446 protein-coding genes, 4 tRNA genes, 3 pseudogenes, 2 riboswitches and 2 other annotated features (2 of these 457 cut by a window edge) are annotated in these 461,373 nt (G+C 38.3%); of the genes and pseudogenes, 225 read left to right on the top strand and 228 right to left on the bottom strand.

Annotated elements, in window-relative coordinates; translation table 11 throughout:
- The 6 genes from ACXYSM_RS04730 to ACXYSM_RS04705 all read left to right on the top strand — a co-directional run.
- Nucleotides 1–1,082, top strand: the 3' portion of a protein-coding gene (locus ACXYSM_RS04730; protein WP_458634533.1) for an ABC transporter permease. It extends 178 nt beyond the left edge of the window; the window shows 1,082 of its 1,260 coding nt (coding positions 179–1,260); its start codon lies beyond the left edge, outside the window; it ends in the stop codon at nucleotides 1,080–1,082.
- A gap of 124 nt (nucleotides 1,083–1,206) precedes the next feature.
- Nucleotides 1,207–3,204, top strand: coding sequence for a methionine--tRNA ligase (metG, locus tag ACXYSM_RS04725; protein ID WP_458634532.1), 1,998 nt, complete (start codon nucleotides 1,207–1,209; stop codon nucleotides 3,202–3,204).
- 103 nt (nucleotides 3,205–3,307) lie between these two features.
- A complete protein-coding gene (locus ACXYSM_RS04720; RefSeq protein ID WP_458634531.1) occupies nucleotides 3,308–4,234 on the top strand; it encodes an aldo/keto reductase in 927 nt (308 codons plus the stop codon).
- 98 nt (nucleotides 4,235–4,332) lie between these two features.
- On the top strand, nucleotides 4,333–4,569 hold the full coding sequence (locus ACXYSM_RS04715; RefSeq protein WP_000141913.1) for a DUF2829 domain-containing protein: 237 nt from the start codon (nucleotides 4,333–4,335) through the stop codon (nucleotides 4,567–4,569).
- The gene (locus ACXYSM_RS04710; RefSeq protein WP_458634530.1) at nucleotides 4,562–5,260 is read left to right on the top strand and encodes a 3-oxoacyl-ACP reductase; all 699 of its coding nucleotides are present in this window, start codon (nucleotides 4,562–4,564) and stop codon (nucleotides 5,258–5,260) included. Before ACXYSM_RS04715 ends, ACXYSM_RS04710 begins: the two co-directional genes overlap by 8 nt.
- A gap of 56 nt (nucleotides 5,261–5,316) precedes the next feature.
- Nucleotides 5,317–5,757 (top strand): ASCH domain-containing protein, encoded by a 441-nt coding sequence (locus ACXYSM_RS04705; protein WP_458634529.1) that lies wholly within the window; start codon nucleotides 5,317–5,319, stop codon nucleotides 5,755–5,757.
- Nucleotides 5,758–5,947: 190 nt separating this feature from the next.
- Here the strand turns inward: ACXYSM_RS04705 and ACXYSM_RS04700 are convergent, their stop codons facing one another.
- Nucleotides 5,948–7,972 (bottom strand): Cna B-type domain-containing protein, encoded by a 2,025-nt coding sequence (locus ACXYSM_RS04700; protein ID WP_458634528.1) that lies wholly within the window; start codon nucleotides 7,970–7,972, stop codon nucleotides 5,948–5,950.
- Nucleotides 7,973–8,634: 662 nt separating this feature from the next.
- On the opposite strand from ACXYSM_RS04700, the gene ACXYSM_RS04695 reads away from it, so the two are divergent.
- The 3 genes from ACXYSM_RS04695 (at nucleotide 8,635) to ACXYSM_RS04685 (ending at nucleotide 13,295) form a co-directional block, all read left to right on the top strand.
- Nucleotides 8,635–11,181: a M1 family metallopeptidase gene (locus ACXYSM_RS04695; RefSeq protein ID WP_458634705.1), complete on the top strand. Its 2,547-nt coding sequence runs from the start codon at nucleotides 8,635–8,637 to the stop codon at nucleotides 11,179–11,181.
- Nucleotides 11,182–11,296: 115 nt separating this feature from the next.
- Nucleotides 11,297–11,968 (top strand): response regulator transcription factor, encoded by a 672-nt coding sequence (locus ACXYSM_RS04690; protein WP_458634527.1) that lies wholly within the window; start codon nucleotides 11,297–11,299, stop codon nucleotides 11,966–11,968.
- Nucleotides 11,961–13,295 (top strand): sensor histidine kinase, encoded by a 1,335-nt coding sequence (locus ACXYSM_RS04685; RefSeq protein ID WP_458634526.1) that lies wholly within the window; start codon nucleotides 11,961–11,963, stop codon nucleotides 13,293–13,295. Before ACXYSM_RS04690 ends, ACXYSM_RS04685 begins: the two co-directional genes overlap by 8 nt.
- A 26-nt stretch (nucleotides 13,296–13,321) precedes the next feature.
- Here ACXYSM_RS04685 and ACXYSM_RS04680 read toward each other — a convergent pair whose 3' ends face one another.
- Nucleotides 13,322–13,597: a DUF3270 family protein gene (locus tag ACXYSM_RS04680; protein WP_458634525.1), complete on the bottom strand. Its 276-nt coding sequence runs from the start codon at nucleotides 13,595–13,597 to the stop codon at nucleotides 13,322–13,324.
- Nucleotides 13,598–13,966: 369 nt separating this feature from the next.
- On the opposite strand from ACXYSM_RS04680, the gene ACXYSM_RS04675 reads away from it, so the two are divergent.
- The 9 genes from ACXYSM_RS04675 (at nucleotide 13,967) to deoD (ending at nucleotide 22,462) form a co-directional block, all read left to right on the top strand.
- Nucleotides 13,967–15,022, top strand: coding sequence for an ABC transporter permease (locus ACXYSM_RS04675; protein WP_458634524.1), 1,056 nt, complete (start codon nucleotides 13,967–13,969; stop codon nucleotides 15,020–15,022).
- A gap of 13 nt (nucleotides 15,023–15,035) precedes the next feature.
- Nucleotides 15,036–15,716: an ABC transporter ATP-binding protein gene (locus tag ACXYSM_RS04670; protein WP_458634523.1), complete on the top strand. Its 681-nt coding sequence runs from the start codon at nucleotides 15,036–15,038 to the stop codon at nucleotides 15,714–15,716.
- 110 nt (nucleotides 15,717–15,826) lie between these two features.
- Entirely contained in the window at nucleotides 15,827–16,756 is a 930-nt protein-coding gene (locus ACXYSM_RS04665; RefSeq protein ID WP_004253128.1) for a peptidase U32 family protein, read from the top strand.
- A 104-nt stretch (nucleotides 16,757–16,860) separates the two neighbouring features.
- Nucleotides 16,861–17,544 (top strand): ribose-5-phosphate isomerase RpiA, encoded by a 684-nt coding sequence (gene rpiA / locus ACXYSM_RS04660; protein WP_074324207.1) that lies wholly within the window; start codon nucleotides 16,861–16,863, stop codon nucleotides 17,542–17,544.
- 23 nt (nucleotides 17,545–17,567) lie between these two features.
- On the top strand, nucleotides 17,568–18,779 hold the full coding sequence (locus ACXYSM_RS04655; RefSeq protein WP_414312006.1) for a phosphopentomutase: 1,212 nt from the start codon (nucleotides 17,568–17,570) through the stop codon (nucleotides 18,777–18,779).
- A 1-nt stretch (nucleotide 18,780) separates the two neighbouring features.
- Complete coding sequence (locus ACXYSM_RS04650; protein WP_458634522.1) at nucleotides 18,781–19,338, top strand: DUF1697 domain-containing protein; 558 nt, start codon at nucleotides 18,781–18,783, stop codon at nucleotides 19,336–19,338.
- Nucleotides 19,338–20,147, top strand: coding sequence for a purine-nucleoside phosphorylase (locus ACXYSM_RS04645; protein WP_458634521.1), 810 nt, complete (start codon nucleotides 19,338–19,340; stop codon nucleotides 20,145–20,147). Before ACXYSM_RS04650 ends, ACXYSM_RS04645 begins: the two co-directional genes overlap by 1 nt.
- Before the next feature lie 2 nt (nucleotides 20,148–20,149).
- The gene (locus ACXYSM_RS04640; RefSeq protein ID WP_458634520.1) at nucleotides 20,150–21,430 is read left to right on the top strand and encodes a chloride channel protein; all 1,281 of its coding nucleotides are present in this window, start codon (nucleotides 20,150–20,152) and stop codon (nucleotides 21,428–21,430) included.
- Between the two features lie 321 nt (nucleotides 21,431–21,751).
- Nucleotides 21,752–22,462 (top strand): purine-nucleoside phosphorylase, encoded by a 711-nt coding sequence (gene deoD / locus ACXYSM_RS04635; protein WP_247912553.1) that lies wholly within the window; start codon nucleotides 21,752–21,754, stop codon nucleotides 22,460–22,462.
- Between the two features lie 14 nt (nucleotides 22,463–22,476).
- Here the strand turns inward: deoD and ACXYSM_RS04630 are convergent, their stop codons facing one another.
- The 3 genes from ACXYSM_RS04630 to coaA form a co-directional block, all read right to left on the bottom strand.
- Nucleotides 22,477–22,995, bottom strand: coding sequence for a DNA topology modulation protein (locus ACXYSM_RS04630; RefSeq protein WP_458634519.1), 519 nt, complete (start codon nucleotides 22,993–22,995; stop codon nucleotides 22,477–22,479).
- 65 nt (nucleotides 22,996–23,060) lie between these two features.
- On the bottom strand, nucleotides 23,061–23,309 hold the full coding sequence (gene rpsT / locus ACXYSM_RS04625; protein WP_029689886.1) for a 30S ribosomal protein S20: 249 nt from the start codon (nucleotides 23,307–23,309) through the stop codon (nucleotides 23,061–23,063).
- A gap of 52 nt (nucleotides 23,310–23,361) precedes the next feature.
- Nucleotides 23,362–24,282: a type I pantothenate kinase gene (gene coaA, locus ACXYSM_RS04620; RefSeq protein WP_006148720.1), complete on the bottom strand. Its 921-nt coding sequence runs from the start codon at nucleotides 24,280–24,282 to the stop codon at nucleotides 23,362–23,364.
- A 123-nt stretch (nucleotides 24,283–24,405) separates the two neighbouring features.
- Here coaA and ACXYSM_RS04615 point away from each other — a divergent pair, with 123 nt between their 5' ends.
- From ACXYSM_RS04615 to ACXYSM_RS04575, 9 genes are all read left to right on the top strand, one after another.
- Nucleotides 24,406–24,684 carry a 1,4-dihydroxy-2-naphthoate prenyltransferase gene (locus ACXYSM_RS04615; RefSeq protein ID WP_458634518.1) on the top strand — a complete coding sequence of 93 codons (279 nt, stop codon included), beginning with the start codon at nucleotides 24,406–24,408 and terminating at the stop codon, nucleotides 24,682–24,684.
- Between the two features lie 57 nt (nucleotides 24,685–24,741).
- Entirely contained in the window at nucleotides 24,742–25,332 is a 591-nt protein-coding gene (locus ACXYSM_RS04610) for a class I SAM-dependent methyltransferase (protein ID WP_458634517.1), read from the top strand.
- Nucleotides 25,329–26,612 carry a pyrimidine-nucleoside phosphorylase gene (locus tag ACXYSM_RS04605; protein ID WP_458634516.1) on the top strand — a complete coding sequence of 428 codons (1,284 nt, stop codon included), beginning with the start codon at nucleotides 25,329–25,331 and terminating at the stop codon, nucleotides 26,610–26,612. Before ACXYSM_RS04610 ends, ACXYSM_RS04605 begins: the two co-directional genes overlap by 4 nt.
- Nucleotides 26,613–26,629: 17 nt before the next feature.
- The gene (gene deoC / locus ACXYSM_RS04600; RefSeq protein WP_458634515.1) at nucleotides 26,630–27,292 is read left to right on the top strand and encodes a deoxyribose-phosphate aldolase; all 663 of its coding nucleotides are present in this window, start codon (nucleotides 26,630–26,632) and stop codon (nucleotides 27,290–27,292) included.
- Nucleotides 27,279–27,668 carry a cytidine deaminase gene (locus tag ACXYSM_RS04595; protein ID WP_004253174.1) on the top strand — a complete coding sequence of 130 codons (390 nt, stop codon included), beginning with the start codon at nucleotides 27,279–27,281 and terminating at the stop codon, nucleotides 27,666–27,668. The genes deoC and ACXYSM_RS04595 overlap by 14 nt, the downstream gene beginning before the upstream one ends.
- Before the next feature lie 89 nt (nucleotides 27,669–27,757).
- Nucleotides 27,758–28,813 carry a BMP family lipoprotein gene (locus tag ACXYSM_RS04590; RefSeq protein ID WP_281137327.1) on the top strand — a complete coding sequence of 352 codons (1,056 nt, stop codon included), beginning with the start codon at nucleotides 27,758–27,760 and terminating at the stop codon, nucleotides 28,811–28,813.
- Nucleotides 28,814–28,953: 140 nt separating this feature from the next.
- The gene (locus ACXYSM_RS04585; protein WP_458634514.1) at nucleotides 28,954–30,489 is read left to right on the top strand and encodes an ABC transporter ATP-binding protein; all 1,536 of its coding nucleotides are present in this window, start codon (nucleotides 28,954–28,956) and stop codon (nucleotides 30,487–30,489) included.
- Nucleotides 30,482–31,540: an ABC transporter permease gene (locus ACXYSM_RS04580; RefSeq protein ID WP_458634513.1), complete on the top strand. Its 1,059-nt coding sequence runs from the start codon at nucleotides 30,482–30,484 to the stop codon at nucleotides 31,538–31,540. Before ACXYSM_RS04585 ends, ACXYSM_RS04580 begins: the two co-directional genes overlap by 8 nt.
- Nucleotides 31,541–31,542: 2 nt before the next feature.
- Nucleotides 31,543–32,499, top strand: coding sequence for an ABC transporter permease (locus ACXYSM_RS04575; protein ID WP_045615115.1), 957 nt, complete (start codon nucleotides 31,543–31,545; stop codon nucleotides 32,497–32,499).
- Between the two features lie 30 nt (nucleotides 32,500–32,529).
- On the opposite strand, the gene plsY is transcribed toward ACXYSM_RS04575, so the two are convergent.
- Entirely contained in the window at nucleotides 32,530–33,171 is a 642-nt protein-coding gene (gene plsY, locus ACXYSM_RS04570) for a glycerol-3-phosphate 1-O-acyltransferase PlsY (protein ID WP_254804135.1), read from the bottom strand.
- Nucleotides 33,172–33,386: 215 nt separating this feature from the next.
- Here plsY and ACXYSM_RS04565 point away from each other — a divergent pair, with 215 nt between their 5' ends.
- The 7 genes from ACXYSM_RS04565 to ACXYSM_RS04535 all read left to right on the top strand — a co-directional run bounded on the left by ACXYSM_RS04565 (nucleotide 33,387) and on the right by ACXYSM_RS04535 (nucleotide 40,089).
- On the top strand, nucleotides 33,387–34,028 hold the full coding sequence (locus tag ACXYSM_RS04565; RefSeq protein WP_458634512.1) for an amino acid ABC transporter permease: 642 nt from the start codon (nucleotides 33,387–33,389) through the stop codon (nucleotides 34,026–34,028).
- A 10-nt stretch (nucleotides 34,029–34,038) separates the two neighbouring features.
- Complete coding sequence (locus ACXYSM_RS04560) at nucleotides 34,039–34,668, top strand: amino acid ABC transporter ATP-binding protein (RefSeq protein WP_458634511.1); 630 nt, start codon at nucleotides 34,039–34,041, stop codon at nucleotides 34,666–34,668.
- A 9-nt stretch (nucleotides 34,669–34,677) separates the two neighbouring features.
- Nucleotides 34,678–35,520, top strand: coding sequence for an amino acid ABC transporter substrate-binding protein (locus ACXYSM_RS04555; RefSeq protein WP_458634510.1), 843 nt, complete (start codon nucleotides 34,678–34,680; stop codon nucleotides 35,518–35,520).
- Nucleotides 35,521–35,647: 127 nt separating this feature from the next.
- Nucleotides 35,648–37,591, top strand: a complete 1,944-nt coding sequence (parE, locus tag ACXYSM_RS04550; protein WP_458634509.1) for a DNA topoisomerase IV subunit B — start codon at nucleotides 35,648–35,650, stop codon at nucleotides 37,589–37,591.
- An 11-nt stretch (nucleotides 37,592–37,602) separates the two neighbouring features.
- Nucleotides 37,603–38,907, top strand: a complete 1,305-nt coding sequence (locus ACXYSM_RS04545) for a hypothetical protein (RefSeq protein ID WP_458634508.1) — start codon at nucleotides 37,603–37,605, stop codon at nucleotides 38,905–38,907.
- A 296-nt stretch (nucleotides 38,908–39,203) separates the two neighbouring features.
- Entirely contained in the window at nucleotides 39,204–39,749 is a 546-nt protein-coding gene (locus ACXYSM_RS04540; protein WP_458634507.1) for a hypothetical protein, read from the top strand.
- Nucleotide 39,750: 1 nt separating this feature from the next.
- Complete coding sequence (locus tag ACXYSM_RS04535) at nucleotides 39,751–40,089, top strand: hypothetical protein (protein ID WP_458634506.1); 339 nt, start codon at nucleotides 39,751–39,753, stop codon at nucleotides 40,087–40,089.
- On the opposite strand, the gene ACXYSM_RS04530 is transcribed toward ACXYSM_RS04535, so the two are convergent.
- Nucleotides 40,073–40,141, bottom strand: coding sequence for a hypothetical protein (locus ACXYSM_RS04530; protein ID WP_458634704.1), 69 nt, complete (start codon nucleotides 40,139–40,141; stop codon nucleotides 40,073–40,075). The genes ACXYSM_RS04535 and ACXYSM_RS04530 overlap by 17 nt on opposite strands.
- A 255-nt stretch (nucleotides 40,142–40,396) precedes the next feature.
- Here ACXYSM_RS04530 and ACXYSM_RS04525 point away from each other — a divergent pair, with 255 nt between their 5' ends.
- The 22 genes and pseudogenes from ACXYSM_RS04525 to ACXYSM_RS04420 all read left to right on the top strand — a co-directional run.
- Nucleotides 40,397–40,945 carry a hypothetical protein gene (locus tag ACXYSM_RS04525; protein WP_458634703.1) on the top strand — a complete coding sequence of 183 codons (549 nt, stop codon included), beginning with the start codon at nucleotides 40,397–40,399 and terminating at the stop codon, nucleotides 40,943–40,945.
- Nucleotides 40,935–41,747, top strand: coding sequence for an aminoglycoside 6-adenylyltransferase (locus ACXYSM_RS04520; protein ID WP_458634505.1), 813 nt, complete (start codon nucleotides 40,935–40,937; stop codon nucleotides 41,745–41,747). The genes ACXYSM_RS04525 and ACXYSM_RS04520 overlap by 11 nt, the downstream gene beginning before the upstream one ends.
- A gap of 1 nt (nucleotide 41,748) precedes the next feature.
- Entirely contained in the window at nucleotides 41,749–42,234 is a 486-nt protein-coding gene (locus ACXYSM_RS04515; protein ID WP_458634504.1) for a hypothetical protein, read from the top strand.
- A 362-nt stretch (nucleotides 42,235–42,596) separates the two neighbouring features.
- The gene (gene parC, locus ACXYSM_RS04510) at nucleotides 42,597–45,077 is read left to right on the top strand and encodes a DNA topoisomerase IV subunit A (RefSeq protein ID WP_458634503.1); all 2,481 of its coding nucleotides are present in this window, start codon (nucleotides 42,597–42,599) and stop codon (nucleotides 45,075–45,077) included.
- A 126-nt stretch (nucleotides 45,078–45,203) separates the two neighbouring features.
- Nucleotides 45,204–46,226 (top strand): branched-chain amino acid aminotransferase, encoded by a 1,023-nt coding sequence (locus tag ACXYSM_RS04505; protein ID WP_458634502.1) that lies wholly within the window; start codon nucleotides 45,204–45,206, stop codon nucleotides 46,224–46,226.
- A 21-nt stretch (nucleotides 46,227–46,247) separates the two neighbouring features.
- On the top strand, nucleotides 46,248–48,215 hold the full coding sequence (locus ACXYSM_RS04500; protein ID WP_458634501.1) for a peptide ABC transporter substrate-binding protein: 1,968 nt from the start codon (nucleotides 46,248–46,250) through the stop codon (nucleotides 48,213–48,215).
- Between the two features lie 34 nt (nucleotides 48,216–48,249).
- Nucleotides 48,250–48,939, top strand: a complete 690-nt coding sequence (locus tag ACXYSM_RS04495; protein WP_458634500.1) for a DUF969 domain-containing protein — start codon at nucleotides 48,250–48,252, stop codon at nucleotides 48,937–48,939.
- Nucleotides 48,936–49,859, top strand: coding sequence for a DUF979 domain-containing protein (locus tag ACXYSM_RS04490; RefSeq protein ID WP_458634499.1), 924 nt, complete (start codon nucleotides 48,936–48,938; stop codon nucleotides 49,857–49,859). Before ACXYSM_RS04495 ends, ACXYSM_RS04490 begins: the two co-directional genes overlap by 4 nt.
- Nucleotides 49,860–49,872: 13 nt before the next feature.
- Nucleotides 49,873–50,517, top strand: a complete 645-nt coding sequence (gene pcp / locus ACXYSM_RS04485; protein WP_458634498.1) for a pyroglutamyl-peptidase I — start codon at nucleotides 49,873–49,875, stop codon at nucleotides 50,515–50,517.
- Between the two features lie 134 nt (nucleotides 50,518–50,651).
- On the top strand, nucleotides 50,652–50,882 hold the full coding sequence (locus tag ACXYSM_RS04480; RefSeq protein ID WP_006148690.1) for a DUF2969 domain-containing protein: 231 nt from the start codon (nucleotides 50,652–50,654) through the stop codon (nucleotides 50,880–50,882).
- Nucleotides 50,883–50,931: 49 nt separating this feature from the next.
- Nucleotides 50,932–51,012 (top strand) — tRNA-Tyr (locus tag ACXYSM_RS04475).
- A 9-nt stretch (nucleotides 51,013–51,021) separates the two neighbouring features.
- Nucleotides 51,022–51,093 (top strand) — tRNA-Gln (locus tag ACXYSM_RS04470).
- Nucleotides 51,094–51,252: 159 nt separating this feature from the next.
- Nucleotides 51,253–52,455 (top strand): 30S ribosomal protein S1, encoded by a 1,203-nt coding sequence (gene rpsA / locus ACXYSM_RS04465; RefSeq protein WP_004253232.1) that lies wholly within the window; start codon nucleotides 51,253–51,255, stop codon nucleotides 52,453–52,455.
- Nucleotides 52,456–52,539: 84 nt separating this feature from the next.
- A complete protein-coding gene (locus tag ACXYSM_RS04460; protein WP_458634497.1) occupies nucleotides 52,540–53,037 on the top strand; it encodes a GAF domain-containing protein in 498 nt (165 codons plus the stop codon).
- Entirely contained in the window at nucleotides 53,037–54,701 is a 1,665-nt protein-coding gene (dnaX, locus tag ACXYSM_RS04455) for a DNA polymerase III subunit gamma/tau (protein WP_458634496.1), read from the top strand. The genes ACXYSM_RS04460 and dnaX overlap by 1 nt, the downstream gene beginning before the upstream one ends.
- A gap of 22 nt (nucleotides 54,702–54,723) precedes the next feature.
- Entirely contained in the window at nucleotides 54,724–54,918 is a 195-nt protein-coding gene (locus ACXYSM_RS04450; protein ID WP_004253242.1) for a DUF3272 family protein, read from the top strand.
- A gap of 154 nt (nucleotides 54,919–55,072) precedes the next feature.
- Entirely contained in the window at nucleotides 55,073–55,843 is a 771-nt protein-coding gene (gene sufC / locus ACXYSM_RS04445) for a Fe-S cluster assembly ATPase SufC (protein WP_458634495.1), read from the top strand.
- A gap of 27 nt (nucleotides 55,844–55,870) precedes the next feature.
- Entirely contained in the window at nucleotides 55,871–57,133 is a 1,263-nt protein-coding gene (gene sufD, locus ACXYSM_RS04440) for a Fe-S cluster assembly protein SufD (RefSeq protein WP_254724083.1), read from the top strand.
- A 10-nt stretch (nucleotides 57,134–57,143) separates the two neighbouring features.
- Entirely contained in the window at nucleotides 57,144–58,370 is a 1,227-nt protein-coding gene (locus tag ACXYSM_RS04435; protein ID WP_458634494.1) for a cysteine desulfurase, read from the top strand.
- The gene (sufU, locus tag ACXYSM_RS04430) at nucleotides 58,357–58,797 is read left to right on the top strand and encodes a Fe-S cluster assembly sulfur transfer protein SufU (RefSeq protein WP_125328406.1); all 441 of its coding nucleotides are present in this window, start codon (nucleotides 58,357–58,359) and stop codon (nucleotides 58,795–58,797) included. The genes ACXYSM_RS04435 and sufU overlap by 14 nt, the downstream gene beginning before the upstream one ends.
- A 57-nt stretch (nucleotides 58,798–58,854) precedes the next feature.
- Nucleotides 58,855–60,267 (top strand): Fe-S cluster assembly protein SufB, encoded by a 1,413-nt coding sequence (sufB, locus tag ACXYSM_RS04425; protein WP_458634493.1) that lies wholly within the window; start codon nucleotides 58,855–58,857, stop codon nucleotides 60,265–60,267.
- A gap of 124 nt (nucleotides 60,268–60,391) precedes the next feature.
- Nucleotides 60,392–60,613: pseudogene (locus ACXYSM_RS04420) on the top strand (amino acid permease); the annotation flags it as partial.
- A 122-nt stretch (nucleotides 60,614–60,735) separates the two neighbouring features.
- Here ACXYSM_RS04420 and pbp3 read toward each other — a convergent pair.
- Nucleotides 60,736–61,977 carry a D-alanyl-D-alanine carboxypeptidase PBP3 gene (gene pbp3 / locus ACXYSM_RS04415; RefSeq protein ID WP_036752908.1) on the bottom strand — a complete coding sequence of 414 codons (1,242 nt, stop codon included), beginning with the start codon at nucleotides 61,975–61,977 and terminating at the stop codon, nucleotides 60,736–60,738.
- A gap of 105 nt (nucleotides 61,978–62,082) precedes the next feature.
- Between pbp3 and ACXYSM_RS04410 the strand changes: the two genes are divergently transcribed.
- From ACXYSM_RS04410 to ACXYSM_RS04350, 13 genes are all read left to right on the top strand, one after another.
- Nucleotides 62,083–63,183 carry an AI-2E family transporter gene (locus ACXYSM_RS04410; RefSeq protein WP_036752911.1) on the top strand — a complete coding sequence of 367 codons (1,101 nt, stop codon included), beginning with the start codon at nucleotides 62,083–62,085 and terminating at the stop codon, nucleotides 63,181–63,183.
- Between the two features lie 199 nt (nucleotides 63,184–63,382).
- Nucleotides 63,383–64,579 carry an elongation factor Tu gene (tuf, locus tag ACXYSM_RS04405; protein ID WP_004253262.1) on the top strand — a complete coding sequence of 399 codons (1,197 nt, stop codon included), beginning with the start codon at nucleotides 63,383–63,385 and terminating at the stop codon, nucleotides 64,577–64,579.
- A gap of 270 nt (nucleotides 64,580–64,849) precedes the next feature.
- The gene (gene tmk, locus ACXYSM_RS04400) at nucleotides 64,850–65,488 is read left to right on the top strand and encodes a dTMP kinase (RefSeq protein ID WP_458634492.1); all 639 of its coding nucleotides are present in this window, start codon (nucleotides 64,850–64,852) and stop codon (nucleotides 65,486–65,488) included.
- Entirely contained in the window at nucleotides 65,485–66,369 is an 885-nt protein-coding gene (locus ACXYSM_RS04395; protein WP_458634491.1) for a DNA polymerase III subunit delta', read from the top strand. Before tmk ends, ACXYSM_RS04395 begins: the two co-directional genes overlap by 4 nt.
- 35 nt (nucleotides 66,370–66,404) lie before the next feature.
- A complete protein-coding gene (gene yabA, locus ACXYSM_RS04390; RefSeq protein ID WP_074324179.1) occupies nucleotides 66,405–66,722 on the top strand; it encodes a DNA replication initiation control protein YabA in 318 nt (105 codons plus the stop codon).
- A gap of 2 nt (nucleotides 66,723–66,724) precedes the next feature.
- Nucleotides 66,725–67,603 (top strand): 16S rRNA (cytidine(1402)-2'-O)-methyltransferase, encoded by an 879-nt coding sequence (gene rsmI / locus ACXYSM_RS04385; RefSeq protein ID WP_458634490.1) that lies wholly within the window; start codon nucleotides 66,725–66,727, stop codon nucleotides 67,601–67,603.
- Between the two features lie 78 nt (nucleotides 67,604–67,681).
- Nucleotides 67,682–68,635, top strand: coding sequence for a hypothetical protein (locus ACXYSM_RS04380; RefSeq protein ID WP_458634489.1), 954 nt, complete (start codon nucleotides 67,682–67,684; stop codon nucleotides 68,633–68,635).
- Between the two features lie 157 nt (nucleotides 68,636–68,792).
- Complete coding sequence (gene trmFO / locus ACXYSM_RS04375; RefSeq protein ID WP_458634488.1) at nucleotides 68,793–70,127, top strand: methylenetetrahydrofolate--tRNA-(uracil(54)-C(5))-methyltransferase (FADH(2)-oxidizing) TrmFO; 1,335 nt, start codon at nucleotides 68,793–68,795, stop codon at nucleotides 70,125–70,127.
- Nucleotides 70,128–70,210: 83 nt separating this feature from the next.
- The gene (gene pyrH / locus ACXYSM_RS04370; protein ID WP_004253279.1) at nucleotides 70,211–70,948 is read left to right on the top strand and encodes a UMP kinase; all 738 of its coding nucleotides are present in this window, start codon (nucleotides 70,211–70,213) and stop codon (nucleotides 70,946–70,948) included.
- A gap of 7 nt (nucleotides 70,949–70,955) precedes the next feature.
- A complete protein-coding gene (frr, locus tag ACXYSM_RS04365) occupies nucleotides 70,956–71,513 on the top strand; it encodes a ribosome recycling factor (RefSeq protein ID WP_006152642.1) in 558 nt (185 codons plus the stop codon).
- A 60-nt stretch (nucleotides 71,514–71,573) separates the two neighbouring features.
- Nucleotides 71,574–72,428, top strand: coding sequence for an RNA-binding virulence regulatory protein CvfB (gene cvfB, locus ACXYSM_RS04360; protein WP_458634487.1), 855 nt, complete (start codon nucleotides 71,574–71,576; stop codon nucleotides 72,426–72,428).
- 8 nt (nucleotides 72,429–72,436) lie between these two features.
- A complete protein-coding gene (locus ACXYSM_RS04355; protein WP_001232087.1) occupies nucleotides 72,437–72,652 on the top strand; it encodes a YozE family protein in 216 nt (71 codons plus the stop codon).
- Between the two features lie 83 nt (nucleotides 72,653–72,735).
- Nucleotides 72,736–73,722, top strand: coding sequence for a PhoH family protein (locus ACXYSM_RS04350; RefSeq protein WP_036752940.1), 987 nt, complete (start codon nucleotides 72,736–72,738; stop codon nucleotides 73,720–73,722).
- A 47-nt stretch (nucleotides 73,723–73,769) separates the two neighbouring features.
- Here ACXYSM_RS04350 and ald read toward each other — a convergent pair whose 3' ends face one another.
- Nucleotides 73,770–74,882 (bottom strand): alanine dehydrogenase, encoded by a 1,113-nt coding sequence (gene ald, locus ACXYSM_RS04345; protein ID WP_458634486.1) that lies wholly within the window; start codon nucleotides 74,880–74,882, stop codon nucleotides 73,770–73,772.
- A 176-nt stretch (nucleotides 74,883–75,058) separates the two neighbouring features.
- Between ald and ACXYSM_RS04340 the strand changes: the two genes are divergently transcribed.
- The 13 genes from ACXYSM_RS04340 (at nucleotide 75,059) to ACXYSM_RS04280 (ending at nucleotide 86,932) form a co-directional block, all read left to right on the top strand.
- Complete coding sequence (locus ACXYSM_RS04340) at nucleotides 75,059–75,628, top strand: GNAT family N-acetyltransferase (protein ID WP_458634485.1); 570 nt, start codon at nucleotides 75,059–75,061, stop codon at nucleotides 75,626–75,628.
- A gap of 65 nt (nucleotides 75,629–75,693) precedes the next feature.
- Entirely contained in the window at nucleotides 75,694–76,335 is a 642-nt protein-coding gene (locus ACXYSM_RS04335) for a helix-hairpin-helix domain-containing protein (RefSeq protein WP_458634484.1), read from the top strand.
- Nucleotides 76,319–78,529 (top strand): ComEC/Rec2 family competence protein, encoded by a 2,211-nt coding sequence (locus ACXYSM_RS04330; RefSeq protein WP_458634483.1) that lies wholly within the window; start codon nucleotides 76,319–76,321, stop codon nucleotides 78,527–78,529. Before ACXYSM_RS04335 ends, ACXYSM_RS04330 begins: the two co-directional genes overlap by 17 nt.
- 122 nt (nucleotides 78,530–78,651) lie before the next feature.
- On the top strand, nucleotides 78,652–79,938 hold the full coding sequence (locus tag ACXYSM_RS04325) for a peptidase U32 family protein (protein ID WP_371499602.1): 1,287 nt from the start codon (nucleotides 78,652–78,654) through the stop codon (nucleotides 79,936–79,938).
- A 13-nt stretch (nucleotides 79,939–79,951) separates the two neighbouring features.
- Nucleotides 79,952–80,263, top strand: coding sequence for a CHY zinc finger protein (locus tag ACXYSM_RS04320; RefSeq protein WP_458634482.1), 312 nt, complete (start codon nucleotides 79,952–79,954; stop codon nucleotides 80,261–80,263).
- A 229-nt stretch (nucleotides 80,264–80,492) separates the two neighbouring features.
- Nucleotides 80,493–80,693, top strand: a complete 201-nt coding sequence (locus tag ACXYSM_RS04315; RefSeq protein ID WP_004253309.1) for a F0F1 ATP synthase subunit C — start codon at nucleotides 80,493–80,495, stop codon at nucleotides 80,691–80,693.
- A gap of 32 nt (nucleotides 80,694–80,725) precedes the next feature.
- Nucleotides 80,726–81,442 carry a F0F1 ATP synthase subunit A gene (atpB, locus tag ACXYSM_RS04310; protein WP_004253312.1) on the top strand — a complete coding sequence of 239 codons (717 nt, stop codon included), beginning with the start codon at nucleotides 80,726–80,728 and terminating at the stop codon, nucleotides 81,440–81,442.
- Nucleotides 81,443–81,460: 18 nt separating this feature from the next.
- Nucleotides 81,461–81,955 carry a F0F1 ATP synthase subunit B gene (gene atpF, locus ACXYSM_RS04305; RefSeq protein ID WP_006148662.1) on the top strand — a complete coding sequence of 165 codons (495 nt, stop codon included), beginning with the start codon at nucleotides 81,461–81,463 and terminating at the stop codon, nucleotides 81,953–81,955.
- Complete coding sequence (locus ACXYSM_RS04300) at nucleotides 81,955–82,491, top strand: F0F1 ATP synthase subunit delta (RefSeq protein WP_458634481.1); 537 nt, start codon at nucleotides 81,955–81,957, stop codon at nucleotides 82,489–82,491. Before atpF ends, ACXYSM_RS04300 begins: the two co-directional genes overlap by 1 nt.
- Before the next feature lie 14 nt (nucleotides 82,492–82,505).
- A complete protein-coding gene (gene atpA / locus ACXYSM_RS04295; protein WP_004253321.1) occupies nucleotides 82,506–84,011 on the top strand; it encodes a F0F1 ATP synthase subunit alpha in 1,506 nt (501 codons plus the stop codon).
- 15 nt (nucleotides 84,012–84,026) lie between these two features.
- On the top strand, nucleotides 84,027–84,905 hold the full coding sequence (locus ACXYSM_RS04290; protein WP_004253324.1) for a F0F1 ATP synthase subunit gamma: 879 nt from the start codon (nucleotides 84,027–84,029) through the stop codon (nucleotides 84,903–84,905).
- Between the two features lie 190 nt (nucleotides 84,906–85,095).
- Nucleotides 85,096–86,502 carry a F0F1 ATP synthase subunit beta gene (gene atpD, locus ACXYSM_RS04285; RefSeq protein WP_036757320.1) on the top strand — a complete coding sequence of 469 codons (1,407 nt, stop codon included), beginning with the start codon at nucleotides 85,096–85,098 and terminating at the stop codon, nucleotides 86,500–86,502.
- A 10-nt stretch (nucleotides 86,503–86,512) separates the two neighbouring features.
- The gene (locus tag ACXYSM_RS04280; RefSeq protein WP_006148659.1) at nucleotides 86,513–86,932 is read left to right on the top strand and encodes a F0F1 ATP synthase subunit epsilon; all 420 of its coding nucleotides are present in this window, start codon (nucleotides 86,513–86,515) and stop codon (nucleotides 86,930–86,932) included.
- Nucleotides 86,933–86,977: 45 nt separating this feature from the next.
- Here ACXYSM_RS04280 and ACXYSM_RS04275 read toward each other — a convergent pair whose 3' ends face one another.
- Nucleotides 86,978–87,991, bottom strand: coding sequence for a lactonase family protein (locus tag ACXYSM_RS04275; RefSeq protein WP_458634480.1), 1,014 nt, complete (start codon nucleotides 87,989–87,991; stop codon nucleotides 86,978–86,980).
- A 188-nt stretch (nucleotides 87,992–88,179) separates the two neighbouring features.
- Here ACXYSM_RS04275 and ACXYSM_RS04270 point away from each other — a divergent pair, with 188 nt between their 5' ends.
- From ACXYSM_RS04270 to ACXYSM_RS04255, 4 genes are all read left to right on the top strand, one after another.
- Nucleotides 88,180–89,343 (top strand): AI-2E family transporter, encoded by a 1,164-nt coding sequence (locus tag ACXYSM_RS04270; RefSeq protein WP_458634479.1) that lies wholly within the window; start codon nucleotides 88,180–88,182, stop codon nucleotides 89,341–89,343.
- Nucleotides 89,333–90,565: a tetratricopeptide repeat protein gene (locus ACXYSM_RS04265; RefSeq protein WP_458634478.1), complete on the top strand. Its 1,233-nt coding sequence runs from the start codon at nucleotides 89,333–89,335 to the stop codon at nucleotides 90,563–90,565. The genes ACXYSM_RS04270 and ACXYSM_RS04265 overlap by 11 nt, the downstream gene beginning before the upstream one ends.
- A gap of 169 nt (nucleotides 90,566–90,734) precedes the next feature.
- Nucleotides 90,735–91,571 (top strand): DegV family protein, encoded by an 837-nt coding sequence (locus tag ACXYSM_RS04260; protein ID WP_458634477.1) that lies wholly within the window; start codon nucleotides 90,735–90,737, stop codon nucleotides 91,569–91,571.
- Nucleotides 91,572–91,678: 107 nt separating this feature from the next.
- Complete coding sequence (locus tag ACXYSM_RS04255) at nucleotides 91,679–91,954, top strand: HU family DNA-binding protein (RefSeq protein WP_004253345.1); 276 nt, start codon at nucleotides 91,679–91,681, stop codon at nucleotides 91,952–91,954.
- A gap of 875 nt (nucleotides 91,955–92,829) precedes the next feature.
- Here ACXYSM_RS04255 and ACXYSM_RS04250 read toward each other — a convergent pair.
- The 7 genes from ACXYSM_RS04250 to ACXYSM_RS04220 form a co-directional block, all read right to left on the bottom strand.
- Nucleotides 92,830–93,288, bottom strand: coding sequence for a hypothetical protein (locus tag ACXYSM_RS04250; protein WP_458634476.1), 459 nt, complete (start codon nucleotides 93,286–93,288; stop codon nucleotides 92,830–92,832).
- Nucleotides 93,289–93,452: 164 nt separating this feature from the next.
- On the bottom strand, nucleotides 93,453–94,694 hold the full coding sequence (gene mobV, locus ACXYSM_RS04245) for a MobV family relaxase (RefSeq protein ID WP_458634475.1): 1,242 nt from the start codon (nucleotides 94,692–94,694) through the stop codon (nucleotides 93,453–93,455).
- A gap of 317 nt (nucleotides 94,695–95,011) precedes the next feature.
- Nucleotides 95,012–95,413 (bottom strand): hypothetical protein, encoded by a 402-nt coding sequence (locus ACXYSM_RS04240; RefSeq protein WP_001220478.1) that lies wholly within the window; start codon nucleotides 95,411–95,413, stop codon nucleotides 95,012–95,014.
- Nucleotides 95,414–95,448: 35 nt separating this feature from the next.
- Nucleotides 95,449–96,324, bottom strand: a complete 876-nt coding sequence (locus tag ACXYSM_RS04235; RefSeq protein WP_061409370.1) for a replication initiation protein — start codon at nucleotides 96,322–96,324, stop codon at nucleotides 95,449–95,451.
- Nucleotides 96,325–96,617: 293 nt separating this feature from the next.
- Complete coding sequence (locus ACXYSM_RS04230; RefSeq protein WP_458634474.1) at nucleotides 96,618–97,259, bottom strand: hypothetical protein; 642 nt, start codon at nucleotides 97,257–97,259, stop codon at nucleotides 96,618–96,620.
- Between the two features lie 2 nt (nucleotides 97,260–97,261).
- On the bottom strand, nucleotides 97,262–97,594 hold the full coding sequence (locus ACXYSM_RS04225) for a replication initiator protein A (protein WP_061416568.1): 333 nt from the start codon (nucleotides 97,592–97,594) through the stop codon (nucleotides 97,262–97,264).
- A 5-nt stretch (nucleotides 97,595–97,599) separates the two neighbouring features.
- Complete coding sequence (locus ACXYSM_RS04220; RefSeq protein ID WP_125456960.1) at nucleotides 97,600–97,878, bottom strand: DNA-binding protein; 279 nt, start codon at nucleotides 97,876–97,878, stop codon at nucleotides 97,600–97,602.
- Nucleotides 97,879–98,029: 151 nt separating this feature from the next.
- Here ACXYSM_RS04220 and ACXYSM_RS04215 point away from each other — a divergent pair, with 151 nt between their 5' ends.
- The gene (locus tag ACXYSM_RS04215; protein ID WP_458634473.1) at nucleotides 98,030–98,596 is read left to right on the top strand and encodes a helix-turn-helix domain-containing protein; all 567 of its coding nucleotides are present in this window, start codon (nucleotides 98,030–98,032) and stop codon (nucleotides 98,594–98,596) included.
- 64 nt (nucleotides 98,597–98,660) lie between these two features.
- Nucleotides 98,661–99,818: a tyrosine-type recombinase/integrase gene (locus ACXYSM_RS04210; protein WP_458634472.1), complete on the top strand. Its 1,158-nt coding sequence runs from the start codon at nucleotides 98,661–98,663 to the stop codon at nucleotides 99,816–99,818.
- A 104-nt stretch (nucleotides 99,819–99,922) separates the two neighbouring features.
- Here ACXYSM_RS04210 and ACXYSM_RS04205 read toward each other — a convergent pair whose 3' ends face one another.
- Nucleotides 99,923–100,165, bottom strand: a complete 243-nt coding sequence (locus ACXYSM_RS04205) for a type B 50S ribosomal protein L31 (RefSeq protein ID WP_004253349.1) — start codon at nucleotides 100,163–100,165, stop codon at nucleotides 99,923–99,925.
- 93 nt (nucleotides 100,166–100,258) lie between these two features.
- Nucleotides 100,259–101,197, bottom strand: coding sequence for a DHH family phosphoesterase (locus ACXYSM_RS04200; RefSeq protein WP_458634471.1), 939 nt, complete (start codon nucleotides 101,195–101,197; stop codon nucleotides 100,259–100,261).
- Between the two features lie 103 nt (nucleotides 101,198–101,300).
- Between ACXYSM_RS04200 and ACXYSM_RS04195 the strand changes: the two genes are divergently transcribed.
- The 8 genes from ACXYSM_RS04195 to ACXYSM_RS04160 all read left to right on the top strand — a co-directional run bounded on the left by ACXYSM_RS04195 (nucleotide 101,301) and on the right by ACXYSM_RS04160 (nucleotide 104,923).
- Nucleotides 101,301–101,744, top strand: coding sequence for a flavodoxin (locus ACXYSM_RS04195; RefSeq protein ID WP_263393487.1), 444 nt, complete (start codon nucleotides 101,301–101,303; stop codon nucleotides 101,742–101,744).
- 115 nt (nucleotides 101,745–101,859) lie between these two features.
- Entirely contained in the window at nucleotides 101,860–102,126 is a 267-nt protein-coding gene (locus ACXYSM_RS04190; protein ID WP_458634470.1) for a chorismate mutase, read from the top strand.
- Complete coding sequence (gene crcB, locus ACXYSM_RS04185) at nucleotides 102,123–102,497, top strand: fluoride efflux transporter CrcB (RefSeq protein ID WP_458634469.1); 375 nt, start codon at nucleotides 102,123–102,125, stop codon at nucleotides 102,495–102,497. The genes ACXYSM_RS04190 and crcB (ACXYSM_RS04185) overlap by 4 nt, the downstream gene beginning before the upstream one ends.
- Nucleotides 102,491–102,820, top strand: a complete 330-nt coding sequence (gene crcB / locus ACXYSM_RS04180) for a fluoride efflux transporter CrcB (protein ID WP_458634468.1) — start codon at nucleotides 102,491–102,493, stop codon at nucleotides 102,818–102,820. Before crcB (ACXYSM_RS04185) ends, crcB (ACXYSM_RS04180) begins: the two co-directional genes overlap by 7 nt.
- A 118-nt stretch (nucleotides 102,821–102,938) precedes the next feature.
- Complete coding sequence (gene rplS, locus ACXYSM_RS04175; RefSeq protein ID WP_001068669.1) at nucleotides 102,939–103,286, top strand: 50S ribosomal protein L19; 348 nt, start codon at nucleotides 102,939–102,941, stop codon at nucleotides 103,284–103,286.
- A 43-nt stretch (nucleotides 103,287–103,329) separates the two neighbouring features.
- Nucleotides 103,330–103,401, top strand: a tRNA-Arg gene (locus tag ACXYSM_RS04170).
- Between the two features lie 114 nt (nucleotides 103,402–103,515).
- Nucleotides 103,516–104,403 (top strand): hypothetical protein, encoded by an 888-nt coding sequence (locus ACXYSM_RS04165; RefSeq protein ID WP_458634467.1) that lies wholly within the window; start codon nucleotides 103,516–103,518, stop codon nucleotides 104,401–104,403.
- A gap of 46 nt (nucleotides 104,404–104,449) precedes the next feature.
- Nucleotides 104,450–104,923, top strand: coding sequence for a hypothetical protein (locus ACXYSM_RS04160; protein ID WP_458634466.1), 474 nt, complete (start codon nucleotides 104,450–104,452; stop codon nucleotides 104,921–104,923).
- Nucleotides 104,924–104,996: 73 nt separating this feature from the next.
- Here ACXYSM_RS04160 and yidA read toward each other — a convergent pair whose 3' ends face one another.
- Both yidA and ACXYSM_RS04150 read right to left on the bottom strand, forming a co-directional pair.
- Nucleotides 104,997–105,803 carry a sugar-phosphatase gene (gene yidA / locus ACXYSM_RS04155; protein ID WP_458634465.1) on the bottom strand — a complete coding sequence of 269 codons (807 nt, stop codon included), beginning with the start codon at nucleotides 105,801–105,803 and terminating at the stop codon, nucleotides 104,997–104,999.
- Nucleotides 105,804–105,815: 12 nt separating this feature from the next.
- On the bottom strand, nucleotides 105,816–107,120 hold the full coding sequence (locus ACXYSM_RS04150; protein ID WP_458634464.1) for an HD domain-containing protein: 1,305 nt from the start codon (nucleotides 107,118–107,120) through the stop codon (nucleotides 105,816–105,818).
- Between the two features lie 72 nt (nucleotides 107,121–107,192).
- Here ACXYSM_RS04150 and ACXYSM_RS04145 point away from each other — a divergent pair, with 72 nt between their 5' ends.
- A complete protein-coding gene (locus ACXYSM_RS04145; RefSeq protein ID WP_458634463.1) occupies nucleotides 107,193–107,570 on the top strand; it encodes a YwiB family protein in 378 nt (125 codons plus the stop codon).
- A 318-nt stretch (nucleotides 107,571–107,888) separates the two neighbouring features.
- Here ACXYSM_RS04145 and ACXYSM_RS04140 read toward each other — a convergent pair whose 3' ends face one another.
- Nucleotides 107,889–108,971, bottom strand: coding sequence for a DEAD/DEAH box helicase (locus ACXYSM_RS04140; protein ID WP_458634462.1), 1,083 nt, complete (start codon nucleotides 108,969–108,971; stop codon nucleotides 107,889–107,891).
- On the bottom strand, nucleotides 108,968–109,945 hold the full coding sequence (locus ACXYSM_RS04135) for a Gfo/Idh/MocA family protein (protein WP_458634461.1): 978 nt from the start codon (nucleotides 109,943–109,945) through the stop codon (nucleotides 108,968–108,970). The genes ACXYSM_RS04140 and ACXYSM_RS04135 overlap by 4 nt, the downstream gene beginning before the upstream one ends.
- A 146-nt stretch (nucleotides 109,946–110,091) precedes the next feature.
- Here ACXYSM_RS04135 and ACXYSM_RS04130 point away from each other — a divergent pair, with 146 nt between their 5' ends.
- The 10 genes from ACXYSM_RS04130 to sdbB all read left to right on the top strand — a co-directional run bounded on the left by ACXYSM_RS04130 (nucleotide 110,092) and on the right by sdbB (nucleotide 117,639).
- Nucleotides 110,092–110,787, top strand: coding sequence for a YoaK family protein (locus ACXYSM_RS04130; protein ID WP_458634460.1), 696 nt, complete (start codon nucleotides 110,092–110,094; stop codon nucleotides 110,785–110,787).
- Nucleotides 110,788–111,056: 269 nt separating this feature from the next.
- A complete protein-coding gene (gene rplU / locus ACXYSM_RS04125; protein ID WP_000109141.1) occupies nucleotides 111,057–111,371 on the top strand; it encodes a 50S ribosomal protein L21 in 315 nt (104 codons plus the stop codon).
- A gap of 15 nt (nucleotides 111,372–111,386) precedes the next feature.
- Nucleotides 111,387–111,731 (top strand): ribosomal-processing cysteine protease Prp, encoded by a 345-nt coding sequence (locus ACXYSM_RS04120; protein WP_000613699.1) that lies wholly within the window; start codon nucleotides 111,387–111,389, stop codon nucleotides 111,729–111,731.
- Nucleotides 111,732–111,747: 16 nt separating this feature from the next.
- The gene (gene rpmA / locus ACXYSM_RS04115) at nucleotides 111,748–112,041 is read left to right on the top strand and encodes a 50S ribosomal protein L27 (RefSeq protein WP_006154204.1); all 294 of its coding nucleotides are present in this window, start codon (nucleotides 111,748–111,750) and stop codon (nucleotides 112,039–112,041) included.
- 212 nt (nucleotides 112,042–112,253) lie between these two features.
- On the top strand, nucleotides 112,254–113,513 hold the full coding sequence (locus ACXYSM_RS04110) for a UDP-N-acetylglucosamine 1-carboxyvinyltransferase (RefSeq protein WP_016465745.1): 1,260 nt from the start codon (nucleotides 112,254–112,256) through the stop codon (nucleotides 113,511–113,513).
- Between the two features lie 17 nt (nucleotides 113,514–113,530).
- Nucleotides 113,531–114,082 (top strand): GNAT family N-acetyltransferase, encoded by a 552-nt coding sequence (locus tag ACXYSM_RS04105; RefSeq protein ID WP_458634459.1) that lies wholly within the window; start codon nucleotides 113,531–113,533, stop codon nucleotides 114,080–114,082.
- Nucleotides 114,075–115,352 carry a CBS-HotDog domain-containing transcription factor SpxR gene (gene spxR / locus ACXYSM_RS04100; protein WP_458634458.1) on the top strand — a complete coding sequence of 426 codons (1,278 nt, stop codon included), beginning with the start codon at nucleotides 114,075–114,077 and terminating at the stop codon, nucleotides 115,350–115,352. The genes ACXYSM_RS04105 and spxR overlap by 8 nt, the downstream gene beginning before the upstream one ends.
- Before the next feature lie 15 nt (nucleotides 115,353–115,367).
- Nucleotides 115,368–116,228 carry a methionyl aminopeptidase gene (locus ACXYSM_RS04095; RefSeq protein WP_247912417.1) on the top strand — a complete coding sequence of 287 codons (861 nt, stop codon included), beginning with the start codon at nucleotides 115,368–115,370 and terminating at the stop codon, nucleotides 116,226–116,228.
- Between the two features lie 127 nt (nucleotides 116,229–116,355).
- A complete protein-coding gene (gene ccdA2 / locus ACXYSM_RS04090; RefSeq protein ID WP_458634457.1) occupies nucleotides 116,356–117,063 on the top strand; it encodes a thiol-disulfide oxidoreductase-associated membrane protein CcdA2 in 708 nt (235 codons plus the stop codon).
- 12 nt (nucleotides 117,064–117,075) lie between these two features.
- A complete protein-coding gene (gene sdbB, locus ACXYSM_RS04085; protein WP_458634456.1) occupies nucleotides 117,076–117,639 on the top strand; it encodes a thiol-disulfide oxidoreductase-associated lipoprotein SdbB in 564 nt (187 codons plus the stop codon).
- Nucleotides 117,640–117,698: 59 nt separating this feature from the next.
- Here the strand turns inward: sdbB and ACXYSM_RS04080 are convergent, their stop codons facing one another.
- Complete coding sequence (locus ACXYSM_RS04080) at nucleotides 117,699–118,685, bottom strand: L-lactate dehydrogenase (RefSeq protein ID WP_458634455.1); 987 nt, start codon at nucleotides 118,683–118,685, stop codon at nucleotides 117,699–117,701.
- Nucleotides 118,686–118,879: 194 nt separating this feature from the next.
- Here ACXYSM_RS04080 and gyrA point away from each other — a divergent pair, with 194 nt between their 5' ends.
- From gyrA to ACXYSM_RS03940, 28 genes are all read left to right on the top strand, one after another.
- Nucleotides 118,880–121,348, top strand: a complete 2,469-nt coding sequence (gene gyrA / locus ACXYSM_RS04075; protein WP_458634454.1) for a DNA gyrase subunit A — start codon at nucleotides 118,880–118,882, stop codon at nucleotides 121,346–121,348.
- Complete coding sequence (locus ACXYSM_RS04070; RefSeq protein WP_458634453.1) at nucleotides 121,348–122,094, top strand: class A sortase; 747 nt, start codon at nucleotides 121,348–121,350, stop codon at nucleotides 122,092–122,094. The genes gyrA and ACXYSM_RS04070 overlap by 1 nt, the downstream gene beginning before the upstream one ends.
- A 155-nt stretch (nucleotides 122,095–122,249) precedes the next feature.
- Nucleotides 122,250–123,326: an aspartate-semialdehyde dehydrogenase gene (locus tag ACXYSM_RS04065; RefSeq protein ID WP_223332945.1), complete on the top strand. Its 1,077-nt coding sequence runs from the start codon at nucleotides 122,250–122,252 to the stop codon at nucleotides 123,324–123,326.
- Between the two features lie 301 nt (nucleotides 123,327–123,627).
- The gene (gene dapA, locus ACXYSM_RS04060; RefSeq protein ID WP_458634452.1) at nucleotides 123,628–124,563 is read left to right on the top strand and encodes a 4-hydroxy-tetrahydrodipicolinate synthase; all 936 of its coding nucleotides are present in this window, start codon (nucleotides 123,628–123,630) and stop codon (nucleotides 124,561–124,563) included.
- Between the two features lie 107 nt (nucleotides 124,564–124,670).
- Entirely contained in the window at nucleotides 124,671–125,528 is an 858-nt protein-coding gene (gene dprA, locus ACXYSM_RS04055; RefSeq protein WP_458634702.1) for a DNA-processing protein DprA, read from the top strand.
- Nucleotides 125,529–125,648: 120 nt separating this feature from the next.
- On the top strand, nucleotides 125,649–127,736 hold the full coding sequence (gene topA, locus ACXYSM_RS04050) for a type I DNA topoisomerase (protein ID WP_458634451.1): 2,088 nt from the start codon (nucleotides 125,649–125,651) through the stop codon (nucleotides 127,734–127,736).
- Between the two features lie 108 nt (nucleotides 127,737–127,844).
- Entirely contained in the window at nucleotides 127,845–128,204 is a 360-nt protein-coding gene (locus ACXYSM_RS04045) for a YbaN family protein (protein ID WP_225750258.1), read from the top strand.
- Between the two features lie 92 nt (nucleotides 128,205–128,296).
- Nucleotides 128,297–128,929 carry a copper homeostasis protein CutC gene (locus ACXYSM_RS04040; RefSeq protein WP_458634450.1) on the top strand — a complete coding sequence of 211 codons (633 nt, stop codon included), beginning with the start codon at nucleotides 128,297–128,299 and terminating at the stop codon, nucleotides 128,927–128,929.
- 43 nt (nucleotides 128,930–128,972) lie between these two features.
- Nucleotides 128,973–129,629, top strand: coding sequence for an MmcQ/YjbR family DNA-binding protein (locus tag ACXYSM_RS04035; protein WP_458634449.1), 657 nt, complete (start codon nucleotides 128,973–128,975; stop codon nucleotides 129,627–129,629).
- 314 nt (nucleotides 129,630–129,943) lie between these two features.
- Nucleotides 129,944–131,506, top strand: coding sequence for a 2-isopropylmalate synthase (locus ACXYSM_RS04030; protein WP_458634448.1), 1,563 nt, complete (start codon nucleotides 129,944–129,946; stop codon nucleotides 131,504–131,506).
- 11 nt (nucleotides 131,507–131,517) lie between these two features.
- Nucleotides 131,518–132,555 (top strand): 3-isopropylmalate dehydrogenase, encoded by a 1,038-nt coding sequence (gene leuB, locus ACXYSM_RS04025; RefSeq protein ID WP_458634447.1) that lies wholly within the window; start codon nucleotides 131,518–131,520, stop codon nucleotides 132,553–132,555.
- Nucleotides 132,552–132,821, top strand: a complete 270-nt coding sequence (locus tag ACXYSM_RS04020) for a DUF1294 domain-containing protein (RefSeq protein WP_458634446.1) — start codon at nucleotides 132,552–132,554, stop codon at nucleotides 132,819–132,821. The genes leuB and ACXYSM_RS04020 overlap by 4 nt, the downstream gene beginning before the upstream one ends.
- Before the next feature lie 3 nt (nucleotides 132,822–132,824).
- Nucleotides 132,825–134,207 (top strand): 3-isopropylmalate dehydratase large subunit, encoded by a 1,383-nt coding sequence (leuC, locus tag ACXYSM_RS04015; RefSeq protein WP_458634445.1) that lies wholly within the window; start codon nucleotides 132,825–132,827, stop codon nucleotides 134,205–134,207.
- A gap of 9 nt (nucleotides 134,208–134,216) precedes the next feature.
- The gene (gene leuD, locus ACXYSM_RS04010) at nucleotides 134,217–134,810 is read left to right on the top strand and encodes a 3-isopropylmalate dehydratase small subunit (RefSeq protein WP_458634444.1); all 594 of its coding nucleotides are present in this window, start codon (nucleotides 134,217–134,219) and stop codon (nucleotides 134,808–134,810) included.
- 27 nt (nucleotides 134,811–134,837) lie between these two features.
- Nucleotides 134,838–135,617: an L-threonylcarbamoyladenylate synthase gene (locus ACXYSM_RS04005; protein ID WP_458634443.1), complete on the top strand. Its 780-nt coding sequence runs from the start codon at nucleotides 134,838–134,840 to the stop codon at nucleotides 135,615–135,617.
- Nucleotides 135,618–135,769: 152 nt separating this feature from the next.
- The gene (locus ACXYSM_RS04000) at nucleotides 135,770–137,677 is read left to right on the top strand and encodes an McrB family protein (protein WP_458634701.1); all 1,908 of its coding nucleotides are present in this window, start codon (nucleotides 135,770–135,772) and stop codon (nucleotides 137,675–137,677) included.
- The gene (locus ACXYSM_RS03995) at nucleotides 137,664–138,971 is read left to right on the top strand and encodes an McrC family protein (protein WP_458634442.1); all 1,308 of its coding nucleotides are present in this window, start codon (nucleotides 137,664–137,666) and stop codon (nucleotides 138,969–138,971) included. Before ACXYSM_RS04000 ends, ACXYSM_RS03995 begins: the two co-directional genes overlap by 14 nt.
- Nucleotides 138,972–139,142: 171 nt before the next feature.
- Nucleotides 139,143–140,126, top strand: a complete 984-nt coding sequence (gene guaC / locus ACXYSM_RS03990) for a GMP reductase (RefSeq protein ID WP_006148610.1) — start codon at nucleotides 139,143–139,145, stop codon at nucleotides 140,124–140,126.
- Nucleotides 140,119–140,215, top strand: a riboswitch (purine riboswitch). Its footprint overlaps the gene before it by 8 nt.
- A gap of 76 nt (nucleotides 140,216–140,291) precedes the next feature.
- Nucleotides 140,292–140,873 (top strand): xanthine phosphoribosyltransferase, encoded by a 582-nt coding sequence (locus ACXYSM_RS03985; RefSeq protein WP_414309610.1) that lies wholly within the window; start codon nucleotides 140,292–140,294, stop codon nucleotides 140,871–140,873.
- Entirely contained in the window at nucleotides 140,873–142,132 is a 1,260-nt protein-coding gene (locus ACXYSM_RS03980) for a nucleobase:cation symporter-2 family protein (RefSeq protein ID WP_314943653.1), read from the top strand. Before ACXYSM_RS03985 ends, ACXYSM_RS03980 begins: the two co-directional genes overlap by 1 nt.
- 92 nt (nucleotides 142,133–142,224) lie before the next feature.
- Nucleotides 142,225–144,183, top strand: a complete 1,959-nt coding sequence (gene ligA, locus ACXYSM_RS03975) for an NAD-dependent DNA ligase LigA (protein ID WP_458634441.1) — start codon at nucleotides 142,225–142,227, stop codon at nucleotides 144,181–144,183.
- A 108-nt stretch (nucleotides 144,184–144,291) separates the two neighbouring features.
- The gene (gene pulA / locus ACXYSM_RS03970; protein ID WP_458634440.1) at nucleotides 144,292–146,574 is read left to right on the top strand and encodes a type I pullulanase; all 2,283 of its coding nucleotides are present in this window, start codon (nucleotides 144,292–144,294) and stop codon (nucleotides 146,572–146,574) included.
- Between the two features lie 406 nt (nucleotides 146,575–146,980).
- The gene (gene glgB, locus ACXYSM_RS03965; RefSeq protein WP_004253500.1) at nucleotides 146,981–148,909 is read left to right on the top strand and encodes a 1,4-alpha-glucan branching protein GlgB; all 1,929 of its coding nucleotides are present in this window, start codon (nucleotides 146,981–146,983) and stop codon (nucleotides 148,907–148,909) included.
- Nucleotides 148,899–150,041, top strand: a complete 1,143-nt coding sequence (locus tag ACXYSM_RS03960; RefSeq protein WP_004253502.1) for a glucose-1-phosphate adenylyltransferase — start codon at nucleotides 148,899–148,901, stop codon at nucleotides 150,039–150,041. Before glgB ends, ACXYSM_RS03960 begins: the two co-directional genes overlap by 11 nt.
- Nucleotides 150,031–151,170: a glucose-1-phosphate adenylyltransferase subunit GlgD gene (gene glgD, locus ACXYSM_RS03955; RefSeq protein WP_458634439.1), complete on the top strand. Its 1,140-nt coding sequence runs from the start codon at nucleotides 150,031–150,033 to the stop codon at nucleotides 151,168–151,170. Before ACXYSM_RS03960 ends, glgD begins: the two co-directional genes overlap by 11 nt.
- On the top strand, nucleotides 151,167–152,600 hold the full coding sequence (gene glgA, locus ACXYSM_RS03950) for a glycogen synthase GlgA (protein ID WP_458634438.1): 1,434 nt from the start codon (nucleotides 151,167–151,169) through the stop codon (nucleotides 152,598–152,600). The genes glgD and glgA overlap by 4 nt, the downstream gene beginning before the upstream one ends.
- A gap of 62 nt (nucleotides 152,601–152,662) precedes the next feature.
- Nucleotides 152,663–153,304: a phosphoserine phosphatase SerB gene (gene serB / locus ACXYSM_RS03945; protein WP_458634437.1), complete on the top strand. Its 642-nt coding sequence runs from the start codon at nucleotides 152,663–152,665 to the stop codon at nucleotides 153,302–153,304.
- Between the two features lie 18 nt (nucleotides 153,305–153,322).
- Nucleotides 153,323–154,432 carry a glycerate kinase gene (locus tag ACXYSM_RS03940; RefSeq protein WP_458634436.1) on the top strand — a complete coding sequence of 370 codons (1,110 nt, stop codon included), beginning with the start codon at nucleotides 153,323–153,325 and terminating at the stop codon, nucleotides 154,430–154,432.
- Between the two features lie 2 nt (nucleotides 154,433–154,434).
- Here the strand turns inward: ACXYSM_RS03940 and ACXYSM_RS03935 are convergent, their stop codons facing one another.
- Nucleotides 154,435–154,878, bottom strand: coding sequence for a DUF1694 domain-containing protein (locus ACXYSM_RS03935; RefSeq protein WP_458634435.1), 444 nt, complete (start codon nucleotides 154,876–154,878; stop codon nucleotides 154,435–154,437).
- A 163-nt stretch (nucleotides 154,879–155,041) separates the two neighbouring features.
- On the opposite strand from ACXYSM_RS03935, the gene eno reads away from it, so the two are divergent.
- From eno to lacD, 18 genes are all read left to right on the top strand, one after another.
- Nucleotides 155,042–156,346 (top strand): surface-displayed alpha-enolase, encoded by a 1,305-nt coding sequence (gene eno / locus ACXYSM_RS03930; RefSeq protein WP_254724142.1) that lies wholly within the window; start codon nucleotides 155,042–155,044, stop codon nucleotides 156,344–156,346.
- Nucleotides 156,347–156,521: 175 nt separating this feature from the next.
- The gene (gene xseA / locus ACXYSM_RS03925; protein WP_458634434.1) at nucleotides 156,522–157,862 is read left to right on the top strand and encodes an exodeoxyribonuclease VII large subunit; all 1,341 of its coding nucleotides are present in this window, start codon (nucleotides 156,522–156,524) and stop codon (nucleotides 157,860–157,862) included.
- Complete coding sequence (locus tag ACXYSM_RS03920; RefSeq protein ID WP_458634433.1) at nucleotides 157,840–158,052, top strand: exodeoxyribonuclease VII small subunit; 213 nt, start codon at nucleotides 157,840–157,842, stop codon at nucleotides 158,050–158,052. The genes xseA and ACXYSM_RS03920 overlap by 23 nt, the downstream gene beginning before the upstream one ends.
- Nucleotides 158,049–158,924: a polyprenyl synthetase family protein gene (locus ACXYSM_RS03915; protein ID WP_004253519.1), complete on the top strand. Its 876-nt coding sequence runs from the start codon at nucleotides 158,049–158,051 to the stop codon at nucleotides 158,922–158,924. Before ACXYSM_RS03920 ends, ACXYSM_RS03915 begins: the two co-directional genes overlap by 4 nt.
- On the top strand, nucleotides 158,917–159,732 hold the full coding sequence (locus ACXYSM_RS03910) for a TlyA family RNA methyltransferase (protein ID WP_458634432.1): 816 nt from the start codon (nucleotides 158,917–158,919) through the stop codon (nucleotides 159,730–159,732). Before ACXYSM_RS03915 ends, ACXYSM_RS03910 begins: the two co-directional genes overlap by 8 nt.
- Entirely contained in the window at nucleotides 159,725–160,156 is a 432-nt protein-coding gene (locus ACXYSM_RS03905) for an arginine repressor (RefSeq protein ID WP_004253525.1), read from the top strand. Before ACXYSM_RS03910 ends, ACXYSM_RS03905 begins: the two co-directional genes overlap by 8 nt.
- A gap of 6 nt (nucleotides 160,157–160,162) precedes the next feature.
- Nucleotides 160,163–161,830, top strand: a complete 1,668-nt coding sequence (gene recN, locus ACXYSM_RS03900; RefSeq protein ID WP_458634431.1) for a DNA repair protein RecN — start codon at nucleotides 160,163–160,165, stop codon at nucleotides 161,828–161,830.
- Nucleotides 161,831–162,559 carry a metallophosphoesterase family protein gene (locus ACXYSM_RS03895; RefSeq protein ID WP_458634430.1) on the top strand — a complete coding sequence of 243 codons (729 nt, stop codon included), beginning with the start codon at nucleotides 161,831–161,833 and terminating at the stop codon, nucleotides 162,557–162,559.
- Nucleotides 162,560–162,640: 81 nt separating this feature from the next.
- Nucleotides 162,641–164,464: a translation elongation factor 4 gene (lepA, locus tag ACXYSM_RS03890; RefSeq protein WP_458634429.1), complete on the top strand. Its 1,824-nt coding sequence runs from the start codon at nucleotides 162,641–162,643 to the stop codon at nucleotides 164,462–164,464.
- Between the two features lie 73 nt (nucleotides 164,465–164,537).
- Nucleotides 164,538–165,149 carry a hypothetical protein gene (locus ACXYSM_RS03885; protein WP_458634428.1) on the top strand — a complete coding sequence of 204 codons (612 nt, stop codon included), beginning with the start codon at nucleotides 164,538–164,540 and terminating at the stop codon, nucleotides 165,147–165,149.
- 186 nt (nucleotides 165,150–165,335) lie between these two features.
- Nucleotides 165,336–165,812 (top strand): PTS sugar transporter subunit IIA, encoded by a 477-nt coding sequence (locus tag ACXYSM_RS03880; RefSeq protein WP_458634427.1) that lies wholly within the window; start codon nucleotides 165,336–165,338, stop codon nucleotides 165,810–165,812.
- A gap of 40 nt (nucleotides 165,813–165,852) precedes the next feature.
- A complete protein-coding gene (locus tag ACXYSM_RS03875) occupies nucleotides 165,853–166,158 on the top strand; it encodes a PTS sugar transporter subunit IIB (protein ID WP_006148587.1) in 306 nt (101 codons plus the stop codon).
- Between the two features lie 44 nt (nucleotides 166,159–166,202).
- On the top strand, nucleotides 166,203–167,678 hold the full coding sequence (locus ACXYSM_RS03870) for a PTS galactitol transporter subunit IIC (RefSeq protein ID WP_223332987.1): 1,476 nt from the start codon (nucleotides 166,203–166,205) through the stop codon (nucleotides 167,676–167,678).
- 95 nt (nucleotides 167,679–167,773) lie between these two features.
- Complete coding sequence (locus tag ACXYSM_RS03865) at nucleotides 167,774–168,667, top strand: aldose 1-epimerase family protein (protein ID WP_458634426.1); 894 nt, start codon at nucleotides 167,774–167,776, stop codon at nucleotides 168,665–168,667.
- A gap of 263 nt (nucleotides 168,668–168,930) precedes the next feature.
- Complete coding sequence (lacA, locus tag ACXYSM_RS03860) at nucleotides 168,931–169,356, top strand: galactose-6-phosphate isomerase subunit LacA (protein WP_006151484.1); 426 nt, start codon at nucleotides 168,931–168,933, stop codon at nucleotides 169,354–169,356.
- A gap of 29 nt (nucleotides 169,357–169,385) precedes the next feature.
- A complete protein-coding gene (gene lacB / locus ACXYSM_RS03855; protein WP_036757536.1) occupies nucleotides 169,386–169,901 on the top strand; it encodes a galactose-6-phosphate isomerase subunit LacB in 516 nt (171 codons plus the stop codon).
- Nucleotides 169,902–169,911: 10 nt separating this feature from the next.
- Nucleotides 169,912–170,841, top strand: coding sequence for a tagatose-6-phosphate kinase (locus tag ACXYSM_RS03850; protein WP_006152191.1), 930 nt, complete (start codon nucleotides 169,912–169,914; stop codon nucleotides 170,839–170,841).
- A 1-nt stretch (nucleotide 170,842) separates the two neighbouring features.
- Nucleotides 170,843–171,823, top strand: coding sequence for a tagatose-bisphosphate aldolase (lacD, locus tag ACXYSM_RS03845; RefSeq protein ID WP_458634425.1), 981 nt, complete (start codon nucleotides 170,843–170,845; stop codon nucleotides 171,821–171,823).
- A gap of 56 nt (nucleotides 171,824–171,879) precedes the next feature.
- Here the strand turns inward: lacD and ACXYSM_RS03840 are convergent, their stop codons facing one another.
- The 4 genes from ACXYSM_RS03840 to nrdH form a co-directional block, all read right to left on the bottom strand.
- Nucleotides 171,880–172,647 carry a DeoR/GlpR family DNA-binding transcription regulator gene (locus ACXYSM_RS03840; RefSeq protein WP_458634424.1) on the bottom strand — a complete coding sequence of 256 codons (768 nt, stop codon included), beginning with the start codon at nucleotides 172,645–172,647 and terminating at the stop codon, nucleotides 171,880–171,882.
- Between the two features lie 126 nt (nucleotides 172,648–172,773).
- Nucleotides 172,774–173,736, bottom strand: a complete 963-nt coding sequence (nrdF, locus tag ACXYSM_RS03835; RefSeq protein WP_458634423.1) for a class 1b ribonucleoside-diphosphate reductase subunit beta — start codon at nucleotides 173,734–173,736, stop codon at nucleotides 172,774–172,776.
- Nucleotides 173,737–173,873: 137 nt separating this feature from the next.
- A complete protein-coding gene (nrdE, locus tag ACXYSM_RS03830; protein ID WP_458634422.1) occupies nucleotides 173,874–176,033 on the bottom strand; it encodes a class 1b ribonucleoside-diphosphate reductase subunit alpha in 2,160 nt (719 codons plus the stop codon).
- Nucleotides 176,034–176,102: 69 nt separating this feature from the next.
- Nucleotides 176,103–176,321, bottom strand: coding sequence for a glutaredoxin-like protein NrdH (nrdH, locus tag ACXYSM_RS03825; protein WP_006145603.1), 219 nt, complete (start codon nucleotides 176,319–176,321; stop codon nucleotides 176,103–176,105).
- A 361-nt stretch (nucleotides 176,322–176,682) separates the two neighbouring features.
- Between nrdH and ACXYSM_RS03820 the strand changes: the two genes are divergently transcribed.
- The 3 genes from ACXYSM_RS03820 (at nucleotide 176,683) to udk (ending at nucleotide 179,443) form a co-directional block, all read left to right on the top strand.
- Complete coding sequence (locus tag ACXYSM_RS03820) at nucleotides 176,683–176,946, top strand: phosphocarrier protein HPr (protein WP_000146952.1); 264 nt, start codon at nucleotides 176,683–176,685, stop codon at nucleotides 176,944–176,946.
- 4 nt (nucleotides 176,947–176,950) lie between these two features.
- Nucleotides 176,951–178,684 (top strand): phosphoenolpyruvate--protein phosphotransferase, encoded by a 1,734-nt coding sequence (gene ptsP, locus ACXYSM_RS03815; RefSeq protein ID WP_458634421.1) that lies wholly within the window; start codon nucleotides 176,951–176,953, stop codon nucleotides 178,682–178,684.
- Nucleotides 178,685–178,804: 120 nt separating this feature from the next.
- Nucleotides 178,805–179,443, top strand: coding sequence for a uridine kinase (udk, locus tag ACXYSM_RS03810; RefSeq protein ID WP_004253618.1), 639 nt, complete (start codon nucleotides 178,805–178,807; stop codon nucleotides 179,441–179,443).
- Between the two features lie 33 nt (nucleotides 179,444–179,476).
- On the opposite strand, the gene ACXYSM_RS03805 is transcribed toward udk, so the two are convergent.
- Genes ACXYSM_RS03805 through coaB form a run of 3 tightly spaced genes read right to left on the bottom strand, consistent with a single transcriptional unit; the run spans nucleotide 179,477 to nucleotide 181,276 of the window.
- Nucleotides 179,477–180,040, bottom strand: a complete 564-nt coding sequence (locus ACXYSM_RS03805) for an ECF transporter S component (protein ID WP_049496359.1) — start codon at nucleotides 180,038–180,040, stop codon at nucleotides 179,477–179,479.
- On the bottom strand, nucleotides 180,024–180,575 hold the full coding sequence (gene coaC, locus ACXYSM_RS03800; protein ID WP_458634420.1) for a phosphopantothenoylcysteine decarboxylase: 552 nt from the start codon (nucleotides 180,573–180,575) through the stop codon (nucleotides 180,024–180,026). Before coaC ends, ACXYSM_RS03805 begins: the two co-directional genes overlap by 17 nt.
- Nucleotides 180,576–180,589: 14 nt before the next feature.
- Nucleotides 180,590–181,276: a phosphopantothenate--cysteine ligase gene (coaB, locus tag ACXYSM_RS03795; RefSeq protein WP_458634419.1), complete on the bottom strand. Its 687-nt coding sequence runs from the start codon at nucleotides 181,274–181,276 to the stop codon at nucleotides 180,590–180,592.
- A gap of 233 nt (nucleotides 181,277–181,509) precedes the next feature.
- On the opposite strand from coaB, the gene ACXYSM_RS03790 reads away from it, so the two are divergent.
- The gene (locus ACXYSM_RS03790; protein ID WP_458634418.1) at nucleotides 181,510–183,180 is read left to right on the top strand and encodes a formate--tetrahydrofolate ligase; all 1,671 of its coding nucleotides are present in this window, start codon (nucleotides 181,510–181,512) and stop codon (nucleotides 183,178–183,180) included.
- Nucleotides 183,181–183,263: 83 nt separating this feature from the next.
- Here the strand turns inward: ACXYSM_RS03790 and lysS are convergent, their stop codons facing one another.
- From lysS to ACXYSM_RS03765, 5 genes are all read right to left on the bottom strand, one after another.
- A complete protein-coding gene (gene lysS, locus ACXYSM_RS03785) occupies nucleotides 183,264–184,754 on the bottom strand; it encodes a lysine--tRNA ligase (RefSeq protein ID WP_458634417.1) in 1,491 nt (496 codons plus the stop codon).
- 128 nt (nucleotides 184,755–184,882) lie between these two features.
- Nucleotides 184,883–185,512, bottom strand: a complete 630-nt coding sequence (locus tag ACXYSM_RS03780; RefSeq protein ID WP_458634416.1) for a histidine phosphatase family protein — start codon at nucleotides 185,510–185,512, stop codon at nucleotides 184,883–184,885.
- Nucleotides 185,512–185,994, bottom strand: coding sequence for an aminoacyl-tRNA deacylase (locus ACXYSM_RS03775; RefSeq protein WP_458634415.1), 483 nt, complete (start codon nucleotides 185,992–185,994; stop codon nucleotides 185,512–185,514). Before ACXYSM_RS03775 ends, ACXYSM_RS03780 begins: the two co-directional genes overlap by 1 nt.
- Nucleotides 185,994–186,836 (bottom strand): DUF368 domain-containing protein, encoded by an 843-nt coding sequence (locus ACXYSM_RS03770; RefSeq protein WP_458634414.1) that lies wholly within the window; start codon nucleotides 186,834–186,836, stop codon nucleotides 185,994–185,996. Before ACXYSM_RS03770 ends, ACXYSM_RS03775 begins: the two co-directional genes overlap by 1 nt.
- Before the next feature lie 105 nt (nucleotides 186,837–186,941).
- The gene (locus tag ACXYSM_RS03765; protein WP_458634413.1) at nucleotides 186,942–187,742 is read right to left on the bottom strand and encodes a glycoside hydrolase family 25 protein; all 801 of its coding nucleotides are present in this window, start codon (nucleotides 187,740–187,742) and stop codon (nucleotides 186,942–186,944) included.
- A gap of 157 nt (nucleotides 187,743–187,899) precedes the next feature.
- On the opposite strand from ACXYSM_RS03765, the gene glmU reads away from it, so the two are divergent.
- From glmU to ACXYSM_RS03725, 8 genes are all read left to right on the top strand, one after another.
- Nucleotides 187,900–189,279 (top strand): bifunctional UDP-N-acetylglucosamine diphosphorylase/glucosamine-1-phosphate N-acetyltransferase GlmU, encoded by a 1,380-nt coding sequence (glmU, locus tag ACXYSM_RS03760; RefSeq protein ID WP_458634412.1) that lies wholly within the window; start codon nucleotides 187,900–187,902, stop codon nucleotides 189,277–189,279.
- 9 nt (nucleotides 189,280–189,288) lie between these two features.
- Nucleotides 189,289–189,834 (top strand): NUDIX hydrolase, encoded by a 546-nt coding sequence (locus tag ACXYSM_RS03755; RefSeq protein WP_458634411.1) that lies wholly within the window; start codon nucleotides 189,289–189,291, stop codon nucleotides 189,832–189,834.
- Nucleotides 189,835–189,845: 11 nt separating this feature from the next.
- Nucleotides 189,846–190,157 carry a cell wall synthase accessory phosphoprotein MacP gene (gene macP / locus ACXYSM_RS03750; RefSeq protein WP_016465808.1) on the top strand — a complete coding sequence of 104 codons (312 nt, stop codon included), beginning with the start codon at nucleotides 189,846–189,848 and terminating at the stop codon, nucleotides 190,155–190,157.
- A gap of 10 nt (nucleotides 190,158–190,167) precedes the next feature.
- On the top strand, nucleotides 190,168–190,863 hold the full coding sequence (locus ACXYSM_RS03745) for a 5'-methylthioadenosine/adenosylhomocysteine nucleosidase (protein ID WP_458634410.1): 696 nt from the start codon (nucleotides 190,168–190,170) through the stop codon (nucleotides 190,861–190,863).
- A 121-nt stretch (nucleotides 190,864–190,984) separates the two neighbouring features.
- The gene (gene pcrA / locus ACXYSM_RS03740; protein ID WP_458634409.1) at nucleotides 190,985–193,273 is read left to right on the top strand and encodes a DNA helicase PcrA; all 2,289 of its coding nucleotides are present in this window, start codon (nucleotides 190,985–190,987) and stop codon (nucleotides 193,271–193,273) included.
- Between the two features lie 129 nt (nucleotides 193,274–193,402).
- Nucleotides 193,403–193,663, top strand: a complete 261-nt coding sequence (locus tag ACXYSM_RS03735; RefSeq protein ID WP_045763891.1) for a SemiSWEET family transporter — start codon at nucleotides 193,403–193,405, stop codon at nucleotides 193,661–193,663.
- Nucleotides 193,664–193,768: 105 nt separating this feature from the next.
- Nucleotides 193,769–194,470, top strand: a complete 702-nt coding sequence (locus ACXYSM_RS03730; RefSeq protein ID WP_458634408.1) for a response regulator transcription factor — start codon at nucleotides 193,769–193,771, stop codon at nucleotides 194,468–194,470.
- Nucleotides 194,467–195,345, top strand: coding sequence for a sensor histidine kinase (locus ACXYSM_RS03725; RefSeq protein WP_458634407.1), 879 nt, complete (start codon nucleotides 194,467–194,469; stop codon nucleotides 195,343–195,345). The genes ACXYSM_RS03730 and ACXYSM_RS03725 overlap by 4 nt, the downstream gene beginning before the upstream one ends.
- A gap of 39 nt (nucleotides 195,346–195,384) precedes the next feature.
- Here the strand turns inward: ACXYSM_RS03725 and ACXYSM_RS03720 are convergent, their stop codons facing one another.
- The 3 genes from ACXYSM_RS03720 to ACXYSM_RS03710 form a co-directional block, all read right to left on the bottom strand.
- Nucleotides 195,385–196,146 (bottom strand): ABC transporter permease, encoded by a 762-nt coding sequence (locus ACXYSM_RS03720; RefSeq protein WP_458634406.1) that lies wholly within the window; start codon nucleotides 196,144–196,146, stop codon nucleotides 195,385–195,387.
- 10 nt (nucleotides 196,147–196,156) lie between these two features.
- Complete coding sequence (locus ACXYSM_RS03715; protein ID WP_458634405.1) at nucleotides 196,157–197,065, bottom strand: ATP-binding cassette domain-containing protein; 909 nt, start codon at nucleotides 197,063–197,065, stop codon at nucleotides 196,157–196,159.
- A 165-nt stretch (nucleotides 197,066–197,230) separates the two neighbouring features.
- On the bottom strand, nucleotides 197,231–198,040 hold the full coding sequence (locus ACXYSM_RS03710) for a Cof-type HAD-IIB family hydrolase (protein WP_458634404.1): 810 nt from the start codon (nucleotides 198,038–198,040) through the stop codon (nucleotides 197,231–197,233).
- Between the two features lie 117 nt (nucleotides 198,041–198,157).
- Between ACXYSM_RS03710 and rexB the strand changes: the two genes are divergently transcribed.
- The 4 genes from rexB to ACXYSM_RS03690 all read left to right on the top strand — a co-directional run bounded on the left by rexB (nucleotide 198,158) and on the right by ACXYSM_RS03690 (nucleotide 208,098).
- Nucleotides 198,158–201,409, top strand: coding sequence for an ATP-dependent nuclease subunit B (gene rexB, locus ACXYSM_RS03705; RefSeq protein WP_458634700.1), 3,252 nt, complete (start codon nucleotides 198,158–198,160; stop codon nucleotides 201,407–201,409).
- Complete coding sequence (gene addA, locus ACXYSM_RS03700) at nucleotides 201,406–205,056, top strand: helicase-exonuclease AddAB subunit AddA (protein WP_458634403.1); 3,651 nt, start codon at nucleotides 201,406–201,408, stop codon at nucleotides 205,054–205,056. The genes rexB and addA overlap by 4 nt, the downstream gene beginning before the upstream one ends.
- 89 nt (nucleotides 205,057–205,145) lie before the next feature.
- Nucleotides 205,146–205,643: a YkgJ family cysteine cluster protein gene (locus ACXYSM_RS03695; protein WP_458634402.1), complete on the top strand. Its 498-nt coding sequence runs from the start codon at nucleotides 205,146–205,148 to the stop codon at nucleotides 205,641–205,643.
- Between the two features lie 364 nt (nucleotides 205,644–206,007).
- Nucleotides 206,008–208,098 (top strand): N-acetylglucosaminidase, encoded by a 2,091-nt coding sequence (locus ACXYSM_RS03690; RefSeq protein ID WP_458634401.1) that lies wholly within the window; start codon nucleotides 206,008–206,010, stop codon nucleotides 208,096–208,098.
- A 125-nt stretch (nucleotides 208,099–208,223) separates the two neighbouring features.
- Here ACXYSM_RS03690 and ACXYSM_RS03685 read toward each other — a convergent pair whose 3' ends face one another.
- Complete coding sequence (locus ACXYSM_RS03685) at nucleotides 208,224–210,068, bottom strand: Ig-like domain-containing protein (protein WP_458634400.1); 1,845 nt, start codon at nucleotides 210,066–210,068, stop codon at nucleotides 208,224–208,226.
- A 519-nt stretch (nucleotides 210,069–210,587) separates the two neighbouring features.
- Here ACXYSM_RS03685 and pynA point away from each other — a divergent pair.
- From pynA to ACXYSM_RS03625, 12 genes are all read left to right on the top strand, one after another.
- Nucleotides 210,588–211,280 carry a pyrimidine 5'-nucleotidase PynA gene (gene pynA / locus ACXYSM_RS03680; protein ID WP_458634399.1) on the top strand — a complete coding sequence of 231 codons (693 nt, stop codon included), beginning with the start codon at nucleotides 210,588–210,590 and terminating at the stop codon, nucleotides 211,278–211,280.
- A gap of 64 nt (nucleotides 211,281–211,344) precedes the next feature.
- Complete coding sequence (locus ACXYSM_RS03675) at nucleotides 211,345–212,100, top strand: DUF4336 domain-containing protein (protein WP_458634398.1); 756 nt, start codon at nucleotides 211,345–211,347, stop codon at nucleotides 212,098–212,100.
- A gap of 13 nt (nucleotides 212,101–212,113) precedes the next feature.
- Nucleotides 212,114–212,767 (top strand): uracil-DNA glycosylase, encoded by a 654-nt coding sequence (locus ACXYSM_RS03670; protein WP_458634397.1) that lies wholly within the window; start codon nucleotides 212,114–212,116, stop codon nucleotides 212,765–212,767.
- Nucleotides 212,768–212,776: 9 nt separating this feature from the next.
- Nucleotides 212,777–213,241 (top strand): NUDIX hydrolase, encoded by a 465-nt coding sequence (locus tag ACXYSM_RS03665; protein ID WP_001135768.1) that lies wholly within the window; start codon nucleotides 212,777–212,779, stop codon nucleotides 213,239–213,241.
- 12 nt (nucleotides 213,242–213,253) lie between these two features.
- Nucleotides 213,254–214,522 (top strand): dihydroorotase, encoded by a 1,269-nt coding sequence (locus tag ACXYSM_RS03660; RefSeq protein ID WP_458634396.1) that lies wholly within the window; start codon nucleotides 213,254–213,256, stop codon nucleotides 214,520–214,522.
- Nucleotides 214,523–214,565: 43 nt separating this feature from the next.
- Nucleotides 214,566–215,906, top strand: coding sequence for an MATE family efflux transporter (locus tag ACXYSM_RS03655; protein ID WP_458634395.1), 1,341 nt, complete (start codon nucleotides 214,566–214,568; stop codon nucleotides 215,904–215,906).
- 181 nt (nucleotides 215,907–216,087) lie between these two features.
- Nucleotides 216,088–217,056, top strand: coding sequence for a thiamine pyrophosphate-dependent dehydrogenase E1 component subunit alpha (locus ACXYSM_RS03650; RefSeq protein WP_036757432.1), 969 nt, complete (start codon nucleotides 216,088–216,090; stop codon nucleotides 217,054–217,056).
- A gap of 16 nt (nucleotides 217,057–217,072) precedes the next feature.
- Nucleotides 217,073–218,065: an alpha-ketoacid dehydrogenase subunit beta gene (locus ACXYSM_RS03645; RefSeq protein WP_049548449.1), complete on the top strand. Its 993-nt coding sequence runs from the start codon at nucleotides 217,073–217,075 to the stop codon at nucleotides 218,063–218,065.
- A 256-nt stretch (nucleotides 218,066–218,321) separates the two neighbouring features.
- Complete coding sequence (locus ACXYSM_RS03640; protein ID WP_458634394.1) at nucleotides 218,322–219,365, top strand: dihydrolipoamide acetyltransferase; 1,044 nt, start codon at nucleotides 218,322–218,324, stop codon at nucleotides 219,363–219,365.
- A gap of 39 nt (nucleotides 219,366–219,404) precedes the next feature.
- Nucleotides 219,405–221,108 (top strand): dihydrolipoyl dehydrogenase, encoded by a 1,704-nt coding sequence (lpdA, locus tag ACXYSM_RS03635; protein ID WP_458634393.1) that lies wholly within the window; start codon nucleotides 219,405–219,407, stop codon nucleotides 221,106–221,108.
- A gap of 58 nt (nucleotides 221,109–221,166) precedes the next feature.
- A complete protein-coding gene (locus ACXYSM_RS03630) occupies nucleotides 221,167–222,156 on the top strand; it encodes a lipoate--protein ligase (RefSeq protein ID WP_458634392.1) in 990 nt (329 codons plus the stop codon).
- Nucleotides 222,157–222,264: 108 nt separating this feature from the next.
- Nucleotides 222,265–222,906: a hypothetical protein gene (locus tag ACXYSM_RS03625; RefSeq protein WP_458634391.1), complete on the top strand. Its 642-nt coding sequence runs from the start codon at nucleotides 222,265–222,267 to the stop codon at nucleotides 222,904–222,906.
- A 76-nt stretch (nucleotides 222,907–222,982) separates the two neighbouring features.
- Here ACXYSM_RS03625 and xerS read toward each other — a convergent pair whose 3' ends face one another.
- The 8 genes from xerS to ACXYSM_RS03585 form a co-directional block, all read right to left on the bottom strand.
- Nucleotides 222,983–224,053: a tyrosine recombinase XerS gene (gene xerS, locus ACXYSM_RS03620; RefSeq protein ID WP_458634390.1), complete on the bottom strand. Its 1,071-nt coding sequence runs from the start codon at nucleotides 224,051–224,053 to the stop codon at nucleotides 222,983–222,985.
- A gap of 355 nt (nucleotides 224,054–224,408) precedes the next feature.
- Nucleotides 224,409–225,959 (bottom strand): ClC family H(+)/Cl(-) exchange transporter, encoded by a 1,551-nt coding sequence (locus ACXYSM_RS03615; RefSeq protein WP_458634389.1) that lies wholly within the window; start codon nucleotides 225,957–225,959, stop codon nucleotides 224,409–224,411.
- Nucleotides 225,960–225,970: 11 nt separating this feature from the next.
- Entirely contained in the window at nucleotides 225,971–226,753 is a 783-nt protein-coding gene (locus ACXYSM_RS03610; RefSeq protein WP_458634388.1) for a ribonuclease HII, read from the bottom strand.
- Nucleotides 226,740–227,591 carry a ribosome biogenesis GTPase YlqF gene (ylqF, locus tag ACXYSM_RS03605; protein ID WP_458634387.1) on the bottom strand — a complete coding sequence of 284 codons (852 nt, stop codon included), beginning with the start codon at nucleotides 227,589–227,591 and terminating at the stop codon, nucleotides 226,740–226,742. Before ylqF ends, ACXYSM_RS03610 begins: the two co-directional genes overlap by 14 nt.
- Nucleotides 227,592–227,739: 148 nt before the next feature.
- Nucleotides 227,740–228,714, bottom strand: a complete 975-nt coding sequence (gene pta, locus ACXYSM_RS03600) for a phosphate acetyltransferase (protein WP_458634386.1) — start codon at nucleotides 228,712–228,714, stop codon at nucleotides 227,740–227,742.
- Nucleotides 228,715–228,729: 15 nt separating this feature from the next.
- Entirely contained in the window at nucleotides 228,730–229,629 is a 900-nt protein-coding gene (locus ACXYSM_RS03595; RefSeq protein WP_458634385.1) for an RluA family pseudouridine synthase, read from the bottom strand.
- On the bottom strand, nucleotides 229,626–230,444 hold the full coding sequence (locus ACXYSM_RS03590) for an NAD kinase (RefSeq protein ID WP_458634384.1): 819 nt from the start codon (nucleotides 230,442–230,444) through the stop codon (nucleotides 229,626–229,628). Before ACXYSM_RS03590 ends, ACXYSM_RS03595 begins: the two co-directional genes overlap by 4 nt.
- Nucleotides 230,428–231,099, bottom strand: coding sequence for a GTP pyrophosphokinase (locus ACXYSM_RS03585; protein WP_006152168.1), 672 nt, complete (start codon nucleotides 231,097–231,099; stop codon nucleotides 230,428–230,430). Before ACXYSM_RS03585 ends, ACXYSM_RS03590 begins: the two co-directional genes overlap by 17 nt.
- 133 nt (nucleotides 231,100–231,232) lie before the next feature.
- On the opposite strand from ACXYSM_RS03585, the gene ACXYSM_RS03580 reads away from it, so the two are divergent.
- The 8 genes from ACXYSM_RS03580 (at nucleotide 231,233) to ACXYSM_RS03545 (ending at nucleotide 236,386) form a co-directional block, all read left to right on the top strand.
- Nucleotides 231,233–231,802, top strand: coding sequence for a CYTH domain-containing protein (locus tag ACXYSM_RS03580; RefSeq protein ID WP_458634383.1), 570 nt, complete (start codon nucleotides 231,233–231,235; stop codon nucleotides 231,800–231,802).
- Nucleotides 231,803–231,925: 123 nt separating this feature from the next.
- Entirely contained in the window at nucleotides 231,926–232,876 is a 951-nt protein-coding gene (locus tag ACXYSM_RS03575) for a ribose-phosphate diphosphokinase (RefSeq protein WP_458634382.1), read from the top strand.
- A 15-nt stretch (nucleotides 232,877–232,891) separates the two neighbouring features.
- Nucleotides 232,892–234,007, top strand: a complete 1,116-nt coding sequence (locus ACXYSM_RS03570; RefSeq protein ID WP_458634381.1) for a cysteine desulfurase family protein — start codon at nucleotides 232,892–232,894, stop codon at nucleotides 234,005–234,007.
- Nucleotides 234,008–234,011: 4 nt separating this feature from the next.
- Complete coding sequence (locus ACXYSM_RS03565) at nucleotides 234,012–234,359, top strand: DUF1831 domain-containing protein (protein ID WP_074324088.1); 348 nt, start codon at nucleotides 234,012–234,014, stop codon at nucleotides 234,357–234,359.
- Between the two features lie 9 nt (nucleotides 234,360–234,368).
- Nucleotides 234,369–234,584: a DUF4649 family protein gene (locus ACXYSM_RS03560; RefSeq protein ID WP_414265278.1), complete on the top strand. Its 216-nt coding sequence runs from the start codon at nucleotides 234,369–234,371 to the stop codon at nucleotides 234,582–234,584.
- Nucleotides 234,585–234,666: 82 nt separating this feature from the next.
- Nucleotides 234,667–235,308 carry a redox-sensing transcriptional repressor Rex gene (locus ACXYSM_RS03555; RefSeq protein WP_004252929.1) on the top strand — a complete coding sequence of 214 codons (642 nt, stop codon included), beginning with the start codon at nucleotides 234,667–234,669 and terminating at the stop codon, nucleotides 235,306–235,308.
- Nucleotides 235,309–235,323: 15 nt separating this feature from the next.
- Complete coding sequence (locus ACXYSM_RS03550; RefSeq protein WP_458634380.1) at nucleotides 235,324–236,013, top strand: gamma-glutamyl-gamma-aminobutyrate hydrolase family protein; 690 nt, start codon at nucleotides 235,324–235,326, stop codon at nucleotides 236,011–236,013.
- 73 nt (nucleotides 236,014–236,086) lie between these two features.
- Nucleotides 236,087–236,386 (top strand): hypothetical protein, encoded by a 300-nt coding sequence (locus ACXYSM_RS03545; RefSeq protein ID WP_458634379.1) that lies wholly within the window; start codon nucleotides 236,087–236,089, stop codon nucleotides 236,384–236,386.
- A gap of 2 nt (nucleotides 236,387–236,388) precedes the next feature.
- Here ACXYSM_RS03545 and radC read toward each other — a convergent pair whose 3' ends face one another.
- Both radC and ACXYSM_RS03535 read right to left on the bottom strand, forming a co-directional pair.
- Complete coding sequence (gene radC / locus ACXYSM_RS03540) at nucleotides 236,389–237,069, bottom strand: RadC family protein (RefSeq protein ID WP_458634378.1); 681 nt, start codon at nucleotides 237,067–237,069, stop codon at nucleotides 236,389–236,391.
- A 63-nt stretch (nucleotides 237,070–237,132) separates the two neighbouring features.
- On the bottom strand, nucleotides 237,133–238,413 hold the full coding sequence (locus ACXYSM_RS03535; RefSeq protein WP_458634699.1) for an O-acetylhomoserine aminocarboxypropyltransferase/cysteine synthase family protein: 1,281 nt from the start codon (nucleotides 238,411–238,413) through the stop codon (nucleotides 237,133–237,135).
- A 191-nt stretch (nucleotides 238,414–238,604) separates the two neighbouring features.
- Between ACXYSM_RS03535 and ACXYSM_RS03530 the strand changes: the two genes are divergently transcribed.
- The 4 genes from ACXYSM_RS03530 to ACXYSM_RS03515 all read left to right on the top strand — a co-directional run bounded on the left by ACXYSM_RS03530 (nucleotide 238,605) and on the right by ACXYSM_RS03515 (nucleotide 242,438).
- Complete coding sequence (locus tag ACXYSM_RS03530) at nucleotides 238,605–239,300, top strand: VIT1/CCC1 transporter family protein (RefSeq protein WP_016465853.1); 696 nt, start codon at nucleotides 238,605–238,607, stop codon at nucleotides 239,298–239,300.
- A gap of 492 nt (nucleotides 239,301–239,792) precedes the next feature.
- A complete protein-coding gene (locus ACXYSM_RS03525; RefSeq protein ID WP_458634377.1) occupies nucleotides 239,793–241,325 on the top strand; it encodes a DUF1430 domain-containing protein in 1,533 nt (510 codons plus the stop codon).
- A 41-nt stretch (nucleotides 241,326–241,366) separates the two neighbouring features.
- Nucleotides 241,367–241,786 carry a DUF1430 domain-containing protein gene (locus tag ACXYSM_RS03520; RefSeq protein ID WP_458634376.1) on the top strand — a complete coding sequence of 140 codons (420 nt, stop codon included), beginning with the start codon at nucleotides 241,367–241,369 and terminating at the stop codon, nucleotides 241,784–241,786.
- Nucleotide 241,787: 1 nt separating this feature from the next.
- On the top strand, nucleotides 241,788–242,438 hold the full coding sequence (locus ACXYSM_RS03515; RefSeq protein ID WP_060955723.1) for an ABC transporter ATP-binding protein: 651 nt from the start codon (nucleotides 241,788–241,790) through the stop codon (nucleotides 242,436–242,438).
- A gap of 104 nt (nucleotides 242,439–242,542) precedes the next feature.
- Here ACXYSM_RS03515 and ACXYSM_RS03510 read toward each other — a convergent pair whose 3' ends face one another.
- Genes ACXYSM_RS03510 through ACXYSM_RS03500 form a run of 3 tightly spaced genes read right to left on the bottom strand, consistent with a single transcriptional unit; the run spans nucleotide 242,543 to nucleotide 245,440 of the window.
- Nucleotides 242,543–242,815, bottom strand: coding sequence for a PspC domain-containing protein (locus tag ACXYSM_RS03510; RefSeq protein WP_458634375.1), 273 nt, complete (start codon nucleotides 242,813–242,815; stop codon nucleotides 242,543–242,545).
- 59 nt (nucleotides 242,816–242,874) lie between these two features.
- On the bottom strand, nucleotides 242,875–243,324 hold the full coding sequence (locus ACXYSM_RS03505) for a SprT family protein (RefSeq protein WP_458634374.1): 450 nt from the start codon (nucleotides 243,322–243,324) through the stop codon (nucleotides 242,875–242,877).
- Nucleotides 243,311–245,440 carry a Tex family protein gene (locus tag ACXYSM_RS03500; protein ID WP_458634373.1) on the bottom strand — a complete coding sequence of 710 codons (2,130 nt, stop codon included), beginning with the start codon at nucleotides 245,438–245,440 and terminating at the stop codon, nucleotides 243,311–243,313. Before ACXYSM_RS03500 ends, ACXYSM_RS03505 begins: the two co-directional genes overlap by 14 nt.
- A gap of 155 nt (nucleotides 245,441–245,595) precedes the next feature.
- Between ACXYSM_RS03500 and ACXYSM_RS03495 the strand changes: the two genes are divergently transcribed.
- Genes ACXYSM_RS03495 through ACXYSM_RS03485 form a run of 3 tightly spaced genes read left to right on the top strand, consistent with a single transcriptional unit; the run spans nucleotide 245,596 to nucleotide 247,445 of the window.
- The gene (locus ACXYSM_RS03495) at nucleotides 245,596–245,727 is read left to right on the top strand and encodes an SPJ_0845 family protein (protein ID WP_000268695.1); all 132 of its coding nucleotides are present in this window, start codon (nucleotides 245,596–245,598) and stop codon (nucleotides 245,725–245,727) included.
- Nucleotides 245,728–246,633, top strand: coding sequence for a permease (locus tag ACXYSM_RS03490; RefSeq protein ID WP_458634372.1), 906 nt, complete (start codon nucleotides 245,728–245,730; stop codon nucleotides 246,631–246,633).
- Entirely contained in the window at nucleotides 246,630–247,445 is an 816-nt protein-coding gene (locus ACXYSM_RS03485; RefSeq protein ID WP_458634371.1) for a TIGR03943 family putative permease subunit, read from the top strand. The genes ACXYSM_RS03490 and ACXYSM_RS03485 overlap by 4 nt, the downstream gene beginning before the upstream one ends.
- Before the next feature lie 30 nt (nucleotides 247,446–247,475).
- Here ACXYSM_RS03485 and aguB read toward each other — a convergent pair whose 3' ends face one another.
- From aguB to ACXYSM_RS03450, 7 genes are all read right to left on the bottom strand, one after another.
- On the bottom strand, nucleotides 247,476–248,351 hold the full coding sequence (gene aguB, locus ACXYSM_RS03480; RefSeq protein WP_458634370.1) for an N-carbamoylputrescine amidase: 876 nt from the start codon (nucleotides 248,349–248,351) through the stop codon (nucleotides 247,476–247,478).
- 9 nt (nucleotides 248,352–248,360) lie between these two features.
- A complete protein-coding gene (gene aguA / locus ACXYSM_RS03475; RefSeq protein WP_458634369.1) occupies nucleotides 248,361–249,446 on the bottom strand; it encodes an agmatine deiminase in 1,086 nt (361 codons plus the stop codon).
- Nucleotides 249,443–250,570: a carboxynorspermidine decarboxylase gene (nspC, locus tag ACXYSM_RS03470; protein ID WP_458634368.1), complete on the bottom strand. Its 1,128-nt coding sequence runs from the start codon at nucleotides 250,568–250,570 to the stop codon at nucleotides 249,443–249,445. Before nspC ends, aguA begins: the two co-directional genes overlap by 4 nt.
- The gene (locus ACXYSM_RS03465; RefSeq protein ID WP_074325005.1) at nucleotides 250,570–251,829 is read right to left on the bottom strand and encodes a saccharopine dehydrogenase family protein; all 1,260 of its coding nucleotides are present in this window, start codon (nucleotides 251,827–251,829) and stop codon (nucleotides 250,570–250,572) included. The genes nspC and ACXYSM_RS03465 overlap by 1 nt, the downstream gene beginning before the upstream one ends.
- On the bottom strand, nucleotides 251,826–252,686 hold the full coding sequence (gene speE / locus ACXYSM_RS03460) for a polyamine aminopropyltransferase (RefSeq protein WP_458634367.1): 861 nt from the start codon (nucleotides 252,684–252,686) through the stop codon (nucleotides 251,826–251,828). Before speE ends, ACXYSM_RS03465 begins: the two co-directional genes overlap by 4 nt.
- Nucleotides 252,687–254,141 (bottom strand): aminotransferase class I/II-fold pyridoxal phosphate-dependent enzyme, encoded by a 1,455-nt coding sequence (locus ACXYSM_RS03455; RefSeq protein ID WP_458634366.1) that lies wholly within the window; start codon nucleotides 254,139–254,141, stop codon nucleotides 252,687–252,689.
- A 593-nt stretch (nucleotides 254,142–254,734) separates the two neighbouring features.
- Nucleotides 254,735–255,751 carry a hypothetical protein gene (locus ACXYSM_RS03450; RefSeq protein WP_458634365.1) on the bottom strand — a complete coding sequence of 339 codons (1,017 nt, stop codon included), beginning with the start codon at nucleotides 255,749–255,751 and terminating at the stop codon, nucleotides 254,735–254,737.
- A gap of 249 nt (nucleotides 255,752–256,000) precedes the next feature.
- Here ACXYSM_RS03450 and ACXYSM_RS03445 point away from each other — a divergent pair, with 249 nt between their 5' ends.
- Nucleotides 256,001–257,020: a hypothetical protein gene (locus ACXYSM_RS03445; RefSeq protein ID WP_458634364.1), complete on the top strand. Its 1,020-nt coding sequence runs from the start codon at nucleotides 256,001–256,003 to the stop codon at nucleotides 257,018–257,020.
- 61 nt (nucleotides 257,021–257,081) lie between these two features.
- On the opposite strand, the gene ACXYSM_RS03440 is transcribed toward ACXYSM_RS03445, so the two are convergent.
- The 10 genes from ACXYSM_RS03440 to ACXYSM_RS03395 all read right to left on the bottom strand — a co-directional run bounded on the left by ACXYSM_RS03440 (nucleotide 257,082) and on the right by ACXYSM_RS03395 (nucleotide 265,056).
- Complete coding sequence (locus ACXYSM_RS03440) at nucleotides 257,082–257,393, bottom strand: hypothetical protein (protein ID WP_458634363.1); 312 nt, start codon at nucleotides 257,391–257,393, stop codon at nucleotides 257,082–257,084.
- Nucleotides 257,394–257,397: 4 nt separating this feature from the next.
- On the bottom strand, nucleotides 257,398–257,580 hold the full coding sequence (locus tag ACXYSM_RS03435) for a hypothetical protein (RefSeq protein ID WP_458634362.1): 183 nt from the start codon (nucleotides 257,578–257,580) through the stop codon (nucleotides 257,398–257,400).
- Between the two features lie 13 nt (nucleotides 257,581–257,593).
- Nucleotides 257,594–258,472 carry a DUF4300 family protein gene (locus tag ACXYSM_RS03430; protein WP_458634361.1) on the bottom strand — a complete coding sequence of 293 codons (879 nt, stop codon included), beginning with the start codon at nucleotides 258,470–258,472 and terminating at the stop codon, nucleotides 257,594–257,596.
- A gap of 52 nt (nucleotides 258,473–258,524) precedes the next feature.
- Nucleotides 258,525–259,406 carry a diacylglycerol/lipid kinase family protein gene (locus ACXYSM_RS03425; RefSeq protein ID WP_458634360.1) on the bottom strand — a complete coding sequence of 294 codons (882 nt, stop codon included), beginning with the start codon at nucleotides 259,404–259,406 and terminating at the stop codon, nucleotides 258,525–258,527.
- Nucleotides 259,407–259,648: 242 nt separating this feature from the next.
- Nucleotides 259,649–260,221: a hypothetical protein gene (locus ACXYSM_RS03420; protein ID WP_368909773.1), complete on the bottom strand. Its 573-nt coding sequence runs from the start codon at nucleotides 260,219–260,221 to the stop codon at nucleotides 259,649–259,651.
- Nucleotides 260,222–260,325: 104 nt separating this feature from the next.
- Nucleotides 260,326–261,549, bottom strand: a complete 1,224-nt coding sequence (locus tag ACXYSM_RS03415; RefSeq protein WP_414271659.1) for a zinc-ribbon domain-containing protein — start codon at nucleotides 261,547–261,549, stop codon at nucleotides 260,326–260,328.
- A 258-nt stretch (nucleotides 261,550–261,807) separates the two neighbouring features.
- Entirely contained in the window at nucleotides 261,808–262,626 is an 819-nt protein-coding gene (locus ACXYSM_RS03410; protein WP_458634359.1) for an ADP-ribosylglycohydrolase family protein, read from the bottom strand.
- Between the two features lie 11 nt (nucleotides 262,627–262,637).
- Nucleotides 262,638–263,444, bottom strand: a complete 807-nt coding sequence (locus tag ACXYSM_RS03405; RefSeq protein WP_458634358.1) for an alpha/beta fold hydrolase — start codon at nucleotides 263,442–263,444, stop codon at nucleotides 262,638–262,640.
- A gap of 279 nt (nucleotides 263,445–263,723) precedes the next feature.
- Nucleotides 263,724–264,215 (bottom strand): hypothetical protein, encoded by a 492-nt coding sequence (locus ACXYSM_RS03400; RefSeq protein WP_006153811.1) that lies wholly within the window; start codon nucleotides 264,213–264,215, stop codon nucleotides 263,724–263,726.
- Between the two features lie 88 nt (nucleotides 264,216–264,303).
- A complete protein-coding gene (locus tag ACXYSM_RS03395) occupies nucleotides 264,304–265,056 on the bottom strand; it encodes a CPBP family intramembrane glutamic endopeptidase (RefSeq protein WP_458634357.1) in 753 nt (250 codons plus the stop codon).
- Nucleotides 265,057–265,479: 423 nt separating this feature from the next.
- Here ACXYSM_RS03395 and ACXYSM_RS03390 point away from each other — a divergent pair, with 423 nt between their 5' ends.
- Genes ACXYSM_RS03390 through ACXYSM_RS03375 form a run of 4 tightly spaced genes read left to right on the top strand, consistent with a single transcriptional unit; the run spans nucleotide 265,480 to nucleotide 266,724 of the window.
- Nucleotides 265,480–265,725 (top strand): hypothetical protein, encoded by a 246-nt coding sequence (locus ACXYSM_RS03390; RefSeq protein ID WP_001813542.1) that lies wholly within the window; start codon nucleotides 265,480–265,482, stop codon nucleotides 265,723–265,725.
- Complete coding sequence (locus ACXYSM_RS03385; RefSeq protein ID WP_000806926.1) at nucleotides 265,722–266,057, top strand: DinB/UmuC family translesion DNA polymerase; 336 nt, start codon at nucleotides 265,722–265,724, stop codon at nucleotides 266,055–266,057. The genes ACXYSM_RS03390 and ACXYSM_RS03385 overlap by 4 nt, the downstream gene beginning before the upstream one ends.
- Nucleotides 266,058–266,069: 12 nt before the next feature.
- Nucleotides 266,070–266,438 carry a hypothetical protein gene (locus ACXYSM_RS03380; protein ID WP_000567222.1) on the top strand — a complete coding sequence of 123 codons (369 nt, stop codon included), beginning with the start codon at nucleotides 266,070–266,072 and terminating at the stop codon, nucleotides 266,436–266,438.
- On the top strand, nucleotides 266,425–266,724 hold the full coding sequence (locus ACXYSM_RS03375) for a DUF5960 family protein (protein ID WP_001072467.1): 300 nt from the start codon (nucleotides 266,425–266,427) through the stop codon (nucleotides 266,722–266,724). Before ACXYSM_RS03380 ends, ACXYSM_RS03375 begins: the two co-directional genes overlap by 14 nt.
- A gap of 117 nt (nucleotides 266,725–266,841) precedes the next feature.
- On the opposite strand, the pseudogene msr(D) reads toward ACXYSM_RS03375, so the two are convergent.
- The 13 genes and pseudogenes from msr(D) to ACXYSM_RS03310 form a co-directional block, all read right to left on the bottom strand.
- Nucleotides 266,842–268,305 (bottom strand): annotated as a pseudogene (gene msr(D) / locus ACXYSM_RS03370) (ABC-F type ribosomal protection protein Msr(D)).
- Between the two features lie 119 nt (nucleotides 268,306–268,424).
- Complete coding sequence (mef(A), locus tag ACXYSM_RS03365; protein ID WP_000417519.1) at nucleotides 268,425–269,642, bottom strand: macrolide efflux MFS transporter Mef(A); 1,218 nt, start codon at nucleotides 269,640–269,642, stop codon at nucleotides 268,425–268,427.
- Between the two features lie 385 nt (nucleotides 269,643–270,027).
- Nucleotides 270,028–270,198 carry a hypothetical protein gene (locus tag ACXYSM_RS03360; protein WP_000873143.1) on the bottom strand — a complete coding sequence of 57 codons (171 nt, stop codon included), beginning with the start codon at nucleotides 270,196–270,198 and terminating at the stop codon, nucleotides 270,028–270,030.
- Between the two features lie 514 nt (nucleotides 270,199–270,712).
- Nucleotides 270,713–272,068, bottom strand: a complete 1,356-nt coding sequence (gene rlmD / locus ACXYSM_RS03355; protein WP_458634356.1) for a 23S rRNA (uracil(1939)-C(5))-methyltransferase RlmD — start codon at nucleotides 272,066–272,068, stop codon at nucleotides 270,713–270,715.
- A gap of 74 nt (nucleotides 272,069–272,142) precedes the next feature.
- The gene (locus ACXYSM_RS03350) at nucleotides 272,143–273,117 is read right to left on the bottom strand and encodes a DUF1002 domain-containing protein (protein WP_235084109.1); all 975 of its coding nucleotides are present in this window, start codon (nucleotides 273,115–273,117) and stop codon (nucleotides 272,143–272,145) included.
- A 235-nt stretch (nucleotides 273,118–273,352) separates the two neighbouring features.
- Entirely contained in the window at nucleotides 273,353–273,955 is a 603-nt protein-coding gene (locus ACXYSM_RS03345) for a lysozyme family protein (RefSeq protein ID WP_250307165.1), read from the bottom strand.
- Nucleotides 273,955–274,929 (bottom strand): nucleoid-associated protein, encoded by a 975-nt coding sequence (locus ACXYSM_RS03340; protein ID WP_414271665.1) that lies wholly within the window; start codon nucleotides 274,927–274,929, stop codon nucleotides 273,955–273,957. The genes ACXYSM_RS03345 and ACXYSM_RS03340 overlap by 1 nt, the downstream gene beginning before the upstream one ends.
- Nucleotides 274,930–274,935: 6 nt before the next feature.
- Complete coding sequence (gene glyA / locus ACXYSM_RS03335; protein WP_458634355.1) at nucleotides 274,936–276,192, bottom strand: serine hydroxymethyltransferase; 1,257 nt, start codon at nucleotides 276,190–276,192, stop codon at nucleotides 274,936–274,938.
- Nucleotides 276,189–276,635, bottom strand: coding sequence for a GNAT family N-acetyltransferase (locus ACXYSM_RS03330; protein ID WP_458634354.1), 447 nt, complete (start codon nucleotides 276,633–276,635; stop codon nucleotides 276,189–276,191). Before ACXYSM_RS03330 ends, glyA begins: the two co-directional genes overlap by 4 nt.
- A 1-nt stretch (nucleotide 276,636) precedes the next feature.
- The gene (locus tag ACXYSM_RS03325; protein WP_458634353.1) at nucleotides 276,637–277,239 is read right to left on the bottom strand and encodes an L-threonylcarbamoyladenylate synthase; all 603 of its coding nucleotides are present in this window, start codon (nucleotides 277,237–277,239) and stop codon (nucleotides 276,637–276,639) included.
- Nucleotides 277,223–278,059: a peptide chain release factor N(5)-glutamine methyltransferase gene (gene prmC / locus ACXYSM_RS03320; RefSeq protein ID WP_458634352.1), complete on the bottom strand. Its 837-nt coding sequence runs from the start codon at nucleotides 278,057–278,059 to the stop codon at nucleotides 277,223–277,225. Before prmC ends, ACXYSM_RS03325 begins: the two co-directional genes overlap by 17 nt.
- The gene (gene prfA, locus ACXYSM_RS03315; RefSeq protein ID WP_006148466.1) at nucleotides 278,059–279,138 is read right to left on the bottom strand and encodes a peptide chain release factor 1; all 1,080 of its coding nucleotides are present in this window, start codon (nucleotides 279,136–279,138) and stop codon (nucleotides 278,059–278,061) included. The genes prmC and prfA overlap by 1 nt, the downstream gene beginning before the upstream one ends.
- A gap of 2 nt (nucleotides 279,139–279,140) precedes the next feature.
- Nucleotides 279,141–279,725: a thymidine kinase gene (locus ACXYSM_RS03310; protein ID WP_458634351.1), complete on the bottom strand. Its 585-nt coding sequence runs from the start codon at nucleotides 279,723–279,725 to the stop codon at nucleotides 279,141–279,143.
- A gap of 122 nt (nucleotides 279,726–279,847) precedes the next feature.
- Here ACXYSM_RS03310 and ACXYSM_RS03305 point away from each other — a divergent pair, with 122 nt between their 5' ends.
- From ACXYSM_RS03305 to pepT, 3 genes are all read left to right on the top strand, one after another.
- Nucleotides 279,848–280,030 carry a 4-oxalocrotonate tautomerase gene (locus ACXYSM_RS03305; RefSeq protein WP_001117401.1) on the top strand — a complete coding sequence of 61 codons (183 nt, stop codon included), beginning with the start codon at nucleotides 279,848–279,850 and terminating at the stop codon, nucleotides 280,028–280,030.
- Nucleotides 280,031–280,154: 124 nt separating this feature from the next.
- Nucleotides 280,155–281,528: a tRNA uridine-5-carboxymethylaminomethyl(34) synthesis GTPase MnmE gene (gene mnmE / locus ACXYSM_RS03300; protein WP_458634350.1), complete on the top strand. Its 1,374-nt coding sequence runs from the start codon at nucleotides 280,155–280,157 to the stop codon at nucleotides 281,526–281,528.
- Between the two features lie 22 nt (nucleotides 281,529–281,550).
- Nucleotides 281,551–282,774: a peptidase T gene (pepT, locus tag ACXYSM_RS03295; RefSeq protein ID WP_458634349.1), complete on the top strand. Its 1,224-nt coding sequence runs from the start codon at nucleotides 281,551–281,553 to the stop codon at nucleotides 282,772–282,774.
- Nucleotides 282,775–282,800: 26 nt separating this feature from the next.
- Here pepT and ACXYSM_RS03290 read toward each other — a convergent pair whose 3' ends face one another.
- The 12 genes from ACXYSM_RS03290 to ACXYSM_RS03235 form a co-directional block, all read right to left on the bottom strand.
- The gene (locus tag ACXYSM_RS03290) at nucleotides 282,801–286,289 is read right to left on the bottom strand and encodes a pneumococcal-type histidine triad protein (RefSeq protein WP_458634348.1); all 3,489 of its coding nucleotides are present in this window, start codon (nucleotides 286,287–286,289) and stop codon (nucleotides 282,801–282,803) included.
- A gap of 7 nt (nucleotides 286,290–286,296) precedes the next feature.
- Nucleotides 286,297–287,226 carry a metal ABC transporter solute-binding protein, Zn/Mn family gene (locus ACXYSM_RS03285; protein ID WP_458634347.1) on the bottom strand — a complete coding sequence of 310 codons (930 nt, stop codon included), beginning with the start codon at nucleotides 287,224–287,226 and terminating at the stop codon, nucleotides 286,297–286,299.
- Between the two features lie 228 nt (nucleotides 287,227–287,454).
- Nucleotides 287,455–289,974, bottom strand: coding sequence for a pneumococcal-type histidine triad protein (locus ACXYSM_RS03280; RefSeq protein ID WP_458634698.1), 2,520 nt, complete (start codon nucleotides 289,972–289,974; stop codon nucleotides 287,455–287,457).
- 296 nt (nucleotides 289,975–290,270) lie between these two features.
- Complete coding sequence (locus ACXYSM_RS03275; RefSeq protein ID WP_458634346.1) at nucleotides 290,271–291,230, bottom strand: hypothetical protein; 960 nt, start codon at nucleotides 291,228–291,230, stop codon at nucleotides 290,271–290,273.
- 123 nt (nucleotides 291,231–291,353) lie between these two features.
- Nucleotides 291,354–292,265: a bifunctional riboflavin kinase/FAD synthetase gene (locus ACXYSM_RS03270; protein ID WP_458634345.1), complete on the bottom strand. Its 912-nt coding sequence runs from the start codon at nucleotides 292,263–292,265 to the stop codon at nucleotides 291,354–291,356.
- A 55-nt stretch (nucleotides 292,266–292,320) separates the two neighbouring features.
- On the bottom strand, nucleotides 292,321–293,304 hold the full coding sequence (locus tag ACXYSM_RS03265; RefSeq protein ID WP_458634344.1) for a dihydroorotate dehydrogenase: 984 nt from the start codon (nucleotides 293,302–293,304) through the stop codon (nucleotides 292,321–292,323).
- Nucleotides 293,267–294,067 (bottom strand): dihydroorotate dehydrogenase electron transfer subunit, encoded by an 801-nt coding sequence (locus ACXYSM_RS03260; protein ID WP_458634343.1) that lies wholly within the window; start codon nucleotides 294,065–294,067, stop codon nucleotides 293,267–293,269. Before ACXYSM_RS03260 ends, ACXYSM_RS03265 begins: the two co-directional genes overlap by 38 nt.
- Nucleotides 294,068–294,315: 248 nt before the next feature.
- On the bottom strand, nucleotides 294,316–295,005 hold the full coding sequence (locus tag ACXYSM_RS03255; protein ID WP_458634342.1) for a sugar phosphate nucleotidyltransferase: 690 nt from the start codon (nucleotides 295,003–295,005) through the stop codon (nucleotides 294,316–294,318).
- Between the two features lie 12 nt (nucleotides 295,006–295,017).
- Entirely contained in the window at nucleotides 295,018–295,896 is an 879-nt protein-coding gene (locus ACXYSM_RS03250) for a DMT family transporter (RefSeq protein WP_414268259.1), read from the bottom strand.
- Nucleotides 295,886–296,755: a phosphotransferase gene (locus ACXYSM_RS03245; protein WP_458634341.1), complete on the bottom strand. Its 870-nt coding sequence runs from the start codon at nucleotides 296,753–296,755 to the stop codon at nucleotides 295,886–295,888. The genes ACXYSM_RS03250 and ACXYSM_RS03245 overlap by 11 nt, the downstream gene beginning before the upstream one ends.
- A 12-nt stretch (nucleotides 296,756–296,767) precedes the next feature.
- The gene (locus tag ACXYSM_RS03240) at nucleotides 296,768–297,790 is read right to left on the bottom strand and encodes a ribitol-5-phosphate dehydrogenase (protein WP_006151905.1); all 1,023 of its coding nucleotides are present in this window, start codon (nucleotides 297,788–297,790) and stop codon (nucleotides 296,768–296,770) included.
- Between the two features lie 4 nt (nucleotides 297,791–297,794).
- Nucleotides 297,795–298,502 (bottom strand): IspD/TarI family cytidylyltransferase, encoded by a 708-nt coding sequence (locus ACXYSM_RS03235; protein WP_006151754.1) that lies wholly within the window; start codon nucleotides 298,500–298,502, stop codon nucleotides 297,795–297,797.
- Between the two features lie 319 nt (nucleotides 298,503–298,821).
- Here ACXYSM_RS03235 and ACXYSM_RS03230 point away from each other — a divergent pair, with 319 nt between their 5' ends.
- Entirely contained in the window at nucleotides 298,822–299,121 is a 300-nt protein-coding gene (locus ACXYSM_RS03230; RefSeq protein WP_414259167.1) for a YbaB/EbfC family nucleoid-associated protein, read from the top strand.
- 46 nt (nucleotides 299,122–299,167) lie between these two features.
- Here the strand turns inward: ACXYSM_RS03230 and ACXYSM_RS03225 are convergent, their stop codons facing one another.
- The 11 genes from ACXYSM_RS03225 to ACXYSM_RS03175 all read right to left on the bottom strand — a co-directional run bounded on the left by ACXYSM_RS03225 (nucleotide 299,168) and on the right by ACXYSM_RS03175 (nucleotide 310,047).
- Entirely contained in the window at nucleotides 299,168–300,931 is a 1,764-nt protein-coding gene (locus ACXYSM_RS03225; RefSeq protein WP_458634340.1) for a glycerophosphoryl diester phosphodiesterase membrane domain-containing protein, read from the bottom strand.
- Between the two features lie 8 nt (nucleotides 300,932–300,939).
- Nucleotides 300,940–301,530 (bottom strand): 3'-5' exonuclease, encoded by a 591-nt coding sequence (locus tag ACXYSM_RS03220; RefSeq protein WP_458634339.1) that lies wholly within the window; start codon nucleotides 301,528–301,530, stop codon nucleotides 300,940–300,942.
- A gap of 69 nt (nucleotides 301,531–301,599) precedes the next feature.
- The gene (locus ACXYSM_RS03215; RefSeq protein WP_004252719.1) at nucleotides 301,600–302,091 is read right to left on the bottom strand and encodes a DUF536 domain-containing protein; all 492 of its coding nucleotides are present in this window, start codon (nucleotides 302,089–302,091) and stop codon (nucleotides 301,600–301,602) included.
- Nucleotides 302,092–302,284: 193 nt separating this feature from the next.
- Nucleotides 302,285–303,163, bottom strand: coding sequence for a tRNA pseudouridine(55) synthase TruB (truB, locus tag ACXYSM_RS03210; protein ID WP_458634338.1), 879 nt, complete (start codon nucleotides 303,161–303,163; stop codon nucleotides 302,285–302,287).
- A gap of 19 nt (nucleotides 303,164–303,182) precedes the next feature.
- Nucleotides 303,183–304,268: an AAA family ATPase gene (locus tag ACXYSM_RS03205; protein ID WP_458634337.1), complete on the bottom strand. Its 1,086-nt coding sequence runs from the start codon at nucleotides 304,266–304,268 to the stop codon at nucleotides 303,183–303,185.
- Nucleotides 304,269–305,069, bottom strand: a complete 801-nt coding sequence (locus ACXYSM_RS03200) for a hypothetical protein (RefSeq protein WP_458634336.1) — start codon at nucleotides 305,067–305,069, stop codon at nucleotides 304,269–304,271.
- 9 nt (nucleotides 305,070–305,078) lie between these two features.
- A complete protein-coding gene (locus tag ACXYSM_RS03195) occupies nucleotides 305,079–306,755 on the bottom strand; it encodes a hypothetical protein (RefSeq protein ID WP_458634335.1) in 1,677 nt (558 codons plus the stop codon).
- A gap of 6 nt (nucleotides 306,756–306,761) precedes the next feature.
- Complete coding sequence (locus ACXYSM_RS03190) at nucleotides 306,762–308,036, bottom strand: DUF2130 domain-containing protein (RefSeq protein ID WP_458634334.1); 1,275 nt, start codon at nucleotides 308,034–308,036, stop codon at nucleotides 306,762–306,764.
- 80 nt (nucleotides 308,037–308,116) lie between these two features.
- Entirely contained in the window at nucleotides 308,117–308,914 is a 798-nt protein-coding gene (locus ACXYSM_RS03185; RefSeq protein WP_075231745.1) for a formate/nitrite transporter family protein, read from the bottom strand.
- A 90-nt stretch (nucleotides 308,915–309,004) separates the two neighbouring features.
- Nucleotides 309,005–309,421 (bottom strand): hypothetical protein, encoded by a 417-nt coding sequence (locus tag ACXYSM_RS03180; protein WP_458634333.1) that lies wholly within the window; start codon nucleotides 309,419–309,421, stop codon nucleotides 309,005–309,007.
- A 116-nt stretch (nucleotides 309,422–309,537) separates the two neighbouring features.
- Nucleotides 309,538–310,047, bottom strand: a complete 510-nt coding sequence (locus ACXYSM_RS03175; RefSeq protein WP_320693521.1) for a QueT transporter family protein — start codon at nucleotides 310,045–310,047, stop codon at nucleotides 309,538–309,540.
- Nucleotides 310,045–310,142, bottom strand: a riboswitch (PreQ1 riboswitch). It overlaps the preceding gene by 3 nt.
- A gap of 28 nt (nucleotides 310,143–310,170) precedes the next feature.
- Here ACXYSM_RS03175 and ACXYSM_RS03170 point away from each other — a divergent pair.
- From ACXYSM_RS03170 to ACXYSM_RS03160, 3 genes are all read left to right on the top strand, one after another.
- Nucleotides 310,171–310,605, top strand: coding sequence for a GtrA family protein (locus tag ACXYSM_RS03170; RefSeq protein WP_320693522.1), 435 nt, complete (start codon nucleotides 310,171–310,173; stop codon nucleotides 310,603–310,605).
- 79 nt (nucleotides 310,606–310,684) lie between these two features.
- On the top strand, nucleotides 310,685–311,065 hold the full coding sequence (mscL, locus tag ACXYSM_RS03165) for a large conductance mechanosensitive channel protein MscL (RefSeq protein WP_070678179.1): 381 nt from the start codon (nucleotides 310,685–310,687) through the stop codon (nucleotides 311,063–311,065).
- A gap of 106 nt (nucleotides 311,066–311,171) precedes the next feature.
- Nucleotides 311,172–311,243: transfer RNA gene (locus ACXYSM_RS03160), tRNA-Arg, on the top strand.
- A 44-nt stretch (nucleotides 311,244–311,287) separates the two neighbouring features.
- Here ACXYSM_RS03160 and ACXYSM_RS03155 read toward each other — a convergent pair.
- Both ACXYSM_RS03155 and ACXYSM_RS03150 read right to left on the bottom strand, forming a co-directional pair.
- Nucleotides 311,288–313,189 carry an ABC-F family ATP-binding cassette domain-containing protein gene (locus tag ACXYSM_RS03155; protein WP_458634332.1) on the bottom strand — a complete coding sequence of 634 codons (1,902 nt, stop codon included), beginning with the start codon at nucleotides 313,187–313,189 and terminating at the stop codon, nucleotides 311,288–311,290.
- A 79-nt stretch (nucleotides 313,190–313,268) separates the two neighbouring features.
- Nucleotides 313,269–314,507, bottom strand: a complete 1,239-nt coding sequence (locus tag ACXYSM_RS03150; protein ID WP_458634331.1) for a DUF4352 domain-containing protein — start codon at nucleotides 314,505–314,507, stop codon at nucleotides 313,269–313,271.
- Nucleotides 314,508–314,743: 236 nt separating this feature from the next.
- Here ACXYSM_RS03150 and ACXYSM_RS03145 point away from each other — a divergent pair, with 236 nt between their 5' ends.
- Complete coding sequence (locus ACXYSM_RS03145; RefSeq protein ID WP_414286713.1) at nucleotides 314,744–316,462, top strand: phospho-sugar mutase; 1,719 nt, start codon at nucleotides 314,744–314,746, stop codon at nucleotides 316,460–316,462.
- Nucleotides 316,463–316,568: 106 nt separating this feature from the next.
- The gene (locus ACXYSM_RS03140) at nucleotides 316,569–316,916 is read left to right on the top strand and encodes a thioredoxin (RefSeq protein WP_458634330.1); all 348 of its coding nucleotides are present in this window, start codon (nucleotides 316,569–316,571) and stop codon (nucleotides 316,914–316,916) included.
- Nucleotides 316,917–316,951: 35 nt separating this feature from the next.
- On the opposite strand, the gene ACXYSM_RS03135 is transcribed toward ACXYSM_RS03140, so the two are convergent.
- The 4 genes from ACXYSM_RS03135 to mutY form a co-directional block, all read right to left on the bottom strand.
- A complete protein-coding gene (locus ACXYSM_RS03135; RefSeq protein ID WP_074324708.1) occupies nucleotides 316,952–317,761 on the bottom strand; it encodes an MBL fold metallo-hydrolase in 810 nt (269 codons plus the stop codon).
- Between the two features lies 1 nt (nucleotide 317,762).
- Entirely contained in the window at nucleotides 317,763–319,112 is a 1,350-nt protein-coding gene (gene vicK / locus ACXYSM_RS03130) for a cell wall metabolism sensor histidine kinase VicK (RefSeq protein ID WP_458634329.1), read from the bottom strand.
- Nucleotides 319,105–319,809: a response regulator YycF gene (gene yycF, locus ACXYSM_RS03125; protein ID WP_004252689.1), complete on the bottom strand. Its 705-nt coding sequence runs from the start codon at nucleotides 319,807–319,809 to the stop codon at nucleotides 319,105–319,107. Before yycF ends, vicK begins: the two co-directional genes overlap by 8 nt.
- A 70-nt stretch (nucleotides 319,810–319,879) precedes the next feature.
- Complete coding sequence (gene mutY, locus ACXYSM_RS03120; RefSeq protein WP_458634328.1) at nucleotides 319,880–321,034, bottom strand: A/G-specific adenine glycosylase; 1,155 nt, start codon at nucleotides 321,032–321,034, stop codon at nucleotides 319,880–319,882.
- 170 nt (nucleotides 321,035–321,204) lie between these two features.
- On the opposite strand from mutY, the gene ACXYSM_RS03115 reads away from it, so the two are divergent.
- Nucleotides 321,205–323,484: a Xaa-Pro dipeptidyl-peptidase gene (locus ACXYSM_RS03115; RefSeq protein ID WP_458634327.1), complete on the top strand. Its 2,280-nt coding sequence runs from the start codon at nucleotides 321,205–321,207 to the stop codon at nucleotides 323,482–323,484.
- Between the two features lie 49 nt (nucleotides 323,485–323,533).
- Here ACXYSM_RS03115 and ACXYSM_RS03110 read toward each other — a convergent pair whose 3' ends face one another.
- From ACXYSM_RS03110 to ybeY, 29 genes are all read right to left on the bottom strand, one after another.
- Nucleotides 323,534–323,695: a hypothetical protein gene (locus ACXYSM_RS03110; RefSeq protein WP_458634326.1), complete on the bottom strand. Its 162-nt coding sequence runs from the start codon at nucleotides 323,693–323,695 to the stop codon at nucleotides 323,534–323,536.
- A gap of 9 nt (nucleotides 323,696–323,704) precedes the next feature.
- Complete coding sequence (gene obgE, locus ACXYSM_RS03105; RefSeq protein ID WP_458634325.1) at nucleotides 323,705–325,015, bottom strand: GTPase ObgE; 1,311 nt, start codon at nucleotides 325,013–325,015, stop codon at nucleotides 323,705–323,707.
- Nucleotides 325,016–325,092: 77 nt separating this feature from the next.
- On the bottom strand, nucleotides 325,093–325,227 hold the full coding sequence (locus ACXYSM_RS03100; RefSeq protein WP_045615867.1) for a DUF4044 domain-containing protein: 135 nt from the start codon (nucleotides 325,225–325,227) through the stop codon (nucleotides 325,093–325,095).
- Between the two features lie 29 nt (nucleotides 325,228–325,256).
- The gene (locus tag ACXYSM_RS03095; RefSeq protein WP_458634324.1) at nucleotides 325,257–325,448 is read right to left on the bottom strand and encodes a PspC domain-containing protein; all 192 of its coding nucleotides are present in this window, start codon (nucleotides 325,446–325,448) and stop codon (nucleotides 325,257–325,259) included.
- Nucleotides 325,449–325,473: 25 nt separating this feature from the next.
- Complete coding sequence (locus tag ACXYSM_RS03090; protein ID WP_458634323.1) at nucleotides 325,474–326,790, bottom strand: glycosyltransferase family 4 protein; 1,317 nt, start codon at nucleotides 326,788–326,790, stop codon at nucleotides 325,474–325,476.
- 8 nt (nucleotides 326,791–326,798) lie between these two features.
- The gene (locus tag ACXYSM_RS03085) at nucleotides 326,799–327,842 is read right to left on the bottom strand and encodes a glycosyltransferase family 4 protein (protein ID WP_458634322.1); all 1,044 of its coding nucleotides are present in this window, start codon (nucleotides 327,840–327,842) and stop codon (nucleotides 326,799–326,801) included.
- A gap of 109 nt (nucleotides 327,843–327,951) precedes the next feature.
- On the bottom strand, nucleotides 327,952–328,281 hold the full coding sequence (locus ACXYSM_RS03080) for a metal-sulfur cluster assembly factor (protein ID WP_458634321.1): 330 nt from the start codon (nucleotides 328,279–328,281) through the stop codon (nucleotides 327,952–327,954).
- A gap of 16 nt (nucleotides 328,282–328,297) precedes the next feature.
- Complete coding sequence (gene rpoD, locus ACXYSM_RS03075; RefSeq protein ID WP_458634320.1) at nucleotides 328,298–329,407, bottom strand: RNA polymerase sigma factor RpoD; 1,110 nt, start codon at nucleotides 329,405–329,407, stop codon at nucleotides 328,298–328,300.
- 2 nt (nucleotides 329,408–329,409) lie between these two features.
- A complete protein-coding gene (dnaG, locus tag ACXYSM_RS03070) occupies nucleotides 329,410–331,170 on the bottom strand; it encodes a DNA primase (protein WP_414286717.1) in 1,761 nt (586 codons plus the stop codon).
- A 249-nt stretch (nucleotides 331,171–331,419) separates the two neighbouring features.
- Nucleotides 331,420–332,178, bottom strand: coding sequence for an ABC transporter ATP-binding protein (locus tag ACXYSM_RS03065; RefSeq protein ID WP_458634319.1), 759 nt, complete (start codon nucleotides 332,176–332,178; stop codon nucleotides 331,420–331,422).
- Nucleotides 332,175–333,041, bottom strand: a complete 867-nt coding sequence (locus tag ACXYSM_RS03060) for an ABC transporter permease (RefSeq protein WP_458634318.1) — start codon at nucleotides 333,039–333,041, stop codon at nucleotides 332,175–332,177. The genes ACXYSM_RS03065 and ACXYSM_RS03060 overlap by 4 nt, the downstream gene beginning before the upstream one ends.
- 61 nt (nucleotides 333,042–333,102) lie before the next feature.
- Entirely contained in the window at nucleotides 333,103–334,101 is a 999-nt protein-coding gene (trpX, locus tag ACXYSM_RS03055; protein WP_195184166.1) for a tryptophan ABC transporter substrate-binding protein, read from the bottom strand.
- A 133-nt stretch (nucleotides 334,102–334,234) separates the two neighbouring features.
- Nucleotides 334,235–334,450: a binding site (T-box leader), on the bottom strand.
- Between the two features lie 96 nt (nucleotides 334,451–334,546).
- Nucleotides 334,547–337,372 (bottom strand): phosphoenolpyruvate carboxylase, encoded by a 2,826-nt coding sequence (gene ppc, locus ACXYSM_RS03050; protein WP_458634317.1) that lies wholly within the window; start codon nucleotides 337,370–337,372, stop codon nucleotides 334,547–334,549.
- A 23-nt stretch (nucleotides 337,373–337,395) separates the two neighbouring features.
- Nucleotides 337,396–338,607 carry a cell division peptidoglycan polymerase FtsW gene (gene ftsW, locus ACXYSM_RS03045; protein ID WP_016465935.1) on the bottom strand — a complete coding sequence of 404 codons (1,212 nt, stop codon included), beginning with the start codon at nucleotides 338,605–338,607 and terminating at the stop codon, nucleotides 337,396–337,398.
- 201 nt (nucleotides 338,608–338,808) lie between these two features.
- Entirely contained in the window at nucleotides 338,809–339,798 is a 990-nt protein-coding gene (gene prsA / locus ACXYSM_RS03040; RefSeq protein ID WP_458634316.1) for a peptidylprolyl isomerase PrsA, read from the bottom strand.
- 74 nt (nucleotides 339,799–339,872) lie between these two features.
- Nucleotides 339,873–340,586, bottom strand: a complete 714-nt coding sequence (locus ACXYSM_RS03035; RefSeq protein ID WP_458634315.1) for an O-methyltransferase — start codon at nucleotides 340,584–340,586, stop codon at nucleotides 339,873–339,875.
- Nucleotide 340,587: 1 nt separating this feature from the next.
- The gene (gene pepF, locus ACXYSM_RS03030; RefSeq protein ID WP_458634314.1) at nucleotides 340,588–342,390 is read right to left on the bottom strand and encodes an oligoendopeptidase F; all 1,803 of its coding nucleotides are present in this window, start codon (nucleotides 342,388–342,390) and stop codon (nucleotides 340,588–340,590) included.
- Between the two features lie 18 nt (nucleotides 342,391–342,408).
- Nucleotides 342,409–343,365, bottom strand: a complete 957-nt coding sequence (locus ACXYSM_RS03025) for a competence protein CoiA (protein WP_458634313.1) — start codon at nucleotides 343,363–343,365, stop codon at nucleotides 342,409–342,411.
- 237 nt (nucleotides 343,366–343,602) lie between these two features.
- Complete coding sequence (locus ACXYSM_RS03020) at nucleotides 343,603–344,751, bottom strand: PDDEXK family nuclease (protein WP_458634312.1); 1,149 nt, start codon at nucleotides 344,749–344,751, stop codon at nucleotides 343,603–343,605.
- Between the two features lie 189 nt (nucleotides 344,752–344,940).
- Nucleotides 344,941–345,801: an SAM-dependent methyltransferase TehB gene (gene tehB / locus ACXYSM_RS03015; protein WP_458634311.1), complete on the bottom strand. Its 861-nt coding sequence runs from the start codon at nucleotides 345,799–345,801 to the stop codon at nucleotides 344,941–344,943.
- Between the two features lie 14 nt (nucleotides 345,802–345,815).
- Entirely contained in the window at nucleotides 345,816–346,283 is a 468-nt protein-coding gene (gene smpB / locus ACXYSM_RS03010) for an SsrA-binding protein SmpB (RefSeq protein WP_458634310.1), read from the bottom strand.
- Nucleotides 346,246–348,588 carry a ribonuclease R gene (gene rnr / locus ACXYSM_RS03005; protein WP_458634309.1) on the bottom strand — a complete coding sequence of 781 codons (2,343 nt, stop codon included), beginning with the start codon at nucleotides 348,586–348,588 and terminating at the stop codon, nucleotides 346,246–346,248. The genes smpB and rnr overlap by 38 nt, the downstream gene beginning before the upstream one ends.
- A 215-nt stretch (nucleotides 348,589–348,803) precedes the next feature.
- On the bottom strand, nucleotides 348,804–349,037 hold the full coding sequence (gene secG, locus ACXYSM_RS03000) for a preprotein translocase subunit SecG (protein ID WP_373074236.1): 234 nt from the start codon (nucleotides 349,035–349,037) through the stop codon (nucleotides 348,804–348,806).
- A gap of 39 nt (nucleotides 349,038–349,076) precedes the next feature.
- On the bottom strand, nucleotides 349,077–349,226 hold the full coding sequence (rpmG, locus tag ACXYSM_RS02995) for a 50S ribosomal protein L33 (RefSeq protein WP_007519517.1): 150 nt from the start codon (nucleotides 349,224–349,226) through the stop codon (nucleotides 349,077–349,079).
- A gap of 83 nt (nucleotides 349,227–349,309) precedes the next feature.
- Nucleotides 349,310–349,903 (bottom strand): dephospho-CoA kinase, encoded by a 594-nt coding sequence (gene coaE / locus ACXYSM_RS02990; protein ID WP_458634308.1) that lies wholly within the window; start codon nucleotides 349,901–349,903, stop codon nucleotides 349,310–349,312.
- Complete coding sequence (gene mutM, locus ACXYSM_RS02985; RefSeq protein WP_458634307.1) at nucleotides 349,903–350,727, bottom strand: DNA-formamidopyrimidine glycosylase; 825 nt, start codon at nucleotides 350,725–350,727, stop codon at nucleotides 349,903–349,905. Before mutM ends, coaE begins: the two co-directional genes overlap by 1 nt.
- A gap of 48 nt (nucleotides 350,728–350,775) precedes the next feature.
- Nucleotides 350,776–351,675 (bottom strand): GTPase Era, encoded by a 900-nt coding sequence (gene era, locus ACXYSM_RS02980; RefSeq protein WP_458634306.1) that lies wholly within the window; start codon nucleotides 351,673–351,675, stop codon nucleotides 350,776–350,778.
- 17 nt (nucleotides 351,676–351,692) lie between these two features.
- Nucleotides 351,693–352,088, bottom strand: coding sequence for a diacylglycerol kinase family protein (locus ACXYSM_RS02975; protein ID WP_004252647.1), 396 nt, complete (start codon nucleotides 352,086–352,088; stop codon nucleotides 351,693–351,695).
- The gene (gene ybeY / locus ACXYSM_RS02970) at nucleotides 352,069–352,566 is read right to left on the bottom strand and encodes an rRNA maturation RNase YbeY (protein ID WP_458634305.1); all 498 of its coding nucleotides are present in this window, start codon (nucleotides 352,564–352,566) and stop codon (nucleotides 352,069–352,071) included. The genes ACXYSM_RS02975 and ybeY overlap by 20 nt, the downstream gene beginning before the upstream one ends.
- A gap of 104 nt (nucleotides 352,567–352,670) precedes the next feature.
- Between ybeY and ACXYSM_RS02965 the strand changes: the two genes are divergently transcribed.
- Nucleotides 352,671–354,323: an Rqc2 family fibronectin-binding protein gene (locus ACXYSM_RS02965; protein WP_458634304.1), complete on the top strand. Its 1,653-nt coding sequence runs from the start codon at nucleotides 352,671–352,673 to the stop codon at nucleotides 354,321–354,323.
- A gap of 62 nt (nucleotides 354,324–354,385) precedes the next feature.
- Nucleotides 354,386–355,246 (top strand): YitT family protein, encoded by an 861-nt coding sequence (locus ACXYSM_RS02960; RefSeq protein WP_458634303.1) that lies wholly within the window; start codon nucleotides 354,386–354,388, stop codon nucleotides 355,244–355,246.
- A gap of 60 nt (nucleotides 355,247–355,306) precedes the next feature.
- On the opposite strand, the gene nox is transcribed toward ACXYSM_RS02960, so the two are convergent.
- Entirely contained in the window at nucleotides 355,307–356,686 is a 1,380-nt protein-coding gene (nox, locus tag ACXYSM_RS02955; protein WP_458634302.1) for a H2O-forming NADH oxidase, read from the bottom strand.
- 318 nt (nucleotides 356,687–357,004) lie between these two features.
- Here nox and ACXYSM_RS02950 point away from each other — a divergent pair, with 318 nt between their 5' ends.
- The 3 genes from ACXYSM_RS02950 to ACXYSM_RS02940 are packed head-to-tail and all read left to right on the top strand — an operon-like array spanning nucleotide 357,005 to nucleotide 359,824.
- On the top strand, nucleotides 357,005–357,925 hold the full coding sequence (locus ACXYSM_RS02950) for an FAD:protein FMN transferase (protein WP_458634697.1): 921 nt from the start codon (nucleotides 357,005–357,007) through the stop codon (nucleotides 357,923–357,925).
- Between the two features lie 34 nt (nucleotides 357,926–357,959).
- On the top strand, nucleotides 357,960–358,565 hold the full coding sequence (locus ACXYSM_RS02945; RefSeq protein ID WP_004252640.1) for an NADPH-dependent FMN reductase: 606 nt from the start codon (nucleotides 357,960–357,962) through the stop codon (nucleotides 358,563–358,565).
- Between the two features lie 17 nt (nucleotides 358,566–358,582).
- Nucleotides 358,583–359,824 (top strand): NAD(P)H-dependent oxidoreductase, encoded by a 1,242-nt coding sequence (locus tag ACXYSM_RS02940; protein ID WP_458634301.1) that lies wholly within the window; start codon nucleotides 358,583–358,585, stop codon nucleotides 359,822–359,824.
- Nucleotides 359,825–359,905: 81 nt separating this feature from the next.
- On the opposite strand, the gene ACXYSM_RS02935 is transcribed toward ACXYSM_RS02940, so the two are convergent.
- From ACXYSM_RS02935 to rplJ, 18 genes and pseudogenes are all read right to left on the bottom strand, one after another.
- On the bottom strand, nucleotides 359,906–360,163 hold the full coding sequence (locus tag ACXYSM_RS02935) for a DUF896 family protein (RefSeq protein WP_225750418.1): 258 nt from the start codon (nucleotides 360,161–360,163) through the stop codon (nucleotides 359,906–359,908).
- A gap of 29 nt (nucleotides 360,164–360,192) precedes the next feature.
- Nucleotides 360,193–362,229, bottom strand: a complete 2,037-nt coding sequence (glyS, locus tag ACXYSM_RS02930; protein ID WP_458634300.1) for a glycine--tRNA ligase subunit beta — start codon at nucleotides 362,227–362,229, stop codon at nucleotides 360,193–360,195.
- A 3-nt stretch (nucleotides 362,230–362,232) separates the two neighbouring features.
- Complete coding sequence (locus ACXYSM_RS02925) at nucleotides 362,233–362,706, bottom strand: hypothetical protein (RefSeq protein WP_458634299.1); 474 nt, start codon at nucleotides 362,704–362,706, stop codon at nucleotides 362,233–362,235.
- Nucleotides 362,707–362,709: 3 nt separating this feature from the next.
- On the bottom strand, nucleotides 362,710–363,627 hold the full coding sequence (gene glyQ, locus ACXYSM_RS02920; protein ID WP_000038760.1) for a glycine--tRNA ligase subunit alpha: 918 nt from the start codon (nucleotides 363,625–363,627) through the stop codon (nucleotides 362,710–362,712).
- Between the two features lie 392 nt (nucleotides 363,628–364,019).
- Nucleotides 364,020–364,142 carry a LysR family transcriptional regulator gene (locus ACXYSM_RS02915; protein WP_458634298.1) on the bottom strand — a complete coding sequence of 41 codons (123 nt, stop codon included), beginning with the start codon at nucleotides 364,140–364,142 and terminating at the stop codon, nucleotides 364,020–364,022.
- Nucleotides 364,143–364,151: 9 nt separating this feature from the next.
- The gene (locus ACXYSM_RS02910) at nucleotides 364,152–365,705 is read right to left on the bottom strand and encodes a BCCT family transporter (protein WP_458634297.1); all 1,554 of its coding nucleotides are present in this window, start codon (nucleotides 365,703–365,705) and stop codon (nucleotides 364,152–364,154) included.
- Between the two features lie 165 nt (nucleotides 365,706–365,870).
- A pseudogene (locus ACXYSM_RS02905) lies at nucleotides 365,871–365,936 on the bottom strand (nucleotidyl transferase AbiEii/AbiGii toxin family protein); the annotation flags it as partial.
- Between the two features lie 160 nt (nucleotides 365,937–366,096).
- Nucleotides 366,097–367,275 carry a tyrosine-type recombinase/integrase gene (locus tag ACXYSM_RS02900; RefSeq protein WP_458634296.1) on the bottom strand — a complete coding sequence of 393 codons (1,179 nt, stop codon included), beginning with the start codon at nucleotides 367,273–367,275 and terminating at the stop codon, nucleotides 366,097–366,099.
- A gap of 18 nt (nucleotides 367,276–367,293) precedes the next feature.
- Nucleotides 367,294–367,518, bottom strand: coding sequence for a DUF3173 family protein (locus tag ACXYSM_RS02895; RefSeq protein WP_125356626.1), 225 nt, complete (start codon nucleotides 367,516–367,518; stop codon nucleotides 367,294–367,296).
- Entirely contained in the window at nucleotides 367,505–368,188 is a 684-nt protein-coding gene (locus tag ACXYSM_RS02890) for a rolling circle replication-associated protein (RefSeq protein WP_458634696.1), read from the bottom strand. The genes ACXYSM_RS02895 and ACXYSM_RS02890 overlap by 14 nt, the downstream gene beginning before the upstream one ends.
- A gap of 326 nt (nucleotides 368,189–368,514) precedes the next feature.
- Nucleotides 368,515–369,786, bottom strand: a complete 1,272-nt coding sequence (locus ACXYSM_RS02885; protein WP_458634295.1) for an FtsK/SpoIIIE domain-containing protein — start codon at nucleotides 369,784–369,786, stop codon at nucleotides 368,515–368,517.
- The gene (locus ACXYSM_RS02880; RefSeq protein WP_458634294.1) at nucleotides 369,773–370,129 is read right to left on the bottom strand and encodes a hypothetical protein; all 357 of its coding nucleotides are present in this window, start codon (nucleotides 370,127–370,129) and stop codon (nucleotides 369,773–369,775) included. Before ACXYSM_RS02880 ends, ACXYSM_RS02885 begins: the two co-directional genes overlap by 14 nt.
- Nucleotides 370,130–370,417: 288 nt before the next feature.
- On the bottom strand, nucleotides 370,418–371,464 hold the full coding sequence (locus ACXYSM_RS02875) for a hypothetical protein (protein WP_458634293.1): 1,047 nt from the start codon (nucleotides 371,462–371,464) through the stop codon (nucleotides 370,418–370,420).
- 14 nt (nucleotides 371,465–371,478) lie between these two features.
- Nucleotides 371,479–375,102: a type IIG restriction enzyme/methyltransferase gene (locus tag ACXYSM_RS02870; protein ID WP_458634292.1), complete on the bottom strand. Its 3,624-nt coding sequence runs from the start codon at nucleotides 375,100–375,102 to the stop codon at nucleotides 371,479–371,481.
- Between the two features lie 215 nt (nucleotides 375,103–375,317).
- On the bottom strand, nucleotides 375,318–375,647 hold the full coding sequence (locus ACXYSM_RS02865; RefSeq protein ID WP_458634291.1) for a hypothetical protein: 330 nt from the start codon (nucleotides 375,645–375,647) through the stop codon (nucleotides 375,318–375,320).
- 167 nt (nucleotides 375,648–375,814) lie between these two features.
- Nucleotides 375,815–376,327: a hypothetical protein gene (locus tag ACXYSM_RS02860; RefSeq protein ID WP_458634290.1), complete on the bottom strand. Its 513-nt coding sequence runs from the start codon at nucleotides 376,325–376,327 to the stop codon at nucleotides 375,815–375,817.
- 157 nt (nucleotides 376,328–376,484) lie between these two features.
- Nucleotides 376,485–376,853: a 50S ribosomal protein L7/L12 gene (gene rplL / locus ACXYSM_RS02855; protein ID WP_001196963.1), complete on the bottom strand. Its 369-nt coding sequence runs from the start codon at nucleotides 376,851–376,853 to the stop codon at nucleotides 376,485–376,487.
- 75 nt (nucleotides 376,854–376,928) lie between these two features.
- Nucleotides 376,929–377,429, bottom strand: coding sequence for a 50S ribosomal protein L10 (gene rplJ / locus ACXYSM_RS02850; RefSeq protein WP_004252632.1), 501 nt, complete (start codon nucleotides 377,427–377,429; stop codon nucleotides 376,929–376,931).
- Between the two features lie 38 nt (nucleotides 377,430–377,467).
- Nucleotides 377,468–377,603 (bottom strand) — a sequence feature (ribosomal protein L10 leader region).
- A gap of 640 nt (nucleotides 377,604–378,243) precedes the next feature.
- Here rplJ and ACXYSM_RS02845 point away from each other — a divergent pair.
- Both ACXYSM_RS02845 and ACXYSM_RS02840 read left to right on the top strand, forming a co-directional pair.
- Nucleotides 378,244–378,771: an ECF transporter S component gene (locus ACXYSM_RS02845; RefSeq protein ID WP_458634289.1), complete on the top strand. Its 528-nt coding sequence runs from the start codon at nucleotides 378,244–378,246 to the stop codon at nucleotides 378,769–378,771.
- An 18-nt stretch (nucleotides 378,772–378,789) separates the two neighbouring features.
- On the top strand, nucleotides 378,790–379,305 hold the full coding sequence (locus tag ACXYSM_RS02840) for a transcription repressor NadR (protein ID WP_254724281.1): 516 nt from the start codon (nucleotides 378,790–378,792) through the stop codon (nucleotides 379,303–379,305).
- Here ACXYSM_RS02840 and ACXYSM_RS02835 read toward each other — a convergent pair.
- From ACXYSM_RS02835 to ACXYSM_RS02795, 9 genes are all read right to left on the bottom strand, one after another.
- Complete coding sequence (locus ACXYSM_RS02835) at nucleotides 379,302–379,769, bottom strand: 8-oxo-dGTP diphosphatase (protein ID WP_424846689.1); 468 nt, start codon at nucleotides 379,767–379,769, stop codon at nucleotides 379,302–379,304. The two genes, ACXYSM_RS02840 and ACXYSM_RS02835, sit on opposite strands and share 4 nt — an antisense overlap.
- A 19-nt stretch (nucleotides 379,770–379,788) precedes the next feature.
- Nucleotides 379,789–380,223 carry a hypothetical protein gene (locus ACXYSM_RS02830; RefSeq protein ID WP_414266838.1) on the bottom strand — a complete coding sequence of 145 codons (435 nt, stop codon included), beginning with the start codon at nucleotides 380,221–380,223 and terminating at the stop codon, nucleotides 379,789–379,791.
- 2 nt (nucleotides 380,224–380,225) lie between these two features.
- Nucleotides 380,226–380,726, bottom strand: a complete 501-nt coding sequence (locus ACXYSM_RS02825; RefSeq protein WP_458634288.1) for a hypothetical protein — start codon at nucleotides 380,724–380,726, stop codon at nucleotides 380,226–380,228.
- A gap of 11 nt (nucleotides 380,727–380,737) precedes the next feature.
- Complete coding sequence (locus tag ACXYSM_RS02820) at nucleotides 380,738–381,298, bottom strand: hypothetical protein (RefSeq protein WP_458634287.1); 561 nt, start codon at nucleotides 381,296–381,298, stop codon at nucleotides 380,738–380,740.
- Nucleotides 381,271–381,813 (bottom strand): cytochrome C oxidase subunit I, encoded by a 543-nt coding sequence (locus tag ACXYSM_RS02815; RefSeq protein WP_458634286.1) that lies wholly within the window; start codon nucleotides 381,811–381,813, stop codon nucleotides 381,271–381,273. Before ACXYSM_RS02815 ends, ACXYSM_RS02820 begins: the two co-directional genes overlap by 28 nt.
- Before the next feature lie 547 nt (nucleotides 381,814–382,360).
- Nucleotides 382,361–383,230, bottom strand: a complete 870-nt coding sequence (locus ACXYSM_RS02810; RefSeq protein ID WP_458634285.1) for a hypothetical protein — start codon at nucleotides 383,228–383,230, stop codon at nucleotides 382,361–382,363.
- Nucleotides 383,231–383,270: 40 nt separating this feature from the next.
- A complete protein-coding gene (locus ACXYSM_RS02805; protein ID WP_458634284.1) occupies nucleotides 383,271–383,897 on the bottom strand; it encodes an NAD(P)H-dependent oxidoreductase in 627 nt (208 codons plus the stop codon).
- A gap of 14 nt (nucleotides 383,898–383,911) precedes the next feature.
- Nucleotides 383,912–385,900, bottom strand: coding sequence for an excinuclease ABC subunit UvrB (uvrB, locus tag ACXYSM_RS02800; protein WP_458634283.1), 1,989 nt, complete (start codon nucleotides 385,898–385,900; stop codon nucleotides 383,912–383,914).
- Nucleotides 385,890–386,516, bottom strand: coding sequence for a hypothetical protein (locus ACXYSM_RS02795; RefSeq protein WP_458634282.1), 627 nt, complete (start codon nucleotides 386,514–386,516; stop codon nucleotides 385,890–385,892). Before ACXYSM_RS02795 ends, uvrB begins: the two co-directional genes overlap by 11 nt.
- 177 nt (nucleotides 386,517–386,693) lie before the next feature.
- Between ACXYSM_RS02795 and ACXYSM_RS02790 the strand changes: the two genes are divergently transcribed.
- The 3 genes from ACXYSM_RS02790 to zwf all read left to right on the top strand — a co-directional run bounded on the left by ACXYSM_RS02790 (nucleotide 386,694) and on the right by zwf (nucleotide 390,515).
- Entirely contained in the window at nucleotides 386,694–388,139 is a 1,446-nt protein-coding gene (locus ACXYSM_RS02790) for an amino acid ABC transporter substrate-binding protein/permease (protein WP_458634281.1), read from the top strand.
- Nucleotides 388,139–388,879, top strand: coding sequence for an amino acid ABC transporter ATP-binding protein (locus ACXYSM_RS02785; protein WP_458634280.1), 741 nt, complete (start codon nucleotides 388,139–388,141; stop codon nucleotides 388,877–388,879). The genes ACXYSM_RS02790 and ACXYSM_RS02785 overlap by 1 nt, the downstream gene beginning before the upstream one ends.
- Before the next feature lie 148 nt (nucleotides 388,880–389,027).
- Nucleotides 389,028–390,515 carry a glucose-6-phosphate dehydrogenase gene (gene zwf / locus ACXYSM_RS02780; RefSeq protein WP_458634279.1) on the top strand — a complete coding sequence of 496 codons (1,488 nt, stop codon included), beginning with the start codon at nucleotides 389,028–389,030 and terminating at the stop codon, nucleotides 390,513–390,515.
- Between the two features lie 37 nt (nucleotides 390,516–390,552).
- Here the strand turns inward: zwf and ftsY are convergent, their stop codons facing one another.
- The 10 genes from ftsY to rnc all read right to left on the bottom strand — a co-directional run bounded on the left by ftsY (nucleotide 390,553) and on the right by rnc (nucleotide 405,438).
- Nucleotides 390,553–391,923, bottom strand: coding sequence for a signal recognition particle-docking protein FtsY (gene ftsY / locus ACXYSM_RS02775; RefSeq protein WP_458634278.1), 1,371 nt, complete (start codon nucleotides 391,921–391,923; stop codon nucleotides 390,553–390,555).
- Nucleotides 391,924–391,926: 3 nt separating this feature from the next.
- Nucleotides 391,927–392,745: a Cof-type HAD-IIB family hydrolase gene (locus ACXYSM_RS02770; RefSeq protein WP_458634277.1), complete on the bottom strand. Its 819-nt coding sequence runs from the start codon at nucleotides 392,743–392,745 to the stop codon at nucleotides 391,927–391,929.
- Nucleotides 392,745–393,536, bottom strand: coding sequence for a Cof-type HAD-IIB family hydrolase (locus ACXYSM_RS02765; RefSeq protein WP_458634276.1), 792 nt, complete (start codon nucleotides 393,534–393,536; stop codon nucleotides 392,745–392,747). The genes ACXYSM_RS02770 and ACXYSM_RS02765 overlap by 1 nt, the downstream gene beginning before the upstream one ends.
- Nucleotides 393,537–393,908: 372 nt before the next feature.
- Nucleotides 393,909–394,310 carry an aldo/keto reductase gene (locus tag ACXYSM_RS02760; protein WP_315639279.1) on the bottom strand — a complete coding sequence of 134 codons (402 nt, stop codon included), beginning with the start codon at nucleotides 394,308–394,310 and terminating at the stop codon, nucleotides 393,909–393,911.
- 187 nt (nucleotides 394,311–394,497) lie between these two features.
- A complete protein-coding gene (locus ACXYSM_RS02755) occupies nucleotides 394,498–398,610 on the bottom strand; it encodes a DEAD/DEAH box helicase family protein (protein WP_458634275.1) in 4,113 nt (1,370 codons plus the stop codon).
- Complete coding sequence (locus ACXYSM_RS02750; RefSeq protein WP_303405098.1) at nucleotides 398,588–399,526, bottom strand: restriction endonuclease subunit M; 939 nt, start codon at nucleotides 399,524–399,526, stop codon at nucleotides 398,588–398,590. The genes ACXYSM_RS02755 and ACXYSM_RS02750 overlap by 23 nt, the downstream gene beginning before the upstream one ends.
- A gap of 30 nt (nucleotides 399,527–399,556) precedes the next feature.
- Complete coding sequence (locus tag ACXYSM_RS02745) at nucleotides 399,557–399,766, bottom strand: type II toxin-antitoxin system Phd/YefM family antitoxin (RefSeq protein ID WP_303405095.1); 210 nt, start codon at nucleotides 399,764–399,766, stop codon at nucleotides 399,557–399,559.
- Nucleotides 399,767–400,460: 694 nt separating this feature from the next.
- Nucleotides 400,461–401,120 (bottom strand): trimeric intracellular cation channel family protein, encoded by a 660-nt coding sequence (locus ACXYSM_RS02740; protein ID WP_458634274.1) that lies wholly within the window; start codon nucleotides 401,118–401,120, stop codon nucleotides 400,461–400,463.
- Between the two features lie 89 nt (nucleotides 401,121–401,209).
- A complete protein-coding gene (gene smc / locus ACXYSM_RS02735; protein ID WP_458634273.1) occupies nucleotides 401,210–404,749 on the bottom strand; it encodes a chromosome segregation protein SMC in 3,540 nt (1,179 codons plus the stop codon).
- Complete coding sequence (gene rnc, locus ACXYSM_RS02730) at nucleotides 404,740–405,438, bottom strand: ribonuclease III (RefSeq protein WP_458634272.1); 699 nt, start codon at nucleotides 405,436–405,438, stop codon at nucleotides 404,740–404,742. The genes smc and rnc overlap by 10 nt, the downstream gene beginning before the upstream one ends.
- Before the next feature lie 153 nt (nucleotides 405,439–405,591).
- Between rnc and ACXYSM_RS02725 the strand changes: the two genes are divergently transcribed.
- A complete protein-coding gene (locus ACXYSM_RS02725; protein ID WP_004252600.1) occupies nucleotides 405,592–405,924 on the top strand; it encodes a putative DNA-binding protein in 333 nt (110 codons plus the stop codon).
- Nucleotides 405,925–405,935: 11 nt separating this feature from the next.
- Entirely contained in the window at nucleotides 405,936–407,501 is a 1,566-nt protein-coding gene (gene ffh / locus ACXYSM_RS02720) for a signal recognition particle protein (protein WP_458634271.1), read from the top strand.
- Nucleotides 407,502–407,524: 23 nt separating this feature from the next.
- Here ffh and ACXYSM_RS02715 read toward each other — a convergent pair whose 3' ends face one another.
- From ACXYSM_RS02715 to ACXYSM_RS02690, 6 genes are all read right to left on the bottom strand, one after another.
- Nucleotides 407,525–408,418, bottom strand: a complete 894-nt coding sequence (locus tag ACXYSM_RS02715; protein WP_458634270.1) for an RluA family pseudouridine synthase — start codon at nucleotides 408,416–408,418, stop codon at nucleotides 407,525–407,527.
- Nucleotides 408,408–408,869, bottom strand: a complete 462-nt coding sequence (gene lspA, locus ACXYSM_RS02710; protein ID WP_458634269.1) for a signal peptidase II — start codon at nucleotides 408,867–408,869, stop codon at nucleotides 408,408–408,410. The genes ACXYSM_RS02715 and lspA overlap by 11 nt, the downstream gene beginning before the upstream one ends.
- Complete coding sequence (locus ACXYSM_RS02705) at nucleotides 408,866–409,774, bottom strand: LysR family transcriptional regulator (protein WP_458634268.1); 909 nt, start codon at nucleotides 409,772–409,774, stop codon at nucleotides 408,866–408,868. Before ACXYSM_RS02705 ends, lspA begins: the two co-directional genes overlap by 4 nt.
- Nucleotides 409,775–409,930: 156 nt before the next feature.
- Nucleotides 409,931–410,536, bottom strand: coding sequence for a superoxide dismutase SodA (gene sodA, locus ACXYSM_RS02700; RefSeq protein WP_075230693.1), 606 nt, complete (start codon nucleotides 410,534–410,536; stop codon nucleotides 409,931–409,933).
- A 69-nt stretch (nucleotides 410,537–410,605) separates the two neighbouring features.
- Nucleotides 410,606–411,643, bottom strand: coding sequence for a DNA polymerase III subunit delta (holA, locus tag ACXYSM_RS02695; protein ID WP_458634267.1), 1,038 nt, complete (start codon nucleotides 411,641–411,643; stop codon nucleotides 410,606–410,608).
- A gap of 32 nt (nucleotides 411,644–411,675) precedes the next feature.
- Entirely contained in the window at nucleotides 411,676–412,611 is a 936-nt protein-coding gene (locus ACXYSM_RS02690) for a dihydroorotate oxidase (RefSeq protein ID WP_458634266.1), read from the bottom strand.
- A gap of 228 nt (nucleotides 412,612–412,839) precedes the next feature.
- On the opposite strand from ACXYSM_RS02690, the gene gdhA reads away from it, so the two are divergent.
- Nucleotides 412,840–414,186: an NADP-specific glutamate dehydrogenase gene (gene gdhA, locus ACXYSM_RS02685; RefSeq protein WP_458634265.1), complete on the top strand. Its 1,347-nt coding sequence runs from the start codon at nucleotides 412,840–412,842 to the stop codon at nucleotides 414,184–414,186.
- A 139-nt stretch (nucleotides 414,187–414,325) separates the two neighbouring features.
- On the opposite strand, the gene ACXYSM_RS02680 is transcribed toward gdhA, so the two are convergent.
- From ACXYSM_RS02680 to budA, 11 genes are all read right to left on the bottom strand, one after another.
- Nucleotides 414,326–419,656, bottom strand: a complete 5,331-nt coding sequence (locus ACXYSM_RS02680) for a Cna B-type domain-containing protein (RefSeq protein WP_458634264.1) — start codon at nucleotides 419,654–419,656, stop codon at nucleotides 414,326–414,328.
- Nucleotides 419,657–419,922: 266 nt separating this feature from the next.
- Complete coding sequence (gene alaS, locus ACXYSM_RS02675; RefSeq protein ID WP_458634263.1) at nucleotides 419,923–422,541, bottom strand: alanine--tRNA ligase; 2,619 nt, start codon at nucleotides 422,539–422,541, stop codon at nucleotides 419,923–419,925.
- Nucleotides 422,542–422,556: 15 nt separating this feature from the next.
- Entirely contained in the window at nucleotides 422,557–423,042 is a 486-nt protein-coding gene (locus ACXYSM_RS02670) for an LURP-one-related/scramblase family protein (protein WP_458634262.1), read from the bottom strand.
- Nucleotides 423,043–423,316: 274 nt separating this feature from the next.
- Entirely contained in the window at nucleotides 423,317–424,066 is a 750-nt protein-coding gene (locus ACXYSM_RS02665) for an MBL fold metallo-hydrolase (RefSeq protein WP_458634261.1), read from the bottom strand.
- Between the two features lie 209 nt (nucleotides 424,067–424,275).
- Nucleotides 424,276–425,346, bottom strand: a complete 1,071-nt coding sequence (locus ACXYSM_RS02660) for an ABC transporter substrate-binding protein (protein ID WP_441348346.1) — start codon at nucleotides 425,344–425,346, stop codon at nucleotides 424,276–424,278.
- The gene (locus ACXYSM_RS02655) at nucleotides 425,343–426,116 is read right to left on the bottom strand and encodes an ABC transporter permease (RefSeq protein ID WP_447263351.1); all 774 of its coding nucleotides are present in this window, start codon (nucleotides 426,114–426,116) and stop codon (nucleotides 425,343–425,345) included. The genes ACXYSM_RS02660 and ACXYSM_RS02655 overlap by 4 nt, the downstream gene beginning before the upstream one ends.
- On the bottom strand, nucleotides 426,113–426,919 hold the full coding sequence (locus ACXYSM_RS02650) for an ABC transporter permease (protein WP_458634260.1): 807 nt from the start codon (nucleotides 426,917–426,919) through the stop codon (nucleotides 426,113–426,115). The genes ACXYSM_RS02655 and ACXYSM_RS02650 overlap by 4 nt, the downstream gene beginning before the upstream one ends.
- On the bottom strand, nucleotides 426,900–428,057 hold the full coding sequence (locus tag ACXYSM_RS02645) for an ABC transporter ATP-binding protein (protein ID WP_368909656.1): 1,158 nt from the start codon (nucleotides 428,055–428,057) through the stop codon (nucleotides 426,900–426,902). Before ACXYSM_RS02645 ends, ACXYSM_RS02650 begins: the two co-directional genes overlap by 20 nt.
- 134 nt (nucleotides 428,058–428,191) lie before the next feature.
- Nucleotides 428,192–429,097, bottom strand: coding sequence for a UDP-N-acetylmuramate dehydrogenase (murB, locus tag ACXYSM_RS02640; RefSeq protein ID WP_458634259.1), 906 nt, complete (start codon nucleotides 429,095–429,097; stop codon nucleotides 428,192–428,194).
- 118 nt (nucleotides 429,098–429,215) lie between these two features.
- Nucleotides 429,216–429,965, bottom strand: coding sequence for a YhfC family intramembrane metalloprotease (locus ACXYSM_RS02635; protein ID WP_458634258.1), 750 nt, complete (start codon nucleotides 429,963–429,965; stop codon nucleotides 429,216–429,218).
- 12 nt (nucleotides 429,966–429,977) lie between these two features.
- A complete protein-coding gene (gene budA / locus ACXYSM_RS02630) occupies nucleotides 429,978–430,706 on the bottom strand; it encodes an acetolactate decarboxylase (RefSeq protein ID WP_458634257.1) in 729 nt (242 codons plus the stop codon).
- Between the two features lie 374 nt (nucleotides 430,707–431,080).
- Between budA and ACXYSM_RS02625 the strand changes: the two genes are divergently transcribed.
- A complete protein-coding gene (locus ACXYSM_RS02625) occupies nucleotides 431,081–432,409 on the top strand; it encodes an aminotransferase-like domain-containing protein (RefSeq protein WP_458634256.1) in 1,329 nt (442 codons plus the stop codon).
- Nucleotides 432,410–432,527: 118 nt separating this feature from the next.
- On the opposite strand, the gene ACXYSM_RS02620 is transcribed toward ACXYSM_RS02625, so the two are convergent.
- The 31 genes from ACXYSM_RS02620 to ACXYSM_RS02470 form a co-directional block, all read right to left on the bottom strand.
- Nucleotides 432,528–433,343, bottom strand: coding sequence for an ABC transporter substrate-binding protein (locus ACXYSM_RS02620; protein WP_458634255.1), 816 nt, complete (start codon nucleotides 433,341–433,343; stop codon nucleotides 432,528–432,530).
- Nucleotides 433,344–433,500: 157 nt separating this feature from the next.
- Entirely contained in the window at nucleotides 433,501–434,154 is a 654-nt protein-coding gene (phoU, locus tag ACXYSM_RS02615; protein WP_414312492.1) for a phosphate signaling complex protein PhoU, read from the bottom strand.
- Nucleotides 434,155–434,165: 11 nt separating this feature from the next.
- Entirely contained in the window at nucleotides 434,166–434,924 is a 759-nt protein-coding gene (gene pstB / locus ACXYSM_RS02610; RefSeq protein WP_458634254.1) for a phosphate ABC transporter ATP-binding protein PstB, read from the bottom strand.
- Between the two features lie 12 nt (nucleotides 434,925–434,936).
- On the bottom strand, nucleotides 434,937–435,740 hold the full coding sequence (gene pstB, locus ACXYSM_RS02605; RefSeq protein ID WP_223334188.1) for a phosphate ABC transporter ATP-binding protein PstB: 804 nt from the start codon (nucleotides 435,738–435,740) through the stop codon (nucleotides 434,937–434,939).
- A gap of 10 nt (nucleotides 435,741–435,750) precedes the next feature.
- Nucleotides 435,751–436,635 carry a phosphate ABC transporter permease PstA gene (gene pstA / locus ACXYSM_RS02600; protein WP_006153485.1) on the bottom strand — a complete coding sequence of 295 codons (885 nt, stop codon included), beginning with the start codon at nucleotides 436,633–436,635 and terminating at the stop codon, nucleotides 435,751–435,753.
- On the bottom strand, nucleotides 436,625–437,542 hold the full coding sequence (gene pstC / locus ACXYSM_RS02595; protein WP_006150773.1) for a phosphate ABC transporter permease subunit PstC: 918 nt from the start codon (nucleotides 437,540–437,542) through the stop codon (nucleotides 436,625–436,627). The genes pstA and pstC overlap by 11 nt, the downstream gene beginning before the upstream one ends.
- Nucleotides 437,542–438,420 carry a phosphate ABC transporter substrate-binding protein PstS gene (locus ACXYSM_RS02590; protein WP_458634253.1) on the bottom strand — a complete coding sequence of 293 codons (879 nt, stop codon included), beginning with the start codon at nucleotides 438,418–438,420 and terminating at the stop codon, nucleotides 437,542–437,544. The genes pstC and ACXYSM_RS02590 overlap by 1 nt, the downstream gene beginning before the upstream one ends.
- A gap of 118 nt (nucleotides 438,421–438,538) precedes the next feature.
- On the bottom strand, nucleotides 438,539–439,843 hold the full coding sequence (locus ACXYSM_RS02585) for an RsmF rRNA methyltransferase first C-terminal domain-containing protein (RefSeq protein ID WP_458634252.1): 1,305 nt from the start codon (nucleotides 439,841–439,843) through the stop codon (nucleotides 438,539–438,541).
- A gap of 5 nt (nucleotides 439,844–439,848) precedes the next feature.
- Nucleotides 439,849–440,616, bottom strand: a complete 768-nt coding sequence (locus tag ACXYSM_RS02580) for an inositol monophosphatase family protein (RefSeq protein ID WP_458634251.1) — start codon at nucleotides 440,614–440,616, stop codon at nucleotides 439,849–439,851.
- A complete protein-coding gene (locus tag ACXYSM_RS02575) occupies nucleotides 440,606–440,884 on the bottom strand; it encodes a UPF0223 family protein (RefSeq protein ID WP_004252549.1) in 279 nt (92 codons plus the stop codon). Before ACXYSM_RS02575 ends, ACXYSM_RS02580 begins: the two co-directional genes overlap by 11 nt.
- Entirely contained in the window at nucleotides 440,885–441,286 is a 402-nt protein-coding gene (locus ACXYSM_RS02570; RefSeq protein ID WP_006148218.1) for a Spx/MgsR family RNA polymerase-binding regulatory protein, read from the bottom strand.
- Between the two features lie 136 nt (nucleotides 441,287–441,422).
- Nucleotides 441,423–442,055 carry a TIGR01906 family membrane protein gene (locus ACXYSM_RS02565; protein WP_458634250.1) on the bottom strand — a complete coding sequence of 211 codons (633 nt, stop codon included), beginning with the start codon at nucleotides 442,053–442,055 and terminating at the stop codon, nucleotides 441,423–441,425.
- Nucleotides 442,045–442,818: a TIGR01457 family HAD-type hydrolase gene (locus ACXYSM_RS02560; RefSeq protein ID WP_458634249.1), complete on the bottom strand. Its 774-nt coding sequence runs from the start codon at nucleotides 442,816–442,818 to the stop codon at nucleotides 442,045–442,047. The genes ACXYSM_RS02565 and ACXYSM_RS02560 overlap by 11 nt, the downstream gene beginning before the upstream one ends.
- Nucleotides 442,819–442,828: 10 nt before the next feature.
- On the bottom strand, nucleotides 442,829–443,566 hold the full coding sequence (locus tag ACXYSM_RS02555; RefSeq protein ID WP_458634248.1) for an acyl-ACP thioesterase domain-containing protein: 738 nt from the start codon (nucleotides 443,564–443,566) through the stop codon (nucleotides 442,829–442,831).
- A gap of 4 nt (nucleotides 443,567–443,570) precedes the next feature.
- Nucleotides 443,571–444,701 carry a radical SAM family heme chaperone HemW gene (hemW, locus tag ACXYSM_RS02550; protein ID WP_458634247.1) on the bottom strand — a complete coding sequence of 377 codons (1,131 nt, stop codon included), beginning with the start codon at nucleotides 444,699–444,701 and terminating at the stop codon, nucleotides 443,571–443,573.
- 85 nt (nucleotides 444,702–444,786) lie between these two features.
- Complete coding sequence (locus tag ACXYSM_RS02545) at nucleotides 444,787–445,182, bottom strand: YtxH domain-containing protein (RefSeq protein WP_414266877.1); 396 nt, start codon at nucleotides 445,180–445,182, stop codon at nucleotides 444,787–444,789.
- Nucleotides 445,183–445,196: 14 nt separating this feature from the next.
- Nucleotides 445,197–445,580: a DUF948 domain-containing protein gene (locus tag ACXYSM_RS02540; RefSeq protein WP_024053556.1), complete on the bottom strand. Its 384-nt coding sequence runs from the start codon at nucleotides 445,578–445,580 to the stop codon at nucleotides 445,197–445,199.
- 1 nt (nucleotide 445,581) lies between these two features.
- The gene (lgt, locus tag ACXYSM_RS02535; protein ID WP_458634246.1) at nucleotides 445,582–446,370 is read right to left on the bottom strand and encodes a prolipoprotein diacylglyceryl transferase; all 789 of its coding nucleotides are present in this window, start codon (nucleotides 446,368–446,370) and stop codon (nucleotides 445,582–445,584) included.
- Nucleotides 446,363–447,298 (bottom strand): HPr(Ser) kinase/phosphatase, encoded by a 936-nt coding sequence (gene hprK / locus ACXYSM_RS02530; RefSeq protein WP_458634245.1) that lies wholly within the window; start codon nucleotides 447,296–447,298, stop codon nucleotides 446,363–446,365. The genes lgt and hprK overlap by 8 nt, the downstream gene beginning before the upstream one ends.
- A gap of 179 nt (nucleotides 447,299–447,477) precedes the next feature.
- Nucleotides 447,478–449,412: an LPXTG cell wall anchor domain-containing protein gene (locus ACXYSM_RS02525; RefSeq protein ID WP_458634244.1), complete on the bottom strand. Its 1,935-nt coding sequence runs from the start codon at nucleotides 449,410–449,412 to the stop codon at nucleotides 447,478–447,480.
- 245 nt (nucleotides 449,413–449,657) lie between these two features.
- Nucleotides 449,658–450,341 carry a hypothetical protein gene (locus ACXYSM_RS02520; protein ID WP_458634243.1) on the bottom strand — a complete coding sequence of 228 codons (684 nt, stop codon included), beginning with the start codon at nucleotides 450,339–450,341 and terminating at the stop codon, nucleotides 449,658–449,660.
- An 18-nt stretch (nucleotides 450,342–450,359) separates the two neighbouring features.
- Entirely contained in the window at nucleotides 450,360–450,626 is a 267-nt protein-coding gene (locus ACXYSM_RS02515; RefSeq protein WP_458634242.1) for a hypothetical protein, read from the bottom strand.
- A gap of 66 nt (nucleotides 450,627–450,692) precedes the next feature.
- Nucleotides 450,693–450,869, bottom strand: a complete 177-nt coding sequence (gene rpsU / locus ACXYSM_RS02510) for a 30S ribosomal protein S21 (protein WP_000048054.1) — start codon at nucleotides 450,867–450,869, stop codon at nucleotides 450,693–450,695.
- Between the two features lie 149 nt (nucleotides 450,870–451,018).
- A complete protein-coding gene (locus tag ACXYSM_RS02505; protein WP_458634241.1) occupies nucleotides 451,019–452,725 on the bottom strand; it encodes an Ig-like domain-containing protein in 1,707 nt (568 codons plus the stop codon).
- A gap of 278 nt (nucleotides 452,726–453,003) precedes the next feature.
- Nucleotides 453,004–453,711: a glucosamine-6-phosphate deaminase gene (locus tag ACXYSM_RS02500; protein WP_458634240.1), complete on the bottom strand. Its 708-nt coding sequence runs from the start codon at nucleotides 453,709–453,711 to the stop codon at nucleotides 453,004–453,006.
- A gap of 201 nt (nucleotides 453,712–453,912) precedes the next feature.
- Nucleotides 453,913–457,089, bottom strand: coding sequence for a carbamoyl-phosphate synthase large subunit (gene carB / locus ACXYSM_RS02495; RefSeq protein ID WP_458634239.1), 3,177 nt, complete (start codon nucleotides 457,087–457,089; stop codon nucleotides 453,913–453,915).
- A gap of 447 nt (nucleotides 457,090–457,536) precedes the next feature.
- Nucleotides 457,537–458,616, bottom strand: a complete 1,080-nt coding sequence (locus ACXYSM_RS02490; protein ID WP_458634238.1) for a carbamoyl phosphate synthase small subunit — start codon at nucleotides 458,614–458,616, stop codon at nucleotides 457,537–457,539.
- A 49-nt stretch (nucleotides 458,617–458,665) separates the two neighbouring features.
- Nucleotides 458,666–459,589, bottom strand: a complete 924-nt coding sequence (locus tag ACXYSM_RS02485) for an aspartate carbamoyltransferase catalytic subunit (protein ID WP_458634237.1) — start codon at nucleotides 459,587–459,589, stop codon at nucleotides 458,666–458,668.
- A gap of 17 nt (nucleotides 459,590–459,606) precedes the next feature.
- Nucleotides 459,607–460,128: a bifunctional pyr operon transcriptional regulator/uracil phosphoribosyltransferase PyrR gene (gene pyrR, locus ACXYSM_RS02480; protein ID WP_004252509.1), complete on the bottom strand. Its 522-nt coding sequence runs from the start codon at nucleotides 460,126–460,128 to the stop codon at nucleotides 459,607–459,609.
- Between the two features lie 209 nt (nucleotides 460,129–460,337).
- Nucleotides 460,338–460,967, bottom strand: coding sequence for an endonuclease III (nth, locus tag ACXYSM_RS02475; RefSeq protein WP_458634236.1), 630 nt, complete (start codon nucleotides 460,965–460,967; stop codon nucleotides 460,338–460,340).
- Nucleotides 460,968–461,373, bottom strand: the 3' portion of a protein-coding gene (locus ACXYSM_RS02470) for a YceD family protein (RefSeq protein ID WP_458634235.1). Its footprint extends 137 nt past the window's final position; 406 of the gene's 543 nt are visible here — the last part of the coding sequence; its start codon lies off the right edge, out of view — the gene reads right to left on this strand; its stop codon occupies nucleotides 460,968–460,970.

The following is a 461,373-nucleotide window of genomic DNA, read 5'->3' as shown; positions in this document are numbered from 1 at the left end:
TTTTCTCACCTACCAAGAGTAAGGACGGTTCCTTTACACAAAGACAATCTGCCCTGACCTTGTCTGGCGGTCAAGAAGAAGTTTTTGTTGAACCACCAAAACCTCAAGAAGCTTGGGTCAAAGAAGCTGCTAAGCTTAAGGGAGTGGATAGCTACTATGTAACCAACTCAGCCAATGTGACCTTGACTTATAAGGATAAAAAGGTCGAACACGCGAACATGACGGGTGGAAATGTCACTTATATGGATGCGGTCGAAAATGAAATTATTGCAGGTCGTGGACTTAAAGCACAAGATTATAAGGATTTCGCAAGTGTTATCATCCTAGATGAAGAACTAGCCAATAGCCTTTTTGGTTCAGCAAAAGAAGCCCTCAATCAAATTATTGAAGTAAATGAGATTAGTTACCGTGTTATTGGTGTTTACGCAAGTAAGGAAGCCAAGGCAGCCAAAGCATTTGGTGTTGGAGGACTTCCAATTACGACCAATATTTCCTTGGCAGCTAATTTTAACACAGACGAGATTTCAAATATTGTCTTCCGTGTCAATGATACTAGCTTAACCCAGACTTTGGGGCCAGAGTTGGCAAGAAGAATGACAGAGATTGGAGGTCTTCAACAAGGGGAATATCAAGTTGCAGATGCGTCTGCCGCCTTCCAAGAAGTTCAACAACTCTTTGGCTTCATAACAACGATTATTAGTGCTATTGCGGGTATTTCCCTCTTTGTCGGTGGTACTGGTGTTATGAACATTATGCTTGTTTCAGTGACAGAGCGTACCCGTGAGATTGGTTTACGGAAAGCACTAGGAGCAACTCGGGGTAATATTCTGGTTCAATTTTTGATTGAATCCATGATTTTAACCTTATTAGGTGGTTTTATTGGTCTACTGCTTGCTGCAGGGGTGACTATGCTTGCAGGTGTTCTTCTTCAAAACATGATTGCAGGAATCGAAGTTGGAGTATCCATCCCAATCGCTCTCTTTAGTTTAGCGGTCTCAGCAGGTATCGGTATGATATTCGGTGTTCTACCAGCCAACAAAGCCTCTAAGCTGGATCCTATCGAAGCTCTTCGTTATGAATAAGATAAACAAGATAGACGCTTGTCTATCTTGTTTTTTGTATAGATTTCTCTATCGAAAATCACTAAAAATGTGGTATAATGAAGTGTTAGAAAAACAGGTTTCATTAGCCTGGAAAGGAAATATTATGTCTGAAAAGAATTTTTATATTACAACACCGATTTACTATCCATCTGGTAAACTTCATATCGGTTCTGCCTACACAACTATCGCATGTGATGTCTTAGCACGTTACAAACGCCTCATGGGCTACGATGTCTTTTATCTGACTGGTCTTGATGAGCATGGCCAAAAGATTCAACAAAAAGCAGAAGAAGCTGGCATCACGCCTCAAGCCTACGTTGACGGAATGGCAGTTGGTGTTAAAGAACTCTGGAAATTACTGGATATCTCATATGATAAATTTATCCGTACCACAGATGACTACCATGAAAAAGTAGTGGCGCAAGTCTTTGAACGCTTGCTAGCTCAAGATGACATCTACCTAGGTGAATACTCTGGCTGGTACTCAGTATCCGATGAGGAATTCTTTACAGAAAGTCAGCTTGCAGAAGTTTTCCGTGATGAAGCTGGAAATGTGACGGGTGGTATCGCTCCATCAGGTCACGAGGTTGAATGGGTTTCAGAAGAATCTTACTTCCTTCGCCTCAGCAAATACCAAGACCGCTTGGTTGAATTTTTCAAATCACATCCTGACTTCATCACTCCAGATGGACGTCTCAATGAAATGTTGCGTAACTTCATTGAGCCAGGCTTGGAAGACTTAGCGGTATCTCGTACAACCTTTACCTGGGGTGTACCAGTCCCGTCAAATCCAAAACACGTTGTCTACGTTTGGATCGATGCCCTTCTTAACTATACGACAGCTCTTGGTTACGGTCAAGATGAACATGGCAACTTTGACAAGTTCTGGAACGGAACAGTCTTCCACATGGTTGGGAAAGACATCCTTCGTTTCCACTCCATCTACTGGCCAATCCTTCTTATGATGTTGGATATCAAATTACCAGATCGTTTAATTGCCCACGGTTGGTTTGTCATGAAAGATGGCAAGATGTCCAAGTCTAAAGGGAATGTCGTTTATCCTGAAATGTTGGTAGAGCGCTATGGTCTCGATCCACTTCGTTACTACCTCATGCGTAGCCTTCCAGTTGGTTCAGATGGCACCTTCACTCCAGAGGACTATGTAGGGCGTATCAACTATGAATTAGCAAATGACCTTGGAAACCTCCTCAACCGTACGGTTTCTATGATTAACAAGTACTTTGATGGACAAATCCCTGCCTATGTAGAAGGTGTAACAGACTTTGACAATGAACTTGCTCAAGTGGCAGAACAATCAATCGCTGACTACCATACCTACATGGAAGCAGTTGACTATCCACGTGCACTTGAAGCAGTCTGGACTCTTATCTCACGTACTAACAAATACATTGATGAGACTGCTCCATGGGTCTTGGCTAAGGATGAGGCTCTCCGTGACCAATTGGCAAGTGTGATGAGCCACTTGGCAGCTAGCCTTCGTGTTGTTGCTCACTTGATTGAGCCGTTTATGATGGAAACAAGTCGTGCAGTCTTGACACAACTTGGTCTAGCAGAAGTTTCTAGCCTTGAAAATTTGAGCCTGGCTGATTTCCCTGCAGGAGTAACAGTAGTTGCCAAAGGAACACCAATCTTCCCACGTCTGGATATGGAAGAAGAAATCGCCTATATCAAGGAACAAATGGAAGGTAACAAGCCCGCTGTCGAGAAAGAATGGAATCCAGATGAAGTCGAACTCAAACTGAACAAGGAAGAAATCAAGTTTGAAGACTTCGATAAGGTTGAAATCCGTGTCGCAGAAGTCAAGGAAGTTTCTAAAGTGGAAGGTTCTGATAAGTTGCTTCAATTCCGCCTCGATGCTGGTGATGGTGAAGATCGTCAAATTCTCTCAGGAATTGCAAAATACTATCCAAATGAACAAGAATTGGTCGGCAAGAAAGTCCAAATCGTTGCCAACCTCAAACCACGTAAAATGATGAAAAAATATGTCAGCCAAGGGATGATCCTCTCAGCTGAACATGACGGCAAATTAACTCTTCTCACAGTTGATCCAGCTGTACCAAACGGAAGTGTGATTGGGTAAAATCTAAAAAGAACCAGTTTGAACTGGTTCTTTTCTTATGTAAGGTATCAGTTGATAAAAGTGTCATTCTGCTTTATAATGAAGAAAAACGGAGGAAGTTGCCATGAAATACATTCCATTTGGTCAAGAGAAAAAAGAATTATCCGAAATCGTCCTAGGCATGATGCGAATCAGTGATAAGTCTGTTAAGGAGGTTGAGGAGCTAGTTGAAACAGCCCTATCTGTAGGAATCAATGCCTTTGACTTGGCAGATATCTATGGTCGTGGTCGTTGCGAAGAATTACTGGGTCAAGTCTTAAAACATCGCCCTGACTTGCGTGAGAAGATGTGGATTCAGTCCAAGTGTGGCATTCGCATAGAAGAATTTACCTATTTTGATTTTTCAAAAGATTATATTTTAGAGTCAGTTGATGGGATTCTACAACGATTGCAGGTTGATTATCTAGATAGCTTGCTTCTCCATCGCCCAGATGCCTTGATGGAAGCTGATCAAGTGGCAGAGGCCTTTGAAATCCTGGACAAGTCGGGTAAGGTTCGAGACTTTGGTGTGTCTAACCAAAATCCCATGATGATGGAATTACTGAAGAAAGAGGCCAAACAACCTTTATCTATCAATCAATTACAGCTAAGCGCAGCTTTCACACCAGGATTTGAATCAGGTTTCCATGTCAATATGGAAGGTGACAAGGCAGCTTTGCGTGATGGTAGCGTCTTTGAATACTGCAAATTAAACGATATGGTCATTCAGGCTTGGTCAGTCTTGCAGTTCGGGTATTTCAAAGGGAATTTTGTTGGCAATGAGAAGTTCAAACAACTAAACCAAGTTCTAAATCGACTAGCCTTAAAATACAGTGTGAGCCCATCGGCTATTGCTATCGCTTGGGTGTTACGCTATCCAGCTAAGATGCAGGCAGTAGTGGGAACAACTAACCCTAAATATTTGATAGAAGCAAGCCAAGCAAGTAATGTCAACCTAACTCGAAAAGAGTGGTATGAGATTTACCTTGCAGCAGGGAATGATTTGCCTTAGGAAAAAATGCATTTTAAGAAATCACAGTCAAAAAGCCGTTGGAAAACGGTTTTTTGTTATAATTAAATTAAGATTCATAGATAACAAAGGAGAAAAACATGACATTTGAAGAAATTTTGCCTGGACTAAAGGCTAAGAAAAAATATGTACGTACTGGTTGGGGAGGGGCTGAAAACTATGTCCAGCTCTTTGATACTATCGAACAGAACGGCGTTGCCCTTGAAGTGACGCCTTATTTTCTAATCAACGTGTCTGGAGAAGGGGAAGGTTTTTCCATGTGGAGCCCGACACCTTGTGATGTCCTAGCAACAGACTGGGTGGAAGTCCATGACTAAACGTGTACTCATTACGGGTGTTAGCTCAGGGATTGGCCTAGCACAGGCTCGACTCTTTTTAGAAAAAGGTTATCAAGTTTTTGGTGTGGATCAGGGTGAAAAGCCTGCCTTACAAGGTGACTTTCACTTTCTACAACGCGATTTAACGCTTGATTTGGAACCAATTTTTGACTGGTGCCCTCAGGTGAATATTTTGTGTAACACAGCTGGAGTTTTGGATGACTACAAACCCTTACTGGAACAGTCTGCCCAAGAAATCCAAGAGATTTTTGAAATCAACTATGTGACTCCAGCAGAGTTGACGCGACATTATCTGACTCAAATGCTGGAAAATAAAAAAGGAATCATCATCAATATGTGCTCCATCGCTTCAAACCTAGCTGGCGGTGGTGGTCACGCCTATACCTCGTCAAAACACGCCTTAGCTGGTTTTACCAAGCAATTAGCTCTGGACTATGCAGAAGCAGGTATCCAGGTCTTTGGCATTGCTCCTGGTGCGGTTAAGACTGGTATGACAGGAGCTGACTTTGAGCCAGGTGGTCTGGCAAACTGGGTAGCCAGTGAAACACCCATCAAACGCTGGATTGAGCCAGAGGAAGTGGCAGAAGTCAGCCTCTTTTTAGCAAGTGGAAAAGCAAGCGCCATGCAGGGGCAAATTCTCACTATTGATGGTGGTTGGTCTTTGAAGTAAGGAAGAATTGAGAGAAGGCCTCTAAGATGAATTGACAGGTAAAAGAAGGAGAACCCATGACACCGCAAGAAATATGGAATGCTTACAAGCAAATCAACCCCTCTATCGTTGATGAGATAGACGCCTGGGCTTTTGGAGTGGAACCAGACATTTTAGCGAATCTGGTCTTTAAAGGCGAAAAAACAGCAACAGCCTCAGCTTACGACCTCTACGCACTAGAGGACGAACCCCTTCCACAAGAAGGGGCCTTCGATGTCATTTTAGATAGTCAAAATCAGGCTGTCTGCATTGTCGAAGTTACAAAGGTTTCTGTTCAGCCTTTCCATCAAGTGTCAGCCGACCATGCCTATAAGGAAGGTGAAGGAGACAAATCTCTAGCCTATTGGCGTCAGGTTCATGAAGACTTTTTCAAAGATTGCTTAGGAGAAGCTGGCCTGACTTTTACGACTGATAGCATGGTTGTTTTAGAAGAATTTCGCAAGGTATACCCTCTATAGATTGCTATAAGGAAGGAAGTTTTGGAAATCATTATCCAAAGCTTTTTTCTGACTTTAAATGATAAAACGAGTAAACAAAAAGCGGACAGTCATGTCCGCTTTTTGAATCTAACAAGTAAAGTTATTGGATAAAGTTTTCAAAGATAGTTATCTTTAAAATCCCTATTCATATCCCTTCTACATTGGTTGATTATTTTTTACGATAATGTAAAACTGTTCCTACAGCTACGATAAGCATTGCAACACCAGCAACAGAAACAATTAGGCTATTACGTTCACCAGTATTTGGAAGTCCTGGTTTGTCTTCAGTTGTTGTTGTAGCTCCAGTTGTTGTTGTAACTCCTGAAGGAGCTTCAGTAGTAGTTGGAGCCTCAGTTGTTGTTGTAACTTCTGAAGGAGCTTCAGTTGTTTTTGGGGCTTCAGTTGTTGTTGGGGCTTCAGTTGTTGTTGTAACTTCTGAAGGAGCTTCAGTAGTAGTTGGAGCCTCAGTAGTTGTTGGGGCTTCAGTCGTTTTTGGAGCTTCAGTAGTAGTTGGAGCTTCAGTAGTAGTTGGAGCTTCAGTAGTAGTTGGAGCTTCAGTAGTTGTTGGAGCTTCAGTAGTTGTTGGAGCCTCAGTAGTAGTTGGAGCCTCAGTAGTAGTTGGAGCTTCAGTAGTAGTTGGAGCTTCAGTAGTAGTTGGAGCCTCAGTAGTAGTTGGAGCTTCAGTAGTAGTTGGAGCTTCAGTAGTAGTTGGAGCTTCAGTTGTTGTTGTAGCTTCAGTTGTTGTTGGAGCCTCTGTTGTTGTTGGAGCCTCTGTTGTTGTTGGAGCTTCAGTAGTTGTTGGGGCTTCAGTAGTTGTTGGAGCCTCAGTTGTAGTTGGAGCTTCAGTAGTTGTTGTAGTTGGTTTGTTTGATGTGTTGACGACCTTAATTACGTTTGCATCATCAATTTTTTCAACTTTAGAAGTGTAACCTTCAGGTGTATTTGTTTCCACTACTGAGTACTCAATCTTCTTACCGTCTTTGATACCTGGCAAATTAGTGAATGCTGCTTTCCAATCAGAAGCTTTTGTAAGAGTTTGTGTCATCCCTTCCAAAGCTTGGCCATCAGCATATAATTGAACAGTGATATCTTTACGGTCAGATTCTTCGTCACCAACCCACTCTTTCTGAACTGTCACAGTTGTATCACCAGATACCCAGAATTTCAACTCATTATTGTTCCAGAAAGCTGGATCAGTTTGAGGTGTTGTGATTTCATCAGCTGTCAAGGTTGCATTGTTGTCAACACGGATGGTTGTCTTAGGAATGATTGTTTGGTATTCAACGATTAATTCTTCGTCCGTAGCTGTTTTGAAAACATCACTTACGTCTGATAAATTAACGGTAAATCCATTTCCGTCTGCATCGAATTTCACATGTTTCCAGAAATCCCAACCTGAAGCAACCACTTGTCCACCTTTTCTCAATGTGAATGATGGTTTCAAGTAAGTTCCAACGAAGAATTCACTTGCAGCGTGGTTTGCAGCAGGAGCAAAAGTGATTTTTGAGTAATCGACGGCTGGAGCTTGGATTTTATCTGATACAACAGGGTTTGTGATGGCTTGTTTTTTACCATCTCCATTGATACGGATAAACCATTTTGTTAGATAGTAGTCATCTCCAACATTCATCCAAGCATAGTTTTCAGAAACATCCAATTTGAATGTCTTAGATACATAGTCACCTGTAAGGTTGTATTTATTCAATACTGATTCAAATACGCCAGGTCCATCAGGGCGTGTAATGATGACAGATTCTGAACCGACTTTAGAAGTGGCGGTCTTGTTTCCAGGATTTCCTGGAGTGCTATCCCACACTGCTCGGTATTGGAACCCACCCTTAACGTTTTGGTTCATGGATTCGATTGCTTTTTTAAAAGTAAAAGTAATCTTCTTGTTTGTCATTGACAAGGTAGCTACTTCAGCACCGTTGGCTTGAAGTGATTGCGTAGCGAGTTCTGTGATATTTAAACCTTCGGGAGCATCGATGGTAAAAGTATCTCCTTCTTTAACAGATTTACCTGTTAAGTCCCATTCAAAAGAAAATGTGACCTTTTGACCAGATGTATCTGCTTTAAGGTTTGTAATAGTGGGAGTGACAGTTGCTGCAGAAACTGGCTTGATGATTGACAAACCAAGAGCAACTACACTGAACATTGCTACAAACGCGAATAATTTTTTATAGAAAGTTTTCACTTGTTCCTCCATTCCTTTCTTCCAGAAAATCTTCTTGTTTGGTAATAACAACCAAAATGTTGATTTATATCTTTTAATAAAATTGACAGTCCTACTCTGACGAATAATCCTTTCTTTATTGCAGTTTACTCCAGCTCCAGTGAAGATAAATTAATGCAATAGTTTTGAGACTCCGTATGTTATCAACTACTTTACATTTAGAGTAACTATTAGACGTAACAGGGATTTTCTGCTAGTTTATTTCATGGATGTGAATCCAATATTTAAAAAATAACCAATGAATTTTTTTAATATTGGATTCGCTTCTGAAGAAAACTAAAAATAGAAGTGCAATATATTAAAAAAGACATAATGATTGTCATAGATTAAGTATTAATATACCAAACACACTAATTTTAGCACTAACGTATACATTAGTCAACGAAATAGATGCAAATTTCCTATAAATTTTGGTGTTTTTTGACTTGTTTTGACAAAATCCCAAAACAGGCTTAAAATATGGAATTTCTAGGCGTCCACAAAACCATTTTCTTATTATTTGAGTTCAAAAAGACAAAAATTGTATAAATGAACTTTCAAAGCTTTTTTCTGACTAAAAATATGATAAAATAGGTATGTTTGAACTAGAGCATTCGCTCAGAAATTTAGAATAGGAGAATATGATGCAAGCAGTAGAACATTATATCGAAACATTTGTTCCTGAACATTATGATTTATTTTTAGACTTGAGTCGTGAGACCAAGACGTTTTCAGGAAAAGTAACCATTACTGGTCAAGCTAAAAGTGACCGTATTTCCCTTCACCAAAAAGATTTGGAGATTTCTTCAGTTGAAGTAGCAGGTCAAGCTCGTCCATTTACAGTTGATAACGAAAACGAAGCCCTTCATATCGAACTTGCAGAAGCAGGTTCAGTTGAATTGGTTATTGCTTTTTCAGGTAAAATCACAGACAACATGACGGGGATCTATCCATCATACTACACAGTTGATGGAGTTAAGAAGGAAGTCTTGTCGACTCAGTTTGAGAGCCACTTTGCCCGTGAAGCCTTCCCATGTGTGGATGAGCCAGAAGCTAAAGCAACCTTTGACCTAGCTCTTCGTTTTGACCAAGCAGATGGCGAACTTGCCTTGTCAAACATGCCTGAGATTGACGTTGAAAATCGCAAAGAAACTGGCATCTGGAAGTTTGAAACTACACCTCGTATGTCTTCTTACTTGCTAGCTTTCGTAGCTGGTGATTTGCAAGGGGTAACTGCTACAACTAAAAATGGTACCTTGGTAGGTGTATACTCAACCAAGGCCCATCCACTTTCAAACCTTGATTTCTCACTAGACATCGCTGTTCGTTCTATCGAATTTTACGAAGACTACTACGGAGTTAAGTACCCAATTCCTCAATCTCTTCATATCGCCCTTCCTGACTTCTCAGCAGGTGCTATGGAAAACTGGGGTCTTGTGACTTACCGTGAAGTTTACTTGGTTGTAGATGAGAACTCTACCTTTGCCAGCCGTCAACAAGTAGCTCTTGTCATTGCCCATGAGCTTGCTCACCAATGGTTCGGTAACCTTGTGACCATGAAGTGGTGGGATGACCTGTGGCTCAACGAAAGCTTCGCTAACATGATGGAATACGTCTGTGTGGATGCCATCGAGCCAAGCTGGAATATCTTTGAAGACTTCCAAACAAGTGGAGTACCAGCCGCTCTTAAACGTGATGCGACAGACGGCGTTCAGTCTGTCCACGTCGAAGTTAAACATCCAGATGAAATCAATACGCTCTTTGACTCTGCAATCGTTTATGCCAAAGGAAGCCGTCTCATGCACATGCTTCGTCGTTGGCTAGGAGATGCTGATTTTGCTAAAGGTTTGCATGCTTACTTTGAAAAACATCAGTACGGAAACACTATTGGTCGTGATCTTTGGAATGCACTTGGACAAACATCTGGTCGAGATGTTGCAGCCTTCATGGATTCTTGGTTGGAGCAACCTGGATATCCAGTTTTGACTGTCACTGTTGAAAATGATGTTTTGAAGATTTCGCAAAAACAATTCTTCATCGGTGAGCATGAAGACAAGAACCGTCTTTGGGTAGTACCCCTTAACAGCAACTGGAAAGGCCTACCAGATACTCTCGAAACTGAAAGTATCGAAATTCCAGGTTATGCTGCGCTTCTTGCTGAAAATGAAGGAGCTCTTCGTCTCAACACTGAAAATACTGCCCACTACATCACTGACTATCAAGGTGAATTACTGGAAGCTATCCTTTCAGAATTGGTTGAACTTGATAACACAAGTAAGCTTCAAATCGTCCAAGAACGTCGTTTACTTGCTGAAGCAGGACATGTATCATATGCTGACTTGTTGCCAGTACTTGATAAACTAGCTAAGGAAGAGTCTTACCTGGTTGTTGCTGCAGTTTCTCAAGTGATTTCTGCCCTTGAGCGCTTTATCGACGAAGGAACAGAAACTGAGAAATCCTTTAATACTCTGGTTGCTAAATTGGCCCGTCATAATTATGAACGCCTTGGCTTTGAAGCAAAAGACGGAGAATCAGATGAGGATGAATTGGTTCGTCAATTAACCATTTCTATGATGATTCGTTCAAATGATGAAGAAGCTAGTCAGGTAGCAAGTCAAATCTTTGCAGCCCATAAAGAAAATCTTGCAGGACTTCCAGCAGCTATTCGTTCTCAAGTCCTCATCAATGAGATTAAACACAATGAGACTAAGGACTTGGTTGCAACTTACCTAGATCTATACACTCATGCAACAGATGCAGTTTTCAAACGTCAATTAGCAGCTGCGCTTGCATACAGTACAGACGCAGAAAATATCCAAACTCTTCTCGCAACTTGGAAGGACAAATTTGTCGTCAAGCCACAAGACCTTTCTTCATGGTATCTCCAATTCCTCGGACACCAAGCTACCCAAGAAACTGTTTGGGTTTGGGCTCGTGAAAACTGGGATTGGATCAAGGCAGCCCTTGGTGGAGATATGAGCTTTGACAGCTTTGTCATCTTCCCATCACACATCTTTAAAACAGAACAACGTTTGGCAGAGTATAAGGCCTTCTTTGAACCACAACTTTCTGACCTCGCTCTTAGCCGTAACATCCGCATGGGTATCAAGGATATCGCGGCTCGCGTTGAATTGATTAAACGTGAGAAAGCAGCAGTTGAAGCAGTTGTTGCACAATATGGTAAGGCTTAACACATTCAAGTCTAAATAGATAATAAAAACTCAACTTTTTCCTAGAAAAACAAGGAAAGTTGAGTTTTTTTTAAGATATTTTTGTTATAATAAGCTTAATAAGGAGGAATTTTTGATGATCAAAATTCTATTAGTGGAAGATGACCTAGGCCTGTCAAATTCAGTCTTTGATTTTTTGGATGATTTTGCAGATGTCATGCAGGTGTTTGATGGCGAAGAAGGTCTCTACGAGGCTGAAAGTGGCGTCTATGACTTGATTCTATTGGACTTGATGTTACCAGAGAAAAATGGTTTCCAAGTTTTAAAAGAACTACGTGAAAAAGGTATTTCAACTCCAGTTCTGATCATGACGGCTAAGGAAAGTCTTGATGACAAAGGACATGGGTTTGAGCTGGGAGCAGATGATTATCTAACTAAACCATTTTATCTAGAAGAACTCAAGATGCGTATTCAGGCCCTTCTCAAACGCTCAGGGAAATTTAACGAAAATACCTTATCATACGGTGACTTGACAGTCAATCTATCTACCAATGAAGTAAAGGTAAAGGATGTCTCTGTTGAGCTACTCGGTAAAGAATTTGAACTCTTGGTCTATTTCCTCCAAAACCAAAATGTCATCTTACCAAAAACTCAAATCTTTGACCGTTTATGGGGATTTGACAGTGACACAACTATTTCCGTTGTGGAAGTTTATGTATCAAAAGTTCGTAAGAAATTGAAAGGTTCAGCCTTTGCTGAAAATCTCCAAACTTTGCGTAGTGTTGGGTATATTTTAAAACATGTTTAAGAAATTAAGAAAGAATTGGTACGCAGAGGATTTCAGTTACTTTATCCGTAATTTTGGTGTTTTCACGCTGATTTTCTCTGCCATGACCTTGATTATCCTGCAGGTTATGCACTCCAGTCTCTACACATCAGTGGATGAGAAACTGCTATCTCTCAGTAAAAATCCTCAGGATATTATTCAATTGGCGGTCAATCGCGCAACTGAAGACGTAAAGGATTTGGGTAGTGGCAGTGTCACTTCAGCTTCTGATAAAAAACCAAATGTGAGTTCCAATACTGAAGTGATCTTGCTCGATTCAAATTTGAATCAATTAGTGACTGGAAATCGCTTTTTAGGATTAGACAGAATCACTTTTAATAAAAAGGATCTAAACCATATTCGTCAACTTCATGTTGTGAATAGTTACGGTCAGGATGAGATTTATCGAGTTGTCCTGACAGAAATGAATATTGATTCGGTCTCGACCAATATCAAGTATGCTGCTATCCTGATTAACACAAGCCAACTAGAGCAGATTAGTCAAAACCACGAACAGTTAATCGTGGTGGTGATGGCAAGTTTTTGGATTCTATCTATCTTGGCTAGTCTCTATCTTGCTCGTGTCAGTGTGAAGCCCTTGCTTGAAAGTATGCAAAAGCAGCAGAGCTTTGTAGAAAATGCCAGTCATGAATTACGGACGCCGTTAGCAGTTCTTCAAAACCGTTTGGAAACTCTTTTTAGAAAACCAGAAGCGACTATTCTGGAGTCCAGTGAGAGCATTGCTTCGAGTTTGGAAGAAGTTCGAAATATGCGTTTTTTAACAACCAATCTTCTCAATCTGGCACGTAGGGATGATGGAATCAAGCCAGAGTTCGGAGAAGTAGATCCCGACTTCTTTAATACGACCTTTACCAACTATGAAATGATTGCATCTGAGAATAATCGTGCCTTTCGTTTCGAGAATCATGTTCATCGAACCATCATCACTGATAAACTCCTTCTCAAGCAATTGATGACCATTCTGTTTGACAATGCGGTCAAGTATACAGAAGAAGAAGGAGAAATCTATTTTGAGATTTCAACGACAGAGCGCAGCCTCTATCTAAAGGTAGCGGATAATGGTATCGGTATTTCTGCAGCCGATAAAAAGAAAATCTTTGATCGTTTTTATCGTGTTGATAAGGCTCGGACACGTCAAAAGGGTGGTTTCGGATTAGGCTTGTCTTTGGCGAAGCAAATCGTCGATGCCCTCAAAGGCTCTATTAGTGTTAAAGATAACAAACCTAACGGAACAATTTTTGAAGTCAAGATAGCTATCTCAACACCATCAAGACGAAAGAATAAATAAAAAAACCTTCGATTCATCGAAGGTTTTTATTTGAATTTTTTCTTGATAAAGGTGCGCTGCAATTGTAAAGCGACAAGACTGAGGCCGATAGCCAAAGCAAATGATAAAACAGTGTTCAATTTTAGCGATAAGAACATAAAACTAAAGATAGCTAAAAAGATGCAGAAGCAAGCAATATTTACAAAAAATAGGACTTCCTTTACACTAGCAACAGAAGTATTTTCTGGAACATAATCTTGAAACTGAGCAGTTTTTATACTTTCTTGTTCGAACTCATACGGGTGTAGTTTTCTTGCGGGCATATTTCTCTCCTTAACAGTACATTACTATTTTATCATTTTTTAAAGAGAGAATTATTACAGGATTGTTACAAATTGCATAAAATCTGTTATCAAGGGAAATTTCAGTTTTCTTGACATGCTGATGGGAAAATGATAGGATGAGTAAACCGTTTAAACTTTATTATTTTTCTCTTATTTCAATGAGGGGAAATTTGATGATTAAAACGAATAAAAATCATACACAGATGCAAATAAATTCAATTTTGAAGTAAGGACAGGATTCTTTTAAATTGATTCTAGTTGTTCATGACGAGATAGTTTTCTATCTTTAGTGCTATGGTAAAGAGGAGATTTGTTCCCTCGACAACAGAATACTTAAAGGAGATTGGCATGTATCTTGCTATCAAAGATATTTTACAGAATAAACTGCGTTACAGTTTAATTCTAATAACCATTTTTCTCATTGCTTTTATGGTCTTTTTTATGACCAGTTTGGCTCTCGGGCTTGTTCGAAATAACAGGGCTGCTATTGATAATTGGCAAGCAACAGGAGTTGTGCTATCCGATTATGCAAATGATAATTTAACTGCATCCTTTATACCAGAAAAAGACTACAAAGATAAAGTGTCTAAGGATGCTGTTCCTCTAAGCTACATGTTTGCGGTGACAAACCTTGTTAATAGTAGTGACAAGATGAATGTCTCTATTTTTGGTCAAGAGTGGGACAGCTTTATCTCGCCAACCTTGATTGAAGGTCGTTACCCAGAAAATGACCAAGAAGTGGTAGTGGATCAGTCTTTTGAAAATAACGCCATCAAACTCGGGGACGCTATTCAACTCAACGGAAGTGAGACAAGTTTTAAGATTGTAGGTTTGACCAGAGAAAATAAATTTTTCACGGAACCTGTTGTCTTTACAAGTTTAACAACGTATTGGGATTTACAAGGAACAACAAAAGGCAATCGTTCGATCTCTGCATTGGTATTGCAAAATGATGTAGAAGTGACTGGCGATGGTTTGAAGCAGATTTCTATTCAAAAAATGATTTCGAAAATTCCTGGCTATACCCCTCAAGTCAATGTATTCTCAGGAATGATTCTAGCTATGATTGTCATTACAGGTCTGATTGTTGGCATTTTTATCTACATCATTACTATTCAAAAATTAGGCCTCTATGGAATTATGCGAGCGCAAGGGATTCAGATAAAATCCATCGTATGGTCCCTTTTCTGTCAAATCTTTCTTTTATCTGGTTTGGGTATAGGATTGGCTTTGTTAGCCATTTGGGCTGTCATTTTAGTCTTACCTGCAACCTTCTTTTTCTACCCTAGCTGGTTGGCATACTTTGTCTTAAGCCTGGTCATTTGCTTGATGGCACTACTAGGTGGTGTCATTTCGCTTCCGCGTCTACTTAAAGTGGATCCAATTACAGCGATTGCAGAATGATAAGGAGAATGATATGACGACATTAATTGAGATGATTCAAGTGACAAAAACTTATGGCGAAGGCAATACGAAAGTTACAGCTCTCCATGAGACCAATTTTCAGCTAAACGCTGGGGAATTTGTAGCGATTGTGGGGCCTTCTGGATCAGGTAAAACTACTTTTTTAACAACTCTAGGACAACTTCAGGAAGCTTCAAGTGGAAAGATTCTGGTGAAGGGAAAAGAGACTGGTCATTTATCTGAAAAAGAAAAAACGGATTTGCGCTTTAGTGAATTTGGTTTTATCCTCCAGGCTTCAAATCTGATTCCCTTTTTAACGGTTAAGGAGCAATTAGATTTAATTGACCGTTTGGATAAAAAGAAATCAGAAAAAAGTGATAGACAAGAGTTATTTAGTTTGTTGGATTTGGGAAAGGTTCAAAATCACTATCCCAAAGCTCTCTCTGGTGGTGAACGCCAACGAGCTGCAATTGCTAGAGCCCTTTATAATAATCCTAGTATCGTGCTTGCAGATGAGCCGACTGCTAGCTTGGATACACAACGTGCTTATCAAGTGACGGATATGCTGGCCTCAATTGCCCATGAGCAAGGCAGGGGAGTTGTCATGATTACACATGATACTCGCTTACTAGATAAGGTTGACCGTGTTTATGTGATGAATGACGGACGACTTGTTGAAAAGGCACAAGCATAAATCTAAAAAGTGAACTGTTATTGATACGGTTCACTTTTTTTAAAATTTGGACTAATAAGACCCACTTTTCTATATAGCTGATTTTTTGGAAATGTGGTATAATTTTCTCTATGGAAAAGATTATCATTACAGCAACTGCTGAAAGTATTGAACAAGTAAAACAGCTACTTGAAGCTGGTGTCGACCGCATTTATGTCGGTGAGAAAGATTTTGGTCTTCGTTTGCCAACTACCTTTAGTCATGAAGAATTGCGTGAAATCGCAAAAATTGTTCATGATGCCGGTAAGGAATTAATCGTTGCGGTTAATGCTCTTATGCACCAAGACATGATGGACCGTATCAAGCCATTCTTGGACTTTTTAGAAGAAATCAAAACGGACTATATCACAGTTGGGGACGCAGGTGTCTTTTATGTGGTTAACCGTGATAACTATTCTTTCAAAACGATTTACGATGCCTCAACCATGGTCACAAGCAGTCGTCAGATTAACTTCTGGGGACAAAAAGCAGGAGCGTCAGAAGCAGTTTTGGCGCGTGAAATCCCATCTGCAGAACTTTTCAAAATGCCTGAAATTTTAGAAATTCCTGCTGAGGTCTTGGTATACGGTGCTAGTGTCATCCACCATTCGAAGCGTCCACTCTTGCAAAACTACTATAATTTCACACAGATTGATGATGAAAAATCTCGTCAACGTGACTTGTTTTTAGCTGAGCCAAGTGATCCAGAGAGCCATTACTCTATTTTTGAAGACAATCATGGGACTCATATCTTTGCTAACAATGACCTTGATTTGATGACCAAGTTGACTGAACTAGTAGAACATGGATTTACCCACTGGAAACTGGAAGGTCTCTACACTCCAGGCCAAAACTTTGTAGAAATTGCAAAACTCTTTATCCAAGCGCGTAATTTGATTCAAGAGGGTAACTTTACACACGACCAAGCCTTCTTGCTTGATGAAGAAGTTCGCAAACTCCATCCTAAAAATCGTTTCTTGGATACTGGATTTTACGACTATGACCCTGATATGGTTAAATAAACATCACAAAACCCGAAATAAAATGTTCGGGTTTTTCTAGTGTAAGGATGAATTTGAAGCGTATTCATGATATAATAGAAGTAGCTCTATTTGGAGGTGTATAAGTGGAAAATCTGAAAAAAATGGCAGGGATTAAAGCTGCCGAGTTCGTCAAAGATGGTATGGTTGTCGGGCTTGGAACAGGCTCAACTGCCTACTATTTCGTAGAAGAAATAGGTCGTCGTATCAAGGAAGAGGGCTTACAGATTACAGCTGTAACGACTTCTAGTGTGACCAGCAAGCAGGCAGAAGGACTCAATATTCCTCTTAAGTCTATTGATCAAGTAGACTTTGTAGACCTGACAGTTGATGGTGCAGATGAAGTAGACAGTCAGTTTAACGGCATCAAAGGCGGTGGTGGGGCCCTTCTCATGGAAAAGGTTGTCGCAACTCCATCTAAAGAATATATCTGGGTAGTTGATGAAAGTAAGCTAGTAGAGAAACTCGGTGCCTTTAAATTACCAGTAGAGGTTGTTCAATATGGTGCCGAACAGGTATTTCGTCGATTTGAACGAGCTGGCTATAAACCGAGCTTCCGCGAAAAGGATGGCCAACGTTTTGTGACGGATATGCAAAACTTTATCATCGATTTGGCCTTGGAAGTGATAGAAGACCCAATTGCTCTTGGACAAGAATTGGATCATGTCGTTGGTGTCGTTGAGCACGGCTTGTTTAACCAAATGGTGGATAAGGTCATCGTTGCTGGACAAGAGGGCGTTCAGATTTTAACTTCAACAAAAGCAAAATAATCAAAATAAAAAGGAGACACACTATGCCAAAATTTAATCGTATTCACTTGGTGGTACTAGATTCTGTAGGAATTGGTGCAGCACCAGATGCACATAACTTTGTCAACGCTGGTGTTCCTGATGGTGCATCAGACACGCTTGGACACATTTCAAAATCAGTAGGTTTGAATGTTCCAAATATGGCAAAACTTGGTCTTGGGAACATTCCTCGGGAAACACCATTGAAGACAGTTCCAGCTGAGAGCAATCCAACAGGTTATGCAACTAAGCTAGAAGAGGTATCTCTAGGTAAAGATACCATGACTGGTCACTGGGAAATCATGGGACTTAATATCACTGAACCTTTCGATACTTTCTGGAATGGATTCCCAGAGGAAATCCTTACTAAAATCGAAGAATTTTCAGGTCGCAAGGTCATCCGCGAAGCCAACAAACCATACTCAGGAACAGCTGTCATCGATGACTTTGGACCACGCCAAATGGAAACTGGCGAGTTGATTATCTATACATCAGCTGACCCAGTTCTTCAAATCGCAGCTCACGAAGATATCATTCCTTTGGATGAACTCTACCGTATCTGTGAATACGCTCGTTCAATTACCCTTGAGCGCCCAGCTCTTCTAGGACGTATCATTGCTCGTCCTTATGTTGGTGAGCCTGGAAACTTCACTCGTACGGCTAACCGTCGTGACTTGGCTGTATCTCCATTTGCTCCAACTGTTTTGGACAAATTGAATGAAGCAGGTATTGATACATATGCGGTTGGTAAGATTAACGATATCTTCAACGGTGCTGGTATCAACCACGATATGGGCCATAACAAATCAAATAGCCACGGTATAGATACCTTGATTAAGACCATGGGACTTCCTGAGTTCCAAGAAGGCTTCTCATTTACCAACTTGGTAGACTTTGATGCTCTTTACGGACACCGTCGCAATGCGCACGGATACCGTGATTGTTTGCATGAGTTTGATGAGCGCTTGCCAGAAATCATGGCAGCAATGAGAGAAGACGATCTTCTTTTGATTACTGCTGACCACGGAAATGACCCAACCTATGCTGGTACTGACCATACTCGTGAATATATTCCACTTTTGGCATACAGTCCATCCTTTAAAGGCAATGGATTAATTCCAGTTGGACACTTCGCCGATATATCAGCAACGATTGCAGAGAACTTTGGTGTTGAAAAAGCCATGATCGGTGAAAGTTTCTTAGATAAATTAGTTTAAGATGATTCGCTACGCTCTACTTGTTAGAGGTATTAATGTCGGTGGAAAGAATAAGGTTGTCATGGCTCAGCTGCGTCAAGAATTGACGGAGTTGGGATTAGAAAATGTAGAAACCTACATCAATAGTGGCAATATTTTCTTTAATAGCATTGTGCCTAGAACTAAACTAATAGAGAAATTACAGGCTTTCTTTGAAAGACGTTATCCATTTATCCAGAGTTTTTCCTTGTTGTCTCACGAAGACTATGAAAAGGAGCTTAGAAATCTTCCTGATTGGTGGACCAAAGACCTAGCTCGAAAAGATGTGCTCTTTTACACTGAGGGCTTGAATGTGGATCAAGTCATCGAGAAAGTGAACAGTTTGGAATTGGTCGATGAAGTGCTTCATTTTGGGAAATTAGGGATCTTCTGGGGTAAATTGTCAGAAGCTAGCTACTCTAAAACAGCCTATCACAAGCACTTGCTTAAGATGCCTTTCTATCGTAATATTACCATTCGTAACGCTAATACCTTTGACAAAATTGGTCAATTTTTAAAACATAAAGAAGGAGATACCTAATGACATTATTAAATAAAATCAATGAAACAGCAGCATTTTTGAAGGGCAAAGGAATCGAAGCTCCTGAGTTCGGTTTGATCCTTGGTTCAGGTCTTGGAGAATTGGCTGAAGAAATCGAAAATGCAGTCGTAGTAGACTACTCTGACATTCCAAACTGGGGTCAATCCACAGTAGTCGGACATGCTGGTAAATTGGTTTATGGTGATCTTGCTGGACGTAAAGTCTTGGTTCTTCAAGGTCGTTTCCATTTCTATGAAGGAAATCCTCTTGAAGTCGTGACTTTCCCAGTACGTGTGATGAAAGTTCTTGGATGCGAAGGTGTCATTGTAACCAATGCAGCTGGAGGTATTGGATTTGGGCCTGGTACCTTGATGGCTATCTCAGACCATATCAATATGACGGGGCAAAACCCATTGATGGGTGAAAACTTGGATGATTTTGGTCCACGTTTCCCAGATATGTCTAAAGCCTACACTCCAGAATATCGTGCTACTGCCCATGAAGTGGCTAAGAAACTTGGTATCAAGCTTGATGAAGGTGTCTATATTGGTGTAACAGGTCCGACTTATGAAACCCCAGCAGAAATTCGTGCCTATAAGACATTGGGAGCAGATGCAGTTGGTATGTCTACTGTTCCTGAAGTTATTGTGGCAGCCCACTCAGGCATAAAAGTTCTAGGAATTTCATGTATCACTAACCATGCTGCTGGTTTCCAAGAAGAACTCAACCACGAAGAAGTAGTGGAAGTGACAGAACGCGTCAAAGGCGACTTCAAAGGATTGCTGAAAGCGATTCTTGCTGAATTATAATCATGGTACATGAGTTGAGGAGGAGTCTTCAGAAGATCCCATATAACCTCAAATTAGTTCTAGCGGTCATCATGCTAGGGCTAGTTACAGGTATATTCGGAATTTTGCTCCATTATCTTTTAGAGCTGGTTGAAGGGATTGCTTTTGGTCAGACAGAACATAACACTGGATTCTTGACAGATGGGGTTGCCTCATCACGAATAGGCTTCAGTTTAATCATCGTGGGTGTCAGTTCTGCTTTGGTCTGGTATTTCTTGCAAAGAAAAGCAAAGATTTTTTCCATCAAAGCGCAGATGAAAGATGAAACATCACAATACAAACTTCATTTTTTAAAACAGCTAGTTCATTCAATTTGGCAGATTGTTGCAGTTGGAGGAGGAGCGCCTATCGGTAAGGAAGCTGCGCCGCGGGAGATTGGAGCTTTATTTGCAAGACCTATTGCCAATATTTTTTCTCTCTCCGTGAAGGACCAAATCTTTCTCATTGCCTGTGGAGCGGGTGCGGGTTTAGCAGCTGTCTATCAGGTTCCGTTAACGAGTGTGTTTTTCACTTTTGAAACCTTGGGAATTGCTTTATCTGTCAAACGTTTTTTCCTGGTCGGTCTGACTACATATGTATCAGCCTTTACAGCAGGCTTTGTTGTTTCAGATCATGCTCTCTACCAGATTCCAGCCATGACTTGGCCACTAGGTGATATGTGGCTTGTTCCCCTATTAGTTCTTTTCCTGACTCCACTCGCTTGGCTTTTTAGTCGCTTCAACAAACAAGTTTCTTCAAAGAGAATAAAGGACAAGCGGATACTCTATACTCTGCCGGTAACATTCCTTTTCCTTGTTGGATTGGCTAGCTATTTTCCTCATCTACTTGGTAATGGGCGTATGATGGCTCAGGAGATTTTAAACGGCAGTAATGCCAAGACGGTAATCCTCGTGTTTGTCTTGAAAGCCTTGGTCGTTTTAGTTACCCTTTGGGCAGGTACCTATGGTGGGACCTTGACCCCATCTTTTGCCTTGGGAATGGCAGGAGCTGCACTCTTGACCATGATTTTAGGTAGCGGCAACCAGCCGGCAGTCTTACTATTAGGTTCGGTTTGCTTTTTAGCTGTGACCTTGAAGGCACCTCTGTCTGCAACTGGATTGGTGATGGGGTTCACTGGTCAATCATTAGAGGCTATACCTTTTCTTATGGTGACTGCTTACTTGGCATTTAGTTTTGCTAAAATGCTGGACCGAATCCCTTGGGAGAAATACTTACGACCAAAGATAAGGATAATAGAAAATTAATAAGAATACTCTAGTTTTTCTAATCCAAAATATATTTTAAATTTATAATCAATATCATTTAATAAAGAAAGGTAGAGCGTGTGTTCAGATTTGAACACGAGCGGAAAGCTTTTCTAATTACTCAATAAAAAAGAAAGGATGGGTTAATCGTATTCGCAGAACTGAATACGGGCGGCTCTCCTCTAAATCAAAATTAATAAAGAAAGGAATAGAACCCACCCTAAAAGCAGTGGGAAAAAGATAGTTGGTCTAGCGAGCATCGCTCACTGCGCCCAACTCCTATTTTCCCTTCGCTTTTTGACGGGTTTGGTATCTTATATTATGTCTATCCATATTGCTGCTAAGCAAGGTGAAATTGCTGATAAAATTCTTCTTCCTGGGGATCCTCTTCGTGCGAAATTTATCGCTGAGAATTTTCTTGAAGATGCTGTTTGCTTTAACGAAGTCCGTAACATGTTTGGTTACACAGGTACTTACAAGGGTCACCGTGTTTCTGTCATGGGAACTGGGATGGGGATGCCATCCATCTCTATTTATGCGCGCGAGTTGATTGTTGACTACGGAGTGAAGAAATTGATCCGTGTAGGAACGGCTGGATCTTTGAATGAGGATGTTCATGTCCGTGAATTGGTCTTGGCTCAAGCAGCTGCAACCAACTCAAACATTATCCGTAACGATTGGCCTCAATACGATTTTCCACAAATCGCTAGCTTTGATCTTTTAGATAAGGCTTACCATATTGCCAAAGACCTTGGTATGACTACTCACGTCGGAAATGTCTTGTCATCAGACGTTTTCTATTCAAACTATGGTGAAAAGAACATCGAGCTTGGTAAATGGGGTGTGAAAGCTGTAGAAATGGAAGCAGCAGCCCTCTACTATCTTGCTGCCCAACACCACGTCGATGCTCTAGCTATTATGACCATTTCTGATAGCTTGGTTAATCCAGATGAAGATACAACTGCAGAGGAACGTCAAAATACCTTCACCGATATGATGAAGGTTGGTCTAGAGACTTTAATTGCAGAATAAGAAAAAAGGTTTCCTTAACAGGAAACCTCTTTTTTATGAAGAAAGCCATCTAGTTCTTTTTGATTAGTGATTATGGTTACCTTGTCTGCATAGTCTGAACAGATCTGTTGATAATGGTCTTTGTGAGAAGAGTTACGTCCATCCCAAAGAATCCAGCGGATAAACTCCCAGTCAAAACGTTCAGGACAACCGTCTGCCATACTTTCTCTAACTTTTCCTCTGTATCTTAGATAGCGTTTAAAGGCTCTTGCTAAACAATTCCATGCTGAGAAGTTTAAAAAGATAATCTGATCAGCTTGCTCCATTCTTTCCTCGTAGCAACACCACCTATAGTTGCCGTCGATAACCCAATCCTCATGTTTAGAAAGGAAAGTCTTCATCTCCTTTAACATCCAATCGTGGTCGCTATCTTGCCACCCAGGCTGAAATTGCAATCGGTCTATATGGAGTTTAGGAATGGAGTAGTAGCTGGAAAGTTTTTCTGCCAGAGTAGATTTACCTGAGCCTGAATATCCTATAATAGCAATTTTCATGATAACCTCCAGAAAAATGTGTACAAAAAAAGCTCCGAAGAGCTCATTTTGTATCCAGTTAAAGATTAACCAAGTTTAGCTGCAAGACGTGCTTTATCACGGTTAGCTTTATTCTTGTGGATCAAACCTTTAGTTTCTGCTTTATCGATGGCTGAGCTAGCAGCACGGTAAAGTTCTTCAGATGGGTTTGCTTCAAAAGCTTTGATAGCAGTACGCATAGCTGATTTTTGAGCTGAGTTCTTTTCGTTTTGTTTAACGTTCAATTCAGCGCGTTTGATAGCTGATTTAATGTTTGCCAATGTTCTTACCTCCATATTTACTAACTATACCATTATATCTGAAAACTGTTATTTTGACAAGGGGAAATCACTTTTTTAAATAAATTTCATCAATTTCATGATTTTTAGATTTATGAAGAATGACTTCAGCCCGATTTCTTGTCGGTTCGATGTAGTTTTGTAGATTGGTCAAATTAATACTTGTCCAAACCTGATGGGCAAAATCTTTGACTTCACTAATTGGTTGCTGAGTGAAACGATAGTAATAGTTGTTTGGATCATCTTGTGCAAAGCTAAGAAGTTTCAAAAAACGGTCCAAATACCAGCTCTCGATATCCTCGACTGCAGCATCTACATAGATTGAAAAATCGAAGAAGTCTGTAATATAAAGACGGCTGTTATGTGGTGTTTGAAAGACGTTGATACCTTCTACAATGACAAAATCCGCTGCTTGAACTCTTTGTGTTTTATCAGGTACGATATCGTAGATTTCGTGAGAATAAACGGGGATATCTACATCCTGACCGTTTTTTAGTTGGTCAAGGAAATCGAGCAAGCTTTCCATATCATAACTCTCAGGGAAACCTTTTCGGTTTAGGATATTTCGCTCATTTAAGATGCTGTTAGGATACAGAAAGCCATCAGTTGTCACTAATTCAACACTTGCTTCTGGAAAAATACGGGAAAGCAAAATTTGTAAGAGTCGGCTAGTAGTTGATTTGCCAACAGCGACACTACCTGAAATTCCGATAATAAAAGGCTGATTTTTACTCTCTCTCTGGAGAAAAATCCCTTTTGAAAAAGCTAGGTCTTCTTTGGAGCGTTTGTAGATTTGAATCAGATGAGCTAGCGGCAGGTAAATATCTGTTACATCTTGGAGGCTAATCTGGTCATTAAAACTCTTAATCGAATCCAATTCCTCCTCGGTTAAAGGAGGTGTAGTTTTACGATGTAAAGATTGCCAAGTTCCGCGACTGATTTTTTCATAATGTATAAATTCGTTGGTCATAAAATTTCCTCGTTTGATACCTCAGTATACCATAATTTACAAAGAAAGACATCTGAATCATTTGAGAAAAAGCGCTTTCTTTGTTAGAATAGAGGTAGAATAAACATCAAAAGAGGTGATGTTATGAGAGTAGAAATAAGTGATAAAATACTAAAACTAAGTTGTTTACTTGTTGCTATTTTGTGGTTGTCTCCAACATTGATTGAGTTTACTGTGAGTTTAGGAAGTCAAACCTATAGTTGGTCTGCCTTTGTCTTGTTATTCTTGCTACCAATTATTGGTTTTATTTATTTGATTCTCGCCATTTTAACAAAAAAATGGTGGCTGATATTGATTGGTCTAGCTTGTCTATTTTCATTTTTTATTAGTATGTTCCTAGGTTATCTCTTCTTAGGGCCTTAGATGGTATAGACCGTGTAAACGATTTAAAATATCTAAATTTTATGGTAAAATGAAACTATGAGTAAAATGTATTATGCAGAAAATCCAGATGCAGCCCATGATGTTCATGAACTTAGAGTTGAGCTACTTGGGCAAAAGATGACCTTTTTGACAGATGCTGGTGTCTTTAGCAAAAAAATGATTGATTTCGGAAGTCAGCTGTTGTTAGGATGCCTGGATATCGAAAAAAATGAAAAAATCCTTGATGTTGGTTGTGGCTATGGTCCCATCGGCTTGTCTTTGGTTAAAGCTTATGGTGCCCAAGCGACCATGGTGGATATCAATAATCGTGCCCTGGATTTAGCCCAGCAAAATGCAGTAAAAAACAATGTTCAAGCGACTATCTTCCAGTCCAATATTTATGAGCAGGTAGAAGGTCAATTCGATCATGTCATTTCGAATCCGCCCATTCGTGCAGGCAAGCAGGTCGTTCATGAAATCATCGAGAACAGTATTGATTATCTTAAGGATGGTGGAGATTTGACCATTGTCATCCAGAAAAAACAAGGAGCCCCTAGTGCCAAAAACAAGATGGAAGAAGTCTTTGGTAATTGTGAGGTCGTGAAGAAAGACAAGGGATATTATATCCTTAGAAGTGTGAAAGAATGAGAGCAGTAGATCTAATCCAGAAAAAAAGAGACGGTCAAGAACTAACCTCAAGTGAAATCAAATGGCTGGTAGAAGGCTATGTAGCTGGAACTGTTCCAGATTATCAAATGTCTGCTTTTGCTATGGCTGTTTATTTTAAAGGCATGACCACACGTGAGATTTCTGATTTGACTATGAACATGGTCAAGACAGGTCAGGAGTTTGATTTGTCTGCTATAGATGGTGTCAAGGTTGATAAACACTCCACCGGGGGAGTAGGAGATAAGGTTACCTTGATTTTAGCTCCATTAGTCGCTAGTTTTGACGTACCAGTTGCCAAGATGAGTGGCAGAGGTCTAGGGCACACTGGAGGTACTATCGATAAATTAGAATCTATCAAAGGTTTTCAAGTCGAACGCAGTCAGGATGACTTTATCAAACAGGTTCAGGATATCGGGGTTTCAGTGATTGGTCAATCTGACCAACTAGTCAAAGCGGATAAACTGCTCTATGCACTGCGAGATGTGACAGCAACGGTTGATACTATTCCACTGATTGCTAGTTCTGTCATGAGTAAAAAGATTGCAGCTGGAGCGGATGCTATTTTGCTGGATGTTACTGTCGGTGAAGGTGCCTTTATGAAGACAGTTGACGAGGCGCGTGAACTGGCTCAAACCATGGTGAATCTCGGGAAAGCTGTTGGTCGCAAGACAGTAGCAGTCATTACGGATATGAGTCAACCTCTAGGGCGCGCAATCGGTAACCGATTAGAAATCCTAGAAGCATTGGATATTCTTCAAGGAAAAGGACGACAAGATATTAGCCACTTTATCTGTGAGTTAGCCCAGATTATGCTATCTTTGGCAAATGTTGAAAAAACAGTCGAGGAAGTAAGGCAACATCTTGAAAATGGTCAGGCACTCAAGAAATTTGAAGAGATGGTTCTAGCTCAGGGTGGAAACCTAGAGGACCTCTATCGTCCAGTAAAAGTTGACCATGTAATTGATATTCCTGCTCAAGAGGATGGTATTATCGCAGAACTTCCAGCCATGGAGTTCGGTCTTTTCGCTATGAGATTAGGTGCTGGTCGTGCAGTCAAAACAGATGCTCTTGATTATGAAACAGGAATTGTTTTTGAGAAGAAAGTTGGAGAATCAGTCAAAAAAGGTGAAATTGTCGCAAAAGTATATGCAAATGGCAAAATTTCTCCGGAACTAGTTACAGATTTCCAAAAATATGTTAAAATTAAAATGAGTGATGAAACGCTAAAAATGCGTGAAATCATCGAAATCATCTCCTAATTTAAGGAAAATCCGAAATGAAATTAAATAAATACATTGATCATACGCTTTTAAAGCAAGATGCGACCGAACAACAAATCGATCGTTTGCTATCTGAAGCAAGAGAGTACGATTTTGCCAGTGTTTGTGTGAATCCTTGCTGGGTTTCTCATGCAAAAACTGGTCTAACAGATACTGATGTCAAGGTTTGTACAGTTGTAGGTTTCCCTCTTGGAGCTACAACTTCAGCAGTCAAAGCCTATGAAACCAAAGAAGCCATCCAAAATGGTGCTGACGAAATTGATATGGTTATCAATGTTGGAGCGCTTAAGTCTGGGAATGCTGACTTGGTCGAATCAGATATTCGAGCTGTTGTTGAGGCTAGCGGTGACAAACTTGTTAAGGTTATTATTGAAGCTTGTTTGTTAACGGATGAAGAAAAAGTTCTGGCTTGCCAACTTGCTCAAAAAGCTGGTGCAGACTTTGTCAAGACTTCTACAGGTTTCTCAACAGGTGGAGCAACTTTACCAGATGTTCAATTAATGCGTCAGACAGTTGGACCTGATATGGGGGTCAAAGCAGCTGGTGGAGCTCGTTCTTATGCAGATGCAGTTGCCTTTGTTGAAGCAGGAGCTACTCGTATTGGAACATCTTCTGGTGTTGCAATCTTAAAAGGAGAATTAGCTGATGGCGACTACTGAGTTGATTGAATTAGCGATTGAAACTAGTAAGAAAGCTTACGTTCCCTACTCACATTTTCCGATTGGCGCTGTTTTGGTAGCCAAGGACGGAAGTATCTATACAGGGGTTAACATTGAAAATGCTAGCTACCCCTTGACCAACTGTGGCGAAAGAACTGCAATCTTTAAGGCGGTCTCTGAAGGACAACGAGACTTTTCAGAATTGATTGTCTATGGTCAAACTGAAAAACCAATTTCGCCTTGCGGTGCTTGTCGCCAAGTTATGGTCGAATTTTTTAAACCAGATCTAAAGGTGACTCTAGTCGCCAAAGATAAAACGACGGTCGAGATGACGGTCGGGGAATTACTTCCATATTCTTTTACAGACTTGCAATAGTCTGTGTCACTCTCTGAGTGGCAAGGTCCTTGTGACCAATCAATCCATACTTGCAACTTAGTTGCGCATCTTATTTAGGAGGTTCAGTAATGAACAAGAAACAATGGCTAGGCCTTGGTCTAGTTGCAGTAGCAGCATTTGGACTTGCTGCATGTGGTAATCGCTCTTCTCGTAACGCAGCTTCATCTTCTTCTGATGTGAAGACTAAAGCAGCTATCGTTACAGATACTGGTGGTGTTGATGATAAATCATTTAACCAATCAGCTTGGGAAGGTCTTCAAGCTTGGGGTAAAGAACACAACCTTTCAAAAGACAATGGTTACACTTACTTCCAATCAACAAGTGAAGCTGATTACGCTAACAACTTGAACCAAGCAGCTGGAAGCTACAACTTGATTTTCGGTGTTGGTTTTGCCCTTCACAACGCTGTTGAAGAAGCAGCAAAAGAACATTCAGATAAAAACTATGTTTTGATTGACGATGTGATTAAAGATCAAAAGAACGTTGCTAGCGTTACTTTCGCAGATAACGAAGCAGCTTACCTTGCAGGTGTTGCAGCTGCTAAAACTACAAAAACTAAACAAGTTGGTTTTGTAGGTGGTATGGAATCTGAAGTTATTTCTCGTTTCGCAGCTGGTTTTAAAGCTGGTGTTGAGTCAGTTGACCCATCTATCAAGGTTCAAGTAGACTATGCTGGATCATTTGGTGATGCGGCTAAAGGTAAAACAATCGCTGCAGCTCAATACGCTGCAGGTGCAGACGTTATCTACCAAGCAGCTGGTGGTACTGGAGCAGGTGTCTTCTCTGAAGCTAAATCATTGAACGAAAGTAAAAATGAAGACGAAAAAGTTTGGGTTATCGGTGTAGACCGTGACCAAGTTGATGAAGGTAAATACACTTCTAAAGACGGTAAAGAAGCTAACTTCGTTCTTGCTTCTACATTGAAACAAGTTGGAACAACAGTTAAAGACATCTCAAACAAGGCTGAAAAAGGTGAATTCCCTGGTGGTCAAGTTATCGTTTACTCATTGAAGGATAAAGGTGTTGACTTGGCAGTGACAAACCTTTCTGAAGAAGGTAAAAAAGCTGTTGAAGATGCAAAAGCTAAAATCCTTGATGGTAGCATCAAAGTTCCTGAAAAATAATTGAAGGAAGTCATTTCTTAGGAAGCGGCCAGTGGCCGCTTCTTTAAGGATTGAGACAAATGGTTTTGTCTCAATAGAGCTTGCTAAATTTCTTTAGCAGGTTTTATTGAAACAAAATATAATTCTGAAAGGAAGAGCACATGGCACACGAAAATGTCATTGAGATGCGTGAAATTACCAAAGTTTTTGGTGAATTTGTCGCTAACGACAAGATTAACCTTGAACTTCGTAAAGGTGAAATTCATGCACTTTTAGGAGAAAATGGAGCTGGTAAGTCCACTCTTATGAACATGCTAGCGGGGCTTCTAGAACCAACTAGTGGTGAAATTGTGGTCAACGGTCAAGTTGTAAAACTAGATTCGCCATCAAAAGCAGCTAGCTTAGGGATTGGGATGGTCCACCAACACTTTATGTTGGTAGAAGCTTTCACTGTTGCTGAAAATATCATTTTGGGGAGTGAATTGACCAAAAATGGTGTGCTAGATATTGCTCGTGCAACTCGAGAAATCAATGAGTTGTCTGAACGTTATGGTCTTGCTGTGGATCCTTCTGCAAAAGTGGCAGATATCTCTGTCGGCGCTCAACAACGTGTTGAAATCCTAAAGACACTTTATCGTGGAGCAGATATTCTTATCTTTGACGAACCTACTGCTGTTTTGACGCCATCAGAAATTGATGAATTGATGGCTATCATGAAGAACCTGGTTAAAGAAGGTAAATCAATTATCTTGATTACTCATAAGTTGGATGAGATTCGTGCTGTATCAGATCGTGTTACAGTTATCCGTCGTGGTAAATCTATTGAAACAGTTGAGATTGCTGGTGCGACTAATGCTGACTTAGCTGAGATGATGGTAGGACGTTCTGTTTCCTTTAAAACTGAGAAACATGAAGCTCAACCTAAAGAAGTTATTCTGTCTATTAAAGACCTAGTAGTAAACGAAAACCGTGGTGTTCCTGCTGTTAAAAATCTCTCACTCGATGTTCGAGCTGGTGAGATTGTCGGAATTGCCGGTATTGATGGAAATGGGCAATCTGAATTAATCCAAGCTATCACTGGTCTTCGTAAGATTGAGTCTGGTAGCGTGGAGTTGAAAGGCCAGTCTATCGTAGGTTTACACCCTCGTCAAATTACAGAAATGAGTGTAGGCCACGTTCCAGAAGATCGCCACCGTGATGGTTTAGTTTTAGAAATGATGATTTCTGAAAATATCGCTCTTCAAACCTACTATAAGGAACCTCTTAGCAAGAAGGGAATCTTAAACTACACCAATATCATCGGGTACGCTAAACAGTTAATGCAAGAATTCGATGTGCGTGCTGCTAGTGAGATTGTTCCAGCATCAGCTCTTTCTGGAGGAAATCAACAAAAAGCAATTATCGCTCGAGAAGTCGATCGAAATCCTGATCTCCTAATCGTCAGTCAACCTACTCGTGGTTTGGACGTCGGTGCCATTGAGTACATTCACAAACGCTTGATTCAAGAGCGTGATAATGGGAAAGCTGTCCTTGTAGTCAGCTTTGAACTGGATGAGATTCTAAATGTCTCTGATAGAATTGCCGTTATCCACGATGGTAAGATTCAAGGGATTGTAACGCCAGAAACAACCAACAAGCAAGAGCTTGGTGTCTTGATGGCTGGTGGTGAATTGGAAAAGGAGAAGAGTGATGTCTAAAAAATTACAACAAATTTCGGTTCCTTTGATTTCTGTTATTTTAGGAATTCTACTCGGAGCCATCGTCATGTGGATTTTCGGCTACGATGCTATCTGGGGCTATGAAGAATTATTCTACACAGCATTTGGTAGTGTTCGTGGAATCGGTGAAATCTTCCGTGCTATGGGACCTTTAATTCTGATTGCCCTTGGATTTGCAGTTGCAAGTCGTGCTGGTTTCTTTAACGTTGGTCTTCCAGGACAAGCTCTCGCAGGTTGGGTTATGAGCGGCTGGTTTGCTCTCTCTTTCCCAGATTTACCACGACCATTGATGATTCTTGCGACGATTGTAATCGCCTTAGTTGCAGGAGGGATCGTTGGTGCTATTCCTGGTATCTTAAGAGCCTACCTTGGGACATCTGAGGTTATCGTAACTATTATGATGAACTACATTGTTCTTTATGTGGGAAATGCCTTTATTCATCACTTCCCTAAAGAAATCATGCAAAGTACTGACTCATCCATTCGTGTAAGTGCAAATGCAACTTATCAGACACCATGGCTTGCTGAGCTAACAGGAAATTCTCGTATGAACATTGGAATTTTCTTTGCTATCATAGCCGTTGCGGTTATCTGGTTCATGCTTAAGAAGACAACGCTCGGTTTTGAAATCCGTGCAGTTGGTCTCAATCCAAATGCTTCTGAATACGCAGGTATTTCAGCGAAACGTACCATTATTCTATCAATGATTATTTCTGGTGCCCTTGCAGGACTTGGTGGCGCAGTAGAAGGACTTGGTACCTTCCAAAACGTCTACGTACAAGGTTCATCATTGGCAGTTGGATTTAATGGTATGGCGGTAAGTCTGCTTGCTTCAAACTCACCAGTTGGAATTCTATTTGCAGCCTTCCTTTTCAGTGTTCTTCAAGTAGGTGCTCCTGGTATGAATGCTGCACAAGTACCATCTGAGCTTGTAAGTATCGTTACAGCCTCAATTATCTTCTTTGTCAGCGTTCACTACATCATCGAACGCTTTGTCAAACCAAGAAAGCAACTTAAAGGAGGTAAATAAGGATGTCGATTACAACAATGTTAACCCTTATGGTTTCTTCGATGTTGATTTATGCAGCACCACTTATTTTCACAAGTATCGGAGGAGTTTTCTCTGAACGTGGTGGAGTTGTTAACGTTGGTCTTGAAGGAATCATGGTCATGGGTGCCTTTTCTGGAGTTGTTTTTAACCTTGAATTTGCTCAAGATTTGGGAGCATTAACTCCTTGGTTGGCGCTTCTAGTTGGTGGATTAGTCGGAGCTATCTTCTCGCTCATTCACGCAGTAGCTACAGTTCATTTCCGTGCAGACCATGTTGTCAGTGGTACTGTGCTTAACTTAATGGCGCCAGCCTTGGCAGTTTTCTTGGTAAAGGTGCTTTATAATAAGGGACAAACGGATAATTTAACGCAAACTTTTGGTCGTTTTGACTTCCCGGTATTAGCTAATATCCCTGTTATCGGAGATATCTTCTTCAAGTCAACTAGTCTACTAGGTTACCTAGCAATTGCTTTCTCATTTCTAGCTTGGTTTATCCTGTTTAAGACTCGCTTTGGACTTCGCCTTCGTTCAGTTGGTGAACACCCACAAGCAGCAGATACTTTGGGTATCAATGTCTACAAGATGAGATATCTTGGAGTAGTGATTTCAGGCTTCCTTGGAGGAATCGGTGGAGCTATTTACGCTCAATCAATCTCTGTTAACTTCTCAGTTACAACTATCGTAGGACCTGGATTTATCGCTCTTGCAGCCATGATCTTTGGTAAATGGAATCCTGTTGGTGCTATGCTTTCAAGTCTTTTCTTTGGGCTATCACAAAGTTTGGCAGTTATCGGTTCTCAGCTTCCATTCTTGCAAGGAGTACCAGCTGTTTACTTGCAAATCGCACCATATCTCTTGACCATTGTCGTCCTAGCAGCCTTCTTTGGTAAAGCTGTTGCGCCGAAGGCAGATGGTATCAACTATATCAAGTCTAAATAACATAAAAAAACGTCAGTTGAAACTGACGTTTTATTTTTTTGGTTCTTGGTGCGTTAGGTTAAGTCCCCAAGGAATGAGATTTTCTGTTTTACTTTGGATACGTTTGATATTGTCCTTGTGGCGTACAATTACTAGACTTGCAAGACCAATAATAATCACAGTAAAAAGTAGGTCATAACTAGTTAAAATAAATCCAAAGAGAGGAAACAGAAGGACGCCAATAATTGCAGCAATAGCAGCAGAGATACTAGAGAGAGAGATCATACTACCCAGATAAAGGATTCCAAAGAAAATGACTGCAAGGTAAAGGCAAAAGAGAGGAGCAAAACCAAAAATAACTCCTGCGCTGGTTGCAACAGCCTTACCACCCTTAAATTTTGCAAAGACAGGGAAGGTGTGACCAATGACTGCTAAAAGTCCAAAGACGATTGGTGAAATACCCTGCACATGGAAGATTAGTGGAAGTAGAGTGGCCAAAGTACCTTTAAAGAAATCAATTACAAAGGTTGCCATTCCAGCTTTTTTGCCTAAGATTCGGAAGGTATTGGTCGTTCCAGTATTACCAGATCCATGTTCTCTTAGATTGATGTTAAAGAATATTTGTCCAATCCACAAGCCTGAAGGAATTGAACCCAATAAATAAGCTAAAATTAATAATACTATTGTCATCATGTTTCTATTATACCATGAATTAGGAGAGAAACGAAACTGAATCTGTTTACTAGCTGTGACATCTGATACTTTATCAAAGTTGATAAGTTTATCTTGAGTACCATTTTTATTCAAAAATAAAGGCTAAAGTTTTAAAAATTCATGAAAATTTCTGAAAACTTGAATTTGTGTTTATTTATGCTATAATAGGAACAATTATTTTTAGGAGGTGGAGTATGTCTTACTTATTTGAGATATTACCTAGTTTATTGAGCGGTGCGACAATGACTTTACAAGTATTTACACTGGTCTTACTCTTTTCAATTCCTTTAGGTATTTTGGTTGCCTTTTGCTTACAGGTCCATTGGAAACCCCTCCATTACATGATTGATGTTTATATCTGGGTGATGCGTGGTACACCCTTGCTCTTGCAGTTAATCTTTATCTATTATGTCCTTCCAAGTATCGGGATTCGACTTGATCGGGTACCAGCAGCGATTATTGCCTTTACGCTTAATTATGCAGCCTACTTTGCAGAAATATTCCGTGGAGGGATTGCAACCATTCCTCAAGGACAATATGAAGCAGCGAAAGTTTTGAAATTCAAACCTATCGATACCGTCCGCTATATTATCTTGCCTCAGGTCACCAAGATTGTTTTACCAAGCGTATTTAACGAGGTTATGAGTTTGGTTAAAGATACTTCTTTGGTCTATGCACTCGGTATTTCAGATTTAATCCTAGCTAGTCGTACTGCAGCCAATCGTGATGCGAGCTTGATTCCAATGTTTCTAGCAGGAGCTATCTATCTTTTGATGATTGGTATTGTTACGATTTTAGCTAAGAAGCTTGAGAAGAAATTTAGCTACTATAGATAGGAGGTTATTCATGTTAGAGTTAAGAAATATTAGTAAGAAATTTGGTAGGAAACAAATCCTATCCAATTTTAATTTAACCATTCCAGAAAAGCAGATTTTGGCTATTGTTGGACCTTCTGGTGGTGGGAAGACAACCTTGCTTAGAATGTTAGCTGGACTTGAAACCATTGATTCAGGTGAGATTTTTTATAATGGAGAATCCCTACCTTTGGATGAACTTGAAAAGCTTCACTTGTTAGGTTTTGTGTTTCAAGATTTTCAGCTTTTTCCTCACTTATCCGTGATGGAGAACTTGATTTTGTCACCCATCAAAACTATGGGGATGTCTGAAGCAGATGCCAAGAAGAAGGCAACCGACTTACTCGCTCGTCTGGGTCTCGAAGCTCATGCAGATGCCTATCCATACTCCTTATCTGGTGGGCAAAAGCAACGGGTTGCCTTAGCACGCGCTATGATGATAGATCCTGAAGTGATTGGGTATGATGAACCAACTTCAGCCCTTGACCCTGAGTTGCGTCTTGAAGTTGAAAAACTGATTCTACAAAATCGGGAACTAGGCATGACTCAGATTGTCGTGACCCACGATCTCCAGTTTGCAGAAAATATTGCAGACCAGATTCTCAAAGTAGATCCCAAGTAGGAGGTGCCTATGAATCGAAAGAAAATCAGCCTTATTTTGGCCTTCTTTCTGGCTTTTTTCCTAGTAGGATGCACACAAAAAGCTAGTAATCCCAAAGTCGATAATTGGGAAAAATACCAACAACAAGGTACGATAACCATTGGTTTTGACAATACCTTTGTTCCTATGGGATTTGAAGAAAAAAATGGGCAATATGTTGGATTTGATATTGATTTAGCGCAAGCCGTTTCTGAGAAACTTGGTTTCAAGGTTCAGTTTCAACCCATTGATTGGGATATGAAGGAAACCGAACTTCAAAACGGCACCATTGATGCTATCTGGAATGGATATTCAGCGACTGATGAACGCCGTGAGAAGGTTGCTTTTACCATTCCTTATATGGAGAATCAGCAGGTTCTAGTCTTTAAGAAATCTCAGAATATACAATCAGTGTCTGATATGACAGGCAAGGTTTTGGGTGCACAGGCCGGTTCTTCTGGTTATCTAGATTTTGAAGCTCAACCAGAACTCTTAAAAAATATCGTAAAAGATCAAAAAGCCAACCAATATCAGAGTTTCAATGAAGCCTTGATTGACTTGCAAAATGATCGGATTGATGCCCTTTTAATTGACCGTGTTTACGCCAATTATTATCTTGAAACCGAAGGAATTTTAGACCAGTATGAGATTTTTCCTGCTGGTTTTGAGAGTGAATCCTTTGCAGTTGGTGTGAGACCAGCTGATAAGACCTTGTTAGCAAATTTGAATCAAGCTTTTGTAGAACTCTATCAAGAAGGCAAATTCCAAGAAATTAGCAAGAAATGGTTTGGTGAAGATATAGCAACAAGCCAAGTTAAAGGAAAAGAAAACTAAGACTCGCGTCTTGGTTTCTTTTTTTGAGGTATAAACAATTGAGTGCAGACCTGCTCAATTAGAAAAACTTTGCAAAATCCCTAGAAAACCTGTAAAATAGTAAAGATGAACGAATAGGAGGTTCCTTGTGTCAAAAAAGGAAATCAATATTAACAATTATAATGATGATGCCATTCAGGTGCTAGAAGGGTTGGATGCGGTCCGTAAACGTCCAGGGATGTATATTGGATCGACCGATGGTGCTGGTCTCCATCACCTAGTCTGGGAAATCGTCGATAATGCTGTCGATGAGGCCTTGTCTGGATTTGGTGACCGGATCGATGTGACCATTAATAAAGACGGAAGTTTAACGGTTCAAGACCATGGACGTGGAATGCCGACTGGAATGCACGCTATGGGAATTCCAACGGTTGAGGTTATCTTTACCATCCTTCACGCCGGAGGAAAATTCGGTCAGGGTGGATATAAGACATCAGGAGGACTCCACGGGGTTGGATCTTCTGTTGTCAACGCCCTCTCTAGTTGGTTAGAGGTAGAAATTACTCGTGATGGAGCAGTTTATAGACAGCGTTTTGAAAATGGAGGCAAGCCAGTTACCACTCTAGAAAAGGTTGGGACTGCACCTAAGTCTAAGACAGGTACTAAAGTTGCCTTCATGCCAGATGCTAGTATCTTTTCTACGACTGACTTCAAGTACAATACCATTTCAGAACGTCTCAATGAGTCAGCCTTTCTTTTGAAAAATGTAACCTTGTCATTAACGGATAAGCGAACAGACGAAGCAATTGAATTCCATTATGAGAATGGTGTGCAGGATTTTGTTTCTTACCTCAATGAAGACAAGGAAACCTTGACGCCTGTCCTATACTTTGAAGGCGAAGACAATGGTTTTCAAGTAGAAGTAGCCCTCCAGTATAATGATGGCTTTTCAGATAACATCTTGTCCTTTGTCAATAACGTCCGTACCAAAGACGGTGGAACGCATGAGACAGGACTCAAGTCAGCCATTACCAAGGTTATGAATGACTATGCACGTAAGACGGGTCTTCTCAAAGAAAAAGATAAAAATCTTGAAGGTTCAGATTACCGTGAAGGATTATCGGCTGTTCTTTCTATCTTGGTTCCGGAAGAACATCTTCAGTTTGAAGGACAGACTAAGGACAAACTTGGAAGTCCACTAGCTCGTCCAGTTGTAGATGGGATTGTGGCTGATAAGTTAACCTTCTTCCTCATGGAAAATGGGGAATTAGCTTCAAATCTGATTCGTAAAGCTATCAAGGCGCGTGATGCCCGTGAAGCAGCACGAAAAGCGCGTGATGAGAGCCGAAATGGCAAGAAAAACAAAAAAGATAAGGGCTTACTTTCTGGTAAATTAACGCCAGCCCAGTCTAAAAATCCAGCTAAGAATGAACTCTACCTAGTCGAGGGTGATTCTGCCGGTGGATCTGCCAAACAAGGACGTGATCGTAAGTTTCAGGCTATTTTGCCTCTTCGTGGTAAGGTGATCAATACAGCCAAGGCCAAGATGGCAGATATCCTCAAAAATGAAGAAATCAATACCATGATTTATACCATCGGTGCTGGTGTTGGGGCAGATTTCTCTCTTGAAGATGCTAACTATGACAAAATCATTATCATGACCGATGCGGACACCGATGGTGCCCACATTCAAACCCTTCTCTTAACCTTCTTTTATCGCTACATGCGTCCACTAGTCGAGGCAGGCCATGTCTATATCGCCCTTCCTCCTCTTTACAAGATGTCAAAAGGTAAAGGAAAGAAAGAAGAAGTGGCCTACGCTTGGACGGATGGCGAACTAGAAGAACTTCGCAAGCAGTTTGGCAAAGGAGCTACCCTCCAACGCTACAAGGGGCTTGGTGAGATGAATGCGGACCAACTCTGGGAGACAACCATGAATCCAGAAACTCGAACTCTCATTCGTGTTACGATTGAAGACTTAGCACGCGCAGAACGTCGTGTCAATGTCTTAATGGGTGATAAGGTCGAACCACGTCGTAAGTGGATTGAGGATAATGTTAAGTTCACGCTGGAAGAAGCGACAGTGTTTTAAGGAGAAAATATATGGATAAACAAAAATTGATATCTTTTTTCTTTGATTTTACTGGAATGGATTTGGACAAGCTTTTAGAGGGGGTGGGAATAGATGAAAAACTTGAATGCCGAAAAATTCAAAATGCAGTAAATGATTTTGAAAAATATATATTGGAGAGACATGGCGAAAATCCGAGTTATGATGGTATAGCCAAAGTCTGGAGGGAAAATCAAGTTTTTGAAGAGCTTATAAAAATTAGGTATACATTGAATAGTGAATATAAAGGTTATGAAGAATTTAAAAATCATCTCAAAACAATGTTTAGTAGTCAAGACTTTAATTCTGTTCTGTTTTTTGAAGTGATGGATGAATTTGAAAAATGTCTGTCTGATACGATACGTAATCTTTCAACACTCTCAAAATCTGATGTTGCGCTACATAAAAAATTGCATGAAGATACTAAGGATGAAATCGCTAGTTTGTCAGAACAAAGTAGCAAGCAACATCAAGAACTTTTAGAAGTGATTAAACATGTGCAGAGTCCGAATATTTCAGATTTTGATTGGTATTTTGAAGCTGTCGAGTTAGAAGGTCGTTCTGTTGACTGTTATGAATTGAAATCTCAGTATGAAGATTTAGTATTGAAGGATGTCAAATTTTGGTATGTCAATAAGTTATGGAAAGAGACACTTAAAGGCGAAATTGTCCGAGCTTTAACATGGATTGGATTTATTGAAGATAACATAAAGATTATAGATGAATTTTCTGAAATGGATATGCTGAAAACCTTAGGAGATGAATATGTTACCTTGTATCAAAAATATAATTATCAGACTATGAAAGCATGCTTTGAACGTTTAAATTTCAGAGAGCACTATCTACAAAGTAAAGCTATTTTAGAAGATCTGTTTTCCGATGGAACCTCATATAAATGGATTGTGACGAACAAAGCCATAATAGGGGATATTAAAGTTGGGAGTAAACTTTCTAATAAAGATGTAGAGGGTTTCAAAAAATTCTATACTCTTGATGGTGTTGGCGGACCAGCACAATTAGTGAATGATTTTTTTTATGAAGGGGAAAGTCTTCTGGTTATTGAGGGAACTTATAAAAGTAATAAAATTTATACTGTGTTTAAATTTACGACGTTAGGTCAGGCTAATACAAGAAATTTAATTCCGAGCAGAGGCGAACCGTTATCTGATGAAGATGATGAAATTATTGAGTTGATAGAAAATTCAATTAAAAAAGGGTTGTCTTATGATTTAGATGACATTATTACTTATAGTCATCTATCAAGCATGAAGAATTACTTCATTGAACCTTTAGATTAAAAATTTTATACATATCCTAGTATTTCACCCCTAAAATAAAAAATTATACATCAAGATTTTCTTGTTTCAGAGCAAAAGCCGAGCGTTTACATGTGTTCCGAGCGGTTTTGGAGCAAAAGATTAAAAAATACATGGAGAAAGAGGAGTTTTATGAAAAAAGAATATGGAATCACGAGTTTAACTGTACGTAATTTAGAAAACAACGAATTCTTCTAACTTTTATCTGAGAGCAAGGACGAGTTAGGGGGCTTTTACAAAAGCCAATAAATCTTAGAAAGTGAATATAGGATATAAAGATGAATGAATTAGTGATTGGATTATTTGCTGCTCTGTTAGGTGCAATTGTGTCAATCTTTACCTTATATACCAATTATAGAAGTTCTTTAGATGGCATTTCAGGCTGGCGCTCAAAGCTTTTTGATGCAGCTTCTGCTAAAGAAATTACGCTTAAAGAAGTTCAGGTGTTAAGGACAGCTCTACGCTATGAACCAACTAAGAAAGTTCGAGAAAACACTTTTGATTGGATATCTAATATCATGATTTACTATTGTGATTATATTTCGTTAAAGTATTTTGAACATCATGAAACAAGTCTCTTGTATCAAGAACAGGAAATCATCAGGATTTTTATCAGATGTCTGTTGAAGAACCATTGGGAATACAATGCTTCTATGCTATCATCGTTGAAATTTTTGAAGGTTTATTACAATGCTTCAAAACAACCAGAATTTATTCGTGAAACTTATGAAAAAGCAGTGGCAATATGCAAATCCTTAGGGAAGGGCGATGAAGAATACGATCTGATTGAAAAAATCAATAATAAGATGATGGGAAGTGAATGAAATGAAACTTGAACTTGATGTTAAAAATAATAAAAATAGTGAAGATAAGAAAAATAAATTTTCTGCTGAAGATTATTTGGATAAATATGTAAAACTTGATACGCCTAATCCCGATTCATCTGGCTCGGCAGATGAATCATGCTGCAAGAAAATTGGAGGATGGCTATTGACTAATATATTCAGCATGTATTTGATTATCTTATATGTAATTGTAGGGGTTAATTTTGCAAGTGATCAAGGCTGGCTAGGGTTGAAGGAAATTAAACATCAAACAAATGTATTAGCTGTTTTGTTAGTAGTTTCTCTTATTATTAATAATCTGTTTAAAAAGAAGAAATAAAAACAAAGATTGCTGTCAAAATTATGAAAAAACTAGTCATGGGATTTTTCAAAGAATTTGATAACGAAAAAGTTCCAGCAGCCAGTCCCGTTTATAGACATATCCTATACAGAATCTCGAGTTTCCACTAAAAAGGTAGGTGTTTCCATGAGAAGTGAAACAGAAATGCTCGATATGATTTTACAGACTGCCAAAACTTTACCAGACAGGGGAGTTGTGAAGTTCAAGTAAAGGTGACGATCCTCTTTTGTATATTATATAAACAATTGCTAAAACTATTGGAGGTGCGGTATTGATTACGTTATTAATGTTTCCTTTTTTCCTTGTTCTCCTAGCCATTTTTGGGATTACATATGATTTAATGACCAATAAAGGTAGAAAAGAGTGTGTTCGCACAGTATCCTTGTTTATATTGAACATCCTTACTATTGGTATCTGTCTATTAGATCTACCAATGGAAAGTAAACCATACTCAGGAATGGGGTTTATCTTATTTTATGCACTTGCTTTCACCCCTTTGATGATTGTTTTCTCACTATATACCCTCTATAGGATTGGAAAACATTATAGGTATTTTAAGAGTAAGTTTGCTATAACACTCCTATTCAATGCTATTTTACTTTTCCTTCTTTCATTGGTAAATACTTTTGTATTATGGAGAAGCTTTAAAATATATCATAGAAACGATATTAAATTGTTTTATTTTGTTTTAATTGTTTTGGGGATTTGTTCAACTATCCAATTCATTGTAGGGGAGCTTGAAAGAAAAAGAGTGAAGAATCTTCTACAACAAAAGCGAGAAGATACTCCTATCCCTGACTCAATTTCAAACGACGGTGACATAGATGAGAACTGAAGCAGAAATGATGAATCTGATTTTAAAAACAGCTGCAACTTTAAAAGTCGATGCTGTCGCTATGTCTGGTTCACGAACGGATACAAAAGCACCAAAAGATGAGTTTCAAGACTATGATGTTGTTTTTGTAGTGGACGACTTAGATAATCTGACGAGTGACCTTTCTTGGCTGGACTCCTTTGGCAAACGTATCATTGAGCAGCATAATATCCTTGGCAACCGTCGTCTTTATCTTATGCTCTTTGAGGATGGCAATCGGATCGATTTGACCCTTTGCCCAAAGGAGCACATCAAAGAGTGGGTGGATAGTGAAGCTGATTATACAGTTTTTAAGGATGAGAAAGGCTTGTTCGAGTCCTATACTACAAGTACAGAGCGTTACTGGATAAGTCCAGCTAGTCAGATAGATTTTGAAAAAGCCTGCAATGAATTTTGGTGGGTATCAGCCTACGTGGTTAAAGGGATTTGTCGCAATCAGCTCATCTACGCGACTGACCATCTCTACGGTATTTGTCAACAAGAACTCCTGAAAATCTTGGCTTGGCAGGTTGCAAGTGATAGGGGAACAGTCGATATCGGCAAGAACTACAAGTATCTTTTCCAGTATTTACCTACAGAGAAAGAGAGGGAATTCTCAAATCTGCTTGATTTTTCAAGTGTAGAAAAACTTACTCAGTCTTTATTTGCTACCATGCAACTTTTCCATCAAGAAGCCCAAAGTCTTGCTCAAAAGATGGGCTTTAAGTATGAAAAAGAAGTGGCTGAGAAGATGATGAGATATGCTGAGGAAAGGTTTAACTAATATGTTAGAATATGTATTTGTTATATTTTTTATGGGATTTCCAGGACTACAAATTCTGATAATTGTATTGTCTATCTTTCTAGCTCTTAAAAGAAATAAGTTAAATAAAAGGGTGTATGGATTGTTTTTCCCGATTGTTATAACCTTGTGTAATATTTGGCTTGTTTCAATAGATCGAACAGAGCTTTTTGATGATGCTTTAAGATTCCAATTCTTTCTAATTTCTTTTTGTTTTCCAATGCTCATTACAGCAGTAGTATATCATGCTCTTCGATTAACTAATATCTATTCTTTATTAAAGTGGAAAATTATAGTTATTAGTCTCTGCTATTTAATTGGTTTATCCTTCCATATTGTTAATACTATGTATTGGAATGAAGTTTTTCATGGACATCATAATGTATTTAATGCTTTACTTATTGGGACCGCTGTTATTTCATTTTTCCCTTCCATATATTTATTTTTTGTCCAAAGAAAAATCAAATAAGTAACTACTAGCTATATTTAAGTAAACTAAAATGTTTTAACCTGATAAAAATTTTTAAAACTTTAAACTACAGAGAGGATAGTTTGGTTATATAAAGTAACTGAAATTCTTTTCTATAAAATCTACTCTACATTCTTTGAAAGGAGTTGAACACGCCCTAAATACTGTGTGAAAACTCCTGACGCTTCTTTTAAAACGTATTTTAAACTACAGAAAGGATAGTTTGGTTACTAGAGGTAACTGAACACGGGACTAATTTCTTGGAAAAAAGATAAATCGCCTTGGGTTCATCGAACCCTGCAGCGATTTCCTATTTTTCTACAGAAATTTTCGGCACGCCGAATCGTCCCTTTGTATCTTATATGAGTAATATCCAAAATATGTCCTTAGAGGACATCATGGGAGAGCGCTTTGGTCGCTACTCCAAGTACATCATTCAAGACCGGGCTTTGCCAGATATTCGTGATGGATTGAAGCCGGTTCAGCGCCGTATTCTTTATTCTATGAATAAAGATGGCAATACTTTTGACAAAAGCTACCGTAAGTCAGCCAAGTCTGTCGGAAATATCATGGGGAATTTCCACCCACACGGGGACCTTTCTATCTATGATGCCATGGTCCGTATGTCTCAGGACTGGAAAAACCGTGAGATTCTAGTTGAAATGCACGGAAACAACGGTTCAATGGACGGAGATCCACCTGCGGCTATGCGTTATACCGAGGCTCGTTTGTCAGAGATTGCAGGCTACCTTCTTCAAGATATCGAGAAAAAGACAGTTCCTTTTGCTTGGAACTTTGACGATACCGAGAAAGAGCCAACTGTCTTACCAGCAGCCTTTCCAAACCTCCTAGTCAATGGTTCTACAGGTATTTCGGCTGGATATGCCACAGATATTCCACCACATAATTTGGCCGAAGTTATTGATGCGACAGTCTACATGATTGATCATCCGACTGCCAAGGTAGATAAGTTGATGGAATTCTTGCCTGGGCCAGACTTCCCTACAGGAGCTATCATCCAAGGCCGTGACGAGATCAAAAAGGCCTATGAAACTGGTAAGGGGCGCGTGGTTGTTCGTTCCAAGACTGAAATTGAGAAGTTAAAAGGTGGTAAGGAACAAATCGTTATCACTGAGATTCCTTATGAGATTAATAAGGCTAACTTAGTCAAGAAAATTGATGAAGTTCGTGTCAATAACAAGGTAGCAGGAATTGCTGAGGTTCGTGATGAATCCGACCGTGACGGTCTTCGTATTGCTATCGAACTCAAGAAAGATGCGAACACCGAGCTTGTTCTCAACTACCTTTTCAAGTATACTGACTTGCAAATCAACTACAACTTTAATATGGTTGCGATTGACAATTTCACCCCTCGTCAGGTTGGAATTGTGCCTATCTTATCTAGCTATATTGCCCACCGTCGTGAGGTCATCTTGGCACGTTCTCGCTTTGACAAGGAAAAGGCTGAAAAACGTCTCCATATCGTGGAAGGTTTGATTCGTGTCATCTCTATTTTAGATGAAGTGATTGCTCTTATCCGTGCTTCTGAGAACAAGGCTGATGCCAAGGAAAACCTCAAGATCAGTTATGATTTTACTGAAGAGCAGGCTGAAGCTATTGTTACCTTGCAACTATACCGTTTGACCAATACAGACGTAGTTGTCTTGCAGGAAGAAGAAGCAGAACTTCGAGAAAAAATTGCTATGCTGGCGGCTATCATTGGTGACGAACGGACTATGTACAATCTCATGAAAAAAGAACTTCGTGAGGTCAAGAGACAGTTTGCGACACCTCGTTTGAGTTCTTTAGAAGATACAGCAGAAGTGATCGAAATTGATACTGCTAGTTTGATCGCTGAAGAAGATACATACGTCAGCGTGACCAAGGCTGGCTATATCAAGCGTACTAGCCCTCGTTCTTTCTCAGCTTCAACGTTAGAGGAAATTGGTAAACGGGATGATGACCGATTGCTATTTATCCAATCTGTTAAGACTACTCAACATCTCTTAATCTTTACAACCCTAGGAAATGTTATCTACCGTCGTGTCCATGAATTAGCAGATATTCGTTGGAAGGATATCGGGGAGCACTTGAGCCAAACGATTACAAACTTTGAAACCAATGAAGAAGTGCTATACGTAGAAGTTGTGGATCAGTTTGATGATGCGACGACCTACTTTGCAGTGACTCGCCTTGGACAAATCAAGCGTGTCGAACGAAAAGAATTCTCTCCATGGAGAACCTATCGTTCTAAATCTGTCAAATATGCTAAGTTGAAAGACGATAGTGACCAGATTGTAGCAGTAGCTCCGATTAAATTGGATGATGTTTTGTTGATTAGTAAAAATGGATATGCCCTTCGTTTTAATATCGAAGAGGTTCCAGTTGTTGGAGCCAAGGCTGCAGGTGTCAAAGCTATGAATCTGAAAGCAGATGATGAGCTTCAAGCTGCCTTTATCTGCAATACTTCATCTTTCTATCTGTTAACGCAACGTGGAAGCTTGAAACGTGTATCAACAGAGGAAATTCCAGCAACCAGTCGTGCTAAGCGTGGTCTTCAAGTTCTGAGAGAATTGAAGAGTAAACCACATCGCGTCTTCTTGGCTGGTGCTGTCTCAGAACAAGGATTTATCGGAGATCTCTTCAGTACAGAAGTAGAAGATGGCGAACAAACTCTTGTTATCCAATCAAATAATGGAACGATTTACGAAGCAATTCTGCAAGATTTGAAACTATCAGAGCGCACAAGCAATGGAAGCTTTGTCTCAGATACTATTTCAGACGAGGAAGTTTTCGATGCCTACCTCAAAGAAGTCTTTAAAGAAGAAAAAGATAATTCATAAGAAAATCAGTCCTAGTGACTGATTTTTTATAAGTAAAATTTTCAGAAAATTACAAATAATACTTGAATTTTTAGGAGAATAGTGTAGAATAGAACACAAAGCTTGATTAGAATAAAGGAGATTGTCATGACCGTTACGATTGATTGGGAAAATCTCGGTTTTTCCTATATGAAACTACCTTATCGTTATATCGCTTATTTTAAAAATGGACAATGGACTCAAGGAGAATTAACAGAAGATGCAACCTTGCATATTTCAGAATCATCTCCAAGCCTTCACTATGGACAGCAAGCGTTTGAAGGATTGAAAGCCTATCGTACAAAGGATGGCAGTATTCAACTCTTCCGTCCAGATGAAAATGCTAAACGACTCCAACGTACCTGTGATCGTCTCTTGATGCCACAAGTTCCAACAGAAATGTTTGTAGAGGCTTGTAAGTCAGTAGTTCGTGCTAATGAAGAATACGTACCACCTTACGGAACTGGTGGAACCCTTTATCTTCGTCCGCTCTTGATTGGTGTCGGAGACATCATCGGGGTAAAACCAGCCGAAGAGTATATCTTTACCATCTTTGCTATGCCAGTTGGAAATTACTTTAAGGGTGGATTGGTTCCAACAAACTTCTTGATTCAAGATGAGTATGACCGTGCTGCACCGAATGGAACAGGAGCTGCCAAGGTCGGTGGTAACTATGCAGCTAGTCTTTTGCCAGGAAAAATGGCTAAATCCCGTCATTTCTCAGATGTTATTTATCTAGACCCATCAACCCACACTAAGATTGAAGAAGTTGGTTCGGCAAACTTCTTTGGAATTACAGCTGATAATGAGTTTGTAACCCCATTGAGTCCATCAATCTTACCATCGATTACCAAGTACTCATTGCTTTACTTGGCAGAGCATCGTTTAGGATTGAAGCCTGTCGAGGGAGATGTACCAATTGATAGTCTGGATCGATTTGTAGAAGCAGGTGCCTGTGGAACAGCAGCAGTAATCTCACCTATTGGGGGAATCCAACACGGTGATGATTTCCATGTTTTCTACAGTGAAACAGAGGTTGGTCCAGTGACTCGTAAACTATACGATGAATTGACAGGTATCCAATTTGGTGACATTGAAGCACCAGAAGGCTGGATTGTAAAAGTAGATTAAACATTATTAAAGGAGATCTTTATGAAAACGAAAAAATGGATGTTAACAGCAGGAGTTGTCCTGAGTACAGCAGTTCTTCTTGTGGCTTGTGGTAAAGCTGATAAAGAAGCAGATGCACCTACAACCTTCTCTTATGTCTATGGAGTAGACCCATCATCTTTGGACTACAGTATTGCAACTCGTACTTCAACAACGGATATTATTGGTAACGTTGTTGATGGATTGTTGGAAAACGATGAATATGGAAATTTGGTTCCTTCACTAGCAGAAGACTGGAGTGTCTCACAAGACGGTTTGACTTATACTTATAAACTTCGTAAAGGGGTTAAATGGTACACGTCAGAAGGTGAAGAATACGCTGAAGTAACTGCGCATGACTTTGTTACTGGACTAAAACACGTAGCAGATGGTAAATCAGACGGTGTCACTCTTATTCAAAACTCCATTAAGGGCTTGAATGAATATATGACTGGTGAGACTAATGACTTCTCTACAGTTGGGGTTAAGGCATTGGATGACTACACAGTCCAGTATACTCTTAATGCACCTGAAAGTTTCTGGAATTCGAAAGTAACTTCAGCAGCTATGTTGCCGGTAAACGAGGAATTCCTCAAAGCTTCAGGCAAGAACTACGGAGCAGTAAGTCCATCTGGTATTCTTTATAACGGTCCGTATATCCTGAAGACATTGACTTCAAAATCTTTAATCGAATACGAAAAGAACCCAAATTATTGGGATAAAGAGAAGGTTAAAATTGAGAAAGTAAAATTGACCTACTATGATGGTTCAGACCAAGAATCATTAATCCGTAGCTTCTCTTCAGGTGTTTATACAACAGCTCGTATCTTCCCAAGTAGCTCAAACTTTGCTTCTACATTGGAACAATACGGAGATAAAATTACATACAGTCCACAGGATTCAACTAGTTATTACTTTACCTTTAACGTAAACCGTCAATCTTACAATAAGACTGCGAAAACAAGTGAAGAACAGAAAACTTCTACAAAAGAAGCGATGTTGAACAAGGACTTCCGTCAAGCAATCAACTTTGCTTTCAACCGTCATTCATATGCTGCACAGCTCAATGGTGAAGATGGTGCGGACAAGATTATTCGTAACAGTCTAGTTCCAGATAACTTTGTACAATCTGGTGGTAAAAACTTTGGTGACATCGCTCAAGCAGAATTGGTCAACTATGGAGACCAATGGAAAGGCGTTGAGCTTGTAGACGGAAAAGATACCATCTACAATCCAGACAAAGCCAAAGCTTCATTCGAAAAAGCTAAGAAAGAATTGGAAACAAAAGGTGTAACCTTCCCAATTCATTTGGATGTTCCAGTTGAACAGACAGATACAATCGCCGTTCAACAAAGCAATTCCTTCAAACAATCAATCGAGTCAACTCTTGGTTCTGAAAATGTCGTGATCGATGTTCTTCAAATGACCGATAACGAAAAGGAAAGTATTACATCGCAGGCGCGTGTTCCAGCTCAAAAAGACTATGACTTGAACAGTACTGGATGGGCTCCAAGCTACCAAGACCCAGCAAGTTATCTTAATATCATGGATCCTAAGACTGGTTCTGCTATGAAACACCTTGGTATTACGAAAGGTAAAGACAAGGAAGTAGTAGCTCAACTTGGTCTGGATGAATATAAGAAACTCTTGGATGATGCAGTTTCTGAGACAAACGATTTGGACAAGAGATATGAAAAATATGCCAAAGCTCAAGCATGGCTCACTGATAGCTCTCTCTTAATGCCAACTGCTTCATCAGGTGGTTCACCAGTTGTCAGCAACGTCGTTCCATTCTCTAAACCATACTCACAAGTAGGTATTAAGGGTGATCCATATATCTTCAAGGGAATGAAATTGCAAAAAGAAATTGTATCTGCTAAAGAATATCAAGCAGCTCTTGAAAAATGGCAAAAAGAAAAATTGGAATCAAACAGTAAATACCAAAAAGAACTAGAAAGTCATGTCAAATAAAACAGACTAGTATTTTTGGAATAAAGGGGCCTATATGGAATGGATTAAACTAATAGGGATAGTTATCATTGTGGTTGGTTTTATCTATAAATTAGATACCATCGCAACGGTGGTCTTAGCTAGTTTAGTTACAGCTCTAGTTTCTGGAGTTTCTCTTGTTGAGTTCTTGGAAATTTTAGGAAAAGAATTTAGCAATCAACGAGTTCTTACGATTTTTATGGTAACTTTGCCCTTGGTTGGTTTATCTGAAACTTTTGGCCTCAAGCAACGTTCGATTGACTTAATTCAAAAGATTAAAGGACTGACCGTAGGAAGTTTTTATACAATTTATTTCTTTTTTCGGGAACTCGACGGGTTCTTTGCCATTCGTCTAGGAGGGCAGCCACAGTTTGTAAGGCCTCTGGTTCAACCTATGGGACAAGCAGCGGCAGAGTCACAATTAGGTAGAAAATTAACGGAGCAGGAGAGCGAAGCGCTAAAAGCGCGTGCAGCAGCAAATGATAATTTTGCAAATTTCTTTGCTCAGAACACTTTCGTTGGTGCAGGTGGTGTCCTCTTAGTTGGGGGCACTCTGGACCAATTAGGTTACGAAAGTAATTATGCAGGGATCGCTTCGGCTTCTCTTATTGTTGCAGGAATTGCCTTACTTGTGGTAGGGATTTACAATTACTTATTTGATAGAAAACTGCTAGCGAATAAGCTTAGTAAAGGAAAAGATGAATGACCAATCTAGCAAGACAGTTATTAGAGTTAACCTATATTGTGATTGGTTGTCAATTTCTTCACACGGCCTATTGTAGCTATAAAGACAAAACAAACCCAGTTCGCTTTGGAACAGCTGGGTTTTGGGTTTTATTGGGTATCAGTTTTATCGGTGGCTCTTATCTACCTTCTATCTGTATTGGAATTATCGTAGTGCTCTTAGCCCTACTAACACTCTTTAAACAGGTTCGTATCGGAACCTTGCCGTCTCTGGATGAAGTCAAGGCAAATATTGAAGCTAAACGACTAAAGAATAAAATTTTTATTCCGGTCATGCTGATGGCTTTGATTGCTTTAGTATTAGCAAAAATGATTCCTGAGTTTAGTAAGATTGCTATCAGTCTTGCAGCATTTTTTGCAACCATCTCTCTTTTATTGATTACTAAGAGTTCTCCTAAAAGCTTATTATCAGAAAACAATCGCATGGTTCAGCAAGTTTCAACTAGTGGGATTGTTCCCCAACTTTTAGGGGCTTTGGGAGCGATTTTTACCGTAGCAGGAGTTGGAGATTTAATGTCACATCTGATAAGTGGTTTTGTGCCTTCGGGGAGTCGGTTGATGGGTGTAGTGGCTTATGTGTTGGGAATGGTTCTATTTTCAATGATTATGGGAAATGCCTTTGCGGCTTTTACTGCTATTACTGCTGGAATTGGTGTTCCCTTTGTATTTTCCTTGGGAGCAGATCCAATCGTGGCGGGTGCTCTTGCTATGACAGCAGGTTGTTGTGGGACTCTATTAACCCCAATGGCTGCTAATTTCAATACTCTACCTGTAGCCCTTTTGGATATGAAAGATCCAAATGGCGTTATCAAAGCGCAAGTAGGAGTAGCTATTGTCATGATTGTCATACATGTATTTCTGATGTACTTTTTGGCATTTTAGTAAAGGAAATAAAATGAAAATATTAGTTACAGGATTTGATCCTTTTGGTGGTGAAAAGGTCAATCCAGCTCTAGAAGCTGTTAAATCATTACCGTCTGAAATCAATGGTGCAGAGCTCCATTGGGTAGAAATCCCAACAGTCTTTTATAAATCAGCAGAGGTTTTAGAAGCAGAAATAAATCGATACCATCCAGATGTTGTGCTTTGCATTGGACAAGCAGGAGGAAGAGCGAGTTTAACTCCTGAGAGAGTTGCTATCAATCAAGATGATGCTAGAATTCCAGATAACCAAGGAAATCAACCGATTGACACTCCAATTCGCCTTGATGGAGAAGCCGCCTATTTTAGCACACTCCCTATCAAAGCAATGGTACAAGCCATAAAAGAAGAAGGGCTACCTGCTTCAGTATCCAATACAGCTGGAACCTTTGTTTGCAATCATCTGATGTATCAGGTTCTCTACTTAGCGGATAAGAAATTTCCCAATATGAGAGCAGGATTTATGCATATTCCCTATATGACAGAACAAGTGGTAAATAAGCCTAATACTGCATCCATGTGCTTAAGAGATATTGTCCGAGGTATCGAAGCTGCTATTGGTGCTATCGTGGACCATAAAGATAAAGATTTGAAGTTGGTCGGAGGGACGACTCACTAATGATTCAATTTTCAAATTAAAAAATTTTCTATTTTATTCCTTAAACTCTCTGTCAAGATAAGCATGACAGAGAGTTTTTTCTTGCTAGATTAGGGAATTTCTTGTAAAATAGAAAAAGTGAAAAGAGGTATGGTATGAGTAAAAAAGACAAAAAAATTGAGATTCAATTATCAGATGCTAAAGTAGTAGTTGGAAAAGATAAGTACGATGGTTATACTTTAATGATTGGAAAAAAATTAATCGGTGAAATTGCCGAACTAGATGACCAATTTGCAATCATAAAGAATGGAAATGTCGATAGTTTTTACAAGAATCTTGAAAAAGCTGTGGAAATATTGATTGAGAACTATAATTTAGCAAAATAATGCTTGTTTTTTGCAAATTTTCATGATATAATAGTTTTCGTTGATTGTCGGAGAGATAGCGAAGAGGCTAAACGCGGCGGACTGTAAATCCGCTCCTTCGGGTTCGGGGGTTCGAATCCCTCTCTCTCCATATCATCAATGGGGTATAGCCAAGCGGTAAGGCAAGGGACTTTGACTCCCTCATGCGTTGGTTCGAATCCAGCTACCCCAGTTCTTAGGTAATAAATTCAAGATAAAAAGAAAAATATCTTAGGGTATTTTATTTTTATAATTGAAGGACGTTCGAGATGTTCATGTCGTTGCGGGTGCTTAGGAAAAAAATTATAAGTATGTCAAGTTAAAAAGACTTGATTGTTGGAGGATTTTTTAGATGAATGAATTTGAAGATTTGCTAAATAGCGTTAGCCAAGTTGAACCTGGTGATGTTGTTAGTGCTGAAGTATTGACAGTTGATGCTAATCAAGCTAACGTTGCAATCTCTGGAACTGGTGTTGAAGGTGTCTTGACTCTTCGCGAATTGACAAACGATCGCGATGCTGATATCAATGACTTTGTAAAAGTAGGTGAAGTATTTGATGTTCTTGTACTTCGTCAAGTAGTTGGTAAAGATACTGATACAGTAACATACCTTGTATCTAAAAAACGCCTTGAAGCTCGCAAAGCATGGGACAAACTTGTAGGACGCGAAGAAGAAGTTGTTACAGTTAAAGGCACTCGCGCTGTTAAAGGTGGACTTTCTGTAGAATTTGAAGGTTTGCGTGGATTTATCCCAGCTTCAATGTTGGATACTCGTTTCGTACGTAACACTGAGCGTTTTGTAGGTCAAGAATTTGAAGCTAAAATCAAAGAAGTTGACCCTAAAGAAAACCGTTTCATCCTTTCACGTCGTGAAGTTGTAGAAGCAGCTACTGCAGCAGCTCGTGCTGAAGTTTTCGGTAAATTGGCTGCTGGTGATGTAGTAACTGGTAAAGTTGCTCGTATCACAAGCTTCGGTGCTTTCATCGACCTTGGTGGTGTTGATGGATTGGTTCACTTGACTGAATTGTCACACGAACGTAACGTTTCACCAAAATCAGTTGTAACTGTTGGTGAAGAAGTTGAAGTGAAAATCCTTGACCTTAACGAAGAAGAAGGACGTGTATCACTTTCACTTAAAGCAACAACACCTGGACCATGGGATGGCGTTGAGCAAAAATTGGCTAAAGGTGACGTTGTAGAAGGTACAGTTAAACGTTTGACTGACTTCGGTGCATTTGTTGAAGTATTGCCAGGTATCGATGGACTTGTTCACGTATCACAAATTTCACACAAACGTATTGAAAATCCAAAAGAAGCTCTTACAGTTGGTCAAGAAGTTACTGTTAAAGTTCTTGATGTTAATGCTGATGCAGAACGCGTTTCACTTTCTATCAAAGCTCTTGAAGAACGTCCAGCTCAAGAAGAAGGACAAAACGAAGAAAAACGTGCTCCACGTCCACGTCGTCCAAAACGTCAAGAAAAACGTGACTTTGAACTTCCTGAAACTCAAACAGGATTCTCAATGGCTGACTTGTTCGGAGACATCGAACTTTAATCAATCAGAACTAATTATAAATCCTTTGTTGTAAAACAAGGGATTTTTCTTTTTTCAACTAGTATTTTTTGATATAATGGATTTATGTTACATTTCGAAAAAGAATCAATTTACCAAATTGTAAATGAACAACTTTCTAGTCTTTTAGAAGGTGAGACCAATGTGTTGGCTAATCTATCAAATGCCAGTGCTCTCTTAAAAATGAACTTTCCTCGAACTGTCTTTGCAGGTTTCTATTTATATGACGGAAATGAGCTTATTTTAGGCCCTTTTCAGGGTGGAGTCTCATGCGTTAGAATTGCGCTCGGAAAAGGAGTTTGTGGTGAGTCAGTGGCTAGCCGTCAAACAGTTATCGTTGGTGATGTGAAAACCTATCCCAACTATATTTCTTGTGATAGTAGTGCTCGTAGCGAGATCGTACTTCCAATGGAAAAAAATGGACAGCTTCTAGGTGTATTAGATTTGGACTCATCTCATGTTGATGATTATGATGAAATTGATCAACGCTATTTAGAAGAGTTTGTGTCCATTTTACTAGATAAGACAGAATGGAAATTTTCAATGTTTGAGGAGAAAGCATAATGTATCAGGCGCTTTATCGAAAATATAGAAGTCAAAATTTTTCACAGTTAGTGGGCCAGGAAGTTGTTGCTAGAACTCTTAAACAGGCTGTGGAACAGGATAAGATTAGTCACGCCTACCTCTTTTCAGGGCCTCGTGGAACTGGTAAGACTAGTGTGGCTAAGATTTTTGCTAAGGCTATGAACTGCCCTAATCAAGTTGGGGGAGAACCTTGTAATAACTGTTATATCTGTCAAGCTGTTACGGATGGAAGTTTAGAAGACGTTATCGAAATGGATGCTGCTTCTAATAATGGTGTTGATGAAATTCGTGATATTCGTGATAAATCAACTTATGCTCCAAGTGTAGCTCAGTATAAGGTTTATATCATTGATGAGGTTCATATGCTTTCGACAGGTGCCTTTAATGCCCTTTTAAAAACACTGGAAGAACCAACTCCAAATGTAGTCTTTATTTTGGCAACGACTGAGCTTCATAAAATTCCTGCAACTATTTTGTCTCGTGTTCAACGATTTGAGTTCAAGTCCATTAAAACTCAGGATATTCGAGATCATATCTTCCAGATTTTAGAAAAAGAAGGGATTGATTACGAAACAGAAGCTGTTGAAATTATTGCTCGACGAGCTGAGGGTGGGATGCGGGATGCCTTGTCAATTCTAGACCAGGCATTAAGCTTAACCCAAGAAGCTAGATTGACAACTGCAGTCTCAGAAGAAATCACTGGTACCATTAGTTTAAGTGCTTTGGATCATTACGTAGCTGCTTTAGCTCAAAAGGATGTACCGGGAGCCATTCAAAATCTTGATCTGATTTTTGAGAATGGAAAGAGCATGACACGTTTTGTAGTCGATTTGCTGCAATATCTACGTGATATCTTAATTGTTCAAGCAGGCGGAGAAAATACACATCATAGTGATGCATTTGAGAGAAACTTAGCTCTTCCGCAGGATGTCTTGTTTGAGATGATTAGTCTTGCTACTAGAAGTCTAGCTGATATTAAGGCTAGCCTACAACCTAAAATTTATGCCGAAATGATGACTATTCGTTTAGCAGAAATTGATTCTCAACCAGAACTTTCAGGTGAGGTGGCTGAGGAATTGTCTTCTCTTCGAGAAGAAGTTGTACGATTGAAACAAGCTCTTGCCAATGTTGGTTCTAATCCCAAACAAACTGTTTCTACACCAAGTCGTCCGACTAACAGTAAGTCAATCTATCGTGTAGACCGAAATAAGGTGCAGTCTATTCTTCAAGAAGCAGTAGAAAATCCAGACTTAGCTCGTCAAAACTTAATCCGTCTTCAGAATGCTTGGGGAGAAGTCATTGAAAGCTTATCAGGACCAGATAAGGCACTCTTGGCTGGTTCTCAACCAGTTGCTGCTAATGAACATCATGCGATTTTGGCTTTTGAATCTAACTTCAATGCTGGTCAAACCATGAAACGAGATAATTTGAATCTAATGTTTGGCAATATTCTTAGTCAAGCAGCTGGTTTTTCTCCAGAAATTTTAGCTATTTCACAAGAAGAATGGCTAGAAGTTCGAGCGGACTTCTCTGCTAAGGCTAAATCATCTCAAGGACAAGCTATCAAGGAAGATGTTGAGGAGTCAGTACTCCCTCAAGGTTTTGAATTTTTAGCAGATAAAGTGACTATAGCTGAAGATTAAAGGGAATTGGTGGTAAAAGACTATGAACAGACAACAATTTATTATCATGGCCTTATTTACTGCTGCTGAGACTTATTTCTTTAATGAATCCATCATGGAGCAACGGTATATCGTGGCCTTGCTTTGGGCTATTTTGATCCTGAGAAATTTTCGCGTGAGTTATATCATGGGTAAAATTGTGAGCGCTATAGATGATCATTTTCAAGGGAAGAAGTAGCTCCTAGCTTCTAGACAAAATCAAAGCCTTTTAGGCTTTTTTTTGTTATACTATTAAGGTATATTTATTGACATTTTACTGTGTTTTTCTAGGGATTTAAAAAGGTTAAATTTCAGGTAAATACAGTAAAAAGGATGAAAAGAAAGGAACAATCATGTCAGTATTAGAGATCAAAGATCTTCATGTTGAAATTGAAGGAAAAGAAATTTTAAAAGGGGTCAATCTGACTCTTAAAACAGGAGAAATTGCAGCTATCATGGGACCAAATGGTACCGGTAAGTCTACTCTTTCAGCTGCTATTATGGGGAATCCAAACTATGAAGTCACTAAAGGTGAAGTCTTGTTTGACGGTGTAAACATCCTTGAATTGGAAGTGGATGAACGTGCGCGTATGGGACTTTTCCTTGCCATGCAATATCCATCAGAAATTCCTGGGATTACAAATGCTGAGTTTCTTCGTGCAGCTATGAATGCTGGTAAAGAAGATGATGGGAAGATTTCAGTTCGTGAATTTATCACTAAGTTAGACGAAAAAATGGAATTGCTCAACATGAAAGAAGAAATGGCAGAGCGTTACCTCAACGAAGGTTTCTCAGGTGGTGAGAAAAAACGTAACGAAATTCTTCAACTCTTGATGTTGGAACCAACATTTGCACTTTTGGATGAGATTGACTCTGGTCTTGATATTGATGCCCTTAAAGTTGTCTCTAAAGGTGTGAATGCTATGCGTGGTGAAGGTTTTGGTGCTATGATCATTACTCACTACCAACGTCTTTTGAACTATATCACACCAGATGTGGTACACGTTATGATGGAAGGTCGTGTTGTTCTTTCTGGTGGTCCAGAATTGGCTGCACGCTTGGAACGTGAAGGATACGCGAAACTAGCTGAAGAACTTGGCTATGACTACAAGGAAGAATTGTAATTCCCTCGTATCTTTTAGGAGAAGTAAATGACTAAAGAAACTATTAAACTTTTTTCAGAAATGCACGCTGAACCAAGCTGGTTGTCAGACCTCCGTCAAAAAGCTTTTGATAAGATTGAGAGTTTGGAATTGCCAGTCATCGAGCGTGTAAAATTTCATCGTTGGAATCTTGGTGATGGTACCATCACAGAAAGTGAACCATCAGCAAATGTTCCTGATTTCACTGCTTTAGATAATCACTTGAAATTGGTGCAGGTTGGAACTCAAACAGTTTTTGAGCAAATTCCGGTTGAGTTGGCTGAACAAGGAGTGGTCTTTACAGACTTCCATTCAGCTTTAGAAGAAATTCCAGAACTCGTAGAAGAATTTTTCATGTCATCAGTAAAATACGACGATGACAAATTAGCAGCCTACCACACAGCTTACTTTAACAGTGGTGCTGTTCTCTATATTCCAGACAATGTCGAAATCACAGAACCAATCGAAGGAATTTTCTACCAAGACAGTGATAGTGATGTGCCATTTAACAAGCACATTCTGATCATTGCAGGTAAAAACTCTAAAATCAGCTACCTCGAACGTTTAGAATCACGCGGTGAGGGTAGTGCTAAGGCGACTGCTAATATCACTGTTGAAGTGATTGCACGTTCTGGTGCTCAAGTGAAGTTTGCGGCGATTGACCGTCTTGGTGAGAATGTCACTGCCTACATTAGCCGTCGTGGTAAATTAGGCAACGATGCAAGTATTGACTGGGCTATCGGTGTCATGAACGAAGGAAATGTCGTTGCTGACTTTGATAGTGACTTGATTGGTAATGGTAGCCATGCAGACCTGAAAGTTGTAGCACTTTCAAGCGGTCGTCAGGTACAGGGGATTGATACTCGAGTAACTAACTATGGTTGCAACTCTATCGGTAATATCCTTCAACATGGGGTTATTCTTGAAAAAGCAACTTTGACTTTCAATGGTATTGGCCACATCATCAAGGGTGCTAAGGGAGCAGATGCCCAACAAGAAAGCCGTGTTCTCATGCTTTCAGACCAAGCGCGTTCAGACGCCAACCCAATTCTTTTAATTGATGAAAATGATGTCACTGCAGGTCACGCGGCTTCTATTGGTCAAGTTGATCCAGAAGACATGTACTACCTCATGAGCCGTGGACTGGACAAGGCAACTGCAGAACGTTTGGTTGTTCGTGGTTTCCTTGGATCTGTTATCGTTGAGATCCCTGTCAAGGAAGTTCGTGATGAAATGATTGCGACGATCGAAGAAAAATTGTCAAAACGCTAAGGGGAAGCCTATGTTAGATGCAGAAGCTATTCGCAAGGATTTTCCAATTTTAGATCAGATTGTTAATGACGAACCTCTGGTTTATTTGGATAATGCTGCGACGACACAAAAACCACTAGCTGTTCTGGAAGCCATTAACCGCTACTATGAACAGGATAATGCAAATGTCCACCGAGGTGTTCATACCTTGGCAGAGCGTGCGACAGCATCTTATGAAGCCGCTCGTGAAACCATTCGCAAGTTCATCAACGCAGGTTCGACAAAGGAAGTACTCTTCACTAGAGGAACTACGACTAGTCTCAACTGGGTGGCACGTTTCGCTGAGGAAATCTTGACTGAAGATGACCAGGTCTTGATTTCAGTCATGGAACACCATTCCAATATTATTCCATGGCAGGAAGCTTGCCGAAAGACTGGGGCAGAGCTTGTTTATGTCTATCTCAAAGATGGAGCTCTGGATATGGATGACTTGCGAGCTAAATTGACTGACAAGGTCAAGTTAGTCTCACTAGCTCACGCATCAAACGTTCTTGGAGTGGTTAATCCTATCAAAGAAATCACACAAATGGCTCACCAAGTTGGAGCCATCATGGTGGTAGATGGTGCTCAATCTACGCCTCATATGAAGATTGATGTCCAGGATTTGGATGTGGACTTCTTTGCCTTTTCAGGTCACAAGATGGCTGGTCCGACTGGTATTGGCGTCCTTTACGGTAAAGAAAAGTATCTGGAACAAATGTCACCAGTAGAATTTGGTGGCGAGATGATTGATTTTGTTTACGAGCAATCTGCTAGCTGGAAGGAGTTACCTTGGAAATTCGAGGCAGGAACTCCCAATATGGCTGGTGCTATTGGACTTGCAGCTGCCGTGGATTATCTTGAAAAGATTGGCATGGATGCCATTGAAACCCATGAACAAGAATTGATTGCATACGTCTATCCAAAATTACAGGCAATTGAAGGTTTGACCATTTACGGTTCGCAAGATTTGGCACAACGTTCAGGTGTCGTTGCCTTTAACCTTGGCGATCTTCATCCTCATGACCTTGCAACTGCTCTGGATTATGAAGGAGTAGCAGTTCGTGCGGGTCACCATTGTGCCCAACCATTGCTCCAGTATTTGGACGTTCCAGCAACAGCTCGTGCAAGTTTTTATATTTACAATACCAAGGCAGATTGCGACAAGCTGGTCGATGCCTTACAAAAGACAAAGGAGTTTTTCAATGGCACTTTCTAAACTAGATAGCCTCTATATGGCAGTGGTAGCGGACCATTCGAAAAATCCTCATCACCAAGGAAAGTTAGAAGACGCTGAGCAAATCAGCCTCAATAATCCAACCTGCGGGGATGTTATCAACCTCTCTGTCAAGTTTGACGCAGAGGACCGTTTGGAAGATATTGCTTTTCTAAACTCAGGCTGTACCATTTCAACGGCCTCTGCTAGTATGATGACAGATGCAGTTTTAGGAAAGACCAAGCAAGAAATTTTAGAACTTGCGACCATTTTTTCTGAAATGGTTCAAGGTCAAAAGGATGAGCGTCAAGATCAACTTGGAGATGCAGCTTTCTTATCAGGAGTTGCCAAATTCCCGCAACGAATCAAATGTGCGACTCTAGCTTGGAATGCCCTGAAGAAAACAATTGAAGACCAAGAAAACAAGTAAGACAAGCTTTCTTTGTCTTATAAATCACTAGAAATAAAGAATGAAAGAAAGGATATTATGGCTGAAGAAAGAGTAGAACCAAAACCAATTGATCTTGGTGAATATAAATTTGGTTTCCATGACGATGTAGAGCCTGTTCTATCGACAGGAAAAGGATTGAATGAAAATGTCATTCGTGAACTATCAGCTGCTAAGGGAGAACCTGAGTGGATGTTGGAATTCCGTTTGAAATCTTATGAAACCTTCAAAAAAATGCCCATGCAAACTTGGGGAGCAGACTTGTCAGAGATTGACTTTGATGACTTGATCTACTACCAAAAACCATCTGATAAACCAGCTCGTTCTTGGGATGACGTACCTGAAAAGATTAAAGAAACCTTTGAACGAATCGGAATTCCTGAAGCTGAGCGTGCCTATCTAGCTGGAGCTTCTGCCCAGTATGAGTCAGAAGTGGTTTACCATAACATGAAGGAAGAATTTGAGAAGTTAGGAATTATCTTTACAGATACAGATTCTGCCCTCAAGGAATACCCAGACTTGTTTAAGCAATACTTTGCGAAGTTAGTACCGCCGACAGATAACAAGTTGGCTGCCCTCAACTCAGCGGTATGGTCTGGTGGAACCTTCATCTATGTACCAAAAGGAGTGAAGGTAGATATTCCACTTCAAACCTACTTCCGTATTAATAACGAAAATACTGGTCAGTTTGAACGTACCTTGATTATCGTTGATGAGGGAGCAAGCGTCCACTACGTAGAAGGATGTACAGCGCCAACATATTCAAGCAACAGCTTGCACGCTGCCATTGTAGAAATCTTTGCTTTGGACGGAGCTTATATGCGTTATACAACCATCCAAAACTGGTCTGATAACGTTTATAACTTGGTAACCAAACGTGCTAAAGCTTTGAAAGATGCGACAGTTGAGTGGATTGATGGAAACTTGGGTGCCAAAACAACTATGAAGTATCCATCTGTTTACCTTGATGGAGAAGGTGCGCGTGGAACTATGCTTTCGATTGCCTTTGCCAATGCAGGGCAACACCAAGATACTGGTGCTAAGATGATCCACAATGCTCCACATACGAGCTCGTCTATTGTCTCTAAATCTATTGCCAAAGGTGGAGGTAAGGTAGACTACCGTGGACAAGTAACCTTTAATAAAAACTCTAAGAAATCTGTTTCTCACATCGAGTGTGACACCATTATCATGGATGACTTGTCAGCATCAGATACCATTCCATTTAATGAAATTCATAACTCACAAGTTGCTTTGGAGCACGAAGCCAAGGTATCTAAGATTTCAGAAGAACAACTCTATTACCTTATGAGTCGTGGCTTGTCAGAGACTGAAGCAACTGAGATGATTGTCATGGGATTTGTAGAGCCCTTCACCAAAGAACTTCCAATGGAGTATGCAGTTGAGCTGAATCGCTTGATTAGCTATGAAATGGAAGGGTCAGTTGGATAATCATTATAAAAAAAACTGAGCAAATATTACATTTGTTCAGTTTTTTTAGATACAATTTTATAAATATTCACAAAATACATTATCTGTGGTAAAATAAAACAATTATTGTTAGTGGAGATGAAGAATGAATATTTTTAGAATAAAAGACTTCAGTCTAAGTAAAACAGAAATGCATCGTCATTTGAAATTATGGGATTTAATTCTTTTAGGAATAGGGGCCATGGTGGGAACTGGTATTTTTACCATTACAGGAACAGCTGCAGCAACACTAGCAGGACCTGCTCTTGTGGTATCTATCGTGATTTCTGCGATCTGTCTGTCTTTTATGCTTCAATATACTCTTGAAACTTGGATAGCATTTGTATTAGCCCTAGTAGTAGGAGTTATTACTTACTTTACTTATGGCTATAAAAACTCTACACTATCAAAAAATCAATAAAGAAAAAATCGCGATTTCTCGCGATTTTTTTATAATTTTTCATTTACAAATCGAACGAAACGATTCCACCATACTTTTAAGAAGAAGGCTTTCTCTACATTTTTATCAGCAACCATTTCAAAGGTTGGTTTGTCAGTGGTGATATAACCTTGACCAACTAAGTCCTTGTCCTCATAGGTCAGATGTCCAACGACCGTACCTGCTTCTAGAGGAGCAACAAGCTCAGTAGCATCAGGTGTGTATGTAATACTTGATTCCGCTCGACTACCAAGACGTTGAACGATTTTTATATCTTCTTTAGCGACTGCTGTAACCGTATCTTGCTTCCCATCATAAACTGGAGATTTGCTATCTTGGTAGCTTTCCCCCTGCTTAACGATTGTTTGGAGAGCAAAATTGGATGAGATATAGTCCAGAAGAGCTGAAGTTGCTGTGAAACGAGCGTAAGGATTGGTATCTTGGTTGTCGGCGTTAAGGACAACAGTAATAATACGCATTCCTTTTTCTACAGTTGTTCCGACAAAGGATGCTCCTGCTTTATCAGTAGTTCCAGTTTTTAGGCCGTCAATTCCCCCACGGTAGGCAGGCATACCGTCTAACATTGAGTTTGTAGAATGAATAGTCATTCCTGCAAAAGTGGAAGAAGGTTTCTTTGTGATTTCTAAAACCTGAGGATATTTGAGGATAAGATTACGAGCGACAACTGCAACATCATAGGCGCTCATCTTATTTTCATCATCTTTCTTAGAACCAGGGTAGATATTATTCCCAAGAGTTTCATTATTTAGACCAGTTGTATTGACGAGGGTAGCATCTTGAATCCCCCATTCAAGAAGTTTAGCCTTCATCATATCAACAAAGTCTTTTTCAGATCCAGCAACCTTTTCTGCCAACGCGATAGCTGCACTATTGGCACTAGATACCAATGTTGCTTCTAGTAATTCTTCAACAGTGTAGTTACGAGCTTCCATAGGAACGTTACTTGCTTCGGAGTTGGTTGTGAGCTGGTAGGGATAATCTGAAATTTCCACTGGGGTAGAAAGGGTGATTTTGCCTTGCTCTAGAGCTTCATATACTAGGTAAACAGTAAGTAGTTTACTGATAGAGGCAATTTCAACCGGTTGGGTCGCATCTTTTTCATACAAGATCTTACCACTGTTAGCCTCAACAGCGATGGCGTGTTTTGCTGCGACATCAAAATCCTGAGCAAAAACAGTAGTAGCAGAACCAAATGAAATAAGTGTGATTAATGTTAAAAATAATTTCTTCATAGTAACTTTATTCTATCATAAAGACAAAAAATATTCTTGTTTTTATAATGTAGGTTATCAATCTTTTTGGAAATATGGTAAAATAGGAGAAAGAGGAGGTGGCTTATGTTTCGGAGAAATAAATTATTCTTCTGGACCACTGAGATATTATTAATAACCCTTATTTTCTACTTATGGCGAGAAATGGGTACTATTATTACACCGTTTGTAAGTGTCGTAAATACAATCATGATTCCCTTTTTACTAGGTGGATTTCTATACTACTTAACAAATCCAATCGTCATCTTTTTGGAGAAGGAATGTCGCATTAATCGAATCATTGGTATTTTGTTAACACTTTGTGTTCTCTTTGGAACCATAGTGATAGCTGTCGTCTATCTCTTGCCGATTTTAATCAATCAGTTGAGTAGCTTGATTAATTCTAGCCAAGATATCTATTCTCGAATCCAAGATTTAGTGATAGAATTATCGAAATATCCTACTTTCCAAGAGCTAGATATTCAACAAACAATCCAACAATTAAATCTTTCTTATGTCGATATTTTACAAAATATCTTAAATAGTGTGACAAATAGTGTGGGAAGTGTCCTTTCAGCTTTGGTAAGCACTGTTTTAATTATCATTATGACACCGGTTTTCTTGATTTATTTCCTTTTAGATGGTCATAAATTCTTACCGATGCTAGAAAGAACTATTTTAAAGCGAGACAAACTCAATATATCTGGTTTAATAACAAACTTGAATGAGACTATTTCCCGTTACATAAGTGGAGTATCAATCGATGCATTTATTATCGGGTGTTTGGCTTTTATCGGTTATAGTGTAATTGGCTTAAAATATGCTTTAGTTTTTGCTATTTTCTCAGGTTTAGCAAATTTGATTCCTTATGTTGGACCGAGTATTGGACTAATTCCGATGATTATTTCAAATCTGTTTACGGATCCTCAAAAGATGATTATAGCAGTTATCTATATGCTGATTATCCAACAAGTAGATGGGAATATCCTATACCCTCGTATTGTTGGTGGAGTCATGAAAGTTCATCCGATTACAATTCTCGTGCTATTATTGTTGTCAAGTAATATCTATGGTGTCGTAGGTATGATCGTTGCCGTTCCTACCTACTCAATTCTCAAAGAAATATCCAAATTTCTAGTCCGACTTTATGAAAAACATAAAGAAGTACAAGAAGTGGGAGAAAAATAAAGATTTTAAAAAGAAACGGATTCATCTGTTTCTTTTTTTATCAATAAATCGACAACTTATAGTAAGAATAAGAATAATTAATAAAAACTTTGTAAAACACTTGCAATTTAGCTAAAATTTGATAAAATAGTAAGGAAAGTTAGACTGTATTGCCTACTGTCTATCTATAAAATATATTTTATTGGAGGCTTTTACTCAAATGGCAAAAGAAAAATACGATCGTAGTAAACCACACGTTAACATTGGTACTATCGGACACGTTGACCACGGTAAAACTACCCTAACTGCAGCTATCACAACTGTTTTGGCACGTCGCTTGCCTTCAGCAGTTAACCAACCTAAAGACTATGCGTCTATCGATGCTGCTCCAGAAGAACGCGAACGCGGTATCACTATCAACACTGCGCACGTTGAGTACGAAACTGAAAAACGTCACTATGCTCACATCGACGCTCCAGGACACGCGGACTACGTTAAAAACATGATCACTGGTGCCGCTCAAATGGACGGAGCTATCCTTGTAGTAGCTTCAACTGACGGACCAATGCCACAAACTCGTGAGCACATCCTTCTTTCACGTCAGGTTGGTGTTAAACACCTTATCGTCTTCATGAACAAGATCGACTTGGTTGACGACGAAGAATTGCTTGAATTGGTTGAAATGGAAATCCGTGACCTTCTTTCAGAATACGACTTCCCAGGTGACGATCTTCCAGTTATCCAAGGTTCAGCTCTTAAAGCTCTTGAAGGTGACTCTAAATACGAAGACATCATCATGGAATTGATGAACACTGTTGATGAGTACATTCCAGAACCAGAACGTGACACTGACAAACCATTGCTTCTTCCAGTCGAAGACGTATTCTCAATCACTGGACGTGGTACAGTTGCTTCAGGACGTATCGACCGTGGTACTGTTCGTGTCAACGATGAAATCGAAATCGTTGGTATCAAAGAAGAAACTTCAAAAGCAGTTGTTACTGGTGTTGAAATGTTCCGTAAACAACTTGACGAAGGTCTTGCAGGAGATAACGTAGGTGTCCTTCTTCGTGGTGTTCAACGTGACGAAATCGAACGTGGACAAGTTATCGCTAAACCAGGTTCAATCAACCCACACACTAAATTCAAAGGTGAAGTTTACATCCTTACTAAAGAAGAAGGTGGACGTCACACTCCATTCTTCAACAACTACCGCCCACAATTCTACTTCCGTACTACTGACGTTACAGGTTCAATCGAACTTCCAGCAGGTACTGAAATGGTAATGCCAGGTGATAACGTGACAATCGACGTTGAGTTGATCCACCCAATCGCCGTAGAACAAGGTACTACATTCTCTATCCGTGAGGGTGGACGTACTGTTGGTTCAGGTATGGTTACAGAAATCGAAGCTTAATTCGATTTAGTTCCCAGAAGAACAATTATTTAAGTCAGACATTAAAAGAATCTTGCTATGCAAGGTTCTTTTTTTCTAGATATACAAAGACAAAATAAGACAGTATGGTAGTTGATTACGAATATAGAAACTTAATTAAATAATTATCTTGTCTATTAACTAATGTATGTCCTAGTTTTTCAGAATAAATTTTTATTAGGTTAAAAAGCTTTTCACAAATGCCTGTTTTTTTGATAGAATAGAAGGAAGAAAAAAAGAAATGAGTTCGTCATGTCAAAAGGATTTTTAGTCTCTTTAGAGGGGCCAGAGGGAGCTGGTAAAACGAGTGTGCTTGAAGCTATTCTTCCTTTGTTAGAAGAAAAGAATATTGAGTTTTTAACAACACGTGAGCCAGGTGGTGTTTTGATTGGTGAGAAGATTCGAGAAGTCATTTTAGATCCTAGTCACACTCAGATGGATCCAAAGACTGAGTTGCTTCTCTATATTGCAAGTCGTAGACAGCACCTAGTAGAGAAGGTCTTGCCAGCACTTGCAGTTGGGAAATTAGTCATCATGGATCGTTTTATTGATAGTTCAGTTGCTTATCAAGGCTTTGGTCGTGGTTTGAATATTGAAGCTATTGACTGGCTCAATCAATTTGCGACAGATGGACTCAAGCCAGATTTGACACTCTATTTTGATATTGAAGTAGAAAAGGGGCTTGAAAGAATCGCGGCAAACAGCGATCGCGAAGTCAACCGTTTGGACTTGGAAGGTTTAGACCTGCACAGAAAAGTGCGTCAAGGCTATCTTTCCCTTCTTGAGAAAGAAGGTGAGCGTATTGTTAAAATCGATGCGAGTTTACCACTAAATCAAGTAGTTGAAAATACTAAACAAGTTTTATTTGACAGAATGGGGCTGACAGAATGAATCAAGAGCAATTAAGAGCTTGTCAACCCCAGCAATTTGAACGGTTTGTTCACATCTTAGAACAAAGACAGCTGAATCATGCCTATCTCTTTTCAGGGTATTTTGGAAGTTTAGAGATGGCCTTATTTCTGTCTAAGAGTTTGTTCTGTACAGAAAAACAAGGTGTCTTGCCTTGCGAGTCTTGCCGAAATTGTAAATTGATTGATCAGGAAGAATTTCCTGATGTCACCATTATTCGTCCGATGAGTCAAATCATTAAAACGGAACGAATCCGAGAATTAGTTGGCCAGTTTTCTCAATCAGGAATCGAAAATCAACGTCAGGTTTTTATTATTGAACAAGCTGAAAAAATGCATGTTAACGCTGCTAACTCACTACTTAAGGTTATTGAGGAACCTCAGAGTGAAATCTATATTTTCTTTTTAACCAATGATCAAGAGCAGATATTACCAACTATTCGAAGTCGGACACAAATTTTCCAATTTAAGAAACAAGTCGAAAGCCTTAGGAATCAACTTGAACAAGCAGGATTGGTCAAAAATAAAGCAAGGCTTTTAGCTGAGTTTAGTCAATCGCAAGCAGAAGCCGAAAAACTGACAAATCAAACAAGTTTTTGGACTCTACTTGAAGAAAGTGAACGATTCTATTCTTGGTTAGATGCTGGGAAAAAGGAATCTTATTTACAGGTCTCAAAATTAGCTAGCTTAGCAGATGACAAAGAAAAACAAGACCAAGTCTTTAGAATTTTAGAAGTTTTAGCAGGCCAAGAGATTCAAAAAAATACAGCACGTACAGTATTGCAAAACCTTCTCGAAGCCAGAAAAATGTGGAAAGCAAATGTGTCTTTCCAGAATTCTTTGGAATACCTAGTTTTACAATAAAATGAACATGAAAACAGAAAAAGAAAGGGCTGTTCATGAACAAGAAAGAATTATTTGATGCCTTAGATGATTTTTCTCAACAGTTGTTGGCAACCTTGGCAGATGTCGAAGCCATCAAAAAAAATCTCAAGAGTGTCGTAGAAGAGAATACAGCTCTTCGTTTAGAAAACGACAAACTGAGAGAGCGCTTGAGTGAGGAAGAAGAAACAGCTCCAACGAAGACCAAGCATGTTAGAGAAAACGTGAGCCGAATATATGACGACGGTTTTCATGTGTGTCGCGACTTTTATGGCCAACGTCGTGAACAAGATGGAGAATGTATGTTTTGTGATGAATTGTTGTTTAGGGAGTAAGCATGCAGATTCAAAAAAGTTTTAAAGGGCAGTCACCTTATGGTAAGTTATATCTTGTCGCAACTCCAATTGGGAATCTAGAAGATATGACCTTTCGTGCTATTCAGACTTTGAAAGAAGTGGACTGGATTGCTGCCGAGGATACTCGTAATACTGGTCTATTGCTGAAGCATTTCGATATTTCAACCAAACAAATCAGTTTTCATGAGCACAATGCCAAGGAAAAAATTCCTGATTTGATTGGTTTCCTGAAAGCAGGACAAAGTATTGCTCAAGTTTCTGATGCGGGTTTGCCAAGTATTTCTGATCCTGGTCATGATTTGGTCAAGGCGGCAATTGAAGAAGATATAGCAGTTGTCACAGTTCCAGGTGCTAGCGCAGGAATTTCTGCCTTGATTGCCAGTGGATTAGATCCACAACCCCACATTTTTTATGGATTCTTACCTCGAAAATCAGGACAACAAAAGCAATTTTTCGAGTCAAAAAAAGATTATCCTGAGACCCAGATTTTCTATGAATCTCCTCACCGTGTGGCTGATACCCTAGGAAACATGCTTAAGGTATACGGTGATCGTTCAGTTGTCTTAGTTCGAGAATTGACTAAGATTTATGAAGAATACCAACGGGGGAAAATCACTGAGTTATTGGAAAGTATCTCTGAAACCCCACTTAAGGGCGAGTGTCTTCTCATCGTAGAAGGTGCTAGTCTAGAAGTTGAAGATAAGGATGAAGAGGATTTATTCTCTGAGATACAAAATCGTATTCAACAAGGTGTTAAGAAAAATCAAGCCATTAAGGAAGTCGCAAAACTCTACCAGTGGAATAAAAGCCAGCTCTATGCATCTTATCATGAATGGGAAGAGAATCAATCGGATGACTAAACAGGGGAGTTTGCCTTCTTCATGAAACAAAAATAACAATCATAAACATTTTGCTAAGATTGCTTATTTGGAGGAGAAATGAAAAGCAAAGCGATGAAGAAAGTAATTGGCGTACTGTTGCCTATCCTCACGTTATTTATTTTGTCAGCATGTAACAAAGTTGATCGTGATTTGGCTAAAACAGCTATTTCAAACATCCGTTCCGTAGTAGAAGCTGCAGGACTAGAAGCAGAAGGATACTCTACAGCTGATACCTTTGGTTATCGGGGATCTCCAATTTACATTAAAGGAACGGAACAATTTGTTGATGTCTATGTGGATTTTGAAAAAGATTATGTTGAGAAGACTCCAGTCCTTAGATACAATCCGCGACTTAAAGAAGTTGAGAAGAAAATTTTCTTTGGTTTTTCCAAGAAAACAGTCTATCGTTTAGAAATGGAGTATGTTTCTAATGATGATAACTATGACCGACTTGAGGAAGCTTACAGTAGGATACTTCAAAGTGATAGTTTGACTTCGACATATTTAAAGGATAATCAGCTTAAGAAGCTTTATATTAAAAATTCAATTGAATTGAAATCTTTTGACTCTTATTATTATCTCGTTCCAAAAAAAGAATACAGTGGTAACCCAAATCGTCGTCTTGAAGAGATAGAGAAAAGAGAGGCAATTTTGAAGACGGATGTAGAAGAACTAACTCCCTTAATCGAGGATTTAGCCCCAAGTAGAGTCAACAATCTCGATGAAGAGACGCTTGTTCGCAATCGAGATATACTCTTAAAAAGAGTTGCTGATAATCGTTCGACCTTTAGTGTTGGAATACGAATTGATATAGAACAGGTACGAAAACAAAACCTCCAAGTAATTAATGAAGATATTGACAATTGGACAGACTCTGATTTCCAATATTTACTTGCTCAAATAGTTGAAATTGAAAAACTACCTAAGAATACAGAAGTAAGCTTTGTCATTAGTTACAAGGGAAATAGTCATTGGGATGATTTTAAAAAATTCAGTTTTATTAAACAATAATCTTGGAAAGACATTCAGGAATCCTCCTGTCTGTCTTTTTACTTAGCTTTTTGGTATAATGGACCAAGTATGAATTTAGAAAGATTTGTGGGTGTCAAACAGTCTAGTGACTTGTTTTAATATGGACTTATGTTACATCCAAAGAGGTATTAGTGTCGTGTCTCAATCTTATATCAATGTTATCGGTGCTGGTTTAGCAGGTTCGGAAGCAGCTTACCAAATCGCAGAACGTGGTATTCCAGTTAAACTCTATGAAATGCGTGGTGTCAAATCAACACCTCAGCATAAAACAGATAATTTTGCAGAATTAGTATGTTCCAACTCATTACGAGGGGATGCTCTTACAAATGCTGTCGGGCTCCTCAAGGAAGAAATGCGTCGTCTTGGTTCTGTGATTTTAGAATCAGCAGAAGCAACCCGTGTTCCTGCAGGTGGAGCGCTTGCGGTTGACCGTGATGGTTTTTCTCAAATGGTTACTGAAAAAATTGCCAACCACCCTTTGATTGAGGTGGTACGTGACGAAATTACCGAATTGCCAACAGATGCCATCACGGTTGTAGCGACTGGTCCTTTAACTAGTGATGCTCTAGCTGAGAAAATCCATGCTCTTAATGACGGCGATGGCTTTTATTTCTACGACGCGGCAGCGCCTATTATCGACGTCAACACCATTGATATGAGCAAGGTCTACCTCAAGTCTCGTTATGATAAGGGAGAAGCTGCCTACCTCAATGCTCCGATGACCAAACAAGAGTTTATGGATTTCCATGAGGCTTTAGTTAATGCAGAAGAAGCACCCCTTAATTCTTTTGAAAAAGAAAAGTATTTTGAAGGGTGTATGCCAATTGAAGTTATGGCTAAACGTGGCATTAAAACCATGCTCTATGGCCCCATGAAACCAGTTGGTTTAGAATATCCAGAAGACTATAAAGGGCCTCGTGATGGTGACTTTAAAACACCGTATGCAGTCGTTCAGCTTCGTCAGGACAATGCGGCTGGAAGTCTCTATAACATCGTTGGTTTCCAAACTCACCTCAAATGGGGAGAACAGAAGCGTGTCTTCCAAATGATTCCAGGTCTTGAAAATGCTGAGTTTGTTCGCTATGGTGTCATGCATCGTAATTCCTATATGGATTCGCCAAATCTTCTTGAACAGACATACCGTTCTAAGAAACAGCCAAATCTCTTCTTTGCTGGTCAGATGACAGGTGTGGAAGGGTATGTTGAGTCGGCTGCTTCAGGATTGGTTGCTGGAATAAATGCTGCTCGTCTTTTTAAAGGAGAAAGCGAGGCTATTTTCCCAGAGACTACAGCTATCGGTAGTTTAGCTCATTATATCACTCATGCTGATAGCAAGCATTTCCAACCCATGAATGTCAACTTCGGGATTATCAAGGAGTTAGAAGGTGAGCGTATTCGTGATAAAAAGGCTCGTTATGAGAAAATTGCAGAACGTGCCTTGTCTGATTTAGAGAAATTTTTATCTGTCTAATTTTTTTGAAAGAATCGCTCATGATACTATAAAAATCCTTGAAATTGTGATAAAATAGGTAGGATGAAAAAAGGAGAGAGAAAATGGTAGAACCTAAGTATAAACGTATCTTAATCAAGCTATCTGGTGAAGCCCTTGCTGGCGAACGTGGTGTCGGTATTGATATCAAAACCGTCCAAAGTATGGCCCAAGAAATCAAGGAAGTTCACGAGCTAGGAATTGAAATCGCCTTGGTTATCGGTGGTGGAAACCTTTGGCGTGGAGAACCTGCAGCAGAAGCTGGTATGGATCGTGTTCAAGCGGATTACACTGGAATGCTTGGGACAGTCATGAATGCTCTTGTGATGGCAGATTCGTTGCAACAAGCTGGTGTTGATACTCGTGTACAAACAGCTATTGCCATGCAACAAGTAGCAGAGCCTTATATTCGTGGACGTGCCCTTCGCCACCTTGAAAAAGGACGTATCGTTATCTTTGGCGCGGGAATTGGTTCACCTTACTTCTCTACAGATACAACAGCGGCTCTTCGTGCAGCTGAGATTGAAGCGGACGCTATTTTGATGGCTAAGAATGGTGTAGACGGTGTCTACAATGCGGATCCTAAGAAAGATAAAACGGCTGTTAAATTTGAAGAATTGACTCACCGTGATGTTATTAATAAAGGACTCCGTATCATGGATTCAACAGCTTCAACTCTATCTATGGATAACGATATTGACTTGGTCGTCTTTAATATGAATCAGCCTGGCAATATCAAACGTGTTGTATTTGGTGAAAATATCGGAACAACTGTTTCAAACAATATCGAAGAAAAGGAATAAAAAAATTATGGCTAACGCAATTGTAGAAAAAGCTAAAGAGAGAATGACTCAATCTCACCACTCACTTGCGCGTGAGTTTGGTGGTATCCGTGCAGGTCGTGCAAATGCTAGCTTGCTTGACCGTATTACTGTTGAATACTATGGTGTCGAAACACCTCTTAACCAAATCGCTTCTATCACAATTCCTGAAGCGCGTGTCTTGTTGGTAACACCATTTGATAAATCTTCATTGAAGGATATCGAGCGTGCTTTGAACGCTTCAGATCTTGGTATTACACCAGCTAACGATGGTTCTGTTATTCGCTTGGTAATCCCAGCTCTTACAGAAGAAACTCGTCGCGACCTCGCTAAAGAAGTGAAAAAAGTTGGTGAAAATGCTAAAGTAGCGATCCGTAATATTCGTCGTGACGCTATGGATGAAGCTAAAAAACAAGAAAAAGCTAAAGAAATCACTGAAGATGAATTGAAGACTCTTGAAAAAGATATTCAAAAAGCGACAGACGATGCTGTTAAACACATCGACGACATGACTGCCAATAAAGAAAAAGAAATCTTGGAAGTCTAAGAAATAAACAGAAAAACTCAGTTGGCATTGCTGGCTGAGTTTTATTCGAAAGAAGGAAACATGAATACAAATCTTGCAAGTTTTATCGTTGGACTTATCATCGATGAAAATGACCGTTTTTACTTTGTCCAAAAGGATGGTCAAACCTACGCTCTTGCTAAAGAAGAAGGTCAGCATACAGTTGGTGATACGGTCAAAGGTTTCGCCTACACAGATATGAAGCAAAAACTTCGCTTGACTACCGTAGAAGTGACTGCGACTCAGGATCAATTTGGTTGGGGAACTGTAACAGAAGTGCGTAAGGATTTGGGTGTTTTTGTTGATACAGGGCTTCCTGACAAGGAAATCGTTGTGTCACTGGATATCCTACCTGAACTGAAAGAGCTTTGGCCTAAGAAGGGCGATAAACTTTATATTCGTCTAGAAGTAGACAAGAAAGATCGTATCTGGGGAGTTTTGGCTTATCAGGAAGACTTCCAACGTTTGGCACGTCCAGCATACAACAACATGCAAAATCAGAACTGGCCTGCAATCGTTTATCGTCTTAAGTTATCAGGAACTTTTGTCTATCTACCAGAAAACAACATGCTTGGATTTATCCATCCAAGTGAGCGCTATGCAGAGCCACGTTTGGGGCAAGTGTTAGATGTGCGTGTCATTGGTTTCCGTGAAGTTGACCGAACTCTTAATCTATCACTAAAACCTCGCTCTTTTGAGATGTTAGAAAACGATGCACAAATGATTCTGACTTACTTGGAAAGTAATGGTGGATTTATGACCTTAAATGATAAATCTTCACCAGATGACATCAAGGCTACCTTTGGTATCTCAAAAGGTCAGTTTAAAAAAGCGCTTGGTGGTTTAATGAAAGCTGGAAAGATTAAACAAGACCAATTTGGTACAGAGTTAATTTAGGGAGGCTTATGCGAAAATCATTTTATACTTGGCTTATGACAGAGCGTAATCCTAAAAGTAATAGTCCCAAAGCAATTTTAGCGGATCTTGCCTTTGAGGAGTCAGCCTTCCCGAAACATACGGATGATTTCGATCAGGTGAGTCGATTTTTAGAAGAACATGCTAGTTTTTCCTTTAATATGGGAGACTTCGATCGTATCTGGCAAGAATATTTAGAACATTAAAAAGGCATAGGTGTTAGGGATAGCAATTTCTAAATGCCTTTGCTATAATATAAAGAAATTAAAGAGTTAGAGAGGTTCTTTATTTGAAGGAACATTCAATAGACATTCAGTTAAGTCATCCAGATGACCTGTTTCATCTTTTTGGTTCCAATGAACGCCATCTTCGTTTGATGGAGGATGAGTTAGATGTTATCATCCATGCTCGTACAGAGATTGTACAAGTCTTGGGAGAGGAGTCTTCTTGTGAAGAAGCAAGGCAAGTAATTCAAGCCTTGATGGTCTTGGTCAATCGTGGCATGACAGTAGGAACTCCGGATGTGGTGACAGCCATCAATATGGTTAGAAACAATGAAATCGATAAGTTTGTTGCCCTCTATGAAGAAGAGATTATCAAAGACAATACTGGTAAGCCGATACGTGTAAAGACACTGGGTCAAAAACTTTATGTAGATAGTGTTAAGAACCATGATGTGACCTTCGGGATTGGGCCAGCGGGGACAGGAAAAACTTTCCTAGCAGTGACATTGGCTGTTACAGCTCTCAAACGTGGTCAAGTCAAGCGTATTATCTTGACCCGTCCAGCAGTAGAAGCTGGAGAAAGCCTAGGATTTCTACCTGGTGATTTGAAAGAAAAGGTGGATCCTTATCTTCGACCAGTCTATGATGCTTTATATCAGATCTTAGGGAAAGACCAAACAACTCGTCTCATGGAGCGAGAAATTATTGAGATTGCACCTTTGGCCTATATGCGTGGACGTACCTTGGATGATGCCTTTGTCATCTTGGATGAAGCCCAAAATACAACCATCATGCAGATGAAGATGTTCTTGACACGTCTTGGATTCAATTCTAAAATGATTGTCAATGGGGATATTAGCCAGATTGACCTGCCGCGTAATGTTAAATCAGGTTTGATTGATGCCCAGGAAAAACTTAAGAATATTCACCAGATCGACTTTGTACACTTCTCAGCCAAGGATGTGGTTCGCCATCCAGTCGTTGCTCAGATTATCAGAGCCTATGAACCTCGACCTGTCAAAGCTGAAGAAAATCAAGAAGAAACAGAATAAAGAAAAAGAGCAGTTGAAAAACTGCTCTTAATTTTTTGAATTTCTTATTAGACAAGTTCACTGATAGGTGTGAAGTCACGTTCTAAACCTTCAGCAACTGGTTGACTTGTGAGTTGACCTTGGTAAGTTGTTACACCTTCAAGCAAACCTGCGTCTTCAAGGATTGCTTTCTTAAATCCTTTTCCTGCCAAGGCTTCGATATATGGAAGAGTCACATTTGTAAGGGCGATAGTAGAAGTACGAGCAACTGCTCCAGGAATGTTAGCAACTGCATAGTGAAGGACACCGTGTTTCTCATAGACAGGCTCATCATGGGTTGTCACACGGTCAGCTGTTGCAATAACACCACCTTGGTCTACAGCAACGTCTACGATGACAGAACCAGGACGCATTTGTTGAACCATGTCATCTGTCACTAATTTTGGAGCTTTAGCACCAGGAATCAATACTGCACCGATAACAACGTCTGCTTCACGCACACTTGCTTCGATATTAAATGGGTTAGACATGAGTGTTTGGATTTGGTGACCAAAGACATCTTCAAGTTCAGAGAGACGTTTAGCGCTGATATCAAGAATAGTTACTTGAGCTCCTAAACCAAGAGCGATACGTGCTGCGTGTGTACCAACGACACCACCACCGATAATGGTTACTTTTCCTTTTGGTACACCTGGGACACCACCTAAAAGAACTCCAGAACCACCAGCTTGTTTCGTCAAGAAGTGAGCTCCGATTTGGACAGCCATACGACCTGCAACCTCACTCATTGGAACCAATAGAGGAAGTTGACCTTCAGTATTGCGTACAGTTTCATAAGCAACACCAGTTGTTTTCGCTGCAAGCATAGCATCCGCTAATTCTGGGGCTGCTGCCATGTGCAAGTAGGTGAAGAGAAGTAAATCGTCACGCAAGAACTGGTACTCACTAGCAAGGGGTTCCTTGACTTTAACAACTAACTCTGCAGCCCAGGCTTCAGCAGCAGTTGCGACAATCTCAGCTCCTTGCTTTTCATAGTCAGCATCAGCAAAACCAGATCCAAGTCCCGCATTTGTTTCGATGAGGACACGGTGACCACGATCGACAAGACTCTGTACACCAGCAGGTGTCAAAGCAACACGATTTTCATTATTTTTAATTTCCTTTGGAATTCCAATTAACATAGAGATTAGCTCCTTATTTAACATCTAGGTTCTTATACGAAATCATCACAGGAAGAACCCAGTCTTTTCTTGTGATGTTTTTATTTTATATGAAACCGCTATAAATTGCAAGAAAAACTTGTAAACCTATTTCTTTTATGTTATTCTTTTACCAACCTATTTTAGGAGGTACAATCATGGAATTATTATTTATCAAACTAGCGAAGCATCAAATTATCGAAACAGAACGCTTAGTACTTAGACCAGTAACACTTGATGATGCAGAAGCCATGTTTGAATATGCCTCAGATAAGGAAAATACGCGCTACACTTTTCCAACCAATCAAAGTCTGGAGGAAACCAAGAATAATATTGCCCAGTTTTATTTAGCCAATCCATTGGGCCGATGGGGAATTGAACTAAAAAGTACTGGAGAGTTTATCGGAACTATTGACCTGCACAAGATCGATACTGTTCTTAAGAAGGCAACCATTGGTTATATTATCAATCAAAAATATTGGAATCAAGGTTTGACAACTGAAGCCAATCGAGCTGTAATTGAACTTGCTTTTGAAAAGATAGGAATGAATAAGTTAGATGCCTTTCATGATAAGGATAATCCCGCATCAGGAAAGGTCATGGAGAAATCAGGAATGCTTTTCTCTCACGAAGAACCATATGCTAGAATGGATAAAAATGAACCTGGAAGATTCGTAACAGATGTCCATTATGTCTTAACCAAGGAAGATTATTTTGCAAATAAGTAAGCAGTTGAAAAGATTTTTCAGCTGTTTTTTCTTTCTCTTACGAATAAGCTAAGAGAGGAGAAAATATGGAAGAACTTATTGAGAAAATCAAAGAATATAAAATCATTGTTATCTGTGCTATTTTGGGTTTAGTCTTTGGTGGATTTTTCCTCCTAAAGCCAGTTGCTCAAGCACCTGCTAAGGAAAGCAATTTGCAAACAGAAGTTACAACTGTTTCAAAGGATTCGACGGATGAAAAGGAAGATAAAAATCAGATGGAAGAAGTGGTGGAGCAAGATCTGATTACTGTTGATGTCAAAGGTGCGGTCAAATCACCTGGAATCTATGATTTGCCAGTTGGAAGTCGTATCAACGATGCTGTCCAAAAAGCAGGTGGCTTGACAGATAATGCTGATAGTAAGTCTATCAATCTTGCCCAGAGAATTAGTGACGAAGCACTTGTTTATGTTCCGACTAAGGAAGAAACTACCAGTCAAGAGGCGCATTCAAATGCTTCCAACACCAAAGAAAATAAGAAAGTCAATCTTAATAAAGCCAGTTTAGAGGAGCTGAAACAAGTCAAGGGGTTGGGAGCCAAACGTGCTCAGGATATCATCGATCATCGTGAGTCCAACGGTAAGTTTAAGTCAGTTGATGAGCTCAAAAAGGTTTCTGGTATTGGTGCAAAAACGATAGAAAAGTTAAAAGAGTATGTCACAGTGGATTAGTCGATTTCCCATCCCCAAAATCTATCTTAGTTTTCTCCTGCTTTGGCTCTACTATGCTATCTTTTCAGCAAGCTTTTTAGCACTTTTGGGCTTTGTCTTTTTACTGCTCTGCCTCTTTTTTCAATTTCCATGGAAGACCGTGGTCAAGGTTCTCTTTGTTTGTGGTCTTTTTGGAAGCTGGTTTATATTTCAAAAATGGCAACAAGAAGAAACGAGTCAACATCTTGTTGACTCCGTTAATACGGTACGAATCTTGCCTGATACTATCAAGGTCAATGGAGATAGTTTATCCTTTCGTGGGAAGGCTGATGGGAGACTCTTTCAGGTTTATTATAAATTCCAGTCAGAGGCTGAAAAGGAAAGATTTCAAGAGTTATCAGAACTGTATGAGATAGTAGTAAAAGGAAAGCTAGCTATTCCTCAAGGTGCGAATAATTTTGCTGGATTTGATTATCGGAACTATCTCAAAACACAGGATATTTATCAGACCTTAACGATATCGGAAATTATCGAATTAAAGAAAACATCCAGCTGGGATATAGGAGAAAATCTATCCAGTTTGCGAAGAAAAGCAGTTGTCTGGATAAAAAGGAATTTTCCTGACCCCATGCGCAATTATATGACGGGACTCTTATTGGGTCATTTGGACACCGACTTCGAGGAAATGAATGAACTCTATTCCAGTCTAGGGATTATTCACCTTTTTGCTTTGTCAGGGATGCAGGTTGGTTTCTTCATGAATGCTTTTAAAAAGTCACTCTTACGATTAGGTTTGACGCAAGAGAAGTTCAAATGGCTTGCCTATCCCTTTTCTTTGGTCTATGCAGGTTTGACAGGGTTCTCAGCTTCTGTTATTAGAAGCCTGTTGCAAAAACTTTTGGCTCAACATGGTATCAAGGGGCTGGATAACTTTGCTTTGACAGTCCTTGTCTTGTTTATCGTGATGCCGAATTTCTTCTTAACTGCTGGTGGAGTGCTCTCTTGTGCCTATGCCTTTATCCTGACCATGACTGGTGAAGAAGTAACAGGGATAAAAGGTTTGGTGAGAGAAAGTTTCATTATTTCCTTAGGAATTCTGCCAATTTTATCATTCTATTTTTCTGAATTTCAACCTTGGTCCATACTCTTAACCTTTGTTTTTTCTTTTTTATTTGATATGGTCTTGCTACCACTTTTATCAATACTCTTCTGTCTGTCAATGATATATCCTATCACTCAGTTCAATATTCTATTTGAATGGCTAGAAAACATCATACGCTATGTTTCTCAGCTATCTACTAGACCCTTTATTTTTGGTCAACCTAATCTCTGGGTTTTGGTATGTCTATTGGTCTCTTTGGCGCTAATTTATGATTATCGTAAAAATTTGAAGAAAGCACCTTTGCTTATCCTATTTATCGTTTCCCTTTTCTTAGTAACCAAACATCCACTGGAAAATGAAATCACAGTCCTAGACATGGAGCAGGGAAGGAGCATTTTCCTAAGAGACATGACAGGAAAGACAATATTACTGGATGTCGGTGAAAAGTTAGCAGTTGAGAAAAAAGAAGCTTGGCAGGAGAAAGTCACCTCGAGCGTTACCAAACGGAGTTTAGTTCCCTATCTGAAAAGTCGAGGAGTGGCAAAGATTGATCAACTTGTGCTAACGACTAGTGAACCTAAGCAGCTAGACCACCTACTAGAAATTAGTAAAGCCTTCAATCTTGGAGAGATTCTAGTAACTGAAGAAACTCTATCTAAAAGAGAATTTATGGATAAATTAAAGGAAAGTAACTTGAAAGTACGTCCTATTAAAACAGGAGAGCAGTTATTTATTTTTGGGAGTCATTTAGAAGTAATCGAAAATCAAAATAGTGATAGTAAAGCCTCAATAGCCATGTATGGAAAGCTACTAAATCAAACTTTTCTAGTCACTGGAAATATAGAGGAGAAGTTCTTAAACAAGTCTTATCCCAAAATCCAAGCAGATGTAGTGCTAACTCATCAGCAAGCATCGAGGAAAAAGACAGATGTCGAAGTCTTCGAAATTTTTCAGCCTAAAATCACTGTCATTTCTGTTGACAAGAAGAAAAAATTTAAAGAAAAAAATGGGGAGAATAGCCAAGAATTTGGGAATTCGATTTACAAAACGGATCAAAAGGGGACCATTCGTTTTAAAGGTTGGAGTGCTTGGCAAATAGAAACAGTTCGCTGAGCTTAGCTTTTCAAGAAAATTAAAATTGTCTAAACAATCAATCAAAACTTGATTTTAGAACCTTTTTGCTATAAAATAGTAAAGATTAGTGTCAAACTTTTATATTGCAAATAGGAGAAAACATGACAAAAACTTTGAAACGTCCTGAGGTTCTATCACCTGCAGGAACTCTAGAAAAATTGAAAGTAGCTGTTCAATACGGAGCAGATGCTGTCTTTATCGGTGGTCAGGCCTATGGTCTTCGGAGCCGTGCGGGTAACTTCACTTTCGAACAGATGGAAGAAGGAGTACAATTTGCGGCTAAATATGGTGCTAAGGTATATGTAGCAGCGAACATGGTTATGCACGAAGGAAATGAAGAAGGCGCTGGAGAATGGTTCCGTAAATTACGTGACATTGGTATTGCAGCCGTTATCGTATCAGATCCAGCCTTGATTATGATTGCAGCAACGGAAGCACCAGGACTTGAAATTCACCTTTCAACACAAGCAAGTGCGACCAACTATGAAACACTAGAATTCTGGAAAGAACTTGGATTGACTCGTGTTGTTTTGGCGCGTGAGGTTTCCATGGAAGAATTGGCGGAAATTCGTAAACGTACAGACGTGGAGATTGAGGCCTTCGTCCATGGAGCTATGTGTATCTCATACTCTGGTCGTTGTACTCTTTCTAACCATATGAGTATGCGTGATGCCAACCGTGGTGGATGTTCACAATCTTGCCGTTGGAAATATGACCTTTACGATATGCCGTTCGGTAAGGAACGTAAGAGTCTTAAGGGAGAAATTCCTGAAGAATTCTCTATGTCTGCGGTTGATATGTCTATGATTGACCATATCCCTGATATGATTGAAAATGGTGTGGACAGTCTTAAGATTGAGGGCCGTATGAAGTCTATCCACTATGTTTCAACAGTAACAAACTGCTACAAGGCAGCTGTTGACGCCTATCTTGAGAGCCCTGAAAAGTTTGAAGCTATTAAGCAAGACTTGATTGATGAAATGTGGAAGGTTGCCCAACGTGAATTGGCTACAGGTTTCTACTATGGGACACCATCTGAAAATGAACAACTGTTCGGTGCTCGTCGAAAGATCCCAGAATACAAGTTTGTTGCTGAAGTAGTAGCTTATGATGATGCTACTCAGACAGCAACCATTCGCCAACGTAACGTTATCAATGAAGGTGACCAAGTTGAGTTCTACGGACCAGGCTTCCGTCATTTTGAAACTTTTATCGAAGACCTTCACGATGCTAAAGGAAATAAAATCGATCGTGCTCCAAATCCAATGGAACTTTTGACTATCAAGGTTCCTCAACCTGTTCAAGCAGGGGACATGGTACGTGCTTTGAAAGAAGGTCTCATCAATCTCTATAAAGAAGATGGAACAAGCGTCACAGTTCGTGCCTAGATAAGGAAAAAGAATGGTTCAAGCTCAGGGCTTACTAGTAGATCATGAAAGCAGATGTGTTCATTACCATAGTGATAAGGATATCGTAGCACTTCAGTGCTATGAGTGTAAAAAATACTATGCCTGTTATCAGTGTCATAATGAACTGGAGTCGCACATATTTTCTCCCTATCCTTTAAATCTTAAAGAGGATAGACCTATCTTATGTGGATTCTGTGGGAAAACACTAACGTATGAGGAGTATACAGAGACGGGCACTTGTCCATTTTGTAATGCTGCATTTAATCCAGCTTGTCAAAATCATTACTCAATTTATTTCAGATAAGAACTGACAAATCCGAGTTGTAAAACTCGGTTTTTTGTTTTCAGAAAACAAGGAAAGGTAGTGAAAGAGATAGGAAAAGACAATTTAATTTTCTATATAATCGTCTTGAAAATCGTAAAATTAGAAATAAATGATTCGAAACGCTTTCAATACTAGTAAAAAGTTGACAAAAGCAAATTTTAGGACTAAACTAGGGAGGTAAATTTAATTTAAAAAAGGAGAATTCGTCATGAATTTAACATTTTTCGGACTTTGTCTTGCCTGTATGGGTGTATCTATTGCTGAAGGATTGATTATGAGTAATCTCTTCAAGTCTGCCGCTCGTCAACCTGAAATTATTGACCAATTACGCAGCCTTTTAATTCTTGGTGTTGCCTTTGTAGAAGGTACCTTCTTTGTAACCCTAGCGATGGCATTTGTCATTAAATAGACAACTCTATTTAGAAATGGAGGTGTCAAACCATGGAAGAAAGTTTGAATCCAACCGTTAATATTGGACCAATATCCTTTGATTTGACCCTGCTTGCCATGTCTCTTGTAACTGTTTTGATGGTTTTTGCCTTTGTCTATTGGGCAAGTCGAAAAATGACCATCCGTCCCAAGGGCAAACAAAATGCTCTTGAGATGATTTATGACTTTGTGGTTAGTTTTGCAAAACCAAACATTGGAGATTCATACATCAAGGACTATTCCTTGTTCCTATTTTCTCTATTCTTGTTTATCTTGGTTGCCAATAATATTGGTTTAATGGCAAAAGTACAAACAACAAACGGTTATAACTTGTGGACTTCTCCAACAGCCAACCTTGGATACGATTTATCCCTCTCATTATTGATCACTTTGATCGCTCATGTGGAAGGAGTTCGTCGTAGAGGCGTTAAAGAATATTTGAGAGCATTTGTTACACCTGGCTTTATGACTCCGATGAACATTTTAGAAGAGTTCACCAATTTTGCCTCTTTGGCGATTCGGATTTACGGAAATATCTTTGCCGGTGAGGTTTTAGCAGGATTGCTATTAGCCTTGTCACAACATGCCTTGTATTGGTATCCTTTTGCCTTTATTGCAAACATGTTATGGACAGCATTTTCGATTTTCATTTCATGTATTCAAGCTTATGTATTTACCATGTTGTCATCTATGTACATTGGTAAAAAAATAAATGAAGGGGAAGAGTAAGTAGAGGAGGATTAGAAGATGGATTTAACTATTAGTACCATTATTGGTGACTTTATTCTGATCGCTGGTTCCTTCCTTTTATTGATCTTTTTAGTGAAGAAATATGCTTGGGGAAATATTACCAGTGTCTTAGATGAACGCGCTGAAAAGATTTCTTCAGATATTGATGGTGCTGAGGAAGCCCGTAAAAAGGCAGAGGAACTTGCTAGCAAACGCGAAGCTGAGTTAGCAGGTAGCCGTACCGAAGCTAAAACGATTATCGAGAATGCAAAGGAAACAGCTGAGAAAAGTAAAGCTGATATTTTGGCCGAAGCTAAACTTGAAGCAGGGCGCTTAAAAGAAAAAGCCAACCAAGAAATTGCTCAAAATAAAGCTGAAGCTTTACAAAGTGTTAAGGGAGATGTGGCAGACTTGACAATCAGTCTAGCTGGAAAAATTATCTCTCAAAACCTTGACGGTCAGGCTCATAAAGAACTCATTGATCAGTATATTGATCAGCTAGGAGAAGCTTAATGGACAAAAAGACTTTAAAGGTAATTGAAAAATACAGCATGCCTTTTGTCCAATTGGTGATTGAAAAAGGAGAAGAAGACTCTATTTTTTCAGACTTGACTCAAATCAAGCAAGTTGCTGAAGAAACTGGCTTACCTACTTTTTTATCTCAAGTGGAAGTAGATGAGTTGGATAAAGAAAAAACAGTTCGTTTTTTCCAAGGTTCAGTGTCACCTTTAATGCAAAACTTTATCGAGGTTATACTTTACAATCATCGATCCAATCTTTTTTATGATGTGATTGTAGATTGCTTGAATCGTCTTGAAAAAGAAACCAATCGTTTTGAAGTGACTATTTTGTCTGCACATCCTTTGACTGACGAACAGAAAGAACGCCTCCTTCCTCTAATCGAGAAGAAGATGTCTTTAAAAGTCCGTAGTATTAAGGAAAAAATCGACGATAGTTTAATCGGTGGTTTTGTTATTATTGCCAATCACAAGACAATTGATGTGAGTATTAAACAACAACTTAAAGTTGTTAAGGAAAATTTGAAATAGAAAGTGGTGTTCTTTTGGCAATTAACGCACAAGAAATCAGCGCTTTAATTAAGCAACAAATTGAAAATTTCAAACCTAATTTTGATGTGACTGAAACTGGTGTTGTAACCTACATCGGTGACGGGATTGCGCGTGCTCATGGCCTTGAAAATGCCATGAGTGGTGAGCTGTTGATTTTTGAAAATGGCTCATATGGTATGGCGCAAAACTTAGAGTCAACGGATGTTGGTATCATCATTCTTGGTGACTTTACAGATATTCGTGAAGGCGATACTATTCGTCGTACGGGTAAAATCATGGAAGTCCCAGTTGGTGATAGCTTGATTGGACGTGTAGTCGATCCCCTTGGTCGTCCAGTGGATGGTTTGGGTCCAATCAACACAGACAAGACTCGTCCAGTTGAAGCACCAGCTCCTGGTGTTATGCAACGTAAGTCTGTCTCAGAACCATTGCAAACAGGTTTGAAAGCTATTGACGCCCTTGTTCCAATCGGTCGTGGCCAACGTGAGTTGATCATTGGTGACCGTCAAACAGGGAAGACAACTATCGCTATTGACGCTATCTTGAACCAAAAAGGTCAAGATATGATTTGTATCTATGTAGCGATTGGACAAAAAGAATCAACAGTTCGTACACAAGTAGAAACACTTCGTCAGTACGGTGCCTTGGATTACACAATCGTTGTGACAGCCTCAGCTTCACAACCTTCTCCATTGCTCTTCCTTGCTCCTTATGCAGGGGTTGCTATGGCAGAGGAGTTCATGTACCAAGGTAAGCATGTGTTGATTGTTTATGATGACCTTTCAAAACAAGCGGTAGCTTATCGTGAACTTTCTCTCTTGCTTCGCCGTCCACCAGGTCGTGAGGCCTTTCCAGGGGATGTCTTCTACCTTCACAGTCGTCTACTTGAGCGTTCTGCTAAAGTTTCAGATGAGCTTGGCGGTGGATCTATCACGGCTCTTCCATTTATCGAGACACAAGCAGGAGATATCTCAGCTTATATCGCCACAAACGTAATCTCTATTACGGATGGACAAATCTTCCTAAGTGATAGTCTCTTTAATGCGGGTATTCGTCCAGCTATTGATGCGGGTTCTTCTGTGTCTCGTGTTGGTGGTTCAGCTCAGATTAAAGCCATGAAGAAAGTTGCTGGTACTCTTCGTATCGACCTTGCTTCATACCGAGAGTTGGAAGCCTTCACTAAATTTGGGTCAGATTTGGATGCAGCAACACAGGCTAAATTGAACCGTGGTCGTCGTACTGTAGAAGTATTGAAACAACCAGTTCATAAACCACTACCTGTTGAGAAACAAGTAACCATTCTGTATGCCTTGACTCATGGATTCTTGGATACTATATCAGTTGATGATATTGTTCGTTTTGAGGAAGAATTCCATGCCTTCTTTGATGCGCAACATCCAGAGATTTTGGAAACTATTCGTGAAACAAAAGACTTGCCAGAAGAAGCAGTCTTGGATGCTGCGATTACTGAGTTTCTCAACCAATCCAGCTTCCAATAAGAATAGAGGTGTCAGATGGCAGTATCTCTAAATGATATTAAAACAAAAATCGCCTCAACGAAAAATACTAGTCAAATTACTAACGCCATGCAGATGGTTTCTGCAGCTAAGTTAGGTCGTTCTGAAGAAGCTGCACGCAACTTCCAGATTTATGCTCAAAAAGTCCGTAAACTCCTTACAGATATCCTTCACGGGGATGGTGCTGGCGGATCAACAAATCCAATGTTGATTAGCCGTCCGGTCAAGAAAACAGGCTATATCGTCATTACATCTGACCGAGGTCTTGTTGGAGGATATAACTCTTCAATCTTGAAGGCAGTCATGGAACTTCAACAAGAATACCATCCTTCAGGTGATGATTTCGAAGTCATCTGTATCGGTGGTATGGGAGCAGACTTCTTTAAAGCTCGTGGTATTCAGCCAATTTATGAATTGCGTGGTCTAGCCAGTCAACCAAGCTTTGATGAAGTTCGTAAGATTATTTCAAAAACCATTGAAATGTATCAAAATGAACTTTTCGATGAGCTCTATGTTTGCTACAACCACCACGTGAATACACTGACAAGTCAAATGCGTGTGGAGCAGATGCTTCCAATTGTCGACTTGGACCCAAATGAAGCAGATGATAACTACAGCTTGACATTTGAGCTTGAAACAAGTCGTGAAGAAATCTTGGACCAACTATTGCCACAGTTTGCAGAAAGTATGATTTACGGTGCTATTATTGATGCCAAGACAGCTGAAAATGCGGCAGGGATGACGGCTATGCAAACAGCTACAGATAATGCTAAAAAAGTTATCAATGATTTGACTATCCAGTATAACCGTGCCAGACAGGCGGCGATTACACAAGAAATTACAGAAATCGTAGCAGGAGCTAGTGCCTTAGAATAGGCTCTAGTCCAGCTCGTATGAAAATGAACTTATACTCAATGAAAATCAAAGAGCAAACTAGGAAGCTAGCCGCAGGCTGTACTTGAGTACGGTAAGGCGATGCTGACGTGGTTTGAAGAGATTTTCGAAGAGTATTAGGACCTAGTTGAGCTAGGAACCGACAGTATCTTATACAGAATAGGAGAAGTAGATGAGTTCAGGTAAAATTGCTCAGGTTATCGGTCCCGTTGTAGACGTCATGTTTGCAGCAGGTGAGAAACTACCAGAGATTAATAATGCACTTGTCGTCTACAAAAATGACGAAAGAAAAACAAAAATCGTCCTTGAAGTAGCCTTGGAGTTGGGAGATGGTATGATTCGTACCATCGCTATGGAATCAACTGATGGCTTGACCCGTGGTTTGGAAGTATTGGACACAGGTCGTCCAATCTCAGTACCAGTTGGGAAAGAAACTCTAGGACGTGTCTTCAACGTTTTGGGAGATACCATTGACTTGGAAGCTCCTTTTGGTGAAGATGCAGAGCGTCAGCCAATTCATAAAAAAGCACCAACTTTTGATGAATTGTCTACCTCTTCAGAAATTCTAGAAACAGGGATCAAGGTTATCGACCTTCTTGCCCCTTACCTTAAAGGTGGTAAGGTCGGACTCTTCGGTGGTGCCGGAGTTGGTAAGACCGTATTGATCCAAGAATTGATTCACAACATTGCCCAAGAACACGGTGGGATCTCAGTATTTACTGGTGTTGGGGAACGTACTCGAGAAGGGAACGACCTTTACTGGGAAATGAAAGAATCAGGCGTTATCGAAAAAACAGCCATGGTATTTGGTCAGATGAATGAGCCACCAGGAGCACGTATGCGTGTTGCTCTTACTGGTTTGACAATCGCTGAATATTTCCGTGATGTAGAAGGTCAAGACGTTCTTCTCTTCATTGACAACATTTTCCGTTTCACACAAGCTGGTTCAGAAGTATCTGCCCTTTTGGGTCGTATGCCTTCAGCCGTTGGTTATCAACCAACCCTCGCAACAGAAATGGGTCAATTGCAAGAACGTATCACGTCAACTAAGAAGGGTTCTGTAACCTCTATCCAGGCTATCTATGTGCCTGCGGATGACTATACTGACCCAGCGCCAGCAACAGCCTTTGCTCACTTGGACTCAACAACTAACTTGGAACGTAAATTGGTTCAATTGGGGATTTACCCAGCCGTTGACCCACTTGCTTCCAGCTCACGTGCCTTGGCACCTGAAATTGTTGGAGAAGAGCACTATGCAGTAGCTGCAGAAGTTAAACGTGTTCTTCAACGTTACCATGAGTTGCAAGATATCATCGCCATCCTTGGTATGGATGAGCTTTCTGACGAAGAAAAGACTTTGGTTGCTCGTGCACGCCGTATTCAGTTCTTCTTGTCACAAAACTTCAACGTTGCGGAACAATTTACAGGTCAACCAGGTTCTTATGTTCCAGTAGCTGAAACTGTTCGTGGCTTCAAGGAAATTCTTGACGGTAAATACGATCATTTGCCAGAAGATGCCTTCCGTGGAGTAGGTTCAATCGAAGATGTTATTGCTAAGGCTGAAAAAATGGGATTTTAAGAGGTGATCTATGGCACATTTAACTGTCCAGATCGTGACACCAGATGGCCTCGTCTATGATCACCATGCCAGCTTTGTATCGGTACGAACTCTGGATGGTGAGATGGGGATCTTGCCACGACATGAAAATATGATTGCGGTTCTAGCAGTTGATGAAGTAAAGGTTAAACGCATCGATGATGATACTCATGTGAACTGGATTGCAGTAAACGGAGGAATTATTGAGATTGCTAATAATGTCATTACCATTATTGCTGACTCAGCTGAACGTGCGCGCGATATTGATGTTAGTCGTGCAGAACGTGCTAAACTTCGTGCAGAACGTGAAATCGAAGAAGCACAAGACAAACACTTAATCGACCAAGAGCGCCGTGCTAAAATTGCATTGCAACGTGCTATTAACCGTATCAATGTCGGAAATAAATTATAAAATAAAAAATGAACTTGTTAAATCAAGTTCATTTTTTCTTATTTTTTATTTAGTGAAACTTATGCAGACTGCTTCAGGAACATGAAATTCATTAGAGAGTTCTGCCAGTCTTCCAGTTTCAGGATTGCGCTTAAAGACTGTCGCGTTATCAGAATCCTGGTGAACAGCGATAAGGAATTCTTGGTCAGGCGACAAATCAAAATCACGTGGATTTTTCCCATTAGTTGGAACAATCTCTAATAATTCCAAGCTTCCATCTGCTAAAATGCTATAAACAGCGATAGAATCATGGCCTCGATTAGAAGCGTAGAGGAATTTGCCATCTTTAGAAAGACGAATAGCCGCAGTACCATTAAAGCCACTATAGTCATCTGGTAAGGTTGAAATGACCTGCATTTGTTCAAATTCTCCAACACCATCGTAAATCAATACTTCAATCGTACTGTTGAGTTCACAGATGAGATAAGCAATCTTGTAGTGGTGGTGGAAAACAAGGTGACGAGCACCAGCGCCGGGATTACAATTATAAGTTGCTAGTTTCGTCAACTTTCCTTCTAGATCGACATCATAGGTAATGACCTCGTCAGTACCCAAGTCACAAGTTACTAAATATTGGTCTGGTGTTAAATCGGTGTAGTGTACGTGGGGAGAAGCTTGGTTTTCATGTGGACCATGGCCAGTGTGTTGAACTTTGTCTGCCAATTCAAGACAGCCATCTTCTTTACGTTTATAGACTAGAACTTGACCTTTATGATAGTTAGCGCCATAGACTAGACTCCGTGTCTCATCGACTGCAACATAGCAGTGAGGAGCACCTTCTTCAACGACGTGATTCAGGAGGACACCATCAGTTTTGTATGCTGCGATTCCACCTTTGTCATCATGGCTTCCGACAGTATAGAGATGCTGATGCTGATCAAAGGCTAAGTAGGTTGGACTTGGCTCGGTTGCAAATAGTTCTAGATTTGAGAGTTTGCCAGTCTCAGTATCAAAATCAGCCTTGTAAATTCCTTGAGAAATACGTCGTGTATAGGTTCCAAAATATACTATTTCTTTCATATTCATACCTCTAGAAAAAGATAATTCAATTATAACATAAAAAGGCCTGCTAGATGAAAAATCTAAGTCAGAAAAAACAGCTCTTCCCTTGTCAAGAAGACAAATTTATCCCTTGCTAAAAGACTATAAAAAATCCTTATTTTTCTTAAAACATGGTATAATGTTAGGACAAAGGAAAGGAAGAAAAAATGGAACAAAAAGAGAAACACTTTACCTTATCTTGGTTTTTTAAATGGTTTTTAGACAATAAAGCGATCACTGTTTTCTTGGTGACCTTGTTATTAGGTCTCAATATTTTTATTCTCAGTAAAATTAGCTTTTTATTTTTCCCAGTTATAGACTTTTTATCAGTAGTGATGTTGCCGGTTATCTTATCGGGTCTACTTTTTTACCTCTTAAATCCACTAGTAGATCTGATGGAGAAGTACAAGATTAACCGTGTCTTAGCCATCAGTATTATCTTTATCATTATTGCCATTCTCTTGATTATTGGACTAGCCGTTGCAATTCCAAACCTTCAACGTCAAGTAGTAATTTTTGCGCAAAATGTCCCAAGTTATCTAGAGGATGCTGATAGAGTCATTAATGACCTTATAACCAAGCGTTTGCCAGATGACTTTAGACCCCAACTGGAGCAAGTTTTAGCTAATTTTTCAACACAAGCAACTGCTTGGGCAAGTAATATTTCTTCTAAGGCTGTTAACTGGGTAAGTGCTCTTATCAGTGGAACGTCACAGGTCATTGTCGCTCTGATCATCATGCCATTTATGCTCTTTTATCTCCTTCGAGATGGAAAAGGACTTAGAGACTATATTACTCAATTCTTACCAAATAAATTGAGAGAACCAGTTGGTAAGGTTCTTTCAGAAGTCAATCAACAACTTTCCAATTATGTTAGAGGACAAATTACGGTCGCTGTAATCGTAGCTATCATGTTTATTATCTTATTCAAGATTATAGGACTACGCTATGCTGTTACTTTAGGTATTACAGCCGGTTTTCTCAATTTAGTTCCTTATCTAGGTAGTTTTCTTGCAATGATTCCAGCCCTTGTTTTGGGTTTGATTGCTGGTCCTGTTATGCTCTTAAAAGTTATTATCGTTTTCATTGTAGAGCAAACTATTGAAGGACGTTTTGTTTCCCCACTGATTTTGGGTAGTCAATTAAATATTCACCCAATTACTATTCTTTTTGTACTGTTAACTTCAGGATCCATGTTTGGTATTTGGGGTGTATTGCTAGGTATTCCAATCTACGCTTCCGCAAAAGTAGTCATCTCAGCAATTTTTGATTGGTATAAAGGAGTTAGTGGACTTTATGAACCAGTAGAGGAGACTGATCGTGAACAATAGTCAACAAATGCTCGAGGCCTTGGAGAAACAAGATTTATCAAAAGCAGAATCTTTTTTCCAAAAGGCCCTAGAAGAAGATTCGGATGAAGTTCTTCTTGAACTTTCTGCATATCTCGAAGGGATTGGTTTCTATCCACAGGCAGCACTAATCTACGAGAAATTAGCGCCGAAATTTCCAGAAGTCTACATCAATCTAGCTGCAATAGCTGGTGAGGATGGACTTATCGATGAAGCTTTTGAGTATCTAGAGAATATTGGGCCAGAAAGTGAATGGTACGTATCAGCTCTTGCCTTAAAAGCAGATTTATATCAGATGGAAGGATTGACAGATGTTGCGCGTGAGAAGCTTCTAGAAGCTCGTAGCTACTCTGATGATCCTCTCCTGATATTTGGACTAGCTGAACTAGATAGTGAGCTAGGAAACGATTTAGAAGCCATTAAAGGCTATGCTCAATTAGATAATCGAGTTATCTACGATCAAACTGGAATTTCGACCTATCAGAGAATTGGTCTTGCTTATGCACGTTTAGGTGAGTTTGAATCTGCAATAGAATTTTTAGAGAAAGCCTTAGAATTAGAATATGATGACCAAACAGCCTTTGAGCTTGCGAGTCTCTATTTTGACCAAGAAGACTACCAGAAAGCCGTACTATACTTTAAACAACTCGACACTATTTCCCCAGATTTTGAGGGTTATGAATATGGTTATAGTCAAGCCCTTCATAAAGAGCATCAGACAGAAGAGGCTCTTAAAATAGCTCAACAGGGTTTGTCAAAAAATCCTTTTGAAACTCGGCTCTTACTCCTTGCATCTCAGCTATCTTATGAGTTGCATCAACCTGAGCAAGCAGAAGCTTATCTGATTCAAGCACAAGAAAATGCTGATGACCAGGAAGAAATTTTGCTACGCTTAGCTACCATCTACCAAGAACAAGAAAGATACGAAGATATTCTAGCTTTAGCAGCCTATGAACCTGAAAACCTCTTGACTAAATGGATGATTGCTCGAAGCTATCAAGAGACTGAAGAATTAGATGCAGCCTATGATCTCTATAAGGAACTTGCTACTGAACTCAAGGATAATCCAGAGTTTTTGGAACAGTTTATTTATTTGTTAAGAGAGTTAGGTAAGCTAGAAGAAGCAAAAGACTACATTCAATCCTATCTACAATTAGTACCCGATGATTTACAAATGCAAGATTTGTATGATTATTTATCATAAATACAAAAAATAATCACCAAGCAAGGTGATTTTCTTTTTTTATTAAAAAGAAGTATAAATTGCTTTAAATTTAGGTGGATTGAGTATGAACTTTTAGTATTTTTTTGATATAATTGTTATAGTTATAAGTTGAATAATCAACAATAGTAAAAATAGAAAGATTGGCAAAATGACAAAAGTAAAAATTGTAACGGATTCTTCGGTTACTATTGAACCGGAAGTGGTTAAAGAATTTGATATTACTGTTGTTCCACTATCTGTAATGATTGATAGTGTCCTTTATTCAGATGCAGATCTTGAAGAAGGAGAATTCCTTCGCTTGATGCAAGCTAGTAAAAATCTTCCTAAGACTAGTCAACCACCAGTGGGACTCTTTGCAGAAATTTTTGATGATTTGGGTAAGAATGGTAGTCAGATTCTAGCTATTCACATGTCCCATGCTTTATCAGGAACTGTTGAAGCGGCTCGTCAAGGAGCAAGTTTGTCAACAGCAGATGTCACTGTTTTGGATAGTTCATTCACAGATCAGGCCTTGAAGTTCCAAGTTGTGGAAGCTGCTAAACTAGCTCAAGAAGGAAAAGACCTTGAAACTATTCTAACCCATGTAGAGGACGTAAAAAATCACACTGAACTCTACATCGGTGTTTCAACTTTAGAAAATCTAGTAAAAGGTGGTCGCATTGGCCGTGTTACCGGTTTGCTGAGCTCTTTACTGAATATTCGAGTAGTTATGCAAATGAAAGACCATGAGCTTCAACCGATTGTCAAAGGACGTGGTTCAAAAACCTTTAAGAAATGGTTGGATGAGTTAGTAGCCAGTCTTTCAAATCGTTCAGTAGCTGAGATTGGTATTTCTTATGCAGGTACAAATGAATTTGCAAACGAGATGAAAGCTGTTCTACAACCTTACGTTGAAAAACCGATTTCAGTCCTAGAAACAGGCTCAATTATCCAAACTCACACCGGAGAAAACGCCTGGGCGATCTTAATTCGCTATAATTCCTAAAAAAATGAAGAAAAATCAATAAAAACGTGTTTTTGACTTGACCTAAAAGCAATTTTAGGTTATGATTATAAGTGTTAATTAGAAATAATTTTGGAGGATTCATTAACATGGCAAACAAACAAGATTTGATCGCTAAAGTAGCAGAAGCTACAGAATTGACTAAGAAAGATTCAGCAGCAGCAGTTGACGCTGTATTCGCAGCTGTAACTGAATTCCTTTCAGCTGGTGAAAAAGTTCAATTGATCGGTTTTGGTAACTTCGAAGTTCGTAAACGTGCAGCTCGTAAAGGTCGCAACCCACAAACTGGTAAAGAAATCAAAATCAAAGCTTCTAAAGTTCCAGCATTCAAAGCTGGTAAAGCTCTTAAAGAAGCAGTTAAATAATGATTTTATAAAAAACCTATTAATCAAGCGTCAAGCTTGGTTAGTAGGTTTTTTTGTTTTATAGAGGACTTGTTACGAAAGTAGAAGTAAAAATTAGAATTTGGACTATTATAAGCTATAAAAAATTAAAGCTTGAAAAATAAAAGAAAAAAAACAACTTCGAATCGAAGTTGTTTTTGTTCAACCGTATACAAGTGATGCGGTTGATTATTTGAGACCGTATTTTACAAAGATATACTATATAATGTTTAAATCCTTATTAAATCAATGTTTCTAAAGGGGATATAGCTGTAAAATATTATATATATACCGTATTGTTAAACCAAGACGGTACCAAAAAGGTACCAAAAATTAAGGTTTCGGAGCTTATAAAATAAAGAAAGTTGTCTCAAGTATTTGAGCTTTTTTTATTGTCTTTTTGTAACAAAGTAACATAATCGCTTTTTGTTCTGAACAAAACAAAAAGGCTGAGACAAAACTCGGGGATTTTCCTGAAGAAACTCAGGGGGGCAGCACCTCTACCAGAAGCGAATATATCGCAACCTTTGAATGATTTGTCACCAAGCCAAACTCGATCTCAGCCTTTATTTCATTTTAGCATAAATGAGGATAGAGAGTCAATTCATAAGGATAACTACCATCCTATCTCAGACAAAGATTTGCTGAAACTAAACAGATATGCTTCTCATCTTCAATATGCTGCTCAATGGTACTTAGAAAATGTAGCAGACTCAAGTTATTTCAATAGACATCGAAGTGTTTTAGTTGACTGACGCACTGAGCGATCAAGAAAGCGTAATCCAGAAAATGCAAGCATCCAACCAAATAGTGTTTTTCTCATAGCGTTACCTCCTCACTAAATAGTATACCACAGCTTATTTTTTAGCTGCGATTCCCTCGATGGTCTTCTTTTTGAAAAAATCGATTTTTTCAATCGGAGTCATATTGCGGTATGTTTTGATAAAATCACGATAAATCAGATACTTTTTATCAGGATCAAGTAAGTCATTAAAGAGGTTAATAACTCCAGTTTTGAAGGTATCAATATCCTCAATAACAAGAAGAATATAAGGTGATTTTTGTATTAGATGGATGTTATAGTTATCCTTGAGACGAATTTCTAAAACATTGATAGCCAGGGCATTTGACCAAAACGATTCTCCCTGTTCATCTGAGGTAAAATAAGGCTCAATAATGCTAAGTGGATAGGCTGATGGTATATAGTTTCCAGTGATTTCTTTAAAAACTGACTGTAGGAAACCCAGTAATATTTTTCCAGAAAATGTAGCGGGTTGTTTAATTTTGTGTACTAAAGGTTTGTTAATATTGTTCATCTTTTTCTCCTTGTTCATTTATTCCATGGTTCTCTTGACAACAAGTAACCTAGTCTTTTTTAGCCTTTGGCAATCGGTCGTCAGCTTTTCAGCCTGACGACTCGACTGTCTTTAGTCTAAAGTCGACTAGCTTGTTATCAAGAGACTTTCACGGCATAAAGTGCTTAAAATATATTTTTTTCAATCATGTTTTTAAAGCTCTGAGTGACTGACATAATGGTTATTCTTGGTGGACGTATTTGATTTATGACATGTAACATTCTGCTGAATTCTTTAGGATGCATGTAATTTCTTGCTGTTTTGCGCCAAAGCGCAAGTTTTTTATTTACAGAATTTAATTGCTCACCCAATCGTTTTACACTTTCATTGAGTTTTTTATTTGCGTGTTTTAGGTTATCGACTTCTGATTTTAGTGTACGATTTTCAGATAATATGTGATCACTCTTCATCAGTTTTTTAGCTAAGTTATTCTGTTTAGAAAGTGATTGCTGTAATTGCTGTTCAAGGTTGCTGTTTTCATGCCTTAGCCTATTATTATCCAGGGCATGTTGGGAGACTGTATGAAAGAGTCTGTCATAGGTTGCTTTATCCATTTTTAGTTTTCCGTCAAATGTACGTCTGACTAATTTGTCTTTTTTCATTTCTTCAATCTGTAGAGGTTGAATAGACTCCAAAACAGCTATATCATCTAGTAAAGCATCTTTCTCTTTTTCGTGTTGCTTGATTTTTTCAGTAGCTTGCTTTTCCTGTTTTTCTAGTTGCTTTAGTTTTTCGGTTTTATCAACTATCTTTTTATCAGTATCATCTAGTAAGCGTTGCTTTTCTTTAAATTCTGCTGTTTCGAGGTGTTTCTTCTTGCTATCAGACTCCCCACGTTGCAAATTATATCCGTGTTTGTTCAGGTATCTAGGAAATGCTTCCTGGATCTCTTTCAGTTGGTCACGACTGCCAAATAATGACTTAGAGCTTAACTTGCCATTTTGCATAGGTACAAGTCCTAAGTGCATATGTGGCGTACTCTCGTCAAGATGTACCATAGCATAAGCGATATTACTATTACCGTATCTTTCAGCAAAGAAATTTTTTGCTGTTTCAAAAAAATTCTTAATCTGATCTGGACTCATATTTTCAAAAAATGCCTTGTCTGATGTAATAATCCATTCATTACACAAAACGGCATCTTTACGTAGAGCACGTTTGGAAATTTTATTATCGTTGATGTATTGTTTAATCTGCCTATCGTATGGGATAGAGCGGTCACGGTCGGTTAATTCATAATTTAGGTGAGTCTTTTCTGGGTCAATATCTTTGTTCGAGTGATTTTCAAAAATTCGTTCATTGTGACGATAGGCACCACCAAGATTTCCAGATTTCATTTTTTGCATCCTAGCTACTGCATAACTCATAGTTTGTTCTCCTTTCTCGGCTCAAAGGGTCGCCGAGCTGGTGGCGAAAGATTGCCACCAGGACTAAGTAACCCATAGGGTAGATTTTTTCCTGAAGGATCGGCACGACTTCCATGTAAAGTGTAACGCACTACACTTTACTCCGTAAATGTGCGTTCTCCGAAGGGTCTTGCAGACGGCACATCGCTCCGAATACAGGAGCGACATCGAATCACCTCTCGAGCCACAAGAGGAGTTTCGACTATACTCGCCGAAGCGAGTAGGGCACTCTATCAGTGCCCCAGGGTCGGACGCTTCGCATTGTCCGACAAATGCCGTCAGAAGACGGCAAAGGCTAAAGCTACAAGGAAAGCTATAGATACAGTAGTGAGTGCAATCATTAAGTAAAATCGATGTTGTTCCAATCGTTCAGCATAATCTGCCCAAGCTTTTAAATTTTGTTGCTCACTCTTCCTATAGCCTTTCAATAGTTGCAAATCTTGTTCTAGTTGTTTGCCTTGTTCTTTAGCCTCCTCTAATTCTTTCTCAAGTTTAATCACATCATTTTCAAAATGATAATCTTCAAGTATTCTAATGCCTATTAAATCAAGGTTTTCAACCTTTTGGTTGTCTAGGTATAAATGACCTTTCAACCTCTCTTTATATTTTGGAGATCGTATCCGTTTATAGATGGATTGACTACTAACTCCCAGGCTATCAGCGTAGTCTTTTATTCTCATTTTAGGCCTCGTAACTCCTTGTTAATACTGGATTTTCAACCAAATGGTTGAAAGCTATTTTTTGTTTCTCTTCCCCCATAATAAGCAAGCTGTTTTTCTAATATTGGTCGTTCATGTTTTAATAAATCTTTCATCAATTTCAGATAGTCAATATCAGATGTTTTATAGGTCTGTAAAAGTTTCTTGTATTTTGTACGTGTGTTTTTACTGACTTTGTTCCAGATTCCTTTATCACGAGTAAGGGCAAGTAAGTAAAGTTGAGCCTCTATGCCTAAACCTTCAAAGTTAAACGGTTTAAAGATAACAGAGTCAATGACTTCAAATATTTCTTCAACCGAGCGACTGCGGAGCTGAAATTCTAAGCGCCACCAATGCTGGAACTGCTGGGCAAATTTCTTGTCTTCATCAGAGCCATTTTCTAATTGTTCAACTTTTTTGTTATAGAGTCTGATTTGCTTTTCTGACCTGGAGGCGCCTAGATATTTAGTTTCTAATTTTCCATTCTGGTCTCTCCATTCTTTGGTAGCAGTAGGGCGGCCTTTCTTTTCAAGAATAAACTCACTACAATCAACTTCAAATATATCAAAAGCTAAATCGACTCGAGAGATTGCAATATCTTCAAGATATGGTATAATTGTATCTAAGATATTAATATCAATCTGTCGGAGTTTATTGGGGTTAAACTCTATCCTGAAAGGGCGAGCATTAAAGGCTTGTCCTTTTAATTTGTCGTAGTCTAGGAGGAGTCTAACGTGACTTCCGTCCCGAGTGATTGCTCTAAACATATCAGTCATTGCAGTCTGGACGATAATGGCTGTATGACTTTCTATCAAACTTTTGAGATCAAGGAGTTTGATAGGTTTGATATAAGCTGTAATAGTGATGTTGTCCAAGCTAACTTTTAATTCCAAATCAGCCTCCTTTCTTGTAGAGGTCGCCTATCGGCGCCTCTTTTTTGTCTGCGCAAAGACCTCCGTAAAATGACATTCTTGGGGGAGCAACCCCAAGCCGACTTCGTCGGACCATTTTCATTTTGCTACGGTCAAACTTGCCAAAAAATGGGTGCAGTAAAATCCCACGAAATGGGAACATAGCGGGCTGTTAGAGGGGCCCGCGTTATAAATTTTGAGAAAGCTCAAAAATTTAGTCTCAAAATATCATTTTCAAAATATTTTCATAGTCATTTTTCATAACTGTTTTAGGACTAGAAATTTTGTAAATCTGAAACAGATTTTTGAAAAAGGTCAACTCTTTCAATCAAAAATATTTCTAGTATTTTTTCGATGATATCTTCAGGGGGAATCTGTTTGTTTTTCTTGTATTTAAAGAATCGGTCTTTAGCTTTTTTCATTTCTCCTAAATCATCAGACACATCAGCAAATAACAACTTATGCAATTCAAACCAAGGCAATTCAGATTGTTTACGCACAATCTCAAAATTTCTCCAAAAACGTCTACCTTCATCTAGCTTTTCAAATTTCCTAAATAAATTCTCTCGTTCTGCTTTACGGTATTCTTTTGGCAAGAGTGTCCCAACATATTCTGGAGTCATGTTCGAATAGATGGATTCTTTTGTTACAACAATGGGGAGCTTTAAGGATCTATCTACGTCTTTCAAAATCTTTCTAACAAATTGACTAAGTGTAATTTGTGTATTTAACTTATACTTCAACATCTTAGTACTTAACAGTTCAAATATATCAGTTGACCTAAAAAGCCATTCCATCAGAGTTTTAGTATCTATATCTTCACTTGAGAATACTTGATAGTCAAGCTGATAGCTATCCAATCGTGACTGGATGGCCTGATTAAGTGCTGTATCTTTTCCAAAGTAAACCTTTATCATATTTACACCTCGTTAATATAAGTCATGTATGGTAAGTTATGGTTATAATAGCTTGTATTCCATTGCCGTTCACGTTCAATTAAGTTGACAGATTCCAAGCGTTGTAAAACAGCGACCATAGTCGTTCTGGCGCAGGAAAATTTTTTTGCTAGATCCTCAATTCTATATGCTAGGTAAATATTTCCTTCATCATCTACCCAACCTTTCTCTATTGCCTCTTCTTGTTTGTTTCTTAGCACAGAATAGACAATAACATCAAGGGGTACCAAATCCTTGTAGAAATCGTCTTGAAATAATACTTTAGGTATTAAGTAATAATCATCACCGTAATCCATATTTCTCACCTTTCATATTGTTGTAGCCATTGTGCTACCTTGTGTTTATCGTACAAGGTCACTCCGTCAATGACCATGTGGGGCATGCCTTCACGTTGCCATTTGACAATGGTAGTAGTGGATACATCAAGCCAACGGCACAAGCCTGACATTCGTAGCATAGGTTTGTAAAGTTCCTGATCTTCAAAAGCTTTTTCAATAGCTTTCTGAAGCATGGTATCGTAACGAGCAAGTAACTTCTTTTCTGTTGCTTTTGGGAGATGAATGGTAAAGTTTTCTGTCATATTCTGACCCCTTTCTTAATTTTATAAGCTCCGAATAAATACACAAATGTGTATCTTGAATTAAATTATAATCTCTTTTGTGTTTTGTGTCAAGAGTTTTTTCTCTTTTGTGTAATTTGTGTTATAATATGTCAAAAAGGAGGATTATTATTTGACAAACTTTCAAACACTTGTTAAAAACAGTAAATTATCTCTTAAAGAAATAAGTGAGGCTACAGGTATAGGCTACTCTACTCTCGGAAATTACAATCAAGGGAGTAGAAGTCCAAATGCTAAAAATGCGCAAATTCTATCAGAATACTTTGGAGTATCTATCCCTTACTTACTAGGGCTTGATGATAATCCTGTACTAAAAGATCCAGGAGCACCTAAAGAAATGATCAAAGATTTCTATAAAGTGTTGACAAAAGGTACAAGTATAGAACATAAAATTACTAAATGGACACCTTTTGGTGATGACCTTGCCATTATACTTGCAGAACTCAATCAGTCAGAGGCATTGTCTGACTACATTGATTTTCTAGCAACTAAAAAAGGCTTCAACCCTGTTTTAGTTAAAGCTGTTAAGGAATTTATAGCTGATGAGAAACAAGGCCTTATTCCTTTCTTGATTAACAAATCAGGAGCAGAAGACTCTCCTTATCATTATGTCTGGGAGGCATGGATAAATTCTGACGAATACAAGAGACGGCAAGAAGAGAAAAAGAGTAAGAAATAACTGACAATCATGATTTCTTTATTTTATAAGCTCCGAAACCTTAAAAAATAAAGGAGAAATTAGAATGTCTATTATTAAATATAAGGCTAAAAAGTCTAAATCAGGGTATCTTTATAAGGTCAGAATCTACAGGGTGATTGATGGCAAACGTCAGGACTTCTTTAAAAGCGGTTTTAAGAGCCTTAGAGAGGCTAGACAGTATGAAGCTATGATTTACCACAAAAAAGCGTCAGGAGACCTCTCAGGGCTTCTGAGAGTCTCTGAGAGACGTTTTGATGAAGTTTTTGAAGAATGGTTCAAAACTTATCAAAACACAGTAGAGAGGACGACAAGCGTCCGTACAGATGATTTGTTTAGAATCCATATCTTGCCAGTTCTTGGAAAGATGAAAATTTCCAAAATTACTCCTTGGCACTGCCAAGACTTTATTACCGAAAAAGGTCAGACTTTTAGAAATATCAAACAGGTAAAATCTTATACTAGCCAAGTGTTTGATTTTGCTTTGAAAATGAAATTGATTACAGACAACCCAATGAAGCAAACGATACTCCCAAAAAGAGAGCGGAAGAAGACAGATAACTTCTTTAGCGTTGAGGAGTTGCATGAGTTTTTAGCTATTATTAAGGCAGAAGAGCCTTATAAAAACTATGCCTTATTTCGTTTGTTGGCCTATAGTGGCTTAAGGAAAGGGGAGCTGTATTCTTTGAGGTGGTCTGATATTGATTTTGATAATCAATTACTTTCTATCAGCAAAAATCTAGGTAGAATCAAAGGGAAAGCAGTTGAGAAAAGCACTAAAAACAGGTTTTCCATACGGCAAATCCCTTTAGATACTGAGACAGTCTCGATTTTGAAAGAGTGGAAACAAAAGAGCAGAAGAGAAAAGGGGCAACTGTCAGTTACCCCATTGATTGATAGTGATTACATGTTTACGTTTGTTGGCCGAGATGGAAAGATAGAGCCTTTATACCAGGACTATATCAATAGTGTACTGAAGCGCATTATCAGGAAACATGGCTTGAAGAAGATAACTCCTCATGGTTTCAGACATACTCATGCTACCTTGATGATTGAAGTAGGGGTTGACCCTGTCAATGCGGCCAAAAGGTTAGGGCATGCAAGTAGTCAGATGACCTTGGATACTTATAGCCATTCTACAGTAGCAGGAGAGAAGAAAGCTATCACAAAATTTGTAGATTACCTGGATAGTGCAAAAGGTTAGTTTTCCAAGACGGTACCAAAAACGGTACTAAAAACAAAAAAAGCCAATTCCAATTTCTTGGAAAAGGCTTTGTATCAACGTTTTTAAGCAATAAATGCGGTTGATTATTTGAGACCGTATTTTTTGTTGAAACGATCCACGCGTCCATCTGCTTGAGTGAACTTTTGACGTCCAGTGTAGAATGGGTGTGAGTCTGATGAAATTTCCACACGGATCAATGGGTAAGTTTCGCCTTCGAACTCAACTGTTTCGCTAGAGCGTTTTGTTGAACCGCTAAGGAATTTGTAACCAGTAGTTGTGTCCATGAAGACAACTGGGCGATATTCTGGATGGATATCTTTTTTCATTTTGCAATATTTCCTTTCTGCCATGGTCTCTTTGCGAGCCATAGATTGTTACCATACTAGTCTATCAGATTCTGAAAATTTTGGCAAGACTTTTTATCTATTTTTCAGCAAGTTTTTTAATTTTTGGTAGATAAGTTCGTTCTCTTCTAAACTATAAGAATTTGCACCACTAGCAAGGGGATGGCCGCCGCCATCATGTTCTTTTGCAACACCATTGATTGGGACAAATTTACTGCGAAGACGTACGCGATAGTGACCATCTGCTTGCTCCACAAAGATTCCCCAAAGGCTAACAGTATCGATACGGCCCGGAGCCCCAACGATGGCTGCTGTTTCCGCATCAGTAACGTCGTATTTCTTCAAGATGTCTTGGGTGAGAATAACACGTGCAGCACCATTTTCATCAACTTCTAAGTGATCATAGACATAACCCTGCAGTTTAGCAATTTTAAAGCTCATAGTATCCATTTTACGCATCAATTCAGCGTAGTCAAAATCATGTTCTCTGAGTTGACTTGCGATACGAAGCGTACGTGCAGAAGTCGAAGGGTAAAGGAAACGGCCAGTATCACCGATAATTCCTGCACACAATAGTTTAGCAGCGTAATCTGATAACTCAAGCTTTGTAGCTTCAGCAAAAAGAGCAATCATCTCACTGGCACTGCTTGAACTTGTATCCACCCATGATAGGTCACCATAGATATCATCATTTGGATGGTGATCGATTTTGATGGTGAAATCAGCTTGTTCGTAGCGTTTATCATCGATACGAGGACGATTCGCTGTATCACAAATAATAGCAAGAGCTCCGTGGTAGTCACTGTCTTGGACAGTATCCATTTCCGCCATCCAAGTTAGAGTTGGTTCGTTATAACCAACTACTTTGATGGTCTTTTCTGGAAAATGGTGAGTGAGAAGAGCTTTCAAACCTACCTGGCTCCCCAAAGCATCGGGATCTGGTTTCATATGACGGTGAATGATAATAGTATCGTATTCTTTGATTTTTTCTAAAATTTGATGGCAAATTTCCATAATGAACCTCAATTCTTTCTCATTTCATTGTAGCACAAGAGTTTTTATTTTTAAAATGAAAAAGATGTGATATAATGGAGAAAGATTAATTGAGGAGGACCTTATGGCATTAGCAAAAATTGTATTTGCCAGTATGACCGGTAATACTGAAGAAATCGCAGATATTGTAGCAGATAAATTAAGAGAATGTGGTTTAGATGTCGATGTTGATGAGTGTACAACTGTTGACGCTTCTGACTTTTTAGAAGCAGACATCGCAATTGTAGCAACCTATACATACGGAGATGGAGAATTACCAGATGAGATGATGGACTTCTACGAAGATCTAGCAGATCTCAACTTGAGTGGTAAAATCTATGGTGTCGTTGGATCAGGTGATACTTTTTACGATGAATTCTGTAAAGCAGTTGATGACTTTGACCGAGTGTTTGTAGCTACAGGAGCTGAAAAGGGTTCAGAGTGTGTTAAAGTTGACCTATCTGCCGAGGAAGAAGATATTGAACGCTTGGAGCAATTCGCAGAAGAATTAGCTGCTAAAGTAGGATAAGCATGAAGTTGCACTGATGAAAATTGTCAGTGCAGTTTTTATTCATGAGGCTTAAGATTTTACTAGCCTATCTAGTGCTTTTTTGATACTATAGTTCAATAAAAAAGGAGACCCTATGGATTTAGAGATTATTCGACAAGAAATTGATAAAATCGATGACCAAATCGTCCAACTTTTAGAAGAGAGGATGCAGTTAGTTGAAGGTGTAGTTGCCTATAAAAAAGCTTCAGGAAAACCTATTCTAGATACTAAAAGAGAAGAAGTTATCTTTGAGAAAGTCAAAAGTCGTGTAGGCAACAAAAAATACGAAGATACAATTGTTGAGACTTTTTCAGATATTCTCAAACGTTCACGTGATTATCAGGATAAAACGATCAAATGAAAAAAGAAAAATTGCACCCTCTAGGAATCTTTCTAGCTGGTATGCTGGGAGGAATTGTGCGTTTTCAGATTTCGAGATGGTTGCCATCTAGTCCAGATTTCCCTTGGGGAACACTAGTAGTCAACTATTTAGGAATTTTTTGCCTTGTCTACCTTGTAAAAGGTTATCTGGTTTATAAGGGAAGTAGTAAAGGCACTATTCTAGCGCTTGGAACAGGATTCTGTGGCGGCTTAACGACATTTTCTAGTCTCCTATTAGATGCAGTGAAATTGCTGGACACAGGGCGGTACCTTAGTTTGGTGACCTATTTGCTTTTGAGCATCGGCGGTGGACTTCTATTTGCTTATTGTCTAGGGAGGAAGAAATGGTAGTATTTTATCTAGCGCTTGCTTGTGGACTGGGTGCTCTTGTTCGTTATTTCTTTTCACGTTATAATCAAGGTTCAGTACTGCCTCTAGGAACTCTCATAGCCAATCTTCTAGGTTGTTTTTTGATTGGATTATGTTATAACTATGTGGAGTCAAAAGAAGTCTATTCTATACTTGCTACAGGTTTTTGTGGCGGTTTGACCACGTTTTCAACCTTGAATGATGAACTCCAAAGACTACTTAGTAACAAGAAGGCATTTTATAGCTATTTATTATTAACCTACTTGCTTGGTTTTTTGGCGATTTTTTTGGGAATTTTGCTTTAAATTTCTTTACTTTTTCTAGGAATTTTGATAAACTGTATCTTGTGTGTAATGGACGCACAAAAATACAGTTTATCCGCTGAGGAAGTTTCCTCAAGATTGACAAAGATAGGAGAATAAAATGAATCCATTAATCCAAAGCTTGACTGAAGGTCAACTTCGTACAGATATCCCTTCATTCCGTCCTGGTGACACTGTTCGTGTACACGCGAAAGTTGTCGAAGGAAACCGTGAACGTATCCAGATTTTTGAAGGTGTTGTTATTGCACGTAAAGGTGCGGGCATCTCAGAAAACTATACAGTTCGTAAAATCTCTAACGGTGTAGGTGTTGAACGTATCTTCCCAATCCACACTCCACGTGTTGAAAAGATCGAAGTTGTTCGTTACGGTAAAGTACGTCGTGCGAAATTGTACTACTTGCGTGCGCTTCAAGGTAAGGCAGCTCGTATCAAAGAAATCCGTCGTTAATTCGATGAACAAAAACTCTGCTGCAAGGCAGGGTTTTTCTCTAGCTCCCTTAGTTCAATGGATATAACAACTCCCTCCTAAGGAGTAGTTGCAGGTTCGATTCCTGCAGGGGGCAGAACAAGAAACAAAAACACTGGATAACCAGTGTTTTTTCTTTGACCAAATTTTGAACCATTCATAAGATATCCATGGTGTGGTATAATGGACATAGAATGTTTAGGAGAAAGAGATGAAAAAAGGCTTATTAATTGGCTGTTTATCCATAGTTATACTATTTGCAATATTCATAATCCTTAGTCCTATTCTTGCAATGATGGATATGTGGGGTCTATTTGCCCATGCAAGTCGGAATGAACTTGAGCAAGCTGTACATCGTTCTTATGAGAACTACGGTCTTACAGGTCAGTTTGAGTTAGAAAAATACGAAAAAAACTATACAAGTGTAGGAGGATTTGTAATCCATGGTACTTACACTGAAAATATAGATGGTAAAACCTATCAGGCTAATTCTCGATTTGAATACTATACTCGTCCTTCGGAAAACAAAAAGTATAAAAAGACGGATGCAGAAGTAGATTATGAACAAAACAAAAAAATTTATCAGGTTTTTCCAGAATTAGCCTATCTAGGAATTGAGATTAGTCCAGGTACCAGTGAGTTTTTAAAAACATTGGACACTTCAATAACAGATCCTAAAATGACTGCTTTGAAGTACGAAGGGATTGATTTTCAATTTAATAGTAAATCTGGCAACATGTATCTTTATGATAAAATATTAGAGGAAAATCAAAGAAATGGACAAGCATTACAAGGGATGTATCCTATGGATGCCCAATACCTTTTCCAAAAAGATATTTTTATACCAGAATTTCAATTTCGATACTACACTCCAGAAGACAAGAAGGATCAGTTATATGATGCCTATCTTGAAGATCTTGAATCGCAAATGAAAGAATTTTTTAACAAACAACACTTACCAGACGGTCTTTATGCTGTAAAGATTGATCGATATGAAGGGGATAAACTTGTCAATAATAGCGGTGGCTATTATGTGAAGATTGAGAATCATCAAGTTGTGAAGTTTATCAAAGATTTACAACAGGAGTCACTGTACTAATGCTTTTCAGCTGTATAGAGTTTAGAGAAAAGAGGTAATATGTCAGATGTCCCAAGAAGAATACTTGCAATTAAGAAAAGAATATAAGATTCGACTAGTATTAGTAATCCTTCTATTCGTATTATTTTCTATCCTAAGTATCTTGCTTATCGTAAATCTCAATAGATTTATCCCACTAGGCGCGACAGCCATGGCTACAGTTGTGCCGTTCAACCATTTTTTACTCGTTCCACTTTGGGAAGAGAAAAAAGTGATTGAAGCAGAGCATCCTGAATGGAAGGACCTTAGTACAAGCGGAGCCAGGGTCCCTTCGACAGAAGCGAGCAAACGGAACATAGCATCTATTGGAAGCATTATAGCCTTGTTCTTATCGTTTGCTTTACTCTATAGGCCTGCTAAGGTATACCAGAAGGTCCCTACTGCCGATGAACTAAAGAACCTTCCCAAGATTGAGAACAAGGGCATTCCTAAACTAAATAATAAGAAAATCCCAAAAATAAAAAGGGAATCAGAAGAGTAATCTGTAATTAAAACACCCCAGGAGTTAGACTTTTCTCTAACTTCTGGGGTGCTTTTATTATATTCTATTCAGTTTACAAGACCCAAGTTCGAATGGCATGGGCAACGCCGGATTCATCATTTGTTTTGGTGATGTATTTGGCGATTTTTTTGAGTTCTGGGTTTCCGTTTTCCATAACAACGGGGTTTCCAACGACTTCGAGCATGGCACGGTCATTTTCTTCATCCCCGATCGCCATGGTTTCATCCTTACTTAGACCAAGTTTCTCAGCTAGGTGAGTGATAGCAGATCCCTTGTCTACATCTTTTTTAAGGAGTTCTAGGTAAAATGGAGCAGATTTGTTGATAGAGTAGCGTTCGTAAAATTCTGCTGGAATCTTTTCAATAGCAGCATCGAGAATCTCAGGTTCGTCGATAAACATACATTTGACGATTTCTTTATCAGCCATCTCTTCAGGTGTGCGGTAAAAAATTGGCATGCTGACGAGAGTTGATTCGTGTACAGTATATTTTCCGATATTGCGATTGGCAGTGTAGATGCCGTCCTTGGTAATTGCATGCATGTGGACTCCAAGTTTACGGCTGAGAAATTCCATATCTAGATAGTCCTCGTAAGTCAAGGATTCGCTGATAATCTCATGGCCATTTGCGGTTTCTTGGACAAGGGCACCATTGAAGGTCACAACATAGTCCCCTTCGTCTCTCAACTGCAAGTCGTCAAGAAGTTTGGCAACACCAGCAATGGGGCGTCCTGTTGCAATGACAACCTTGACCCCAGCTGCTTTGGCATCTTGGATAGCTGCAAAAACTTCTGGAGTAATTTCTTTTTTACTATTAACTAGGGTACCATCAATATCGACGGCGATTAGTTTTATACTCATAAATTTCCTCTGTTATTTCTTATCTGGATTAAAATGATCATTCTCAATCAAATGAGAAAATTGTTGAATGATATTTTTGAAAATACTGTTTTGCTTAAGCATTTCTTTAGGGAAGTAGAAGCGGTTGTCACCATGACGGCTTCCTGCAAGAGATTGAACGATAGGAGATAGGCTAGAAAGTTCTGCCAGCTCGCCATTCTTTTGGACAATCTCAATTTGTGTTCTTGGATTTTCAGACTCTGGTCGATAAATATCGTAAGGAAGGTCAAAATTCTTATGAATAGCAGTGTAGTAGTTGGGGTCAAAACCAATTTCTTCTACGAAATTTCGCATGATTTCAAGCTGGTCTTGATCTTCCTGAGAAAAAGTAATAGATTTAAAGACCTTACGATTGATAAAACGTTGGGAAAGATCAGCTAGAATTTTATCTGTACTAGTCATCCAGAGTTGGAAATAGGTATTCATTACCCCGTCGTCAAGTGCAAGATAGTCAGATAAGGTTACCTTCTTCTCAAAAAATGGTAGTAGATGTGGGGATGTAAGGGCAAAGAAGTCCTTATTTTCAGGATAGAGCTCCTTAGCACGTTTGAGAAGATTTTGCAGAAGGACTTCCATGGCGCGTGTGGCTGGGTGGAAATAAACCTGCATATACATCTGGTAACGACTGAGTACATAATCTTCGATGGCATGCATCCCATTACGCTGAAAGGCGATGCCATTTTCAACAGGACGAATAACACGAAGGATACGTGTCAGGTCAAATTGCCCATAAAAAGCACCGGTGAAGTAGGAGTCGCGTAGGAGATAGTCCATACGGTCTGCATCAATCTGACTCGAAATGAGCTGAACCACTTGTTTGTTTGGATAAGTGTGATCGATAACGCTGGCTACTTTTTTTGGAAAGTCCGGTGCAACCTGCAAAAGAACCTGATGAATCTCTGTATCAGGGCTTTGGATAGTTTCCTGGGTAATTGCCTCATGGTCGGTGTCAAAGAGATTTTCAAAAGTATGAGAGTAGGCACCATGTCCGAGATCATGTAGAAGAGCCGCAGTCATGGTTAATAGTGACTCATTAGAATCCCATTCCTCAGGATATTTCTCCTCAAAAATCTCAGTGATTTGACGGGCAATTTCGTAGACACCCAAACAGTGAGAAAAACGACTATGCTCTCCACCGTGGAAAGTATAGCTAGATGTCCCTAGTTGTTTGATACGTCTAAGGCGTTGAAATTCTTTGGTATTGATCAGGTCATAAATGACTTGATTATTAACGTGGATATAGTTGTGAACTGGGTCACGAAATACTTTTTCATTCATAAGACCATTATAGCAAATTCCTTGCCTTTTTGGTAAAATAGTAGGGATAAGTGAGAAGAAAGAGGAATAGTTGTGAAGATTAGAATGAGAAATACCATCAAGTTCGATGACCAATTGGAAGTAATCGACCAACTTTATGATGTTGAATTACGGGAAAAGGGCGATTTTTCCTATCTCCTTTTTTACAATGAAGACCAAGAAAAAGTTGTTTTGAAATTTAATGGGGAGGAACTGGTCATGTCACGTTTCTCAAATCCCAAGACCATCATGCGTTTTCTCAAGGATTCTGATAGTTTAGCCTATATTCCAACACCTATGGGAATGCAGGAATTTATCATCCAAACAAGCCACTATGAAGTTGGTGAAGAGAAGATTGAACTAGCCTATCAACTACAAAACAAAGAAGGAGTTCCATTTGCGAACTACCGTTTAGAAATTACTTGGGGATAAGAATAAGGTTGGCGTGAGCCAACCTTATTTATGATAAATCTTTTTGACTTTTCTTTAGTAATAACGGACGGTAGGTGAAATTATCCAGTGGATGATTTCAGCAATCCATGAAATTCCATACCTAAACTTTGAGCCTTATGTCTCAAAGTTTCCGAACACCTGAATGACTTTTCTGGTGTTTTTATTACTGCGAAAAGTCAGGTAAAATACTCGCTTCACTCAATAAATATAGAAAAAAGTTCATAATAAATCCAATATAAAGTTTATAGAATAAAAATTAAATTGCTAAATATCAAATAAGGTTGGCTCAGGCCAACCTTATTTGATATAAAGCTCTTGATTTTTCAAGACGATTTCACGTACACTTGCAAATTTCTTCAGTTTTTTAAGCTCTTCTGGATGGGTCACAAGAGTGATGACATAGCCTTCTTTACCCATGCGTCCTGTACGACCCGCACGGTGAGTGTAAGTTTCCGTGTCTCTAGGGACGTCAAAGTTAATCACGCATTCCAAGCTATCAATGTCGATACCACGAGCGAGAAGGTCTGTGGCAAGAAGTAGTGTCAGCTGATTATCTTTGAATTTTTCTAGAATAACTTTTCTAAATTTAACGTTGACATCGCTAGCTAGCGAAACTGCTAAAACATCACGATATTGTAATTTTTCCTCAGCGCTTCCAAGGTCTGACAAGCTATTAAAGAAGACGAGACCGCGGAAATCTTCAACATGTGCCAGTTTACGAAGCATATCTACTCTGTGACGTTGGTCTACTTGCATGTAGAAGTGTTGAATATTGTCTAACTTTTGGTCTGATAGATCAATGACGCGCGTGTTAGGTGCAATCTTATCTTGGTCAAATTTGGTAGTGGCACTCATGTAAATAAGTTGATGGTCACGAGGTGCATAGTTGGTAATTTTTTCGACAAAATGAATTTGAGAATCATCAAGGAGTTGGTCGAATTCATCAAGAATGATTGTTTCCACATTCATCATCTTGATTTTTTTCAATTTGACCAGTTCAAAGATACGCCCAGGTGTTCCAATCAGAATTTCTGGTCCTTTTTTAAGTCGTTCAATTTGGCGTTTCTGGCTCGAACCGGATAGAAATAGCTGAGCTGTTAATCCGATAGCCTCACCCCAGGTTTTAGTGACTTCAAAAATTTGTCCAGCAAGCTCAGTATTAGGTGCTAAAATCAATAATTGTTGGGCTTTTTTCTTTTGCAGTTTGAGAAGACTAGGTAGGAGATAGGCTAAAGTCTTCCCTGTACCAGTTGGACTGACTCCAAGTAGGTTTTCACCTTCTGTTATAGGTTGAAAAAGTTGAGTTTGAATGGGGGTGAATTCTTGGAATCCCAGTTGGTCAATCAATTCTTGCCATTCGGTAGGTAGTTTGGTTTTCATTTTTCTGCCTCAAATCTAATGCCAGCATTCTGGCGCATGGTGTAAAGTAGGTTGTGGACGTGTGTCGCATCATCAATCCAAGATTGGTAGAGAGTCCGGTCTGGTTGTTTAATCATATGTGCGAAAGCAGCAACTTCCTCAGTCATGGTATGAGGAGCCTGCTGGATAGGAAGTTGAACTTCATTTCCTTGATGGTCTGTAAAAATAGCTGATTGGATATGCTCGATTGTATTAAGTGTCAAGGTTCCATCAGTAGTATAAATCTCACAAGGAAGATTAGAAGTGATATTCTTTCCTGCTTTGATGTGTACTTGATAGTTAGGATATGAAAGAATACCATCCCCATTTAAATCAATGCTATTATCTAGTTTCTGAGCTTGATAGGTTGCATGAGTCGGTTTTCCAAATAAGCGGATTGCTGCGTATAGAGTATAAATACCAAGATCCATAAGTGCACCACCTGCAAAACGGTCTGAGAAAACATTAGGAGTATCGCCAGCAAGTAGGTTAGGCATCTTAGAAGAGTATTTAGCGTAGTTAAAGTCTGCACCAAGAATTTGTTTATTCGCAAGAAAGTCTTTGATTGTGGCAAAAGCATCTTCGTGGTAGTTTCTTGCAGCTTCAAAGATAAAACATTTATTATCTTTAGCCGTTTGAACTAAATCCTGCCATTCTTGCGGTTGAGTGACAGCTGGTTTTTCAAGGATAACATGTTTTCCAGCAGATAAAGCCATCTTTGCCTGACTAAAATGCAGGGAATTTGGACTAGCAATGTATACCACATCAAATGAATCATTAAAGAAATCATTTAGCTGATCAAAGAGCTTAACGCCTTGATACTGTTCAACAAACTTTTCTGCGGTTTCTATTTTTCTAGAATAGACTGTAGCCAGTTGAAATTTCCCACTAGTATGGGCAGCCTCTAGAAAATGATGGCTGATTGAACTAGTTCCTATGATACCAAGTTTTAGCATAGTTACTCCTTTTCCACAAGTAATGATTGATTTCATTATATCATAGAAAGAGTCAACTCGTTAGCTTGAGATAATTCTTTTGCTTTGATACTTCGAAATTTCTAGAAAAAATGGTACAATAGTTACAGTATATTTAGGAGATTAGTATGAGATTATTACCTATGAGAAAAATTTCTCGTCATTCAAAAAGATTGGCGCTTTTTTTGACTTTTTGTGCAGGCTACGTAGATGCCTATACGTTTATTGTAAGAGGAAATACCTTAGTCGCTGGGCAAACGGGGAATGTGGTATTTCTATCAGTCGGAATCGTTCAGAGAAATTTGGCTGATGCTGAAATAAAGATATTGACACTTTTATCTTTCATGTTAGGCGTTTTTTTGCTTACGATTTACAAGGAAAAACTTCACATTGTTAAAAAACCCATTCTATCACTTGTTCCATTAGCTATTTTATCATTGATAATCGGCTTTATTCCATTGAGTGTTGATAACATGTTTATTATTCCTCCTCTGGCTTTTTGTATGGGTCTCGTTACAACAGCTTTTGGAGAGGTTTCTGGAATTGCCTATAATAATGCCTTTATGACGGGAAATATCAAACGCACCATGTTAGCTTTTGGTGAATACGTCCGGACCAAGCATACAGCCTTTTTGATGGAAGGATTGATTTTTGTGAGCCTACTTGTTAGTTTCATTCTAGGAGTAGTATTTTCAGCTTACTTAACGATTATCTTCAGCGAAAAAACGATTTTAGGTGTCCCTATCATGATGAGTATTTTTTATCTAAGTATGCTTTTATCTTCTTTGCAAAAAAAGTCTGATAAAAGGCGGAATTTTGAGTGAAAATACTTGTCAAAAATTTGGAATCATGCTATACTTGTAGAGTTGACTATGCACGATCCTGTGCAACCGCACGAACATCGTTGCTCGTCGTATAACAAATTTAAACTTCGTCATTATCGCCTTGCCTAACATAAGTTATGTCTTCGGCTTAATTCCTAGTTTATTCTTTGTTATACTAAGAGCTCTTCTTTTAAGTGGTTCGTCCCACGATGCTAGGCGAGTCTTCACAAAAATTCGGGGAAACCCCAAAAAATCATAGGAGGTGCATAATGAGCACATACGCAATTATCAAAACTGGCGGAAAACAAGTTAAAGTTGAAGTTGGTCAAGCAGTTTACGTTGAAAAATTGAACGTTGAAGCTGGTCAAGAAGTTACTTTTAACGAAGTTGTTCTTGTTGGTGGTGAAAACACTGTTGTCGGAACTCCACTTGTTGCTGGAGCTACTGTAGTTGGAACTGTTGAAAAACAAGGAAAACAAAAGAAAGTTGTTACTTACAAGTACAAACCTAAAAAAGGTAGCCACCGTAAACAAGGTCACCGTCAACCATACACTAAAGTTGTCATCAACGCAATCAACGCTTAATTTTAAGGAGAACACATGATACAAGCAGTCTTTGAGAGAGCCGAAGATGGCGAGCTGAGGAGTGCGGAGATTACTGGACACGCCGAGAGTGGCGAATACGGCCTAGATGTCGTGTGTGCATCGGTTTCTACGCTTGCCATAAACTTTATCAATTCCATTGAGAAATTTGCAGGCTATGAACCAATCTTAGAATTAAACGAAGATGAAGGTGGCTATCTGATGGTTGAAATTCCAAAAGATCTTCCTTCTCACCAGAGAGAAATGACACAATTATTTTTTGAATCATTTTTCTTAGGTATGGCAAACTTATCGGAGAACTCTTCTGAGTTCGTCCAAACCAGAGTTATCACAGAAAACTAACACGGAGGAAAACATTATGTTAAAAATGACTCTTAACAACTTGCAACTTTTCGCCCACAAAAAAGGTGGAGGTTCTACATCAAACGGACGTGATTCACAAGCTAAACGTCTTGGAGCTAAAGCAGCTGACGGACAAACTGTTTCAGGTGGATCAATCCTTTACCGTCAACGTGGTACACACATCTATCCAGGTGTAAACGTTGGACGTGGTGGAGACGATACTTTGTTCGCTAAAGTTGAAGGCGTAGTACGTTTCGAACGTAAAGGTCGCGATAAGAAACAGGTTTCTGTTTACCCAATCGCAAAATAAACATTAAATAAGGCTTTCCAAGATTTTTGGAAAGCTTTTTTTCTTGTACAATATTAGTATCAGTTATTTTTTAAGTTTACTTCAAAAACTATTCTGAATCAATAAAATCTTAAGGAACTTATTTGATTTATTATGATAGATAATAAGAAAGAAATATGGTATAATATAGGGTGAGACCTTATGAATAAATAGTGAAAGAGTATATAAAAATAATGAAAAAAATTGTCATTAACGGTGGACGCCCATTAAAGGGTGAGATAACCATCAGTGGAGCGAAAAATAGTGTAGTAGCTCTGATTCCAGCTATTATTTTGTCAGATGATGTAGTTATTTTGGACTGTGTTCCAGACATCTCTGACGTTGCTAGTTTGATTGATATCATGGAAATTATGGGTGCTAGTGTAAAGCGCTATGATGATGTTTTAGAGATTGATCCTCGTGGTGTTCAAAATAAACCAATGCCATATGGTAAAATCAACAGTCTTCGCGCATCCTATTATTTCTACGGTAGTCTTCTTGGACGTTTCGGTGAAGCAACAGTAGGTTTACCTGGTGGATGTGACTTGGGACCTCGTCCGATTGACTTGCATTTAAAAGCCTTCGAAGCCATGGGTGCTAAGACAACCTATGAGGGAGACAATATGAATCTCTCAACAAACGGCTCTAGATTACAAGGCGCTCATATTTATATGGATACTGTTAGTGTCGGAGCAACTATTAACACAATGCTTGCAGCGGTAAAAGCTCAAGGACGTACAGTCATTGAAAACGCGGCTAGAGAGCCTGAAATCATTGATGTAGCTACTTTGTTAAATAATATGGGAGCTCATATTCGTGGTGCAGGTACAGATATGATTACTATCGATGGTGTTGAATCTCTACACGGCACACGCCATCAGGTAATTCCTGACCGTATTGAAGCAGGGACTTATATTGCAATGGCTGCTGCTGTGGGGCAAGGAATCCGTATCAACAATGTACTTTATGAACATTTAGAAGGTTTCATTGCGAAACTTGAAGAAATGGGTGTTCATATGACGGTTTCTGAAGATAGTATCTACGTTGAAGAACAAACAAATCTTAAGGCTGTTAATATCAAAACAGCTCCATATCCAGGATTTGCTACAGACCTTCAACAGCCTATTACCCCTCTTTTGTTGAAAGCTGAAGGACGAGGAACATTGATCGATACAATTTATGAAAAACGTGTCAATCATGTCTTCGAATTAGCCAAAATGAATGCAGATATTTCTACAACGAATGACCATATTTTCTACAAGGGTGGCAATCCTTTACACGGTGCAAGTGTAAGAGCCACTGACTTACGTGCAGGAGCTGCCTTGGTTATTGCCGGATTAATGGCTGAAGGTAGAACAGAAATTACTAGTGTAGAGTTCATTTTAAGAGGCTACTCAAATATTATTGAAAAATTACGTAACCTTGGAGCAGATATTGAGCTAATCGAGGATTAGCCATTTTGAGGAACACAATGAATATCTGGACAAAATTAGCAATGTATTCTTTCTATGAGACGGAACGTTTGTATTTCCGTCCATTCTTTTTTACGGATGTAGATGACTTTCATGCTCTAGCATCAGACCCTGAAAATCTCCAATTTATTTTTCCTACGCAAGCCAGCATTGAGGAAAGTCAATATGCTCTTGCTAACTACTTTATGAAATCACCCTTGGGAATTTGGGCGATTTGTGATAAGAAAGCACAGAAGATGATTGGAGCCATTAAGTTTGAAAAGCTAGACGAAATCCGTAAAGAAGCAGAAATTGGCTATTTTTTAAGGAAAGACTATTGGTCTCAGGGATATATGACGGAAGCAGTAACTAAATTACGCGATTTGTCTATGAACCAGTTTGAATTAAAGCAACTTTCTATTGTGACTCATCTAGAAAATGGTGCCAGTCAAAAGGTTGCACAAAAATCAGGCTTTGTTCTATATCGTCGTTTCAAGGGTAGTGACCGATATACTCGTAAGATGCGGGATTATCTAGAATTTCGCTATACAAAAGGAGAGCTAAATGAGTAAACACCAAGAAATTTTAGCTTATTTAGAAGAATTACCAGTCGGAAAACGGGTTAGCGTTCGGAGTATTTCAAATAGACTGGGAGTAAGCGATGGTACAGCCTATCGTGCTATCAAAGAAGCTGAAAATAGAGGATTGGTTGAAACGCGTCCTCGAAGTGGAACTGTCCGTGTCAAGTCACAAAAAGTTGCCATTGAGAGATTAACCTTTGCAGAAATTGCAGAAGTCACTGGTTCAGAAGTTTTAGCTGGTCAGGCTGGACTAGATAGAGAATTCAGTAAATTCTCTATCGGAGCGATGACAGAAAAGAATATTCTTTCTTATCTTCATGATGGTGGTTTACTCATTGTCGGAGATAGAACACGGATCCAATTATTGGCACTTGAAAATGAAAATGCAGTCTTGGTAACAGGTGGATTTGAAGTTCATAAAGATGTTTTGGATGCTGCTAATAAGAAAAATATCCCAGTGTTACGCAGTAAACATGACACATTTACCGTTGCGACCATGATTAACCGTGCTCTTTCAAATGTTCAGATTAAGACGGATATTTTAACGGTTGAAAAGATTTATCGTACTAGTCATGAATATGGATTTCTACAGGAAACGGATACTGTCAAAGATTATCTAGATTTGGTTCGAAAGAATAGGACCAGTCGTTTCCCTGTCATCAATCAACACCAGGTTGTCGTTGGGGTAGTTACCATGCGTGATGCTGGAGATAAATCTCCTGGAACGACCATTGATAAGGTCATGACAAGAACAGTCTACATGACAGGTTTAGCAACGAATGTCGCTAACGTTAGCCAGAGAATGATTGCTGAAGACTTTGAAATGGTACCCGTTGTTCGTAGCAATCAAACTTTGCTAGGTGTCATTACTAGACGGGATGTCATGGAAAAAATGAGTCGCTCTCAGGTATCGGCTCTACCAACCTTTTCAGAACAGATTGGGCAGAAGTTATCTTACCACCATGATGAAGTGGTTATTACAGTTGAACCCTTCATGTTAGAAAAAAACGGTGTTCTAGCTAATGGTGTTCTTTCAGAAATCTTGACTCATATGACGCAAGATCTTGTCGTTAATAGTGGGCGTAACCTCATCATTGAACAAATGTTGATTTATTTCTTACAAGCTGTTCAGATTGATGATATTTTACAGATTCAAGCTAGAATTATTCACCACACCAGACGCTCTGCTATTATTGATTATGATATTTACCTCAATCATCAGATTGTGTCAAAAGCAAATGTAACTGTAAAAATTAATTAGAATCTAGGAGTAAACATGATTACATTAAAATCAGCTAGAGAAATCGAAGCTATGGATAAGGCCGGTGATTTTCTTGCAAGTATCCACATTGGCTTGCGTGATATCATCAAGCCAGGTGTTGATATGTGGGAAGTAGAAGAGTATGTTCGCCGTCGTTGTAAAGAAGAAAATTTCCTTCCACTACAGATTGGTGTTGATGGAGCAATGATGGACTATCCCTATGCAACCTGCTGTTCGCTCAATGACGAAGTAGCACACGCCTTCCCTCGTCATTATATCCTCAAAGAGGGTGACCTTCTCAAGGTTGATATGGTCCTTGGTGGGCCAATTGCTAAGTCTGACCTCAATGTTTCTAAACTCAATTTTAACAACGTTGAGCAGATGAAAAAATATACTCAAAACTTTACAGGTGGATTGGCTGATTCTTGTTGGGCATACGCAGTTGGTAAACCATCAGAAGAAGTTAAAAACTTAATGGACGTGACCAAAGAAGCTATGTACATCGGTATTGAAAAAGCTGTTGTAGGAAACCGTATTGGTGATATTGGAGCTGCCATTCAGGAATATGCTGAAAGTCGTGGTTATGGTGTTGTACGTGATCTTGTAGGACACGGTGTTGGCCCAACCATGCATGAAGAACCAATGGTTCCTAATTATGGTGTAGCTGGTCGTGGTCTCCGTCTTCGTGAAGGTATGGTTTTGACAATCGAACCTATGATCAATACAGGTGATTGGGAAATCGATACAGATATGAAAACAGGCTGGGCTCACAAAACTATCGACGGTGGTCTATCATGTCAGTATGAACACCAGTTTGTTATTACCAAGGATGGACCTGTAATCTTGACAAGTCAAGGTGAAGAAGGAACTTATTAATAAAAAAAGGGAGCTGAGCTCCTTTTTTTATTCGTTAAAGTTGAAATCAAATTTGCGTAGCAGATATCTTACAAACGTTTTCTTTTATAGTAAAATAAAAGATGACTATATGAAAGAAGGTTCTTAATTGGAAAGTATTATATTTTTTATCTCTGTATTTTTAGCTGGGGTTTTATCGTTTTTCTCACCCTGCATATTTCCCTTGTTACCAGTCTATGCAGGTGTTTTGTTAGATGATCAAGAGCAGTCAAAGACATTTCGGTTTTTAGGTAAAGATGTTGCCTGGTCAGGATTAATTCGGACATTCTGTTTTATCGCAGGTATCTCTCTGATTTTCTTTATTCTAGGGTTTGGAGCAGGATTTCTCGGCAATTTACTCTATGCTGATTGGTTTCGTTATGTTATGGGTGGTATTATTATCATACTAGGCTTACATCAGATGGAAATCCTTCATTTACGAAAATTAGAGTTCCAAAAAACAGTAACATTTGATCAAAAACAGTCTAGTAAATATCTATCAGCCTTTCTATTAGGTATCAGCTTCAGCTTTGGTTGGACTCCATGTATTGGTCCAGTTTTAAGTTCAGTTTTAGCATTAGCTGCTTCAGGAGGAAATGGAGCTCTTCAAGGGGCCTTATTAACCCTAATTTATACACTTGGAATGGCGCTTCCATTTTTAGTGTTGGCCTTGGCATCAGGTCTGATCATGCCTTATTTTAGTAGAATTAAATCTCACCTACTCTTACTGAAAAGAATTGGTGGTTTACTAATTATTCTCATGGGAATTTTACTGATGCTCGGACAGCTAAATGTATTATCTGGAATATTCGGATAAAAGGAGTTGCATATGAAAAAAATTATCTATTTTGGACTTAGTGTCTTATCCCTATTTCTTCTGATTGCTTGTAGCAAGGGAGAGGAAAAATCAAGTCAAGAAAATCAAACAAGTCAGCCCCAGCAGCAAGCAACTGTTAAGCAAATAGCTGTAGGGGCAGAAGCGCCTGATTTCACGCTCCAATCAATGGACGGAAAAGAGGTCAAACTATCTGACTTTAAAGGTAAAAAAGTCTATCTTAAATTCTGGGCATCTTGGTGCGGACCTTGTAAAAAAAGTATGCCAGAATTGATGGAACTTGCTGCCAAAGAAGATCGTGATTTTGAAATATTATCTGTTATTGCACCAGGCCTTCAAGGTGAAAAAACCATAGACCAATTTCCAAAATGGTTTGAGGAGCAGGGCTATAAGGATATACCTGTCCTATATGACACCAAGGCGACAACCTTCCAAGCCTATCAGATTCGAAGCATTCCAACAGAGTTTCTAATTGATTCAAATGGTAAAATTGCCAAAATCCAAATAGGTGCAATTAGTAATGCAGATGCAGAAGCGGCGTTTGCACAAATGGATTAACGTTATAAAAAATGTCTAGACAAAATTGTCTAGACATTTCTTTTTTAACTTTAATATAATTAGTTTTTAGAAGTAGCTTGGAATTCTGGATTTTTCCATGCTTCATCGATAATTTCTTGCAATTCACGAGCAGATGCTTGCATTTTTTGAAGTTCAGCATCGTTCAATGGGATGTTAACTGGGCGAACGATACCATGCGCACCAACGATAGCTGGTTGACCGATAAAGACGTTTTCAACTCCGTATTGTCCTTCTTGGAAGACTGAAAGTGGAAGAACCGCATTTTCATCATCCAGAATAGCTTTTGTGATACGAGCAAGAGCTACCGCGATACCGTAGTATGTTGCACCTTTTTTGTTGATGATTGAGTAAGCAGCATCACGAACTGAGATGAAGAGTTCTACAAGGTCAGCTTCATCCAAGTCACGGTTAGCTTGCAACCATTGTTCCAATTTAACACCGGCAACGTTAGCGTGTGACCAAACGGCAAACTCAGAGTCACCGTGTTCACCCATGATGTAAGCGTGAACTGAACGTGCATCAACACCGATTTTTTCAGCAAGAGCTTGACGGAAACGAGCTGAGTCAAGTGAAGTACCTGAACCAATAACACGTTCTTTAGGGAAGCCTGAGAATTTCCAAGTTGAGTAAGTCAAAACGTCAACTGGGTTAGCTGCGACAAGGAAGATACCGTCGAAACCAGATGCAACAACTTGTTCAACGATTGATTTGTTGATAGCAAGGTTTTTACCAACAAGGTCAAGACGAGTTTCACCTGGTTTTTGTGGAGCACCAGCAGTGATAACTACAAGGTCAGCGTCTGCACAGTCTTCATACTTAGCTGCGTAGATTTTCTTAGGTGAAGTAAAAGCAAGCGCGTGGCTAAGGTCTTCTGCATCACCAACTGCTTTTTCAAACAATTGAGGAATTTCAATGATACCAAGTTCTTGTGCAATTCCTTGTGTTACGAGGGCAAAAGCGTAAGATGAACCTACGGCACCGTCACCGACGAGGATAACTTTTTTGTGTTGTTTAGTTGCTGTCATTTGTCTAAACATCTCCTTTATTTTATTCAGGGGGAACCCCATTTGATTTCATTCTATCACTTTTGCTAAGCTTTGTCACGGATATACCTTCGGGATAAATATGTAAACGTTTTACACGTGTTGTTAGACTGTAAAATAGTCTAAACTATGGTATAATATATCTAGTTACTAATAGTGAAATGAGGCATTTGTTAATGCAAGATAAAAATTTAGTGAATGTCAATCTGACCAAGGAGATGAAGACTAGCTTTATCGACTACGCCATGAGTGTAATCGTATCGCGTGCTCTTCCTGATGTTCGTGATGGGTTGAAACCTGTTCATCGTCGTATTTTGTACGGAATGAACGAATTAGGAGTTACGCCTGATAAACCTCATAAGAAATCTGCCCGTATTACAGGGGACGTAATGGGTAAATACCACCCACACGGGGATTTATCTATCTATGAAGCTATGGTTCGTATGGCTCAATGGTGGAGCTACCGCTACATGCTTGTAGATGGGCACGGTAACTTTGGTTCTATGGACGGTGATGGTGCTGCCGCGCAACGTTATACCGAAGCACGTATGAGCAAGATTGCTCTTGAAATGCTTCGCGATATCAATAAAAATACCGTTGATTTTGTTGATAACTATGATGCCAATGAACGAGAACCTGTTGTTTTACCAGCTCGTTTCCCAAATCTTTTGGTCAATGGTGCCACAGGTATTGCCGTTGGTATGGCGACCAATATTCCACCTCATAATTTGGGTGAAACCATTGATGCTGTTAAACTCGTCATGGATAATCCTGAAGTTTCAACCAAAGATTTGATGGAAGTTTTGCCTGGTCCAGACTTCCCAACTGGTGCCCTAGTTATGGGTAAATCAGGTATTCATAAGGCGTATGAGACTGGTAAGGGATCTATTGTTCTTCGTTCTCGTACGGAAATTGAAGAAACTAAAACAGGTCGCGAACGTATCGTTGTTACTGAATTCCCATATATGGTCAACAAAACCAAAGTACATGAACATATTGTACGCTTAGTTCAGGAAAAACGTATCGATGGAATTACAGCTGTTCGTGATGAATCTAACCGTGAAGGTGTTCGCTTTGTTATTGAAGTTAGACGCGACGCATCAGCTAATGTTATTTTGAACAACTTATTCAAGATGACTCAGATGCAGACTAGCTTTGGTTTTAACATGCTTGCTATCCAAAATGGTGTTCCAAAGATTTTATCGCTTCGTCAAATCTTAGATGCATACATTGAGCACCAAAAAGAAGTTGTGACTCGTCGCACTCAATTTGATAAAGAAAAAGCTGAGGCACGCGCGCATATCTTGGAAGGTTTGTTGATTGCTCTGGATCATATTGATGAAGTCATTCGTATCATCCGTGCCAGCGAAACTGACCAAGAAGCTCAAGCGGAATTGATGAGCAAATTCAAGCTATCTGAACGTCAAAGCCAAGCAATCCTAGACATGCGTCTCCGTCGTTTGACTGGTTTGGAGCGTGATAAGATTCAATCTGAATATGATGACCTCATTGCCTTGATTGCCGACTTAGCAGATATTCTTGCAAAACCAGAACGTGTGGCTCAAATCATCAAGGAAGAATTGGATGAAGTCAAACGCAAGTATGAAGATAAACGGCGTACTGAGTTGATGGTCGGCGAAGTCTTGACGCTTGAAGATGAAGACTTGATTGAAGAGACTGATGTTCTTATCACTCTATCAAATAAAGGTTATATTAAACGTTTGGACCAAGACGAGTTTACTGCCCAAAAACGTGGTGGACGTGGCGTACAGGGTACAGGAGTCAAGGATGATGACTTTGTCCGTGACTTGGTTTCTACCAGCACCCATGATCACTTGCTCTTCTTTACCAACAAAGGTCGTGTCTATCGTTTGAAAGGTTATGAAATCCCAGAATATGGTCGTACAGCCAAGGGATTGCCTGTAGTTAACCTCTTGAAACTGGATGAGGGAGAAAGCATCCAAACTATCATTAATGTCGAATCAGAACGTAGTGATGATGCATACATCTTCTTTACGACTCGAGCAGGTATTGTTAAGAGAACTAGCGTTAAAGAATTTGCCAACATTCGTCAAAATGGTCTAAAAGCCTTGAATTTGAAAGATGAGGACGAATTGATTAATGTTCTTCTTACTCAAGAAGATACTGATATCATTATCGGTACTAAGTTAGGCTATGCAGTTCGTTTCAACCAGTCATCCGTTCGTAGCATGAGTCGTAGTGCAACTGGTGTTAAAGGAGTAAATCTTCGTGAAGGCGATTCTGTAGTTGGAGCTAGAGTAATCACTGACCAAGATGAGGTCCTCATTATCACCGAAAAAGGATACGGTAAGCGTACAGTTGCCACTGAATATCCAACTAAAGGTCGTGCTGGTAAAGGTATGAAAACCGCTAATATTACCGATAAAAACGGTCAACTCGCAGGCCTTCTAACAGTAAAAGGTGATGAAGACTTGATGGTTATCACAGATACCGGTGTCATGATTCGAACAAATGTTGCCAATATTTCACAAACTGGACGTTCAACTATGGGAGTAAAAGTTATGCGTTTAGATGAGAACGCCAAGATTGTAACCTTTACAACAGTTGAGGCAGCTGAGAAAGAAGAAGTTGGGGCAGACAACGAAACAGAAAGTGAAGAATAATGTCTCAAAAAAGAACTAAGAGTAAAAAAAATAAACGTAAGAATCTGCTGATTAATATTTTAGCTGGCTTTCTAATCCTTTTGTCTCTAGCCTTGATTTTTAACTCAAAGATTCGTAATATCTTTATGGTTTGGAATACTAACAAATATCAAGTTAGTCAAGTCTCAAAAGAGAAGCTTGAAGAGAACAATGATGCAGAAGGAAATTTTGATTTTAATTCCGTGAAGGCTATTTCTTCGGAGGCTGTTTTATCATCCCAATGGGATGCACAACAGTTACCTGTTATAGGTGGAATTGCAGTTCCTGAAGTAGAAATCAACTTGCCAATCTTTAAAGGTTTGGACAATGTAAACTTGTTCTACGGAGCAGGAACCATGAAACCAAATCAAAAAATGGGTGAAGGAAATTATTCTCTAGCTAGTCACCATATTTTTACAGCTGAGAATGCTAGCCAAATGCTATTTTCTCCTTTGGTTAATGCCAAAGAAGGTATGAAGATTTATCTGACTGATAAGGATAAAGTTTATACCTACGATATTCGGGAAGTGAAACACGTAACCCCAGATCGAGTTGATGAAATTGATGATCGTGAAGGTATCAATGAAATTACCTTGGTCACTTGTGTAGACTATGATGCAACCGAACGGATTATCGTAAAGGGAGATTTAAAAGAAATCAAATCTTATTCAGACACTCCGTCAGATGTCTTGGCAGCATTTAATAAACCGTATAAACAAAGATATTAATTTGTAAATTTTTAGAAAAAGGTTCGCTAATGATGGCGACCTTTTTTCTTGTTAATTTCAGAAAATAGATAAGGTAAAGACTTTTCAATTTTTCTAAAAAGTAGTATAATGTTTCTATTATAGAAATTTTTAGAAAATTCCAAAAGAGGTTTGTTATGGGATATACAGTTGCTGTTGTCGGTGCTACAGGTGCCGTTGGTGCTCAAATGATCAAAATGTTGGAAGAATCAACTCTTCCAATCGATAAGATTCGCTACCTTGCGTCTGCACGTTCTGCAGGAAAGGTCTTGCAATTCAAGGGCCAAGATGTGACTATTGAAGAAACAACCGAAGAAGCTTTTGAAGGAGTTGATATTGCTCTCTTCTCAGCTGGTGGTTCAACTTCTGCAAAATACGCACCTTATGCTGTTAAAGCAGGGGCAGTAGTAGTAGATAACACTTCTTATTTCCGTCAAAATCCAGATGTGCCATTGGTTGTTCCTGAAGTAAACGCCCATGCTCTTGATGCTCATAACGGGATTATCGCATGTCCTAACTGTTCAACTATTCAAATGATGGTAGCTCTTGAACCAGTTCGTCAAAAATGGGGTTTAGATCGTATCATTGTTTCAACTTATCAAGCTGTTTCAGGTGCTGGTATGGGAGCTATTCTTGAGACACAACGTGAATTGCGTGAAGTATTGAATGATGGTGTAAATCCACGTGATTTGCATGCGGAAATCTTGCCATCAGGTGGCGATAAGAAACACTATCCAATTGCTTTTAATGCCCTTCCTCAAATCGACGTCTTCACAGATAATGACTACACATACGAAGAAATGAAGATGACAAACGAAACTAAGAAGATCATGGAAGATGATAGCATTGCCGTTTCAGCAACTTGCGTGCGTATTCCTGTCTTGTCAGCTCACTCTGAGTCTGTTTACATTGAAACAAAAGAAGTGGCTCCAATCGATGAAGTCAAAGCTGCGATTGCTGCCTTTCCAGGTGCAGTTCTTGAAGACGATGTGGCTCATCAAATCTATCCTCAAGCTATCAATGCGGTTGGTTCTCGCGATACCTTTGTCGGACGTATCCGTAAAGACTTGGATGCTGAAAAAGGGATCCACATGTGGGTGGTGTCTGATAACCTTCTTAAAGGAGCCGCTTGGAACTCAGTGCAAATTGCAGAGACTTTACATGAACGTGGTTTGGTTCGTCCAACTACAGAATTAAAATTTGAATTGAAATAGGGAGCAAAACAGAAATCAGTAACTCGAAGAGTTTGATTTCTTCTTCGCTTTTATAATTTAAGGCTCAGGCTATAAAAGTCCACCGGACTTTTATACTCCCCCCGCACAGTTGATTAGTAAGTACGAATGTTGCAAACATGAGTAGTTCCAATCAACCACTGCGTTATGAAACAGAAATCAGTAACTCGAAGAGTTTGATTTCTCCTTCGCTAGAAAGCGAATCTACTTATTTTACGAACAGAACAGGAGGCAAAGGCAAGTATGCCCCAGCCTCTTTCTTATATAGAGAAAGGTTTTTTCTATGTCTTATCAAGATTTAAAAGATTGTAAAATTATCACTGCTTTTATTACCCCTTTTCATGAAGATGGATCCATCAACTTTGATGCTATTCCAGCCTTGATTGAGCATTTGTTGGCACATCATACAGACGGAATTCTCTTGGCGGGGACGACTGCTGAGAGTCCGACTCTTACTCACGATGAGGAGCTGCAGTTGTTTGCAGCAGTTCAGAAGGTTGTTAATGGACGTGTTCCTTTAATTGCTGGTGTTGGTACTAATGATACACGCGACTCTATTGAGTTCGTCAAAGAAGTAGCAGAATTTGGAGGCTTTGCGGCTGGTCTCGCAATTGTTCCTTACTACAATAAACCATCTCAAGAAGGTATGTACCAGCACTTTAAAGCTATTGCAGACGCCTCTGATTTACCCATCATTATCTATAACATTCCAGGTCGTGTAGTAGTAGAATTGACTCCAGAAACTATGCTTCGCTTAGCGGAACATCCAAATATTATTGGTGTCAAGGAATGTACCAGCCTTGCAAATATGGCTTATTTGATTGAGCACAAACCAGAAGAATTCCTGATCTACACTGGTGAAGATGGAGATGCTTTCCATGCTATGAACCTTGGTGCAGACGGAGTTATATCTGTTGCCTCTCATACCAATGGTGATGAAATGTATGAAATGTTCACTGCGATTGAAGAGAGTGATATGAAGAAAGCGGCAGCTATTCAACGTAAGTTTATTCCCAAGGTTAATGCTCTCTTCTCATACCCAAGTCCTGCACCTGTTAAGGCTGTCCTCAACTATATGGGATTTGAAGCTGGTCCAACTCGCCTCCCATTGGTTCCTGCGCCTGAAGTGGATGCTAAGCGCATTATCAAGGTTGTTATTGACGGAGACTATGAAGCAACCAAGGCGACTGTCACTGGAGTCCTTCGACCTGATTACTAAGATAACAAATATAAAAAGAAACTTCCTAACAAGTAAAATTGTTGGGAGTTTTTTTCTTTTTCTACGAATATATAAATAGAGAGAGAAAAAAGGAGTCGATCATGAAAATTAAGATTGATAATTTTGAGATTTATAAGTTAAAGCAAGCAGGTTTAAGTAATCAGCAGGTTTTGAAAGTACTTCAATACGGAGAAATTTATGATCAGGAATTGAGATTAGAGACAATAGCTGAAGCTTCGGAGTGTCGGAATCCAGTCGTTTTTATGGAGCGGTATCATAAACTGACTTTTGAAAGCATGGAACGCCTGAAGAAGGATTTTGAAAAGTTTCCATCATTTTCAATTTTGGATGATGTTTATCCCATTTCACTCAGTGAGATTTATGACGCACCTGTATTGCTTTTTTATAAAGGAGATTTAAATCTCTTAAAATTACCCAAAGTTGCTGTTGTTGGTAGTCGCTCTTGTAGTCAAATAGGAACCAAATCAGTCCGTAAAATCATTGAAGAATTGGAAAATGAATTAGTTGTAGTGAGCGGGCTTGCTAGAGGAATTGATACAGCAGCCCATATGTCTGTTCTACAAACTGGGGGCAAAACGATTGCAGTGATTGGGACTGGTTTAGATGTCTATTATCCACGCTCCAATAAACGCCTTCAAGAATACATTGGAGAACATCATTTGCTCCTAAGTGAGTACGGTCCAGGGGAAGAACCCTTGAAATTTCACTTTCCAGCCAGAAATCGCATTATTGCAGGATTGTGTCGAGGAGTTATCGTTGCAGAAGCTAAAATGAGATCTGGTAGCTTAATCACTTGTGAGCGTGCGATGGAGGAAGGTAGAGATGTCTTTGCGATTCCAGGTTCCATTTTAGATGGACGCTCAGACGGCTGTCATCATTTGATCCAAGAAGGAGCAAAACTAGCAACATGTGGGCAGGATATACTAGCAGAATTTGAATTTTAATGAATGAAATGATTTCATTTAGCAAACTTTTCTTCTATTATATGGGTGTTATGTCTTGACAGGTTTTTAAAAATGGTTTACACTTTATAAAGTTTAATTACTTTGAGAAGGTGTGATACTGTGGTAACGGCAACCAAAAAGAAAAAGACAACAAGTAAAAAAAATCTTGTAATCGTAGAGTCGCCAGCTAAGGCGAAAACGATTGAAAAATATCTAGGACGTAATTATAAGGTTTTAGCCAGCGTAGGACATATTCGTGATTTGAAAAAATCAAGTATGTCAGTTGACGTGGAAAATAATTACGAACCGCAATATATCAATATTCGTGGGAAAGGTCCTCTCATCAATGATTTAAAAAAAGAAGCTAAGAAAGCCGATAAAGTCTTTCTTGCAAGTGACCCGGACCGGGAAGGGGAGGCTATTTCATGGCACTTAGCGCATATTTTAGATCTAGACGAGAATGATACCAACCGTGTTGTTTTCAACGAGATTACCAAGGATGCGGTTAAAAATGCCTTTAAAGAACCTCGTAAAATCAATATGGATTTGGTCGATGCCCAACAAGCCCGTCGTGTTTTGGACCGTTTAGTGGGGTATTCAATTTCACCAATTCTTTGGAAAAAGGTTAAAAAAGGCTTATCAGCAGGTCGTGTTCAGTCTGTTGCTCTTAAGCTAATCATTGATCGTGAAAATGAAATCAATGCCTTCCAACCAGAAGAATATTGGACGATTGATGGTGTCTTTAAAAAAGGTACCAAGCAATTCCAAGCTTCTTTTTATGGAATGAATGGCAAGAAGATGAAGTTGACTACCAATGATGAAGTCAAAAAAGTTTTATCTCATTTGAACAGCAAGGATTTTACAGTTGATCAAGTAGATAAAAAGGAAAGAAAGCGCAATGCTCCTCTTCCATATACAACGTCTTCTATGCAGATGGATGCTGCTAACAAGATTAACTTCCGTACTCGAAAGACTATGATGGTTGCTCAGCAACTTTATGAAGGAATCAATATTGGTACAGGTGTCCAAGGTTTGATCACCTATATGCGTACGGATTCTACTCGTATCAGTCCAGTTGCTCAGAATGAAGCTGCTAGCTACATCAATGAACGTTTTGGTAGTAAGTATTCTAAACATGGTAGTAAGGTGAAAAATGCCTCTGGCGCTCAAGACGCCCACGAAGCTATTCGTCCTTCAAGTGTCTTTAATACACCTGAGAAAATTGCTAAGTATTTGGATAAAGACCAGCTAAAACTTTATACTCTTATCTGGAACCGCTTTGTAGCGAGTCAAATGACTGGTGCGATTTTCGATACCATGGCTGTTAAACTTTCGCAAAATGGTGTTCAATTCGCGGCGAATGGTAGTCAGGTTAAGTTTGATGGTTATTTAGCCATTTACAACGATTCTGATAAAAATAAGATGCTGCCTGATATGGAAGTAGGAGATGTGGTCAAACAGGTTAATAACAAACCTGAACAACATTTCACACAACCACCTGCACGATATTCAGAAGCAACACTGATTAAAACCTTGGAAGAAAACGGAGTTGGACGTCCATCTACCTATGCTCCAACCATTGAAACAATCCAAAAACGTTACTATGTAAGACTAGCATCTAAACGCTTTGAACCAACTGATCTAGGACAAGTCGTTAACAAGCTGATTGTTGAATACTTCCCAGATATTGTTAACGTGAAGTTTACCGCTGAAATGGAAGGTAAACTGGATGATGTCGAGGTCGGAAAAGAAGAGTGGCAACGGGTTATTGATGAATTTTACAAACCATTCTCTAAAGAGGTCGAAAAAGCTGAAGCAGAGATGGAAAAAATTCAAATCAAGGATGAACCAGCTGGATTTGACTGTGAAGTTTGTGGCAGTCCTATGGTGATTAAGATTGGACGCTTCGGTAAGTTTTACGCATGTAGCAATTTCCCGGATTGTCGACATACGCAAGCCATTGTTAAAGAAGTCGGTGTTACATGTCCAAATTGTCATCAAGGGCAAATCATCGAACGCAAAACCAAACGTAATCGTATTTTCTATGGATGCAATCGTTATCCAGAATGTGAGTTTACCTCTTGGGATAAACCTGTTGGACGTGATTGTCCTAAATGTGGTCACTTCCTCATGGAGAAAAAAATCCGTGGTGGCGGGAAACAGATCGTATGTAGCAATGGTGACTACGAAGAAGAAAAGATTAAATAAAAATAATTAGGGCTGAAATGATAATTTCAGCTCTTTTTAATTTAAACTTGACAGAACTCATCATTTTATGGGAAACTAGAAGAAGATTATTCTTACTTAGGAGTAGATATGCGTATTATTTATCTTAGCATTGGATTTATTTCACTAGCTTTAGCAATCGTTGGAGTTGTCTTGCCACTATTACCGACAACACCCTTTCTCTTGTTGTCAATAGCTTGTTTTTCAAAATCTTCTAAACGTTTTGAAGATTGGCTCTATCATACCAAGCTCTACCAAACTTATGTTGCGGACTTTAGAGAAACTAAGTCTATTGCGCGTGAACGAAAGAAGAAGATTATCGTATCGATTTATATTTTGATGGGAATCTCCATTTATTTTGCTCCGCTCTTACCTGTAAAAATTGCTTTGGGATGTTTAACAGTATTTATAACCTATTATCTCTTTAAGGTAATACCAGATAAAGAATAGCTAAAAAAGTAATGGTTTTCCTTGATAAAAAGTAGGGGTTACTTAAAACAATATGATATAATAATATTAAAGAAACCTTCAAGGAGTATCAAATGATTTACGAATTTTGTGCTGAAAATGTAACCTTGCTTGAAAAGGCTATGCAAGCTGGAGCTCGCCGTATTGAGCTCTGTGATAATTTAGCAGTTGGTGGAACAACTCCAAGCTACGGAGTGACAAAGGCAGCTGTGGAACTGGCGGCCGACTACGATACGACTATCATGACTATGATTCGTCCACGTGGTGGTGACTTTGTTTATAATGACCTCGAGATTTCTATTATGCTCGAGGATATTCGTCTAACTGCTCAAGCAGGTAGCCAAGGGGTTGTCTTTGGTGCCTTAACAGCAGATAAGAAATTGGATAAGGCTAACATTGAAAAGTTGATTGCTGCATCTAAAGGTATGGAGATTGTCTTCCATATGGCTTTCGATGATTTGAGCGATGAAGATCAGTTGGAAGCCATTGATTGGCTCAACCAGGCTGGTGTAACACGTATCCTCACTCGAGCTGGTGTATCTGGCGACTCTTTAGAGAAACGCTTTGCTCACTACCACAGAATTTTAGAACGCGCTGCAGGAAAAATTGAAATTTTACCTGGTGGGGGGATTGACATGGACAACCGTCAAAACTTTATTGACCAACTGGGCGTGACACAATTACATGGAACAAAGGTTGTCTTTTAAAAAATAGAAAGGAACTGCTAGCTTTTGGTAGCAGTTTTCACTTATGTTTGAAATTTTTAAAGCCTATCAGTTTAATAGTAAAAAGGCCAAAGAGTATGGATTTGTAGAAAATCAAGGTGTATGGACCTTTAGCTCGACCATTTTACACGGAGACTTTCTCATGAGAGTTATAGTTGTGGACGGAGTCTTAGCTCTTCAAGTTTATGACCAAGAAACTGGTGATCTATATCCTCAAGTTCACATGGAAAGTATGAAAGGTAATTTTGTCGGAAGTGTTCGAGAGGCTTGTTTAGAAGTTCTTTATGACATTCGAAAGGCCTGTTTTGAGGTGCAGGAATTTCTCTGCCCACAGACAAAGAGAATTATGACTCTAGTCCAAGCAAAGTATGAAAATCAATTAGAATACTTATGGGAGAAATCGCCTGATACGGCAGTTTTACGTCATGATGACAATCAGAAGTGGTATGCTATTTTAATGAGAATTCCTTGGAATAGGCTAGATAAGGGGAGAGAAGGGCTAGTGGAAGCAGTCAACCTCAAACATGACCAAGTAGCTGACTTACTTTCACAAAACGGGATTTATCCAGCCTTTCATATGAATAAACGCTATTGGATTAGTCTTCCACTCGATGACACTCTAACTGACGAAAAGGTCCTTGAATTATTTGATAGAAGTTGGTTTTTGACTTCTAAGAAATAAATAAACATATTTGAGTTTTCAAACACTTTCAATTCGCAAAATATTCTTTATTGAAGAAATTTTCAGAAAATATTGGATTTTTTCTTGACAAGTGATTTTTCCTATGCTAGAATACTAAACAAGACATCAAACAAAGGAGAAAGCCAAACATGAAAACAGCTAAGTTTAATCAATTTGCTTTGTTGTTGAGGTACTCGGACTAGTGCAAAAGCATTAGTCCTGTTTGGCTTACCAAGCGGGAGTAAATCAACATCTCGCTTGGAACTCCGAGCGAGATGTTTTTTCTATATCGAAAATGTGAAGGGAGAATTCTCATGCGTGTAGTTGAGTTTTTAGATACCAGTCTCCGAGATGGTGAGCAGACACCAGGTATCAATTTTTCAATAAAGGAAAAGGTTGCTATAGCAAAACAGCTAGAAAAATGGGGAATTTCAGCAATCGAAGCTGGTTTTCCAGCTGCTAGTCCAGATTCATTTACAGCTGTACAAGAAATTGCTAAGGCTATGAAAAAAACAGCCGTAACAGGCTTAGCTCGTTCTGTTAAATCAGACATTGACGCTTGTTATGAAGCACTCAAGGATGCTAAGTATCCACAAATACATGTCTTTATAGCAACAAGTCCTATTCATCGTAAGTATAAGCTCAATAAGAGTAAGAAAGAGATTTTGGAAGCGATCAGTGAACATGTTTCCTATGCACGGAGTAAGTTTGAAGTAGTAGAATTCTCTCCAGAAGATGCGACTAGAACTGAGCTGGACTTTCTTCTACAAGTCGTTCAAACTGCGGTTGATGCGGGTGCGACTTATATCAATATTCCTGATACAGTAGGTTTTACAACTCCAGAGGAATACGGAAGTATCTTTAAATATCTGATTGACAATGTCCAAACAGACCGTCAGATTGTCTATTCACCTCACTGCCATGATGACCTTGGAATGGCAGTAGCAAATAGCCTCGCTGCTGTTAAGAATGGTGCAGGACGTGTCGAGGGAACCATTAACGGGATCGGCGAACGAGCTGGAAATGCTGCTTTAGAAGAAATAGCAGTGGCCCTCAATATTCGCCAAGAATATTACCAAGCAGAGACAAGTATCGTCCTAAACGAAACGATTAATACGTCCGAAATGGTCTCTCGCTTCTCAGGAATTCCAGTTCCCAAAAATAAGGCAGTTGTCGGTGGAAATGCCTTCTCTCATGAATCAGGTATTCACCAAGACGGAGTCCTTAAAAACCCACTTACCTATGAAATCATCACCCCAGAGTTGGTGGGTGTTAAAAGTAATAGTCTTCCGCTTGGAAAATTATCTGGTCGCCATGCCTTTGTAGAAAAACTGAGAGAACTGGCCTTAGACTTCACAGAAGAGGATATCAAGTCACTCTTTGACAAATTCAAATCACTTGCAGATAAGAAACAAGAAGTCACAGACGCGGATATTCGTGCTCTAGTAGCTGGAACCATGGTTGAAAACCCAGAAGGCTTTCACTTTGATGATTTACAACTTCAAACTCATGCGGAAAATGAAATTGAAGCGACTGTCAGATTGGCTAATTTGGATGGTGAGAAAGTCGACTTTAATGCGACTGGACAAGGATCTGTTGAAGCGATCTTTAACTCTGTTGATAAGTTCTTCAACCAATCTGTTCGCCTGGTGTCCTACACTATTGACGCTGTGACGGATGGAATCGATGCTCAGGCTAGAGTCTTAGTTACTGTTGAAAACAAAGATACAGAAACCATCTTTAACGCAGCCGGAATTGATTTCGATGTGTTGAAGGCTTCAGCTATTGCCTACATCAATGCTAATACTTTTGTTCAAAAAGAGAATATCGGAGAGATAGGTCCAAATGTTTCCTATCGTGACATGCCTAGTCTTTAAAGGAGAGTACCATGACAAGAAAAATAGTTGCCCTAGCAGGTGATGGGATTGGACCAGAAATCATGGAAGCTGGTTTAAAAGTTCTAGCATCTATAGCCCAAAAAACAGACTTTGACTTTGAGATAGTCAGACAACCTTTCGGCGGTGCAGGAATTGATGCCACAGGACATCCTTTGCCAGAAGCAACACTCAAGGCTGCTAGGGAAGCGGACGCTATCCTCCTTGCTGCAATCGGTAGTCCTCAGTATGATAATGCTACAGTTCGACCCGAACAAGGGCTTTTGGCACTCCGCAAGGAACTTAATCTTTATGCCAATATTCGTCCAGTTAAAATTTTTGATAGTCTTAAGCACTTATCGCCTCTCAAACCTGAACGAATTGCTGGTGTTGACTTTGTGGTAGTGCGTGAGTTGACAGGTGGGATTTACTTTGGTGATCATATCCTTGAAGACCGAAAAGCACGTGATATCAATGACTATAGCTATGAGGAAGTAGAGCGGATTATTCGTAAGGGTTTTGAAATCGCAAGAAGTCGGAGAAAAATCCTTACCAGTATTGATAAGCAAAATGTTTTGGCAACCTCAAAACTTTGGCGAAGAGTGGCTGAGGAAGTCGCAAAGGATTATCCCGACGTAACCTTGGAGCACCAGCTAGTCGACTCAGCTGCTATGCTCATGATTACTAATCCAGCCAAGTTCGATGTTATCGTAACAGAAAATCTTTTTGGAGATATCTTGTCTGATGAGTCAAGCGTTCTATCTGGTACACTTGGAGTTATGCCATCAGCCAGTCACTCCGATAATGGGCCAAGCCTCTATGAACCCATTCATGGTTCAGCGCCTGATATAGCAGGCCTAGGAATCGCCAACCCTATTTCTATGATTTTATCAGTTGCTATGATGTTGCGAGATAGTTTTGGGCGATATGAGGATGCTAAGCGTATCGAAGATGCAGTTGAAGCAACATTAGCTGCAGGAATTTTAACGAGAGATATAGGAGGAGAAGCTTCTACCAATGAAATGACAGAAGCCATCATTGAAAGATTATGAAGATAAATCAAGGAATTACTTTTGCTATTTTGATTTGGAATCTATTGGTATTTATGATTTATGGTATTGACAAATCCAAAGCAAGAAAAGGTGCTTGGCGCATCCCGGAAAAATATTTATTATCATTTGCATTCTTTCTTGGTGGATTTGGTGCTTGGTTGGCAGGTGTTACCTTTCATCACAAGACTAGAAAATGGTATTTTAAAACGGTTTGGTTCCTAGGAATAGTGACTACACTAGTAACTTTGTATTTGATATGGAGGTAATGAATGGCAGGAAAATCGATTTTTGATAAATTATGGGACCTCCATGTGATTACAGGAGAAGAAGGACAGCCTCAACTCATGTATGTAGATCAACACTATATTCACGAGGTGACCAGTCCTCAAGCTTTTCAAGGATTGCGAGATGCAGGACGTAGATTGAGACGACCAGATTTAACATTTGGTACCTTTGACCACAATGTCCCGACGGTCAATATATATGATATTCGAGATGTAATCTCCAAAGCACAGATTGATAAGTTAGCTGAAAATGTTGAAGAGTTTGGAATCGAACATGCCGCCCACGGTTCAGAAAAACAAGGTATCGTTCATATGGTTGGTCCAGAAACAGGAAGAACACAACCAGGGAAGTTTATTGTCTGTGGAGATAGCCATACAGCTACCCACGGAGCTTTTGGAGCGATCGCTTTCGGTATTGGAACCAGTGAGGTTGAACATGTCTTTGCAACCCAAACCATTTGGCAAGTTAAACCCAAGAAAATGTTGGTGGAATTCACAGGAGTTCCTCAAAAAGGGGTTTATGCCAAAGATTTCATTCTGGCCTTGATTGCCAAATACGGTGTTGCTTGTGGTGTTGGCTACGTGGTGGAGTATCGAGGTCAGGCCATTGATGCACTTAGCATGGAAGAGCGTATGACTATCTGCAATATGTCCATCGAATTTGGTTCCAAAATGGGAATTATGAATCCAGATCAGAGGACTTATGATTATTTGAAGGGTCGAGAGTGTGTTCCCAAGGATTTTGATGCAGCAGTAGCTGATTGGAAAAGGCTAGTTAGCGACGACGATGCCGTTTATGACAAGGTTATCCGAATGGATGTCTCTGAATTGGCTCCTATGGTGACTTGGGGAACCAATCCTGCTATGGGTGTTGACTTTGATTCTAGCTTCCCAGAAATTATGGATATGAATGATGAACGAGCCTATCATTACATGGATTTGCAACCAAGTCAAAAACCAGCAGATATCCAACTAGGCTATGTCTTTATTGGTTCTTGTACCAACGCTAGACTTAGTGATTTACAACTAGCAGCTCGGTTTGTAGAAGGGAAGAAAATCGCTCCAAATCTAACGGCTATCGTGGTACCCGGTTCTCGACCAGTCAAGCGAGCTGCTGAGAAGTTAGGTTTGGACAAGGTATTTCTAGATGCCGGCTTCGAGTGGAGAGACCCTGGATGCTCCATGTGCCTAGGGATGAATCCTGACAAGGTACCAGATGGTGTTCACTGTGCCTCGACCAGCAATCGTAACTTTGAAGATCGTCAGGGCTTTGGTGCTAAGACTCATCTCTGTAGTCCAGCCATGGCAGCTGCGGCAGCAATCGCAGGACGTTTCGTAGATGTACGGAAAATGCCTGAAGCTCAGTAAGGAGAGGATATGGAAAAATTTACTGTTTATACAGGAACTACGGTTCCTCTGATGAATGACAACATCGACACCGACCAAATCCTTCCCAAGCAGTTTCTGAAGTTGATTGACAAGAAAGGTTTTGGCAAATACCTCATGTATGCTTGGCGTTATCTGGATGATAAGTACACTGAGGATCCAGATTTTGTCTTTAATCGGCCAGAGTACCGTAAGGCTAGTATTCTCATCACAGGAGATAACTTTGGAGCTGGTTCTTCGAGGGAGCACGCAGCTTGGGCGCTAGCAGACTATGGTTTTAAGGTCGTAATTGCAGGACCTTTTGGAGATATTCATTACAATAATGAGCTCAATAATGGCATGTTGCCAATTGTTCAACCAAGGGAAGTTAGAGAAAAACTCGCCCAGCTCCAACCAACTGACCAAGTGACGGTCGACTTGGAACAACAGAAAATCATCTCACCAGTCGGAGAATTCACTTTCGAAATCGATAGCGAATGGAAACACAAGCTCTTAAATGGTTTGGATGATATCGGTATTACTTTGCAGTATGAAGACTTGATTGCTGCTTATGAAAAACAACGTCCAGCCTACTGGCAGGATTAGAATAAATATAGAAAAGGAAATAGAACTATGACAAAACACATTCAATGGGACGGAACACTTTCACAAGAAGGTTACGACATTTTAAAAGGTGAGGGCGGATGTATCGTTTGTCCTACTAAAGTCGGTTACATTATCATGACTAGTGACAAAGCTGGACTTGAGCGTAAGTTTGAAGCTAAAGAGCGTAACCGTAACAAACCAGGTGTTGTACTTTGTGGTAGCATGGACGAGCTACACGCTTTAGCACAGCTAAATCCTGAAATCGAAGCCTTCTATCAAAAACATTGGGACGAAGATATTCTACTTGGTTGTATTCTTCCGTGGAAACCAGAAGCCTTTGAGAAATTGAAAGCATACGGTGATGGCCGTGAAGAACTCATGACAGACGTTCGTGGTACTAGCTGTTTTGTCATCAAGTTTGGTAAAGCTGGTGAACAGTTGGCTGCTAAACTTTGGGAAGAAGGCAAGATGGTCTACGCTTCATCTGCAAACCCTTCTGGAAAAGGAAATCGTGGTAAGGTTGAAGGTATCGGTCAACGTATCGAAGGAGCAGTGGATCTTGTCATCGAAGCAGACGACTATGTTGCTTCAATCCAGCCAGACAAAACAGTTGAAACTCGCTACGAGCAAGGTGTGATGGTCTCTATGGTCGATAAAGACGGCAAGCTCATTCCAGAACAAGGTGGAGCACGCTCAATCTCACCAGCACCAGTTGTGATCCGTAAAGGACTTGACATTGATAAAATCATGATGCACCTGTCAGACACCTTTAACTCATGGGACTACCGTCAAGGGGAGTATTATTAATATTAAAAAGAAGTCTAGTGTTAAGAGATATTGAAGCTCCTAACGCTGGGCTTTTTCTTTAGAAATTCTTTTCATTTTTTATAGGATATGATATTCTATATATGAAATATATAGTTTTTTATTCGAGCATTATTATAAAAGGAGTAAGATTGATGCTGAAAAGAAAAGTCAGTTTGGAAAATTTTTATGCTTGGTACCAAGAAAATAAAATAAGATTAAGAGAAGATGCATCTAAATATAGTATTTACAATGAACAATTACGTGAAGAATTTCTTAAAGAGTGGCCACTTGATAGAATTTTAACACTATCTATCGATGAATACGTCATTGGGAAAGGAGCTCAAAGTAATTCTTTTTGCTACGGTCTTGAGAGGGGAAAATACAAATCTTTATTTATGGGAATTGGAGGCGGAGGTTCTTCAAAATTTGGTATTTATTGGAATGAGGATACTAAAAGCTATAAGAATCAAGCTAATAAAGTCATTCCAGAATCAGAACTAGAAGACCGTTTTAACAAATTAAAAACTGATTTGTATGAGATCATTCAAGCAGGTAGAAAATTAGATTTCAATAATCCTATCTTTGACATGAAAAATTCAAAGAATGAATTTATTGGTCGTTCTGCGGTGGTGACAAAATTACTTTGTATTTATTCTGAGAATCATTCTTTTTTAGGGGTAAATATGAATAGTCAAAAGAGATTCTGGAACAAGCTACTTCCTCAAAAAAATCAAGGGGGGCCTTATCTTCAGAATCATGAGATTTGTCAACTTGTATTGCAAAAGTATCCTGAGCTGGAACCATCATTGTTGGGAAGTATCTTATTTGAATATTCAACACAATTTTTAGACGAAAAAGAAAAGAAAGAAGAAAAAATGTCTCTAGAATATAAGGTTTATTATCCATTGAGTCAAACTCTACTACAATCCAAAAACCTCATCCTTCGTGGTGCACCTGGTACAGGAAAAACTTATCTTGCTAAAGAAATTGCCAAAGAATTAACGGATGGCAACGAAGACCAAATCGGCTTTGTTCAGTTTCATCCATCCTATGACTATACAGATTTTGTGGAGGGGTTAAGACCAGTATCAAATGGGGATGGAGCTATTGAGTTTAGGCTACAGGATGGTATTTTTAAAGATTTCTGTCAGAAAGCAAAAGAAGCCCAATTGATTGGAGGACAAGATAATTTTGATGAGGCTTGGGACTCTTACTTAGAATATATAAATGTTACTGAAGAAAAAGAATATATAACAAAAACATCTTACTTATCTGTTAATAGTAGACAAAATTTGTCAGTAAATTATGATAGTGGTGTTCCAGGATGGTCACTACCTCGCAAATATGTTTACGAGTTGTATAAAGATAAAAATTATAATAAGCAAGAATACTACAAAAGTGGTGGAAGAACTGTCCTAGAAACATTGAGAAAGAGATTTGGTCTGAAAGACTACCTTTCCCCAACAGAAATTGATACCGATAAGAAATTCGTCTTTATCATCGATGAGATCAATCGTGGTGAGATTTCTAAGATTTTTGGGGAACTATTTTTCTCTGTTGATCCTGGCTATCGTGGTGAAAAGGGAAGTGTATCTACTCAATATGCCAATCTACACGAAACTGATGAAAAGTTTTATATCCCAGAAAATGTTTACATCATTGGAACTATGAATGATATTGACCGTTCGGTGGACACCTTTGATTTTGCAATGCGCCGTCGTTTCCGTTTTGTTGAAGTTACTGCTGAAAGCCAACTAGGCATGCTAGATGATGCTCTTGGTGATAAGGCTGAAGAAGCTAAAGCGCGTCTAAGAAACTTGAATGCTAAAATTGAAAAAGTTCAGGAATTAAACAGTCATTATCATATCGGACCAAGTTATTTCCGTAATTTAAAAGAATTGGATTATGATTATGAATTACTCTGGTCTGATTATCTCAAACCACTTTTGGAAGATTACTTGCGTGGTTCTTATGAAGAAGATGAAATACTGAATACTTTGAAAAAAGCATATGATCTGACAAATCAGCAAGATATTGGTGATGACGATGCAGTTAACTGACAATCAACAGGCCTTAAACAAAGAAGAGTTTATCACAGAATATCCTAAAATTAGTCAAGTTCTTTTAGATAGAACTCTAGATAATCTTTCTCAAGAAGATAGTATCTTTATATTTCCAAACGACTTGAAAAATTCTCCTGATTTGGATAAGGACCAAAAGATTTTGGAAACAGTCAATCAGAAAATTAAAACAGGGAATGTGATTGGATTTCTGGGGTGTGGTCAGGAGAGATTAACCATTTCTTCTCGCTTTTCGAGTAAAAGTGATGACTATTTTTTGCATTATCTATTGCAGAAAGTTCTAAATATCAATCTCACTAGTTTGGATGTTGGTTTATCGCGCGAGGAAAGACTCTATCAGCTTTTAATCTACCTCTTTCCAAAGTATTTGGAAGCTGCTATGCGAAAGGGACTTTATAAGGAATACCAGAGGTTTTCCCATAATGATAGTCATATCAAGGGAGTGATTGATGTAGTAAATCATCTCAAGAAAAATCTTCCTTTCACAGGTAATATTGCTTATACTACAAGAGAATTTACTTATGACAATCCGATGATGCAGCTGATTCGTCATACTATCGAGTACATTAAAAATCAAAAATCTCAAGGAAGAGGCATCATTTATACTAATCGTGAAAATATTACAGAAATAATTCGTGTAACACCTTCGTATGAACAAGCTGATCGTGCTAAGGTTATTCGACGAAATCAAGATAAACCCCTTCGTCATGCCTACTTTCGCGAGTACAGAAAATTGCAAGAGCTGTGTCTGATGATATTAAATAGAGAAAAGCACGGTTTTGAATATCAGGAGCAAAAAATTCATGGCATTCTCTTTGATGTTGCTTGGCTTTGGGAAGAATATGTTCATACCTTGTTGCCAAAAGATTTCATACATCCTAGAAATAAGGATAAGACGGACGGTATTTCAGTATTTTCTAATCGTGAAAGAAAAGTATATCCAGATTTTTATGATAGAGAACGAAAGATTGTACTAGATGCTAAATATAAAAAATTGGAATTGACTGAAAAGGGAATCAATCGTGATGATCTATTTCAATTGATTTCTTATGCGTATATCTTACAAGCAGAGAAAGCTGGCTTGATTTTCCCTAGCATAGATCAGACAGTAAGTAGTGAAATAGGAAAAGTTGAAGGTTATGGGGTCTTGCTTAAAAAGTGGTCTATCCAAATTCCTCAAAAGACGTCATCCTACAGCGAATTCTATGAAATGCTAGGGATGTCAGAAAAAATTTTTCAAAATAATATAAAACATAAAATAGAGAGCCTATAAACTCTCTATTTTTTGTGAAATAACGAGTAAAATCCGAACGTTATAAATTTTAGGTTTCAAAATAATTGACAAAAACTTTACCTTAGTTTATAATCGTTAGAGGAAACGTCGGAAAAGGCGTAGTGATGCGCAAGCATAGGTAGGTCATTATAAAAGAAACGAGACATCGAAATGTTAAACGAATTTCCGATTTTTGACTATGAAGATATTCAGCTAATTCCTAATAAGTGTGTTCTTCAAAGTCGAGCAGAGGCTGACACACAAGTGACACTAGGGAAGTACACCTTTAAATTACCAGTTGTTCCTTCTAATATGCAAACTATCTTGGATGAAGATGTTGCAGAACAACTTGCAAAAGGTGGTTATTTCTATATCATGCATCGCTTCGATGAAGCTGGGCGCATTCCTTTTGTGAAACGCATGCATGAAAAAGGGTTGATTGCTTCTATCTCTGTTGGTGTTAAAGATTACGAATATGATTTTGTTAGTCAATTAAAGGAAGATGCTCCAGAGTATATCACTATTGATATCGCTCATGGACATGCCGACAGTGTCATTTCAATGATTCAGCACATTAAGAAAGAATTGCCAGATACCTTTGTCATCGCTGGTAACGTTGGAACTCCAGAAGCTGTGCGTGAACTTGAAAATGCTGGAGCAGACGCTACTAAGGTTGGAATCGGTCCAGGGAAGGTTTGTATCACTAAGGTCAAGACTGGTTTTGGTACTGGTGGTTGGCAGTTAGCAGCTCTTCGCTGGTGTGCTAAAGCTGCGCGTAAACCGATTATTGCCGATGGTGGTATCCGTACACACGGAGATATCGCTAAGTCTATCCGCTTCGGTGCAAGTATGGTTATGATTGGTTCACTTTTTGCAGGCCATATCGAAAGCCCTGGTAAAACTGTCGAAGTCGATGGTAAACAATTTAAAGAATACTATGGTTCTGCTTCAGAATACCAAAAAGGTGCCTATAAGAATGTCGAAGGTAAGAAAATTCTTCTTCCTGCCAAAGGACATTTACAAGATACCCTAACTGAAATGGAACAAGATTTGCAAAGTTCGATTTCTTACGCTGGAGGTCGAAAGGTAGCTGATCTTAGACATGTAGATTATGTGATTGTGAAGAACTCTATCTGGAATGGAGATGCTCACTAAAAATATGATTACTTATTTATGTCGCGAATTGGCGTGGCGTTTCTACAAGGTACCGTAAATACCTAACAATGAGTAAGTCTAAGAGAGATAAAAGAAGCAGTACTATATGTTTCTATGTTTCCGAGGGACTTGCTTTGTAAGTCCCTTTTTATTTCGGAGGTTATTGTGAAATTACTAGAGGAACGTATTTTAAAAGATGGGAATATTCTAGGTGAGAATATTCTTAAGGTGGATTCATTCTTGACTCACCAAGTGGATTTTTCCTTAATGCGCGAGATTGGTCGCACCTTTGCAGAATATTTTAAAAATGCAGGTATTACCAAAGTCGTAACCATTGAAGCATCTGGAATTGCTCCAGCTCTGTATGTTGCTGAACAATTAGATGTACCTATGATTTTTGCTAAGAAGGCAAAAAATATTACCATGAATGAAGGAATTTTGACTGCTGAGGTTTATTCTTTCACTAAACAAGTTACTAGTACCGTATCCATTGCAGGGAAGTTCTTATCTCCTGGAGATAAAGTATTAATTATTGATGATTTCTTGGCTAATGGTCAAGCAGCTAATGGTTTGATTCAGATTATCGAACAAGCTGGTGCTACAGTCGAGGCCGTCGGGATTGTGATTGAAAAATCTTTCCAAGATGGTCGTGAACTGTTAGAAAAATCAGGTCATCAGGTAGTATCACTTGCTCGTTTAGAGCGTTTTGAAAATGGAAGAGTTATCTTCAAGGAGGCAGACATCTAATGAATCAAAAAGAAAACCACTCAAAAGCGGCCGTATTGGGCTTGCAACACTTACTTGCCATGTACTCAGGTTCAATCCTGGTACCAATCATGATTGCAGGTGCCCTAGGTTATTCACCTCAACAACTGACATACCTTATCTCTACAGATATCTTTATGTGTGGGGTCGCAACTCTATTGCAGTTACAATTAAATAAATATTTCGGAGTCGGTTTACCGGTTGTTCTGGGTGTGGCCTTTCAGTCTGTTGCTCCACTTATTATGATTGGACAAAGTCACGGTAGTGGTGCTATGTTTGGTGCCTTGATTGCTTCTGGTATTTATGTCGTTCTTGTAGCAGGCGTATTTTCTAAGATTGCTAATCTGTTTCCTTCAATCGTAACAGGTTCTGTCATTACAACAATCGGATTGACCTTGATTCCAGTAGCTATCGGAAATATGGGAAATAACGTCGAAAAACCAACGGGACAAAGTTTAGCATTAGCAACAATCACCATTCTCATCATTCTTTTGGTCAATATTTTTACAAAAGGATTTATTAAGTCAATTTCAATTTTGATTGGTTTGATTGCAGGTACTATCATCGCTGCGACTATGGGCTTGGTTGATTTCTCTCCAGTAGCAGAAGCTCCACTTGTTCATATCCCAACTCCATTCTACTTTGGTGCTCCACAATTTGAGATTTCTTCTATTGTCATGATGTGTATTATTGCTACTGTATCAATGGTAGAATCAACAGGTGTATATCTTGCTCTTTCTGATATTACTAAAGATCCAATTGATAGTACTCGTCTTCGTAATGGTTATCGTGCTGAAGGTCTTGCTGTCTTACTTGGTGGACTTTTCAATACCTTCCCTTATACAGGATTTTCACAAAACGTAGGTTTGGTGAAACTTTCAGGTATTCGTACACGTCTACCAATCTACTACGCAGCAGGATTCCTCATCTTGCTCGGTCTCTTGCCTAAGTTTGGAGCCTTGGCACAGATTATTCCTAGTCCTGTTCTAGGTGGAGCTATGCTCGTCATGTTCGGTTTCGTGTCTCTCCAAGGGATGCAAATCTTGGCTCGTGTAGACTTTGAGCACAATGAACACAACTTTCTCATTGCAGCAGTGTCTATTTCTGCTGGGGTTGGATTGAACGGAAGCAATCTCTTCAATACTTTACCAACAGAATTACAGATGTTCTTCTCAAATGGTATCGTCATTGCAAGTACAGTAGCCATCATTTTGAACGCTATTTTGAATCGTAAAAAATAAAAATAAGTGAGAAGGATAGAAATATCCTTCTCATTTTGTTTTTTAGAGCTTCTGTATTGTTTCTATAGTCCTTTTTATGGTAAAATGGTTCTATGAATGAAAGAATGAAAGAGCTCGTTGAGTTGCTCAATCGCTATGCGACAGAGTATTATACAAGTGATAACCCATCTGTATCTGATAGTGAGTATGATCGTCTCTATCGTGAACTGGTAGAGTTAGAAAAAGCTCATCCAGAGCAAGTCTTGCCAGATAGTCCAACCCACCGTGTTGGCGGTAAGATTCTAGATGGATTTGAAAAATATAGCCATCAGTATCCTCTCTATAGTTTGCAGGATGCTTTTTCACGTGAAGAACTCGATGCCTTTGATGCGCGTGTTCGTAAAGAATTGGATGATGTTACTTATATCTGTGAGTTGAAAATTGATGGTTTATCGATTTCCTTGACTTATGAGCAAGGAATTTTTGTTGCTGGAGCGACTCGTGGTGATGGTTCAGTCGGTGAGAATATCACAGAAAATCTCAAACGTGTCAAGGACATTCCTTTATCATTATCTGAAAAAATAGATATAACAGTTCGTGGTGAATGTTATATGCCAAGAGCTTCTTTCAATCAAGTCAATCTTTCTCGTCAAGAAAACGGGGAGCCAGAGTTTGCTAATCCACGAAATGCTGCTGCAGGGACCCTTCGTCAGTTAGATACAGCAGTAGTAGCTAAACGCAATCTTGCAACCTTCCTCTATCAGGAAGCTAGTCCTTCAACTAGAGACAGCCAAGAGAAGGTTTTAAATCATCTGGAAAAGTTGGGCTTTGTGGTTAACCCTAGACGACTATTAGCCCATAGCATGGATGAAGTTTGGGAATTTATCCAAGAAGTTGGTCAAGAAAGAGACCAGTTGCCTTATGATATCGACGGTGTCGTGATTAAGGTCAACGACCTAGCTGGTCAAGAGCAACTTGGTTTTACAGTTAAAGCGCCTAAGTGGGCAGTCGCTTATAAGTTCCCTGCAGAAGAAAAAGAAGCAAAATTGCTTTCTGTTGACTGGACAGTAGGAAGAACTGGTGTCGTAACTCCGACTGCTAATCTTACTCCGGTGCAATTGGCAGGTACAACAGTTAGTCGTGCAACCCTGCATAATGTAGACTATATCGCTGAAAAGGATATCCGCAAGGATGATACAGTGATTGTTTATAAGGCAGGGGATATCATACCAGCTGTCTTACGAGTGGTTGAGTCTAAGCGAGTTTCTGAGGAGAAACTAGATATTCCAACAAACTGTCCAAGTTGTGAGAGCAAGCTGTTACACTTTGAAGATGAGGTGGCTCTTCGTTGTATAAACCCACGTTGTCCAGCTCAAATCAAGGAAGGTCTAATTCACTTCGCATCCCGTGATGCCATGAATATCTCTGGCCTTGGTCCATCAATCGTAGAAAAATTATTTGCCGCCAATTTAGTTAAAGATGTTGCGGATATTTATCGCTTAACTGTGGAAGATTTTCTCTTGCTAGACGGCATCAAGGAGAAATCAGCTCAAAAACTTTATCAGGCTATTCAAGCTTCTAAAGAAAATTCTGCTGAAAAACTTTTGTTTGGTTTAGGGATTCGTCACGTTGGAAGTAAGGCAAGTCAGTTACTCTTACAACATTTCCATTCAATCGAATCACTAGCACAAGCAAATCCTGATGAAGTTGCAGGTATTGAAAGTCTGGGAAGTGTTATTGCTCAAAGTCTCCAATCTTATTTTGAGACTGAGGGTGCAAAAATTCTTTTAAGTGAATTGAAAGAATTAGGTGTTAATCTAGACTATAAAGGCCAGGTCGTTGCAGCAGATGCTGCCTTATCAGGTCTAACTGTTGTATTGACAGGGAAACTTGAACGTCTTACTCGCTCAGAAGCCAAAAGTAAGCTCGAAAATCTTGGTGCCAAGGTAACGGGTAGCGTATCGAAGAAGACCGATCTTGTGTTAGCAGGAGTAGATGCAGGTAGCAAACTCCAAAAAGCACAAGAACTTGGAATTGAGATTCGAGATGAAGCATGGTTGGAGAGTTTGTAAACAATATACACTACTAGCTTAGATGAACAGTTTAGATTTCTGTGTTCAACGAGAAAAAAAAGATACTATTTTTTAGAAAAATTTAACAATTAGAAATTAGGGAGAACTATGTACAATTATCCTGTACTTATTCATTATCATCGTAAGGATGAAGCATATCAGAGTTGCAACTTTAGTAAATGGCCAGCTGATTCAGTAGAATTTGTTAAAGAGCAAGAATACTTTGGAGAAAAATTTTCATTTACCCAATCAAGTGAAACACCTCTTGAACAAATGGTGTTTACAGTTGATAAAGATGGAGTAAGCAAAGAATATCCTATCCGATTCAATCATTATCCACTCTTAACAGAAGTTTGGATTTTAGATGGAGATGCCACCGTTTATTATTCTGAAAACCCAGCCATTGCAAGTCCACACTATAAAGATCAAAATCCATTTGCTTTTGATAAAGCGATTAACAGTGCTAGTTTTGATCACCACTGGGGTTACCAAGGAGAGTTGGGATGCCAGGTTTCTGAAGAAGAAACAAGCTTTAAACTTTGGTCGCCAACAGCAACAACTGTACAAGTTGTAGTTTATGAATCAGCAAGTAATGATGCGGCTATCCTAAAGACTTATGAAATGCAACGTGGTAACAGTTATTCATATAGTCACAAGGATAATACAATTGGCGTTTGGAATTTGACAGTTCCTGAAAGTCTTGCTGGTCGTGCCTATCAATATCAGATTAATTTTCCACATCATCAATCATTGACACGAGATCCATATACCATTGCGACAAGTCCAGATGGCAAACGTTCAGCGATTCTTTCAGAAAAAGAACGTCAAGTTGAAGGTTTTGAAGTTAAGAATGGAACGGAAGCTACTTGGCGATTGGAAAATTCTTGTCAAGCGGTTGTTTACGAAATGCATATTCGTGACTTGACCAAGTCTGAAACTTCTGGTGTTGCTCCAGAATTAAGAGGAACATTCTTGGGTGCTGCCCAGACTGGAACAGTCAATCACTTCGGTCAGTCTACTGCATTTGACTACATCAAGGAACTTGGTGTTAACTATGTTCAACTGCAACCAATTGCTGATCGTCACAAAGAGTATGATGCAGATGGAAATGTGACCTACAACTGGGGTTACGATCCACAAAACTACAATGCACCAGAAACCAGCATGTCTACGAATCCAAATGATCCAGGTCAAGTTATCCGCGATTTGAAGACGATGATTCAAGCCTATCATGATGCTGGTATTGGTGTCATCATGGACGTTGTATACAACCATACGTTTTCAACTGTTGATGCCCCATTCCAAACAACAGTCCCAGACTATTATTACCGAATGAACCTCGATGGAAGTTATCAAAATGGTACTGGTGTAGGAAATGAGACTGCTAGTGAACACGAAATGTTCCGTAAGTACATGATTGATTCACTTCTTTATTGGGTGAATGAGTTTAATATTGATGGTTTCCGCTTTGATTTGATGGGAATCCATGATGTTAAAACGATGCAGATGATCCGTTGGGCTATGGATGAAGTTGATCCTAAAATCATCCTTTATGGAGAAGGCTGGGATATGGGGACAGGTCTTGCACCATATGATAAGGCTAAGAAAGACAATGCCTATCAGTTACCTAATATTGGATTTTTCAATGATGATCAACGTAATGCGATTAAGGGTGCTGAAGTTTATGGTGATATTAAATCAGGCTTCGTAAGTGGTGCAGCCACTGAACCGATTGTTGCCAAAGCTATCCTTGGTAGTCGTGAACTCGGCTCTTATCTAAGCCCTAACCAGGTTGTCAACTATGTAGAAGCCCATGATAACTATAACTTGCATGATTTATTAGCAACACTTCATCCAACAGAAGACCAAGCAAGTATTATGAAAAAGGTAGAAACAGCAACTGCAATGAATCTACTCATGCAAGGTATCTCCTTTATGGAACTTGGTCAAGAGTTTGGACGTACCAAACTGGTTGCTACAGGTGAAAACGGTGAGTTGACTCATGATGATCGCGAACGTGCTATGAACAGTTACAATGCTCCAGACGCTGTTAACCAGGTAGACTGGGACTTAATCAATGAGCGTCAAGAAAGCATTGAATTTATTCGTCAGATTATAGGTCTTAAAACAAAGACTAGTGCCTTTTCATACCCTACATACGAGGAAGTATACCGTCACGTCTTTGTTCACACAGCTATTGAAAATAGTGGCTGGATTGTCTATGAGATTCAGGGAACTAAAGAACATTTCTTGGTTGTATTTAATGCCAAAGGTGCATCTTTCTATTATGAAAATGCTGGAAATCTAGAGATGTTGGTTACAAATAGTCGTTCAAACCAAGAAAACACTCTTGATAATGTGAGCGTTGCAGTTATGAATGTTTTAGTTTAAAAAAATAAAACTCAAGATTAATCTTGAGTTTTTTTATATATAAATTTGTCCTAATAAAAAATATGGGAATATTACTAAAAATAGTTGAAAATTTCAGAAAATTTGATAAAATTGTATTTAAGATACTTTATCCGAACAAAAAGTTTGATTCATGAAAATAACGTTAAGTTTTTAAAGTATCTGTTTTGCAAAATGAGCATTGAAAAAATATTGTAAGTGATTTAATGCTACAAAAACTGATATCAAGGTAGAATATCAATAAATACTGAAAATTTAAGAAATGTCAAGATAATTACTTGAAGATTTTCTAAAAAATATTTATGATAATTCGGAAATTGGTTGAAAGTTTTCTTAAAAGATAGTATAATAGAAATATAGAAAACGCTTACAATATAAAGGGGGATTTATGGATACATTAGAAGCTTTAAGAACTTTTACAACAGGCGAAAATTTCCATCTTCAGCACTATTTGGGCGCACATCGTGAGGAGAAAGACGGGGAATGGGGTTACACATTCCGTGTTTGGGCTCCAAATGCGCAGGCTGTTCATCTAGTCGGTGATTTCACGAATTGGGTTGAAAATCAAATCCCTATGGTTCGAAACGAATCTGGAGTTTGGGAAGTTTTTACAACTTTTGCCCAAGAAGGTCAGATTTATAAATATCATATCACACGGGCTAACGGTCATCAGCTTATGAAAATTGATCCTTTAGCTGTTCGTTATGAAGCACGTCCAGGAACAGGGGCTGTTCTAACAGAAATTCCAGAAAAGAAATGGAAGGATGGACTTTGGTTAGCTCGTAGAAAACGTTTGGGATTCTTCGAAAGGCCAGTTAATATTTACGAAGCACACGCTGGTTCGTGGAAACGAAATCCAGATGGAACTCCATATAGTTTTGCTCAATTAAAAGAAGAGTTGATTCCTTACTTAGTTGAAATGAACTACACTCATATAGAGTTTATGCCTTTGATGGCTCACCCGCTAGGTTTGAGTTGGGGCTATCAACTTATGGGATATTTCGGTTTAGAACATTCTTACGGAAGACCAGAAGAGTTTCAAGACTTTGTTGAGGAGTGTCATTTAAACAATATCGGTGTTATCGTGGACTGGGTTCCAGGACACTTTACAATCAATGATGATGCCTTAGCCTACTATGATGGAACTCCGACTTTTGAATATCAAGACCATAACAAAGCTCATAACTATGGTTGGGGGGCATTAAACTTCGACTTAGGGAAAAACGAAGTACAATCTTTCCTAATTTCTAGCATTAAGTTCTGGATTGATTTTTATCATTTAGATGGTATCCGTGTAGATGCCGTAAGTAATATCCTTTATCTTGATTATGATAATGCACCTTGGACACCAAATAAAGACGGTGGAAATCTTAACTACGAAGGTTATTATTTCCTTCAGCGTTTAAATACTGTTATTAAGCTAGCTCACCCTGATGTCATGATGATTGCAGAAGAAAGCTCTTCGGCAACTAAAATAACAGGTCCGAAAGAGATGGGTGGTCTTGGATTTGACTATAAGTGGAACATGGGCTGGATGAATGATATCTTACGTTTCTACGAAGAAGATCCAATTTACCGCAAGTATGATTTTAACCTTGTAACCTTCAGTTTTATGTATGTCTTTAATGAAAATTATCTCCTACCATTCTCACATGATGAGGTTGTACATGGTAAGAAGAGTATGATGCATAAGATGTGGGGGGATCGTTATAATCAATTTGCAGGCCTTAGAAATCTTTATACTTATCAAATTTGTCACCCTGGTAAGAAATTGCTCTTTATGGGTAGCGAATTCGGTCAATTCTTAGAGTGGAAATCAGAAGAGCAATTAGAATGGTCAAACCTTGAAGATCCAATGAATGCCAAGATGAAATACTTCACATCTCAGTTGAATCAACTTTATAAGGACCACCGCTGTCTTTGGGAAATTGATACAAGCTATGATGGAATTGAAATTATCGATGCAGATAATAGAGATCAGAGTGTTCTTTCCTTTATTCGTAAAGGAAAGAAAGGCGAGATGCTAGTCTGTGTCTTTAATATGGCACCAGTCGAACGTCCTGATTTCACAATTGGACTGCCAGTTGCAGGTGTGTATGAAGAAATTTGGAATACAGAGTTGGAACAATGGGGAGGTGTTTGGAAAGAACACAATCAAACCGTTCAAACTCAAGAAGGATTATGGAAGGATTATGAGCAGACTTTGACCTTTACCTTGCCAGCTTTGGGGGCAAGTATCTGGAAAATCAAACGTCGCTTGAAACCCGCTAAAAAAGAATCAAATAAATCTCAAAAAGGAGTAGAAAATGAAGAATGAAATGCTAGCTTTAATCCTTGCCGGTGGGCAAGGAACTCGTCTCGGTAAACTCACTCAAAGCATTGCAAAACCTGCTGTGCAATTTGGTGGGCGCTATCGTATCATTGACTTTGCTCTTTCTAACTGTGCCAACTCTGGTATCCATAATGTTGGGGTTATTACACAGTATCAACCACTAGCTCTCAACAGCCACATTGGTAATGGTTCGAGTTGGGGTCTTGATGTAATTGATTCAGGTGTTTCTATCCTTCAACCTTACTCTGCAAGTGAAGGAAATCGTTGGTTTGAAGGTACAAGTCATGCCATTTACCAAAATATTGACTATATCGATAGCATTAATCCTGAGTATGTTTTGATTCTTTCAGGAGACCATATCTACAAGATGGACTATGATGATATGCTCCAATCACACAAGGATAACAATGCCAGCTTGACAGTAGCTGTTTTGGATGTACCACTAAAAGAAGCTAGTCGTTTCGGTATCATGAATACAGATGCTAATAATCGCATTGTTGAATTCGAAGAAAAACCTGCCCAACCAAAATCAACCAAGGCATCAATGGGGATTTATATCTTTGACTGGAAACGACTTCGCAACATGCTAGTTGCTGCTGAAAAGGCTAACCTAGATATGTCTGATTTCGGAAAGAATGTTATTCCAAATTATCTTGAGACAGGTGAAAGTGTCTATGCTTATGAATTCAATGGATACTGGAAGGATGTTGGTACAATCGAATCTCTTTGGGAAGCAAATATGGAATACATCTCTCCAGAAAATGCTCTAGATAGCCGAAATCGTCAATGGAAAATTTATTCTCGTAACCTTATCGCTCCACCAAACTACCTTGGAGAATTTGCTCAAGTAGAAGACTCTCTAGTAGTAGATGGATGTTACGTGAATGGTACTGTAAAACATTCCATTCTTTCTACAGCTGCTCAAGTTCGTAAGGGAGCAGAAGTTGTTGATTCTGTCATCATGAGCGGAGCAGTTATCGGTAGAGGTGCTAAAATTACACGTGCAATCATCGGTGAAGGTGCAATTATTGCCGATGGTGTTGAAATTGATGGTACAGAAGAAGTACAAGTAGTCGGATATAACGAAGTAGTGGGGGTAGCAACAGATGAAGATTGATAAATATTCAGCGATTTTAGGAAATACCGTTGGTTTCCATGATATGTCAACCTTGACAAGTAACCGTCCAGTGGCAAGTTTGCCATTTGGAGGAAAGTATCGTTTGATTGACTTCCCACTCTCAAGTTTAGCAAATGCTGGTGTTCGTAGTGTCTTTGGAATCTTCCAACAAGATAATATCAGCTCAGTTTTCGACCACATTCGTTCAGGTCGCGAGTGGGGCTTGAATACCCTTCTTAGCCACTACTATCTTGGAATCTACAATACTCGTGTGGAAAGTAGTACTGTTGGTAAAGAGTATTATCAACAACTCTTGACTTATTTAAAACGTTCTGGATCTAACCAAACGGTTTCCTTGAACTGTGACGTTTTGGTAAATATTGATCTTACTCAGGTTTTCCATTTGCATAATACTACAAAATCTCCTATTACGGTTGTTTATAAGAAACTACCTAAAAAGGATATTTCAGAAGTAAATGCTATCTTAGAAATTGATGAAACTGACCACGTGCTCTCTCACAAACTCTTCGATAAAAAAGCTGAACAAGAATACTACAACATGTCAACGGATATCTTTGTTGTAGATACTCAATGGTTGATTGAACGTCTGGAAGAAGAAGCTCAGAAAGAACACCCAGAAAAACTACGTTATGTTCTACGTGACTTAGCAGCGGAATCAGGTGCTTTTGCCTATGAGTATACTGGTTACTTAGCTAATATTCATTCTGTAGAAACATACTACCAAGCCAATATTGATATGCTTGATCTGCATAAATTCTACTCTTTATTCTCTCCAAATCAAAAGATTCACACAAAGGTGAAAAACGAAGAACCAACTTATTATGCACCTGGTTGTGAAGTAAATACTTCGCAGTTTGCTTCTGGTAGTATTGTCGAAGGTAAGGTTGTTCGTTCAGTTGTTTCACGTAATGTTCAAATTCATAAAGATAGCTTAGTTAAAGAATCTATTATTTTCCCTCGTGTTGTCATTGGCGAAGGCGCTCAAGTTGAATACGCAATTATTGATAAGGGTGCTGAAGTAGCTGAAGGAGTTGTTATTCGTGGTACAGCAGAAAATCCTGTTGTCATCAAAAAGGGTGAAAAAGTAACAGAGGACATTCTTTCATGAAAATTTTATTTGTAGCAGCAGAAGGAGCTCCTTTTTCTAAAACAGGTGGCTTGGGAGATGTTATTGGAGCTCTTCCAAAATCATTAGTTAAAGCCGGCCATGAAGTTGCTGTTATCCTGCCATACTATGACATGGTGGAAGCCAAGTTTGGAGATCAAATTGAAGATGTTCTTCAATTTGAAGTATACGTTGGTTGGCGTAGACAATTTTGTGGCATTAAGAAGACTGTTTTAAATGGTGTTACTTTCTACTTTATTGACAACCAGTATTATTTCTTCCGTGGTCATGTGTATGGTGATTTCGATGATGGTGAACGTTTTGCCTTCTTCCAACTTGCGGCTCTGGAGGCTCTGGAGCGCATTGGATTTATTCCAGATGTTCTTCATGCTCATGATTATCATACAGCTATGATTCCTTTCTTGTTGAAGGAAAAATACAGATGGATCCAGGCCTACCAAAACATTAAGACTGTTTTAACGATCCATAATTTGGAATTCCAAGGCCAATTCTCTGAAGGTATGCTTTGGGATTTGTTCCGAGTTGGTTTTGAGCGCTATGCGGATGGTACAGTTCGCTGGAATGACTGTCTTAACTGGATGAAAGCTGGTATTCTCTATGCTGATCGTGTAACAACTGTATCTCCAAGTTATGCCTATGAAATCATGACTACAGAGTTTGGTTGTGGTTTGGATCAGATTCTTCGAATGGAGTCCGGTAAGGTATCTGGTATCGTAAATGGAATTGATACTGACCTTTATAATCCAGAGACGGATCCTTTGTTGGATTATCATTTTAACAAGTCAGACCTATCAGGGAAAGCTCAAAACAAAGCTAAACTCCAAGAAAAAGTTGGTCTTCCAGTACGTGCTGATGTTCCAATGATTGGCATTGTGTCACGTTTAACAAGACAGAAAGGCTTTGATGTTGTAGTTGAAGGCCTGCATCGCATGCTTCAGGAAGACGTTCAAATCGTTCTCTTGGGTACAGGTGATCCTGGATTTGAACAAGCCTTCTCATGGTTTAGCCAAGTGTTCCCGGATAAACTTTCTGCCAATATTACCTTTGATGTCAAGCTAGCACAAGAAATTTATGCAGCCTGTGATATTTTCCTCATGCCAAGTCGTTTTGAACCTTGTGGACTTTCTCAAATGATGGCTATGCGTTATGGAACATTACCACTTGTTCATGAGGTAGGCGGGTTGAGAGATACTGTTCAACCGTTTAATCCAATTGAAGGAACGGGTACAGGATTTAGTTTTAATAACTTAACCTCTTACTGGCTTAACTGGGCTCTTCAAACTGCTTTGGATGTTTACTATAATCATCCTGATGTTTGGAAGAAACTTCAAGTACAAGCTATGGAATGTGATTTCTCTTGGGATACAGCTTGTCAGTCTTATCTTGATTTATATCACAGCTTAGCAAATTAAATAAATAAAATCGTATGATGCTTTCATACGATTTTTTGAGATGATGAAAGTATGGGGAATAAATGAACAAAGCTAGAGGAATCTGTGTCCTAGATGTTGATGGAACTCTAATAGAAGAAGAGGTTATTGATTTATTAGGGAAAGAGGCAGAGTGCGAAGAAGAAGTAGCCCTGCTAACAGCTCAAGCTATGAGAGGAGAATTAGACTTCGAAGCAAGTTTAAAAAGACGTGTTTCTCTTCTTAAAGGTCTCTCTATCAATGTTTTCGATAAGATTTATCATGAACTTCACCTTAGTAAAAACGCTGCTAAGTTTATTAAAGTTCTTCAAGAAAATCAGATAGATGTCGGCTTAGTATCAGGCGGATTTATCACTATTGTAGAAAGATTAGCAAAAGATTTGGGAATTTCATTATATACTGCTAATCAACTGGAAATCAGAGATGATCATTTAACTGGAAATCTAATTGGTCCTATTATAAGCAGAGAAGTAAAAGAAGCAACCCTCGTGAGATGGGCTGAAGAATTAGAAGTGCCATTTGATAGAACGATTGCAATCGGTGATGGAGCTAATGACTTAAAAATGCTTAAAAGTGCAGGACTTGGAATAGCCTTTTGTGCCAAGGATATTGTGAAAAAGGAAATAAATCTTCAGGTAGATGAGAGAGATTTTGGGAAAGTTTTGGAAATGATAGACTTCCTTTAGATAGAAAGAGGAATCAAAATGAAAGTTGTTATCGCGCCGGACTCCTTCAAGGAGAGTCTTCCTGCAAACGAAGTGGCAGAAGCTATAAAAAGAGGATTCGAAAGGGCCATACCTAACGTGGAATGTTTACTTTTACCTGTTGGTGATGGAGGTGAAGGAACAGTAGATGCCATTAAAAGTTCTCTTGGTTTGGAAGAAAAAAGAGTCCAGGTAACTGGACCTTTTGGTGATGAGGTTTTGATGTCTTACTTTCAAAAAAGAGAATTAGCTCTATTTGAAGTTGCAAATTTAGTAGGTCTTGCTAAAATCCCTTTTGATAAACGTAATCCTCTAGAGATTCAAACAAAGGGAATTGGTCAACTTATTCTCCATTTGATAGAACAAGGAATCAAAGATATCTACGTTGGTGTCGGTGGTACAGCTAGTAACGATGGTGGAATTGGCATTGCTGCAGGACTCGGATATCAATTTTATGATGAAAATGGAATTGAACTGGAGGCTTGTGGCCAGTCCTTGTTTGAAATTAGTCATATTTCGAAAGATAAAGCCTCATCTGTTCCTGCAGATGTTCGTATCAAAATTTTAGCGGATGTGTCCAATCCTCTCTGTGGACCTCATGGAGCCACCTATACATTTGGAAAACAAAAAGGATTAAACCCTGCTAAATTCCAAGACGTTGATATTGCTATTGAAAACTTTTATGGTAAAGTCGCACCTGAAATATCAAAATTAGAGGGTGCTGGAGCTGGTGGTGGGATTGCAGCTGGTTTGTGTGTCTTTGCTGGAGCAGAGATTGTATCTGGTATCCAAACATGTTTAGATTTAGTGAAATTTGATGAACAGGTCGCAGATGCGGATCTCGTTATAGTTGGTGAAGGAAGGTTGGATACTCAAAGTTTGGCAGGTAAGGCACCAATCGGTGTAGCAAAAAGAACACCAAATGGTGTTCCAGTTATTGCTATTTGTGGTAGTTTATCAGAGGATTTACCACCCTTACCATTTGAGAATATAGTCGCAGCTTTTTCCATACTTGCAAAAAGCGAACCGTTAGCAGACAGTCTAAAAAAAGCAGCTGTTTATCTAGAAAATACAGCTGCAAGTATCGCACGAATCATGTCTTTGAGGTAGAGTTAACCAAACCATTTTTTCCAGAGAGAAGTAGGAGCTTTCGTCTCTTTCTCTTGCCATAAGTCTGAAAAGGCCTTTCTGAGGTCTTTTTCACTTGTTTGAACCGGAACATCGCTATGGATAACCAGTCCGAAAGGAGAAGAGTTATGATCTTCAGAAACGATAGTTGCTTGGCAATCAGAATCTTTAGCTTGTTTTAAATAATAGACCTGTTTTTCAAACTCAACTTGAGGAGAAATTTTGACAAATAGAGGTTCAGTTTCTTTTTTTAAGCACTCTAAAATAGTCAAAAAACCTTTTTGAAATTTGTCATCATTCGCAGTAGCGAGTTCAGCGTAGCCAAGAACACGTTCTTCAAAGGTACCAAGAAAACGTCTTTGTTCGTCGGGATTTAATTCAAGCCCGCCATGAGCTTTTTCTAATATTTGTTTTGATACATCAGTCATAAATATAGTATATCATAAAAGTCTATAGATAAGGCGGAAAAGAAAGCGATTACTTAACAAACTTAAGGAAAATTTGCACAAAGATAACGTTTTTTCTTGAAAAAGGTATCTTTTTGATGTATCATAGAGGTGTAAAATAATTTAACTCAAAGGAGAGTAAAAAATGTCAATTATTACTGATGTTTACGCTCGCGAAGTCCTAGACTCACGCGGTAACCCAACACTTGAAGTAGAAGTTTATACTGAATCAGGTGCTTTCGGACGTGGTATGGTTCCATCAGGAGCTTCTACTGGTGAACACGAAGCAGTTGAACTTCGCGACGGTGACAAATCTCGTTACGGTGGTCTTGGTACACAAAAAGCTGTTGACAACGTAAATAACATTATTGCTGAAGCTATTATCGGCTATGATGTACGTGACCAACAAGCTATCGACCGTGCTATGATCGCTCTTGACGGTACTCCTAACAAAGGTAAATTGGGTGCAAACGCAATCCTTGGTGTGTCTATCGCTGTAGCTCGTGCTGCTGCTGACTACCTTGAAATCCCACTTTACAGCTACCTTGGTGGATTCAACACTAAAGTTCTTCCAACTCCAATGATGAACATCATCAATGGTGGATCTCACTCAGATGCTCCAATCGCTTTCCAAGAATTCATGATCGTACCTGCTGGTGCACCTACATTCAAAGAAGCTCTTCGTTGGGGTGCTGAAATCTTCCACGCACTTAAGAAAATCCTTAAATCTCGTGGTCTTGAAACAGCTGTAGGTGACGAAGGTGGATTCGCTCCTCGTTTCGAAGGAACTGAAGATGGTGTTGAAACTATCCTTGCTGCTATCGAAGCTGCTGGTTATGTTCCAGGTAAAGACGTATTTATCGGATTTGACTGTGCATCATCAGAATTCTACGATAAAGAACGTCAAGTATACGACTACACTAAATTCGAAGGTGAAGGAGCTGCTGTCCGCACTGCTGCTGAACAAATCGACTACCTTGAAGAATTGGTAAACAAATACCCAATCATCACTATCGAAGATGGTATGGACGAAAACGACTGGGACGGTTGGAAAGCTCTTACTGAACGTCTTGGTGGTAAAGTTCAATTGGTTGGTGACGACTTCTTCGTAACAAACACTGACTACCTTTCACGTGGTATCGAAGAAGGTGCTGCTAACTCAATCCTTATCAAAGTTAACCAAATCGGTACTCTTACTGAAACATTCGACGCTATCGAAATGGCGAAAGAAGCTGGTTACACTGCCGTTGTATCACACCGTTCAGGTGAAACTGAAGATTCAACAATCGCTGACATCGCAGTTGCAACAAACGCAGGACAAATCAAGACTGGTTCACTTTCACGTACAGACCGTATCGCTAAATACAACCAATTGCTTCGCATCGAAGATCAACTTGGTGAAGTAGCTGAATACCGTGGATTGAAATCATTCTACAACCTTAAAAAATAATCTAGTTCAGTGAACTAATGAAAGCCCTTGGATATTTCCGAGGGCTTTTGTATATTATTAGACAAGCCCAAAGAAATCCAGTCTTGTTTTCGTATTCTAGAGGTGAAAAGAGAGATTTTTAAACGTTTTTTTGGTATAATAATACCCAGGAAAACTGAGAAAGAAGGAGGTTGAGATGGAAAAGTATTTGTCGGTAACAACTTTGACTAAGTATCTGAAAATGAAATTCGATAAAGACCCATACTTGGAGAGGGTCTATTTAACTGGTCAGGTTTCTAACTTTCGCAAGCGTCCAACTCATCAATATTTTTCTCTAAAAGATGATCGAGCTGTTATCCAAGCGACTATTTGGTCAGGTATTTATCAGAAACTAGGTTTTGATTTGGAAGAAGGGATGAAGATCAATGTTATCGGTCGTGTCCAAGTCTATGAACCAAGTGGGAGCTACTCTATCATCATTGAAAAGGCAGAGCCTGATGGTTTAGGGGCTCTTGCAATCCAGTTCGAACAATTAAAAAAGAAATTATCAGAAGAAGGCCTTTTTCAAGAACGCTTTAAACAAGCAATCCCTCAGTTTGCAAAACGCATCGGTGTTGTGACTAGTCGTAGTGGTGCTGTTATACAGGATATCATTACAACCGTAAGCAGACGTTTCCCAGGGGTAGAGATTGTTTTATATCCTACCAAGGTTCAAGGCGAAGGAGCGGCAGAGGAAATTGCCCGTAACATTGCTAAAGCTAATGAACGAGAAGACTTGGATGTTCTTATCATTGGTCGTGGTGGTGGATCAATTGAGGATCTTTGGGCTTTTAACGAAGAGATTGTAGTGCGTTCTATCTTTGAATCTCGTTTACCGATTATTTCAAGTGTGGGCCACGAAACAGATGTAACCTTGGCTGATTTTGTTGCCGACAAGAGAGCAGCAACACCAACTGCTGCAGCAGAGTTAGCTACTCCTGTGACTAAGTTAGATCTACTGACCTACCTTAAAAATCAAGAGAAACGAATGGCTACTGCCGTACAAAATACTTTATCAAAGAAAAAAGAAGCCTTGAGAGGGCTTAGTCAATCAGTCATTTTCAGGCAACCAGAGCGTTTATATGATGGATATCTGCAACGCTTGGATCAGTTAGTTCTTCGACTAAAGCAGGGATTGAATGGTGAGTTAGTTAGAAATCAACAGAAGGTTCAAGCTCAAATTCACCGTTTGGAGCAATTATCGCCAAATGTCAAGATTCAGCGCTACCAAGACCGTATTCAACAGTTACAAAAATTAATGCGTAGCCAGATGGCTGTGATCTATGATGCCAAGGTTGCTGAAGTAAAACGCTTGTCAGAAGCTCTACTCATGTTAGATACGAGTCGTATCGTAGCAAGGGGTTATGCGATTGTTAAAAAAGAGGATACCGTGGTATCTTCAGCAAATGATTTGAAAAAAAATGACCAGGTGATGTTGATGATGCGAGATGGTCAAGTAGATTTAGAGGTTAAAGATGTCAAAACAGAAGAAATTTGAAGATAATTTATCAGAGCTTGAGACTATTGTTCAGAGTTTAGAAAATGGTGAAATTGCTTTAGAAGATGCTATTACTGCATTTCAAAAAGGAATGGTTCTTTCAAAAGAATTGCAAGCAACACTTGATAAAGCAGAAAAGACCTTGGTTAAAGTCATGCAAGAAGATGGAACAGAAAGCGAACTTCTATGAACAAGCAAGAAAAATTAGCTTTGGTTGAGTCAGCTCTTGAGGAGTTTTATGGAGACCAGCAATTAGCTGCTAATCTCAGAGAAGCTGTTCTCTATTCTATTCATGCAGGCGGTAAACGAATTCGTCCTTATCTACTTTTAGAAGTTTTGGAGTCTTTGCAGGTGCCAATCACTATAGCTCATGCCCAGGTTGCAGCAGCGCTTGAGATGATTCACACAGGAAGCTTAATTCATGATGATCTTCCTGCTATGGATGATGATGATTTTCGTCGTGGGCGTTTAACCAACCATAAGAAGTTTGGTGAAGCACTAGCAATTTTAGCAGGAGATGCCCTCTTTTTAGATCCTTATGCTTTGATAGCACAAGCAGACTTGCCAAACGAAATTAAGGTAGACTTAATAGCTTCTTTGTCCCTTTCTTCTGGAAGTATGGGGATGGTCGCTGGCCAAGTTTTGGATATGGAAGGTGAAGGTAAACATTTAAACCTAGAAGAACTTCAGACCATCCATGCCAATAAAACTGGTAAACTCTTAGCCTTCCCTTTTCAAGCGGCAGGAGTTATTGCAGGATTGGATGAAAATCTTCAAAAACAGTTGAAAACAGTTGGAGAGTTGATTGGGCTTGCTTTTCAAGTGAGAGATGATATCCTTGATGTTACTGCTAGTTTTGAGGAAATTGGTAAAACACCACAAAAAGATTTGCAAGCTGAGAAATCAACCTATCCTGCTTTGTTAGGTTTGGACGAGGCAAAAGTTTTTTGTAACCGAACTTTGGATCAGGCTAATGAAAAATTAGACGTGATTAGCCAATTAGTCGACTTTGATAAAGAACCAATTGTAAAAATAGTAGAAAGTTTGAGAATCAATGCCTAAGGAAAGAGTAGATGTACTTGCCTACAAACAAGGTTTATTTGAAACAAGAGAACAGGCTAAGCGGGGCGTAATGGCTGGATTAGTGATTGCAGTCCTTAATGGTGAGCGTTTTGATAAACCAGGAGAAAAAATTCCTGATGATACTGAATTAAAACTCAAGGGTGAGAAACTTAAGTATGTCAGTCGAGGCGGCTTGAAACTTGAGAAAGCTTTAGAAAAATTTGATATATCGGTTGAAGGCAAAACGACCATTGATATTGGCGCTTCAACAGGAGGCTTTACGGATGTCATGCTTCAAAATGGTGCAAAACTGGTTTATGCCGTTGATGTTGGTACCAATCAGCTAGCCTGGAAATTACGCCAAGATTCACGTGTTATCAGCATGGAGCAATTTAACTTTCGTTATGCTGAAAAAAATGACTTTGAAGAAGAGCCAAGTTTTGCAAGTATTGATGTGAGTTTTATTTCTTTGAGTCTCATTTTACCGCCTCTACATAGAATATTGGCAAATCAAGGACAAGTCGTCGCACTTATAAAACCACAGTTTGAAGCAGGACGAGAACAGATTGGTAAAAATGGAATTATCAGAGATGCCAAAGTTCACCAAAATGTTTTAGAATCAGTTACTAAAATGGCAGTTGATGAAGGATTCTCAGTCTTAGGATTGGATTTCTCTCCTATTCAAGGTGGACATGGGAATATTGAGTTTCTTGCTTATTTACGTAAAGAAGAACATGCAAGCAACCAAGTAGTTTCTGAAATAGAAAAAGTAGTAGAAAAAGCACATAGAGAGTTTAAAGATGAATAAAAAAGAAAGACTTGAAAAGATTAGAAGATTTGTGACTGACTATCAAATCGGCACTCAAGAAGAAATCGTTGAACACTTGAGAGAAGCAGGCATCTCTGCTACTCAAGCAACTGTTTCACGTGATATCAAAGAATTAGGGATTGTAAAAATTCCTTTGAAAGACAATACATATGTCTATGAATTACCAAAGTCAGTAGTTAAAAGTTTACAGTTAGCTGAGAACAATATCGAAAGTTTTGAAAGAATGGGTAATCTTATCAACTTAGATGTTATTCCTGGGAATACAATTTTTGTAAAAAGTCAATTGACTCAAACATTTTCGGATATGATTTTTAGCTGTTTAGCAGATGATAACTCAATTTTAATTGTAGCGCGAACTGAAGAAGCAGCTGTAGAGATTGTTGAACAAGTTAAAAAGTGGTAGGACCTTATGTTACTTGAAATTTCAATAAAAAACTTTGCCATCATTGAGGCTATTTCACTTAATTTTGAGAAGGGAATGACAGTTCTGACTGGGGAAACCGGTGCTGGGAAGTCTATCATCATCGATGCTATGAATATGATGCTGGGAGCCAGAGCCACAACGGACGTTATTCGTCATGGTGCTCCTAAGGCTGAAATCGAAGGTCTTTTCTCGGTTGAAAACAGTCATGCTTTGCAAATGATTTTTGATGAGCAAGGAATAGAGCTAGGTGATGAAATCATCATCCGTCGTGAAATTTTACAAAACGGGCGTAGTGTTAGTCGTGTCAATGGACAGATGGTTAATCTATCTGTTCTTCGCTCAATTGGACAGTATCTTGTTGATATCCATGGCCAACATGATCAAGAAGAGTTAATGCGTCCCCAATTGCATATTCAGATGCTTGATGGGTTTGGTGATGCAGATTTTCTGGAACTGAAGCAAGCCTACCAGACAAACTTTGATGCTTATCGTAAAATGCGCAAGCAACTTCTTGAGATTAAGAAAAATCAAGAAGAGCACAAGGCTCGTATTGAAATGCTGGAATTTCAGATGGCTGAAATTGAATCTGCGTCCTTACAGCCAGGTGAAGACCTCAAACTAAACCAAGAACGAGATAAACTTCTAAATCATAAAAATATTGCTGATACGTTGACTAATGCTTATACAATGTTAGATAATGAAGAATTTTCAAGTCTAGCTAACGTGCGTTCAGCTATGAATGATATGGAAAGTTTAGAAGACTATGATGTAGAATATCGTGAAATTTCTACTTCCTTATCTGAATCTTATTATGTTCTAGAAGATGTTACTAAACGTTTAGAGGATATTATTGAAAGTCTTGATTTCGATGGTAATCGTCTAATGCAGATTGAAAGCCGTTTAGATCTCATTCACGCCATTACACGTAAGTATGGTGGGAATGTTGACGATGTCTTGATGTACTTTGCTAAAATCACAGAAGAATACAACCTTCTGACTGGCAATCATTTATCTTCAGATGATATGGAAGTAGAACTCAAAAAATTGGAAGTAAGTCTAGTTGACTTAGCAACTAAGCTTGCATCTGCTCGACATAACTTAGCTCAACAATTGGAAATTGAGATTCAGCAAGAACTTAAAGACCTTTATATGGATAAGGCTCGATTTCAGGTTCAATTTACTAAAGCTAAGTTTACTCGTGAAGGAAATGAAAGTGTTGAATTTTACATCTCCACCAACCCTGGTGAAGACTTTAAACCATTAGTGAAAGTAGCATCTGGTGGTGAGTTGTCTCGCCTCATGTTGGCGATCAAGTCTGCTTTTTCTCGTAAGGAAGGTAAGACCAGCATTGTATTTGATGAAGTAGACACTGGAGTTTCAGGTCGTGTGGCTCAAGCCATTGCTCAAAAAATTCATAAAATTGGTCAGCATGGCCAAGTATTAGCGATATCCCATCTACCACAAGTCATTGCTATCGCAGATTATCAGTTCTTTATTGAAAAGATTAGTGATGAGCATTCGACTGTGTCTACTGTTCGTCTCTTGACTTTAGAAGAACGCGTAGAGGAAGTTGCCAAGATGTTGGCAGGGGAGAATGTGACAGATGCCGCTCTTACACAGGCTAGAGAATTATTGCAAAGTAAGGAGAAATAAATGACAGACTATTATGTAATTGGAGATGTTCACGGAAAAGCAGGAATGCTTGAAGACCTTCTTAAAACATGGGATGGCAAAACCCAATTACTATTTCTTGGTGATTTAATCGATAGAGGGGAAGATAGTCGTCGTGTTCTTGAAATGGTCAAGGACTTGGTTGAAAATCATGGAGCGATTTGCATTTCAGGAAATCACGAGTACATGTTTTTAACCTGGTTGGATAATCCTGAAGAAAGTTATGATCATTACCGTAGGAATGGCGGGGATACAACCATTAATTCTATTTTAGGTCGCCCGCTAGATGCACCAGTAGATGGTGTCGAAGATGCAAAGCGTGTTGAAACGGAAGCAGCAGACTTGGTTGCTTTTATCCGTCAGATGCCTTTTGTAATTGAAACTGAAAAGTATATCTTTGTTCATGCTGGAATTGATTTAACCTTGGACGACTGGCACGAAACAACAGACTACAAGAAAGTCTGGCTCAGAAAACCATTCCACGAGGCGCCTAATCACACAGGAAAAACAATTGTCTTTGGTCATACGCCAGTCTACGGACTTTTGGAACAAAAACCAGGAACTGCAGAACTTTGGATGACAGAAGATGGAAAAATCGGAATGGATGGAGGAGCTGTCTATGGTGGTGTCCTTCATGGAATTGTCTTTACAGACCAAGGTATGACAGACCACTATTTCATTGAAAACGACGGCTTTGTTGCTGAAGATTAATACTCTCTACAGGGTATTATGGTCTTGTCAAAAACATAAAAACAATTTATAATTAATAGATACCCTGAAAGGAAGAGAATCTTGAATTTAGAAGAATTGAAAAAACGTCAGGAGAAGATCCGAAACTTTTCCATTATCGCTCACATTGACCACGGGAAGTCAACATTGGCGGACCGTATTTTGGAGGCTACAGAGACGGTTTCTAGTCGTGAAATGCAAGCTCAGCTTCTTGATAGTATGGATCTAGAGAGAGAACGTGGGATTACTATCAAACTGAATGCCATCGAGCTTAATTATACTGCCAAAGACGGTGAAACCTATATTTTCCACCTGATTGACACACCAGGACACGTGGACTTCACTTATGAGGTATCACGTTCTCTAGCTGCATGTGAGGGAGCCATTTTGGTTGTCGATGCTGCCCAAGGGATTGAGGCTCAAACATTAGCTAACGTTTACCTTGCCTTAGATAATGATTTGGAGATCCTTCCAGTTATTAACAAGATTGACTTGCCTGCTGCAGATCCAGAGCGCGTGCGTACAGAAATTGAAGATGTCATCGGTCTAGATGCTAGTGAGGCTGTATTAGCTTCAGCAAAAGCTGGGATTGGAATTGAAGATATTTTAGAGCAAATTGTAGAAAAAGTTCCAGCACCAACTGGTGATGTATCAGCACCACTAAAAGCTTTGATTTTTGACTCAGTTTACGATGCTTATCGTGGCGTTATCCTCCAAGTTCGTGTCATGGATGGAGTTGTTAAGCCTGGTGATAAGATTCAGCTCATGAGCAATGGTAAAACCTTTGATGTTACTGAGGTCGGAATCTTCACACCCAAAGCAGTAGGACGTGACTTCCTTGCGACAGGTGACGTTGGTTATATTGCAGCATCTATCAAGACTGTTCAAGACACTCGTGTCGGTGATACAGTTACCTTGGCGGCGAACCCTGCTTCAGAACCCCTATCTGGATATAAGCAGATGAATCCGATGGTTTTCGCAGGTCTTTATCCAATCGAGTCAAATAAATACAATGACCTTCGTGAAGCCCTTGAAAAATTGCAGTTGAACGATGCTAGTCTTCAGTTTGAACCCGAAACATCGCAAGCTCTTGGATTCGGTTTCCGTTGTGGATTTTTGGGTCTCCTTCATATGGATGTTATTCAGGAACGTTTGGAACGTGAGTTCAACATTGACTTGATCATGACTGCTCCATCCGTTATATACAAGGTCAATCAGACTGATGGTGTGTCTATGGATGTATCGAATCCATCCGAGTTTCCTGATCCTACTAAAATTGCAACTATTGAAGAACCTTATGTTAAAGCACAAATCATGGTACCACAGGAATTTGTAGGAGCTGTTATGGAACTAGCTCAGCGCAAACGTGGTGACTTTGTGACGATGGACTATATTGATGATAATCGTGTCAATGTTATCTATCAAATTCCACTTGCTGAAATTGTCTTTGATTTCTTTGACAAGCTCAAATCTTCAACACGTGGCTATGCAAGCTTTGACTATGAACTGTCAGAGTATCGTCCATCTAAACTGGTTAAAATGGATATCCTTCTTAATGGAGACAAGGTTGATGCACTCAGCTTTATCGTTCACAAGGACTTTGCCTATGAACGTGGGAAACTCATCGTTGATAAACTCAAGAAAATCATTCCACGTCAACAGTTTGAAGTTCCAATCCAAGCAGCTATTGGACACAAGATTGTAGCTCGTACAGATATCAAAGCTCTTCGTAAAAACGTTCTTGCCAAATGTTATGGAGGAGATGTTTCGCGTAAACGTAAACTTCTTGAAAAACAAAAGGCTGGTAAAAAGCGTATGAAAGCTATCGGATCAGTAGAAGTTCCTCAAGAAGCCTTCCTAAGTGTCTTGAGTATGGATGAAGAATAATTGATTCCTAATACAGTTATCTTTTGACACTTATCTTTTCATTCATTAGAATAGAAGTGAAAGGAGAAGGATTATGAAAAAAATCGTCAGCTTATCTACACTTTTAGTGTGTTGCCTTTGTCTCGCTGCTTGTAATACTTCAAAATCTAAAAAAGAAGTAGCCTCAGATACAACAACAGTCCAGGAAACTACCACAGCTCAAGAAACAACAACTGTAGCCGAATCAACAATTAAAGATACACAGGTAATTGGGTCAGATGCTTATGGCTACGTAAAAGTGCCAAAATCATGGATTCATTTTACAGAAGTTGAGGGTGGTGATGATATTCAGTACTGTGATGGAACGGACATCAATATCGTAACCCTAAATACTTTTAAACCAGAGCACCTTGGTGTTAGTGAAAGTGAATATGCTGCTCTTGATGCTGTTCAAGTCTCTACTAGTGTTTATCAAACTAAACAACAAAGCGAGGATTTCTCTAAAGTTTGGGGATCTAAGTCAAAAATTGGTGGTTATGACGCCTATGTCGTAAACTGTATTGCTAAAAATGGTAAATATCTAGTGATCTGGATCTTTAAATCAGACGATGGTAAGTTTAGATACGTTTCTCTAGAAGGAACACCTGAAGTGTTGAAGGATATGCTTCCATTAATTGAACAAAGTTGGACTACGAAAAAAAATTAATAGATTAAAAAACAGGATGTATGTCCTGTTTTTTTTATCTTTTTTCAAAACTATTTAAAATTATTTGCTGTTTAAAATCAAACAAAAAAAATAAAAATCAAACAAAATACAACAAAAAAATATTGACAACGGTTTCATATAGTGTTATACTTGTATCATAAAAGTTAAATATGAAGGGAGAAGGTCATGGGATTAGATCATTTCTTCAGCAAAGACTTAGTTTTTTGTTTAGAAGCAGATAATCAAGAGCAACTCTTTGATCAAGTTGCAACCCTATTGGAAGAAAAGAAAGTTGTTACGGATACCTATCGATCGGCATTGATTGAACGTGAAAAAATGTTCCCAACAGGTTTAGATATGGAATTTCTTGGGAAGGACTTGCCGAATGTAGCAATCCCTCACACAGACACGATTCATAATTTAACTGAAAACGTTGTTGTGGTTCGCTTAGCGAAACCAGTAACATTCCACAACATGATTGCTCCTGACAAGGAAGTAGAAGTATCATTACTCTTCTTTATCATCAATAATTCAAGTTCGAGTCAAACAAATATTCTTGCTCAATTGATGGACTTCTTTACAGGTAATGGTCATTTAGAAGCACTTTCTAAGATTACAGAACCAGAAGCTTTGTTCAAATATATCTCAGAAGCAACTGCTTAATTTGTTAATAAATATAAACTAAAAAATGGAGGAAATCCAAATGATTAAAATTCTTGCTGCATGTGGTGCAGGTGTTAACTCAAGCCACCAAATTAAAAGCGCTCTAGAAGAAGAGCTATCTAACCGTGGATACGACGTACAGTGTGACGCAGTTATGGTTAAAGATGTCAACGAAGACTTGATTAAAGGTTATGATATCTTCACACCAATTGCTGCAACAGACTTAGGTTTTGACCCTGGTATCCCAGTAGTAGAAGCTGGACCTATCTTATTCCGTATTCCAGCGATGAGTGCTCCAGTTTATGACAATATTGAAGCAGCAATTAAAGAACACGGATTAAGTTAATTATTATTTTGTAATTTTCCATAAAAATAAAGGGAGGAAAAATTATGGATTTCATTATTGAGTTGGCCAATAAAGTATTCAAGCCAATCTTGGATATGGGTGGCCCAATCATCATGCTGATCATTTTGACAGTATTGGCTTTGCTTTTCGGAGTGAAATTCTCCAAAGCACTTGAAGGTGGTATTAAACTTGCCATCGCGCTTACTGGTATCGGTGCTATCATCGGAATGCTTAACGGAGCTTTCTCAGCTTCTCTTGCAAAATTCGTTGAAAATACTGGTATTCAATTGAACATCACCGACGTTGGTTGGGCACCACTTGCTACAATCACTTGGGGTTCTGCCTGGACACTCTACTTCTTGCTTGTGATGTTGATTGTCAACATTGTAATGCTTGCAATGAAGAAAACAGACACACTTGACGTTGATATCTTCGATATCTGGCACTTGTCTATTACAGGTCTTTTGATTAAATGGTATGCTGACAAGAGTGGAGTTGGTCAAGGGGTTTCTCTTTTCATCGCGACTGCAGCAGTTGTTCTTGTAGGGGTTCTTAAAATCATCAACTCTGACTTGATGAAACCAACATTTGATGATCTTCTTAACGCACCAAGTTCATCACCAATGACTTCAACTCACATGAACTACATGATGAACCCAGTTATCATGGTTTTGGATAAGATTTTTGATAAATTCTTCCCAGGTCTTGATAAATATGACTTTGACGCTGCAAAATTGAATAAGAGAATCGGTTTCTGGGGATCTAAATTCTTCATCGGTTTCATCCTTGGTATCGTTATCGGTTTGATGGGAACTCCACATCCAGTTGCTGGTGTTGAAGGTGCTGATAAATGGGAACTAGTTATTAAAGGTTGGTTGTCACTTGGTTTGACTGCCGGTGTCTGCTTGGAGCTCTTCTCATTGATCGGTTCATGGTTCATCGCAGCCGTAGAACCACTTTCACAAGGTATTACAAACGTTGCTACTAAACGTCTTCAAGGACGTAAATTCAACATCGGACTTGACTGGCCATTTATCGCTGGTCGTGCTGAAATCTGGGCTTGTGCCAACGTACTTGCACCAATCATGTTGATTGAAGCAGTGCTTCTTTCAAATGTCGGAAATGGTATCTTGCCACTTGCTGGTATCATCGCAATGGGTGTAACTCCAGCTCTCTTGGTAGTTACTCGTGGTAAATTGCTCCGTATGATTATCTTCGGAACACTATTGTTGCCACTCTTCCTTCTTTCAGGTACACTTATCGCACCATTTGCAACAGATCTTGCTAAAAGTGTAGGTGCCTTCCCAGAAGGTGTGAGCCAAACTCAATTGATCACTCACTCAACACTTGAAGGACCAATCGAAAAACTTCTTGGTTGGACAATTGGTAACACTACAACAGGTGATATCAAAGCAATTATTGGTGCAGTAATCTTCCTTACTTTCTATATCGGTATTTTCGCATGGTACAGAAAACAAATGATCAAACGTAACGAAGAATATGCAGCAAACGCAAAATAATTTGCTCCTAAAAATGTAAATTGTAAAAACTAGGTTGTCAGTTTCCACTATGGAGCAGTCAGCCTAGTTTTTTTAGAGAATTGGAGGTAAGACTTGTGATTGAATTAAAATCAGATCAATTATATGTTCAGTTTCAAACACTTGGTGGCGCACTTTCTTCTATAAAGGACAAGGAAGGCGTAGAGTATTTGTGGCAGGGGGATCCAACTTATTGGAGTGGACAAGCGCCTGTATTATTCCCAATATGTGGTTCAGTAAGAAATGATACGGTCCTTTATGATAAGGAAGATGGTAGTCAAAAAAAAGGAAAAATTCCTCGACATGGCTTAGTACGAAAAAAAGATTTTACTTTAGTGGAACAAACAGATAATTCTGTTACATTCGCTATTGAAGACGATGAAGAAATGTATGCAAATTACCCTTATCATTTTCGTTTAGAAATCACTTATACAGTGACTGGGAAAACCATACGTACTCAGTATAAAATCTATAATAAAGAATCAGAAAAGAGTATGCCATATTTTATCGGTGGGCATCCTGGTTTTAACTGTCCCTTACTAGATGGTGAAGTGTACGAAGACTACTATCTTGAATTTGAAAAGCCAGAAACATGTACAGTTCCAAAACCTTTCCCAGAAACAGGCATGTTGGATTTCAAAGATAGAAGTTCTTGGTTAAATAATCAAAAAGAAATAGACTTGAATTATGACTTCTTTAGCTATGATGCTGTGACATTAGATGAGTTGAAATCTCGCACAGTAGCTTTGCGTTCACGAAAACATGATAAAGGTTTGAAACTAGATTTTAAAGAGCTTCCAAATTTAATCGTATGGTCAACTCTTAATAAAGGGCCTTTTATTGCCTTGGAACCATGGTCAGGTTTGTCTACTTCAATAGAAGAAGGAGATAGACTGGAAGATAAGAAAGATGTTAAGATTATTAAACCTAGTGATTTTGATCAGGTTGGATTTGATATCGAGATTTTATAAAAAAATAAACAAAAACAAACATAAATTGTTGACTTTTCCAACTAATAGTAGTATATTATGTTTATAAAGAACAATTTGTGTTTATTTTAACAAGATTACTGTTCTGGCTCTTCTCTGAAGAAAGCTTATTAAGAAACGAATAAGATATTTGTTCTTAATTTAAATTATTGTCAACAAAACTACTAGTAGCTATTTGAGAAAGGCCTATTTTAGGCTAGAATCAGAAAGTTTTACTGGTCTATTATAAAAAAGGAGTATACAATATGGCTATTGTTATTGGTGCAGATGCTGCAGGTTTAAGATTGAAAGAAGTTGTAAAAAACTTCTTGGAAAAAGAAAACTTCCACGTAGTGGATGTTACAGCAGAAGGTCAAGACTTTGTTGATGTAACTCTAGCAGTTGCGGAAGAAGTTAAGAAAGAAGAACAAAACCTTGGTATCGTCATTGATGCTTATGGTGCAGGTCCGTTTATGGTTGCTACTAAAATCAAAGGAATGGTTGCTGCAGAAGTTTCTGATGAACGTTCAGCTTATATGACTCGCGGTCACAACAACTCACGTATGATTACTATGGGTGCTCAACTTGTTGGTGATGAATTGGCTAAAAACATTGCTAAAGGCTTTGTAAATGGTAAGTATGACGGCGGTCGTCACCAAATCCGTGTCGACATGTTGAACAAAATGTGCTAATTTTGATATTGAAAGAAAGGTAAGATAAAATGAGAATTGCAATCGGATGTGACCACATCGTAACAAATGAAAAAATGGCGGTTTCAGAATTTTTGAAATCTAAAGGACATGAAGTCATCGACTTTGGTACTTATGACCACGCTCGTACCCACTATCCAATCTTTGGTAAAAAAGTTGGTGAAGCAGTAGTTAGTGGCCAAGCTGATCTTGGTGTGTGTATTTGTGGTACTGGTGTAGGTATTAATAATGCTGTTAACAAGGTTCCTGGTGTTCGTTCTGCTTTGGTTCGCGATATGACAACAGCTCTATATGCAAAAGAACAATTGAATGCTAATGTTATCGGATTTGGTGGTAAAATCACTGGTGAATTGCTCATGTGTGATATCATTGAAGCTTTCATCAACGCTGAATACAAACCATCAGAAGAAAACAAAAAATTGATCGCTAAAATCCAACACGTTGAAAGTCATAACGATCATCAAACTGATGCTAACTTCTTTGCAGAATTCCTTGAAAAATGGGATCGTGGTGAATACCACGACTAAGAGGTGACTTATGATTTTAACAGTCACAATGAACCCATCCATTGATATTTCCTATCCTTTGGATGAACTGAAAATTGACACTGTCAACCGTGTGGTAGATGTCACTAAAACGGCTGGTGGTAAAGGTCTTAACGTTACACGTGTCCTATCAGAATTCGGTGATTCAGTAGTGGCAACTGGGCTTGTCGGTGGTAAACTTGGTGATTTTTTAGTAGAAAATATTGATGATAAAGTAAGCAAACGTTTCTTCTCTATTCAAGGTGAAACCCGTAACTGTATCGCAATTCTACATGGAGAAAACCAAACAGAAATCCTAGAAAAAGGTCCTGAAGTTCAAGAAAAAGAAGGTCAAGATTTCTTGGCTCATTTCAAAGAACTTTTAGAGACTGTAGAGGTAGTGGCCATTTCAGGTAGTCTACCAGCAGGACTTCCTGTGGATTATTATGCTAGTCTGGTTGAACTTGCTAACCAAGCTGGTAAACCTGTTGTCTTGGACTGTTCAGGAGCTGCACTTCAAGCAGTTCTTGAGTCTCCACATAAACCAACAGTCATCAAACCAAATAATGAAGAATTATCTCAACTTTTGGGAAGAGAAATATCTAAAGACTTGGATGAATTAAAAGAAGTCCTTCAAGAACCACTATTTGATGGAATCGAGTGGATTATCGTTTCCTTAGGTGCTAACGGAGCATTCGCTAAACACGGTAACACTTTCTACAAAGTAGATATTCCAAGAATTCAAGTAGTAAATCCAGTCGGTTCTGGCGATTCTACAGTGGCAGGTATTGCTTCAGGTCTTTTCCATAAAGAAACGGATCAAGAACTGTTGATCAAGGCAAATGTCCTTGGTATGCTTAATGCTCAAGAAAAAATGACCGGTCATGTGAATATGGCTAACTATCAAGGTCTATATGACCAATTAATTGTAAAAGAGGTATAAAATGGTTTTAACAGAAAATAAACGCGCTTGTATGCAAAAACTCTCTGATGAGAATGGTATCATCTCAGCTCTCGCCTTTGATCAACGCGGTGCTTTGAAACGCCTCATGGCTCAATACCAAACAGAAGAGCCAACAGTTGCTCAAATGGAAGAACTTAAAGTATTGGTGGCAGATGAATTGACTAAATATGCTTCATCAATGCTACTTGACCCTGAGTACGGACTTCCAGCTACAAAAGCTCTTGATCCAAATGCAGGTCTTCTCCTTGCTTATGAAAAAACAGGATACGATACAACAAGTACAAAACGCTTGCCAGACTGCTTGGATGTTTGGTCTGCAAAACGTATCAAGGAACAAGGTGCAGATGCTGTTAAGTTCTTGCTTTACTATGACGTAGATAGCTCTGACGAACTCAACCAACAAAAACAAGCCTACATCGAACGCATTGGGTCTGAGTGTGTGGCTGAAGACATTCCGTTCTTCCTTGAAATCTTGGCTTACGATGAAAAGATTGCTGACGCAGGTTCTGCTGAATACGCTAAAGTAAAACCACACAAGGTTATCGGTGCGATGAAAGTCTTCTCTGACCCACGCTTTAACATCGATGTCTTGAAAGTGGAAGTACCAGTTAACGTGAAATACGTTGAAGGATTTGGCGATGGTGAAATCGTTCATACACGTGAAGAAGCAGCAGCCTTCTTCAAAGCTCAAGACGAAGCTACTAACTTGCCATACATCTACTTGAGTGCAGGTGTATCTGCTAAGCTCTTCCAAGAAACTCTTGTATTTGCCCATGAATCAGGTGCAAACTTCAACGGTGTTCTTTGCGGACGCGCAACATGGGCTGGTTCAGTTGAAGCTTACATCAAAGACGGTGAAGCAGCAGCTCGCGAATGGCTTCGTACAACTGGTTTTGAAAACATTGATGAACTCAACAAAGTTCTTCAAACAACAGCTACTTCATGGACTGAACGTGTGTAAGTTCTTCATTGAAATCATTTATAAAATAAAAAAAGTCTCACCAATGGTGAGGCTTTTTAAGGTGTTGATTTAATAATATTTGTTTGTTTGGACAAAGCTTTTAGGGTCTCTTCGCTAAGTTTTGAATCTGAAATAATTGTATCGATATCAGCAATATTATAGAAAGTGTAAAAATCGAACTTATCAAATTTACTATGGTCAGCTAAGAGAATTTTTTTATTGGCATTTTTTAATGCTAGTTTTTGAATTTCGCCTTCATCTTCGCTAAAAGTAGCAATAGCTTGATCTTTAATTCCATTACAGCTAACAAAAGCTTTAGAGAATTGAAGACTATCAATGTCCTGGAGCGTTAAGGTCCCGACAAAGGCTCCTGTGATTTCTCGATAATTCCCACCAATTAGAATTAAATCAGTCAATTTTCGTTCATTCAAAATAATGAAAACTGGAAGGCTATTTGTTACGACGCGAATATTATCAATTGGAAGTTCACGAGCAAAGAACTCGAGAGTAGTCCCAGGACCGATAAAGATGGTTTCTCTTTCTTCGACTAATTGGCCAGCAAAACGAGCAATTTCTTGTTTTTCGGCGATTTGTAAACCTTGTTTTTCGACGTTAGAGCGTTCATTTGCCAAAAAAGAACCAGAACGAAGCTTTTCGGCACCTCCATGAACTCGAACAAGTAGATCCTTGTCAGCTAGTTCTTGTAGATAACGCCGAGCAGTCATATCTGAAATATCTAAACGATTCATTATCTCTTTAACAGTGATTGTACCTTTGGTATTGACAATTTCTAAAATCATATCAAGTTTTTCTTGTTTTAGCATTGAATCACCCCCATATCTAATATCATTCTATCATATTTTAAACATCTAATCAACATAAAGAACAAAAATAAACAAAAACAAAAAACATCTGTGTTTGTTTTTAACTCAGATGTTTTTTATTTATATTTAATCTAATCCGTAGTTATAATCATCGTCCTGCATCGCCTCAACTTCACCAAGCAGATATCCATTACCAACTTGAGAGAAGAAGTCGTGGTTAGATGTACCAGTTGAAATTCCATTCATAACAATTGGGTTTACATCGTCAGCTGAGTCAGGGAAGAGCGGATCTTGTCCTAGATTCATAAGAGCTTTATTGGCATTGTAGCGAAGGAATGTTTTCACTTCTTCAGTCCAACCAACACCATCATAAAGGCTTTCTGTATAACCTTCTTCATTTTCATAAAGTGTGTAAAGAAGGTCGTACATCCATTCTTTTAATTTTTCTTGCTCTTCTTCAGGTAATTCATTGAATCCAAGTTGGAATTTATAACCAATGTAGGTTCCGTGAACGGACTCGTCACGAATGATGAGTTTGATGATTTCAGCAACGTTAGCCAACTTGTTATTTCCTAGATAGTAGAGCGGAGTGAAGAAACCAGAGTAGAAGAGGAAGGTTTCAAGAAATACACTAGCTACTTTCTTTTCAAGTGGTGTTCCGTTAAGGTAAATCTCATTGATGATTTGTGCCTTTTTCTGAAGATATGGGTTTGTATCAGTCCATTCAAAGATTTCTTCAATCTCAGACTTGGTATTCAAGGTTGAGAAAATAGAAGAATAAGATTTAGCATGGACAGATTCCATAAATTGAATGTTGTTAAAAACAGCTTCTTCGTGAGGAGTGCGAATATCTGCACGAAGAGCTTGAACACCAGTTTCAGACTGCATGGTATCCAAAAGTGTCAAACCACCAAAGACTTTTCCTACTAAGTCTTTTTCTTTATTTGATAACTTTCTCCAGTCATCCAAGTCATTAGATAAGGGAATACGTGTATCTAACCAAAATTGTTCTGTTAGTTTTTCCCATGTTGATTTATCGATGACATCTTCGATGGCATTCCAGTTAATGGCTTTGTAGTAAGTTTCCATTACAAATCTCTTTCTTTTGATTTTAATAAAATAAGGATAAATGTTGTATCGCTCTAAGATTGGGCTACCGCACAAAAAGTCGGTATTCCGACTTTTTGATGTTACCCTATCTTTGTAAACAAGATTTTAGTGAGATTTTAAATCACACAACTTTCACATTGGTTAGCACCAACTTCACCGCCGTCATCTGTGTAGGTACGAACGTAGTAGATAGACTTAATGCCCTTGTTAAAGGCGTAGTTACGAAGGATAGATAGGTCACGTGTTGTTTGTTTGTTCTCTTTCTTCCATTCATAAAGACCTGTTGGGATATCACTACGCATGAAGAGAGTAAGTGAAAGCCCTTGGTCTACGTGCTCAGTAGCCGCAGCATAGACATCGATAACTTTACGCATATCCATGTCATAGGCAGAAGTGTAGTAAGGAATCGTTTCAGTTGATAATCCTGCAGCAGGATAGTAAATCTTACCAATTTTCTTCTCTTGGCGTTCTTCAATACGTTGAGTGATTGGGTGGATAGAAGCAGACACGTCATTGATGTAGCTGATAGAACCATTCGGCGCTACAGCAAGACGGTTTTGGTGGTAAAGTCCATCTGCTTTAACTTTGTCACGAAGTTCAGCCCAATCAGCTGCAGACGGGATAAAGATACCTTCAAAAAGCTCTTTAACACGATCAGATTTTGGAACAAATTGACCAGACGTATACTTATCGAAATAAGTACCATTTGCGTAGTCTGATTTCTCAAAGTTATGGAAGGTAATGCCACGTTCACGCGCAATATTGTTTGATTCTACCAAAGTCCAGTAATTCAAAAGCATAAAGTAGATGCTTGTAAATTCAACAGACTCAGGAGATCCATATTCGATCAATTGCTGAGCAAGGTAGCTGTGAAGTCCCATAGCTCCAAGTCCAAATGTATGAGCTTGGCTGTTTCCGTGGTCGATTGTAGGAACAGCGACGATGTGAGAACTATCTGTAACGAAAGTTAAAGCACGTACCATAGCTCGGATCGAACGACCAAAGTCAGGTGAAGTCATCATGTTGACTACGTTTGTTGAACCAAGGTTACATGAAACGTCAGTACCCATTTGAAGGAATTCTTGCGCATCGTTGATAAGACTTGGCTCTTGGACTTGAAGAATTTCTGAACACAAGTTACTCATGATAATCTTACCATCGACAGGATTTGCTCGGTTAGCTGTATCAATGTTGACTACATAAGGATAGCCAGATTCTTGTTGCAATTTAGAAATTTCGGTTTCCAAATCACGCGCTTTGATTTTTGTCTTACGGATGTTTGGATTTGCAACTAGCTCATCGTATTTTTCTGTGATATCGATGTAGTTGAAAGGTACGCCATACTCTTTTTCTACAGAATATGGGCTAAATAGGTACATTTCTTCATTCTTACGTGCTAATTCGTAGAATTTATCTGGTACCACAACACCAAGCGAGAGAGTTTTTACACGAACTTTTTCATCAGCATTTTCTTTCTTAGTAGAAAGGAAAGCGATAATGTCTGGGTGGAAGACGTTAAGGTAAACAACCCCAGCCCCTTGACGTTGACCCAATTGGTTAGAGTAAGAGAAGCTGTCTTCGAAAAGCTTCATAACTGGAACGACACCAGAAGCCGCACCTTCATATCCTTTGATAGGGGCTCCAGCTTCACGAAGGTTGTTGAGGGAAATTCCGACACCGCCTCCGATACGTGAAAGCTGAAGAGCTGAGTTGATAGAACGTCCGATAGAGTTCATATCATCTGTTACCTGAATCAAGAAACAGGATACCAATTCACCACGACGTGCACGGCCTGCATTCAAGAAAGAAGGTGTAGCAGGCTGGTATCGCTGGTGGATGATTTCATTTGCGATATCAGTTGCGATAGTTTCATTGCCATCAGCAAAATAAAGAGCGTTGAAGAAGACACGGTCTTCCATGCTCTCAAGATAGTACTCTCCATCGTTAGTTTTCAAGGCGTATTGATTGTAAAATTTGTATGCTGCCATGAAAGATTTAAACTGGAAGTTTTGGTCTTTAATAAATTGATAAAGCTCTTCTAAGAATTCAGGACGATATTTTTTGATAAACGCTGTTTCGATATAGTCTTGCTTAATAAGGTAATCAATTTTATCAGTGATAGAATCAAAAACCATAGAATTTGGTACAACGTTTTCTTTAAAGAAAGCGTCCAAGGCTTCTTTATCTTTGTGGAGCATGATTTGTCCATTAACAGGACGGTTGATTTCATTATTTAGACGGAAGTAAGTTACATCCTCAAGTTGTTTTAATCCCATAAAATTTCCTTTAATTCATTACAAAAGAAAGGCTTCTAAGATTGACATAGAAGCTTTTAATCCTGATACTTAAGCAAGTTTTTTAAGTTTTGCTGGTTGGAAACCAGAGAAAACTTCAGTTGGTGTTTGAATGATAGGAGCAGCGCTGAAGCCTAGCTCTTTAACTTGTTCAATAAATTCAGGTTGTTCATCAAGATTGATTTCGCGATATGCGATGTTGTTACTATCTAAGAATCGTTTGGTCATTTTACATTGAACACAATTGTTTTTAGAATAAACGGTTACCATTCTGTAACTCCTCCTTCAAAATTTAATTACTTCTTAAGTATATCAGAAAAAAAATCTTTGTCAACGAAGAAAAACTAAATATTGTAGATTTTTTTTAGATGAGAGTTATCCAAACACAATATATAGTGATTGTAAAAAAATAAAATCCATAAATAACAGCGTTTTCTAAATGTTAAAATTATAAAAAACTATATGATGTATTTTGATACAGAAAATAGAAGATTTTCAGCAAGTTATCTGAAAGGAAAAAGAAGAAATCCCATAAAATACTTGAAAAAATTCCTAGAAGATGATATAATACCAAATTGTAAGGGTTATCAGATATAACTCAAAAAGAAAACATTTAAAGGAGAGTCAAATTATGGCTTCTAAAGATTTCCACGTAGTGGCAGAAACAGGTATTCACGCACGTCCAGCAACATTGTTGGTACAAACTGCTAGCAAATTTGCTTCAGATATTACTCTTGAGTACAAAGGTAAATCAGTTAACCTTAAATCTATCATGGGTGTTATGAGCCTTGGTGTTGGTCAAGGTGCTGACGTTACAATCACTGCTGAAGGTGCAGACGCTGATGACGCTATCGCTGCTATCTCAGAAACAATGGAAAAAGAAGGATTGGCATAAGAATATGACAGAAATGCTTAAAGGAATCGCAGCATCTGATGGTGTTGCAGTTGCTAAAGCATATCTACTCGTTCAACCGGATTTATCGTTCGAGACTGTTACAGTCGAAGATACAAATGCAGAAGAGGCTCGTTTGGATGTTGCTCTTGAAGCTTCTCAAAACGAGCTTTCTCTTATCCGCGAGAAAGCTGTAGGTACGCTTGGAGAAGAAGCGGCACAAGTATTTGACGCTCACTTGATGGTTCTTGCCGACCCTGAATTGATCGGTCAAATCAAAGAAACTATCCGCGCTAAGAAAGTAAATGCAGAAGCAGGTCTTAAAGAAGTAACAGACATGTTTATTACTATCTTTGAGGGAATGGAAGACAATCCATACATGCAAGAACGTGCAGCGGATATTCGCGACGTTACCAAACGTGTTTTGGCAAATCTTCTTGGTAAGAAATTACCAAACCCAGCTTCTATTAATGAAGAAGTAATCGTGATTGCACATGACTTGACTCCATCTGATACTGCTCAATTGGACAAAAACTTTGTAAAAGCTTTTGTAACCAACATCGGTGGACGTACAAGCCACTCAGCTATCATGGCGCGTACACTTGAAATAGCTGCAGTATTGGGTACAAACAACATCACTGAACTTGTAAAAGACGGCGACATTTTGGCTGTTTCAGGTATTTCAGGCGAAGTGGTTATCAACCCAACTGAAGAACAAATTACAGAATTCAAAGCAGCTGGTGAAGCTTACGCTAAACAAAAAGCTGAATGGGCTCTTTTGAAAGATGCTAAAACTGTTACTGCAGATGGTAAACACTTTGAATTGGCAGCAAATATCGGTACACCTAAAGACGTTGAAGGTGTGAACGAAAATGGTGCTGAAGCTGTTGGTCTCTACCGTACAGAATTCTTGTACATGGACTCTCAAGACTTCCCAACAGAAGATGACCAATACGAAGCCTACAAAGCAGTTCTTGAAGGTATGAACGGTAAACCTGTTGTCGTTCGTACAATGGATATCGGGGGGGATAAAGAACTTCCTTACTTCGATCTTCCTAAAGAAATGAACCCATTCTTGGGTTACCGTGCTTTGCGTATCTCTATCTCTGAAACTGGTAACCAAATGTTCCGTACTCAATTACGTGCTTTGCTTCGTGCATCTGTTCACGGTAAATTGCGTATCATGTTCCCAATGGTTGCTTTATTGAAAGAGTTCCGTACTGCAAAAGCTATTCTTGAAGAAGAAAAAGCGAAATTGGTTGCTGAAGGTGTTGCAGTTGCAGATGATATCCAAGTAGGTATCATGATTGAAATTCCTGCTGCAGCTATGCTTGCTGATCAATTTGCTAAAGAAGTTGATTTCTTCTCAATTGGTACAAACGACTTGATCCAATACACAATGGCTGCTGACCGTATGAACGAACAAGTTTCATATCTTTACCAACCATACAATCCATCAATCCTTCGCTTGATTAACAATGTTATCAAAGCAGCTCACGCTGAAGGTAAATGGGCTGGTATGTGTGGTGAAATGGCCGGTGACCAAACTGCGGTTCCACTTCTTGTCGGAATGGGCTTGGATGAGTTCTCAATGTCTGCTACTTCAGTACTTCGTACACGTAGCTTGATGAAGAAACTTGACACAGCTAAGATGCAAGAATACGCTAACCGAGCTCTTACTGAATGTTCAACAATGGAAGAAGTTCTTGAACTTTCAAAAGAATACGTTAACTTTGATTAAAAACATTAAAACCTTGTAGAACTAAACTACAAGGTTTTTTGTACGATGATTTCAAAAGTCCACCTGTAAATTTTTCTAAAAATATGGTAAAATAGACAAAGGAAAAATACGGAGGCAACTATGCAAAACAGACCAATCATTATCGGAGTAACAGGGGGATCTGGTGGAGGAAAAACTAGTGTTTCTAAAGCAATTTTATCGCATTTTCCCAACGAAAAAATTGCCATGATTGAGCATGATTCCTACTATAAAGATCAATCTCATTTAACCTTTGAGGAGCGTATTAAGACTAATTATGACCATCCTTTTGCTTTTGATACTGACTTGATGATTGCGCAAATTAAGGAATTGTTGGCAGGGCGTCCTGTTGATATTCCTACCTATGATTATGCTGCGCATACTAGAAGCTCGAAAACCTATCGCCAAGAACCTCAAGACGTCTTTATTGTAGAAGGAATTTTGGTTTTGGAAGACAAACGTCTTCGTGATTTAATGGATATCAAGATTTTCGTGGACACTGATGATGATGTTCGTATCATCCGTCGTATTAAACGCGATATGGAAGAACGTGGTCGTAGTTTAGACAGCGTCATTGATCAATACCTTGGAGTCGTAAAACCTATGTATCATCAATTTATCGAGCCTACTAAACGCTATGCTGATATTGTGATACCTGAAGGTGTAACCAATACTGTAGCTATTGATTTACTGACAACAAAGATTGAAAAGATTTTAGAAGAAGCTCGTTTAGCCCAGTAATAATTAAAAAAACTGTATCTCTTGATACAGTTTTTATTGTTTAATTTTTTCAAGTCTCGGAACAATGACGAGTGTTAAGAGGGCTGAGATAATTAATTCTGCGATTGAATTTGTTGAGATAACAGTCGCTAATAGTTTTTGAATATTTCCATCAAAAACATTACCAAAGAGAAAGAAGATACCGCCTAAGACAAAAACTGTATTCGTGAGTGAGCCAAGTGCACCTGCAAAGATGAGTCCAGCTCTTCCTTTTAGTAGTTTATAGACGAAATAAGGGGTCAAACCGATTAAGATACGAGGAACAATTGCGATCACAACTGAATAGAAGTTACCATTAGGTACAAAAGGTGAGAAGAGATAGCTTGTTGGCAGGATTGTGAGAGTATTAACCGTTAAGCTAAGCATTCCCATCAGAAAACCTAAGGTAGCGCCGATTCTTGGTCCGTAGATAATACTTGCAATAATTACTGGAATGTGAACGATGGTTGGTTTGATTGGAAAGGGAAGTACATTAAATAAAATCGAGCTTAGTAAATGAATAACAATCATAATAGCAAAAAAGATAGCGATTGGAGCAATATTAGAGCGTTTGTTCATGAATTTTATCCTTTATTTCTTGTAAAATAGTTTCGAGATTAGCGAGAGCACCATGACCTGTATCTCCACAGGCCAGTAGAGAATCTTTGGGAGAAATAATAGTATAACTATAATCTTCTAAAGTTTTAAGATTAGCTTGGGTCGCAGGGTGGTCATACATCTTTGTGTTCATAGCTGGAGCCAATAGTTTGGGTACAAAGTGTGGCAAAGCAAGAGCAGTAGCAGTCACCATATTGTCAGCAAAACCGTGAGCTAATTTAGCGATTGTATTTGCTGTCGCAGGAACTACGATAAATAAATCTGTTTCTTTTCCTATTTGAATGTGATTCACTTGATCTGGAAAAGGTTCGTGCATGACATCGAGATGTACAGTATTTTGTGATAGTACTTGTAAAGTTAATGGCTGAATGAATTCTGTAGCTGACTGAGTCATAAGAACAGTAACAGAATGCCCCTGTTTTTTTAAAGAACTAACTAGGTCAACCGTCTTGTATGCAGCAATAGATCCTGTAATAGCGAGTGTAATACGGGCCATAAAATTCCTTTCTTTTAGTCATAACTTTTGATTTTCTCGAGGAGTAAATCAGCAATTTCATGTTTACTCATAGCAGTTTGGAAAGAATTTTTTTCAACTAAGTAAGCCTTATGTTGCTCGCTACTAATCTGAGTAAGGTCGTTTGCGACAATTAAATCAGCTTGGCTCTTTTCAAGACTTTCCCGAGCAATTTGAATCAGATGTTCCTGGCTGACATCAACCAGTAATTTAAATCCAATCAGATGAATGTTAGGATTCCATTCTTTAACTAGAGATATGATTTTTGGATTCTTCTTGAGAAATAGAACCTGAACGTCTTCCTTAGATGAGATTTTTGTTTCCTCATTTTTCTTATCTAAAAACTCTGTTAAATCTTGACTAGTTTCAACCTCATCAAAACCAGCCATATAGACAGGAGTGTAATCTGATACAGCCATAGAATGGATTAAGACCTGGTAATCCGTAACCTTATCTTTCATGACTTGCAGCAAATCAGCAGTATTTTTAATTTCGATGATGGTCAAGTTTGGATGACTAACTGGCTTAACTGCCTGAAGAGTGGTAATCAAACAAACTTCATGGCCATCCTTTAGAAGAGTCTCGGTGATAATTTTTCCAAGTTTACCGGAAGAGTGATTGGTAATAGAACGAACTCGATCAATTTTTTCACTTGTACCACCAGAAGTAACTAAAATTTTCATAGAACTATTGTACAAAAAAATGAGCATTAAGTAAAATGAAAGCGATGTAACAAGGGCCGAAAATAGGATGTTAATCCATAGTTAAAATCTATAAAGGCATATAAAAAATTAAATAGAGATAACGAAAATCTGTTATTTAGCCATATTCACGAACGTTACTAATCATAATGACTGTTAAAAATCTTGTTTTATGATATAATGAATTAACACATTAGAGGCTAGAGGAGTTTTTTATGAAAACAGATATTGAAATTGCACAGAGTATTGAGTTAAAACCGATCGTTGATGTTGTTGAGAAACTTGGTATTTCATACGATGATTTGGAGTTGTATGGAAAGTACAAGGCTAAACTAAGCTTTGACAAGATTCGTGAGGTTGAGGCAAATCCAGTAGGTAAGTTGATTCTTGTTACAGCTATCAACCCAACGCCAGCAGGTGAAGGAAAATCAACCATTACCATTGGTCTTGCTGATGCTTTGAACAAGATTGGTAAGAAAACTATGATTGCTATCCGCGAACCTTCACTTGGCCCTGTTATGGGTATTAAAGGTGGAGCTGCTGGGGGTGGTTATGCCCAAGTGTTACCAATGGAAGACATCAACCTTCACTTTACTGGGGATATGCATGCTATTACAACTGCAAACAATACTCTCTCTGCCTTGATTGACAATCACTTACACCAAGGAAATGAGCTAGGAATCGACCAACGTCGTATTCTCTGGAAACGTGTTGTTGACTTGAATGATCGTGCTCTTCGTCATGTAACTGTTGGTCTTGGTGGTCCACTTAATGGTATTCCACGTGAAGATGGTTTTGATATCACAGTTGCTTCAGAGATCATGGCTATCCTTTGTTTGGCAACTGATATTGAAGATTTGAAACGTCGTTTAGCTAATATCGTTATCGGCTACCGTTATGATCGTACACCTGTTTCAGTAGGTGATTTACAGGTTGAGGGTGCCTTGGCATTGATTTTGAAAGATGCTATCAAACCAAACCTTGTGCAAACAATATATGGTACACCAGCATTCGTACACGGTGGTCCTTTTGCAAATATTGCCCACGGTTGTAACTCTGTATTGGCGACAAAAACAGCTCTTCGCTTAGCTGATTATACTGTAACAGAAGCTGGCTTTGGTGCAGACCTTGGTGCAGAGAAGTTCCTGAATATCAAGACTCCTAACTTGCCAACTGCTCCAAGTGCAGTAGTCATTGTAGCGACTCTTCGTGCCCTTAAAATGAATGGTGGAGTTGCTAAAGATGCTCTGACAGAGGAAAATGTGGAAGCAGTACGTGCTGGATTTGCAAACTTGAAACGCCACGTTGAGAATATCCGTAAGTTCGGTATTCCTGCGGTTGTTGCTATAAATGAATTTGTTTCTGATACAGAAGCTGAAATTGCAGCTTTGAAAGAACTATGTGCTTCAATTGAAGTTCCAGTTGAATTGGCTAGCGTATGGGCTGATGGAGCTGAAGGAGGAGTTGCTCTAGCTGAAACTCTCGTAAAAACAATCGACGAAAACCCGGCAAACTACAAACGTCTCTATGACAACGACCTTTCTGTTCAAGAAAAAATCGAAAAGATTGTTACGGAAATTTACCATGGAAGCAAAGTAAACTTCGAGAAGAAAGCTCAAACTCAAATCGCACAAATCGTACAAAATGGTTGGGACAAATTACCGATCTGTATGGCGAAAACTCAATACAGTTTCTCAGATAATCCAAATGCACTTGGAGCACCTGAAAACTTTGAAATTACTATTCGTGAATTGGTACCAAAACTGGGTGCAGGCTTTATCGTTGCACTTACTGGTGACGTTATGACTATGCCTGGACTTCCAAAACGACCAGCTGCTCTCAACATGGATGTTGAAAGCGATGGAACTGTTCTTGGATTATTCTAATCGAACAACAAAAGACAACCTCTTTGATAAGGTTGTCTTTTTAACTACAAAAAACTCCTAGAAATCTTCTAGGAGTTTAATTTTTATTTCATAGTTGGGAAAAGAAGCACGTCTCGGATAGTTGTAGTATCTGTGAGTAGCATGCAGAGACGGTCGATACCGATTCCCAAACCACCTGTTGGCGGCATACCGTATTCAAGTGCTTCGATGTAGTCGTAGTCAATGCCTGTTGCTTCGTCGTCACCAAGCTCTTTGGCTTTGGCTTGAGCTTCGAAACGGCTAAGCTGGTCGATTGGGTCGTTCAACTCAGTAAAGGCATTTCCGTATTCTTTAGTCATGATGAAGAGCTCGAAACGATCTGTAAAGCGCTCATCTTCAGGATTTTTCTTAGCAAGTGGTGATACAGCTACTGGGTGACCATAGACAAAGGTTGGTTGAATTAAGGTTTCTTCAACAAATTCTTCAAAGAAAGCATTGATAATGTGACCGACTTCTGTATAGTGTTTCTCAACTGGAACTTTCTTGTCAGCAGCAATAGCTTTAGCTTCTTCGAAAGTCATATCTTTCCAGAAATCAACACCAGTAATTTCCTTGATTGCATCAACCATGTGTACACGTTTAAACGGTTCATTGATCTTGATTTCAGTTCCTTGATAGATAACTGGACCGTCACCTTTAACAGCTTTAGCTACGTGTTGGATAATACCTTCAGTCAAGTCCATGATATCGTGGAAGTCTGCATAAGCTTGATAAACCTCGATAGAAGTGAACTCAGGGTTGTGTGTAGCGTCCATACCTTCGTTACGGAAGATACGACCGATTTCGTAAACGCGTTCCATACCACCGACGATAAGTCGTTTCAAGTGAAGCTCAGTCGCGATACGAAGCACCATGTCAATGTTTTGAGCATTGTGGTGAGTGATAAACGGACGAGCAGCAGCACCACCAGCTTCATTGTGAAGAACAGGTGTCTCAACTTCTAGGAAACCTTGAGCGTCGAGGTAGCGACGGATTTCAGAGATGATTTTTGAGCGAGTAACAAAACGTTCAAAGCTTTCACGGTTTGAAATCAAATCAAGGTAACGTTTACGGTAAATAGTTTCAACGTCTGTTAAACCGTGGAATTTTTCTGGAAGCGGACGAAGGGCTTTAGACAAGTGAGTGATGTGTGTAGCCTTAATAGAGAGTTCTCCCATATCGGTACGCATGACTTCGCCTTCGACACCAAGGAAGTCTCCGAGGTCAGCCTTTTTGAAGATTTCGTAGTTTTCTTCACCAACTTCATCTTTACGAACATAGATTTGAATTTGGCCTTCGCGGTCTTGAAGGTGGGCAAATCCAACCTTACCTTTACCACGTTTGGTAACAAGACGACCTGCAATAGTAGCAGTTTCGTTTAGTTCGTGTAGCTGTTCTTTATCAAGGTCAGCGAATTTATCTTTTAGTTCTTGAGAGTTGGCAGTACGTTCAAAACGTTTACCGAAAGGATCAATTCCTTGTTCACGGAGCGCAGCCATTTTTTCGCGACGAACGATTTGCTGGTCATTTAGTTCTTCCATGTGTTCTGTTGACATGAGTTCCTCCTAATTTTAATCGAAATTTGAAATAATAAATTAATTTTTCACGATAATCCATTTTATCATAAATAGTCAAGAAATTCACGGATATTCTATAAAAACTGAAAAGAACTTGATTGTTAATATCAAGTTCTATATTTTTGATAAGAAGTATCGTTCCAAGTCTTTAGAGTAAATGTTTCAAAGTCATCAGTTTCTATAATTGTTAGACTTGCATTAGCCAAACCTCCGTCTTTACGAAGCAGAGCTTCCTGATAGCCTATAAGCGTTCGAAGACTTGCAGTAAGGTTTGCTCCATGACCAACAAGTAATAGGTGTTCTGCCTTAGAGTTTTTTAAGGATTTGATAAATTGGATGGTGCGCTGAGTTGTAGTGTAGAGTGATTCAGCTTCAAACATGCGAGTATCAAACTTAGCTAAGTTTGTTTTGAAGGCTTGAATTTGCTGAGGGTAGATAGCATTTAAAGTCGCAATTTTTAGACCTTCCAGTTTACCTAGGTGCCATTCTCTGAGTTCGGGAACACTTTCTAAAGGACAAGGATTTTTCAGCTGACTTTGGATAATTTCAGCTGATTTTACCGCTCTTGGTAAATCACTCGAATAGATCTTGTCAAAAGGGATATCTTTAAGATACTGGCCCAGGTCTTTTAAAGTTTCAATAGATTCAGGAAGAAGTGGTGAATCTCCGCCAGCACCTTGAAAACGACCTTCTAGATTCCAGACTGTTCGACCGTGACGGACAAAGTAAAGTTTCATCAGTTTATCTCCTCCAAGATATCAACAAAGCTGGCTTTTACAAAGTTTGCCAGATCTTTAGGTGCGATGATGATACTGTGTCCGACCTCGCCAGCAGAGACAATCATTTTTTCCAATTCCAATGCCCTTTCATCAATATAAATAGGGTAGTTGTGTTTTTGACGGATACCTACAGGGTTATTAGCTCCATGGATATATCCAGTCGTTTTTTCTAAATCCTTTTGAGGAATCATGGCCACTTTTTTATTTCCAGAAATCTTTGCTAATTTCTTTTCAGAAAGGTGTTCGGTGATAGGAACAATTCCTATTACCGGACCAGTCTTGTCCCCTAAAAGAGCTAATGTTTTAAAAATGTGACTTCTCTCATACTCAGAAGGAAGCTCTCCCTCTAAAGCATTGATTTGAATCCCTTGGTGTTCAACACCTGCCTTAGCTAATATTTGCTCGACTAAGGTCTTTTTTACTTTAGTTTTTTTTGCCATTATTTGTACTTATCCTCCAATTGACTCATCCAAATCCCTAACCAAATGCCAAGAGCAAAAAAGAAGGCAACAATGACATAAGACACAAGAGATAAACCACTGTAGTTAATACTTTCAGCATTACCCGCATTTGGAATCAATATCAAGAGTGTGCTTGAAAGAACAATCGCAATGATGAAATGATAAACACGAGAGTGATACACTCGAAGAGCGTAATCCATCAATTTTGAAAAAACGACTAGAGTAGTAGCAGCCCCAATTCCTATTGGAAGGAAGGTACCAAATAAATCAAAAGTTTTAAATCCAGTTAACATTGGGGTATAAAGACCTAAAATCAAGAGAAGATTTGAGGGGCTTAATCCTGGAACTAAAATACCTAGAGCAAGAAGAGCACCAGCTAGAATAAAACTTGTGAAACTTGCGTTGAGTGAACCAACCACAAAGTTTAAAGCGTAAAGACCAATTCCAGAAACAATAAAGGTCACCCAAAACCAGATAAGGTCGACTTTGTCTCTTTCAGAATCTTGAGTAGCCTCTTTTACAAGACTAGGGACTGTACCAATAATAGCACCCGCAAAACTCCATAAAACATAAACTTGATAATGCTCAAGGAGGTACTCAATTGGATAAGAAAATAGCCCAATACCTAGTAACATACCGATAGCAACAGGTAAGAAATAAAGAATATCTTCTTTTAGGTTTTTAAATGGATGGGCAAGAAAACGAATCATTCTCTCATAGATACCCAAAATAGCTGCCAAGACTCCACCAGAAATACCAGGCAAAATAAATCCTAGGGCAATAACAATTCCTTTAATCATTTTTGAAATCCAAGATAACATAAACTCTCTCCATATTTATTCTCTAAAATTCTCTTCTTGTATTATATCACAAAGTAAGAGAAATAAAAAAGCAAGCAGAAGTAATATCTTGCTTGCTGAATGAAATTAAGGTTTTAAAAATAGCTTTCTAAACGTCTCTTCCTTATCTTTTGATAAAGAAATAAGATTTAGGTCTAGATGATGTTCAAATCCAACCAGTTTACCCTTTGAGGTGTATTGATGAAGATCAAAGTCAAGGTCTGTATTTGGTGAACTTTCAAAGTAGCCCGAATCAGGTCCGTAGGAAGGAATCCAAATAGCTGAAAACTTATCTGTGCTGATGCTATGCTCTTCCATGAAGTAAACTCCGATGTAGATACCGATGTTTTTAGCACCTAGAGATTCTAGTTTAGCACGAAAAGCTTCAACCCCTTTATTCATGTCTGACATGGTTTTTTCTTCGACATCTAACCAATAGTAACTTGGATTGTATGGGGAAGCTGAATTGTAGAATGCTTCAGCAGCCTTTTCCATTTCCTCTACACTTTTTCCAGATACATATGCATAGACAGCAACTGGAATATTCCTTTTTTGGAATTCTGATATATGACTTTTATAAGCTTTATCTGTTCCATTCGTATAAGATGCATCGTTCTCAGTAGTAATCTGGTTTCCTCCGTGGACTCGAACAATAGCACCAGAGATATTTTTAGATAAAATATCATAGTTAATCTCTGACGGTCTTTGCCAACCAGAGATATCAATGATAGGCTTATCCAAGTTATGTAGAGCTTGTGTTTCTATTTGAACTGGATTTTGTTTGGTTTTTACAGGATGTTCTTCGAATCGTGGACGATTGAGAATCAAGAGTCCTATAAAAGCAGCAAATATAATAACTATAAAAGCTGGACGAATTTTTTTTCTCATACTCCTATAGTTTATCGTAATTCGTGAAAAAAATCAAAAAATTTACTCAAAACGGAGTAGTGACAGTCATTAGCGTTATGTTGAGGTTAACAAATTTGTGTATCGTGAAGTAAATTGTGGTATAATAATAAAGAATTTCTATAGAAAAGAGAAAAATATGGCAAATTATGCAATTATTTTAGCAGCGGGTAAAGGTACCCGTATGAAATCAGATCTACCTAAAGTTATGCACAAGGTTGCGGGAATTTCAATGCTTGAGCATGTTTTTCGTAGCGTTGGAGCAATTAATCCTAAAAAAACAGTTACTGTAATCGGACATAAGGCTGAACTTGTAGAGCAAGTTTTAGCAGGACAGACTGATTTTGTGAGACAATCTGAGCAACTAGGTACTGGTCATGCGGTTATGATGGCCGAACCAATTCTTGAGGGTCTTTCTGGACAAACATTGGTTATTGCAGGTGATACACCATTAATCACGGGTGAAAGTTTGAAAAACTTGATTGATTTTCATGTGAATCACAAGAACGTAGCCACTATCCTTACCGCAGAAGCTGAAGATCCATTTGGTTATGGACGTATTGTTCGCAATGATAATGCTGAAGTACTAAGAATTGTTGAACAAAAAGATGCGACTGATTTTGAAAAGCAAATCAAAGAAATCAATACAGGAACTTATGTTTTTGATAATGCTCGTTTATTTGAAGCTCTTAAAAACATCAATACCAACAACGCTCAAGGTGAATACTATATTACAGACGTGATTGGTATTTTCCGTGAAGCTGGTGAGAAGGTAGGAGCTTATACTCTGAAAGACTTTGATGAAAGTCTCGGTGTAAATGACCGTGTCGCACTTGCTACAGCAGAAGCTGTAATGCGTCGTCGTATTAATCAAGCACACATGGTCAATGGTGTTAGTTTTGTAAATCCAGAAGCAACTTATATTGATATTGATGTTGAAATTGCTCCAGATGTACAAATTGAAGCTAATGTAACCATAAAAGGTTCTAGTAAGATTGGTGCTGAGACTATTTTGACGAATGGAACTTATGTTGTCGATAGTACTATCGGTTCAGGTGCAGTGATTACCAACTCTATGATTGAGGAGAGCACAGTTGCTGATGGTGTTACAGTCGGACCTTACGCTCATATTCGTCCAGGTTCTAGCTTGGCAAAAGATGTTCATATTGGAAACTTTGTTGAGGTGAAAGGTTCTAGCATTGGAGAAAATACAAAAGCTGGCCATTTGACATACATTGGTAACTGTGAAGTTGGCAGTGACGTCAACTTTGGTGCTGGTACTATAACAGTGAACTATGATGGGAAAAATAAATTCAAGACAGTCATCGGCAACAATGTCTTTGTTGGTTCTAATTCAACCATCATTGCTCCTGTTGAACTAGGAGATAACTCTCTTGTTGGCGCAGGTTCAACCATTACTAAAGACGTGCCTGCTGATGCTATTGCCATCGGTCGTGGCCGCCAAGTTAACAAAGACGAATATGCAACTCATCTCCCTCACCATCCTAAAAACAAATAGGAGCCAACCATGGAATTTGAAGAGAAAACACTCAGCCGTAGAGAAATCTATAAAGGTCCTATTTTCCAATTGGTACAAGATCAGGTTGAACTTCCTAATGGAAAAGGGACAGCTCAACGTGATTTGATTTTCCATAATGGTGCAGTATGTGTTCTTGCAGTTACTCCAGAAAATAAGATTGTTCTAGTCAAGCAATATCGCAAGGCTATTGAAAAAGTTTCTGTTGAAATTCCTGCAGGAAAACTAGAAATTGGAGAAAACGCTGATCCTGAATCGGCAGCCCTTCGTGAATTGGAAGAAGAAGTTGCCTACACTGGAAAACTGACTCTTTTGTATGATTTTTATTCTGCTATTGGTTTCTGTAATGAGCGATTAAAACTTTATTTGGCAAGTGATTTGACAAAGGTTAATAATCCACGTCCACAGGATGAAGATGAAACTTTAGAATTACTTGAAGTTAGTCTTGAAGAAGCTAAACAACTGATCCAGTCTGGTGATATCTGTGATGCCAAGACTATCATGGCTATCCAGTACTGGGAATTACAAGAAAAATAGGGGAGGAACCTATGGGAAAACCTTTATTAACAGACGAAATAATCGAGCGTGCAAATCGTGGTGAAGATATCTCTGGTCCTACTTTAGTAGATGATCAAGAAACAAAGATATTATCTACTTCATCTCAACATTATAGAGCTTCACGTTCAAGTGACCATGGTTTTAGTCAAGATACCCTAACGATTGAGGTTGAACCACAAATCCATAAAAGTCGTCGAATTGAAAATACTAAGAGAAATGTTTTTAACTCCAAACTGAATAAGATTCTATTTGCTGTTATTCTTCTCTTGATTTTGCTGGTTTTAGCAATGAGATTTATTTAAGGGGAATGTCATGAAAATTGGAATTATAGCAGCTATGCCAGAAGAGCTAGTTTATCTGATTCAACATTTAGAAAACGCTCAAGAAGAGACGGTATTAGGATATAAGTATCATACGGGTAAAATTGGTTCAGTCGAGCTTGTCTTGGTCGAGAGCGGAATTGGTAAAGTCATGTCTGCTATGAGTGTAGCAATCTTAGCCGACCACTTTAAAGTAGATGCTGTTATCAACACTGGTTCAGCTGGTGCTTTAGCAGAAGGAATCGAAGTTGGAGATGTAGTGATTGCTGATAAGCTAGCTTATCATGATGTTGATGTGACAGCTTTTGGTTATGAATACGGTCAGATGGCCCAACAACCACTCTATTTCGAATCTGACAAGAAGTTTGTCAATTTGATTCAAGAGAGTTTGTCTAAACTTAGCCAAAAATGGCATTTAGGTTTGATAGCGACCGGTGATAGTTTTATTGCAGGTGAAGATAAGATTAAAGCTATAAAAGAACATTTTCCTCAGGTGCTTGCGGTTGAGATGGAAGGAGCGGCTATCGCTCAAGCAGCTCACGCGCTGAATCTACCTTTCTTAGTTGTCCGTGCCATGAGTGATAATGCTAACCACGAAGCTTCTATTTCATTTGATGAATTTATCGTAGAAGCAGGACGCAGATCAGCTCAAGCCTTGTTGACACTTTTACAATCTATTCATGATTAAAATAAAAAGAACACTTGCTGGTGTTCTTTTTTTAGGAAAAAAGGAAGCTTGTCTCTGATAGAGTTATTTTCAGTCTTTTTTGATATAATAGAAACATTGATTTGAAGAATAGGAAGAGAAAATGAACCCTTTATTAAACGGTATGAATGACCGCCAAGCAGAAGCGGTACAGACTACAGAAGGTCCACTGTTAATCATGGCAGGGGCTGGTTCTGGTAAGACACGAGTTTTGACCCATCGTATTGCCTACTTAATTGATGAAAAGATGGTTAATCCCTGGAATATTTTAGCCATTACCTTTACCAATAAGGCTGCTCGTGAAATGAAAGAACGTGCCTATGGGCTTAATCCAGCTACACAGGACTGTTTGATAGCGACCTTTCACTCTATGTGCGTTCGTATCTTACGTCGTGATGCGGATCATATTGGTTACAATCGTAACTTTACCATTATCGATCCAGGTGAGCAGCGAACGCTGATGAAACGCATTCTCAAGCAGTTGAATTTGGATCCAAAAAAATGGAATGAACGCTCTATTTTAGGGACCATTTCTAATGCTAAGAATGATCTGATTGACGATATTGCTTATGCTGCTCAAGCAGGAGATTTATATACAAACATTGTCGCTAAGTGTTATGAGGCCTATCAAAAGGAACTCCGTCAATCTGAGTCAGTTGACTTTGATGATTTGATTATGTTGACCTTACGTCTCTTTGATCAAAATCCCGATGTCTTGACTTACTATCAGCAAAAGTTCCAATATATCCATGTCGATGAGTACCAAGATACCAACCACGCTCAATATCAACTGGTCAAACTGTTGGCTTCTCGCTTTAAAAATATCTGTGTTGTTGGGGATGCGGACCAGTCTATCTACGGTTGGCGTGGTGCGGATATGCAGAATATCTTGGATTTTGAGAAGGATTATCCTCAAGCCAAGGTTGTTTTGTTGGAGGAAAACTATCGCTCAACCAAAACCATTCTCCAAGCAGCTAATGACGTTATTAAAAACAATAAAAATCGCCGTCCTAAGAATCTCTGGACACAGAACGAAGATGGCGAACAGATTATTTACTACCGAGCTAACGATGAACAGGATGAGGCTGTTTTTGTAGCCAAAACCATTGATGAACTTGGTCGAAGTCAAAACTTCCTACATAAAGACTTTGCAGTCCTTTATCGTACTAATGCCCAGTCACGTACCATTGAAGAAGCTCTTCTCAAGTCTAATATTCCTTATACTATGGTTGGTGGTACCAAGTTCTACAGCCGTAAGGAAATCCGTGATATCATTGCTTACCTCAATCTCATTGCCAACCTAAGTGACAATATCAGTTTTGAGCGTATCATCAATGAACCAAAGCGTGGAATTGGCCCAGGAACTGTTGAGAAGATTCGTGATTTTGCTAATTTGCAAGAAATGTCCATGCTGGATGCTTCAGCCAATATCATGTTATCAGGAATTAAGGGTAAGGCAGCCCAGTCTATCTGGGACTTTGCCAATATGATTCTGGATTTAAGGGAGAAACTGGACCAATTAACCATTACAGAGTTGGTTGAGGCTGTCCTTGAAAAAACAGGTTACGTTGATATTCTAAATGCACAAGCAACATTGGAGAGTAAGGCTCGGGTTGAAAATATCGAGGAATTCCTTTCTGTTACCAAAAACTTTGATGACAATCCTGAAAGCCAAGAAGAGGAGACAGGACTAGATAAACTTAGTCGTTTCTTGAATGATCTTGCTTTAATTGCAGATACTGACTCTGGTAGTCAGGAGACATCTGAAGTAACCTTGATGACCTTACACGCGGCTAAAGGACTTGAATTCCCAGTTGTCTTTATTATTGGCATGGAAGAAAATGTCTTTCCGCTTAGTCGCGCCTCTGAGGATCCTGATGAATTAGAAGAAGAACGTCGTTTGGCTTACGTAGGAATCACGCGCGCCGAGAAGATTCTCTATCTAACCAACGCCAACTCTCGCTTACTTTTCGGACGTACAAGTTACAATCGTCCGACCCGTTTTATCAACGAGATTAGTTCAGATTTGTTGACCTATCAAGGTTTGGCTCGTCCAGCTAATACGAGTTTTAAAGCTTCTTACACAAGTGGAAACACTACATTTGGGCAAGGAATGAGTCTGGCACAGGCTCTTCAAGAACGAAAACGAAATACTGCGCCTACATCTATCCAATCAAGTGGTTTACCATTTGGACAATTTGCATCTAATAGTAAATCTTCTTCTAGTGAGACAAATTGGTCAATTGGTGATATTGCCCTTCATAAAAAATGGGGTGAAGGGACTGTCCTTGAAGTATCAGGTAGTGGAGCTACCCAGGAACTAAAAATTAACTTTCCAGAAGTCGGTTTGAAAAAACTTTTGGCTAGTGTAGCACCGATTGAGAAAAAGTAAGTTTCTAAACGAATAAGATTCCCTTATCACAAGATTGTGATAATTTACAAGTTTTTAACAAATAGCTTTTTAAACTTCACTATCTTAAAAAACAGTGTATAATTGAGACTGTTTTTGAAAGGAGAAAAAATGACTGAAAAACAAATGAAAACTTTAGGTTGGATTGCAACCTTTATGTCTGTAATGATGTATGTTTCTTATATTCCTCAAATTATGAATAACCTTGCTGGTCAAAAAGGGAATTTTATCCAACCAGCAGTAGCTGCACTTAACTGCAGTCTTTGGGTTTACTACGGTCTTTTTAAAAAAGAACGTGATATTCCTTTGGCAGCAGCTAATGCACCAGGTATCGTTTTTGGACTTATTACCGCATTGACAGCTTTAATTTAATATAGCTAATGAACTCTTCTTCGTATTTAAGCATGAAGGAGAGTTTTTCATTATCCGAAATTCCTAAAAAAACATGATATAATACTATTAGAAAGGTTGGTGTTTATGGCTAGAATACTTATCGTTGAAGATAATAATGAGATTCAAGAAATTTTGAGAACTCTTCTTTCTGAGGAGCATGAGGTGATTCAGGCTTTTTCTGGTACTGAAGGAATGATTCGATTTGAACAAGGTGACATTGATCTAATCCTGTTAGATATTATGCTTCCGGGAAAAAATGGTGATCAGGTTTTAAAAGCCATTAGACACGATAGTTCAGTTCCTGTCATCATGCTAACTGCCCTAAGCGATAAAAAGCTCATCAGCCAATATCTCTTAGATGGTGCTAATGATTATATTGTAAAGCCTTTTGATTTGGATGAAGTTTTTGCCAGGGTTACGGTACAATTACGTCAAAATAGTGACAAGCAAGCAGCTGAAATCGAACATCCAGACAAGTTGATTCAACAGTTAAAAAATATTCAATTTGATGCAGATAGTTTTGAGATCAAAAATTGCCAGGAAACTATTCGCCTAGCTAAGAAAGAATGCTTGATTCTCCAAACCTTGTTGGGACATCCTAAGAAAATTTTCACGAAAGAAGAACTCTATGAATTAGTCTGGGAGGATACTTATTTACCAGGCGACAATACTCTCAACACTCATTTAAGTAATCTCCGTAAAAAATTAAGCCAACTAGATCCTGAGCAAGAGTATATTGAAACTATCTGGGGAGTTGGTGTTCGGTTAAAAGGAGATGAGCAATGATCTATATTTTACTTTCTTTGCTACTGCTGGTTATTATCCTATTGACGATAGGATTGATTCGCTATCATCTAGCACTCGTAAACTTGAGCCAACAAATTGAAGACAAGATTCAGACTGGAAGTATGAAGAGAATCGGAGTATCAACTTTCTCCAAGGATTTTTTACATCTTTACCAGCAAATCAATCATCTCTTTCAAGAAGTTGAGCAGTCACGCTTGATTATGAAGCGAGAGAAGCAGACTTTAGACATGGCTATTAGCAATATTGCACACGATATTCGAACACCTTTAACGATTGCGTCAGGTTATACTCAGCAATTGCTTAAAACAGAAAATCCTGAGTCTGAGAGTTTGAGAAAAATTGCTCATCATCTCAATCAAGTTTCAAAACGGCTAGAGGCTCTTTTGGACTATCGTCGGTTAATGGAAGGAGCAGTGAAACCTGACTTATCTGAGTTAGAAGTCTCGACATTTATGACACAAAAATTACTAACCTATTATGATTCATTTCAGACGGCAAAGATTAACCTTGATTTGAAAGTAGAACCTGGTTTGTATTTACTGACAGACTCAGATTTATTAGATCGTATGTTACAAAATCTTATTGGCAATGTTCTAAAACATGGTAAGGATGAAGCGGAATTTTCTCTGAAGGAAGTGGACAATCATATCTGTTTGGAAATTGCTAATCTGGTTAAACAACCCATTCGTAAAATTGAAAATCTCAGTCAACGATTTTACTCTGAAAACCTCTCAGATACTGAAGAATCATCAGGTTTAGGTCTTTATATTACAGAAGAATTATCCCATCTCCTTGGTGCAGAACTACAACTAAGTACCGATGGTGCTTGGTTTACAGTTAGAATTATTTTTTAAAATAAGGAACCTCCTCTATTTGATTAGAGGAGGTCATTTTTATAAGCTTTTCTTCTTGAAAACAGCAAGTCCACTAATGGTAAAGAGTAGAATAATGGTTACAGTAACGATAACGGTATATAGAATGGCCTGGCTATAGTCAGTCATGGCATAGGCAAAGTTCAAGGATAAATAGCGCAAAATCTCGATATCTGTAAAGATAAGCATTGGCATTGAAAGTAAGGTAGAACTGATTAAATAGCCAATGAAAACAGCCAAATAAGAATGAGTCACATAGAGAATGAAGGAAACAATAGATAGCCAAGCTAGAATGCAGAGAAATTGAAGAGAAATTGTTAGAAGGAGATTGCCAATAAATCCTTCTGGCATCGTACCAATCCCGTTTAGGATAGTTGCTGGTACGAAAGCAATGACTAGGCTAACAAGAATTTGCATTAGCGCGATGCTTGCTAATACAAAAAATTTAGCTAAGAAAAACTCTGTCCGAGAAACACCCACTGTCAAACTGTTTTTATAGAGTTTTCCGATAAGATCAACTCCTAGAACTAAGCAAGCAAGGATAATACAGAGGAAAACTAGGTTTGAGCTATTGCTAGAGGTGTTAATAAGGGCTTGTATACCATCCCATCCCTTGCTTGGCAGTTCGGTTTCTGCGTTTGTACTTGTACTGACGGATATGATCTGTCCTGTAGCTCCGAAAGTAGCCCCCATTAACATGAGTGCAAGGAGAACGAGCTCTGTAATCCAAAAACCTTTGGAACGGAAAAGACGGTAAAAGTCTGCTTGAATGGTATGTATCATGGTTTTCCTCCTATTTTACTAATTGTGTGAAGTATTCTTCAAGATTTTGACGAGCATAGTAAATCTCATCCACAGCGACATCTGCTAGAGTAAGTTCTTTGAGAATGCGTTTAACATCTTGTTCATGACTAAAAATATGAATTTCATTATCTGAATTAACAACTTTAAATTCAAGATGCACTTTGTCTTTTAAGATTTGACAAGCTTTTTCCTTTTCATTTGTTTTTAGAACAATATAGTCTTCATTCAGTGTCTCAAATTCGGCCTTACTGATTTCTCGAATGATTTTCCCTTGGTCTAGAATTCCAAAGCGATTAGCAACCAGATAGAGTTCTGACAAGATATGACTAGAGATGAGAATGGTTATGCCTAGTTCTTGATTGAGCCGTTGAATCATCAGACGAAATTCTTTGATACCGATTGGGTCGAGACCATTGATAGGCTCATCTAAAATCAGGAAGTCTGGTTTGGATAGTAGGGCAATCGCAATGCCTAGGCGTTGTTTCATCCCAAGAGAGAAATCTCGGAAAACTTTTCTACCTGTATCTGTTAATCCCACATACTTTAATGTTTCCTGAATGACTTGATCAGCATTTGGGATATGTCGAATAGTACAATAATATTTCAGATTTTGATAGGCTGTCAAATGATTGTGAGCTACTGGGGATTCAATGACTGAACCTACTCGAGATAGGGCTTTCGTGCACTCCTTATATCCTTGACTGGAAAAGAGGGAAATCGTTCCATGGTCAGCAGATAATAATTGAGTAATGATTTTAATCAGAGTTGTTTTACCGGCACCATTCTTACCAATAAGTCCATAAATATCTCCTTCTTTAACTGATAGATTAAGATCTTGTAGAATGGGTTGTTTACCAAATTGTTTGGACAAGCCATGGACTTCGAGGACTGTTTTCATAGTTTTCTCCTTTAATCTTTAAGGTGTTTTATTTTTATAACTCTAGTATAAAGCATAGATATCAAAGAATCGTCAAGCATTTCTAAAGAGTTTCTAAAGTTTTTTAATTTTAAAAAAAAATAAAAGCCCAGTTGGCTAGAAATACTAGTTGACCGGGCTTATTTTTTACAAAATATATTTCTCAATAGCGCGTGCAACACCATCTTCTTCATTGCTAGCAGTTACGGCATCAGCGAGAGATTTTACGTGGTCGCTGGCATTTCCCATGGCGATCCCCAGCCCAGCAAACTCTAACATCTCAATGTCGTTATTGGCATCACCCATAGCCATGATTTCAGAAGGTTGGATATCCAAAATCTCAGCTAAACGAGAAAGAGCAGAAGCCTTGGTTGTACCGAGTGGCATTGCCTCATAGATAACAGGTTGGGAACGAACACCGCTAAATCTCTGACAAAGTTCATCAGCAAATCGTTGTTCAAAGTCATCTGTTTGTTCTTTTGTCCCTAAAAACATTCCTTGGAACATACGATATTTACCACTAGTAGCTTCTTCCAGTGAGATTTCAGTCAGGTCAGAAAAAACAAGTGTGGCATCATATTGAACGATAGGATTTGGTTTGCCTCCGAGAACGAAGTAGTGGTCTTCATCAAAGAGAGTCAATTGAACCTCACTCTTTTCAGCAAGATCATTCAGGTATTCGATGTCAGATTTGCTAAGTTCCCGCCAGTCAACAAGGCTCCAGTCACTGGTTTGGTGGGTAGAACAACCATTATTGACAATAACGTATTCATTTTGCAAATCAAGACCGAGTTTCTTGTAGTAGGGAAGAACCCCAAAGAGAGGTCGTCCAGTACAGAGAACCAGTTTGACACCTTTTTCGATAGCTTTATGAATGGCATCAATATGAGCCTGAGGAATTTCCTTGGCTTCGTTGAGAAGAGTACCATCCATATCCAGAGCAAGTAGTTTAATCATAGTAATTCCTTTTCACGTCTTTTGTCTATATTATAGCATATTTTGGCAATCAGAGACAGAATCTTCTGTTAAATCATGGTATAATAAAAGGTAATGACAAAAACAAACGAGGCAGAGATGAAACTACTTTATACCGATATTCGGACTTCTTTGACAGAAATCCTAACCAAGGAGGCTCAGGGACTTGTCGCCCAAGGCAAACGAGTCTTTTATATTGCCCCTAACTCTCTTTCTTTTGAAAAGGAACGCGCCGTGCTGGAGTGCTTGAGTCAGCAGGCTTCTTTTGCTATCACAGTCACGCGCTTCGCTCAAATGGCTCGTTATCTGGTCTTAAATGATATTTCTGAGAGGTCTAGTCTCGATGATATTGGTCTCGGTATGGCTTTCTATAAGTGTCTGTCCGAGATTGACCCTAAGGATTTACGTGTTTACGGGGGAATTAAGCAAGATCCGCAATTCATCCAGCAACTGATTGAGATTTATCACGAAATGACAACTGCAAAGATGAGTTTTTTGGACTTGGAAAGTTTGACAGATGCTGATAAACGCTCTGATTTACTCTTGATTTTTGAAAAGATAACAGCGTATTTAAATCAAGGTCAAGTTTCACAAGGAAGTCCATTATCCTATCTGATTGATGCTATCGAAGAAAACAAGGTAAGTAGTGATTTTAGTAAGATTGCACTAGTCATTGATGGTTTCACTCGTTTTTCTGCAGAAGAGGAACACCTAGTGGATTTGCTTCATCGTAAGGGTGTTGAAATTATCATTGGTGTATATGCAACAAAGAAAGCCTATAATAGCCCTTTTAGTGAAGGTAATCTCTATCAAGCCAGTGTTGAGTTTCTACGTCATTTAGCTTTTAAATATCAGACCAAGGCAGAAGATGCCTGTCAAGAACATGAAAATCTTGATGCCTTTGCCAAAGCCTCAAGACTTCTCGAAAGTGCTTATGATTATTCTGAAATCAGCATCGATGTGGATGATAAGGATAGAGAAGATTTGCAAATTTGGTCTTGTCTGACACAAAAAGAAGAGCTGGAGCTCGTTGCTCGTAGTATTCGCCAGAAATTGCACCAAGAAGCTAATCTAAGCTATAAAAATTTTCGTATCTTACTAGGAGATGTAGAGTCTTATAAACTGTCCTTGCAGACTATTTTTAATCAATATCAGATTCCCTTCTATCTAGGGAAGAGTGAGTCTATGGCCCATCATCCTTTGACTCAATTTGTAGAATCTGTGGGACGACTCAAACGTTACTATTTCCGTCAGGAAGATTTGATAAATCTCTTACGAACTGGCCTATACACGGACCTTGCTCAAGAGGAAATCGATAGCTTTGAACAATATATCCGCTATCTAGGGATTGATGGTCTTTCAAACTTTAAACAAGAATTTACGAAAAATCATCATGGGAAATTTGATTTAGAAAAATTAAATGAGCTTCGTCTCCGTGTTCTAAACCCACTAGAAGCTCTGTTATCCAGTCGTAAGCAAAAAGTTGAAAATATCCTTACAAAATGGAACAACTTTTTGAAGGATGCATCTGTGACCAAGCAATTACAATCCTTATCTGAAACCATGAAAGAGGCAGAGCAAGAAAGACAAGAGGAGGTCTGGAAAGCATTTTGTCACGTAATGGAGCAATTTGCTACCGTATTTGAGGGGACTCAGGTTACTTTAGATGATTTCTTGGCTCTTCTTCATTCAGGGATGTCCTTATCAAATTATCGTACAATCCCAGCAACGGTAGATACGGTTCTGGTGCAAAGTTATGATTTGATTGCGCCTTTGACTTCTGATTACATCTATGCAATTGGCTTAACCCAGGATCATCTACCTAAAATCACCCAAAATACCAGTCTTTTGAGTGATGAAGAAAGAGAAGTTTTAAACCAAGGTACTGAAGATGGCTCTCAACTATTGATTGCTAGCCATGAAAATCTTAAGAAGAATCGCTATACCATGCTTTCTTTGGTAAACTCTGCTAAGAAGCAATTGGTATTATCGGCACCAAGTTTGCTCAATGAAAATGAGAGTAAAGAGTCAGTTTATCTGAAAGAATTGCAGGATTTTGGTTTTACCAAGATTGAAAAGAGAATCGATCGAAAAAACCTATCAAAGGATGATATTGGTTCTTATCACAGTCTTTTGTCTAGCCTCGTTGCTTATCACCAGCAAGGTGAGGCGGAGACAAGTGAGCAAGACTTGACCTTTATCAAGGTTCTAGCTCGTGTTATGGGGAGAAAATTAGAAGATCAAGGTCTTGATAATCCTGTCCTACCGACAAGTCCAAAAAGTAAGACTTTATCTAGTGAAACTTTAGAAGCCTTGTATCCTCAAGAACAAGATTTTTATCTATCAACTTCGGGGTTAACGGAGTTTTATCGAAATGAATACAGTTATTACCTTCGTTATGTATTAGGTTTGCAGGAAGAATTGCGTCTACGTCCTGATGCGCGAAGTCATGGGAATTTCTTGCATCGAATCTTTGAACGGGCAATGAAACTTCCTGTGGATACATCTTTTGATCGCCGCTTGGAACAAGCAATCTCTGAAACTAGCCAGGAACGAGAGTTTCAAGCTATTTATCAAGAAAGTTTGGAAGCCCAATTAACCAAGGAAGTTCTTTTAGACGTTGCGCGTGCTACAGGACACATTTTGCGTCACAATGCTGAAATTGAAACCATTCAGGAAGAAGCAGTCTTTGGTGGTAAGGAACAAGCTTTTGTTCAGTTAGATAATGGCAGAAATGTCTATGTCCGTGGTAAAGTTGACCGCATCGATCGCTTAAAGACCAGTGATGCTATCGGTGTTGTCGATTACAAATCATCTCTAACTCAGTTTAACTTCCCTCTTTTTTATAACGGTCTTAACTCGCAATTACCGACCTACTTAGCAGCGCTTAAAAAAGAAGGAAATAGAGACTTTTTCGGTGCTATGTATTTAGAGATGGCTGAGCCAGTTCAGTCCTTACAAGCTGTTAAAACTCTTTCAAAGGCTTTAGCGGAAACTTCTAAGAGTATGAAATATCAAGGGCTATTTCTTGAAAAAGAGATACAGAACCTTGGGGAACTATACAATAAAAATAAGACCTATCAGTTGTCTGATGAGGAATTCCAGTTATTGCTGGACTATAATGCCCTTATTTATAAGAAAGCTGCAGAGAAGATTTTATCGGGTAAATTTGCTATCAATCCTTATACAGAAGACGGTAGAAGTATTGCTCCATATGTCCAACAATATCAATCTATAACAGGATTTGAAGCCAATTACCATCTGGGTCAGGCTAGATTGTTAGACAAGGTCGCTAAGAGCAATGATAAGGAAACATGGTTTAATAAAATAAGAGAGGAGTTAGAGCGATGAAATTTTTATCCCAAGAAGAGATTGAAAAATTGCAAATAGCAGAAGCGAAGTCTGACAAAAAACCTAAGAAAACTGCTGAGCAAATTCAAGCTATTTACAGTTCTGGTCAAAATATTTTGGTCTCAGCTTCCGCTGGCTCGGGAAAAACCTTTGTCATGGCTGAACGAATTCTTGATCAACTAGCACGTGGTGTAGAAATTCGCCAACTCTTTATCTCAACCTTTACGGTAAAGGCAGCAACTGAATTAAAAGAACGCTTGGAAAAGAAAATCAGCCAACAAATCCAAGAGACTCAGGATCTGGATCTAAAAAAACACCTCGGCAGACAATTAGCTGATTTACCCAATGCTGCGATCGGAACTATGGACTCTTTTACTCAGAAGTTCCTGGCTAAACATGGCTATCTCCTTGACCTCGCTCCAAACTTTCGCATTCTTCAGAATGAAAGTGAGCAACTCCTTTTAAAAAATGAAGTCTTTCGGCAAGTTTTCGAAAGTCACTACCAAAGTCAGGAACAAGAACAGTTTAGTCAGCTAGTCAAGAACTTTGCAGGAAAAAGCAAGGATGCGCGTGGATTGCGTAAACAGGTCTATACGATTTATGAGTTCTTGCAATCCACTAGTAATCCTCAGGCATGGCTAGAGCAATCTTTCTTAAAAGGCTTCGAAAATGCTGATTTTACCATTGCTAAAGAAAAACTAGCAGAGGATATAAAGGAAAAACTCTGGGATTTAGAAAGCTTTTTCCGTCATCATTTAGAGAATGATGCCAATGAATTCGGAAAAGCAGCCTACTTAGAATCTGTCCAACAAGTTCTTGATGAAATAGGAACTTTAACGCCAGAATCAACTTTTAAGCAATATCTAGAAGTTTTAGAGCGTGTTGTGAGTATTTCTAAGGATAAGGGTGGTCGTGCTCTTACAAATGCTAGTCGTAAGGCTGAACTTCAAGCTCTAAAAGAAGCCTACAACCAAGAGAGAAAAGTCAAGTTTGAAAAGCTAATTGCACTAAATGACCAAATTACTTTAGTAAAATTTCAGGAAGACTATCATCAAGAGTCTTGGGACTTGGCAAAGACTTTCCAAGTTTTCATGAGTGATTTTGTTGATGCCTATCGAAAGCGTAAACGTGAAGAAAATGCCTTTGAATTTGCTGATATTAGCCACTATACCATTGAGATATTGGAAAACTTCCCTCAGGTACGACAAGAGTATCAGGAACGTTTCCACGAAGTCATGGTCGATGAATACCAAGACACCAACCATATCCAAGAAAAAATGTTAGAACTCCTCTCAAACGGTTCTAATCGTTTTATGGTGGGCGATATTAAGCAGTCTATTTATCGTTTTAGACAGGCAGATCCCCAAATCTTCAATGAAAAATTCCACAGCTTTGCTCAGGATGACAAAGAAGGTCAATTAATACTACTCAAGGAAAACTTCCGTAGTAGTTCAGAGGTTCTAGACGCTACTAATGACGTCTTTAAGCATCTTATGGATGAGGAAGTTGGAGAGATATCTTATGACGGCATGCATCAACTTGTTTTCGGAAATACTGATTTACACCCAGATCCAGAAAACAAGGCAGAAGTGCTCTTATATGATAAGGATGATGAGGGCGATTCTAAGGAAGAGGAAGAGTTTTCGACCAACAAATTAACTGGTGAAACGCGAATGGTCATTAAGGAGATATTGCATCTTCATAATAATAAAGGTGTACCTTTCAATGACATTGCTCTCTTAACTGCCAGCAGAAGTCGTAATGATCAGATTTTACTTGCTTTGTCGGAATATGGCATACCAGTTAAAACGGATGGCGCTCAAAACAATTATTTGCAATCTTTAGAAGTGCAGGTTATGTTGGATACTCTTCGTGTTATCCATAATCCTCTACAAGATTTTGCTATAGTAGCTTTAATGAAGTCTCCTATGTTTAGCTTTGATGAGGATGAATTGGTTCGTCTAGCTCTTCAAAATTCTGAGGATAAGGTTCAAGAGAACTTTTATGAAAAATTAGTCAATGCTCGAGCAAAAACTAGTCCTCAAAATGTGTTGATAACATCTGAACTCCATAAAAAGCTTAGTCTTTTCATGGAAACTGTTGATGCTTGGCGTTTGTTCTCAAAAACGCATTCACTTTATGACCTTATTTGGAAAATCTATAGCGAACGTTTCTACTATGATTATGTTGGTGCTTTGCCAAATGGTCAGGCTAGACAGGCCAATCTTTATGCCCTAGCACTACGAGCTGACCAGTTTGAAAAGAGTAATTTTAAAGGTTTATCGCGTTTCATAACTATGATTGATCAAGTCTTGGAAGCTAAGCACGACCTTGCTAGTGTCATTGTAGCTCCACCTAAGGATGCTGTCGAGCTGATGAGTATTCATAAGAGTAAGGGGCTTGAATTTCCTTATGTCTTTATTCTCAATATCGATCAGCAGTTTAACAAGCAAGATTCCATGTCTGATGTTATCCTAAGTCGAAAAAACGGCCTTGGTCTTAAGTACGTAGCTAGAGTAGCTACAAATGCAAAAGAGGAATATCTTCCATCAACGATTAAGTTATCCATCCCAAGCTTGACTTATACTCAAAATGAGGAAGAGCTCCAATTAGCAAGCTATTCTGAGTTGATGCGTTTACTTTATGTAGCCATGACTCGTGCTGAGAAAAAACTCTATCTAGTCGGAAAAGGATCTCGTGAAAAGTTGGAGTCTAAAGTATTCCCGACAAATGGGAAAGGTCTTTTGACTCGTGAAACTAGACTTGATGCTCAAAATTTCCAGGACTGGGTTTGGGCAATCTATCAGGCCTTTTCTAAAGAGGACTTACACTTTAGTGTGCGATTTGAAGGTGAAGAACAACTGACCAAAGAAGCTATCGGAGAATTGGAAAATAGAAGTCAACTTCAAGACCAATCCCAAGCAAACAATCGTCAATCTGATACTATTAGGGAAGCTTTACAAATGCTAAAAGAAGTGGAAATCTATAATGAAATTCACCGTGCAGCAATCAATCTTCCAAGTGTGCAAACACCAAGCCAGATTAAAAAGTTCTATGAACCAGTCATGGATATGGAAGGTGTAGTAGTAGCTGGTCAATCTAAACCAGAAGAAACTATGATTCAGTTTGAACTTCCAGACTTCTCCAAGACAGAAAAAGTCACTGGAGTTGAAATTGGTAGTGCTACTCATGAGTTGATGCAACGAATCAACCTTTCTCAGAAGCCAAGTATAGAAACTCTGGAAGAAGCTTTAGAACAAGTGCAAGCAAGCTCAGCTGTTAAAGATAAAGTGAATCTAGAAAAAATCTTGTCTTTGTTTGATACAGATCTTGGTCAAGAGATTCTTGAAAACCGAGATAAACTTTATCGAGAACAACCTTTCTCAATGTTAAAACGCGATGATAAGAGTCAGGAAGATTTTGTTGTCCGTGGAATCTTAGATGGTTATCTCCTCTATGAGGATAAAATTGTTCTCTTTGACTACAAGACGGATCATTATGAATATCCAAGTCAACTGATTGAACGTTATAGAGGTCAATTATCTCTATATGCAGAAGCTTTGTCTCGTTCTTATCAAATAAATAAAGTTGAAAAATATTTGATCTTACTTGGTAAAGATTTGGTTGAGGTGGTCGCAGTTAACTAATCTTGTAAAAACTATTGCCTTAATGGCAGTAGTTTTTATTTATTTTCAGTTATGGTATACTAGTTTTAGAAAAGGATGTAAAAGAATCTATGTCAAAAGAAATCGATATCGAATACTATCACCAATTAGCTTTACAAAAGCAAAAAGAGCATCGTAAATTTCTTGGAAATCTGAAAAAGAAAGCTCCAAAAAACCTAGATAAAATTGCCCTTGAAATTCACCAGGAAGTGTTTGAAGAAATTGATTGTACAGCCTGTGCTAACTGTTGCAAGAGCCTTGGACCAGACTTTAAAGAGGCAGATATCACACGAATCGCTAAGTATTTTAAAATGAAATTACCAGCCTTCGAAGACGAATTTATACGGATGGATGAAGACGGTGATAAAATCTTTAAATCAATGCCGTGTCCATTTCTAGGTGGTGACAATCTATGTTCTATCTATGATGTTCGTCCTAAGGCTTGCAGAGAATTTCCACATACTGACCGAAAAAAGATTTATCAAATCAATAACTTGACTATCAAAAATACTTTAACCTGTCCCGCGGCTTATCTCTTCGTTGAGAAATTAAGAGATAAAATAGAATAAAAAGTTTATTTTATAGAAAATTCTACCCTCGACTACACTTGACGCCCCCTATTAGAAATAGGGGGCGGATTTGTTGTCCTAGCTCTTCTATCGATTTTTATAAATCCTATTCGAATAAAGAAGAATGTTAGAAAGGTGGAAGTTTAGATATACAATAAAAAGGTAGTCGTTCATATCATGTTCGACTATTTTTTAGGACTTTTGTTTCTATAATGTTTTAATAATATTACAACTTTCTTTCTTCTTAAATATCTTACTTTTATATTTGAAATTATCATGTATAATAAAATGGATAATTATCGTCTTTGAAACGATAACCAAGAAGTATAAAATATAGAGATTATAAAGTTGAAAGGATAAAATCATGAAAAAAATACTGCTAGCAAGTACAGTTGTTCTTTCCATGGTAGGGATTTCAAAAACAACAGTATTAGCGGAGGAAAACCATGCTACAAACAAAGTACAAAATTCAGAAAAAACTGTAGCAAATGGAACGAGTAAGGAAGCTAAAGAGAAAAAGCAAGCTCAAGGTCAAGAGCAAAGCGATAAAGAGAATCAAAACGAAAAAAGCTATCAGACAGAAAAAGCTTCTTCTCAATCTATTCAGAATCAAGAAACAGCCGTGACCAAGGATAACTCTTCAACAGAAGAAATTACTGAAGAGGTTAACAAAGAAGGTTGGCAAAAAGAGAATGGTCAATGGCGTTATTATGAAAATAAAAAGGCTGTCAAAAATTGGAAGAAGATTGCTGGAGTTTGGTATTATTTTAACCAGGATGGTACCATGCTTAGCAATACTGTCTTTAACGACTATCTTTTCAATAAGAGTGGAGCCTTAGCTGAATCATCATGGGTAAAACTTGAAAATAAATGGTATTATGCGACTGAAGAAGGAAAAGTAACTCGAAATAAATGGGCTAGTATTTCTGGAGATTGGTATCGTTTTAATCAAGACGGTATCATGCTTAGTAATGCCATTTACGAAGACTATTTGTTCAATAGTAGTGGAGCTCTAGCAATTAACAATTGGTCTAAAATTGGTGACAAATGGTACTATGGTAATCAAGATGGGAAAATTCTTCGTAATAAGTGGGAAAAAATTAAGAACATCTGGTATTACTTTAACCAAGACGGAACCATGCTCAGTGATACGATTTACAAAGAGTATCTTTTTAATAAGAGCGGTGCATTAGCCGAATCTTCATGGGTTAAGATTACTAATAAATGGTATTATGCTGATGCATCCGGTAAAATAACTCGTAATAAATGGGAAAAAATTAAAGACCGTTGGTATTACTTTGATGCGGAAGGTGTAATGGAAAGTAGCACCTGGAAAAAGAAATACTATTTAAAAGATAGTGGTGCTATGGCACAAAGTGAATGGATTTTCGACAAACAGTACAATAGCTGGTTCTACTTAAAATCAGATGGGACTTATGCTGAAAATCAATGGCAAGGGTCCTACTATCTTAAATTAGGTGGCCATATGGCCAAAAGTGAGTGGATTTTTGATAACTCATACAATGCTTGGTATTATCTGAAAGAAGATGGACTATATGCTACTGGAACTCTTAAAATCAAAGGTAAAGATTATAGTTTCGAGAATAATGGAAAATGGATCTCTAATCCATCTACGTCAACTTACTATAAGGTAAAACCAATTATAGCCTATGTATATAGTGCCTCTGGTAGTAGACTTAGCTATATTTCACAAGGTTCTATCGTGGCTGTTTCTGCCTCAGGAGCTCAAGGAGAAAGACTACCAGTTCAGATTTCTGGACTTTCAGGCTTTATGAATAAGAGTGACCTTGTAGCTGTGAATGCAAGTGACGAGTTTATCCCTCATTATACGAGTGACGGTCGTTATATTTACCACGAGTTATCACCATATACAAGCGTTCGTGTAGCACCTCATAGTTCATCTATGGCAATTGGTAAAAAATACTATTCAGCCGATGGCATTAACTTTGATACCTTTAAAGTGGAAAATCCATTCCTCTATAGAGACTTAAGAAAGCCAACCAATTATACCGCAGCTGAACTTGATAAAGTTTATTCTCTCATGAATATAAACGGAAGTCGTCTCGCAGGTAAAGGAGCTGTCTTTAAGGAAGCAGAAAAACGTTATCAGGTCAATGCACTCTATCTCATGGCTCACAGCGCTCTAGAAAGTGCATGGGGACGTAGTCAGATTGCTAAGGATAAGAATAACTTCTTTGGTATTGCTGCCTATGATACAACTCCATATGATTCAGCAAAGAGTTTTGACAATGTCGACAAAGGAATCTTGGGGGCAGCTAAATGGATCCGAGAGAATTATATTGATGAAGGTAGAACTCATCTTGGTAATAAATCATCTGGAATGAACACTCTTTACGCTTCTGATCCATATTGGGGTGAAAAGATTGCAAGTATCATGATGACTATCAACAGTAAACTTGGTGAAAAGGATTAAAATATTTTAAAATCGATGACCATAAAATGGTTATCGATTTTTATTTTTAATCATACAAAAAGGATTTACTTTTTAAAAGTAAATCCTTTTTGAACTTCTAATCAAACCTAATCTCTAATTTAGAATTAGTCTTTTTTTGATTTATGTAGAAATGCTACCAAAATAATGGATGAAATTAAAGTTACAAAACCAATGATAGTAACTAATGTTCCTTTAACTTCTCCAGTTTTAGGAAGTCCAGGTTTATCATTTGTTGTAGTTACTGTAGTTTTAGGCTCTTCTCCAGTAGTTGTTGTGGTAGTAGTGCTTGTTGTAGTTGAAGTAGTCTTAGATTCTTCAGTGGTTGTAGTTGAAGTAGTTGTAGTTGAAGTAGTCTTAGGCTCTTCAGTAGTTGTAGTTGAAGTAGTCTTAGGTTCTTCAGTGGTTGTAGTTGAAGTAGTCTTAGGCTCTTCAGTGGTTGTAGTTGAAGTAGTTGTAGGTTCTTCAGTAGTTGTAGTTGAAGTAGTCTTAGGTTCTTCAGTGGTTGTAGTTGAAGTAGTTGTAGGTTCTTCAGTAGTTGTAGTTGAAGTAGTCTTAGGTTCTTCAGTGGTTGTAGTTGAAGTAGTTGTAGACTCTTCAGTCGTAGTTGTGGTAGTAGTTGTAGACTCTTCAGTTGTAGTTGTTGTTGTAGAAGTAGTTTCTTCCTTCGGATTCACAATCGTTTTGGTCACTGAATGGTCTGCACCAAAATCTTCAACATTAACCACAGTATCAGCTTCTTTGATGATATGACCTGAAGGGGCTTCAATTTCAGTTAAGATATATTTATCTTTTAAGAGTTTTCCAACGGCAATATTACCATTTTCGTCTGATTCAAACTCACCGATAACTTGATTATTAGCTTGACGAACAACTCTAAACTTAGCACCTTTAAGTGGTTGGTTAGCATCATCGACTTTATGAATGTTGATTGAGTAAACATAACCAAGACCAGCACCACCAGCAATTTGAACGGCAGCAGCATTAGTTACATTTTTGCTTTCAATACCTAGACCTTTAAGAGTTGCTTCATTTTTCAAGACTTCTCCGTCGGCAGGGTCGTAATTTAAACGAACATTATAAGAAATACGGTATTGGTCATTTTCAGTAACATCACCTAAATCAATAACAAATGATTGACCATCTTCGCTAATTGTAATCTTATGCTGGTCTGTTACATCAACTCTATCAGAGAATACCCATTCACCAGCATCATATGAGAATTTACCTTTAATAATTTTAATGCTATCTTTTTCGTAGGAAGCATTCGTAAATTGCAAGTGATCCTCAATTGTAACATTCTTAATATTTTGTTTTGTACGATTGACTGAAATTGTATATTGGACTTCCCTTTGGTCACCTGCGTTTACCCAACTAGTCTTTGTTAATAGTCTAGGATTTCCATCACCGACACCAGTAAATGTAACTTTACCGCCAAATTTTGTTTCTTTGTTAATGGTGATTTCTACTGGTATTTCACCTTTTTCTGGGTGTTTTTTGAAATCGATACGAGCGTAAAAGAAGAATGATCCACTTGTATCAGAGTGTTTTTCGACATAATCTGTATAGGTAATTGTAATGGATTTATTGTCTGGGTTTACATCAGCATTAGCTATGATTTCTTTTGTATTGATATCACGAATTTTAAAGGAAGCTGAAGTAATCATTAAAGCATCTGGAACTGTAACTACAGTTGAATCCCCTGCTTTAACATTCTTTCCAGACAAATCGTAATCAGCGTTGATTCGGAAGGTTGCCCACTGTTGCAAATCCCAGTTAAGGTCTCCACCTTCATTATTTGATACTTTAACATTTTTGATTGTATCTACAAATTTTCCAGATACTGAAACCTCAGGAGTTTCAGCAAATGTTTTATTCAAACTAAATACAAAGACAGTTGTCAATAAGCATATCAAAAATGAGAAAATACTAAACTTTTTCTTTTTATTCATCATATACATCCTTCTTATAAATTAAGATAGTTTCTAAATATAATATAAAGTAGCGTCAATCACTAATTGAAAGACGAGTTAGTTATATAGGTTCATTTTATAGACAAACTTTAACCAAGCCTCCTCCTAGTCTAACACTAAAACTCTCCTATAACGTGAATTATATCACAATAAAATATTGACATCAATGTTTAAGGTGTCAAATTATTATAAAAATTTAACTTTTTTAAAATATTATAATTTTTATGTTTTCAAGGGATGTAAAGTATAGAAATATGCTAACATTTCTAGGAAATTGGGAATATTAAATGTCAGTATTTAATTTAAATTACGAACTATATTTCTATAATATTTCAGAAATTTAATATATTTTCGTAATACTAGACTGTGAATTTTTGGCTGTAAAGTTTAACCTTTTCCTTCAATTTTCATTCATTTTAAAATACTTATTTTGTTAAAAGTTATGTTTGTGCTATACTTTTAATTATATAGAAACTATGAATGCAGGATAATAAATAGATGACTTATAAATTTTTACTCTTCGACCTTGATCATACCTTGCTTGATTTTGATACTGCTGAGGATGTTGCTTTAACGCAACTTCTAAAAGAAGAAGGTGTTGCTGATATTCAAGCCTATAAAGATTATTACGTTCCGATGAATAAGTCTCTCTGGAAGGATTTGGAAGAGAAAAAGATTACAAAACAAGAACTAGTCAACACACGATTTTCAAAATTGTTTTCGCATTTTGGAATTGAAAAGGATGGCGTATACTTATCTGAACGTTATCAGTTTTATTTAGCTCAACAGGGGCAGGTATTTTCTGGGGCCATGGAACTCTTAGATAGCCTTATTGATCGTGGTTATGAACTCTACGCTGCCACCAACGGGATAACTACAATTCAGACAGGTCGTATGGCTCAATCAGGTCTTGCTCCCTATTTCAACCAAGTCTTTATCTCAGAGCAGTTGCAAACTCAAAAACCTGATGCACTATTCTATGAAGAAATTGGTCAACAGATTGCTGGATTTAGTAAAGAAAAGACGCTGATGATTGGAGATTCCCTAACAGCTGATATTCAAGGTGGAAATAATGCTGGCATCGATACCATCTGGTATAATCCTCATCATCTGGTAAATAAGAGCTTAGCCCAGCCAACTTATGAAGTCGACTCTTATCAGGCTCTGCTAGAACTCTTAGATAAACTGTAAAAAGTGGTTTCCATAGCCACTTTTTGCTATAATAGAGGCAGTAAGAAAGAAGGAATAGATAACGATGTTAAGGGCAGAACTTTCTCTTTATGAACCATTGTATACACTAAAGGAAGTTGATCAAAATATCTGGATAGTAGATGGTGATTTGATTCAAATGGACATGAAGATCTTCAAACTTCCTTTTCAGACACGTATGACGGTGATTAAGTTAAATGATGGCAAACTTTGGATTCATTCTCCTATTGCGCCAAATGAGAAACTTTTCACTGAACTGGATGCTTTGGGTAAAGTCGCTTATCTGATTTCACCAAATAAAATTCACTACGCCTATATTGCAGATTGGAAACAAAGATATCCTCATGTGCAAGCATTATCTAGTCCAGGAGTAGAAGAGAGAGCGAAAAGTCAGAAAGTCAAGGTTGTATTTGATGCTCCCTTAACAGATAAGGCTCCTGACTTATGGTCCGATGAGATTGATCAACTCATTTTTAGGGGAAGTTCAGTCATTGAAGAGGTGGTGTTTTTTCATAAATCAACTAAAACACTGATTGTGACAGACCTCATAGAGAATTTTGAACCGGAAAAGATAGCTAGTCCAATCCGCAGAAGATTCTATCGTTTAGATCGTGTAACATCCCCTGATGGACAAACTCCTATCGATTATCGGATTAATTTCATAGGAAGACAAAGGGAAGCAAAGACTTCCTTTTCCCGTATGTTAAACTGGAAACCTGATAAGATCATACTTGCACATGGTTTATGCTTTTTTAAAAATGGTACGGATGAATTAAGACGTGCTTTTCGATGGATACGGTAAAGGAGAAAAAGCTATGCAACACTCATCTTGGCACGCCTTGATTAAGGAGCAATTACCTGAGGGTTATTTTGGGAAAATCAAACAGTTTATGGAGCAGGTCTATGCGCAAGGAACTGTATACCCGTCTAAGGAAAAAGTTTTTCAGGCTCTGTTAACAACACCACTTGAAGAGGTTAAAGTGGTGATTCTTGGTCAAGATCCCTATCATGGGCCTGGTCAAGCTCAGGGCATGAGTTTTTCTGTTCCAGATAATATCCCAGCGCCACCTTCCTTGCAAAATATTCTTAAAGAGCTTGCTGACGATATTGGAGTTAAAGCCTCCCATGATTTGACAGCTTGGGCGGAGCAGGGTGTCTTGCTTCTTAATGCTTGTCTTACAGTTCCGGCAGGACAGGCCAACGGTCATGCTGGTCAAATATGGGAGCCTTTCACGGATGCCGTGATTAAGGTTGTCAATAATTTAGATAGACCAGTAGTATTTGTCCTCTGGGGTGCTTATGCACGTAAGAAGAAGTCCTTGGTTACAAATCCTCAGCACTTGATTATCGAATCAGCTCACCCGAGTCCTCTTTCCGTTTACAGAGGATTTTGGGGTTCCAAGCCTTTTTCCAAGGCCAATGCATTCTTAAAAGAAATAGGACAAGAGCCAATTGATTGGCTTAGATAAGGAGAGAATATGCCTCAGTTAGCGACGATTTGCTACATTGATAATGGAAAAGAATTGCTCATGCTTCATCGCAATAAAAAGCCTAATGATGTCCATGAAGGAAAATGGATCGGTGTAGGTGGAAAGTTAGAGCGTGGAGAAACTCCACAAGAATGTGCTGCCCGCGAAATTTTAGAAGAAACAGGATTGAAGGCTAAGCCAGTTCTCAAAGGTGTAATCACCTTTCCTGAGTTCACACCAGATTTAGACTGGTACACCTATGTGTTTAAGGTGACGGAGTTTGAGGGTGATTTAATTGACTGTAATGAAGGGACTTTAGAATGGGTTCCTTATGATGAGGTTTTAAGCAAACCAACCTGGGAAGGAGACCATACCTTCGTTGAGTGGCTTTTAGAAGATAAACCATTCTTTTCAGCCAAGTTTGTTTATGACGGTGATAAGTTATTGGATACCCAAGTGGATTTCTACGAATAAAGGAGAAAGCAGATGTTACTAATTAAAAATGGTCGAGTAATGGATCCTAAGTCTGGTTTGGATCAAGTGTGTGATGTCTTGGTTGAAGACGGTAAAATTGTCAAAATTGCACCACAAATTAGTGAAAAAGATGCAGAGGTTATTGATGCAACTGGTCATGTAGTTGCGCCCGGTTTGGTGGATATCCATGTTCATTTCCGTGAACCTGGTCAAACTCATAAAGAAGACATTCATACAGGTGCCCTTGCAGCTGCTGCTGGTGGATTTACAACTGTCGTTATGATGGCTAATACCAATCCAACTATCTCTGACGTAGAGACCTTGCAAGAAGTTCTTCAGTCAGCAGCTAAGGAAAGAATTAATGTCAAGACTGTTGCAACGATTACAAAGAACTTTAATGGCCAAGATTTGACAGACTTTAAGACGCTTTTAGAAGCTGGAGCTGTAGGTTTTTCAGATGATGGTATTCCGCTTGAAAGCAGTAAAGTGGTCAAGGAAGCTATGGAAGAGGCTAAAAAACTTAACACCTTTATCAGTCTGCACGAAGAAGATCCTGGACTGAATGGTACGCTAGGTTTTAATGAAAATATTGCTAAAGAACACTTCCATATTTGTGGCGCTACAGGGGTTGCAGAGTATGCAATGATTGCACGTGATGTCATGATTGCCTATGCAACAAAAGCCCATGTTCATATCCAGCATTTGTCCAAGGAAGAGAGTGTCAAAATTGTGGAGTTTGCTCAAAATATGGGAGCAAACGTAACTGCAGAAGTAGCACCGCAACATTTCTCTAAGACTGAAGCGCTCCTCTTGACTAAGGGAAGTAATGCTAAGATGAATCCACCACTTCGCTTGGAGTCTGACCGCCGTGCAGTTATCGAAGGACTCAAGTCAGGTGTCATTTCAGTCATTGCGACTGACCACGCGCCTCACCATGTAGACGAAAAGAATGTCGAGGATATCACCAAAGCTCCTTCAGGTATGACAGGACTGGAAACTTCATTGTCACTCGGTTTAACTTACTTAGTCGAAGCTGGTGAGCTAAGCTTGATGGAATTATTAGAAAAAATGACAGTAAACCCAGCAAAATTGTATCATTTTGAAGCAGGTTATTTGGCTGAAAATTGTCCAGCTGATATTACCATTTTCGATGATAAAGCTAACCGAATTGTGGACACACATTTTGCTTCTAAAGCATCTAATTCACCATTTATCGGTGAAACTTTAAAAGGGCAGGTAAAATACACTATTTGTAATGGACAGATTGTCTATAAATACTAGATGAAATACTGCTCTATAAAATTTAAATTTAGAGAGAGTCTGTATGTATCCAACCCATCATTTTAAAGACAAGTTCATTTTATTTCTTAAGATTTTCTTCCCTATTTTGGTTTATCAATTCGCAAATTATTCGGCTTCCTTTGTCGATACGACTATGACCGGCCAGTATAATACGATTGATTTAGCTGGAGTATCAATGGCTACTAGCTTGTGGAATCCTTTCTTTACTTTTTTAACTGGTATTGTTTCCGCCTTAGTTCCTATAGTTGGACATCATTTAGGACGTGGGAAAAAAGAAGAAGTGGCTTCTGATTTCTATCAGTTTCTTTATCTTTCGCTTGGCTTATCCATTTTTCTATTTGTTTTAGTTTTTCTGGTTGCTCCTCTAGTTCTAAATAATATGGGATTAGAAGTGGCGGTAGCAAATATAGCAGTTCGTTATCTATGGTTTTTAGCAATAGGGATTATTCCTCTCCTACTCTTTAGTGTCATTCGTTCGTTACTGGATGCACTTGGGTTAACAAGGTTGTCCATGTATTTGATGCTTTTATTACTCCCTCTCAATAGTGGTTTTAACTATTTATTGATTTATGGTGCCTTTGGTTTTCCTGAGTTGGGAGGAGCTGGAGCGGGACTTGGGACCTCTATGGCTTATTGGGTCTTGTTAGGTATATCTATACTAGTACTTCTTAAACAAGAAAAATTAAAAGAACTACATTTAGAAAACCGGCTACCTTTAGACAGGAATAAAATAAAAGAAGCGATAAAACTGGGGCTACCTATTGGTGGAACTGTATTTGCAGAAGTTGCTATTTTTTCAGCTGTCGGCTTGATTATGGCGAAGTTTTCATCATTGATAATAGCTAGTCATCAGTCTGCCATGAACTTCTCATCTCTCATGTACGCCTTTCCTATGAGCATTTCAACAGCAATGGCTATTGTTGTTTCTTACGAAGTTGGTGCTAAACGTCTAGAGGATGCTAAGAAATACATAAAAATCGGACGACTATCAGCGATGGCATTCGCAATTTTAACACTTTCTTTTCTGTATGTTTTTAGAGAAAATGTTGCCAGTCTCTATGGTCATGATCAAGAGTTCATTCAACTAACTGCTAGTTTTATGACTTATAGCTTATTTTTCCAGTTAGCTGATACATTTGCGGCACCATTACAAGGGATTTTACGAGGCTACAAAGATACTGTCATCCCTTTCTACCTTGGCCTCCTTGGATACTGGGGAGTTGCTATACCTCTTGGTTTGTTTCTAGATTATTCAACAAATCTCGATGCTTATTCATATTGGATAGGTCTTATCGTAAGTTTAGTTGTCAGCGGATTACTCTATCAGTGGCGTTTACAAGTTATTATGAAAAGATTCAAATAATTTGTTGAAAATATCCATGGAAATCAGTTTGTGAAATAGCCATTTTACGTAAAGAAAAGTCTTGATTTTATTGACTTTTCTTTTTTTATATTGTGAAAAAATATCAAGCATAATCATTGACTCTAGTTAGCTTATAAGTTAGAATAGAAATATAAGAAATTAAACTTAGAAAGGCAAGATTATGTCAACTTTAGATAAAAATCTTTTGCTTGAGATGTTCCGTAAGATGGAAGAAATTCGTCGTATGGACTTAAAAATTGCTCAATTAGTAAAAAAAGGAAAAGTGCCCGGTATGACGCACTTTTCTGTTGGTGAGGAAGCTGCAAACGTTGGGGCTATGTTAGCTCTAAACGAAGATGACCTCATCACCTCAAACCACCGTGGTCACGGACAAGCCATTGCTAAAGGAATCGACCTTAATGGTATGATGGCTGAGATCCTTGGTAAATATACTGGAACTTGTAAAGGTAAAGGTGGATCAATGCATATCGCCGACCTAGATGCAGGGAACCTTGGTGCTAACGGTATCGTTGGTGGTGGTATGGGAATCGCAGTAGGTGCAGCCCTTACTCAACAAATGAAAAACACTGGTAAGATTGTTGTGTGCTTCTTTGGGGATGGTGCGACAAATGAAGGTGTATTCCACGAGGCTGTTAATATGGCTTCAATTTGGAATCTACCAGTTATTTTCTACTGTATCAATAATGGTTATGGAATCTCTGCTGACATTAAAAAAATGACTAATGTCAAGCATATCCATGAGCGTAGTGCTGCTTATGGAATTCCAGGAATGTTTATCGAAGATGGTAACAATGTTATCGATGTCTACGAAGGATTTAAAAAAGCAGTTGATCATGTTCGTTCTGGCAAAGGTCCTGTCCTCATCGAGAGCGTAACCTACCGTTGGCTTGGTCATTCGTCATCAGACCCTGGTAAATATCGTACACGTGAAGAAGTCGATGAGTGGAAAGAAAAAGATCCAATTGAAAACCTTCGCAAGTACCTTGTTGAGAACAAGATTGCTAGTGCAGAAGAACTTGAAGAAATTCAAGCGCAAGTTAAGGAAGCAGTGGAAGCATCTGTTAAATTTGCTGAAGAAAGCCCTTTCCCTCCACTAGAATCAGCATTCGAAGATATTTACGCAGACTAAGGAGAAGTAGAGAAATATGGAAACAAAATTAATGTCTTTCCGCGATACCATTATCCTTGCAATGTCTGAGGAAATGCGTCGCGACGAAAATGTACTCTTGATGGGTGAAGATGTAGGTGTCTTCGGTGGAGACTTTGGTACATCTGTAGGTATGCTTGAAGAATTTGGGCCAGAACGTGTTCGTGACTGTCCTATTTCTGAAGCAGCTATTTCTGGAGCAGCTGCTGGTGCAGCCATGACAGGACTTCGTCCAATCGTTGATATGACTTTCATGGACTTTTCTGTTATTGCCATGGACAATATTGTTAACCAAGCAGCTAAAACCCGTTACATGTTTGGTGGTAAAGGTCAAGTGCCTATCACAATCCGCTGTGCCGCTGGTAATGGGGTAGGTTCTGCAGCACAACACTCACAATCATTGGAATCTTGGTTTACTCACATCCCTGGATTGAAAGTTGTTGCTCCTGGTACGCCTGCTGATATGAAGGGGCTTCTTAAGTCTTCTATCCGAGACAACAACCCTGTTATCATTCTTGAATACAAATCAGAATTCAACCAAAAAGGTGAAGTACCGGTAGATCCTGACTATACAATTCCACTTGGTGTTGGTGAAATTAAACGCGAAGGAACGGATGTAACTGTCGTAACCTACGGTAAAATGCTTCGTCGTGTTATGCAAGCAGCTGAAGAGTTGGCTGAAGAAGGAATCTCAGTAGAAGTAGTAGACCCACGTACCTTGGTTCCGCTTGATAAAGAGATCATTATTAACTCTGTCAAGAAAACAGGAAAAGTCGTTCTTGTCAATGATGCTCATAAAACCAGTGGTTTTATCGGTGAAATATCAGCTATTATTTCTGAATCTGAAGCATTTGACTACTTGGATGCACCAATTCGTCGCTGTGCCGGGGAAGATGTACCAATGCCTTACGCACAAAATCTTGAAAATGCAATGATTCCAACAGTTGAAAGCATCAAAGATGCAATCCGTAAAACTCACAACAAACAGTAATACATAAAATAAATTATGTAGCTTATATTAATTTGGACGAAGAAGCTTTGTATCTAATGGTGCAAAGTTCTCTGCGTCCTTGATATCTTAGATTAGAGCACGGGCTAAAAGCCCTTTGCATCATAAAATTGAACTCGGGCTAAAGTCCGTGTGTAAAAGATAAACTTTTCTAGAAACTAAAGTTTCTTCGTCAAGTTTCCTATTTTCACTTTGACTTTTGACGCCCTTAGTATCTTATAATAGAATAGGAGAGGTCATGGCTGATGATAAGCTAAGAGCGACTCCTGCAGCTAGAAAATTAGCGGATGATTTAGGAATTAACCTCTACGATATTTCTGGCTCAGGCGCAAACGGTCGTGTCCACAAAGAAGACGTGGAAACATTTAAAGACACTAATGTGGTTCGCATTTCGCCACTTGCAAAACGAATTGCACTTGAACATAACATTGCATGGCAGGAAATCCAAGGAACTGGTCATCGTGGTAAGATTATGAAGAAGGATGTTTTAGCTTTCCTTCCTGAAAATATCGAGAACGATACAATCAAGTCACCTGCTCAAATCGAGAAAGTGGAAGAAGCTCCAGATAACGTAACACCTTATGGTGAAATCGAGCGTATTCCAATGACACCGATGCGTAAGGTTATTGCGCAACGTATGGTTGAATCTTACTTGACTGCACCAACCTTTACGCTTAACTACGATGTCGATATGTCTGAAATGCTTGCCCTTCGTAAGAAAGTCCTAGAACCAATCATGGAAGCAACTGGTAAGAAAATTACAGTTACTGACTTGCTTTCACTAGCGGTTGTTAAGACTCTTATGAAACATCCATACATCAACGCTTCATTGACCGAAGACGGTAAGACAATTATCACTCACAACTACGTCAACCTTGCGATGGCAGTTGGAATGGATAATGGATTGATGACACCAGTTGTTTATAATGCTGAAAAAATGAGCTTGTCTGAGTTGGTAGTTGCCTTCAAAGATGTTATCGGACGTACTTTGGATGGTAAACTAGCTCCTAGCGAATTGCAAAATTCAACCTTCACCATCAGTAACTTAGGAATGTTTGGTGTTCAATCATTCGGACCTATCATTAACCAACCGAACTCAGCAATCCTTGGGGTTAGCTCAACAATTGAGAAACCTGTTGTAGTTAATGGTGAAATCGTGATTCGTCCAATTATGAGTCTTGGTTTAACAATTGACCACCGTGTCGTAGATGGTATGGCTGGTGCTAAGTTTATGAAAGACTTGAAAGCTTTAATTGAAAACCCAATCTCAATGTTGGTTTAGAGAATTTATTTTTAGAAATATAGATAAAGGAAGTAAGATATGGCCTTAGAAGTAATTATGCCAAAAGCCGGCGTGGATATGACAGAAGGACAAATCGTCCAATGGAATAAAAAAGTCGGAGAATTTGTAAAAGAAGGAGAAATCCTTTTGGAAATCATGACTGACAAAGTCAGCATGGAATTGGAAGCAGAAGAAGACGGTTACTTGATCGCTATCCTGAAAGGGGACGGCGAGACTGTTCCTGTTACTGAAGTTATCGGTTATCTTGGTGAAGAAGGGGAAAATATCCCAACAGCTGGAGCAGCTGCACCAGAAGCTAGCCCAGCACCTGCAGCAAGTGCTTCGAACGATGATGGTAAGAGCGATGATGCTTATGATGTCGTTGTTATTGGTGGTGGACCTGCTGGTTATGTTTCTGCCATTAAAGCAGCTCAATTAGGTGGTAAGGTTGCTCTTGTTGAGAAATCTGAACTTGGTGGAACTTGTTTGAACCGTGGATGTATCCCAACTAAGACTTACCTTCACAACGCTGAAATTATCGAGAATATCGGTCATGCTGCAAATCGTGGTATCGTGATTGAAAATCCTAACTTCACTGTTGATATGGACAAACTTTTAGAAACTAAATCTAAAGTTGTGAATACTCTTGTTGGTGGTGTCGCAGGACTTCTTCGTAGCTATGGAGTTGATGTTCATAAGGGTATCGGTACCATTACCAAAGATAAGAATGTCTTGGTAAACGGCACTGAATTACTTGAAACTAAGAAAATCATCCTTGCTGGTGGTTCTAAAGTAAGTAAGATTAACGTTCCTGGTATGGAATCATCACTTGTTATGACTAGTGACGATATCCTTGAAATGAACGAAGTACCAGAAAGTCTTGTTATCATTGGTGGTGGGGTTGTCGGTATCGAGCTTGGTCAAGCCTTCATGACATTTGGTTCAAAAGTTACTGTTATCGAAATGATGGATCGCATTGTTCCAGCAATGGATGCGGAAGTATCTAAGAACCTTCGCTTGATTCTTGAACGTAAAGGTATGACTATCTTGACAGGTACTAAACTTCAAGAAATTATTGAAGAAGATGGCAAACTCCGTATCAAAGTTGAAGGAAAAGATGATATCATCGCAAATAAAGCTCTTCTTTCAATCGGTCGTGTTCCAGATCTTGAAGGAATCGGAGAAGTTGAGTTTGAGTTAGACCGTGGTCGTATCAAGGTTAATGAATACATGGAAACTTCTGTTCCAGGTATCTATGCACCAGGTGATATCAACGGTACTAAGATGTTGGCCCACGCTGCCTTCCGTATGGGTGAAGTAGCGGCTGAAAATGCCCTTAAAGGAAATCACCATGTTGCTAAATTGAACTTGACTCCGGCAGCTATTTACACACTTCCAGAAGTAGCGGCAGTTGGTTTGACAGAAGAACAAGCTCGTGAGAAATATGATGTCCAAATCGGTAAATTCAACTTTGCTGCAAACGGACGTGCCATTGCATCAGATGCGGCTCAAGGATTTGTTAAAGTTATTGCAGACAAGAAATATGGTGAAATCCTCGGTGTTCACATCATTGGTCCTGCAGCTGCAGAATTGATCAATGAAGCGTCAAGCATCATCGAAATGGAAATCACTGTTGAAGAAATGCTTAAGACAATCCACGGACATCCAACATACTCTGAAGTTATGTACGAAGCATTTGCGGATGTACTTGGAATGGCCATCCATTCACCTAAGAAAAAATAAAAATAGATAGATTAGACTGGAATTATTTTCCAGTCTCTATCGTATTAGAAGGTATCTTATGAAATACATTATCAATCATTCAAACGACACTGCCTTTAATATTGCTTTAGAGGAGTACGCTTTTAAGCATCTTCTTGATGAAGATCAAATCTTCCTTCTTTGGATCAACAAACCATCTATCATTGTAGGTCGTCACCAAAATACCATCGAGGAAATTAACCGTGACTATGTACGCGATAACGGTATTGAAGTAGTCCGTCGGATCAGTGGTGGCGGAGCTGTTTACCATGATTTGAACAACCTTAACTATACCATCATTTCAAAAGAAGATGAAAACAAGGCCTTTGACTTCAAGAGTTTCTCTACTCCAGTTATCAATACTTTGGCTGAACTTGGTGTTAAAGCTGAATTTACAGGCCGTAACGACTTAGAAATTGACGGTAAGAAATTCTGTGGAAATGCCCAAGCCTATATCAATGGCCGTATCATGCACCATGGTTGTCTTCTCTTTGATGTGGATTTGTCAGTCCTAGCTAACGCACTTAAAGTGTCTAAAGATAAGTTTGAATCAAAAGGGGTTAAATCAGTCCGTGCTCGAGTAACGAATATTATCGATGAGTTGCCAGAAAAGATCACTGTTGAAGAATTCCGTGACTTACTCTTGGAATACATGAAAAAAGAATACCCTGAGATGACTGAGTATGTATTCTCAGATGAAGAATTGGCTGAAATCAATCGCATCAAAGAAACTAAGTTTGGAACTTGGGACTGGAACTATGGTAAATCACCAGAGTATAACGTCCGTCGAGGAACTAAATTCCCAAGCGGTAAGGTTGAAATCTTTGCTAATGTTATTGAGTCAAAAATTCAAGACATCAAGATTTATGGAGACTTCTTTGGTATCGAAGATGTAGCAGCAGTAGAAGATGTCCTTCGTGGCATTAAATACGAACGTGAGGATGTCCTCAAAGCCCTTCAAACCATTAACCTAGGTCGTTACTTCGCAGGAATCACTGCAGAAGAGATTGCTGAAGCTGTTGTTGAATAAAGTAAAAGATATCCATTTAATATGGATATCTTTTATCTTAGACTTGATATTCAAAAATAATGAGAGTAGAATATAGAGGAAATCTGAACAAAAAGGGGATCATATTCGATGATGAAAATTCCAGTTGAAAATCTCGGTCTATTTGAACAGTTAGATCGTATAGTAGTGGCTTTTTTCAGCAAGCAACAACCTTCAAGTCCATATGATTTGAATATCAGTATTACACAAGAACACCTTGATCAGAAAAAGCAAGAGCTAGAACCATTAGGCTATCAAGCTGTCCAATTACCATTAGGAATGGCTTTAGATAATATCATTCAGCAACCTTATTATAAAAGCTTAATCATTGGTGGTCTTGCTCCTGAGGAAATTATTGTTAGCAAAGAAGAATTAATGCCTATGAAAGACATTGTTGATAGTTTTTGTATTATGTATGCTGCAGCTAATAACCGCCTTGAAAATAGTAAAGCTTATGAATTAATGAAAGATAAAACGGTCTACTTTATTGGAAAACTTTTTACTGACATTCCACAAAAAGGTGATGAAATTGCTTATATGGGTATTGATAGAACTGCTAACGATGGTACGCCATATGAAGCTGTTAAATGCTTTTTAACGAAAGAAAGTGCTGAGAAGTATAACGAAGAGAAAAGACCCATCAGCCCTGCGAATCTGGCTTATCTAAAGTCATTTTTGGGAAAACCAGTTATAATTGAGCCACACAGAAATTATTGGATTGAATTTTTATAGAATAATAAAAGAGCGATAGATTTTTGATTATCTAACGCTCTTTTTACAAATATTACATAAATTATATTATGTGCCATTACAAACTATCCAAGGCATTTTTCTGTTCATCATTAACAATATGGGTATACAAGTCGGTAACTTGTGTGCTGGCATGTCCCAGCTGGTGGCTGACCAAAACTTGTGACTTGGTGGCATCATAGAGACGAGTTGCTAATGTATGACGTAGTTTATGGGGTGTCACGCGGACTTTGAAGTCTTCCGAATACTTAGCAACCATCTTTTCAACACTAGAAGCATCAATTCGGTTTGGAACACCTCGATACAAGGTCAGAAAGAGGGCTGTATCAGTCTTTTCTGTCTTGTAACGTTTGTCTCGAATAGCAAGATATTGCTCTAGATAAGGCTTAGCAAAGGCAGCAACATTGACCGAGTCACGTTTTCCACCTTTTCGAGTGACGTCAATGACCATCATCTTAATATTGAGGTCACGAAGGTCTAGGTTAACGGCTTCAGAGAGACGGATGCCAGAGGCGAGAAGGAGTGCGATAATGGCTAAATCTCGCTCTTTATTCTTATTAAAAGAGGATAAAGCGCGATTAGAGAGAGTTTTAGGATATTCCTCATCTATATAATTCAAAAATCCCTCTGTTTCATCGCCTAAAAAGAGCTTTTGCTTGATATTTTCAGCTCGGGCCGCCAAGGTTTCTTTCTTTTTCTTGGTAGCAACCTTCTTCATGACGTTGCGGTAGAAATAAGGTTCTCCTTGCTCATTTTCAACTTCCTCAGTCAAATATTTATAAAGGCTAGACAATGCTGATAAAGTTCGGTTAATAGTTGTTTGGGAGACACCATTCTTTGTCGTATTAGCATTGAGTAAAGGACGTTCACGTAAGTAAAGAATAAAAGATTCCATGTCTTTCTTGGTCATGTTCTCAAGAACATCCAAAGGAATATTAGCCATGGTGTCAGCATTCGATATACCAGATTCCAAGACCCAGGTAAAAAATCGATCGTATTCCTTTAAGTATTCGTACAAGGTCGTAAAACTGTATGGAACAGCTAGTTTTGATTGATAGAATTCCAGGACGTACCAGGGCATGACTTGTTTGAGTTTATCAATCCGTTCTAATAAGATTTCACGTTTCATGTTTTTCTCCAAATCTTTCTATACTAGTAGTATAGCATAGTCAGATATATTTTTCAAGAAAATTATAGTTTTTCGGAAAGATGTTATAGTGGAGATTTATGAATGTTCAAATAAGCTATACAATTCTAAAAAACGTCTAGATTGGCTAACTGAATCATTGATCATTAATTTACTGACTTAAAAAATTTCTAAAGCTTCTACAGTTTATCTACAGTTTATTAAAATACAATATAAAAACTCGATACCATTATTTAGGAATAGAGTTTTTATTCATATGATTCGGTCTATCATTTTAATTAGTAATTTTAGACCAACAATATACAAGACATAACATAAGTTATGTAAACAACTAATCCTACAACAATAAATCTTTCACTTTTCCAATTTCACTTTTTGGAATTACGAGATGAATCATATCACCTAGATACATCCTTGTAGATCCATTAACTGTCTTACTTTTCCCATTATGTACTTGGGTTGTGATGAGTACGTTATGAGGTAAATTGAGTTCATGTACTTGCTTACCAGCAATTTTGTCTGATACTGGAATTTCAATTAGTGTAACTTCTCCATCATCAGTTGCAGATTCAGGTAACATTTTTTCTAGCATGGCTTCATAGACGGGCGCCCCTTTAAGCAGATCCATAACAATATAGGCAACTAGGGTCACCATACCTAATGGCATTAGATTTCGGATATCCCCGACCATCTCAGTCACAAGAATCATAGCTGTCAAAGGTGCTTTTGAGATAGCCCCAAAATAGCCACTCATTCCAAGAATCACAAAGATAGGAAATTGCTGCTGGGTAACAAGGCCAAGATTGACACAAATAACACCGACTAGAGCACCAAGTAAGGATCCTAAAGCTAAAATTGGTAAGAAAATACCACCTGGTAGTCCACTTCCATAACTGATCATGCTCCAGATAAAGCGAATGATGAAGTAAATTAAGAGAATTTGGAAGCTAAAATCCTGTTCTGTTAAGGATAAGACAACCTGATTTCCCCCACCAAGTATTTGAGGTAGGAATATTCCCACAGGAATAATCAGGATAAAAGCAAAAATTGGATGATAAGCTTTGTCTATGTGAACCTTTTTCCCAATCCAATCATAAACTTTCCCGACATTTAGAACGGCTTTCTCATATAGATATCCAGAAACTCCAAGAAAAATCCCCATAACCAGATAAATCCAATATTGACTAAGACTCATTTGAGGAATATTATCAGGCATATCAAGTACAGGTGTTAAGCCAAAGATGAGAAGAGAAACGAAGTTTGCTACTAGACTAGCAGCTAAGGTAGAAACCCAGAAAAATCGTGAAAAATGGTGATAGACTTCTTCTACTACAAATAATAACCCCGCAATCGGTGCATTAAAGGCTGCAGCAAGACCAGCCGCAGCTCCGCTAGCAATCAAAGAACGCTCCTCAACAGGGCTAGACTTGAGCCATTTAGCAATTCCTTTTCCTCCAGCGGCACCTAGCTGAATACTGGGACCTTCACGCCCTAACATGAGTCCACTAGCAATTGCTAAAATACCAAGAATATATTTCTTCCAGAGGACACTCCACCAGTTGAGAGACATGAGACCTTTTAACTCGGCTTCAACTTGAGGAATACCAGAACCTTTGATATCTTTTTCTGAGCGTGTTAATTTGGCACTAAGCAAGCAAATTAGAATATAAAACAATAAAATGATCAATAGATTTCGAAGTAGATTTTCTTGGTCTAGATATAGTCCTTGAACGATATGAAAGCCTTTTTCAATCAAAAAACGAAAAGACCCAACAATAAGGCCTACAACTAATCCAACGATAATTCCTCGCCCTACTTGAGATAGAATTGTACTTGACGCAAAGGCAAATTCTTTCTTGGAACTAAGTGTTTCCGACTGTTCTCCCATAATTTTCCCTCTCAATTCTTATCTTTACTTGACGCAACAAGTGTTTTAATCGGTTCAAAACTGGTGCGATGAATGGGTGTGACACCGTGCTTTTCAATTCCTTCTAGATGCTTAGCAGTTCCATAGCCAGCGTTTTGAGAAAAATCATAACCTGGAAATTCTTGGTCATAGTTTGCCATGATCTTATCTCTAGTAACTTTAGCTATAATCGAAGCTGCTGCAATAGATAAGGAGTTGGCATCCCCTTTGATGATGGATGTCTGAGAAATCGGCAAGTCCAACTTCATAGCATCAATCAAAAGATGTTCTGGCTGAGGTTCAAGTTGAGAGATAGCTTCTTTCATAGCTAGTTTCGTCGCTTCATAGATATTGACTTGGTCAATGACATGATTGTCCATAATCCCAATACCGATTGCTAGGGCATTCTCTTTGACAGCCTGAAAAATCTCCTCGTGTTTTTTCTTAGGAATTTTTTTGCTGTCATTTAAACCTTTAATTTTACAATTTTTGGGCAGAATGACTGCTGCAGCAACGACAGGTCCAGCTAGAGGACCTCTACCAACTTCATCAACTCCAGCAATGAAGCTTATTCCATTCTCGTAAAGCTCTTTTTCATAGCTAAGCATGGCTTCTAAGCGGAGATTTTCATCAATTTCTGCTTGAAGGGCTTTTTTACGCTTTTCAATTTCCTTTTGTACACCTGAACGAGAATCTTTTTCAAATTCCTTAAACAAGGGACTTTCAAGATCAGTTATCTTTGCTAATGATTCTTTTATTTCTTTAATCGTTGCCATTGAGATCATCCAATGTATCTAAGGTATAGTTACCCAGTTTTCCATCACGAACTTCTTTGACAAAGAGATTGTAAAAACGATCGTAATCATCACGGAAACCAAGGATACGCGTCATATCCATGATAATTTCTGGAGCCTCATCGTCCAGATTCATTTGTTTAAATCGTTCTTGAAGCTTTTCAGGATAATGCGTTTTAAAGTAATTGAGACCGAAAATCGTTACCTCATCCATTGGAAGTAACTGATCCTTGATTGCTCCTGTAAGTGCAAGTTTAAGAGCAACGGTTTCATCTTCGAATTTTGGCCAGAGAATACCAGGAGTATCCAAAATTTCTAAATCCTTATTGGTTTTAAGCCATTGTTGGCCTTTTGTGACACCCGGTTTATTACCAACTACAGCAATTTTCTTACCAGCTAAACGGTTCATCAGAGTTGATTTTCCTGCGTTTGGAATTCCAATAATCATGGTACGCAAGGTTTCAATTTGAATACCACGTTCTTTCTGACGAGCAATCTTATCCGCCATGAGTTTCTTAGCAGCATCTGTCACGACTTTTACCGTAATTTGCTCTTTAGAATTAATAGCGAGTGTTTGAACCCCCTGTGATTCAAAATGCTGACGCCACTCTTTTGTCAATGCAGGGTCTGCAAGATCTGCCTTGTTTAGAATCAATAGTCTTGGTTTGTCCCCGATGATTTTAGTCAGCATTGGATTTTGGCTAGACAAGGGCAAACGTGCATCTACTAAAACTGTCACAAAATCAACAAATTTTAAATTTTCCTGAACCTGACGTCGTGCTTTGGACATATGTCCAGGAAACCATTGAATAGTTGCCATTTTATTTCCTTTTCTTCATACAAACTTATTCTAAAAAACATAGATGATTACTGACTATTTTACCATATTTTGGCTATTTTTGCAGGTGAATTGTGCCTTTTAAAAAGGGAAATCCCCCTTTACCAAGAGGAAAAGAGGGATAAAATGATTATTGATGGATAGCTTGCGATGCAGTAATCAGAGTTAGTTTGTAAACATCGTCAGAGTTACATCCACGCGAAAGATCATTTACTGGTTTGTTAAGGCCTTGCAAAACAGGTCCAACAGCAGCAAATCCACCAAGACGTTCTGCCATCTTGTAACCAATGTTACCCGCTTCAATACCAGGGAAGATGAAGACATTAGCTTGTCCAGCTACGTTGCTTCCAGGAGCTTTAAGTGCTGCAGTTTCCGGAACGAAGGCAGCATCGAATTGTAATTCACCGTCAATTTCAAGGTCTGGACGCAAGTCGTGTGCAATCTTAGTTGCTTCAACAACTTTATCGACACTTTCACCAAAACCTGAGCCTTTAGTTGAATAGCTAAGCATAGCAATCTTAGGTTCAATACCAAACATTTTGGCTGTGATAGCTGAGTTAATAGCAATTTCAGCTAGAGCGTCGGCATCAGGATTGATGTTGATAGCACAGTCACCAAACAAGTAACGTTCACTACCACGAACCATGAGGAAGGCACCTGATGTACGGCTAACATTTGGACGAGTCTTGATGATTTGAAGAGCTGGACGAACGGTTGAAGCTGTCGAGTGAATAGCACCTGAAACCATACCGTCTACTAAGTCCATATAAACTAACATAACACCAAAGTAGTTAACATCATTGATGAGTACTTCTCTCGCTTCTTCTTCTGTCATTTTTCCTTTACGACGTTCAACAAGAGAAGCTACCATTTCTTCAAATTGTGGGTAATGTTCTGGATCGATAACTTCGTAACCGTCTGTAATTCCTTCAATTTCAAGATAGATTTTAATTTTGTCAGGATTTCCTAATAGTACAGGGATAACTTCTGTTTCTTTTACCAAGCGCTTCGTTGCTTGAAGGATACGTGGTTCTTCACCTTCAGGTAGGACGATGCGTGCATTTTTACCAACTAAGCTGGCCTTCAAACTTTCAAAAACTTCCATGAGTTTTGACTCCTTTTAAGATAATTTATTATTTGATAACTGTGTTATAAGTGTGTCGAAATCATCCGGCAGTGAGCTTTCCAGCTCTAACCGCTCTTCTAAGAAAGGATGATAAAACGATAAGTAATGGCAATGTAGAGCTTGGCGTTCTATACCATGCTCTAAACTTCCCCCATAAAGATCATCTCCTAGCAATGGAAACCCTATATGCGAGAAATGTACTCGAATTTGATGAGTTCTACCAGTGTGAAGACGAATATCAACTAGATGGATATTCCCATATGATTCCACTATTTTATAGGAAGTGTGAGCATATTTCCCGCCCTTTGCTACTCGTCGAGTGATGATTGAATCTTCATCTCGGGCTATCGGAGCTATGATTTCTCCCTGAGGTTCCAGATGACCATCTCCCTTGACTAAGGCGTAATAACGCTTTTCAATAGCCTTTTTTTGCAACTGTTTATCTAATCTGGCATGCGCATAGCCGTGTTTAGCAAAAAGCATCAATCCAGAGGTATCTCTATCAAGCCGTGTCACAATGTGAACCTGCTGATTCTCATAGTTTTGTTTTACATAGTAACCTTTGATAAAGTTGGCAATGGTATTGGAATGATTGACACTAGGGATTGAAGCGACTCCAAAGGGTTTGTTGATAATCAAGAAATGATCATCTTCAAATAGAATATCTAGAGGATAATCAATTGCTTCAAGTGTCTCGAATCCTTCCTCTGGCGGAATATCAATGACGACTTCATCTCCGATATCTAAGAGATAGGTTGCATTCTGCGGATGCCCGTTAACTCGAATATCACCACCTCGAAACTTAATCTTGGCAAGTAAGCCTTTTGAAACTTCATGTTTTTTCAAAAAGGTTTTGACCTTGACATGTTCGTCGGCAATAAACTGAAACCTCATTCGTCCACCTCACCAATAAAGGCATCTTTAACTCGATTCCAAAAACTGGTATGGCTTGGTGTCGCTACAAAATGAATTTTGTGATGGTCAATCTGGTACTCGATCCTCTCGATATTACGGTAAGAATAAATACTATTATCGATTGAGATTGTGTGATAGTCATTCCGTGTAGGTATTATTTCTATCTTATCCTTTTTAGGAACGATAACAGAAGAACCAAGTGTTCGATAAATTCGATTGTTCAAACTAGCAATTTCAGCTAATTGTAAGGCTTCTATGGTCGGATGAAGGACTGCTCCACCGAGTGATTTATTATAGGCTGTACTGCCTGTTGGAGTTGAAACTGTTAAACCATCACCACGAAATCGTTCAAAGGGTACATGGTTGATAATAACATCTGCAACCATTGTACGATCCGCACGACGAATGCTTGCTTCATTTAGTGCCCGAAAAGACTTAACTTCTCCGTTTTCGAGAAAGATTTTAACACTTAATAGTGGATAAGAAACACGAGCTCCATTATCCAATTGTAAATTTGTGACCAATTGGTCCAACTCATAATCCCGATAGTCAGTATAAAAGCCTAAATGTCCAGTATGCACTCCAATAAACCGAACCTTATCCAGTTGATTTTCATACTTGTGAAACGCAGACAACAACATGCCATCCCCACCAATAGAAACGACAATATCTGGATTTTTATCATTCAGGATAAAATTATTCTTTTTTAATCGGTCTTTTAACTCAAATAGAACTTTCTGACTCTGAGGTTTACGGTTGGCAATTAGGTCAATTCGTTTACCTGTATTCTTCATCGGTATCGTCACTGTTTCCTACCCCGTCATTTAACTTTCTGTGCAAAGGATCAAAGAGCGCTTGTGCTTCCTGAATATCAGCACGTATTTTACTCATTTCTTCGTCTAGCTGATGAGAAATTCTGGCAGTAATCTCAAGCCTTTCTTTGATTTCCTCTGGGAAATCTCCTTGATATTTATAGTTGAGTGAATGTTCGATTGTCGCCCAAAAGTTCATAGCCAAGGTACGAATTTGAATCTCAACTAGAATCGTTTTCGCGCCATAAATGGTATCAACCGTATACTCTATAATCACATGGTAAGAACGATAACCTGACGCCTTACGATGATTGATATAATCACGTTCTTGAACAACTCTCATATCCTGTCTTTTACGAAGGATAGAAACAACTTCATTCACATCGTCTACAAATTGAACCATGACACGTAAACCTGCAATATCTTGCAAATCTTGTTCAAGTGTGTCGTAGCCAATTCCACGACGTGCCATTTTTTCTTTGATACTTTCAATCGGTTTCACCCGACCAGTGACAAACTCAATCGGAGAATGTCGGTTTTGTTTTCTATATTGTTTTCGTATTCCTCGGAGTTTTATTTTTAGCTCTCCGACAGCCTGAATGTAAGGATCTAAAAATTCTTCCCATTCTGTAATCATATAACTATTGCATCCAATTCTTTAAACAGTTTAATTTATCTAGTTTTTGATTTTCTATGAAAAATCATATACAATAAATACAATGATTATTATACCATAAATCGCTTTCAAATATAAAGAAAAGGTTGTTAAAATGAAACATTTAGAAATTGAAATGAAGACACTTCTTAGCAAAGAAGAATATGACCGATTGCAAACTCAATTTTTAGAAGTCACACCAGTTACACAAAAAAATTACTACCTAGACACGCCTGATTTTCACCTTCGTCAACACAAAATTGCTATGCGCATTCGTACTTTTGATACAAGCGCTGAGTTGACCATAAAAATTCCTCAAGCAGTTGGAAATATGGAATACAACCAAGCGCTTACTCTTGAGGAAGCTAAATATTGCCTTGAAGAATGTAAACTCCCTCAGGGGATGATTATGGAAGAACTAAAAAGTCGAGGACTCTCACCAAATGGTTGGGCTGTTTTGGGTTGTTTAACGACTGTTCGCTACGAAAAAGAAACAGCTATTGGACTCATGGCCCTTGATCAAAACCATTACTTCGATATTGTTGATTATGAACTTGAACTGGAAGTAGAAAACAGCGACCAAGGTAACCTTGATTTTCAAGAGTTTTTATGTGCGAATGAAATCCAATATAAGAAAGCTCCTTCAAAATTAGTGAGATTTATAGAAAATATGAAAAAATACTGAAATTATCTTCTTTTTTTGATAAAATAGAAGGGATAAAAAATAATAGAATCTGTGAAAGAAAACACTTTCCTTCAGAATTGTTTTTTTCACTGATTTACTTAGTTTATAGAGGACGGTTTATCGATGTCAGATACAAAAAATATGAAGCTTTTTTCACTTTCATCTAATCATGAAATAGCTCAAAAAATTGCAGATGCTGCAGGTGTTCCACTTGGAAAGTTATCATCACGTCAATTCTCAGATGGTGAAATCCAAGTTAATATCGAAGAAAGTGTTCGTGGATATGATGTTTATATCATCCAATCAACCAGCTACCCTGTAAATAACCACTTGATGGAACTATTAATCATGGTTGATGCCTGTGTTCGTGCTAGCGCAAATACCATTAACGTTGTTCTTCCATACTTTGGTTATGCTCGTCAAGACCGTATTGCTTCTTCTCGCGAACCTCTTACAGCTAAACTTGTTGCAAATATGTTGGTAAAAGCTGGGGTTAGTCGTGTATTGACACTGGACCTTCATGCTGTTCAGGTACAAGGTTTCTTTGATATTCCTGTAGATAACCTTTATACTATTCCGCTATTTGCAAAACACTACATTGATAAAGGTTTAACTGGTCCAGATGTGGTTGTTGTCAGCCCTAAAAACTCAGGTGTAAAGCGTGCTCGTAGCCTTGCTGAATACCTTGATGCTCCGATTGCTATCATTGACTATGCTCAAGATGATTCTGAACGTAGCCAAGGTTACATTATTGGAGAGGTTGAAGGTAAGAAAGCAATCTTAATCGATGACATTCTTAATACAGGCCGTACTTTCTCTGAAGCTGCTAAAATTTTGGAACGCGATGGTGCTACTGAAATTTACGTGGTATCCAGCCATGGATTGTTCGTTAACGGTGCTGCGGAGTTGTTAGATGCAACTGATATCAAGGAAGTCTTGGTGACAGATTCTGTATTGACAGAAAGTAAAAAACCTAAAAATGTACAATATATTACCGCAAGCGAACTAATTGGTGATGCCATGGTTCGTATTCATGAAAGAAAACCAGTTAGTCCACTATTTAAATTTAAATAGAAATTAGGTGAGTTTTTGATTTATTTAGATAATGCTGCTACGACACCTATGTCATCTGCAGCTATCTCAGCAATGACTCTGGTCATGCAGGAGACTTATGGCAATCCTTCTAGTATTCACGGTCATGGGCGTCAGGCAGGTAAATTATTACGTGAAGCCCGTCAAGAATTAGCAGGTTTACTAGGTACAAAACCCCAACACATTTTCTTCACTTCTGGTGGTACAGAAAGTAATAATACTGCTATTATCGGCTACTGTCTTCGTCATCAAAATCGCGGAAAACACATTATTACTACTGCTATCGAGCATCATGCTGTGCTTGAACCTATTGAATATCTAGTTGAAAAATTTGGGTTTGAAGTGACAATTCTAGAACCTGAAAATCAAGAAATCACAGCAGAGCAAGTTAAAAATGCACTCCGTGAAGATTCTATTCTAGTTTCAACCATGTATGCCAATAATGAAACAGGTACTCTCTTGCCAATCGCTGAAATTGGTCAGATTTTAAAAGGACATTCAGCAGCTTATCATGTAGATGCTGTTCAAGCTGTCGGAAAGCTAGAAATTCTTCCTGAAGAACTAGGAATAGATTTCCTCAGTGCTTCTGCTCATAAATTTCACGGTCCAAAGGGGATAGGTTTCCTATACGCTGCATCTACAGATTTTGATCCTTACCTACATGGTGGAGATCAAGAACAGAAAAAAAGAGCAGGAACAGAAAATCTTCCCGCAATTATAGGTATGGTTGCAGCTCTTAAGGATGATATCGATCATCTAGAGATTAACTTTAGTAAAGTTCAAAAACTACAGGAAGTTTTTCTAACTGAAATGGCTGGAGCAACCTATTATCTCAATCAAAGTAAAGAGCAACTACCTTATGTCCTAAATATCGGATTCCCAGATCAACGCAACGATCTACTACTACTTCGTTTAGACCTTGAAGGTATTTCTATTTCAACAGGTTCTGCTTGTACAGCTGGTGTTGTTCAGGTCAGTCATGTTCTTCAAGCCTTCTACGGTGAAGACTCTCCTCGCTTACACGAGTCAGTTCGCGTCAGCATTTCACCTCAAAATACAGAACAAGAAATGATTACTCTTGCTAAAACTCTTAAAAATATCATCGGAGGATAACTCAATGGCATTCGAACAAACGATTAAACTAAAAAATTGCCGTTATGATTACACACTTAGCCCAACTGTAAAAAAATTTACGCTTAAAGATAATACTTTTTTTGAGACAAAAGTTGGGAACTATGAATTAACACGCCTTCTTGAAAAAGTTCCAAACAGTGGAGAAGGTTTTCAACTTAAGATTATCATCAACAAAGACTTAACTGGGGTCAAAATCAACATCACTGATAAATTTGGTCTACGTTTGGTTGATATCTTCAAATCAGAAGAAACTCACATTCACCAAGAGAAATTCTACTTCTTGATGGATAGTCTTGTTGAACGTGGTGTATTTACAAAAAGCGAAAGATAGAAGGTCATTATGTTTCGATTAACTTACAAGGACTCCTATCAAGTAGAGCGTATTCAAGAATACGAGGACTACGAAGCTCTGATGCTTTCTCTATCAGGCTGTGTAACCCTTCCTGATACTACTCTTATTACTTCATTAACACATAATGGAGTTGAAATTTATCAGGGACTTCTAGGTAATCTCTACCGCTTTTTAAGGACTTACCACGAAACTAAGATAAACTAAGATTTTTCTTAGTTTTTTTTTCGTTATTGTTGCATTTTTCACAAGCTTTCTATAAAATAGTAGATAGAAAGGTTGTGATTTTGTGAAAGAAAAACAGTCTGCTATTCCTAAAGCAACAGCAAAGAGACTTTCTCTCTATTACCGTATTTTTAAAAGATTTAATGCTGAAAAAATTGAAAGAGCCAATTCCAAACAAATTGCAGAAGCAATTGGAATTGATTCTGCCACTGTACGTCGTGACTTCTCTTACTTTGGGGAACTTGGACGTCGTGGATTTGGCTATGATGTCAAAAAGCTCATGAACTTTTTTGCTGATCTTTTAAATGATAATTCTATTACCAATGTGATGCTTGTGGGTATTGGAAATATGGGACATGCCCTCCTCCACTACCGCTTTCATGAGCGTAACAAGATGAAAATCATCATGGCTTTTGACCTAGATGATCATCCTGAGGTTGGCACCAAAACTCCTGACGGTGTTCCAATCTATGGAATCTCACAAATAAAGGACAAAATCAAGGATAGTGATGTTAAAACTGCCATTCTTACTGTTCCTAGTGTTAAATCTCAAGAAGTTGCAGAACTATTAGTCGACGCCGGTATCAAAGGTATTCTTAGTTTTTCTCCTGTGCACCTACATCTTCCTAAAGACGTAGTTGTTCAGTATGTCGATCTTACAAGCGAACTTCAAACCCTCCTCTATTTCATGCGTAAAGAGGATTAGAAAGTGTAAATATTTATGAATAAACCAGTTATTGGGATTACAGGAAACGAAAAGGCCCATCCAGACGATGAGCTTATGATGAGTTATGCTGCCAAAGGCTTTGTTGAAGGAGTTAAGGAAGCTGGAGGTATCCCCATTATCCTACCAATTGGTGATGAAGAAATGGCCAGTTACTACATTAGCTTAATTGATAAACTGATTCTAACCGGTGGACAAAATGTTGACCCTAAATACTATGGTGAGCCAAAAGCTATTGATAGCGACGATTACCACCTTCAACGTGATATTTTTGAGTTAGCCCTCATTAAAGAAGCAATCAAGAAAAATAAACCAATTTTTTCTGTCTGTCGTGGTACTCAACTTTTTAACGTAGCCATGGGCGGGTCTCTTTATCAAGATATCGAAGATCATTGGCAAGATACTTCCGCTGAATACACCACTCAGCGTCTTGTCACAGAACCAAATACTATTCTTCGAGAAATTTATGGAGAAATCTCTCATATCAACTCTTTCCACCATCAGAGCATCAAAGATTTAGCTCCTAATCTTCAGGTTGTAGCACATGATCCTAAAGATGGTATTATCGAAGCTGTTACAAGTACGGACGGTTTCCCTTATCTCGGTGTTCAATGGCATCCAGAATTTCTCTTTGAAAATCGCCCCAAAGATAAAACACTTTTCGACTATGTTGTCAATGAATTGTAAATTCGATAAATTAGCTAATTAATTATGAATGAACTTACCCCACCTTCTACTCATGACCTTTTGAGAAATTTAGATGTTAATGTTTTCTCATCTGTTAAGAGCAAGGAAATTGACCATTTTTCAACCTATTTGTAAAAAGGCAGATGCAAAATTTAAAGGCGGATTTCGTTCTTCGCTTGTTTTTTATAGAGATATCTTGATCCACTCAAAAAAGTATTATAAAATTCAGGACTTCAATGCTATTATTGACTTTATCGTGCAAGAAAAGTTGCTAGTCCCTACAATTGATCCTCTTCCTAAAATTGATATGAACGAAGTTGAGTCCTATGCTTTACAAGCGATTGAGCAGGGTCCCCTAAACTTCAAAAAATAATCCTATATCAGGTCCGTCTTCTCACGGTAACTAAAATAATCAGAATGAGAGACAATTAAATGGTCTAATAAGACCAATCCCATTAATTCGCAGGCTTCTTTAACAAGCTTCGTAACATGGTCATCATTGGGGCTAGGAACTACTGCTCCTGATGGATGATTATGAACCAGAATCACAGATGTTGCCATATGCTTCAAAGCGTAGTGGAGAATTTCTCTCGGTTCAGCAATGCTTCTCGTGGCAGACCCGATAAAAATAGTCTGCTGGTGAATGATTTGATTTTGAGTATTCAGATAGAGCGCCACTAGGTGCTCTTGTTTTTTATCTCCAAGCTCAGACTGCATCTTTTTAGCTAGTTTTCGACTGCTAAGAATACTCTCCATTTCCACTGTTTCCCTTTTATGGATACGGTAGCCTAATTCAATAACGGCTTGTAATTCAATAGCCTTAACACGTCCAATACCCGATAGAGTCTGCAATTCCTGTAGACTCATTCTTTTGAGGTCAGTTAAACATGTCAGCTTATTTAAGACCTTCTGTGCTATTTCAAAAACATTGGCCTGTTTTGTCCCTGTCCTTAGTAATATTGCCAGTAATTCTTGGTTGCTGAGTGCTTCTACTCCTTCTCTGACTAGTCTCTCTCTTGGTAAAAGTGAATCTTCTTGAAATGAAATACTATACATAAAAATCCTCCTCACTTTATTATTCGTGAGAAGGATGCTTAATTTCATAAAAACTAGTTATTTTTAGATTTTTTCAAGTGCTAGTCGTAAATCTTCAATCAAATCATCGACATTTTCAAGACCGATTGAAAGTCGGATTTGATTTTTAGTTACTCCTGCTGCTTCTAGATCAGAGTCAGACAATTGAGCATGAGTTGTAGTTGCTGGATGGACGACCAATGATTTTGCATCTGCCACATTGGCTAGGTTTGAAAAGATTTCTAAGCTATCAATCACCTTACGAGCTTCTGCTTCTCCACCTTTAACATGGAAGGTAAAGATTGAACCAACACCTTTTGGTAAATATTTTTCAGCCAAGGCATGGTAAGGGCTATCAGCTAATTTTGGATAATTAACTTTTTCAACTTTTGGATGGTTGACAAGGAAATCAACGATTTTCTCAGCGTTTTGCACATGGCGTTCAACACGGAGAGATAGCGTTTCAAGGCCTTGTAGGAGCAAGAATGAGTTAAATGGTGAAAGGGCAGCTCCCATATCGCGAAGCAATTGAACGCGAGCAGCAACGATAAATGCTGCAACACCAACATCACGAGTATAGCTCAAATTATGGTAGCTTGGATCTTCATTGACGAATTGAGGGAATTTCCCTGAAGCAGCCCAGTCAAATTTACCGCTATCAACAATGACACCGCCAATAGTTGTACCGTGTCCACCGATAAATTTAGTTGCCGAGTGAACTGAGATATCTACACCGTGTGAAAAGACATTAATGAGATATGGTGTTGCAAAGGTATTGTCTGCAACCAAAGGAATCTGATGTTTATGAGCAATTTCAGCTATTTTTTCAATATCAGGAATGTTGATAACTGGATTACCCAAAGTTTCAATCAAAACAAGTTTGGTACTCTCTTTAATCGCTGCCTCTACTTCTTCTAGATTATCAATATCAACAAAAGTTGTGGTGATTCCGTATCGAGGAAGGGTTTCTTTCAACAGGTTAAAGGTACCACCGTAGATAGTTGAAGCTGCAACAACATGATCACCTGCGTGAGCAAGTCCAAGGATAGTATAAGTAAGAGCTGCCATTCCAGAAGCTGTGGCAAGTGCCCCTACTCCGCCTTCTAGAGCTGCAATACGCTCTTCAAAGGCTGATGTAGTAGGATTTGTGATACGAGTATAGATATTTCCAGCTTTTTGAAGGGCAAAAAGGTCTGCACCCTCCTGTGTATCTGCAAATACAAAAGATGTTGTTTGATAAATAGGGACAGCACGAGACTTGGTAGTAGCATCTACCACTTGTCCTGCATGCAATTGAAGAGTTTCAAATTTAAATTCACGAGTCATCATCAGACCTCCAAAGATTTCATTAAATTAATTGTATCATCTATGACAGTCAGTTACAAATACAACTTTGTTATATATTGGCATAAGCAATAGCTATGGCTATTATTAAAATTGTAGAACTTTTTTCAGATAGTTTAAAAAGTTTGTTTTCGCTTCTCCCATACTTTATAATGGATAAAAAGGAGAAGACTATGTCAGAAATTACACATGAAATTGATTCAAACTTCGCTGGTCGTTTAAATATTTTACGTGCTGGTGTACTCGGAGCCAATGACGGGATCATTTCCATCGCTGGAGTTGTTATCGGGGTTGCCAGTGCGACCAGTAATATCTGGATAATCTTTCTTTCAGGTTTGGCTGCCATCTTAGCGGGGGCCTTCTCTATGGCTGGAGGTGAATATGTTTCAGTATCCACTCAAAAAGACACTGAAGAAGCCGCTGTAGCTCGAGAGCAATTACTTTTGGATAAGGATATCGAGGCTGCAAAGAAATCTCTCTATGCTGCTTATCTTCAAAATGGTGAATGTGAAACATCAGCCCAACTATTAGTTAACAAAGCTTTTTTAAAAAATCCACTTAAGGCGCTAGTCGAAGAAAAATACGGAATCGAGTATGAAGAGTTTACCAATCCTTGGCATGCTGCAGCATCTAGTTTCATAGCTTTTGTTCTTGGTAGTCTACCACCAATGCTTTCCATTACCATCTTTCCAAGTGACTACCGAATCCCTGCTACTGTTTTTATCGTTGCGATTTCTCTATTGATTACAGGTTACACCAGTGCCAAACTTGGGAAAGCCCCAACTAAAACAGCTATGATTCGTAACCTTTGTATCGGTCTTTTGACCATGGGAGTTACCTATCTATTGGGTCAGTTGTTTAGTATTTAAAAAAGAGAGTGGAACAGAAATCGGTAATTCGTTAGAATTCGATTTCGTCGTCCCACCTCCGCACAGTTGAGTAGGGCTGTAAAAGCTGATGAAATCTGCGTAGTAGAGCGCACTCAACCACTGCGTCTTGCTCGGCAATCCAAAGACAATTGAGAGGCTAGGACTTTTGTCCCAGCCTCTTTTGCTATCAAAATATAAACAATTAAGAGAAACTACCAAAACCAACCTTTATTATCATTAATTGGTTCAGCCTCTTTTATCTTACATTTTTGTAAGATTAAGGAATTTTTTTGAAAATGGCTACTATAAGAAGTCCTGTCATTGCTTGTTTTATTCTTAAAAAAATAGTAAAATTAAGTTATGAAAAGGCTTTCTTTAACATCTTGTAAAAGAATTGGCTTTCTGCTAATTATTTTTAAAGGTGCTAAACTATCATTCGTATCACTGCTATAAGGAGGGAGGTTCAGCCCCTCTTTTTAGAAAGAGGTTCCTATGAAACGTATATTTCTCTTCATCAGCAATCTTCTTTTAACTTTTTTTCTCATTGCCACTCTGTCCTTTTGGAAAGACTCTCTTCCACAAATCCTGTTCCCGGGTGCAGCAGTATTAAGTGGGCAAGCAGATTATTCTACCGTTAAAGAAGAATTAAATAGTCTTGCTAAAGAACATAATAGTCTTATCGCAAGAACCATTTGGGAAGTAGATAGTGATGGAAAATCACAAACTTACTACGAAGTTTTTGGAGATGGGAAACTCCCAGACTGGATGCCTCCAGCAAGTCAAGAAAGCATTCACAAGAGCGATCTTCTCAACAACTACAATATTATCAGCGGATCCCTAACTAGTCAAGAATTGGCCACTCATCTGAAAGAACTTGGACTAGAAAAATCGAATGCATTTGAAAATGATAGAGTATCCTTTGTACTTGCCCTCTTTACCCAACCTGATCAGCTCATCAGTATGTTAATCTTTTTGCTGACTTTCTTAGCTTTAATTGTTATCGGTCAGATTCAATCTCTTTCTCAGTCAGGGATTAGATTGATTTCTGGAGAGCGGCTGAGCCATCTCTTCTTTCGTTCTCTCGCAAGAGACGGACTTGATATCCTTCTTTTTGGTCTACCTGCTTTGCTGATAGCATGTATCTTGCTCATTTCCTTGGGATATCCTTATGAAGTTCAGACTTTTCTAGGAATACTTTTTATTCTTTACAATAGCCTACTTCTCTTACTTAGTCTTCTAATTGCCTTTCTTTTTACCATTTCTTTAAAAAAAGTTCATCTCCTCTCTATCATCAAAGGAAAATTACCAATCAAGTCAATTCTACGCATTCTCTACTTTGGTCAGGTACTTGCCATTCTACTGGTTATTGTAGGATTTGGACGTATGTCTACTTACTATCATATACTTGAGAAAAATGAGGCTGGACAAGCTACTTGGGAACAACGCTCCAATGTTGTTACTCTTCAAACAGGGCGTTCCGGTCAGATGAAAAATATAGATGAACTGCAGACAAATGCTGATAAATGGTTTGACTTTATTCAATATTCTTTAGAAAATGGAAATGCCTTTCTAGTCAAACATAATCTCGCTATTCAAGCTATAAAACATTCTCTTTCAACTCATAATGATTCTGAACAAAATCCCTATGACTTGGAAGGGAAAAATATTCTCTATGTAACACCTGACTACTTCAAAAAAGAAGGTATAGAGTTAACATCAGAAACCTTTAAAAAAATCAATAATCTAAAAGATGGACAGGTTCTTGTAATACTACCTCAAGAACAAAAGAAAAATGAGGAACAAATAAAACAAAACATACAAGAAGATTTAACTAATCAATTATACAGTAGTGATACAAAGCATAGAGTCGAAGTTAGTATAACTTATACTGATCAAAAAAAGATGTATTCATTTATAATACCACCCATATCGCTTATGATCAATGGTTATCAAAACCCATCTTTCTTGTGCTTTCTCCTAAAGCACTTGGTAAGGCTTCCTCCATCTTCTGGTTTACAAATCTAGAATATCTCTATTTTACAGACCTCCACCAGACACAAGAACTTTTGAAACACTATCAACTTGATCAAATGGTCTCAGGGCTATCGTCTGCTAGGGAAATCTATCTCCAGTTAAATCAAAAAATTAAAATCGAAATTTTTAGTAACTTAGCGAGTGCTATGTTTGCTATTTTGACTTCAATTTTGCTGTTTACAAGTTTAAATCTGCTCTATTTTGAAGCTTTTCGCAAAACCATATTCTTGAAAAAAATAGCAGGCTATTATTTCTTTGAATTACACAATAGATATATCACTTCTCAAATAGCAGCTCTCTTTCTCGGAAGTGGTCTAGCTTTCATTATTTCTAAGAATATCTGGATTACCCTGATCCTATTTTTCAGCTTTTTAAGTTTAGCCGTTCTTCTATTGAAGATCTTTGATAAGAAGGAAAGCAAAACCTATGTTAGCATTATCAAAGGAGGATAGCATGATTGAATTGCAACATATTTGGAAACAATTTGGTTCTCGTATTATTTTTTCAGACTTGAATCTGAATTTTCAAAGTGGTATGGTGTATGCTTTGATAGGAGACAGTGGTTGTGGAAAAACCACTTTGCTCAATATGCTTGCAAAACTAGAGACTTTCGATAAAGGAGAAATAGTTTACAAAGGAAAGTCTTTGACTTCACTAAAAAATGAGGAATTTTATCGTAACGAACTAGGTTATCTCTTCCAGAATTTTGGACTATTAGAAAGTCAGACCATCCGAGAAAACCTTGAGCTAGGACTGATTGGTAAAAAGAAAAACAAAAAACAAGAGAAAGAGAGACTTCTTCTTCAAGCACTGCAAGCTGTCAGACTGGATTATCTAAGTCTCAACCAAAACATCTATGAATTATCTGGTGGTGAAGCTCAACGCATAGCACTTGCTAAGATTATCCTGAAAGACCCTCCCTTAATTCTAGCTGATGAGCCTACCGCCTCGCTAGACCCCAAAAATTCCAAGGAAATTATGGAAATTCTCCTTGAACTTCGTAATGCTAATAGAACAATTATCATCGCAACTCACAATCCTAGTATTTGGAAAATGGCTGATCAGGTAATTCGTCTTTCTAAATACGAACCAGAATATAATTAAATACCAAAATCCCTTGTGGTTATTTAGCCACAAGGGATTTTCAATCATTTATGCTACTTCTTTTAAGTATCATAGTGCAAATAATAAATATTTACTGTTAAATCTCACCAAAACCAACCTTTATCATCATCGATTGTTTCAGCCTCTTTAATCTTACGTGGCCCAGTTCCGTACATTTCTGCTTCGATATCTTCCTTTGTTGGCAAGATAGAGGCTAGGATGATGTAGATGATGATTCCAAGTCCGAAGTTTGCGATTGTAAAGATAGCAAAAATGAAGCGTACAAGAGTAACATCAAGGTCCCATTTATCAGAGAGTCCAGCAAGTACTCCTGATATCATACGATTTCGTCTCATTTTGTAAAAATTTTTATTCATAGTTTGTACCTCTTTCGGTATTCTTGAAATAAGTATAACATGAACTAAAACACCCTGCATCAGTCCTTAGGCGGATTTTGCAAAATGAGTTTGCCACGACAGAGACCACAACGATAACGTTTGGTATTAATTCGTCGCTTTCGTTGATAGGTTTGGTGACAAGTCTGACAAGTATAGACTAGAGCTGGTGTTTGACTAACACTTGATAAGGGAGGAACAAAGCGGAGCCCGTCTACTTCTTTTAATAGTTTCTTAAAGGCTACATCTTTATGTTTATACCCCTTGCCCTCATAGTATAGATGATAATGACAGAGTTCGTGACGGACAATTTTCCGAAAAACCTCTAAACCAAGTTCTTGATAGACTTTAGGATTAAAGTCCAAATGCCCATCCTTTGGAAAGAATCGCCCACCTGTCGACCGTAGACGAGAATTCCATTGAGCTTGGTGTTTGAAAGGTTTCCCAAAGTCTTCTAAAGAAACTTGTCGAACGTAATTAGTTAGATTCATCTGGTGCAAGGAGCGACAGATTTACTTTTTCGCGTTGGACATCGATTTTCTTTACCCAAACGGTTACCAAATCACCAACTGAAACGACTTGACTCGGATGCTTGATGAATTTCTTGCTCATGTGAGAGATATGAATCAGGCCATCCTCGTGAATACCAATGTCAACAAAGGCACCGAAGTCAACGACGTTACGTACAACGCCTTCAAGCTTCTGGCCAACTTTCAAGTCTTTGATATCCAAGACATCCTGACGAAGAACTGGAGCATCAAAAGAATCACGGAAATCACGTCCTGGTTTTAAAAGATCTGCAATAATATCTTTAAGGGTTTCCTGACCGAGGTCTAATTCTTGGGCCATTTCATTGATTGAAATAGATTTGAGTTTGGCTTGCGCTTCTTCATTTAGGTCTTTAATGTCCAAACGTTTGAAGAGTTCCTTAACAGCAGCATAGTTTTCTGGGTGAACACCTGTATTGTCAAGGATATTCTTACTTTCAGGGATACGGAGGAAACCTGCAGCCTGTTCAAAGGCTTTTGCTCCTAAACGAGGGACTTTCTTGATTTGGGTGCGTGAAGTGATTTTACCTTCTTCTTCACGGTACTTCACGATATTTTCAGAGATTGTTTTGTTAAGCCCAGCTACGTGCGAAAGTAAGGCTGGACTAGCTGTATTGACATTGACACCGACTTGGTTAACTACTGTATCAACAACAAAGTCAAGACTTTCAGACAGTTTCTTTTGACTAACATCGTGCTGATATTGACCGACACCGATGGATTTGGGATCGATTTTAACCAACTCAGCAAGTGGGTCTTGCAAGCGACGAGCAATAGAAATAGCAGAACGTTTTTCAACAGTTAACTCTGGAAACTCTTGACGAGCAAGTTCACTAGCTGAGTAGACAGATGCCCCACTCTCATTTACAATGACATAGCTGACCTCAGGAAAATCTTTAAGTACTTCAGCGACAAAGGCTTCGCTCTCACGGCTAGCAGTTCCATTTCCGATAGCAATAATTTCAACACCGTATTGGCCAATCAAATCAGCCAAATCTCGCTTAGCTTCCTCAATCTGACGAGCTGAAGCTGGTTTGACTGGATAAATAACTTGTGTTGTCAACATCTTACCAGTCGCATCAACTACTGCAAGCTTAGCACCTGTACGAAAGGCTGGGTCAAAACCTAGAACCACGCGCCCTTTAAGAGGTGCAACGAGAAGGAGATTACGAAGGTTTTCTGAGAAGAGTTGGATAGCTCCTTCTTCTGCCTTTTCTGTTAATTCTGTACGAATACGACGCTCAATAGCTGGTAATACTTTTTTCTTGACAGATTGCTGAATAACTTCGTCAATATAAGCATTCTTAAGTTTAAAACGACCACTAAAGAAAGATAGAATCCGATCAGTCGCATGCTCAAAGCCAATTTTCAAAATGCCTAGCTTCTCACCACGATTAAGGGCAAGCGTACGGTAACCTTGCATGTTTGCAACTGTTTCTGAGAAATCGTAATAAATCTGAAAAACTTGTTTTTCATCAAGACTCTCATCTTTGACTTGAGAAGTAATCTTAGAGCGTCTAAGTACCTCTTGATAGGTCATTGAACGTAAATGAACATCCTCGGATAGTGCTTCAACCAAGATGTCTACAGCCCCAGCCAAAGCTTCTTGAGGAGTTTCGAAACCCTCACAAACAAATGCTTCTGCTTCTTTTTCTAGGTCAGAAACATTTTGTAAAATTAAACGAGCAAGAGGAAAGAGACCAGCCTCACGCGCAATCGTTGCCTTGGTGCGACGTTTCTCTTTATAAGGAAGATAGAGTTCTTCTACATCTGCGAGTTTTTCAGCTGATAGAATTGCTTCTTCTAACTCCTTAGTTAGCTTGCCTTGCTCTTTGATTTTTGCTAAGACCGCTTCCTTTCGATCATTTAGAGCAGTTAAACTCTTATCGAGGTCGATGATAGCTTTAATGGCTACCTCATCTAGACTTCCGGTCATATCTTTCCGATAACGGGCGATAAAGGGGATAGTTGCTCCTTCTGCTGTCAAAGACAAGACAGTATCAATCTGCTTTAAAGTTACACCCAAATCTTGGGAAATTTTTTCATATTTTTTATCCATGAAACTATTATACCATAAGGAAGAAAGCTTGTTTTCATTAATTTGTTGCTTTATTTCAACTTTATAAAGATAAAAGCCATGTTTATTTTAAAATCCAACTATTTCTTAGAAATAATAGTATAATAGTGTTAACTAAAAGAATCGAGGTATGCCTTATGGCTGTTAAATTTACAAAAACTGATGACTTAGATAAGATGTTCGAAGAATTCGCTAAACTACCTGACTTGAAGCAAGTAACATTTCCAGATGACAAAGAAAAGAAAGATAAGGCAGAAAAGAAAAAATAGATGACACTCTTTCAAAGTTTACCTTCTAGTGTGTTACAAGCTGGCGCCATTTTTCTTTCAATTATCATTGAAGCTTTACCCTTTGTCTTAATCGGTAGCATCATCTCTGGTGCCATTGAAGTCTATGTGACTCCTGAGAAGGTTTATAAATTTCTCCCTAAAAATCGCTTGGGGAGAATCTTTTTTGGTAGCTTCATCGGTTTCCTCTTCCCTTCTTGCGAGTGTGGAATCGTTCCGATCATCAACCGCTTTTTAGAAAAGAAGGTTCCTAGCTATACAGCGGTACCTTTTCTAGTAACGGCTCCTATCATCAATCCCATCGTACTTTTTGCGACTTATTCAGCCTTTGGTAATTCAATTCAAATGGTCTTACTCCGAGCTTTGGGCGCTATTCTAGTTGCTACTATATTGGGTATCTTTCTTGGTTTTGTCTGGGAGGAACCTATCCAAAAAGAAAATAGATTGGCTTGTCATGAGCATGATTTTTCTCACTTGACTAAAAGTCAAAAACTGCTTCAGGTCTTTATCCAAGCTATTGATGAATTCTTTGATATGGGGCGTTACTTGGTCTTTGGCTGTCTTTTTGCCAGCATAGTCCAAGTCTATGTTCCAACTCGTATCCTGACATCTATCAGCGCATCACCACTACTTGCGATTGTTCTTCTGATGGTCTTGTCCTTCCTACTATCCCTCTGTAGTGAAGCGGATGCCTTTATTGGATCTTCACTTCTCTCTAGTTTTGGTTTTGCTCCAGTGCTTGCCTTTCTGGTTATAGGTCCCATGCTTGATGTCAAGAATCTCCTCATGATGAAGAATTATCTCAAAACTCGCTTTATTTGGCAATTCATGACAATTGTAACTCTTGTTGTTCTTGTCTATTCTTGTCTAGTCGGGGGGATGCTATGATTCGATTTTTTATCTTATTTGGCTATTTTATCTTAACCCTTTATCTGCACCTATCAGGTAAGCTCAATCAGTATATAAACCTCCACTACTCTTATCTGGCTTATATCAGCATGGTTTTGTCATTGTTACTAGCCATCGTCCAAGCCTATATTTGCATCAAGCGTTTGAAAGAACATAGTCACTTACATAGTTTTTCAGCCAAGCTTGCTAGTTTTGCCCTCTTAAGTTTACCTTTGTTAGTTGGATTTACTTTTCCAACAGTCACTCTGGATTCACAAACAGTATCGGCAAAAGGATATTATTTCCCTTTGTCGGAAGGAACTGACAAGGCAATCCAAGCAAGTGAAGGAACGAGCAGTCAGTATCTTAAGCCGGATACCAGTCGCTTTTATTCACAAACAGCTCATGAAAATATTATTCGGAAGAGTGCTGATAAATACTTAGCCCAATCTAGTATAGTTATCAATGATGAAAATTACCTGGAAGTTATGGAAGCTATCTACGATTTTCCAAACGAATTTGAAGGCAAGGAAATCGAGTTTATTGGCTTTGTCTACAACGATCCAAATCATACCAATAGTCAATTTATTTTTCGCTTTGGTATTATGCACTGTATCGCTGATTCAGGAGTTTTTGGACTTTTGACTACAGGAAACACTAATCAGTACGAAAATAACACTTGGGTCAGAGTCAAAGGTAAGATTAGCAATCACTATCACAAAGAACTCAACCAAGTCCTCCCAACCCTTGAAGTCCAGTCCTTTATCAAAGTAGACAAACCCGAAAATACTTATGTTTACAAAGAATTTTAAAAAGTAGCCTGAGGGGGCTACTTTTTGTTATTATCTGACAATATCTTTATACATATCTGGTCTTCTGTCTCTAAAGAGGCCCCAATTCAGGCGTTCATTTGCTCCCTTGTCAAGGTCATAAGTGGTTAAGAGGATTGCTTCATCTTGTCGTTCTGCTTGACTTAAAATAGCTCCTGTTTCATCGGTCATAAAGGATGAACCGTAGAAGTTAAGACTAGAACTTTGTCCTCCATTTTCCTCGCAAGGAGTGACTTCCTCCAAACCATAACGATTGGCTGCAATAACTGGCACAATGTTTGCTGCTGCATGTCCCTGCATGGTACGTTGCCAATGACCACAACTATCTGTATCCAAAATAGGCTCTGAACCAATAGCTGTTGGATAAAAGAGTAATTCTGCGCCATTTAGAGCAAGGCAACGGGCTGTTTCAGGGAACCATTGATCCCAACAGATGCCAATACCAATCTTGGCATAGCGAGTGTCCCAGACCTTGAAGCCTGTGTTTCCAGGTGTGAAAAAGAATTTTTCCTGATAATAATGGTCATCTGGTATATGAGTTTTACGATAAACTCCTAGTACTTCTCCATCCGCATCAATGACAGCAATGGAATTGTATAAGACATTACCATCTTTTTCATAGAAACTGATTGGTAAAACTACCTTTAGCTCATTGGCAATCACTTTAAAATGCTGAATAGCCGTATTTTCTGTCACCGACTGGGCATACTGGTAGTAATCATACTGACGTTCCTGACAGAAATAGGGACGTTCAAATAATTCAGGCAAGAGAATAATTTGAGCTCCTTTGTCTGCAGCTTGTCGAACTAGACGTTCAGCTGTTTGGATATTGGTTTCCACATCCTTAGCGCATTGCATCTGAATAGCTGCAACCGTTACATTTCTCATCTTTTTCTCCTATTCTGGAATTTGTTGGGTAATACAGTGGATATTTCCACCACCTAATAGAATATCTCTTGCAGGAATTCCGACAACTTCACGGTCTGGGAAACACTGAGTCAGAATATCCAATGCCACTTGGTCGTTAGCATCCTGAAATTGCGGTACTAAGACAGACTTATTAGCAATGTAAAAATTTACATAGGAAGCTGCTAAACGTTCACCTGCATAGCGTTCTTCTTCGCCTTCTTCATAAGTATAGCCCGGCAAATCATCTTCCGTCACTACTTGATGAATAGCTGGGATTGGAAGTTTATGAATAGTGAAACTCCGGCCTTTTGCATCGGTTTCCTTCTCTAAAAGAGCTAGATCTGCTGCAGACATGGCATACTGAGGATCCTCTTGGTCGTCCGTCCAAGCTAAAACAACTTCTGCAGGACCAACAAAGGCTGCAACATTGTCGACGTGTTCATTTGTCTCGTCTTGATAAATACCGTAAGGCAACCAAATGACTTTTTCGGCACCAAGGCTCTCTAGTAAGGTCTTTTCAATCTCCTCTTTAGTCAGGAGAGGATTACGACCCGGACTGAGCAAACAGCTTTCTGTGACAAGAATGGTTCCTTGACCGTCACTGTGTATAGCTCCACCTTCCAGTACAAATGGTTTGGCATCGTAAACAGGTATATCTAAGACTTCTGCAAAGCGACTGGCTACTTGGTCATCTGCTTCATAGTCTTGGTAGAGACCATCAACAGCGCCACCCCAGGCATTGAAAGACCAATCTACCGCCAACTTTTCCCTTTGATCATTGAGGAGAATAGTCGGACCAGTATCGCGTGCCCAGGCATCATTTGTCGGAATATCTAAATAGACAACCTTGTCTCCTAGATAGGATTGCGCTTCAGATAGATAATCCTGGTCTACTAAAAGGTAGACTGTTTCCCCTTGGGCAATGGTTTTGATAATCTGGCTAAATGCTTGTTTTGCAGCCTTTCCTTGAAAAGGCCAAGATCCGGGTCGAGTTGGCCATATCATGAGAGTTCCATGATGGGGTTCATACTCTGCAGGCATACGATAACCTAATTTCTTTGGACTGTCCATCATGATAATCTCTCCTTAAAGTCTTGGTAGCCAAAGGCTTTGACTAGACTGCACTCACCCTCTTTATCCATGAGATACAAACTTGGAAGCCCAATGCCATTAAAGGTATTATTTTTGACAAAGGAGTAAATAGCCATGTCTTCAAAATAGAGGCGATCACCGATTTCAATCGGTTTTTCAAAGCTGTAATCCCCAATGATATCACCTGTCAGGCAAGTATTTGAAGATAGTCTATAAGTATAAGGTTTTTCTTGCGCTTCAAATCCATCTCTCAATGGGGGACGATAAGGCATCTCAAGAACATCTGGCATATGGCAGCTTGCAGAGGCATCTAGCACCAAGGTCTCAATCCCGTTTTCAACAATATCCAAGACTTCTGTCGCTAGATAGCCCGCATTAAGGGCAATAGCTTCACCTGGTTCGATATAGACATCAAGGTTATAAGTTTCTCGAATGCGTTTAATCTCAGAAATCAGCAAATCCACATCGTAATCTTCTCTTGTGATGTGGTGTCCGCCGCCCATATTGAGCCATTTAACTTGATGCAAATAGATTCCAAACTGGTCTTCTACTGCTTTTAAAGTCGTTTGTAAATCATCTGCCCCTTGCTCACAGAGGGTATGAAAATGAAGTCCGTCAACCAAATCCAATAAATCACTTGGTATCTTATCCAAAGTTACTCCAAAACGAGAGCCAGGAGCACATGGATCATAAAGCGCGTGGTCACCCTGCGTTGAACATTGAGGATTGATGCGAAGACCGACACTGATACCAGCCTCACGACAACGTTGACCATACTTTCGAAGTTGTCTCTCTGAGTTAAAATCAATATGATCCGATATTTGCAGTAGCTCTTCCATATCTGATTCCTTGAAAGCAGGCGCAAATACATGGACTTCCCCTGGGAATTCTTCTCTAGCCAGCTTGGCTTCATAGAGTCCACTAGCTGTCGTACCTGATAGATACTGGCTAATCAAAGGATAGGTTTTATAGAGAGAATAAGCCTTTTGAGCTAGTAAAACCTTACAACCTGCCTTTTCCTGAACCTGGTGCAGAATACTACAATTTTCTTCTAGTTTTGCTAAATCTATGACATAAGCTGGCGTTGGTACTTGTTCTAACTTCATTAGTCCACCATTTGTGGATTTTCAACCACAACCCATGGCAAACCGTATTTATTTAAAGCTTCCATGAATGGGTCTGGATCCAATTCTTCAAGGTTATAAACTCCTGGTTGTTTCCATGTACCATCCATTACTAATTTTGTCCCAATCATGGCTGGAACACCTGTTGTGTAAGAAATGGCTTGTGAACCGACTTCTGCATAGCACTCTTGATGGTCGCAAACATTGTAGATGTAGATTGTCTTTTCCACGCCATCTTTGACACCTGTAAAGATACATCCGATATTTGTTTTTCCAACAGTGCGTGGGCCAAGGCTTGCAGGATCTGGAAGCAAGGCTTTCAAGAATTGAATTGGAACAATTTCTTGTCCGTTAAAGTTAATCGCATCTGTACGAAGAAGCCCAACGTTTTCCAAGCATTTCATATGCGTTAGATAAGATTGACCAAAGGTCATAAAGAAACGAATGCGTTTAACTCCTGGAATATTCTTTGCCAATGATTCGATTTCTTCATGGTGAAGGAGATACATGTCTTTTTGACCAACTTGAGGGAAATCATACTCACGTTTGATAGACATAGCTTCGACTTCTACCCATTTTCCATCTTCCCAGTAAGAACCTGGTGCAGAAACCTCACGTAGATTGATTTCTGGGTTAAAGTTTGTCGCAAATGGATAACCGTGGTCACCACCATTACAGTCTAAAATGTCGATATAGTGGATTTCGTCAAAGTAATGTTTGAGTGCATAAGCTGAAAAGACACTGGTTACACCTGGGTCAAAACCAGAACCAAGAAGAGCTGTTAAGCCTGCTTCCTTGAATTTTTCTTGATAAGCCCATTGCCAAGAGTAGTCAAAGTAAGCTGTAAAACCAAGTTCCTTACAACGTTTCTCATAAATAGCACGCCATTCAGGGTCTTCTGTGTCCTCAGCCTCATAGTTGGCAGTATCGATATAGTGGACACCTGTTGCTAAACAAGCATCCATGATGGTCAAGTCTTGGTATGGCAAAGCTACGTTCAAAACTGCTTCTGGTTTGTAGCTTTCAATCAAGGCAATCACTTCTTCTACCTTGTCAGCGTCAAGAGCAGCTGTCTCAATCTTAGTATTTGTTTTGCCTTCTAATTTAGCCTTCAAGTCATCACATTTTGACTTTGTACGGCTAGCAATCATAATTTCTTTAAAAGTTTCGCTATCTTGGCAAATCTTTGAAATAGCAACTTGGGCAACCCCCCCACATCCGATCACTAATAAACGACTCATTTTTTTCCTTCCTCTTCTTCTAAAATGTCTTCTACATACTTAGGCAACATAAAGGCACCAATATGCAAGTTTGCAGTGTAATATTCCGTAAATAACTGGCGTTTTTTCCAGCCTTCCTTGTCAAAATCTTTGACAGGGTGATATTTTTTCGATGCAAATCCAAACAACCAATAGCCAGCAGGACTAGTTGGGATATGTGCTTGGTAAACCCTGCTGATTGGAAAGGCTTGATTAACCTTGCGGTGCATACTTCGGCAAGCTGACTCATCTTCGTCAAAGAAGGGACTACCATGCTGATAAATCATGATTCCGTCCTCTTTGAGAGCACGGTAACTATTGCCGTAAAATTCCTTGGTAAAGAGCCCTTCCGTATGGCCAAATGGATCTGTCGCATCGTTAATGATAATGTCGTAATCATCTTCACAGTTTCTCAAAAATCTCAGTCCATTTTGGTAGTAAATAGTGACGCGAGAGTCATCAAGTCCTGCAGCAAAATCTGGGAAGTATTCTCGACAAACCTCAACCAGCATCTCATCTGGTTCTACAATATCGATTTGTTCCAATTCAGGATATAGTGTCAAAACCTGGGCAACACCACCGTCACCACCCCCAATAACCAAGACTTTCTTTGGATTAGGATGGACAGCCATGGGAACGTGGACGGTCATTTCGTTGTATACAAAATCATCTGCATCTGAAAACAAGACATGACCATTTAAAATTAACACTTTTCCAAAGGCTGGCGTGTCAAGAACCTCGATATCCTGCCATTCACTTTGACCAGAATACAGCTGTTTGGCTGTTCTCATCGTTAACTTAACATCTGGAGTATGAACTTCAGAAAACCATAAATCCATCTAGTTCTCCTTTCTCTCAATAACATTGATGTGATTGACCTCTGGATCTTCAGTACCTTGGAGGGAACAACCACGCTCTTTGGCGAATTTTATATAATCAACAATCTCTCGTGTAATCCGTTCACCTGGTGCCAGGATTGGAATACCTGGAGGATAGCACATGACAAATTCCCCACAGACCTGGCCAATAGACTCGTCCAAGGTTAAGCTTCTTCTCTCTGCATAGAATGCTTCCTGAGGAGATAGCACCAACTCAGGCTGGATATATTCTCCAGCAATCAAGTCCTTCCCATCTCGTGAGTAGAGTCTCTTGATATCAGCTAAAGCACCAACCAAGCGTTCAATGTCTTGGATACGGTCACCAATCGAAATGTAGGCTAAGATATTCCCGATATCACCAAACTCGATCTGAATGTCATATTCATCTCGTAAGAGATCATAAACCTCGATACCAGTTAGACCAATCCCCTGAGTGTAAACTGACAGCTTGGTTACATCAAAATCACATACTGATACACCATCTACTAGTTCTTTTGAATAGGCATAGTAGCCACCGATGGCATTGATTTCACGACGTGCGTACTCAGATAGCTCAATAACTTTCTCAAAGGACTCCTTACCACGAAGGGCTAGGTTTCTACGAGAAACATCGAGACTAGCCATTAGCAAGTAGGATGCTGATGTTGACTGTGTCAGATTAATGATCTGACGCACATATTCAGGATTCATCTGATTACCAACGAGAAGGAGCGAGCTTTGAGTCAAACTCCCACCAGATTTATGCATGGATACAGCTGACATATCTGCTCCTGCGTCCATAGCGGATAGAGGAAGTTTATCTGTAAAGTGCAGATGAGCACCGTGCGCCTCGTCTACTAAGACTTTCATTCCTGCGGCGTGTGCCATCTCTGTCAACCCCTTAAGATCTGAACAAATCCCATAATATGTTGGATTGTTAATGAGGATAGCCTTGGCATCCGGATGGTCCTTAATTGCTTGGGCAACACGGTCATTCTCAAGCCCCAAAGCAATACCGATTTTGGGATCCACACTCATCTCTATATAGATGGGAATAGCTCCGCATAAAACGAGTGCATTAATAGCTGATTTATGGACATTACGCGGAAGAATAATCTTATCTCCAGCTTTACAAGTGGAGAGAATCATGGTTTGAACAGATGAAGTTGTCCCACCAATCATCAAAAAGGCATGAGCAGCACCAAAAGCCTCTGCTGCTAGCTCTTCCGCTTCTCTGATAATCGAAATGGGATGTCCTAGATTGTCCAAGGGCTTCATAGAATTGACATCAATACCAACGCATTTTTCCCCTAAAAGTTCCACTAATTCCGGATTCCCGCGGCCACGTTTATGACCTGGTACATCGAAAGGTACAATTCTTTTTTTTCGTAACTTGACCAGTCCCTCATAAATAGGAGCTTGGTTTTGATTTAACATTATAGAGACATACTCCTTTATCATAGTTTTTTTCACCTTATGTAAGGCTCTAAAGGATACTTATGAAAAAAAGAGCAGGTTGGCACCTGCTCTACAATCTACTGACGTGTTTTTGTTTGTTTCTTTTGAGTATGTCTGTTCCTGATGTTTCCTAACTCTCTAGTAGCAAATATTACGTACTTTATTGATCGTTTCACAAGATGACGTGTGCTTTCACCACACTAACAAATCTTTACGAATTAGGACAAGTGTCCTAACATCAACTTATAAAAGTAGGCTTTTAACCCTATCAATAATGTGGCTTTTCAACCACGCTTCGGCATTCAACCCTGCCTGTCCGTAGGCATTTTTTACTCGGGTTTATATTTGCTAGAAAACATCATCTCATTTTCTAAGCTTCATTACTATACCATGATTTCACAATCTTGTAAAGTATTTTTAGAACTTTTTTTAAATAATTTAATATTTAGTTCGTGTAATTTATTCAACCAAGAAATAGAAATCGTTTTACATTTAAATCAAAAAACAAAAAGGAACTAAATAGATTAATTCCTTTAGATAGGCATAAGCAAATTCAACTATTCAAAATCGTATTATTCTTCACGCGCTACTTTGGCAGCTAGTTCAAAATCAGTCATCAAATAATTTTCATCTAGACGGATAAGGCTGTAATAATCATTCCAAAATAGAGAGCCACTGTTACTTGACCACTGTAATCCATACCACAATTGAGTGACATCACTTGTATTTGATGGGGGGATTGACCATAGATGCTTTTTAAAAGTTTCTTGAACAAGCGGGATATCAAGTCGAGTAGTCAAGTCGAGTTCATCCAATTTCAAAGTGATAGAATGTTCTTTAGCTGCTTCAATGTTTTCCTTGTTAAATCGGACCTGAATAACCTTAGAATCTTCTAGAACCACGTCCTTATCTTCTTCCCCGTAAAAGGAAATACTCCCAAGAACTATGCCATCTTTTGCCAAGAGATAGGGAGCGTAGGGAATAGCATTGCTATCAAGTCTGAAGCCTTTTTCGATAGTGACTGTTTTATCGCCTGGATACTTTTGGAAATTGCCATCTGTCAGGAGGTCTTCATAGTCACTAGCACCATCACCTTGTCTGACATAGATATCAAACCCAGCTTCCATCAGATCACTTGCTTTGGTTTCTGCTAAAATGATTTTACTTTCATTAATTTGCAAAATTGGTGTTTGAGGTGGCAAACCAATCGTAAGATTAAACATAACTCCTACTAGAAAGACCATAAAGGTTATAAGGAGGGCAAGTAAAGACTTTCCAGTCCTTTTTCTTGCATTGAAAAGGGCCATTATAGCAGGGAGGAGGATCATTTTGGCTAAAATAGAATTCCCCACACCACCTCTATTTAAGGTCTGAAAAGCAAAGATCCCTGCTATTGCAATCAGGGACAGGTAGACCAAAATCTCTCCTAGACCCAGTTTTTCTGTTCGAGTTTGTTGATTTACTGGAGTTTCATACAATGACTGCCCATTCTCTTTCCTCTTTTTTAGAAAGAGATAAAAACCCAGACCGAGTAGCAGATTAAAGATTGTAAAAACTATTAAAGTACCTATAATCACCGTTCTACCCATGGTTCTCTACTCCTTTATGTTCTCTCTCAAATCTTATCTTTCTCTTTAATTCCCAATTCCCAACTAATAAAACTAGTAAGAAGAAGGGCCGCCTTCTATCAGCACAATCGGTAAAGCTTAAATGGCAATGATTCTCATCTTTTTATCTTTAAAGAAACAGCTGATATTTCTAGTTCTATTTCCCTAGAAAGTGCTATAATGGAGCTAACAAAATTGTTCTCTAGCAATTGAAAAACGGGGGAAGTAGTCATGCTCACTACTATTGTTTTAGGATTTTATGCTCTTTTCTTTCTATCCTTATCCTTTACTATCTATCTCTATATTAGACTTGTAGTTGCGGTTAAAAAAGGCAAAGACATTCCCAAATGGATTTATAAACTTGGCCATGCTGTTCAAGGAAGAATTCACGTTGACTATGAAGAAATCACTGATGCTAATGCCCTTAAAGAGATTCATTGGTTCTTGCTAATCCATTTAATCGTAAATCTACTCGTATTGGCTGTCTTCTACTATCATGGTAATAGCTTTCCGCAAGCCATTTATGAATGTTTGAAAAAACAATTTTTTATCGTACTTGTTAGTATGGTTTTAAAAAGTATTGGTAAATTAATCGTATTAACTATAAGAAAAAACTTTCAAAACAGTCATGCCTATGCATCAACCAATGCTTTTATTGGGTCAGCCTTTTTAACGAGTTATGTTTTTATGTTTTGCATGATGATGAGTGGTCTTCCAGCTCAACCTGTTCCAGTAAACATTCAAGATACCACTGTCATTATCGGGGAAACCCAGGCTTCCGAGCTTTTGGATCAAGGATTTAGTTTCGAAGATAAAAGTCCAGAGAGCCCCATCACCAATCCAAGAAATGACCACTTTTACTACGGACAGCTTCTTGAAGTCAAGCGTGATGATCAGTCTTATGGCTTTATGAGCCTTACTCCTACAGGAAGAGATACTGATCAACTCAAAAACTGCATCATTACCTACTATAGAACTCCCAAGGACGATCAAAAACTGCAGGAAATTTCTATCAATCATGTCAAGCTAGCAAATCTAAAGCTCCAAGATTTTCAAACACGAAAATTAATCGATATCTTTGAAGTTAATCCAGCTGATTATAACGTCTTTGATAAAGATACCAACTTTATACTAACCATCCAAACAGCAGATTACGACCTCTGGAAAAGATACCGTATTGAATCCAAGTTCAATTCAGATGGTTCGATTGATAGCTATGGAGTCAGAGCCCAGCATAGCATGTGGGAATGATGAAGTATTAGCTTTAGTCATTAGTAAGTATATAATCAAATAGATGAGCGTTTAGGCTCTCCTACTTGATCTTATGCTTTTTCATTTTCTCTTGGAAAATATCTGTAAGAATTTGTCGTAATTCTTGAGCTTCTTTTTCTGGAAGTTGGCCTTCTTGTTCAGCAACAGCGTACAATTCCGGATACTCAAGAGAGATTCTCTTAATCGTACGAGTAATCGCATGTTTTCTAACAAAAAACGGGATACGCTTAATGTATTCTTGAGGGATTAGAGCGATAATCTTATCGGTTGTTTCCTTATCGCTAAGTTTAGAGAAAGTTAGTCCCTTTTTAATCATTTCTTGTTCTTTTTCTGTAAAATCTTGTAATTCCATATGTCTACTCCTCATCTTCAGTAACTTCCCAAACTTCGGCTTGATAAGGTTCTCCATCACTATCGTATTTATTGATATACCCAATAAATCGTTCATTTTTTCTAGGTCTATGCTGGTTTCCTTTGATAACCCAAACAGCCCATACTCCAATTAGGAATAAGACTATCATTCCAAACAATACATCCATAATGTCTACTCCCTTAAAATTGAACCCACTTATCATTATCCATAATAAACGGTTTAGCTAGACCTTCACCAGTATAGTTTTCGTATTTTGTATCTAGATATTTGTAACAATCTTCCTTGGTCGTAAATTTGATGGCTTGATAAGGCTCCTCAAAGGTTAACTTTTCGACAAAGAGATAGCCGTCCTCGCTTGGTACAAGTATGCCGACATGGCCAATAAAGAGGGATTGACCATCCAAGTCATCATGGACGACTACGGAGAGCATTCTTGCATTTTCATTAAACTTGAATTGAGAAAGGAATTTTTCCATCTTTTCAGCATGAACTTTGACATCTGTCGTTGCTTCGGTCTTGACTCTTGAGAATAAAATATCAAAAGCATCCTTTTCTTCCTCACCAAAGACCTTTCCTTTATCAATGGCATCGTTATCGACAAACAAGAGGGAATCATCTTTCTCTAACTTAGGGATTTCGATGGAATTTTTCAATAAACAATAACTGTTAATGCGACAGTTGGTACCAACAAAATCACCTTTTTTGGGGGTCCATAGATTGCTTATCTTTTCAACATCATAGTCTGTTTTGGTAAATGTAGAAAAATCCCCAGTTAAGCCTACTGAACCAACAGTCGCGTTATAATCATTTACAAGATTGAAAAATGCATCAACACTTTCTTTATCCAAATGTGCAGTCAAGGCTTTTCGAACTTCTTCTTCACTAGGTTTACTGTTCAAATTGCTATAAGTGGCTTTCCAAGAAACCTGATTGGACTGTGATTGACTGGCTGAAGTTTCAGTAGTTCCATCAGATGTCTTTTGAACTTGACTACATGCCATTAAGCTTAAAAGAAGCATTGAGCTAAGGCCAATAGTTGCTAATCTTTTAAATTTCATAGGTTTTCCTTTGATAAAATATCGTTAAATAAATGATTTAAACTTAAAAATCTTATTCTTTCGACTTAGAATAGACCTCGATATGCTGCCCTAATACCTTGATTTCTACTGGTAGGTCATCAGATTTGTCACCGTCAACATCCGTTTCTAATTCACTATCTGAAGAGATTTTGATGTGACGAGCTTTTATATACTCGATATTCTCATTCACGACGACATCCCCTTTTAATAAATCAGGGATAACTGACAATTTTGTAAGGATTGAGGCATCTTTTAGTATCAAAATATTGGCATAACCATCCTTGTCTTCATCAAAGATTTTTTTGTCAGCAAAATAATTGGTAAGGAGAACCAAGACATGACTGGCTGGGCCAATGTAATTTCCATTTTCTGTCTCAATAGTAATATTAAATGCTTGATCTGTTACGACAGATTTCATGGTATTAATCGCATAGGCGAGCATGCCAAACTTCGTTTTATCTTCTATCCCAACGTTGTGGATAGCTTCTGGCAGTGAACCAATACTAAAAATGTATCCGAAATAGTGCCCATTTGATTTTCCGATATCAATCTTATTCGTAGAATTAAAATCGAGTTCGTCAATGGCACCATCAATATCTTGATTGATTTCTAATAGTTTGGTGATAAGATTCCCAGTTCCTCCTGGGATAATCGCAAGTTTAGGAATGTAGTCTTTTTCCGCGATACCAGAGATTACTTCATTGACAGTCCCATCTCCACCAAAAACAAGAACAGCATCATATCGCTCACGAGAAGCTTCTTCAGCAAAGTTTGTGGCGTCTTGCGCTTTCTCCGTAATTTTAATTTCCACATCTTCAAAATAATCTCTAGCTTTATTCTCCAGTTTCACCTTATAATCCAAAGCTTTTTCGCCACCAGAGGTTGGATTGATGATTACCATAATTTTTTTCATTTATAATTCTCCTTAAGGATTTTAAAAACAATATAGATCAATTAAAAAACCTTTTTGTTTCTCATTCACTTATTTGATATCGTATTAGATAGGTAGTTTTATATTGAGTTAAAAACTATACATATAGAACTATCTAAACTCATTGTACTTGATTCTAGTTTATTTAGCAAGTTTACAAGATGAGCATTAAAAAACCAACCGATATTTTCTTTCGATTGGTTTTTTGTGAAGAATTCATAAGTTTAACTATACAAAAACTCTTCCATCGATTCTTTCACATATTCTTCGACATCTTCAATCTCAACAAACAGCGGGTCTAAATGACACAAGAAGTGCCAATCTTCGGTGCCTTTCTTTCTGTAGAGAATCGCTTCGCCGTCTTCACTTCCGAAAAAGCTTCTATCCACTTCATATCCTTTGCTTTCTAAGAATGCTTTTGCCTTGCGGAAGTTAGATTCTCTGGTTTCGACATAGGCTCTCACTTCATCGTTATTCACGACATACGCGTCGATTTTTGTAGTTCCTTCAATCACTTTATCGTTTTTAACCGATAGATTCGAAATTTCTTTCCAAACGATCTCAACATTTTCCTCAGGATTAAACGAAAGTCTAGATAAAGGAACAATATTTCCATTGAAGACAATTTCCATATAATCCGGCAAATGTTTAGGATTAACATACTCTACTTCAAAACCATCTTCATTTTCTAGAGTATATCCAGGTATTTTGGCTACAAATTCTTTCCCTTCTCCTATAGTCTCAAATACGACTAAATCCTTTGAATAATTGTTTTGGTACAATTCTAATATAACCATCGATAACCCTCCTCAACATTATTACGTTAATGTAAATAGGCATACCTCTTTAACGATTGTCAAATAAGGTTGCTTAACTTCATATTTTTTTCTCTTTGTTATGTTTAAATTTTATGCAATGATCTGCTGCCTTTATGACTGCTTCCTCGAAGCAAACTAGACGCAATCGGCTCCCACTCATAACCGCAGATTCTGCATCTAGCCTTTACTGGCGAATGTCTCCCTGTGTAATTACCGATAATTTCTACATTAGGATTAACAATAGCAATCTTTTGTTCAAATTCTTCCTGGTTATTTACAAAACTTACATGCGCTAATTTAGTTCCACACTTTCTGCAACTATCTCCGGAAAGTAAGTTTGCCGGAACAGCATCCCATTCAAATCCACATTGCTTACAACGCACCAATAACCTTCTATTTGCATTCTGATAAGTGCCCAGAATTGCAATTGACGGATTCACAACAGACATCCTTCTCGCAAAAATATCTTGTGTCATTGCTTTTGCATTAGAGTATGCATTTTTTTCAATCTGCTCCCACTCTTCGTCATCAATCTTTTCATTCAATCCGACTTCACTAAATAATTTTTGTATAAGACTTCTGATAATTGAGTGATTCGCAATATTTAAATCTTCTGCAAATGTATACACATCATTCTCAAAAGGTGCTGTCTGTCCCTTAGGGAATTTATCATAAATTGTGATAAGCCTGATTCCTTTTTCAGAGCACAAAACCCGTTTTTGCTTATCTCTTTGTATTGATTTCTTATGGAGCCACCAGTTACCTGGTTCAATTGCGAATTTCAGCGAAGGGATAAAGATATCAAGTTCCATTCCTATTGTCTTTTTATCTCTAGAAAGAACCTTATCTGGTCCAAGTACACTTTGGAAACATAGTAGAATAGCTTGTTCCATAAAGCTGGTTCCGCTTTTTGCACACCTTGGGCATCCATGCCCAGCAAGAATCGAATACGGTTTTGCTTCCCAATCATTTCCACATCGTGAACAGTGTAGTTTTATATTTGTATGTCCATTAATATATTCACCATGTACCTCTATAGAATCGTCAACAACTTTTAAGTCTTCTATGAACCGCTCTGTTGTTTTTAATCCCGTTTTTCCACTATTATTTATTGCGCCTTTCTTTGCAGAACATGATGGGCACCCTTTTCCTTGGAGCAAACTATATGCTAACGGATTCCATATCTTTCCACAAGTCTTGCATTTGACTTGGACTCGCTCGACGGCCTTGGTATACGTTCCAAGGATCTCAATATTAGAATTTATTTCTTTCATTTCGAGAATAAATTTCTCTGGTGAACGAGTCATTAAAATCACCTACTTTATTAAATCAGTTTTTGTCAAAATCAAATCATCACAGAAATCTGTCCTAACGAGAAGAGCACACGCCTCAACATGCTCAGTTATCGGAAATATATCCACAGGTTCCACCCGTTTCAAAGTGCACATTGGTCACGCCATCAACTTCGCACATGTTAAGTTATTTTTCTGAGATTGAAGGCAGCCGATTGTATTGCCTTCTTTGGTATTTAAATATTGCCAAGCGATAGCCTTATTTCTATAAATTCAGCCAACTTCCTTTTCCCATCGTCTAAGCACCTCTTTCAAAGGCTCATCTAGATAGCTAAAGGCCTTGTCTTTGATCCACTGAGGAATTCCATAAGCTGCCTCGGCGATACTTCCTGTGATTGCAGCAAGAGTATCGCTGTCTCCACCAAGAGAAATCGCATTTCGAATCGCATCTTCAAAATCTGTACTTTCTAGAAAGGCAACGATAGCTTGAGGAACGGTATCCTGACACGTTTCATTGAATCGATACGTAGGACGAATTTCATCTAACGTTTTAGAAAGGTCATATCCATACTCTTTCTCGATATGTTCCTTAACACATCTTTTGATTTCCGCAGGGTTATCGCTACCATCACCGTCAAGGAAATAACGGCATATAAAAATCGCATCCGCTGTAGCCATCGCTCCTTTGATTCCTTCTGGATGGTTATGCGTCACCTCTGCAGAAAGTTGTGCCAGACGTTTCCCATCGGACGGCAACTCGTCTGTTGTGGCATCCATCACCCAAGCGCACGGAGAAACGCTCATCGCAGACCCATTCCCAAAACTATTGTAAGGCTCACGGTTGTCGGTCATCAGCCACCGGTTAAATCTAGCACCATAATCAGAATCAGGATACATCCAACCATATTTCTTCATGGCATCAATAAAGTCATCCTTCTGTCCGCCGTTCATAATTGCTTCTGCAACGGCGCAGGTCATGACAGTGTCATCTGTGAAAAAACAGTCATCCCTAAATAATGGAAAGTCTTTCGTTTTAATATTGTCCCATTCATAAACAGAACCAACAATATCTCCCACAATTGCTCCTAGCATCAGATTCCTCCTTATGATATATCAGATTCATTACACATTTCCAATGAATCGCTCTTTAAAAATGGCACTACCAAATTAATCCACTCTTGAGGCAGGTAAGCTGATAAATAGCCATGGTTATAGCCCTTTGCTTCATACAGGATCGTGTTGGGATGTAGCTGCTGAAATAATTTCGCCGATGCTTTCACACAGTTTAATTCTTTTTCACCATAGATATACAGAACCAGCGCCTTGCTAGCAGAAATTGTGTCCTTCAACTTGTAACGTCCCATATAGGTTTTGTAAATGGTCACCAATGTTTTGATAGACGTCCTTGGCAGATCCTTCAAATAATATGCTTTTATTTCCTCTGGATAAGCCAGTTTAGGATAGAGTTTGGTCATCATGCTTAATTGAAGTTTGCAAGAGAATTTACTGAACATCTGTTTACCAAATAGAGCTACTAGAAAAATGCTGATTTTAGCTAACCTTGGTTGAGGAATACAGAGGCTTCCATCTATGATGGCCTTCTCAGCTATCTCGCTGTCTAATGACAAAAGCTCCATGGCAATTTGACCACCAAGTGAAACGCCACCGATCGCAAACACCTTTCCACCACAGTTGGCTTTGACATAGTCTAGGATCTCCAAAGCAGAATCTTCCGTAGAAACATAATCGATTTGATATTCTTCACCGTGGCCATTCAAAGTGGGTAAAATAACACGGTAGTCTTTTGATAAAATCCGTGCTTGACGAAGATAATTCCACCAAGAACTGCCACCGCCATGTATCAGTAAGATAGAAGGCAAATTCTTATCACCAAATTCATGGAATTTCATATTTAAACTCCTTACTAAAGGACTTTCACTAGATAAATACTTGTTCAATCAGTTTGAACAAGTAGTGATGACTCATCAAATAAAAGGTCTCTAACATTGATTATCTAGAATGACCACACGTTACTTTCAATAATGGATATCCTAATCAAAATTTTAAAATGTTGTTTCCTTACTAATTCTATTACTCGCCAATATAGTATAAATTATATAACCAATAAAAATGATAATAAAAATAACATAACAGCCAGTCTTACAACTTACTACTTTTCATATGATAATTTACAAATGTCTTTCCAGCCACTCGATCTTTTTAAAATCCTTATTGTTATTTTGTTCATTTCGATAGGAGTCTTGAGAAGAAGCTTTGTAAATACTTAGATACTGCTCCAGACTTGGAAGACGAAAAGTGATGCCTTCAATGTGAATAAGCTCTATATCCGATTCCGAAACTCCTGCAAAATCAAGTAAGGAATCGATACTTCCAAATTCAACATTCTCTCTATCCTTTTGGAATTCATGCTCATGAATATCTATTAAGACGTAGCCTAAGTCTTTCATCACTTTCATTATCTTGTCCCAGTCATAAATTCTGAGATGGTCAGGTGCTTCCCAACCTCTAGGGTCACCAGGTACATGAATGTCAATGTCAGACGGCCCCCAATTTTCTTTCGTTCTAAACTCCAATCCCAAAGAACCCATCAGTGTCGGTGTAATTCCGACTCGATTTAAACGGAAACAAATGGTTTTAAATTCTTCAAATAAGAGACTCATGTTTACTCTAAACCTTTCATCTAAATGTTCGTTATTTCTACTTTATTCCCTTGAACAAAATCATCTTCATTTTCTAGAGTATATCCATTTATTTTGGATACAAATTCTTTTCCTTACTAATTCTATTACTCGCCAATATCGTATAAATCAAATAAGCAATAAAAATGATAATAAAAATAAGATTAATTTTTAACACAAAATAGTGATTTAACAAATTTGCGAACGCATGAAATAATATACAGTACCCCACTGATTGGGTTTGACGGTAAAGAAGTCCTAAAGCAAAACTTAAAAATAATGTATATATAAAAAATAAAATGAAAGGAAATCCTTGATGACTTTCTCCAACTATAAACCATAAAGGCAGATGCCAAATCCCCCAAATTGATCCTACAATCAAATTAGATTGCCAATAAGTATATTTTTTATCAAGTAATGGTTGTAATATTCCTCTCCATCCTAATTCTTCATGTCCACCACCAAAAAAAATTAGTTGTATAAAGAATAATGGCATCAGATAAATTGATACTCCGTTTAGTTCTAAGGAAGATACAGAGAATAGTATCAAAATTGCCAAGAGGTGAATTATGAAATAAATACTACTATTTTCTTTCTTACTAAATACAAAATGTTTAAATTTTATATTATTCCTTTTCAAATAAAAGCCACTTGCAATAGCTGGTCCAAGTGCACCTACTATATGTAATGTTCTCCCTATAATCGTTTCTAATCCCAAAATATGAAATTGCGTAATTATGGCGAGAAGCCCCCATGTTATATAAGTAATTCCAAATGTAATATAAAGATAATTTTTTAAATTTCTTTTATCAATTTCTGTCATTTTATTGCCCTTATCTTGATTATTTTATGAATAATATTTTTACTGCTTCTTAGTTGCTGTCGATTATAACTACCTATATTCTATCATAAAAACACAAAAAAAGCCTTACAATCAAGGCTTTTCAGTATCCCTTTTGTTAAAAGGTTTTTACGCTTTTTCGAGCAGAGCAACACACTCCACGTGTGCTGAGAGCTTTCTTCTATACTAATAGACGAAAGGGTGTGAAAATGATTTTTAAATGATACTGTGGAACGGAACAGTAGCCCTAGTATTGACTACTGTCGTTTCTATTCATATTGGCTATTCTAGGACTGAGATGAAAAAATCTATAAATGCTCAGAATAAAATTGAACCCGCAAATCTCCCCAAAACAATGGTGAGTCATGTACTTGTATTATTCCGAAAAAATACACCTCTGGTGCAGTGAGACAAATTGGTGTATCTTATAGTGGCTTCGTAGATGAAAGCTATACTCTACTATCACTCTTTGATGATGTAGAACAAATTGAAAAAGATAATAGACTTCAGACAGCTATTGATGTTGTCAGAGAACAGTTTGGTTTTTTAGCCATACAAAAAGGAACCGTCCTAACTGAAGGTTCCAGAAATATTGAACGCAGTAAACTTATCGGTGGTCATTCCGCGGGTGGATTGGAGGGATTAAAATGAAACAAGAAAAAAATACAGTACAATTTTCAGAAATCCGTAGCAAAGGATGTAATGATATTGAAATGCTTGAAAGATTTTTACATGGAATCGTTGAAACAGCAACTTCAAAACTTCGTCAGAGAAAACTCAAAACAACTGAAATATCGATACGACTAGTACATGCTAAATCTGAAAACCGATTACCATTGGAATTTACATTTAGCATTAAGCCAACAAGCTCATCTGTGATAATCTATACTGAGGTAATCAATCGCTTTAAAGAATGTTACACAGGTGGGGGAATTCAAGGTTTTACGATTCAATTTGATAAAAATACCCTTGCCTCTGCATAGAAAGGATTTGATATGATTGACCGTTCATATTTACCATTTCAATCAGCAAGAGAGTACCAGGATACAAAGATGCAAAAATGGATGGGCTTTTTCCTATCTGAACATGCATCAGCACTCTCTGATGATACAAACAAAGTAACGTACATGTCTGACTTATCACTAGAGAAGAAATTATTACTCCTCAGTCAAGTATACGCCGGGCAGCTACGCACACGCATTCAAGTGATTGAAAAAAACAAGCGTGTTTCCTACACTGGAACAATACCAAGTCTGACCAAAGATTTCATTTTGATAAAAACTACAACAGGTCACATCAATTTGAAATTAAAAGACATTATTAGTATTGAACTTGTCGAGGAGGTGCTCTATGAATCAGCTTGAGTTTCAGCGTAATCACCTACAAATGGACTATTATAGCGAGAGCTACCAAGATTTTGAACGTGACTTCTACCGCTACTCTAACATGAATATTCCATTGACCTTCCTAACTGATGATATCCTAAAAACAATGGCGACTTCACGTAAGAATTACTTTGTCCTCAATAAGGAAAAGTCCAGAGATAACCGCGATCACTTCTTCATATTTGAAGTAAGTACCGTAGATGAGAATCCGCTAATCTATCATTATACATATAAGAAAACTACAATATATTTAGCAGAAAAATAGGAGCAGTTCAATTGACTGTTCCTATTTTTAATATTCATAAAATCTAAAGTCTTTATACTCTTTAACAATGGAGTCGCCAACCAGAACAGACTATACTGACCAGCGACTACCTTAAATTTAATGTTTCAGATTTATTTTCTTATCTCTAATTTCATAAACTACATCTGCTACATTTTCGAGTAATCGTTTATCGTGGGTGATAAACACGATAGTTCCGGTGTACTCCTTCATTAGTATTTCCAAAGCCTCTAAACTTGGTATGTCAAGGAAGTTACTGGGTTCATCCATTATTAGGATGTTATATCTACCCATGAGCATTTTAGCAAGCAACAATTTTATAATTTCTCCACCGCTTAAAACAGATAAACTTTTTCCAATATCGTTCTGTTTGAACCCCATAGATGCTAGCACTGAACGAATTTCTGATATATTGTAGTCACAATCCTTCTGCATAAACTCCATAACATTCTGATTACTGTTGTACTTGTAACCATTCTGTGCAAAGTAACCTATTTTTGCCTTAGGCGAAATAGAAATTCCTTCTTCATGGTTTAAGATCATTTGGATTAAAGTTGTTTTTCCGATTCCATTACCACCAGTTAACGCCACTTTTGCTCCTAACGGAATTTGAAAAGATGCATTTTCAAACAGAGCCTTATCCCCAAATACTTTATTAATTTCTGCACCGACTATAGGGTATGGATTATGGAGCTCCAATGCTTTACTTTGCCTGAAACGAATTCTGCGAATGCCTTCCGGAGCTTCTACTTTTCCTAAGGCCGCAATCCTGTGCTCTAGGGTTTTAGCAGCATTATACATCTTTTTTTCCTTACTTCCTATTGATTTTTGATGAGCTAAACGCCCTCCGTCTTCAGTACTTTTTTTCTTTTAAGAACCTTTTGCCTTCTGTTCTATTTTACGAGCCTGTTTTCGCTTTTCCTCCGCAGCCCTTTCCAATCGGGCACGTTCCGCAATAAATTGTTCGTATTCTGCAGCTTGGCTCTTACGTTCTTCCTCTTTCTGACGAAGATAATCAGAATAGTTTCCCCAATACTCAGTGATTTTGCCATCTTTCAGTTCCCATATTTTATCTACTATTTCATCAAGAAAATAGCGGTCATGGCTAATAACTAACAGTGCACCTGTAAAATATTTTAGCTGTCCTATTAGAAAATCAATTCCTTCACGGTCTAAATGGCTCGTAGGTTCATCCGCTAAAATACCATGAACCTGTGCCGATAAGGCCTGTGCTATTTTAAGCCTTGTTTCTTCACCACCGCTCATAGTCTGTATATTTAATTGCTCAACACCTAGCTTGCCTACAAGTGCAAAATCTTTTTCCTCCTGCAGAGTTACTTCGTCCAACTGGGGAATATAGGCAAGTTCACCCAGACGATTCATTTTACATCCTGGGGGAGTTAATTCTCCTAAAAGTACCCTGAGTAGAGTGCTTTTTCCAGCACCATTTGCTCCTACTAAACCAATACGGTCATAATCATATACTTCTAATTCATTTATATCTAAAACATCGCGTCCTTTGAATTCCACACGAATGTCTTTTGCTTTTAATATTAATTCCATAACATTTCCTCCTGTCTATAATCGCATGCTTTCATTTGCTTGTATGCAGGGAAAACCCTGCGATTTTAGCAGGAAGAGTTACATGAAAATAAGATACATAAATATTCCTCCAATATTGTTTATTTTAAATCTAATTTTCTAACCTCAGTTATCATTTGGCAAACTATAGCAATGCCAATAATTAAAATACCTGATAGTAAAAACCAATGATTTACACCGATTTTATCAGCAAAGAATCCAGAAAGAATTAACCCAATTGGCATAGCAAGTGACATGATACTTCCGATCAAAGAAAATACACGTCCTAAATATTCAGGCTTAATTTTCTCCTGAAAAAGAGCTGTTTGCACACCGCTATAAAATGGCACCGAAAGCCCCATTATTGCACAGCAAACTACGAATATTACAAATCCATTTGGAGGAAGTATTCCCGAAACGGCTAAACTGGTCCCCATTATAAAAAATGAACTTGTTATTAGTAATACATGCTTTTCGAAGCCCCCTAATCTTCCTAATAATAAGCCTCCTGCTAGCATCCCAAATGCAAAGGAAATTTCCGTAATAGAAATATGCACAGGCGTTCCATTAAAGTGTTCCATGCTTATTAAAGGAAATAGTGCATTGATTGGCATATAAACAAAAGTATATAGTGTTCCTAAGAGTAATAAGGCAAACAATCCTTTGTTTTGTCTCAGAACCACAACTCCTTCTTTCATCTCCCTTATGAAATTTGGTTCTAAACTTTGCACTTGATTACCCAGCTTAGGTATACGTACAATTGCTACCGTAATAGATGCAATCACAGCACCCAATACGTCGATGGCAATAATAGCATTTAAATCCCAAACGGAGTATAAGAGTGCTGCAACTGCCGGACTAACAATATAGCTTATAGACTGCAAAGACTGACTATAGCCTGCGCATTTCGTTAGCTGTTCTTCTGGTACTAAAAGTGGTGTAACCGCATTGAGTGCTGGGGTATGAAAAGCTGTTCCAATGCTACGGATAAACAATACTATCATAATCATCCAGACAGGTAGCTCCATACAGAATGCAACAATAGCAAGCACTGCACCAGCTGCTGCGATAATTAAATCGGCACCAATCATTATCTTCTTCCTATCATGACGATCCACTAGCACACCAATGGCAGGTCCCAAAATCGCATAGGGTAAAAAACCTACTAATGAAGCCATAGACAAGACCATCGCAGATCCTGTTTTTTCTGTAAGGTAAAAAATAATCGCCATTTGCAGGATGGCACTAGTGATTAATGATACTGCTTGCCCTGCCCATATTGCATAAAATTTTCGTTTCCAATTGTTGTATTTTTCCATTTATATTATCTCCTGCATATTATTTTGCTTGAATTTCTATTTTGAATAGCATTCTAGGCAATAAAAAATGCAGGCCAAACCCCACAATGTGGCTTTTGGTCTGCATACATACAATTTGGAAACATTCATATTAAAGACATAGTTAAATAAAGGTATAGTTAAATAACCAATATCCTCACCGTAACTAATGAATGCTCAATATCGTATAAATAAGCACAACAAAAAAGCCTATCATCGGGTATAGATTCTGCTTTTTTTATTGCCAGCTTATCTTAAACGCATTGAGGCTGTCATAGTTTCGGTTCCTCCTACATCTTTGTTTATATCAATTTATAGTATAACACAACAAGATGATATGTTCAATATAAAAGTTATGGAATGAGACTCATACTTCCAATTCGATGCCAGATTTAAAGGATATGACGAAGTTTTCTTCATAGACTGTAACGCTCTGGATTATCTTCCTTAGTAGCAAGCGATTAGCTTTCACAAAATCTTCTGTTTGTAGTTTTAAAAATTCATCAGGATTTTCTAACTCAACCTCAAAATATTTCATTTTACATTCCCTCATTTCATTTATTGATAAATTGAGTTTGCAAAAAAGAGTGGACAATTTTTGTCTACTCTTAACCTTTAAAATAGTTTTTTTTAATCGATTTGAAGTTGCCTAAATTATTACTTATTCGGTAAAATGAAGTATTGCTTTCAACAGATTTCCTTCAACTACACTTCACTTGATTCAAACAAGGTGGGTACATTTCTATTCCCACAAACTCCTTGTCAATGGAAACAAACACGTACCCACAGGGTAAATGGAAATAGAAACTGATAATTTCTAGCTATCACTTCTACTCATTCCAAAAATTTTCTCACTCTGATACTTACCCACCATAAAGCAAAAAGCCTTGCAATCAAGGCTTTCATTATCCCTTTCGTTCAAAGGTTTCTAAGCTTTTACGAGCAGAGCGACACACTCAGCGGTTCGCTATCTCCGTTCTGTCTGCGTGCTAGCACTTGTCAATCACGGACAGCTATCGCATGGGCGGAAGTAAATGCTAATCTTCGTCGTTTTACTCCTTGACTAGCAAACTTACCGCCTCAACATGGTGCGTCTGTGGAAACAAATCCACCGGCTGGACTTTCTTCAATTCGTATCCCAACTCTTGATATAGTTTGATATCACGCGCCATGGTTGCGACATTACATGAGATATAGGCGATGCGGTCAGCTCCTGTTTGAGCGCTTGCTTTGATAAAGCTTTCGGTCAAGCCCTTGCGTGGTGGGTCGACCAGGATGGCAGTTGGTTGAACGCCTTCCTTGAGCCAATTCTTCATGGCATTTTCAGCTGTGTCACAGACATAGTGGGCATTGGTAATACCGTTCAATTCTGCGTTCTTCTGGCTATTTTCTACTGCTTCTGGGATAACTTCCACCCCGTAGACTTCCTTGACATGCTTAGCGACAGATAATCCAATAGTCCCGATTCCTGAGTAGGCATCGATCACCACATCCTCTTCTCTTAACTCCGCAAAATCAATAGCTGTCTGATAAAGCTTCTCTGCCATTTCGGTATTGACCTGATAAAAGGCTGGTCCAGAAATTTGGAAGCTATTCCCCAACATTTGGTCCGTAATGTAATCTTGACCATAGAGAATCCGCCATTCTTTTCCAAAAATGGCATTAGTATTCTGATCATTGATATTCTGCATAACAGACACAATCTCTGGAAATTGCTTGATGACTTGTTCAATCAACTGTTCAACTCGGAAAATTTTAGGACGAGATGTCACCAAAATAACCATGATCTGACCTGAATGATGGCCACGACGTACAACAAGGTTACGAATCAAGCCAGACTGTTCCTTCTCATCATAGGGTTTTAAATCATAACGACGGAGCAAATCTCGTAAAACTACAATAACTTGGTCTATCACTGGATCTTGGATGTAAAAATCTTCTAGTGGCATCAAATCATGAGAATTCTTACGGAAAAAGCCAGTTTCCAGAACACCATTAACGCGACGAACAGGAACCTGAGCCTTGTTACGATACTTGATAGGATTTTCCATGCCAAGAGTATCTGAAACTTCTACATTCGTGATTCCAGCAATCTTATAAAGACTGTCTTTTACTTGCTTGGTTTTAAACTTGAGTTGCTCTGGATAAGCTAGATGTCCCAAGTCGGCAATGCCTGAACGCAGGTAAGCCAAATCTAAGTCTTGATTACGATGTGGAGATTGTGTAAGATATTCCTCGACTTTACCAAAGCCAATCTTCTTATTGACTTTAAGGACTCGCATAAGGATTTTTTCAGTCGGTAGAGCATTCTCTACAAAAAAGACCAAACCATCTATCTTGGCAACACCTGCTCCTTCATGAGTCAAATCGACAATCTCAACTTCTACAATATCATTTTTCTTTAACATAATTTTCACTTTCTATAAGCCGACAAAAAAAGACGGCAACAATCCTGTTACCATCTATTATACCATGAATTAATCTAAGCACCAAAACTCTTGAAGAAATCAAGGATAGCTTGCCAAATTGAGCTAAGGATGTTTCCACCGTCTTGAATAGCTTTATTGGCATCAAAGTTTAGGTCGATATTGCTGAAACTATCACCTGCTTGTGCAACGATACTTTGTTTCAGATCTTTTAGCGTCTTAGTAAAGTCTTCGTTGTTAAGAATATCGCTCTTAGAAAGATTAAAGGCAAAGTTGATGATGACATTGACTTGGTTGCCTGTAACAACTTGATCCAGTTTGTAGTTCTTCAAAGTGTCTTCAACAATCTTACGAACATCATCTTCTGTAAGTTCACCCTTAGACTCTTTAGCCTTAGCAATAGCAGCCTTGATATCAGCAAGGGCTACGTTCAGTTTATTGGCATCAAAGCCTGATTTGTCCTTGTTTTCATCGTTAATATCTGACAAGGCCTTGAGCTCTTCCTGAGCCAAGTCTTTATTTTCCTGAGGTAATTTTACACCATTTGACTCAAGGGAATAGTAAATACCTGCTAGGGCACTTTCACCAGTAACTGGAATTGGTGCCGCAACGGTGATACGCGCGTGCTCCACACCCAAGGTAACAGCCGCATTACGGTACATATCTTGCGTTACTTTAGTGATATTTTCAGGTGTCTCAATCTTGACCTCAAGGGGAGATTTTTCTCCTAATTTTTGAATTTTTGCTGATGAATAAAGTTGAAGACTTGAATCGTTTGCGACATTCATAATTTTTGAGTAGACATCTGGTGTCATAGTCTTCAAATCTTTAGTATCTTTTGAGGCATCATAGCCAAGTTTTTTAAGTGTTTGATTTTTTTGATCTTCCGTCAATGAAGAACCCAAGACGTACTCAGGTTGTACATAGGTTTCATCAATTACTTTTTGAACATCAGTAGCTGCCTGGGCGCTTTGCAGTGTTGCAACTGCTAAAAGTACTGCAGCACTAGTTAGAAAGAATTTCTTTCGCATGAGACGTTCCTCCTTTTCCACTCTAGCATATTAAAGTATCCTTAAAGAAAACTTATAAAAGAGGCTGGGACAAAAGTCCTAGCCTCTCAATTGTCTTTAGATTGTCGAGCAAGACGCAGTGGTTGAGTGGGCTCTACTACGCTGATTTCATCAGCTTTTACAGCCCTACTCAACTGTGCGGAGGTGGGACAACGAAATCGAATTCTAACGAATTAACGATTTCTGTCCCACTCTCTTAAAATAGATTAAAAATTTTCATAATATAGAGATTTAGCTGAACCTGTCTAGAGTAATAATAGTTTCCACCATCCACATAAAGTTCTCCACCCTGAAAAATAGAAATGGGATTGATGTAGCGATAGGTTTTCCCTGTTGTATTTCCTAATATAGGCGCAACTGTATCTCTGGAGTATTGCTTAGCTAGTACAAGAGTATTCTTTTTCCCATTCTGGGCGATAAAATCGATATAAGCAGGTCCAAAGTTATAAGCTTGAATGGCTGTCCAGACATCTACTCCTTTTTCTTGAGCTAGATAGAGATTTTCTGTCAAGGTTTGAACCCCTTGCCGAATACTACTTGCATTATCGTTTATGGTATCAGTAGAGCCACTAGCAGATTCACTTGACTGCATCACGTCCCCTTCTTTACCCTTAGTTTCTGTATAAATCATGGCGAGCACAAGCTCTTCGTTTGCTGGAGTATCTCCTTCATTCAAGATTTCGCGAACCATGGGTTGGTAGGTCATGACTTGTTTGACATCCTGACGAATCAGATAAGCTTTATATCCAGCGAAAAGGAAGACTGCTAGTACCAGCATTCTTCGTATAAATTTAAACATTATTTATTTTGTATATCCTCGATGTTTTTGATTAAGATAGAATAGGTTCCATTATCGTTTTGAATGAACTCAACTGATTCCGCATCTTGATAGACATTGTTTGGTACGATAAGTTCAATTCCGTTTGACAAGGATAGTTTCTGATTCTCAAATCTCTTTAACTGACGACTGGCATCAATCTCATCAAACTGTACTGGCTCTGGTACTGCTTCTTTAACCTGGTCAATGAAGCTAAGTCGAGCAGTAAGATTATTGTCAAAAAGATCATTGGCTAATTTTTCTGGAGAAAGCTCATTATTCTCTTCAAGATTATTGAAAATTGCTGATTTAACTTTAGATTGAAATTGAAAATCATCTGTGTTAAAGGTTTCGGCAATCTTTTGAGCCGTTTTTTCTAGTTCCTTAATAGATTTCTTAGGTGAAATCTTTGGTTGTGCTTGGATAAGATTCTCAGAAAAATAGTTTAAAAAGGCTCCATTATACTTGATGCGTTTTTCAATCAAGTGATACTTGCGACTTTGAAGATTAACAACTAGGGCTTCATCCGCTCCAGTTCCAAACCCAGGTAAGTTATTTTGAGTCAGTTTGATTGGATTGTCAACCTCGCCACCCAGGTGTGTCAAGGTTTCACGCAATGCAATTCGTAGAAAGGCAAAGTGGTTTACTCCCTCTTTTGAAAACTGGACAAAAACCAAGTCATTAGTCTTTTGGTTTTCAGATACAGAGAATTCCTCTTTCCAGAGATTAGCAATTGTCACAGATGTTTCCATTAAATCTTCTTTGATGTGATTGAAAAAAGGATTATCCTCTTCAAAAATACCAGTTTTAGCATCATCCGAATACACACGCTCCACTTTTTTACGCAAGTATTCCTCGATTTTAGGAGTGATATTGAGAAACTTATCCGCCAAGAACAACTCTGTGTCATCAGGGCTGAACTGATGGATAATGGCTTTCTTAATATAAATATCCATAAAATATTAGTCCTCATATAATGGGAAGGCATCTGTCAAAGATTTGACTGCGCTTCTCACTTCTTCTAAGACAGCTTCGTTTTCTGCATTCTTAAGGGCTTTAATAATAAGTTCAGCAACTTGACGGCTTTCTTTTTCACCAAAACCACGAGCAGTAATTGCTGCCGCTCCGATACGAATACCACTTGTCTTGAATGGTGACAATGTTTCGTAAGGGATTGAGTTTTTATTAAGGGTAATGTTGACCTCATCCAATAAGTTTTGGGCTACTTTTCCACTTTCTACAACCTTGATTACATCAACAAGGAAGAGGTGGTTTTCAGTACCACCAGAGATAATCCGGAAATCAGAATCTTGCAAGAAGACATCTGCCATGGCCTTGCTGTTCTTGATAACATTAGCAGCATATTCTTTAAAGGCTGGATCCAATACTTCTTTAAAGGCTACAGCCTTAGCAGCAACAACATGCTCTAATGGTCCACCTTGGATACCTGGGAAAATAGCGGAATTAATTTTCTTAGCAAGATCTTCGTCGTTTGTCAAAATCAACCCACCACGTGGTCCACGAAGAGTTTTGTGAGTCGTTGTCGTTGTGATATGTGCGTATGGAACTGGATTTGGGTGAAGACCAGCTGCAACCAAGCCAGCAATGTGGGCCATGTCGACCATGAGTTTTGCGCCTACAGCATCCGCAATTTCACGGAATTTAGAGAAATCAATAATGTGAGAATAGGCTGAGGCACCAGCAACGATAAGTTTTGGTTGCACTTCTTGAGCTTGTTTCAAGATGGCATCAAAGTCCAATAGCTCTGTCTCCGGATCAACGCTATATGAAACGAAGTTATAGGTTTGACCTGAGAAGCTGACAGAAGCTCCGTGAGTCAAGTGTCCACCCGCAGCTAAATCCATCCCCATAACCGTATCACCTGGTTCGATCAAGGCCATGTATGCTGCACAGTTAGCTTGACTTCCTGAGTGAGGTTGGACATTGGCAAATTTAGCACCAAAGATTTCTTTCGCACGTTCAATAGCTAGACTTTCGATAACATCCACTACATCAGTACCACCATAGTAACGACGTCCCGGATAACCTTCAGCGTATTTATTGGTTAAGATTGACCCTTGAGCTGCCATAACAGCCTTAGATACAACGTTCTCCGAAGCGATTAATTCAATATTATTTTGTTGGCGTTCCTCTTCTTTGGCAATAGCATTCCAAAGATCAGCATCATAAGCTTTAAAATCTTCTTTGTCAAAAATCATAGTTTTTCTCCTTTAATTAACTTAATAAATCGTTTCTGCACTTTATCACAAGTATAACCAACTCTCTCATAAAATGCATGCGCACCAAGACGATGGTCTGCAGAGTTTAATCGAATAAACTCACAACCCCGTCTTTTCGCTTCTTTCTCCAACCCTTCAAGTAAATCTCTACCAAAACCTCTACCCTGGCTTTGTGGCAACACTGCCAAGGCTAAGATATTGAATCCTGCTTTAGAATAAAGAGACTCATAAACCTCTGCGTGAATATAACCAACTAGTTCGTGACTAGTATCATCCTCATAACCAAGTAGGTAATGATGTGAGTCTTGGGATAATTTGGTTAGTTGACTAGCCGTTTCCTCAGGGCTAAAATCATAACCTAAAGCATCTTTGTTAATCTCATGAATCGATGCAACATCTGTTGCTTTCAAAGCACGTAGCATATCATACCTCCTCAAAAGGAATTTCAGGTATCTTGGCAAGGATATCTTCTCGAGTTATCGAACCTTGGCGTAGAATTCTAGCCTTACAAGCAGTCAAATCTAAAATAGTCGAATCTTGACCTGTTAAAAATGCATCATCTTCTATTCCCAAAACCTCTTGTCCAAAGTCTTTTAAAATTTCTTTAAAGCTAACACCGCTTGTATGTCCTGAAATATTTGCAGACGGGCCAATTAAGGGACCAAACTCACGAATCAATTCTAGAGTGACGGGATGACTGGGCATACGAAATCCAATAGTCGTCAAGTCTGAATTGACCCAGTAAGGGACCTTGTCATTAGCTTCTAGGATAATGGTCAATGGACCAGGAAGAAAACCATCAACAAGTTTTTGTAAATAAGGTGGCTGATTCTTAGAAAAGTTCAAGATATCGTCTAGATGAGCGACATTGAGATTAAGTGCCTTGTCTCTTGGACGACGTTTAAGCTGGTAGACATGATCAACAGCTTTTTTATCTAGCGCTTTTGCAAAGAGACCATAAACTGTTTCGGTCGGCAAAACTACAGCTCCACCTTTTTCCAACTCTTGCTTAATTTTCTCCATCATCAATGACTACCATCCTATCTTGGCCAAATTGGTCTTTAAGGGTTCGAACTCGCTTCTCGGGAAGATTTTCCATAAAGAGAGCGGGCACATTTTGACCTTGTTTGTAGCCAATTTCAAGATAAATCTTACCACCATCATTTAGATAGTCCTTGGAGTCTTCCGCTATTCTACGGTAGATAGCTAGGCCATCCTCGTCAGCAAAAAGTGCCAAATGTGGTTCTGAATGCAAAACATTCAAGCCGACTTCTACCTCATCTGCTCGAGAAATGTATGGTGGATTGGATACAATTATATCATATTTTGAAGAAATTTCAGAGAAACAGTCAGTTCTGATAAATGTGAGATCTAGATCTTGGCTCTTGGCATTCTCTGTTGCAAGCTCTAATGCATCCTGTGAAATATCCGCAGCTGTAACCGACCAATCTGGCCTATTTTTAGCTAAAGCAAGGGCAATGGCTCCGCTTCCTGTTCCGATATCTAGTACGTTAAGATTTTTCTCAGGATTTTCAGTCAAAATGAGTTCCACTAACTCTTCTGTCTCTGGGCGAGGAATCAAGACTCGCTCATCAACCTTTAACTGCATCCCAAAGAATTCTGCATGCCCAATTATGTACTGGGCAGGTATATGTGCTGCTAATTTCTTGAAAATTTCTTCCACAAATTGCTTCTCTTCCTCTGTTACTTCTTGCTGGAGGGCAAAGACGAAGTCTGTAAAAGATAGATTTTTTAAGCTACGATAGACAAAGGAGAGGCTTTCTGCTTCCTCTCCTTGTACTATCAACTTTTCCTCAAAATCTTTAAAAATTTGAGCTAATTTCATTATTTGTTTAATTCTTCCAATTTTTGTGTTTGGTCATAAAGAACCAAGGCATCTACAACTTCATCCAATTTACCTGCTAGAATTGTATCAAGTTTTTGTAGAGTCAAGCCGATACGGTGGTCTGTTACACGGTTTTGTGGGAAGTTATAAGTACGAATACGCTCTGAACGATCACCAGTACCGATAGTAGACTTACGTTCAGCATCTTGTTCATCTTGAGCAATCTGAGCAAAGTGGTCAGCAACACGCGCACGAATAATCTTCATAGCCTTCTCACGGTTTTTCTGCTGGGTACGTTCTTCCTGCATCTCCACCTTGATATTGGTTGGTAAGTGGACGATACGAACGGCAGTCGCAACCTTATTGACGTTCTGTCCACCAGCACCAGATGCGTGGTAGATATCCACACGAAGGTCTTTTGGATCAATATCGTACTCTACTTCTTCCACTTCAGGCATGACGAGGACAGTTGCTGTCGAGGTATGAACACGCCCTTGACTTTCTGTCACAGGCACACGTTGAACACGATGGGCACCAGACTCATACTTAAGCTTAGAGTATACAGACTGACCTGATACCATAGCAACCACTTCTTTGAAACCACCGACACCGTTCATTGAGGCTTCCATGACTTCAAAGCGCCAGCCTTGGGCTTCAGCATACTTTTGGTACATTGTTAGAAGGTCACCAGCAAAAAGTGCTGCCTCATCTCCACCAGCAGCTCCACGGATTTCAAGGATGATGTTCTTATCATCGTTTGGATCTTTTGGAAGAAGCAAGATTTTCAATTTTTCTTCGTACTCTTCTTTTTCTGCCTTAGCATCCTTGAGTTCTTGCTTGGCCATTTCTTCCAAGTCGGCATCTCCGCCAGACTCTTTAATCATTTCTTCAGCATCAACGATGTTTTGGAGGACTTGTTTGTATTCACGGTAGGCAGTTACGGTATCACGAGTAGAAGCTTCCTCTTTTGAAAGCTCCATAAAACGCTTGGTATCAGAGACCACATCAGGGTCGCTCAGCAATTCTCCTAATTCTTCATAACGGTCTTCTACAGCTTGTAGTTGATCATAGATATTCATTCTTATTGATTCTCCTTATTGATTTCAGGGGCAAAATAATGTTTACGGCAAACCGAGATATAGGTTTCATTACCACCTATCTGGATTTGTTCACCATCGTAGACTGGCAGACCGTCCTGCGTGCGCAACACCATGGTCGCCTTTTTCTTACAATACTGACAAATGGTTTTGATCTCATCAATTTTATCTGCTAATAACAATAGATGTTTAGATCCTTCGAACAGCTCATTGCGAAAGTCATTCTTCAAACCGAATGCCATAACAGGTATGTCTAACTCATCGACAACACGCGCTAGGTCGTAAACATGATGACGCTTCAGAAACTGGGCTTCATCGACCAAAACACAGTAGGGTTTTTCAGGTAAGTCTCGAATCAAACCAAAAATATCCGTAGTATCATCGATAGCAATGGCTGGTCGCTTCATGCCAATCCGACTCGACACATAGCCTATACCGTCTCTTGTATCCAGAGCCGAAGTCATGATCACAACTCCCTTTCCTTGCTCCTCATAGTTATAGGCTACCTTGAGAATCTCGATGGTCTTTCCTGAATTCATGGTCCCATAACGATAATACAACTGTGCCATGTTTCTATTTCACGTCCATTTCTAATTTTCTGCTACATTCTAGTATATCATATTTTCCAAAAGCTTTAAACGGCAAAATGTGGTAAAATAGAAGAAATCAAAAACTAGTGGAGGAAGCTATTATGCCATTTGTACGCATCGATTTATTTGAAGGTCGCACGCTCGAGCAAAAGAAAGCCCTAGCAAAGGAAGTAACCGAAGCTGTGGTTCGTAACACTGGTGCACCACAATCTGCTGTTCATGTCATCATCAATGATATGCCTGAAGGAACTTACTTCCCACAAGGGGAAATGCGCACTAAGTAAAGCTTAAGCGATCTGCTTAGGCTTTTCTTTATAAGTGGCATTCGTTGAATAAAAAACTTTATTTTGTTACAATTTTAAGAGATATTAGTAAATAAAAGGCTTAGATTTTTAAAAAGGAATTAACATGATTACACGTGAATTTGATACCATTGCTGCAATCTCGACTCCGCTTGGTGAAGGAGCCATTGGTATTGTCCGCTTGAGCGGAACAGACAGTTTTGCCATTGCGCAAAAGATTTTTAAAGGCAAAGACTTGAGTAAGGTTGCTAGCCACACACTGAACTACGGCCACATTATTGACCCTTTGACTGGTAAGGTTATGGACGAGGTCATGGTTGGGGCTATGAAGTCTCCGAAGACCTTTACTCGTGAGGATATTATCGAGATTAACACTCACGGTGGAATCGCCGTAACCAATGAAATCCTGCAATTGGCTATCCGTGAAGGTGCTCGCATGGCAGAACCTGGAGAATTTACCAAGCGTGCCTTCCTCAATGGTCGTGTGGACTTGACTCAGGCTGAAGCTGTTATGGATATCATTCGCGCTAAGACTGACAAGGCTATGAATATAGCAGTCAAACAACTTGATGGATCCCTGTCTGACCTCATTAACAATACTCGTCAGGAAATTCTCAATACTTTGGCTCAGGTTGAGGTTAATATTGATTACCCTGAGTATGACGATGTAGAAGAAGCCACTACTGCTGTTGTCCGCGAAAAAACTATGGAGTTTGAACAACTCTTGACCAATCTCCTAAAGACAGCACGTCGTGGGAAAATCCTCCGCGAAGGAATTGCCACGGCCATCATTGGTCGTCCTAACGTTGGGAAATCAAGTCTACTTAATAACCTCCTGCGCGAAGATAAAGCCATTGTAACGGATATTGCAGGGACTACTCGAGACGTCATCGAAGAATACGTCAATATCAACGGTGTTCCACTGAAGTTGATTGATACTGCTGGTATCCGAGAAACGGATGATGTCGTGGAACAGATCGGGGTTGAACGCTCCAAAAAAGCCCTCAAGGAAGCTGACTTAGTTCTACTAGTACTAAATGCTAGTGAACCTCTGACTACCCAAGACCGCCAACTTCTTGAAATTAGTCAAGATACTAATCGAATCATCCTACTTAATAAAACTGACCTGCCAGAAGCGATTGAAACTTCTGAACTTCCAGATGATGTCATCCGTATTTCAGTCCTTAAAAATCAAAACATTGATAAGATTGAAGAGCGCATCAATAACCTCTTCTTTGAAAATGCTGGCTTGGTCGAACAAGATGCTACCTATCTATCCAACGCCCGTCATATTTCATTAATCGAAAAGGCTGTTGAAAGCTTACAAGCAGTTAACGAAGGTCTTGAACTGGGCATGCCAGTTGATCTGCTTCAAGTTGATTTAACTCGAACCTGGGAAATCCTCGGAGAAATTACAGGTGATGCAGCGCCAGATGAACTTATTACTCAATTGTTTAGCCAATTCTGTTTAGGTAAATAAAAAATTATAAAAAGGAGTCACGATGAAATACCCTACATTACTAGAGCGTTTTTTAACTTATGTTAAGGTTAACACACGTTCAGACGAAAATTCTACTACTACACCAAGCACTCAGAGTCAAGTAGACTTTGCTACTAATGTCCTCATCCCAGAAATGAAACGTGTCGGTTTGCAAAATGTCTATTATTTGCCAAACGGTTTTGCTATCGGTACACTTCCAGCTAACGATCCAAGTTTAACTCGTAAGATTGGTTTTATCTCCCACATGGATACGGCTGATTTTAATGCTGAAGGTGTTAACCCGCAAGTTATTGAAAACTACGATGGGGGAGTTATCGAACTTGGGAATTCTGGTTTCAAACTTGATCCTGCAGATTTCAAGAGCTTAGAGAAATATCATGGCCAAACATTGATTACTACTGATGGAACTACCCTTCTCGGTGCCGATGATAAATCAGGTATTGCCGAAATCATGACAGCTATCGAATACTTGACTGCTCATCCTGAAATTAAGCACTGCGAAATTCGTGTCGGCTTTGGACCTGATGAAGAGATTGGTGTTGGTGCCAATAAATTTGATGCAGAAGACTTCGATGTCGACTTTGCTTATACAGTTGACGGCGGACCTCTTGGTGAACTTCAGTATGAAACCTTCTCCGCGGCAGGTGCAGAACTTCACTTCCAAGGTCGTAATGTACACCCTGGAACAGCTAAGGGACAAATGGTTAACGCTCTTCAGTTGGCAATTGACTTCCACAACCAACTCCCAGCTGGTGACCGTCCTGAGTTGACTGAGGGCTATCAAGGTTTCTACCATCTCATGGATGTATCTGGTAGTGTTGAGGAAGCGCGTGCTAGCTATATCATTCGTGACTTCGAAAAAGAAACCTTTGAAGCGCGTAAAGCTGCTATGCAAGCTATCGCTGATAAGATGAACCAAGAACTTGGTAGCAATCGTGTAACCTTGACTTTGACAGACCAGTATTACAACATGAAAGAAGTCATCGAAAAGGATATGACTCCAGTCACCATCGCTAAATCAGTAATGGAAAGTCTTGATATTACACCAATTATCGAGCCTATCCGTGGAGGAACAGATGGTTCTAAGATTTCCTTTATGGGAATTCCAACGCCGAATATCTTCGCTGGCGGTGAAAACATGCATGGCCGTTTTGAATACGTTAGCCTTCAAACCATGGAACGTGCAGTTGATACTATTATTGGAATTGTAGCTTATAAAGACTAAAAAAGAAGTAGCAATGCTACTTCTTTTTAATTTACTTCTTTGTCACTTGTTTCAGGACTTGTAGTTGTTAAATGTGAACTTGATTCTTCACTTGTTACTTCGGTGCTAGCTTGACCTGGTGTTTCTTGTTTTGCTTCAACAGGTGTTTCTTGACTTGGCGTTGCTTTAGATCTAAGCTCTTGATTTAACAAGACTATTTCTTGGGCAAGAGCTAGAAGAGCCTGCTTATCTTTGCTTGCTGCACTTAGCTTATCAAACAAGGCATCTACTTTATCAAAGTCCGCATCAGAACCATTATTCATTTCCAAATAAGTATGGAGAGCAATGACACCGTTATAGAGTTTTTGGTAAAGAACTAAAACCTCTGGGTCTTGTTTCGAATTATCACGTTCATTTTGGATTGTTAGTGAAATACGTTTCAAGAGATCTTGAACCTGTGTATTTAATTCATCAAGGTCTGCGTCTTCTTTCTCCATAGCAACCTTCAGATTTTTCACTTCGTCAGAGAGTGAAGCTTTAACCCCCTCCTCATTGACTTGATTCACTAATTCTTCAGCTTTTGTTAGTAACTCTTCTACTTGCCCTTTTAAGACATGGTTACTTTGTTCCTCAGGTTTGAGATCATCATACAAACCTTTCAAGAACTCATAGACTGCAGTTTTAGCACTATGTCCATCCACTTTTTCTGTATCTAAGATTGTTTCAGAAGCCTTGCTTGCAACTGGCTCATTTTTCAGTGCTTCCTCTACTTCCATTTTTGTTTGGTAGATTTCAGGGAAGAGTTTATTTAAATCTGTTGCCTTTAGGAATGATTGTGACTGGTAAAGAGTCCACGTTAGGTTGGCAACTTTATTTCTAAGAGTGTCATTTAAGCGACCGTCAGATAGATGTTGGTAGAAATACTTGATGTATTCTACTGTTGTAACTCCAGTACGGTCATTAAAATCTTGCAAAGCTTGCAACTTAGCTTCAACTGCATCTAAACCTGCTTCATCTTGGGCTAGTTTGTTTTCTTGAAGCTGAGTCAATAAATCCTTCTTAGGAAGTCCATAAGCATCTGTGTCTAAGGTATTAATCTTATCTACTAAAGCTTGATATTTCTTGTCTAAAGGACTGATTTCTGTTGGTTTGACACTTGAGTCAATGTGAATATACTGCTTATCAAACAAATCCAAAGCTGCCAAATAACCTGCAGTAGAGTTAGTTGATAGCTTCTTCATATTCTCAGAAAATTGCCCCAAAGCAAGTTCAATCTGTCTTTGTAAAATTGGTTTATCTTTATAGACTTCACGACTCTCTGCCAGGAGTTGATCAATCTTATACTGGACTACTTTTTCATCAAAAGCACCAGGTTGGTAAGTTAACTGTAATGCAGGAATTTTGTTTTTCAAAGCGACTTCATAACCTTTAGTTTGAACCTTGATGTAGTGGTTATGGTCACCATGAGGGATAACAAAGCTACCATTTTCAACCTGCAAGCTATAAGGAGAAACACCATCACGTAGAGCAGTTGTATAGAGTTCGTTTAGGAAATCAAGCTCTGCATCTCCAGTTTGAATCGGAATACGAACGTGTTCCTTACGAACAGCGTAAGGGTGAATGTGAGTTGGGTCATAAGCCTGGTCTGGATTACCAAATACAAAGAATCCATTTGAAATTCTGATAGCCTCAAGAGGAACGCCATATGTTTTAGAAATATAAGCTATTTTTTCTTCATCGCTGGCATCTCGAGAGAAACTTTCAACCGTCTTGGCAAGAGGTTTAACAGGTTCTGTCTGCTGATGGCCATGAAGATGGTCTTGTGCAGCCTTAATCTGCTCTGCTGATAAATCTTTCTTGTAAAAATAATGATTGTGGTCTCCATGTGAAACTACAAAACCTTGCTCATCTTCACTTATCACTCGGTCAGCATCGAATCCGTGATCGTTGTCTTCACCATGGTGGTGATCATGCCCATCTTCATCATGGTGATCATCTGATGGATTAGGTTTAACTTCGGTTTTACCTTTCAAGTGTTCCTGAGCTTCTTTAATCTGTTGAGCCGTCAAATCTTTCTTGTAAAAATAATGATTGTGGTCCCCATGAGAAACAACAAATCCTTTATCATCTTCACTTATCACTCGATCAGCATCGAAACCGTGATTATGGTCTTCACCATGGTGGTGATCATGCCCGTCTTCATCATGGTGATCATCTGATGGATTAGGTTTAACTTCGGTTTTACCTTTCAAGTGTTCCTGAGCTTCTTTAATTTGTTGAGCTGTCAAATCTTTCTTGTAAAAATAATGATTGTGGTCTCCATGTGAAACTACGAAACCTTGGTCGTCCTCACTAATTACTCGATCAATAGCAAAGCCATGATCGTGGTCTTCACCGTGTCGATGATTAGCATGATCGTGGTCATGGTCTTCTTCGTGTTGATGATCAACATCTTCGTGGCCATGGTCATGGTTATGATCTTCGTTTGGTTTACTTGGAATTTCTACAGGATTTGATGGTGTTACTAGACCTGAAAGTGGTATCAAGCGTGCAATCTTTTGCTCCAAAGCAGATAAACTAGTATAGGGGATGAAATGGTAATGATTTCCATGAGGGATAGCAACTCCATTAGGCGTACGACTGGTAATTTTAGCCGGGTCAAATACCAAACCATCAGATTCTTTATAGCGTTGACTAACTGGTAAAGCGTAAAGCTGTTCTAGAAGTTTTTGAAGATTATTTTCTTCTTGTACTGGACTGCTTGTAGCCGGTTTCTCTACTTGATGACTTGGTTCAACACTTGGAATCGGTTTGTAGTCTGTTAGACTTTGTTGACTTCCTCTTCCAGCAAGGTAAGCTTGAGCGGCAGCCAATTCACTTGAAGATAGAGCACTCTTAGGAACGTAATGATAATGGCCACCATGAGGAACGATATAAGCGTCACCTGTGTCTTCAATAATATCTGCAGCATTAAAGACGTAACCGTCATCAGTTGTATATCGACCTTGTTCTCTGGCAGCAATAACTTCCTTACTTGTACTGCCACTATCTGATGTGTGTTCTTGTTTTTGTTTCTCGATTTGGTCTTTGGTACGAATATTATCTGCGTGACTAGCATCCTTCAGATAGACATAATATTTGCCATCCACCTTGATGATATAGCCACCTTTAATCTCATTGACAATATCTCCATCACTTAGTTGATAGTTTGGATCTTTCATGACCAATTCTTCACTAAAGATGGCATCATAAGGCACCTTACCATTGTAGAAATGGAAATGGTCACCGTGGGAAGTCACATAGCCTTGATCTGTAATTTTAGTAACAATCTGTTCAGCTTCTATTCCTTCTTTTTGGTTAACTTGATCAGGTGTCAGATTCTCATTCTTTTTAGCATCAGACTCTTTCCCATCAACATAGGATACACGGTTATTTTCTTTGTTCTCAGGCGCTTGATGTTGATTTAAAGCGTAAGCGCAGACACTTAATGCAAGGACCACTGCAGATCCTGCTAGATATTTTTTATTAATTTTCATAAACTCCTCATTTCAATTCTTCAGCTAAAATAGCTATATTGTCTTCTAAATTTTCCAAGTAGGACTTATCATTTTGTGGATCGGCCTCTAAAGGATTGAGTGTTTTAAGAGTCACACCTGTTGATTTGACAAGTGTATCAGCAACTTTAGACGAAGCATTACTCTCTGTAAAGATAGTTTTGACCTTATAATTTTTTACAAATTCTTGAATTTCGGTTAACTGTCTCGGGCTTGGTTCTTGGTCTGGTGAAATACCAGCTATTCCAAGTTGATTTAATCCAAAGCGTTTAGCTAAATATGAAAAAGCTGTGTGTTGAGTTACAAAATTTCTTTGATTGACTTTTTCAAAGATGGGTTGGTATTTCTTGGTCAAATCATGAGCTTTGGCACTAAAACTTTCTGCGTTTTTCTGATAAGTATCCTTGTTAGCGCTGTCTAGTTCGGATAACTTATCAGCGATAATCTGGGCTTCTTCAGCAACCTTTTCAGGATCAAGCCAAGTATGAGGATCATACAAGGTCTTCTCATCAATCCCTTCTCCTGCTTTCATATCTTCTAATCCAGGCACGCGCTCCAAGGTCATACCTTCTGATGCTTCTAAGACCTTTACCTTAGACTTTTGCAGGCTTGGATCCAAACTTCCCGCCCATGATTCCAAGGTATGAGAATGATAAACGAAAACATCTGCATCATAAATGGCTGCAATGTCATTTGCAGAAGGTTCAAATGAATGGATACCTGAACTCGACTGAATCATCCGAACATCATTTAGGTCACCAGAAATTTCTTTGACCATGGCATAGATAGGGTAAAAACTAGTCACAATCTTCATTCCCTTAGTTTCATTGCGATTGTCTTGACTAGCCTTTTGTCCACATGCCCCTAAAATGAGAACAAAGAAGGTAATCATGACCCATAGAATGCTTCTTTTTTTCATAACAACTCCTTAACTAGTATTTAACCATTTAATTAACTAGTAAATAGTTTATCTTTTTTTATTTATTAAGTCAAGTTTTTTTGTCATCAAAAATAAAATCATTGTTTTAGAACTCCTTGATTCATTTTTTAAGACAGCAAATTTCAGTTTTTTAACAAATAAAAGGACATTATTCAATCAAAAATCGAACAATATCCTTTCGAGTAGATTATAATTAATAAAAATATTTTAAGGCTTTACTTGTTTTAGTGTCTTAATGTCATACGTTACTAATTCACCATTTTTATTGTAAAACTGAACACCTTCCGGCTGAAAAATTAGAAACTTAGGATCGATTTGAGCAATTTTTGATAACTTTTCTATATGTTCATTTAAAGTTACTTTATCCAATCCGTAGTCTGGTAAATCATCGTCACTTTCTTCTTTGGAGTTTTCTTTATCTTCAACCTTGTTTTCTGAAGGAATTTTATCGGTTGTACCAGTCTCATTGACGCCTATATTAATCTTCGGTTGTTCCTCAGTTTTATCTACACCAGTCTTATTTTTATCACTATTTTCAGTATTGTTTGAATCAGGTTTTAATTCTTTATTATTATTCGTAAACGTCCCATTTTGGGATTCTTTTTCTTTTATTCTTTTTGCTATTAAGTCTTGTGCTTGTTTCCATTCTACTTCTGACAAGTCGGATTTAGTGATACTTCTCAATGAACCACCTCCCGCTCTTGGAATACTAAATGATTTGTCTTCCCATACAAAAGTTTCTTTTGCCAATACATCTTTCGGATCAAAAATATAACCATCTGGAGTTGCAAAACGACCTTCTGCAAGAGCTTTCTGAACTTCTTCAGCAGAATGGATAATTTGCCAATTCTGCATTCCAGCGCGTTTTTCAAGAGGAGTCACATTAGCAATAACGGAACCTGAGTCCTCGTGACCCGGCTTAGACCAAACTTCAGGACGAACCTCAGGGTGTTGCATGACATATTTAATAGTCGCAATTTGATCAGGCTCTAACCATGAGTAAGGCACAACGTGAATATGATCAATGTGTGGAATAATGAATGAACTTCCAGTATCATAAGTAGTATTTGCTGCATGCATCGGCAAACTTGAGACATCTACAGCTAATCTTGGTTTAATCCCTGTGTCTACTATATCATAACGATAATGATTTCGATCCTTAAGCATGAGTTCTTGTTCAGAAAAAGCAATTTGAGTAAGATCAAGTTCGTCTCGAGAATAGAAGTATTCTTTCCCGTCTTCTTTAAGAACATAACCAACTTTACCATCTTTGGTAACTTTGCTAGTCACTTTTCTTGAATTAAATTTTGGTTTATCTTCGTTATTCATTTTCTCTGAAGGAATAACACTATCATTAGCTTGACCTTTTTCCTTCATCCACTTGCTAACTTCATCTAATTCAAATTGTTCTAACTCTCCAAATCCCACATAATGGAAATGATTTCCATGTCTCGCTATAATGCCTGATTTATCAACTGAATAGATAGAATCTTTACTGAATACATATCCATCACTAGTATCGTATGGTTTGCCATCCAGCCCCTTACCATAAGCTTTAATTGAATTTCCTAAAAACGTATGCTCAACTGTACTGTTTGTTGGCTTTTGGGCATTTACTGGCTTGTTGTTTCCATTATTTTGTCCTTTTACTGGAATAATCCGTGCAATCTTTTCTTCCAAAGCTGACATTTGACTATAAGGGATAAAATGATAGTGGTCCCCATGAGGTACTGCTACCCCATTTGCTGTTCTTTTCATGATTTGAGCAGGGTCAAAGAGCAAACCATCGGATTCCACATGACGTTGGCTGAGTGGCAAGGCATAAAGTTGTTTCAAAAGACCAGATACATCTTCACTTGGACTTGCTTGATAACTATTATCCACTTGTGGGCTAACACTTGGGGTCCATCTTCTAGTATTTGCCTCAACATTGCTTTGATTCGTTTGTCTATATGTACTACTATCCGAAGCATCTGATGAGCTGCTAGAAGAATTTGTTGACGGTCGATACCCAACTGAGCTTGTTTGACCACCTTTAGCGGATAAGAAGGCTTGAGCAGCAGCTAATTCACTGGCAGACAAGTCACTCTTAGGAATATAGTGGAAATGATTGCCATGTGGAACGATGTAAGCATCACCCGTGTCCTCAATAATATCACTAGCATTAAAAATATAACCATCATCCGTCGTATAACGTCCCTGAGTTCTTGCTACAGCGACTTCATTACTAACCTTTACTCCGCCACCATGTCCATGTTCCTGCTTCTGACGATTGATCTCATCCTTACTACGAATATTTTCGGAATGTGAAGCATCTTTGAGGTATACATAATAGCGACCATCAACCTTAATGACATAGCCACCCTTGACTTCGTTGACAATATCCTCATTTCGAAGTTGATAATTCGAATCTTTCATCAAGAGTTCTTCACTAATAATAGCGTCATAAGGAACCTTACCATTAAAGTAATGATAATGGTCTCCATGTGAAGTTACGTAGCCTTGATCGGTAATCTTAACGACTATCTGTTCCGCATTGATTCCTTCTCGCTGACTCACCTCATCTGGCGTCAAATTTTCGGTCTTAGTACTAGCCTGATTTCCATCTATATAAGCCACACGATTAGACTCTTTACTAGTCTGTACTGCTTGATAACGCCCTAATTCATAACTTGAAAGGCTTAAGGCTAAAAGAGCTACAGAACCAAGAACATATTTTTTATTGATTTTCATCTAAACACACTTTCTATTTTTACTACTAAATATAAGATTTAGGCAACACTATAAATTCTGCGTCATTAACCAGTTAAGTTTATGACTAGAAATATTTATAAAAACAATTAAAATGTTCTAATCCTTTTTATAGGTTTCTAGTATTGTTTAGCCAAATATATTGGATTCATAAACTTAACCATTTAATTAACCAGTAAATATTCTACTCCTTAACATTTAAGATGTCAAGTTATAAATTTACTTTTTCCAAAATTTTACCCAAAAGGAAAAGCACCCTAAAAGATGCTTTCTTATAAACTACCAATGTTGATCTCAGGAAATTTTTTTGGAAGAAGATTCCAGAATTCTTCTAATTGTTCTTCTACTCTATTAGTATTTCGAATAGTTAAGCTATACTTCTTAGAACTATCTTTTCGAGTATATACAAACTGATAAACTTTTGTAAAACGACTATAACTTGTACGTACTAAATAGATTCTCCACACATCTCTAAGATCTAGAGCTTGGGTCCCTTTATAATAAGTAATGAGATGATTTTTATACAAAATAACTTTCAAGTCTTGGTTGTAGAACTCGGCTAGAGTATCAAGCATCTCAAGATTTCCTTCTAATTCAGGATACAAACGATAAAGTTCTTTGAACGAATCAATTGTTTTCTTTCGTATGATAAAGGCTGCGACTAAGGTCATTAATCCCATACCAGAGAAAATCACAACACCAAAAATATAGCTCAGGCTGTCTCGAGAATATTCACTGAGACTGAGATAGATTCTTGTATTCATATTACGAGCAACAACTGATTTAGCAGGAAGAATAGAGCTAATAAATTCGTCAAGATTTATAATCTTAGTGTTCTTTGAAGTATTGATAAAATTGGTATTAGTGAGGGGTTCTAACTGAATACCTGTCAGTGTTCCAGGATTATCAGCAAGACTATCTGCATTCTCAAGAAGTTTATTGATTGACTCATCTTTCACTTTAGATTCAACTACAGCAAATTTTCCTTCACCTTCGTTACTATATTGCACAATATAAACAACTGTTCCACCGTCAACTTCACCAACAGGTTCAGGATAGATACCGTAGACTGACATAGTAACTTCTTTTCCAGTATCAGTCGTATCTGCAAACCTCTCTGTAGGCTTCTTGTGCATTTGACCTAAGAATCCAGATATAGTAGCGAGTGCGAAGAATACGATTGAAATCAAAAGAACTGCGGTAAAGCTTTTATTTCTTTTTTCTTTAAACATTAAAATCTCCTTTAGTCCCTTAATGAAATTATATCAGACTTTATTTCATATCTCATCTCTAATCCTAGTTTTTCTAAGATTTTAACAAAATAAAAAGCTCGAATTTTCATTCGAACTTCATTTTTATTTTCTTGCAGCTTTTTCATCTTCTTCGAGCTGTTTTACCAGTTGTTCAATGCCGTCAAATTTCACCATATCTCGGATACGATCTAACCAATAGACGGTTACTGTTTCGCCATAAATATCTTCATCAAAATCAAAGATATTCACTTCAAAACGCTCTTCCTCTCCATCGAAGGTCACGTTCTTTCCGACACTGGCCATTCCTCTATAGAGTTTTCGTTTGATTTCAATATCAACAGTATAGACACCATCTGCTGGCATATAAGTGCGGTCCAAAAGCACGAGATTTGCAGTAGGATATCCAATTGTACGGCCACGAGCATTACCATGTACCACAATTCCTTTTGTCGGAAGAGGGCTTCCTAGTAATTGCCCTGCTTCTTTCACATTCCCTTCAAGGATAGCTTGACGAATACGAGTAGAGCTAATCTTTCCTTTTTCATCTTCTACAGCAGGTACTACGACTACTTCTCCATCAAAGATTTCTTTTAAATCTTCAGCTGATTTTCTATCAGAACCTAAACTATAGTCAAATCCAACTACAATGGTATCTGCTTTAACTTCTTTTACAAAAGTATCTACAAACTCTTGAGCTGTCATATTAGCGATACGACTTGAGAAGTCCATTAAATAAAGATTCTCGACGCCAGCTCGTTTAAACTTGCGTTCACGTTCTTCTGCATTCAGGATATGAAGTAAATTTTCTGGTGAATAGGGTTTTAAGGTTAATTTTGGTGATTCATGAAAGGTAATTAAAGCAACGCTTAATCTCTTCTTTGCAGCAATTTCACCAGCAATACTAAATAATTTTTGATGTCCTAGATGAATTCCATCAAAATATCCTAAAACGAGGACTGTTGGACCTGGTGTTGCAATGTCTTTTTCAGTTTTTATAGGTATTGTTACAATCATAGTCATATTATACCAGAAAGAAGAAAGCATTCAAAATATTACGAATTTAAAAAGATTACAGGCTACTCTTCACTTCTTTTCTCAGTTGTTCCAAACTTTCGATTTGATACTTGTCCATAACTTTCGGTAGGTTATCAATGATATCAGGGCAGGCATATGGATTGGTAAAGTTTGCTGTTCCAACACCAATAGCTGACGCACCAGCTAAGTACATTTCTAGAGCGGCTTCAGCTGAATCGACTCCCCCCATACCGATAATTGGAAGATTAGTAGTTTGTGCTACTTGACGGATTAGTTTAAGAGCTACCGGAAAAACTGCAGGCCCAGACATTCCACCAGTACCATTGGCAATGATTGGTTTTCTAGTTTTGAGATCAAAGCGCATACCAACAAGGGTATTAATCATAGTGAGACCACTAGCACCTGCATCCTCTACTGCTTTTGCGATGGTCACGATATCAGTTACACTTGGTGTCAATTTAACGTAAACTGGCACATCTGATGCCCCTACGGCTGCTTTTACCACATCATAAGCTAAATCTGGGTCTTGCCCAATCAAAAGTCCGTGATTCCCATGATCGACGTTTGGACAAGAAATATTGAGCTCAATGGCTTTCACGTTAGGTGCCTTGGAAATACCACTAGAAACGGTTGAGTATTCTTGCTTTGAAAATCCAGCAACATTTGCGATTATAGGGAGATTAGGATACTCTCTTTGCAACCAAGGTAATTTTTCAGAGAGAACGGCATCTAGTCCTGGATTTTGTAGACCAATGGCATTCAGCATACCAGCAGGTGTTTCTGCCACTCGTGGAGTAGGATTTCCAAAGCGTGGTTCAAGGGTTGTAGCCTTAATCATGATAGATCCTAAAAGATCCAAATCATAGTATTTGGCATACTCTTGTCCGAAACCAAAACAGCCTGAAGCAGGAATGATAGGATTCTTTAGTTCTAAGCCTGGTAGAGAGACTTGTAATCGATTTGTAGTCATGATACTCTCCTTATAAAACAACAGTTCCTGTTTTAAATACAGGCCCATCTTCACACACACGTTGACTAACTGTTTCACTATCTGGTACTTTCAATACGCAAGCGTAGCAAGCTCCCATGCCACAAGCCATACGGGATTCTAGAGATAGATAAGCTCTTGGATGGTCATGGAAGGTTTGATTGATATATTTCATCATACCAGGCGCACCGCAAGAGTAGATGGCATCAAATTCTGTGTCAAATTCATTAATCACTACCGATACGTTTCCTTTAATACCATAAGATCCATCATCTGTTGTCACATATACTTGACCATATTTGGCTAATTCATCATCTAAAATGACAGCATTTTTAGTAGAAAATCCTAGAACAGTCGTAATTTCTACACCTCTCTCATGTAGTTGTTTAGCCACTTCGAGTAAGGGCGGCACTCCGATTCCACCACCAACTAGTAGAACACGATTCTGCTTGTCTAAATCAGATAAATCGAAACCATTTCCTTGAGGGCCCATAACATCTATGCTATCACCTGTTTTTAAGCTTGAAAAAATTGCTGTCCCTGCTCCTTCAACTCGATAGATAAGTCTGCATTGCTTAGTCGCCTTATCTATTGATGAAATCGAAATTGGACGACGTAAGAGATGGGCATCATCAGGTACACGCAAATGAAGAAATTGGCCCGCTTTCATAGCTTCAACCATTTCTCCTTCAAGTACAAGCTCAAAGATTGCTGGCGCGATTTCCTGCTGAGATACTACTCTCATAACTTCCAATCGAATTACACCCATTCGTTTTTTACAATTTGGATTCATAACTTTTCCTCCTTAAATTTTAAGGGGATCAGATAAAGAAAAACCTTGCACTTGCAAGGTTTCAGTTAAGATATTTACACAAAAGTAGCAAATAAGCACTTGCTTACTTGTTTCCATTGTAGCTTCTTTTCTCTGACACCTTGTGAGTCTCTCTGGACTGCCCTTAAAGGTTGAATTTTCACTAGTATACTGTATCAAACCTAAAATGTCAAGTAAAAATAGGTAAGGTGTCAGTTCATAAAAGTCGCTTATTTTTGTGAAGAAAGAATCTTTTCTAATTTTTGATAATCTTTAACACTGTCGATTTCATAGATAGAGTTTTCTTCCAACTCTTCTACATATACATCTAGTTCTTTGATGTTATCTTTGACCATGTTATCCCAGTAGAGGTCCACAAATTCGCCACTTGCATATGCCTTGTCAATAAATCCAACAATCTTCTCAGCTGTTGGAGCATCCCAGAATGATACCCCACTCAAGATGCGTCCATTTTTGCTATCGACAATAATATCTTGAACTTTGTAATCCTCTCCGTAAACTAGGAACCACTCATTATCACAATCTTCACGATAAACACTGAAGTAGGTTGAACGTTCGATATCATTACGGAACATATTTTTGAAAAGATAGTTATCCGCATCAATAACATAGCTGTTAGCCAATTCTTCTTTTACCAAGTAAAGAGAGTAAAAGTTGTTGTAATCAGCATACTTATCGTTGAAGACCAATCGAACCCCGTACTTTTCTTTAAGATAGTCGAATTGTTCTTTTAAATAACCGATAACGATGATAATGTCATCAATTCCACGTTCTTTCAAAAATTCGATTTGATATTCAACCAAAGGTTTTTGATTGACTTGTACCAAGGCTTTGGGAGTATTTTCTGTCATGGGTCTCAAACGAGTTCCCAATCCCGCTGCTAAGATAATCGCTTTCACGCGTTTTCTCCTTTATTCTTTAATAATAATGTAAACACCAGCCATTACGATAAGTGAAGTAATGATGGTCAGCAAATTAAGGGGCGAACCCAAGAAAATTGCTGCAAATAAAACAGTCCATACTACATAACTCACATTTAATCCAGTAGCTTTAGCTGGCTGCAATCGATTGATAGCCATATAGTAGGCAAGATAAGAGATCATATTAAATGCCGCAAAGACAATTAATAGACCAAACAATTGACTGTTTGCCACTTCCGCAAATGAATGATGCGAGAAGAGAACAATGACAAGATAGGACAAGAAGGAAGTTACTTGTCGGATCAAGAGGGCTTCGAGTTCGCTGAGTTCACTTTCCATTGCAAAAGAGCTTAGAACACTTTCACTTCCCCAAGCAAGCGCACAAATTAATGCGCAAAGGATTCCGATATAGAAGGAATTAACTTGTTCAACCTTGTAAGTCTGAGCAATAATGCCTGCAATGATTAACAAAATACCAAACACTGTATTCTTCGAAACCTTATGCTTTAAGAAAAAGAAAGCGAGAATGACAGAAACCGCAGGATAAATCGCTGAAACTGAGGATGCTAATGAACTACCAATATATTTGACCGCATAGAGGTTAGCTTGCATACCAATAGGTCCAGCAAGTAAGGCTCCAATGATGACACTGACATTTCGAATGTTCAAGAAGATTGAAAAACGTACCTTGCCTTCTTTAACGAGAAGATATCCTAGCAGGATAAAAATACTCAGAAAGTCGTGTGCTGCTGCCACTACAAAAGGTGATAGGTCAGTAAATATAGAGAAGATATAGGCACTAATGGTTAAGCCTAATCCCCAAAAAATACCTGAGATAAGTCCAAAGGAAACTCCATTTTTAGTCTTCATCAATACCTCCCTGAGACTGCAATTCTTTTACAGCTCTATTATAACGAGTGATTCCATAATCTCCGAAATCTGCACCATTTTCCTCTTTGTAAATAGTCCAAAGACTCCAAATAATGTCTTGTAAAATCTTATAGATACGAATTTTCTCCCTTGAAACTGGAGTATTATCACTCTCGTAATGACTTAAAAAGTCTTCTTCTTCTGCACTTGTAAATTCAGATTCTAGGAAGAGGGCTGCCAAATCCCACATAGGATCATTCATAGATGAATATTCCCAATCAATGAGATAAAGGTGGCCATCTGGTCCTTCAATAAAGTTTTCTGGAACCAAATCAATATGACATGATTTCTTATCAACTCCGATTTGTTCAAGCTCTTCTTTCAGAGAAAATACAGACTTTCTGACAGCATCATAATTAGGATAAGAAATCTCCCCTTGAATCAAGGATTCATATTTTTTGATTTCCTCAAAAGGTGCAAACTCTCCTCTTAGTTCTTTACCAGACGCATGGATTGTTTGTAAAATTGGAGCTATCTTCTCAAATTTAGTTTTAATGGTAGTTGAATCAAGTGTCTCAGCATTTTCGATGTACTGATTAACCTTGATACCAGCTTCAATATCAAAAAGATAATTCTCTACATCTAATTTCAAATCTTTCAACAATTCAAGATTGAACTTTTCATTCTGGCGGTCGATTAATTTATCCGTACCTTTTCCGAAAAACTTAACGATGTACAGGTTTGAGGTTGATTTAACCAAGTAGTTTTGATTAGTCATTCCACCCAATTGTTCAACACTCTGAATTTCTTCGTCACCAGATAATAAAGAAGCAATCTTTTCTTTAACGATTTCTTTCACAATCTTCCTCCATTAGACTTCCCACTTAAAGACTGTCTTAAAGGCAGTATTAAGGTCCGTTGCAAAAACTCGATGAATATCCTTAATCTCTCTTACTGGTTCTTCTAGATAAATGATATTCTTCAAACGATTGGCAAATTTCTTAATTTCCATCATTTGGATGGCATTTTCAAAGTCAACTCTTCCAGAACGAGAAGATCCAACTAATAACAAGCCTTTTTCCAATGAATCACGAGTATTGATATTAACTTTATACTCACTAACACCCATCATCAAAATGGTACCTTGTGGATTAATGTAGCGAATCAAGTCATTAATAGCAGGTCCACATCCATCACCACCACAGCATTCGAAACCGTGGTCAAAACTAAGATCCTCTGGAATGCTATCAGTAATGTAAAGCTCTTTTGCAAATGAGAATAATTCTAATTTCTCCCAATGACGTCCGATAACAATAATCTCAGCTTCAGGCAAGGTGTAGTTGATAATATTAGCCATGACAAAGGCTAAACTTCCATCACCAATGACAGCGATACGTTGACGTCTGCTGTGAGATACCGTCATGAAACGATTCATAGCATGCATGCCAACACTGACAAACTCTGTAATGGCAGCAACTGTATCTTCGATATCTTCGTATGATACCACACGATCCTTAGGTAGAGAAACGAATTCTCGCATAAACCCATCATAACCACTTGAAAGGAAATATGTTCCAGTCATGTAATTTTCGTAGAATTCCTCATCACTTTGCATAGGTGGTTGATTTGGAATCATAACAACCTTTTGGCCAACTTTATAGGTACCTGTTGGGTCAGAAATGACTGTACCACAAGACTCATGAATCATAGCCATTGGTAGTTTTTTGGCTAAAATTTTTGGATCTCGTTTACCTTGATAATAGCGCTGATCCGCGTGACAAACAGCCATATAGTTTGGTCGGATGAGGATATGATTCTCTTGATCAATTTCTTCTTCCTGATATTTAATATTAATAAACTTTGGTTTTGTCAGTTGATAAATTTGATTAATCATGTCTCTAGTCTTTCTCAATCATGCTTTTAGCAATCTTCAAGTCTGTAACTGTCGTAATTTTAAGGTTTGAGTATTCACCTTTTGCTAAGGCTACATCTTTACCCTTAATGACAAAGATTTTACATGCATCTGTTAAAATTTCTTTTTCCTCTGCTGATAAAGAACCATACAAATCAATGAAGTCTTTACAACGGAAGGTTTGAGGAGTTTGCCCTTGATAGAGATGAGCACGATTTGGAATATCTGTGATAAACTGACCGTTTGTACTTTCAACAATGGTATCCACAGCTTCAACTACTGTATCAACAGCATCATGATTTTGTGCGAGAGCAATGTTATCTTGAATCATTCGAAGTGTGATAAAAGGACGAACTGAGTCATGTGTGACCACGATATCATCTTCAGTGATTGGACGATAAGCATCGATAGCTTCGATGATCTTTTCAATACTAGAATTTCGATCTGCACCACCTTTTGTGATGATGATACGATCCTTGTGGAGTGGAAGGAATTTTTCAACTAAATCTTCTGCGTGTGTTACCCAGTCTCCGTGAACTCCAACCACAATCTTTTCGATACTTGGCTCTAAGACAAATTTTTCAATTGTATGAATCAAGATTGGGCGATCTCCCAACTCAAGAAATTGTTTGGGTAGGTTACTAATACCCATGCGCGTGCCGGTTCCACCTGCTAAAATTCCAGCGTAAATCATTTTGATACTCCTTTGGTTTATTTTAAAAACTCATTCCTTACTATTATACCATAATCTAGCACTATCTTGAAATAAATAATAGTTCTCTCTAGTTAGAAACTGATGGCAAGATCACTTTAGGTTTTGAACATAAAAGAATTTAATCCTTGCATTTTTATTTCTTGGTTAAAATAGAGTCCTTCAGAATAATATAGAAAGCTTAAAGAAACCTTAAACATTGGTTGATATGTATAGAGATCCTGAAATTTTAATTAGACTTTTCCAATTAAAATTGTTAAAATAAAATGGAAAATAAAAGAAAAGGAAGCTAACTACCGCCATGATGAATATGCAAAACATGATGCGTCAAGCTCAAAAACTTCAAAAACAAATGGAGCAAAGCCAAGCTGAATTGGCTGCCACAGAATTTGTTGGAACTTCTGCTCAAAACCTTGTAACTGCTACCTTAACAGGTGATAAAAAAGTCGTAAAAATTGATTTTGATCCCGCAGTTGTGGATCCTGAAGACATCGAAACACTTTCTGACATGACTGTTCAAGCGCTCAACGCTGCTCTTGATCAAATTGATGAAACTACTAAAAAGAAACTTGGAGCATTTGCTGGTAAGTTACCATTTTAATTAGGTTATCAAAAAGAGGCTGTGAACCAGCCTCTTTTAATTTATGTTAAAAAGCAAATAATTCAGTTGCTTTATTTAGCAATAAGTCACTATATTCAGGATCTTCCTGAGCAGTTTCTAGTTCTTCTTTTATTTTTTCCAAGTCATCCGTAATCATTCCGTCAACACCTAGGTGAAAAGACTTATTAAAAGATTCGGAACTATTGATTGTCCATACATAAAGTTTTTGCTCAGTATTCCATAGTTTCGTGACAAAATATTCATCCAAAGTAGAGTACTCCATTGTGTAGCCTGTCGCAACCGTTCTAGGAAAAACAGAATTATAGGGAAGAATAAAGTAGACAGAAATATCCTTGTCATACTCTCTTACTTTTTCAATAACCTTATAATCCAAGGATTGCATTTGATGACCATAAACCTTAATTTTTGCACCGTATTTTTCTAGAAAATGTTCCATCATCTGCGGGCTATCTTTGTGGCTGGTCTTAATTTCAATGAGTAGTTTCTGATGTAATTCATTTGCACGAGTCAGATAATCATCAAAACTTGAAATCTTCGTTTCATAACCGTTCTCATGAATGTCAATCTGCTTTAACTCTTCTAAGGTCAAATCTTGTGGTGTTTTATTGATACCAGCTAATCCTCTAAGATTAGCATCATGCATCATAACAAATTGACCATCTTTAGTCTCCTGGATATCCATCTCGATTAAATCTGGTTTTAATTGAGATGTTTTTTCTAGGGATTGAATGGTATTTTGTACACCATTGCCATTTGATACACCACGATGTGAAATCACAAGCGGTGGATTGACGACAGGAGCTTCTAGATAATTATATCCTTCAATCGCAAAGAAAATACTTGCACACACCATGACCCCCCATCTCATGATATGGTCCTTCTCGCGTCTTGGCATAATATCAAGTTCTTCTCCCGTTAAGAAAGATGTGAATTTGACAAGGAAATAGGTTAATGCCATATAGTGGAAATTTTTGATAAGAACAAAATTGCAAATAGCAAGGAGTAGAGATTCTCTCTGAGTAAGGCTATCCACTATATACTGAATAGATAATATTGGAATGAGAGGAAGATAGAAGAATAGATTGGTTTTTACAATAATTAAGAATAAATGCCAGGCATAAAACCAAAAATAATTTCTAGTTTTATCCAAACTATAAATGATCGCTTCCTTGACCGTCATCTTTTCATAAAAGACCTTAGGTAGAGTGAACATCAAGCGAACAGAAACATAGAAGAATAAGAGTGATAAGATAATAATGGCTATCCACCACATCCAGTACTTATCTTCCATGTAGGTTTGAATAAACTCTGGTATAACGATTTTATTGAAATAATAAATCTTAAATATCTTTCTGATAAAAGGGAACAACATGGCTACGAAAAGAAAGATAAACAAAGCTTTTGAAATAGTCATCTTCTTCATAAAAGCAAGGCTTTCACGAAATACTTTTCGACTATATTCTATAAGAGTCCTTTTTTCGTGATATAGGAGGTGGCGAGCTCCTATAAAGAGAATACTAAGTTGAAAATAGGCTACCAGTAAATTGATAGCTATTAAGATTACGAAGCCAAGACTAACTATGGGTGCATTTTTTATTATCTCAAAAATATTGTTGTAGGAAATAAACAAATATCCAGTCTGACTTAGTAAAAATCCAGCTATCACTGAGTTTAATGGCAACCAGATATAGTCAACCAACATAAAAATTAGAAAGAATAGAAAGAGGATTTTATCCAGATTAAGGTAAATCTTTTTAAAACCCAATTTTTTCGGTTTTTCAGGTTTCATAAAAACTCCTAATCAAAAAGTTTTGATAAATCTAAAGCACCAAATGGATTCGAATTGAGACTAGTCTGAGAATTGAGTAATAGTCTACTCTCATCTGACTCCAGAAAAGCTTCATACACTCGAGCAGTCATACGAGCATCCTCTAAACTATTATGAGATTGCCCTTTAAAACCTAGAAAATTAGCCACAGTTTGTAATTTTAGATTAGCAATTCCATGAAGATCGGAACTACGTCGCTCCAGTGCTTCGTTATAGACATCAACTAGATATTGCTGACTATAGTCAAATCCATGCTCTAGTAGAATTGGTAAATCACTTTTTGCTGCATTATAACCAACAAGGGGTAAATCACCAACAAAATCTTGAAATTTTTGGAGGACTTCTTCTACCTTTGGTGCGCCTTTCAATGTCTCTGAAGTAATCCCCGTCAAACCATTAATAAAACTCTTCAAAGGAACATCAGTGTAGACATAAGAGTCAAATGCTCCTACTTCTTCACCTTCTTTAAAATGCACTGCTGATACTTGAATCAAATGAGTCTTATCCTGGTGTTTATTGAATTCTAAATCAAATGAGATATATTCTCTTAATGTTTCCATCTTATCAATCCTTATTGATTTGTAAAAAGAAACCACCTGGTCTAGTCCTAGAAACCAAGCAGTTTTTTCTTATTTGCCAAATAAGCGAGCAAAGAAGCCTTTCTTCGATGCCTGAACTTCTTGCTTAGCTTGATCCAACTCCAACTGAAGTGTTTCTTGATCCTTCATAGCTTGAAGGGTTAACTGTTGTTGTTGGTCCAATTGCTTATCTTTTTCAGCGATTTGGCGATCTTTGACACGCATCTGTTCATCTTTTTCAGCCAGTTGCTTATCTTTAGCTTTTAATTGCTCATAAAGACGGATAATCTCAGCGTTCTTTTCATCAACAAGAATTTCCATGAGTTCTCGTTGCTTAACTTCATCACTAACCGGTTCATCTTCAAAGATAGTCTTTTTGTAGATTTCTTCAAGTTTGATCAATCCACTGCGAGTAACAACAGTAACACCCTTGTCGTTTTTTGTAATATCTTCTTCTGGTAATTCTTTGACACGATTATTGATTGCTTGTCGGGATAGTCCCAAGACCTCAGCAATCTCACTGACAGTCATTTCAATACTCATAATATCCTCTATTTTTCTCTAGCTTTTCTTAAATTAAATCTTATCATAAGTAAGCAAAACTGTCAAATAACACTGTATTTTCAATGGTTTTTAAAACATAAAATGTAAAAACTATTTATCGGCTAATATTTTAAAAAAATGAGAGCATCTCATCTTTAGACTAGTAGATAAAAATCGTTTATTCAGTATAATTTTAAGAGAAAACCTTTCTTGGTTTGTAGAGATGATCACGTTTCTCCATAATAGCAAGTAGCTTCTCACCTTCGAAAACGGCAACTTCTTTCTCGCTACACTCTAACTCAATAAAACGACCATAACGAACTTCCTCTGCCTGCTCAGGAGTCAAGTTTACTTTTACTAAATCTCCTGTACCAATCTCTAGAGGATGAAGAAAGTCTAATTCACCAGCCTCTACTTTATGGGCAATTTCTTCTAAGGTCAAGGAATCTTCTAACTGTAAACCAGCTGCACTAGTCCGTGTAAGATGAGACATGTGAGCTGCATAACCAAGCTTCTCTCCCAAGTCAACCGATAAGGTACGGATATAGGTTCCCTTGCTACATTTTACTCGGAAGGTAAAACGCGCAAGTTTATCCTCGTAGCAAATGGGACTGGTTCTTTTAAAACTATAAATGGTCACCTGACGTTCTGGACGCTCGACTTCCTGACCAGCACGCGCATACTCATAGAGCTTGCGACCATTGACCTTGACAGCTGAGTACATTGGTGGAATCTGGGTGATAGGCCCTGTCAGACTAGCAATGGCTTCATCGACAAGTTTTTCATCCAGTGGAGACAAAACAGGAGTCTCTGCGACAACTTCCCCACTAGCATCCTCGGTCGTTGTAGAATATCCCAGAGTGATTTCCCCCTCGTAGACCTTCCCCTCATCCTGCATGAACTCTACCATGCGAGTCGCTTTCCCTACAGCAATGGGTAAAACGCCCACCACATCCGGATCCAAGGTACCACCGTGACCAATTTTCTTGGTTCCTAAAATCTTACGCAGTTTAAAAACCGCATCATGCGAGGTCATCCCCGCTTCTTTTTTTAAGTTGATAATACCGTTCATGTTTTGCTTTCTATTTTATTTAAAATATGTCCTCTTCAAGAATTGTTAAATAATTCTCTTTTGTAACCAAAGAAAGTTTACTTAAACGTTTTGCTTGATTCATAACTATTTTATCAAATACATTTCTTACAAATCGACCATTCGCATTCTTATTTTCGGAAATATCACTTTGTTTTTCAAGAAATGTTTTTAACTTATCTGCAGCCGATTTTTCTAAAATATAGTCTTCGTTCTTACAGTATGATAGAAAAATCTCGAACATTTGATTTACTGAATAATCTTCAAAATTAATAAAGTAATTAAAACGTGATTTTAAACCAGGATTAGATTCAAAAAATTTCTTCATTAGGTCATCATATCCTGCTACAATTACAACTAAATCATCACGATAGTCTTCCAAAGCTTTTGTAAGTTCTGTTAAACACTCTCTACCATAACTATCACTTTTTTCATTTTCTGTGATACTGTATGCTTCATCAATGAATAAAACGCCCCCCTTAGCTTTTTGGATCAGTCTTTTAACTTTTAAAGCAGTTTGCCCTTGGTATTCAGCTATTAAGTCAGTTCTAGTTGCTTCAATAAAATGACCTTTGCTTAGTATTCCTAGAGAACGATACATATTACCAACAATTCTAGCAACTGTTGTTTTACCTGTACCCGGATTCCCTAGGAAAGCCATATGCATCGTTCTATTAGTTTTTTTTAACCCAATCTTTTCTCGGTTTTTCTGAACTTTGTTAAAGATTACTAGATCTTCTATTTCTTTCTTTACATTTTCTAATCCTATCAGGGAGTTTAATTCATCAGACAGCTCATCAAATGATTTGGTATTGATTTCTTTTAAAATAGCGTACTCACTATCTATTAATCTAGAACCAAGATATTTATACATTAACTCTAAAACCGTTGACTGTCTTTCTTTAATTTTAGGAAATTTATCATTATTTGACAAATTTCCTAAACGCTTTATAAATTCTAATTCTGAATGCTTTTTATTATCAACAATTTCTTGAATAACAGTCTCAAATTCATAAGATTTATTTGTTAAGTCATCAAGCTTTTTCACTTCTGATTTTAACAATTTTAAATAAGTTTCACTAATCATCTACATTCCTTTAAATAACAGAAATACTACTATTAGAGCGAATAAGATTCCTAAGGCATAGAATCCTTTTCTAAGGAAACTAATCTCTTTTTGTTTTTCCTCTAGTTCAGTTTGAAATTTCTCGACTATTAAAGTAAGATTTTTACTTTCGTCTATTAATCGAACATCCATCTTATCTACGTCGTTTTTCAGTTCATTTTGTGTTTCTTCAACTTGTATATGCAAATCGTTAAAACTATTTTCTATTTTCACTAATGTTTTTAGCTTCGCTTTTAAACTATCAATTTCAATTTGAATTTCACTTTGCTTCTCTTCAAGTTGTTCTAACTCTTCTAGTTTTTTATGATGTTTCTTCAATATATCAATTAGATCTTTATTCTGTTTAAAAACATCATCTAATAATTTTTTATTACCAGTTTGATATTCTTCTATCTCGTGCAATCCCTGCATAGCTTTATTATTTGCCTCTTTGGCAGCAATCAAAGACTTTGAAATTCTTTTAATATAGTCATCATCTAATAACTGAAAAGTTTCATAAATGGTATTAAATTCTTGAATAATTTTCTTTATGTGATCGTTTTGCTTAATCATTCTATCCTGCACAGCTTGACTAAGCTCATTTAAGTGTTGTCCTTTGACATCATATTCCATACCAAAAAATCCTAACATAGGATCATTTGTAGGTACTGTTGGTAAATCTGATTGTTCTGGAATCTCTTCACTAAAAGCTTTTAACGCTTCTTTTTTCTCATTAAATTTTTCAGACTTTACCAAAACCTGAATCTCTAATTCTTCTGACATAACATTCTCCTATAATAAATCGTTTAATGCACTTTGCATTTCTTCAAGTTCACTTTGCTTTTCATCAAAGTACATTTCATTAGCTAATAATCGTTGTTTGAAATCAATCTTTGAATTAGAAAACTCATCTTGAACATTACCAAGGAGTTCTCTTAGTTTTTGATGATTCTTAGCCATCCTACTGAAGATATCATTTCTCTTAACAGCAACATTCTGCTCAGCAACAAAAATTTGAACATCCTGAATTCTTAGCAATTCGTTCTTCTTATCAGCTTGTTGTTTTTTGTTCTCATCTTGTAGTTTCCTTGATATAAAGCCATCTAGCCCGTTAATGATTATCGCCCCCAAGATTCCAGTTAGTAAACTTGCTAGGAACATCCCTAAAATATTTGCTATGGTCCCTAATAATGGTATTGGATTTCCAAAGTTTGGTATTGTTAATAAATACTTTTCAAAATATTCTCCTAAAAACATTGCTCCTACAGCAACTAAACCAGAAGTAATAATTTTTGAAATGTGAGCTATCTTAATTGCCGTGGAATGTGTCTGATTTTCTGGGTTTGATAAATAAGAAATACTTTCTCTGATAGAACCAAATAATTGTTTAATCAAGTTTGGTAACTTTTTCAGTTTTTGAGCAAAAGCTCCAATAATCTCTCCCACTATACTCCCAACAAAACTGTCAATACCTACTTTGATAAAATCTCTAATTTTACCAAAGAAGGAATAAAGTGCATTTTTCATTTCATCTAAGAATGTATCAAACGAACGTTTTTTAGATTTGAAAAAACGGACTAAAGCATTCATTATTTCTTTTAACATTCCAAATAGAGCAGCAACAAACATAGCTTTAACCGCGTCTTTACCAGCTTTATTGGCCATTCTGACAGAAGCTTTCTTTGCAATATCCTTATTGATAGCTTTCTTCGCTGTTTTCTCAGCTTTGAGCATTTTCTTCGAATCAGCTGCTAATTTATCATTTAATCTTTTTTCATTTTCAGCTTTAAGATTTTTCTTTTCTGCATCTGAGATATTCTTCTTATCAATCTTCTCATTAGCTCTTTTGACTTGATCCTTGAGATTTTTTTCCCTCGCTTCTCTATTCTTTATATATTCACTATTGGATTTTGCTCCTTTACTTTTATTGAGTGATTCGTTTGTTGCAGCAAAATTTTCTGATTTGTTTGCTAAATCTTCAGTATTTATATCGGCAATCTTCCTCCAAGGATTTTCAAAAATTTGTTTACGTGCTACAACGTGATCTAAGTTAGCTTTTTCATTTACTTTTAATGTTTTTCCGGTGTATTCATCCTTCAAGTTTCCTAATTTTTGTTTTTCTTTCATAGCTTTATTTGCAGCAGTATATCTTTTATCTTTCAGAATATCTTCACCAATCTTTTTGGTATATTCTTTTGGTCTGTCTTTATTATCATTATACTGCTTAAGAAGCGTGTCACTTGTCATATCTAAACCAATCTGATTCCCAAATTGATTCCAAATTTCATCTAAAATAACTTCACTTAACTTATCAGGTGATCCTATTTCTTTAAACTCTGTTTGTAACGATTCAAGATTAGAAAATTCCATCTCAAATTGTTGCTCAAGTAGTTCTTCCAATTCATCATAATTTAAACTTTGTGATTCATCTACTTCTTCAGTATTCAATACTAATAATTCATTTTCCACTGCTTTCTATTCCCCGTTCAGAGCATCAAACTTTGCTTTCATAGTTGGATTTTTACGAGTCAATTTTTTAACGGAAACATCGTCCAACTTATTGTTTGCGAGGCGGAGTTGGTTTTCTGATGTTGTTAGGAATTTCTTGACTTCTTCCATCCGTTTGATAGCCTTGTCGATTTCATCAATTGCTTTGCCGAAGTTAACAGAAGCAGAATTGTAGTTCTTGGCAAAGGCAACCTTGAAAGCGTCCAAATCTTCCTCAAAGTGAGTGATATCAATATTTTGCTCACGAATTAGTGCTAATTCCTGCTTGTATTTAAGAGAGTTAAGAGCCGCATTACGTAAGAGACCAATCAACTGGATAAAGAACTGAGGACGAACCACATACATCTTCTCATACTCGTGGCTAACATCAACAATCCCTGTGTTGAAATAGTCGTTATCAGCTTCAAGCATAGATACCAAAACAGCATACTCACAGTTCTTTTCTCGTCTATCCTTGTCCAACTCCTTGTAGAAATCCGCATTCTTATGCTTTTTCTCTGTGCCGTCAGCTTCATTTTTCATCTCGAACATGATGGAAATGAATTCTAGCCCATTTTCATCAAAATCCCTAAATATGAAATCCCCTTTAGAACCACGAGCAGAGACCTTGTTGTCTTTTTCAAAGTAAGCATTGGGGAAGGCAAAACTACGAACCTTGTTGAACTCACTTTCCGCATACTGCTCAAGACTCTCTCCGATTGCTTTGGTTGATTGTTGGGCCTTGAAATTCTTGTAGAATTCAACCTGCTCATTGGCCGCCTTCAGCTGGGCTTCATAATTTTGTTTAACCGAAGTAAGAGAAAGCTCGTTTTCTTTTTCTTGTAAAAGGAGCTGATTTTTAACCTGATCCCGTTCTTTCTCTAGGTCAGATAAAGTCTTTTGTAGTTGGTTCTCATGCTCCAAGCGCAAGGTAGCTAATTGATTCTCCAGTGCTTGAACTTCTTTTTCTTTTTCTAGTAGACTTTGACTCGCACTTTGCTCTACTTCTTTCTTAGCTAATTCTTTTTCGGTGTCAAAGTTGTTAATTTGACTTTGAAGCTGGGCTATTTCTTGGTCTTTTCGAGCAAGTTTTGACTGTTGTTCATTTAAGACTTTTTGCTCCACCAATGTCAACTCTTGCTTCATTCTGTCGTGCAATTCCTTATCAAACTCTACTGTTCGTACCTGCGACAAGAGTTCTGCATACTGGCTTTCATTTACTGTAAAAACTTCCCCACAATTTGGACATTTAATTTCGTTCATGATTTTCCTCTGTATTTAACATTACTACATTAATTATAGCATGGATAAACAAAAAGAAAAAGTTGGAATCAATCCAACTTTTAATCTACATATGTATCTTCGTTCTTGTTTAAGAAGGCGTAAGGTAATCCCATCAGTAGACCACCACCGATAAAGTTACCGATGAAGGTTACACCCCAGTGACGAAGAATATTTCCAATACCGAAGTTTGCGATTGAATCAGCAGCAACACTGAACTTAACAATAGCAAATGAAGCAAAGTTTGCAGCGATGTGCTCATTTGTTAAGAATACAAACATATAAATGGCTGATAGAACCAACCAAAGTTTGGCACCACCATCTTTAACTAAAACAAATGAAAGAATGGCGATGTTTACAAAGACATTAGCCAAAATTGCTTCAAGCAAAACTAGTTCATTTGAACGGCCCAACTTCATCTCCACAACTCCAGAAATAAAGCTATCATGGGTTAGGTTTGCATAAGCTGCAGAATGGGCGAATCCCCAGCCAGCAATAAGAGCTCCGATTAAGTTAAAGAAAGTACAATATAGAAGAATTTCAGCTGTTTTTCTCCAGCTAATTTTTTTCAAAAAACTACCAGCTGTCAAAAACATCATGTTTGATGTTACTAACTCAGCATTCAGAAACACGATATAGGCTAATCCCCAAGCGAAAACAAATGGGAAAAGGAAGCGTCCACTACCTGGTGCAATCTTATTAATCAAATCTGCACCAACAGCTCCTGCTGCTGTACTGAAGGTAAGGAAAGCACCTGCAAACATTGAACGAATTGCATATTTGAATTTACTTTGACTGTAAAGACTTTCCTTTTTCTTACAAGCAAATTCGATTTTTGAAATAAATTCTGATGAGACCATATAAACTCCTAAAACTTTTATTTGTGAATATTATAACATAAAATCAACTTTATGGAAAGGCTTTCTGAAATTTTAAAAAATTAAAACCTATTATTCTAAAATACGGATCTTGATATTGTATTTTTTCGTTTCATTTTTTAGATTCCTGACAAGCTTATCATTCTCTTTTGATTGGCCAAAGAAAAAGGCTAGAGCTTTTCCGCTCTTTTCTTCAATACACAAAAAATATCTAGCTCCATTCAATTTAACACTTGGAATAAAATGGACCTCAATCTTTTTAATATTATTGAGTGGTATAATTCGCTTTCTAAAAACATAAGCATTATGGATATAAAATCTTCCCTTAGCAATATGAAACGGGGCAAAAAAGTTTCCACCACTTTGACGCACAATGACATAACGACGCCAAAGAATCAATAAAAGAAGGAAGGATACAAAGGAAATAGCAAAAGTCAAAACCGAACTTTTCATCATCGATGTTATCCCAATCAAAAAATAATCTATCATAATTAAACCGCCCTTTCTACCTTATTATATCACTTTTGTTTAGCTTCTAGGTTCATGGACAAAGAAAAAGACTGAACAAAGTTCAGCCCTTTTTACGAATGGTTGATAAGATATCTTTATCTAGTCAAATCAATACGTTGACCAATTTTACCAATGATAATCGCACCGACAATTAGTGAAGCGAATTCTCCGATACCGGTAGTGAACCAGGTAAAGAAGAATGGTGCTTCTGCTACGATATGCAATTCAGCAGCAATGGTAATCATTGAAATTGAAAATAGAATTGAAAAGAAGAAATGATCTTTTCGAATCAATCCATTAAAAAGATAGTCTTTACTATATTTACTGAACAACCAAACTCCTAAGCTTAGGAAGACAAGAGTTGATCCTCCACCTACAGCGACATCAATGAGTCCAAAACTGAAGAAATTAGCTATCATACATCCAAGAGTAACACCGATAATGTACTTAGGATTGTAAAAAGCCAGGAAATTCATCATTTCAGAAATACGGAATTGATAAGCTCCGTAGCTAATGGCATTGAGTGGTGGTGTGATTGTCAACACCACATAAATTGCTGCGACAATGGCAATGTCAGCCAAATCGCGGACAGTAAGTTTTTTCATGTTTTCTCCTTTAGCGGCTCCACCGCGTTTAATATGCTTGGTGAAAGAAGCTAAGCACCAAGGGTTGAGCAAGTCAACTTTGTTAGTATAGCACATTTAAAGGCTTTATGCTATACTAATCTTATGAAAAGATACATTAAAAAATTCTTCGATAACGAAATTTTATCTTATTTATTTTTCGGCGTTGCTACTACTGTTGTTTCTGTAGGGACTCGAATGATTATTTTTTACTTGACTCAGCAAGAATTAACAGCTACTGCTCTAGGTAATATAACAGGTATTCTATTTGCTTTCTTTACCAATGACACTATTGTTTTTAAACAAAAGCGAGAAAATTGGTTTGGACGTCTCATTAAATTCTCTGGAGCTAGATTTTTTACCTTCTTACTTGATATGGCACTAACCTTTATTTTTGTCACCAAGTTTCCTCATATAATTGGTCAATTTGTAGGTAATGATATTAATATAATTAATACAATTGAAATAGGGTTTGCTCAAGTTACAATTGTTGTTTTAAATTACCTATTTAGCAAGCTTTTTGTTTTTAAAAATAAATGAGCACTTTTCTTGCACTCAACATAAATTTACGATATAATGTGTGTGTAAAAATTTGATAAAATTTTGAAAGGAAATTATTATGTTAAAGGATCTTAAAGATTTCTTGCTCCGTGGCAACGTCGTTGACCTTGCTGTCGGTGTGATCATCGCCACTGCTTTTGGTGCTATCATCAATTCATTTGTTAATGATATCATCACTCCACTTCTATTGAACCCAGCTTTGGAAGCTGCGAATGTACAAAACATCGCTGAGCTTGCTTGGAATGGTGTTACATATGGTAAATTCTTGAGCGCTGTTATCAACTTCGTTGTAATTGGTACTGTTCTCTTCTTCATGATTAAAGCTATTGAAAAAGCTCAAAACCTTCGTAAGAAAGAAGAAGTTGCTGAAGAAGCTCCAGCAGCTCCAACTGAATTGGAAGTTCTTCAAGAAATCAAAGCACTTCTTGAAAAAAAATAAAAATGTAAAAGGATTTAGATATTGTCTAAACCCTTTTTTCTTCCTCTTTTTATATTGGTTTTAGTCTTGAGTAAAACTCCTATTTTTGATATAATGATGATAGTTTCCACCCTTAGTGTAATGGATATCACGTAAGATTCCGGTTCTTGAGATGGGGGTTCGATTCCCTCAGGGTGGATAGATATAAACGAAAAAGCAACAGTTGACGTTGCTTTTTTGTTTTTAAACTTTTTCCGACAATTCTTCCCACTCAAGCATAGCTTCTTCCTGGCGCTGGCTAATATTATCAAGTTCTGCTTGTAATTGCATGAGTTCATCTGCATCATTAGTGGTATGCATTCGTTCAGAAATAGCTTGGGCTTTATTTTCTAATTCTTCGATTTCTTCCTCTAGGTTTTCGATTTGTCTCATCAACTTACGAAGTTCTTTTTGACTCTCTTTTTGGGCTTGATAGTCATTAACTGGAGAAGCCTCTTTTTCTTGGCTATAAGCTGCCGCTTCTTCCTCTTGACTTGCTGCCAACTCTGCTTTTTTTTCAACATAATAGTCATAATCACCCAAATAGACGGTCGAACCATTTTCGGACAATTCCAGAACATGTGTAGCTACACGGTTGATAAAATAACGGTCATGGCTGACAAATAGAAGAGTTCCATCGAAGTCAATCAAGGCATTTTCCAGAACTTCCTTACTATCAATATCCAAATGGTTGGTTGGCTCGTCAAGAATCAGGAAGTTATTATTCTCCATTGATAGTTTAGCCAATAACAAGCGAGCTTTCTCTCCACCTGAAAGCATGCCAACTGATTTCTTAACATCATCACCTGAAAAAAGGAAGGCGCCTAAACGATTTCGGACTTCCACTTCTGGCGTCAATCTAAAATCATTCCATAGTTCATCTAAAACTGTATTGCTTGGTGTCAACTTACTTTGAGTTTGGTCATAGTAGCCAACTTCAACATTTGCACCGAAACGCTTCTCACCCTTTATAAAAGGAATCTGATCAACAATAGACTTGATAAAGGTTGTCTTCCCAATCCCATTCGGACCTACAACTGCTATAGCATTCATCTTACGAAGGTCGAGGTTGATGGGTTCTGATAAGATTTCACCGTCATAACCAATTGCAGCATTCTCGACCGTCAAAACAACATTACCAGATGTTTTCTCAGAGTGAAAGGTCATATTGGCTGATTTAGTACCAACTTCAGGCTTATCCAGACGCTCCATCTTTTCCAGCTGTTTACGTCTAGATTGGGCACGCTTGGTTGTCGATGCTCGAACGAGATTTCGATTGACGAAGTCTTCTAAAGTAGCAATTTCCTTCTGCTGCTTTTCGTAGTTTTTTGCCTCCGTTGCAAGTTTCTGCTCCTTCTGTTCCACAAAGCTTGAGTAGTTACCTACGTATCTATCTAAAGAATGTTTGGTTAAGTCGAGCGTTATGGTTGCTACCTTATCTAGGAAATAACGGTCGTGACTGACGATAATGAGTGCACCGCTATAGTTTACCAGGTAGTTTTCTAACCAGGCAATGGTTTCAATATCCAGGTGGTTAGTTGGTTCATCTAAAACTAAAAGGTTTGGTTTTTCAAGTAACATTTTTGCCAGAGCTAAACGTGTATTTTGACCTCCAGAAAGCTCGGCAATTTTCATCTGCCACATAGACTCGTCAAACTTGAAACCATTTAAAATAGAGCGAATATCAGCTTCGTAGGTAAAACCTCCAGCCTGACGGAATTCTTCAGATAGACGATCGTAGTCTGACATAAGCTTATCGAGATCTGCACCTGTCTTTTCCCCCATCTCTAACTCCATCTGGCGAAGTTGTTTTTCTGTACTACGTAAGTCGTCAAAAACATGTAACATCTCGTCATAGATAGTATTTTCTGATTCAAATCGACTATCCTGTGCTAAATACGAGAGAGAAACATCTTTTTTCTTGTTGATTTCACCAGTGGTTGGCTCCTCTTCACCAACCAATATCTTGAGTAGAGTAGACTTACCTGCTCCATTTTTCCCAACGAGAGCAATACGATCTCTTTCATCTACTTGTAGATTAATATTTTCAAATAGAACATTGCCTGCAAAAGAACGTTCGATTTTATTGGCTTGTAAAATAATCATGTAACTATTTTACTATCTTTTTCTGTTTTTAACAATTCAAATAAAAAAAGTTCGAGTTTTAAACTCGAACTTTTAGATATTAATAACCAATACCACCACGGAATGTACGTGCCATATCTTTTAAGTTATAGTTCTTAGAAGATGTGTCGATTGTCCATTTACCGTCTTTCTTGGTCATCTTGATTTCGTATCCTTCTTTTTGCATATTATCGCTAGTATCAAGAGGAGTTGAATCAAATTGACTTGGTGCATTTTCTAAAATGTACTTCTCACCAGCTTTCATAGCTTCTGAGTAGCTGCTGTATTTACCTTTGTTTTCGTCATAGAATTTACGGCTCAATTCATAAACATTCAAGTTATCCAAGTCGATTGTTTCTGGTCTTACATAGATAACTGCATAGTCCGGCAAATAAGTTTTTACTTTGTAATCAACTTTTGCTCGTTTTGCATTCGCTTTGATATATGCTTCTGCAAATGTACGAAGTTCAGAATCAGAAGGCTTGTAGTTGTAGAATCCTTTACCGAATGACTCGATGAATTTCTTAATAAATTCTTCTCTATCTGCCTTCACGTCATTTGTGATCACATCAGAATCGTTTGAAGATTTTTTGTCATCTGATTTTTTGTCTTCAGACTTATTATCATCTTTCTTTTCTTCAGATTTCTTATCGTCTGATTTCTTGTTGTCTGATTTTTTATCTTCAAGTGCGACGATTTGAGTTTTATCATTAGTAAAGCTTACGTTTGATGCACCACCAGTGTTTTCACCATCTAGGTAAACAGCATCAACATATTTTTTCATAGCTTCTTTGGCTTCATCAATATTGTCTTCGTATTGACTTGGATCAACCTTGATAGCTACGTCATTTTTACCTTTTTGATTTTCTTTTACATCATCGTAAAAGCTTGGGGCAAAGTGAAGTTCATATTTTGCATCTTTATCAACTTCATAAACTACATAACCAGCAACACTCTTGCCTTTAGAGATGCTATCTCCGTATGACATAAATTTAGTTTTACTGTCTGACTCATGAATTTGAATTGGTTCAACTTTTTCGTCTTTTTCGTTATAAAGCGTGATATCATGGCTAGTAAAACTAAACTGTTTATCACGATTGTTTTTAATCTCAACTTGAAGTGCAAGGTAGTGAGAATTTGAATCTTCATCTTTAGGAAGAACATACATACCGTCTTTAACAGAAACTTCAAAGTTTGAATTAGATGCAGTACCATTATCGCTTGCTTTTTTACTATTTCCACAAGCTACCAATGCTAAAGCAGTTAAAACTAAAGCTGAGTGCTTAAGAACTTTTTTCATAATAGAAAACTCCTTTTATTATTTACTATATTGTACCATATAGTCAATAATTTTCAAACTAAAAAAAGGAAATCGCTTTAAAAATATTGTAAATTTTTAAATATAATAAATTTCTACTCATTCTATGATTAAAATGGAACTTAAATTCAAAGAACTGAGCCACGCTAACGTTTTACTAAAACTTTAAATCGTGGTATAATGAAGGCGATTAGATTATATATTAAAGGAGATAACTTATGACTTACCAAGAAAACTACCAAAAATGGGTTGATTTCGCAGATCTTCCAGACTATCTTCGTCGTGATTTGGAAAGCATGGATGAAAAAACAAAGGAAGATGCCTTTTACACAAATCTTGAATTCGGTACTGCTGGTATGCGTGGTTTAATTGGTGCTGGTACAAACCGCATTAATATATACGTTGTTCGCCAAGCAACTGAGGGTTTGGCTCGTTTGATTGAATCTAAAGGTGGAAACGAAAAAGAACGTGGTGTTGCCATCGCTTATGATAGCCGTCACTTCTCTCCTGAGTTTGCCTTTGAATCTGCTGCAGTTCTTGCAAAACACGGTATTAAATCGTATGTTTTTGAAAGTCTCCGTCCAACTCCAGAACTATCATTTGCTGTTCGTCACCTCAATTGTTTCGCAGGTATCATGATTACTGCCAGCCATAACCCTGCTCCGTTTAACGGATACAAGGTATATGGTGAAGACGGTGGACAAATGCCTCCACACGATGCAGACGCTTTGACTACCTACATCCGTGCTATCGACAATCCTTTCGCTGTAGAAGTCGCTGATGTAGAAGCTGAAAAAGCTTCTGGCTTGATTGAAGTTATCGGCGAAGCTGTCGATGTTGAATACCTCAAAGAGGTGAAGGACGTTAACATCAACCCTGCCTTGATTGAAGAATTTGGTAAAGATATGAAGATTGTCTACACCCCACTTCATGGTACTGGTGAAATGTTAGCTCGTCGTGCTCTTGCTCAAGCAGGATTTGATTCTGTTCAAGTCGTTGAAGCTCAAGCAACTCCAGACCCAGACTTCTCAACTGTTAAATCTCCAAACCCAGAAAGCCAAGCAGCCTTTGCACTTGCTGAAGAACTTGGTCGTCAAGTAGGCGCTGATGTTCTTGTTGCAACCGACCCTGACGCTGACCGTGTCGGTGTTGAAGTCCTTCAAAAAGACGGAAGCTACCTTAACCTTTCAGGGAACCAAATCGGTGCCATCATGGCTAAGTATATCTTGGAAGCTCACAAAAATGCTGGAACTCTTCCTGAAAATGCAGCCCTCTGCAAATCGATTGTATCAACTGACTTGGTAACGAAGATTGCTGAAAGCTACGGCGCAACTATGTTCAACGTCTTGACTGGTTTCAAATTTATCGCTGAAAAAATTCAAGAATTCGAAGAAAAACACAATCACACATACATGATGGGATTTGAAGAAAGCTTCGGTTACTTGATTAAGCCATTCGTACGTGATAAAGATGCCATCCAAGCCGTTCTTGTCGTTGCTGAACTTGCTGCCTACTACCGTTCACGCGGTTTGACACTTGCTGACGGTATCGAAGAAATTTACAAAGAATACGGCTACTACGCAGAAAAAACAATCTCTGTAACTCTCTCAGGTGTTGATGGTGCTGAACAAATCAAAGCGATCATGGCGAAATTCCGTAACAATGCTCCAAAAGAATGGAACGCAACAGAAATCACAGTCGTAGAAGACTTTAAAGCACAAACATCCACTGCCACTGATGGTACTGTAACAGCCTTGACTACTCCTCCAAGTGATGTCTTGAAATACACACTTGCTGATGGTTCATGGATTGCAGTTCGTCCTTCCGGTACTGAACCAAAAATCAAGTTCTACATTGCCGTTGTTGGAGAAAGCAACGAAGATTCACAATCTAAGATTGCTAATATCGAAGCTGAAATCAATGCCTTTGTAAAATAAACAATTAAAAGATGAGATCAACCAATCTCATCTTTTTTCGTATCAAATCTAAGCATTTTTAAAAACTTTATGGCATACTAGATTTAAAAGAAAGCGAGGAAAACTCATGGAACAATTTTTAGAAAACATTAAAGATCTTGAAGTGACAACTGTTGCGCGTGCGCAAGAAGCTCTTGATAAAAAAGAAACTGCTACATTCTTTATCGGTCGCAAAACTTGCCCTTACTGCCGTAAATTTGCTGGCACTTTGGCTGGTGTGGTTGCTGAAACCAAAGCACACATCTACTTCATCAACAGTGAAGAACCAAGCCAACTCAATGAATTGCAAGATTTCCGTTCACGTTATGGAATCCCAACCGTACCAGGATTTGTTCACATTGCAGATGGCCAAATCAATGTCCGTTGCGACTCTTCTATGTCAGCACAAGAAATCAAAGAATTTGCTGGATTGTAAAAAGCATAAAAAAAAGAAGGTGAGGCCTTCTTTTTTTATATGTCTGTTAGTGGTGTTGCAGTGTCTGGAGATGTATCGTAAACTTGAAAATCCACTCCTACTCCAAGATCTGCTTGAGCTAACTGATTGACCATGGTCATGTGGGCTAGCTCCTTGATATTATTCTCTTTAGATAGATGTCCTAGGTAAATCTTCTTGGTACGATTACCTAGTGTACGAATCATGGCGTCTGCTCCATCTTCATTTGAGAGGTGACCAAGGTCAGACAGGATGCGTTGCTTGAGTCGCCAAGCATAAGATCCAGCTCGCAGGATTTCAACATCATGATTTGACTCGATCAGGTAGCCATCTGCATTCTCGACAATGCCAGCCATACGGTCACTAACATAGCCTGTATCCGTCAGCATAACAAAGCTCTTGTCATCTTTCATAAAACGGTAGAATTGGGGAGCAACTGCATCATGGCTAACTCCAAAACTCTCAATGTCGATATCTCCAAATGTTTTGGTTTTCCCCATTTCAAAGATATGCTTTTGTGAAGAGTCAACTTTACCTAGATACTTACTATTTTCCATAGCTTGCCAGGTCTTTTCATTGGCGTAAAGATCCATGCCATACTTACGAGCTAAAACTCCAACACCATGTATATGGTCAACATGCTCATGCGTAATCAAAATAGCATCCAAATCTTCTGGTTTACGATTGATTTCACCCAATAAGCTTGTAATTTTTTTACCAGATAAACCGGCATCCACTAAAATCTTTTTCTTAGGGGTTTCTAGATAGAAGGAATTTCCACTAGAACCCGATGCTAAAATACTATATTTAAAGCCTGTTTCACTCATTCTAGTCTTCTACTTCATCCTCCCATACTTCTTCTTTTACAGCATCATTATCATAAGGAAGAACAATGGTAAAGGTTGAACCCTTACCGTATTCACTCTTAGCCCAGATAAATCCATTGTGTTGTTTAATGATTTCTTTTGCTATCGCAAGACCTAAACCAGTACCACCTTGTGCACGGCTTCTAGCCTTATCAACCCTATAAAAACGGTCAAATATCTTCGGTAAATCTTCTTTAGGAATCCCAAGTCCTTGGTCCGAAATAGATAAAATCATCTGGTCATCAGTGGTTTTCATACTAACCGTAATTTTACCACCATCAGGAGAATATTTGATAGCATTATTTAGAATGTTATCGATTACCTGAGTCATCTTATCTGTATCAATCTCAATCCAAACAGAATTAATAGGGTAGTCTCTGACTAATTCATACTTCTTGTCCTCATCTTGGCTTCTCATCTTATCAAAACGATTGAGAATAAAAGTGATAAATGCTGTAAAGTTAATCAATTCAACATCTAAATGGCTAGTTTCATTATCAATACGTGATAGATGCAAGAGGTCCGTCACCATTCGCATCATACGGTTGGTCTCATCTAAAGATACTTTGATAAAATCAGGAGCAACAGGTTCATATAATGCACCCTCATCCAAGGCCTCTAGGTAAGATTTGACACTGGTCAATGGAGTTCGCAATTCATGACTAACGTTGGAAACGAAAAGCCTTCTCTCGCGCTCTTCCTTCTCTTGTTCAGTCGTATCATGTAGAACTGCTACCAAACCAGAGATAAAGCCGGATTCTCTACGAATCAAGGCAAAACGCACACGCAAACTAATATACTCCCCATTTACATTTTGGGAATAAATCATCATTTCAGGACTTTGCGTAATTAAGTCTCTAAGCTCGTACTCATCTTCAATCTTGAGCAACTCTAAAATGTTTTGATTGAGCGCGTCATCACTTTCGACTCCAAGTTGTCTTTTAGCCATATCATTAATCATAGTGATTTGACCACGACGATTGGTTGCAAGAACCCCATCAGTCATGTATGATAGGATACTATGCAATCTTTTACTTTCCTGCTCAAGGTTTTCTTGAGTTAGACGAATAACTTCAGACAAATCATTTAAGTTATTCGTAATGTTAGTGATTTCAGTATTCCCCTGCATATCTAATACCTGAGAATAATCACCAGCAATTAAATCTTTAATCTTTTGATTTAACTGTTTGAGTCGAATATTATCCCTACGGCCTTCAAGCAAGAGAAAGCTAACAAGCATAATAAAACCAATTAATATGAGTACAAAGACGAAATCTCTGGTTAAAATTGTTTGTTTAATTATATCAATCATTATTTCTCATATAATAACCCACACCACGACGAGTTAAGATATATTCAGGTCTACTTGGTGTGTCTTCAATCTTCTCACGTAGACGTCTAATGGTAACATCGACAGTACGAACATCACCAAAATAATCATAACCCCAAACAGTCTCAAGGAGATGTTCACGGGTAATAACTTGACCAAGATGAGAAGCTAAATGATGCAACAACTCAAACTCTCTGTGAGTTAAGTCTAATTCTTCTCCATATTTTTTGGCTACATAAGCATCTGGAAGAATCTCTAAATCCCTAATTTGAAGACTTTGCAATTTAGTATCTTCCTCTTGGTTATCTACTGCTACTAACTCCGTACGACGAAGAAGAGCCTTAACACGCGCTTGTAGTTCACGGTTTGAAAATGGCTTGGTCACATAATCATCCGCACCAAGTTCAAGACCAATAACCTTGTCAAACTCACTATCTTTTGCTGAAAGCATGATAATTGGAACACTACTTGTCTTGCGAATTGTTTTAGCCACTTCAAGACCATCAATCTCTGGAAGCATCAAATCCAAGATAATAATATCTGGTTTCTCAGCTTCAAATAATTCGATGGCTTCGCGTCCATTAAAGGCTGTAACAACCTCATAACCTTCCTTGGTCATATTAAACTTAATAATATCTGAGATTGGTTTTTCATCATCTACAATCAATATTTTTTTCATATAGTCACCTTTTTCCTTATATCAATTATACCAAAAAAATGCAAAGAAGACACGAAAGACTGGTATTATCCTATCTTTTTAAATATGCTTGCCAAATTTTTTGTTGAGGTTTTGCTAGTGGATAGAGTTCAAACTCTTCAGGAGTTAACCAAACAACCTCTTTATCACAATATTCTTTGCTATCAACTACTTGCCCGGATAGGATTCGTACATGCCACTTTCGATGGCTAAAGATATGTTTGACTTCTTCGAAATGACTATCCTGCCACTCAACTTCTAAATCGTAATCCTGCTCAAAACTTTCTTGCGGTGATGGCCCAAGTTTAATAGATGGTTCAGCTACCTGATTAAAGAGATTTAGTTCTTCATTCTTAGAAAATTCATCTACCTCAATCAAGGGAAAATGCCAAAATCCAGCAAGTAACTTTTCACTTTCATTTTTTTCTAGTAAAAACTGTCCTTTAGCATTTTGAACAACTAAAGCATTAAGATAGACGGGAACTGGCTTTTTCTTTGCCGCTTTAATGGGATAGCGATTCATTGTTCCATTTTGATAGGCCGCACTAAAATCTTTAACTGGACTATCTTCTGGCCTCGGATTAACGGGTGCCTCAATATCTGAACCCAAATCCATCAAGGCTTGATTGAAATCACCTGGACGTTCTGGATCAATCAAAATTTCCATCATGGCTTGAAATATCTTGCGATTACTTGGATTGCCAATGTCGTGATTGACTTCAAATAAACGAGCCAAAACACGCATGACATTCCCATCAACTGCAGGCTGTGCTAGATTAAATGCAATACTTGAAATAGCTCCAGCTGTATAGGGACCTATCCCTTTCAAGCTTGAAATACCTTCGTAAGTTGAAGGAAATTCTCCATTAAATTCATTCATAATCTGCTGAGCTGCAGTTTGCATATTGCGAACACGCGAATAATATCCAAGACCTTCCCATGCCTTTAATAAACGTTCCTCAGGTGCATTTGCTAAAGTCTCTACAGTCGGAAACCATTCTAGAAAACGTTCATAATAGGGAATGACGGTATCGACTCTTGTCTGTTGCAACATGATTTCAGACACCCAGATATGATAGGGATTCTTGCTCCTTCTCCAAGGTAAAACCCGCTTATTTTCATCATACCAGGCTAAAAGTTTTTGACGGAAAGACAGAATTTTCTCCTCTTCCCACATGGACACGCCATATTTCTCCAAATCTAACATATATCTAGTATAGCATATCCTTATAGGATACTCAAAAAATGAAAATTGTCCATGTTTTAGTATCTACTCTCTTATCATACCTGACTATCAGACATACTCTACTCTTTCTGTTATTTTCTATGATTTTTTGATATAATGACTCTTGAATGATTCTTTAAAAGGAGATATCCATGCGTTTTAATCAATTTAGTTATTATCCCGTTACAAACCAACAAGCTTTACAAGAATTATCTGAGCTTGGATTCAAGCTTGATCTTTCAGCTTCACATAAAGAACAGTTTGAAGCTTTTGTTAGAACTTGTTTTTTCAATTATAAAAATACGGATTATCCCCTCACTACTTTAGCAGTTGATAAAGAAACTGATTTGCTTACTTTCTTTAATTCAGATCGTGAATTGACAGTAGAAATTTTCTACACTGTTGCCTTTCAACTACTTGGATTCAGTTACTTAGTAGACTTTGAAGATGGTCTTGCTTTTCACAAAGAAACAGCGTTTCCGATCGTTTACGGAGATTTAATCGACAATCTCTACCAGCTTTTAAATACACGCACTAAAAAAGGGAACACCCTTATCGATCAGTTAGTTAGTGATGGTCTTATTCCTGAGGACAATAACTATCACTACTTCAATGGCAAGAGTTTAGCGACTTACTCAACTAACAATGTTATTCATGAAGTAGTTTATGTAGAGACTCGTGTTGATTCTGATAAAGATGGTCTACCTGACCTCATCAAGGTAAATATCATTCGTCCAGCATACAATGGAAAGATACCAGCTGTCATGACAGCAAGTCCATACCATCAAGGAACCAATGACAAAGCAAGCGATAAGGCTCTCTATAAGATGGAAGCTGAACTAGAAGTCAAGGAACCACATGAAATTACGTTAGAAAATCCAACCCTGGACTTAGTTGAAGCCGTTGGGGATGCTGAACTTGTTTCTGAAGCTGAAGAAAAACTCACTCATATCAATAGCAGTTACACACTTAACGATTACTTCCTTCCAAGAGGATTTGCCAATATCTACGTATCAGGTCTTGGTACCAGGGATTCTCAAGGTCAGATGACCAACGGAGATTACCGCCAAGTTGAAGCTTATAAGAATGTTATTGATTGGCTTAACGGTCGTTGTCGTGCCTTTACGGATCATAGTCGTAAACGTCAAGTAAAAGCTGATTGGTCAAATGGTAAAGTGGCAACTACTGGTCTTTCTTACCTAGGGACAATGTCTAACGGTCTTGCTAGCACAGGAGTTGACGGCTTAGAAGTCATCATTGCTGAAGCAGGTATCTCATCATGGTACTACTATTACCGTGAAAATGGTCTTGTGACAAGCCCAGGTGGCTATCCTGGTGAGGACTTCGATTCATTAGATGAATTAACTTATTCTCGCAATCTCTTAGCTGGTGACTATATTCGTGGGAACGATGCTCATAAAGCTTCCATAGAAGAACTTAAGAAAAATCTAGACCGTAAAACTGGAGATTATAACCAATTTTGGCATGACAGAAACTACCTTCTTAATGCTAAAAAGGTTAAGGCTGAAGTTGTCTTTACCCACGGTTCACAAGACTGGAATGTAAAACCACTTCATGTCTATCAAATGTTCAATGCTCTTCCAAGCAATATTAAAAAACATCTCTTTTACCATAACGGCGCCCATGTTTATATGAACAACTGGCAGTCTATTGATTTCCGTGAATCCATGAATGCCCTTTTGACACAGAAATTATTGTGTCAAAGCACTAACTACCAACTTCCAAGTGTCGTTTGGCAAGACAATACTGCTCCTCAAACTTGGCTCTCACTTGAAGATTTTGGAAATCAAACTGACCATAAAACTTTCTCTTTAGGTACTGAGGAAGCTGTCATCCAAAATCATTACCAAGATTCTGACTTCGAACGATTTGGAAAGACTTACCAAACCTTTAATAATGAACTCTATCAAGGAAAAGTCAATCAGGTAACTATTGACCTGCCAGTGACTGAAGATCTTCATATCAATGGTCGTGTTAAACTAAACCTTCGTCTCAAATCAAGTACCAATAAAGGTCTTCTTTCTGCTCAACTTCTCGAACTTGGTCAAAAGAAATACCTTCAACCTTATCCTGGAGTCTTGGCTGCTCGTACTATTGATAATGGTCGTTACCATATGCTGGAAAACCTTTGCGAACTACCATTTAGCCCAAATGCCCAACGTGTTATTACCAAAGGCTACCTCAACCTCCAAAATCGTCATGATTTATTGAAAATTGAAGAAGTTAAACCAGATGAATGGATGGAATTCCAGTTTGAACTCCAACCAACTATTTATAAACTAAAAGAAGGCGATACTCTCCGTCTCGTTCTTTATACTACAGACTTTGAAATTACTGTACGTGATAATACTGACTATCAATTAACTGTAGACCTTGAGAAATCTAGTCTGGAAATCCCATATCAAAAATAGTTAGTAAACCAGAAAACCCGTGATACAAATATCACGGGTTCTTTTGTTCTTATTTTTTTTCTTCGGCTTTTTTCTTCATTCTCGCAAGTCTCAATGAACGATTGGGATTGAGGCGATCAAAAAGTTCTTCTAATTTCTTTTCATTCCAGACGTCTGCAGCAGAAACAAAATTTCCATCAGCATCTCGGAAAGATATTGGTTTATCACCCATAGCTATCTCCTAGTCTACAAATTCAAACTCAAATTTTCCAATACGGACAAGGTCGCCGTCCTTAGCTCCACGAGCACGAAGAGCTTCATCAACTCCCATACCACGCAACTGACGCGCAAATTTCATGACAGACTCATCACGGTCAAAGTTAGTCATATTAAAGAGTTTCATGAGTTTTTCACCTGAAAGAACCCAAGTTGCATCGTCATCACGGCCAATCTCAAATGGTTTTTCTTCCTCATCAAAGCCATAGTATACTTCTTCTTCCATCTCTGACTCATCATAAAGAAGGAATTCTGGCGTTTTATCAAGAAGCTCAGCCGTTGCATCTAATAGCGGTGCAAGTCCTTGCTTAGTCAAACCTGAAATTGGGAAGATTGGCGGTAACTCCTCAAACTCATCATAATTAGCAACCAATTTTTTCTTGAACTCTTCAAGGTTTTCTTGACTCTCAGGCATATCCATTTTATTGGCAACAATAATCTGTGGACGCTCCATAAGACGAAGGTTATAAGATTCAAGTTCCTTATTGATTGCTAAATAGTCCTCATAGGGATCACGTCCTTCACTAGCTGACATGTCAATGATATGAAGAATAACGCGAGTACGCTCGATATGGCGAAGGAACTGGGTCCCTAAGCCAACACCTTGGCTAGCACCTTCAATCAATCCAGGAAGGTCTGCAACGGCAAAGGATTCACCGGACTGGGTACGAACCATTCCAAGATTTGGAACAATTGTCGTAAAGTGGTAGGCACCAATTTTTGGCTTAGCAGAGGTAATCACGCTAAGAAGTGTTGATTTACCTACAGATGGGAAACCAACTAAACCAACATCCGCAAGGATTTTAAGTTCTAACTGTAATTCACGTTCTTGACCAGGTTCTCCGTTTTCTGAGATTTCTGGCGCAGGATTTTTAGGAGTTGCAAAACGGATATTTCCGCGACCACCACGACCACCGTGAGCCACGATGAACTCTTGTCCGTTCTCTATCAAATCAGTGAGAACTTTCCCAGTCTCAGCATCACGCACAGTTGTTCCTTGAGGCACACGAACAATCAAGTCTTCTGCTCCTCTACCATGCATTCCTTTTGTCATTCCTTTTTCACCTGACTGGGCTTTGAAATGACGATTGTAACGGAAATCCATAAGGGTACGTAAACCTTCGTCTACAACGAAAACAACGTTACCACCACGGCCACCGTCACCACCCCATGGTCCTCCATTAGGGACATATTTTTCTCGGCGAAAAGCAACCATGCCATCGCCGCCATTTCCAGCCTTGACCTTAATCTTGGCTGTATCTAAAAACATACTCATATTCTTTTCTCACTTTAAAAAGGGCTGGGAAATCCCAGTCACCTAACTCATTACTAATCAATAGAATGACTAGCTTTTTAGAATCTGCTAAATACACCAATGGCAGTAGCAAAGATACCTGCCAATGTTACAAATAACATCACTAAAACGACAAACATTGTTAGTTTTTCAAAGAAGGTTTTTTTACGTTTACCATTATCACCGAATGCCATGTTTTCTCCTTTACTCTAATACTCTATTTTTAAAATTCATTTGATACAGGAGCGATTGCCCACAAGATCAAGTAAGCAATAAGTCCTGCGCCATAACAGAAAGCTAAAACTCCCCAAATAACACGAACAATTGTAGGGTCAATATCAAAATAATGTGCTACTCCTGCGCAGACTCCACCAAGTTTTTGATCTCTACCACTTCTCATCAATTTCTTTTTCATCGTTTTTTCCTTTCATCGAAAGAATTTAATCATTCAAGTATTTTCTTAAATTTCTTAATTGTTTTCTAGATGCCTTAAGCATTCGCTTCGAACCTTTAACTGGCATAGTAACAGCCTGTTGCGGAATATAGAAGACTGTCTTTAAAATACGTTTTGTAACCGGTTCGTCAACCCCTGTTTCTTTGGCAAAATTATTTGAAATAATGACGTCTAGATAAAATTCATGGACTCTTCTACCAAAATTCTCAGCAGAAATTTCATATAATTTTTCAGCCAAGTGTTTTTCATCCATTGACGGTGTAGCAAGTAAAGCCTCAAGAATAGCTCCTGCCAAGTCTCTTTCCTCATAATAAAGAGTTCCGAACATTTTATCATTGATGAGATTATCCAAATATGGATTACCATGGGCAATAACAGGTGTCTTACTAGCTAAACTTTCCAGATAAGTCAATCCCTGAGTCTCACTCGTAGAAGCCGATATGAAGAAATCAGCTGCCTTATAATAGAGTGCCGTCTCATTTGGCGGAATCATACCTGTAAAGATAACAGAATCTTTAATTTTTAAATCTTCTGCTTGCTCCTTAAGATTGTCTAAATAAGGTCCATCTCCAGCTACAACCAGTTTAACATTTGGTTCTTCTTTTAGGACATCTGGTAAAGCTTTAAGAACTGCATGAATATTCTTCTCGTAAGAAACTCGAGAAAGACTTAGAAGCATCTTTTCGTCTTGTTGGATCCCTAGTTTATCCCTTAAATCACTAATGTGTTCAGGACCAATCTCAGGGCGTTCAAATTTGGCAAGTTCAATTCCAGTAGGAATAACACGCTTTTCAACTTTTACCTTATAGTCAGATAAAAGATCGCGTACAATTTCACTCGGACAAATGACTCCATCAACGTCATGAAGAAACCCTCTCACAAGATACTTGACCATACCTGGACGAATCAACAAGCCCTTAGCAATGTAGTGGACATAATCTTCGTACTGGGTATGATAGGTATGAATGACTGGAATTTTCAATTCTCGAGCAATCCAAATTCCCAATAAACCAAGAGAAAACTCAGTTTGGGTATGAATAATATCGAGTTTGTATTGTTTAGCAATCTCAAGAGCTTTCGTAAATCCACGGTAAGCGAAACGACGGTCTTTAAAGGCAAAGAAAGGAACACTAGGGATACGAATAATCTGCCAGTCTTCATAACGATTGACATCCTTATCGGTTGTCGTAAAGATAAAGACTGCATGCCCTTGCTTTTCAAGCTCTGTTTTTAAGGTTCGAATACTGGTTGCAACACCCGAAACCTGTGGGAAATAAGTATCTGTAAATAATCCAATTCGCATATACTACCTCATTTTTTTCCTAAAGCCGCTTGCTCCCGATAGAATTTTAGCCATATTTCAAGGAGATGCTCCTCTGAGTATTCTCTTGAAATAGCCTTGGCCTTTTCTTTTAACTCTTTCAAAGCTTCTGGATGCTCTCTATATTCCATAATAGCTTGTTTCATCTCTTCCACATCGGTGGTTGGTCTGTAATTGCCTTCTAGAATCACCTTATAAAGATCTAAGTCCCGAAGCATAATGGGAGCTTCACAACTCGCAGCTTCTAGAATAGTCATCGGAAAGAGCTCATTATAGCTAGGAAGTAAGAACAAATCTGCCAAAGCATACAGTTCTTTCATCCTTTCTGGCTCAACAATTCCAGGGAAAATCAGATTCTCTGGAGGATTATCCATGATTTTTTTATAACGTTCATAACCATCTGTAATCCCACCAAATGAGAAGCCTCCCGCCCAAATAAAGGTGATGTCCGATAGCTCCTCAGCAAGAGTAATGAAATCATCGATTCCCTTACGCTTCTGAACCTGCCCAGCTCCTACTACTACAAATTGATTTTCACTCAACCCCATATCTTGTCGAAGTTGACTTACTTTTTCTGCAGAAAGTGGGTGCCATTTTTCTTTGTTAACAAAGTTAGGAATATATGTCACCTTTTCACGAGGAATACCAGCTGCAACCAAGTCTTCGATAAAAGTAGGATTAACCACAACCAAGTGTTCCATACGGTCATAAAAAGAAAACACATAGCGTTTAACAATCCCTTTTAAGAAGAACGGAATTTTCAAACTGCCCTCTAAGGTATCAGGTAAGAAGTGAACATAACCAATCCTACGACCTGAACGCTTCTTTTGAAAAGTTGAAAGATAATAGGGAAGGTCGATTGTATGAAAATGAGTAACATCAGCTTCTACAGGAAGATTCTCCGTTACAATTAGTTGGTCTTTCGCATCACGTTTCAAAAGTTGCACAAGTTCACGGTAAGCTCCAGAAACACCTTGTCCTGCTACCTTTTCACTCGAACTTAGCATGTTGATGCGTAATTTCTCTTTTTCCATACTATCCATTATATCATTTTATTGAAAGAAAATCAGCAAATTAAAAAAGAGATAGCATAAAAGCTAGGGAATTTCCTAACACTTATACTATTTCTTTTTTTATATCATTCTATTTAATACCTAAAGCGATACGTGCATAGCGACTCATTTTTTCAACAGTCCAAGCTGGATACCAAACTAATTTCACTTCAACGTTAGTAACCTCTGGTACATCTGTCATAGCATCATAAATTTGATCGGTCAAGAGATCTGCTAAGGGACAACCCATAGTTGTCAAAGTCATATCAATCTCAGTCTCACCAGTATCGCCATCAAATCGAATCTCATAAATCAGACCTAGGTTGACGATATCGATTCCTAATTCTGGGTCTATTACTTCTTCTAATGCAGATAAGATTTTCGTTTTGATCGTTTCAATTTGCTCTTCTGTGTAAGCCATGTTCAATCCTCCAATCTTAATCTTCGATAAAGTCACGAAGCGGTTTGCTTCGGCTTGGTTGACGAAGTTTTCTCAAAGCTTTCGCCTCGATCTGACGAATACGCTCACGAGTAACGTTAAAGACTTTACCAACATCCTCTAGAGTACGCATTTTACCATCATCAAGACCGAAACGAAGACGCAAAACATTTTCTTCACGGTCAGTCAAGGTGTCAAGAACTTCATCCAACTGCTCACGCAAGACGATACGAGTTGTATAGTCAACCGGATTTTCAATCACTTCATCTTCGATAAAGTCACCAAGGTGGCTATCGTCCTCTTCACCAATAGGTGTTTCAAGAGAAACTGGTTCTTGCGCAATCTTTAAAATTTCACGAACCTTGTCAGGAGTCATATCCATACGTTCAGCAATTTGTTCAGGAGTAGGATCTTGTCCCAACTCTTGAAGAAGGTTACGCTGCTCACGAACAAGTTTGTTGATTGTTTCAACCATGTGAACTGGAATACGAATGGTACGAGCTTGGTCAGCAATGGCACGCGTAATGGCCTGACGAATCCACCAAGTTGCATAAGTTGAGAATTTGAATCCTTTAGAGTAGTCAAACTTATCAACTGCCTTCATCAATCCCATATTTCCTTCTTGGATCAAATCTAGGAATTGCATACCGCGTCCAACATAGCGTTTCGCGATAGAAACTACCAAACGAAGGTTAGCCTCTGCTAGACGTTGTTTCGCCTCAACATCTCCTGCTTCAACAGCAAGAGCTAATTCTTTTTCTTCTTCGTTAGTAAGAAGAGGTACGACACCAATTTCCTTCAAGTACATGCGTACAGGGTCATTCACTTTGGCAGATGTTGAACCAATTAAGTCTTCATCGTTAAGTTCTGGTTCTTCCTCTGTACTTAAGACACGTTCACTCGGATTTCCTTCGTTATCAGTGATTGCAATACCTGCATCTTGAATCCGTTGCAAAAGGTTCTCAATGCCTTCTACATCAAGAGCAAAAGGAATTACAAGGACATTGTTAATTTCATCATCTGTCGCAGTACCAGTTTTTTTATGGTTACGAATAAATTCTGCAACTTGGACATCAAAAGTTGTTACTTCTTTTTGTTTTTTTGCCATTCTTACTCCATTCTTCTTTTTTGGGCAATTAAGCGTTCAAGCTCTTCTAAAGCAGTATCTGTGTCGCCTACATGACTAGCTTCCTGAACTTTCTTTTTAATTTGCAAGTTTTGTTGATTCAAAAGAGCACGATTACGAGACTCCTCCACTTCCTTTAGTTCTTCTGGAGACATCTCAGAAGGTAGATCCAAAGCTAACACCTGGTACCAAGCATTTTCCACTTCTCTAGTCTGATTTGCCAAGTCTTCAGAAGAAATCGAACCATTATCAATCAAGAGTCCATACAAGGTCTGAAACTCTGGAGTTTCAAATACAAAATCATCTCTCAAACGATAATCATTCAAAACAAGGGGGTGCTCCATCATACGATAAAGAATATGTGCTTCAGCTCTCATGACTGCCGTCAATTGTTTAGAAACCGACATAGTAATTGGTGTCGGATTAACAACCTGCTTCACTTTTTCTTGTCTTTGTCTGACACGACTTTCGTTGATAATGTGCTCAACTTGTTGATAATCAAAAGATGGTAAATGATCCGTCAACAAATGAATATAGGTGTTCTGGGCTGTGATAGAAGGTTCTTTGACGATAAGAGGTGCAATTTTCTCAATGAACTCAATCTGTGCTTGGAGATTTTCACTATTACTAGGTTTGTAATGATGGATATAAAACTCAATCGGACTGATTCGAGTATTGGATAAAAGATAAGCCAAATCCTCTGGTGAATTCTTTTGTAAATACTCATCAGGATCCATTGCATCAGGAATCTGGACTACTTGTACAGGTAGATCTTTAAGCTCGTCCAAAGCTTTAGCAGTTGCAGCTTGTCCTGCCTTATCACCGTCATAAGTGATAATCACTTTTTTTGTAAAGCGTTTGAGATGTTCGACGTGTTCAGCAGTCAAGGCCGTTCCCATGGAAGCTACTGCATTTTCAATACCAGCACGGTAGGCTGCAATAACATCCATAAAACCTTCCATCAGATAAATTTCAGGAGCTTTACCTGAGCCTTTTTTTACCCTATCCAAATGATATAATTCGTAACTCTTGTTAAAAATCGCCGTCGCTCGACTATTTTTATACTTGGCAGTTTGAGAATCTGTCTCTTGCCAAATCCGTCCAGAGAAAGCAATCACCTTTCCTTGGTCGTTTGAGAGTGGAAATATAATTCGGTTATGGAAAGTATCAAAAAATTGGTTACTTTCAGATAGATAAAATAAACCTGAATCCAGCAAGTCCTTCTCACTATAATCATCTGCTAAACGCTGATAAAGATAAGAGCGTTCTGCTGGAGCTAGACCAATCATAAAGTGTTTAATGACATCATCAGTCAAGCCACGTTTATAGAGATAGTTTCTCGCCTCCTCACCCATTTTAGTCGTCATTAGGATTGCATGATAAAAGCGTGCAGCCTTGTCATGCATATCGTAGAGATTTTGATGGGGTGACGTGTGTGGGACAGGGTTATGTGCAGGAGCTTCAAGGTGCATTCCGAGACGTTCGCCCAACATCCTTACCGCATCCGCAAAAGTTACTTGTTGATACTCTTCTATAAACTTAAAGACGTCTCCGGAACGACCACAACCAAAACAGTGGTAAAATTGCTTATCTTCGACCACGTTAAAGGAAGGGGTCTTTTCACCATGAAAAGGACAGAGCCCCAAAAAGTTCCGTCCAGATTTTTGTAAAGAAATCACTTCTCCTATGATTTCGACAATATTGGTATTGTTTTTGATTTCTTCGATGACTCTCTTGTCAACCATAGACAATACCTCCATTTTATCACAGTTTACTTTATATAGTATACTTTATTTCTGAAAAAAAGTAAACCATTTCATACCTTTTACATGCTTTTATTTCATAGAAAATAGGCATTTTCGAAAGTAAAATTTTAGGAAATTACACATTTACTTAAAATTGAAAAAAATATATAAATAAAAAAATCTCTATTTGCTTCAACAAAAAACTTAGAGGTAAAATTTTATCCCTAAGTTTTTTGTAAATGAGTGATCTTATTCAAACAGTTTATAGTAATCTGAAATCTTCATCTTGGCTTTTTCATCCTTGTTCAAATCTTGGATGATTCGTCCTTCCTTCATAACAATGAGACGATTTCCATACTTGAGAGCATCTTCCATATGGTGGGTAATCATCAATGCTGTCAGATGATCCTTGTTGACAAAGTCATCTGTCAATTCCATCAAGGCCACACTTGTTTTAGGGTCAAGGGCTGCCGTATGTTCATCCAACAAAAGGAGTTCAGGACGTTTCAAGGTTGCCATCAAGAGGCTCAAGGCCTGTCTTTGTCCACCTGACAAGAATTCAATCGGTGTATCCAAGTGTTTCTCTAGGCCATTTCCAACCTTCTCAATGGTTGCTTGAAATGCTTCCTTGTAGGCTGAGAGTCTTCTTGGAAATAAACCGCGTTTTTCTCCACGAAACTTGGCAATCAAAAGGTTTTCTGCGACGGTCATACGTGGAGCTGTTCCCATCTTTGGATCTTGAAAGACACGAGAAAGGTACTTGGCCCGTTTTTCAGGGCTGAAATGAGTCACATCCTCTCCCATGATGCGAATACTACCACTGGTTAAAGGTAAAGTTCCTGCAATGCTATTAAAGAGGGTTGATTTCCCTGCTCCATTTCCACCCAAGATTGTGATGAAGTCATGTTCATAAATATCAAGCGAAACATCGTTGAGGATAATCTTCTCTTCGTCAAAGCCATTTTTCACAATTTTTGTGGCATTTTTTAATTCTACAATTGCTGTCATTTGCTTAACTTGACTCCTTTCAAGTATTTATCCTTAAGGGTTGGAATAACTAGACAAGTTGCTAGGATAAGAGCACTGTATAGACGGAGATAGCTAGTATTAAAGCCAAGAGCAATAACTCCCCATACTAAGAATTGGTAGCTAATAGAACCAACAACAATGGTAACCAATCGTTCTGCTAGAGTAAGACTCTTAAAGAGTACTTCACCGATGATCAAGCTAGCAAGACCAACAACAATAACCCCAATTCCTCGAGAAACATCCGCATAACCTTCTTGTTGAGCGATAAGAGCTCCTGCAAGAGCTATGACACCATTTGATAAGACCAAACCCATAAGCTCCATACGTCCAGTATTGATACCAAAACTACGGGCCATATCCGGATTATCTCCTGTCGCGATATAAGCTTGTCCTAATTTAGTATCTAAGAAGAAAAGCATGACTAAAATAACCAAAGTCACAAAAATCAAACCTGTAAACAATTGATTAACTTCAGTTGAAAATGGAAGAACATCCTGGATTTGTTTAGTTCCCAAGAGACCAAGGTTAGCCCTTCCCATAATCATGAGCATAATGGAATGACAGGAAGTCATGACCAAAATTCCAGATAAGAGTGTTGGAATCTTTCCTTTTGTATATAGAAGCCCTGTTGCTAAACCTGCAAGACAACCTGCCCCAACAGCTACCAAGGTAGCAAGAAAAGGATTAACCCCTTGTGTAATAAGAGTTACTGCTACAGCTCCTCCTAGTGGGAAGGAACCCTCTGTTGTCATATCTGGGAAATTTAAAATTCTAAAGGTCATAAAGATTCCCAACCCCAGAATAGCCCAGACGAATCCTTGTGAAATAATAGATATAAGCATGTTTGATTGATTTCCTTTATTCTAAAAATTGGAGGAGATGTCTCCAACTCCTCCTTCATTCTTATTCAATGACTTGTCCAGCTTCTTTTAGAACTGATTCAGGAATAGTAATTCCTAGTTCTTGAGCAACTTTCTTGTTGATAACTGATTTACCAGTTGAGAAGACATTGACTGGAGTGTCAGCTGGTTTTTCACCCTTCAAGACTTTAGCGATCATCTTACCAGTAGCCACACCAAGATCGTGTTGGTCCACAACGACTGATGCCAAACCACCTGCTTCTACCATGGCAGTCGCACTTGGGTAGATTGGTTTTTTAGCTGTTTGGTTGCTTGATACTACAGTTGAGAACGCAGATGCGATTGTGTTGTCAATTGGAACCCAGATTGCATCTACTTTTCCAGTCATAACGTTAACTGTTGAAGCAATTTCGTTAGTTGATGGAACTGCGAAAGTTTCGACTTTCAAACCAGCTTTTTCTGCGTAAGCTTTGAACTCTTCGACTTGTGATTTTGAGTTATCTTCGCTACTTGAGTAAAGAGCTCCAACTGTCTTGACATCAGGAGTCAATGTTTTAATCAATTCAACCTGTTGTTCAGCAGGGTTATGGTCAGATACCCCTGTGATGTTTCCACCTGGTTTTTCCAAGTTTTGTACAAGGTTAGCTCCAACTGGGTCTGTAATAGCTGCCATGATAACAGGAAGGTCTTTTGTTGCGCTTGCGAGACCTTGAGCTGCAGGTGTCGCAATTCCGACAACAACATCATTTCCATTTGACACCAATTGTTTACTCATTGTGGCAACCTTACTTTGGTCACCTTCTGAATTCATAAAGTCGATTTTAACTTGATCACCTTTATAGCCTTCTTCAGCAAGTCCATCTTGGATACCTTGGTAAATCAAGTCAAGCGATGGGTGACTGACGAACTGTAGAACACCAACTTTAGCAGTTTTGTTAGCTGTCTCGGTTTTAGTATCTTGTTTCGTTAAGTTAGAGTAGACCAAGCTTCCTCCAACTACAAGTGCTAGTGCTGCAATAATACCAATTAAACGTTTATTCATATCTATTTCTCCTTATTTCACTTAAACTTAGTAATGTTCTTTATACTTTCAATATAACTTTACCAAGCGTCGCCATCGTTTGATTTCCATCATTTATCCTCCCCATAGAAAAAGTCCTCACACAAAAAACTTGTGTGAGGACGTCGATGCGCGGTGCCACCTCAATTATAGGGTATCCCCCTATCTCTCAATCTCGCTTCACGAGTCGCACTGTAAGGTGTGCACACCGAATTCTTATGATTTCAAATTCTTAATAACATTCAGCCCAATTTTCGTCATCTTCAATTATCTGTTTTCACCAACCACAGACTCGCTAAAAAAATTCAATGATTACTTTCTGAATGCTTAAATTATATCATTTTACTAAAACTTGTCAAGGGTTTTCATGAATTATTTTTTTAAAAATGTAAAATTCTTACGGTTTTTATAAAAAAATATCTTAAAATTAACCTGAATTACGTAGTCCTGTAGCGATTCCGTTAATAGTTGTATGGATTAATTTTTCTTCATGAGGAGATAGTTCGCCACGACGTTGACGTTTGATCAACTCCAACTGAATATAGTTAAGGATGTTGAAATACGGCATGCGATAGTTCAGACTCTCTTTCAAATAGGTATTTTCTGCTAAAAGCTCGTCATGTCCTTCAATAGCCAAGATAACGTTCTTGGTCAATTGCCACTCATCAAGAATAGTGTAGTAGATTGCTTGCACTTCTTCGCTTTCGCAAAGTTTTGCGTACTCGAAAGCAATATTCATGTTTGATTTTGACAAGACCATATCCACGTTGGAAAGAAGAGACTGGAAGAATGGCCAGTTTTGATACATTTCTCTAAGCGTTTCAATATTTTTGGGATCTTGGTCAATAAATTCCTTGAAACTTGAACCAACACCATACCATCCTGGGAACATGACACGACTTTGTGACCATGAGAAAACCCAAGGAATCGCGCGCAGACCACCGATTTCGGTAATTGTTTTACGAGCTGCGGGACGAGAACCGATATTGAAACTTGAAATAGCTTTGATTGGACTAGATTCAAAGAAATAATCATAGAAAAGCTCATTTCCAAATACGAGTTCACGGTAAATATCATAACTACGTTCTACTACTTGGTCCATGATCTCTTCATAACGGTTTGAAGTATTGGTATCGCTCTTCTTCTGTGTAATCATACGATTAATAGCCGCAGATACCAACATTTCAAGATTATAGTAGGCTGCATCCTTGTTTCCGTATTTGTTTCCGATAACTTCACCTTGTTCAGTCAAGCGGATTCGATCCTTGATTGATTTGAGTGGTTGAGAAGCAATGGCATCATAAGTTGGTCCACCACCACGGCCAACGGTACCACCACGACCATGGAAGAAGGTTACTTTGACTCCGTATTCATCACCAATAGCGGTCAATTGTTTTTGAGCCTTATAGAGTGTCCAACAAGATGAGAGATATCCACCATCTTTGTTACTATCAGAGTAGCCAAGCATGATTTCCTGGTAATTATCTCTAGAATCAATCCACTTCTTAGCAAGTGGTAAAGAGAAATACTTTCTCATTGTTTCTTCAGAATGATCTAAGTCCTCAATCGTTTCAAAAAGAGGAACGATTTGAACACGAGCTTTTTCAGCATCCACCAGACCGACTTCTTTGAGCATAATGGCTAATTCCAGCATATCAGATACACTAGTTGCATGAGAGATAATTGTTTGACGAATAACGTCTTCTCCCAAACGATCTTTTAATTCACGTGCAGTTTGGAAAATGGCTAATTCTTTTTCAAGAAGTTCAGACTTTTCAGCATGAGTAGCTGACAAGATTCGAGGGTCTTCTAATAATTCATGTATTAGTAGTTCACATTTTTCATCTTCTGAAAGATTGCTATAATGATCGTTAATTCCAGCAGATGCTAACAATTCAGCAACACAGGCTTCATGAACACTTGAGTCTTGGCGCATATCGATAGATGCCAAGAAGAAACCAAAGACTTCTACAGCCTCCAAAAGCTCGGCAAACTCTCCAGTAAGCAAAGCTTCTGCCTTATTTTCAAGTAATGAATCCTTAATAATATAAAGGTCTTTCTTGAACTCTTCAACTGTTTCGTAGTGAGGAGGACGATCATCTGCTAATTCTTGAATGGCTCCCGAGAGTCGATTGCTGATATAGTCAGTGATTTCTCCTTGCTGATGCCCTTGAGCGCCAAGAAGACGTTCAACATGATGACGTTCATCTGCTGATGAACCAACAACCGCCCACTCTTTTAGATTCAAAAGCGTTTGAATTAATTTAGATTGGATAAAGTGAAAAGCACGACGGTAAGGTTCTTTTTCACGGAAGACAGATGTATCACTAGATTGCGCAGCCATTTCTTCAACAGCCTTGCTTGTCTTGGATAAATTAGTAGAAAGAGAGAAAGTACGATAGAGACTAGAAATCTTGCTGATATAGTAGTTGAAGATGACTTCGCTTTGAATGGTTGCTGAACGCATGAGAGTTTCGGCAGTTACAAATGGATTACCATCACGGTCTCCACCAATCCACATTCCCATGGTGATAGGTTTTGCTTGTTTTAGGTCAATTCCCTGCTCTTTTGCAAGACGCTTATATTCTAACATTAGATTTGGTACAGCTTGTAGGAAAGAACTATTGTAATATTCCATCACGTTTGTGATTTCATTCGTTACTTTTAGTTTCTTCTCACGAATCATATCCGTCTGCATGATAATCTCAATGTAGCGACGAAGATCATTATGCCATTTTTCTTTGTTAATAAGCCCCATTCTCACATCACGGTATTTACGCAAGAGAGTATGGATATGATTAGTCAAGTCCAGCATACTCTTACGTTGAACCTGAGTTGGATGGGCTGTTAATACTGGCACCACGTTCAGATGTTCAAGAATTTCAGCCGCATTTTCTTTTTCAGCAACCATTTCAATGGTTGTTGACAATTTACCAAGATAATCTTGATCAATATTGTTTAGATGGTTAATCTCATAAGCTAAGTCTACGTCTTCGGAGATGTTAATCAAAAGTGGTAAAATAGAGAAATATCTGGAGATGTAGACCATTTCATCATTTGAAAGACTTCTCACTACCTTATCTAGTCCTTGATAGTCTAGATTTGATGATAGCTTCTTCAACTGCATAATCTTGTCAAAAGTCTCAGCAGGAAGCATATTTTTCGTGATATCTTCAAGTAAGTCTGTCAAGATTTGAACTTCTTCTTGGACTACAGTTTTGTTTCTGTTATTTTCTAGTTTTTGAAGAGACATATTTTTCTCCTTGTCACATTTTCTTAGAGTTGTGCTTCATATTCGCTGTATAGTTTTGCACGTTTTTCACTAGCATCGATATTTAAGACAAAGGCGATAGCTACTGATAGAACCAGGAGACTATTCCCCCCTTGTGAAAGGAATGGGAAGGTTACACCTGTTGAAGGAATCAATCCTGAAATCCCTCCGATATTAACAAATACCTGAATTAAAATCATTCCACCAATACCGATTGCTACCATAGAGTTGAACGGATCTTTTGCTCGTACCCCCACTAAAATAATACGAAGAATTAGGAAGAATAATAGAGCTAAAATAAGACTGGCACCAACAAATCCAAACTCTTCAATCACAATAGAGAAAACGAAGTCCGTGTGTGCCTCAGGTAGATAGCCTCGTTTTTCGATAGAGTTTCCTAATCCTAGTCCAAACCATCCTCCATTTACCATAGCATAGTATGAATTTGCCAACTGGTGTCCTGCACCAGCGACATCATCAAATGGATTAAAGAAAGCACTGAATCGTTTAGCTACGTATCCAAATACTGGAATCTTAGAAAACTTATCAACACCAACAAGCTTAATGGTTGTTAGAGAAACAAAGGATAAACTGGTCAATACTCCAAGAATAGTTGCAAACCATCGGTGAGCTATCCCACTAATTGAGTACATCAACAATGCTACCAAAAAGAGAATTGTAGCATTTCCAAGGTCAGGGAAAATAGCCAAACTACCAATCATGACTAAAAGTACAAATCGCCAATCGTTAAACGCTCTAGGAAACCATTGGTTTTGAGTTAAAACTTGGAAATCATAAACGGCAATTTCTTCTTGTTGTTTTGAAAAACGTTGAGCCAAGTACCAAATGATGATAATTTTCAAGTATTCCGCAGGCTGAACAGTAATAGGTCCTACTTTGATCCAACCGTATGCACCATTGATGGGAATCCCAATCAAACGAGCTAAAGCTAGTAACACTAACTCAGCAAACATAACGATAAATAACAAACGTTCGTTTCGAAGAAAACCAAGTTTCAGCTTATAGATTACTGCAATAAGCAACAAACTAACGATCCAAAACAAGCCCTGATTTCGAACTAATTGAAAGGCGCTCTTACCCTCCTGAATCAAGGATGCACTTGTTGTCGAATATACCACTATTAATCCCAGAACGGATAAGAGAATATAGGGCACTAAAATAGAGTAATTCAACAGGTGCCTTTTACTAATTTTCATATTTCACCATCTACTAAATTTTTAATTTTCTATTAATTCTAGTTTTACATGCTATTATACCACTTTTTAGACTAGAAAAAAACTCTTATCCGTTAAAGCCTAGAATTTAAGCTTTTAGAATTCACAAACATTTTTTTATATTTTGGGCTTATATTCAAAAAAACTCTACCTTTCAAGAGTAGAAAGATAGAGTTTTCATCTTTAGTTTGAAGATGTTGTTGTCGTTTCAGTTGCAGTTGTTGTTGTTTCGGCTGCTGCTGATGTAGTTGTCGTTTGAGTTGTTGTATCACTTTGAATGTACTGAGTAAAGATATTTTGGAAGGCTTGATCTTTAACCTTGATATTTGCCGCCTGCAACTCTTTACTAATTACACCTTGAACAAAAGTAGCATCATTTTGTTTTTGAGTCAGAATAACTGTCTTCAATTTTTCTTTATAATCTTCCCAGTTAGAAGATTTTTCTGTTTTCTTGATCAATTTCACAATATAGAAACTGTTTGAATAAGCTTGTGTACCTGGAGCTGTGATCACATCTGAGATTCCATCAACATTAAGGGCAAAGGCTGCTTTTTTAACAACGTCTGGCAATTCTGTTGATGCAGAGTCGAATGTGATTTCTCCACCATTTGCTTTTGTCTTTTCGTCAGTTGAATTATCCTTAGCCAATTGTGCAAAGTCAGCTCCAGATTCTTGTGCTTTAGCAAGTACTTCTTTAGACTTATCCTCACTGTCAAGTTTAATCACTTGAGCAGTTACTTCTGGTGTGTACTCATCGTAAGCTTTTTTGTAGTTCTCATCTGTCAATTCAGCTTCTGCGGCTTTCTTAACAGCATATTCAACTAGTTTACTTGTACGAATTTGAGCTTTACGGCTTTCTGCTGTCATACCAGCACGAGAAAGAACGATTTGATAGCTATCACCATATCTTTTTTGCTCTTCTGCTACCGCATCTTCTACTTCTTTGTCACTTACTTCAGATCCATATTGTTTTTCAAAAACTTTTTGGATTGTCATATTGAGCAAAATTTGTTGAGCAGTTGGGTTGTTTTTCACTTCTTCATAAAATTGGTGCTCAGTAATGACATCACCCTTCATACTGATGAGGTCAGCTCCTTGAGAGCTATTTGAACAAGCAGCCAAAGTAGCTACTGATAACAAAGTGATGGCACCAGCCAATAATTTTTTCTTCATATTTACTCCTTTTTATACACTAGATAAATGTTTACCTTATCTATTTTACTAAATTGTCTTAAAAATATCTGAAATTAATCAACATCAGGCAGTTCTATTTCTGCTTGATTCTTTCTTAGCATCAAGATTCCATCTCCAAGAGGAACTAGACTAGCTGTTAATCCCGGATTGTTTAGAGTTGCGTCAAATAGTCTTTGCAAACCACGATAAATGGTTCGTTGCCCGCGTCGGACTTCCATAATATCCTTAGCAATGTCTCCGCCTTGGAAAATATCATCCAAGACAACTACTCCACCAACTTCAAGATGTTTGAGGATTTCTGGTAAAAAGACAATATATTTAGATTTTGCAGAATCCATAAAAACAAAATCATAGGTCTCTGTCAATGTTGACAAGACATCTACCGCATCGCCTTCCAAGAGAGTGATTTGTTGGCGATTATCAAAGTTGGCGAAATTCTCCTTGGCAAAACCAATCATTTCAGGATTCCGGTCAATGGTTGTAATCTTTGCATTTGGGGCATGTTGAGCCATCAAAAGTGCAGAAAAACCAATTGCCGTCCCAATCTCTAAAATATTTTTTGGTTGAATAGTTTCCATCAGGAAACGGAAGTAAGCGACTGTTTCATGAGGAATGATAGGAATATTCTCCTTACGAGCAAAGTTTTCTAGTTCTTTTAAAGAACCAGTCACCTGCTTTTGTCTGTGGCGCATAAATTCCACAATCTCATCCTTAACAACAGGTCGTCGCATGTTATGGTTAGCATTTTTACTGTATGACTCAACCATCTTATGCCAATCCTAATTTTTCAACAAGGGCTTCAAACTCATCCAAACGACGTTCAAAGACTGCAAAGGCATCGTTGAGATAGTCTTCTTTTTCCATATCAACACCAGCTTTACGCATGATATTGAGTGGATAGTCTGACTTCCCAGCCTTGAGGTAATCAATATAACGGTCACGATCCTCTTGACTTCCGTGAACAATCTTTTCAGCCAAGGCTGAAGCTGCTGCAAAACCAGTTGAATATTGATATACATAGTAGTTATAGTAGAAATGAGGAATTCGAGCCCACTCGTACTGGATTTGAGGGTTGTCTTCCTTGCTCAAGCCATAGTATTCTTGGTTCAAGTCTGCATAGAGATTGTTCAAGAACTCGCTTGTCAAGACTTCACCATTTTGATCGGCTTGGTGGATAGCATGTTCAAATTCTGCAAATTGAGTTTGGCGGAATACTGTTCCACGGAAACCATCCAAGAAGTTGTTGAGAATCGCAAAGCGTGTTGCATCATCTTGAACTTCTTGCAATAATTTTTCTGTCAGGATGTTTTCATTGGTTGTTGACGCAATCTCGGCCAAGAAGATTGAGTAATCTCCATAGACATAAGGCTGGGTTTCGCGAGTATAGCTAGAATGCATACTGTGACCTGTCTCATGTACAAGAGTAAAGAGATTATCGAGGTTATCCTGCCAGTTAAGAAGCATAAAGGCGTTGGTATCATATGAACCACCAGAATAGGCACCTGATCGCTTCCCTTGATTCTCATAAACATCAATCCAACGTTCGCTGAAGGCACGTTTCACCCGACTCAAGTAATCTTCACCAAGAACTGCTAAAGCTTCCTCTGCCTTCTTCAATGCTTCCTCATAAGTAAAGCTGTATTCTACTGAAGATAAGGGAGTATAAACATCGTACATCTTAAGATCTGGAATACCTAAAATCTTCGAACGTAGATTTAGATAACGATGCAATAACGGCAAATGCTTACGAACAGCAGACACTAAGTTGTCATAAACACTTTCAGGTACAAAATTGGCCGCAAGAGCTGCTTCACGCGCACTCTTATAGTTACGAACCTTAGCGCGATAGTTTTGCACTTTGACATTGGTCTGTAGTGTTTTAGCGTAAGTGTGCTGGTATTGCTCATAGGTAGAGTATAGGGCTTCATATGCTCCACGACGAACGTCACGGTTCTTAGATTCTACCAAGCGCATATAGACGCCATGTGACAACTGTACTTCATTTCCATCTTCATCTTTAACAAATGGAAAGACGATATCTGCATTATCTAAAATAGCAAAAGTTTCACTAGCAGCACCGAAGATTTCACCAGCACCCGCCAACAACTCTTCTTCACGTTGTGAAAGGACATGATCCTTATTTTGCAAGAGTTTATCAAAGAAGTGTTTATATGGTTGGAGTTTTGGTTCTTCTGCTAGAAAGTTTTGATACTGCTCTTCTGTGATAGCCATAAATTCTGGCTCATAAAAAGAAAAGACTTGATCAAGTTGACTATAAAGAGCCATAGCTTTAGCATAGTATTCTTGATACTTAGCTACTCGTGTATCTTGGTCGTTTTTCATATGTGCATAAACATAAAGTTTTTCAAGACGACGACTCAATTCTAGATAACGCTCTGTAATGTCAAGAAGACTCTCTGCACTATCCAAGAGATGTCCCTCAAGACTAGCAGCTTGTTTTGTATCCTCAGTTAGAAGAGCTAGTTCTTCTTCCCATTTTTGGTCTGTTTCAAAGATCGTTGATAGATCCCATGTATCTTTTTCATTGATTTCATTTCGTTGTAATACCATAAATTTCCTCCATCCTTTCTATTTTACCATATTTTTCGAGAAATAATGCTGATAAAAGGCAGGTGGATAGAGCTTTTGTTGCTGATTTTGTGGATTCAGTTCATAATAAGCCTGAAAGTTGCGGTAATAATCATATAGATTTTGACTTATCTGACAAAAATGACCATGTTCTATCGGCCTTACTTGGGGATACCAGTCCTGTTTTTTTAGATTTAAAAGATTTTCTCCTCTTAAGTAAGCTTGGGCTTGTTGTTTCATCCAATAGGGGTTTTGATAATAGAGTTGTTTTTGAATGTAATGACAAATATTCTTGTCCTGTTCGACAGAAAAAGCAGTTAGCTCTTGCTGCTGGTAGGGACTGCGTAAAATTTCTAGGAGATTTCCTTTGCCATAAGAAAATTCCTTGAGCTGATAATGGAGTTTCCCTTTCAAATCTTGGTGAAGGAGGTACTTGAGCCTCAAAACTTGTCTTTTATGGTCTAACTCCCAAAGATAAAATCCCATATTATGACTAAAATAAAGAAAATCTCTTTGAAGTTTAGTTAGTCGCTCTTTTAGCCAGAGCTTTTCTCCCAGTAGCCAAAGAACTTGAATTCCCAAACTTCGATAACCATTGCTTCTCTCCCGTAAAAGTTCGCAAGAAATGGGACTACACTGAACTTCCAGTGCTAATTGCTTGTTGATGAGGATATCTGCGATTTGCTTAAGTTCAGGAATCGGATATTCCATTTCTACTTCAGTATCTTTCTTAGCCCAATTAAAAAGTGCCACCTTATTCTCCAAATGTTCTGGTCCTTCGTTCTCATGATAAAAATCACAACTTTTTAAACTTTCATGCGCAAAATGAGTTCTTACATTTTTTCCTTTTTTCAAGCGAACACTCGTTCCGCAAGCTGGACAATAATAAGCTTGTTTCTTTACTTCATTCTCTAACGCGTTAATTAAATGACCTTTTTTATCTCTAGCTAGAAACATATATCCCCCTTTTCTACTTTATTCGAAAAGGATAAGAAAAGAGAGTGGGACAGAAATCAGTAATTTGTTAGAATTCGATTTCGTCGTCCCACCTCCGCACAGTTGAGTAGGGCTGTAAAAGCTGATGAAATCAGCGTAGTAGAGCCCACTCAACCACTGCGTCTTGCTCGACAATCCAAAGACAATTGAGATTCTAGAACTATTATCCCAGACTCTTCTTCACTATAACATCTAGTATCATTTACGTTTGTTCTTCATATATTTCCGTAACATGGGAATAAGATTTTGTATTTGATCCTGCTTTATCACCATTACACCATATTCCTGACAACGATGACTGTAAACAGGATTGATTTTTCCAGAGCAAACAATCATTTTCAAACAATTATCACCTGCAAAATGATTGGCATAAACTTCAAGTTCGTTAATAGCTTCAACTGCTAGATCAGTCATTTTACAAGAAATGAAAACTACAGAGTGACCTTTACGAAGAATAACATCAATCTCATTTTGAACATTGTCAGCCTCAGGGAAAATCCCATTCCAGTCAATTTCAGTACCAATCATACATTCATCAAAATACTCCGACTCGAGGGCTAGTAAATAGATATACAATTCTAAAATATGCCCTTTTGTTCGACATAACAGATGTGCTTCTGGTGTTGGGAATGTATAAGTGACAGTATCCGTTGTTTCCTCTTCTACTTTCAATAAATTAGCTTTTGTGAACAAAGGAATCAAGCTACTAGGGTAAGAATAAATTTTTCCATTACTCTCCAAAACTTTTGCTGTTTCAGCGTGAAAATCACTTGTTTTTGCCAGTGCAAAGAATTGGGTAATCTGATACCATTTTTCAGGATTTTCGATAGCATATTTGGCCAATTTTTTAATAGCTAGCACTTGCTTATTAGAATGCTGAGGCCTTCTTGATTTAAGGACTTTTCCACCACGTAAAGCTATCAATTGTTCAATGGATAAACTAGGAATCTCTAACTTTTTATCATAAATCTTACCCCTTTCCCAGGCATACTGCTTTCCTTGTTCAACATCCATAGCAATAATGGGAATACCTTTCTCCAAACCATACTGATATAGAACTATTGCTATTAGATTATCTCCACCAAAAACATCGATGGTCACTGACTCAAAATCATTGATAAATACGTCTAATTCCTGGCAGATAGTTTCTAGGTGGAATTGTCGAAAATGTACTTGTTTTAAGTGTGGAACTTGTTCCATTAGAAAATGTTTCAAGGATAGCTTATCTTCCTCAGCAATTTTTCTAGTAGAAAGGTATAAAATCTCACCACAATCACTGACAAAAGCTTGGTAGACGTTTTTTTCAATGGTATGACGATCGTATAGTTCAATTAAAAGACTAGTCATCTTAAGACCTCCTAGACAAAAAAGTCTGAAAGAATAGTGGTCGATCAGAATCGTTGAAAAACTATCGCAATTCTGTTTAATTTCATCGACTTCTCCTACTTCTAGTATAGCATAAATTGAGATTTTCCTTTCTTATTAGGGTAACAAATAAGGAATAGAAAACTACTGCTCTCTATTCCTTTTATACATTTATTTTACTTTTTTAGCCAACATCGTTGCAAAGCGTAGTTGGATACGATTTCCGTTTTCATCACGACGGTGGAGATGACCAGGATTTTCATTGTACTTCACTAATTCCCAGTCCTTGTAGTAATTTGCCAACTCACCCTCTTTGAAGGTAAAGGGGAAATTAACAGAACATGGATAATCTTCCGTATCCATGGCACACACAATCAAATTGTAACCTCCAATTGAGGTTTGTTCCTGCATGTTTTGAATAATAGCTGGAATGCGATCTGCTTGTAAAAACATAAGAACAACCGTTGATACGATAAAATCATAAGTTTGTCCAATGCTAGTCGAATTGATATCGTAGAGACCTACAGGCATTTCTATATCTTCTTGCTCCACAATGCTTTGCAAGATTTCAAGAGATAGCTCATTTTGATCTACAGCTGTGACATCAAAGCCTTGTTGAGCTAGAAAGAGTGCATTTCTTCCTTGACCACATCCTAGGTCTAGTGCCTTACATGGTTTTACTGTATCCATAGCTTCTAAGACTTCCGAATGGACTGGATTAGTATTGTATTTCTTGGGGAAATAATCCTCTGCTTTACAATAAAATTCCAAGTACCATTCTACATCGTCTGTTGCGGCCTCTACTCGGTGCCAGGCTTGCGGTTGCGCCATAGGGTTATCAGCACCTGCTTCAAAGAGGTGCTCAGCTATAATTTCTCCCTCCTCGGTCAACTCAATAAACTTAAGAGTCCCTTTTAATACGGTAATCTTGCCCCAGGTTCCGACCTTAGTATTGTGTTTTCTTTGAACAGCCTCTGGCATGGTGTCTTTATTCCAGACAGGCATGCGTTTGTAGGCAACTAGTTTTTCCATATTCTTCACTCTTTCTATCGGTGGTTAATAGCTTTCATGACACGCGCAATATCACGATCTTGTTCACGACGTTTAATTGACTCACGTTTATCGTAATCATGCTTCCCTTTAGCAAGTCCTAAAAGTAACTTGGCATAGCCATCTTTGATATAAACTTTAAGAGGAACCAAGGTCATCCCTGTCCCTTTGGTTTCTTGCTCCAATTTCTGGATTTGTTTCTTATGGAGCAGGAGTTTACGACGACGTTCGGGTTCCTGATTCCAGATATTTCCTTCTTCATAGGGTGCAATATGCACATTGCTCAGCCAAACTTCCCCATTTTTCACTTGGGCAAATCCATCCTTCAGATTGATGCGAGCAGCTCGAACACTCTTGATTTCTGTTCCTGTCAGGACCATTCCTGCTTCTAGCGTATCTACGATTGTATAGTCGTGGTGCGCCTTTTTATTTTGCGCGACGACCTTTCCCTCGCCCTTTGCCATGCTTGGCTCCTTTCTTTGCTACTTCCTTGTAAAAAGGTTTCTTGCTCTTTTTCTTCTTGTCTTTTGGAGAATGCTTGCGCTTATCACCTAAGCGACCAGATTTTCTCTTGTCTTCTTTCTTATCTGAACGACGCCCTCTATCCTTACGACCAGAGCCTTTCAAACCTTTTTCAATGATATCAAATTCACTTGGAATAAAGGAGAAATCGATCTCACCAGTCATCTTATCGGCTCTTTCGACACGAATACGTATCTGTTGTCCCACTCGGAAGGTAATACCTGATTTCTCCCCACGGAGGGTTAAATCGCGTTCATTAAAATGGTAAAATTCAGGTAGATTGGTAATGTGAATCAATCCCTCAACTGTATTTGGTAATTCAACAAAAAGACCAAATTTAACAATACTTGAAACAACTGCATCATACTCTTCACCAACGTACTCTTCCATGTATTCAGCTTTTTTCATGGCTTCGACTTCACGCTCTGCCTCGATAGCACGTCGCTCACGGTTGGAAGACTGGGTCGCAATCTCTGGAATAACCTGTTCAAAATGCTCTGCTACATCCTTAGAACGTCCATAGTCACGAATCATCCGGTGAACAAGAAGGTCAGGATAACGACGAATGGGGCTGGTAAAGTGAGTGTAGTAGTCTGCAGCTAATCCATAGTGACCGTGATTATGTTCAGAATATCTAGCCTGCTGCATCGAGCGGAGAAGCATCATGGACAATACATCCGCATATGGCTCGCCTTCAACAGCACTCATGATGTCTTGAAGGGCTTCCTGGCTTATCTCACTGGCAGTCCCATAGATTCGTAATCCAAAACTTGAAGCGTAATCAATAAATTTCTGAACTTTTTCAGCTTTAGGCTCCTCGTGAATTCGATAAATAAAAGGAAGTTCCAGCTTGCTAAAGTGCTCGGCAACTGTTTCGTTAGCAATCAACATAAAGGACTCAATCATACGTTCAGCAACACCACGATGACGAAGAACAATATCAACTGGCTTGCCTTTTTTATCGACTAAAATCTTAGCTTCATTGGTATCAAAATTTAAAGCACCACGCTTAATTCGCATACTTTCCAAAGTCTCATGGAGTTTGGCCATAAGTTCGATACTAGGAACAATTTTCTTATAGTCTTGTCTCTTCTCCTCGTCACCTGCTAGGATGTCATTGACATCACTATAGGTCATACGGAAACTTGTCTTGATAACAGTCTGTGTAATCGTATAATTACGAACACGACCATGTTTATCAATTTCCATAATAGCAGACTGGGTCAAGCGGTCCACTTGAGGGTTAAGAGAACAGATACCGTTTGAGAGGCGCTCTGGCAGCATTGGGACCACACGGTCTGTCACATAGACAGAGGTCGCACGATTGAGAGCTTCTTTGTCAAGAGCAGAACCCTCTGTCACATAGTAAGAGACATCAGCGATATGAACTCCAAGTTCAAAATTTCCATTTTTCAATGGTTTGATATGAACAGCATCATCCAAGTCTTTTGCATCAGCCCCATCAATGGTAAAGGTAATTTCATCTCTTAAGTCCAGACGACCTTCCAGATCCTTCTCTGATGGAGCGTCTGGCACATTTTCTGCCTCTTTGAGAACAACCTCTGGAAACTCAGATACAATGTCCATTGATTCCAAGACCTCGAGGACATCAATTCCTGCATCTGTAGAATGTCCAACCACATCTAGCACACTAGCGACAAAGAAATCGTGTTTCTTACTTGGGTACTTATCGATAAAGACCTTGAGAACTTCTGTACCGTCTAATTGAATAGCTGGCTTCTTAACGTAGATTGGTTGACTAATCTTTTGATTTTTTGAACGGATGTAACCTGCATACTTGGGTTTTTCCTCATCAAGAACGATTTGACCAACAACCGTCGTCAAACTGTGTTCTAAAATATCGATAATTTTTGCTTCAGCTGCAGTTCCTTTTTGGCGATCCGCAACCTTCTTGATTATAATTTCAACAGTATCGCCATCAATAGCATAGTTAACATCATTTTTTCCTACAAAAAGATCGTCTTCCTCGCCTTCAAGACTAACAAAGCCGAAGCCATTTTTATGGGCATGAAAAGTTCCTTTAAGAGTAATCTCGTGTTTCTTCTTTTGGTCCAAGGTGAGACTACCATCTTCTTCAAAGCGAATTTGGTGCTTTCTCTCCATCAGGGACAAGGTTTTAATGAGCTCTCGAAAGTCCTTGGAACCATCCTTTCCAAGAGCTTGGGCCAAGTCATTGACAGTGACTCGTCCCTTTTCTTTTAAATATTCTTTTATTCTATCTTTCATGTTTTCTTTCTAGATTGTTAAATTTTTTTTAGTGTAAAACCTTCTCAAACATCACTTAATACTCAATAAAAATCAAAGAGCAAACTAGAAAGCTAGGCGCAGGTTGCTCAAAACACCGTTTTGAGGTTGCAGATGTAAGCTGACGTGGTTTGAAGAGATTTTTGAAGAGTATAAAAATAAAAATAGGCAAAGACCTAGTCCCGCCCATTATTTTCTTATCTACTTGATAATATCGTCAATGCTAAGGCAATGGCTAGCCAGAAAAAGACTAAGATTCCTGTCAAACGTTGCATTACGGCTTCAAATCCACGCGCTTTGCTACGTTCAAACAAATCACCTGAGCTGGCATCAAATACATTGCTAGATTGATTTTTAGTTGGTTGCATAAAAATTGCAATCACAATCACAACAGATAATACTAATAAAATGGTTAATAATAGGTTATACATATCAAACTCCTTAAAATCCCTATTATTCTACCATAATTTCTACTTAGATTCAAGATGTAGAGTCACTTTTCTTTCTTTGGGACAATACTTTAAGACTTCAATCTTATCTGGATGAGTTTTGGAGTTCTTACTGGTTAGATAATTCATGCTGCCACAAGAGGAGCATTTTAGATTAATTTTTACACGCACTAGATTTTTTGTATTTGATACTATTTCAATCTAAGATGATTTGAACAAACAATACCAAAATTCTCCTTTCTAACAATGTTAATTTATAGACACATTTCTTCAAGCAACTTAACTACTTGAGCTATCAACTGTTCCCGATTTCCATTATTATCTAGACTGTGACTAGCCAGACTAATTTTTCTTTCTAAAGGCCATTGAGAGTTTAAACGGGATTCAGCTGCTTCTTTTGAAATTTGGTCCCGTTTCATTAATCGCTCCAATTGAACATCACGATTTACATAGACTAGCCAAGTTTCGTCAAACCATGAAGCATAGTTCTGCTCAAAAAGCAGGGGAATATCAATGAAAAAGAGAGCTTCTGTCTGAGCCAACTGATTTCGTAATGCAGCTAACTCCTCACGAATAATCTCGCCTTGGGTTCTCTTAGACCATTCTTGCACTTCAGGATTTGAAAAAATAAGGCTAGCAAGCAAGGGGCGATTCAGTTCACCATTTTCAAGAAGGATTTTCTCCCCAAAATGCTCCACTAAAACCTGATAGAGTCGTCCACCAGGTTTTTGTAGTTGGTGGACGACTGCATCCGCATCTACAACTTGAAACCCTTTTTGTCTTAAAAATTCTGTGACAGTGGACTTCCCTGACGCAATACCACCGGTGATTCCGATTATTTTCCCCATCACTTCCTCCTTTGACACTTAGGACAAAAGTGGGTTCCACGACCACCTAGTTGAATTTTTTCGATGATGGTTTCACAACGCGAACAAGCTTGACCTGCCTTGTCGTATACTTGATGGAATTCCTGCATGGTGCCATCTTCTCCAAATGCATTGGTATAAGTACGAATTGTTGAACCACCCTTTTCAACCGCCTGACCTAAAACATTGATCGTTTCATCATGGACTTTTCTAGCCTCTTGTGCTGTTAAACTATTAGAGGTTCTAGAAGGATGGACTTTCGCTCTCCAAAGAACTTCATCAACATAGATATTTCCCAACCCTGCAACCAAAGTCTGGTCGAGAAGATGCGATTTGATTGGTTTTTTAGATTTTTTCAAGGCAAGTTTAAAACTCCCTAAATCAAAATCCTTCTCAGTCGGTTCCGGACCAAGTTTTTTTGAAATAAAGTAAGAATCCAAGAGTTCGGGTGCTAACAGTTCCAAGGTACCAAATTTACGGACATCCTCATAGACTAAAGTTCCGCCATCCTCAAAATGAATCAAAACATGGGCGTGTTTACGTTCTGGCACTTGGTCTGGGTAATAAAAATACTTGCCTTCCATTCTCAAATGAGAGATTAGAACTTTGTCGGATAAATAGAAAAGTAAATACTTGCCACGACGTCCCATTGATTGAATGACTTGACCAGGCATTTCCTTTTGAAATTCATCCAAATCAGTTTTAATCATCTTGGGGTAACGAATGTCAATGTTTGAAATCTTCTTCCCCAGAATTAATTTTTCCAGACCACGTCGGACAGTCTCAACTTCTGGTAATTCAGGCATAGTTCCTCCTTCTTTAAAAACAAGAAGCAGGCTCCTGCCCACCTCTTCTTAATATTCTTTTTCGTTGTAACCAAAATCGGCAAGATCTAATTTCTTATCGCGCCAATTTTTCTTAACCTTGACCCATGTTTCTAGGAAGACCTTGTCTCCTAGCATGAGTTCGATATCTTTACGAGCCATGGTTCCAATTTTCTTGAGCATGGAACCGCCTTTACCGATGATAATCCCTTTTTGGCTGTCACGCTCGACCATAATGGTCGCTCGGATATGAACCTTGTCAGTCTCTTCATCTCGTTTCATAGAATCAACCACTACTGCAACTGAGTGTGGAATTTCCTCACGCGTTAAGTGTAACACTTTTTCACGAATCATCTCTGATACTAGGAAACGTTCTGGGTGATCGGTGATTTGATCTGATGGGAAATATTGGAAACCTTCTTCTAAGTTTTCGCTCAAAATATCAATCAAACGCGAAACATTATTTCCTTGAAGGGCTGAAATCGGAACAATTTCCTTAAAGTCCATCTGATTACGGAAATCATCGATTTGAGCCAAGAGTTGATCTGGATGAACCTTGTCAATCTTGTTTACCACGAGAATGACTGGTACTTTAGCAGCCTTGAGGCGTTCGATGATCATATCGTCACCCTTCCCACGTGGTTCATCTGCCGGCACCATAAAGAGAACCGTATCGACTTCCCGAAGAGTACTATAGGCCGACTCTACCATGAAGTCTCCAAGGGCTGTCTTAGGTTTGTGAATCCCTGGCGTATCGATAAAGACAATCTGTTCCTTATCGGTCGTGTAGATTCCCATAATCTTGTTGCGCGTTGTCTGCGCCTTATCACTCATGATGGCAATTTTTTGCCCCATGACGTGGTTCAAAAAAGTTGACTTCCCAACATTGGGACGTCCTAAAATAGCTACAAAGCCTGATTTAAATGTCATAGTTACCTCTATAATGTTTAAAATAGCAAATCCCAAATCCTAGGGATGAAAATGATAAGTCCAGTCACTGCAGCAAATAAAGACACAACAAGAACTGCACCTGCAGCCATGTCTTTAGCCTTCTTTGCAAGCATATCGAAGTGATAATGGCTAGCCAAATCCACTACATTTTCAATAGCAGAATTCAAAATCTCAAAAGCAATTACTAAAAAAATGCTTAATAGGAGAAAGAGCCATTCAATTCTGGAAACTTGAAAAACAATGCCTGCAAGTAGAACTAAGAGAGAAGTCACTGCATGCTTTCTCATATTACGCTCTTCTTTTATGGCAGTAAAAATACCTGTCAGGGCAAAATCTAAACTTGAAAGCAAGTCGCGATTCTTCCATTTTCGTTTATTGTCTTGTGAGTCCATAGGCTGTTAAAATTTCTTCTTGTAAACCGAACATCTCCGCTTCTTCTTCCAGAGTGTAGTGATCATAACCGTTTATGTGTAAAAAACCGTGCACAGCTAAAAAGCCCATTTCACGTTCGAAACTATGACCGTACTCTTCAGCTTGCTCATGCGCTTTATCAATTGAAATGAATAACTCGCCGATATAAGAATCAAATTCTGACATCATTTCTGCTAAGTCAGGATCTTCTGCCAAATCCTCTTCGTCAAAGGTAATCTCTAATTCAGGTTTATATTCAAGGCTAATAACATCTGTTGGACGGTCAGTAGCACGAAACTCTAGATTGAGTTCATGGCTCCGTTCATTGGTCACAAAAGTTACTGCCATCTCCTTGTCTTCTTTTCCTAACTTTTTGGCAGCAAATTCCAAAATTTCTTGAGTTTGCTTTAAAATTTCTTTAGAAACCTGACCAGTTTCATCTACCATTTCAATATACATGCGTTTCTCGATTCTCTTTACTTGGCTTTATTATACCATATTTCTATGATTTTATTCTACCTTTTTGATATAATACTATGGAATACATTCAAGAGGAGAAAACAATGTCATTTGATGGATTTTTTTTACACCACATGGTTGAGGAATTGCGAGCTGAACTACTAAACGGTCGCATTCAAAAGATTAATCAACCCTTTGACCAAGAATTGGTCTTACAAATCCGTAGCAATCGTCAAAGTCATCGCTTGCTCCTTTCTGCGCATCCTGTATTTGGACGCATCCAGTTGACAGAAACGACTTTTGAAAACCCTGCTCAACCTTCTACCTTTATCATGGTTTTAAGGAAATATTTACAGGGTGCTGTTATCGAGTCTATCGACCAGATTGAAAACGATCGAATCGTTGAAATCACTGTTTCTAACAAGAATGAGATTGGGGACGATATTCAAGCCACCCTCATCATTGAGGTTATGGGTAAACATAGTAATATCCTCCTCGTAGATAAGTCTAGCAGCAAAGTTCTTGAAGTTATCAAGCACATTGGTTTCTCTCAAAATAGTTACCGTACACTCCTACCTGGTGCAACTTACATAGCCCCACCAAGTACAGAGGCCCTCAATCCTTTTACCATCAAGGATGAAAAACTTTTTGAAATCCTACAAACACAGGAATTGACAGCTAAAAACCTTCAAAGCCTCTTTCAAGGTTTAGGCCGTGATACGGCAATTGAATTAGAGAATTTATTAACTGATGATAGGCTTTCTAATTTTCGTGACTTTTTTAAGCAAGAAACCAACCCATGCTTAACTGATAAGTCTTTTTCTTGTGTCCCTTTTTCAACTAAAATTGAAGGACGTTTTTCAAGCTTATCTCAACTTCTTGATGTTTTTTACAAGGATAAGGCAGAACGCGATCGCGTCAAACAACAGGCTAGTGAACTCATTCGTCGTGTTGAAAATGAACTACAAAAAAATCGTCAAAAGCTTAAGAAGCAAGAAAAAGAACTACAGGCTACTGAAAATGCTGAGGAATTCCGACAAAAAGGTGAGTTACTAACGACTTTTCTTCATCAAGTTCCAAATGACCAAGACCAAGTTGTCTTAGACAATTATTACACCAATCAGCCAATTACAATCGCGCTTGATAAGGCCTTAACACCTAGTCAAAATGCTCAAAAATACTTTAAACGATATCAGAAGTTAAAAGAGGCTGTGAAATATCTGACTGAATTAATCGAAGAAACAAAATCTACTATTCTTTATCTGGAAAGCGTTGAGACAGTTCTCAACCAAGCTGGATTAGATGAAATTGCTGAAATTCGTGAAGAATTAATTCAAACAGGCTTTATTAGAAGACGCCAACGCGAAAAAATTCAAAAGCGTAAAAAGCCAGAGAAATATCTGGCTAGCGATGGGAAAACCATTATTCTCGTTGGACGAAACAATCTTCAAAACGAGGAATTAACCTTTAAGATTGCGAGGAAAGAAGAACTTTGGTTCCATGCTAAGGATATCCCAGGAAGCCACGTAGTCATCTCAGGCAATCTCAATCCTTCTGACGAAGTCAAGACGGATGCTGCAGAACTCGCAGCCTACTATTCGAAAGGACGTCTTTCTAATCTCGTTCAAGTGGATATGATTGAGGTTAAAAAACTCAATAAACCGACTGGTGGAAAACCTGGTTTTGTTACCTATACCGGTCAAAAAACTCTTCGTGTTACACCTGATTCCGAGAAAATTGAATCCATGAGGTTGTAATATCAGTCTTATTTTAAAAATATTATTACTTCACTTTTACACAAAAATAGGAGGGGAGCTCAATGCTACGGCATATTAAACCAACTATAACTATTATATTCGGAGCTGCTATCTTCGCCTTCGGACTTACTTATTTTGTTGTTCCACATCACTTGTTCGAAGGTGGAGCAACAGGGATAACCTTGATTACCTATTACCTCTTTAACATCCCTATTTCGCTGATGAATATCTTGATTAATATCCCTCTCTTCCTACTAGCTTGGAAAATATTTGGACTAAGATCACTATATTCCAGTCTACTTGGAACCATTGCCGTCTCCGTCTGGTTAGCTATCTTTGAGAAGATTCCTCTTCAGTTTAACCTTGAAGGAGATCTCGTTGTGGTTGCTTTAGTAGCTGGTGTCCTCCTAGGTGTTGGACTTGGTGTTATTTTCAACGCGGGTGGAACAACTGGTGGTACTGATATCGTCGCTCGTATCCTTAATAAATACACCAATATCTCTGTTGGAAAATTGCTTTTTGGACTTGATTTTCTAATTCTGATGCTGATTTTAATCATCTTCCAAGACCTACGTCTTGTAACCTATACTCTCTTATTTGACTTCATTGTCTCTAGAGTTATCGACTTGATTGGCGAAGGTGGATATGCTGGAAAAGGATTTATGATTATCACTCAAAAACCGTTGGAATTAGCCGATAAAATTAACAAAGAACTCGGTCGTGGTGTTACCTTTATCTCAGGACAAGGCTACTATAGCCAAAAGGACTTAAAGATTATTTACTGTATTGTCGCAAGAAATGAAATCGTGAAGATGAAAGAAATGATTCATACAGTTGATCCGATGGCCTTTATCACTATCACGGAAGCTCACGAAATCCTTGGAGAAGGGTTTACTTTCCCAGCAAGAGACGAGGTTTCTTAACCTTAAAATAAAAAAGTAACTTCAATAGTTGAAGTTACTTTTTTATTGACATATCATCAATTATTTTTCTGCTGTAAGTGCAGCCATTGTGATGTAGTTGTATGGTTTATTGAAGTGTGGCAAGAAGAATAGGTCTGTCAATGCTAATTTATCAATTGTAACGTGTTCTTGAATAGCAAGTGAGAACATGTGAATTCCCATGCTAATTGCTGAATCACGAGATACCATTTGAGCACCAAGGATTTCACGGCTGTCTTTATCAAAGACAATCTTGATAGCTACTTCATAGTTGTCATGCTTCATAAATTCTGGTTTTTGAAGGTCGTTAAATCCAGTTTCAGTTGCATTGTAACCTGCAGCTTTTGCTTTTTCAAGTGTCAAACCAGTTGAAACCATGTGAAGACCATAGATTGAGATACCGTTTGATCCTTGAACACCGATTCCTTCAAGCTCATGTCCACAAGCGTTGTAAGCACCAACGATACCAGTACGAACAGCGTTTGAAGCAAGAGCGATGTAGCTAGTGTCTTTACGAGCGTTGTCATAAACAGTTGCACAGTCACCAACAGCATATACACCTGGGATAGATGTTTCTTGTTTCTTGTCAACAAGGAAAGCACCGTTACGGAAGAGTTCGATTTTACCATCAGCAAGTGCAGTGTTTGGACGGAAACCAACTGCAAGAACAACCATATCCACATCAAATGTTTCTTTGTCTGTGATCAAGCGTTCAACTTTTCCTTCACCTTCGATAGCTTTAACAGTTTGACCAAGTGCCAAACGGATGTTGTGGTCTTCCAAGTTTTTAGCCATCATTTGTGTGAAGTCTTTGTCATAGTATCCGTTCAATACAGTGTCAACGATATCAACAAGTACAACTTCTTTTCCAAGACGTTCGAAAGCTTCAGCAAGCTCAACACCGATGTAACCACCACCTACAACAGCGATACGCTCAAGGTGTTTGCTCTTGTCAGCAAGTTTTTCGATAACTTCTTCTGCGTTTTGGTACAACTTAACAAATTGAACATTTTCAAGTGTTGCTTTGAATTCGCGGTTGCCCTTAACGATTTCAACACCTTCGATTGGAGGCAAGATTGGAGTTGAACCAGTCGCAAAGATCAATTTGTCATAAGACTCTTTGTGTTCTTGACCTTCAACCTCTGCAGTTACAACTTTATTGTCATAGTCGATTGAAAGAACTGGTGAGTTCATGTAAATTTTCGCACCTTTAGCTTCAAGCGTTTCTTTATCAGAGTAGAACAAGCCTTCAGGACTGTCGATTTGCTCACCGATCCAAAGAGCCATTCCACATCCAAGGAATGAAATATTTGAGTTTTGGTCAAATACAACGATTTCGTTTTCGTTTCCAAAGTTATCCAACATTGTGTTGATACATGCAGTTCCAGCGTGGTTAGCACCCACGACTACGATTTTACTCATAAGATAAATCCTACCTTTATTTTTTTATTTACCTTTCAAGTATACCATTATCTGTGAACGTTTTCAAGACTTTTAACCCGTTTGATGTTATTTAAGAAAGTTTTTGAAAGATATATCAATTTGTTTTCAAAGAGTCCTCATTGATTTGGAGCTGTTTTTATTTTTTTAAGCATATTTCTTGACTTTTTGTAAAAAATTATTTGTGAAAACGCTGACTTTATGATATTCTATTTATATGGAAATAAATTATAAATTCTTAATTTCTTTTTAATTTAAGATTTGTAGCTATTTCCGAGTGATTTGAAGGGAGTTGATTCTTTGCCTCTTAGTTCATCATCTGAGCGATTAATGGGAACTACGATTACTATTTCCTTAGTACATGAACAAGCCGATAATCTTCTCCGTCAAGCTTTTGATTTGCTAAAGGAACTTGAATTCCGCTTCAATGCTAACAGTACTGAATCTGAATTAATGGAAATTAACTATCAGGCAGGTATTGCCCCAGTTAAAGTCCACCCTGATTTGTTTGAGCTGATTTCATTAGGTCTAGAACACAGTCTAGCACCTAAAAGTCATCTCAATATTGGTATAGGGCCTTTGGTTCAAACCTGGCGTATCGGTTTTTCCGATGCAAAGGTTGCAAGCCCTGAAGAAATTGCTTCAGCCTTAGCACTAATAGACCCTCATTTTATTAAACTCGATTCAGTCAATTCTACAGTTTTCCTAGAAAAAAAGGGAATGAAAATTGACTTAGGGTGTTTAGCAAAGGGGTACAGTGCAGATAAGGTTGCAGCTTTCTTAAAAGAAAACGGCGTCACTTCTGCTCTTATCAATCTTGGAGGAAACATCCTTACAATTGGGAACAACCAATTAAAAGATGAACGTCCGTGGCAAATCGGCATTCAAGATCCAAATAATCCACGCGGTAATCACCTGATGACCTTGTCTATTACTGGAAAATCAGTGGTTACATCTGGGATTTATGAACGGCATCTTGAAATCAATGGCAAGGATTATCATCACATTTTCGATAGTGAAACAGGCTATCCTATTGAAACGGATTTAGCTAGTTTAACCATTATATCTGAACGCTCTGTCGATGGCGAGATATGGACCACACGATTATTTGGCGAACGTAGCGCCTCTATTATGTGGCAAGTCGAAAATATTGATGGTATCGAAGCCATCCTCATTGACAAAGATGGACGCTTAGCTTGTTCATCTGGTATCCAACGATAAATCATTAATAATGCAAAAAGAGAAAGGAAAGCCCATGCTTAAACTTATTGCTATTGTAGGAACTAACTCAAAACGTTCCACAAACCGCCAACTGCTTCAATATATGCAGAAACACTTTGCTGATAAAGCAGAAATCGAATTGGTAGAAATTAAAGATCTACCTGTTTTTAATAAACCAGCTGACAAACAAATCCCAGCTGAAGCTACGGAAATCGCTGCTAAAATCGAAGCTGCTGATGGAGTTATTATCGGTACTCCAGAATACGACCACTCAATCCCAGCTGTTCTTATGAGCGCTCTTGCTTGGATTTCATATGGTGTATTCCCGCTTTTGAACAAACCTGTCATGATTACAGGTGCTTCATATGGTACACTCGGTTCATCACGTGCTCAATTGCAACTTCGTCAAATTCTTAATGCTCCTGAAATCAAAGCAAATGTTCTCCCAGATGAATTCTTGCTTTCACATTCTCTTCAAGCATTTGATCAAAATGGTGACTTGGTAGATCTTGATGTCATCAAGAAATTGGATGCCATCTTTGATGACTTCCGTATCTTTGTTAAAGTTACTGAGAAATTGCGTAACGCACAAGAGCTTCTTCGCAAAGATGCTGAAGATTTTGATTGGGAAAATTTGTAAGATAGGAGATCGAAAGAATGAAATTTGTTGGACTTGTTGGATCAAACTACGATCAATCATATAACCGCAAACTCTTGGAGTTCATCCGCCGTCAGTTTAAATTTAAATTTGAACTAGAAGTTTTGGAAATCGATGAAGTTCCAATGTTTAACCAAGACGAAAAATGGGACGAGAGCTTCCAGTTACGCCTTCTTTACAACAAAATTACTCGAGCTGATGGTGTGATTATTGCTACTCCAGAGCACAACCACACTATTTCTGCTTCACTTAAGTCAGTCCTTGAATGGCTTTCATACGAAGTTCATCCATTTGAAAACAAACCAGTTATGATTGTGGGTGCTTCATACTACGATCAAGGAACTTCACGTGCTCAAGTTCACCTTCGTAAAATTCTTGATGCACCAGGAGTAAATGCCTACACATTACCAGGTAATGAATTCCTTCTTGGAAAAGCCAAAGAAGCTTTTGATGCAAAAGGAAATATTATTAACGAAGGAACTGTTAAATTCCTTGAAACTTGCTTAGATAACTTTGTCAAATACGTAGGAGTCGTATCTAATTTGAAAAAACCAAAACCAATTGAACCAGAAGACTTGGATTGTGGAAAACCAATTGCCACAACTATTACAGAAGTTGACCCTGATGATCCACAATGGGTAGAAAAAGTTGCAGAAATCACAGGAGCTGTATCAGGTGATACATACGTTAAACTTGACCATGGTATCCTTACAGTTAACCAAATCGATATGTTCTTGAAAGCTATGCCTTTTGAATTGACATACGCTGACGATAACAATCAATTCCTCTACTACAACAACGCTCACCAAGACCCTGATACAATGTTTGCGAAGCGAGTTCCTTCCCAATCAGGCGGTCGTATGTCTACTCTTCATGATTCACTCCCTCCAGCACGTATGAAAAACGTTGAGTGGGTTATTGGTACGCTTCGCAATGGCAACCAAGAATACGTACGTACAATTGTTCCTGGTTCACCTGCAGGTGTTATCAATACTCACAACTACCAAGCTATGTACTATCCTGATGGATCATATGCTGGTATCAATGAAATTGTCTTTAACTTCCAACCATGGCTTGACTGGTACTTGAAAGAAACTGGTCAACGTTTGGTAGGCGGTAGCGGACCTTTTGCTCCTGCTGCTGGAGGTCACGGAGATGCCGATGCTACTTCTGGCGCTTCTGACTCAGCCGATGGCGGCCACGGTGGTGGCGCAGATGCTACTTCTGGTGCTAGTAACTAATAACTAACAAAAAGGAACCATTTTGGGTTCCTTTTTAATAATAGAAATCTAGGTTCGCACACAAACCGAGAATTTTTTTATTTATGAATTCGGATCATCAAGACTACGGCCGTGTAAACCTTTTTCTCGTTGCACTTGACGAAGTTTTTCAGGAGTCACATCATTACCATCTTCATCTACGATTTTGATTCCTTCAATGTGGTGACGTACTGAACGACGATAGCCTTCGATATATTCTTCACGAAGTTTAGCTTGTTCTACTTTTTCTTCCGCAGTCAAGCCTTCTGTTTTTTTCTTTTTAGCAAGTTCATTAATACGAGCGATTTTTTCTGGTATCATATTTGGACCTCCAATCTATTTTTCAATTACTATTTTGTATTAAGAAGGTTAAAAGCAGCCACTGTTTTTGCTTTATTGACAAGTTCAGCTAGAATAGCCAAACGATTATTCTTAACATCAATATCCTCTGCCATAACCATGGTATTGTCAAAGAATGCATCAATAACTGGACTAAGAGCAAATAGTTGTGTTAATTTATCGCTTGCTGAACCTTTCAATTCTAGGTTTTCTACCGCTTGAGCTAGTTCTTTTTCCTGTTCATTTTCAAAGAGACTTACATCAACTTTGACTGAACCTTCTGCCTTTTCTGCTAGGTTAAAGGCACGAGATAATGACTCAACTGATGATTTGTAATCTTCAGTTTTCGCAGCTTCTGAAAGAGCTTCTGCTACTTCAATCATATCAGAGACAACAAAGTTTGAACTTGCGAGAACTGCTTCTTTAATATCTTTTGCAGTAGAACCCATCATCTTATCAACACGAGCTTTGATAAAGTTAAGCACTTCTTCTTGGTTATCGTAAGTTAAACTATCAAACGATAAAGCATAAAGACTCGCAATCAACTCGTCCATTGGAATATTCCATCCAAAGTCTTCTAAGATTCGAACAATCCCTTGTGTTGCACGACGAAGGGCATAAGGGTCGTTAGAACCAGATGGAATCAAACCAACAGAGAAGAAAGATAAGAGAGTATCTAATTTATCGGCTAGTGCAAGTATTGCTCCAACTTTAGATTCAGGAAGAGCGCCGTCTGCTGAGTCTGGAAGGTAGTGTTCACGGATTGCTTGTGCCACTGCAGCATTTTCACCTGCAAGAATCGCATACTTCTCACCCATGATCCCTTGAAGCTCATCAAATTCACCAACCATACCGGTTAAGAGGTCAAATTTATAAATGGCTGCAGCACGAGCAAGATCAATAGATTCATCAACTGATAGACCAGCTTTTTCTGCTAGCAGGATAGCAATTTGCCCTGTACGAATCATGTGTTCACGAAGTGATCCAATCTTTTCATGGAAGGTAACGTGTGAAAGTTTAGCAACTAAATCTTCAATCTTGAGTTTTTGGTCTTCACGCCAGAAGAATTCTCCATCTTCCAAGCGGGCAACCAAAACTTTCTCATTTCCTCGAATGACATTTTCCAAGTGTTCAGCATTTCCGTTACGAACTGAAATGAAGTTTGGTCTTAGGTTTCCATCAAGATCACGGACAACAAAATAACGTTGATGAGTTTCCATTGAAGTTACTAAAACTTCTTCTGGAACTTCTAGGTATTTAGGCTCAAAATTACCCATAAAAGCGGTTGGATATTCGACCAAGTTTAAGACTTCGTTTAAAAGTCCTTCATCAATCTGTACTTGAACACCTTGTTCTTCTTCAATTTCCTTGATTTGTTCACGAATCATATTTTCACGTTCAATACTATCAGCAATGACATAGACTTTGCGTAAGTCTTCTTCGTAACTATCAGCATGACGGATTTCAACTTCATGTCCAAGGAAGCGATGTCCTCGACTCACTCTGCCTGAATGAATATCTAAGAAATCTAGTTCAAGAGCTTCATCATCCAAAAGCACTGTCAAAGTGTGGACTGGACGGATATATTCAAAAGTATTGTTTGCCCAACGCATGCTAACAGGGAAACTTAAGCTAGCCAAGACTTCTGGAATTCCAGTCAGAACTTCTTCCGCTGGTTTTCCAGCTTCATGCTTGGTTACGTAGACATATTCTTCACCTTTGATTTCACGAAATTCAATGTCATCGACAGTCAGGCCTTTTCCACGGACAAACCCTTGTGCTGCTTTAGAAAAGTTTCCTTCTGCATCCAAAGCAATTTTCTTAGAAGGTCCTTTAAAATCTTCAGTCAAATCTGTTTGTTGGTCTGCTAAACCAAGTACACGAACAGCTAAACGACGTGGAGTTGAGAAGGTTTGAATCCCTTCATATGAAAGGCGGTTGTCATCCAAGAAGGCTGCCATTTTTTCGCCGAGTTGTTTTTCACTTGGTGTGACAACGTAGGCTGGTAACTCTTCGAGTCCTAGTTCTACTAATAAGTTTTTTGTCATGTTTTATTCCTCTCCAGATCTTTTAAAACAAAATTTTTGAATTACTAAAAGTGTATTAGTAAGACTCAGATCATCATGTCCAATAATTAAATTCTTATTCTCAAAATTTTTTTTGATAATCTCATATAGTGATTCTTTTAACTTTTGACTAATATTCTCTGTTTTATCAAATATTGTGAAATATAATTGAATAAACAATTCATTGTATTCTCCATCACCATTCGGTTCTATAATATCAAAAGAATACGTGCCCTTTTTTTTGATAATTTCATATTGATTTTCACTTTCAATATCAAATTGCATATCAGATTGTTTTTCAAATTCGAAACCAATATTATTAAAACCTTCATTTAATTTTCTATCACGAAAAATAGCTTCAGCTAAATCATATTTGGTGAAATCAGAATCACTCAACTTCTTTACCTCTAAATTTAAAACAAATGGAATAATTTGATTATCGCTAGTACTTTTTACCAATCGTTATTCTTCCTCTTCTGCTAGGAGTTTAGCACGAGTGGCTTCGTCTAGCAGTGGGTATCCGAGTTTCTTACGTTCTGCGACGAAAGTTTTAGCTACTACACGGGCCAAGTTACGGATGCGGGCAATGTAACCGGCACGTTCTGTAACTGATACCGCTCCACGAGCATCAAGCAAGTTAAAGGTGTGTGAACATTTCAAAACGTAGTCATAGGCTGGGTGTACAAGGCCTAATTCCAAAGCACGTCCAGCTTCTTTTTCAAATTTTTCAAAGTTTTCAAGAAGCATATCTTGGTCAGAAACTTCAAAGCTGTATTTTGAATGCTCATATTCTGGTTGAAGGAAGATTTCTCCGTATTTTACACCTGGAGCCCACTCAATATCGTAAACAGAATCGACTTCTTGGATATAAGAAGCTAAGCGTTCCAATCCGTAGGTAACCTCAGCAGTAACAGGACCAGTTGCTAAACCACCGACTTGTTGGAAGTAAGTGAACTGAGTGATTTCCATACCATCAAGCCACACTTCCCATCCAAGACCAGCTGAACCAGTTGATGGGTTTTCCCAGTTATCTTCAACGAAACGAATATCGTGTTCCAATGGGTTGATACCCAATTTTTCCAATGACTCAAGGTAGAGCTCTTGGATATTTGATGGAGATGGCTTCATAACCACTTGGAATTGGTGGTGTTGGTAGAGACGATTTGGGTTTTCTCCGTAACGACCATCAGCTGGACGACGAGATGGCTCTACATAAGCCGCATTCCATGGTTCAGGCCCAATGGCACGAAGGAAAGTATAAGGACTCATGGTCCCCGCACCTTTTTCGTTATCATAAGCCTGCATAAGCATACAACCCTGATCATTCCAGTATTGTTGCAAAGTAAGGATAATTTCCTGGAAAGTCAATTTTTTAGACATGTTTTACTCCTTTTTCTATATGATTGAGTCTGACTCAGGATACAAAAAAACCGTGTCTTTGCTCCTAAGTCAAGTGACCTAGGGGCGTTAAAAACGCGGTTCCACCCTAATTTATTACTTCATTATCTTTATTAAAATACCAAAAGCGCCACACTCATCTCTCAACCACCTGACTCTCACTATCTCAGGCTCGCTTAGGATTTACCGATAAGATATTCTTTCTTGCGTCTATTATAACAAAATGCAATTAAAAAGTAAAATTATTTTCATAAGGAATCTTTTCTAAATCATCTAAACTAGACACACCAATTTAACATCGTTGCCCCTTTTTTGCCCCTTCTAGAACAAAAAGAAAAACCGCTACTCCTAAGAATAGCGGTTTAATCATGTTTTTAAGCTACAAATGTAGTCGCTCTATTATTTAAGAGTAAATGAAGCTCCAGCTTCTCAGCTGCCTTGGAGATACTCCCCTCCTCAGCAATAGTAATAAAATAACGAAGCACTCTTAACTCCATGCCATCCTCCTAATTTTCCTCATAAGATTTAAACGGTTGATTCTTCTCAGGATATCGGTCTGGTGTAATGGCGAGTCCCATTTGCTCTTTTTCGTGATATAACTCTTTCATAAGCGACCACATCATCAACACTAGTACTATAGAAAATGGAAAAGCGACAATAATGAGCGTGTTTTGTAAAGCTGTCAATCCACCAGAAAACATGAGTGCAATAGCAATCAAGGCCAGCATGACACCCCAAATCACCTTATTACGATTACTTGGATTTAGATCGCCATCTTCAGACAACATGGCCAAAACATAGGTGGCAGAATCCGCCGAGGTCACAAAGAAGGTTAAAACTAAAGTAATTGCCAGGAGTGAAAGGACACTTCCCAGAGGATATTCATTAAAAGAGGCAAAAAGAATTTCTTCTGTGGCAAAACGTATCAAATCAACCCCCGAATCTTGTAGTGAAGTAGATAAGGTACCAAAAGCAGAAAACCAGATAAAACTAAGGACTGTTGGTGCCAAAAGCACTACTGTCAAAAATTCGCGAATAGTCCGACCTTTTGAGATACGGGCAATAAAGACGCCCACAAAAGGTGACCAGGAAATCCACCATGCCCAGTAAAAAATGGTCCATTGGTTAATCCAAGCCCGCTTGGTCTCATCAAAAGCCGCCGCCCGAAAACTCATACGGAAGAAGTTTTGAAAATAAAGGCCGATAGAGTCTGTCATGGTGTCAAATATCTTAACCGTTGGCCCCAAAACTATGACTCCAGCAAGCAAGACAACAGCTAAAATCAAGTTTGTATTAGATAGGATTTTAACACCCTTTCCTAAACCTGATAAGGCAGAAATAAGAAAAAGAATTGTCGCAATGATGATAATGATGACTTGCACAAGACTATTATTAGGAATACCAAAGACATAGGAGAGACCGCCATTGATTTGTGAGGCACCAAAGCCGAGCGTTGTCGCTACCCCAATCACTGTCGCAATAATGGTGATGGTATCGATAATGGTTGCTATTGGTCCGTCCGCATATTTTCCAAAAAGAGGCTTAAAGACGACTGAGAGCTGATATTTCTCCCGTTTACGAAAGCCAAAATAAGCCAAAGACAATCCCACCAGGGCATAGACCGCCCAAGCATGAAATCCCCAGTGAAAAAAAGTAAAACGAAAAGCATCTGCAAGAGCATCCGCACTGCCAATTTCTGCATTGGGCGTCGAGATAGCAAAGTGACTCAAAGGCTCTGCTGCCCCATAAAAGACCAGACCAATCCCCATTCCAGCAGAAAACATCATGGCAATCCATGACGTCGTCGAATGCTCTGGCCGACTCGTGGGATTACCCAAGCGAATCTGCCCTATCGGACTTACAATTAAAAAGACACAAAAAATTAAAATCCCCGTAACCAATAACAAGTAAAACCAGCCAACACTAGTTGTTAAGAGATTTTTTAAGTAAGAACTAATATTTTGAAACTGCTGGGGAACAAAGAGCCCTAACAAGACTAAAATAAATATGATGACGAGCGAAAGCTGAAAAACTTTTGTTATTTTAGAATGCTTCACCATTTTACCTCCTTATGTGTTCTTAGTTATAGAAAGTTTTTGAGAAAACTTAAAACTCTATATGGTTTCATTGTAACACAATTGTTTAATTTATACATATAACAACCGAATACATCCAACATATTCGCACCGTATTCTTCAAATATTTGACTAATCTTTTGAGAAAGAGATCCCTTTTTCTTTTGCAATATTCTTGATTTTAGCTTTGAAACTATTAGCATTTGAAAATTTCACGACAAGACCTCCACATAATTCATCAAAAAAGAAAAACCGCTACTCCTAAGAATAGCGGTTTAATCATGTTTTTAAGCTACAAATGTAGTCGCTCTATTATTTAAGAGTAATTTGAGCGTGTTACTCAAAACACTAAGTATAAAGCTTATTTTTTATTACTTTATTTTTGTAGGGGTGTATATAGGGGTGTCGCTCCAACTCCTTCCTGTTTAAGAAGTTGAGTAATTTCATTTCCAAGAGTTGTATTGTTTGCATTATAGTAATGACTGTATGTGTTTAATGTTGTAGCTTTATCAATTCTTCCAGAACGCTGTGATACTTCTAAAACATTCTTTTTCAGAACATTGATCATAAATGAATCATGTGAATGACGCAATCCTTTGCCAGTTATTTCTGGGACTCCAGCCAACTTTGCATGACGTTTCAACATTCTTGTCAAAGTGCTTTTTACCATTGGTTCACCAAACTTAGATAAAATATAATCTTGACTAGAATTAGAAATCTGAATTGAGCGCCAACGTTCAAGCACTTTTATTGTTTCATCATCTAAGTCTATATATCTTATACCTGCTTCGGTTTTTGTCTGCTCTTTACGCTTATAGACACCACCTTTTAAAGCTTCTAAAGTTGAGTGAACAAAGATACGTTTATTCTCTTTATCAAAATCTGACCAAAGTAAAGCAAAACCTTCACTAACACGTACACCAGTCATATAGTACAACCAGGTTGTAGTAAAACGATGAAGATCTTCATAATCAGTTAAATCAAAAGTTGAAAGAACTTTCTTAAACTCTTCAAAAGTCCAGAATTTTGTATCTGGTCTTTTACCTTTTGGATTATCCAGGCTCTTGCACGGGAATGTTTTGAGATATTCCATTCTCTCTGCATAACCTAAACATTGTTTAAATCGTATCCAAACACATTTTGCATAATTCGCAGAATACTTATTAATAAGTTCTAAACGAAATTTTTCACAGTCACGAGGTTTAATATCTCGTAATTTCATTTTCCCAAATCTCTCAATGAATGTATCAAATTGAGTGATTGCGGTTCTATATGTGCTATCTTGTACCGTTTGTTTGTAGTAAGGTAAAAAAACCTCCAACATATACTGTTCAAAATTGAGATTATAGTCGCTATAATCAAATTTGTCGTAAAATTCAACTCTTGCTCGACATAACTCATCATATGCCTCTTTTTCAGTAGAAAAAGATTTTCCCCATATATTACGATATCTTTTAAATCTTTGACGTTTACCTGTAGCTGATGCTTTGAATTCTGTCTGACAGTAAATTCTTCCTTTACTATCTCTAAATACTCCTTTATATTTCTTTGACATTGCTTTCAATTCCTTTCATTAAGTAAATTGAAAGCCGAGTAATTCTTCCACAATAGAACTAGGTGCAAGATCAAGTCTTTTGTTATCGAAAGGCGATCTACTTAATTTTACCAAATTATTTGAAGAATTCAAAGATTCATCAAATTGATTTATAGCAATATTTTTTGCTTGCTTAATTATTTCTTTTGAAGCTGTTTTAGAAAATCCAAGCTTCATAATATCTTTATGATTAACTGTCTTCATTCTTATCTCCTATATTGTAGAATTCTGTAATATAACTAATTTCATCACCTGTGCTAATAATATGATTTGTTTTTTTTGAATAATTGGCATCTAAATCAATATCTAGTCCATTGATACTCATTACTTCTCCTTTAGTAGCTGTTATTTCAATTGGTTTTTTAATTCCTCTAGAACACCTATAAATCCTGACACCTTTAGGATATAAATATAGTCGTGCACCTTTGACGTATTTTTTTGTATTCTGATTATCATCTATTTCTAAATTAGTTAAATATGCGACAACATAATTACCTACTTTATCACTATTTTTAAGCCTTTTAGTTTTAGTGAAACCTTTTTTCCAGCATTCTTCAATAATTTTATTTGGAATATAAAGAGAACTTCTTTTAGGAGCTTTTATAAGCAGATGACAATGCCAACTCCCACTAGCTTGTGGTTCAATAACATTGATATACTCTAAATCTGAATATTGTTTTCTTAAATCTCTTATAAATAATTTAAAGTCTCTATAAACAATTTCAATTTCATTAGTGTACTTAGCATAGGTCAACGTTATCCAAAGTTCATTTTTATCACCATTGAAGTTATGAGTAATAAGACGCCTTAACTTTCTCATTGTAATACGAGTTGACTTTATATTATCACTTCTTGTCTCTCCACTTGTATCCATATCAAATATTTCCCCAGTCTCCAAAACAACGTATTTTTTATTCGGAAGTACTTTTATGGTCTGCTTGTGTATTCCATTAGAAGTTGTTAATTCTAGGGTATTACCATATCTATAAGATTTTACGATAGCTCCTGCATGTACTTTTGAATTATTTACTTTCACTCCTAACTTTCCTTATTGTTCTATTGTTTGACGTTTATCAAGTTAAAAGCAATAGAAGCAAGCTTCTATTGCTGGGCACATTTCTTAAAGTAAAGAAAGAGGGACGCTCCACTTGCTCTAGCTCTCTGAGCTGAGCACCCCTATTCTTTACTTTCGAAAGTGCTCTAATAATATTTTTCCAATTCTTTTAAAAAGTCAAACTTTTTATCAAAAAATGGAGTTTCAAAATAAGTTGGTAAAGTCATTTTTCCATCAATCTGTACATGGCCTCCTCCTTTTATTTCAATTGATTTATAGTCCTTAAAATTAGAACCAAAGACCATTCTGTATCCATCTTCTGATAAATTGCCAAGTGCAACTCGACAACCTAATTGATCCCTAATTGCACCATCAAGAATACTCGCATCTGGGCGCTGCAGAGAGACCTCGGTTAGTATTCCGACTTGTCTTCCCATCATTACTAAGTTATATAGGTAAGACATGGCTTCTTCAGCAATTTTTTTATCAGATACTTTTACAAAAGCTGTGACTTCATCAATAAATACTACGATTGGTTTTAATCCAAAATCTGTAAAATCTTTACCAAATGATTCTTGACTAGAAAAATATTTATCGTATCTATTCATCATTTGAAAATTTACAACTCTCAGTATTTTACAGATTTGGTTAGAAGTAACAGCGATATTCTCTTCTGGAAAACCACTAACATACCTCAGTAAACTTAAATCTGCATTTTTCGGATCACAGATATAAATATCAGCACCCATCGATGCATATTGCAAAAGTTTATAGTTTAAGAACATACTTTTCCCTGAACCTGTTGTACCAACTGTTAATCCATGAGGAACTTTGCTAATATCGTATGATATTTTTTTTGTGAGTTGAATTGCTGTCGAATTTCTATCTTTTTCTAAGTTTAAATCCGATACTTTTAAACGTTCATCTTTTATTAATTCAAAAGTATAATCGGTGTATGTTAACTGCTTTTCATTAGATATCAATCTTTTCCCTAAGTATGCCTCCAACTTGCTTCCGAGGTCATTAACTTTATGGCTTAGAAGTCCACCTATATTGTATACTCTAATCGTACAGGTACTTGCATCTTTTTTATTATCAATCCATTCCATTTCCAAGGTTTCAATATATTTTTTTTCTTTAGTTTCAGTTATCTGTGTAATATATAATTGGTTTAATTTAATAAATTTAAATAATTTTTTCTGATTTAAATACTTACTCCTATTAAATTGACCGTAAACAAACAAAGAACCTAGTAGTATTTCTAAAGAATATATAATAAAAATATGATTTATACTTAATCTCAAATTGAACAATGGTAGCAAATATAAATCAATAGAAAGAACCAATATTATAAATAATAAGAATATTATCCGACTTGCCCAGAAGGGAAATACCCAGTTTATACTAACTCTTTTCATGTTGCTTATTTCCTTGTGAATATAAAATTACATCGGCAGTAATTGACAATTGATTTTGATACTCGCCATAAACAGTTGCTTTACTAATATTAACAATTTTACAAACTGTTTCTAATGGTTTAAATGAAGAATAATCATCAATCCCTTTGTTATTTACAGTTACAACTACTTGCTCTCCCAGATTGGTCTGACCATTCTGATATTCTGAAGTATCTTTAACAATAAGCAAGCTCACTTTTAACTTGTTATCTTGTGTAAGTTTAGAACCCAAATATACAAGTTCTTTGTTATCAAAAAATGATTTATCAAACTTTAAAAAGTTTCTTAAATTTTTTAGTGTCATAATTATTTACCTCTTTTTATTTTAAACAAAGAATCAGCAACTTCTTTATTCATTTGAAAATAGATTTGCAACTCTATTATCAATTTTTATCACATTATTGCTGTAATCTGATAAATTAATTATAAATTAAATAATTTATGATTTAGTCTAAACTTTCGTCTATATTTTTATATTAAATCGTAGACATAATCATAGATAATGTTAAAAAATCCATTGATATCAATCGTTTGAATAAATTGTTCAAATAAAAAAAGAAATATAATAGACTTATACTTCTTTTTCTTTAACTTATAAAAAATTTTCCAATTCAGATAATCTGATTAAGCTTAAAAGATAATTTTGATATTTTGTAAGCTCTTTTACATGATTAAGCATCAAATCGTTTAGTTCTAGCTGGATATACTTTGATGCTCGACTATTTATAGTTAAAATCCCTGGGACATGACCTCCAAATTTAGCTATATTCTCCTTAACTAAATCTGTGAATTCATCCTTATTTAAGTTTCTATTTAACCTAACTAATTTTGTTGGATAAACTCCATCTTTCTCATTTGGCCTATCCTTTCTTACTAATTTATCTCCTTCTTTCGTTTTAACTATATAAGTGGGCATATAATCTGGATTTCTTTGTGCTCTTGAAAAATTAAAAGGTATTGAATCATTTTCTATAATTGGTATATCACTCTCTATAAACTCTTTCATTAAGGTATCAACCATATACCCAATTTTGAAAATAGTATTCTTTTTCAATAATTCAATATTCTCAGGGAAAAAATTATCAGATAAATCATTTTCAAGCCATCTTTCAAAATACTGATTTATTTCAACGAATTTAAACGAACGGTTCATATCATTAAATATATCCTTTATTACATTATTTTTAAAAGAACGAGTTAATTTTCTTTTAATAAGTATCCAGGGAGCCTCAAAAGAAATATCAGACACTTGAGTCATATCCAGATTATACCATGTCGAAAATTTAGCAAAAATACATAAATAATCAATAAAAGATTTATTAAAATTATCTAATTCATCATTAATTTTCTTTTTCGATAATATTTCTTGAAAATAGTTATCAAATGTAATTTCTAAAAGCTCTTCAATTTCACTATCTGTACCAAATATTAATCGAACTTTTTTTATTTTAAATATTCGGGAGTAATCTTCCAATAAGCTATCTGGAATAAAATTACCACTTTTTATATTCTTCCCTGATTCTATTCTTTTTATTGTAGATACCTGACCAGACGAAATCGTTTCTATTTGTCTTGAACCTCTTAACTCTCGAAATCTTACTGAAACTTTTTTTATTAATTCATCTTCAAAAAAACTCATTCCATCTCCAATATTTATAAAGTAAATTCAGAAACAATTTTCTTCTCATCTTCTGTTAAATCAAATAAATCCATGACTAGATTATCAATATCAAGATTAAGTTTGTTAATCAACTCAGAATCTTGTGTTTCTTTCTTCATTTCATCCATCAATTGCTCTACCAGTATCGCTATTGAATCTTGTTGTTCTTTTGTCGAATTTGGTATTGGGAATTTCTTAATTTGAGTTAATCGCATTTGAGGGAAAGTATTTCGTTGCAAAAAATCAAATTTATTAATAGCATAGTAAGAAAGGACCTTAGAATTTAAAACTCCAATTAAAAATCTTGGATTTATGGTAATTTCATTTATTACTTCAATACTTTGTTCATGCACAAAATTTTCTTCTACTAAAGTCGCTCTGAAAATATAGCTTGACTTTACTGGAATTCTTGCAATTAAGATCCTAACTCCTTCAAAAATTGTTGAATTTCTGGGTGCTGCTAAATGTTTTCCATATGATAAAAACTGACCTGACCAGTTGATTTTATATCTTTGTAAATCAGAACCTGTTAAAAATTTTCTATAACTATTATCAACTTTTACATTTGAAAAGAAAGGTCTAGAATTTTTAAATATTTGAAACTCTTCTTTATTATCAGGTTGTTTTGGTGTTCCTTTTCCTCTCTCAAAAATCTTCAAACCATCTTTTACATGACCATAATTATCCTCAAGTGCTTTAGAATTACTTTCAAGTTTTAATAAAATATTTGTTGAATGTTCATCAATTGTTGAAATAGTAATAACATCTTGTTTTAAAAGTAATTCTGATTCTGTTTCCGTTATAATATTTACTTCACCCCTTGTAATTTCTCCAAGAACTACCTTTTCTGGTCGTTTATTGAACATGTCAACAATACAAACATCAATAGCTGCTTCATCAAAAATTTTATCTTTAGAATTAATAAAAGATATGTCGTCAAACGTTTTTAAAATATGATGACGTAAAGGTTTATATTGATTAATAGTTAAAAATGAGTTAGGAATAATATAAGATACACCACCGCCATTTCTTATTAATGAGAAAGCAAGTTCTAAAAATAGTCCAAATGTATTTGCTTGATAATTATTTAAAGGATAGGTTTTTGAATAGTAAAGCTTCATTTCTTCATTAAATGACTGATTACTTGCAAAGATATAGGGTGGATTCCCAATAACTAAGTCGAATCCAATAAATTCACCATTTTCTCCTAAAATCTCAGGGAATTCCATTCGCCACTCCATGCCACCTGCATAAAGGGGATTTTTCAAACGTTCATCAAATTCTTTCTTAGCTTTTTCAAGTTGCTTACTTAATAACAAATATTCCTTATTATTATTATTCTCTTCTTCAAAAAGACTAATTGCTCCTGCTTTATTTTTTTCGGAGATCAGTTTATGTAGTTTTTTTAATTCTGGACTTGAAGCTAAGTCATCAAAAGAATATTTTAGTCTTTCTATTTTATCCCATATATTTGCCTTTGTTGCCTTATTATTTGTATCTTTATATTCGCGAACTAAATCTAGATATTCTTTGAAATCATTTCTACGTAAGTCAAACTCATAATTAAAATCAAATTTATGAAGTAGACTGTCCCCGACCTTAATATTAATATCAATATTAGGTAAAGTTGTTAAAACTGGTTGATTAATCTCTTCATCTATATAGTAATACGAAGATTTTAATAGTTCAATCCATAGACGCAAACGGCAAATATTTACTGAGCTTGGGTTTATATCTACACCAAATAAGGTATTTTCTAAAATTTGTCTTTTTTGAGTAAATATAGATTTTTGAATTCTTTCTGCTAAATCATTTCCCACCTGATACACAAAATTATTGCCAGACATATCTTGAATAATTAACTCATCATTAATAACATAACATTGAATTATATTACCGATATAATTTCCCTGAGAATCAAAAAGAACATTTAAATCACTTTTTAAAGCAATAATTTCATTTAAAACAGATACTAAAAAATGGCCTGAACCTACTGCAGGATCACAAATTTTAATCTGATCAATTGTATCACTAATCTTTTTAGCAATTTCCATAGAGCGAACTTTTAGTTTCAAATCCTCTATGCCTTCACAGTTCCATGACATTGTCTCGTTTACTTTATCAACTACTGCCATTCGTACAGCTCTTCGAGACATATACATAGTAATATTTCCTGGTGTATAGAAAGAGCCATCTCGATAACCATTAATTTTTTCAAAAATCAAACCGAGAACTGAAGCATTAATAAGGTCATTTTTTGATTTTTCATGATGAGAAATACTAGTAGAGAAATCATAGGAATCCAAAAATTCAAATAAATACTGAATAAAATTTATTTTTCCACTTTTTCTTTTATTATTAGAACCTTTAAGCGATGTTTTCGAATAAATTTCAATATCACCTTCTGGTAAACGATCAATACCAATACCATCCCGAGAAACTTCTAATTCATTTTCTTCAAAAAGAGATGAATTTAAATAGGGAATATAACCAAATTTTTTTTGAACTCGTTCTTTTCTATCAGTTATTTTTTTAGCTAGAACAGCAAAGAACAATGTATAAATTTCTTCGAAACTCGATAATTTATCATATGTTAAAAAGCGATATGATTCGTCTTTGTTAAATAGAACTAACTGAGATTCTAAAAGTTTTAAAAATAGAATTCTATTCATCCAAATGACGGTTAATTGAATCGCAATATCTTCTTGTCTATCTTTTGGAACATCTTTAACTTCCAACTTATCAATAATATTTTCAACAAATGAGTATTGTTGGCGTTTAGACGGTTTCAATCGAGAAATAATTTTTGAAGTTCCTACTTTAGATTCTTCAAGTCCCATCAAGTATAAAAGCTCATCATAGAAATTCTTATTTAACTTATTTGAATCAGTAAATATCTCCTTATTTAAAAGATTTTCTGCAGTAAAGAAACGGTATAATTGAGTCAGATTATTTTTCTTTATTTCAATTGACTTACTATTTTTGACAAGTGCATCTCGTAAATCAAAATGGGCTATTTCTATCCCTTTATCAATCGCTAAATCTATTGCTGGAGAGATTACTTCATTATAAAGAAAATCAGTCGTATTACTAGATAGTTGATTATTTTTGAATTTAGTTACAAGATCTACTAACTTCTTGTTTTTTGTAAAATGTTTTTCGATTTCTTTTGCTTCAATCACAAACCATGATAGACCGTTTGTAACAATGCATTTTTTTATCTCTATATTATGTTCAAATAATCTTTCTCTTAAGTAATAAGCTACAATCTCCTGAAAAGCCTTAGAATTAATTTTATCTTTAGCCATCATCTCTGATTTATTTGTTAAACTTTTATGTTCAAAAATAACACCTAAAGTAGAATTTGAATCTTTCCCGTTATAAATAGCTAAATCTATTCTATTTGATGTATTTATAAAATTATGTGGTAAAAGCTTTTCGAGAAAAGATTTCAATAAATTCTTTTGATATTCCTCAGATTCCCTTTGATTATCATATAAAAGAGTAAGATAATTATTTAACTTTTTCCCAAAGGCTTCCTTATCTTCATCTAATGGCATAATCGCTTGAACTGATCGGTTCATAGAACCTTTTAAACTTAATTCTTTTATCGCCATAATAACTCCTACAAAATATTTTAATTGATAAAATAAAATCTATAAATTCTTAAATAGATTAGTAAATAATACAATATAATTATACATCAATTTTATAAAAAATAAAAACTCCCACATAAAGTTGTGGGAGTGTTTTATGAGATGAGTTCAAATGAAATTTCCATTATCTAGTTTTAACAATCAAATTATAAGGCTAATCAACATTGAGATATAAACTAGAAGACGATTATTCCATCTTTTCCGATAGAAATTGATGAATCTTCTTGCAAATGATTTTCATAAGAACTATATATTTCAGATGAATAGTTAAATACAGTTTCAAATAAACCCGTTTCATACTTATATTTTAAATCTTTGAAATTAATATGAAGTTTTTCATACTCTTCTATTCTAAAGTATTTCTCCAAAGTTCCAAAAATAAAAGTATTTAACCCAATTTTATAACCTTCAAATTCAACAAAAATATAATTATTATTATTTATTGTTATAGTGTTAGAGTTTTTATAGTTGAATAATATAAGAAACATTATATTTTTATAATACATTAAGATTTCAAAATCTTCATCAAATTCATAAGTAATTATACCAGTATCTTCCGGATCAATATCACAGATATTTAATTCTCTATTTTTAAAATAAGCCCCAACTACATGTCTATCAAACTTTGTGATTGATCTTAAAGAATTTCTGAAATCGATAGATTTGATTGCATTTACTTGAGTTTTTGCATTAAAACAGTTGGAGTTGGTAACTTAGATCTATAAGTACCTTTAGCTTCTATCAAAATTGGAGTAAAAAAATTAGAATTTTTAAAACCAAAAAAATCAGGACTTTTATTATTATAACCATCATATCGAGTTATGTTTTTAATAACTGGATCTTTTAAATGAAATAAAAATGGAACTTTATATACTTTCTCTGCTATTGCATAAGCTGTCATGCTACCAATAAAATAAGAAATAGCTATTTTTATTGATGCTTCTGCGTTAAAATAGTCATCTGTAATTTCAAAGGTTCCATTTTTCGATTTAATTGCCATTTTAACTAAGCTAAAATAGAATTTCATTCCATTAGAACTAAGCTTTGTATTACTAAAAGCTCCTAATCTTATAAGATATCTTATAAAATCTTTATCAGTACAACTTATAGATGAGTTGTTATTATGGTTATTGGGGTTATTTTTCTTAAAATCTGTAGCACTATTATAAAAATATACATTGACCATACTTCTATCCCCTCAATCAAATTCACAAACACCCCCACATAATTTTGTGGGGGTGTTTGTGGGGAAGTTTCAAAAGAAACATCTCCTATTATAGCGCCTTTACTAATAACAAAAGGCTTTTAAACTCGGCTTTCAGCCTTAAACAATCGATAATTGATTATTTAAGAGTAACTGAAGCTCCAGCTTCTTCCAATTTAGCTTTGATTTCTTCAGCTTCAGCTGTAGCAACACCTTCCTTAACAAGTGCTGGTGCACCGTCAACAAGTTCTTTAGCTTCTTTAAGTCCAAGACCAGTGATTTCACGTACAACTTTGATAACGCCAACTTTTTTGTCACCAGCAGCTGTCAATTCAACGTCAAATGAGTCTTTAGCAGCACCAGCGTCAGCAGCACCAGCTGCAGCAACAGCTACAGGAGCAGCTGCAGTTACACCAAATTCTTCTTCGATAGCTTTTACAAGGTCGTTCAATTCAAGGATTGAAGCTTCTTTAATTTCAGCAATAATGTTTTCAATGTTCAATGCCATTGTTATTTCCTCCAAATAAGTTTAAATTTAATTTTGTTATTTTTTTGTAGCTAGGCTACGCTGCGTAGCTTATGATTAAGCTGCGTCTTCTTTGTTGTCTGCAACCGCTTTGACTGCAAGAGCAACGTTGCGCACTGGCGCTTGAAGTACAGAAAGGAGCATAGAAAGAAGTCCTTCGCGACTTGGAAGAGTTGCAAGAGCAACGATTTCTTCTTTTGATGCGACAGCGCCTTCGATTGCACCACCTTTGATTTCAAGTGCGTCAGCGTTTTTAGCAAAGTCGTTCAAGATTTTCGCTGGTGCGATAACATCTTCGTTAGAAAATGCTACTGCAGATGGTCCAACAAAAACAGATGCAAGATCTTCAAGACCAGCTTTTTCAGCTGCACGACGTAAGATTGAGTTTTTAATAACTTTATACTCAACTTCGCTTCCACGAAGCTCACGACGAAGAACTGTATCTTGTTCAACTGTCAAACCACGAGCGTCTACAACGACGATTGATGCAGCAGCTTTCATTTTCTCAGCTACTACGTCAACTAGTTCCGCTTTCTTAGCAATAATTGCTTCACTCATTAGTGTGTTCACCTCCGTAATTATTTTGCTTGGGGAATTTTTCCAAAAGAAAAACGCGCCCAAACCTAGACACGAAAGTACAATACGCTTCTTTTTACATGATACGTTTTGTCCTCGGTAGGATATTTATGAGTCTTGCTCCCCTACTGTCTTAGGCAGTTTTTTCAAACCGTTTATAAGTATATCACAAGAATTCTATCAAAGCAAGTATTTTTTAAAAAAATCTGAGTTTTTTCTCAATTCTACTGCCACTTAGAGAAGAATATTTAAATATTTTCTCAGTAAATGGTAAAGATTGGTACCAAGGTATTATAGATTAAGAGCGCATGAAAGATCAACATTAACACATGAAATATGAATGGAGTATTTTCCGTGGTTTGAATGTCCTGATTAGATTTTTGACTGTCTAAGAAAAAAGTTAATGACAAGAAAAGTAGGATTATGCCATAAATAATACTAATGTGATAAAGAATGAGCCCTATGATACTGAAATAGAGGAAACCGAATATGGGTATCGAGAAAACAATCAGAGCTAAGGAACCAAATGCGATTCTTATTATCGAAATCATTAAGAAACTATAGGCTGAAAATGTGGTAAATTTTGATACTTTGATTTCTGTTTTTATCTGCTTAGATATGTAATGAATGATAAAAATTGGATAAAGAATATCTACCATCTTGACTCTCTATTCTTTCTAAGATACTTTACTTTACTTTATTTTAACTATTTTTCCTTCAAAATTCAATTTCTCCCTTGACGGATAATATTATTTAGTGTACTATACAACTGTATATACACATAAAAGGAGTTATTATGAATACACAAAAGAAAACACAATTCATGACTTTAACCGCATTGCTAACCGCTATCGCTATTTTGATTCCCTTGGCGATGCCCTTCAAGATTGTTATTCCGCCCGCTTCTTACACCCTAGGAAGCCACGTTGCAATCTTTATTGCTATGTTCCTTTCTCCTTGGATGGCAATCTTTGTCATTATAGCTTCTAGCCTAGGATTCCTCATGGCTGGTTATCCAATTGTCATTGTACTTCGAGCTTTCTCCCATATCTTTTTCGGCACTTTGGGCGCCTTCTATCTGCAAAAACATCCTCAAACCTTAGATAATCCTAAATCCTCTTTGATTTTTAACTTTATACTAGGTTTGGTTCATGCCATCGCAGAAGTTTTTGCTTGTATTATCTTCTATGCTAGTACAGGAACAGACCTAAAAAATATGTTCTATGTTCTCTTTGTACTGGTTGGTATTGGTACAATTATTCATAGTATGGTAGACTATTACCTAGCATTGGCTGTTTATAAAGCATTGAAAAAACGCCGTTAAGCGTTAAGAAAGAAGAATATGACAAAAAATCGAAAAGAAGCACTTCTACAACTCTTAAAAGAAGCTCAAAAACCTCAAAACGGAAAAAGCTTAGCAGAACATTTTCATGTCACTCGCCAGATTATCGTTCAGGACATTGCAGTTCTTCGTGCAGATGGTGCTCCTATCTTATCAACCAATCGTGGCTATATTTATAAAGAAAGCAAAACCAATCCGTATGTTCACAAGCTGTTTAAAGTAAAGCACGAGATGGAAGAAATCGGTCAAGAACTTCTAGCTATCGTCGATAATGGGGGACGTGTTCAGAATACCTTAATTGATCATCCTGTCTACGGGGAAATTGAAACCTTGCTCAAACTCTCTTGTCGCCGTGACGTTCAGCATTTTTTAGAGCAAGTCGAACGGTCTGACTTTAGACCACTTTCTGAATTAACAGATGGCGTCCATTATCACCTAGTCGAAGCTGAAAACGAACAAGACCTCCTCTATATCGAGAAGGCCTTGGACAAGTTAGGGTATTTGGTAAAGGATTAAAAAGTTCTTTTTTCCCATCCGTCTTCTGTACGATGACGGTAGAAAAATTCAGACTTGTCTGGAGCTTCCATCATCTCCATCAAAGGTAACATATCATAAGCCAGATCCAAATTTGGAATCTGGTCTTTTTGTACCCAGGACACTTCTCCTTCTTCAGATGATTGTAGAGTACCAGTAAACTCAGTCGCCTTGTAACAAAAGACAATATAACGCTCACCTGTATCTAAGGGCCAATTTTTAATGCCGACAAGTTGAGGATTTTGAATCGTCAGACCTGTTTCCTCATAAATTTCACGAATAACTGACTCGGCAAAAGCCTCTCCGTCTTCAACATGGCCTCCTGGAAAAGCATAGCCAGACCAGCGATTGCTTTCGGGTGAACGATACTGCATAACCACGCGCTGCTTTTCTAGATCTTCAATCATACAAATATTGGTAAGAATGGTTAATTGTGCTCGAGACATAGGACTCACTTTCTAATCTTTAATTTTCTATCTTATACTTAACTTTAGATTTCATAATCAAAGGATTAACTAAGTCATGATATTCATGAATTTCATGGAGTAAGGAACCTCTGATGATTCTAATTTCCTTATCTTTACTATTCACCTGATAATCTATATTGATAGGCATAGATGAATCTGGAACCATAGATAAAAAGAAGAAAATCAAAACCCAGATTAGGAGGGCAAAGAAACCGCTGAGAGCTTGAAAAATCAAATGATGCCATTGAAAGATTCTTGTTTTATAAAAGATGGTCCATGGATGGATAAATAGGGTTAAGCAGAGACCAAAAAACCAGATATTCCACAAAACTGGGGTAAAAGCTAAACCAAATAAACCTAGGATAAAATGGAGTAGGGCAAATACCAAGAACAGTAGGTAAAGAATCCTAAATATAGTTAGATGTTTTCTCATAATTAACTCCTCTTATTTTCAATAAATTTCATAAACAAAATCGTTAAAGCAGCTACAGTAAAAAAGATTAGATAGGTTGCTATAGGAAACCAAATATAGCGGTGATCTAGGGATAAGAGAGAAGGTAAAATCCCTTTACTGTTTTTTCCGCTAATTCCAATAAAGAGATGGACTATTAAACCGATACTATTAAGATAAATAAATAAATCTGCAAATCTTTTTATTGTCATCCTTGCCCCAGACAAGTCTAGGAACCAATAGTCAAATAACCGATATACCAGACAAAAAAGATTTATATATAGTGGAAAACTATAGTTGATATCTCTGTATGGCGAAGGAATAGGAAGACTTTCAAAAACTAGATTCAAACTTAGTCCTATTGCTAGGATAAGACCGAGGATCAAGAAGAATCCTAAAAATTTATGAGAATCTAGCCAAAGATGAAAACTTTCTTTCATTGAGAGATTCTTTTTTGTATTTGAATTTTTTTTATTCTTTCTCATTTGAGTGGATTTTACCTATTTTCTTCTTTTCCCTTTTTCTTTTCAATATACTTGGAAATTAAAATAATCAAAGTAGCCACTAAGAAGAAGGTTATATAAGTAAGAATTGGAAACCAGATGTAGCGGTGGTCTAATGTTAGCAAGGGAGGAATAGTCTTTCTATTTCGACCCACTATTCCGAAAAATGAGTGAAACAACAAACCTACTCCATTTAGGTACAAGAATGGATCTGCAAAATCTTGTACTGTAAGCATTCCATCAAAATTATCTCTAAAAGCACCTTGATAAAGCATGTTCACTAAGAATATAAGATTCAGAAAGAGCGGAAAGACATAATTGAAGTTTTGATAGGGTTTTGGAATAAGAGTTGTTCCAAACAACAAATAGAATACCCCAAAAGCTGATAAAAAAAATATACTACTATCTAATAGAAAAGCTAATTTTGAATGTTGTAACAACCACAATTTTACTTTATCTAGCCAGCTCATTTTACGATTTGGCTTATGGGACTTTTTTGATTTTTTCTGTGTACTGTCATTATTTCTCATTCGTTTCTTAATCTTTCGTTCCATTTACGTCTCCTTCTTCTCTTTTCTGTCCGTATAACCAAAAGCAGAATGCCCAGCCCCAAGAAAAAGAAAAAGAGATAACTTACAATAGGAGCCCAGACATAGGCTGGATCCATAGAAATTAGAGGAGGGTAATTCGTTGTCTTACGACGACTTAGCCAATTCAGTCCTACCAAGAGATGTAAGGGAAAAAGAGGACCATTTAAACCAATAAATATCCATGAAAAGTAACGCCATTTCTGAAGTTTATCACTTCTAAAACGAAAGGCAAGGCAATAGGTTGAGAAGATCAGAAAGAAAAGATTGATCCATAAGGGGAAAAGATAGTTTAAGTTTGGGAATGGATAACCAATGAAAGAGACGGCAAAAAATGAGAAATACATAGATACAAATAACACACTCGTATCCAAGAGTTGACCAATCTTTCGGTGTCTTTCCATCCAAAGATAAAAGCTCTTAGTCCAAGAAGACTTTTCTCTTGTCTTGTACTTCATTTGTCTACTCATCTTCATTTTCATCTACTCCTTTTTTTGAACCTTTAGAGAGAAAGAAGATTGCCAAAGTTAAAATCAAGACTAGAAGGTAGATGGCAATAGGGAACCAGATATAAGCTGAGTCAAGTGAAAACAAAGGCGACAGGACGACTCTTTCTCTCTTTCTCACTCCAATCAGTTGAAAAATGAAGCTAAGGATATTGATATAAATAAAGGGTTCACAAAATCTTTTAAGAGTCCTTTCTTTTTTAGTTTTCACTGAGAAAAAGAGAGCATAGAACCTATTACCCAAGATAAAAAGATTCAATTGCAAGGGAAATAAGAGTTCTCTGTACCGAAAATCAGCTGGAATGCTTTTGTTCTGTGATGTTGTAAATTCTATAACTAGGAACAAGCTGATATAAAAGAACATATCAAGCATAAATTTGACAAATCGATGCCCTTGTAACCAAAAACGGACAGAATCTAAGCCCGATGAGTTCTCATAAGTTTTCTCTTTCAATTTTATAATAACTTCTTTCTATTAAAAATATATTCTAAAACGTATAGGTTCAAGATTAAATTTTAAGATTTAAAATTTCTTAATTTTGTTCTTTTCGTAACTTATCAGTTTATGATTCTGAATCTTTAAAGAAACACCACTACCTGAACGATATCCTTTAGCACCATAGTAGTAAGAAACCTCATAAAAGGCATCTGGCAACTCAGCATTTTCGATCCCATTTGAAATAAATCCTGTCAGTCCGCCTTCACTATCGAAATAATCTTTCTCACCCTCTTCTAAAACAGTGTCTTTATATCTAACACTTCCTTTAATAATTCCTTTTTCCAGAAATTCATCAATAGGGAGGTCATATAAACCTTGAAAAGCTTTTCCTTCCTTATGGTTCTTTTCTATGAGGGCATAATAGTCTTGGATATTGTCAGATTCAGTATCGACACTCCAGTAACTACTTACGAATTCCAAATTGGGATTTTCATATTGCTTGAAAAAACTCTCTACCTTTTCTTTGTTAGAAACACTGACAGGATTCTGGTTGAGTAGCTGATCTGCTATATGTGAAAATTGATGTAACATCGTTTCAATAGTTCCATCGTAGGCTAGTTCTTCACTCGTCCGTCTAGAATTTCCTGGAGATTTAGGAAAATAAATTAAACTGTCACTTACAGTGATCTTCCTTCCACTAACTTCTTCAGTATAATCATATTCAATTTCATAATCTTCAGAAGGCCATCTATATCTAGAAAACTTCGTAACCTTCACATCACCTTTAAAACCATATAATTTCAGTGTTCTGCTTGCTGCTGCCTCAATGTCTTTTTGATTTGGTCCAGAAAAAGTAGTATGAAAGGTAGCTACTAAAATGACTACAAAACTCAGAAAACAGGCTGAGAGGATAATTGCGATAAAACTGAAATTCAACACTAACGCTTTTTTCATTACTACATTCTCCTAGTTAAACATATTTAAATTTATTTCACTAATCCAACGACTTGACTTCCTCAGCTACTTTTTGCAGATATTTTTGTCTTGTAGAATTTGTATTCACCTCACGCCCTAACTCGCCTAAAATTGAAACTTTCTTTGTTTTGATACCACAATGATTCAAGACGGCATTTTTCAAAACTGAGATGCCATAGCTATCTGGAATGTTGATAGGACCCGAAAAGATTTTGTACCACCAAGTGGGCGCCATGGAGGTTGCGTAAATACTGGCTGTTTTCCCTTTTAATAACTTTTTAAACTGCTTGCCTCTAAGGTAATTCCAGATAAAACTCCCCTGATCATTAGCAGAGTAAGCAATCCCCGGAGTAAAGACCCGGTCAATCCAGCCCTTCATAAGGCTCGGCATACTACTCCACCAGATAGGATAAACAAAGATCAAATGATCTGCCCATTTGATTAATTCCTGAGAACGAAGGATAAAAGAATCTTCTTCCATACGTTTTCGATAGCCATAACGTAAAACAGGATCAAAGTCCTCTTCATTAAGGTTGATGACTTCAAGTTCATGGCGAACTGAGTCAATATTTTCTACAATGGTTTGAAAAATAGCCTGACAGTAACTCTCCTTATCAGGGTGTCCATTGATGACTAGAATTTTCAAAAGTTCTCTCCTATCTAATCCAAAGCCTTGACTTCCAGCATCATATCACGTATCTGGGCTGCTAGTTCAAAGTCAAGCACTTCGACGGCTTCTTGCATTTGTTTTTCCAGTTTCTTAACCAATTCTTTACGTTCTTGTTTGTTAAGGCTATTGATATCGACTTCCTTGTCCTCTTCCTTGGCAACTGCCTTGGTTACAGAGATCAGGTCACGGATTTCCTTCTTAATCGTTTGTGGGACAATGCCGTGCTCTTCATTATAGGCCATCTGGATTTTACGACGACGGGCTGTTTCATCGATGGCTTTTTGCATAGACTGAGTCATAGTATCAGCATACATGATGACATGCCCCTCGCTATTACGGGCAGCACGACCAATAGTCTGAATGAGTCCACGCTCATTACGAAGGAAACCTTCCTTGTCAGCATCGAGAATAGCAACCAAACTTACCTCTGGAACATCAATCCCTTCACGAAGGAGGTTAATCCCTACCAAGACATCAAAGACTCCTAAACGCAGGTCACGGATAATCTCTGTTCGCTCTAAAGTCTTGATATCCGAGTGCATATATTTGACCTTGATACCCATTTCTTTGAAGTAGTCAGTCAAGTCTTCGGCCATTTTCTTGGTCAGGGTTGTAATAAAGGTACGTTCGTTCTTTTCAACACGGGCATTGATTTCACCTAAAAGATCATCAATTTGCCCCATAGTTGGGCGCACTTCAACTTCTGGATCCAAAAGACCAGTCGGACGAATGATTTGTTCAATAACGGTATCAGTCTGCTCGTGTTCATAATCACCAGGTGTCGCTGACACATAGACAATCTGGTGAACATGACTTTCAAACTCTTCACGACGTAGTGGCCGGTTGTCCAAGGCAGATGGCAAACGGAAGCCATAGTTGACCAACATCTCCTTACGAGAACGGTCCCCATTGTACATGCCCTTGATTTGCCCCATGGTCATGTGGCTCTCATCAATCATAATCAAGAAATCATCTGGAAAGAAATCAAGAAGTGTATAAGGAGGCTCTCCTTCGCTGCGTCCATCCATGTGACGGGAGTAATTTTCAACGCCGTTTGTATAGCCCATCTCACGAAGCATCTCGATATCGTATTCTGTTCGTTGTTTCAAGCGTTGCGCTTCGAGGAGCTTACCTTCCTTCTCAAAGACAGCTAACTGCTCCTCCAACTCAGCCTCAATCTTAGCAATAGCTACTTCCATGTGGTCGTCATTGGTCACAAAGTGAGTCGCTGGGAAAATCGCCAAATGATCCACTTCGCCCAGAACTTGACCGGTTAGAGCTTCGACTTCACGAATACGATCAATTTCATCCCCGAAAAACTCTACACGAAAGGCATGCTCATCACGAGAGGCTGGGAAAATCTCCACCACATCCCCACGTACACGGAATCTTCCACGTTGAAAATCAATGTCATTGCGTTCAAACTGAATATCCACCAAATCATTGAGCAGTTTATCGCGAGAAATCTCAAGACCCGGACGCAAACTTACCACACTATCAGCATATTCTTTCGGAGAACCCAAACCATAGATACAAGACACAGATGCAACAATGATCACATCATTACGCTCCAAGAGCGCTGAAGTCGCGGAGTGACGAAGCTTATCAATCTCATCATTGACCGAGCTATCTTTTTCGATATAGGTATCACTCGATGGCACATAGGCTTCTGGCTGGTAGTAATCGTAGTAAGATACGAAGTACTCAACAGCATTCTCTGGGAAAAATTCCTTGAACTCCCCATAGAGCTGGCCTGCTAGTGTCTTATTGTGGGCAATGACCAAGGTTGGCTTATTAACTTGCGCAATCACTTGACTCATGGTGTAGGTTTTCCCTGTACCAGTCGCGCCCATCAGGATTTGCGCCTTCTCACCACCCTCGATATTATCTACTAACTGTTCAATGGCTTGCGGTTGATCCCCAGAAGGTTGGTATTTGGATACCAGTTTAAATTTGTTATTTACTTTTCTATCTATCATGACAGTTCCTTTCGTTTATATAGTCATTCATTTCTTGATCTGAGAAAACCTCTCCTCTATCCACGGGAATTCGTATGATTTGGTTCTTTGCAACATATTTTCTCTTCTTTGGCAACTGAAAACCAAGTTTTTTATCGAATTTGATCGCCGTCTCACTATCTTTGAATAGTATCATCAGAACCCGGTATCTTTTATTATCACCCAATTCAAATTGGGGGTATAAAAAGTATTCAATCCGCTTCAAATAATAAAGAAGAGAGGAAGAGCGCTTAATATCGGCTATGGGACTTGACCAATCTTTCATGACAAGGTCAATATCAGATAAGGGGATTTCAAACGTTTTTCGGCCAAAAAGTTTTCCATAATAGGTGAAGGACTGCTCATCTACTTCTATTAATTTCTTTGTTTTACTAAAATTCATCATACCATCTACCGCATAAATACCGAAATATAGCGGAAGCAGAAGAAGGAAAAGGACAAAGAGTTTACCAAAATAATCCTCATACAAAGAATCATTTAAAAGGGAAGAAATAATCAACCACAATGGAACGAGAGAAAAAAACAGGCCCAATGCAATTTGAACTTTAAGCAAGCCTCTGTCAAACTTAACAATCATCTTTTTCCCCTTTCTAAGTACTCCTTCTATTTTACCATAAAAAGGAAAGAGTTTCTTTTTCTCAACAGACTACCTCATTTTATTCTATGTTATATCTTGTGACATAGAAATATAAAATATTTGCCGTTCTTTAACTTTTTTGATATAATTTGAAAATATCTTGAAAGGAGACATCACATGAAGAAAAAAATTCTAGCTTGTTTGCTAATTTTATTTCCTATTCTTTCACTAGGAATAGCAAAAGCTGACACAGAAAAAACCAAGTATGTTATTGCCAGTGACTCATCTTTTGCGCCATTTGTTTTCCAGGACTCAAGCAATCAATACACTGGTATCGATATGGATCTAATCAAAGCTATCGCTGAAGACCAAGGCTTTGAAATCGAGATTACCAATCCAGGCTTTGATGCTGCTATTAACGCAGTCCAATCTGGACAAGCAGACGGTATCATTGCAGGTATGTCAGTGACTGATGCTCGTAAAGAAACTTTTGATTTCTCTGATTCTTACTATACAGCAAATACTATTCTTGGTGTTAAGGAATCAAGCTCTATTTCTTCTTATGAAGATTTGAACGGTAAGACTGTAGGTGTGAAAAATGGTACTGCTTCACAAACCTTCCTAACTGAGAATCAAAGCAAGTACGGTTACAAGATCAAAACTTTTTCCGATGCTGCATCTATGTATGATAGCTTAAACACTGGTTCAATTGATGCCGTTATGGACGACGAACCTGTTATTAAATACTCTATTAGTCAAGGACAAAAGTTAAAAACACCAATAGCAGGTACACCAATCGGTGAAACTGCCTTTGCAGTTAAAAAAGGAAGCAATCCAGAATTGCTAGAGAAGTTTAACAAAGGGCTTGCAAACCTTAAGGCAAATGGAGAATTCCAAAAAATCCTTGATAAGTATCTAGCTAGCGATTCTACTACTACAAGTTCAACCGCTGACGAAACAACTATTTGGGGATTATTGAAAAACAACTACAAACAACTTCTCAGCGGACTTGGAATTACCCTATCATTAGCACTTATTTCATTTGTAATTGCGATTTTCATCGGTATAATCTTTGGTATGTTTAGTGTCAGCCCTTATAAATCACTCCGTTTGATTTCAGAGATTTTCGTTGACGTTATCCGTGGTATTCCATTGATGATTCTCGCAGCCTTCATTTTCTGGGGCATTCCTAACTTTATCGAATCTCTTACAGGTCAACAAAGTCCAATCAATGACTTTGTCGCTGGTACAATTGCCCTCTCCCTAAACTCAGCTGCCTACATTGCTGAAATTGTTCGTGGTGGCATCAAGGCCGTACCTGTTGGACAAATGGAAGCCAGCCGAAGCCTTGGTATTTCATATGGAAAAACCATGCGTAAGATTGTCTTGCCACAAGCAACCAAGCTCATGCTTCCAAACTTTGTCAATCAATTTGTTATCGCTCTTAAAGATACAACAATCGTATCTGCAATCGGTTTGGTAGAACTCTTCCAGACTGGTAAGATTATCATTGCTCGTAACTATCAAAGTTTCAAAATGTATGCAATTCTCGCAGTCTTCTACCTTGTGATTATCACTCTTCTAACTAGATTAGCGAAACGCTTAGAAAAGAGGATTCAATAATGGCAAAATTAAAAATTGACGTTCATAACTTACATAAACAATATGGTAAAAACAAAGTCCTTAAAGGAATTTCAGCGAAATTCTATGAAGGAGATGTTGTTTGTATCATTGGACCTTCTGGTTCAGGTAAGTCAACTTTCTTGCGTAGCTTAAATCTTCTCGAAGAAGGAACAAAAGGAAGCATCACAGTTAATGGCTATGATTTGACGGATAAATCTACCAACGTAGACCATGTTCGTGAAAATATCGGAATGGTGTTCCAGCACTTCAATCTCTTTCCACATATGACTGTATTGGAAAATATCACTTTCGCTCCTGTAGAACATAAGTTAATGACTAAGGCTGAAGCTGAAAAATTGGGTATGGAACTCCTCGAAAAAGTCGGGCTTGCTGACAAGGCCAATGCTAATCCTGAAAGTCTATCCGGTGGTCAAAAACAACGTGTGGCTATCGCCCGCGGTTTAGCAATGAACCCTGATGTTATGCTCTTTGACGAACCAACTTCTGCCCTTGACCCTGAGATGGTCGGCGATGTTCTGAACGTTATGAAAGAATTGGCTGAACAAGGCATGACTATGATCATCGTAACCCACGAAATGGGATTTGCTCGTAAGGTTGCCAATCGTGTAATCTTTACCGCCGACGGTGAATTCCTAGAAGATGGTACACCTGATCAAATCTTTGATAACCCACAACACCCTCGTCTGAAAGAATTCTTAGACAAGGTTCTCAACGCTTAAAAAAACTGCAAGATTTACCTTGCAGTTTTTTCTCACTTGTATTTGAATTTTGGATTTTTTAGAAAATTATGATAAAATAAAAGGTATGAAAATGGGGATTCCTCATGCCTAGGATATCTAGGAAAGTAAATAGAAATTAGGTAGCTGGATGTCATCTAAAGTTATTGTTACAATTTTTGGTGCTAGTGGAGATTTGGCTAAACGCAAGCTCTACCCTTCACTTTTTAGACTTTACAAATCAGGTAATTTGTCTGATCATTTTGCTGTTATTGGAACTGCTCGTAGACCTTGGAGTAAGGAATATTTCGAATCTGTTGTTGTCGAATCTATTTTAGACTTGGCAGATAGCGCAGAAGAGGCTCAAGCATTTGCTAGTCATTTTTACTATCAAAGTCACGATGTTAATGACACTGAGCACTACATCGAATTACGCAAGCTTCAGGCTGAGTTAAACGAAAAATATCAAGCTGAACACAACAAGCTTTTCTTCCTCTCAATGGCACCTCAATTCTTTGGTACCATCGCCAAGCACCTCAAGTCAGAGCAAATCGTTGACGGTAAAGGCTTTGAACGTTTGATTGTTGAGAAGCCTTTTGGTACAGATTATGAGACTGCAAGCAAACTAAACGAAGAACTCCTTGCTACTTTTAACGAAGATCAAATCTATCGTATTGACCACTATCTCGGTAAGGAAATGATTCAGAGCATTTATGCCATTCGATTTGCCAACATGATTTTTGAAAATGTTTGGAATCGTGAGCACATCGATAATGTGCAAATCACATTTGCAGAACGTCTAGGTGTTGAAGAGCGTGGTGGCTACTATGATGAGTCTGGTGCCCTTCGTGATATGGTTCAAAACCACACACTTCAGCTTCTGTCACTCCTTGCTATGGACAAACCTGCAAGCTTTACCAAGGATGACATTCGCGCAGAGAAAATCAAGGTCTTCAAGAACCTTTACCACCCTACAGACGAGGAACTTAAAGAGCACTTCATCCGTGGTCAATATCGTTCTGGTAAAGTTGATGGCATGAAATATATTTCTTACCGCAGCGAACCAAATGTCAACCCTGAATCTATGACAGAAACATTTGCTTCAGGTGCCTTCTTTGTAGATACTGATCGCTTCCGTGGTGTACCTTTCTTCTTCCGTACAGGTAAACGCCTAACTGAAAAAGGAACACACGTGAACATTGTCTTCAAACAAATGGATTCAATTTTTGGAGAACCACTAGCACCGAATGTGCTTACCATCTACATCCAACCAACTGAAGGTTTCTCTCTTAGCCTTAACGGTAAGAAGGTGGGTGAAGAGTTTAGCCTTGCGCCAAATTCTCTTGACTATCGAACAGACGCGACTGCTACAGGTGCTTCACCAGACCCATATGAAAAACTGATCTACGATGTTTTGAACAATAACTCAACAAACTTTAGCCACTGGGATGAAGTGAGTGCATCATGGAAATTGATTGACCGTATTGAGAAGCTTTGGGCTGAAAACGGTGCTCCACTTCATGACTATAAGGCTGGTAGTATGGGACCTCAAGCTAGCTTTGATTTACTTGAAAAATACGGAGCTGAGTGGACCTGGCAACCAGATATCGCTTATCGCAAAGATGGTCGACTAGAATAGAAAAAATATCCTGCAAGAATTCTTGCAGGATTTTCTTTTATAACAGACCTTCTAAAAGACCCTTCATAAAGTTTTCAGAATTGAATTCACCAATATCATCGATTTTTTCACCAAAACCAATCAACTTAACAGGGATATTCAATTCTTCACGAATAGCAAGAACGACACCACCTCTGGCAGTTCCGTCAATCTTGGTTAATACAATCCCTGTCAATGGAGTGATTTTTGAAAATTCTTTAGCTTGTACAAGAGCGTTTTGACCAGTTGAAGCATCGAGAGCTAGGAAGGTTTCATGAGGTGCTTCTGGTACAACACGTTTAATGATACGGCCAATCTTTTCCAACTCTGCCATCAAGTTTTCTTTGTTTTGCAAACGGCCGGCTGTATCGATCATGAGAATATCAATACCTTCCGCTACTGCACGTTCCATTCCGTCAAAGACCACACTGGCTGGATCAGCTTTCTCAGGTCCAGTAACCACTGGAACATCGACACGGCGACCCCATTCAGCTAACTGGGCAACTGCACCAGCACGGAAAGTATCCGCAGCAACCAGCATAACTTTCTTACCAGCTTGTTTGTAACGATGTGCCAATTTACCGATTGAGGTTGTTTTCCCGACACCATTAACTCCTACAAAGAGCATGACTGTCAAACCATCTTGGAAGTTAATGCTTTCATTGTATTCCCCATCTTTTTCGTAGAGCTCCACCAATTTTTCGATGATAACACGACGAAGGGCTTCTGGTTTCTTGGCATTTTCAAGTTTAGCCTCATAACGCAATTCTTCAGTAAGATTTGAAGCTACCTGCACACCAACGTCACTCATGATTAAAAGTTCTTCTAGTTCTTCAAAGAATTCTTCATCAACTGAGCGGAAATTAGCAAAGAAGGCATTCAAACGAGCCCCAAAGCCCGTACGTGTTTTTTTGAGACTGCGATCATACTTTTCCTGTACAGTCTCTTGAACTTGAGGAGTTTCTTCGATTACTTGATCTTCTTCTACTTCTTCAGCTAATTCCGGTTCTGTCTCTTCTGATTGAGGTTGAACAGTTTCTTCCTCGTCACTTTCACTTGAAGGAATTTCTTCAACTTGATCCAATTCGACTTGAGAACTTTCTACCTCTTCAACTTGATTTGGTTCTTCTTGATGAATTTCAACTTCATCAAGTGTTTCATTGATAGCTTCTTCTACAACCTCTACTTCAGGTGAGTCTTCATTGATTTCTTCCTGATCTTCTACAGGTAAGATAAGCTCTTCTGCTTCTTTCGCTTGGATATCTTCAGTTACTGGTGTCTCAATGTTCTCACTATCATCCGATAAGTCGATATTTTCCAAAGCTTCTTTGACAACATCTTCAATTTTTGGTTCTTCTATTTTTCCAAATAAACGGTCAAATAATCCCATTCTTTAGTTCTCCTTCAGTACATATTTTTCAATTGCCCAAGCGACTGCTTCCTCGTCGTTAGTCATAGGTGTTATCACGTTTGCAACTGCTTTGACCTCAGGCACAGCATTTTGCATGGCTACACCAAGACCTGCCCATTCAATCATCGAAAGATCATTGGCTTCATCGCCACAAGCCATCACTTGACTTCGATCAATTCCTAAATGCTCAATTAACTTAGCTAGTCCTGTCGCTTTATGAACATTCTTTGGTGACCATTCTAGCAAGAGTTCACGTGATTTAAAAATTTCATATTTGTCAAACAATTCAGGAGAAATCTTCTGAATAGCTGCATCCAGCGGTTCTTGGGCAAAGGCTGTAACACACTTATTGTATGTAATTTGACTAGACAAATCTTCAAAAGCTGTTGGAACGAAAGTTAGAGCTGGGTTAAACTGAGCATATAAACTTTCTTGGTCAGACTGAATCTGATAAACGATGCCTTCAGAAATAGCATCTAATGGAATATTTAGTTTTTCAGTTTCTTCATAAATACGGCTCACATCATCGATGGAAAAGACTGTCTTATCAAGAATCTCACCTGTATTTTTCTGAACCAATCCGCCGTTGAATGTGATGGTATATTCGTCATCATGACCATCTGTACCAAGCTCTTTGAGGAAGAAATCCATAGCCTTTAGAGGGCGTCCAGTTGTTAGGACTACCTTGACTCCTTGTTCACGCGCAGCCTTCAAAGTTGCCTTGGTATGTTCTGTTAATTTCTTATCTGTCGTTAGCAAAGTACCATCTAAGTCCAAAGCAATTAATTTAATATCTGCCATTACAATTCCTCCATATAAGCGATAACTGATTGGTCTTTGTGGTGTCCAATAACCGTTTCGGCTAGTTCTAAAATCTCTGGACGTGCATTTTCAGGTGCAACTGGATGACCTACAACCTGCATCATGTGAAGGTCGTTGAGATTGTCACCGAAGGCCATCACTTGGTCCATATCCAGATTTAATTTTTTTGCTAGCTCAACAATAGCAACTCCTTTATCAACATAGTCTAAAACAATATCGATTGATTCAAAACCAGTAGTCATAGCCTTAACACCAGGCACATGTTCATTGACCCAAGCTTCACCAGCTTCTACTGTCTGTTCAGTAAAGTTGGTTGTGAATTTGAAAATCTCATCGGTAATATCTTCGAGACTGGCTACTTTTTGAATATTTTCATTGTAATGATGGCTAAACATAAGATAGGTTTCATCCACCGTATCGAGCACATAGCAAGCCTCTTTACCAGTCAAAAGCATCTTCTTCTCATCAAAATATGGTGAAGTCTTTAGTTTTTCAAAAGTTGATAGGTAAAAATCACGTGGCATGGTTGCTTCATAGAGGTCTTGTCCATGAAAACGAACCAGACTCCCATTTTCAGCAATAAAGATAATCTCATCCTTGACATCCGCAAAATGTTTCTCTAAGGACAAAAGACCACGTCCCGATGCTACAGCAAAGTAGATACCTCTCTCTTTGTATGATAAGAGAAGAGCTTTTAAACGTTCCATATCAAATTGGCCGGCACCATCCAAAAAAGTACCGTCCATATCTGTGGCAATGAGTTTTATCATACAATTATCTCCTTTTTTTGAATTAGGGGTGTGCAAAGGGCATTTAGGGTGTGCAACGGAACAATTAGATTGGATGATAAATCATCTCAATCTCATACGCTTGCCACTATTTAGTGGTCAAGCTAGTTCCCTTACTAACTTCACTGCTAGAACTTTCGCCTATAACAATTTCGTGTCGCATTTTTAACGATTTAGGCAATCCCCATCATTTCTCATCTCTGTTAATCCTTTATATTATATCATAAAATGAATGTCTCATTCCATTCATAAAAACAGTCAGATCATATTTCTATGACCTGACCATTTTTGAAGTGGACTTCTATTTTTGTAAATTTACAAAATAACATTGCTTACATTTGTTATGTAGTTTTACTATTCTAAATTTAGTTTGTATTTTGCCATTTGGCGAATACGTTCTGGAGAAGCGTGGTCTACAAACTGACTTTCTTTTAGATCTAGCGCTGCAATTTCTTCTTTATCTGTTAAGTCTAAAGTAAAATCAAATACATTTAAGTTTTCTTTCATACGTTCTTGTTTTGTAGTTTTCGCTAACACGACAATATTTTGTTCTACAAAGTAACGTATAATGACTTGTGCAACTGACTTATTATGTTTTTTAGCTATTTTCTCTAATACTGGATTCGAAAAGATATTGTTTCTACCTTCTGCAAAGGGTGCCCACGCCTCTAACGTAACATTTTCTTCTTTTAGTATCACAACTTTTTCTTTTTGTTGATGGAATGGATTTAGTTCAATCTGATTTACAGCTGGCATTTCGCCTGTAAAAACTCCTAACTTCCACCATAGCGGAACTTAATCTGAAACGCTTTCAGATGAGGAGATTTTGTGCACTCTTTTTTCGATTCATTTTGGCTACAAAAGCGATGAAATCAAGCATTAGTAAAACCAGTGGAACTTAGTTTGGGAATTTAGCTCATTATTTTTAGTCATCTATTTTCACCTACATATCCTTAATTGAAGATTTTATATGTTCTCTTTCTTCATTTGTTAGCCCATACTTATCAAATAATTGCTCATCAATTTCAGATATTGATTTTGACCAATCTATATCGGACTGATTAGTGAAGTCTTGCATTGGTACAAATTTATATACAATTTGGTAAATATTTTGAGATGATTTTAGAATGCCAACCATAAATCTTAAAAATTTGGTTAATAAATACCTTGATAAATTAATAGCCTCTTGTTCAGTTGGAAAATCTCCAATAGGAATTAAAGAATCTGTGCAAACAGAACGATTAGAACCAATATATGGCCTTCCTAATATTGCAACTGCATCTTTCTCACCCAAAACACCGGCAGCACCGTTAGCCTTAGACATAAACACTTTATATCTGTTAGCTAGGTCTTTATTCTTTGTGATTTCTTCTTCTTTTGTGTATCTTATCCTATCATAAGAACACCTTACTGAATATGAACCATCAAAATAGGTTTCAGAAGTCTTGCTATTAACCTCCTTACCTGTAATACCAAAAGCATTTCTTCCTTTTGTAATCGTCATCAATGTATTAAAATCTTTATGATTTCTGACTTTATTTAATATGGATACCATAGAATTCATAGATATTATTTGTTCCATGTCTTCTTCAAACAATGGTCTAAATGCACTATTTTCTTCTTTATCATGTATAAATTCAGTATTGCCAGTATATTGTTTTTCAAATAAAAAATAATTTACTGATCCTAACTCTGTTCCTTCAAAAACCGATGCACCATTAACCATCGTTTTTATTTTTTTAAAGTGATTGTTTCTCTTTACATATTCTCTTAGCTTAGGGAAGGAATTATCTTGTGCATCTGCAGTGAACCATTTTGATGGAGTTATTAATGTTGCATATGCATCTGTAACATCCATTGCTAGTTTTATATAGTTTGGGAAAAGTTGTTTTCCTAGTGATTTATTTCCTTTAGATTTACTAATAATTTCTTGATATGGTGGATTCCCAACTATTGCGCCAAATTTCACTTTCTTATCACCTACCTCTATCTCATCATTTAAAGTAATTTCACTAAAATTTTTATCTTGTTTAAGCAAGTTATTAATTTTTGTGTTGTCTACTTCTCCATTTCCATTTCTCACATCAATCAAATCATACGCATTAAACTCGCTTGATATATTACTCACATTCAAATTCAATATTTCATAGAACCTTCTTGTAAATTCATATGCTATAGATGATGTTGGAATTGAATAAATTATATCTTTTATATCTTTATGAGCATATCCAAGTTCAGCTGTTAATCTTTTATAAAGAGCTACAGCGTATTCTCCTGATTTACTTGCAATATCCAGTAATTTATCCTGCTTATCTACCATTTCTCTTAAGCCTTCTTCTGGTAGTAATACAACCATCTCATCACATACTCTTGATGGTGTTATGACCTCAGATTCTGACATCCTATTGAATTTTTTAATTGAAGTCATCGCCCTGTCAAGAGGAGTAAGTCTTTCATCTGATGCAAGCATAGATATATTTTGAATTTTATAATCCAAACTACTTCTCTTAAACGGATCCATCATATCGCTAATCTTTTGCAGAACAACTTTATCTAAATATAGGTTACTTGCAATTCTTTGGTTATCATGTCTTTCCAATGTATTTAAAATATCATCTAAAGAAGATACCTTATCTTTTGTTAAGAAAGAATAGAAAAGTAATCTTTGATAATACGTCTTAACTTGACTTTCTAGTTTTTTAACCTCATCATCTGTTTTTGTTTCAGTATAATCTTCAGTTGGTGTATCTTTTTTATCACCACTATCTTTTTTATCACCACTATCTTTTTTATCACCACTATCTTTTTTATCATCTTTTGGCTCTTCTATATCCAAGTCTTCACCATCACCTTGATTTGGATCTATGGTTAATCCTTGCTTTGAATTAAACTCGGCTTGAGCTTCTATAACCTTTCGTATATCAACATCATTTAAAAGAGCTAAATCAACAGGTATATCCACTACCTCATCTGAAATACTTCTTTGATTATTGTATTCACTTACTGCCTCTAAAATATTCGTAGCATCTACTTGTTTTATTTTATTATGATTCATCATAATAATCGGAGAAATACGAAGCTCCTCCACAATTCTTTCTTTCAGCTTACTGTTTCCATTTTCTTCTGTATTTACATTGTAAATAAGAGATTTTTGTTCCTGCATTCTAAATAGACGATTCGGATCAAAATCAACTAACAGTGTCTGGGGCTTTAAGTTTTCCTTGATAAATCCATTTTCACTCGACAATGTTCTAATATACTGATTTTGTAATCTGAAAATAGATTGATCATATTCTTGTGGGGAAGCTGTATCTTTAAAATAAAGCATAGTATCCCATTGTTCTACAGTTGAACCCGTTAACATTCTATTCACAGTTAATGTTAATGTTTTTTGATTGTTTTCTTCGCACTCTTTAATCTTTCTTTTAATATCGTCGGGCTTACTATATTCTCTTCTTGCCTCAACACCTGAAATATTTATTATTTCATATTCACATAAGTTCTTAAATGTATCTTTATTTGTATTAATAAGCTCTTCCATCGCATCGCAAGAAGCACAGTATGGCAAAACCATAACCATGTGTCTACACATCTTACCTTCTTTGATTTTGTCATAATCTAAAAACCCTAATAACTCTTCGTCTTCTTTACTTCCATCAATGACCTTAAGCAAATCAAAAATTTCAGAGTCGTTTTTAAACTTCTTATGTCCTTGATTACTCGCATCTTTTTTAATAGAAATCGGTTCAAATAATTTTGAAAAAGCAAAGCTAACACCACTTTTCCTCAAAGCTTCCATTTTTTTACGAGAAGATTTGTTAGGATTAAAGGCAAAACGAACCATTTGAGGAAATCCATAATATGGATTGTCCCATTCATTTACATCATCATTATTAAGATGTTTCCTATCCCATTCTTCCTGCTCTTTCACAATATCTGAAAATTGAACAAAAGAAATAATATCCTCTTTTTCAAATTCACTTCCCATCAAAATGCGATAAGGTGTTCCTGATAAATGCAGTCTTATTTTTGCATTTATTTTCTTAATTTCAATATCCGCCTCACCAACATCTATATTTTCATCTTCAAGTTTACTGATATTCTCTTCATCAGTCTTATCATAACCAGCATTCTTTAGAATCTTTCCATAAGATGCTGCTCTTGCCCCAAAATGTGTTTCGTCCACAATGAGAAGGTCTATTTGTTCCGCAAAAAGCTCCTTATGTTTATCCTTAATGTTATCCCCTTGAAGATCTTGAAGCGTGAGAAATATAACGACTTTCTTTCCTTCGGAATGCTTCTCAGATATTACATTTTCATTAGCCAACAAATCAGATGATTCTATAAAAACATACTCTGAAAAGTTTCCTGCACTTTCAACGGTTTTCTTCCATTCATCCTTAACATCTGCTTTAGCTGACACTACTAAGACAGTTTGAGCTTTCATTTCTAAAGCACAACAAAGTGAAGTAAACGATTTTCCAAAACGCATAACGGCATACATTAGTAGATTTCTACGTCCATTTCTCACAGCCTGTATAAAACTATTTACAGCAGCTTCTTGATTTGGTCTTAAGTCCCAATCTCCACCCCTCTCATAATGATATGTCTGAGGTAGTCTATTTTTAGAACTATAATATTCATACTTGCTTGAGTTAGCTTGATAATTTTCCTTTATATCTTCAATAGCATTATCAATATCTGTTATTTTAGTATCTTTAAAAAATTCTCTACTATAATAAATGCCATCTTCTAAATCATACGGCTTTAATCTTTGTTTATTTAAATCATTTTCAAGATATTGGTGAATGGAATAATCTCTATAATAAGTTTCTTCATCAATTGTGGCTTTATTCTCATATTGTTTTTCAAGATCTGGGAAAAATTCTCTCCATTCGTTTAATCTTTTTGATACTGGTCTGTATGTATCGCCAACCTTTAAATAATTTGGTACTGTATTTGTCGTAAATGCATAGATATGGGGCTCTACACGACCAATAATAATCTTATCTAGTATATCTATAGCTTCTATCTTATTTTCTTTCATTTGCATCATCCTCTTTATTTAGCAAGTCTTTAAAAGTGATATTTTTTCTTGCTCGCCAGTCTTTTATAACACAGAAAGCATTTTCTTCTTTCATCGTGAAATCAAATAGCGTCATCTGTTCATTGGGTTCGGTCGGTTTTCTATATGGTATAGTATATGTTAGACCATCCATTTGCCATAAATTCCACGAAATTATCTTTGCTATCTTTAAAAGTTCTTTCTCTTCTGGTTCCCTTTTAAGTTTTTCTTGCATATAGTCACAATACGAAACGAGTAAATTTTCTCTCGCTATAAGTAAGCTATCTCCTTGGAATTCAAATCCGTAAACGCTTTGAAATGCTCTTTCTGACCATTTAAGCCATTCATCTTCACTAGTAGTATTTTCATTTACTACTCTCATTTTCCTATCTAAAAAACCAATTCGTTTATACAAATCTATAGGGTTACCCGTTACAGTATCATATCTACTCACTAAATAAGGTGCTTCTCCGCAAGTAATTTCCAACCTTCTTTCATCAACATATTTTTTCCATGTTCTTCCTTTAGGAAATTCTATTTTTTTAGTAGTAGATTCCCAAGTCCTTTCTTTTTCAATATTGAAAACTTCCTCTCTTTCAAACCATGCCTTATCAACTAAATTATTTTGAGCATTACATATCCAACTAGGTGTAAATACCTCTGCTTTTTTCTTTGTTCTATCCCCTTGACTTTCCTTAGTCTTTAGTATCCTAGGTTGAATAACATTTAAATTATCACCAGTAATAAGGCTAAAATGAATAGGATAGTGAGAACAGTACTCTTTACCTAATATCTCATAATCATCTGTTCCCCAGATTATATTTCTATTCGTTGTTCTATCTACAAGAAGAATTTCTAAAATTTTCTTGCTCCATTTTCCTTCGTCTATATCAATAGTAAATGCCATTTAAAATTTTCTCCTTAGATATATCTCCTACTAAAATTCTGTAATATCAATTCCTGCTTCTAATAATCGTTCATATCTTTCATTTGAAATTATAACTGCTAATGGTTTTCCATTTTTCAATACAAAAGCTGTATTATCTTCATTAGATAAATTCGTTATTATTTTTGATGACTGACCTTTTAGAAAATCAGTCATATTGTGAAATTCCATAGGTTTTTTATTTTCTTTTTTTATTTCCATAACTACACCTCTCAATGCTATCTATTATACCAAATTTTCATTTTATTTACCATTATAAAAGTCATTACCTTTATAATTAAAAAGTCAAGTGGTTTTTCACCCCTTCCTATACTGAATAGCGATACTTCGTTAATTTGTTCTAGTAAAAACGTCTTTATATCAACATTTATAGCTAGATGCATAATCTAACGTTTACCAAAAGTTATCGTTAGAACATTTGCATCCACTAAGGTCTATTTTTAGGAAAACCATCCTAATTTTGGGTAAAAATAAGCCCTTTATCCCCCAATTGTATCATTTTCAACAATATCATTTCTCCAGCATCAAGTACGAATAACTTATTAACGACTAATTCTAACTGGATTGGGAAATATGATTTAACGATTACTAACATTTTAACGATTTAAAAGTTTAGTCATGGCAGATCCATTTTTTACAACTTCTTAGATATGGGTTATAAAAATAAAAATCCCTATATTTCAAGGGATTACTTTCTTCCATTGTATTATTTAGTTCATCCTCATTTCTGTTGCAACTATTTTAATCATAAATACTCATATTCTCCAGTTATAAATCTATCTTCTATATACCATAGAAAAAGCAAATAGCGCCTAATCCATTTGAGACTAGGCGCTTGATGTAACTAGTATTTTCAAAAAAAGGGAATTAGGAATTTCAACTTTCCTCTTATCAATCAATTCCAAGTCTTTTTATCCATATTTGGTAAAGAGAGCTTGAACTTAATAATACATAGTCGAATCACAAAGCCAACTATCGAGAGTATGATAAAGGCAGTAATTCTTGGAAAATGGAGGACAAAGGCCAACCAGTAATAAATAACGCCAATTACAAAAGACAGAAGAGCATAAATGTCTTCTTTTAGAACACTTGGGACTTCATTGATCAAAAGATCTCGGATGATACCCCCACCTGCACCCGTTAAACAAGCCAAAATCCCTGCAGACATCAAGTTCAATTTACTATCAGCTAAGGCTGTCGCTCCAATCAAAGAAAAGATGATTAACCCAATCGAATCAAAGATGAGATAGGCTTCTCTCAGCCACTTGTAGAATTTTTTTTCTTGACTTGCATTGGCTTGTTTTGAAGTCACAAAGACATACATGATAACCGCTACAAGGATAGAGACATAAATCGGGCTAGGATCAGCAAGAGAGGAGGGGAAACGACTAATAATAGAATCTCTCAAAATCCCCCCACCTACTGCTGTTACAATGGCCAATAAACTAATGCCAAAAATATCTAATCGTTTACCAAAGCCTTTGATGGCTCCTGATGCAGCGAAGGCTATTGTCCCAATATAATTACAAATCATTAGGAATAGATCGAAATCCATAAAAACTCCTCAAATTATTTACCTTATCCTTCTGACTCCTCGAAGGTCTTCCTACATGCTTTAGCTTGAACCTTTGTCACAGGAACTAACTAAGCATCCATATTCTCTATATCTTTTAGTTTAACAGATACAATCTTAGAAACACCAGATTCTTGCATGGTTACCCCATAAATAGTGTCTGCTGCTGCCATGGTTCCCTTACGGTGGGTAACAACGATAAATTGGCTATCCTTGTCAAATCGATTGAGATAATCTCCAAAGCGTTTAACGTTAGCTTCATCGAGTGCAGCCTCTACTTCATCCAAAATAACAAATGGAATGGTCTTGACACGAATGATTGAGAAAAGCAAAGCAAGAGCTGACAAGGCCTTCTCTCCACCACTCATGAGGTTGAGAGATTGGATTTTCTTACCTGGCGGTTGAACAGAGATTTCAACACCTGCTGTCAATAAATCTCCCTCGGTCAAGATTAGATCCGCTTGACCACCACCAAACATCTGCTTAAAGGTTACTTTGAAGGATTCACGAATCGCTTCAAAGGTTGATTTAAACCGTTCCTTCACTTCATCGTTCATCTCTGTAATAGTTTCAAGAAGAAGATTTTTAGCCGAAAGAATGTCATCACGCTGACTATTTAAGAATTCCAAGCGTTCGTGAACTTCGTCAAACTGTTCAATAGCATCCAAATTGACTGGACCAAGTGAACGGATAGATTTTTCTAAATCCTTGACCTCTTGTTCAGCGACAGCCAAATCTTCTAACGGATTGGCTTGTTCTAAAGCTTCCGTATAACTAATCTGGTATTCTTCAGTCAGTTGACCTTGAAGATAGCGAAGGCGGTCCGTAATCTTCTCTTTAGTTGCTTCTGCACGTGTTTGCTTACGAATCCATTCTTCATTTTGCTGACGAGCTTGATCCAAATGACTGGCAATATCATCCAATTGACCTTCAATATCATCCAGTTCAAACTGCTTACGAATGAGTCCTTGTTGAATTTCTTCCTTCTGACTCTTGGCTTCTCTTTCCTGCTTGGTCAAAAGTTCCGTATCAACCTTTTCAAGATTGTCTACCTTTTCTTGGAGAAGACGTTCAATCTCTTCTTGCTCCATATCAAGATATTCAAGTTCTTTATTGATACGCTCAATATCCGCAACTTCGTAACGTTTTCGCCCTATCATTTCTGTTTTGAGCAGACGTTCTTGAGAAAGTTTATCCTGCAAGTTTTGGTAACGTTCTTGAATCGCATTTTTATTGGACTTGATTTCTTCAATTTCTGATTCTAGCTTTTGCTTTTCAGTTGCGATGATTGAAAGACGTTCTTGGCATTTTTCTTTTTCAGTTTGCCAATCTCCACCTCTTAGATTGTTTAATTCTTTTTCCTGAAGTTCTAAAAGTGTTTCGAGTTCTTCGACTTGTTGGCAAGTTTGTTGATAAGCCAGATATAAGCCTTGCTCCTCTATTCGAGCTTGCTCTCCTTGAGACTTAATAGTCTCCAAAGTCTGAGCGAGGGTAGTCAAAGCATCTTGAACTGACTTCAGATTATCTTCCTCTTGACGCAAAAGCTTTTCTTCTTGAGCAATCTCTTTTTGTAACTGCTCCAATTCAGGCTTGATGAAAATACTGTTATTTTGACGATTGGCACCACCAGCATAAGAACCACCTGTTCGCAATTCTGTACCATCTAGCGTTACCATTCGAACCTGATAACGTACCTTACGAGCCGCATCACGCGCATGCTCTACCGTATCAAAGATTGCTGTTGTAGCTAGCAAGTTTTTAAATATAGCTTCATGCTTGGCATCAAAAGTAACCAGTTCATCTGCCATTCCAAGAAAACCTGGACTTGAGGCAATCACATCTTGGTTCTGACTAGAAATGCTACGAGCCTTAATAGTTGTTAAAGGCAGGAAGGTCGCACGACCAGCTCGGTTTCGCTTAAGGAAGTCGATAGCCTTAGTCGCAGCCTGTTCATCTTCAACGATGATATGTTGGCTACTTGCCCCGAGGGCAATTTCAAGAGCTGTTTGATAACGAACATCAAAAGTTAAATGTTCACTGACCGCTCCGACAATACCGCCCAGGTGATTTTTTTCTTGTAAAACACTCTTAACACCTGCATAGAAATTACTATGGTTTTTAAGAATATTTTCCAGACTTTGCGCCTTGGCCTGCTTGTTTTTCAAACTATCTAGGTGGTCAAAAAGTTGATTTTGCTGACTTTGATAAGCCTGCTTTTGTTCTTCTTCCTGTTTAACATGCGTCTGATAGTCAGCAAGCAAGGTCTGTACTTTTTCTTTTGCTGATTTAAGAGCAGTTTCTTGCTCACCAGACTTAGATTTAGCAGAAGCTAATTGTTCCTTCAAGGACTCCAATTGTTCTTCTTGCTTTTGAGTCTGTTGGCGACTATTTTCAAGGTCATTCTCAATCCGTGTCAACTGGTTAGAGACATCTGCTTCTTCCTGCAAGAAAGCAACAAAGCGCTCACGCAGTTGCTCAATCATCTGATCAGGATCATCAGAAAATGCTTCTAACTCAGCTTCTAAACGATTGAGCTCCTTGGTATTGACTGCTAGATTTTCTTCTAACTGACTGAGATTTGCTTCTTTTTCTTCCTTCTCTTGAATAAGAGCATTTCTCTTTTCATCCAAACTAGCTAAACGAGCTTGAGCCTCTTGTTGATTGAGAGCAACCTGCTCTGTCTCCAGTTTAGACAAGGCCAATTTCCGTTCAAAATCACTGATTAGAGCAGTCAAATCCATCAAACTAGTTTGATCTTTCGCCATCTCTGCTTGTAAATCTTGTCTCTGCTTCTTGAGAGATTGATTTTCAAGTTCTAGTGACTCGCGTTTTTGATAATAACTAGTCAACAGTTCTTGGACTTGGTTTAATTCTTCTTCTGTTAGATCCAATTCAGTCTTATTGGCTTGAATTTGTGCAACTAGAACATCTAAGTAGATGGCTTTACGCTGACCGTCCAAGTCCATGAATTTACGAGCTGTTGCTGCTTGCTTCTCCAATGGTTTGATTTGATTATCCAACTCATAGATGATGTCTTCCAAACGGTCTAAATTGTCTTGAGTTTGTTGCAGCTTACTTTCTGTTTCTTTACGACGGGTTTTATATTTTAAAACTCCAGCTGCTTCTTCAAAAATAGCGCGACGTTCCTCAGGTTTGGAGTTAAAGATTTCTTCGACCTTCCCTTGGGAAATAATGGAGAAGGAATCACGTCCAAGTCCGGTATCTAAGAAAAGATCATGAATATCACGAAGACGGACTTTTTTACCATCAATCTTGTATTCACTATCCCCAGTACGATAGATATGGCGCTCCACCTTGATTTCCTGTCCTGCATCCTTGATGAAACCGTCCTGATTATCTAGAGTAACAACTACAGAAGCATAGTTTAGAGGCTTCCGACTTTCTGTCCCTGCAAAGATAACATCTGGCATCTTCCCACCACGAAGACTTTTGACACTGGATTCCCCAAGAGCCCAGCGTAAACTCTCTGTTATGTTAGATTTTCCAGAACCATTTGGTCCTACAACCGCTGTAACTCCTTGGTCAAAAACAACCTTGGTCTTATCAGCAAAGGACTTAAATCCCTGAATCTCAATTTCCTTTAAATACATGAATCCAGTCCTTCCTCAACTGCATTTTTAGCGGCTTCTTGTTCGGCCAATTTTTTTGATCGTCCTTGACCCCTACCTAAACTTTGACCCTCGACAAGGACTTCAACCTCAAACATCTTATCATGGGCAGGACCATTTTCCGAAATCACCTGATAACGAATATCGACATCACCATTGACTTGGAGTAATTCTTGGAGGTGAGTCTTGTAGTCTTTAATCATCTCAAAATCACCAGCCTCAACCTTCGGTATCATGACCTGGTAGATAAACTCTTTTACCGTAAGTAGATCCTTATCTAAAAGCAGGGCACCCAAAAAGGCTTCAAAAGCGTCGCCCAAGATCGTATCTCGATTACGGCCTCCAGATTTTTCCTCTCCCTTACCTAGCTTGATAAACTGGTCAAACTGGCAGTCACGGGCAAAACCAGCCAAACTCTCTTCACGTACAATCATGGCACGGAGTTTAGACAGGTCACCCTCTGGTTTTTTTGGATATTTTTTGTACAGATATTCTGAAATCAATAATTGCAGAACAGCGTCTCCTAAAAATTCCAAGCGTTCGTTGTGTGAAATTTTTAAGAGGCGGTGCTCATTGGCATAACTGGTATGGGTAAAAGCTGTTTCAAGTAAGCTTTTATCTGTAAAAACAAGTTCAAAACGGTCTTGTAACACGGATTCTAATTCTTTCATGACTACCTCTTTCTAAAACATTATAATCCTATCCATTATATCAAAAAAAGACCTTATCGTCAGAAAATAAGAGTAAAAAAACTTATTTGTGACTTCTATCTAAAAACTATCCATAGCTAGCGAATCAGGCTTTTTTTTGGTATAATAAATCTTATGGAAATTGAAAAAACCAATCGAATGAATGCTCTTTTTGAGTTTTATGCAGCCCTTTTGACTGATAAGCAGATGAACTATATCGAACTCTACTATGCAGATGACTATAGTTTGGCTGAAATTGCTGAAGAATTCGGTGTCAGTCGCCAGGCCGTTTATGATAATATCAAACGTACAGAAAAGATTCTGGAAGACTATGAGATGAAGCTTCATATGTACTCTGACTACATTGTCCGCAGTCAGATTTTTGATCAGATCATTGAGCGCTATCCAGAAGATGCTTTTCTCCAAGAGCAAGTTGAGATTTTAACAAGTATTGACAATAGAGAATAAGAGGAATAAATATGGCATTTGAAAATTTAACAGAACGTTTGCAGAACGTCTTTAAAAATCTACGTAAAAAAGGAAAAATTACCGAGAGCGATATCCAAGAAGCAACCAAGGAAATTCGTCTGGCTCTTTTAGAAGCCGACGTTGCCTTCCCAGTAGTTAAGGACTTTATCAAAAAAATTCGTGAACGTGCGGTCGGGCATGAAGTCATTGATACCCTCAATCCAGCTCAACAAATCATCAAGATTGTTAATGAAGAGTTGACTGAAGTTCTTGGTTCAGACACAGCTGAGATTATCAAGTCTCCAAAAATCCCAACCATTATCATGATGGTCGGTTTGCAAGGTGCTGGTAAAACAACCTTCGCTGGAAAACTTGCTAACAAACTCAAAAAAGAAGAGGATGCTCGTCCTCTGATGATTGCGGCCGACATCTATCGTCCTGCAGCTATTGACCAGCTTAAAACACTAGGACAACAAATTGATGTTCCTGTCTTTTCTCTTGGAACCGAAGTTCCTGCAGTGGAGATTGTTCGCCAAGGTTTGGAGCAAGCTAAAGCCAACCATAACGACTATGTCTTGATTGATACAGCCGGTCGTTTACAAATCGACGAACTTCTCATGAACGAGCTCCGTGATGTTAAAGCTCTTGCTCAACCAAATGAAATCCTTCTCGTCATCGATGCCATGATTGGTCAGGAAGCTGCAAACGTTGCGCGAGAATTTAACGTTCAATTAGAAGTTACTGGTGTCATCCTTACCAAAATTGACGGGGATACTCGTGGTGGTGCGGCCCTTTCTGTTCGTCATATCACAGGAAAACCAATCAAATTCACTGGTACTGGTGAAAAGATTACCGACATTGAAACCTTCCACCCTGACCGCATGGCCAGCCGTATTCTCGGTATGGGAGATATGCTGACTCTGATTGAGAAAGCTTCCCAAGAGTACGATGAGCAAAAAGCCCTTGAAATGGCTGAAAAGATGCGGGAAAACACCTTTGATTTCAACGATTTCATCGATCAGTTGGATCAGGTGCAAAATATGGGGCCAATGGAAGATTTGCTCAAGATGATTCCTGGTATGGCCAACAATCCTGCCCTTCAAAATATGAAGGTGGATGAAAAACAAATTGCTCGCAAACGTGCCATCGTCTCATCTATGACTCCTGAAGAACGTGAAAATCCAGATTTGCTCACTCCAAGCCGTCGTCGTCGTATTGCAGCTGGTTCTGGTAATACCTTTATCGATGTCAACAAGTTCATTAAGGACTTTAATCAAGCCAAACAACTCATGCAAGGTGTCATGTCTGGTGACATGAACAAGATGATGAAGCAAATGGGCATCAACCCTAACAACCTTCCTAAAAACATGCCTGGTGGCATGGATATGTCAGCCCTTGAAGGTATGATGGGACAAGGTGGTATGCCGGATATGTCTGCTCTTGGAGGAGCCGGAATGCCTGATATGAGCCAGATGCTTGGTGGAGGTCTCAAGGGTAAAATCGGTGAATTTGCTATGAAGCAATCCATGAAACGCATGGCCAACAAAATGAAAAAAGCTAAGAAAAAACGCAAATAAAAAGGACTCAATTGAGTCCTTTTTTATTGTTCATTTCTAAGTTTTTCCAAGGTTTGCTTGAATATTTCTGGAATATCAGCAGTAAATTCCAGCGTTTCCCCAGTTCTTGGATGGGTAAATCCTAGCGTCTTGGCATGGAGAAATTGTCCATGTCCTTTCAAGGTTTTACGAGGACCATAAACCTCATCCCCAGCGACAGGATGGCCGATATAAGCCATGTGCACACGTATTTGATGAGTTCGCCCTGTTTCCAGTTGCAACTCTAACAAAGAATAATCACCAAAGCGTTCTAAGACTTGGAAACGGGTCACTGCTGGTTTTCCTTTAGCAGTCACGGCCTGTTTCTTACGGTCTTTCTCGCTACGACCAATCGGCGCCTCAATGACACCTCGGTCATTTGGAAGATTCCCATGAACAATAGCCCAATATTTTCGAAGAGATTTCTTGTCTTTCAATTCTTGAGCCAGCGCCATGTGCGCTTCATCGTTTTTAGCAATCATGAGAAGCCCAGATGTGTCCTTATCGATACGATGGACAATCCCTGGACGCAGCACACCATTGATTCCTGATAAGTCTTTGATATGATACATAAGGGCATTCACCAAGGTACCACTAGTATGACCAGCGCTTGGATGAACAACCATTCCTTGAGGTTTATTGACTACTGCTACATCCTCACCTTGATAAATGATTTCTAGAGGAATATCCTCAGCTACATACTCCAAAACCTCTGGTTCGGGAATTTGATAGGTGATTATATCCCCCTCTTGGACCGTATACTTGGCTTTCTTAACCTGGCCGTTGACCAAGACTTGACCAGACTTGATTTGTTCATTGGCGAGACTACGAGACAATTCTGTCAAATCTGACAAAGCCTTATCTAAACGTACCCCGCCTCTTTCAATTTTAATTTCCATTCATTTCCTCTTTTAGCATTGCAAGCAATAACACAACGACCCCTACTGTCAGATAACTATCAGCCACATTGAAAATCGCAAAATTGATAAAGTCTAAGTGAAACATATCCACGACAAATCCTTGGCTAATGCGATCAATGAAGTTTCCCAGACCACCTGCAATAATCAGAACCAATCCAAAGACTGTCCAGATGGAATCCTCTATATGCTTGTGCAAATACCAGATAGCCCCTGCCATAACTACTAGAGTAATCACTGCAAAAAACCACTGTTGATCTTGAAGCATGGAAAAGGCAGCCCCTCTATTTTGCAGATAGGTTAAACTAACTAGATTTGGGATCCATGATTTAACTTCACCTAGAGCAATATTCTGAACGACATAAGCTTTTACCAATTGATCTAACACGATTAAGGCAGCTATGATTCCTGCTACTATTCCTCTTTTTTTCATGCCTTCCTCTTCTGATCAAAATACTCTTGCATGACCTCTACAAATAAAGTTCCTGCTTGGCTCAATTCTACTTCTTCACGTTTGACATAAACCATACGATTATTGAGATTATCATTTAATGGAATAACGGTAATTCCGTTCACACTATCGCTATCTAAGAATCCAGAACCAGTCGCATAAGCATTTGTTCTTTCAAGAATTCCATTTAAAGTAGCGCGGTCTGTTACGTTAAACATTTGAGAGCTGGCACTTGTATCCACAAAGTTTTCTGAGTAATAGAGATATTCATCCTTTTCTTGTGTGAAACGAACTGTTGGCAAATCTGCCAAATCCTCCATAACCAACTCTTTTTTCTTGGCTAAAGGATGTCCTTCACGCAGATAGATATGCGTTTGGAAAGATATCAACTCAATTACTTCAAGCCCTAACTTTTCAACCCGTTGCATGATACCCTTTTGGTTTTGATTGTTGAGGTAAATAATCCCAATCTCACTATGACCTTGGGCTACTTCATCCAAAATCTGAACAGTTGTAGATTCAAAAATACGGAAATTTTTATAGTCTGGATACCTTTGAGAAAAAGTTGTGATAGTTGGTGGCAAGAAATCATAGTGCTGGCTGGCTATTGAAAACTCATCCTTTTCCTCTTCAGGATTGGCATACTGGTTCTGGAAAATATCAAATCCTTTAACCAACTCTTGGGCTTTTTCATAAAATTCCATTCCACGACGAGTAAGAAAGGTACCCGAACTAGTTCTGCGGAAAATCTTGAATCCTAGCTCTTTCTCCAGATCTCTTACAGAAATAGATAGACTGGGTTGGCTAACGTACATTTTCTCAGCCGCTTCACGAAAAGTACCACTATTTGCAATAGCAACAACGTAGCGTAATTGTTGAATATTCATGATTTCTCCTTCGTTTTCTATCTTATCATTATACCATAAATAAAGCCAATCCAACAAAGGAAAATCATGAGACAGTTACTTCTAAAAAAGGAAACAAAAAAACACCTTTAAAGCTAGACCCAAAATCCAACTAAAAAGGGGTGTTATCAAATGCGATTATTTAGCTGCTGCGTAAAGCTCGTCTACTTTGTTCCAGTTGATAACTGAGAAGAAAGCTTTGATGTAGTCAGGACGAACGTTGCGGTATTTCACGTAGTAGGCATGTTCCCAAACGTCCAAGCCCAAGATTGGTTTTTTACCTTCTGAGATTGGTGTATCTTGGTTTGCTGTTGAAGTCACTTCAAGTTTACCTTCTTTGTTAACAACCAACCATGCCCATCCAGAACCGAAACGAGTAGTTGCTGCTACAGTAAATGCTGCTTGGAATTCTTCGAATGAACCAAATGTTGCATCAATTGCTGCTGCAAGTTCTGCTGAAGGAGCTGTCTTTTCAGGAGTCATCAATTCCCAGAAAAGAGCATGGTTCAAGTGGCCACCACCATTATTGATAAGAGCTTGACGAATATCTGCAGGGATAGATTCAACATCTGCAAGCAAAGCTTCAAGGTCTTCACCGATTTCAGGGTGTTTTTCAAGAGCTGCATTTGCGTTATTTACATATGCTTGGTGATGTTTGTCATGGTGTAAATGCATTGTTTCAGCATCAATGTATGGTTCCAATGCATCGTAAGCGTATGGAAGATCTGGTAAGATAATAGCCATCTGTAATACCTCTTTTTCTTTCTATATAAAAATGATAACGCAAACAACCTTTTTTTTCAAGTTATTTGCTCAATTTGACTGGCTCGCAATCTGCAATAAAGCCTTCTCAAACAAGTACCCTTTTTCGTAAACACCAGTCTTAATTTGATAATCTGCCTGAATGAGATAACGAATAGAATCTTGTAGGAAATTCAGGGACAATCCTCGCGTGTCACGAAGGGCAAATTTGATTTGATAGGGATTCGGATTGCGACCAAGATAGTGACCTAAACGGCTGACCATCTGTGATTCTGTCTGACCAGACTCTTGCAATATTTTTACCTGGGTATAGAGTCTAAACTGCCCCAGCATAATGGCAATCAGTTTAATCTCATCTTCACCCTGTAGGGTCAAATCTTTAACTAAATCTCGTGCTTGATCAATTTTCTTAGTTAATATTAATTGGGTCAAATCAAAAATATTATCCTGTAAAGTCTTTGGAATTGCTTCAACAATATCTTCTTCTGTTATCAGACCACTATCCTTATAAGACAGTAAGAAGAGCAGGTTTTTCTGAATTTCACTGAATTGAAAACTAGATTTGATAAGCAACTGTTCAAAGGAATTTCCATCAAAAGTAAGTCCTTGTTCCTGAGTCCACTTTTGAAAATAGGCTCGCAACTCTTGCTCTTTAGGTTCAAGAGCCTCAAACACAGTTGCATCTCTCTTGAGTAATTTGACCAAACGTCTCTTACTATCTAACTTGCCTTCAGCAAAGATTACTAATTTACTTGATTCTACAGGATTTTCCAGATAGTCTTCAAAGGCCTTGAGCTCATCATCAGTTAGATAGCGTTTTTTTGCAGTTGTAATATCGAGAAAATGATCTAAAATAACAATTTTTTCATCCGCAAAGAAAGGAAGACTGACCAGCTCAAGTTCCAAGCTATTGTAGTCTACTTCTTTCATGTCAAAATAAGCAAAATTCAAATCTGCAGGATCGTATCCGATTTGCTTTAGAACCTGAGTTTTCATGATGTCGTACTGGCCTTGATCAGCCCCTGTAAACAGGGTCAAACTAGGAAGGTTCGCTAAGGATAGCTTTCGACTTTCTTCTATGGCTAGCATTTATTCTCCTTTCTTTTTAGTTTAGCTTCTAGTTAATCCATATAATTCAATTTTCCACGGAAATCCTCTAGACTTTGGTAGCCTTTTTCTTCCATGATGGCTTTAAGCTCCGCAGTGATGCGGTCAAAAGCACCTACGCCTTCTTTATGCAAGGTTGTACCAATCTGAACCATGCTGGCTCCGCAAAGGATATGTTCAAAGGCATCCCGTCCTGTCAAGACACCACCAGTCCCGATAATCTGAATTTCTGGTTTCAAGCGTTGATAAAAGGCATGGACGTTGGCAAGGGCAGTTGGTTTAATGTATTCTCCACCAATTCCACCAAAGCCGTTCTTAGGTCGAATCACGACAGACTCATCTTCTATATAAAGACCATTTCCAATAGAGTTGACACAGTTGACGAATTTGAGTGGGTATTTGTTAAAAATAGCTGCCGCTTGATCAAAATGTACAATATCAAAATAAGGTGGAAGCTTAATTCCAAGAGGTTTTGTAAAGTAGGCAAAGACTTCTGATAAGATACGATCAGTTGTTTCAAAGTCATAGGCAATTTGAGGTTTACCTGGTACATTTGGGCAAGATAGATTGAGTTCTGTCAAACCTTTATAGTCACTTGCTTGTACTTTTTTCAAGATGGTATGAGTTTCCTCTGGAGACATTCCAACTAAAGATAGAAAGAAGGTACGATTTGGTTCTTTTTCTTGCAATTCCAAAAGGTAGTTCAAGTAATAGTCTAAACCATTATTTGGCAACCCCATAGAGTTAATAGAACCAAGTGGAACATCTTGATAGCGTGGTTCAGGATTTCCCTGACGAAATTCCAAGGTTGCAGTCTTAGTGACAAAGGTTCCTGCTGCTGAATTTTTGACACCTTCCAATTCCTCAATTGTCATACAAGCAACACCTGCTGCATTCATCAAGCAATTATCAAACTCAAAACCAGCAATCTGTGTTTTCGTTGATACCATGATTCTATTCCTCCAAAATCCATTATTTCTTTATTATTATACCATACTTTGGCAGGAGCCTTTTAATAAAACTGACCCTATAAAAAGGTTTCTAATTCAACTAATAAAACTAGCTTAGTCAAATTGAAAGAATTTTTAGAAAATTTATGTTTTTTTCTTTACACTGAAAATTTTTTCTGCTATAATGTCTCATGTAATAAAATATGACAACAAAAAAAGGAGAACGATATGACATCTGCTAAAGAATATATCCAAAGCGTGTTTGAAACTGTAAAAGCTCGTAACGGGCATGAGGCTGAATTTCTCCAGGCGGTTGAAGAATTCTTCACTACTTTGGAACCTGTCTTTGAAAAACACCCTGAGTATATTGAAGAAAACATCTTGGCACGTATCACTGAACCTGAGCGCGTAATTTCTTTCCGTGTTCCTTGGGTCGACCGTGATGGAAAAGTTCAAGTTAACCGTGGTTACCGTGTTCAATTTAACTCTGCTGTTGGACCATATAAAGGCGGACTTCGTTTCCACCCAACTGTAAACCAAGGGATTTTGAAATTCCTCGGCTTCGAACAAATCTTTAAAAACGTTTTGACTGGACTTCCAATCGGTGGAGGTAAAGGTGGATCCGACTTCGATCCTAAAGGCAAAACTGATGCTGAAGTGATGCGCTTCTGCCAAAGCTTCATGACTGAATTGCAAAAATACATCGGACCTTCTCTTGACGTACCTGCCGGTGATATCGGTGTCGGTGGACGTGAAATTGGTTACCTTTACGGACAATACAAACGCCTCAACCAATTTGATGCTGGTGTCTTGACTGGTAAACCTCTTGGATTTGGTGGTAGCCTGATTCGTCCAGAAGCGACTGGTTACGGTTTGGTTTACTACACTGAAGAAATGCTCAAAGCTAACGGAAACAGCTTTGCTGGTAAGAAAGTGGTTATTTCTGGTTCTGGTAACGTTGCTCAGTTTGCCCTTCAAAAAGCAACTGAACTTGGTGCTACAGTTATTTCTGTATCTGACTCAAATGGTTATGTCATTGATGAAAATGGTATCGACTTCGACCTTTTGTCAGATGTTAAAAACAACCGTCGTGCTCGTTTAACTGAGTACGCTGCAGAAAAACCTACTGCTACTTATTATGAAGGTTCTGTATGGACTTACACTGGTAACTACGATATCGCTCTTCCATGTGCGACTCAAAACGAGATCAACGGTGAAGCTGCGAAACGCTTGGTTGCTCAAGGCGTTATCTGTGTCTCTGAAGGAGCCAACATGCCTAGCGACCTTGAAGCTATCAAAGTCTACAAGGAAAACGGAATCCTTTATGGACCTGCCAAAGCTGCCAATGCTGGTGGTGTAGCTGTATCTGCTCTTGAAATGAGCCAAAACAGCCTTCGTCTTTCATGGACACGTGAAGAAGTTGACGGTCGCTTGAAAGATATTATGACTAACATTTTCAACACAGCTAAAACAACTGCAGAAACATACGGTCTTGGTACTGACTACCTTGCAGGTGCAAATATTGCAGCCTTTGAGAACGTAGCAAATGCTATGATTGCCCAAGGTATCGTTTAAAATGCGAAACTAAAAACCCCAATCACTCCGACTGGGGTTTTTAGTTTCGCATTTAAGAGCTTTACATAATAAAAATAAGAGGCCCTATGAACCTCTTATTTTTTTGGATTCTTAAACAAGATTTTATTGAAGCTTACTCTTAATTTTTCTTCTTTTTAAGCAGATAAGCTGCAAGGCTAACTCCAGCAAGAGCTAAGATTAGGCTAAGAATAGATTCAGTCGAACCAGTATTTGGCAACTCAACTTTCTTTTTCGGTTCTTCAGTTGTTGTAGTTGGAGGAATACTTGGTTCATGTTTATTTGTCAGAACAACATTACCTTGACCGTCATCGGTTTTCGTCACTTGATAACCTGTTGGAACATCGACTTCTTCCACCGTGTAGGTGATAGCTTTGCCCTTGACATTTTTGTCCAAATCCGCAAAGGTATGAGTCCACTTGTTCTCAGCTGACAATTCAATGATTTCACCAGATTTCTTACCATCCGCATAAAGTTGCACTTTCACACTCTTCGGACGAAGGCCATCTTTGTCCTCTTGGTCATCCCACTGTTTGGTTACAGAGAGGGTGGTCTTACCTGGAGTGTGCGTATTGGTAATAGTATAGTTTTCTTGGTCAATGCTTGGTGAATAATTTTCAACCTTTTCTTCTTGAAGGGTGTAGACGATTTCCTTGCCATCCTTAAACTTAGGAAGGCCAGTAAAGGTTTCTTTCCAATCGGTCTCGCTTGTAATATCTTTGCGAGCCACTTCTCCGCCATTGGCCAGAAGCTTCACAGTGATTTTAGCCGGACGAAGACCATCTTGGTTGTCATTGTCCACCCAGATCTTAGTGACTGGAATATCCACCGTACTTGGAGTGTGCGTGTTGGTCAAGACGACATCGCCCTTCTCCTTGCTCTCTTCTGTTACAGTGTAACCTTCCGGAACGTCCACTTCTTTCACAGAATAGTGAATCTCTTGTCCGTTTGCTTTTTCAGCAAGTTTCTCAAAGGTATGAGTCCATTTATTGTCTGCAGACAAGACAACTTCCTTGCCTAGCTTTTGATCACCCGCATACAATTGGACACGAATTTCTTTTGGACGTAGGCCATCTTGGTTATTAGCGTCATCCCATTTCTTAGTTACTTGGATCTGAGTGACATTTGGTTCATGCTTATTGGTCAAGACAGGATGAGCTGGATCCTTGTCATCGATTGAAAGGGTATAGCCTTCTGGGACATTCTCTTCTTTTACAGTGTAGTTAAGAGCCTTACCAGCTGCATTTACATCAAGGTTTTCAAAGGTTCCATGCCATTGATTAGCTTCTGACAATTCAAGAGTCTGGTCTGTAGGTGCACCATCCTTATAGAGTCTAACCGTAATTGCTGCTGGACGAATACCATCTTGGTTGTTGGCATCATCCCATTTCTTAGTTACTTGAACTTTAGTCTTAGAAGGAGTGTGGCTATTCGTAATCACTACCTGACCTGGATTGGTTGCTTCAACCGTTTGAGTATAACCTTCTGGCACTTCTGTTTCTTTCACTGTATATTGAACAGCTTTGCCATCTTTTTTCTCATCCAAATTAGAGAAGGTGTAAGTCCATTTGTTGTCTTCAGAAAGCTCTACTACTTTACCTAATTCTTGACCATCGGCATAGAGTTGTACCTTGATAGTCTTTGGACGAAGGCCATCTTGGTTGTTGGCATCATCCCATTTCTTAGTCACTGTTAAACTAGTTTTACCTGGTTTGTAAGTGTTTGTGATAGTTGTACCGTCGATAGCTGTTGAGTAGTTTGCTACAGTATCTTCTGTCACAGTGTAGATGATTTTTTGACCTTTTTTATAGACTGGTAGGTTTGTGAAGGTATAACTCCATGTTTCACCCTCACCAGAAACTGTTGCTGTTTGGACTTTCTCACCATTCGCTAAGAGATGAACTGTAATACTAGCAGGACGGAGACCGTCTTGATTTTTAGCATCATCCCAAACTTTTTTCACAGTTACTTCTGTTGTTTCAGGAGTACGCTTATTGGTAATTGTTGCTTTTCCATCTACAAACTGAGCTTCTTCTTTATCAACTGTGTAAAGAGTTGGCACTTTAACTTCTTTTACTGTATAGCTGATAAGGTTACCATTGCTATCTTTATCTGGAAGATTGCTAAAGGTTACTTTCCAGTCACTTCCTGCTGAAAGTGCTACTGGTTTGCCTTCTGCTTTTCCATTTTTGTACAATTGGAACTCGATGGATTCAGGACGAAGACCTTCTACGTTGTCTTGGTCATCCCAAACTTTAGTCGCTTCTAGATTGAGATATTTGATATCATTCTCATTTGTGATTAGTTTTGGTGAAGCTTTTGAACCAATAGCTTCTCCGTCAATTGTGACATGATAGATTTGTTGATCTGCATCGTAGGTCACCACGACTGCATGTTCAGTCTCATCCAACTTATAATTAGTTGGTGCTTTAGTTTCTTTAAGAGTATAAGTTCCTTCTGTTAAGGTTGTAAAAGCAACATTTCCATCTTTATCAGAAACTTGGGTCGCAAGGACTGCACCACTAGCATCCAATAAATTGAACTCAGCACCAGCTAATCCCTTGCTAGTATCGTCTTTATCAACTTTCTTCACATGGAAGCTAGCGCCAAAAATTTGAGAAGTTACTGTATTGGACTCACGGTTTCCTTCATGGCCTTTAGCCTTATAACCAAATTGGTTATGAGCTTGTACGACACCTGAACGACCACCATTATCCTTGTTATCTTCTGTGCGATCTAGCATCAATTGCTTAACTTGGTCTGTCAATTCACTTGGATTGACAACAGGTACAGCAATATCTACTTGACTACGAGCACCAATAGTGGTTCCTTCGTTAGCAACAATCTTAATTCCTGTTACTTTACTAAAGTCTGTGATATCTGTTGACCAAATATCTTTATCTGCAGCTTGTGCCATGGTACTAGATGTAACTGTGGTATCTGTTGTGTAGTATGCTGTCCATCCTTCTGGCGCAGTGATAGGACCGCGAAGACTTACAGTGTATTCTGTCTTACGGGCTGAAGCATCAAGTGTATTGACATCACCTACTTTTGGAAGGGCATCAAAAATAACAGTATTTTCAACAGGAGTATCTGTATTATTTTTGATTGTTAATTTATAATTAAAGGTTTCCCCTGGTTTAAAGGTACGAGTTACTGTTGATGCGTCAGACAGATCGTCATTCTTGGCAATAAACTTACGAGAATAAACACCCTCAGCAGCAACGATGGTATAGTTTGATTCTGCATGTGGGATTTTATCCGTTGTAGAACCATTGTTATTTAAATCAAAGTTATCTACTGCAACTTTATTAGGGTTAGCAGTTTCTAAATCCCAAAGTCCTTCTCCTGCCATATAGATATGGTTGGTAAAGATTCCACCGTCATCCTTACCTTTAAGCTTAGTATAGATAAATGGTAAACGAACTTGACCACCAGTCTCTAGAGAGCGTTTGATAAATTCCTTCTGATCCAAGTGGAAAATCAAGGCAGAACGTCCAGAGTTGTGGTAGTTTTCGATGACCTCATAGGATTTATACCAAGGGCTATAATAGCGACCGTTCTTATCAAAATATTGATCTAGGTAATTGAAGTCAATGTCCAAGGTATTTGGATCAAAGAGGTCAATGACTCGCAAATCCTTGTAGTCCTTACCTGGATCCAAGCGAACATTATCGGCAGATAGGGCAAAACGAATGGTTTTTCCATCTGTGAATTGGACATTGTTATAATCTGTATTCTTGGTCAGATTAACATTTTCTGTCAATGGAAGCAGTTTGAACTGCCATTTAGCAGATTGATCTCTTTCTGCCCCTGACTGGGTTTTGTAAGTAATCCGTCCGGTATTTTCATAGGCATTCTTGGTATCATCATTCTGATCAATATGAGTCTTTTCTGGATCCTTGAAGGCTGTATAGGTAGAAATATAAATCCCTTGACCCGATGGAAGCTCGAAGTCGTCTTTCATCTCCAGTCTCCATCCGACAACTGTACCATATTTAGTCAAATCAGTGCTTCCAAATCCATCCTTGTCTGCCTCTGGTTGAATTTCTTTGGTCGAACCATCTTCCATTGTAAGGATGATGCGCTTCACGTATTGATTGATCAAAGGTCCATTTCCATAGATTCCAATCATCATACGAGTATATTCTATCTTAGTAAACTTCAAGCGTGAGTCCACTTGCTCATCATAAAAGACAATATTCTTTTGAGCAAATGGAGTGATGTTATTGTATTTCAATAACCACTTATAATTGGCTGACTTGTAGTCTGTCGAGTCGTAGACATTGCCTTCTGCTTGTTTGGCAAAAGCTCCTTTACCTTCCAAATCACGTGAAGTGAGTCGGAAGATGAGAGAATCTTCAGCCGTTACATCCGGTTCTCCCTCCCCACGTTCTGCAGGAATCCCCACTACAGACGCAGTGTTGGTCAAATCTTTAACCAAGACATCCTCTAAAGTTTGGTCTTTTTCCATGACCAAATCAGGGAATTTCAAGTACAAGAAACTCTTGTCTTGAATCTTTTGCATCAAATCTGAGTGGTAACTTTGAACATTTTTATTTTCATCTGCTACAAAAGTTTTTGATACAGTTCCGTCTCCGTTATCAACCCAGCCTTCTGATTTTTCTGTATCTAGAACGGCTGTACGAGTTTTTCCATCTTTGTCAGTATAGGTGGGGAGCTTATCTGTGATCGTTGCAGATTCTAACTGACGATAGGCACCATTGTACTGTCCACGCATCCCATCTAACAAGAAGGCAAACGGAACCGAAGTAGTTTTTTCGATGTACTTTTTTCCATCTGCTCCAGTTACAATCCCTGGAGATGCTTCCGCATAGTCTCTGGACATGGTCGCATCATAGTTCTGATTGACAAACTTGGTTAAGATATAGTCCTTGTATTGAGGTTTCCAAGTGATACTATTTAAAGCAGTCTCAGCACCGTTGATATTGAACATCCCTGTAATATCCATCGAGTAGTTGGTCGGAGGAAATCCTAACTTAAACTTGGCGATGAATGGTAGGGTTAAAACCTCAGATTTTTGGTAGTTCGTAAAATGCAGAGTTACATGGTAGTCATCTCCTACCTTGGTCACAACGGGTGCATCATGTTGCGAACTACTATTGAAATCGGGAATATTAACCTCATCCAGGTATTTCCCTGGTAACACTAGATTCACAGCAACATCATCAAGGTCTGTTGTCAAATTTTTAGGTGTAATCTGGATGTACCCAGACATCGTGTCACCCGTACTATAGGCCATCCCACCAGGATGGTCTTGTTTATCACCATACAAGAGGCTAACATCTAAGGCACCATTATCTCCTACTGCTAGCTCTTTAGCCAGAACCGATACAGTTCCTTGGCTCATTTGTCCTAGCATCATCAATATGGTGAATAGGGCAAAACCTTTCTTCAAAAAGGTTTTCCATAAGGACGTTTTCCTTTTCATCTTTTTTCTCCTTTATATTAATTGAAACACAATGGCTCAAGTTAATTTTATCACAATTGAGAAAAATAATCTACAAAAATTATACATTTTTTATACCTGGTGAACACTTTTTTTATATTTATGTGTCTTGAATGCATTGTTTCTTTAGCAACTGTTCATTCTAATGATGAATTTTATTTCTCTAAGAAAGTTTTTTATCTTGTAATTCGTTAAAGAAAAGTATCTATTACAAGCAAAAAATCTACCAAAATTGGTAGATTTTCTGTTTACAATTTACCTGATACTGCATCCAATAATTCTTGAATCTTGGCTTGGTTGCTTCCTCCTGCCATGGCCATGTCTGGTTTACCACCACCACGTCCATCAACGATTGGAGCTAATTCTTTAACCAAGTTACCTGCGTGGATGTCTTTTGTCTTGCTAGCTACAAGAAGGTTGACCTTGTCACCGATGGCTGCGACAAGAACAAGGACGTCTGAGTAGTCTTTTTGCTTCCAGTTATCTGCAAAGGTACGAAGAGCACCTGCATCTGAAACAGAAACTTGACTCGCAATGTAACGGTGGCCGTTTGCTTCTTGAACATTCTTGAAGACATCACCTGCCGCTGCTGCTGCAGCTTTTTCCTTCAATTCTGCATTTTCTTTTTGTAATTGACGGAGTTGTTCTTGAAGTCCTTCAACTTTGTGAGGTACTTCTTTGAGTTGAGGGGCTTTCAAGGTTGCTGCGACTGCTTTCAGTGCATCTTCTTGTTCACGATAAGCTTCGAAGGCTTCCTTACCAGTCACTGCTAAGATACGACGAGTTCCTGATCCGATCCCTTCTTCCTTAACAATCTTGAAGAGACCAATTTCAGAAGTGTTACCTACGTGAGTACCACCACAAAGTTCAACTGAGTAGTCACCAATCGTTACAACACGGACTTCCTTACCGTATTTCTCACCAAAGAGGGCCATAGCACCCATTTCTTTAGCTGTGTCGATGTCTGTCTCAACAGTTTCCACTGCAATGGCTTCCCAGATCTTTTCATTGACTTGTTGTTCAATAGCACGCAATTCTTCAGGGGTTACCGCTTGGAAATGAGTGAAGTCAAAGCGAAGAAATTCTACTTCGTTGAGTGAGCCTGCTTGAGTTGCATGGTGGCCAAGGATATTGTGAAGAGCTGCATGGAGCAAGTGAGTCGCTGTGTGGTTTTTCATGACACGATGACGACGGTTGGTATCGATTGCCAAGGTGTATTCTTGGTTCAAAGCAAGTGGAGCATGAACTTCAACGGTATGGAGAGCTTGTCCGTTTGGCGCTTTTTGAACGTCTGTTACAGTCGCTACGACATTTCCAGCAGCATCCAAGATTTGTCCGTGGTCAGCTACTTGTCCCCCCATTTCAGCGTAAAATGGAGTTTCTGCAAAGATCAATGATGCAGTTCCTTCTGAAACAGCTTCTACTTCCGCATTGTCTGCTACGATAGCCACTAACTTAGAGGACAATTGGCTAGCATTGTAGTTGAAGACACTCTCAACAGTAATGTTTTGAAGGGTTTCGTTTTGCATCCCCATGGATCCGCCTTTGACAGCTGATGCACGCGCACGTTCTTGTTGCTCTTTCATGGCTGCTTCAAAACCTTCACGGTCGACTGTCATACCCGCTTCTTCAGCGATTTCTTCTGTCAATTCCACTGGGAATCCATAAGTATCGTAGAGTTTAAAGACATCTTGACCAGCGATAACCGTTTGGCCTTTTTCTTTCAAATCTGCTACGATTGTTTCTGCAAAGTGTTGACCTGAGTGAAGGGTACGAGCAAATGACTCTTCTTCGCTCTTGACGATTTTTTCAATAAAATCACGTTTTTCAAGGACTTCTGGGTAGTAGCTTTCCATGATTTTACCAACAGTTGGAACCAGTTTGTAAAGGAAAGGCTCATTGATGCCCAATTTTTGACCATGCATAGAGGCACGACGGAGGAGACGACGAAGGACATAACCACGACCTTCATTTCCAGGAAGGGCACCATCACCGATAGCGAACGACAATGAACGGATATGGTCCGCAATAACCTTGAAGCTCATGTTGTCGCCATCTTGGTCGTAGACCTTACCAGACAATTTCTCAACTTCACGGATGATTGGCATGAAGAGGTCAGTTTCAAAGTTAGTCTTAGCACCTTGGATAACGGCTACCAAACGCTCTAAACCAGCACCCGTATCAATGTTCTTGTGTGGCAATTCCTTGTACTCGCTACGAGGGACTGCTGGATCCGCGTTAAATTGTGACAAGACAATGTTCCAGATTTCGATGTAACGGTCATTTTCGATATCTTCTGCGAGAAGGCGAATACCAATATTTTCTGGGTCAAAGGCTTCCCCACGGTCAAAGAAGATTTCTGTATCTGGTCCAGAAGGTCCAGCACCAATTTCCCAGAAGTTGTCTTCGATTGGAATCAAGTGACTTGGATCCACTCCCACTTCAATCCAGCGGTTGTATGAATCCGTATCTGCTGGGTAGTAGGTCATATAGAGTTTGTCTTTCGGGAAGTCAAACCATTCTGGACTTGTCAAGAGCTCATAAGCCCAGGTAATGGCTTCATCACGGAAGTAATCCCCGATAGAGAAGTTTCCCAACATTTCAAACATAGTATGGTGACGCGCAGTCTTCCCTACGTTTTCGATATCGTTGGTACGGATAGCCTTTTGCGCATTGGTAATACGTGGATTTTCAGGGATAATGGTCCCGTCAAAGTATTTTTTAAGCGTTGCTACCCCAGAGTTGATCCATAAAAGGGTTGGATCATTTACTGGAACCAAGCTAACAGATGGTTCTACTGAGTGACCTTTGGTCGCCCAGAAATCAAGCCACATTTGGCGGACTTGTGCACTAGATAATTGTTTCATGATGTCTCCTTTTTACTAATTTGATTGACTTTCTAGCATTTCTACATAGTCGATAGCGACACAGAGGGAAATGACTAGATCTGCATAAGATTCGTCGTAGACGGTCACGGTATAGGTAGAAGTGAAATGGAAAAGTTCCTTAGCAATATCCGCAATCACTTGATCACGATCATCGAAGAGCTTAAAGTTTAAATCCCAGATATTTCCTTCGATACGAAGACCGAGATTGTCAAACTCATACTTATCTTTGAAGAAAGTCAACTTCTTCCGAATATAAAAACGATCTCCATTACTCAGTTGAATCTCAAAGCGTGGCATGAAGGTCAAGATTTCTTTACTAATCTCACTAACCTGCTCACCCGCTTCATCATAGATGGTAAAGGTCTTTGGAATCTGAAAAAATGAACCTTCAACCTGGTAGGCGACATTGCCCATTTCATCTTTGATATCAAAGCGTTCACCACCTAGGCGAAATTTTTGTTTGACAAGAAATGTTCTCATAAGCACCTCCAAAAATAAAAGACAAATCCATATCACGAAGGGCGAAAAACCGCGGTACCACCTTCATTCAATGAACTTGTCATTCTTGATTCTTATGCAATTGTTACAATCGAGTAGCATGATTTTCTATCTTAGATGGCTCGCAGCACCGCCAATTCTCTGGACTAAGATGGAGAGAAAATCAATTCTCAACTCTAGTATTATACCGTTTTTAGAAAGGTTCGTCAAGATTTATCATCTTAAAGATACTGCATCAAGCAATAAATTCTGAAAACTAGATGCTAATCGTCTCGCCTACAGAAAGAGTTTTATATTTAGCATCTTCAACTTCTTTTTTTGTTGTCTGGTAATGACTATAATCGTCAATATGAATTGGATAGATTTTTCGGGGCTGAAGTATAGATTCTAATTGCTGTAACATCTTTAAATTCATTGTGAATGGACCACCAAATGAATCTGATTTAACGGCTCCAAGATTTGCAAAAATAGCATCTATGTTTTTGGGAACAAAATCAGTCAATCTTGGATATAAAATTGTGTCACCTGTAAAGTAGATTATTTTAGTTTGCAATGGCCTTGTGATTGTTATTTGATAACCATTAACTTTCCCAACTATTTTTTGCATTATAAAATTACTCGCATGAAAAGCTGGTATAGCTTTAATAACAATTTGATACTCATCAACAGAAAAATGTTGCTCTTCTCCCCATTTTAAAACCATATTTTTTAAACATGACAATCCTTCTGTAATTTTTCTGTTAGGAGAAATGATCGTTTTGTCCTTCAGGTATCTCTTGCCAACATCATCTAAATGATCCTGATGACCGTGAGTTATTAGCCATACATCAACTTTATTAAGAAGAGATTTATCATGATAAACATCGGTCTTTTTCTCAGATAGAAAACCTTTGAACTGGACCAAAGTACCTTTTGGCGATAAATCTGGATCGATTCCGATATAAAATTTATCATCTAAAGAAATGACTCCGCAAGCAACTCCACAATAAGTAAACGAAATAGACATAATACTCCTACAAATACTTTCCAAATCACTTTTTTATGAAAAGATAAATTCCTTATGATTAGAAAAATTATAACACGATTCACAAATTATTACTACTTAGCACTTGGAACAATAATAAAACCTAGCTATAGAAACTTTACTAGTTACTCATAGCTAGGTTTTGTTTTGTTTTACTTTAATTGAAATTATTTACGACAGTTGGAAAGCCACTACTTCCGATACATCTTAAATTGTAGGAAGAGGTCACTGTAGATTCCTGTCCATTTATGGTCAAACTTCTCATAAACTTCTAGGTGTTTCATCGTATCTGCGTCTGGATAGAAGGACTTGTCCTCTTTTGTCTCCTCTGGGAGCATTTCCTTGGCAGCATTGTTTGGTGTTGAGTAGCCAACATACTCAGCATTCTTGAGAGCATTTTCAGGCTTCAACATGAAGTTGATGAAGGCATAGGCTGCATCCTGGTTCTTGACCGTTTTAGGAATAACCATATTGTCAAACCAGAGGTTACTTGCTTCTGTCGGTACAACGTATTTGAGGTTTGGATTCTTTTCCAGCATCTGGCTGGCTTCTCCTGAGAAGGTCACACCGATAGCAGCATTGTTCTGAATCATGTAACCCTTCATCTCATCCGCCACAATTGCCTTAATATTAGGAGTCAGCTCATACAGTTTATCAACCGTTTGTGACAGTTGTTGAGGATCTTTTGAGTTAAGGCTATAGCCTAGTGAATTAAGACCTAAACCAAGCACTTCACGCGCCCCATCAAAGAGCATGATAGAATCCTTGTATTCTGGTTTCCAGAGGTCGTCCCAATGTTCAGGTGCTTCTTCTACCATAGTTTCATTGTAGACAATTCCCAAAGTCCCCCAGAAGTATGGGATAGAGTACTGGTTATTTGGGTCAAAGGACTGGTTGAGAAACTCTGGACCGATATTCTCAATTCCCTCAATTTTACTATAATCCAGTGGAACCAAGAGGTCTTCATCCTTCATCTTGTTGATCATGTACTCACTTGGGATGGCAATATCATAGGTTGTCCCACCCTGCTTGATTTTCGTGTACATGGCTTCATTAGAGTCAAAGGTTTCGTACTGGACTTGGATTCCTGTTTCTTCCGTAAATTTCTCCAGAAGTTCAGGAGCGATATAGTCTCCCCAGTTGTAGATAACCAGTTTTTGACTATCACGACTATTGATTTTACTGTCCAAATGGTAGGAAATCCCCCACAAGACGAGGATAATGGCTAAAATTCCTGCTAAAAATGAATAGAGTCGTTTCATGCTTGTTCCTCCTTCTCACGTGAAATGAAGTAATATCCGACAACTAGGATAATACTAAAGAGAAAGACCAAGGCTGAAAGAGCATTGATTTCCAGCGAAATTCCCTTACGAGCCCGAGAGTATATCTCGACTGAGAGGGTTGAAAAACCATTCCCGGTTACAAAGAAGGTCACGGCAAAGTCATCCAATGAATAGGTGAAAGCCATAAAGTAGCCTGCGATGATAGACGGCGTTAGGTAAGGAAGCATAATTTCCTTGAACATCTGGAACTGACTAGCTCCAAGGTCATAGGCCGCATGAATCATATCTCCATTCATCTCTTTCAATCGAGGCAGAACCATGAGCACTACGATAGGAATCGAGAAGGCTACGTGACTGGAAAGAACCGTCAGAAAACCAAGTGAAAACTTGAGTTGGGTAAAGAGAATCAAGAAGCTAGCACCAATCATAACGTCGGGAGCAACCATGAGGATATTATTGAGAGATAGAAAAGCTTCTTGGTACTTTTTACGTGATTGGTAAATGTAAATGGCGCCGAAAGTCCCAATAACAGTCGCAATCAAGGCTGATAGAAAGGCTAGTAAAAAGGTCTGCACCAAAATCAGCATGAGCCTTCCATCACCAAACATAGTCTCGAAGTGAGTCAAACTAAAGCCTGTAAAGCTATTCATATCATCCCCAGCATTGAAGGCATAAGCAATCAAGTAAAAGATTGGCAAATAGAGGACGATAAAGACAAAGGCTAGGTAAAGATTTGATAATTTTTTCATCGTTCTCTCCTTTCCTTAGTCACCCACATAGTGATAAACATAGTCAGGATAAGAACCACACCGATAGTTGAACCCATACCATAGTTGTCATTGGTCAAGAAGTTTTGCTCAATAGCAGTCCCCAAGGTAATCACTCGGTTCCCCCCAATCAAACGAGTCAACATGAAAAGACTCAAACTTGGGATAAAGACAGATTGGACTCCGCTTCGCACTCCATTCATAGAAAGGGGGAAGATGACATGGCGGAAGGTTTCCCACTTAGTTGCACCGAGGTCATAACTGGCATTGATGAGATTGTGATCCATATCATCCAAAACATTGAAGATGGGCAAAATCATAAATGGAAGCTCAATATAGCTTGCGACAAAGATAAAGGAGAAATCGGTAAAGAGCAACTGCTGAGAACCGATTCCGATAAATTCTAGAAATTGGTTAATAGAGCCATTTTGACCAAAAATCCCGATAAAGGCATAAGCCTTGAGCAGTAGGTTAATCCAGGTTGGAAGGATAATCAGCATGAGCCAGAGTTGACGGTGTTTGAGACGAGTCAAAAAGAGGGCTGTTGGATAACTGATAAGAAGCGTCACTAGAGTCACAATCCCTGCATAGAGAACAGAGTTGAAGCTCATTTTAAGATAGGTCAAGTTTTGTGACGCAAAGTAAGATTTATAATTATCTAAACTGAACTGGCCTTCGATGTTGAAAAATGATTGTCCAAAAATCAAGACCAAGGGTGCCAATACAAAGAGGGCGATCCAAAGCATGTAGGGCACTACAAAGAGTTTAGAGGTTGTTTTCTTCATCTCTTTCCTCCTCGATAGCGTTAATTAGCCCAGCTTCTTGCTCTTCGATTTCTACGTATTCTTCGATACGAGCATCGAACTCTTCTTCTGTTTCATTGAGACGCATAATGTGGATATCTTCTGGCTCAAAGTCCAGACCGATTTCCTCACCCACGATGGCCTTACGAGTCGAATGAATCATCCATTCGTTACCAAGTTCGTCATAGGCGATAATCTCATAGTGCACTCCACGGAATAGCTGCGTGTCGACCTTAACTTGAAGTTTTCCTTCTTCTGGAAGAGTAATGCGCAAGTCCTCTGGACGAATCACGACTTCGACCGGTTCATTTGGCTTCATCCCACCATCGACCGCTTCAAATCGTTTGCCATTGAACTCGACCAAGTAGTCCTCAATCATGGTCCCTGGCAAGATATTTGATTCACCGATGAAGGTTGCAACAAAGTGGTTGATAGGCTCATCGTAGATGTCAACTGGTGTCCCAGACTGAACAATCTCACCGTCATTCATAACGAAAATCCAGTCACTCATGGCCAAGGCTTCTTCCTGGTCGTGAGTAACAAAGACAAAGGTGATACCCAAGCGTTGTTGCAGTTCACGCAGTTCGTACTGCATGTCTGTCCGCAACTTCAAGTCAAGTGCTGACAAAGGCTCATCCAAGAGCACCACTCGAGGCTGGTTGATAATTGCACGCGCAATAGCTACACGCTGACGTTGTCCTCCAGATAACCTACGGATAGAACGTTTTTCATATCCTTCAAGCTGTACCATCTTGAGAACTTCTAAGACACGTTTTTCGATTTCTTTTTTATCGACCTTACGCAATCGCAATGGAAAGGCAACATTTTCAAAGACATTCATGTGCGGGAACAAGGCGTAAGATTGGAAAACCGTATGAACATCACGCTTATTAGTAGGGATATCATTGATTCGCACGCCATCCAGTAAAATATCACCCGTCGTTGCATCCAGCAAACCGGCGATAATATTGAGAATGGTTGATTTTCCTGAACCAGAAGCTCCCAAAAGCGTGTAGAACTTTCCTTCTTCCAACTCAAAGTTAATATCCTTGAGAACCTTAGTGTCACTATCTTCAAAAACTTTAGAAACGTTTCTGAATTCGATAATTGGTTTTTTCAATTCCTCTAAATTCCTTTTTCTTCGTAAATTAACAGATTGGGACCTTGTAAAATGCTAGCAATAACTGTAAGGAATTGACCCAAACCATATCTAGCGAAAGAATCCCAATCTTTGTATAATGTGTAATAATAATGTTATTCGTGCTCACCCAAGATACGAACTTCTCGCTCTAGGGTAACACCTGAATGTTCTTTAACCTTTTCGATAACAGACTCAATTAAGTCTTCATAATCTCGAGCAGTCCCATCGGCAACATTAATCATAAAGCCTGCATGTTTTTCTGAGACTTCTACACCACCGATACGGTAGCCCTTCAAACCAGCTTCTGAAATCAATTGTCCTGCAAAATGCCCGACTGGACGTTTAAAGACAGAACCACATGATGGATATTCCAAAGGTTGTTTGAGTTCTCGAAGGTGGGTCAAGCGCTCCATTTCTTGTTTGATGGTCTCATAATTCCCAGGAGAAAGGGCGAATTTTGCTGATAAGACAACTGCTCCAGAATCTTGAATAGCTGAATGACGGTAACCAAAGGCTAAGTCCTTGGCTGATAAAGTCTCGATTTCCCCATCCTTGGTCAATACTTTGCAAGACTGCAAAATATGAGCAATCTCACCTCCATAAGCACCAGCGTTCATAAATACAGCACCACCGACGCTTCCTGGAATTCCACAGGCAAACTCAAATCCTGTTAAACTATGGCGTAGAGCGATTCGAGTGGTCTCAATCAAGTTAGCTCCCGCTTCTGCTTCAATGGTGTAACCATCGACTGAAACATTGTTGAGCTTGTCACACATAATGACAAAGCCACGAATTCCGCCTTCTCGGACGATAATATTACTGGCATTTCCAAGAACCATCCATGGGATATTTTCTTGATTAGCGAACTTAACCACACGGGCCATCTCATAATGATTGCGAGGAAAAGCTAAGTAATCTGCCTTCCCTCCGACTTTGGTATAGGTATAAGTTTTCAATGGCTCATCGAATCGAATATCAATTCCTTCTAATGTTTCTTTTAATTTTTCTAATACAGTCATCTTTCTTATCCTTTTATAAAATTCATTCCATTATACCATTTTTAGCGATTTTTTTCGACGATTTGAAAAGCTTTTTTATTCACACAAGTAAAAAAGAGGTCAGACCTCTTTTGCATGATTATTTTCTATACAAGATAGTTTTTGTAAAGTATACAAATAGAACAACTTCCACTGCTAACAATCCTTCAACAAGAAGCGGATTTGAAATCCAACCAACCTGAGATAGACTTGGAGCCAAATCAAATAGGGCATGTAGACCATAAGCAGCTACTAGATAAATCCAATTCTTTTGACGGACTGCTTGATAAACCCAGAAAGAGAGACCAATTTGCATAACAAGAGCAAGCACACGTTCAACACCGAGTAAATAAACCTGCCATCCAGATAGAGATTGTACTGTTTCAAGTGTATTTTTGGGAAGGAGAGTTGCCAAATCTGGATTTGAAGACTCTAATAACGAAAAGAGGATCAAAAGACTAATCAAGCTTCCCATTCCGAGGTAGAGCAATTCCAAGCCACCATGACCAAGTCCATAGGCGAGGGCATCCGAATCTTTCAAAGCTCTCTTCTTCTCTAACCATTTAAAAAAGACAAGTCGAGCCGTTTCTTCAAACAAAGCAGCCATACAGATCCCGTAAATCACATAGAGAAGGGGATTTCCCGTCATGAGTGGAACTGTCCCATCCTTTTGTGGATGAAGAACCAAGAGATGAACGATTTTCTCTAAGACCTGAGATGAGACAAAAAATGCAACTGCCCCAAGTCCTAAAACTGAAAGGTTAATCTTGTACTTCTTTTTTGAGAACCAAATGGCAGCTATGAGAAATACAAATAAAGCTATCATTGTGATTATTACATGAATTTTCATACTTTTCTCCTTTTATTCAGCCTGATCGATATCTTTTTTCATCTCATCAACATTGAACTTAGCAAAGAGGTACTGACGATCCTGGACTGGGAAACGTTGATCCAACTGATCGACAGCTCCAACCTCTACGATTCCTTCCTTGATGACAAAGTCCATGACATGACCTCCAAAGGTTAGGTCATCGGAAATAAAGTGCAAATGATAGCCTGCGACACTGACACCATGAAAAATTTCAGGTGTCCATAAACCAACAATAGTCCCTGTCACATTTTCAGCTCTATATTCAGGCTGATGAGTCGCAACCTCAGCAAATTTCGTTTCGCTTGTCGATTTTGGAATCATGCGAACATGCATGTGTTTAAAATCACCATGAATCTTAATCGAACGGAAAAGATTTTCTCCATCATAGTAGGATTCAATACGTTTTTCTAGTTCCTTATCAGTCATTTCAAAACGCTGGCGGAAAATAACTTCTGCCTGGTGGGGTACAACTGCTGCATAGGGAATCAGCGCGTCTGGTGAAACTTCAACGATTTCAGGCTTCTCACCCGAACCCTTAGCTTGATAGGCTTTACCATCTAAGACAATTAACTCCCCATCAATAGAGTCCAAGGTTCCTAGCCCTAAATCTCCATGTTCAAGTAACTCACCAACTGTCATGGTCCCGCCGTAAAGTCCTGCCATCAAAGCTCCCAAAGTATTGTATTGGAATAATTTCACTGGTTCTTGCACCTTCATCATCTCACTATTCTTTGAAAATTTTACTTACTAAGTATATCACATTTCTGATTAGAATTGAATGCTAGACTGCCTTTTAATACTCAATGAAAATCAAAGAGCAAACCAGGAAACTAGCCGCAGGTTGCTAAAAACACCGTTTTGAAGTTGTAGATGGAACTGACGAAGTCAGCTCAAAACACTGTTTTGAGGTTGTGGATAGAACTGACGTAGTCAGCTCAAAACACTGTTTTGAGGTTGTGGATAGAACTGACGTAGTCAGTAACATACATACGGCAAGGCGACGTTGACGCGGTTTAAAGAGATTTTCGAAGAGTATAACATTGCCAAACAACTAAAAAAAGGGTACAATGTAACAAAATCAAGAGAGGTCTGGAATGAAGCAAGAAAGTAAGTACGAACAAGTTGTTCACTATCTAAAAGAAGAGATTGAATCAGGAAAACTTCAAACAGGAAGTCGTCTACCTTCTATCCGAAAACTCAGTCAAGACTTCCACTGTAGTAAAGATACTGTGCAGCGTGCACTTTTGGAACTCCGATACGAGAAATACATTTACTCCAAACCTCAAAGTGGCTATTATGTTTTAGAACAACAAGCTAGCCACGAAGACCTCGTTATCTCGGTCAATGACGAACATGCTGCTGCCTATGATGATTTTCGTCTTTGTGTCAATGAAAGCTTGATCGGTCGAGAAAATTATCTCTACAACTACTATGAACACCAAGAGGGTTTAGAAGAATTACGAAAGTCTGTTCAGAAACTACTGTTTGACCAAGCTATCTATAGTAATTCCGATCAATTAGTCATGACAACTGGAACCCAACAAGCACTGTTTATTCTTTCTCAAATTGACTTTCCAGGAAAGGGCCAAGAAATACTTGTCGAACAACCAACCTATCACCGAATGAACCAACTTCTGCTGGCTCAAAATATTCCCTATCAAACCATTGAACGTCGCGTGGATGGCATTGACCTGAAAGAACTTGAGAAACATTTTAAAAGTGGTAACATTAAATTTTTCTACACCATTCCTCGATTCCACTATCCGCTTGGTCATTCATATTCTGAAGAGGAGAAACGTGCTATCCTTGATCTAGCAGCCAAATATCAAATTTATATCGTTGAAGATGATTATCTGGGAGATCTAGATCCTAAAATGGGACAAACCTTTCATTATTTGGACCAAAATGATTTGGTGATCTACATCAAGTCTTTTTCAACAAGTATTTTCCCTGCACTTCGAATCACTGCTCTCATACTTCCAAATGTTATGAAAGAAGCTTTTGTCTCTTATAAAAACATTCTGGACTATGATAACAACCTCATTATGCAAAAGGCTTTATCTCTCTATATTGATAGTCAACTCTTTGAAAAAAATAGAGTAGCAAGATTGGCACTGCAAGAGAAAAGTCAGGATCAGGTTCAGAAACTTTTAAAAGCTTATCCCATTTCCCTACCGAGCTATCCGCTTCATGACGGTGTCTTGCTTGACCTTAAGAACTATCCTAAAATTGCAAGCCTCAAACATAGCTCTTTAAATCTAGACTTTTTCGAATCGTCCTACATTGAGACTTGCCCTTATCAATTTGCTAAGGTTCCTTTAGAAAATCTTGAAACAACTTTAAACTACTTAAAAACAGAGAGTGGGACAGAAATCGGTCATTCGTTAGAATTCGATTTCGTCGTCCCACCTCCGCACAGTTGAGTAAGGCTGTAAAAGCTGATGAAATCAGCGTAGTAGAGCCCACTCAACCACTGCGTCTTGCTTGATAATCCAATGACAATTGAGAGGCTAGGACTTTTGTCCCAGCCTCTGTTATTTTTTATTGCTCTACTTCTGTTAGCTTGGCAGCTTTTTCAAGATATGTTTGATAAGTACCGTCATCTTTCAGTTTTTGAATAACCTTATCAACTACTTCCTTCAAATCTGAGTTGCCTTTCTTGATAGCAACTGCATTTTCTTCGCCTTCTTTCATAGTTAAGCTTACTGTTGCGACAGCCAAGTCAGAATTTTTTGTGGCATAGCTGAGGGCTACTGGCTCGTCCATATGAACAGCATCAACCTTACCTGATTGAAGTTCATTAACAGCTTCTCCCATATTTGTCAATGAAGTCAACTGCGCTTTAGGAAGTTGCTCTTTGACCATAGATTCAGGGACAGTTCCTTTTTGAGCTGCAATATTTGCACTTGCTAGAGAATCTAAATCTTTGTATTTTTCAAGATCAGTTTTTCTGATTAGGAAGCTAATTTTGTTTTCATAGTAAGGAATTGAGAAATCAAAGACTTCTTTTCTTTCTTCGGTTGCACTGATTCCCGCAATGGCCAAATCTGCTTTCCCTGTTTGAAGACTGGTCAAGACATTATCAAAACTCATGCTGGAAACTTCTAATTTCACTCCAAGTTCATCAGCGATAGCTTGTGCCATATCAATATCAGCACCTACGACTTGGTTCTTGCCATCCACAAGTGCTTGAAACTCAAATGGTGCATAGTCTGGGCTAGTTGCGACAACTAATTTACCTTTTTGTTTGATTGCTTCTACTGCAGACTGTGAGCTTGAGCTAGATGACTGGCAAGCTACTAAAAAGAAACTTGCAAGAAAACTACATAAGACAAATATCCATTTTTTTAATTTCATAAATAAACAACCTCTCTGTCAATTTTGTATAATTATAACTCAGCAAACCTCGTTTGTCAAGTATAAATTTAATATTTATTTATTTTTTCATTTTATTAAACAAAAAAAGAAGCTTTTATTCATTATTAAGCTCCTTTTTGTGTATATTTAATCAATTTTACAATTCTACAATTTTACCTGTTTCAAAGTAAACAACCCATTCACAGATATTTTTTGCATAGTCGCCGATGCGCTCCAAGTAAGAAATCACTTGGAAGTAATCACGACCTGTGACGATAGCATCTGGATTCTTTCTGATTTCTTCAGTTGCCAAATCACGAATATTTTCAAAGTAATGGTTGATTTTTTCATCCATGGTTGCAACTTCATAGGCCTTATCAACTGAACCGTTTAGGTAAAGTTCGAGGGTTGTTTCTACAAAATCTTTCACATCACGTCCCATGTTTTTAATTTCTTCTTCAACTTCTGGGATACGCTCTTCACCCTTCATACGAATAGTTGCTTCAGCGATAGATACAGCGTGGTCTCCCATACGCTCCAAGTCAGAAACAGCTTTTAGAACGGTTAAAACTGTACGCAGATCTTGTGAAACTGGCTGTTGAAGGGCAATAATTTCAAATGATTTCTTTTCAAGTTTCAATTCATATTCATTGACATCTGCATCTTTTTCGATAACTTCCTTTGCTAAGTCACGGTCATGGGTGACAAAGGCACGTACTGTACGATTGATTTGGGAAAGAACTTCTTGTCCCATAGCGTAGAATTGGTTGTGCAATTTCTCTAAATCTTCTTCAAATTGAGATCGTAACATCTTTTCTCTCCTTATCCAAATTTACCTGAAATATAGTCCTCAGTTTCCTTATGTTGAGGGTAGAGGAACATTTCCTTGGTATCGTTAAATTCAATCAAATCTCCATTGAGGAAAAAGCCTGTTTTATCAGAGATTCGAGATGCTTGCTGCATGGAACGAGTAACCAATAGCATGGTGTACTTGTCCTTAAGACTATATAGGGTTTCTTCGATTTTTCCAGCCGAGATAGGGTCTAAGGCTGAGGTCGGCTCATCCAAGAGGATAATCTTTGGACTAGTCGCCAAAACACGGGCTACACAGACACGTTGTTGCTGTCCACCTGAAAGACCAATTGCTGAATCATGCAAGCGATCCTTGACCTCATCCCAGATTGAAGCACGCTGTAAAGCTTTCTCCACAGCTTCATCCAAGACTTGCTTGTCTTTCTCTCCATTAATTCTTAGTCCATAAACAACATTTTCGTAGATAGACATGGGGAAGGGATTGGGTTGTTGGAAAACCATCCCTATTTCCTTACGTAATTGAACCGTGTCGGTACGCGGACTATAGATATTGTGCCCATTATAAACCACTGATCCAGTTGTCGTCACTTCAGGATTAAGGTCACCCATTCGGTTAATAGCCTTTAGAAGTGTTGATTTCCCAGATCCAGAGGGACCGATAAGGGCAGTAATTTCCTTAGGTTGGAATGATAAGGAAACACTATTCAAAGCCTTCTTTTTGTTGTAATAAACAGACAGGTCTGAAACCTGTAAAATCGGTTCTGTCATACTGTTTCCTTTCTAACCAAAGTGTCCAGTTACATAGTCATTGGTAGACTGTAGCTTGGCATTTTGGAAAATATTTGACGTTTTATCGTACTCAATCAAATCACCTAAGTAGAAAAATCCAGTGTAATCACTCGCACGCGCAGCCTGTTGCATACTGTGGGTCACGATGATGATGGTGAAGTCCTTCTTCAACTCAAGCATAGTCTCCTCGAGCTGAGCTGTCGCAATCGGATCCAAAGCTGATGCCGGCTCATCCATTAAGAGGATATCTGGTTTAACTGAAATAGCACGTGCGATACAGAGACGTTGCTGCTGACCACCTGAAAGCATCAAGGCTGACTTATGGAGGTCATCTTTGACCTGATCCCAGAGGGCAGCCTGGCGAAGTGAGGTTTCTACAATTTCATCAAGGATTTTCTTGTCCTTAATACCTGCACGTTCATGTGCAAATGTGATGTTGCGGTAAATTGATTTAGCAAATGGGTTTGGACGTTGAAAAACCATTCCAATATGTTTACGCATTTCATAAACATTGATTTCAGGGCGGTTAACGTCGATTCCCTGATAGAGAATTTGTCCTGTAACCTTAGCAATATCAATAGTATCATTCATACGATTGAGACTACGTAGGTAGGTTGATTTCCCAGAACCTGACGGTCCGATCAAGGCCGTAATTTTATTTTTTTCGAATTGCATATCCACGCCCTTGATGGATTCATTCTTACCGTAGTAAACATGTAAATCCTTAGTAGAGAGGGCCACTTTTTCTTCTGGAAAAGTAATAATATGCCTTTCATCCCAATTATATTTTGACATGGCTTCTCCTTTAGGCTGCGGTTAATTTCTTATGTAGATAGCTTCCGAGTTTACGTGCTCCAAAGTTAAAGATTAAGATAAAGATTAGGAGCACCGCTGCAGAACCTGCTGAAACAAGTGTTCCATCAGGAATAGTTCCTTCACTGTTGACTTTCCAGATATGGACAGCCAAGGTTTCTGCTTGACGGAAGATTGAGATTGGACTACTTACGCTGAGAACATTCCAGTTAGACCAGTCAAGAGCTGGTGCAGATTGACCTGCTGTGTAGATAAGGGCTGCAGCTTCACCAAAGATACGACCTGATGCAAGCACGATCCCCGTTACAATACCTGGAAGGGCTTCAGGAATAACGACATGAAGGACAGTTTCCCAACGAGAAAGTCCAAGCGCCAAACCTGCTTCACGTTGCGTATGGTGAACGTGCTTCAAACTGTCTTCAACGTTACGAGTCATCTGAGGTAGGTTAAAGACGGTCAAAGCCAAGGCACCAGAAATAATCGAAAATCCATACTCGAACTGGACTACAAAGATGAGGTAACCAAAGAGTCCCACAACTACGGATGGTAGAGAAGACAAAATTTCAATACAGGTACGAACGAAATTGGTAACACGACCTTTTTTTGCATATTCAGCCAAGTAAATTCCAGCTCCCATTGATAAAGGGACTGAGATAAATAAAGTAATCACCAAAAGGAAGAAGGAATTATAGAGCTGAATCCCAATACCACCACCTGCTTGATAGGAGGATGATTTTCCAGTCAAGAATGACCAAGAAACATGAGGTAAGCCTCGAACCAAGATATAAAGAATCAAGGAAGCTAGAATGGTCACAATGATTCCTGCGATGGTGTAGAGGACAGCTGTTGCAAGTTTATCTAATTTCTTAGCGTGCATAGTTTTTCTTTCCTCTCTCTTTTGTAATCAGTTTAATGACACTGTTAAAGGCCAAGCTCATCAAAAGTAATACTAAGGCCAATGACCAAAGAACATTATTATCAACAGTTCCCATAACGGTATTACCGATTCCCATGGTCAAAACAGATGTCAGAGTCGCTGCTGGTGTCGTCAATGAAGTTGGAACAACTGCTGAGTTACCGACAACCATCTGAATAGCAAGGGCTTCACCGAAAGCACGCGCCATACCAAAGACTACAGCTGTAAAAATACCTGAACGAGCAGCCTTCAAAGTCACACGCCAAATGGTTTGCCAACGAGTCGCTCCCATGGCTAAACTTGCTTCACGGTAGTGACGAGGCACTGCACGTAAGCTATCAGTTGTCATAAAGGTTACAGTCGGCAATATCATAACAAAGAGAACGAAAATCCCCGATAAAATACCAAAACCTGTTCCACCAAAGACACTACGTACAAAAGGTACGACGACCTGCAAACCGATAAATCCGTAAACTACCGAAGGAATCCCAACTAGAAGTTCAATAGCTGGTTGCAAAATCTTAGCTCCTTTTGGTGACACTTCTGTCATAAAGACAGCTGCACCAATGGCAAATGGTGTTGCAATAAGAGCTGACAGGATGGTAACAATAAAGGAACCTAAAATCATTGGAAGGGCACCAAATTGTTTACCTGACGGATTCCAAGTTGCACCAAAAAGAAAATCAAAGATATTCACACCATTGACAAAGAAGGTCGACAAACCTTTTTGGGCTACAAAGATTAAAATCATAGCCACAATGATAACAATCAAAGATAGGCATGCAAAGGTTAGCCCTTTTCCTAATTTCTCAAGACGAGAGTTTTTTGAAGGAGAGAGCAATTTTTTTGATAATTCTTCTTGATTCATTATTGACTCCCTTCTATCGCTGTCACAGTACCTGCAGCATCTTTTTCAACCTTCATTTCCTTGACAGAAATATAGCCCATTCCTTTTACGATTCCATTCTGAGCTTCATCTGAAAGGACAAAGTTTAAAAATTCAGCTACCAATTCATTTGGCTCACCAAGGGTATACATGTGTTCATAAGACCACAAAGGCCAGTTGTTAGTTGTAACATTTTCTGAGATTGGCTCATACCCATTGAGTTTGATAGTCCCAACTGAATCATCAACATAGGCAAAGGCTAGGTAAGAAATGGCACCAGGCGTTTGAGAAACAATTGATTTAACCATTCCGTTTGAATCTTGTTCCTGACTTTGAACTGCTGATTTTCCATCCATAATCACGCTGTCAAAGGTAGCACGAGAACCTGAACTCGCAGCACGGTTGATAATAGAAATAGCTAAATCCTTACCACCAACTTCTTTCCAGTTGGTAATTTCACCTGTAAAAATTTTGCGAAGTTGTTCTGTCGTCAGATTATCGACATCTACTTCTTTATTAATAATGACAGCTAATCCAGCAACAGCAACCTTATGGTCAACTAGCGCGGACGCATCGATACCATCTTTCTCTTCAGCGAACACATCAGAGTTTCCAACATCAACCGCCCCAGACTGGACTTGAGACAGACCTGTACCTGAACCACCACCTTGAACATTGACTGTTTTACCAATGTGAGCTGACGCAAACTCATCTGCTGCCGCCTCGACTAAAGGTTGAAGGGCAGTTGAACCGACAGCCGTCATAGACTCCCCACGGTCAATCCAACTTGCACATCCTGCTAGCGAACCAGCAAGTAAAAGAGTTGCAAGAGAGAGGGTGAGTTTTTTAAATTTTTTCACTATTTGTCTCCTTGAAAATAATGATGAATAGCTTGGAATTTTGCCCTATTTTCCTAATGATCTATGCAAAAAATCCATACTTCCACTATAACATAGAATACTGATTTTGACTAGTTTTTCACCTGAATCGCAGGCCCTTAGGGAAATAATTCTTCAAGGTATTTCCGGTCACTTTTGCAAAGCCCAGACCATTCCCACCAACTAAAACTTGATACCAACCATTTTGCTGAGTTTCAGACAATTGAACTGTTTCACCAGATACGTATTTGACAAAATCTTCTTGATGAATCTCAATAACTTGCTTTACTTGACTCGGTTTTAAAGCCAGGCCAAGAGCAAAGCTTGGTTCAAAACGTTTCTTCTTAAAAGTTCCGAGATGAAGACCATTACGAGCAATTCTAAGTTTTTCTAAATCTGGTAGGATTTCTGGCAAGAGATAAAGCTGGTCACCGAAAACTTGTAGAACACCAGTCAGTTTTTCTTTAAGATGCTTCTTCTCAAAATCTTGCCATAAGGAAAGCTGTTCACGAGATAAATTGGATTTAGTAGGTTTGAACTTCCCAGCCTTGTTTTGACCTTTAAACTGAAGATGGCCCACGAACTGACCTTCTCCCTTAAAGAGATGTGGGTACATTCTAGCTGTCTCAGGTAAGTCAATCCCGGGGACCATTCCATTGATATGTTCAACTGGAATCAATTCAAAATTATAGCTATCCAGTAACCATTGGACGATTTCTTCGTTTTCTTCTGGCGCCCAGGTACAGGTTGAATAGACTAGTCGACCACCATCAGCCAACATAGTAACTGCATCTGCTAAAATTTCACGTTGTAAACTAGCGCACTGACTAGGATAATCGACACTCCAATAATCCATAGCATCAGGTTGTTTACGAAACATCCCTTCGCCTGAGCAAGGTGCATCTAAAACGATTAGGTCAAAATAGCCTTTAAAAACCTTGGCTAAACGGTCTGCAGATTCATTGGTCACAACGACATTAGTCGCACCAAAGCGTTCCATATTTTCAACTAAAATCTTTGATCGTTTGCTTGAAATCTCATTTGAAACAAGAAGACCGTCTCCTGCAAGGTAGGAGGCCAGTTGAGTGGATTTCCCACCGGGAGCCGCTGCCAAGTCTAAGACCTTCATTCCAGGCTTTGGCTGGGCTACTTGAGCTACCATTTGTGCGGCAGGTTCTTGTGAATAGACCAAGCCAGTTACATGCTCTGGTGATTTCCCTGAAACCTTGCCATAGTAACCCCAGAGTGTATTGGGAATAGCATCTGAAAAAGAAGGCTGTCTTTCTTTTAAAGGGTTGATACGAAAAGCCGAAACAGCCTCATCATCAAAAGAGGCAAGAAAAGCTCTTGCCTCATCTCCCAATATTGTTTCGTATTTTTTTACAAATCCATCTGGAAATTGCATGTAGATTATTTCCTTTCGTAGATATAGGATTGAATTTCATCTTGCATCTCGACTGGTACCATCATAACAGCCTGTCGCGTTTGAAAATCAACTTTTTCTCCAGCAATCGTAAACACCTTATAACCCAAACTCTCACCTAGGATACTTGCTGCTGCATAATCCCAGGGTTGAAGATAAGTGATATAAGTTAAAAGTCGACCGGATAACACCTTAGCAAAACTAATGGCAGCACTGCCATACACTCGTGTCCCAAGTGCAGCATTTCCTAAATCTGCCAAGCCCCATTCGTTGCTTTCTAGCATACCAGAATTACCAGCTACCAAAAATTCTCTCAAGGGTTTCTTTTTAAAGACTGGCAAAGGTTGATCATTACGACAGGGCGGAAAATCTCCTCCACCATGATAGCAATCGCCTTTCATGACATCATAGATAATCCCAAACTTGCCAATACCATCCTCAAAATAGGCCAGCATAACAGCAAAATCTTCACCCTGTGCTACGAAGTTGTTGGTTCCATCAATAGGATCAATAATCCATACACAACCTTGTCCTACTGCTGCACGCATGCAGCCTTCTTCTGCACAAAATAAATCATCTGGATAGCGAGAACGAATTTTCTCAATGAGTAAGGCTTGAACTTCTTTATCTAACTTAGTTACCAAATCTGTAGGGGAAGACTTTCTCTCAACATGGAGATCCTCTTTCATATGCTGGAGAATGTATTCCCCAGCTTCCCTGACAATTTCTTTGGCAAATGTAAATTTATTTTCCAAGTGAAATCTTCCCTTCTCCTTTTTCTTTGGCCAACTGGACTGCACGGTAGAAAGAGTATCCACTAACTGATTCAAACTCACGTCCCAAACGTTTTTCTTCGCTTTTGCTAGGCACAACTGACTTGAATACCTTGTAGGAATCTAATAGTTTCTTAGCATCTACCTGTGTTTCATAGGCAGCTTCAACATCATTAAAAAAAGAAAGCACTGAAGCAAGTTCTTCAGTGCTCCACGACAAATCTAGTGGGTAACTATACTGTTTATTCATCTAATTAATACCAGCTCTTAATGTAGCTTCTTTCAATTCTTGCTTACGATAACTACGAGGAAGAAATGCACGAATCTCATCTTCATTAAAGCCAATCTGCATACGTTTATCATCAATGATGATTGGACGACGCAAAAGACTAGGATATTGCTCAATTAAATTAAGCAACTCTGTCACCGAGATACTTTCCACATCGATATTTAACTTTTGGAAAATTTTTGAACGAGTTGAAATGATGTCATCGGTACCGTTTTCGGTCAAGGAAAGAATGTGTTGCAATTCTTTTCTTGATAAAGGACTGGTCATAATGTTGTGCTCTTGGAAAGGCACTTTATGATTATCAAGCCAGGCCTTTGCCTTACGACATGATGTACAACTCGGTGATAAAAATAGTGTAATCATGCTATTCTCTTCTTTGCATACTTTTCTAACTCTATTATACAAAAAAATAAAGCGCTTGACTAGTTATTTCCGTAAAAAAACCTACTTTTTAAAGAAAAATAGGTTTTTCGTACAATTTTTAAAACATTTTTTACATTTATTCTCTTTTCGGTAATTTTTTCCAACTTAGTAGATAAACGAATCCAAAAATTAACTCATACAAGCAGAAAAATAGGAGAAAGGCATGCAGGAAAAAATCCTCTGGTAGAATAAGAATGACTGGATCTTTAGCGGGATCAAAAAGCCAGGTATCATCACCTACAAATAGAATTTGATGAAACAAGGTAAAGAATTGTTCAAACCCAATGAAGACGCCAACTAAACCAAGAACCAAAGGTAAAGACAGCATAATCAAGAGACCTCTGCGATATAGAGACAGAAAACCTTTCTGAATGACTCGCTTCCAAAAAAGGTAGAAAATCGGTAGAGTTACGATTGCTACTCCTTGCGCTAGGTGAAAGAGTCCCTTTACAACGACAAAGTGGTGAATTCCAGAGGCAGACGAAGGAAAATCTGGCATTGCTAATACTTGACTCAATGGATTGGTCAAATAATTCATCAAAACATTAAAGTTATGTTGGATGGTCTGAGGTTGAACATGAACACGACTTGTCAGATTTAACCAAGAAATCTCCAGAGGGTAAACCAACCAAGACAGGTAGATGGTCAATAAAATAGCAAGCGAGAGGAGAAAGAGAAGACTTCCTACAAAAGTAAATTTAGTTTTCATCGAAATTCCACTCCGCTAGACTTGAGAGGACATGGGTTGGGGCGATTGGTAAATCCGCTACTTCTTCAGTTTTTGTAAATCCTGTCGTCACCAAAAGACTTGGAATGCCATTGTCAATACCAGCTCGAATATCAGTAAGATAATTATCCCCTACCATGACAATTTCTTGGCGTTCAAGTCCTAGGTGTTCAACAGCCTTATCCATAATAATCGCGTTTGGTTTTCCAATATAAACTGGTTTTACACGAGTTGCTGCTTCAAGAAGAGTAATCAGTGAACCAGCACCAGGTAAAAGTCCACGTTCTGTTGGAATATTTAAATCTGGATTGGTGCCGATAAAATGAGCACCTTTATGGATAGCTAGGGTTGCAGTAGCAAATTTTTCATAGTCAACTTGCCAGTCCAAACCTACAACCACATAGGCTGGATTTTCTTTATCTTCAACATAACCAGCTGCTTGAATGGCTTCCTTGAGCCCTGCTTCTCCAATTACATAAACAGTCTTTTCAAGACCTAAATCATTCATGTAATCAATAGTCGCTAAGGTTGCAGTATAGATTGTCGATACAGGTGTGTCGATGTTAAATTGATTTGCCAACATTTCCTGAACACTTTCAGGTGTGCGAGTTGTATTGTTAGTTACAAAAAGGTAGGGAATCCCACGCTTTTGCAAGTCATGAACAAAAGCTTCTCCCGCTGGAATTCTATCTTTTCCTTTATAAATTGTACCGTCTAAATCTATCAAATAGCCTTTATAAGTCATATATTTCTTTCTAATCTGTGTTAATTTCTTGCCAAATTATCTTTGCCTGAGCATTGATGTCGCCATCACTTGTGACCTGGTGATTGCTTTCTAGTTGATTCAATTCGTAACTAGAAGTAATCATACCACCTGGTCGAACTTCCTTAACATACTTGAGGTTGATTTTTTTAGGAATATGATTGGTTAGGAAATCTGCCCCCATGACCTCAAAAATCCAGTCTAGGTATTTGCTGTTATTGACGTGGCCATTCATATCCAAGTCGTAAAAACGAACATGGTAATCTTTACTAATCGCATTTTCCATCTCTGCATATTTTGGCCCACGAAGGAGTTTCTTAGAAGACTCAGACTGATAAGGGGCGACAATTTCTGGAACTACAGGATGAACCTTCCGACTCTCACGATCCATAAGGACAAAGGTGGCTACCATGTGAATAATTTCTTGACCAGCTTCATCATAAATAGTAAATCGGCGGTAGCAAAATAGACGATTGTATGTCAAGGCCTCTGTTTCGATGGTAATTTCCTCAGCAAATTGAGGTAAACGTACAACATCGATATCATAATCAGTGATAATCCAGACTAGATTATACTGTTCTAAAACATCCTTGTCACTCACTCCCAGCTCAATTGACTGCATCCCTGATACCTGAAGGGACAACAAGATAACATCTGGCAACTTGATATGGCCATTCATATCAGCCATATCAAAAGGAATTTTCATCTTCATTTGATAAGTTAAGCCCATAATTCTACTCCAATATAAATCGTTCTGCTACTGTATCTCCTAAAAAGAGACCTTTTTTTGTCATTCGTATTTGTTGACCTTCTACTTGTAAAAGACCTTGATGACATAAATCTCTTACAACTTGACCATATAAATTGTCAAAAGATGTGCCAAATTTTTCTTCGAATCTTGCTTTTGAAACTCCTGTCTTCTTACGAAGGCCAAGGAACATCTCTTCTTCCATTTGTTCCCTTAGACTCAGGTGTTCCTCATTGATGCGAGAATTGCCTTCTTCTACTGCCTTTAGATAATGGCGGATAGGCCCATGGTTTTTATAGCGAACACCGTTTACATAGCCAGACGCACCTGCACCTATACCATAATACTCAGCATTATCCCAGTACATAAGATTGTGACGACTTTCAAAGCCAGGTTTTGAAAAATTTGAAATTTCATAATGCTCAAAACCAGCACGCTCTAATTCAGCAATGATATATTCGAACATTTCAGCTTCTACTTCTTCTTTAGGAAGTGGTAATTTCCCACGACGCATACGATTCATAAAGACTGTATGGTTTTCCAAAATCAAGCTATAGAGACTCATGTGGGGAATATCCAAAGCGATGGCCTTTGCAACATTGTCCTTGACCTGGCCCATAGTCTGACCAGGAAGAGCGTAAATCAAGTCAATGGAAATATTATCAAATCCTGCTAACTTGAGACGATCTATATTTTCATAGATATCTTTCTCCAAATGACTACGACCAATTTTTTTCAGCATTTTGTCATCAAAGGTTTGGACACCCAATGAAACACGGTTGACTGCTGAATTTTTCAAAACTGCAATCTTATCCTCATCCAAATCACCAGGATTAGCCTCAATGGTTAATTCTTCTAAGACTGACAAATCTAAGTTTTTAGTCAATCCATCCAGAAGCACCTCTAACTGTGGCGCAGACAAGGCTGTCGGTGTCCCTCCCCCAATATAGAGAGTACGCAACTTCTGAATGTCATAAGAATGAAATTCTTGCAGTAGATGTTCTAGATAGCTGTCTACTGGTTGATTTTTAATAAAGACCTTAGAAAAGTCACAATAATAACAGATTTGTGTGCAAAATGGAATGTGCACATAAGCTGATGTCGGTTTCTTCTGCATAGTATTTATTATACCACAAAGACCTCACTCAAGAAAAAAATCACCATCTCCGACTCTAAGGGAATCAAAAATGGTGATTTCTATTTTAATCTTCTTCGATTTCGATGATGATTTCTTGACCGTCTTCTGGGTCTTCAACAACTACTTTTTCTTCCAATTGTTCCTTGAGACTGTTTAAGGTCTCTTTTGAAGCTTCAGTCGCTTGTTGAGCTAAAGATTTAGATTTTTCAAGAACTGAATCCAAAGTAATTTCGCCTGATTCTACTTGTTCTTTTGTCTTTAGAACGAAATCTCTGGTTTGTTCTTTGACTTCTGTCAATTTTTCGATTGCTTGTTCCTTAGCATATTCTGGATCTTCTCTCAGATCTTCAATAAAGTCTTGTGCCTGACTAGTAACACGTTTCCCTTTTTCACTTGTTAGAAACAAGGCAACAGCCACACCTGAAACAGTTCCTAAAAGGATTGATGATAATTTACCCATGAGTTATCTCCTTTTTATTTTTTAAAAAATTTACTTGCAATACGAACGGCAGATAAGCCTGCACTAGTCTTTAATGTTTTTGAACCTGCAGATGATGCTTTTTTACTCAAGACACGAGCCTGCTCATTTAAATCAGAAACAGAAACAGAAAGGTCTGCAACTGCTGTAAAGAGTGGATCAATGGTTGCAACTTTGATATTGATGTCATCAGCAAGAACATTGACCTTGGCAAGAAGTTCGTTTGTGTGATGTAGAGTAACATTTACATCTGAAGTTAGCGTTTTAACAGTATTTTCTGTTTCATCAATTACACGTCCAACTTTTTGAAGCGTAATAATCAAATAAACAATAAATACAATCAAGGCAATAGCCACAATAATATAAGCAACTTCTAACATTTTAATTCTCCTTTTTTACATTATAAAATGGTGCTTTTTTCCGATTTTGATAAACGATAATATAAATACCAAGTCCAATTAATAGAACAGACAACCACTGAGATACTCGAAGTCCAAAGAACATGAGACTATCTGTACGCATTCCCTCAATAATCATACGTCCAAAACCATACCAAATTAAGTAAAAGGCTGTGATATGACCACGACGAATGCCATTTAATCGGCGTCTAAAAATAATAATTAAAGCAAACCCAATCAGATTCCAGATAGATTCGTACAGGAAGGTTGGTTGTCGATATGAGCCATCAATATACATCTGATTCTTAATAAAACCAGGTAAATAATCAAGGTTTTCTACAACTGCACCGTAAGCTTCTTGGTTAAAGAAGTTCCCCCAACGTCCTAGACTCTGAGCAATCAAGACACTTGGTGCTGCAATATCTAAGAAATCCCAGGTATTGATTAATTTACGGTCTGCGAAAATATAGAGTACAATCGCTCCGGTAATTAGACCGCCGTAAATCGCAAGACCACCATTCCAGACAGCAAATATCTCCCCTAAATGTTGGCTATAATAGTCAAATTTAAAAATAACATAGTAAAGTCTCGCGCCGATGATTGACAAAGGGAAAGCCACTAAGATAAAGTCCAGAATATCTTCTGATAAGATTTTCTTTTTAGGAGCTTCTTTACTTGCCAAATATACCGCTAAGATAAGACCGGAAACGATACAAAGTGCATACCATCTAATGGCAAATGGACCTATTTGAAAAGCAACTGGATCAATCATTTTGCACCTCGTTCTTTTCAATTAATTTCGTCAATCTTTCTTCAAACAGACGCGTCGCATCAAAGCCCATGTCTTTTGCACGATAATTCATAGCTGCCGCCTCGATAACAACAGAAATATTGCGCCCTGTTTTAACTGGGATGCGGATACGTGGAATGGTAACTCCAGAAACTTCTAGTTCTTCAGCATTATTCCCTAAGCGATCAAAGGTCTTATGTGTATCATAATTTTCCAAATAAACAGCTAGCTGAACTTGTGAAGAATCCTTAACTGCACTGGCACCGTATAGACTCATGACATCGATGATCCCTACTCCACGAATTTCGATCAGATGTTTCAAGATTTCAGCAGGTTCACCCCAGAGAGTCATTTCATCCTTAGAATAGATATCTACCCGATCGTCTGCTACCAAACGGTGACCACGTTTAACTAGTTCTAAACCTGTCTCACTCTTACCGATTCCACTATCACCTTGAATCAAAACACCCATACCATAGATATCCATTAGGACACCGTGTACACTAGTACGTTCTGCTAAGCGGGAGTCCAGATAACTAGACAGTTCTCCAGAAAGACGACTTGTAGCTGTGCGACTTGTTAAAATTGCGATTTTACATTCTCTAGCTGCCTTTAACATTTCCTCAGGAACAACTAGACCACGCGCAACAATAACTGCAGGTGTTTCTGGTAGGAACATTTTTTTCAAGACATCGTAACGATTTTGAGAAGGCATAGAAACTAGGTAAGACCATTCCTTCATACCCAACAATTGAATACGCTCTGGAGTATAGTAATCAAAATAGCCTGTCATTTCAAGACCAGGTCGCGTTATATCTGCAGTATTAATTTCCTTTTCAAGTAATTCAGGCTCCCCATAGACAATGTCTAATCTAAGCTTATCAATTACTTCTTTGACTAAAACCGACATATATTTCTCCTTAAATCGAGTTCTCTTACTATTATATCAGATTGTAGGAAGAAGTTTGTATTTTTTACCGTATTTACGCTATTAATTTATCTGATGACATTTGAACGATACAAAAAAGGATTAAACAACAAATTGTTGTCTAATCCTTCTGACTATTATTTCATAATAGATAGTGCGCTTTAGTTATCTTGTTTCTTTAATCCCAAGACTCCAAGACCAGCTACCAAGAGTGCTACACCAGTTGCAAACAATGATTCTTTAGAACCAGTATTTGGCAATTCCTTTTTAGGTTCAGATGTTGTAGACGTAGTTTCAGGTCTTGTTTCTTCAGTTGTTTTACCTGAAGGAGTTTCTTCACTTGATTTACCTGGAGTTGTCTCAACTGTTGTAGTAGTGGTAGTTGATTCTTCTGTTGTTGTTGTAGTTGTTGTTGGCTCTACTGTCGTTGTGGTTGTTGAAGTAGTCGTTGGCTCTTCTGTTGTTGTCGTTGTTGAAGTAGTCGTTGGCTCTCCTGTTGTTGTCGTTGTTGAAGTAGTCGTTGGCTCTCCTGTTGTTGTCGTTGTTGAAGTAGTCGTTGGCTCTTCTGTTGTTGTCGTTGTTGAAGTAGTCGTTGGCTCTTCTGTTGTTGTCGTTGTTGAAGTAGTCGTAGTACTAGTTGTTGTTGTCGTGGTAGTTGTAGTCGTAGTACTAGTTGTTGTTGTCGTAGTTTGTTCTACTTTTTTATACCAGTGGATACGATTTCCTTCACGGTCTTTTTCTGTTTTTACAAACTCATATCCATCAATAGTAGCTGGATCTTTCCAACCCTTATCCTGTGGTTTAAGATTTTCTTTTGTATCGATATCTTTGTAGTCTGTGACAAGCGTATCAAGAACTAATTGTGCACCTGCAGAGTCATTAATGATACGGTAAATATAGATACCCTTTGAATTTTTCCCATCAATAGTTGCCGTAGCTACTTTCGAAAGATCATATTGCATTTTTTCAAGATCAATCTTAGATTTATCAATGATATTAATACGGTTTTGACCAACACCGAAGAATACACCTAATTCTTTTGGAACATCTCCTGAAATCATTTCAAACGTGATTTTCTTATCTGTAATAGAAGTGACTTTGAATGTTGGCTCAACACCTGTTGGGAATACATATGCGCCATATTCATTGACTTCATATGTACTATATACAGGCAAGATAAATCTTGAAGTAAATGTATCTCCTACTTTAAGTGCAGTATCACCACTTGTTTTCCACTCTATACCTGAAGCATCATTGAATTCTAACTCAACAGTTGAACCAACTTTCATACCTTCACTTCCACGAACTTGGAATTGTGTAGTCGTTTCATATGATCCATCAGCCTTGAATTTAATCGTATTTCCAGAAGGTGTGAAGTTGATTGAATTTGTCTCAGTAGCAAATTGTTCTACTTTCGGAATATCAACTGTACTTGTCACAGAAGAAGATCCCACTTTAATCACTTGGTTTAAAGTGTAGTCTTTATTTGCGATTACAGCTCCATTATAAGCGTTATCTGATGTAATTTGGAACTTGACTTGTTTCAATACATCTGGTTTTTCAGCTTCGATAGCTTTCGTAAATGTAATTTTTAATGTCGAGCGTGTTGATTCCAATTCAGCTTGTCGCATTTGAGCTGTATCGTTTGAACCTTGACGTGCTTTATTGACGTTTTCAAACGAAACAATTGAAATTTTACCAATTGTCTTACCTTCGTAAGTGACATCCTTGCCATTTAATTGATTTAAGATAGCGACGTTTTCTAATGTAACTGTAACATAGTCTCCTTCTTTCACATCATCTTCTGTAAGTGAAAAAGAAAGGTCTACATCTGTATAGTATTCATAATATTTAATATCATGGTTTTTAATAGTACCAGTCACTTCTGCAGCTACTTCTCTTGCTTCACGTGCAGGAGTTTCTGTAGTTGTTACAGCTTCACCAGTAGTTGTTGCTTCAGCATTTGTTGTAGAAATTTGCTCAGCTGTCGTTGTTTCTTCAGCAGTGATGATTTCTTGACTTTGAAGAGCGGCCAAAAGCACACCTGTAGACAATAAAGTGATTAATAATTTACCAAACCTTTTCTGGTTTTTCATCCCTATTTACCTCCGTGTAAAATTACACTATTTTATTACAATTTTACTACATTTTTCTTTAAAATTCAATTGAAATGATGATTGTTTTTATATTTCAAATAATTTATTGTATAACTTCTACAATTTTTTGAACAACGAATCAATTTAGACCGATCTGAATTTGACAAGTGTGGGTGAACATCTATTTCTTAGTTATTACTTTCTATTTCTTAGTAACCAAGTCATTTATTTAGAAAATAAGACAATCATGAATTCAATACTTTAGCCAAATCAACGGCAAATCGATCAACATCTATTCCCAAATTCCTTCCTGATTTTTCTATGTGAATTCTCGGAAGTTCATTTTTTAGTATTTTGTTTGCATCAGCCATATCTTGTGGATAGATATAGAACTGTTGTCCTTGTGGAAACTGATTGTGAACTTGCCATTTTTCAAATTCATGCAGAAAAGTCTTATGAGATGGCATACTAACCTCTTCAAACATGGAATCATCAAAATATTTCACCAAGCGATAAAGACCATGAACTTCATCAGCGAAGCATTTATCTATTTTCTCAAAGGGATAACCCCGTCTCTGATAAGCTAGGCATAAGTTTTGTAAGTTTTGGCTTATCCCAGCTGCGTCTTTTCTTGCCAAGTTTATAAAGTATCGAACAGAAAATTCTTCCATACCTGTTCGTTTTTTCTTGTCTAGAAACTGTTGTGCCAATATGATAGACTCTGATAATCTGTCTTCATCCTGATAATAAATAGCGTGCAAAAGATTGATGACATTTTGGGGATAATAGGTTCCTTTCAGTAAAGGCAAGTCTTTGGGTATATAGGATGAAATGACTGAAAAATCGTTACATGCAAAAGAGGTAAATAAGCCCCTTAAAATACCATTAGTATAGATTGTTCCACTTGCAAGCAAACCACCTCTAATCAATTCTTCTCTTCCTGTTTGCTACAGAGCATTATTTAATTGTTTGTAATCTCCGTCTAAAAAAGCTATATAGTATGCAAAATACTTGATATCATCTAGCAATAAGCTACTATACAACTTTGTCCTTAAAACATCATCGGACAATACTTTCGAATCCTTCAAATACTTTTGAAAAATCCTCTGATTAGACTCTTCAAATTCCTGCCAGTTTATAGGAGTTGAATAATAACCCCAATCCTTAAAGCGTTTTTCGCGCATCTTTTGATATTCTTTTATATACTCTTTCATAAGTTCATCCTATCTCTAAACAGTGTGCAAAAAAAAAGACTAGACAAGCCTAGCCTTTCATTTCAATTAGAATTTTTTACGTTTACGAGCTGCTTCTGATTTACGTTTACGTTTTACAGAAGGTTTTTCATAGAATTCACGTTTGCGTGTTTCTTGAAGAGTACCAGCTTTAGTAACCGCACGTTTGAAACGACGAAGTGCATCGTCAAGAGATTCATTCTTACGTACTACTGTTTTAGACATTTTTTTCACTCCCTTCAAGTTCAAGATCTATTCTATTTTACATGGAATGATATAAATTGTCAAGAAAAAATAGTGTAATCTATTCATTTCATTCATAAAAAAGAGGACATTAGAGCTCTCTTTTAAAAATTATAGTTGTTCTAAATCAATTATTTAGAAGAATTCTTTTTCAGAATTAGAGCACTCGCAAACATCACAACACCTGCAATAACTAGTGCTAAACTAGTAGACTCCCCAGTATTTGGAAGTTTTGGTTTTTCCTCAGTTGTAGTCGTACCAGGAACATCTGGTTTTGCAGTTGTTGTCGTTGTTGAAGTAGTCGTTGGCTCTTCTGTCGTTGTCGTTGTTGAAGTAGTCGTTGGCTCTTCTGTTGTTGTCGTTGTTGAAGTAGTCGTTGGCTCTTCTGTCGTTGTTGTCGTTGAAGTAGTCGTTGGCTCTTCTGTCGTTGTTGTTGAAGTAGTCGTTGGCTCTTCTGTCGTTGTCGTTGTTGAAGTAGTCGTTGGCTCTTCTGTTGTTGTCGTTGTTGAAGTAGTCGTTGGCTCTTCTGTTGTTGTCGTTGTTGAAGTAGTTGTGGTTTGTTCTTTTGGATTGACAATTGTTTTCGTAACTGACTTATCTGCTCCAAAATCTGTTGCATTTACTTCTGTATCTGCAGCATTCATAACATAACCTTTTGGTGCTTCAACCTCTGTGAGAATATACTTATCTTTTAAAAGACCAGTTACTGTAATTTTTCCTTCAGCATCTGTAATGTATTCTCCAATAACTTGATTATTAGCTTGTCGTACGACTTTAAACTTAGCACCAGCTACTGGTTGATTTTCATCATCAACTTTATGAATATTAATCGTAAATACGTATCCAACCCCAGAACCACCTGCTACTTGAACGACAGTGGATTGCTCAACATATTTGATAGCCTTTCCTTTACCTTTTAGGACAGCATCATTATTTAATACTTCTCCGTCTGCCGGTGAATAATTGGCTTGAACATTATATTCAATGCGGTATTGGTCATTTTCTGTGATATCACCAAGTTCAATAACAAATGACTGACCATCTTCACTTACTGTAACAGTATGTTGGTCTGTTACATCTGTTCTATCAGTAAATTCCCAAAGACCATTGACATACTCAAACTTACCTTTGATCACTCGAATGCTATCTTTGATATAAGTTGCGTTAGAAAACTTCAATGTATCTTCTACTGTAGCATCTTGAAGACTTTCCTTAGTACGGTTGATTGAAATGGTATATGAAAGAGTCTTTTGATCCTCACTACTTACCCATCCTGTTTTAGAAAGCAACACAGGATTTCCATCTCCAACACCAGTGAAGTTAACTTTTCCAACTACTTGTGTTTTCCCATTAATCGTTACCTCGACAGGGATTTCTCCTTCTTCAGGGTGTTTTTGGAAATCTACTCGAGTATAGACATAGAAAGAACCTTTGGTATCAGAGTGTTTTTCAACATAATCAGTATAGGTTAAGACGATATGTTTTTTTGTTTCATCAATTTTAGCATTTGCGATTACTTCGTTTGTATTTTCATCACGAATCTCGAAATTTTCTGATTCTATATAAAGTAATTCTGATAAATCTACAACAGTTGTGTCCCCAGCCTTAACATCTTTATCAGTTAAGTCATAATTTGCATTTAGCCTGAATGTAATCCATTGTTGCAAATCTTCATCAAGATTACCACCTTTATCATTCGTAATATTGAGTGAAGTAATTGTGTCAACAGTCTTGCCACTGGTTGTATTTTCTGCAAAAGCTTTGCTCAAGCTAAGAGAAAATATAACAGTAAATACGAAAATCATAAACGAAAAAAATGTAATTTTTTTCTTATTCACCTTAAATTGTCTCCTTAAATTTAATTGTTTAACAGTAAACGAATTCAGTATACCAGTATTTTTTATTAAAGTCTAGTTTTAATCATAAAATAATTTGAAATGTGATTACAAAATAATTGTTTTATATATTTATTGTATCCTAAAAACGTTTTTGTGTTATTTATACTTTTTATTTCCTGTCATGTCCTGCAATTATTTTTTGTTTTTTACTTACTACAGTTTAAAAAAAGCCATCCAAACTAATTGTTTGAATAGCACAAATGATAGAATGATATCTTTTAATTTTTTAATAGGCTTAGTGCTCCAGCATCCGCAATAATAGTTACATCCGGATGGTTTTGCAAACTACTTGCTGGAAGACTTTCAGTAATAGGACCTTCAACAGTTCCAGCGATAGCTTCTGCTTTTGATTCACCATAAGCAAAGAGCAGAATTGATTTAGCATCAAGAATATTTTTAATTCCCATTGAGATAGCTTGTGTTGGTACATCTTCAATCTTATCAAAGAAGCGAGCATTTGCTTCAATAGTAGACTGATCAAGATCTACAAGATGGGTTTGACTATCAAATGGAGTTCCTGGTTCATTAAAGCCAATATGACCGTTACGACCAATTCCCAAAATTTGCAAATCGACTGGATGATCAGCAAGAATTTGATTATAGCGTTCTACTTCTTCTTCAGCATTGTCTTTGACACCACGAGGTAAAAAGCTTTCTTTAAACGGCTTTTTATTGAAGAGATTTTCTTGCATAAAGTATCGATAAGATTGTGGGTTATCGCCATCAAGTCCTACGTATTCGTCCAAGTTTACACTAGTAAGATTTGAAAAATCAAGGTCACTCTTAACGATTTCCCCATAAAATTCCAGTGGACTGCTACCAGTCGCAAGCCCTAATGTTTGAGCACCGTTTGCTAACTTTTCTTTTAAAATTTCAAAAGCTACTTTTCCGCCTTCTTCAGGATTTTTCACTTGAATAACTTTCATAATTGTTCCTCCATATTTCTTTATTTTATTATATGGTATAGACCAATTTTTGTCAAGTGAAAACGGTTTAATATTTTAAATTTTATAGTATAAGAAAATAACATTTTTAAAAATTTCAATTACATAATAATGGATATGAAAATCGTAAGAATATTTTCATTCTAATAAAAAATGATTCCCTTACGAGAATCATTTTTTTATTTAGATGGCTTCTGTAACAAAACTTCTGCTTTCTAATACTTTTAACATGGCATCTGCTGTGTCTAGAGCTGTAAAGAGAGGAACTCCATGTTCAATTGCTGAACGTCTGATTTGCTCACCATCTTCATCAGCTGTTCGTTTGGTACCAACTGTGTTAATGATTGCTTGAATTTTTCCTTTGCGAACGTAGCTTGGGATATCATGTTCATCATCACCAATCTTACCAACGAGTTGAGCCTTCAATCCATGACTTGCAAAGAAGTCTGCTGTTCCTTCAGTTGCAAGGATTCCGTAGCCAATATTTTGGAAACGACGAGCTAAATCCAAGGCTTCTTCTTTTGCATCGTCTGCGATAGTAAATACAACATTCCCAAAGGTTGGCAAGTGTAGATAAGAAGCTTCAAAGGCCTTGTAGAGAGCTTTTTCAAGGGTAGTATCTGATCCCATAACTTCCCCTGTTGACTTCATTTCAGGGCCAAGAAGGCTGTCTACCTTAGCTAGCTTGGTAAAGGAGAAGACTGGTGCCTTGATATGAACGCGACTGCTTTCTGGGTAAAGTCCATCTTGGTAACCAAGTTCTTCAAGAGTTTGACCGAGAATCAACTTAGTCGCTACCTGTGCCATAGGGATATTGGTTACTTTTGAAAGGAATGGAACAGTACGGCTAGCACGAGGGTTTACTTCAATGACGTATACTTTCTCATCCTTGATAACAAACTGAATGTTCATCATCCCAAGACAGTTGAGGCCGATTGCAAGGCGTTTGGTGTAGTCTGCGATCGTTTCTTGTACCTTTTGTGACAAGGTTTGAGGAGGATAAACCGCCATGGAGTCACCTGAGTGGACACCAGCGCGTTCGATATGCTCCATTATACCAGGGATGAGGACATTTTGTCCGTCTGAAATAGCATCGACTTCACACTCTTGTCCGACGATATAAGAGTCAACAAGAACAGGATGGTCTGGACTTGCCTTAACCGCAGTACGCATGTAAGAACGAAGATCATCTTCATTCTCAACGATTTCCATAGCACGTCCACCCAAAACATATGAAGGGCGAACGAGAACTGGGAAACCAATTTTACGTGCAGCAAGTACTGCTTCTTCTTCATTGGTTGCTGTTTGTCCAGGAGGTTGTGGAATATCCAAGTCTTTGAGGGCTTGTTCGAAGAGGTCACGGTCTTCTGCACGGTCCAAGTCAGCAACTTGAGTACCAAGGATAGTCACACCAGCTTTTGCTAGAGGTTCAGCAAGGTTGATAGCTGTTTGACCACCAAACTGAACAATGACACCCTTTGGTTGCTCCAAATCAATGACATTCATCACATCTTCAAAAGTCAAGGGCTCAAAGTAAAGTTTGTCTGATACAGAGAAGTCTGTAGAAACGGTCTCTGGGTTTGAGTTCATGATGATAGCTTCGTAGCCAGCTGCTTGAATTGCTTTTACTGAGTGAACAGTCGCATAGTCAAACTCAACCCCTTGACCGATACGGATTGGACCTGAACCTAAAACTAGAACAGATTCCTTATCAGACTTGATCGATTCATTTTCCCAACCGTATGTTGAGTAGAAGTATGGAGTTTCTGATTCAAATTCTGCGGCACATGTATCGACCATCTTGTAAACTGGGACAATCTTGTTTTCTAAACGAAGTTGGCGAACTTGACCAGCTGTAGTTCTCCAAAGTTCTGCGATTTTACGATCTGAGAAACCATTGAGTTTTGCTGTTTTCAAGACATCGATATTTTGAGGATGAAAACCAAGTTCTTGTTCAATCTCAAAAATATGCAAGAGTTTATCAAGATAGAAGATATCAATCTTAGTCAGGTCAGCAATCTCTTCTGGTGTGTAACCACGACGAATAGCTTCTGATACGTAGAAGAGACGGTCATCTTGAGCCTTGACAACTTTTTCAATCAAGTCATCATCTGAAACATCTGCAAGCTCAGGCATTTCATTATGGTGGACACCAATTTCTAGAGAGCGACAAGCTTTAAGGAGAGATTCCTCGATGTTTCGACCGATGGCCATAACTTCTCCAGTCGCCTTCATCTGGGTACCAAGACGACGTTCCCCTTTTTCAAACTTGTCAAATGGGAAACGTGGAATCTTAGCCACTACATAGTCAAGGGCTGGTTCAAACATAGCATAGGTTGAACCTGTAACTGGGTTAATAACTTCATCTAGAGTCAAGCCTACTGCAATCTTAGCAGCCAACTTGGCGATTGGGTAACCTGTTGCTTTAGAAGCAAGGGCAGAAGAACGAGATACACGAGGATTTACTTCGATGACATAGTACTTAAAACTGTGTGGATCAAGCGCAAGCTGAACGTTACATCCGCCTTCAATCTTGAGAGCGCGGATAATGCTCAAACTAGCATCACGAAGCATTTGGTTTTCATAATCGGACATGGTTTGCGCAGGGGCAAATACGATAGAGTCCCCTGTGTGAATCCCAACAGGGTCAAAGTTTTCCATGTTACAAACAACAAGGGCATTGTCAGCTGAGTCACGCATGACTTCATACTCAATTTCCTTGAAACCGGCAATAGAACGTTCAATCAAACACTGGGTAACTGGTGATAACTTCAACCCATTTTCAGCAATTTCACGCAGTTCTTCCTCGTTGGCACACATACCACCACCAGTACCACCTAGAGTGAAGGCTGGGCGAACGATAACTGGGTAGCCAATAGTTGCTGCAAAGGCAACTGCTTCCTCTACTGTGTTGACAATTTCTGATTCTGGAATTGGTTGCTTGAGTTCTTCCATCAATTGTTTAAAGAGATCGCGGTCCTCCGCTTGGTCGATGGCAGACAATTTAGTCCCGAGAAGTTCTACTCCGAGCTCATCTAAGATACCATTTTTAGACAATTCCATGGCCATATTAAGCCCTGTTTGACCTCCAAGAGTTGGAAGCAAGGCATCTGGACGTTCCTTACGGAGAATACGAGTCACAAACTCAAGTGTAATCGGTTCGATGTAGACCTTGTCTGCAATCTCCTTATCCGTCATGATGGTTGCAGGATTTGAGTTAACCAAAACAACCTCATACCCCTCTTCTTTCAAAGACAAGCAGGCCTGGGTTCCAGCATAGTCAAACTCAGCAGCCTGACCAATAATAATCGGACCAGAACCAATCACCATAATTTTTTGAATATCAGTACGTTTAGGCATTTATAAGATATTAAGGGCGTCAAGCGGACAAAGCTAAAATAGAAGTTATGACGAAGAACTATCAGTTCTAGGAATAACTATCTTTTTAGCAATGTCCGTAGCCCGTATTCAGTTCAGCAAATACGGATTGCCCTTCTCCTTTCTATTCGTCGCCTCACTGAGCGACATTAAATAAATTCTCCGACGATTTCTTAGCGAAACGATTCTATTCGGTAAAAAATCTAGTGCAGGGAGTTTTTAGTTCGCCTAATAGCGACTAAAAGAAACGACCTGCCTTTCTATTCGTCGCCTCACAGAGCGACATTAAATAAGATACAAAGGACGATAAGAAAGCGACTGAGTTTTAGGAAACCATAGAAGGATTTCTATCCTTGTTGGTTTATCTAAATTCCGAGCTTTCCGTCCGTGTTCAATTCCATAAATTCTCCGACGATTTCTCACTCGTCTTTAATTTGCTTGTTTGAAAGCTTCCATCATCTCGATGAACTCATCAAATAGATAACTTGCATCATGTGGCCCAGGAGCTGCGTCTGGGTGGAATTGCACAGAGAAACCTGGTAGATATCTGTGACGTACGCCTTCAACTGACTTGTCATTGATTTCTTCGTGGGTAATGATTAAGTGCTCTGGTAAATCCTCACGGCTAACTGCATAACCATGATTTTGACTTGTGAAGTCCACGCGCCCAGTTGCAATTTCACGAACAGCATGGTTAAAGCCACGGTGACCAAACTTCATTTTGTATGTCTTAGCACCATTTGCCATCGCAAAGAGCTGGTGCCCCATACAGATACCAAAGATTGGAATTTTCCCGAGAATACCTCGGATCATCTCAAGAGCTTCTGGTACATCTTCTGGATTCCCAGGACCATTTGACAACATAACTCCGTCAGGGTTTAAATGCAAGATTTCCTCAGCCGTAGTTGTGTATGGAACTACAGTCACATTGCAATCACGTTTAGATAGCTCTCGTAAAATAGAGTGTTTAAGGCCGAAGTCTACTAAAACAACGCTCAAACCAACACCTGGAGCCGGATAAGCAGTCTTTGTAGAAACTTGTCTGATATTATCAGTCGGTAAGACAGTTGCTTGAAGTTGATCTGCAATGTGATCCATACTATCGCCAGCATGTGTTAGAGTCGCTCTCATGGTACCATGTTTACGAATAATCTTTGTAAGAGCTCGAGTGTCAATGCCTGAAATTCCAGGAATTTTCTTAGCCTTCAAGAATTCGTCCAGCGTCATTTGGTTACGCCAGTTGCTGGCTCTACGTGCCTCTTCGAAAACTACAACTCCCTTACAAGTAGGACTAATAGACTCGTAGTCGTCACGGTTAATCCCATAATTTCCTACTAGTGGATATGTGAAGGTCAAGATCTGTCCATTATAAGACTGGTCTGTAATGGATTCTTGATATCCTGTCATCCCTGTGTTAAAGACGATTTCCCCTGTTACATCAATATCTGCACCGAAGGCCTTACCTTCAAAAACTGTGCCATCTTCTAAAACTAGAAGTCGTTTTGTCATATTTTCACCTCTCGTGGACGCTCACTGGCGTCTTTTAACGTTTTGTGTCTTATTTGGCTTTTCTACTTGCCAATACGGATTCTAAGATTGCCATTCGAACAAAGACTCCATTAGTCATTTGTTGAACAATGCGTGATTTTGGAGCCTCAACCAAGTGATCAGCGATTTCCACATCCCGATTAACTGGAGCCGGATGCATAATGATTGCTTCTTCTTTTAAGCGATTATAGCGCTCTTGGTTCAAGCCATGTTGAGCGTGATACTCTTCTTTTGAGAAGACTGCTCCACTTTCGTGGCGTTCATGTTGAACTCGAAGCAACATCAGTACATCCACCTGGTCAACAATCTCATCAATGCTTACAAACTGACCATAGTCTGCAAACTCTTGACTTCTCCATTCCTCAGGTCCTGCAAAGTAAAGTTCAGCACCTAAGCGTTTCAAAATCTGCATATTGGACTTGGCAACACGTGAATGGTCCAAGTCACCAGCAATCGCAACCTTGAGCCCTTCAAAACGGCCAAATTCTTCGTAGATTGTCATCAAATCAAGCAGACTCTGACTAGGATGTTGCCCTGAGCCATCACCACCATTGATAATAGATGTCGTAATGGTTGGGCTCGCAATCAATTCCCTGTAGTAATCAACCTCTGGGTGTCGAATAACACAGATATCCACACCAAGCGCAGACAGGGTCAGGATTGTATCATAGAGTGTCTCACCCTTGTTCACTGAACTTGTCTTTACATCAAAGTCAAGTCGTTCCAGCCCCAGTTTAATCTCTGCAACTTCGAAAGATTTATGCGTTCTTGTCGAATTTTCAAAGAAAAGGTTGGAAACAATGGGATGGTCTTCGTAGGGCAACTGGGCTCCATTTTTAAACTCAATCCCTCGTTTAATCAATTTTATAACCTGATCTACAGTGAGATCTTCCATGGACACCACATGTTTGATTGCTTGTTGATTTTCTGACATAGCTACTCCTTTAGCTTTTAAGCTTCTTCAGTAATCAAAACTCTATCTTGGCCATCAAGTTCTGTCATCTCAACGATGATTTCTTCAGAACGACTAGTTGGAATATTTTTCCCAACGTAATCTGGACGAATTGGCAATTCTCTGTGTCCACGGTCAACTAATACTGCAAGACTTACACGGGCAGGGCGACCATGTCCGACAATGTTATCGATAGCGGCACGAATTGTACGACCTGTGTAAAGAACATCATCCACCAAGATAACTTCGCGGTCTGTCACATCAACAGAAATCAAGGAAGTATCTTCACCACTTTTGACATCGTCACGGTAAGGTTTGGTATCTAATTCTACAACGGGAACAGAGATGTTTTCCAATTGTTCCAAGCGCTCTTGGATGCGGTGAGCGATAAAGACACCACGTGTTTTAATTCCCGCTAAAATGATTTTGTTCAAATCTTTGTTGCGTTCGATAATTTCATAAGTGATACGCGTAATTGCTCGCTTGACGGTTAATTCGTCTACAACTTCTTTTGTCTTCATGACAAACCTCCAAAAAGAAAAGTCTCCTTAGACAAGGAGACTTGAGAATGTATCATTAAGCGAGCCATACTGGAAACAGCATAGACTTACCCTTCTACTTTATCGAGCTCCTTGCCTGCCTCACGGGACAGGTTTAAAGGAATATTTTATTGTTCTTACTATATCACAAAGCCCAGTTCAAAGCAAGTAAAAACATTCAATGTTTGACCTTATAATGAACTAAAATCATACAATTGTGGATAGTGTTCGCATTCTGGATTTTTCGGATGACAGATAGCACGACCAAAGTAAATCATGGCCTGGTGGGCTGCTAACCATTCTTCTGGTGGCAGAACGTCCATAACACGTTTTTCTACTTCAAGTGGAGTTGCTGATTTTTTAACAATATCATGGTGTTTGCAAATGCGCTCCACATGGGTATCAACCGCAAAAGCTGGAATTCCAAAGCCCACACTCATAACTACATTAGCTGTTTTACGCCCAACTCCCGCCAAACTTTCTAATTCTTCTCTAGTCTGAGGAACTTGACCATCAAAATCTTCTAATAATTGTTGAGCACATTTTTTAAGAAATTTTGCTTTATTTCGATACAGACCTAAACGAGAAATGTGTTTTGCAATGTCCTTCTCACTGGCGTCCGCCATGGCTTGAGGCGTAGGGAAGGCTTCAAAAAGAGCTGGAGTCGCCTTGTTTACTGCCGCATCTGTCGTCTGAGCAGACAACATAACTGCAACTAAGAGTTCAAAATGATTGCGAAAATCTAGACTAGGTTTTGCATCTGGAAAAAGAGCTATGATTTCCTCAATGACATGACGGGCACGTTTCTTGGATAAAACCATCTATTCGTCTCCATCAAACAGCCCTTGTAAACCTGCAAAAGGACTACTTTCTTCTTTTTTGACTGCTTGTTTAGCTTGATATTCTTCCTCAGTCATGATTTGCCATTCATTTCCAGAAACAAATCCCTGACCTGCTTCTTCTTCTGCCGTTAAGACCTTGATTGGGATATTTAGCAAGATATTGTCCGAAACACTTTCAGCCAGGTCGATTTCCCCATTTTCTATAGGTAAAACCAAGTCATCATCTAGAACTTCTTGGTCCAGTTGATTGGTAGCACCTTCCATAAAGACTTCTGTCACTGGATAAGACTCTGCTAACTCAACAGGTTCCATACTACGACTAGAAGCAAGTACGATGGTATAAGACAGTTGATAATCTAAGAAATACATACGGTCTTCATACTGT

Source organism: Streptococcus sp. V940, from assembly GCF_054353495.1.
This window is presented reverse-complemented; position numbering and strand designations above follow the sequence as displayed.

Coding starts and splice junctions, on each gene's coding strand:
- metG (WP_458634532.1), top strand. CDS start 1,207: ATGTCTGAAAAGAATTTTTATATTACAACACCGATTTACTATCCATCT.
- ACXYSM_RS04720 (WP_458634531.1), top strand. CDS start 3,308: ATGAAATACATTCCATTTGGTCAAGAGAAAAAAGAATTATCCGAAATC.
- ACXYSM_RS04715 (WP_000141913.1), top strand. CDS start 4,333: ATGACATTTGAAGAAATTTTGCCTGGACTAAAGGCTAAGAAAAAATAT.
- ACXYSM_RS04710 (WP_458634530.1), top strand. CDS start 4,562: ATGACTAAACGTGTACTCATTACGGGTGTTAGCTCAGGGATTGGCCTA.
- ACXYSM_RS04705 (WP_458634529.1), top strand. CDS start 5,317: ATGACACCGCAAGAAATATGGAATGCTTACAAGCAAATCAACCCCTCT.
- ACXYSM_RS04695 (WP_458634705.1), top strand. CDS start 8,635: ATGCAAGCAGTAGAACATTATATCGAAACATTTGTTCCTGAACATTAT.
- ACXYSM_RS04690 (WP_458634527.1), top strand. CDS start 11,297: ATGATCAAAATTCTATTAGTGGAAGATGACCTAGGCCTGTCAAATTCA.
- ACXYSM_RS04685 (WP_458634526.1), top strand. CDS start 11,961: ATGTTTAAGAAATTAAGAAAGAATTGGTACGCAGAGGATTTCAGTTAC.
- ACXYSM_RS04680 (WP_458634525.1), bottom strand. CDS start 13,597: ATGCCCGCAAGAAAACTACACCCGTATGAGTTCGAACAAGAAAGTATA.
- ACXYSM_RS04675 (WP_458634524.1), top strand. CDS start 13,967: ATGTATCTTGCTATCAAAGATATTTTACAGAATAAACTGCGTTACAGT.
- ACXYSM_RS04670 (WP_458634523.1), top strand. CDS start 15,036: ATGACGACATTAATTGAGATGATTCAAGTGACAAAAACTTATGGCGAA.
- ACXYSM_RS04665 (WP_004253128.1), top strand. CDS start 15,827: ATGGAAAAGATTATCATTACAGCAACTGCTGAAAGTATTGAACAAGTA.
- ACXYSM_RS04655 (WP_414312006.1), top strand. CDS start 17,568: ATGCCAAAATTTAATCGTATTCACTTGGTGGTACTAGATTCTGTAGGA.
- ACXYSM_RS04650 (WP_458634522.1), top strand. CDS start 18,781: ATGATTCGCTACGCTCTACTTGTTAGAGGTATTAATGTCGGTGGAAAG.
- ACXYSM_RS04645 (WP_458634521.1), top strand. CDS start 19,338: ATGACATTATTAAATAAAATCAATGAAACAGCAGCATTTTTGAAGGGC.
- ACXYSM_RS04640 (WP_458634520.1), top strand. CDS start 20,150: ATGGTACATGAGTTGAGGAGGAGTCTTCAGAAGATCCCATATAACCTC.
- deoD (WP_247912553.1), top strand. CDS start 21,752: ATGTCTATCCATATTGCTGCTAAGCAAGGTGAAATTGCTGATAAAATT.
- ACXYSM_RS04630 (WP_458634519.1), bottom strand. CDS start 22,995: ATGAAAATTGCTATTATAGGATATTCAGGCTCAGGTAAATCTACTCTG.
- rpsT (WP_029689886.1), bottom strand. CDS start 23,309: ATGGAGGTAAGAACATTGGCAAACATTAAATCAGCTATCAAACGCGCT.
- coaA (WP_006148720.1), bottom strand. CDS start 24,282: ATGACCAACGAATTTATACATTATGAAAAAATCAGTCGCGGAACTTGG.
- ACXYSM_RS04615 (WP_458634518.1), top strand. CDS start 24,406: ATGAGAGTAGAAATAAGTGATAAAATACTAAAACTAAGTTGTTTACTT.
- ACXYSM_RS04610 (WP_458634517.1), top strand. CDS start 24,742: ATGAGTAAAATGTATTATGCAGAAAATCCAGATGCAGCCCATGATGTT.
- ACXYSM_RS04605 (WP_458634516.1), top strand. CDS start 25,329: ATGAGAGCAGTAGATCTAATCCAGAAAAAAAGAGACGGTCAAGAACTA.
- deoC (WP_458634515.1), top strand. CDS start 26,630: ATGAAATTAAATAAATACATTGATCATACGCTTTTAAAGCAAGATGCG.
- ACXYSM_RS04595 (WP_004253174.1), top strand. CDS start 27,279: ATGGCGACTACTGAGTTGATTGAATTAGCGATTGAAACTAGTAAGAAA.
- ACXYSM_RS04590 (WP_281137327.1), top strand. CDS start 27,758: ATGAACAAGAAACAATGGCTAGGCCTTGGTCTAGTTGCAGTAGCAGCA.
- ACXYSM_RS04585 (WP_458634514.1), top strand. CDS start 28,954: ATGGCACACGAAAATGTCATTGAGATGCGTGAAATTACCAAAGTTTTT.
- ACXYSM_RS04580 (WP_458634513.1), top strand. CDS start 30,482: ATGTCTAAAAAATTACAACAAATTTCGGTTCCTTTGATTTCTGTTATT.
- ACXYSM_RS04575 (WP_045615115.1), top strand. CDS start 31,543: ATGTCGATTACAACAATGTTAACCCTTATGGTTTCTTCGATGTTGATT.
- plsY (WP_254804135.1), bottom strand. CDS start 33,171: ATGATGACAATAGTATTATTAATTTTAGCTTATTTATTGGGTTCAATT.
- ACXYSM_RS04565 (WP_458634512.1), top strand. CDS start 33,387: ATGTCTTACTTATTTGAGATATTACCTAGTTTATTGAGCGGTGCGACA.
- ACXYSM_RS04560 (WP_458634511.1), top strand. CDS start 34,039: ATGTTAGAGTTAAGAAATATTAGTAAGAAATTTGGTAGGAAACAAATC.
- ACXYSM_RS04555 (WP_458634510.1), top strand. CDS start 34,678: ATGAATCGAAAGAAAATCAGCCTTATTTTGGCCTTCTTTCTGGCTTTT.
- ACXYSM_RS04545 (WP_458634508.1), top strand. CDS start 37,603: ATGGATAAACAAAAATTGATATCTTTTTTCTTTGATTTTACTGGAATG.
- ACXYSM_RS04540 (WP_458634507.1), top strand. CDS start 39,204: ATGAATGAATTAGTGATTGGATTATTTGCTGCTCTGTTAGGTGCAATT.
- ACXYSM_RS04535 (WP_458634506.1), top strand. CDS start 39,751: ATGAAACTTGAACTTGATGTTAAAAATAATAAAAATAGTGAAGATAAG.
- ACXYSM_RS04525 (WP_458634703.1), top strand. CDS start 40,397: ATGTTTCCTTTTTTCCTTGTTCTCCTAGCCATTTTTGGGATTACATAT.
- ACXYSM_RS04520 (WP_458634505.1), top strand. CDS start 40,935: ATGAGAACTGAAGCAGAAATGATGAATCTGATTTTAAAAACAGCTGCA.
- ACXYSM_RS04515 (WP_458634504.1), top strand. CDS start 41,749: ATGTTAGAATATGTATTTGTTATATTTTTTATGGGATTTCCAGGACTA.
- parC (WP_458634503.1), top strand. CDS start 42,597: ATGAGTAATATCCAAAATATGTCCTTAGAGGACATCATGGGAGAGCGC.
- ACXYSM_RS04505 (WP_458634502.1), top strand. CDS start 45,204: ATGACCGTTACGATTGATTGGGAAAATCTCGGTTTTTCCTATATGAAA.
- ACXYSM_RS04500 (WP_458634501.1), top strand. CDS start 46,248: ATGAAAACGAAAAAATGGATGTTAACAGCAGGAGTTGTCCTGAGTACA.
- ACXYSM_RS04495 (WP_458634500.1), top strand. CDS start 48,250: ATGGAATGGATTAAACTAATAGGGATAGTTATCATTGTGGTTGGTTTT.
- ACXYSM_RS04490 (WP_458634499.1), top strand. CDS start 48,936: ATGACCAATCTAGCAAGACAGTTATTAGAGTTAACCTATATTGTGATT.
- pcp (WP_458634498.1), top strand. CDS start 49,873: ATGAAAATATTAGTTACAGGATTTGATCCTTTTGGTGGTGAAAAGGTC.
- ACXYSM_RS04480 (WP_006148690.1), top strand. CDS start 50,652: ATGAGTAAAAAAGACAAAAAAATTGAGATTCAATTATCAGATGCTAAA.
- rpsA (WP_004253232.1), top strand. CDS start 51,253: ATGAATGAATTTGAAGATTTGCTAAATAGCGTTAGCCAAGTTGAACCT.
- ACXYSM_RS04460 (WP_458634497.1), top strand. CDS start 52,540: ATGTTACATTTCGAAAAAGAATCAATTTACCAAATTGTAAATGAACAA.
- dnaX (WP_458634496.1), top strand. CDS start 53,037: ATGTATCAGGCGCTTTATCGAAAATATAGAAGTCAAAATTTTTCACAG.
- ACXYSM_RS04450 (WP_004253242.1), top strand. CDS start 54,724: ATGAACAGACAACAATTTATTATCATGGCCTTATTTACTGCTGCTGAG.
- sufC (WP_458634495.1), top strand. CDS start 55,073: ATGTCAGTATTAGAGATCAAAGATCTTCATGTTGAAATTGAAGGAAAA.
- sufD (WP_254724083.1), top strand. CDS start 55,871: ATGACTAAAGAAACTATTAAACTTTTTTCAGAAATGCACGCTGAACCA.
- ACXYSM_RS04435 (WP_458634494.1), top strand. CDS start 57,144: ATGTTAGATGCAGAAGCTATTCGCAAGGATTTTCCAATTTTAGATCAG.
- sufU (WP_125328406.1), top strand. CDS start 58,357: ATGGCACTTTCTAAACTAGATAGCCTCTATATGGCAGTGGTAGCGGAC.
- sufB (WP_458634493.1), top strand. CDS start 58,855: ATGGCTGAAGAAAGAGTAGAACCAAAACCAATTGATCTTGGTGAATAT.
- pbp3 (WP_036752908.1), bottom strand. CDS start 61,977: ATGAAGAAATTATTTTTAACATTAATCACACTTATTTCATTTGGTTCT.
- ACXYSM_RS04410 (WP_036752911.1), top strand. CDS start 62,083: ATGTTTCGGAGAAATAAATTATTCTTCTGGACCACTGAGATATTATTA.
- tuf (WP_004253262.1), top strand. CDS start 63,383: ATGGCAAAAGAAAAATACGATCGTAGTAAACCACACGTTAACATTGGT.
- tmk (WP_458634492.1), top strand. CDS start 64,850: ATGTCAAAAGGATTTTTAGTCTCTTTAGAGGGGCCAGAGGGAGCTGGT.
- ACXYSM_RS04395 (WP_458634491.1), top strand. CDS start 65,485: ATGAATCAAGAGCAATTAAGAGCTTGTCAACCCCAGCAATTTGAACGG.
- yabA (WP_074324179.1), top strand. CDS start 66,405: ATGAACAAGAAAGAATTATTTGATGCCTTAGATGATTTTTCTCAACAG.
- rsmI (WP_458634490.1), top strand. CDS start 66,725: ATGCAGATTCAAAAAAGTTTTAAAGGGCAGTCACCTTATGGTAAGTTA.
- ACXYSM_RS04380 (WP_458634489.1), top strand. CDS start 67,682: ATGAAAAGCAAAGCGATGAAGAAAGTAATTGGCGTACTGTTGCCTATC.
- pyrH (WP_004253279.1), top strand. CDS start 70,211: ATGGTAGAACCTAAGTATAAACGTATCTTAATCAAGCTATCTGGTGAA.
- frr (WP_006152642.1), top strand. CDS start 70,956: ATGGCTAACGCAATTGTAGAAAAAGCTAAAGAGAGAATGACTCAATCT.
- cvfB (WP_458634487.1), top strand. CDS start 71,574: ATGAATACAAATCTTGCAAGTTTTATCGTTGGACTTATCATCGATGAA.
- ACXYSM_RS04355 (WP_001232087.1), top strand. CDS start 72,437: ATGCGAAAATCATTTTATACTTGGCTTATGACAGAGCGTAATCCTAAA.
- ald (WP_458634486.1), bottom strand. CDS start 74,882: ATGTTAATTGGAATTCCAAAGGAAATTAAAAATAATGAAAATCGTGTT.
- ACXYSM_RS04340 (WP_458634485.1), top strand. CDS start 75,059: ATGGAATTATTATTTATCAAACTAGCGAAGCATCAAATTATCGAAACA.
- ACXYSM_RS04335 (WP_458634484.1), top strand. CDS start 75,694: ATGGAAGAACTTATTGAGAAAATCAAAGAATATAAAATCATTGTTATC.
- ACXYSM_RS04330 (WP_458634483.1), top strand. CDS start 76,319: ATGTCACAGTGGATTAGTCGATTTCCCATCCCCAAAATCTATCTTAGT.
- ACXYSM_RS04325 (WP_371499602.1), top strand. CDS start 78,652: ATGACAAAAACTTTGAAACGTCCTGAGGTTCTATCACCTGCAGGAACT.
- ACXYSM_RS04320 (WP_458634482.1), top strand. CDS start 79,952: ATGGTTCAAGCTCAGGGCTTACTAGTAGATCATGAAAGCAGATGTGTT.
- ACXYSM_RS04315 (WP_004253309.1), top strand. CDS start 80,493: ATGAATTTAACATTTTTCGGACTTTGTCTTGCCTGTATGGGTGTATCT.
- atpB (WP_004253312.1), top strand. CDS start 80,726: ATGGAAGAAAGTTTGAATCCAACCGTTAATATTGGACCAATATCCTTT.
- atpF (WP_006148662.1), top strand. CDS start 81,461: ATGGATTTAACTATTAGTACCATTATTGGTGACTTTATTCTGATCGCT.
- ACXYSM_RS04300 (WP_458634481.1), top strand. CDS start 81,955: ATGGACAAAAAGACTTTAAAGGTAATTGAAAAATACAGCATGCCTTTT.
- ACXYSM_RS04290 (WP_004253324.1), top strand. CDS start 84,027: ATGGCAGTATCTCTAAATGATATTAAAACAAAAATCGCCTCAACGAAA.
- atpD (WP_036757320.1), top strand. CDS start 85,096: ATGAGTTCAGGTAAAATTGCTCAGGTTATCGGTCCCGTTGTAGACGTC.
- ACXYSM_RS04280 (WP_006148659.1), top strand. CDS start 86,513: ATGGCACATTTAACTGTCCAGATCGTGACACCAGATGGCCTCGTCTAT.
- ACXYSM_RS04275 (WP_458634480.1), bottom strand. CDS start 87,991: ATGAAAGAAATAGTATATTTTGGAACCTATACACGACGTATTTCTCAA.
- ACXYSM_RS04270 (WP_458634479.1), top strand. CDS start 88,180: ATGGAACAAAAAGAGAAACACTTTACCTTATCTTGGTTTTTTAAATGG.
- ACXYSM_RS04260 (WP_458634477.1), top strand. CDS start 90,735: ATGACAAAAGTAAAAATTGTAACGGATTCTTCGGTTACTATTGAACCG.
- ACXYSM_RS04255 (WP_004253345.1), top strand. CDS start 91,679: ATGGCAAACAAACAAGATTTGATCGCTAAAGTAGCAGAAGCTACAGAA.
- ACXYSM_RS04250 (WP_458634476.1), bottom strand. CDS start 93,288: ATGAACAATATTAACAAACCTTTAGTACACAAAATTAAACAACCCGCT.
- mobV (WP_458634475.1), bottom strand. CDS start 94,694: ATGAGTTATGCAGTAGCTAGGATGCAAAAAATGAAATCTGGAAATCTT.
- ACXYSM_RS04240 (WP_001220478.1), bottom strand. CDS start 95,413: ATGAGAATAAAAGACTACGCTGATAGCCTGGGAGTTAGTAGTCAATCC.
- ACXYSM_RS04230 (WP_458634474.1), bottom strand. CDS start 97,259: ATGATAAAGGTTTACTTTGGAAAAGATACAGCACTTAATCAGGCCATC.
- ACXYSM_RS04225 (WP_061416568.1), bottom strand. CDS start 97,594: ATGGATTACGGTGATGATTATTACTTAATACCTAAAGTATTATTTCAA.
- ACXYSM_RS04220 (WP_125456960.1), bottom strand. CDS start 97,878: ATGACAGAAAACTTTACCATTCATCTCCCAAAAGCAACAGAAAAGAAG.
- ACXYSM_RS04210 (WP_458634472.1), top strand. CDS start 98,661: ATGTCTATTATTAAATATAAGGCTAAAAAGTCTAAATCAGGGTATCTT.
- ACXYSM_RS04205 (WP_004253349.1), bottom strand. CDS start 100,165: ATGAAAAAAGATATCCATCCAGAATATCGCCCAGTTGTCTTCATGGAC.
- ACXYSM_RS04200 (WP_458634471.1), bottom strand. CDS start 101,197: ATGGAAATTTGCCATCAAATTTTAGAAAAAATCAAAGAATACGATACT.
- ACXYSM_RS04195 (WP_263393487.1), top strand. CDS start 101,301: ATGGCATTAGCAAAAATTGTATTTGCCAGTATGACCGGTAATACTGAA.
- ACXYSM_RS04190 (WP_458634470.1), top strand. CDS start 101,860: ATGGATTTAGAGATTATTCGACAAGAAATTGATAAAATCGATGACCAA.
- crcB (WP_458634469.1), top strand. CDS start 102,123: ATGAAAAAAGAAAAATTGCACCCTCTAGGAATCTTTCTAGCTGGTATG.
- crcB (WP_458634468.1), top strand. CDS start 102,491: ATGGTAGTATTTTATCTAGCGCTTGCTTGTGGACTGGGTGCTCTTGTT.
- rplS (WP_001068669.1), top strand. CDS start 102,939: ATGAATCCATTAATCCAAAGCTTGACTGAAGGTCAACTTCGTACAGAT.
- ACXYSM_RS04165 (WP_458634467.1), top strand. CDS start 103,516: ATGAAAAAAGGCTTATTAATTGGCTGTTTATCCATAGTTATACTATTT.
- ACXYSM_RS04160 (WP_458634466.1), top strand. CDS start 104,450: ATGTCCCAAGAAGAATACTTGCAATTAAGAAAAGAATATAAGATTCGA.
- yidA (WP_458634465.1), bottom strand. CDS start 105,803: ATGAGTATAAAACTAATCGCCGTCGATATTGATGGTACCCTAGTTAAT.
- ACXYSM_RS04150 (WP_458634464.1), bottom strand. CDS start 107,120: ATGAATGAAAAAGTATTTCGTGACCCAGTTCACAACTATATCCACGTT.
- ACXYSM_RS04140 (WP_458634462.1), bottom strand. CDS start 108,971: ATGAAAACCAAACTACCTACCGAATGGCAAGAATTGATTGACCAACTG.
- ACXYSM_RS04135 (WP_458634461.1), bottom strand. CDS start 109,945: ATGCTAAAACTTGGTATCATAGGAACTAGTTCAATCAGCCATCATTTT.
- ACXYSM_RS04130 (WP_458634460.1), top strand. CDS start 110,092: ATGAGATTATTACCTATGAGAAAAATTTCTCGTCATTCAAAAAGATTG.
- rplU (WP_000109141.1), top strand. CDS start 111,057: ATGAGCACATACGCAATTATCAAAACTGGCGGAAAACAAGTTAAAGTT.
- ACXYSM_RS04120 (WP_000613699.1), top strand. CDS start 111,387: ATGATACAAGCAGTCTTTGAGAGAGCCGAAGATGGCGAGCTGAGGAGT.
- rpmA (WP_006154204.1), top strand. CDS start 111,748: ATGTTAAAAATGACTCTTAACAACTTGCAACTTTTCGCCCACAAAAAA.
- ACXYSM_RS04110 (WP_016465745.1), top strand. CDS start 112,254: ATGAAAAAAATTGTCATTAACGGTGGACGCCCATTAAAGGGTGAGATA.
- ACXYSM_RS04105 (WP_458634459.1), top strand. CDS start 113,531: ATGAATATCTGGACAAAATTAGCAATGTATTCTTTCTATGAGACGGAA.
- spxR (WP_458634458.1), top strand. CDS start 114,075: ATGAGTAAACACCAAGAAATTTTAGCTTATTTAGAAGAATTACCAGTC.
- ACXYSM_RS04095 (WP_247912417.1), top strand. CDS start 115,368: ATGATTACATTAAAATCAGCTAGAGAAATCGAAGCTATGGATAAGGCC.
- sdbB (WP_458634456.1), top strand. CDS start 117,076: ATGAAAAAAATTATCTATTTTGGACTTAGTGTCTTATCCCTATTTCTT.
- ACXYSM_RS04080 (WP_458634455.1), bottom strand. CDS start 118,685: ATGACAGCAACTAAACAACACAAAAAAGTTATCCTCGTCGGTGACGGT.
- gyrA (WP_458634454.1), top strand. CDS start 118,880: ATGCAAGATAAAAATTTAGTGAATGTCAATCTGACCAAGGAGATGAAG.
- ACXYSM_RS04070 (WP_458634453.1), top strand. CDS start 121,348: ATGTCTCAAAAAAGAACTAAGAGTAAAAAAAATAAACGTAAGAATCTG.
- ACXYSM_RS04065 (WP_223332945.1), top strand. CDS start 122,250: ATGGGATATACAGTTGCTGTTGTCGGTGCTACAGGTGCCGTTGGTGCT.
- dapA (WP_458634452.1), top strand. CDS start 123,628: ATGTCTTATCAAGATTTAAAAGATTGTAAAATTATCACTGCTTTTATT.
- ACXYSM_RS04045 (WP_225750258.1), top strand. CDS start 127,845: ATGCGTATTATTTATCTTAGCATTGGATTTATTTCACTAGCTTTAGCA.
- ACXYSM_RS04040 (WP_458634450.1), top strand. CDS start 128,297: ATGATTTACGAATTTTGTGCTGAAAATGTAACCTTGCTTGAAAAGGCT.
- ACXYSM_RS04035 (WP_458634449.1), top strand. CDS start 128,973: ATGTTTGAAATTTTTAAAGCCTATCAGTTTAATAGTAAAAAGGCCAAA.
- ACXYSM_RS04030 (WP_458634448.1), top strand. CDS start 129,944: ATGCGTGTAGTTGAGTTTTTAGATACCAGTCTCCGAGATGGTGAGCAG.
- leuB (WP_458634447.1), top strand. CDS start 131,518: ATGACAAGAAAAATAGTTGCCCTAGCAGGTGATGGGATTGGACCAGAA.
- ACXYSM_RS04020 (WP_458634446.1), top strand. CDS start 132,552: ATGAAGATAAATCAAGGAATTACTTTTGCTATTTTGATTTGGAATCTA.
- leuC (WP_458634445.1), top strand. CDS start 132,825: ATGGCAGGAAAATCGATTTTTGATAAATTATGGGACCTCCATGTGATT.
- leuD (WP_458634444.1), top strand. CDS start 134,217: ATGGAAAAATTTACTGTTTATACAGGAACTACGGTTCCTCTGATGAAT.
- ACXYSM_RS04005 (WP_458634443.1), top strand. CDS start 134,838: ATGACAAAACACATTCAATGGGACGGAACACTTTCACAAGAAGGTTAC.
- ACXYSM_RS04000 (WP_458634701.1), top strand. CDS start 135,770: ATGCTGAAAAGAAAAGTCAGTTTGGAAAATTTTTATGCTTGGTACCAA.
- ACXYSM_RS03995 (WP_458634442.1), top strand. CDS start 137,664: ATGCAGTTAACTGACAATCAACAGGCCTTAAACAAAGAAGAGTTTATC.
- guaC (WP_006148610.1), top strand. CDS start 139,143: ATGTTAAACGAATTTCCGATTTTTGACTATGAAGATATTCAGCTAATT.
- ACXYSM_RS03980 (WP_314943653.1), top strand. CDS start 140,873: ATGAATCAAAAAGAAAACCACTCAAAAGCGGCCGTATTGGGCTTGCAA.
- ligA (WP_458634441.1), top strand. CDS start 142,225: ATGAATGAAAGAATGAAAGAGCTCGTTGAGTTGCTCAATCGCTATGCG.
- pulA (WP_458634440.1), top strand. CDS start 144,292: ATGTACAATTATCCTGTACTTATTCATTATCATCGTAAGGATGAAGCA.
- glgB (WP_004253500.1), top strand. CDS start 146,981: ATGGATACATTAGAAGCTTTAAGAACTTTTACAACAGGCGAAAATTTC.
- ACXYSM_RS03960 (WP_004253502.1), top strand. CDS start 148,899: ATGAAGAATGAAATGCTAGCTTTAATCCTTGCCGGTGGGCAAGGAACT.
- glgD (WP_458634439.1), top strand. CDS start 150,031: ATGAAGATTGATAAATATTCAGCGATTTTAGGAAATACCGTTGGTTTC.
- glgA (WP_458634438.1), top strand. CDS start 151,167: ATGAAAATTTTATTTGTAGCAGCAGAAGGAGCTCCTTTTTCTAAAACA.
- serB (WP_458634437.1), top strand. CDS start 152,663: ATGAACAAAGCTAGAGGAATCTGTGTCCTAGATGTTGATGGAACTCTA.
- ACXYSM_RS03940 (WP_458634436.1), top strand. CDS start 153,323: ATGAAAGTTGTTATCGCGCCGGACTCCTTCAAGGAGAGTCTTCCTGCA.
- ACXYSM_RS03935 (WP_458634435.1), bottom strand. CDS start 154,878: ATGACTGATGTATCAAAACAAATATTAGAAAAAGCTCATGGCGGGCTT.
- eno (WP_254724142.1), top strand. CDS start 155,042: ATGTCAATTATTACTGATGTTTACGCTCGCGAAGTCCTAGACTCACGC.
- xseA (WP_458634434.1), top strand. CDS start 156,522: ATGGAAAAGTATTTGTCGGTAACAACTTTGACTAAGTATCTGAAAATG.
- ACXYSM_RS03920 (WP_458634433.1), top strand. CDS start 157,840: ATGTCAAAACAGAAGAAATTTGAAGATAATTTATCAGAGCTTGAGACT.
- ACXYSM_RS03915 (WP_004253519.1), top strand. CDS start 158,049: ATGAACAAGCAAGAAAAATTAGCTTTGGTTGAGTCAGCTCTTGAGGAG.
- ACXYSM_RS03910 (WP_458634432.1), top strand. CDS start 158,917: ATGCCTAAGGAAAGAGTAGATGTACTTGCCTACAAACAAGGTTTATTT.
- ACXYSM_RS03905 (WP_004253525.1), top strand. CDS start 159,725: ATGAATAAAAAAGAAAGACTTGAAAAGATTAGAAGATTTGTGACTGAC.
- recN (WP_458634431.1), top strand. CDS start 160,163: ATGTTACTTGAAATTTCAATAAAAAACTTTGCCATCATTGAGGCTATT.
- ACXYSM_RS03895 (WP_458634430.1), top strand. CDS start 161,831: ATGACAGACTATTATGTAATTGGAGATGTTCACGGAAAAGCAGGAATG.
- ACXYSM_RS03885 (WP_458634428.1), top strand. CDS start 164,538: ATGAAAAAAATCGTCAGCTTATCTACACTTTTAGTGTGTTGCCTTTGT.
- ACXYSM_RS03880 (WP_458634427.1), top strand. CDS start 165,336: ATGGGATTAGATCATTTCTTCAGCAAAGACTTAGTTTTTTGTTTAGAA.
- ACXYSM_RS03875 (WP_006148587.1), top strand. CDS start 165,853: ATGATTAAAATTCTTGCTGCATGTGGTGCAGGTGTTAACTCAAGCCAC.
- ACXYSM_RS03870 (WP_223332987.1), top strand. CDS start 166,203: ATGGATTTCATTATTGAGTTGGCCAATAAAGTATTCAAGCCAATCTTG.
- lacA (WP_006151484.1), top strand. CDS start 168,931: ATGGCTATTGTTATTGGTGCAGATGCTGCAGGTTTAAGATTGAAAGAA.
- lacB (WP_036757536.1), top strand. CDS start 169,386: ATGAGAATTGCAATCGGATGTGACCACATCGTAACAAATGAAAAAATG.
- ACXYSM_RS03850 (WP_006152191.1), top strand. CDS start 169,912: ATGATTTTAACAGTCACAATGAACCCATCCATTGATATTTCCTATCCT.
- lacD (WP_458634425.1), top strand. CDS start 170,843: ATGGTTTTAACAGAAAATAAACGCGCTTGTATGCAAAAACTCTCTGAT.
- ACXYSM_RS03840 (WP_458634424.1), bottom strand. CDS start 172,647: ATGCTAAAACAAGAAAAACTTGATATGATTTTAGAAATTGTCAATACC.
- nrdF (WP_458634423.1), bottom strand. CDS start 173,736: ATGGAAACTTACTACAAAGCCATTAACTGGAATGCCATCGAAGATGTC.
- nrdE (WP_458634422.1), bottom strand. CDS start 176,033: ATGGGATTAAAACAACTTGAGGATGTAACTTACTTCCGTCTAAATAAT.
- nrdH (WP_006145603.1), bottom strand. CDS start 176,321: ATGGTAACCGTTTATTCTAAAAACAATTGTGTTCAATGTAAAATGACC.
- ACXYSM_RS03820 (WP_000146952.1), top strand. CDS start 176,683: ATGGCTTCTAAAGATTTCCACGTAGTGGCAGAAACAGGTATTCACGCA.
- ptsP (WP_458634421.1), top strand. CDS start 176,951: ATGACAGAAATGCTTAAAGGAATCGCAGCATCTGATGGTGTTGCAGTT.
- udk (WP_004253618.1), top strand. CDS start 178,805: ATGCAAAACAGACCAATCATTATCGGAGTAACAGGGGGATCTGGTGGA.
- ACXYSM_RS03805 (WP_049496359.1), bottom strand. CDS start 180,040: ATGAACAAACGCTCTAATATTGCTCCAATCGCTATCTTTTTTGCTATT.
- coaC (WP_458634420.1), bottom strand. CDS start 180,575: ATGGCCCGTATTACACTCGCTATTACAGGATCTATTGCTGCATACAAG.
- coaB (WP_458634419.1), bottom strand. CDS start 181,276: ATGAAAATTTTAGTTACTTCTGGTGGTACAAGTGAAAAAATTGATCGA.
- ACXYSM_RS03790 (WP_458634418.1), top strand. CDS start 181,510: ATGAAAACAGATATTGAAATTGCACAGAGTATTGAGTTAAAACCGATC.
- lysS (WP_458634417.1), bottom strand. CDS start 184,754: ATGTCAACAGAACACATGGAAGAACTAAATGACCAGCAAATCGTTCGT.
- ACXYSM_RS03780 (WP_458634416.1), bottom strand. CDS start 185,512: ATGAAACTTTACTTTGTCCGTCACGGTCGAACAGTCTGGAATCTAGAA.
- ACXYSM_RS03775 (WP_458634415.1), bottom strand. CDS start 185,994: ATGGCAAAAAAAACTAAAGTAAAAAAGACCTTAGTCGAGCAAATATTA.
- ACXYSM_RS03770 (WP_458634414.1), bottom strand. CDS start 186,836: ATGTTATCTTGGATTTCAAAAATGATTAAAGGAATTGTTATTGCCCTA.
- ACXYSM_RS03765 (WP_458634413.1), bottom strand. CDS start 187,742: ATGAGAAAAAAAATTCGTCCAGCTTTTATAGTTATTATATTTGCTGCT.
- glmU (WP_458634412.1), top strand. CDS start 187,900: ATGGCAAATTATGCAATTATTTTAGCAGCGGGTAAAGGTACCCGTATG.
- ACXYSM_RS03755 (WP_458634411.1), top strand. CDS start 189,289: ATGGAATTTGAAGAGAAAACACTCAGCCGTAGAGAAATCTATAAAGGT.
- macP (WP_016465808.1), top strand. CDS start 189,846: ATGGGAAAACCTTTATTAACAGACGAAATAATCGAGCGTGCAAATCGT.
- ACXYSM_RS03745 (WP_458634410.1), top strand. CDS start 190,168: ATGAAAATTGGAATTATAGCAGCTATGCCAGAAGAGCTAGTTTATCTG.
- pcrA (WP_458634409.1), top strand. CDS start 190,985: ATGAACCCTTTATTAAACGGTATGAATGACCGCCAAGCAGAAGCGGTA.
- ACXYSM_RS03735 (WP_045763891.1), top strand. CDS start 193,403: ATGACTGAAAAACAAATGAAAACTTTAGGTTGGATTGCAACCTTTATG.
- ACXYSM_RS03730 (WP_458634408.1), top strand. CDS start 193,769: ATGGCTAGAATACTTATCGTTGAAGATAATAATGAGATTCAAGAAATT.
- ACXYSM_RS03725 (WP_458634407.1), top strand. CDS start 194,467: ATGATCTATATTTTACTTTCTTTGCTACTGCTGGTTATTATCCTATTG.
- ACXYSM_RS03720 (WP_458634406.1), bottom strand. CDS start 196,146: ATGATACATACCATTCAAGCAGACTTTTACCGTCTTTTCCGTTCCAAA.
- ACXYSM_RS03715 (WP_458634405.1), bottom strand. CDS start 197,065: ATGAAAACAGTCCTCGAAGTCCATGGCTTGTCCAAACAATTTGGTAAA.
- ACXYSM_RS03710 (WP_458634404.1), bottom strand. CDS start 198,040: ATGATTAAACTACTTGCTCTGGATATGGATGGTACTCTTCTCAACGAA.
- rexB (WP_458634700.1), top strand. CDS start 198,158: ATGAAACTACTTTATACCGATATTCGGACTTCTTTGACAGAAATCCTA.
- addA (WP_458634403.1), top strand. CDS start 201,406: ATGAAATTTTTATCCCAAGAAGAGATTGAAAAATTGCAAATAGCAGAA.
- ACXYSM_RS03695 (WP_458634402.1), top strand. CDS start 205,146: ATGTCAAAAGAAATCGATATCGAATACTATCACCAATTAGCTTTACAA.
- ACXYSM_RS03690 (WP_458634401.1), top strand. CDS start 206,008: ATGAAAAAAATACTGCTAGCAAGTACAGTTGTTCTTTCCATGGTAGGG.
- ACXYSM_RS03685 (WP_458634400.1), bottom strand. CDS start 210,068: ATGAATAAAAAGAAAAAGTTTAGTATTTTCTCATTTTTGATATGCTTA.
- pynA (WP_458634399.1), top strand. CDS start 210,588: ATGACTTATAAATTTTTACTCTTCGACCTTGATCATACCTTGCTTGAT.
- ACXYSM_RS03675 (WP_458634398.1), top strand. CDS start 211,345: ATGTTAAGGGCAGAACTTTCTCTTTATGAACCATTGTATACACTAAAG.
- ACXYSM_RS03670 (WP_458634397.1), top strand. CDS start 212,114: ATGCAACACTCATCTTGGCACGCCTTGATTAAGGAGCAATTACCTGAG.
- ACXYSM_RS03665 (WP_001135768.1), top strand. CDS start 212,777: ATGCCTCAGTTAGCGACGATTTGCTACATTGATAATGGAAAAGAATTG.
- ACXYSM_RS03660 (WP_458634396.1), top strand. CDS start 213,254: ATGTTACTAATTAAAAATGGTCGAGTAATGGATCCTAAGTCTGGTTTG.
- ACXYSM_RS03655 (WP_458634395.1), top strand. CDS start 214,566: ATGTATCCAACCCATCATTTTAAAGACAAGTTCATTTTATTTCTTAAG.
- ACXYSM_RS03650 (WP_036757432.1), top strand. CDS start 216,088: ATGTCAACTTTAGATAAAAATCTTTTGCTTGAGATGTTCCGTAAGATG.
- ACXYSM_RS03645 (WP_049548449.1), top strand. CDS start 217,073: ATGGAAACAAAATTAATGTCTTTCCGCGATACCATTATCCTTGCAATG.
- ACXYSM_RS03640 (WP_458634394.1), top strand. CDS start 218,322: ATGGCTGATGATAAGCTAAGAGCGACTCCTGCAGCTAGAAAATTAGCG.
- lpdA (WP_458634393.1), top strand. CDS start 219,405: ATGGCCTTAGAAGTAATTATGCCAAAAGCCGGCGTGGATATGACAGAA.
- ACXYSM_RS03630 (WP_458634392.1), top strand. CDS start 221,167: ATGAAATACATTATCAATCATTCAAACGACACTGCCTTTAATATTGCT.
- ACXYSM_RS03625 (WP_458634391.1), top strand. CDS start 222,265: ATGATGAAAATTCCAGTTGAAAATCTCGGTCTATTTGAACAGTTAGAT.
- xerS (WP_458634390.1), bottom strand. CDS start 224,053: ATGAAACGTGAAATCTTATTAGAACGGATTGATAAACTCAAACAAGTC.
- ACXYSM_RS03615 (WP_458634389.1), bottom strand. CDS start 225,959: ATGGGAGAACAGTCGGAAACACTTAGTTCCAAGAAAGAATTTGCCTTT.
- ACXYSM_RS03610 (WP_458634388.1), bottom strand. CDS start 226,753: ATGGCAACGATTAAAGAAATAAAAGAATCATTAGCAAAGATAACTGAT.
- ylqF (WP_458634387.1), bottom strand. CDS start 227,591: ATGGCAACTATTCAATGGTTTCCTGGACATATGTCCAAAGCACGACGT.
- pta (WP_458634386.1), bottom strand. CDS start 228,714: ATGGAAGTTTTTGAAAGTTTGAAGGCCAGCTTAGTTGGTAAAAATGCA.
- ACXYSM_RS03595 (WP_458634385.1), bottom strand. CDS start 229,629: ATGAGGTTTCAGTTTATTGCCGACGAACATGTCAAGGTCAAAACCTTT.
- ACXYSM_RS03590 (WP_458634384.1), bottom strand. CDS start 230,444: ATGAAGAATACAGGTAAACGAATTGACCTAATTGCCAACCGTAAACCT.
- ACXYSM_RS03585 (WP_006152168.1), bottom strand. CDS start 231,099: ATGATTACAGAATGGGAAGAATTTTTAGATCCTTACATTCAGGCTGTC.
- ACXYSM_RS03580 (WP_458634383.1), top strand. CDS start 231,233: ATGAAACATTTAGAAATTGAAATGAAGACACTTCTTAGCAAAGAAGAA.
- ACXYSM_RS03575 (WP_458634382.1), top strand. CDS start 231,926: ATGTCAGATACAAAAAATATGAAGCTTTTTTCACTTTCATCTAATCAT.
- ACXYSM_RS03565 (WP_074324088.1), top strand. CDS start 234,012: ATGGCATTCGAACAAACGATTAAACTAAAAAATTGCCGTTATGATTAC.
- ACXYSM_RS03560 (WP_414265278.1), top strand. CDS start 234,369: ATGTTTCGATTAACTTACAAGGACTCCTATCAAGTAGAGCGTATTCAA.
- ACXYSM_RS03550 (WP_458634380.1), top strand. CDS start 235,324: ATGAATAAACCAGTTATTGGGATTACAGGAAACGAAAAGGCCCATCCA.
- ACXYSM_RS03545 (WP_458634379.1), top strand. CDS start 236,087: ATGTTAATGTTTTCTCATCTGTTAAGAGCAAGGAAATTGACCATTTTT.
- radC (WP_458634378.1), bottom strand. CDS start 237,069: ATGTATAGTATTTCATTTCAAGAAGATTCACTTTTACCAAGAGAGAGA.
- ACXYSM_RS03535 (WP_458634699.1), bottom strand. CDS start 238,413: ATGACTCGTGAATTTAAATTTGAAACTCTTCAATTGCATGCAGGACAA.
- ACXYSM_RS03530 (WP_016465853.1), top strand. CDS start 238,605: ATGTCAGAAATTACACATGAAATTGATTCAAACTTCGCTGGTCGTTTA.
- ACXYSM_RS03525 (WP_458634377.1), top strand. CDS start 239,793: ATGAAACGTATATTTCTCTTCATCAGCAATCTTCTTTTAACTTTTTTT.
- ACXYSM_RS03515 (WP_060955723.1), top strand. CDS start 241,788: ATGATTGAATTGCAACATATTTGGAAACAATTTGGTTCTCGTATTATT.
- ACXYSM_RS03510 (WP_458634375.1), bottom strand. CDS start 242,815: ATGAATAAAAATTTTTACAAAATGAGACGAAATCGTATGATATCAGGA.
- ACXYSM_RS03505 (WP_458634374.1), bottom strand. CDS start 243,324: ATGAATCTAACTAATTACGTTCGACAAGTTTCTTTAGAAGACTTTGGG.
- ACXYSM_RS03500 (WP_458634373.1), bottom strand. CDS start 245,440: ATGGATAAAAAATATGAAAAAATTTCCCAAGATTTGGGTGTAACTTTA.
- ACXYSM_RS03495 (WP_000268695.1), top strand. CDS start 245,596: ATGGCTGTTAAATTTACAAAAACTGATGACTTAGATAAGATGTTCGAA.
- ACXYSM_RS03490 (WP_458634372.1), top strand. CDS start 245,728: ATGACACTCTTTCAAAGTTTACCTTCTAGTGTGTTACAAGCTGGCGCC.
- ACXYSM_RS03485 (WP_458634371.1), top strand. CDS start 246,630: ATGATTCGATTTTTTATCTTATTTGGCTATTTTATCTTAACCCTTTAT.
- aguB (WP_458634370.1), bottom strand. CDS start 248,351: ATGAGAAATGTAACGGTTGCAGCTATTCAGATGCAATGCGCTAAGGAT.
- aguA (WP_458634369.1), bottom strand. CDS start 249,446: ATGATGGACAGTCCAAAGAAATTAGGTTATCGTATGCCTGCAGAGTAT.
- nspC (WP_458634368.1), bottom strand. CDS start 250,570: ATGAAGTTAGAACAAGTACCAACGCCAGCTTATGTCATAGATTTAGCA.
- ACXYSM_RS03465 (WP_074325005.1), bottom strand. CDS start 251,829: ATGAGTCGTTTATTAGTGATCGGATGTGGGGGGGTTGCCCAAGTTGCT.
- speE (WP_458634367.1), bottom strand. CDS start 252,686: ATGGATTTATGGTTTTCTGAAGTTCATACTCCAGATGTTAAGTTAACG.
- ACXYSM_RS03455 (WP_458634366.1), bottom strand. CDS start 254,141: ATGTTAAATCAAAACCAAGCTCCTATTTATGAGGGACTGGTCAAGTTA.
- ACXYSM_RS03450 (WP_458634365.1), bottom strand. CDS start 255,751: ATGGGTAGAACGGTGATTATAGGTACTTTAATAGTTTTTACAATCTTT.
- ACXYSM_RS03445 (WP_458634364.1), top strand. CDS start 256,001: ATGCTCACTACTATTGTTTTAGGATTTTATGCTCTTTTCTTTCTATCC.
- ACXYSM_RS03440 (WP_458634363.1), bottom strand. CDS start 257,393: ATGGAATTACAAGATTTTACAGAAAAAGAACAAGAAATGATTAAAAAG.
- ACXYSM_RS03435 (WP_458634362.1), bottom strand. CDS start 257,580: ATGGATGTATTGTTTGGAATGATAGTCTTATTCCTAATTGGAGTATGG.
- ACXYSM_RS03430 (WP_458634361.1), bottom strand. CDS start 258,472: ATGAAATTTAAAAGATTAGCAACTATTGGCCTTAGCTCAATGCTTCTT.
- ACXYSM_RS03425 (WP_458634360.1), bottom strand. CDS start 259,406: ATGAAAAAAATTATGGTAATCATCAATCCAACCTCTGGTGGCGAAAAA.
- ACXYSM_RS03420 (WP_368909773.1), bottom strand. CDS start 260,221: ATGGTTATATTAGAATTGTACCAAAACAATTATTCAAAGGATTTAGTC.
- ACXYSM_RS03415 (WP_414271659.1), bottom strand. CDS start 261,549: ATGACTCGTTCACCAGAGAAATTTATTCTCGAAATGAAAGAAATAAAT.
- ACXYSM_RS03410 (WP_458634359.1), bottom strand. CDS start 262,626: ATGCTAGGAGCAATTGTGGGAGATATTGTTGGTTCTGTTTATGAATGG.
- ACXYSM_RS03405 (WP_458634358.1), bottom strand. CDS start 263,444: ATGAAATTCCATGAATTTGGTGATAAGAATTTGCCTTCTATCTTACTG.
- ACXYSM_RS03400 (WP_006153811.1), bottom strand. CDS start 264,215: ATGAGTCTCTTATTTGAAGAATTTAAAACCATTTGTTTCCGTTTAAAT.
- ACXYSM_RS03395 (WP_458634357.1), bottom strand. CDS start 265,056: ATGACAGAAATTGATAAAAGAAATTTAAAAAATTATCTTTATATTACA.
- ACXYSM_RS03385 (WP_000806926.1), top strand. CDS start 265,722: ATGAAACAAGAAAAAAATACAGTACAATTTTCAGAAATCCGTAGCAAA.
- ACXYSM_RS03380 (WP_000567222.1), top strand. CDS start 266,070: ATGATTGACCGTTCATATTTACCATTTCAATCAGCAAGAGAGTACCAG.
- ACXYSM_RS03375 (WP_001072467.1), top strand. CDS start 266,425: ATGAATCAGCTTGAGTTTCAGCGTAATCACCTACAAATGGACTATTAT.
- ACXYSM_RS03360 (WP_000873143.1), bottom strand. CDS start 270,198: ATGAAATATTTTGAGGTTGAGTTAGAAAATCCTGATGAATTTTTAAAA.
- rlmD (WP_458634356.1), bottom strand. CDS start 272,068: ATGTTAAAGAAAAATGATATTGTAGAAGTTGAGATTGTCGATTTGACT.
- ACXYSM_RS03350 (WP_235084109.1), bottom strand. CDS start 273,117: ATGCGAAAGAAATTCTTTCTAACTAGTGCTGCAGTACTTTTAGCAGTT.
- ACXYSM_RS03345 (WP_250307165.1), bottom strand. CDS start 273,955: ATGTTTAAATTTATACGAAGAATGCTGGTACTAGCAGTCTTCCTTTTC.
- ACXYSM_RS03340 (WP_414271665.1), bottom strand. CDS start 274,929: ATGGATATTTATATTAAGAAAGCCATTATCCATCAGTTCAGCCCTGAT.
- glyA (WP_458634355.1), bottom strand. CDS start 276,192: ATGATTTTTGACAAAGAAGATTTTAAAGCTTATGATGCTGATCTTTGG.
- ACXYSM_RS03330 (WP_458634354.1), bottom strand. CDS start 276,635: ATGCTACGTGCTTTGAAAGCAACAGATGTTGCATCGATTCATGAGATT.
- ACXYSM_RS03325 (WP_458634353.1), bottom strand. CDS start 277,239: ATGATGGAGAAAATTAAGCAAGAGTTGGAAAAAGGTGGAGCTGTAGTT.
- prmC (WP_458634352.1), bottom strand. CDS start 278,059: ATGAAATTAGCTCAAATTTTTAAAGATTTTGAGGAAAAGTTGATAGTA.
- prfA (WP_006148466.1), bottom strand. CDS start 279,138: ATGAATATCTATGATCAACTACAAGCTGTAGAAGACCGTTATGAAGAA.
- ACXYSM_RS03310 (WP_458634351.1), bottom strand. CDS start 279,725: ATGGCACAGTTGTATTATCGTTATGGGACCATGAATTCAGGAAAGACC.
- ACXYSM_RS03305 (WP_001117401.1), top strand. CDS start 279,848: ATGCCATTTGTACGCATCGATTTATTTGAAGGTCGCACGCTCGAGCAA.
- mnmE (WP_458634350.1), top strand. CDS start 280,155: ATGATTACACGTGAATTTGATACCATTGCTGCAATCTCGACTCCGCTT.
- pepT (WP_458634349.1), top strand. CDS start 281,551: ATGAAATACCCTACATTACTAGAGCGTTTTTTAACTTATGTTAAGGTT.
- ACXYSM_RS03290 (WP_458634348.1), bottom strand. CDS start 286,289: ATGAAAATTAATAAAAAATATCTAGCAGGATCTGCAGTGGTCCTTGCA.
- ACXYSM_RS03285 (WP_458634347.1), bottom strand. CDS start 287,226: ATGAAAAAAAGAAGCATTCTATGGGTCATGATTACCTTCTTTGTTCTC.
- ACXYSM_RS03275 (WP_458634346.1), bottom strand. CDS start 291,230: ATGTTTAAAGAAAAAAGAAATAAAAGCTTTACCGCAGTTCTTTTGATT.
- ACXYSM_RS03270 (WP_458634345.1), bottom strand. CDS start 292,265: ATGATTGTAACAATACCTATAAAAACTGAAAAAGACATTGCAACACCA.
- ACXYSM_RS03265 (WP_458634344.1), bottom strand. CDS start 293,304: ATGGGCCTGTATTTAAAACAGGAACTGTTGTTTTATAAGGAGAGTATC.
- ACXYSM_RS03260 (WP_458634343.1), bottom strand. CDS start 294,067: ATGAATCCAAATTGTAAAAAACGAATGGGTGTAATTCGATTGGAAGTT.
- ACXYSM_RS03250 (WP_414268259.1), bottom strand. CDS start 295,896: ATGAAGACTAAAAATGGAGTTTCCTTTGGACTTATCTCAGGTATTTTT.
- ACXYSM_RS03240 (WP_006151905.1), bottom strand. CDS start 297,790: ATGATTAATCAAATTTATCAACTGACAAAACCAAAGTTTATTAATATT.
- ACXYSM_RS03235 (WP_006151754.1), bottom strand. CDS start 298,502: ATGATTTACGCTGGAATTTTAGCAGGTGGAACCGGCACGCGCATGGGT.
- ACXYSM_RS03230 (WP_414259167.1), top strand. CDS start 298,822: ATGATGAATATGCAAAACATGATGCGTCAAGCTCAAAAACTTCAAAAA.
- ACXYSM_RS03225 (WP_458634340.1), bottom strand. CDS start 300,931: ATGAAACCTGAAAAACCGAAAAAATTGGGTTTTAAAAAGATTTACCTT.
- ACXYSM_RS03220 (WP_458634339.1), bottom strand. CDS start 301,530: ATGGAAACATTAAGAGAATATATCTCATTTGATTTAGAATTCAATAAA.
- ACXYSM_RS03215 (WP_004252719.1), bottom strand. CDS start 302,091: ATGAGTATTGAAATGACTGTCAGTGAGATTGCTGAGGTCTTGGGACTA.
- truB (WP_458634338.1), bottom strand. CDS start 303,163: ATGAACGGTATTATCAACTTAAAAAAAGAAGCGGGGATGACCTCGCAT.
- ACXYSM_RS03205 (WP_458634337.1), bottom strand. CDS start 304,268: ATGATTAGTGAAACTTATTTAAAATTGTTAAAATCAGAAGTGAAAAAG.
- ACXYSM_RS03200 (WP_458634336.1), bottom strand. CDS start 305,069: ATGTCAGAAGAATTAGAGATTCAGGTTTTGGTAAAGTCTGAAAAATTT.
- ACXYSM_RS03190 (WP_458634334.1), bottom strand. CDS start 308,036: ATGAACGAAATTAAATGTCCAAATTGTGGGGAAGTTTTTACAGTAAAT.
- ACXYSM_RS03185 (WP_075231745.1), bottom strand. CDS start 308,914: ATGGTCTCATCAGAATTTATTTCAAAAATCGAATTTGCTTGTAAGAAA.
- ACXYSM_RS03180 (WP_458634333.1), bottom strand. CDS start 309,421: ATGATAGATTATTTTTTGATTGGGATAACATCGATGATGAAAAGTTCG.
- ACXYSM_RS03175 (WP_320693521.1), bottom strand. CDS start 310,047: ATGAAAAAACTTACTGTCCGCGATTTGGCTGACATTGCCATTGTCGCA.
- ACXYSM_RS03170 (WP_320693522.1), top strand. CDS start 310,171: ATGAAAAGATACATTAAAAAATTCTTCGATAACGAAATTTTATCTTAT.
- mscL (WP_070678179.1), top strand. CDS start 310,685: ATGTTAAAGGATCTTAAAGATTTCTTGCTCCGTGGCAACGTCGTTGAC.
- ACXYSM_RS03155 (WP_458634332.1), bottom strand. CDS start 313,189: ATGATTATTTTACAAGCCAATAAAATCGAACGTTCTTTTGCAGGCAAT.
- ACXYSM_RS03150 (WP_458634331.1), bottom strand. CDS start 314,507: ATGAAAAAAGTTCTTAAGCACTCAGCTTTAGTTTTAACTGCTTTAGCA.
- ACXYSM_RS03145 (WP_414286713.1), top strand. CDS start 314,744: ATGACTTACCAAGAAAACTACCAAAAATGGGTTGATTTCGCAGATCTT.
- ACXYSM_RS03140 (WP_458634330.1), top strand. CDS start 316,569: ATGGAACAATTTTTAGAAAACATTAAAGATCTTGAAGTGACAACTGTT.
- ACXYSM_RS03135 (WP_074324708.1), bottom strand. CDS start 317,761: ATGAGTGAAACAGGCTTTAAATATAGTATTTTAGCATCGGGTTCTAGT.
- vicK (WP_458634329.1), bottom strand. CDS start 319,112: ATGATTGATATAATTAAACAAACAATTTTAACCAGAGATTTCGTCTTT.
- yycF (WP_004252689.1), bottom strand. CDS start 319,809: ATGAAAAAAATATTGATTGTAGATGATGAAAAACCAATCTCAGATATT.
- mutY (WP_458634328.1), bottom strand. CDS start 321,034: ATGTTAGATTTGGAGAAATATGGCGTGTCCATGTGGGAAGAGGAGAAA.
- ACXYSM_RS03115 (WP_458634327.1), top strand. CDS start 321,205: ATGCGTTTTAATCAATTTAGTTATTATCCCGTTACAAACCAACAAGCT.
- ACXYSM_RS03110 (WP_458634326.1), bottom strand. CDS start 323,695: ATGGGTGATAAACCAATATCTTTCCGAGATGCTGATGGAAATTTTGTT.
- obgE (WP_458634325.1), bottom strand. CDS start 325,015: ATGAGTATGTTTTTAGATACAGCCAAGATTAAGGTCAAGGCTGGAAAT.
- ACXYSM_RS03100 (WP_045615867.1), bottom strand. CDS start 325,227: ATGGCATTCGGTGATAATGGTAAACGTAAAAAAACCTTCTTTGAAAAA.
- ACXYSM_RS03095 (WP_458634324.1), bottom strand. CDS start 325,448: ATGAAAAAGAAATTGATGAGAAGTGGTAGAGATCAAAAACTTGGTGGA.
- ACXYSM_RS03090 (WP_458634323.1), bottom strand. CDS start 326,790: ATGCGAATTGGATTATTTACAGATACTTATTTCCCACAGGTTTCGGGT.
- ACXYSM_RS03085 (WP_458634322.1), bottom strand. CDS start 327,842: ATGGAAAAAGAGAAATTACGCATCAACATGCTAAGTTCGAGTGAAAAG.
- ACXYSM_RS03080 (WP_458634321.1), bottom strand. CDS start 328,281: ATGGCTTACACAGAAGAGCAAATTGAAACGATCAAAACGAAAATCTTA.
- rpoD (WP_458634320.1), bottom strand. CDS start 329,407: ATGGCAAAAAAACAAAAAGAAGTAACAACTTTTGATGTCCAAGTTGCA.
- dnaG (WP_414286717.1), bottom strand. CDS start 331,170: ATGGTTGACAAGAGAGTCATCGAAGAAATCAAAAACAATACCAATATT.
- ACXYSM_RS03065 (WP_458634319.1), bottom strand. CDS start 332,178: ATGACAGCAATTGTAGAATTAAAAAATGCCACAAAAATTGTGAAAAAT.
- ACXYSM_RS03060 (WP_458634318.1), bottom strand. CDS start 333,041: ATGCTTATATCTATTATTTCACAAGGATTCGTCTGGGCTATTCTGGGG.
- trpX (WP_195184166.1), bottom strand. CDS start 334,101: ATGAATAAACGTTTAATTGGTATTATTGCAGCACTAGCACTTGTAGTT.
- ppc (WP_458634317.1), bottom strand. CDS start 337,372: ATGTCTCTTCAAAAACTAGAAAATAACAGAAACAAAACTGTAGTCCAA.
- ftsW (WP_016465935.1), bottom strand. CDS start 338,607: ATGAAAATTAGTAAAAGGCACCTGTTGAATTACTCTATTTTAGTGCCC.
- prsA (WP_458634316.1), bottom strand. CDS start 339,798: ATGAAGAAAAAATTATTGGCTGGTGCCATCACTTTGTTATCAGTAGCT.
- ACXYSM_RS03035 (WP_458634315.1), bottom strand. CDS start 340,586: ATGGTTGAGTCATACAGTAAAAATGCTAACCATAACATGCGACGACCT.
- pepF (WP_458634314.1), bottom strand. CDS start 342,390: ATGGTATTACAACGAAATGAAATCAATGAAAAAGATACATGGGATCTA.
- ACXYSM_RS03025 (WP_458634313.1), bottom strand. CDS start 343,365: ATGTTTCTAGCTAGAGATAAAAAAGGTCATTTAATTAACGCGTTAGAG.
- ACXYSM_RS03020 (WP_458634312.1), bottom strand. CDS start 344,751: ATGACTAGTCTTTTAATTGAACTATACGATCGTCATACCATTGAAAAA.
- tehB (WP_458634311.1), bottom strand. CDS start 345,801: ATGGAAAAACTAGTTGCCTACAAACGCATGCCTGTCTGGAATAAAGAC.
- smpB (WP_458634310.1), bottom strand. CDS start 346,283: ATGGCAAAGGGCGAGGGAAAGGTCGTCGCGCAAAATAAAAAGGCGCAC.
- rnr (WP_458634309.1), bottom strand. CDS start 348,588: ATGAAAGATAGAATAAAAGAATATTTAAAAGAAAAGGGACGAGTCACT.
- secG (WP_373074236.1), bottom strand. CDS start 349,037: ATGTATAACCTATTATTAACCATTTTATTAGTATTATCTGTTGTGATT.
- coaE (WP_458634308.1), bottom strand. CDS start 349,903: ATGGGGAAAATAATCGGAATCACCGGTGGTATTGCGTCAGGGAAGTCC.
- mutM (WP_458634307.1), bottom strand. CDS start 350,727: ATGCCTGAATTACCAGAAGTTGAGACTGTCCGACGTGGTCTGGAAAAA.
- era (WP_458634306.1), bottom strand. CDS start 351,675: ATGACATTTAAATCAGGCTTTGTAGCTATTTTAGGACGTCCCAATGTT.
- ACXYSM_RS02975 (WP_004252647.1), bottom strand. CDS start 352,088: ATGGACTCACAAGACAATAAACGAAAATGGAAGAATCGCGACTTGCTT.
- ybeY (WP_458634305.1), bottom strand. CDS start 352,566: ATGTATATTGAAATGGTAGATGAAACTGGTCAGGTTTCTAAAGAAATT.
- ACXYSM_RS02965 (WP_458634304.1), top strand. CDS start 352,671: ATGTCATTTGATGGATTTTTTTTACACCACATGGTTGAGGAATTGCGA.
- ACXYSM_RS02960 (WP_458634303.1), top strand. CDS start 354,386: ATGCTACGGCATATTAAACCAACTATAACTATTATATTCGGAGCTGCT.
- nox (WP_458634302.1), bottom strand. CDS start 356,686: ATGAGTAAAATCGTAGTCGTGGGTGCTAACCACGCTGGAACTGCATGT.
- ACXYSM_RS02945 (WP_004252640.1), top strand. CDS start 357,960: ATGCTTAAACTTATTGCTATTGTAGGAACTAACTCAAAACGTTCCACA.
- ACXYSM_RS02940 (WP_458634301.1), top strand. CDS start 358,583: ATGAAATTTGTTGGACTTGTTGGATCAAACTACGATCAATCATATAAC.
- ACXYSM_RS02935 (WP_225750418.1), bottom strand. CDS start 360,163: ATGATACCAGAAAAAATCGCTCGTATTAATGAACTTGCTAAAAAGAAA.
- glyS (WP_458634300.1), bottom strand. CDS start 362,229: ATGACAAAAAACTTATTAGTAGAACTAGGACTCGAAGAGTTACCAGCC.
- glyQ (WP_000038760.1), bottom strand. CDS start 363,627: ATGTCTAAAAAATTGACTTTCCAGGAAATTATCCTTACTTTGCAACAA.
- ACXYSM_RS02915 (WP_458634298.1), bottom strand. CDS start 364,142: ATGGAGTTAAGAGTGCTTCGTTATTTTATTACTATTGCTGAGGAGGGG.
- ACXYSM_RS02910 (WP_458634297.1), bottom strand. CDS start 365,705: ATGGTGAAGCATTCTAAAATAACAAAAGTTTTTCAGCTTTCGCTCGTC.
- ACXYSM_RS02900 (WP_458634296.1), bottom strand. CDS start 367,275: ATGTCAAAGAAATATAAAGGAGTATTTAGAGATAGTAAAGGAAGAATT.
- ACXYSM_RS02895 (WP_125356626.1), bottom strand. CDS start 367,518: ATGAAGACAGTTAATCATAAAGATATTATGAAGCTTGGATTTTCTAAA.
- ACXYSM_RS02890 (WP_458634696.1), bottom strand. CDS start 368,188: ATGGATACAAGTGGAGAGACAAGAAGTGATAATATAAAGTCAACTCGT.
- ACXYSM_RS02885 (WP_458634295.1), bottom strand. CDS start 369,786: ATGAAAAGAGTTAGTATAAACTGGGTATTTCCCTTCTGGGCAAGTCGG.
- ACXYSM_RS02880 (WP_458634294.1), bottom strand. CDS start 370,129: ATGACACTAAAAAATTTAAGAAACTTTTTAAAGTTTGATAAATCATTT.
- ACXYSM_RS02875 (WP_458634293.1), bottom strand. CDS start 371,464: ATGAGTTTTTTTGAAGATGAATTAATAAAAAAAGTTTCAGTAAGATTT.
- ACXYSM_RS02870 (WP_458634292.1), bottom strand. CDS start 375,102: ATGGCGATAAAAGAATTAAGTTTAAAAGGTTCTATGAACCGATCAGTT.
- ACXYSM_RS02865 (WP_458634291.1), bottom strand. CDS start 375,647: ATGTATTATAAAAATATAATGTTTCTTATATTATTCAACTATAAAAAC.
- ACXYSM_RS02860 (WP_458634290.1), bottom strand. CDS start 376,327: ATGGTCAATGTATATTTTTATAATAGTGCTACAGATTTTAAGAAAAAT.
- rplL (WP_001196963.1), bottom strand. CDS start 376,853: ATGGCATTGAACATTGAAAACATTATTGCTGAAATTAAAGAAGCTTCA.
- rplJ (WP_004252632.1), bottom strand. CDS start 377,429: ATGAGTGAAGCAATTATTGCTAAGAAAGCGGAACTAGTTGACGTAGTA.
- ACXYSM_RS02845 (WP_458634289.1), top strand. CDS start 378,244: ATGAATACACAAAAGAAAACACAATTCATGACTTTAACCGCATTGCTA.
- ACXYSM_RS02840 (WP_254724281.1), top strand. CDS start 378,790: ATGACAAAAAATCGAAAAGAAGCACTTCTACAACTCTTAAAAGAAGCT.
- ACXYSM_RS02835 (WP_424846689.1), bottom strand. CDS start 379,769: ATGTCTCGAGCACAATTAACCATTCTTACCAATATTTGTATGATTGAA.
- ACXYSM_RS02830 (WP_414266838.1), bottom strand. CDS start 380,223: ATGAGAAAACATCTAACTATATTTAGGATTCTTTACCTACTGTTCTTG.
- ACXYSM_RS02825 (WP_458634288.1), bottom strand. CDS start 380,726: ATGAGAAAGAATAAAAAAAATTCAAATACAAAAAAGAATCTCTCAATG.
- ACXYSM_RS02820 (WP_458634287.1), bottom strand. CDS start 381,298: ATGGAACGAAAGATTAAGAAACGAATGAGAAATAATGACAGTACACAG.
- ACXYSM_RS02815 (WP_458634286.1), bottom strand. CDS start 381,813: ATGAAAATGAAGATGAGTAGACAAATGAAGTACAAGACAAGAGAAAAG.
- ACXYSM_RS02810 (WP_458634285.1), bottom strand. CDS start 383,230: ATGAAAAAAGCGTTAGTGTTGAATTTCAGTTTTATCGCAATTATCCTC.
- uvrB (WP_458634283.1), bottom strand. CDS start 385,900: ATGATAGATAGAAAAGTAAATAACAAATTTAAACTGGTATCCAAATAC.
- ACXYSM_RS02795 (WP_458634282.1), bottom strand. CDS start 386,516: ATGATTGTTAAGTTTGACAGAGGCTTGCTTAAAGTTCAAATTGCATTG.
- ACXYSM_RS02790 (WP_458634281.1), top strand. CDS start 386,694: ATGAAGAAAAAAATTCTAGCTTGTTTGCTAATTTTATTTCCTATTCTT.
- ACXYSM_RS02785 (WP_458634280.1), top strand. CDS start 388,139: ATGGCAAAATTAAAAATTGACGTTCATAACTTACATAAACAATATGGT.
- zwf (WP_458634279.1), top strand. CDS start 389,028: ATGTCATCTAAAGTTATTGTTACAATTTTTGGTGCTAGTGGAGATTTG.
- ftsY (WP_458634278.1), bottom strand. CDS start 391,923: ATGGGATTATTTGACCGTTTATTTGGAAAAATAGAAGAACCAAAAATT.
- ACXYSM_RS02770 (WP_458634277.1), bottom strand. CDS start 392,745: ATGGCAGATATTAAATTAATTGCTTTGGACTTAGATGGTACTTTGCTA.
- ACXYSM_RS02765 (WP_458634276.1), bottom strand. CDS start 393,536: ATGATAAAACTCATTGCCACAGATATGGACGGTACTTTTTTGGATGGT.
- ACXYSM_RS02760 (WP_315639279.1), bottom strand. CDS start 394,310: ATGCCAGCTGTAAATCAGATTGAACTAAATCCATTCCATCAACAAAAA.
- ACXYSM_RS02755 (WP_458634275.1), bottom strand. CDS start 398,610: ATGATGCAAATGAAAGAAAATAAGATAGAAGCTATAGATATACTAGAT.
- ACXYSM_RS02750 (WP_303405098.1), bottom strand. CDS start 399,526: ATGGCATTTACTATTGATATAGACGAAGGAAAATGGAGCAAGAAAATT.
- ACXYSM_RS02745 (WP_303405095.1), bottom strand. CDS start 399,766: ATGGAAATAAAAAAAGAAAATAAAAAACCTATGGAATTTCACAATATG.
- ACXYSM_RS02740 (WP_458634274.1), bottom strand. CDS start 401,120: ATGGATTTCGATCTATTCCTAATGATTTGTAATTATATTGGGACAATA.
- smc (WP_458634273.1), bottom strand. CDS start 404,749: ATGTATTTAAAGGAAATTGAGATTCAGGGATTTAAGTCCTTTGCTGAT.
- rnc (WP_458634272.1), bottom strand. CDS start 405,438: ATGAAAGAATTAGAATCCGTGTTACAAGACCGTTTTGAACTTGTTTTT.
- ACXYSM_RS02725 (WP_004252600.1), top strand. CDS start 405,592: ATGGAAATTGAAAAAACCAATCGAATGAATGCTCTTTTTGAGTTTTAT.
- ffh (WP_458634271.1), top strand. CDS start 405,936: ATGGCATTTGAAAATTTAACAGAACGTTTGCAGAACGTCTTTAAAAAT.
- ACXYSM_RS02715 (WP_458634270.1), bottom strand. CDS start 408,418: ATGGAAATTAAAATTGAAAGAGGCGGGGTACGTTTAGATAAGGCTTTG.
- lspA (WP_458634269.1), bottom strand. CDS start 408,869: ATGAAAAAAAGAGGAATAGTAGCAGGAATCATAGCTGCCTTAATCGTG.
- ACXYSM_RS02705 (WP_458634268.1), bottom strand. CDS start 409,774: ATGAATATTCAACAATTACGCTACGTTGTTGCTATTGCAAATAGTGGT.
- sodA (WP_075230693.1), bottom strand. CDS start 410,536: ATGGCTATTATCTTACCAGATCTTCCATACGCTTACGATGCATTGGAA.
- holA (WP_458634267.1), bottom strand. CDS start 411,643: ATGCTAGCCATAGAAGAAAGTCGAAAGCTATCCTTAGCGAACCTTCCT.
- ACXYSM_RS02690 (WP_458634266.1), bottom strand. CDS start 412,611: ATGGTATCAACGAAAACACAGATTGCTGGTTTTGAGTTTGATAATTGC.
- gdhA (WP_458634265.1), top strand. CDS start 412,840: ATGACATCTGCTAAAGAATATATCCAAAGCGTGTTTGAAACTGTAAAA.
- ACXYSM_RS02680 (WP_458634264.1), bottom strand. CDS start 419,656: ATGAAAAGGAAAACGTCCTTATGGAAAACCTTTTTGAAGAAAGGTTTT.
- alaS (WP_458634263.1), bottom strand. CDS start 422,541: ATGAAACAATTATCTAGTGCACAAGTCCGCCAAATGTGGCTTGATTTC.
- ACXYSM_RS02670 (WP_458634262.1), bottom strand. CDS start 423,042: ATGAGAACATTTCTTGTCAAACAAAAATTTCGCCTAGGTGGTGAACGC.
- ACXYSM_RS02665 (WP_458634261.1), bottom strand. CDS start 424,066: ATGTCTATTTCGTTTACTTATTGTGGAGTTGCTTGCGGAGTCATTTCT.
- ACXYSM_RS02660 (WP_441348346.1), bottom strand. CDS start 425,346: ATGAAACGACTCTATTCATTTTTAGCAGGAATTTTAGCCATTATCCTC.
- ACXYSM_RS02655 (WP_447263351.1), bottom strand. CDS start 426,116: ATGAAAAAATTATCAAATCTTTACCTAGCCTTTGTCTTTATCGTCCTC.
- ACXYSM_RS02650 (WP_458634260.1), bottom strand. CDS start 426,919: ATGAAGAAAACAACCTCTAAACTCTTTGTAGTGCCCTACATGCTTTGG.
- murB (WP_458634259.1), bottom strand. CDS start 429,097: ATGACTGTATTAGAAAAATTAAAAGAAACATTAGAAGGAATTGATATT.
- ACXYSM_RS02635 (WP_458634258.1), bottom strand. CDS start 429,965: ATGAAAATTCATGTAATAATCACAATGATAGCTTTATTTGTATTTCTC.
- budA (WP_458634257.1), bottom strand. CDS start 430,706: ATGATGAAGGTGCAAGAACCAGTGAAATTATTCCAATACAATACTTTG.
- ACXYSM_RS02625 (WP_458634256.1), top strand. CDS start 431,081: ATGAAGCAAGAAAGTAAGTACGAACAAGTTGTTCACTATCTAAAAGAA.
- ACXYSM_RS02620 (WP_458634255.1), bottom strand. CDS start 433,343: ATGAAATTAAAAAAATGGATATTTGTCTTATGTAGTTTTCTTGCAAGT.
- phoU (WP_414312492.1), bottom strand. CDS start 434,154: ATGTTACGATCTCAATTTGAAGAAGATTTAGAGAAATTGCACAACCAA.
- pstB (WP_458634254.1), bottom strand. CDS start 434,924: ATGACAGAACCGATTTTACAGGTTTCAGACCTGTCTGTTTATTACAAC.
- pstB (WP_223334188.1), bottom strand. CDS start 435,740: ATGTCAAAATATAATTGGGATGAAAGGCATATTATTACTTTTCCAGAA.
- pstA (WP_006153485.1), bottom strand. CDS start 436,635: ATGCACGCTAAGAAATTAGATAAACTTGCAACAGCTGTCCTCTACACC.
- pstC (WP_006150773.1), bottom strand. CDS start 437,542: ATGAATCAAGAAGAATTATCAAAAAAATTGCTCTCTCCTTCAAAAAAC.
- ACXYSM_RS02585 (WP_458634252.1), bottom strand. CDS start 439,843: ATGCAATTTCCAGATGGATTTGTAAAAAAATACGAAACAATATTGGGA.
- ACXYSM_RS02575 (WP_004252549.1), bottom strand. CDS start 440,884: ATGAATAAACAGTATAGTTACCCACTAGATTTGTCGTGGAGCACTGAA.
- ACXYSM_RS02570 (WP_006148218.1), bottom strand. CDS start 441,286: ATGATTACACTATTTTTATCACCGAGTTGTACATCATGTCGTAAGGCA.
- ACXYSM_RS02565 (WP_458634250.1), bottom strand. CDS start 442,055: ATGAAAACTAAATTTACTTTTGTAGGAAGTCTTCTCTTTCTCCTCTCG.
- ACXYSM_RS02560 (WP_458634249.1), bottom strand. CDS start 442,818: ATGACTTATAAAGGCTATTTGATAGATTTAGACGGTACAATTTATAAA.
- ACXYSM_RS02555 (WP_458634248.1), bottom strand. CDS start 443,566: ATGGGCTTAACTTATCAAATGAAGATGAAAATTCCTTTTGATATGGCT.
- hemW (WP_458634247.1), bottom strand. CDS start 444,701: ATGCAGAAGAAACCGACATCAGCTTATGTGCACATTCCATTTTGCACA.
- ACXYSM_RS02545 (WP_414266877.1), bottom strand. CDS start 445,182: ATGGGTAAATTATCATCAATCCTTTTAGGAACTGTTTCAGGTGTGGCT.
- ACXYSM_RS02540 (WP_024053556.1), bottom strand. CDS start 445,580: ATGTTAGAAGTTGCTTATATTATTGTGGCTATTGCCTTGATTGTATTT.
- lgt (WP_458634246.1), bottom strand. CDS start 446,370: ATGATTGATCCAGTTGCTTTTCAAATAGGTCCATTTGCCATTAGATGG.
- hprK (WP_458634245.1), bottom strand. CDS start 447,298: ATGTCGGTTTTAGTCAAAGAAGTAATTGATAAGCTTAGATTAGACATT.
- ACXYSM_RS02525 (WP_458634244.1), bottom strand. CDS start 449,412: ATGAAAAACCAGAAAAGGTTTGGTAAATTATTAATCACTTTATTGTCT.
- ACXYSM_RS02515 (WP_458634242.1), bottom strand. CDS start 450,626: ATGAAAGAGTATATAAAAGAATATCAAAAGATGCGCGAAAAACGCTTT.
- rpsU (WP_000048054.1), bottom strand. CDS start 450,869: ATGTCTAAAACAGTAGTACGTAAGAATGAATCTCTTGACGATGCACTT.
- ACXYSM_RS02500 (WP_458634240.1), bottom strand. CDS start 453,711: ATGAAAGTTATTCAAGTGAAAAATCCTGAAGAAGGCGGAAAAGTAGCT.
- carB (WP_458634239.1), bottom strand. CDS start 457,089: ATGCCTAAACGTACTGATATTCAAAAAATTATGGTGATTGGTTCTGGT.
- ACXYSM_RS02490 (WP_458634238.1), bottom strand. CDS start 458,616: ATGACAAAACGACTTCTAGTTTTAGAAGATGGCACAGTTTTTGAAGGT.
- ACXYSM_RS02485 (WP_458634237.1), bottom strand. CDS start 459,589: ATGTCAGAAAATCAACAAGCAATCAAACATGTGGTGTCCATGGAAGAT.
- pyrR (WP_004252509.1), bottom strand. CDS start 460,128: ATGAAGACAAAAGAAGTTGTAGACGAATTAACCGTCAAGCGAGCAATT.
- nth (WP_458634236.1), bottom strand. CDS start 460,967: ATGGTTTTATCCAAGAAACGTGCCCGTCATGTCATTGAGGAAATCATA.